The organism is Wolbachia endosymbiont (group A) of Apoderus coryli, from assembly GCF_947251615.1.
In the GTDB taxonomy this organism is placed as follows: domain Bacteria; phylum Pseudomonadota; class Alphaproteobacteria; order Rickettsiales; family Anaplasmataceae; genus Wolbachia.
The window spans coordinates 634,387-1,095,759 of sequence record NZ_OX366367.1 but is presented as its reverse complement, the minus strand read 5'-3'; the positions used below and the strand labels follow the sequence as shown (position 1 = coordinate 1,095,759).

425 protein-coding genes, 10 tRNA genes, 1 other RNA gene and 18 pseudogenes (2 of these 454 cut by a window edge) are annotated in these 461,373 nt (G+C 35.4%); 225 read left to right on the top strand and 229 right to left on the bottom strand.

Features of this window, described 5'->3' with window-relative positions; all coding sequences use genetic code 11:
• The 5 genes in view from OPR43_RS05600 to OPR43_RS05580 are tightly spaced (at most 18 nt apart) and all read right to left on the bottom strand, a layout consistent with a single transcriptional unit that may run on beyond the window.
• Positions 1 to 480: the 5' portion of a NuoB/complex I 20 kDa subunit family protein gene (locus OPR43_RS05600; protein ID WP_265034472.1), read on the bottom strand. Its footprint begins 36 nt before the window's first position; 480 of the gene's 516 nt are visible here — the first part of the coding sequence; the start codon lies at positions 478 to 480; the stop codon falls past the left edge of the window.
• A 3-nt stretch (positions 481 to 483) separates the two neighbouring features.
• Positions 484 to 837, bottom strand: a complete 354-nt coding sequence (locus tag OPR43_RS05595; RefSeq protein WP_006279576.1) for an NADH-quinone oxidoreductase subunit A — start codon at positions 835 to 837, stop codon at positions 484 to 486.
• Between the two features lie 18 nt (positions 838 to 855).
• A complete protein-coding gene (locus OPR43_RS05590; protein WP_265034471.1) occupies positions 856 to 1,224 on the bottom strand; it encodes an HIT domain-containing protein in 369 nt (122 codons plus the stop codon).
• Between the two features lie 3 nt (positions 1,225 to 1,227).
• Positions 1,228 to 1,482, bottom strand: coding sequence for a hypothetical protein (locus tag OPR43_RS05585; protein WP_265034470.1), 255 nt, complete (start codon positions 1,480 to 1,482; stop codon positions 1,228 to 1,230).
• 16 nt (positions 1,483 to 1,498) lie between these two features.
• A complete protein-coding gene (locus OPR43_RS05580; RefSeq protein WP_265034469.1) occupies positions 1,499 to 2,272 on the bottom strand; it encodes a hypothetical protein in 774 nt (257 codons plus the stop codon).
• A 179-nt stretch (positions 2,273 to 2,451) separates the two neighbouring features.
• Here OPR43_RS05580 and OPR43_RS05575 point away from each other — a divergent pair, with 179 nt between their 5' ends.
• Entirely contained in the window at positions 2,452 to 3,972 is a 1,521-nt protein-coding gene (locus tag OPR43_RS05575; protein WP_265034468.1) for a UDP-N-acetylmuramoyl-tripeptide--D-alanyl-D-alanine ligase, read from the top strand.
• A 50-nt stretch (positions 3,973 to 4,022) separates the two neighbouring features.
• A complete protein-coding gene (locus OPR43_RS05570; protein ID WP_265034467.1) occupies positions 4,023 to 4,973 on the top strand; it encodes a complex I NDUFA9 subunit family protein in 951 nt (316 codons plus the stop codon).
• 8 nt (positions 4,974 to 4,981) lie between these two features.
• Here OPR43_RS05570 and OPR43_RS05565 read toward each other — a convergent pair.
• Positions 4,982 to 5,055: transfer RNA gene (locus OPR43_RS05565), tRNA-Arg, on the bottom strand.
• A gap of 635 nt (positions 5,056 to 5,690) precedes the next feature.
• Positions 5,691 to 5,879, bottom strand: coding sequence for a hypothetical protein (locus OPR43_RS05560; protein WP_265034466.1), 189 nt, complete (start codon positions 5,877 to 5,879; stop codon positions 5,691 to 5,693).
• Between OPR43_RS05560 and OPR43_RS05555 the strand changes: the two genes are divergently transcribed.
• A complete protein-coding gene (locus tag OPR43_RS05555; RefSeq protein ID WP_265034465.1) occupies positions 5,854 to 5,982 on the top strand; it encodes a hypothetical protein in 129 nt (42 codons plus the stop codon). The two genes, OPR43_RS05560 and OPR43_RS05555, sit on opposite strands and share 26 nt — an antisense overlap.
• Here the strand turns inward: OPR43_RS05555 and OPR43_RS05550 are convergent.
• On the bottom strand, positions 5,959 to 6,087 hold the full coding sequence (locus OPR43_RS05550) for a hypothetical protein (RefSeq protein ID WP_265034464.1): 129 nt from the start codon (positions 6,085 to 6,087) through the stop codon (positions 5,959 to 5,961). The two genes, OPR43_RS05555 and OPR43_RS05550, sit on opposite strands and share 24 nt — an antisense overlap.
• Before the next feature lie 140 nt (positions 6,088 to 6,227).
• Here OPR43_RS05550 and OPR43_RS05545 point away from each other — a divergent pair, with 140 nt between their 5' ends.
• The 4 genes from OPR43_RS05545 to OPR43_RS05530 all read left to right on the top strand — a co-directional run bounded on the left by OPR43_RS05545 (position 6,228) and on the right by OPR43_RS05530 (position 10,979).
• Positions 6,228 to 6,827, top strand: a complete 600-nt coding sequence (locus OPR43_RS05545) for a peroxiredoxin (protein ID WP_265034463.1) — start codon at positions 6,228 to 6,230, stop codon at positions 6,825 to 6,827.
• The gene (trxB, locus tag OPR43_RS05540; protein ID WP_265034462.1) at positions 6,814 to 7,752 is read left to right on the top strand and encodes a thioredoxin-disulfide reductase; all 939 of its coding nucleotides are present in this window, start codon (positions 6,814 to 6,816) and stop codon (positions 7,750 to 7,752) included. The genes OPR43_RS05545 and trxB overlap by 14 nt, the downstream gene beginning before the upstream one ends.
• Before the next feature lie 394 nt (positions 7,753 to 8,146).
• Complete coding sequence (locus tag OPR43_RS05535) at positions 8,147 to 9,169, top strand: IS110-like element ISWen2 family transposase (RefSeq protein ID WP_007548332.1); 1,023 nt, start codon at positions 8,147 to 8,149, stop codon at positions 9,167 to 9,169.
• A 289-nt stretch (positions 9,170 to 9,458) separates the two neighbouring features.
• The gene (locus OPR43_RS05530) at positions 9,459 to 10,979 is read left to right on the top strand and encodes an ankyrin repeat domain-containing protein (RefSeq protein WP_265034461.1); all 1,521 of its coding nucleotides are present in this window, start codon (positions 9,459 to 9,461) and stop codon (positions 10,977 to 10,979) included.
• Here OPR43_RS05530 and OPR43_RS05525 read toward each other — a convergent pair.
• From OPR43_RS05525 to OPR43_RS05500, 6 genes are all read right to left on the bottom strand, one after another.
• A complete protein-coding gene (locus OPR43_RS05525) occupies positions 10,924 to 11,991 on the bottom strand; it encodes a tyrosine-type recombinase/integrase (protein ID WP_265034460.1) in 1,068 nt (355 codons plus the stop codon). The two genes, OPR43_RS05530 and OPR43_RS05525, sit on opposite strands and share 56 nt — an antisense overlap.
• A 2-nt stretch (positions 11,992 to 11,993) precedes the next feature.
• Positions 11,994 to 13,373 (bottom strand): dihydrolipoyl dehydrogenase, encoded by a 1,380-nt coding sequence (gene lpdA / locus OPR43_RS05520; RefSeq protein WP_265034459.1) that lies wholly within the window; start codon positions 13,371 to 13,373, stop codon positions 11,994 to 11,996.
• Entirely contained in the window at positions 13,366 to 14,475 is a 1,110-nt protein-coding gene (locus tag OPR43_RS05515) for an outer membrane protein assembly factor BamB family protein (RefSeq protein WP_265034458.1), read from the bottom strand. Before OPR43_RS05515 ends, lpdA begins: the two co-directional genes overlap by 8 nt.
• Before the next feature lie 299 nt (positions 14,476 to 14,774).
• Positions 14,775 to 15,947: a porin gene (locus OPR43_RS05510; RefSeq protein WP_265035676.1), complete on the bottom strand. Its 1,173-nt coding sequence runs from the start codon at positions 15,945 to 15,947 to the stop codon at positions 14,775 to 14,777.
• 234 nt (positions 15,948 to 16,181) lie between these two features.
• Complete coding sequence (locus OPR43_RS05505; RefSeq protein WP_265034457.1) at positions 16,182 to 16,988, bottom strand: hypothetical protein; 807 nt, start codon at positions 16,986 to 16,988, stop codon at positions 16,182 to 16,184.
• A gap of 238 nt (positions 16,989 to 17,226) precedes the next feature.
• A complete protein-coding gene (locus OPR43_RS05500; protein WP_265034456.1) occupies positions 17,227 to 18,513 on the bottom strand; it encodes a hypothetical protein in 1,287 nt (428 codons plus the stop codon).
• A gap of 282 nt (positions 18,514 to 18,795) precedes the next feature.
• Here OPR43_RS05500 and OPR43_RS05495 point away from each other — a divergent pair, with 282 nt between their 5' ends.
• Positions 18,796 to 19,581, top strand: a complete 786-nt coding sequence (locus tag OPR43_RS05495; RefSeq protein WP_265034455.1) for an enoyl-ACP reductase FabI — start codon at positions 18,796 to 18,798, stop codon at positions 19,579 to 19,581.
• Here the strand turns inward: OPR43_RS05495 and secD are convergent.
• Complete coding sequence (gene secD / locus OPR43_RS05490) at positions 19,578 to 21,086, bottom strand: protein translocase subunit SecD (RefSeq protein ID WP_265035674.1); 1,509 nt, start codon at positions 21,084 to 21,086, stop codon at positions 19,578 to 19,580. The two genes, OPR43_RS05495 and secD, sit on opposite strands and share 4 nt — an antisense overlap.
• Before the next feature lie 559 nt (positions 21,087 to 21,645).
• Between secD and OPR43_RS05485 the strand changes: the two genes are divergently transcribed.
• Complete coding sequence (locus tag OPR43_RS05485) at positions 21,646 to 21,771, top strand: hypothetical protein (protein WP_265034454.1); 126 nt, start codon at positions 21,646 to 21,648, stop codon at positions 21,769 to 21,771.
• A gap of 125 nt (positions 21,772 to 21,896) precedes the next feature.
• On the opposite strand, the gene OPR43_RS05480 is transcribed toward OPR43_RS05485, so the two are convergent.
• Complete coding sequence (locus OPR43_RS05480; protein WP_265034453.1) at positions 21,897 to 22,073, bottom strand: hypothetical protein; 177 nt, start codon at positions 22,071 to 22,073, stop codon at positions 21,897 to 21,899.
• A gap of 65 nt (positions 22,074 to 22,138) precedes the next feature.
• Between OPR43_RS05480 and OPR43_RS05475 the strand changes: the two genes are divergently transcribed.
• The 3 genes from OPR43_RS05475 to murB are packed head-to-tail and all read left to right on the top strand — an operon-like array spanning position 22,139 to position 24,080.
• Positions 22,139 to 22,330, top strand: a complete 192-nt coding sequence (locus OPR43_RS05475) for a hypothetical protein (protein ID WP_265034452.1) — start codon at positions 22,139 to 22,141, stop codon at positions 22,328 to 22,330.
• The gene (gene hemC, locus OPR43_RS05470) at positions 22,324 to 23,202 is read left to right on the top strand and encodes a hydroxymethylbilane synthase (RefSeq protein ID WP_265035671.1); all 879 of its coding nucleotides are present in this window, start codon (positions 22,324 to 22,326) and stop codon (positions 23,200 to 23,202) included. The genes OPR43_RS05475 and hemC overlap by 7 nt, the downstream gene beginning before the upstream one ends.
• The gene (gene murB, locus OPR43_RS05465; RefSeq protein WP_265034451.1) at positions 23,193 to 24,080 is read left to right on the top strand and encodes a UDP-N-acetylmuramate dehydrogenase; all 888 of its coding nucleotides are present in this window, start codon (positions 23,193 to 23,195) and stop codon (positions 24,078 to 24,080) included. Before hemC ends, murB begins: the two co-directional genes overlap by 10 nt.
• A gap of 544 nt (positions 24,081 to 24,624) precedes the next feature.
• Here murB and OPR43_RS05460 read toward each other — a convergent pair.
• Positions 24,625 to 25,626 (bottom strand): hypothetical protein, encoded by a 1,002-nt coding sequence (locus tag OPR43_RS05460; RefSeq protein ID WP_265034450.1) that lies wholly within the window; start codon positions 25,624 to 25,626, stop codon positions 24,625 to 24,627.
• Positions 25,627 to 25,762: 136 nt separating this feature from the next.
• Here OPR43_RS05460 and elbB point away from each other — a divergent pair, with 136 nt between their 5' ends.
• Together elbB and OPR43_RS05450 are read left to right on the top strand one after the other, a co-directional pair.
• A complete protein-coding gene (gene elbB, locus OPR43_RS05455) occupies positions 25,763 to 26,470 on the top strand; it encodes an isoprenoid biosynthesis glyoxalase ElbB (RefSeq protein WP_265026419.1) in 708 nt (235 codons plus the stop codon).
• 179 nt (positions 26,471 to 26,649) lie between these two features.
• Positions 26,650 to 26,958: a hypothetical protein gene (locus OPR43_RS05450; RefSeq protein WP_265034449.1), complete on the top strand. Its 309-nt coding sequence runs from the start codon at positions 26,650 to 26,652 to the stop codon at positions 26,956 to 26,958.
• 2 nt (positions 26,959 to 26,960) lie between these two features.
• Here the strand turns inward: OPR43_RS05450 and OPR43_RS05445 are convergent, their stop codons facing one another.
• Positions 26,961 to 28,508 carry a peptidoglycan D,D-transpeptidase FtsI family protein gene (locus OPR43_RS05445; RefSeq protein ID WP_265034448.1) on the bottom strand — a complete coding sequence of 516 codons (1,548 nt, stop codon included), beginning with the start codon at positions 28,506 to 28,508 and terminating at the stop codon, positions 26,961 to 26,963.
• A 20-nt stretch (positions 28,509 to 28,528) separates the two neighbouring features.
• Between OPR43_RS05445 and ispH the strand changes: the two genes are divergently transcribed.
• Positions 28,529 to 29,458 carry a 4-hydroxy-3-methylbut-2-enyl diphosphate reductase gene (gene ispH / locus OPR43_RS05440; RefSeq protein ID WP_265035670.1) on the top strand — a complete coding sequence of 310 codons (930 nt, stop codon included), beginning with the start codon at positions 28,529 to 28,531 and terminating at the stop codon, positions 29,456 to 29,458.
• A gap of 810 nt (positions 29,459 to 30,268) precedes the next feature.
• Here the strand turns inward: ispH and OPR43_RS05435 are convergent.
• The 3 genes from OPR43_RS05435 to OPR43_RS05425 form a co-directional block, all read right to left on the bottom strand.
• Positions 30,269 to 30,433: a hypothetical protein gene (locus tag OPR43_RS05435; protein ID WP_265034447.1), complete on the bottom strand. Its 165-nt coding sequence runs from the start codon at positions 30,431 to 30,433 to the stop codon at positions 30,269 to 30,271.
• 290 nt (positions 30,434 to 30,723) lie between these two features.
• Positions 30,724 to 31,701 (bottom strand): quinone oxidoreductase family protein, encoded by a 978-nt coding sequence (locus OPR43_RS05430; RefSeq protein ID WP_265026380.1) that lies wholly within the window; start codon positions 31,699 to 31,701, stop codon positions 30,724 to 30,726.
• Positions 31,702 to 31,800: 99 nt separating this feature from the next.
• Complete coding sequence (locus OPR43_RS05425; protein ID WP_253307275.1) at positions 31,801 to 32,115, bottom strand: GIY-YIG nuclease family protein; 315 nt, start codon at positions 32,113 to 32,115, stop codon at positions 31,801 to 31,803.
• Positions 32,116 to 32,223: 108 nt separating this feature from the next.
• Here OPR43_RS05425 and OPR43_RS08525 point away from each other — a divergent pair.
• Positions 32,224 to 33,172: pseudogene (locus OPR43_RS08525) on the top strand (IS5 family transposase).
• 174 nt (positions 33,173 to 33,346) lie between these two features.
• Here the strand turns inward: OPR43_RS08525 and OPR43_RS05410 are convergent.
• From OPR43_RS05410 to rlmB, 3 genes are all read right to left on the bottom strand, one after another.
• The gene (locus OPR43_RS05410; protein ID WP_265034444.1) at positions 33,347 to 33,883 is read right to left on the bottom strand and encodes a cytochrome c oxidase assembly protein; all 537 of its coding nucleotides are present in this window, start codon (positions 33,881 to 33,883) and stop codon (positions 33,347 to 33,349) included.
• Positions 33,884 to 34,606, bottom strand: coding sequence for a Bax inhibitor-1/YccA family protein (locus OPR43_RS05405; RefSeq protein ID WP_265034443.1), 723 nt, complete (start codon positions 34,604 to 34,606; stop codon positions 33,884 to 33,886).
• Positions 34,607 to 34,685: 79 nt separating this feature from the next.
• Positions 34,686 to 35,450 (bottom strand): 23S rRNA (guanosine(2251)-2'-O)-methyltransferase RlmB, encoded by a 765-nt coding sequence (gene rlmB / locus OPR43_RS05400; RefSeq protein ID WP_265034442.1) that lies wholly within the window; start codon positions 35,448 to 35,450, stop codon positions 34,686 to 34,688.
• Positions 35,451 to 35,542: 92 nt separating this feature from the next.
• Between rlmB and OPR43_RS05395 the strand changes: the two genes are divergently transcribed.
• The 3 genes from OPR43_RS05395 (at position 35,543) to OPR43_RS05385 (ending at position 37,980) form a co-directional block, all read left to right on the top strand.
• Positions 35,543 to 36,043: a Smr/MutS family protein gene (locus OPR43_RS05395; protein ID WP_265034441.1), complete on the top strand. Its 501-nt coding sequence runs from the start codon at positions 35,543 to 35,545 to the stop codon at positions 36,041 to 36,043.
• Positions 36,044 to 36,707: 664 nt separating this feature from the next.
• Entirely contained in the window at positions 36,708 to 37,226 is a 519-nt protein-coding gene (locus OPR43_RS05390; protein ID WP_265034440.1) for a c-type cytochrome, read from the top strand.
• Between the two features lies 1 nt (position 37,227).
• Positions 37,228 to 37,980, top strand: a complete 753-nt coding sequence (locus OPR43_RS05385; RefSeq protein WP_265026373.1) for an alpha/beta hydrolase — start codon at positions 37,228 to 37,230, stop codon at positions 37,978 to 37,980.
• A gap of 94 nt (positions 37,981 to 38,074) precedes the next feature.
• On the opposite strand, the pseudogene OPR43_RS08520 reads toward OPR43_RS05385, so the two are convergent.
• Positions 38,075 to 39,166: pseudogene (locus OPR43_RS08520) on the bottom strand (IS3 family transposase).
• 159 nt (positions 39,167 to 39,325) lie between these two features.
• Between OPR43_RS08520 and tsaD the strand changes: the two are divergent.
• The 13 genes and pseudogenes from tsaD to OPR43_RS05295 all read left to right on the top strand — a co-directional run bounded on the left by tsaD (position 39,326) and on the right by OPR43_RS05295 (position 50,390).
• Positions 39,326 to 40,333, top strand: a complete 1,008-nt coding sequence (gene tsaD / locus OPR43_RS05365; protein WP_265034436.1) for a tRNA (adenosine(37)-N6)-threonylcarbamoyltransferase complex transferase subunit TsaD — start codon at positions 39,326 to 39,328, stop codon at positions 40,331 to 40,333.
• Positions 40,334 to 40,515: 182 nt separating this feature from the next.
• A complete protein-coding gene (locus OPR43_RS05360; RefSeq protein ID WP_265034435.1) occupies positions 40,516 to 42,261 on the top strand; it encodes a type I secretion system permease/ATPase in 1,746 nt (581 codons plus the stop codon).
• 438 nt (positions 42,262 to 42,699) lie between these two features.
• Positions 42,700 to 44,139, top strand: coding sequence for a hypothetical protein (locus tag OPR43_RS05355; RefSeq protein WP_015589193.1), 1,440 nt, complete (start codon positions 42,700 to 42,702; stop codon positions 44,137 to 44,139).
• Positions 44,140 to 44,143: 4 nt separating this feature from the next.
• Positions 44,144 to 44,752: a hypothetical protein gene (locus OPR43_RS05350; RefSeq protein ID WP_265034434.1), complete on the top strand. Its 609-nt coding sequence runs from the start codon at positions 44,144 to 44,146 to the stop codon at positions 44,750 to 44,752.
• 4 nt (positions 44,753 to 44,756) lie between these two features.
• On the top strand, positions 44,757 to 45,572 hold the full coding sequence (locus OPR43_RS05345) for a hypothetical protein (RefSeq protein WP_265034433.1): 816 nt from the start codon (positions 44,757 to 44,759) through the stop codon (positions 45,570 to 45,572).
• A gap of 96 nt (positions 45,573 to 45,668) precedes the next feature.
• Positions 45,669 to 45,742 (top strand) — tRNA-Arg (locus OPR43_RS05340).
• Between the two features lie 67 nt (positions 45,743 to 45,809).
• Positions 45,810 to 46,283 (top strand): single-stranded DNA-binding protein, encoded by a 474-nt coding sequence (gene ssb, locus OPR43_RS05335; protein WP_265034432.1) that lies wholly within the window; start codon positions 45,810 to 45,812, stop codon positions 46,281 to 46,283.
• A 9-nt stretch (positions 46,284 to 46,292) separates the two neighbouring features.
• A complete protein-coding gene (dapA, locus tag OPR43_RS05330) occupies positions 46,293 to 47,237 on the top strand; it encodes a 4-hydroxy-tetrahydrodipicolinate synthase (RefSeq protein WP_265034431.1) in 945 nt (314 codons plus the stop codon).
• Between the two features lie 57 nt (positions 47,238 to 47,294).
• Positions 47,295 to 48,391: pseudogene (locus OPR43_RS08515) on the top strand (IS3 family transposase).
• A gap of 278 nt (positions 48,392 to 48,669) precedes the next feature.
• Positions 48,670 to 48,822 (top strand): hypothetical protein, encoded by a 153-nt coding sequence (locus OPR43_RS05310; RefSeq protein ID WP_265034429.1) that lies wholly within the window; start codon positions 48,670 to 48,672, stop codon positions 48,820 to 48,822.
• Positions 48,786 to 49,382 carry a riboflavin synthase gene (locus OPR43_RS05305; protein ID WP_265034428.1) on the top strand — a complete coding sequence of 199 codons (597 nt, stop codon included), beginning with the start codon at positions 48,786 to 48,788 and terminating at the stop codon, positions 49,380 to 49,382. Before OPR43_RS05310 ends, OPR43_RS05305 begins: the two co-directional genes overlap by 37 nt.
• A gap of 57 nt (positions 49,383 to 49,439) precedes the next feature.
• Positions 49,440 to 49,997 carry a CvpA family protein gene (locus OPR43_RS05300; protein WP_265026362.1) on the top strand — a complete coding sequence of 186 codons (558 nt, stop codon included), beginning with the start codon at positions 49,440 to 49,442 and terminating at the stop codon, positions 49,995 to 49,997.
• 255 nt (positions 49,998 to 50,252) lie between these two features.
• The gene (locus OPR43_RS05295; protein WP_265034535.1) at positions 50,253 to 50,390 is read left to right on the top strand and encodes a hypothetical protein; all 138 of its coding nucleotides are present in this window, start codon (positions 50,253 to 50,255) and stop codon (positions 50,388 to 50,390) included.
• Positions 50,391 to 50,411: 21 nt separating this feature from the next.
• On the opposite strand, the pseudogene OPR43_RS05290 reads toward OPR43_RS05295, so the two are convergent.
• Positions 50,412 to 50,890 (bottom strand): annotated as a pseudogene (locus tag OPR43_RS05290) (transposase); the annotation flags it as partial.
• Positions 50,891 to 51,184: 294 nt separating this feature from the next.
• Here OPR43_RS05290 and OPR43_RS05285 point away from each other — a divergent pair.
• Positions 51,185 to 51,352, top strand: coding sequence for a hypothetical protein (locus tag OPR43_RS05285; RefSeq protein ID WP_265034427.1), 168 nt, complete (start codon positions 51,185 to 51,187; stop codon positions 51,350 to 51,352).
• Between the two features lie 85 nt (positions 51,353 to 51,437).
• Positions 51,438 to 52,184, top strand: a complete 747-nt coding sequence (gene lepB / locus OPR43_RS05280; RefSeq protein ID WP_320157460.1) for a signal peptidase I — start codon at positions 51,438 to 51,440, stop codon at positions 52,182 to 52,184.
• Positions 52,185 to 52,191: 7 nt separating this feature from the next.
• Here lepB and OPR43_RS08420 read toward each other — a convergent pair whose 3' ends face one another.
• The 4 genes from OPR43_RS08420 to iscU are packed head-to-tail and all read right to left on the bottom strand — an operon-like array spanning position 52,192 to position 55,410.
• Positions 52,192 to 54,165 (bottom strand): Hsp70 family protein, encoded by a 1,974-nt coding sequence (locus OPR43_RS08420; protein ID WP_265034426.1) that lies wholly within the window; start codon positions 54,163 to 54,165, stop codon positions 52,192 to 52,194.
• Positions 54,143 to 54,601 (bottom strand): iron-sulfur cluster co-chaperone HscB C-terminal domain-containing protein, encoded by a 459-nt coding sequence (locus tag OPR43_RS05270; protein ID WP_265034425.1) that lies wholly within the window; start codon positions 54,599 to 54,601, stop codon positions 54,143 to 54,145. Before OPR43_RS05270 ends, OPR43_RS08420 begins: the two co-directional genes overlap by 23 nt.
• A complete protein-coding gene (locus tag OPR43_RS05265; RefSeq protein WP_265034424.1) occupies positions 54,594 to 55,007 on the bottom strand; it encodes a HesB/IscA family protein in 414 nt (137 codons plus the stop codon). Before OPR43_RS05265 ends, OPR43_RS05270 begins: the two co-directional genes overlap by 8 nt.
• 10 nt (positions 55,008 to 55,017) lie before the next feature.
• Positions 55,018 to 55,410, bottom strand: a complete 393-nt coding sequence (gene iscU / locus OPR43_RS05260; protein ID WP_265034423.1) for a Fe-S cluster assembly scaffold IscU — start codon at positions 55,408 to 55,410, stop codon at positions 55,018 to 55,020.
• Between the two features lie 191 nt (positions 55,411 to 55,601).
• On the opposite strand from iscU, the gene ftsY reads away from it, so the two are divergent.
• Positions 55,602 to 56,513 (top strand): signal recognition particle-docking protein FtsY, encoded by a 912-nt coding sequence (ftsY, locus tag OPR43_RS05255; protein ID WP_265034422.1) that lies wholly within the window; start codon positions 55,602 to 55,604, stop codon positions 56,511 to 56,513.
• On the opposite strand, the gene radA is transcribed toward ftsY, so the two are convergent.
• The 3 genes and pseudogenes from radA to OPR43_RS05235 all read right to left on the bottom strand — a co-directional run.
• Positions 56,500 to 57,843, bottom strand: a complete 1,344-nt coding sequence (radA, locus tag OPR43_RS05250) for a DNA repair protein RadA (protein WP_265034421.1) — start codon at positions 57,841 to 57,843, stop codon at positions 56,500 to 56,502. The genes ftsY and radA overlap by 14 nt on opposite strands.
• A gap of 125 nt (positions 57,844 to 57,968) precedes the next feature.
• Positions 57,969 to 58,112, bottom strand: a complete 144-nt coding sequence (locus OPR43_RS05245; RefSeq protein WP_265034420.1) for a hypothetical protein — start codon at positions 58,110 to 58,112, stop codon at positions 57,969 to 57,971.
• A gap of 104 nt (positions 58,113 to 58,216) precedes the next feature.
• Positions 58,217 to 58,539, bottom strand: a pseudogene (locus OPR43_RS05235) (IS110 family transposase); the annotation flags it as partial.
• A gap of 258 nt (positions 58,540 to 58,797) precedes the next feature.
• On the opposite strand from OPR43_RS05235, the gene rsfS reads away from it, so the two are divergent.
• The 5 genes from rsfS (at position 58,798) to OPR43_RS05210 (ending at position 61,407) form a co-directional block, all read left to right on the top strand.
• Positions 58,798 to 59,124, top strand: a complete 327-nt coding sequence (gene rsfS / locus OPR43_RS05230; RefSeq protein WP_265026353.1) for a ribosome silencing factor — start codon at positions 58,798 to 58,800, stop codon at positions 59,122 to 59,124.
• Between the two features lie 136 nt (positions 59,125 to 59,260).
• Positions 59,261 to 60,511, top strand: coding sequence for a tyrosine--tRNA ligase (tyrS, locus tag OPR43_RS05225; RefSeq protein WP_265034419.1), 1,251 nt, complete (start codon positions 59,261 to 59,263; stop codon positions 60,509 to 60,511).
• Between the two features lie 153 nt (positions 60,512 to 60,664).
• Positions 60,665 to 61,057 carry an SWIM zinc finger family protein gene (locus OPR43_RS05220; RefSeq protein ID WP_265034418.1) on the top strand — a complete coding sequence of 131 codons (393 nt, stop codon included), beginning with the start codon at positions 60,665 to 60,667 and terminating at the stop codon, positions 61,055 to 61,057.
• 111 nt (positions 61,058 to 61,168) lie between these two features.
• The gene (locus OPR43_RS05215) at positions 61,169 to 61,294 is read left to right on the top strand and encodes a hypothetical protein (RefSeq protein ID WP_265034417.1); all 126 of its coding nucleotides are present in this window, start codon (positions 61,169 to 61,171) and stop codon (positions 61,292 to 61,294) included.
• A complete protein-coding gene (locus tag OPR43_RS05210; RefSeq protein ID WP_265034416.1) occupies positions 61,249 to 61,407 on the top strand; it encodes a hypothetical protein in 159 nt (52 codons plus the stop codon). Before OPR43_RS05215 ends, OPR43_RS05210 begins: the two co-directional genes overlap by 46 nt.
• Here OPR43_RS05210 and OPR43_RS05205 read toward each other — a convergent pair.
• Positions 61,404 to 61,538: a hypothetical protein gene (locus OPR43_RS05205; protein WP_265034415.1), complete on the bottom strand. Its 135-nt coding sequence runs from the start codon at positions 61,536 to 61,538 to the stop codon at positions 61,404 to 61,406. The genes OPR43_RS05210 and OPR43_RS05205 overlap by 4 nt on opposite strands.
• 125 nt (positions 61,539 to 61,663) lie before the next feature.
• Between OPR43_RS05205 and OPR43_RS05200 the strand changes: the two genes are divergently transcribed.
• The 4 genes from OPR43_RS05200 to OPR43_RS05185 all read left to right on the top strand — a co-directional run bounded on the left by OPR43_RS05200 (position 61,664) and on the right by OPR43_RS05185 (position 67,030).
• A complete protein-coding gene (locus tag OPR43_RS05200; protein ID WP_265034414.1) occupies positions 61,664 to 62,101 on the top strand; it encodes an SWIM zinc finger family protein in 438 nt (145 codons plus the stop codon).
• A gap of 485 nt (positions 62,102 to 62,586) precedes the next feature.
• Positions 62,587 to 62,748 (top strand): hypothetical protein, encoded by a 162-nt coding sequence (locus OPR43_RS05195; RefSeq protein WP_265035738.1) that lies wholly within the window; start codon positions 62,587 to 62,589, stop codon positions 62,746 to 62,748.
• 523 nt (positions 62,749 to 63,271) lie between these two features.
• Positions 63,272 to 65,845 (top strand): DNA polymerase I, encoded by a 2,574-nt coding sequence (gene polA / locus OPR43_RS05190; protein WP_265034413.1) that lies wholly within the window; start codon positions 63,272 to 63,274, stop codon positions 65,843 to 65,845.
• A 51-nt stretch (positions 65,846 to 65,896) separates the two neighbouring features.
• Positions 65,897 to 67,030: a hypothetical protein gene (locus OPR43_RS05185; RefSeq protein ID WP_265034412.1), complete on the top strand. Its 1,134-nt coding sequence runs from the start codon at positions 65,897 to 65,899 to the stop codon at positions 67,028 to 67,030.
• 36 nt (positions 67,031 to 67,066) lie between these two features.
• On the opposite strand, the gene OPR43_RS05180 is transcribed toward OPR43_RS05185, so the two are convergent.
• The 5 genes from OPR43_RS05180 to OPR43_RS05160 all read right to left on the bottom strand — a co-directional run bounded on the left by OPR43_RS05180 (position 67,067) and on the right by OPR43_RS05160 (position 69,816).
• Positions 67,067 to 67,846: an exodeoxyribonuclease III gene (locus OPR43_RS05180; RefSeq protein ID WP_265034411.1), complete on the bottom strand. Its 780-nt coding sequence runs from the start codon at positions 67,844 to 67,846 to the stop codon at positions 67,067 to 67,069.
• Entirely contained in the window at positions 67,846 to 68,553 is a 708-nt protein-coding gene (locus OPR43_RS05175; protein ID WP_265026346.1) for a uroporphyrinogen-III synthase, read from the bottom strand. The genes OPR43_RS05180 and OPR43_RS05175 overlap by 1 nt, the downstream gene beginning before the upstream one ends.
• 152 nt (positions 68,554 to 68,705) lie before the next feature.
• Positions 68,706 to 69,089 (bottom strand): hypothetical protein, encoded by a 384-nt coding sequence (locus OPR43_RS05170; protein ID WP_265034410.1) that lies wholly within the window; start codon positions 69,087 to 69,089, stop codon positions 68,706 to 68,708.
• Positions 69,090 to 69,170: 81 nt separating this feature from the next.
• On the bottom strand, positions 69,171 to 69,662 hold the full coding sequence (locus tag OPR43_RS05165) for a hypothetical protein (RefSeq protein WP_265034409.1): 492 nt from the start codon (positions 69,660 to 69,662) through the stop codon (positions 69,171 to 69,173).
• 69 nt (positions 69,663 to 69,731) lie between these two features.
• Positions 69,732 to 69,816 (bottom strand) — tRNA-Leu (locus OPR43_RS05160).
• A gap of 62 nt (positions 69,817 to 69,878) precedes the next feature.
• Between OPR43_RS05160 and tldD the strand changes: the two genes are divergently transcribed.
• Entirely contained in the window at positions 69,879 to 71,297 is a 1,419-nt protein-coding gene (tldD, locus tag OPR43_RS05155; protein ID WP_265034408.1) for a metalloprotease TldD, read from the top strand.
• Between the two features lie 593 nt (positions 71,298 to 71,890).
• Here tldD and OPR43_RS05150 read toward each other — a convergent pair.
• Positions 71,891 to 72,025, bottom strand: coding sequence for a hypothetical protein (locus tag OPR43_RS05150; protein WP_265035737.1), 135 nt, complete (start codon positions 72,023 to 72,025; stop codon positions 71,891 to 71,893).
• A gap of 387 nt (positions 72,026 to 72,412) precedes the next feature.
• Here OPR43_RS05150 and OPR43_RS08510 point away from each other — a divergent pair.
• Positions 72,413 to 73,276, top strand: a pseudogene (locus OPR43_RS08510) (transposase).
• Positions 73,277 to 73,381: 105 nt separating this feature from the next.
• Here OPR43_RS08510 and OPR43_RS05130 read toward each other — a convergent pair.
• The 3 genes from OPR43_RS05130 to OPR43_RS05120 form a co-directional block, all read right to left on the bottom strand.
• A complete protein-coding gene (locus OPR43_RS05130; RefSeq protein WP_265034406.1) occupies positions 73,382 to 73,618 on the bottom strand; it encodes a hypothetical protein in 237 nt (78 codons plus the stop codon).
• 615 nt (positions 73,619 to 74,233) lie between these two features.
• Positions 74,234 to 75,811, bottom strand: coding sequence for a penicillin-binding transpeptidase domain-containing protein (locus tag OPR43_RS05125; RefSeq protein WP_320157459.1), 1,578 nt, complete (start codon positions 75,809 to 75,811; stop codon positions 74,234 to 74,236).
• Positions 75,766 to 76,605: a polysaccharide deacetylase family protein gene (locus tag OPR43_RS05120; RefSeq protein ID WP_320157458.1), complete on the bottom strand. Its 840-nt coding sequence runs from the start codon at positions 76,603 to 76,605 to the stop codon at positions 75,766 to 75,768. Before OPR43_RS05120 ends, OPR43_RS05125 begins: the two co-directional genes overlap by 46 nt.
• Positions 76,606 to 76,730: 125 nt before the next feature.
• On the opposite strand from OPR43_RS05120, the gene OPR43_RS05115 reads away from it, so the two are divergent.
• The 4 genes from OPR43_RS05115 (at position 76,731) to OPR43_RS05100 (ending at position 78,439) form a co-directional block, all read left to right on the top strand.
• Entirely contained in the window at positions 76,731 to 76,853 is a 123-nt protein-coding gene (locus tag OPR43_RS05115) for a hypothetical protein (protein ID WP_255317433.1), read from the top strand.
• Between the two features lie 84 nt (positions 76,854 to 76,937).
• On the top strand, positions 76,938 to 77,597 hold the full coding sequence (locus OPR43_RS05110; RefSeq protein WP_012673223.1) for a JAB domain-containing protein: 660 nt from the start codon (positions 76,938 to 76,940) through the stop codon (positions 77,595 to 77,597).
• A gap of 103 nt (positions 77,598 to 77,700) precedes the next feature.
• Positions 77,701 to 78,033 carry a helix-turn-helix domain-containing protein gene (locus tag OPR43_RS05105; protein ID WP_041582615.1) on the top strand — a complete coding sequence of 111 codons (333 nt, stop codon included), beginning with the start codon at positions 77,701 to 77,703 and terminating at the stop codon, positions 78,031 to 78,033.
• A gap of 34 nt (positions 78,034 to 78,067) precedes the next feature.
• A complete protein-coding gene (locus tag OPR43_RS05100; protein ID WP_041582616.1) occupies positions 78,068 to 78,439 on the top strand; it encodes a helix-turn-helix domain-containing protein in 372 nt (123 codons plus the stop codon).
• Between the two features lie 136 nt (positions 78,440 to 78,575).
• Here the strand turns inward: OPR43_RS05100 and OPR43_RS05095 are convergent, their stop codons facing one another.
• Positions 78,576 to 79,658, bottom strand: coding sequence for a hypothetical protein (locus tag OPR43_RS05095; RefSeq protein ID WP_012673224.1), 1,083 nt, complete (start codon positions 79,656 to 79,658; stop codon positions 78,576 to 78,578).
• 198 nt (positions 79,659 to 79,856) lie between these two features.
• Between OPR43_RS05095 and OPR43_RS05090 the strand changes: the two genes are divergently transcribed.
• From OPR43_RS05090 to OPR43_RS05075, 4 genes and pseudogenes are all read left to right on the top strand, one after another.
• Complete coding sequence (locus OPR43_RS05090; RefSeq protein WP_012673225.1) at positions 79,857 to 80,780, top strand: hypothetical protein; 924 nt, start codon at positions 79,857 to 79,859, stop codon at positions 80,778 to 80,780.
• Between the two features lie 51 nt (positions 80,781 to 80,831).
• Complete coding sequence (locus OPR43_RS05085; RefSeq protein WP_007549995.1) at positions 80,832 to 81,161, top strand: helix-turn-helix domain-containing protein; 330 nt, start codon at positions 80,832 to 80,834, stop codon at positions 81,159 to 81,161.
• Between the two features lie 22 nt (positions 81,162 to 81,183).
• On the top strand, positions 81,184 to 81,558 hold the full coding sequence (locus OPR43_RS05080; RefSeq protein WP_007549999.1) for a helix-turn-helix domain-containing protein: 375 nt from the start codon (positions 81,184 to 81,186) through the stop codon (positions 81,556 to 81,558).
• Positions 81,559 to 81,935: 377 nt separating this feature from the next.
• A pseudogene (locus OPR43_RS05075) lies at positions 81,936 to 83,035 on the top strand (IS3 family transposase).
• 667 nt (positions 83,036 to 83,702) lie between these two features.
• Here OPR43_RS05075 and OPR43_RS05070 read toward each other — a convergent pair.
• Positions 83,703 to 85,793 carry a PD-(D/E)XK nuclease domain-containing protein gene (locus OPR43_RS05070; protein WP_226079617.1) on the bottom strand — a complete coding sequence of 697 codons (2,091 nt, stop codon included), beginning with the start codon at positions 85,791 to 85,793 and terminating at the stop codon, positions 83,703 to 83,705.
• 8 nt (positions 85,794 to 85,801) lie between these two features.
• A complete protein-coding gene (locus OPR43_RS05065) occupies positions 85,802 to 87,274 on the bottom strand; it encodes a hypothetical protein (protein ID WP_077188281.1) in 1,473 nt (490 codons plus the stop codon).
• Between the two features lie 408 nt (positions 87,275 to 87,682).
• On the opposite strand from OPR43_RS05065, the gene OPR43_RS05060 reads away from it, so the two are divergent.
• Both OPR43_RS05060 and OPR43_RS05055 read left to right on the top strand, forming a co-directional pair.
• A complete protein-coding gene (locus tag OPR43_RS05060) occupies positions 87,683 to 88,582 on the top strand; it encodes a DMT family transporter (protein WP_226079616.1) in 900 nt (299 codons plus the stop codon).
• Positions 88,583 to 88,629: 47 nt separating this feature from the next.
• Entirely contained in the window at positions 88,630 to 89,937 is a 1,308-nt protein-coding gene (locus OPR43_RS05055) for a UDP-glucose dehydrogenase family protein (RefSeq protein WP_264686280.1), read from the top strand.
• Between the two features lie 17 nt (positions 89,938 to 89,954).
• Here OPR43_RS05055 and OPR43_RS05050 read toward each other — a convergent pair whose 3' ends face one another.
• The 10 genes from OPR43_RS05050 to OPR43_RS05005 form a co-directional block, all read right to left on the bottom strand.
• Positions 89,955 to 91,100 (bottom strand): MFS transporter, encoded by a 1,146-nt coding sequence (locus OPR43_RS05050; protein ID WP_264686281.1) that lies wholly within the window; start codon positions 91,098 to 91,100, stop codon positions 89,955 to 89,957.
• 127 nt (positions 91,101 to 91,227) lie between these two features.
• Entirely contained in the window at positions 91,228 to 92,280 is a 1,053-nt protein-coding gene (locus tag OPR43_RS05045) for a threonine aldolase family protein (protein ID WP_226079613.1), read from the bottom strand.
• Positions 92,277 to 93,326: a threonine aldolase family protein gene (locus OPR43_RS05040; protein WP_026097216.1), complete on the bottom strand. Its 1,050-nt coding sequence runs from the start codon at positions 93,324 to 93,326 to the stop codon at positions 92,277 to 92,279. Before OPR43_RS05040 ends, OPR43_RS05045 begins: the two co-directional genes overlap by 4 nt.
• A 1-nt stretch (position 93,327) precedes the next feature.
• On the bottom strand, positions 93,328 to 95,103 hold the full coding sequence (locus tag OPR43_RS05035) for an ABC transporter ATP-binding protein (protein ID WP_265034403.1): 1,776 nt from the start codon (positions 95,101 to 95,103) through the stop codon (positions 93,328 to 93,330).
• Complete coding sequence (locus OPR43_RS05030) at positions 95,104 to 96,093, bottom strand: phytanoyl-CoA dioxygenase family protein (protein WP_265034402.1); 990 nt, start codon at positions 96,091 to 96,093, stop codon at positions 95,104 to 95,106.
• 4 nt (positions 96,094 to 96,097) lie between these two features.
• Positions 96,098 to 97,774: a WG repeat-containing protein gene (locus OPR43_RS05025; RefSeq protein WP_026097218.1), complete on the bottom strand. Its 1,677-nt coding sequence runs from the start codon at positions 97,772 to 97,774 to the stop codon at positions 96,098 to 96,100.
• On the bottom strand, positions 97,735 to 100,062 hold the full coding sequence (locus OPR43_RS05020; RefSeq protein ID WP_265034401.1) for a glycosyltransferase: 2,328 nt from the start codon (positions 100,060 to 100,062) through the stop codon (positions 97,735 to 97,737). Before OPR43_RS05020 ends, OPR43_RS05025 begins: the two co-directional genes overlap by 40 nt.
• Entirely contained in the window at positions 100,019 to 100,972 is a 954-nt protein-coding gene (locus OPR43_RS05015; RefSeq protein ID WP_019236565.1) for an NAD-dependent epimerase/dehydratase family protein, read from the bottom strand. The genes OPR43_RS05020 and OPR43_RS05015 overlap by 44 nt, the downstream gene beginning before the upstream one ends.
• Positions 100,973 to 101,097: 125 nt before the next feature.
• Complete coding sequence (locus OPR43_RS05010) at positions 101,098 to 101,847, bottom strand: NTP transferase domain-containing protein (RefSeq protein ID WP_226079610.1); 750 nt, start codon at positions 101,845 to 101,847, stop codon at positions 101,098 to 101,100.
• 121 nt (positions 101,848 to 101,968) lie between these two features.
• The gene (locus OPR43_RS05005) at positions 101,969 to 110,566 is read right to left on the bottom strand and encodes an ankyrin repeat domain-containing protein (protein ID WP_265034400.1); all 8,598 of its coding nucleotides are present in this window, start codon (positions 110,564 to 110,566) and stop codon (positions 101,969 to 101,971) included.
• A 55-nt stretch (positions 110,567 to 110,621) separates the two neighbouring features.
• On the opposite strand from OPR43_RS05005, the gene OPR43_RS05000 reads away from it, so the two are divergent.
• Positions 110,622 to 110,753 carry a hypothetical protein gene (locus tag OPR43_RS05000; RefSeq protein ID WP_264954044.1) on the top strand — a complete coding sequence of 44 codons (132 nt, stop codon included), beginning with the start codon at positions 110,622 to 110,624 and terminating at the stop codon, positions 110,751 to 110,753.
• A gap of 185 nt (positions 110,754 to 110,938) precedes the next feature.
• Here OPR43_RS05000 and OPR43_RS04995 read toward each other — a convergent pair whose 3' ends face one another.
• The 4 genes from OPR43_RS04995 to OPR43_RS04980 all read right to left on the bottom strand — a co-directional run bounded on the left by OPR43_RS04995 (position 110,939) and on the right by OPR43_RS04980 (position 116,731).
• Entirely contained in the window at positions 110,939 to 112,018 is a 1,080-nt protein-coding gene (locus tag OPR43_RS04995) for an ankyrin repeat domain-containing protein (protein ID WP_174516910.1), read from the bottom strand.
• A 95-nt stretch (positions 112,019 to 112,113) separates the two neighbouring features.
• A complete protein-coding gene (locus tag OPR43_RS04990) occupies positions 112,114 to 114,714 on the bottom strand; it encodes an ankyrin repeat domain-containing protein (RefSeq protein WP_226079609.1) in 2,601 nt (866 codons plus the stop codon).
• A gap of 873 nt (positions 114,715 to 115,587) precedes the next feature.
• Positions 115,588 to 116,508 carry a patatin-like phospholipase family protein gene (locus OPR43_RS04985; protein WP_226079692.1) on the bottom strand — a complete coding sequence of 307 codons (921 nt, stop codon included), beginning with the start codon at positions 116,506 to 116,508 and terminating at the stop codon, positions 115,588 to 115,590.
• A gap of 4 nt (positions 116,509 to 116,512) precedes the next feature.
• Positions 116,513 to 116,731, bottom strand: coding sequence for a hypothetical protein (locus OPR43_RS04980; RefSeq protein ID WP_012673232.1), 219 nt, complete (start codon positions 116,729 to 116,731; stop codon positions 116,513 to 116,515).
• 124 nt (positions 116,732 to 116,855) lie between these two features.
• Here OPR43_RS04980 and OPR43_RS04975 point away from each other — a divergent pair, with 124 nt between their 5' ends.
• Positions 116,856 to 117,392, top strand: a complete 537-nt coding sequence (locus OPR43_RS04975) for an ankyrin repeat domain-containing protein (protein ID WP_208571646.1) — start codon at positions 116,856 to 116,858, stop codon at positions 117,390 to 117,392.
• Here the strand turns inward: OPR43_RS04975 and OPR43_RS04970 are convergent.
• From OPR43_RS04970 to OPR43_RS04825, 30 genes are all read right to left on the bottom strand, one after another.
• The gene (locus OPR43_RS04970) at positions 117,358 to 118,338 is read right to left on the bottom strand and encodes a phage late control D family protein (RefSeq protein ID WP_226079607.1); all 981 of its coding nucleotides are present in this window, start codon (positions 118,336 to 118,338) and stop codon (positions 117,358 to 117,360) included. The two genes, OPR43_RS04975 and OPR43_RS04970, sit on opposite strands and share 35 nt — an antisense overlap.
• A 1-nt stretch (position 118,339) precedes the next feature.
• Positions 118,340 to 118,513: a tail protein X gene (locus tag OPR43_RS04965; RefSeq protein WP_255586148.1), complete on the bottom strand. Its 174-nt coding sequence runs from the start codon at positions 118,511 to 118,513 to the stop codon at positions 118,340 to 118,342.
• 10 nt (positions 118,514 to 118,523) lie between these two features.
• A complete protein-coding gene (locus tag OPR43_RS04960; RefSeq protein ID WP_191110947.1) occupies positions 118,524 to 118,940 on the bottom strand; it encodes a phage tail protein in 417 nt (138 codons plus the stop codon).
• A 3-nt stretch (positions 118,941 to 118,943) separates the two neighbouring features.
• Complete coding sequence (locus OPR43_RS04955) at positions 118,944 to 121,115, bottom strand: phage tail tape measure protein (RefSeq protein WP_226079606.1); 2,172 nt, start codon at positions 121,113 to 121,115, stop codon at positions 118,944 to 118,946.
• Between the two features lie 112 nt (positions 121,116 to 121,227).
• The gene (locus OPR43_RS04950) at positions 121,228 to 121,479 is read right to left on the bottom strand and encodes a phage tail assembly protein (RefSeq protein ID WP_015588509.1); all 252 of its coding nucleotides are present in this window, start codon (positions 121,477 to 121,479) and stop codon (positions 121,228 to 121,230) included.
• A gap of 16 nt (positions 121,480 to 121,495) precedes the next feature.
• Entirely contained in the window at positions 121,496 to 121,996 is a 501-nt protein-coding gene (locus tag OPR43_RS04945) for a phage major tail tube protein (RefSeq protein ID WP_065094343.1), read from the bottom strand.
• A gap of 14 nt (positions 121,997 to 122,010) precedes the next feature.
• Positions 122,011 to 123,171 (bottom strand): phage tail sheath subtilisin-like domain-containing protein, encoded by a 1,161-nt coding sequence (locus OPR43_RS04940; protein WP_264683027.1) that lies wholly within the window; start codon positions 123,169 to 123,171, stop codon positions 122,011 to 122,013.
• Between the two features lie 15 nt (positions 123,172 to 123,186).
• Entirely contained in the window at positions 123,187 to 123,744 is a 558-nt protein-coding gene (locus OPR43_RS04935; RefSeq protein WP_264683025.1) for a hypothetical protein, read from the bottom strand.
• 6 nt (positions 123,745 to 123,750) lie between these two features.
• Complete coding sequence (locus OPR43_RS04930; RefSeq protein WP_264683024.1) at positions 123,751 to 125,172, bottom strand: hypothetical protein; 1,422 nt, start codon at positions 125,170 to 125,172, stop codon at positions 123,751 to 123,753.
• Complete coding sequence (locus OPR43_RS04925; RefSeq protein ID WP_214303255.1) at positions 125,169 to 125,363, bottom strand: hypothetical protein; 195 nt, start codon at positions 125,361 to 125,363, stop codon at positions 125,169 to 125,171. The genes OPR43_RS04930 and OPR43_RS04925 overlap by 4 nt, the downstream gene beginning before the upstream one ends.
• Before the next feature lie 4 nt (positions 125,364 to 125,367).
• Complete coding sequence (locus tag OPR43_RS04920; protein ID WP_264683023.1) at positions 125,368 to 126,555, bottom strand: hypothetical protein; 1,188 nt, start codon at positions 126,553 to 126,555, stop codon at positions 125,368 to 125,370.
• An 11-nt stretch (positions 126,556 to 126,566) separates the two neighbouring features.
• Positions 126,567 to 128,501, bottom strand: coding sequence for a DUF4815 domain-containing protein (locus tag OPR43_RS04915; protein ID WP_264683021.1), 1,935 nt, complete (start codon positions 128,499 to 128,501; stop codon positions 126,567 to 126,569).
• 16 nt (positions 128,502 to 128,517) lie between these two features.
• Complete coding sequence (locus tag OPR43_RS04910) at positions 128,518 to 129,204, bottom strand: hypothetical protein (RefSeq protein WP_264683019.1); 687 nt, start codon at positions 129,202 to 129,204, stop codon at positions 128,518 to 128,520.
• A 20-nt stretch (positions 129,205 to 129,224) separates the two neighbouring features.
• Positions 129,225 to 130,442: a phage tail protein gene (locus OPR43_RS04905; RefSeq protein ID WP_265035667.1), complete on the bottom strand. Its 1,218-nt coding sequence runs from the start codon at positions 130,440 to 130,442 to the stop codon at positions 129,225 to 129,227.
• 6 nt (positions 130,443 to 130,448) lie between these two features.
• Positions 130,449 to 131,246: a baseplate assembly protein gene (locus tag OPR43_RS04900; RefSeq protein WP_264683015.1), complete on the bottom strand. Its 798-nt coding sequence runs from the start codon at positions 131,244 to 131,246 to the stop codon at positions 130,449 to 130,451.
• Positions 131,247 to 131,255: 9 nt separating this feature from the next.
• Positions 131,256 to 131,591, bottom strand: coding sequence for a GPW/gp25 family protein (locus OPR43_RS04895; protein ID WP_264683014.1), 336 nt, complete (start codon positions 131,589 to 131,591; stop codon positions 131,256 to 131,258).
• 5 nt (positions 131,592 to 131,596) lie between these two features.
• Positions 131,597 to 131,851, bottom strand: coding sequence for a PAAR domain-containing protein (locus OPR43_RS04890; RefSeq protein ID WP_065094333.1), 255 nt, complete (start codon positions 131,849 to 131,851; stop codon positions 131,597 to 131,599).
• An 8-nt stretch (positions 131,852 to 131,859) separates the two neighbouring features.
• Positions 131,860 to 132,315, bottom strand: a complete 456-nt coding sequence (locus tag OPR43_RS04885; protein WP_264683012.1) for a phage baseplate assembly protein V — start codon at positions 132,313 to 132,315, stop codon at positions 131,860 to 131,862.
• Entirely contained in the window at positions 132,302 to 132,775 is a 474-nt protein-coding gene (locus tag OPR43_RS04880) for a hypothetical protein (RefSeq protein WP_065094331.1), read from the bottom strand. The genes OPR43_RS04885 and OPR43_RS04880 overlap by 14 nt, the downstream gene beginning before the upstream one ends.
• Positions 132,756 to 133,244 (bottom strand): phage tail protein, encoded by a 489-nt coding sequence (locus tag OPR43_RS04875; RefSeq protein WP_264377374.1) that lies wholly within the window; start codon positions 133,242 to 133,244, stop codon positions 132,756 to 132,758. Before OPR43_RS04875 ends, OPR43_RS04880 begins: the two co-directional genes overlap by 20 nt.
• Positions 133,237 to 133,557: a head-tail joining protein gene (locus OPR43_RS04870; protein WP_264377373.1), complete on the bottom strand. Its 321-nt coding sequence runs from the start codon at positions 133,555 to 133,557 to the stop codon at positions 133,237 to 133,239. Before OPR43_RS04870 ends, OPR43_RS04875 begins: the two co-directional genes overlap by 8 nt.
• A 91-nt stretch (positions 133,558 to 133,648) precedes the next feature.
• On the bottom strand, positions 133,649 to 134,653 hold the full coding sequence (locus OPR43_RS04865) for a major capsid protein (RefSeq protein ID WP_265034399.1): 1,005 nt from the start codon (positions 134,651 to 134,653) through the stop codon (positions 133,649 to 133,651).
• 36 nt (positions 134,654 to 134,689) lie between these two features.
• Positions 134,690 to 135,052, bottom strand: coding sequence for a head decoration protein (locus tag OPR43_RS04860; RefSeq protein WP_265034398.1), 363 nt, complete (start codon positions 135,050 to 135,052; stop codon positions 134,690 to 134,692).
• Positions 135,027 to 136,139 carry a S49 family peptidase gene (locus tag OPR43_RS04855; RefSeq protein WP_265034397.1) on the bottom strand — a complete coding sequence of 371 codons (1,113 nt, stop codon included), beginning with the start codon at positions 136,137 to 136,139 and terminating at the stop codon, positions 135,027 to 135,029. Before OPR43_RS04855 ends, OPR43_RS04860 begins: the two co-directional genes overlap by 26 nt.
• The gene (locus tag OPR43_RS04850; RefSeq protein ID WP_264337665.1) at positions 136,136 to 137,563 is read right to left on the bottom strand and encodes a phage portal protein; all 1,428 of its coding nucleotides are present in this window, start codon (positions 137,561 to 137,563) and stop codon (positions 136,136 to 136,138) included. The genes OPR43_RS04855 and OPR43_RS04850 overlap by 4 nt, the downstream gene beginning before the upstream one ends.
• Positions 137,563 to 137,787, bottom strand: coding sequence for a gpW family head-tail joining protein (locus OPR43_RS04845; RefSeq protein WP_187297528.1), 225 nt, complete (start codon positions 137,785 to 137,787; stop codon positions 137,563 to 137,565). The genes OPR43_RS04850 and OPR43_RS04845 overlap by 1 nt, the downstream gene beginning before the upstream one ends.
• 3 nt (positions 137,788 to 137,790) lie before the next feature.
• A complete protein-coding gene (locus OPR43_RS04840) occupies positions 137,791 to 139,617 on the bottom strand; it encodes a phage terminase large subunit family protein (RefSeq protein WP_265034396.1) in 1,827 nt (608 codons plus the stop codon).
• Positions 139,614 to 141,098: an ankyrin repeat domain-containing protein gene (locus OPR43_RS04835; protein WP_265034395.1), complete on the bottom strand. Its 1,485-nt coding sequence runs from the start codon at positions 141,096 to 141,098 to the stop codon at positions 139,614 to 139,616. The genes OPR43_RS04840 and OPR43_RS04835 overlap by 4 nt, the downstream gene beginning before the upstream one ends.
• Positions 141,099 to 141,101: 3 nt before the next feature.
• Positions 141,102 to 141,566, bottom strand: coding sequence for a hypothetical protein (locus OPR43_RS04830; protein ID WP_265034394.1), 465 nt, complete (start codon positions 141,564 to 141,566; stop codon positions 141,102 to 141,104).
• 135 nt (positions 141,567 to 141,701) lie between these two features.
• On the bottom strand, positions 141,702 to 142,172 hold the full coding sequence (locus OPR43_RS04825) for a Holliday junction resolvase (protein ID WP_264377345.1): 471 nt from the start codon (positions 142,170 to 142,172) through the stop codon (positions 141,702 to 141,704).
• A gap of 872 nt (positions 142,173 to 143,044) precedes the next feature.
• Here OPR43_RS04825 and OPR43_RS04820 point away from each other — a divergent pair.
• From OPR43_RS04820 to OPR43_RS04800, 5 genes are read left to right on the top strand one after another with little or no spacing between them, the layout of a single operon-like run.
• Positions 143,045 to 143,536, top strand: a complete 492-nt coding sequence (locus OPR43_RS04820) for a sigma-70 family RNA polymerase sigma factor (RefSeq protein WP_264377344.1) — start codon at positions 143,045 to 143,047, stop codon at positions 143,534 to 143,536.
• Between the two features lie 51 nt (positions 143,537 to 143,587).
• Positions 143,588 to 144,385, top strand: a complete 798-nt coding sequence (locus tag OPR43_RS04815; protein ID WP_264377343.1) for an ATP-binding protein — start codon at positions 143,588 to 143,590, stop codon at positions 144,383 to 144,385.
• A gap of 23 nt (positions 144,386 to 144,408) precedes the next feature.
• Positions 144,409 to 144,897: a hypothetical protein gene (locus tag OPR43_RS04810; protein ID WP_015587751.1), complete on the top strand. Its 489-nt coding sequence runs from the start codon at positions 144,409 to 144,411 to the stop codon at positions 144,895 to 144,897.
• Positions 144,894 to 146,120: an AAA family ATPase gene (locus tag OPR43_RS04805; RefSeq protein WP_264377342.1), complete on the top strand. Its 1,227-nt coding sequence runs from the start codon at positions 144,894 to 144,896 to the stop codon at positions 146,118 to 146,120. Before OPR43_RS04810 ends, OPR43_RS04805 begins: the two co-directional genes overlap by 4 nt.
• 22 nt (positions 146,121 to 146,142) lie before the next feature.
• Complete coding sequence (locus OPR43_RS04800) at positions 146,143 to 148,164, top strand: AAA family ATPase (protein WP_264377341.1); 2,022 nt, start codon at positions 146,143 to 146,145, stop codon at positions 148,162 to 148,164.
• 12 nt (positions 148,165 to 148,176) lie between these two features.
• On the opposite strand, the gene OPR43_RS04795 is transcribed toward OPR43_RS04800, so the two are convergent.
• Both OPR43_RS04795 and OPR43_RS04790 read right to left on the bottom strand, forming a co-directional pair.
• Complete coding sequence (locus OPR43_RS04795; RefSeq protein WP_264377340.1) at positions 148,177 to 149,286, bottom strand: hypothetical protein; 1,110 nt, start codon at positions 149,284 to 149,286, stop codon at positions 148,177 to 148,179.
• Positions 149,252 to 150,448 (bottom strand): hypothetical protein, encoded by a 1,197-nt coding sequence (locus OPR43_RS04790; RefSeq protein WP_226079480.1) that lies wholly within the window; start codon positions 150,446 to 150,448, stop codon positions 149,252 to 149,254. Before OPR43_RS04790 ends, OPR43_RS04795 begins: the two co-directional genes overlap by 35 nt.
• A 318-nt stretch (positions 150,449 to 150,766) precedes the next feature.
• On the opposite strand from OPR43_RS04790, the gene OPR43_RS04785 reads away from it, so the two are divergent.
• The 5 genes from OPR43_RS04785 to OPR43_RS04765 all read left to right on the top strand — a co-directional run bounded on the left by OPR43_RS04785 (position 150,767) and on the right by OPR43_RS04765 (position 156,280).
• Positions 150,767 to 152,398 (top strand): recombinase family protein, encoded by a 1,632-nt coding sequence (locus OPR43_RS04785; protein ID WP_265034393.1) that lies wholly within the window; start codon positions 150,767 to 150,769, stop codon positions 152,396 to 152,398.
• Positions 152,328 to 153,791, top strand: coding sequence for a YifB family Mg chelatase-like AAA ATPase (locus tag OPR43_RS04780; protein ID WP_265034392.1), 1,464 nt, complete (start codon positions 152,328 to 152,330; stop codon positions 153,789 to 153,791). The genes OPR43_RS04785 and OPR43_RS04780 overlap by 71 nt, the downstream gene beginning before the upstream one ends.
• Before the next feature lie 84 nt (positions 153,792 to 153,875).
• A complete protein-coding gene (locus OPR43_RS04775) occupies positions 153,876 to 154,439 on the top strand; it encodes a hypothetical protein (protein WP_265034391.1) in 564 nt (187 codons plus the stop codon).
• 246 nt (positions 154,440 to 154,685) lie between these two features.
• Positions 154,686 to 155,882, top strand: a complete 1,197-nt coding sequence (ftsZ, locus tag OPR43_RS04770) for a cell division protein FtsZ (protein ID WP_265034390.1) — start codon at positions 154,686 to 154,688, stop codon at positions 155,880 to 155,882.
• Entirely contained in the window at positions 155,882 to 156,280 is a 399-nt protein-coding gene (locus OPR43_RS04765) for an EVE domain-containing protein (protein ID WP_265034389.1), read from the top strand. Before ftsZ ends, OPR43_RS04765 begins: the two co-directional genes overlap by 1 nt.
• A gap of 33 nt (positions 156,281 to 156,313) precedes the next feature.
• Here OPR43_RS04765 and OPR43_RS04760 read toward each other — a convergent pair whose 3' ends face one another.
• A complete protein-coding gene (locus OPR43_RS04760) occupies positions 156,314 to 156,493 on the bottom strand; it encodes a hypothetical protein (RefSeq protein ID WP_259348784.1) in 180 nt (59 codons plus the stop codon).
• Between the two features lie 15 nt (positions 156,494 to 156,508).
• Positions 156,509 to 156,640 carry a hypothetical protein gene (locus tag OPR43_RS08415; protein WP_259348783.1) on the bottom strand — a complete coding sequence of 44 codons (132 nt, stop codon included), beginning with the start codon at positions 156,638 to 156,640 and terminating at the stop codon, positions 156,509 to 156,511.
• Positions 156,641 to 156,664: 24 nt separating this feature from the next.
• Here OPR43_RS08415 and ybeY point away from each other — a divergent pair, with 24 nt between their 5' ends.
• Positions 156,665 to 157,117: an rRNA maturation RNase YbeY gene (gene ybeY, locus OPR43_RS04750; protein WP_265035665.1), complete on the top strand. Its 453-nt coding sequence runs from the start codon at positions 156,665 to 156,667 to the stop codon at positions 157,115 to 157,117.
• 86 nt (positions 157,118 to 157,203) lie between these two features.
• Positions 157,204 to 157,992: a succinate dehydrogenase iron-sulfur subunit gene (locus OPR43_RS04745; protein WP_010082472.1), complete on the top strand. Its 789-nt coding sequence runs from the start codon at positions 157,204 to 157,206 to the stop codon at positions 157,990 to 157,992.
• Positions 157,993 to 157,995: 3 nt separating this feature from the next.
• Here OPR43_RS04745 and OPR43_RS04740 read toward each other — a convergent pair whose 3' ends face one another.
• The 4 genes from OPR43_RS04740 to OPR43_RS04725 are packed head-to-tail and all read right to left on the bottom strand — an operon-like array spanning position 157,996 to position 161,429.
• Positions 157,996 to 159,132 (bottom strand): hypothetical protein, encoded by a 1,137-nt coding sequence (locus OPR43_RS04740; protein WP_265034388.1) that lies wholly within the window; start codon positions 159,130 to 159,132, stop codon positions 157,996 to 157,998.
• A gap of 42 nt (positions 159,133 to 159,174) precedes the next feature.
• Positions 159,175 to 159,954 carry a GNAT family N-acetyltransferase gene (locus OPR43_RS04735; RefSeq protein ID WP_265026324.1) on the bottom strand — a complete coding sequence of 260 codons (780 nt, stop codon included), beginning with the start codon at positions 159,952 to 159,954 and terminating at the stop codon, positions 159,175 to 159,177.
• Positions 159,944 to 160,426, bottom strand: a complete 483-nt coding sequence (locus OPR43_RS04730) for a phosphatidylglycerophosphatase A family protein (RefSeq protein ID WP_265026323.1) — start codon at positions 160,424 to 160,426, stop codon at positions 159,944 to 159,946. Before OPR43_RS04730 ends, OPR43_RS04735 begins: the two co-directional genes overlap by 11 nt.
• Before the next feature lie 19 nt (positions 160,427 to 160,445).
• Positions 160,446 to 161,429 carry an NAD(P)H-dependent glycerol-3-phosphate dehydrogenase gene (locus tag OPR43_RS04725; RefSeq protein WP_265034387.1) on the bottom strand — a complete coding sequence of 328 codons (984 nt, stop codon included), beginning with the start codon at positions 161,427 to 161,429 and terminating at the stop codon, positions 160,446 to 160,448.
• 325 nt (positions 161,430 to 161,754) lie between these two features.
• On the opposite strand from OPR43_RS04725, the gene OPR43_RS04720 reads away from it, so the two are divergent.
• The gene (locus OPR43_RS04720) at positions 161,755 to 162,525 is read left to right on the top strand and encodes a response regulator transcription factor (protein WP_265034386.1); all 771 of its coding nucleotides are present in this window, start codon (positions 161,755 to 161,757) and stop codon (positions 162,523 to 162,525) included.
• 51 nt (positions 162,526 to 162,576) lie between these two features.
• Here the strand turns inward: OPR43_RS04720 and rnpB are convergent.
• Together rnpB and OPR43_RS04710 are read right to left on the bottom strand one after the other, a co-directional pair.
• Positions 162,577 to 162,924: RNase P RNA component class A (rnpB, locus tag OPR43_RS04715), an RNA gene on the bottom strand.
• Positions 162,925 to 163,082: 158 nt separating this feature from the next.
• Positions 163,083 to 165,383, bottom strand: coding sequence for a hypothetical protein (locus OPR43_RS04710; protein ID WP_265034385.1), 2,301 nt, complete (start codon positions 165,381 to 165,383; stop codon positions 163,083 to 163,085).
• Positions 165,384 to 165,658: 275 nt separating this feature from the next.
• Between OPR43_RS04710 and nuoE the strand changes: the two genes are divergently transcribed.
• The 3 genes from nuoE (at position 165,659) to OPR43_RS04695 (ending at position 169,097) form a co-directional block, all read left to right on the top strand.
• Positions 165,659 to 166,159: an NADH-quinone oxidoreductase subunit NuoE gene (gene nuoE / locus OPR43_RS04705; RefSeq protein ID WP_265026320.1), complete on the top strand. Its 501-nt coding sequence runs from the start codon at positions 165,659 to 165,661 to the stop codon at positions 166,157 to 166,159.
• Positions 166,160 to 167,377, top strand: coding sequence for a tRNA guanosine(34) transglycosylase Tgt (gene tgt, locus OPR43_RS04700; protein ID WP_265026319.1), 1,218 nt, complete (start codon positions 166,160 to 166,162; stop codon positions 167,375 to 167,377).
• A gap of 142 nt (positions 167,378 to 167,519) precedes the next feature.
• A complete protein-coding gene (locus OPR43_RS04695) occupies positions 167,520 to 169,097 on the top strand; it encodes a hypothetical protein (protein WP_265034384.1) in 1,578 nt (525 codons plus the stop codon).
• A gap of 178 nt (positions 169,098 to 169,275) precedes the next feature.
• Here OPR43_RS04695 and OPR43_RS04690 read toward each other — a convergent pair whose 3' ends face one another.
• Both OPR43_RS04690 and OPR43_RS04685 read right to left on the bottom strand, forming a co-directional pair.
• Positions 169,276 to 170,550, bottom strand: a complete 1,275-nt coding sequence (locus OPR43_RS04690; RefSeq protein WP_265034383.1) for a M16 family metallopeptidase — start codon at positions 170,548 to 170,550, stop codon at positions 169,276 to 169,278.
• Positions 170,547 to 171,158, bottom strand: a complete 612-nt coding sequence (locus OPR43_RS04685) for a superoxide dismutase (protein ID WP_265034382.1) — start codon at positions 171,156 to 171,158, stop codon at positions 170,547 to 170,549. Before OPR43_RS04685 ends, OPR43_RS04690 begins: the two co-directional genes overlap by 4 nt.
• A 175-nt stretch (positions 171,159 to 171,333) precedes the next feature.
• On the opposite strand from OPR43_RS04685, the gene OPR43_RS04680 reads away from it, so the two are divergent.
• The 4 genes from OPR43_RS04680 (at position 171,334) to OPR43_RS04665 (ending at position 173,344) form a co-directional block, all read left to right on the top strand.
• Entirely contained in the window at positions 171,334 to 171,927 is a 594-nt protein-coding gene (locus OPR43_RS04680) for a hypothetical protein (protein WP_265034381.1), read from the top strand.
• A 39-nt stretch (positions 171,928 to 171,966) separates the two neighbouring features.
• Positions 171,967 to 172,116, top strand: a complete 150-nt coding sequence (locus tag OPR43_RS04675) for a hypothetical protein (protein ID WP_265034380.1) — start codon at positions 171,967 to 171,969, stop codon at positions 172,114 to 172,116.
• A gap of 129 nt (positions 172,117 to 172,245) precedes the next feature.
• Positions 172,246 to 172,983 carry a WD_0702 family putative metalloprotease gene (locus OPR43_RS04670; RefSeq protein WP_265034379.1) on the top strand — a complete coding sequence of 246 codons (738 nt, stop codon included), beginning with the start codon at positions 172,246 to 172,248 and terminating at the stop codon, positions 172,981 to 172,983.
• A 130-nt stretch (positions 172,984 to 173,113) separates the two neighbouring features.
• Entirely contained in the window at positions 173,114 to 173,344 is a 231-nt protein-coding gene (locus tag OPR43_RS04665; protein WP_265034378.1) for a WPE palindromic element domain-containing protein, read from the top strand.
• On the opposite strand, the gene OPR43_RS04660 is transcribed toward OPR43_RS04665, so the two are convergent.
• Positions 173,299 to 173,484 carry a hypothetical protein gene (locus OPR43_RS04660; RefSeq protein WP_265034377.1) on the bottom strand — a complete coding sequence of 62 codons (186 nt, stop codon included), beginning with the start codon at positions 173,482 to 173,484 and terminating at the stop codon, positions 173,299 to 173,301. The genes OPR43_RS04665 and OPR43_RS04660 overlap by 46 nt on opposite strands.
• Before the next feature lie 539 nt (positions 173,485 to 174,023).
• Between OPR43_RS04660 and dnaE the strand changes: the two genes are divergently transcribed.
• The 7 genes from dnaE to OPR43_RS04625 all read left to right on the top strand — a co-directional run bounded on the left by dnaE (position 174,024) and on the right by OPR43_RS04625 (position 180,733).
• Positions 174,024 to 177,464 (top strand): DNA polymerase III subunit alpha, encoded by a 3,441-nt coding sequence (dnaE, locus tag OPR43_RS04655; RefSeq protein WP_265035663.1) that lies wholly within the window; start codon positions 174,024 to 174,026, stop codon positions 177,462 to 177,464.
• A gap of 48 nt (positions 177,465 to 177,512) precedes the next feature.
• Positions 177,513 to 178,295 (top strand): 30S ribosomal protein S6, encoded by a 783-nt coding sequence (gene rpsF / locus OPR43_RS04650; protein ID WP_265034376.1) that lies wholly within the window; start codon positions 177,513 to 177,515, stop codon positions 178,293 to 178,295.
• The gene (rpsR, locus tag OPR43_RS04645; RefSeq protein WP_250294995.1) at positions 178,295 to 178,570 is read left to right on the top strand and encodes a 30S ribosomal protein S18; all 276 of its coding nucleotides are present in this window, start codon (positions 178,295 to 178,297) and stop codon (positions 178,568 to 178,570) included. Before rpsF ends, rpsR begins: the two co-directional genes overlap by 1 nt.
• Positions 178,571 to 178,577: 7 nt before the next feature.
• Positions 178,578 to 179,132: a 50S ribosomal protein L9 gene (gene rplI / locus OPR43_RS04640; protein ID WP_265034375.1), complete on the top strand. Its 555-nt coding sequence runs from the start codon at positions 178,578 to 178,580 to the stop codon at positions 179,130 to 179,132.
• A 6-nt stretch (positions 179,133 to 179,138) separates the two neighbouring features.
• The gene (locus OPR43_RS04635) at positions 179,139 to 179,372 is read left to right on the top strand and encodes a hypothetical protein (protein ID WP_213863032.1); all 234 of its coding nucleotides are present in this window, start codon (positions 179,139 to 179,141) and stop codon (positions 179,370 to 179,372) included.
• Positions 179,369 to 180,661 (top strand): adenylosuccinate lyase, encoded by a 1,293-nt coding sequence (gene purB, locus OPR43_RS04630; protein WP_265026307.1) that lies wholly within the window; start codon positions 179,369 to 179,371, stop codon positions 180,659 to 180,661. The genes OPR43_RS04635 and purB overlap by 4 nt, the downstream gene beginning before the upstream one ends.
• Positions 180,661 to 180,733, top strand: a tRNA-Met gene (locus OPR43_RS04625). Before purB ends, OPR43_RS04625 begins: the two co-directional genes overlap by 1 nt.
• 195 nt (positions 180,734 to 180,928) lie before the next feature.
• Here OPR43_RS04625 and OPR43_RS04620 read toward each other — a convergent pair.
• Complete coding sequence (locus tag OPR43_RS04620) at positions 180,929 to 182,176, bottom strand: iron-containing alcohol dehydrogenase (RefSeq protein ID WP_265034374.1); 1,248 nt, start codon at positions 182,174 to 182,176, stop codon at positions 180,929 to 180,931.
• A gap of 42 nt (positions 182,177 to 182,218) precedes the next feature.
• Here OPR43_RS04620 and dapE point away from each other — a divergent pair, with 42 nt between their 5' ends.
• The gene (gene dapE / locus OPR43_RS04615; protein ID WP_265034373.1) at positions 182,219 to 183,415 is read left to right on the top strand and encodes a succinyl-diaminopimelate desuccinylase; all 1,197 of its coding nucleotides are present in this window, start codon (positions 182,219 to 182,221) and stop codon (positions 183,413 to 183,415) included.
• Between the two features lie 649 nt (positions 183,416 to 184,064).
• Here the strand turns inward: dapE and OPR43_RS04610 are convergent.
• The 3 genes from OPR43_RS04610 to pdhA are packed head-to-tail and all read right to left on the bottom strand — an operon-like array spanning position 184,065 to position 186,297.
• Positions 184,065 to 185,021: an IS5 family transposase gene (locus tag OPR43_RS04610; RefSeq protein WP_265034372.1), complete on the bottom strand. Its 957-nt coding sequence runs from the start codon at positions 185,019 to 185,021 to the stop codon at positions 184,065 to 184,067.
• Between the two features lie 24 nt (positions 185,022 to 185,045).
• The gene (locus OPR43_RS04605; RefSeq protein WP_265034371.1) at positions 185,046 to 185,339 is read right to left on the bottom strand and encodes a hypothetical protein; all 294 of its coding nucleotides are present in this window, start codon (positions 185,337 to 185,339) and stop codon (positions 185,046 to 185,048) included.
• Entirely contained in the window at positions 185,317 to 186,297 is a 981-nt protein-coding gene (gene pdhA / locus OPR43_RS04600) for a pyruvate dehydrogenase (acetyl-transferring) E1 component subunit alpha (RefSeq protein ID WP_265034370.1), read from the bottom strand. The genes OPR43_RS04605 and pdhA overlap by 23 nt, the downstream gene beginning before the upstream one ends.
• 65 nt (positions 186,298 to 186,362) lie before the next feature.
• On the opposite strand from pdhA, the gene hemJ reads away from it, so the two are divergent.
• The 3 genes from hemJ to miaB all read left to right on the top strand — a co-directional run bounded on the left by hemJ (position 186,363) and on the right by miaB (position 188,735).
• On the top strand, positions 186,363 to 186,791 hold the full coding sequence (gene hemJ / locus OPR43_RS04595; RefSeq protein ID WP_265026302.1) for a protoporphyrinogen oxidase HemJ: 429 nt from the start codon (positions 186,363 to 186,365) through the stop codon (positions 186,789 to 186,791).
• Positions 186,792 to 186,844: 53 nt separating this feature from the next.
• Positions 186,845 to 187,174 (top strand): hypothetical protein, encoded by a 330-nt coding sequence (locus tag OPR43_RS04590; protein WP_156518006.1) that lies wholly within the window; start codon positions 186,845 to 186,847, stop codon positions 187,172 to 187,174.
• A 244-nt stretch (positions 187,175 to 187,418) separates the two neighbouring features.
• On the top strand, positions 187,419 to 188,735 hold the full coding sequence (gene miaB, locus OPR43_RS04585) for a tRNA (N6-isopentenyl adenosine(37)-C2)-methylthiotransferase MiaB (protein WP_265034369.1): 1,317 nt from the start codon (positions 187,419 to 187,421) through the stop codon (positions 188,733 to 188,735).
• 149 nt (positions 188,736 to 188,884) lie between these two features.
• On the opposite strand, the gene OPR43_RS04580 is transcribed toward miaB, so the two are convergent.
• Positions 188,885 to 189,025 carry a hypothetical protein gene (locus tag OPR43_RS04580; protein ID WP_265034368.1) on the bottom strand — a complete coding sequence of 47 codons (141 nt, stop codon included), beginning with the start codon at positions 189,023 to 189,025 and terminating at the stop codon, positions 188,885 to 188,887.
• A gap of 176 nt (positions 189,026 to 189,201) precedes the next feature.
• Between OPR43_RS04580 and ileS the strand changes: the two genes are divergently transcribed.
• Complete coding sequence (gene ileS / locus OPR43_RS04575) at positions 189,202 to 192,471, top strand: isoleucine--tRNA ligase (RefSeq protein ID WP_265034367.1); 3,270 nt, start codon at positions 189,202 to 189,204, stop codon at positions 192,469 to 192,471.
• A 57-nt stretch (positions 192,472 to 192,528) separates the two neighbouring features.
• The gene (locus OPR43_RS04570) at positions 192,529 to 195,036 is read left to right on the top strand and encodes a coiled-coil domain-containing protein (protein WP_265034366.1); all 2,508 of its coding nucleotides are present in this window, start codon (positions 192,529 to 192,531) and stop codon (positions 195,034 to 195,036) included.
• Positions 195,037 to 195,069: 33 nt separating this feature from the next.
• Here the strand turns inward: OPR43_RS04570 and OPR43_RS04565 are convergent, their stop codons facing one another.
• From OPR43_RS04565 to OPR43_RS04555, 3 genes are all read right to left on the bottom strand, one after another.
• The gene (locus tag OPR43_RS04565) at positions 195,070 to 195,207 is read right to left on the bottom strand and encodes a hypothetical protein (protein ID WP_265034365.1); all 138 of its coding nucleotides are present in this window, start codon (positions 195,205 to 195,207) and stop codon (positions 195,070 to 195,072) included.
• A 75-nt stretch (positions 195,208 to 195,282) separates the two neighbouring features.
• On the bottom strand, positions 195,283 to 197,622 hold the full coding sequence (pheT, locus tag OPR43_RS04560; RefSeq protein ID WP_265034364.1) for a phenylalanine--tRNA ligase subunit beta: 2,340 nt from the start codon (positions 197,620 to 197,622) through the stop codon (positions 195,283 to 195,285).
• Between the two features lie 114 nt (positions 197,623 to 197,736).
• Positions 197,737 to 198,024: a hypothetical protein gene (locus tag OPR43_RS04555; protein ID WP_265034363.1), complete on the bottom strand. Its 288-nt coding sequence runs from the start codon at positions 198,022 to 198,024 to the stop codon at positions 197,737 to 197,739.
• A gap of 235 nt (positions 198,025 to 198,259) precedes the next feature.
• Between OPR43_RS04555 and OPR43_RS04550 the strand changes: the two genes are divergently transcribed.
• From OPR43_RS04550 to OPR43_RS04525, 6 genes are read left to right on the top strand one after another with little or no spacing between them, the layout of a single operon-like run.
• A complete protein-coding gene (locus OPR43_RS04550) occupies positions 198,260 to 198,985 on the top strand; it encodes a F0F1 ATP synthase subunit A (protein ID WP_265026587.1) in 726 nt (241 codons plus the stop codon).
• A 60-nt stretch (positions 198,986 to 199,045) separates the two neighbouring features.
• Complete coding sequence (locus OPR43_RS04545; protein WP_265026588.1) at positions 199,046 to 199,273, top strand: F0F1 ATP synthase subunit C; 228 nt, start codon at positions 199,046 to 199,048, stop codon at positions 199,271 to 199,273.
• A 3-nt stretch (positions 199,274 to 199,276) separates the two neighbouring features.
• Positions 199,277 to 199,756, top strand: a complete 480-nt coding sequence (locus OPR43_RS04540; RefSeq protein WP_265034362.1) for a F0F1 ATP synthase subunit B family protein — start codon at positions 199,277 to 199,279, stop codon at positions 199,754 to 199,756.
• A gap of 8 nt (positions 199,757 to 199,764) precedes the next feature.
• A complete protein-coding gene (locus OPR43_RS04535) occupies positions 199,765 to 200,241 on the top strand; it encodes a F0F1 ATP synthase subunit B family protein (RefSeq protein WP_265034361.1) in 477 nt (158 codons plus the stop codon).
• A gap of 14 nt (positions 200,242 to 200,255) precedes the next feature.
• Positions 200,256 to 201,854, top strand: a complete 1,599-nt coding sequence (locus OPR43_RS04530) for a glycosyltransferase family 2 protein (protein ID WP_320157477.1) — start codon at positions 200,256 to 200,258, stop codon at positions 201,852 to 201,854.
• Complete coding sequence (locus OPR43_RS04525) at positions 201,836 to 202,909, top strand: COX15/CtaA family protein (RefSeq protein WP_265034359.1); 1,074 nt, start codon at positions 201,836 to 201,838, stop codon at positions 202,907 to 202,909. The genes OPR43_RS04530 and OPR43_RS04525 overlap by 19 nt, the downstream gene beginning before the upstream one ends.
• On the opposite strand, the gene OPR43_RS04520 is transcribed toward OPR43_RS04525, so the two are convergent.
• Together OPR43_RS04520 and OPR43_RS04515 are read right to left on the bottom strand one after the other, a co-directional pair.
• Entirely contained in the window at positions 202,892 to 204,871 is a 1,980-nt protein-coding gene (locus OPR43_RS04520) for an acetyl-CoA carboxylase biotin carboxylase subunit (RefSeq protein ID WP_265034358.1), read from the bottom strand. The two genes, OPR43_RS04525 and OPR43_RS04520, sit on opposite strands and share 18 nt — an antisense overlap.
• A gap of 69 nt (positions 204,872 to 204,940) precedes the next feature.
• Positions 204,941 to 205,696, bottom strand: coding sequence for an ankyrin repeat domain-containing protein (locus OPR43_RS04515; protein ID WP_265034357.1), 756 nt, complete (start codon positions 205,694 to 205,696; stop codon positions 204,941 to 204,943).
• A gap of 150 nt (positions 205,697 to 205,846) precedes the next feature.
• Here OPR43_RS04515 and gltX point away from each other — a divergent pair, with 150 nt between their 5' ends.
• The 3 genes and pseudogenes from gltX to OPR43_RS08500 all read left to right on the top strand — a co-directional run.
• A complete protein-coding gene (gene gltX, locus OPR43_RS04510; RefSeq protein WP_265034356.1) occupies positions 205,847 to 207,208 on the top strand; it encodes a glutamate--tRNA ligase in 1,362 nt (453 codons plus the stop codon).
• Between the two features lie 593 nt (positions 207,209 to 207,801).
• Positions 207,802 to 207,897 (top strand): annotated as a pseudogene (locus OPR43_RS08505) (WPE palindromic element domain-containing protein); the annotation flags it as partial.
• Between the two features lie 196 nt (positions 207,898 to 208,093).
• A pseudogene (locus OPR43_RS08500) lies at positions 208,094 to 208,189 on the top strand (WPE palindromic element domain-containing protein); the annotation flags it as partial.
• A gap of 180 nt (positions 208,190 to 208,369) precedes the next feature.
• Here the strand turns inward: OPR43_RS08500 and OPR43_RS08400 are convergent.
• Both OPR43_RS08400 and OPR43_RS08395 read right to left on the bottom strand, forming a co-directional pair.
• Positions 208,370 to 208,558, bottom strand: coding sequence for a hypothetical protein (locus OPR43_RS08400; RefSeq protein ID WP_265034355.1), 189 nt, complete (start codon positions 208,556 to 208,558; stop codon positions 208,370 to 208,372).
• 84 nt (positions 208,559 to 208,642) lie between these two features.
• On the bottom strand, positions 208,643 to 208,831 hold the full coding sequence (locus tag OPR43_RS08395; RefSeq protein ID WP_265035735.1) for a hypothetical protein: 189 nt from the start codon (positions 208,829 to 208,831) through the stop codon (positions 208,643 to 208,645).
• A 192-nt stretch (positions 208,832 to 209,023) separates the two neighbouring features.
• On the opposite strand from OPR43_RS08395, the gene sdhA reads away from it, so the two are divergent.
• Positions 209,024 to 210,823 carry a succinate dehydrogenase flavoprotein subunit gene (gene sdhA / locus OPR43_RS04485; RefSeq protein ID WP_265034354.1) on the top strand — a complete coding sequence of 600 codons (1,800 nt, stop codon included), beginning with the start codon at positions 209,024 to 209,026 and terminating at the stop codon, positions 210,821 to 210,823.
• Here sdhA and OPR43_RS04480 read toward each other — a convergent pair.
• From OPR43_RS04480 to OPR43_RS04455, 6 genes are all read right to left on the bottom strand, one after another.
• A complete protein-coding gene (locus OPR43_RS04480; protein ID WP_265034353.1) occupies positions 210,795 to 211,586 on the bottom strand; it encodes a hypothetical protein in 792 nt (263 codons plus the stop codon). The genes sdhA and OPR43_RS04480 overlap by 29 nt on opposite strands.
• A protein-coding gene (locus OPR43_RS04475; protein ID WP_265029708.1) for an IS5 family transposase occupies positions 211,579 to 212,411 on the bottom strand; the annotation gives its coding sequence in 2 pieces (ribosomal slippage) (positions 211,579 to 212,045 and positions 212,045 to 212,411; 834 coding nt in all). Before OPR43_RS04475 ends, OPR43_RS04480 begins: the two co-directional genes overlap by 8 nt.
• A gap of 37 nt (positions 212,412 to 212,448) precedes the next feature.
• A complete protein-coding gene (locus tag OPR43_RS04470; RefSeq protein ID WP_265034352.1) occupies positions 212,449 to 214,299 on the bottom strand; it encodes an ankyrin repeat domain-containing protein in 1,851 nt (616 codons plus the stop codon).
• A 295-nt stretch (positions 214,300 to 214,594) separates the two neighbouring features.
• On the bottom strand, positions 214,595 to 215,200 hold the full coding sequence (gene gmk, locus OPR43_RS04465; protein WP_265026619.1) for a guanylate kinase: 606 nt from the start codon (positions 215,198 to 215,200) through the stop codon (positions 214,595 to 214,597).
• On the bottom strand, positions 215,184 to 216,989 hold the full coding sequence (locus tag OPR43_RS04460; RefSeq protein WP_265034351.1) for a pentapeptide repeat-containing protein: 1,806 nt from the start codon (positions 216,987 to 216,989) through the stop codon (positions 215,184 to 215,186). Before OPR43_RS04460 ends, gmk begins: the two co-directional genes overlap by 17 nt.
• Positions 216,982 to 218,184, bottom strand: coding sequence for an ankyrin repeat domain-containing protein (locus tag OPR43_RS04455; RefSeq protein WP_265034350.1), 1,203 nt, complete (start codon positions 218,182 to 218,184; stop codon positions 216,982 to 216,984). The genes OPR43_RS04460 and OPR43_RS04455 overlap by 8 nt, the downstream gene beginning before the upstream one ends.
• A gap of 220 nt (positions 218,185 to 218,404) precedes the next feature.
• On the opposite strand from OPR43_RS04455, the pseudogene gatB reads away from it, so the two are divergent.
• Together gatB and OPR43_RS08120 are read left to right on the top strand one after the other, a co-directional pair.
• A pseudogene (gene gatB / locus OPR43_RS04450) lies at positions 218,405 to 219,820 on the top strand (Asp-tRNA(Asn)/Glu-tRNA(Gln) amidotransferase subunit GatB); the annotation flags it as partial.
• Positions 219,821 to 219,919: 99 nt separating this feature from the next.
• Positions 219,920 to 221,647, top strand: a complete 1,728-nt coding sequence (locus OPR43_RS08120; RefSeq protein ID WP_320157476.1) for an NB-ARC domain-containing protein — start codon at positions 219,920 to 219,922, stop codon at positions 221,645 to 221,647.
• Between the two features lie 155 nt (positions 221,648 to 221,802).
• On the opposite strand, the gene OPR43_RS08200 is transcribed toward OPR43_RS08120, so the two are convergent.
• The 6 genes from OPR43_RS08200 to OPR43_RS04420 form a co-directional block, all read right to left on the bottom strand.
• Positions 221,803 to 222,222 carry a DedA family protein gene (locus OPR43_RS08200; protein ID WP_406832528.1) on the bottom strand — a complete coding sequence of 140 codons (420 nt, stop codon included), beginning with the start codon at positions 222,220 to 222,222 and terminating at the stop codon, positions 221,803 to 221,805.
• A gap of 5 nt (positions 222,223 to 222,227) precedes the next feature.
• Positions 222,228 to 223,601, bottom strand: a complete 1,374-nt coding sequence (cysS, locus tag OPR43_RS04440; protein WP_265034349.1) for a cysteine--tRNA ligase — start codon at positions 223,599 to 223,601, stop codon at positions 222,228 to 222,230.
• Positions 223,594 to 224,250: an exopolysaccharide biosynthesis protein gene (locus OPR43_RS04435; RefSeq protein ID WP_265034348.1), complete on the bottom strand. Its 657-nt coding sequence runs from the start codon at positions 224,248 to 224,250 to the stop codon at positions 223,594 to 223,596. Before OPR43_RS04435 ends, cysS begins: the two co-directional genes overlap by 8 nt.
• Before the next feature lie 96 nt (positions 224,251 to 224,346).
• On the bottom strand, positions 224,347 to 225,003 hold the full coding sequence (locus OPR43_RS04430) for an exopolysaccharide biosynthesis protein (RefSeq protein ID WP_264705549.1): 657 nt from the start codon (positions 225,001 to 225,003) through the stop codon (positions 224,347 to 224,349).
• Positions 225,004 to 225,169: 166 nt separating this feature from the next.
• Entirely contained in the window at positions 225,170 to 225,337 is a 168-nt protein-coding gene (gene tatA / locus OPR43_RS04425; RefSeq protein ID WP_265025453.1) for a twin-arginine translocase TatA, read from the bottom strand.
• 327 nt (positions 225,338 to 225,664) lie between these two features.
• A complete protein-coding gene (locus OPR43_RS04420; protein WP_265034347.1) occupies positions 225,665 to 226,393 on the bottom strand; it encodes an ABC transporter ATP-binding protein in 729 nt (242 codons plus the stop codon).
• A gap of 147 nt (positions 226,394 to 226,540) precedes the next feature.
• On the opposite strand from OPR43_RS04420, the gene OPR43_RS04415 reads away from it, so the two are divergent.
• Positions 226,541 to 226,617 (top strand) — tRNA-Arg (locus tag OPR43_RS04415).
• Between the two features lie 253 nt (positions 226,618 to 226,870).
• Here the strand turns inward: OPR43_RS04415 and radC are convergent.
• Entirely contained in the window at positions 226,871 to 227,545 is a 675-nt protein-coding gene (radC, locus tag OPR43_RS04410) for a RadC family protein (RefSeq protein ID WP_265035658.1), read from the bottom strand.
• Positions 227,546 to 227,678: 133 nt separating this feature from the next.
• Positions 227,679 to 227,834, bottom strand: coding sequence for a hypothetical protein (locus tag OPR43_RS04405; protein ID WP_265034346.1), 156 nt, complete (start codon positions 227,832 to 227,834; stop codon positions 227,679 to 227,681).
• Between the two features lie 39 nt (positions 227,835 to 227,873).
• Here OPR43_RS04405 and OPR43_RS08390 point away from each other — a divergent pair, with 39 nt between their 5' ends.
• The 13 genes from OPR43_RS08390 (at position 227,874) to OPR43_RS04340 (ending at position 244,447) form a co-directional block, all read left to right on the top strand.
• Entirely contained in the window at positions 227,874 to 228,020 is a 147-nt protein-coding gene (locus OPR43_RS08390; RefSeq protein WP_265035733.1) for a hypothetical protein, read from the top strand.
• A 525-nt stretch (positions 228,021 to 228,545) separates the two neighbouring features.
• Positions 228,546 to 228,920, top strand: a complete 375-nt coding sequence (gene rpsL, locus OPR43_RS04395) for a 30S ribosomal protein S12 (protein ID WP_006279787.1) — start codon at positions 228,546 to 228,548, stop codon at positions 228,918 to 228,920.
• 5 nt (positions 228,921 to 228,925) lie between these two features.
• A complete protein-coding gene (gene rpsG / locus OPR43_RS04390; RefSeq protein ID WP_007549313.1) occupies positions 228,926 to 229,405 on the top strand; it encodes a 30S ribosomal protein S7 in 480 nt (159 codons plus the stop codon).
• A 21-nt stretch (positions 229,406 to 229,426) separates the two neighbouring features.
• Positions 229,427 to 231,499, top strand: a complete 2,073-nt coding sequence (gene fusA / locus OPR43_RS04385) for an elongation factor G (RefSeq protein WP_265034345.1) — start codon at positions 229,427 to 229,429, stop codon at positions 231,497 to 231,499.
• Between the two features lie 11 nt (positions 231,500 to 231,510).
• On the top strand, positions 231,511 to 232,683 hold the full coding sequence (tuf, locus tag OPR43_RS04380) for an elongation factor Tu (RefSeq protein ID WP_265025679.1): 1,173 nt from the start codon (positions 231,511 to 231,513) through the stop codon (positions 232,681 to 232,683).
• Between the two features lie 13 nt (positions 232,684 to 232,696).
• Positions 232,697 to 232,769 (top strand) — tRNA-Trp (locus OPR43_RS04375).
• Positions 232,770 to 232,779: 10 nt separating this feature from the next.
• Positions 232,780 to 232,989 carry a preprotein translocase subunit SecE gene (gene secE / locus OPR43_RS04370; RefSeq protein WP_320157457.1) on the top strand — a complete coding sequence of 70 codons (210 nt, stop codon included), beginning with the start codon at positions 232,780 to 232,782 and terminating at the stop codon, positions 232,987 to 232,989.
• The gene (gene nusG, locus OPR43_RS04365) at positions 232,979 to 233,815 is read left to right on the top strand and encodes a transcription termination/antitermination protein NusG (protein ID WP_265034344.1); all 837 of its coding nucleotides are present in this window, start codon (positions 232,979 to 232,981) and stop codon (positions 233,813 to 233,815) included. Before secE ends, nusG begins: the two co-directional genes overlap by 11 nt.
• A 2-nt stretch (positions 233,816 to 233,817) precedes the next feature.
• On the top strand, positions 233,818 to 234,258 hold the full coding sequence (locus OPR43_RS04360; protein ID WP_265034343.1) for a 50S ribosomal protein L11: 441 nt from the start codon (positions 233,818 to 233,820) through the stop codon (positions 234,256 to 234,258).
• Positions 234,259 to 234,262: 4 nt separating this feature from the next.
• On the top strand, positions 234,263 to 234,916 hold the full coding sequence (gene rplA, locus OPR43_RS04355) for a 50S ribosomal protein L1 (protein ID WP_265025463.1): 654 nt from the start codon (positions 234,263 to 234,265) through the stop codon (positions 234,914 to 234,916).
• 12 nt (positions 234,917 to 234,928) lie between these two features.
• Complete coding sequence (gene rplJ, locus OPR43_RS04350; RefSeq protein ID WP_265034342.1) at positions 234,929 to 235,447, top strand: 50S ribosomal protein L10; 519 nt, start codon at positions 234,929 to 234,931, stop codon at positions 235,445 to 235,447.
• Between the two features lie 26 nt (positions 235,448 to 235,473).
• Positions 235,474 to 235,875 (top strand): 50S ribosomal protein L7/L12, encoded by a 402-nt coding sequence (gene rplL, locus OPR43_RS04345; protein WP_253307301.1) that lies wholly within the window; start codon positions 235,474 to 235,476, stop codon positions 235,873 to 235,875.
• 58 nt (positions 235,876 to 235,933) lie between these two features.
• Positions 235,934 to 244,447, top strand: a complete 8,514-nt coding sequence (locus tag OPR43_RS04340) for a DNA-directed RNA polymerase subunit beta/beta' (RefSeq protein WP_265034341.1) — start codon at positions 235,934 to 235,936, stop codon at positions 244,445 to 244,447.
• A gap of 243 nt (positions 244,448 to 244,690) precedes the next feature.
• Here the strand turns inward: OPR43_RS04340 and OPR43_RS04335 are convergent, their stop codons facing one another.
• Positions 244,691 to 244,816 carry a hypothetical protein gene (locus OPR43_RS04335; RefSeq protein ID WP_265034340.1) on the bottom strand — a complete coding sequence of 42 codons (126 nt, stop codon included), beginning with the start codon at positions 244,814 to 244,816 and terminating at the stop codon, positions 244,691 to 244,693.
• A gap of 112 nt (positions 244,817 to 244,928) precedes the next feature.
• Here OPR43_RS04335 and OPR43_RS04330 point away from each other — a divergent pair, with 112 nt between their 5' ends.
• From OPR43_RS04330 to OPR43_RS04320, 3 genes are read left to right on the top strand one after another with little or no spacing between them, the layout of a single operon-like run.
• Entirely contained in the window at positions 244,929 to 245,057 is a 129-nt protein-coding gene (locus OPR43_RS04330) for a hypothetical protein (RefSeq protein WP_410540879.1), read from the top strand.
• Positions 245,023 to 245,286, top strand: a complete 264-nt coding sequence (locus OPR43_RS04325) for a hypothetical protein (protein WP_265034339.1) — start codon at positions 245,023 to 245,025, stop codon at positions 245,284 to 245,286. Before OPR43_RS04330 ends, OPR43_RS04325 begins: the two co-directional genes overlap by 35 nt.
• A complete protein-coding gene (locus OPR43_RS04320; RefSeq protein WP_264735368.1) occupies positions 245,271 to 246,227 on the top strand; it encodes an IS5 family transposase in 957 nt (318 codons plus the stop codon). The genes OPR43_RS04325 and OPR43_RS04320 overlap by 16 nt, the downstream gene beginning before the upstream one ends.
• Here the strand turns inward: OPR43_RS04320 and OPR43_RS04315 are convergent.
• From OPR43_RS04315 to OPR43_RS04305, 3 genes are all read right to left on the bottom strand, one after another.
• Positions 246,170 to 246,319 (bottom strand): hypothetical protein, encoded by a 150-nt coding sequence (locus tag OPR43_RS04315; protein ID WP_265034338.1) that lies wholly within the window; start codon positions 246,317 to 246,319, stop codon positions 246,170 to 246,172. The genes OPR43_RS04320 and OPR43_RS04315 overlap by 58 nt on opposite strands.
• A 558-nt stretch (positions 246,320 to 246,877) precedes the next feature.
• Positions 246,878 to 247,849, bottom strand: a complete 972-nt coding sequence (gene dusB / locus OPR43_RS04310) for a tRNA dihydrouridine synthase DusB (RefSeq protein WP_265034337.1) — start codon at positions 247,847 to 247,849, stop codon at positions 246,878 to 246,880.
• Positions 247,850 to 247,877: 28 nt separating this feature from the next.
• On the bottom strand, positions 247,878 to 249,146 hold the full coding sequence (locus OPR43_RS04305) for a hypothetical protein (protein ID WP_265034336.1): 1,269 nt from the start codon (positions 249,144 to 249,146) through the stop codon (positions 247,878 to 247,880).
• A 143-nt stretch (positions 249,147 to 249,289) separates the two neighbouring features.
• Here OPR43_RS04305 and serS point away from each other — a divergent pair, with 143 nt between their 5' ends.
• Together serS and purD are read left to right on the top strand one after the other, a co-directional pair.
• Positions 249,290 to 250,567 carry a serine--tRNA ligase gene (gene serS, locus OPR43_RS04300; RefSeq protein WP_265035655.1) on the top strand — a complete coding sequence of 426 codons (1,278 nt, stop codon included), beginning with the start codon at positions 249,290 to 249,292 and terminating at the stop codon, positions 250,565 to 250,567.
• Between the two features lie 34 nt (positions 250,568 to 250,601).
• Positions 250,602 to 251,873 (top strand): phosphoribosylamine--glycine ligase, encoded by a 1,272-nt coding sequence (gene purD / locus OPR43_RS04295; RefSeq protein WP_265034335.1) that lies wholly within the window; start codon positions 250,602 to 250,604, stop codon positions 251,871 to 251,873.
• 1,007 nt (positions 251,874 to 252,880) lie between these two features.
• Here the strand turns inward: purD and OPR43_RS04290 are convergent.
• Positions 252,881 to 254,158, bottom strand: a complete 1,278-nt coding sequence (locus OPR43_RS04290) for a hypothetical protein (RefSeq protein ID WP_265034334.1) — start codon at positions 254,156 to 254,158, stop codon at positions 252,881 to 252,883.
• 312 nt (positions 254,159 to 254,470) lie between these two features.
• On the opposite strand from OPR43_RS04290, the gene OPR43_RS04285 reads away from it, so the two are divergent.
• Positions 254,471 to 254,605, top strand: coding sequence for a hypothetical protein (locus tag OPR43_RS04285; RefSeq protein WP_265034333.1), 135 nt, complete (start codon positions 254,471 to 254,473; stop codon positions 254,603 to 254,605).
• Positions 254,606 to 254,842: 237 nt separating this feature from the next.
• Here the strand turns inward: OPR43_RS04285 and OPR43_RS04280 are convergent, their stop codons facing one another.
• From OPR43_RS04280 to gap, 3 genes are all read right to left on the bottom strand, one after another.
• Positions 254,843 to 255,586 carry a hypothetical protein gene (locus tag OPR43_RS04280; protein ID WP_265034332.1) on the bottom strand — a complete coding sequence of 248 codons (744 nt, stop codon included), beginning with the start codon at positions 255,584 to 255,586 and terminating at the stop codon, positions 254,843 to 254,845.
• Between the two features lie 153 nt (positions 255,587 to 255,739).
• Entirely contained in the window at positions 255,740 to 256,498 is a 759-nt protein-coding gene (gene tatC / locus OPR43_RS04275) for a twin-arginine translocase subunit TatC (RefSeq protein WP_265034331.1), read from the bottom strand.
• Positions 256,495 to 257,481: a type I glyceraldehyde-3-phosphate dehydrogenase gene (gene gap / locus OPR43_RS04270; protein WP_265034330.1), complete on the bottom strand. Its 987-nt coding sequence runs from the start codon at positions 257,479 to 257,481 to the stop codon at positions 256,495 to 256,497. The genes tatC and gap overlap by 4 nt, the downstream gene beginning before the upstream one ends.
• 168 nt (positions 257,482 to 257,649) lie before the next feature.
• Between gap and OPR43_RS04265 the strand changes: the two genes are divergently transcribed.
• The 3 genes from OPR43_RS04265 (at position 257,650) to OPR43_RS04255 (ending at position 261,821) form a co-directional block, all read left to right on the top strand.
• Positions 257,650 to 258,537: a hypothetical protein gene (locus OPR43_RS04265; RefSeq protein WP_265034329.1), complete on the top strand. Its 888-nt coding sequence runs from the start codon at positions 257,650 to 257,652 to the stop codon at positions 258,535 to 258,537.
• A gap of 164 nt (positions 258,538 to 258,701) precedes the next feature.
• Entirely contained in the window at positions 258,702 to 259,235 is a 534-nt protein-coding gene (locus OPR43_RS04260; RefSeq protein WP_265025479.1) for an HK97 family phage prohead protease, read from the top strand.
• Positions 259,236 to 259,370: 135 nt separating this feature from the next.
• Positions 259,371 to 261,821, top strand: coding sequence for a hypothetical protein (locus OPR43_RS04255; protein WP_265034328.1), 2,451 nt, complete (start codon positions 259,371 to 259,373; stop codon positions 261,819 to 261,821).
• On the opposite strand, the gene OPR43_RS04250 is transcribed toward OPR43_RS04255, so the two are convergent.
• On the bottom strand, positions 261,818 to 262,990 hold the full coding sequence (locus OPR43_RS04250) for a CCA tRNA nucleotidyltransferase (RefSeq protein WP_265034327.1): 1,173 nt from the start codon (positions 262,988 to 262,990) through the stop codon (positions 261,818 to 261,820). The genes OPR43_RS04255 and OPR43_RS04250 overlap by 4 nt on opposite strands.
• A gap of 84 nt (positions 262,991 to 263,074) precedes the next feature.
• A complete protein-coding gene (locus tag OPR43_RS04245; RefSeq protein WP_265034326.1) occupies positions 263,075 to 263,989 on the bottom strand; it encodes an OTU domain-containing protein in 915 nt (304 codons plus the stop codon).
• A gap of 107 nt (positions 263,990 to 264,096) precedes the next feature.
• Here OPR43_RS04245 and ychF point away from each other — a divergent pair, with 107 nt between their 5' ends.
• Positions 264,097 to 265,191, top strand: a complete 1,095-nt coding sequence (gene ychF, locus OPR43_RS04240; RefSeq protein ID WP_265034325.1) for a redox-regulated ATPase YchF — start codon at positions 264,097 to 264,099, stop codon at positions 265,189 to 265,191.
• Positions 265,192 to 265,489: 298 nt separating this feature from the next.
• Positions 265,490 to 266,424 (top strand): annotated as a pseudogene (locus OPR43_RS04235) (transposase).
• Between the two features lie 267 nt (positions 266,425 to 266,691).
• Here OPR43_RS04235 and OPR43_RS04230 read toward each other — a convergent pair.
• Positions 266,692 to 267,714, bottom strand: coding sequence for an IS110-like element ISWen2 family transposase (locus OPR43_RS04230; protein ID WP_265034324.1), 1,023 nt, complete (start codon positions 267,712 to 267,714; stop codon positions 266,692 to 266,694).
• Between the two features lie 450 nt (positions 267,715 to 268,164).
• On the opposite strand from OPR43_RS04230, the gene ruvX reads away from it, so the two are divergent.
• Positions 268,165 to 268,632 carry a Holliday junction resolvase RuvX gene (ruvX, locus tag OPR43_RS04225; RefSeq protein ID WP_265034323.1) on the top strand — a complete coding sequence of 156 codons (468 nt, stop codon included), beginning with the start codon at positions 268,165 to 268,167 and terminating at the stop codon, positions 268,630 to 268,632.
• A 44-nt stretch (positions 268,633 to 268,676) separates the two neighbouring features.
• Here ruvX and ruvC read toward each other — a convergent pair whose 3' ends face one another.
• The 11 genes from ruvC to pheS form a co-directional block, all read right to left on the bottom strand.
• Entirely contained in the window at positions 268,677 to 269,165 is a 489-nt protein-coding gene (ruvC, locus tag OPR43_RS04220; protein WP_253309367.1) for a crossover junction endodeoxyribonuclease RuvC, read from the bottom strand.
• Positions 269,166 to 269,993 carry a cytochrome c oxidase subunit 3 gene (locus OPR43_RS04215; RefSeq protein WP_265025485.1) on the bottom strand — a complete coding sequence of 276 codons (828 nt, stop codon included), beginning with the start codon at positions 269,991 to 269,993 and terminating at the stop codon, positions 269,166 to 269,168.
• A gap of 47 nt (positions 269,994 to 270,040) precedes the next feature.
• Positions 270,041 to 270,700 (bottom strand): TenA family protein, encoded by a 660-nt coding sequence (locus OPR43_RS04210; RefSeq protein WP_265034322.1) that lies wholly within the window; start codon positions 270,698 to 270,700, stop codon positions 270,041 to 270,043.
• 43 nt (positions 270,701 to 270,743) lie between these two features.
• A complete protein-coding gene (locus OPR43_RS04205) occupies positions 270,744 to 271,418 on the bottom strand; it encodes a TenA family protein (protein WP_265034321.1) in 675 nt (224 codons plus the stop codon).
• A 125-nt stretch (positions 271,419 to 271,543) separates the two neighbouring features.
• Positions 271,544 to 272,716 carry a methionine adenosyltransferase gene (gene metK, locus OPR43_RS04200; RefSeq protein WP_265034320.1) on the bottom strand — a complete coding sequence of 391 codons (1,173 nt, stop codon included), beginning with the start codon at positions 272,714 to 272,716 and terminating at the stop codon, positions 271,544 to 271,546.
• Between the two features lie 64 nt (positions 272,717 to 272,780).
• Positions 272,781 to 272,857: transfer RNA gene (locus OPR43_RS04195), tRNA-Ile, on the bottom strand.
• Between the two features lie 9 nt (positions 272,858 to 272,866).
• Entirely contained in the window at positions 272,867 to 273,136 is a 270-nt protein-coding gene (gene rpmA / locus OPR43_RS04190) for a 50S ribosomal protein L27 (RefSeq protein WP_010082252.1), read from the bottom strand.
• Between the two features lie 10 nt (positions 273,137 to 273,146).
• Entirely contained in the window at positions 273,147 to 273,449 is a 303-nt protein-coding gene (gene rplU / locus OPR43_RS04185; protein WP_182366585.1) for a 50S ribosomal protein L21, read from the bottom strand.
• A 330-nt stretch (positions 273,450 to 273,779) separates the two neighbouring features.
• On the bottom strand, positions 273,780 to 274,247 hold the full coding sequence (locus OPR43_RS04180; RefSeq protein WP_265034319.1) for a P44/Msp2 family outer membrane protein: 468 nt from the start codon (positions 274,245 to 274,247) through the stop codon (positions 273,780 to 273,782).
• A 70-nt stretch (positions 274,248 to 274,317) separates the two neighbouring features.
• The gene (gene glmU / locus OPR43_RS04175) at positions 274,318 to 275,613 is read right to left on the bottom strand and encodes a bifunctional UDP-N-acetylglucosamine diphosphorylase/glucosamine-1-phosphate N-acetyltransferase GlmU (protein WP_265034318.1); all 1,296 of its coding nucleotides are present in this window, start codon (positions 275,611 to 275,613) and stop codon (positions 274,318 to 274,320) included.
• Positions 275,614 to 276,657 carry a phenylalanine--tRNA ligase subunit alpha gene (gene pheS / locus OPR43_RS04170; RefSeq protein WP_265034317.1) on the bottom strand — a complete coding sequence of 348 codons (1,044 nt, stop codon included), beginning with the start codon at positions 276,655 to 276,657 and terminating at the stop codon, positions 275,614 to 275,616.
• 145 nt (positions 276,658 to 276,802) lie between these two features.
• Here pheS and OPR43_RS04165 point away from each other — a divergent pair, with 145 nt between their 5' ends.
• Positions 276,803 to 278,539 carry a hypothetical protein gene (locus OPR43_RS04165; protein ID WP_265034316.1) on the top strand — a complete coding sequence of 579 codons (1,737 nt, stop codon included), beginning with the start codon at positions 276,803 to 276,805 and terminating at the stop codon, positions 278,537 to 278,539.
• Positions 278,540 to 279,109: 570 nt separating this feature from the next.
• Here the strand turns inward: OPR43_RS04165 and ccmA are convergent.
• Entirely contained in the window at positions 279,110 to 279,733 is a 624-nt protein-coding gene (ccmA, locus tag OPR43_RS04160) for a heme ABC exporter ATP-binding protein CcmA (RefSeq protein WP_265025494.1), read from the bottom strand.
• Between the two features lie 3 nt (positions 279,734 to 279,736).
• A complete protein-coding gene (locus OPR43_RS04155; protein WP_006279891.1) occupies positions 279,737 to 280,168 on the bottom strand; it encodes a hypothetical protein in 432 nt (143 codons plus the stop codon).
• A 196-nt stretch (positions 280,169 to 280,364) separates the two neighbouring features.
• On the opposite strand from OPR43_RS04155, the gene aspS reads away from it, so the two are divergent.
• Both aspS and OPR43_RS04145 read left to right on the top strand, forming a co-directional pair.
• Complete coding sequence (gene aspS, locus OPR43_RS04150) at positions 280,365 to 282,167, top strand: aspartate--tRNA ligase (RefSeq protein WP_265034315.1); 1,803 nt, start codon at positions 280,365 to 280,367, stop codon at positions 282,165 to 282,167.
• 52 nt (positions 282,168 to 282,219) lie between these two features.
• On the top strand, positions 282,220 to 283,482 hold the full coding sequence (locus OPR43_RS04145; protein ID WP_265035654.1) for an MFS transporter: 1,263 nt from the start codon (positions 282,220 to 282,222) through the stop codon (positions 283,480 to 283,482).
• 7 nt (positions 283,483 to 283,489) lie between these two features.
• On the opposite strand, the gene OPR43_RS04140 is transcribed toward OPR43_RS04145, so the two are convergent.
• Positions 283,490 to 284,449, bottom strand: a complete 960-nt coding sequence (locus OPR43_RS04140; RefSeq protein ID WP_265034314.1) for an RluA family pseudouridine synthase — start codon at positions 284,447 to 284,449, stop codon at positions 283,490 to 283,492.
• A gap of 175 nt (positions 284,450 to 284,624) precedes the next feature.
• Here OPR43_RS04140 and OPR43_RS04135 point away from each other — a divergent pair, with 175 nt between their 5' ends.
• A complete protein-coding gene (locus OPR43_RS04135; RefSeq protein ID WP_265034313.1) occupies positions 284,625 to 285,920 on the top strand; it encodes a Na+/H+ antiporter NhaC family protein in 1,296 nt (431 codons plus the stop codon).
• A gap of 440 nt (positions 285,921 to 286,360) precedes the next feature.
• On the opposite strand, the gene OPR43_RS04130 is transcribed toward OPR43_RS04135, so the two are convergent.
• Positions 286,361 to 286,549, bottom strand: a complete 189-nt coding sequence (locus tag OPR43_RS04130; protein ID WP_265034312.1) for a hypothetical protein — start codon at positions 286,547 to 286,549, stop codon at positions 286,361 to 286,363.
• A gap of 69 nt (positions 286,550 to 286,618) precedes the next feature.
• Between OPR43_RS04130 and OPR43_RS04125 the strand changes: the two genes are divergently transcribed.
• The 9 genes from OPR43_RS04125 (at position 286,619) to OPR43_RS04085 (ending at position 299,041) form a co-directional block, all read left to right on the top strand.
• Positions 286,619 to 286,834, top strand: coding sequence for a hypothetical protein (locus OPR43_RS04125; RefSeq protein ID WP_265034311.1), 216 nt, complete (start codon positions 286,619 to 286,621; stop codon positions 286,832 to 286,834).
• On the top strand, positions 286,824 to 288,530 hold the full coding sequence (locus OPR43_RS04120; RefSeq protein ID WP_265034310.1) for an ABC transporter ATP-binding protein: 1,707 nt from the start codon (positions 286,824 to 286,826) through the stop codon (positions 288,528 to 288,530). Before OPR43_RS04125 ends, OPR43_RS04120 begins: the two co-directional genes overlap by 11 nt.
• Positions 288,531 to 289,212: 682 nt before the next feature.
• The gene (locus OPR43_RS04115; RefSeq protein ID WP_265034309.1) at positions 289,213 to 289,731 is read left to right on the top strand and encodes a hypothetical protein; all 519 of its coding nucleotides are present in this window, start codon (positions 289,213 to 289,215) and stop codon (positions 289,729 to 289,731) included.
• An 82-nt stretch (positions 289,732 to 289,813) separates the two neighbouring features.
• Complete coding sequence (locus tag OPR43_RS04110) at positions 289,814 to 291,394, top strand: hypothetical protein (RefSeq protein ID WP_265034308.1); 1,581 nt, start codon at positions 289,814 to 289,816, stop codon at positions 291,392 to 291,394.
• Positions 291,395 to 291,527: 133 nt separating this feature from the next.
• Positions 291,528 to 293,234: an arginine--tRNA ligase gene (argS, locus tag OPR43_RS04105; protein ID WP_265034307.1), complete on the top strand. Its 1,707-nt coding sequence runs from the start codon at positions 291,528 to 291,530 to the stop codon at positions 293,232 to 293,234.
• A gap of 54 nt (positions 293,235 to 293,288) precedes the next feature.
• Positions 293,289 to 294,848, top strand: coding sequence for an ankyrin repeat domain-containing protein (locus tag OPR43_RS04100; protein WP_265034306.1), 1,560 nt, complete (start codon positions 293,289 to 293,291; stop codon positions 294,846 to 294,848).
• Positions 294,832 to 295,011 (top strand): hypothetical protein, encoded by a 180-nt coding sequence (locus OPR43_RS04095; RefSeq protein WP_265034305.1) that lies wholly within the window; start codon positions 294,832 to 294,834, stop codon positions 295,009 to 295,011. Before OPR43_RS04100 ends, OPR43_RS04095 begins: the two co-directional genes overlap by 17 nt.
• 422 nt (positions 295,012 to 295,433) lie before the next feature.
• Complete coding sequence (gene ltrA, locus OPR43_RS04090; protein ID WP_265034304.1) at positions 295,434 to 296,690, top strand: group II intron reverse transcriptase/maturase; 1,257 nt, start codon at positions 295,434 to 295,436, stop codon at positions 296,688 to 296,690.
• A 557-nt stretch (positions 296,691 to 297,247) separates the two neighbouring features.
• Positions 297,248 to 299,041, top strand: a complete 1,794-nt coding sequence (locus OPR43_RS04085) for a reverse transcriptase/maturase family protein (protein WP_265034303.1) — start codon at positions 297,248 to 297,250, stop codon at positions 299,039 to 299,041.
• A 497-nt stretch (positions 299,042 to 299,538) separates the two neighbouring features.
• Here OPR43_RS04085 and OPR43_RS04080 read toward each other — a convergent pair whose 3' ends face one another.
• The 8 genes from OPR43_RS04080 to rpsD form a co-directional block, all read right to left on the bottom strand.
• The gene (locus OPR43_RS04080; RefSeq protein ID WP_265034302.1) at positions 299,539 to 300,645 is read right to left on the bottom strand and encodes an FtsW/RodA/SpoVE family cell cycle protein; all 1,107 of its coding nucleotides are present in this window, start codon (positions 300,643 to 300,645) and stop codon (positions 299,539 to 299,541) included.
• Positions 300,642 to 301,358, bottom strand: coding sequence for a bifunctional demethylmenaquinone methyltransferase/2-methoxy-6-polyprenyl-1,4-benzoquinol methylase UbiE (gene ubiE, locus OPR43_RS04075; RefSeq protein ID WP_265025511.1), 717 nt, complete (start codon positions 301,356 to 301,358; stop codon positions 300,642 to 300,644). The genes OPR43_RS04080 and ubiE overlap by 4 nt, the downstream gene beginning before the upstream one ends.
• Positions 301,359 to 301,418: 60 nt before the next feature.
• Positions 301,419 to 302,282 carry a lipoyl synthase gene (gene lipA, locus OPR43_RS04070; RefSeq protein ID WP_265025512.1) on the bottom strand — a complete coding sequence of 288 codons (864 nt, stop codon included), beginning with the start codon at positions 302,280 to 302,282 and terminating at the stop codon, positions 301,419 to 301,421.
• Positions 302,275 to 302,589, bottom strand: coding sequence for a 50S ribosomal protein L28 (rpmB, locus tag OPR43_RS04065; protein ID WP_265025513.1), 315 nt, complete (start codon positions 302,587 to 302,589; stop codon positions 302,275 to 302,277). The genes lipA and rpmB overlap by 8 nt, the downstream gene beginning before the upstream one ends.
• A 37-nt stretch (positions 302,590 to 302,626) precedes the next feature.
• Positions 302,627 to 302,968, bottom strand: coding sequence for a DUF721 domain-containing protein (locus OPR43_RS04060; RefSeq protein WP_010082513.1), 342 nt, complete (start codon positions 302,966 to 302,968; stop codon positions 302,627 to 302,629).
• A 445-nt stretch (positions 302,969 to 303,413) separates the two neighbouring features.
• Entirely contained in the window at positions 303,414 to 303,614 is a 201-nt protein-coding gene (gene iscX / locus OPR43_RS04055; RefSeq protein ID WP_265034301.1) for a Fe-S cluster assembly protein IscX, read from the bottom strand.
• Between the two features lie 30 nt (positions 303,615 to 303,644).
• Positions 303,645 to 303,731: transfer RNA gene (locus tag OPR43_RS04050), tRNA-Leu, on the bottom strand.
• Positions 303,732 to 303,740: 9 nt separating this feature from the next.
• Complete coding sequence (gene rpsD / locus OPR43_RS04045; protein ID WP_265025517.1) at positions 303,741 to 304,355, bottom strand: 30S ribosomal protein S4; 615 nt, start codon at positions 304,353 to 304,355, stop codon at positions 303,741 to 303,743.
• A gap of 105 nt (positions 304,356 to 304,460) precedes the next feature.
• On the opposite strand from rpsD, the gene tkt reads away from it, so the two are divergent.
• Positions 304,461 to 306,503 (top strand): transketolase, encoded by a 2,043-nt coding sequence (gene tkt, locus OPR43_RS04040; RefSeq protein ID WP_265034300.1) that lies wholly within the window; start codon positions 304,461 to 304,463, stop codon positions 306,501 to 306,503.
• Between the two features lie 133 nt (positions 306,504 to 306,636).
• Here the strand turns inward: tkt and OPR43_RS04035 are convergent, their stop codons facing one another.
• The 3 genes from OPR43_RS04035 to OPR43_RS04025 form a co-directional block, all read right to left on the bottom strand.
• Positions 306,637 to 306,783, bottom strand: coding sequence for a WPE palindromic element domain-containing protein (locus OPR43_RS04035; protein WP_265034299.1), 147 nt, complete (start codon positions 306,781 to 306,783; stop codon positions 306,637 to 306,639).
• Between the two features lie 124 nt (positions 306,784 to 306,907).
• Complete coding sequence (locus OPR43_RS04030; RefSeq protein ID WP_265034298.1) at positions 306,908 to 309,685, bottom strand: ankyrin repeat domain-containing protein; 2,778 nt, start codon at positions 309,683 to 309,685, stop codon at positions 306,908 to 306,910.
• Positions 309,686 to 309,817: 132 nt separating this feature from the next.
• Complete coding sequence (locus tag OPR43_RS04025) at positions 309,818 to 310,981, bottom strand: multidrug effflux MFS transporter (protein WP_265034297.1); 1,164 nt, start codon at positions 310,979 to 310,981, stop codon at positions 309,818 to 309,820.
• Between the two features lie 275 nt (positions 310,982 to 311,256).
• On the opposite strand from OPR43_RS04025, the gene OPR43_RS04020 reads away from it, so the two are divergent.
• On the top strand, positions 311,257 to 311,406 hold the full coding sequence (locus tag OPR43_RS04020) for a hypothetical protein (protein WP_265034296.1): 150 nt from the start codon (positions 311,257 to 311,259) through the stop codon (positions 311,404 to 311,406).
• Here the strand turns inward: OPR43_RS04020 and OPR43_RS04015 are convergent.
• Positions 311,384 to 312,538, bottom strand: a complete 1,155-nt coding sequence (locus tag OPR43_RS04015; protein ID WP_265034295.1) for a hypothetical protein — start codon at positions 312,536 to 312,538, stop codon at positions 311,384 to 311,386. The genes OPR43_RS04020 and OPR43_RS04015 overlap by 23 nt on opposite strands.
• Before the next feature lie 127 nt (positions 312,539 to 312,665).
• Positions 312,666 to 315,866 carry a glycoside hydrolase/phage tail family protein gene (locus tag OPR43_RS04010; protein WP_265034294.1) on the bottom strand — a complete coding sequence of 1,067 codons (3,201 nt, stop codon included), beginning with the start codon at positions 315,864 to 315,866 and terminating at the stop codon, positions 312,666 to 312,668.
• A gap of 1 nt (position 315,867) precedes the next feature.
• On the opposite strand from OPR43_RS04010, the gene OPR43_RS04005 reads away from it, so the two are divergent.
• Together OPR43_RS04005 and OPR43_RS04000 are read left to right on the top strand one after the other, a co-directional pair.
• On the top strand, positions 315,868 to 316,008 hold the full coding sequence (locus OPR43_RS04005; RefSeq protein WP_265034293.1) for a hypothetical protein: 141 nt from the start codon (positions 315,868 to 315,870) through the stop codon (positions 316,006 to 316,008).
• A gap of 350 nt (positions 316,009 to 316,358) precedes the next feature.
• On the top strand, positions 316,359 to 317,321 hold the full coding sequence (locus tag OPR43_RS04000; RefSeq protein ID WP_265034292.1) for a hypothetical protein: 963 nt from the start codon (positions 316,359 to 316,361) through the stop codon (positions 317,319 to 317,321).
• 3 nt (positions 317,322 to 317,324) lie between these two features.
• Here the strand turns inward: OPR43_RS04000 and dcd are convergent, their stop codons facing one another.
• Positions 317,325 to 317,882, bottom strand: coding sequence for a dCTP deaminase (gene dcd / locus OPR43_RS03995; RefSeq protein WP_006280485.1), 558 nt, complete (start codon positions 317,880 to 317,882; stop codon positions 317,325 to 317,327).
• 141 nt (positions 317,883 to 318,023) lie between these two features.
• Here dcd and OPR43_RS03990 point away from each other — a divergent pair, with 141 nt between their 5' ends.
• Positions 318,024 to 319,040: a substrate-binding domain-containing protein gene (locus tag OPR43_RS03990; protein ID WP_265034291.1), complete on the top strand. Its 1,017-nt coding sequence runs from the start codon at positions 318,024 to 318,026 to the stop codon at positions 319,038 to 319,040.
• Positions 319,041 to 319,330: 290 nt separating this feature from the next.
• Here OPR43_RS03990 and OPR43_RS03985 read toward each other — a convergent pair whose 3' ends face one another.
• A complete protein-coding gene (locus OPR43_RS03985; protein WP_265034290.1) occupies positions 319,331 to 320,071 on the bottom strand; it encodes a hypothetical protein in 741 nt (246 codons plus the stop codon).
• A 126-nt stretch (positions 320,072 to 320,197) separates the two neighbouring features.
• Here OPR43_RS03985 and OPR43_RS03980 point away from each other — a divergent pair, with 126 nt between their 5' ends.
• Positions 320,198 to 321,658, top strand: coding sequence for a TrkH family potassium uptake protein (locus OPR43_RS03980; protein ID WP_265034289.1), 1,461 nt, complete (start codon positions 320,198 to 320,200; stop codon positions 321,656 to 321,658).
• A gap of 353 nt (positions 321,659 to 322,011) precedes the next feature.
• On the opposite strand, the gene mgtE is transcribed toward OPR43_RS03980, so the two are convergent.
• Positions 322,012 to 323,382: a magnesium transporter gene (gene mgtE / locus OPR43_RS03975; RefSeq protein ID WP_265034288.1), complete on the bottom strand. Its 1,371-nt coding sequence runs from the start codon at positions 323,380 to 323,382 to the stop codon at positions 322,012 to 322,014.
• A gap of 154 nt (positions 323,383 to 323,536) precedes the next feature.
• Here mgtE and prfB point away from each other — a divergent pair.
• Positions 323,537 to 324,641 (top strand): peptide chain release factor 2 gene (gene prfB / locus OPR43_RS03970; protein ID WP_265034287.1). Its coding sequence is split into 2 segments (ribosomal slippage): positions 323,537 to 323,611 and positions 323,613 to 324,641, totalling 1,104 coding nucleotides; the frame shifts between segments, so codons are not numbered across the junction.
• Positions 324,642 to 324,839: 198 nt separating this feature from the next.
• On the opposite strand, the gene OPR43_RS03965 is transcribed toward prfB, so the two are convergent.
• From OPR43_RS03965 to OPR43_RS03940, 6 genes are all read right to left on the bottom strand, one after another.
• Positions 324,840 to 325,058, bottom strand: a complete 219-nt coding sequence (locus OPR43_RS03965; protein ID WP_265034286.1) for a hypothetical protein — start codon at positions 325,056 to 325,058, stop codon at positions 324,840 to 324,842.
• Between the two features lie 563 nt (positions 325,059 to 325,621).
• The gene (locus OPR43_RS03960) at positions 325,622 to 325,966 is read right to left on the bottom strand and encodes a DMT family transporter (RefSeq protein WP_265025536.1); all 345 of its coding nucleotides are present in this window, start codon (positions 325,964 to 325,966) and stop codon (positions 325,622 to 325,624) included.
• A gap of 16 nt (positions 325,967 to 325,982) precedes the next feature.
• Positions 325,983 to 326,297, bottom strand: coding sequence for a DMT family transporter (locus OPR43_RS03955; RefSeq protein ID WP_007548371.1), 315 nt, complete (start codon positions 326,295 to 326,297; stop codon positions 325,983 to 325,985).
• A 99-nt stretch (positions 326,298 to 326,396) separates the two neighbouring features.
• Positions 326,397 to 327,503 carry a D-alanyl-D-alanine carboxypeptidase family protein gene (locus OPR43_RS03950; protein WP_265034285.1) on the bottom strand — a complete coding sequence of 369 codons (1,107 nt, stop codon included), beginning with the start codon at positions 327,501 to 327,503 and terminating at the stop codon, positions 326,397 to 326,399.
• 558 nt (positions 327,504 to 328,061) lie between these two features.
• Positions 328,062 to 328,250, bottom strand: coding sequence for a hypothetical protein (locus OPR43_RS03945; protein ID WP_265035613.1), 189 nt, complete (start codon positions 328,248 to 328,250; stop codon positions 328,062 to 328,064).
• A 459-nt stretch (positions 328,251 to 328,709) separates the two neighbouring features.
• Complete coding sequence (locus OPR43_RS03940; protein ID WP_265035612.1) at positions 328,710 to 332,387, bottom strand: UvrD-helicase domain-containing protein; 3,678 nt, start codon at positions 332,385 to 332,387, stop codon at positions 328,710 to 328,712.
• A gap of 81 nt (positions 332,388 to 332,468) precedes the next feature.
• Between OPR43_RS03940 and OPR43_RS03935 the strand changes: the two genes are divergently transcribed.
• The 11 genes from OPR43_RS03935 to OPR43_RS03885 all read left to right on the top strand — a co-directional run bounded on the left by OPR43_RS03935 (position 332,469) and on the right by OPR43_RS03885 (position 339,692).
• Positions 332,469 to 333,335 (top strand): 4-(cytidine 5'-diphospho)-2-C-methyl-D-erythritol kinase, encoded by an 867-nt coding sequence (locus OPR43_RS03935; RefSeq protein ID WP_265035611.1) that lies wholly within the window; start codon positions 332,469 to 332,471, stop codon positions 333,333 to 333,335.
• A 4-nt stretch (positions 333,336 to 333,339) separates the two neighbouring features.
• Positions 333,340 to 333,705: an Mth938-like domain-containing protein gene (locus OPR43_RS03930; RefSeq protein ID WP_265035610.1), complete on the top strand. Its 366-nt coding sequence runs from the start codon at positions 333,340 to 333,342 to the stop codon at positions 333,703 to 333,705.
• Position 333,706: 1 nt separating this feature from the next.
• Entirely contained in the window at positions 333,707 to 334,516 is an 810-nt protein-coding gene (locus OPR43_RS03925) for a metal ABC transporter permease (RefSeq protein ID WP_265035609.1), read from the top strand.
• A gap of 131 nt (positions 334,517 to 334,647) precedes the next feature.
• Positions 334,648 to 334,836 carry a hypothetical protein gene (locus OPR43_RS03920; RefSeq protein ID WP_265025545.1) on the top strand — a complete coding sequence of 63 codons (189 nt, stop codon included), beginning with the start codon at positions 334,648 to 334,650 and terminating at the stop codon, positions 334,834 to 334,836.
• A 5-nt stretch (positions 334,837 to 334,841) separates the two neighbouring features.
• On the top strand, positions 334,842 to 335,834 hold the full coding sequence (gene holA, locus OPR43_RS03915; RefSeq protein ID WP_265035608.1) for a DNA polymerase III subunit delta: 993 nt from the start codon (positions 334,842 to 334,844) through the stop codon (positions 335,832 to 335,834).
• 169 nt (positions 335,835 to 336,003) lie between these two features.
• Positions 336,004 to 337,050, top strand: coding sequence for a Fic family protein (locus tag OPR43_RS03910; protein ID WP_265035607.1), 1,047 nt, complete (start codon positions 336,004 to 336,006; stop codon positions 337,048 to 337,050).
• Positions 337,035 to 337,220, top strand: a complete 186-nt coding sequence (locus OPR43_RS03905) for a hypothetical protein (RefSeq protein WP_265035606.1) — start codon at positions 337,035 to 337,037, stop codon at positions 337,218 to 337,220. The genes OPR43_RS03910 and OPR43_RS03905 overlap by 16 nt, the downstream gene beginning before the upstream one ends.
• A gap of 175 nt (positions 337,221 to 337,395) precedes the next feature.
• Positions 337,396 to 337,557, top strand: coding sequence for a hypothetical protein (locus tag OPR43_RS03900; RefSeq protein ID WP_265035605.1), 162 nt, complete (start codon positions 337,396 to 337,398; stop codon positions 337,555 to 337,557).
• Between the two features lie 146 nt (positions 337,558 to 337,703).
• The gene (gene dapB / locus OPR43_RS03895; protein WP_265035604.1) at positions 337,704 to 338,498 is read left to right on the top strand and encodes a 4-hydroxy-tetrahydrodipicolinate reductase; all 795 of its coding nucleotides are present in this window, start codon (positions 337,704 to 337,706) and stop codon (positions 338,496 to 338,498) included.
• Positions 338,495 to 339,253 carry a phosphate ABC transporter ATP-binding protein PstB gene (gene pstB / locus OPR43_RS03890; RefSeq protein WP_265025549.1) on the top strand — a complete coding sequence of 253 codons (759 nt, stop codon included), beginning with the start codon at positions 338,495 to 338,497 and terminating at the stop codon, positions 339,251 to 339,253. The genes dapB and pstB overlap by 4 nt, the downstream gene beginning before the upstream one ends.
• A 283-nt stretch (positions 339,254 to 339,536) precedes the next feature.
• Positions 339,537 to 339,692, top strand: coding sequence for a hypothetical protein (locus tag OPR43_RS03885; protein WP_265035603.1), 156 nt, complete (start codon positions 339,537 to 339,539; stop codon positions 339,690 to 339,692).
• On the opposite strand, the gene OPR43_RS03880 is transcribed toward OPR43_RS03885, so the two are convergent.
• The 3 genes and pseudogenes from OPR43_RS03880 to OPR43_RS03870 form a co-directional block, all read right to left on the bottom strand.
• Positions 339,689 to 341,020, bottom strand: coding sequence for a DNA recombination protein RmuC (locus OPR43_RS03880; RefSeq protein ID WP_265035602.1), 1,332 nt, complete (start codon positions 341,018 to 341,020; stop codon positions 339,689 to 339,691). The two genes, OPR43_RS03885 and OPR43_RS03880, sit on opposite strands and share 4 nt — an antisense overlap.
• A gap of 107 nt (positions 341,021 to 341,127) precedes the next feature.
• Entirely contained in the window at positions 341,128 to 341,463 is a 336-nt protein-coding gene (locus OPR43_RS03875) for a hypothetical protein (protein ID WP_265035601.1), read from the bottom strand.
• A gap of 398 nt (positions 341,464 to 341,861) precedes the next feature.
• Positions 341,862 to 343,061 (bottom strand): annotated as a pseudogene (locus tag OPR43_RS03870) (phage major capsid protein).
• 48 nt (positions 343,062 to 343,109) lie between these two features.
• Here OPR43_RS03870 and OPR43_RS03865 point away from each other — a divergent pair.
• Positions 343,110 to 343,253 carry a hypothetical protein gene (locus OPR43_RS03865; RefSeq protein ID WP_265035600.1) on the top strand — a complete coding sequence of 48 codons (144 nt, stop codon included), beginning with the start codon at positions 343,110 to 343,112 and terminating at the stop codon, positions 343,251 to 343,253.
• 279 nt (positions 343,254 to 343,532) lie between these two features.
• Here the strand turns inward: OPR43_RS03865 and pyrF are convergent, their stop codons facing one another.
• The 5 genes from pyrF to OPR43_RS03840 all read right to left on the bottom strand — a co-directional run bounded on the left by pyrF (position 343,533) and on the right by OPR43_RS03840 (position 350,298).
• The gene (pyrF, locus tag OPR43_RS03860) at positions 343,533 to 344,213 is read right to left on the bottom strand and encodes an orotidine-5'-phosphate decarboxylase (protein WP_265035599.1); all 681 of its coding nucleotides are present in this window, start codon (positions 344,211 to 344,213) and stop codon (positions 343,533 to 343,535) included.
• A gap of 13 nt (positions 344,214 to 344,226) precedes the next feature.
• Positions 344,227 to 345,618 carry a coiled-coil domain-containing protein gene (locus OPR43_RS03855; RefSeq protein ID WP_265035598.1) on the bottom strand — a complete coding sequence of 464 codons (1,392 nt, stop codon included), beginning with the start codon at positions 345,616 to 345,618 and terminating at the stop codon, positions 344,227 to 344,229.
• 73 nt (positions 345,619 to 345,691) lie between these two features.
• Complete coding sequence (locus OPR43_RS03850; RefSeq protein ID WP_265035597.1) at positions 345,692 to 347,251, bottom strand: hypothetical protein; 1,560 nt, start codon at positions 347,249 to 347,251, stop codon at positions 345,692 to 345,694.
• Positions 347,252 to 347,310: 59 nt separating this feature from the next.
• Positions 347,311 to 350,004: a valine--tRNA ligase gene (locus tag OPR43_RS03845; protein WP_265035596.1), complete on the bottom strand. Its 2,694-nt coding sequence runs from the start codon at positions 350,002 to 350,004 to the stop codon at positions 347,311 to 347,313.
• Positions 350,005 to 350,175: 171 nt separating this feature from the next.
• A complete protein-coding gene (locus tag OPR43_RS03840; protein WP_265035594.1) occupies positions 350,176 to 350,298 on the bottom strand; it encodes a hypothetical protein in 123 nt (40 codons plus the stop codon).
• Positions 350,299 to 350,506: 208 nt separating this feature from the next.
• On the opposite strand from OPR43_RS03840, the gene OPR43_RS03835 reads away from it, so the two are divergent.
• Complete coding sequence (locus tag OPR43_RS03835; protein WP_265035593.1) at positions 350,507 to 352,555, top strand: hypothetical protein; 2,049 nt, start codon at positions 350,507 to 350,509, stop codon at positions 352,553 to 352,555.
• 45 nt (positions 352,556 to 352,600) lie between these two features.
• On the opposite strand, the gene OPR43_RS03830 is transcribed toward OPR43_RS03835, so the two are convergent.
• A complete protein-coding gene (locus OPR43_RS03830; RefSeq protein ID WP_265035592.1) occupies positions 352,601 to 353,116 on the bottom strand; it encodes a gamma carbonic anhydrase family protein in 516 nt (171 codons plus the stop codon).
• A 144-nt stretch (positions 353,117 to 353,260) separates the two neighbouring features.
• Between OPR43_RS03830 and secG the strand changes: the two genes are divergently transcribed.
• The 4 genes and pseudogenes from secG to OPR43_RS08495 all read left to right on the top strand — a co-directional run.
• Positions 353,261 to 353,581, top strand: coding sequence for a preprotein translocase subunit SecG (gene secG, locus OPR43_RS03825; protein ID WP_265025560.1), 321 nt, complete (start codon positions 353,261 to 353,263; stop codon positions 353,579 to 353,581).
• Positions 353,581 to 355,185, top strand: a complete 1,605-nt coding sequence (locus tag OPR43_RS03820) for a CTP synthase (protein WP_265025561.1) — start codon at positions 353,581 to 353,583, stop codon at positions 355,183 to 355,185. Before secG ends, OPR43_RS03820 begins: the two co-directional genes overlap by 1 nt.
• Positions 355,186 to 355,226: 41 nt before the next feature.
• Positions 355,227 to 355,643, top strand: a complete 417-nt coding sequence (locus OPR43_RS03815) for a nucleoside deaminase (RefSeq protein ID WP_265035591.1) — start codon at positions 355,227 to 355,229, stop codon at positions 355,641 to 355,643.
• Between the two features lie 390 nt (positions 355,644 to 356,033).
• Positions 356,034 to 356,126: pseudogene (locus OPR43_RS08495) on the top strand (WPE palindromic element domain-containing protein); the annotation flags it as partial.
• Positions 356,127 to 356,309: 183 nt separating this feature from the next.
• On the opposite strand, the gene OPR43_RS03805 reads toward OPR43_RS08495, so the two are convergent.
• Positions 356,310 to 357,515 (bottom strand): MFS transporter, encoded by a 1,206-nt coding sequence (locus OPR43_RS03805; protein WP_265035652.1) that lies wholly within the window; start codon positions 357,513 to 357,515, stop codon positions 356,310 to 356,312.
• A 134-nt stretch (positions 357,516 to 357,649) separates the two neighbouring features.
• Positions 357,650 to 357,787: a hypothetical protein gene (locus OPR43_RS03800; RefSeq protein ID WP_265035589.1), complete on the bottom strand. Its 138-nt coding sequence runs from the start codon at positions 357,785 to 357,787 to the stop codon at positions 357,650 to 357,652.
• Between the two features lie 105 nt (positions 357,788 to 357,892).
• Here OPR43_RS03800 and OPR43_RS03795 point away from each other — a divergent pair, with 105 nt between their 5' ends.
• Genes OPR43_RS03795 through OPR43_RS03785 form a run of 3 tightly spaced genes read left to right on the top strand, consistent with a single transcriptional unit; the run spans position 357,893 to position 358,531 of the window.
• Positions 357,893 to 358,126, top strand: coding sequence for a hypothetical protein (locus tag OPR43_RS03795; RefSeq protein ID WP_265035588.1), 234 nt, complete (start codon positions 357,893 to 357,895; stop codon positions 358,124 to 358,126).
• A gap of 19 nt (positions 358,127 to 358,145) precedes the next feature.
• The gene (locus OPR43_RS03790; protein WP_265035587.1) at positions 358,146 to 358,331 is read left to right on the top strand and encodes a hypothetical protein; all 186 of its coding nucleotides are present in this window, start codon (positions 358,146 to 358,148) and stop codon (positions 358,329 to 358,331) included.
• A gap of 11 nt (positions 358,332 to 358,342) precedes the next feature.
• Positions 358,343 to 358,531, top strand: coding sequence for a hypothetical protein (locus OPR43_RS03785; protein WP_265034312.1), 189 nt, complete (start codon positions 358,343 to 358,345; stop codon positions 358,529 to 358,531).
• Positions 358,532 to 359,034: 503 nt separating this feature from the next.
• Here OPR43_RS03785 and ygfZ read toward each other — a convergent pair.
• Positions 359,035 to 359,841 (bottom strand): CAF17-like 4Fe-4S cluster assembly/insertion protein YgfZ, encoded by an 807-nt coding sequence (gene ygfZ / locus OPR43_RS03780; protein WP_265035586.1) that lies wholly within the window; start codon positions 359,839 to 359,841, stop codon positions 359,035 to 359,037.
• Positions 359,842 to 360,015: 174 nt separating this feature from the next.
• Here ygfZ and OPR43_RS03775 point away from each other — a divergent pair, with 174 nt between their 5' ends.
• The 3 genes from OPR43_RS03775 (at position 360,016) to OPR43_RS03765 (ending at position 362,975) form a co-directional block, all read left to right on the top strand.
• On the top strand, positions 360,016 to 360,306 hold the full coding sequence (locus OPR43_RS03775) for a co-chaperone GroES (protein WP_265035585.1): 291 nt from the start codon (positions 360,016 to 360,018) through the stop codon (positions 360,304 to 360,306).
• Positions 360,307 to 360,406: 100 nt separating this feature from the next.
• Positions 360,407 to 362,056, top strand: a complete 1,650-nt coding sequence (gene groL, locus OPR43_RS03770) for a chaperonin GroEL (protein WP_265025571.1) — start codon at positions 360,407 to 360,409, stop codon at positions 362,054 to 362,056.
• Positions 362,057 to 362,471: 415 nt separating this feature from the next.
• Positions 362,472 to 362,975, top strand: coding sequence for a protein-disulfide reductase DsbD domain-containing protein (locus OPR43_RS03765; protein ID WP_265035583.1), 504 nt, complete (start codon positions 362,472 to 362,474; stop codon positions 362,973 to 362,975).
• A 24-nt stretch (positions 362,976 to 362,999) separates the two neighbouring features.
• On the opposite strand, the gene OPR43_RS03760 is transcribed toward OPR43_RS03765, so the two are convergent.
• Positions 363,000 to 363,290, bottom strand: a complete 291-nt coding sequence (locus tag OPR43_RS03760) for a type II toxin-antitoxin system RelE family toxin (protein WP_265025574.1) — start codon at positions 363,288 to 363,290, stop codon at positions 363,000 to 363,002.
• Between the two features lie 404 nt (positions 363,291 to 363,694).
• On the opposite strand from OPR43_RS03760, the gene OPR43_RS03755 reads away from it, so the two are divergent.
• The 4 genes from OPR43_RS03755 (at position 363,695) to OPR43_RS03740 (ending at position 369,672) form a co-directional block, all read left to right on the top strand.
• Positions 363,695 to 363,958: a hypothetical protein gene (locus tag OPR43_RS03755; protein WP_265035581.1), complete on the top strand. Its 264-nt coding sequence runs from the start codon at positions 363,695 to 363,697 to the stop codon at positions 363,956 to 363,958.
• Positions 363,959 to 364,201: 243 nt separating this feature from the next.
• Positions 364,202 to 364,447, top strand: coding sequence for a hypothetical protein (locus OPR43_RS03750; protein WP_265035579.1), 246 nt, complete (start codon positions 364,202 to 364,204; stop codon positions 364,445 to 364,447).
• 441 nt (positions 364,448 to 364,888) lie between these two features.
• A complete protein-coding gene (locus OPR43_RS03745; RefSeq protein WP_265035577.1) occupies positions 364,889 to 366,223 on the top strand; it encodes an alanine:cation symporter family protein in 1,335 nt (444 codons plus the stop codon).
• Positions 366,224 to 366,342: 119 nt separating this feature from the next.
• Complete coding sequence (locus tag OPR43_RS03740; protein WP_265035575.1) at positions 366,343 to 369,672, top strand: hypothetical protein; 3,330 nt, start codon at positions 366,343 to 366,345, stop codon at positions 369,670 to 369,672.
• Here the strand turns inward: OPR43_RS03740 and OPR43_RS03735 are convergent.
• The 4 genes from OPR43_RS03735 to OPR43_RS03720 form a co-directional block, all read right to left on the bottom strand.
• Positions 369,664 to 370,260 (bottom strand): Maf family nucleotide pyrophosphatase, encoded by a 597-nt coding sequence (locus OPR43_RS03735; RefSeq protein WP_265035573.1) that lies wholly within the window; start codon positions 370,258 to 370,260, stop codon positions 369,664 to 369,666. The genes OPR43_RS03740 and OPR43_RS03735 overlap by 9 nt on opposite strands.
• Positions 370,238 to 370,501, bottom strand: coding sequence for a translation initiation factor IF-1 (infA, locus tag OPR43_RS03730; RefSeq protein ID WP_164224845.1), 264 nt, complete (start codon positions 370,499 to 370,501; stop codon positions 370,238 to 370,240). The genes OPR43_RS03735 and infA overlap by 23 nt, the downstream gene beginning before the upstream one ends.
• Positions 370,502 to 370,664: 163 nt before the next feature.
• Positions 370,665 to 373,580 (bottom strand): hypothetical protein, encoded by a 2,916-nt coding sequence (locus tag OPR43_RS03725; protein WP_265035571.1) that lies wholly within the window; start codon positions 373,578 to 373,580, stop codon positions 370,665 to 370,667.
• Positions 373,581 to 373,831: 251 nt separating this feature from the next.
• A complete protein-coding gene (locus OPR43_RS03720; RefSeq protein ID WP_265035650.1) occupies positions 373,832 to 375,109 on the bottom strand; it encodes an adenylosuccinate synthase in 1,278 nt (425 codons plus the stop codon).
• Positions 375,110 to 375,289: 180 nt separating this feature from the next.
• On the opposite strand from OPR43_RS03720, the gene OPR43_RS03715 reads away from it, so the two are divergent.
• The gene (locus tag OPR43_RS03715) at positions 375,290 to 376,945 is read left to right on the top strand and encodes a hypothetical protein (RefSeq protein WP_265035569.1); all 1,656 of its coding nucleotides are present in this window, start codon (positions 375,290 to 375,292) and stop codon (positions 376,943 to 376,945) included.
• Between the two features lie 306 nt (positions 376,946 to 377,251).
• Here OPR43_RS03715 and ccmC read toward each other — a convergent pair whose 3' ends face one another.
• Entirely contained in the window at positions 377,252 to 377,962 is a 711-nt protein-coding gene (gene ccmC / locus OPR43_RS03710) for a heme ABC transporter permease CcmC (protein ID WP_265025583.1), read from the bottom strand.
• Positions 377,963 to 378,097: 135 nt separating this feature from the next.
• Between ccmC and OPR43_RS03705 the strand changes: the two genes are divergently transcribed.
• The 3 genes from OPR43_RS03705 to OPR43_RS03695 all read left to right on the top strand — a co-directional run bounded on the left by OPR43_RS03705 (position 378,098) and on the right by OPR43_RS03695 (position 379,478).
• A complete protein-coding gene (locus OPR43_RS03705) occupies positions 378,098 to 378,916 on the top strand; it encodes a pyruvate, water dikinase regulatory protein (RefSeq protein ID WP_265035568.1) in 819 nt (272 codons plus the stop codon).
• Between the two features lie 69 nt (positions 378,917 to 378,985).
• Positions 378,986 to 379,114: a type B 50S ribosomal protein L36 gene (gene ykgO, locus OPR43_RS03700; RefSeq protein WP_250296744.1), complete on the top strand. Its 129-nt coding sequence runs from the start codon at positions 378,986 to 378,988 to the stop codon at positions 379,112 to 379,114.
• 49 nt (positions 379,115 to 379,163) lie between these two features.
• Positions 379,164 to 379,478, top strand: a complete 315-nt coding sequence (locus OPR43_RS03695; RefSeq protein ID WP_265035566.1) for an FtsB family cell division protein — start codon at positions 379,164 to 379,166, stop codon at positions 379,476 to 379,478.
• Between the two features lie 118 nt (positions 379,479 to 379,596).
• On the opposite strand, the gene OPR43_RS03690 is transcribed toward OPR43_RS03695, so the two are convergent.
• A complete protein-coding gene (locus OPR43_RS03690) occupies positions 379,597 to 380,502 on the bottom strand; it encodes an Rpn family recombination-promoting nuclease/putative transposase (protein WP_265035564.1) in 906 nt (301 codons plus the stop codon).
• 217 nt (positions 380,503 to 380,719) lie between these two features.
• A complete protein-coding gene (locus OPR43_RS03685) occupies positions 380,720 to 381,649 on the bottom strand; it encodes an AEC family transporter (RefSeq protein WP_265035562.1) in 930 nt (309 codons plus the stop codon).
• A gap of 332 nt (positions 381,650 to 381,981) precedes the next feature.
• On the opposite strand from OPR43_RS03685, the gene OPR43_RS03680 reads away from it, so the two are divergent.
• Positions 381,982 to 383,181, top strand: coding sequence for a multidrug effflux MFS transporter (locus tag OPR43_RS03680; RefSeq protein WP_265035561.1), 1,200 nt, complete (start codon positions 381,982 to 381,984; stop codon positions 383,179 to 383,181).
• Here the strand turns inward: OPR43_RS03680 and OPR43_RS03675 are convergent.
• Together OPR43_RS03675 and OPR43_RS03670 are read right to left on the bottom strand one after the other, a co-directional pair.
• A pseudogene (locus OPR43_RS03675) lies at positions 383,178 to 383,732 on the bottom strand (integrase core domain-containing protein); the annotation flags it as partial. The gene OPR43_RS03680 and the pseudogene OPR43_RS03675 sit on opposite strands and share 4 nt — an antisense overlap.
• Before the next feature lie 22 nt (positions 383,733 to 383,754).
• Positions 383,755 to 384,541: pseudogene (locus tag OPR43_RS03670) on the bottom strand (IS5 family transposase).
• Positions 384,542 to 384,958: 417 nt separating this feature from the next.
• On the opposite strand from OPR43_RS03670, the gene OPR43_RS03665 reads away from it, so the two are divergent.
• The 5 genes from OPR43_RS03665 to guaA all read left to right on the top strand — a co-directional run bounded on the left by OPR43_RS03665 (position 384,959) and on the right by guaA (position 390,473).
• Entirely contained in the window at positions 384,959 to 385,825 is an 867-nt protein-coding gene (locus tag OPR43_RS03665; protein ID WP_265035560.1) for an ankyrin repeat domain-containing protein, read from the top strand.
• 116 nt (positions 385,826 to 385,941) lie between these two features.
• A complete protein-coding gene (locus OPR43_RS03660) occupies positions 385,942 to 387,174 on the top strand; it encodes a hypothetical protein (RefSeq protein WP_265035559.1) in 1,233 nt (410 codons plus the stop codon).
• Between the two features lie 211 nt (positions 387,175 to 387,385).
• A complete protein-coding gene (locus OPR43_RS03655) occupies positions 387,386 to 388,312 on the top strand; it encodes a ribose-phosphate diphosphokinase (protein WP_265035558.1) in 927 nt (308 codons plus the stop codon).
• Positions 388,302 to 388,655 (top strand): Asp-tRNA(Asn)/Glu-tRNA(Gln) amidotransferase subunit GatC, encoded by a 354-nt coding sequence (gene gatC, locus OPR43_RS03650; RefSeq protein ID WP_265025593.1) that lies wholly within the window; start codon positions 388,302 to 388,304, stop codon positions 388,653 to 388,655. Before OPR43_RS03655 ends, gatC begins: the two co-directional genes overlap by 11 nt.
• Positions 388,656 to 388,910: 255 nt before the next feature.
• Positions 388,911 to 390,473 (top strand): glutamine-hydrolyzing GMP synthase, encoded by a 1,563-nt coding sequence (gene guaA, locus OPR43_RS03645; RefSeq protein WP_265035557.1) that lies wholly within the window; start codon positions 388,911 to 388,913, stop codon positions 390,471 to 390,473.
• A 257-nt stretch (positions 390,474 to 390,730) separates the two neighbouring features.
• Here the strand turns inward: guaA and OPR43_RS03640 are convergent, their stop codons facing one another.
• Complete coding sequence (locus OPR43_RS03640) at positions 390,731 to 391,456, bottom strand: TerC family protein (RefSeq protein WP_265025597.1); 726 nt, start codon at positions 391,454 to 391,456, stop codon at positions 390,731 to 390,733.
• 245 nt (positions 391,457 to 391,701) lie between these two features.
• Between OPR43_RS03640 and OPR43_RS03635 the strand changes: the two genes are divergently transcribed.
• The 9 genes from OPR43_RS03635 (at position 391,702) to secF (ending at position 402,812) form a co-directional block, all read left to right on the top strand.
• A complete protein-coding gene (locus OPR43_RS03635; RefSeq protein ID WP_265035555.1) occupies positions 391,702 to 392,859 on the top strand; it encodes a Fic family protein in 1,158 nt (385 codons plus the stop codon).
• A 185-nt stretch (positions 392,860 to 393,044) separates the two neighbouring features.
• Positions 393,045 to 393,872, top strand: a complete 828-nt coding sequence (locus OPR43_RS03630) for an ankyrin repeat domain-containing protein (RefSeq protein ID WP_265035553.1) — start codon at positions 393,045 to 393,047, stop codon at positions 393,870 to 393,872.
• A 233-nt stretch (positions 393,873 to 394,105) separates the two neighbouring features.
• Complete coding sequence (locus tag OPR43_RS03625; RefSeq protein ID WP_265035551.1) at positions 394,106 to 394,258, top strand: hypothetical protein; 153 nt, start codon at positions 394,106 to 394,108, stop codon at positions 394,256 to 394,258.
• A 30-nt stretch (positions 394,259 to 394,288) separates the two neighbouring features.
• Positions 394,289 to 394,411 (top strand): hypothetical protein, encoded by a 123-nt coding sequence (locus OPR43_RS03620; RefSeq protein ID WP_265035549.1) that lies wholly within the window; start codon positions 394,289 to 394,291, stop codon positions 394,409 to 394,411.
• A 312-nt stretch (positions 394,412 to 394,723) separates the two neighbouring features.
• Positions 394,724 to 397,234, top strand: a complete 2,511-nt coding sequence (mutS, locus tag OPR43_RS03615; RefSeq protein ID WP_265035547.1) for a DNA mismatch repair protein MutS — start codon at positions 394,724 to 394,726, stop codon at positions 397,232 to 397,234.
• A gap of 233 nt (positions 397,235 to 397,467) precedes the next feature.
• Positions 397,468 to 397,605, top strand: coding sequence for a hypothetical protein (locus OPR43_RS03610; protein ID WP_265034535.1), 138 nt, complete (start codon positions 397,468 to 397,470; stop codon positions 397,603 to 397,605).
• 331 nt (positions 397,606 to 397,936) lie between these two features.
• Entirely contained in the window at positions 397,937 to 399,193 is a 1,257-nt protein-coding gene (gene ltrA, locus OPR43_RS03605) for a group II intron reverse transcriptase/maturase (protein WP_265034304.1), read from the top strand.
• 557 nt (positions 399,194 to 399,750) lie between these two features.
• Entirely contained in the window at positions 399,751 to 401,544 is a 1,794-nt protein-coding gene (locus OPR43_RS03600) for a reverse transcriptase/maturase family protein (protein WP_265034303.1), read from the top strand.
• Between the two features lie 392 nt (positions 401,545 to 401,936).
• On the top strand, positions 401,937 to 402,812 hold the full coding sequence (secF, locus tag OPR43_RS03595; RefSeq protein ID WP_265035545.1) for a protein translocase subunit SecF: 876 nt from the start codon (positions 401,937 to 401,939) through the stop codon (positions 402,810 to 402,812).
• Positions 402,813 to 402,818: 6 nt separating this feature from the next.
• Here the strand turns inward: secF and OPR43_RS03590 are convergent, their stop codons facing one another.
• On the bottom strand, positions 402,819 to 403,334 hold the full coding sequence (locus OPR43_RS03590) for a TIGR02281 family clan AA aspartic protease (RefSeq protein ID WP_265035543.1): 516 nt from the start codon (positions 403,332 to 403,334) through the stop codon (positions 402,819 to 402,821).
• A gap of 134 nt (positions 403,335 to 403,468) precedes the next feature.
• On the opposite strand from OPR43_RS03590, the gene yidC reads away from it, so the two are divergent.
• Genes yidC through OPR43_RS03565 form a run of 5 tightly spaced genes read left to right on the top strand, consistent with a single transcriptional unit; the run spans position 403,469 to position 406,375 of the window.
• Positions 403,469 to 405,178, top strand: a complete 1,710-nt coding sequence (yidC, locus tag OPR43_RS03585; RefSeq protein ID WP_265035541.1) for a membrane protein insertase YidC — start codon at positions 403,469 to 403,471, stop codon at positions 405,176 to 405,178.
• On the top strand, positions 405,156 to 405,584 hold the full coding sequence (locus OPR43_RS03580; RefSeq protein WP_265035539.1) for a 6,7-dimethyl-8-ribityllumazine synthase: 429 nt from the start codon (positions 405,156 to 405,158) through the stop codon (positions 405,582 to 405,584). The genes yidC and OPR43_RS03580 overlap by 23 nt, the downstream gene beginning before the upstream one ends.
• Positions 405,584 to 406,066, top strand: a complete 483-nt coding sequence (nusB, locus tag OPR43_RS03575; RefSeq protein WP_265035537.1) for a transcription antitermination factor NusB — start codon at positions 405,584 to 405,586, stop codon at positions 406,064 to 406,066. The genes OPR43_RS03580 and nusB overlap by 1 nt, the downstream gene beginning before the upstream one ends.
• 5 nt (positions 406,067 to 406,071) lie before the next feature.
• Positions 406,072 to 406,245 (top strand): hypothetical protein, encoded by a 174-nt coding sequence (locus tag OPR43_RS03570; RefSeq protein WP_265035535.1) that lies wholly within the window; start codon positions 406,072 to 406,074, stop codon positions 406,243 to 406,245.
• A 1-nt stretch (position 406,246) separates the two neighbouring features.
• Positions 406,247 to 406,375 carry a WPE palindromic element domain-containing protein gene (locus tag OPR43_RS03565; RefSeq protein WP_265035533.1) on the top strand — a complete coding sequence of 43 codons (129 nt, stop codon included), beginning with the start codon at positions 406,247 to 406,249 and terminating at the stop codon, positions 406,373 to 406,375.
• Between the two features lie 204 nt (positions 406,376 to 406,579).
• Here the strand turns inward: OPR43_RS03565 and OPR43_RS03560 are convergent, their stop codons facing one another.
• From OPR43_RS03560 to yihA, 4 genes are all read right to left on the bottom strand, one after another.
• On the bottom strand, positions 406,580 to 407,236 hold the full coding sequence (locus tag OPR43_RS03560) for a hypothetical protein (protein WP_265035531.1): 657 nt from the start codon (positions 407,234 to 407,236) through the stop codon (positions 406,580 to 406,582).
• Between the two features lie 63 nt (positions 407,237 to 407,299).
• Positions 407,300 to 407,761 (bottom strand): dUTP diphosphatase, encoded by a 462-nt coding sequence (dut, locus tag OPR43_RS03555; protein WP_265035529.1) that lies wholly within the window; start codon positions 407,759 to 407,761, stop codon positions 407,300 to 407,302.
• Positions 407,762 to 408,490: 729 nt separating this feature from the next.
• A complete protein-coding gene (gene argB / locus OPR43_RS03550; RefSeq protein WP_320157475.1) occupies positions 408,491 to 409,402 on the bottom strand; it encodes an acetylglutamate kinase in 912 nt (303 codons plus the stop codon).
• 4 nt (positions 409,403 to 409,406) lie between these two features.
• Complete coding sequence (gene yihA / locus OPR43_RS03545; protein ID WP_265035525.1) at positions 409,407 to 410,000, bottom strand: ribosome biogenesis GTP-binding protein YihA/YsxC; 594 nt, start codon at positions 409,998 to 410,000, stop codon at positions 409,407 to 409,409.
• A 98-nt stretch (positions 410,001 to 410,098) separates the two neighbouring features.
• Here yihA and prfA point away from each other — a divergent pair, with 98 nt between their 5' ends.
• From prfA to OPR43_RS03530, 3 genes are all read left to right on the top strand, one after another.
• A complete protein-coding gene (gene prfA, locus OPR43_RS03540) occupies positions 410,099 to 411,178 on the top strand; it encodes a peptide chain release factor 1 (RefSeq protein ID WP_265025604.1) in 1,080 nt (359 codons plus the stop codon).
• 200 nt (positions 411,179 to 411,378) lie between these two features.
• Positions 411,379 to 412,152, top strand: a complete 774-nt coding sequence (locus OPR43_RS03535; RefSeq protein ID WP_265035523.1) for a hypothetical protein — start codon at positions 411,379 to 411,381, stop codon at positions 412,150 to 412,152.
• Positions 412,153 to 412,886: 734 nt separating this feature from the next.
• On the top strand, positions 412,887 to 413,108 hold the full coding sequence (locus tag OPR43_RS03530) for a hypothetical protein (protein ID WP_265035521.1): 222 nt from the start codon (positions 412,887 to 412,889) through the stop codon (positions 413,106 to 413,108).
• 113 nt (positions 413,109 to 413,221) lie between these two features.
• Here the strand turns inward: OPR43_RS03530 and OPR43_RS03525 are convergent, their stop codons facing one another.
• Both OPR43_RS03525 and OPR43_RS03520 read right to left on the bottom strand, forming a co-directional pair.
• Entirely contained in the window at positions 413,222 to 414,424 is a 1,203-nt protein-coding gene (locus tag OPR43_RS03525; protein ID WP_265035519.1) for a WD_0033/WD_0034 family tandem repeat-containing protein, read from the bottom strand.
• A gap of 7 nt (positions 414,425 to 414,431) precedes the next feature.
• On the bottom strand, positions 414,432 to 415,625 hold the full coding sequence (locus OPR43_RS03520) for a WD_0033/WD_0034 family tandem repeat-containing protein (protein ID WP_265035517.1): 1,194 nt from the start codon (positions 415,623 to 415,625) through the stop codon (positions 414,432 to 414,434).
• Between the two features lie 207 nt (positions 415,626 to 415,832).
• Here OPR43_RS03520 and OPR43_RS03515 point away from each other — a divergent pair.
• Positions 415,833 to 416,673 (top strand): annotated as a pseudogene (locus tag OPR43_RS03515) (IS982 family transposase).
• A 588-nt stretch (positions 416,674 to 417,261) separates the two neighbouring features.
• On the opposite strand, the pseudogene OPR43_RS08115 reads toward OPR43_RS03515, so the two are convergent.
• The 4 genes and pseudogenes from OPR43_RS08115 to OPR43_RS03495 form a co-directional block, all read right to left on the bottom strand.
• Positions 417,262 to 417,456, bottom strand: a pseudogene (locus OPR43_RS08115) (PD-(D/E)XK nuclease family transposase); the annotation flags it as partial.
• Positions 417,457 to 417,624: 168 nt separating this feature from the next.
• Positions 417,625 to 419,418, bottom strand: coding sequence for a reverse transcriptase/maturase family protein (locus tag OPR43_RS03505; protein WP_265034303.1), 1,794 nt, complete (start codon positions 419,416 to 419,418; stop codon positions 417,625 to 417,627).
• A gap of 509 nt (positions 419,419 to 419,927) precedes the next feature.
• A complete protein-coding gene (locus OPR43_RS03500; RefSeq protein WP_265035514.1) occupies positions 419,928 to 421,904 on the bottom strand; it encodes a hypothetical protein in 1,977 nt (658 codons plus the stop codon).
• 174 nt (positions 421,905 to 422,078) lie between these two features.
• Complete coding sequence (locus OPR43_RS03495; RefSeq protein ID WP_265035512.1) at positions 422,079 to 424,124, bottom strand: heme lyase CcmF/NrfE family subunit; 2,046 nt, start codon at positions 424,122 to 424,124, stop codon at positions 422,079 to 422,081.
• 311 nt (positions 424,125 to 424,435) lie between these two features.
• Between OPR43_RS03495 and OPR43_RS03490 the strand changes: the two genes are divergently transcribed.
• Both OPR43_RS03490 and OPR43_RS03485 read left to right on the top strand, forming a co-directional pair.
• Positions 424,436 to 425,677 carry a hypothetical protein gene (locus OPR43_RS03490; RefSeq protein WP_265035510.1) on the top strand — a complete coding sequence of 414 codons (1,242 nt, stop codon included), beginning with the start codon at positions 424,436 to 424,438 and terminating at the stop codon, positions 425,675 to 425,677.
• Between the two features lie 114 nt (positions 425,678 to 425,791).
• Positions 425,792 to 427,117, top strand: a complete 1,326-nt coding sequence (locus OPR43_RS03485; RefSeq protein ID WP_265035508.1) for a dihydroorotase — start codon at positions 425,792 to 425,794, stop codon at positions 427,115 to 427,117.
• Positions 427,118 to 427,236: 119 nt separating this feature from the next.
• On the opposite strand, the gene OPR43_RS03480 is transcribed toward OPR43_RS03485, so the two are convergent.
• Positions 427,237 to 427,494: a hypothetical protein gene (locus OPR43_RS03480; RefSeq protein ID WP_265025617.1), complete on the bottom strand. Its 258-nt coding sequence runs from the start codon at positions 427,492 to 427,494 to the stop codon at positions 427,237 to 427,239.
• A gap of 124 nt (positions 427,495 to 427,618) precedes the next feature.
• On the opposite strand from OPR43_RS03480, the gene OPR43_RS03475 reads away from it, so the two are divergent.
• The 6 genes and pseudogenes from OPR43_RS03475 to OPR43_RS03440 all read left to right on the top strand — a co-directional run bounded on the left by OPR43_RS03475 (position 427,619) and on the right by OPR43_RS03440 (position 434,183).
• Positions 427,619 to 428,803 (top strand): dicarboxylate/amino acid:cation symporter, encoded by a 1,185-nt coding sequence (locus OPR43_RS03475; RefSeq protein ID WP_265035506.1) that lies wholly within the window; start codon positions 427,619 to 427,621, stop codon positions 428,801 to 428,803.
• Positions 428,804 to 428,806: 3 nt separating this feature from the next.
• Positions 428,807 to 429,403 carry an orotate phosphoribosyltransferase gene (gene pyrE, locus OPR43_RS03470; RefSeq protein ID WP_265023405.1) on the top strand — a complete coding sequence of 199 codons (597 nt, stop codon included), beginning with the start codon at positions 428,807 to 428,809 and terminating at the stop codon, positions 429,401 to 429,403.
• 97 nt (positions 429,404 to 429,500) lie between these two features.
• Positions 429,501 to 431,330, top strand: coding sequence for a translational GTPase TypA (gene typA / locus OPR43_RS03465; RefSeq protein WP_265035504.1), 1,830 nt, complete (start codon positions 429,501 to 429,503; stop codon positions 431,328 to 431,330).
• A 573-nt stretch (positions 431,331 to 431,903) separates the two neighbouring features.
• Positions 431,904 to 432,080: a hypothetical protein gene (locus tag OPR43_RS03460; RefSeq protein ID WP_265035502.1), complete on the top strand. Its 177-nt coding sequence runs from the start codon at positions 431,904 to 431,906 to the stop codon at positions 432,078 to 432,080.
• Between the two features lie 532 nt (positions 432,081 to 432,612).
• Positions 432,613 to 433,072 (top strand): annotated as a pseudogene (terL, locus tag OPR43_RS03445) (phage terminase large subunit); the annotation flags it as partial.
• A 106-nt stretch (positions 433,073 to 433,178) separates the two neighbouring features.
• The gene (locus OPR43_RS03440; protein WP_265035500.1) at positions 433,179 to 434,183 is read left to right on the top strand and encodes an Mrp/NBP35 family ATP-binding protein; all 1,005 of its coding nucleotides are present in this window, start codon (positions 433,179 to 433,181) and stop codon (positions 434,181 to 434,183) included.
• 70 nt (positions 434,184 to 434,253) lie between these two features.
• Here OPR43_RS03440 and OPR43_RS03435 read toward each other — a convergent pair whose 3' ends face one another.
• Complete coding sequence (locus OPR43_RS03435) at positions 434,254 to 434,388, bottom strand: hypothetical protein (RefSeq protein ID WP_265035498.1); 135 nt, start codon at positions 434,386 to 434,388, stop codon at positions 434,254 to 434,256.
• 33 nt (positions 434,389 to 434,421) lie between these two features.
• On the opposite strand from OPR43_RS03435, the gene OPR43_RS03430 reads away from it, so the two are divergent.
• From OPR43_RS03430 to OPR43_RS03415, 4 genes are all read left to right on the top strand, one after another.
• Complete coding sequence (locus OPR43_RS03430) at positions 434,422 to 435,378, top strand: IS5 family transposase (protein WP_265034372.1); 957 nt, start codon at positions 434,422 to 434,424, stop codon at positions 435,376 to 435,378.
• Positions 435,379 to 435,410: 32 nt separating this feature from the next.
• Positions 435,411 to 435,539 (top strand): hypothetical protein, encoded by a 129-nt coding sequence (locus tag OPR43_RS03425; RefSeq protein WP_265035497.1) that lies wholly within the window; start codon positions 435,411 to 435,413, stop codon positions 435,537 to 435,539.
• 124 nt (positions 435,540 to 435,663) lie between these two features.
• Positions 435,664 to 436,812, top strand: coding sequence for a 2-octaprenyl-6-methoxyphenyl hydroxylase (ubiH, locus tag OPR43_RS03420; RefSeq protein ID WP_265035496.1), 1,149 nt, complete (start codon positions 435,664 to 435,666; stop codon positions 436,810 to 436,812).
• A 145-nt stretch (positions 436,813 to 436,957) separates the two neighbouring features.
• Positions 436,958 to 437,095: a hypothetical protein gene (locus tag OPR43_RS03415; protein WP_265035494.1), complete on the top strand. Its 138-nt coding sequence runs from the start codon at positions 436,958 to 436,960 to the stop codon at positions 437,093 to 437,095.
• Between the two features lie 87 nt (positions 437,096 to 437,182).
• Here the strand turns inward: OPR43_RS03415 and OPR43_RS03410 are convergent, their stop codons facing one another.
• Positions 437,183 to 438,037, bottom strand: coding sequence for a glutamine amidotransferase-related protein (locus OPR43_RS03410; protein ID WP_406832888.1), 855 nt, complete (start codon positions 438,035 to 438,037; stop codon positions 437,183 to 437,185).
• Positions 438,038 to 438,265: 228 nt separating this feature from the next.
• Positions 438,266 to 438,338: transfer RNA gene (locus OPR43_RS03405), tRNA-Phe, on the bottom strand.
• Positions 438,339 to 438,419: 81 nt separating this feature from the next.
• Here OPR43_RS03405 and coaD point away from each other — a divergent pair.
• Positions 438,420 to 438,926, top strand: a complete 507-nt coding sequence (gene coaD / locus OPR43_RS03400) for a pantetheine-phosphate adenylyltransferase (RefSeq protein ID WP_265035493.1) — start codon at positions 438,420 to 438,422, stop codon at positions 438,924 to 438,926.
• A gap of 68 nt (positions 438,927 to 438,994) precedes the next feature.
• A complete protein-coding gene (locus OPR43_RS03395; protein ID WP_065094665.1) occupies positions 438,995 to 439,186 on the top strand; it encodes a zinc-finger domain-containing protein in 192 nt (63 codons plus the stop codon).
• A gap of 24 nt (positions 439,187 to 439,210) precedes the next feature.
• On the opposite strand, the gene OPR43_RS03390 is transcribed toward OPR43_RS03395, so the two are convergent.
• The 7 genes from OPR43_RS03390 to rpsB are packed head-to-tail and all read right to left on the bottom strand — an operon-like array spanning position 439,211 to position 443,924.
• Positions 439,211 to 439,837 carry a phosphatidate cytidylyltransferase gene (locus tag OPR43_RS03390; RefSeq protein WP_265025628.1) on the bottom strand — a complete coding sequence of 209 codons (627 nt, stop codon included), beginning with the start codon at positions 439,835 to 439,837 and terminating at the stop codon, positions 439,211 to 439,213.
• Positions 439,827 to 440,522 (bottom strand): polyprenyl diphosphate synthase, encoded by a 696-nt coding sequence (gene uppS, locus OPR43_RS03385; protein WP_174515980.1) that lies wholly within the window; start codon positions 440,520 to 440,522, stop codon positions 439,827 to 439,829. Before uppS ends, OPR43_RS03390 begins: the two co-directional genes overlap by 11 nt.
• Positions 440,523 to 440,909: a hypothetical protein gene (locus OPR43_RS03380; protein ID WP_265035492.1), complete on the bottom strand. Its 387-nt coding sequence runs from the start codon at positions 440,907 to 440,909 to the stop codon at positions 440,523 to 440,525. It lies immediately after the preceding gene.
• Positions 440,910 to 440,915: 6 nt separating this feature from the next.
• Positions 440,916 to 441,473: a ribosome recycling factor gene (gene frr / locus OPR43_RS03375; protein ID WP_265025631.1), complete on the bottom strand. Its 558-nt coding sequence runs from the start codon at positions 441,471 to 441,473 to the stop codon at positions 440,916 to 440,918.
• A 7-nt stretch (positions 441,474 to 441,480) separates the two neighbouring features.
• Complete coding sequence (gene pyrH, locus OPR43_RS03370; RefSeq protein ID WP_265025632.1) at positions 441,481 to 442,224, bottom strand: UMP kinase; 744 nt, start codon at positions 442,222 to 442,224, stop codon at positions 441,481 to 441,483.
• 10 nt (positions 442,225 to 442,234) lie between these two features.
• Entirely contained in the window at positions 442,235 to 443,095 is an 861-nt protein-coding gene (tsf, locus tag OPR43_RS03365; protein WP_265035490.1) for a translation elongation factor Ts, read from the bottom strand.
• Positions 443,076 to 443,924, bottom strand: coding sequence for a 30S ribosomal protein S2 (gene rpsB, locus OPR43_RS03360; RefSeq protein ID WP_265035489.1), 849 nt, complete (start codon positions 443,922 to 443,924; stop codon positions 443,076 to 443,078). The genes tsf and rpsB overlap by 20 nt, the downstream gene beginning before the upstream one ends.
• Before the next feature lie 191 nt (positions 443,925 to 444,115).
• Here rpsB and OPR43_RS03355 point away from each other — a divergent pair.
• The 4 genes from OPR43_RS03355 (at position 444,116) to OPR43_RS03340 (ending at position 448,940) form a co-directional block, all read left to right on the top strand.
• Positions 444,116 to 444,192 (top strand) — tRNA-Asp (locus OPR43_RS03355).
• A 129-nt stretch (positions 444,193 to 444,321) separates the two neighbouring features.
• On the top strand, positions 444,322 to 444,768 hold the full coding sequence (yajC, locus tag OPR43_RS03350) for a preprotein translocase subunit YajC (protein WP_265025635.1): 447 nt from the start codon (positions 444,322 to 444,324) through the stop codon (positions 444,766 to 444,768).
• Positions 444,769 to 444,800: 32 nt separating this feature from the next.
• The gene (gene glmS, locus OPR43_RS03345) at positions 444,801 to 446,612 is read left to right on the top strand and encodes a glutamine--fructose-6-phosphate transaminase (isomerizing) (protein WP_265035488.1); all 1,812 of its coding nucleotides are present in this window, start codon (positions 444,801 to 444,803) and stop codon (positions 446,610 to 446,612) included.
• Between the two features lie 594 nt (positions 446,613 to 447,206).
• Positions 447,207 to 448,940, top strand: coding sequence for a hypothetical protein (locus tag OPR43_RS03340; RefSeq protein ID WP_265035487.1), 1,734 nt, complete (start codon positions 447,207 to 447,209; stop codon positions 448,938 to 448,940).
• 156 nt (positions 448,941 to 449,096) lie between these two features.
• On the opposite strand, the gene OPR43_RS03335 is transcribed toward OPR43_RS03340, so the two are convergent.
• From OPR43_RS03335 to coxB, 5 genes are all read right to left on the bottom strand, one after another.
• A complete protein-coding gene (locus OPR43_RS03335) occupies positions 449,097 to 452,213 on the bottom strand; it encodes a DUF3971 domain-containing protein (protein WP_265035486.1) in 3,117 nt (1,038 codons plus the stop codon).
• Positions 452,206 to 452,643: a ribonuclease HI gene (gene rnhA / locus OPR43_RS03330; RefSeq protein ID WP_265035485.1), complete on the bottom strand. Its 438-nt coding sequence runs from the start codon at positions 452,641 to 452,643 to the stop codon at positions 452,206 to 452,208. The genes OPR43_RS03335 and rnhA overlap by 8 nt, the downstream gene beginning before the upstream one ends.
• A 176-nt stretch (positions 452,644 to 452,819) precedes the next feature.
• Positions 452,820 to 453,707 carry a heme o synthase gene (locus OPR43_RS03325; RefSeq protein WP_265035484.1) on the bottom strand — a complete coding sequence of 296 codons (888 nt, stop codon included), beginning with the start codon at positions 453,705 to 453,707 and terminating at the stop codon, positions 452,820 to 452,822.
• Between the two features lies 1 nt (position 453,708).
• Complete coding sequence (gene ctaD, locus OPR43_RS03320) at positions 453,709 to 455,259, bottom strand: cytochrome c oxidase subunit I (RefSeq protein WP_265035482.1); 1,551 nt, start codon at positions 455,257 to 455,259, stop codon at positions 453,709 to 453,711.
• A 15-nt stretch (positions 455,260 to 455,274) separates the two neighbouring features.
• Positions 455,275 to 456,039, bottom strand: coding sequence for a cytochrome c oxidase subunit II (gene coxB, locus OPR43_RS03315; RefSeq protein ID WP_265035481.1), 765 nt, complete (start codon positions 456,037 to 456,039; stop codon positions 455,275 to 455,277).
• 717 nt (positions 456,040 to 456,756) lie between these two features.
• Here coxB and OPR43_RS03310 point away from each other — a divergent pair.
• Positions 456,757 to 456,930 (top strand): WPE palindromic element domain-containing protein, encoded by a 174-nt coding sequence (locus OPR43_RS03310; RefSeq protein ID WP_265035480.1) that lies wholly within the window; start codon positions 456,757 to 456,759, stop codon positions 456,928 to 456,930.
• A gap of 611 nt (positions 456,931 to 457,541) precedes the next feature.
• Here OPR43_RS03310 and OPR43_RS03305 read toward each other — a convergent pair.
• Positions 457,542 to 459,062 carry an HlyD family type I secretion periplasmic adaptor subunit gene (locus tag OPR43_RS03305; RefSeq protein ID WP_265035479.1) on the bottom strand — a complete coding sequence of 507 codons (1,521 nt, stop codon included), beginning with the start codon at positions 459,060 to 459,062 and terminating at the stop codon, positions 457,542 to 457,544.
• Between the two features lie 263 nt (positions 459,063 to 459,325).
• Between OPR43_RS03305 and fabG the strand changes: the two genes are divergently transcribed.
• Both fabG and OPR43_RS03295 read left to right on the top strand, forming a co-directional pair.
• Positions 459,326 to 460,060, top strand: coding sequence for a 3-oxoacyl-[acyl-carrier-protein] reductase (gene fabG, locus OPR43_RS03300; RefSeq protein WP_265035477.1), 735 nt, complete (start codon positions 459,326 to 459,328; stop codon positions 460,058 to 460,060).
• Positions 460,061 to 460,154: 94 nt separating this feature from the next.
• Complete coding sequence (locus OPR43_RS03295) at positions 460,155 to 460,484, top strand: TrbC/VirB2 family protein (RefSeq protein ID WP_265035475.1); 330 nt, start codon at positions 460,155 to 460,157, stop codon at positions 460,482 to 460,484.
• A 28-nt stretch (positions 460,485 to 460,512) separates the two neighbouring features.
• On the opposite strand, the gene OPR43_RS03290 is transcribed toward OPR43_RS03295, so the two are convergent.
• On the bottom strand, positions 460,513 to 461,373 hold the 3' portion of the coding sequence (locus OPR43_RS03290) for a M48 family metalloprotease (protein ID WP_265035473.1). The gene runs 420 nt beyond the window's last position; the window shows 861 of its 1,281 coding nt (coding positions 421-1,281); its start codon lies off the right edge, out of view; the stop codon is at positions 460,513 to 460,515.

Sequence of the window (461,373 nt, the reverse complement as noted above, 5' to 3'; positions counted from 1 at the left end):
GTTTTGTAGGCATAGCATTCCATATAGCAATGCCTCAGCAGTTGGTGGACATCCAGGGACATACACGTCAACTGGCACAATTCTATCACAGCCTCGGACTACTGAATAAGAGTAATGGTAATAACCACCACCATTTGCACAACTTCCCATAGAAATAACATACTTCGGGTCTGCCATTTGATCATAAACCTTGCGCAATGCTGCTGCCATTTTATTAGTTAGTGTGCCAGCAACAATCATCACATCTGATTGACGTGAGCTTGCACGGAACATTATACCATATCTATCAAGATCATAACGGCTGGATGCAGTATGCATCATCTCAACTGCGCAACATGCAAGACCAAATGTCATTGGCCACAATGAACCAGACCTTGCCCAATTCATTACATAATCTATTAAATCACCAAATTTAGTAACAAGAAACCCTTCTTTTTTATAACGACCCCAGTCATCATTAGATAGAATTTGATTTGTCATAAACTACTCCCACTCTAATGCACCTTTACACCATTCATAGATAAAACCTATAGTGAGTATTGCAAGAAATACCATCATAGACCAAAATCCACCATAGCTTATCTTAGATAAAGAAACAGCCCAAGGAAAAAGAAAAGCAATTTCTAAGTCAAATATTATAAATAATATTGAAACTAGGTAAAATTTAATGTCAAAATTTTTTCTTGCACTGGATAGTGGATTGAAGCCACACTCATATGTGGAAAGCTTTTCACCATCTGGCTTACTCACTGCAAGAAACATAGGCAATATACCTAAAGCAAAAGATACTACAATTGATACGCAGATAAAAATTACTATGGTTAAGTATTCGCTCATTTAACAAAACATATAACACTATGAATTTACATGCTTTCCTAACTTTTTACCACCTAAAATATGCACGTGAAAGTGTGGTACAACCTGCTCTCCATTTTCACCGTAGTTAGTGACTAATCTATATCCTGTTTTTTCTAGATTATATTTGTGTGCTATTTCTCTAACAGTTTTGAAAAAACTTATTATCTTCTCTTCAGGAGCTTTTAGAATGAAGTCATCATATGAAACATATTGATTTTTTGGTATAACTAAAATGTGAACTGGTGCGTCAGGGTACTTATCACAAAAAGCCAGTACATTTTCATTTTCATGTACCTTCTCACAAGGTAACTCACCTCTTAATATTTGAGCAAAGATGTTATCGCTATCATAAACTTCATTGCTCATATTTTAAGAGCGACCTTTCCCTCTTCCTTCGTTTTTCTCTACACTAGGTGTAGATAGTGGTTTTATCGTTTCACCAGAAGCATCTTCAAGATTTAAAGAGCTTACAAGTTCCCTTACTTTTACCATGTCCTGCTGTTCTTTCAAAGAGGTTTCTATTCCACTTACCCTTTTTCCAGTAATAACTCCTGGTTGTAAGTGATACATATCCCCAGGAACAGTTAGACTATGATGTCTTTCCTCTATTTTTATTTCACTCATAACATTCCCCTATAACTTATTTTTGCATTCCACAACTTTGCGACTTACCTGCTTTTATAGCTTCTTGCGCCCATTTTTTCTCACCTGAAGCTATAGTTTCTGAAGGCTGACCAGCCTTTAGTAACTCTTCGCTATTTGTAGGTCCTGCAGGTTTCGTAGCTCCTGATAACTGCTTTTGATTATCATATTCCTTATACAATTTTTCTGCAATACCATTTAGCAATTTTAAGTCTGTGTGAACTTTAAATTCTCCACCAGTAATTTCTGCCAGCTTCTTAAGGTCTTCGCTAACTTTATCAGCAATTCCTTGAAGAGCAAGCTTTTTTATCTCCTCTGGACTCTTTCCTTTAATGTCTTCAATTATTTTTTTAACATCAACTTCAATTACAATTTTGTTTTCTTCTCTAAAAATAGTTACATTCGGTAAACCTACTTTTATTTTACCCAATTGTTCATCGTTCAAATAAGGTATATCTCCCGTCAAAGTCCTTGACGCTAAAAAAGCTACCTTTCCTGTCCCTTTCTTTTGCTCTGTTATTTCTACACCAAGATTCTCACTAGCTTGTGTGGTTTCTATAGGTGGATCATATTCCCTTTTTTCTTTAGGTACATCTATACCAACAGCTTCCTTTAACGAAACTGTGGCATCATGTTTCATTTCACCCGTTGAAGCAAACGGCTTCTCTATAGGGTAAATAAGTGCTTTAGGCACAAGAGCAAGCACCTGACCTGTAGCTTTTACACCTGTTTTAACTGCTCCGCCTATCTTAGCCCAAATAGATTCTGCCATACATACCTCCAAGGTACTTTCTACAACTAAATACATTTTAATTATAGACGAAAAAATTTAAACTTCTATATCCATTATAAGATAGAATTATAGGGATTGCAACCATTATTTATACATTGTCTAAAACATGTGGTATTTGCTACTTTATTCAATTTACTTTAAAGAGTACTCTCTAAATTATGTTTAAATGGAACACAAATAATATCATTGATGCAACTGGTGGAAGAGGAGAGGGAGGTTGTTACAGCTCAAATATTTCAACAGACACAAGAAGCATAAAAAAAGGTGATTTATTTATTGCCCTCAAGGGAAAGAATTTTGATGGCCATAATTTTTTGCATGAAGCGTTTTTAAAAGGGGCTGCCGCTGCAATAGTGAGTGAGGGTAAATATAAAAATTTCCCTCTCATTATTGTACAAGATACCCTGAAAGCTTTGCACGATATGGCATCATACTATATTAGAAATGTTCTTGTTGACGCTAAAGTTATTGCAATTACAGGCAGTGTCGGGAAAACTACTACAAAGGATATGCTGCACACTGTTTTATCGCAATATGGAGTGTCCCATGCAAACGAAGGTAACTTAAATAATAATATAGGATTGCCTTTGACAATTCTAAAAGCTCCAAAAAACTGCCAGTACTTAATCCTTGAAATGGGAATGAATAAAGCTAGTGAAATAAAAGAATTATCACAGATTAGCAATCCGAATATTGCAGTTATTACCAACATCGAACCTGCACATACTGAAAATTTTTCATCACTATTTGACGTTGCACAAGCGAAGTTAGAGATTCTGTATGGTATGAAAAATAACGGTACTTTGATTTTGAACAGAGATAATAAATATTATGATTATCTCTCATCACATGCCAATAGAAATGTAATAAGCTTCGGTAAAGATAAAAATGCTGAAGTTTGTTTACTAAACTTAATAAGAAACGATGAATCTTCTGTCATTTCAGCACTATCTTCTGTCATCCCAGTGCCCAGACACTGGGATCCAGGAAGTTCAATTGCAAATGAGCATATCAGACGGTTGTATAATAAAGACTGGATTCCAGCGTCACGCGCTGGAATGACATCAAACCGAGTTGCTAATAGATTAAGTTTAAAAATCAGGCTGAGTGATAATCAAATTATAAACTGTAATTTACGTGTACAAGGTGAGCATTTTGCTTATTCGCTACTTGCTGTTGCAGCAGTTGTGCAAAGCCTCGGACTTGATTTATCAAAATTACCACTTGCACTTGAGAATTTTAGTGTAACGAAAGGTAGAGGCAATATTCATAAAGTCAAATACAATGGAAAATACATACATTTAATTGATGACTCCTATAACGCCAGCCCTACTTCGATGAAAGCTGCAATAAAAACTTTGAGTACATATTCTAATCAGAGAAAAGTAGCTTTGCTTGGTGACATGTTGGAACTTGGTGATAAAAGCATAGAATTTCATACAGATTTGGTTAAGACTGTCACAGAAAATAATATAGATAAAGTTTATACAGTTGGTAAATTTATGTTAGAATTACATGAGCTTTTGCCAGGTAATATAAAAGGCGTGCATTTTAATGATTCTAATCAATTGAAAAGTAATTTAGCTGACATTATTCAGAATAATGATGTAGTTCTAGTTAAAGGCTCACGAGGAATGAAAATGGATCTTATTGTACAAGAATTCATAATAGAATATTAAGTAAAATCATTATATTAGTTTACAGTAACAAATTATTAGGAACTTTAATTGTGACAAAACGTGTAATTATTTTTGGTGGAACGGGGTTTATAGGGAAACACATCGTAAGACGCTTGGCAGCAGAAGGATATTTAATAAAGATATTCACTCGTAATCAGGAAAAAGCTGCTTGTTTAAAATTGTGTGGCAATTTGGGACAAATATCAATATTTAAAGGCGATTTTTTTGATGAAAAATCAGTTCTGGAGGGTATGGAAGAATGTGATGTAGCCATAAACTTAGTGGGAATATTATATGAAGCAAAAAAGCACGATTTTTACGCTGTTCACGTTAAAATAGCTGAAAGGATAGCAAAAGCTGCAAAAATGAAAAATGTACCTATGATGATACATTTTTCTGCTATGGGAATAGAAAATAGCAAGTTGTCAAAATATGCTCAAAGTAAATTGGAAGGTGAAAAAGCTGTAACTTCAGCATTTCAAGAAGCAATAATAATTAGGCCAAGCCTTGTATTTGGTAAGGAAGATAACTTCTTTAATAAATTTGCAAGATTAGCAACTATTCTTCCTTTTTTGCCGCTAATTGGCAATGGAACGACTAAATTTCAGCCAATATGTGTAACAGACTTAGCTGAAGTGGTATATCGTATTATCAGTTTTAATAAGCAAGACAAGAAAATTTATAACATGGGTGGACCAAAGGTTTACTCTTTCAAAAGCTTATTGAAGTTTATTCTGAATGTTACTAACAGAAAGTGTTTGTTGATCAATGTATCTTTTCCAATGGCAAAGTTAATAGCTTTCTTTTTAGAAAATAAAATTATTTCTATGCTGCTAAAACCAATAACCGGAGATACGAACCCTGTGCTTACTCAAGATCAGGTGAAAGTTATGATGAATAGCTCAATCGAAAAGTCAGCTGACCTTGAAACAATGAAGGTTCGACCATTAGCAATTGAAAATGTGGTGCCAGAATACTTGAAGATTTATAGAAAGTATTGATAGAAGAGTGTGCCCGGTGGGATTCGAACCTACGACCCACAGCTTAGAAGGCTGTTGCTCTATCCAGCTGAGCTACGGGCACACAACATATATAAAATGCTTCTTAGTACAAGTGAAGTCAAGTATTTCGTGTGAATATGATGTTTATCTTGCAACACCTTGTCATTGCAGTTGTGTGTCACGCGCTGCCGAAATTGGATGCGAGAAGTCTATTTATTTTAGAAAATGTTATATAGAAACTTCCTTGACAAACCTCGCCACCCCCCTTATCATGAAACTGAAGGTATTCAGTTATCTTCATCTGTGCAGATTAAACAGCAAGAAAACAACGTAGTTGGCGTCTTATTTTTAATTTTTTGCACTATGTGCACCTTATGTCTTCACAACATTTCTGGGTTTTTACCTATATAAGCTGAAACGCGCTTATAAGTCGTTTAAGACAGTATAGTACGCCAATTTGCAGGATTAGAGAGTGACAACTAGCTAACACGGGATTTCTTTTGCCTTTTTTTCTGCTTAGTAAATTTCTTAAACATTTAAACTAAGGTGAGTTGCATTTAAAAGCAGCTAAATTGCAGTGTTTAAGGCTTAAAAAACGCCAATACTGAAAATAGACAATGACCAGGGTTTCTTTTGCCTTTTTTTTACTTGGTAAATTTCTTAATGTTTATAGCTAAAAGAGCCCAAGAGAGGTGTCATTCCAGTGCCCCTGTGATGTCATTCCAGTGCTTGACACTGGAATCCAGTTTTCCATATAATCTCATCGAAAACGTTGTAACCACTTTCTATGCTAGTTTGCTTGTAAACAAGCAAACTTTCCTGGATCCCAGTGTCTGGGCACTGGGATGACACCATTCTTTTTCCTGGATTCCAAACTGGGATGACAGCTAGCCTGACAATCGTCATCCCGCTGCTTGTTAGCGGGATCTATGCTAAAAGATACTGCGGCGGTATGACGGTTTGTGGTGGAATGGCGATAAGCTCGTCATCCCGCTTTGTTAGCGGATGAGATACCGCGGCGGTATGACGGTTTGTGGTGGAATGACGATAAGCTCGTCATCCCGCTGCTTGTTAGCGGGATGACAAGAAAGGAGCAGCAGGATGACACCATCATAAAGTGAAACTAGATTGTATCTTATCGGTAAAAAAGAAGAGCTATTTTAGGAAGTTTTTATAGGGCTAAAACTAAAGAAAACTTGCATATAAGTTCATCAAGATGTAAAATTGAAGTTATTTTAAAAGAATAGGTCAATTATGAATCTTGTAACAAAATCTGCTATCGATTTTACTGCTTCAGCCGTTCTCTCCGGCGGAGAAATTGTTGATGATTTCTGTCTGAGTAAGCACATAAAAAATAAGTATGCTATCCTTTTTTTCTATCCACTTGATTTTACTTTTGTTTGCCCAACTGAATTGATATCGCTCAATAATAGAATAAATGAGTTTGCAAAGCGTGGTATTGAAGTGATAGGAATAAGTGTAGATTCAAAGTTCTCACATTATAAATGGCGAAACACTCCAGTTAATGATGGTGGTATTGGAGAGGTTAGCTACACTTTAGTGTCTGATATCAAAAAGTCTATATCAAGAGACTATGGGGTCTTATATGATGACTCAATTGCGCTGAGAGCAACTTTCGTTATTGATGATAAATTTATTGTACGTCATCAATCGATAAATGATTTGCCTTTAGGGCGTAATATCGATGAATTCGTTAGAATCGTTGATGCAATTAAACATAATGAAGAGCATGGTGAAGTATGTCCAGCAGGGTGGAAAAAAGGTAAGCCAGCAATGCAGGCAAGCGATGAAGGAGTAGCTGATTATCTAAACTCATACAGTGAAGAATTATAAATTTAGTACAAAAGTTCTTATTATTGGATCCGGGGCAGCGGGTTATGCTGCCGCTATATATGCAGCACGTGCAAACTTAGAGCCAATTGTAGTAACGGGAATGCAGCCTGGTGGTCAGCTTACAATTACTACAGATGTTGAAAATTATCCTGGTTTTGTTTCAATACAGGGTCCAGAACTAATGGAGCAAATGAGGTTGCATGCAGAGAAGGTTGGAGCAAAAATAATAGATGATGAGATAAAAAGCGTTGAACAACTTGAGGATTCTAATGAGTATAGATTTAGATCTTCTGGTAATATCAATGACTACTACTCGGATGCAATTATAATTGCATCCGGTGCGCAAGCAAAATGGCTTGGTTTGGAGAGTGAAAAGGAATTTCAAGGTTACGGAGTTTCAGCTTGTGCAACTTGTGATGGTGCATTTTTTAGGAATAAAGTTGTAGCCGTGATTGGTGGTGGAAATACTGCTGTTGAAGAAGCAATATTTTTAACTCGATTTGCCAAAGAAGTGATATTAATACACAGGCGTGATAAATTGAGAGCGGAAAAAGTAATGCAAGATAGGCTCTTTAAAAATGATAAAATAAAAGTAATGTGGAACCATACCGTAGAGCAGATTCTTGGAGAAGAAAATCCGAAAAAAGTTACTGGTATTATAGTTAAATCAACGGAAGCTCAAGAGTTAGAAGTGGATGGAGTGTTTATTGCAATTGGGCATGCACCAAATACGGGTATTTTTAAAGGCTTTGTTGAAATGGATGAGCAGGGTTATATAATTACGAAACCTGGAACAACTTTAACTAGTAGGGCAGGGGTGTTTGCTGCAGGTGATGTTCAAGATAAGGTGTATCGCCAGGCAGTAGTTGCCGCAGGAACAGGGTGCATGGCTGCACTTGATGCAGAGAAGTTTTTAGAGTCGTAATTAATTAACTCAGAATTAGGATTTTATAGCTAAAGTGACTTAAGTTCACCGATAATTTTAAAAACAAAAATTCGTCATTCCGCTACTTGTTAGCGGAATCTATGCTGAGATACCGCGGCGGTATGACACCTTTCTTGGGTTAGCTATAGATAAATCGCTTGCAATTTTCCTTGTATCTTGAAAAAAGCATCTAGTGTTTTTAAGCTTAAGCATTAGGTGGAGAAGGGAAGAACTCTGGAAGATTCCTTAGATATAAAATCTGTAGAAAAGAAAAGAGTTCCCTTCTCAAAAGTAGAGGCTGGACGGTATCGTAGAAAGGCCTAAATGGTTCTAATTCTGTATTCACAAGGTAAGCCTTACTTTTCATTTTTAATAGTAGTATATGGAGTTATATATGATCAACAACTTTTTAGGTATAGATGTTTCAAAAGAACGCTTTGATGTTTCTCTCTCATTCATAAGTAAAAAAGGAAAGCGTGAAACTAGGAAAAGGAAATTTAAAAATGATGATACTGGGTTTCAAGGTCTACTGAACTTTCTACAAAAACATAACGTAGAAGAAGTAAAAGCTTGCATGGAATCCACTGGTTGTTATAGCGAAGCTTTGGCTGAGTTCCTCCACAACGCTGGATATTTCGTTAGTGTTGTAAACCCAGCTTGCATAAGATTTTATGCAAAAAGTAAGCTTACACGACAAAAGAATGACCAGACTGATGCAGAGATTATTGCAGATTATTGTCAAAGACAGGAACCTTCTCGTTGGACACCACCTTCTCCTGAAAAGAAAAAATTAAAACATCTTTATCGTTGCTCAAATGCGTTAAAGGATGAGTTAACATTAGCAAATAATCATTTAGAAAAGAAAGAGAGACTGCCTAAAGAAGTTGCAAATGCTTGGGAAGACCTTGCAATGAACATAGAGCAAAAAATAGAAACAATAAAAAACTCCATACGCGAACTATTAAAACAACACAAAGAATTGTTGGAAGATTTTCAACTCCTATTAACTATTCCAGGAATAGGAGAGGAAACAGCAATAGCTATTTTAGCTGAAATTCCTGGTATAAAAGCCTTTATAAATGCTAGGCAATTGGCAGCATATGCTGGAACTATACCACAAAATATAACATCAGGCTCATCCGTACATGCCAAGCCCAGATTAAGTAAAACCGGTTCACGAACATTACGTAAGGCAATGTACTTTCCTGCTATAGCAGCTAAAAAGCATAATCCTATCATTATGGCTTCTTGCGAAAGATTAAAAGAGAAAGGCAAGCATGCTATGGCCATAGTTGGTGCTGCAATGCGTAAGTTACTTCATATAGTTTTTGGTGTTTTAAGTTCAAAAAAGGCCTTTGATCCAGATCATATCAAGAACTATAGGGCTAAAAGGTTAACTGAAGGTTTAGTACTTTAAAATCAAAAAATGCTTCTAATTCATCTTATGTAAAATGGCATCTTACACAAATTTATTGAATGTTGTTGGTTAGTGGATATGTTGATAAGTAAATTTCTGCTGTTTTATATGTAACTAATTTACTTATCAACATATCCACTAACTATAATCTGTATACTGCTACACAGTTGGAAGTATTTTTTGATTTTATTATGCAATTTGGAGAATTTTTATGACTTTTTTGTTGACTAACAAGACGGTATCTTTTCTTTTTCATAATTATATTAGTAAATTATTAGGTAGGTTTAATATGCTTTATGGAGAGAATAGGACAAATACTAATGGTTACAGATATCAGAGAACTCTAGATGAACCAACACAAAAGTTATTTGAGGCTATTGATGATGAAAACCTAGAAGGTTTTAAACAAGCTCTGGCAGAGGGTGCGGATGTTAATGCGTTTGATAAAGAAGGCATGACACCTTTGGTGTCCATAGTTACTAATTTGTCTGCAGGCTTTAAAAAAGAATATCAGAATATGATTAGGTTACTTCTACTGCACCAGAGAATAGATGTTAATATTTGTGAAAAAAGTAATGACGATACAGCTTTACACCTAGCAATGTGCTTTCAACAAAAGAAAACGTTACAACTTTTGCTTAGTCACCCAAACATAAACACTAATATAACCAATAAGAAAAATCAAAGTCCTAGTGAGTGTGCTAGGCAAAATCGTGCTGAACATTTGATAATAGAAATACAAAAAGCACGAAAAGGAAGACAATTATTAGATGCTCTTTTTAATGGAAATATTAACCGAGCAAAAACACTGTTGGCTCAAGAGCTTAATCCTAATTGCTGGAGAAGAACCCAAGATGGAAGAATAAAAACACCACTTAGCTTAATTATAAAATCATGTTTACAAGGAATAACACAAGATAACGAAGAAGTATTGACTAAATTTTTAAAACATAAAGACCTAGATTTTAGTCAAATAAAGCCAATACAAGATATAGAGAAAAATCCATGGGTGAAGCAAATAATTGAACAAGCTATTACAGAGCGATTAGCTGATGCTATTAATAGCAAGGATTTAGATGATGTGAAAAAATTAGTAGAAGATAATTGTTTCATAAATCGTGCAATTGTTACTGCTGCATTTGAAAGTATTGAAAGTATTGAACGTATCAGAAATTATCTAAATGAAAAATTCCCTACAAGTGCAGAGCAACCTGTAGCAAATACACATAATGTTCAACCAGAAATAAACGACGAATTCATTGCTAAAGAGTTGCAGCAGCTCGAAAACCTTAGAGATGAACTTGAAAGAACAAAAACTCAACTTGTAGAGAAAGAGCAAGAGCTGGATAAGGTTGTACGTGAAAAAACGAGCGAAACTAGCAAAATTTCACAATTAAAAAGAGATTTAGTACAAGTAAGGCAGGAAAAATCGGCTCAACAAAGTGAATTAAGGGAAGAAAGAGATAGGCTTTCATCAGAAAATAGACTGCTCCGTACTAAAAGTCTGAGTAATAAAAACGAAAAATCCTCGGAGGCAATTTCTCCTGGTAGAAAACAAAGCAACTACGCTTCTGCTTTTTTTGTGTTGTCTGGAGCGTTTGCTGTTGGTGCATGTTTAGCAGTTTTATACGGTTATCCAGTAATAGGTGCTTGTCTTGCAGCAGTTGCACTTGTTCTTCTTTTAGTAGGATATTTTTTATACAAAGGAGATGAAAAAGACATAGGACCTGGTAGTGCCACAGATAATCCTCAAGTTACAAGGGTTTTAACTTCTTCTCCAGGCCCTGCTGAAAATTTTTATACATATTAAAAACATCTTGATAATTGAGGTGAGTGTAAACTTGAGTAGTTTCCAGGCTTGAGTGGCCAAGCAGTTGTTGTATTGATCTTATGTCAATATCTTCCTGAAGCAAATGAGTAGCAAAACTATGGCGAAATGCATGTGGAGATAAAATTTCTGGTAAATTTAACATTCTCCTTATTTTCTGCAAACGATTAGCCACATAAGTTCTTCCCAATTTTTTTCCTCTTACTCCCACAAAAAGATGTTGTGCTTCATCAAGGTAAGGACAGGCTTTTACATATTCTTGTATACATTTTTTTACTACTGGGAGAATGAATACCTGCCTTTGTTTATCTCCCTTACCTGTTACTATTAAACTTTCATTGTTAATATCACTAACCCTAAGGTTCAACGCTTCACTGATTCTTAAGCCTGTACCATATAGCAGGACGATAATCGCAATTTCTCTTTTTACCACCCAAGATTCGCCCAAGTCAGATAGTTTCATTTCTTTCACCAAAGTTTTTGCGTTGCCTCCTGTCATCCCAGTGCTTGACACTGGGATCCATTCTTCTTTTTTTCTGGATTCCAGTGTCATGCACTGGAATGACAAAGAAGAGTGAGCCCCGTGTAAATAGTGGTTATGTAAGAAAAAGTCTACTAAAGTTTTTATATTAGATATTGAAAGTGCTTTGGGCAAAGTTCTTCTCTGAATTGGCCTTGATAAGGAAAATACAGCTTCATTGTCTATATTGTGGTTGTTTTTTATGTACTTGAAGAAATTTCTGATTACTGAGAGTGCTCGAGTGTTGGATCTTGCGTTTACACCTCTTGCGTAACGAGAGGTAAGCCAACTTCTTAACTCAGGTATGCTTAAATTTTTCAGAGTACCAACATTTACTTCTCCACCAATGTGAGTATTTAGGAAACTTAGAAGATCCTTCAAGTCCCTCATGTATGACTCTAAAGTGTTTGGTGAATAAGATCTGTTGCACCTCAGCCACTCATACCATTTTTCAATGATTGAACCGAGGTCCACGGTTATTTTTTAAAGAAAGCATCGATGCACGCATCTCGAAAGGCTTCATTTATATCAGGATGAGAGTGACAAATTCTATATATATCCTCTGCTGCTGCGCCATATGCCATTGCAACCGCTGCTTCGTTGATTAGCGTATCAGCGTATGCTCCTATGATATGCACACCTAGTATTGTATCTGCTCTGCTACAAGTCAGCACTTTCACGAATCCTTCAGCATCATCAGTGATTTTTGCTCTGCCATTTGCAGCAAATTGACACTTACCCACTTTGTATTCACGGCCAGCATTTTTGAGTTCCTCTTCGGTTTTACCAATCGAAGAAACCGCAGGGTGAGTGTAAATGACAGATGGTATGATTCCATAATCAACGTGAGGTACTTGCCCAGCGATTATCTCTGCCACTGCCACTCCTTCTTCCTCTGCTTTATGAGCAAGCATTGCTCCACCGATCACATCACCAATAGCAAATATTCTTTCCACGTTAGTTTCATATCTGTTGTTAACTTGAACGAAACCACGACTATCTTTCTTTATTTTTTCAAGACCCTCAGTGCATGGTTTGCGACCTACTGCAACCAGCACCTTATCTGCTTCTATAGTATTTGTTTGGTTATCTTGAGCAGAGCAAACTTTCACACTCAAAGAGTTACTACTTTGTTTTATCTCCTCAACTTTAGTGCTAAGTAAAAATTTTATTCCTTGTTTTTGTAGACTAGAAAGTAGAGACTTACTTAATTCTCCATCCATTGCTGCAGCGATTCTGTCAAAAAATTCTACTACAGTGACTTCAGACCCTAGCCTCTTCCATACAGAAGACATTTCAAGTCCTATTGCCCCGGCTCCGATTACGACAAGTTCTTTTGGTACTTCAGTTAAAGATAGTGCACCGGTGGAAGAAATAATGTCTTTCTCATCGATATTAATTCCTGGCAGAGAAATAACGTCAGAACCGGTTGCAATTACTATATTTTTTGTTTTCAGTGCCTTGCCTTCAACTGAAACTTCAAGATTGCCTTGATCAAAAGAAGTAATTTTCCCAAGTCCATTGATTTTAGTGATTTTATGAAGGTTAAATAGATATTCTATACCTTTTCCAAGTTCCTGGACTCTGGCATCCTTATAGCCTAGCATTTCTTTTAAATCGAAACTTGCATCCTTAATTTTTATGCCAAGCTTTGACAGATCATTTTTCGTGTGAGCATACTGATAGGAAGAATGGAGCAATGCTTTGGAGGGTATGCACCCAACTCTGAGGCATGTGCCACCAAAAATGCTATTTTTATCTATACAGGCAACTTTTAATCCAAGCTTTGCAGCAGCGATAGCGCACTTATAGCCTCCTGGGCCACCACCTATAACAATTAAATCATAATCAGTCATAAAAAACAAACCTATTTTCTAAAGAATAAACACCATTCTTCTCAGTTGTTACATATATCTTATTGCGAGTAAACACTGGAGTGTGAAACACATTACCAGGTACTTTGACTACCTTTCCTGCACTTTCAGATCCCGGAAAAGCAAACATTGAACCTTTATTGCTTGTCACCCACAGTGTATGGGCATGCATAATTGGAGCAAATAGTTGCGTATTTTCTATTAAATCAGATGCCCAGACTGTTTCTCCATTTTTTATATCCAGGCCAATTATTTTATCGTCTTTAGTAACTATAAAAATTCTTCCGCCTTCTTTTTGTTTCTTTACAGGAATGAGAGGACTGTAATATGATTCAATGTCTGATACACTTTTTACTTGCAGTGACTTTGACCATAAAATATTTCCTGATTTCACGTCAATGCTATAAATATAAGAATTATTTGTAGCTATTAAAGTATCGCCAAGCACTCTTGGTGTAGTAGTTACATCTGTGAGCTGTGTATCCAAAAGGTTTGTAGCCAATTTTTGGCTCCACAATTTTTTACCGTCTTCATTAAAAGCTATTAACTCACCATTTGAAAATGGCGCTATTATTTTATCGTTAGAAATTGCTGGCGATATGGAATACCAACCTCGAACCTCATTGATACCGTTTTGATAAGTCCAAACGGAGCTGCCATCTTTTATATCAAACACGTACAGATAATTATCAATAGTCAATACTACCAATTTATTATTTATTACTGCTGCTTTCCCTCTTACTGGAGCTCTCAATTCTTTTTCCCACTGAATCTCGCCGGTTTTTGCATCTATTGTGTGTAGAACGTTATCCACTATAAAGAAAACATTTCCTCCGTGACGCAATAGGCTCATGTTACCAATTTTTTTCCTATGTGAGAGGTGTAATTTCCAATTCATAGCCTTTGAGTTATCAATATCAAAGGAATATAAAGCGCCGTGCTTGTCTGATAAAATAACGCTATCTTCTGTAAGCACTGGAGCTACATATCCTTGAGATAGTTTTTTATCCACTAGAATTATTCGCTCGCTTGCCATTGTGTAACTGCTACACAATAACATTATCATGACAATTATTACTTTCATTATTTATTGAAAACAAGATTCATTAATATACATCTTAAGAACCTTAATTACAACGGAAATGTTCTTGCTGCATGTTAAAAACGTTGATTTATGAACGAAATATTATATTATTATGTGAGATAATGCATACTTGACCTTACCCAGAAAAAGTGCCAACCTGCCACCTATCCACTCTGAAAAGTGATTATCTTCTCTTGCTTCCAACCAAGCAATACCTAATTCATACCTTCTGGGTAAGGTCATCCGCTACTTGGATGACAGAAAAGAGTGCTGGGATGACAGGAGGCAATGCAACCTCATTAAAAACTTAATTTCAACCCAGCCAAGAGCACATAACCAGAGTTGTTATTTTCTATTGTAGGTTCTTTGGTACTAAATTTTACAATATCGAAATAGTATGAAGTACCTAAAAAAAGAGAATTTTCAAGGCTTAAAGCATATGATGTTAACTCGTTTGTGCCTTTGCCTGCAATATCCCTGCCACTATTGAAATATGTTAAGCTCGATTTGTAAGAATCAGAATGGTAAGCGATACCTGCATTCATATAATACGTATTATTTATTTCAGGATTACGCCTCTCACCAGATTCACCACCATTACCATACGAAAAAATGCAATCAAGATCGAACAATTTTAGCTTCAAACCAAAATTCCAGTTTAGTAATTGATTACGGCATTCATAATTTTTAGAAGTTCCATCTGAGCAATCAGTTAAATTTTCTCTTGCAAATTCACCAGTCAAAGCAGTAGTAAAACCTATATCATCTGACAAGCTGTTTTTATAGGAAAGGCCAGCAGCAATTAAATTGCTGTACTGTAAGTTATTTTTTCCTGGAACATAGCTGAATCCGAGTTGAAAGTTATAGATTTCAGGGGAGATGTAGTTAATTGATGATTGTTTTAACCCTAGTTCGAGTCCATTATAATTACTGTAAATGTTGGGTTTTACCCAAAATACCTTGTCTTTATCATATCCAGGGTCACCATCTTTTTTATGATCACCACGCAAATTTGCATAGTTTGTCCAATGACCATTTACTCCTCCAGCAGCTGTATAAATTTTTGAAGTGTTAATTAACATGCCCTGACTAACTAAACTTCTTTTACCATATTCAATTGATCCAAGTCCCTGATTTTTAATGATGAAATACCCTTCCTCCATGTCTAACTTTTCTATGTCTAACGCTTTTAGGTTTGCAATACCAGAAACTCCTGCCTTAACATTAAACCCCATTTGAGTATTTGGATAAACTTGCTGTAAATAAAGAAAGCGCAAGTATGAATAACTTGAAGTTTTATCCTTAGGCTTAGCATTGAAAGAATCTCTGTTGAAAGCGTAGCCGGATCTCAGATCTACTTTTCCATCTAGTTCTGCATAAAATATTTCCTTATCCAGAATTGTTCTAGAGCTAGCACTATTCTGCAAAAATAATGATGAAAGCAATGCTACCAGGTAGTACCTTAACTTCATAAATAAACTTAAATCTTTATAAAAATTTAAGTTTAAACTCAATATAAATAAAAAACAACTTCACATATATTAACTAAGCTTTCTAGACCCCAGTGTTAGCTACTTGGATAACACCTACAACCTCGTCATTCCGCTACGTGTTAGCGCCGCGGCGGTATGACGTAGGGCTGTGCTAGCTATATCATTAGCTTACATATTTTTTAAAAAGACCAGAAGGCGCCGCTGGTTTTTACGTTAAGCATTAGATTTTTCTGCCCGTTTTTGAGCTATATTCCCATAAATTATTGATACACTTAGTAATTTTCGCTTTAATAACTGCTTATTAATGGCAGAATGTATACGATTAATTATTTTAGATGTACTTTTTACATCGCAGTTAATCAAAACAAAAAGCACTTTATTCTCATCAATATACCCTAGAAAATCATCACTACGGCAATTTTTATAAAAATGTTCTATGACAACTTTCAGTGCATCATTTGTCTCGCTACAGCTACTATTTAAGCCAATTATTCCTATAGCTGCATTAATTTGATGTTGAAAGGCGAAATTCAATATAACGTATAACTCTAGAATAGTGGACTCATTGCCCGGTATATCGAATAAGTCATGGTTTTTATATTTTTTACCCATTAGGTATTCATCTCTAAAGATTCCTAATTTATGGGACAAACTGATATCACGTATTAATAGCTCATAATTTATTTTATTACTGGCAAATTGTGCAGTGCGGAAAACTTTTACTTTTGTCCTGATATCTTCTCCTTTAGCATCAATTAAGGAAAAATCTATCACTTTAGGTAATATATCAAGTAAATCGTGTCCATTTTCGGTATACTCTAAATAATTCTTCACGTTGCCGGCTGCTCTTGTGCTTAAGATATTAATTAATGGCTTGTTAAGCAAATTCTCCTCTTTATATTTTAGCAAATCCCTTGCAACTTGATTGAGCCCCGAAATTAACACGGTTTTTTTCTTATTATCCTGACAAATAGATACCACAGCATCATCTTTCCTTCTTGCAGTTATGAAATCAGCCATATTTTCATTTTATATGATACATCTATAAGTATAATAAAATTACATTAAAATTTACTTACTTATTAATATGCTTGATTAGATATAAGTAAAATGTCATATGGGATGGCTTTGTTAGCTGCTTTAGGTGGTAATAAATGGATAGTCAAGCAAAATTACATTTGTAACTTTGCTTGACTTGTCCGTTTTTTTTATGTCTTTATTACAATCATAACCTCTAGCTCTGAGTTATACCCCTTTATTACATTGTATTAGATGGAAGTAGAACAGGACCCAATTTTGCGTTTTGTTGTTCTGAAAGACTCCCTAAAAGATCTGTACCAGGTTTTAGCTGCTCAGCAGAATCAAGATTACTGCTTGGTCCTGAATCTTCCAATTGCACGATAGTGCCGCAAGCTTCTTCGTATGATGGTGGTTGTGCTTCTGAAAGATCTGGGTACAATCCTGGCTGCTTAGGTCCATCGTATGGTGGTGCTGAAGGTTTTTTACCATAATCGCCTACTCCTGTTCCTTCTTGTTCTAATTTCTTCACATCTTCATTAGTTGCTTTCTCTGCACGCTTTGGTCCTTCTATGAAGTCTTGCATTTCCTTTTCAAAACTTTGCTCATAGCGTCTCTTTATTAGATGAGCCACACCTGCTGTTGCGTATAATGCAACGGCGATTGATAACATAATTGGTACTATATAAAAAAGTGTGATGTCAATCATAGGAAATAAGAAGCTAGGTCGTGGTCCATGTTGTACTCCCATACAAAACATGCCAAGACACATTACTGAAATACATGGTATGAAAAAGGCCAGAGACGCAGAAAGTACTAGTGTATTTTTCACATTTCTTACTCTTATAATTTTTTTTGCTCTACTATTAAGACTTGAATATGTTTCCCCAATATCAGTATCACCCTTAACATAAGCTGTTAGTTTTTTTTCCATTATCTCTATAATCCCGTCATTTAGTATAGAGAAATATTTGGATGGATAAGAATTTGATTTTGTTTTACCACCGTTAAGAAGGTTTGTGATGTCCTCTTTATATAACTCGAGTTTTTCGATCTCAGATGAAGCTTTCGTTATTTGTTCGTCTATTTTATCTATAGCAAGTGCTTTAGCCTCTTCACTGTGCATTTCTACATTATTTAAATTAGTTCTATCTTCTTGTAATTTCTTTTGCTTGTCTTGCAGATCTTTTAAATCTTTATCCATTGCACCTTGCAACTTTTGATTTAGTTTATCCAAGTCATCTTTGGCTTCTTGAAGTAAATTTTTATGAGTGAAATATCTTAATAAAATAGGTAGAGTTAAAGGATCTTTTTTATGAGTAAAATACAAAGCATCCAGAGTAACACTATCAGGTATTATTTCTCTTGGCAGAGTTATATTTCTTTTTTCATAATCCTTTGAGATCAGATCTGCTAGGTACTTTTCTTTATCACCATCAACTGACCTAAGAAATTTTTTGTTACTAAATATCTTAGCTAGTGCTTTCGTATCCCAGCCACTAGATTGTTTTATAATATCACTTAGCATTGAAACCTCACTAATTATTTTATGCACATAGCTTAACACTATTTTAATAATGCGTCAAATTAGTGAAAATATTAACTATATTATTTAATTAACAAAGCTTTGATTTTTTTAATAAAAAGCAATCTAAGAAACTGTTATAGATGATTGCTAAAAACTCTCATCGCTGCCTTTTTTTAACAGTGGTATCGCTAATGCTAGACTTTAAGTTACTGCAAAAAATGTTTTAAAACATAATTGACTTTATCTAGTTAATACTCCAAATTATAAAAAACAGATAGTTCTATGACGACAAGTCTATTACAAGGCAAAAAGGGATTAATAACCGGAATAATAAATAAGAGATCGATCGCATACGGTATAGCAAAAACTCTCTCAGAGCACGGGGCAGAACTTGCAATCACCTACCAGAACGAAATAGTAAAAGAAAAATTATTACTGATAGTAGATGAATTAAATGTGAAGCTAATATTACACTGTGATGTTTCAAACGAGGAAATCATAAATAATGCTTTTAAGGAAATAGAGAAGAAGTGGGGTACTCTTGACTTTTTGGTGCATGCAATAGCATTCTCCGATAAAAATGAGTTAAATGGTAAATATGTCAATACTTCACTGAATAACTTTCTCAATGCAATGCATATATCGTGCTATTCTTTCACTGCTTTAGCGCAAAGAGCTGAAAAAATGATGTCAAGTGGTGGTAGTTTACTTACTTTATCTTATTATGGCGCTGAAAAAGTTATGCCAAATTATAACGTTATGGGTTTATGTAAAGCAGCACTTGAAGCAAGTGTAAAATATATAGCATGTGATCTCGGGCCACAAAATATCAGAGTAAATGCAATTTCCGCTGGTCCAATCAGAACTTTAGCATCTTCTGGAATAAGCGATTTTCACTTCATATCAGAATGGAATAGAAATAATTCTCCGCTTAGACGCAATGTTACAATAGAGGATGTTGGCAAGGCAGCGTTATACTTATTAAGCGACTTAAGTAGTGGCACTACTGGAGAAATTTTGCACGTCGATTCAGGATATAACGTTGTGGGAATGAAGGTGGTTGACTAACAAAGCGCTAGTTCCTTCGGGTTCATACACAACTCTATCAGGAGTTTTGTGACTGTGATTGCAGAAAACATCGAACATAAAATTCCTATTGATAAAGTGACAGAAAAGCCTCTAATTGCTCCGCTGCCAATAATGAACATTATTCCTGCAGCAATTAATGTAGTGATATTTGAATCCAGTATTGTCTTTATAGCGTTTTTAAACCCTTCTTCAATAGCACGCACTGTTCTCTTTCCCGATTTAATTTCCTCACGAATTCGCTCAAATATTAAAACATTTGCATCCACCGCCATACCGACAGTGAGTGCAATACCGGCAATTCCAGGTAAAGTTAGAGTTGCTTCAAGCAGAGTGAGAATTGATAATATAAGAATTACATTAGAAAAAAGCGCAATAGAGGCCAATACACCTAATTTGCCGTAAGTGATAATTATAAATAAAGCCACGGCTATAATAGAGATTGTTGCTGCCATTTCCCCTGCCTTTATTGATTCTTCTCCAAGGCTTGGGCCAATGTTTTTTTCTTCAATTATTTTAAGTGGCGCTGGCAGTGCTCCAGATTTTAAAAGTATTGCAAGTTCGCTTGCTTGTTTTTCAGTAAAATTACCGCTAATTTCTCCCTCTCCATTTAAAATTGGCTCACGTATTGTAGGTACTGTTAAAACTGTGTTATCCAGAACAATTGCAAAAGGTTTTCCCACATTTTCTTTAGTGATTTTCGCGAATCTTTTACTCGCTATGCTGTCAAATTTAAAATGCACTGTTGGTTTACCTAAGTGACCAAATCTAACTGATGCATTAATCAGTGCATCACCACCTATTTCAGTTTTGCGGAATATTGGATAAGAATTACCTAAAGAATCCTTGAGCATGACAGTAGTTTCATAATCTATATCCTGCACCTTGGCTATGTTAGTGTTTGCCAAATGAAAAGCTAGCTTAGCAGTTTTGCCAAGCAGAGATTTTATCTGTTCGGTGTCTTCTACTCCAGGCACCTGCACTAATATTTTATTCTGCCCTTGTTTTTGAACGCTGACTTCCTTTGTGCCAAGTTTGTCCAAACGCCGCTGGACATTGTTTATTGATTCTGCAGCTACTTCACTGATCAAAGAATTTTTATAATGGGGTTTATACGAAATGAGAATTGAAGAATCTTTTCTATTTAGCTCTAAATTTGGATTTATCACATTAATCAACACAGATGCTTTTTTATAGTCATCAATATTATTTAAAGTTACAATGCTATTTTGTACGTTAGATTCAATATTTTTTGTTAGCAATGTCTCTTTTATCTCATCAGCTAGCATGCCTAGCTTTTCCTTAAAATAGAAGTCTAAGTCTATGTTTAGAAGCAAAGATGCCCCTCCTTTCAGGTCAAGGCCTAAGTTTATTCTTTTTTTCGAAATAAAAAGCTTATTATCAAAGAAATTTGGCAGTGTTATGTATAAAGCAAATAAACAGATGCATAATACTGAAAAAGATTTGACTATAAGCCTGTTGTACATAAGTTGTAGGTTTAAAATTGCAGTGTAAGTTAAAAATAGATTTTTGTAAAATTCTCTATTGTCCAAATAACCTATCCAAGTAGCTATAGAAACGAAAAAACTTGCTTGACACCCTTCGCCAGCCCCTTTATCATGAAACTGAAGGTATTCAGTTATCTTCATCTGTGCAGATTAAACAGCAAGAAAACAACGTAGTTGGCGTCTTATTTTTAATTTTTTGCACTATGTGCACCTTATGTCTTCACAACATTTCTAGGTTTTTACCTATATAAGCTGAAACGCGCTTATAAGTCGTTTAAGACAGTATAGTACGCCAATTTGCAGGATTAGGGAGTGAACACTAATTACCACGGGGTTTCTTTTGCCTTTTTTTCTGCTTAGTAAATTTCTTAAACATTTAAACAAAGGTGAGTTGCATTTAAAAGCAGCTAAATTGTAGTGTTTAAGACTTAAAAAACGCCAATACTGAAAGTAGACAATGACTAGGGCTTCTTTTGCCTTTTTTTTGTTTGGTAAATTTCTTAAATATTTATAGTTGCAATTTAAGAGCCCGTAAAGGGTGTCATTCCAGTGCTCCTGTGATGTATTCCAGTGCTTGACACTGCTCTCCTTTGTCATCCCAGTGCTCAGACACTGGGATCCAGTTTTCCATATGATTCCATCAAGAACGTTGTATTTTACATAACACTTTTATGCTTACCAACCCAGTGTCCAATCAAAATTCCTGGATCCCAGTGTCAAGCACTGGGATGACACCGAAGGGGCTACTCGGATGACACCCTTTTGGATGGAAACCAGTGTCAGCTACTTTCATAACATCATCATAAAGTAAAATGAGATCCCAGTGTCTGGGCACTGGGATGACACCCTTTTGGATAGAAACCAGTGTCTGGGCACTGGAATGACACCATCATAAGGTGAAACTGGATCCCAGTGTCTGGGCACTGGGATGACAAGAAAGAGGCTACTTGGATGACACCCTGACAATCGTCATCCCGCTGCTTGTTAGCGGGATCTGAGATACCGCGGCGGTATGACGTAGGACTACTGTCATGCAAGTACTAGAATCCAGTAAGCTTATTTATGCATATAAAAGGTTATTATTTTGTAAAGTCAAAGTTGCTTTTGGTTTTAAGTTAAAGTACAATAAATGCAAAGGCTCATATGATGAATTGTATAGTAAAACTGGATCCCAGTGTCTGGGCACTGGGATGACATCAGACAAACAGTCGTACACATGCTAGTCAAAATAGGTACCAGAGGAAGCAGCCTTGCAGTTGCCCAGGCTTTGGAAGCAAAACAAAAGTTGCTGGACTCTTTTCCTAACTTATCTATTGAAATTGTTAAGATAAAAACTTCTGGAGATAAGTATGCAAACGCAAATCTTGCTGAAATAGGGGGCAAAGGATTATTCATTAAAGAAATTGAGACTGAATTGCTCGAAAATAATATAGATATGGCAGTTCATTCGCTAAAGGATGTGCCTGCGTTTTTCTCAGGGGGTTTAACAATTCCTTGTGTTTTAGAAAGGCTAAGTCCATGCGATGCGTTTATTTCTCATAAATACAATAGCCTTGAGTCTTTGCCACAACAGGCTACTATTGCCACTTCTTCAATAAGAAGAAAAGTTCAGTTACTAAATTTTAGACCAGATTTAAATATAGTACCGTTACGTGGAAATGTAACAACCAGATTGCAAAATCAAAGTTTTGATGGAATAATTTTAGCTGAAGCTGGACTCATAAGATTAGAAAAGCATCACTTAATTACAGAGGTATTGCTACCAAAAGTTATGTTAAGTGCAGTGGGACAGGGAGCGATTTGTATTCAATGTAGGAGGAATGATGTAAAAATTATCGATCTTTTAGAGAAAATTAATAATAATATGTCTTTTATAAGAGTGAAATCAGAGCGCAGTTTTATGAAGACAGTGAATGGTTCATGTTTTACACCACTTGCAGCTTTGGCTGAATATGTGAACGAAAATATGCTACACCTTCGTTGTATGTTGGCAGATGGAAAAAATATATACTTCACTGAGCGCACTTCATTTATAGAAGATGCGGAGAAAATGGGTATGGATGCAGGGTTAGAGTTGAAATCAAAATGCTTATAAGCTTACCTAAAGTACGTGGAATCTATCGTTATGACATCTTAATGTCTAAAGCAACGTGGTTAAATGTCGGTGGACGAGCTGATATATTATTTAAACCACGTGATATTGAAGATTTAACATGCTTGATTAAAAACACTGAGTTGCCAATTAACGTTATCGGTGCAACATCCAACATAATAGTGCGAGATAGTGGCATTCGAGGAATAACAGTAAAATTAGGTAAGGAGTTTGCATATATTAAAAGTAAGGGTAACAACTCTATTGTTGCAGGTGGTGCTGCGCTGCTCAGGAACCTTGCTTACTTTGCAGGAGAGCAACAAATTAGTGGACTCGAGTTTCTAGTTGGAATTCCAGGAACAGTTGGTGGCGGAATAGAAATGAATGCAGGTGCATATGGTAGTGATATCGCAAGTGTTGTACAATCCATAAAAGCAGTGAATCTAGAGGATGGAAACCTATATGAGTTCTCCAGCAAAGAAATGGGGTATTTTTATCGTGGACATGGCCTAAAAGGGAATTGGATTTTTGTTGAAGCTGAGTTTAAAGGAGTAAACTCAGAGTATGAGCTTATATTGCAAAGGTTAAAGGAAATTATCGATAAAAAAAACAAAAGCCAGCCAACGAGAGGAAAAACTGCTGGGTGCATATTCAAAAATCCAAAAAACTATCGAGCATGGGAGTTAATTGATAAATCTGGCTGCCTAGGGTTAAATATTGGTGGAGCTAGAATCTCTAAGAAACATTGTAACTTCTTGCTCAATTACAATAATGCAACTGCATCTGACTTGGAAAACCTTGGCAACAGAGTAAAAGACGCAGTGAAGGATAAATTTAATGTTGAACTTGAGTGGGAGATAAGGGTTTTGGGTAGCTATTAGACAGTTTTTATAGCTTCTGTATATTCGTTCAGGAAACGGCAAATAAGGTAGACAAGTAATCTAAAAAAATAATCATAGAGAAAACGTGAGGTAATGTGGTTAATCTTGTAGAACTTTGCAAGAATCTATAGCTAAAGTGACTTAGGTTCTCTAATTGCACGGGAATGTTTAAAAAACCATACGCGTCAAGTTAAGGGAAAGTAGCATAAGGAAAAAGAAAAGTGGTAAAAATTATTTTAGATATTAAGCAATAAAGCTAGTAATTTATAGACTCTTCTAAAAGAATTATCTTATTTTAGATCAAAATTTCCAAAAAAATAAATGTAACAAACAAGTTTAAATGGTGCTATATTGGGCCTTAACTTGACGCGTATGGTTTATTTAACACTCCCATTTTCTGTGAAAGACAGATATAGAAAAACAAGAGTATCCACCTTAAGTTCATTGAATTTTCTTACCCTTGTTTCTTAACTTGACGCGTATGGTTTATTTAACACTCCCCTTTCTAATAGTAATTTTTGCGTCAAAACGCTCCTCAAATGCATCAACCCGGTCCTGTGATTCCTTCTCCACTAACTCGTTCAGGACTTGGACTATCTACTTGAGAATCTGGCTTCATTTCCTGAGCTTTCTCATTAACTTTTTGTTCTACCTCGTTTATTTCATTGTTACCAATGGCCATAATTGCAGGTTGAAATTCGCTCATAAAATCTACAAGTTTCTCCATGTCTTCCTCATGAGTACTAGTACCCTTGCTCATAAGATTGTTCAAAAGATCAGCATTATCTTCCCCTATTAACTGTCCTATGGCTGCTAGTTGCTCTTGATTCTGAAGCATTTTTATTATTTTTATTTCATTACTAAGCATTGTTCTTTCTCCTTCATCAGCTTCAAGATTCTTTTCCATTAAATTGCTTATTAACTTTTCAAAATTATTTTCTCTTCTTTGAACTTCAGGCAGCCTATCTATTAAATCTTTATATGAACTTTTTACTGCTTTCCCTGCTTCAATCGCGCCTTCTTTTATTTTTTCCCCTGCCTTTCCTATACCTATTCCTACATAACGTGCTCCAATAGCTACAAGTGCTATTAATGTAGCAAGCACAATAAGCGGAGAAAATGCTACTCCTAATACTATTCCAGTAGAAGCTATTCCAATTTTTTTGTTTGCAGATGCTGATTCAAAATAATTGACTAGATCATCCAGCGGACCTTTATTATTATTTATAACATTACCTATTGCTTGATCATTGACATGCTTTAGCGCATCTTCTATTACTTCTAAGTTGGTTTTTTCAAAAGTTGGACTTTTAAGTGCTTCTTCAATGAATTTTATAAATAATTCTTTGTTGACCTCCTTTTGCAAGCCTTGGTCATTAATCGCTAAACCTACATTATTAAAATTCATTTTTTCAACTTGTTCTGATAGGGCTTTAAGTAACTCCTCTTTTCCCTCTGATGGGGATTGTGCGATGCTTTCTATTATATCTGAAACAGCTTTTCTTAGTTCTTGGTAGTCAGTTTCATTATCAAAGAACTCAGCCACATTTTACTCCATTGACTGTAAATATACCTAATTATACATACTAATTATTAATTATATTATAATTGATATAACATACCCCTTTCCAAATATAGAATTTGTATTAAAATATCTAGATTATATGAAATCAAGGTACTTTATGGGTGAAAAAAAATTAAAAGCTGCTGTGGTTTTATCAGGGTGTGGTCACCTTGACGGTGCAGAGGTAAGAGAAGCGGTTTTAAGTCTGCTTGTGCTTGATCAGCAGGATGTGGATGTTAAATGCTTTGCACCTGATATCAATATCACACAAGTTATGAATCATAAAACAAAGGAGGCAGTGAAAGAAAAAAGGAATGTACTTGTAGAAGCAGCAAGAATCGCAAGAGGCGAAATATATGACTTAAAAGAAGCCAAAGCTGAAAATTTTGACATGCTAGTTGTACCTGGTGGATACGGAGTTGCAAAAAATTTATCTGACTTAGCTGAAAATAAAGGCATGGTGACAGTAATGCCTGAATTTGAAAGATTAGTTTCAGAATTCTTTGTTACAAAAAAGCCAATAGGAGCGATATGCATATCTCCAGCTATCATTGTTTCAATTTTAAGTAGTAAGATAGGTAAAGAAGAAAGTAAGGTTAAGGTAACTATAGGAGATGACAAAGAACAGTTGATAGAAAAGCTTGGCGGCGAACACATAAAGTGCGATACAGGGTTATCAATAGAAGACGAAGAGTATAATGTATTTTCTTGTTCTGCTTATATGCGTAGTGACGAAAGTACATACTCTGTATATCAAGGGATAAAGCATATGATTGACAGCATGGTAAAAAAGATTAACAAAAAAACTAAACAGCCATTCCTCTAAGATGTAGTAATTTAGACTTCCTTACACAATTAACTGTTGAATTTTACATTTCTAGCTGTATTATGGTTATATAGCTAAAGTGATCTAGGTTTACTGACGATTACTTGTTAGCGGCGTGGCGTAGGGCTGCACTAGCTATATATATTTAGCTCTTTTTTTATAAACGTAAGGTGTTTTATATGTCAGACCTTTTCTATATTGAAACTACGTGTTGTGTGGACGGTCAGTGTGATATCTATACAGGGGAAGTGAGTTTTAATGATGTCATGTTAGGCAAGTTCAGTCTAAATTCGTGCAGCGGGAAAGAAGCTATGATAAATCTAGACGTTATTACATTCGATATTAATATCGCTATTGATGGTCAAAATGGAAAGACAATAGAAAGAGACCTTAAAGGTCTTGAATTTGTAACTAAAGATGATGGTTCTTGGTATATTAATAAGAATTTTGGTAATGATAGATTTGAAGTTATAGTAAAGCAATCATAATTTTACATCTCAGGTGTAACATTTAGTATAGGTGCTATTCTATTTATAATGTTCTTTACTATAGGCGCAGCAATTATTCCCCCGGTATGGTGTATCCCTTGAGGTTCATCAATAGCAATTAGCACTATATACCTTGGGTCAAGCATGGTTAGCACTCCTATAAATGACGCTATGTTTGCATCTTTGCTATATTTACCATCTACAACTTTTTCCGCCGATCCAGTCTTTCCCCCTATTGAATATGCCTTTATTTTTGCTTTCCTGCCAGTGCCATCTGTTACTGCTGCGCGTAATAATTTTCTCATTTCCCTGGAAGTTCTTCTTGAGATAATTTGCTCTCCTATACTTCTTTTATTCAACATCAAGGTTGCGTTATGAAATATCCCATTGTTGATTAATGCTGCTGCAGTTTGTGCAAGATGTATAGGAGTTACAGCTATGCCATAACCATAAGATGCTGTTATTAAAGTGTTTTCACTCCATTTATCCGGGATTATCGGTGTAGATTTTTCTGGTATTTCTATTTTCAAAGGAGAAAATAGCTTCATAGCTTTAAAGTATTCTACTTGTTTTTCAATACCTAATTTGACTGCAATTTTTGCTGCACCAATGTTGGATGATTTTACAAATATATCTTGCACAGTAATTTTTGGAATTTTAGATTTGTGAAAATCCTGAATTTTATACTTTCCAATGGTGATTGGTGTTGATACGTCATATAAATCGCTAGTTTTTGTAACGTTTGCATCAAGCGCTGCGGCTATTGTAAAGAATTTTAATACCGACCCCATCTCATACACCCCAAGACTGGCGCGATTAAACTTTTGTACGTCTTCTGCCTTATTCTGTAGGTTGGGGTTAAAATCAGGTAGACTGACCATCGAGATGACTTCACTATTTCTCACATTTAAAACAATTCCTACTCCGCCGAGTGCCTGATATCTGCTTACAGCTTTAGTTAGCTCTTCATGCACTATGCTTTGCACTCGTGTATCTAAGGATAGTATTATGGGCTTTTCTTGCTCATTGTTTTTACTTATATATGCCTCAATTCCTGCAATACCATTGCCATCTATGTCAGTGTAACCAAGCACGTGTGAAAATAAATTACTGTGAGGATATATACGTTTTACATCGTTATAGAAGTTTATTCCTGGCACGCCGGCATTTTTTATTGCTAACAGTTCTTTTGGAGTCAAGTGCCGCTTTATCCAAGCAAATTTCTTTTCTGAAGTAAGTATTCTATATAAGTTCTCGTATTCGAGGTCATGCAAAGTAGAACACAGTTGTGCTGCTATACTTTCCGGATTCTTTACTTTGGTTGCATCTGTATATAGTGATGTTGTGGGCACATTTGTTGCTATTACCACTCCATTTCTATCTAAAATATCAGGTTGTTTATGTACTATATTATCTTTTCTAAAATTTTCTGAAGTAGTAGGTTGATCAAATGTTAAAGAGAATATGCGAAAAATAATTATTATATAAAATATAAATAATGGTACTATAAAACACAGTGAGCGGAGCTTATTTTTAAGTAATGCTTGCATATTTACTTGATTTGACAAAAATGGAAATCATCTTAGCTGAGCCGCGAGGTTTTTGTGCCGGGGTAAAAAGAGCTGTGGACATATTAGCTATTACTTTAGAAAAATACAAAAACAAGTGCCAAGTTTATGTGCTACACGAAATTGTTCACAATAAATATATAGTAGAGGACTTTAAGAAACAAGGAGTGGTTTTTGTGAACAGTATCGAGGAAATTGAAGATAATGGAGGAATACTGATCTTCAGCGCGCACGGAGTGTCAAAAAATATAGAAGATGAGGCAAAAAGAAAGGGTATTCAAGTGATTGATGCAACATGTCCTTTAGTCAGCAAAGTGCATAAAGAGGCAAAAAGGTATGAAAACAGTGGTAAAGAATTAATTCTCATTGGGCATGAAAACCATCCAGAAGTTAAGGGAATTAGAGGAAGAGTAAATAATCCTATCATTTTAGTGCAAACTGTGCAGGACGTACGCAATTTAAAAGTTAAAGATCCAGATAATTTGTCTTATGTTACACAAACTACGTTAAGCATCGACGATACCCGTGACATTATTGCTGCCCTGAAATTAAGGTTTCCAGGCATAACAGGTCCAGATTTAAAGGACATATGCTATGCAACGCAAAACAGACAAAATGCTGTTAAAAAGCTAGCTGAAATTGTAGACATGGTATTAGTTGTAGGAAGTAAAAATAGCTCAAATTCAAATCGCTTATTAGATCTATGCACTGCCAGAGGAAAAAGAGCCTACTTGATTGATAATTACAGCTGTGTGAATAAAAGCTGGTTTCAGGGCGTAGAAAAGATAGGAATCACTGCAGGTGCTTCCGCTCCTGACATATTAGTTGATGAATTAATAGACTACCTAAAAGTAAACCTGAGTGTAAAAATTTCAGTTATGCAAGGTGGTATTATTGAAAATGTTCAGTTTAAAATACCGAATTTGGTTTAAAACACAACTTATCTACTAAGCTTCTCTTGAAATCACACAAATCAGCATCTATAGCTAAGACGTCATACCGCGATTCATTAGACTTCTTGCATAACCTTATAACAAACTTTTATTGGGAATAGAAACGAAAAAACTTACTTGACAAACTCCGCCAGCCCCCTTATTATAGTATTAAGGGTATTTATGACTCAAAACTTGTTTTTGACCTGCAGGCTCAATGACAAAATTCAGTAAAAAACTCAGGGTATTTTTTGGCGGATTACATAAAATTATAGTGGCTGCATGTCTTTTAAAATTTTTCTACATTCAGCCAAATCGCGCTTATTTTAAGCGTTAGCACATTATTACAGCGCCAATTTAAAGTATTAGAGGGTCAAAACTCGCACCACGGGGCTTCTTTTGCCTTTTTTTCTGCTTAGTAAATTTCTTAAACATTTAAACTAAGGTGAGTTGCATTTAAAAGCAGCTAAATTGCAGTGTTTAAGACTTAAAAAACGCCAATACTGAAAATAGACAGTGACCAGGGTTTCTTTTGCCTTTTTTTTCGTTTGGTAAATTTCTTAAATATTTATAGCTAAACGACAATCGTCATCCCGCTGCTTGTTAGCGGGATCTAGAGATACCGTCACGGTATGACGAGGGAGAACAGTTAGCGGCTGAGATACCGCGAATGAATCGCGGTATGACGTAGGACTGCTGTCATTCCAGTACTCCTTTTTTTGTCATCCCAGTGCTTGACACTGGGATCCAGTTTTCCATATAATCTTATCGAAAACGTTGTATTTTAACGTAAAACATCTATTTTTATGCTTACCAACTTAATAAAATTCCTGGATCCCAGTGTCTGGGCACTGGGATGACACCATTCTTTTTTCTGGATTCCAGACTGGAATGACACCGTCTTGGATGGAAACCAGTGTCAGCTACTTTCATGACACCATCATAAGGTGAAACTGGATCCCAGTGTCTGGGCACTGGGATGACAAGAAGAGGGCACTGGGATGACAGGAGAAGGGGCTACTGCCGTCATAAAGGAACCAGTGTCAGCTACTCGGATGATACCTTTTTCTACTTAATTTGGGTTATGCAAGAAGTCTATTCGCGGTATCTCAGCATAGATTCCGCTAACACGTAGCGGGATGACGGTTGTCGGTAAGCCTAAGTCAGTTTAGCTATATGCTTTTAATTCCCCCAAAAGGAGAATTAAATATATGAGATTCTAGTTGATATAATTTAATGAATGGTTAGTTTAAATTACTAATTACTTAAGAAATTTTGATAATATTTAATCCACTCGCTTTTCTATTTTCCATATCGCGATGGGCTTGAATTATTTCATCAAATTTATATTTTTTATTGATCCGTACAGTTAAAAGTTTTTTTCTTATCATCTCGAAGATTTCCATTGTGGTAAGCACTAATGTGAATCTATCATGCTTATAATGGTATATTGAGGTTCCAGTTGCAAATAACGAACGTGAACTAAGTAAAGAAAAACTAATAGGAGCGTTACCTGATATCTGCCCATAGGAAACGTATATGCCGAACCTGCCTAAAGATTCAAAAGAGAGCTTGCTTGTAGCGTAACCTATGGGGTCATACACTGCACCTACTCCTCTGTTTTGCGTAATCTCCATAATTTTAGAAACGAAGTCTTTATCATTGTAGTTTATTGCGTATGTACAGCCACTTTGTAAAGCTGTCTTCATTTTTTCATCAGAGCTTACAGAGCCTATCACTACACCTTTTTTATCCTTTGCCCATTGGCATATTATTTGTCCTAAACCACCATTAGCCCCATGAACTAGCACGAAAGCACCAGGCCTAATTTTATAAGATTGATTAACTAAATAGTGAGCTGTCATACCTTTAAACAGCACTGCAGCAGCAACTTCATCAGATATGTCATCTGGAATTTTTATCAGATATTTCTGGTGTATAACGCGCTTTTCACAATATGCCCCTGGAGGAGCTGTGCAATATCCAACTCTATCTCCAACCTTCAATCCATCACTGATTTTTTTACCAAGCTTTTCAATAACTCCCACTGCTTCTACCCCAAGCACTGATGGTAAATTTTTAATTTTGCGCGTACCTTTTCTGTGCTCTAAATCATAACGATTTAAGCCAATAGTTGTGTGACGTACTAAAACTTCCTCGCCTTTTGGCTCACCTATATTCTTATCTACAAATTCTAATACTTCTGGTCCCCCAGTTTTTTTAATTTGTATAGCTCTAACCATGATGAATGTAAGATAAAAACTTTGATTATGTTATCTAATAATTAATATTTTGCAAAGTCATTGTTTCCACAATCAATAGACTTCTTGCGTTACCTCCTGTCATTCCAGCGCGTGACGCTGGAATCCAGATACGATTTCATCATATAAATCTTTCCATTCTTGATTTGTTTTTTCAATTAAGTTTATTTTCCATTTTCTCTGCCAGCTTTTTAGAAGCTTTTCTTTACTAATTGCTAAATTTATGTCTTGAAACTCCTCAAAGTAGACTAATTTACTAACATTGTACTTTGACGTGAAACCGGAAATGGCTTTGCTTTTATGCTCCCAAATTCGTTTAATTAAATTTGATGTTATACCTATATACAGGGTTCCATTTCGTTCACTTGCAAGTATATAAACATAATAACTTTTCATATATAGTAACCTGGATCCCAGTGGGCTTTGTTGCATAGCAACCGAAAAAATCTGGTGGCTACTGACAAAATTCATTATAAATAACCATTTAACTGTTGAAGAAAAAATATGCCACAGAAAATGAAAGTCAGTAACCAAAACGAATATAACAAATTCCTTGAAAAAAGGGGAAATATTTTTCGTTACATCGATGAAGCTATCGGAAATTGGTATGAAAATAGTCCAAAAATGCAGGGCGGCAACTATATTTACAGTGATAAAGTCGTAATTTTGGTGCATATAATTGTCAATCTTTTTAGAATTGGTTTAAGACAAACGGTGGGGTTTATAAAAGGATATCTGCAACAAATAGGAAAAAATTTGGCAGTTATCAGCTATTCACAAGCATCAAGAAGGTTTAAAAAACTTGATATTAAGATAAATGATTGCAGGGTTGATAAAAGCAACATGGAAAATATTGAAATTATCATAGATAGCACAAGTATCAGCATTTACAGTAACACTCCTGGCCACAGTAAGGAAAACAGTGCAGATAGAAAGTACCGAAGCTACGAGCAAGTAAGAAAGTTACATGTTATGTTAAGTGTGAATAGTAAAAAAGCTATAGCTGCAAGATACAGTAATGGCGTCTACTCTGACCACTATGGAGCTTGCGATTTGCTTGAAGAAGTTAATTTTCAGCACAAAATTATATGCAGATAGGGCATACGATAGGCACAAACTTTATAAATTGTGTAAGAAATACGATATAAAGACAAAAGTTCTACCAAAAAAGGATGCAGCAGAACATTCAAAAATAGATTATATGTCTGACAGAAATGCTGCTATTAGGTTAATAAAATTATATGGACAAGATGGTGTAAAAGAGTGGAAAAAGGAAGCAATTTATGGAAAGAGATCTTACATAGAAGGATTTTTCTCAAGGTTGAAGCAAGTATTTGGATTTAGCTTTAGGAATAAATCTGAAGTAAATCGTGAAAAAGAATTACTAATTAAGTGCTATTTGCTCAACAAATTCACTGATATTGGTATGGCTAAATTTGAAATCATTACATAAATTTGTCGTAAACCATCACTGCTTAAGGTGCTATGCAACAAAGCCATCCCAGTGTCAAGCACTGGGATGACACCATTTGTTGTAAACTCACTTTTACTCTATGGTTATACTACCTTGCCGCTATCCTGAACGGATACCTTCTTTCAGCTTTGGATGACAATAGGAAAAAGTTTGTTACTTAAGCTTAAAAAACGTGTATGATAGTGTTATTTCGCTCAAATCTTTTGTATTACTATCAAGCATTATCTCAGGATCTATATAGAAAGATACGGGCATAGCAGCTTTTTGTTTTGGTAGCAACATTTGCTCTTCAAAACAAAAGCATGCAACTTTATTGAAATACTTACCTGCTTTGAAAGGCGTAACGTTATATACTGCCATACCAAATGAAGACTGATCAGATAGATTTTTTGCGTAATAAAAAGCTAAACTTTGTTCTCCTATGTTTACGTCAACGTAGTTAGTTTCTGATTTAAACTCCCAAGGTAGATCGGACATTATATCAGCATTGAAATGGACCCTGATTTTTTGGTCAGTTGCACTTATTGTTGCATTAGTTACTTTTCTTGTTGTGCCACCATATCCAGTAGCTTTGCAAAAAATGCTGTATAGAGGCACCGATGCATATGCAAGACATAGCATCAACACGACTAAAGATATTAAAAAGAAAACTATAGAATTCTTACTACCTTTCCTTAAAAAGGAAAACATCTAGTCCCTATTATTGAACAAGTTAAGTAACCTGAGTAGATTGAGAAATATGTTAATAAAGTTAAAATAAAGATCAGTTGCACCCAGTATTGCCAATTTAGTAGTAGCGACTTCTGATCCGTCGTTATATTTATAATAAACGTCCTTGATTCTTTGAGCATCATACGCAGTCATTAAGGTAAAGACTATTACTGATATGAACGATATTGCAAAGTAGAGAGGACTACTTCCAAGGAATAAATTTACTATGGATGCTATAATTATCCCCAAGACTCCCATAATCAAGAAAGAGCCCATACTTGTAAGATCTCTTTTTGTGGTATTACCATATAAAGCCATAGAGCCAAACATAATTGATGTAATGAAAAACGCTCTTGCTATATTTTCTGCAGTATAAACTATAAAAATATAAGATAAGGAAAGCCCCATTAACACTGAGAACGAGAAAAATATAGTAACGGCAGACTGAGCACTTAGGTGTTGAATTCTATACCGCATATAGATCACCAATGCAGCTGGAGAGAATATTATCACAAGCGACAGAACAGGATTAGAATGAATTACCTGAAAAAGACCAGAAAATACCGTTAGAAACGCAACAAGCCCTGTAACGCCTAAAGCTAAAGCCATGTAGTTATATACTTTAGTTAGGTAACTTCTAAGCCCAGCACTATAATAAGCGCCTTGAGAGCGAATATCCTGTTCATTTCTCATGTAAGACATAATATAACTCCTTTTGTCTATTATTTAACACATTATAATATAAAACCACATTTTTATCAAGTATTTTTATTATAAACAGCTATGCGCTGGCATTTGTTTTAATATAAATAGAATATAGGCCTATTGCTGCTGCATTTGAAACATTTAAGCTGTCAATTACGTTTGACATTGGTATTTTTAAAAGATAATCACAATTTTCTTTAACTAACCTTCGCATTCCTTTCTCTTCGGAACCAAAAATAATTACTCTTTTTTTCTCAAAGCTCTTTATTTCATCTATATTTTCTTTAGCATTGCAATCAAACCCGTAACACCAGTAGCCGACCTCTTTTAAATACTGCATAGTTTTTACTATATTTGTAACGTATATTAGCGGGACAATATCTAATGCCCCACTTGCTGCTTTTGCAATAGATGCATTTTCACTCGGTGAATGGTTATGTGGTAAAACCAATGCGTTGACATTAAAACAAGCTGAAGTTCTTAAAATCGACCCAATATTGTGCGTGTCAGTGACTTGATCTAAAATGACTATGGTAGAGCTATCGTTCGAGCTTTCAGCTATTTCTTCAATGCTTAAGTTATAAAGAATAGGGGCAACATTTAAAGCAATTCCCTGATGGTTAGCACCTTTGGGTAAAACGTCATTAAGTATTTTGTTTTCTACTAATCGAACTTTAATGCCCTTACTGTCTACACATTGCCTAATTTCTTTTTCGTGTTCTCTATAGAAATTTTCTGTTGCTAACAGTTCTATACACCGCCTATTTTTATTCTTCAGTGCTGACATGCAGGTGTGCTTTCCATACAGCCAAAAATTCTCATTAGTTTTTGACGATTTCATCGTATTATTGAAAATCGGGTTTTTATAGAATAAGCAACATTTTACTATGTTTAGATATTGTTGTAAAATTATACAATTCGATTAATGCGTTTATGTCGGACGATGAGTTGGATTGGCAAAAAAATGTTAAGCCAATAGAATGTAGAAAAGTTACTTTGAAAGTTGATCATAAAGTAAATATAAAGTCTATGGTTGATAAAGGTACCTCCGACTTACAAGGGAATTTTCTTAATACCAATAATGGTAACTCATCATTTTGTCTTGACTACAACACAAAATCAAAGATTGATAGGGGTAAATATTTTATAAGCGATAAGCTCGATTTGCATGGCTATAATATAGAGGATGCTTACTGTAAATTGGTAGATTTTATTATCAAAAATTATCGAGCAGGAAATAGATGTTTATTGGTAATTACGGGATACGGCAGTGCAACAAATAAAACAGACACTATAAAGAATAACTTAAATAAGTGGTTAAATGATACTAAAATCCAGCATATGGTTCTATACTACCAGCAAGCTACGAAAAAACATGGTGGTAAAGGAGCTTTTTATGTTTTATTAAGAAGGAATAAAAACCTTGAGTCCTGATACTTAAAATTCCTTTTAAGCCTTAATTTTTCTTGTATAACCATATAAAAATCAGTGTTCGGCAGCGCATGACGCACAATTGTACAAACATTGTAGCCGTTATTCAAGTAGCTATAGAAACGAAAAAACTTACTTGACACATTTTGCCAGCCCCCCTATCATGGTACTGAAGGTATTCATTTATCTTCAATCTGTGCAGATCAAACGACAACAGTATTACGTAATGGCGTCTTATTTTTAATTTTTTGCACTATGCGCATCTTATGTCTTCACAACATTTCTAGCTATATAAGCTGAAACGCGCTTATAAAGCGTTTAAGACAGTATAGAACGCCAATTTGCAGGATTAGAGAGTGACAACTAGCTAACACGGAATATCTTTTGCCTTTTTTTCTGCTTAGTAAATTTCCTAAACATTTATGACTAAAGGTTAGTTGCATTAAAAAGCAGCTGAGTCGCGGTTATTAGACGTTTAAAACATAAAAAAACGCCAATGTTTTTAAATAGATATTAGCCGGGGTTTCTTTTGCCTTTTTTTTCGTTTGGTAAATTTCTTAATATTTGTAGCTAGAGACTCTCATCTTTAGCGAGCTTCAAGGTAATTGGTTGCTATTTGCGAAAATATTTGCATAATTTAAGCAACATTAATTGATAAAAATTAACTATGGAGCTTAATAAGATTGCAGCATCGATTTTACTTTCTGGGCTAATCATTATGATAGTCAGCAACGTAGTTGATATGCTGTATAGTCCAGAGGAATATAAGATTGAACACCAAACGATAGTAGCTGCTGAGCCTCAGCAAAAAATTGAGCAAGTGGCGCTTGATATTGGAGCGCTCATGCAGAATGCTAGCTTTGAGAAAGGTAAATCAGCAGCGAAAAAATGTATAGCTTGCCACAGTTTTGAGAAAGGTGGAATGAATAAAGTAGGACCAAATTTATGGAACGTAATTGGAAACAAAAAGGCCCATCTTGGCAACTCATTCAATTACTCAAAAGCAGTGCTTGAAAAAGGTGGAAAATGGGGGTATGAGGAGCTATTTGCCTTTTTAAAGAACCCAAAAGCCTATATAAAAGGTACACGTATGGCATTTGCAGGTATTTCCAATCCACAAGAAATTGCAGATCTAGTCAGCTATTTGCGTTCGATGAGCGATAGTCCGGTTGCTTTGCCAAAGTAGTATGGATTATTGTAAATTGTTTGATGGAAATAATGGTCACATAGCATATCGAAAGCTACAAGGAAAGAAAGCTTCTGTAGTTTTTTTCGGTGGATTTGCATCAAATATGAATGGAACTAAAGCAACTGCTATTTACAAATTTTGCCAAGAAAATGACGTAGCACTTGTGCTATTTGATTACTTTGGTCACGGTAACTCAAGTGGTAATTTTGCCGATTATACAATAAGTGATTGGCAAAAAAATTGTGCTAAAGTGATAAGTGAATTAACTAGTGGTAAACAAATAGTTATAGGTTCAAGTATGGGAGGATGGCTGATGCTGCTCACTGCCCTTCAATTTTCAGAAAAAATTGCAGCATTAATCGGCATATCGTCTGCTCCCGATTTCACTGAAGATTTGATATTCAAGCAATTGTCAGGCAAGCAAAAAGAAGAACTAGATTCTAAAGGTGTAATAGATTTTACTTCAGAGCATTGTACATACAAAATAACTAAAAATTTGATCGAAGATGGCAGAAAGAACCTTCTTTTAAACAAAGAGACAATAGATATAAACTGTCCTGTGCGCTTATTGCATAGCATTAATGATAAAGATGTTCCTTATCAAACTTCATTGAATTTAGCTGAAAAAATCAAGTCAACTGATGTTGAAGTACACTTAATAAAATCAGCAGAGCATAACATGTCTGACAATCATTCACTGGAAGTTTTATTTAAGACCATTAGAGAATTTTGTAACCGTTCACTTATTTGAGCTTTCTTCAATTTAAAGTAAATACAGAAAATTGCTGCCTATAGCTAAACTGACCTTACCCAGAAAAAGTGGAGAGAAAGTTGAGAATGTTTTTTTATAAAAAGAATGATGAATCAAAATGTTCAGGGATGCAATAGTTAATAGTGACGTTGTTTGTTATAAAAAATTTCTATATATTCAAATATAGCAGTTTTAATATGCTGTTTAGAGTGCTTAGAAGTGTCTATTGGTAACTCCCTTTTTAGAGAACTTTTCTACAACAGAATTGTCGTAACAACAACCTTTATGGCTCATCTATATTCTTTATGGCTAAGAGATATTGATAACCTTGTGAAGTATATTGTGAACCTTGATCACTATGTAACAGTAGGTTTTTGGCAGGTTTACGTTTATTAACGGCCATTAATACAGAGTCCATGACCAATTGTTTATTCATTGAACTACTCATTGACCAGCCAATCACCATATGTGAGTATAGGTCGATTACTGCTGCCAAATATAGCCATCCTTCCTTGGTTTTTATATAAGTAATCCCATACTTTATTTGGTTGATCGACAATAAAGTTTTGGTCTAATATTACGACTCTACTGTCCGTTTGTTGTTTCTTAATTTTAAATTTTCTTCTCAATATAGCCTGAATACCATTTTTCTGCATAATACTTTGCACTGTTTTCAAGTTGCAACTTTTACCCAAAGCCTTTAATTCAGCATGAATTTTACGAGCTCCATATCTACATTTAGAAGCTTTTTTTGAATATCTGCTTTTATTTGCTAATTCTCTATTGCTTATTTCCCTCGCAGCCCACTTATAGTAGCCACTAGCAGATACATTCAAAATCCTACATAATTCCCGTACTTTATAGCAGCTGCTATGTTCTTTTATAAAAAAATATTTTACTCTTTTTGACTGCCCAGGGCTTTTTTTAAAATGTCTCTCTCTCTTGTTACTCTTGCTAACTCTTTCTTTAAATCAAATCTTTCTTTGTCGTAAGGAGCTACATTACCCCTACCTGGAAAAGCATTTGCTACTGACTTCTTTTCGTTATATTTTTTTATCCACTTACCTAATACGTTAGAGCTTATACCTAGATCTTTTGCTACTTTCGAAATTGTTTCTCCTCTTTCTTTAAAAAGTTTTACAGCTTCTTCTTTCAACTCTGCTGTATATTCTCTTCCATTTGACATATTGTACCTCTCTATAAAAACATTTTTTTATTATAAAAACGTACCAACTTTCTCTCCACTTTTTCTGGGTAAGGTCACTTTAGCTATAGCAGTTAACTTTGCAGTTAACTTTTACAGCGTTTCAAGGTATAGTTTTTATAATAAAGTGTTCGAATATACATGAAAACCATTTTAGCTGTTGAAACAAGCTGCGACGAAACTGCAGTAGCGATTGTAAATAGTGACAAGCAAGTCCTTGCTCACGAAATTCTCTCCCAAGCAGAACACAAAAAACGCGGTGGCGTAATCCCTGAGATAGCGTCACGTGCTCATATGGAGCATTTAAGTGGTCTAATAAAAAGCGCTGTAGAAAAATCTAACCTCAATTTTCGCGATTTGGACGCGATTGCAGCAACATCAGGACCAGGACTCATAGGTGGACTAATAGTTGGTACAATGATGGCTAAAGCAATTGCGCATGTAGCACAAAAACCGTTCATTGCAGTGAATCACTTAGAAGCACATGCATTGGTTATTAGGTTACTGCATGAGGTAAAATTTCCATTTTTAGTCCTACTAATATCAGGTGGTCACTGTCAATTTTTAATTGCACAGGATGTAGGTAAATATATTAAACTCGGGAAGACACTCGATGACTCGTTAGGAGAAGCATTTGATAAAGTTGCTAAGATGCTGGGTTTAAGCTATCCCGGAGGACCATTAATTGAAAAGTTAGCTAAAAAAGGCAATGGTGCAAGATTTAAACTGCCAAGGGCAATGATAAAACGTTCTGGATGTAATTTTTCGTTTTCTGGAATCAAGACAGCAGTAAAAAACTTAGTGCAGAAACTCGAAATAAGCGAGCAAAATGTGTGTGATGTGTGTGCTTCGTTTCAAGAGTGTATTAGTGACATACTGCTGGACAGGGTTAGTAATGCGATTATTATGGCCGAATCTTTAAATATCAAAATCAATGACTTTGTGATTACCGGCGGAGTTGCAGCAAATAATTTTTTGAGAGAAAAACTGAAAGAACACATAAACTTAAACATATTTTTCCCCCCTAATAATCTATGTACAGACAATGCAGTAATGGTTGGATGGGCAGGAATTGAAAGGTTACAGAAGAATTATATAGATCCACTTAATTTTGCACCAAGACCTAAGTGGGAGTTAGAAAGTTATTAAAAACTCTCAATTCTGAATTAGGTAATGAAGGAAATATTAACTATACTTCTTTTTACCATTGTTTATATTTCCTATTTACATATATTAATATTTTATTCACTTAAAGTAAGCTAACTGCCGTTATTAATATTTTTGTAATAAAAATTGTATATGGTGCATGTAATTAAATTAAGAGGAAGATTGTGGAAATTACGCCATCAATAAAAAAAGAATTGAAGCAAAGTACTCTATATGTTTGCCTAGAAAAATGCAAAAGTGCATTTTGGTTTATCTTTTGGTTTAGTGCGGGAATCAATTTATTAATGTTATTCCTACCACTTTATACTTCTCAAGTGCTTGATCGGGTGATATCGAGCGAAAGTGTATCAACACTAACTATGCTGACAATTATCACTTTATCTGCATTTGCATGTTCTGCAATGCTTGAAACTTGTCGATATTTAGCCATGGCAAAAATAGGTGATTGGATCGATAAAACTGCAACACCAGATCTGATAGTAAGGTCAATCAGGCTAACGTCAGTGCAGAGCTCAACTTCAAGTGGTGAAGCAATACGAGATCTCGGAGTGATAAAAAATTTCATTACAGGAAATGGTATATTCTCACTGTTTGATACTCCATGGTCGTTAATTTACCTTGTTGTGATTTTCATGATACATACCTCCACGGGGTTTATAGCTATTACTGGAATTATTATATTAGTCTCTATGGCAATATGGAATGAACTTGCCACTAAACGAATATTACAAGAAACCAACGAAGAAACTATACGGAATATCAATGCTATAGATGTTGCAACAAGAAATGCAGAAGTGGTTGAAGCTATGGGCATGTCAGAATTCATAGTCTCTGATTGGTGTAAACGAAATGATCAGAATCGAGCAATGCAAATTAAAGCACAAAATCGCTCTAATGTAATTACTGGAATCACTAAGTTTTTGCGCTCAACTCTGCAAATATCAGTAATTGGAACAGGTGCATTACTTGCAATCACAGCTCATAAGACTGCTGGTAGCATCATCGCTGCTTCAATTTTAATGGGTAGAGTATTAGCACCATTTGACGCTGCGGTTCATACTTGGAAGTTTTTAAATCAGGCTAGAATGTCATATGGAAGGCTACAAAGACTTATATTAACATCGCCAAAAAGAGAGCAAACGATGGCTCTACCAGAACCTGAAGGAAAATTGGAATTTGATAGAGTATTTTTTACTCCTTATGGAAGCAATAAGCCGACAGTAAAAGGAATATCATTCATTATAGATCCTGGAGATGTAGTTGGTGTTATTGGTGCAAGTGCTTCTGGTAAATCCACTATCGCAAAATTAACTGTTGGTGTATGGAAGCCAATATCTGGTGTAGTCAGACTAGATGGCGCTGATGTATATACTTGGAATCGAGAAAATTTTGGTAATTATGTTGGCTACTTACCTCAGGATATTGAGTTATTTAACACTAGTGTCAAAGCTAATATTGCTCGCATGAGGCCAGATCCAAATCCTGAAGAAATAATCAAAGCAGCAAAAATTGCAGGAATACATGAACTAATACTAAGCTTACCAAATGGATATGATACAACAATAGGAGGTCCTGGAGGAGTAACGCTCTCTGGCGGCCAAAAACAGCTTCTTGGACTTGCCAGAGCTTTTTATGGTCACACAAAACTTTTAGTACTTGATGAACCAAACGCTAACTTAGATAGCAATGGAGAGGCATGCTTAATTAATGCAATTGGCATTGCAAGAAAACAAAATACTACTACTGTTATCATCACTCACAAGCTACCGTTATTGTCCGTAGTTGATAAGGTGATCCTCATGTCAGATGGTGTCATTTACGCTATGGGACCAAAAGATGAGATTTTGAGCAAATTAGTTGCTCCATCATCAAATACCACAGAAGATGAGCGCTCTTCAGCAAATGGTTAGTTTACTTACACTAAATTCTGTATCTGAAATAACAACTGTTCCAGAGAAATATATATTTCTTTACCATTAGAAATAATATTACAAGAATAGTAAATAGATTAATAACTCCTATTAATTAAAGTTAATCGGCAGATATAGCTAAAGTGGCTTAGGTTTACCTACAATTTGAAAAACAACAAATTCGTCATTCCGCTACTCGTTAGCGCCGCGGCGGTATGACGTAGAGAAACCTTTCTTGGGTTAGCTATAGTGTATATTTCTAATTAATGAACTTTCTTAATCTATTGTTTAAATAACTTAATATTAGTAATGGTTTTATAAAAAAATTATAATATAAATAATGTTGCTGCGAAAATTTATAACAATATTTCCCTCTAACGTTTAATGAATTTCAATAAATTGCCTTTTTAATTCTAGATAAGTATATGCTTTGTTAATATGTTTAGTTCAAAATCCAAAAGTAAGTTTATGCTTTCTATTGGAGAAGAAGGCATAATGTTACTATATTTTAAAAATAATACTTTAAATAAAAGGTATTTTGTTAAGGGCAAAAACGATAAAGCAGTTTCCGATTTAATTTCATGTCTTTCATCAGACAAAAAAGCACCTTTATACCTGGTGCTTAATCATGCAGATCAAAATTACTCGCTACAGTTTATTACAAGGGCAAACAAGATTAGTGCCTATCTATCAGCAAAAACAAAGATGGAGCATTTTTCTCGTAATAATGACATAAGTTCAGTTTTTTTGGTTGAGAAGCCAAACAAATTCAATCAAAACTGGTGCTATCTTCTTGTTTCATCAAAAGCAAAGCATTTAGTAGAATATTGGTTGAATGTGTTTATTGAGATAGGCTCCAACTTTAAGGGAATATTAATGTTTCCTATAGAAATAAGTAATATAACAAAAAAGATTCTACATAAAGATCCTAATAATTGGAAAATTATAGTTGCTGCAACTAAAACGGGAGGCTATAGACAAGTGGTTCTTAAAGAGAATAAAATGGTATTTACGCGTTTAACATCATTTACTAATGATAATTTACCAGGAATTATTGCTGGTGGAATATATCAGGAAGTGCAAGATACTATTCGATCCTTAACTAAGTTTGGGTTTGAAAAAAATAACCCTATCGACCTTTGCATCATAGTGTCAGAAGATATTAAAGCTAGTTTATCAGTCATAAATTTTTCAGAGAACAGTGTGAACATATTAACTCCATATGAGTTAGGCAAACTATTAGGAGCAGAACTAGCTATAAGTGAAAAAGATAACTTTTGCGATACCATAATTTTGTTTCATAGCTTTAAGAATAAATTAGCAGCTATTTTTAATACAAAGGAAACTAAAGAATTTTATCTATTCAATTACCTTTATTTAAACTCTCCTCGAATTTTTCTATACTTCGCCCTGGTTTTAGTTATAACAAACACCCTTTGTTTGCTAAATTTGTATTCAAATTTCAATGTTGCTGATAATTTATCAGCAAAGCAGAACACCTTAAATAACCAATTAACAAAACTTAGCCAAAGCTATAATGTAAAAAAAATAGATGAAATTTATGATTTTATTAATATCAATAATATTTTATCAAAAATAGAATACTCTCCTCTTACACAAGTTAAGTATGTAGAAAAGTTAAAAATACCAGGTATAGAGCTTCGATCATTTGAATGGAATTATAATGAGGCAAAAAGTTATATTACCACAACTTTAAAGTTTAATTTTCAATCCGGTAAAAATATTTCTCATCAATACGAGAAACTACGAAAAAATTTAAACGATAATTTTCGTACCTACGACATTAATATTTCTAGCTTACCTGCTGCTAAAGAGCAAAATCTATCTATTGATGTTGAAATAGGAGAGGCAATGTAGATTAATGACTATCTTTCAATTAAAAAGAAAAGCTACAATTCAGTTTATATCGTATTTGTTATTATCTGTTGGATTAATAGGGTTATTAACATATGTTGTTATCTATAGCGAAAAGATTTATAATAAAAACCAAATTGCGATTGATAAAATACGTTCTATTAATTTACAGATTACTGGAATTCAAAAAAAGGAAGTTGTTCTAAATAAAAACCTAGATTTATGGAAAAAAATTTCTTCTTCAAATTTACACAGTAGCAGATACATTGCAAATTTAAATTTCGAGCTTAGCAAGTTATATAAAAAGTACTATATATTAGAACCTGAAATATCAATTTCTATACCCGAAGAAGTTGAGCTCCACAACAAAAGTGAACGCACAAAAGTAATAAAAAGTGAAGTGGTCCTAAATTTAAGCTCAATCAGCGATAAGCATATTTTTTTATTTCTACAGTCTATTCCAAATCTGCCCGGTTATGTTATGATCAAATCTCTTATTTTAAATAAGCAGAGAAATATTGATGCTGCAACTATGAATCAGATTTTGAATGGTAATATGATAGAGATAGTGAGAGCTAATATAGTCTTTGATTGGTATACTATATTAAGTAGATAAGGTGATGAACATAAAGCTGTTTTTTATTTTTACGCTACTCATTTCCAATGTTAACGCATATTGCAGTTGTGAAGATATCATAGAAAGCATAGAAATTTGTAAGGAGTATTCTTGCCGACAATATATTGGCAATGAAGATTTTATTGAGCATAAAATATTAGGATTAAATAGTGGAAATTTATGCGTATATATAGAAAAACAAGGTAATGATGAAATGGTTTGTCATCATTCTCAGTATGGAATGATGATAGAAAAAAGATATTTTGAAAGTATTCTTAAAGTTGGCAATCAAGAAATCGATGATTTTATTGATATAGCAAATTTGCGTGCAAAAGAGTGTTTCTTTATTAACAATCAAAAACTAAGCTATACAGATCGGGACGATATAATAAGAGAAGCAGTGGAAAGTGACTTTGACGTTTTGTCACAATATAGTAACGTAAAAAGCATTTTTTTTGATGAAGAGCCAGTTAATAGAATGGTCAATGAAATGGAAAAGTTCAATTTACGATCTTCAAGAGCTGCAAAAGAGGAGGTATCAGATAATTTCAACTGTAAGGTAGTGAGTTTAGACTCAATTTTATATCTTTCTCCCGATACATGGAAAATATGGGTAAATGGAAAGCTGTTTATAAATACTAAGGATTTAAAAGTGCACTCAGTCACTGAAAATTGTGTGACTTTTGTATGGGCCGTAGATCAAAAAGCAATAAAAAAGCATGCGAATGATTCTCAAAATGTATATCTTGGACATGAGAGTATTATGTTTACGCTTTATCCAAAACAAAAATTTGACTTGGATAGCTTATCTATTAAATAATTTAGTATATAGCCAAAGTGACTTAGGTTTACCGACAATTTGAAGAACCGTCATCCCACTGCTTGTTAGCTGATGAGATACCGCGGGTCTATACATGCGCTTGTAGCTCAGTTGGATAGAGCGTTGCCCTCCGGAGGCAAAGGCCGTGGGTTCGAATCCCTCCAAGCGCACTTTTAATTAAATTTGACAATAGTACTTTCATATAAGATAATAAAGGGATTTATTTAGAGCATAATTATGTCTGGTGGTACCATAAACAAAGTCATACTAGTTGGTAATTTAGGAAAAGATCCTGAAATTAGGACTACACAAAATGGAAAAGAGATGGCAAGTTTTTCAATAGCCACATCCGAAAGTTGGACTGACAAACTTTCCGGTATGCGCTCTGAAAAGACAGAATGGCATAATATCGTAATTTTTAGTGAAGGATTAGTAAAAGTCGTCAAAGATTTTGCACGTAAAGGCAGTAAAGTTTATGTTGAAGGTTCTTTGAGAACTAGAAAATGGACTGACCAAAACGGTAGTGAAAGATACACAACAGAGGTGGTTCTATATAATTTTAATAGTGCTCTTACTCTCTTGGATTCGCGACCAAATTCCGATTACAAGCCGAGTGAATACAAGCAAAATGAAACAGAACAAAAAAATAAGCACGAAAGTTTTGACAACGATATAAAAGATGAACTAATCGACGATGAAATACCATTTTAACAATTTAAATTGAAATCTACATTTTTATGGACTGCTTGTGTTACTCCATTTAATTGCAATGGGGATAGCATAGATTATAGCAGTTTGCAGCGTTTACTGACAATGCAAGTTAAAGCTGAAAATGGTGTAGTGTTGCTGGGTAGCACAGGTGAAAGCCTATCGCTTTCTGATTCTGAAAAGCGTACATTAGTTGAATTTGTATGTGAGCTAAAATTAAATACGAAAATTATAATTGGTGTACCAGGAGTGAATCTATATCAGACTCTTGAATGGCTTGATTTTTGCAAGGGTATGCCTATTCACGGCTATCTAATGACAACTCCCATTTATGCAAAGCCCGGAATTATGGGGCAGACTTTATGGTTTGAAAAGCTGCTTGAGAAAGCACATGTGCCGGCTATGTTTTACAATATTCCATCGAGAGCAGGAGTGAGTCTTCACGCTGAAACTGTACGCAACTTATCCAGCCACGAAAAATTTTGGGCTATCAAAGATTCAAGTGGCACCGTTGATACTTTAGCTCAGTATAAGAAAGTTGCTCCAAATATTGAGGTCTTTTGCGGAGATGATAATATGATATCCGATATGGCCGCTTATGGTGCGGCTGGTCTAGTTTCCGTTGCTTCCAATGTTTGGCCACATGTAGCACATGAATATGTTAAGCAATGCCTACTGTCATTCCAGCACGTAACTAGAAAAAAAACAACTCCTCAAATGACAGGAAATGACATAAAAAGTTCAACAGATATCTGGCAACAAGCTTGCAAAGCTCTATTTATTGCCAGCAACCCAATACCCACTAAAGCACTTTTGCATGATATTGGTCTTATAGAACATCAAACTGTCCGCCTACCACTCAGCACAGAAGACTTGCCTTCTGTTGAGATATTAAGGCAAGCCAATAAAATGATTCTTGGATGGAAAGAACTGACTGACCTTACCCAGAAAAAGTAGAGAGAAAGTTAAGACGTTTTTGGAGTAAAATAAAACGTTTTTTCAAAGAGGTGTAATATGACAAATAGAAGAGAATATACAGCAGAATTTAAATTGGAAGCTGTTAAGCTGGTTAAAGAAACAGGTCAAACAAGTACAAAAATAGCAAAAGATCTAGGTATAGATGGCAGTATGTTAAGTAAATGGGTAAGAAAATATGATGGAAAAATGTCTGGAGCATACGCATTTCCAGGCAAAGGAAAACTAGCTCCTTATGACAAAGAAAGATTTGATCTAAAAAAAGAGTTAGCAAGAGTAAGAAGAGAAAGAGACATTTTAAAAAAAGCCCTGGGATATTTTGCCAAAGAAAAAGAGTAAAATATTCTTTTATAAAAGAGCATAGAAATTGCTATAAAATACAGGAACTATGCAGGGTTTTGTGCTGGTGGTTATTATAAATGGATTGCTAAAGAAAAAAGCAATAAAGAATTAGCAAGGGAAGGACTTCTAGCAGAGATTCAAAAAAAGCATCTAAATGCAGATATGGAGCCCCTAAAATCCATAAAAGCTTTAGGCAAAAATTATAACATCAAAACAGTGCAAAATGTTATGCAGGAAAATGACATTATAGCCAAACTTAGACGAAGATTTAAAACTAAAAAACAACCAAATAATATGGTTATTGCTCCTAATATATTAGATCAAAATTTTATCACTGAGCAACCAAATAAAGTATGGGATTACTTATATAAAAACCAAGGAAGGTTGTTGGCAGCAATAATTCTCACGCATGGTAGTTAATGAGTCATACAATGACAAAACAATTAATTGTGGATTCTTTGCTTATGGCTGTTAACAAACGCAAACCCCCTGAAAATCTACTGTTACATAGCGATCAAGGGTCACAGTATACCTCTCAAAATTACCAATTTCTATTGAATACAAAAAACATCATTTCCAGCATGAGCCATAAGGGCTGTTGTTACGATAATTCTGTTGCAGAAAGCTTCTTCAGTTCACTCAAAAGGGAGCTGCTTATTGATATTTCTCAACATTCTGCTCAACAAACTAGAACTGCCATATTTGAATACATAGAAATCTTTTATAACAAACAACGTAGACATTCTACTATTAACTATTGCATTCCTGCACAATTTGATGCATCATTCTCATGACAAAATCGTCTTAACTTTCTCTCTACTTTTTCTGGGTAAGGTCACTGAGAAGTGATTATCTTCTCTTGCTTCCAACCAAGCAATACCTAATTCATACCTTCTGGGTAGGACCAGTTTTTTGACAACTTTCCTTTACATGCCGGTGCTTCTAGTCTGCATTTTTCTTGAGCTCTCATTTGCGTAACGACGTTGACAAAGTGTAACCAAGGTGTTTCTTTTATAACATATTTTTAACTTACAACCGCCGCGGTATCTCTTAGCCGCTAGCAAGTAGCGGAATGACGAATTTGTCGTTTTTTAAATCGTCGGTAAACCAGAATTACTTTAGCTATAACAAAATAGAAATAAGTTGTTGTAAAAAATTTTTCATGGTAAAATTATTTATTTTCACCACATGTTTAAAGGAATTATCACGGATATCTGGACTATAACTGATACTACCACTCACTCCAACTCTGATCAAATTTTCCATATCAAAACACAAAACTTACCCTCTATAAATAAAGGAGACTCAATAGCTTGCTCTGGTGTGTGTTTAACTGTTGTTGATATAATGAGCGATACATTTACAGTCCAAACGTCTCAAGAAACTATGAAGGTTTCTAACTTAAATACGTGGAAGATAGGCAAAAAAATAAATCTCGAACAAGCAATGAGATTAAGTGATAAGATCGATGGCCACCTAGTTCAGGGTCATGTTGACGGGATAGTAAAAATTTTAACAATTGAGCGAAATTTAGATTCTCATGAAATCAAGCTATCATGCCCACAAGAATTAATTAAATTTGTTGCAAAAAAAGGCTCTGTTACACTAGATGGGGTTTCTCTCACAGTGAACTCAGTTATTAATCAGGAATTTACAGTAAATATCACTCCCTATACATGGGAAAATACAACTTTTCAGTACAACAAAGTAAATGATTATCTGAATTTAGAAATTGACATGATCGCTAGGTATTTAGATCAACTGATGCAGCATAAATACAATTAATTTTACAACCTCGTTATTTATAACTATTATATCTTGAAAACCATATAGATATAAAATATGCTTTTCGATAGTCTAATTATCTTCATTGTTGTTCTATGTGTAATAATCTCGATAACTAGAGGCTTTATAAAAGAGCTATGCGCACTAATGTTTCTATTTTTATCAGTTTTTCTGACAGCTAATCACTATGATTTTTTCACTCTAAATTATAGTAAATATTTTGATTCTAAAGTTACGTTAAACATACTCTCTACAATTTCTGTATTTATTATACTTAATCTTATATTGATGATAATAAATAACTGGCTAATGTACATATTATCGCCCATAAGGTTGGGGTTTATCGATAGAGTTACTGGAATCTTTCTCGGAGTGCTTAAAGGAATATTGCTCTCTTATATATTATTTTTTGCTGTGCACTTATATTGCTACACAGTATATGACAAAAAAGAGGAACATTCTGAAATAAAAGCAGAAGACATATTGCCTAATTGGATAATAAATTCACACTCTTATCAGACTTTATTTGTGACAGCAGAAGAAGTAATTGACATGTATGTACCAGAGTCGTTGATACTAAAAATAAAAGAGATCGGTGGAGAAATGGTTGATTAAGAAAAACCTAAAAACAATAAAAAAGAAGAGTAAATATTTATTTATAAATATGTTCATTGGGAGTATTCAAAAAGCCATATGTGTCAGGTTAAGAGCAAATATTCAAAATTGTAAGTCAAAAATATGGTTGAATAACTGTGTGTATAATTATTAATCTTTTCTAAGCATTTTAGCAATGGCTCTTTCTAAATTTCTCGACCCTAAGAATGATGGTGTGCTGCAGTAACAAACAAAGTAATGTTTGTTTTATTGAAGATGAAGGAAGGTCCTTCGAAATCGGTTTTCAGGAGCAGCCACCTTAAGTGGCTCTATTTAAGAGATAGGGTCATAAGCGTTAAGGAAAAATCAGCATATAAGCTGGAAGGTGTGGATCAGAAAGACGAACGTGAGTGAACCACTGATGAACGTGTCGAAAAGGGAAGTGAACATCGAAAGGGGGAGTGAGTCGTTCTCCTCTGCCAACGTTTGCTCCCAAGCTGCAAGACGAGCACTACAAATTAGCAAAGTACACAAATCAACGAACAAATTGCTAGCGGTGCTTGTTGTTCCATTTGGTTCAAACTCGGATACGATTTCTTCAGAGTTGAATACCAGAACCATCTGCTGCAATAAACCTATAGCCTCTCCAGCTCAGGCTCATCTTGATAGGCTGTTTGGATGCTTAAATTCTTTAAAACCTGTATTTATATCTTGCTTTAGAAAAAGCTTGCTTTGAGGGTGGAACTTAATGAGCTCACATTCTATTCCTAAACTTTTCTTAATTAACTTTAAAATCATAGAAAATACTGTCGTAAAAGCTTGTTCGTGTGAAACTCAACACAATGGATTCTCTGAAAAGCTTTCGAGTATATTATATTTTTAATTTGTAGAATAAGATTTTTTCCTTTTTGCATGTTTCACCTAAAAAGGACATATTTTAGACTTCTTTGTTGAAATAAAACAGAAACAAAAGTGCTGTTTATTGCAGCTTTTGGGTAATTTAATGGTAAAAAATTTAGAGAGAAGTTTTATACACAATCACTGATATTTTCCCTTAAGTTGACGCCATTGGCTGAACAGTTGCTACTTGTTAGCGAGATCTATGCTAAGAGATACCGTGGCGGTATGACGTAGAGCTCGCGTTAGCTATACTTTTATACTCACCAAATCAGTTTGCTTGCTTACAAGCAAACTAGCATAAAAAGTGGTTGTTAAAACACAACGTTTTCGATGAGATTGCAGGAAGGCTGGATTCTAGTGTCAGCTACTTTCATCTGCCTACCTGCAAATTGCAATGTTCGTACAGTTATGTGTCACGCTACTTGGATGACACCGTTGAAAGAAATGAACCGCCTTTTCAAAATTGTTTTGAATAGAGGAATAACATTCACAAGTAAAATTTCATATTACCATTTTTTAATTTATGTATTATAATAAGCTTAATTTATAAGAAAAACAAAGTTGGAAGGACTAAGCAAAAACTGGGTGATAAGAACGGGAAGATTTTTATCTTCATTGTTTTTTTTACTACTAATTGCGCTATCAATACGTAGTTTTTTATTCGAGCCATTTCATATACCTTCTGGTTCAATGAAAAGCACCCTACTTGAAGGGGATTACATTTTTACTAGTAAATACTCATATGGTTACAGTAAACACTCCTTTCCATTTTCTCCAAACATTTTTAGCGGCAGGATTTTTTACACCCCTCCAAAGCGTGGCGACATAGTAGTTTTCAAACCCACAAAAAACGACAGTATCCGATTTGTTAAGCGGGTAATAGGAACACCGGGCGACAAAGTGCAAATGATAGAGGGAGAATTATACCTAAATGATCAGAAAGTAGAGCGAAGGCAAATTGAAAGTTTTTTTGATTATGAGTCAAATCGTAACATACCAAGATATATAGAAACGCTTTTAAGTGGCAAGGAGCATGAGATTTTGATAGATAACATTTCTAATAAGCTATCATATAACACTCCGGTTTATTATGTACCTAACGATCAATTTTTTGTTATGGGAGACAATAGAAATAATTCTTTAGATAGTAGGTTTCCTGAAGTTGGTTTTGTACCAATGGAAAATATCATTGGGCGTGTAAGCATAGTTGGTTTATCGTTTAAATTGGGAAAGGTCGATTGGTTACCATTTAATTTCAGGTTACCTGTTGCTCTGAGATTAAATAGGGTATTGCACAAGGTTGTGTAAGCTTTTTCTACCTATTTGTTAATTCACACAACTCTAAAGAGGAATTTTCTAACTCGGCGATAGCGTTGTTAATTTCATTCAAGTCATTGCCTTGTAAAGCGTCTTTTGCGTTTTGTAATAGGTTTTTCAACTTTTGATCAGTGGAAAAGTTATTATTGTTTTCAACCAAGTGTATGAGTTTATTTCCATTAATTTTAGCGCCTGCAAGGGAACGAGCCTTCATATCTTCATCAAAGCTGTTTATTGACTGGTCAACCATATTTTGAATATCAGCTTCACTCAAGCCAAAACTTGAATTTACTTCAACTGTCTGCTCAATTCCAGTAGCTTTTTCTCTTGCAGTAACAGTCAAGATTCCGTCAACGTTAACTGTGAATTCTATTTCAACTCTTGCAGAACCTGCAGGTAGTGGCGGTATACCTTTTAGTTCAAACTGTGCTAGAGATTTGTTATCCTCGATCATTTCACGTTCTCCCTGACAAACGTGAATTTTCATTGCTGTTTGCCCATCAACATAAGTTGTAAACTCTTTTGTTTCTGAAACTGGTAGTGGCGTATTTCTTGGTATGATTTTTTCAACTATGCCTCCCATAGTTTCTATGCCAAGTGATAAAGGTAGAACATCCAGGAGAATATTCCTATCTTTTGAGCTCGAAGTTAAATCGTGAGCCTGCAGGGCTGCCCCAATGGCAACTGCTTTATCTGGATCCACGTCATTCAGTACTTTATTTCCAAAGAGTTTGACTAGTGAATTTTGAACCAATGGTGTTCTAGTTGCACCACCAACTAAAATTACTCCTTTTATATCATCAATTTTAAGATCTATATCGCTTATAGTACGAGTGACTATATTGATAGTCTTATTGACCAAAGAACTGATTGCCTGCTCGAATTCTTCTCTGGTAATTTCACACTTGAATAGCTCGCCGTTAATGCTGAATTCAAAAATGCCTGAGGTGTTTTTGCTCAGATATTCCTTCACAGTACGCATATTGTAGATTCCAGCGTCACGCGCTTCAGCATACGAACGTTGCAATTTGCAGGTAGTTTGCGCAGCAGGTGGTGTCATTCCAGTGCTTGACACTGGAATCCAGTTCTTACTATACAATTGCCTGGTGTGCTCATTTGCAATTAAATTTTCTGGATCCCAGTGTCTGGGCACTGGGATGACATCTTTCTTAATGGAAATCATACTTACATCACAACGTTCGTACAGTTGCGCGTCAAGCGCTGGAATGATATTTGATACTTTCTCTCTATACTCATCGAGCACAATTGAACTCAGCAAATGATCAAAATCATCACCGCCGAGTTTGGTGTCACCACCAACCGCAAGAACTTGAAACACTCCTTGATGCAATTTCAATATCGAAATATCAAATGTTCCACCACCAAGGTCATAAACTGCATATATTCCACTATTATTGTTCTTTTCAATGGAGTAAGAAAGCGCTGCAGCGGTTGGCTCGTTAACGAGGCGAAGAACTTCTATTCCAGCTAATTTTGCTGCATATTTAGTTGCGTTACGTGCTGAATCGTCAAAGTAAGCTGGCACAGTAATCACTGCTTTTTTTACTTCCAGCCCCTTAGACTTTTTTACCCTCTCACATAAAGCTTTTAATATCTCAGCAGAAATCTCAACAGGAGTAAGATACTTTTCCTCTGCGCATTTTACTCTAATAACTTTTTCACTTTCGTTATCTATTTCAAAATTGAGGCCTTCTTTATTTAATTCTTCAACACTTTTACCCATTAAACGCTTTATTGAGTAGATTGCATTTCGACCGACGTTACAGCCAGTTTTCAATGTATTATCTTCATATGAAATAACAGAAGGCAGTAGCTCTCTTCCTTGCTCATCTTTAAATATTTCTACATTGCCGGCTTTGTTTACCATGGCAATTAAAGAATTGGTAGTACCAAGATCTATACCAAAAACTACTTCATTTGAATTTGGTTCAGAAATTTGAATTGGTTGCATTCTTTTTCACCTCCTCAAATGACTTATATAAATATTTCAATCTTAAGACTTGTGTAGCAGCTCCATCAAAATTCTTTACAGCAAAAGTGTTAATTAGGTTTTTAATGCAACCTTTTATTTTTTCATCAACCATCCTACTTGCAAATTGTAGGTCGTCGCAGTCTAGTAAGTACTCTCTTATTTCCATTGATTCATTTAATATTTCAGAATTCAGATGATCCTTTTGATTTTTTACATTAAAAAGATCCAGCAAATGCTCAGCACGTTTTAGTGGAGACTTTAGCACTTGATAAGCTTTGTTGATATTTTCCATATTTTTGGACTGTCTTTCATTTATATCAGTCTTGCTTAGCTCAATATATTTTTTCTCTAGCCCATCAAAGCTGATATTGAAAGTTGGTTCAATTTCAAACAATGCAAAATAGTTGCTAGACATGAAAACTCTCTCCACAACCACATTTTCCTTTCTCATTAGGATTTTTGAAAACAAAACCCGATGAAAATTTTTCTTCTACATAATCCATTTCAGAGCCAAGAATAAACATGACGGATTTTGGATCGATCAACACCTTGACTTTTTGGCCATCACTACAGTTTTCCTCAATTATCGACTCTAAAGGACGAATATCATACGCATATTCAATGTCATATTTTAAACCAGAACATCCTTTTTGTTTAATTAGCACTCTTATTCCTATTGCTTCTTCCGGTTTCTCGAGGTTAGTATGCTTCTTTTGGTCCAATAAATACCTTATCCTTTCTACTGCATTTGCAGTTATAGTGATAAGTTTTTTATTCTTTTTTACAGTTTCACCTCCGCCTACTTCTTGATATTCACTCATGCTTTAGTTCTCAATGTCCACCTTTATTTTGTTTACTTTGATAATCATGAATAGCAGCCTTTATAGCATCTTCAGCAAGCACCGAACAGTGTATCTTCACTGGAGGTAAAGACAACTCTTCCACTATTTGAGTATTCTTTATCTGTGTAACGTCACTGATGGTTCTTCCCTTTATCATCTCTGTTAACAAGGAACTTGAAGCAATGGCAGAACCACAACCAAAAGTTTTAAATTTTGCATCTTCAATAACACCTTTGTCATTGACCTTTATCTGCAATTTCATTACATCACCGCACGATGGTGCACCAACCAGGCCAGTACCAACACTTGGATCATTTTTATCCAGAGAGCCAACATTCCTTGGATTTTCGTAATGATCTAATATTTTCTCATTATAACTCATAAAACTACCTATAAACCACTACATTTATTATAACACATTTAAGTTAAAAACTAAAGTAAAATACACTAGCAAACGGTATATTTTACTCACGAAATACCCGCAAAGTGAGTGCATTTTACTTTACAAATACACGTATTACATGTCATTCTTTATATTGTAATTAAGTTTATAATTTAAAAAGGAGTATTCCCTTGAGTTTATTTGGTAACCTTTATAAAGGCCTGTTAAAAACTTCTTCTCGCTTTAGCGACGGGGTGAAAAGTATTTTTTCTGGCAAAAAAAAATTAGATCAGTCGCTTTTAGATGAGCTAGAAGAATTGCTAATTAGCATGGATATTGGTCATAAAACTTCCAAGTTGATTATTGACAGGCTCACAAGCATCAAGTTTGACAAGGAAGTTGAGTATAATATCATCACACAGCAGTTAATGAACGAAATAGAAGCTATATTAAACCCTGTCGTGCAACCGTTAATTTTAAATAAAAAACCACATATAATAATGGTATGCGGAGTAAATGGTAATGGTAAAACCACAACTATAGGTAAACTTGCATATAAATATAAGGAGATGGGAAAGTCCGTTATGCTTGTTGCATGCGATACATTTAGAGCTGCTGCTAGTGAACAATTAAACATTTGGGCAGAACGTTCTGATTGTTCCATTGTTACTGGAGAGTACGGTAGCGACTCTGCAAGTGTGGCGTATAGGGCTGTGAGTCAAGCTATAAAAGATAACGTTGATGTTGTTCTAATTGACACAGCAGGCAGGCTACAAAATAATGTGAACCTTATGGAGGAGTTATCAAAAATATATAGAACGATAAAGAAATTGGATGACACTGCCCCTCATGACGTTATTTTAGTTCTTGATGCAACTACCGGCCAAAATGCTTATAGCCAATTAGAAGCATTTAGCAAAATGGTTAATGTTACCGGGCTAATCGTAACAAAGTTAGATGGCACTGCTAAGGGCGGAGTGGTAATTGGACTTGCAGAAGCTTATAAGATAAAGTTACATGCTATAGGAATTGGCGAAAATATAGAGGACTTGAGGGAGTTTACTAGCAAAGAATTTGCTGAAGCGTTATTTAATTGTAATTAAAGACTTCTCTTAATTCCCTTACGTGACCAAGCTTGATTATCTCAATATCATGAGAAGAGTAATTACCATTTTTAGGCATAATTGCTTTTTTGAATCCTAACTTTTGTGCTTCTTTTAGTCTGAGATCAGCATGCGAGACATTCCTAATTTCTCCTGAAAGTGCAACTTCACCGCAGATTATTGAAGAAGTTGGCAGCGGTAAATTTACTACACTTGAAATAAGGGAAGCAGCAACAGCAAGATCAGCCGATGGTTCCTGTATTTTCAATCCTCCCGCGATGTTTAGGTACACTTCTTTATCATGCAAAAACATTTTGCAACGAGCATTTAGCACCGCGATGATCATAGCCAATCTATTAATATCCCACCCAACTACTGCCCTTCTTGGGGTTGCCATATTAGTCCCTGCTATTAATGCTTGCACTTCCATTAAAATTGGTCTTGAACCTTCAATTCCTGCAAATACGGCGCTGCCAACTACTTCTCTGTCATGGGCCATCAGAAACAATGATGATGGGTTATCAACAGGCACTAGTCCTGCTTCAGACATCTCAAAAACACCAATTTCATTTGCAGGGCCAAATCTATTTTTAATAGTGCGTAAAATGCGGTATTGATTGCTATTTTCACCTTCAAAATATAATACCGTATCCACCATATGCTCCAAAGTTTTAGGTCCAGCTATTTGTCCGTCCTTAGTTATATGACCAACTATTAAAAGAGAAACACCATATTGTTTCGCAAGAATGGTTAATTCATGTGCACAAGTACGAACCTGAGTTACAGTTCCTGGTGCTGATGTAACTCTGCTATCATACATTGTTTGTATAGAGTCAATTACTAGGAACTTAATACTTTTATTTTCCTTTATTGTTGCTACTACATCAGTTAAAGACACTGTAGATAAAAGCTTAATTTTAGGTTCATTTATCTTAAGACGCTTTGCTCTGAGACTCACTTGCTCTAAAGATTCCTCGCCAGATACATAAAGACATTCAAAAGAGGAAAGTTGCACAACATTAGCTGCAATTCTAAGCAAAAGGGTGGATTTCCCAATTCCAGGTTCGCCTCCAATTAAAATGCTAGCACCTTGAACGATACCCCCACCAAAAACTCTGTCTAATTCTTCTACTCCTGTTAGAAAACGACTTGGAATGATAATTTCGCTACCCGATAACGTCTTTATTAAAATTGGCGCAGATATACTTCTTTTGCCCGTTTTTACTGCTATTTCTTCAACAATTGTATCCCAATTGTCACATGCAATACACTTTCCTACCCATCTGCCAGTGCTATGACCACAGGATTGACATACATATACAGTTTTCATTAAAATCAAAATTATTTTGTTATAATTGTAATAAAAATTAGCTGAATAGGCGAAGTAAATCTAAACACTGAGTCTCACAAACGTTTTGGTGCGAAGATAATTGTAATAAGTTGTGCCATTTAAATTCATGCACAATAATTGCACGCACGCTTCCCTCCAGGATCTAAGTAGCCTCTTCTCCTGTCATCTAAGTAGCCCCTTCTCCTGTCATTCCAGTGCTTGACACTGGAATCTTGTTTCAATGTTAAACAAAATACCATAGAATTCAAGAAGACAATTCCTAGAAAATTTCTACATCCAAAAAAAGGCATAAGTCATGTTAATGCTGTTTGAATGAGCTGATATAAAGATAAGCCAAATTTTTACAAGGAAAAGCAATACAAAACCTAGCGATCATAGCAGCATCTGATCTATCTGTTTTATTTCTAAGTAGCTCACTTTTGCCAAAAGCTTTGATTTGGGCTGGCACTTACATTATGTCCCAGGTCATACATAAAATTTTTCACTATAACAACCTGTTGCTTCAAGACACAGATGAATAAGCTCTGCTCCATGATTATTGCACCAAGTCACAAGCTTTTCAAAACCATCTTGGTTGTTGTGAAAAACTTTATGTCGTTTTTTGCTGCCTACCAACAAACAAGCATCAAATTTTTGTTTAGCAATATCTATAACTAAAATAGCATTTGTTTGCATAAAACCGCCTCCAAGACTATAAACAAAATTGAGAGTTCTTGTAAATACGGGATATAATTCCAAAGATACTGTTCAGTCTTTTAACTCTATTGGAAGGAGAGCAAAATCTAATTTTCGGCCTTATTGGCGTTAGTTCACATCCGGCTTCACCCTTCCCTGCAAGATATTTTAGCTCTAATACCTTACATCATAAAGATACAAGTTCATATTTAGAGATTTTGAGTGTATAATTATAAGCAAATTAAATAATTTAAGATGATGACTAATGTATCCAGTGATACAGAATCAATAAAAAGCATGATTGTAAGTATAATAGATCAAAATAAAGGTCACGATATAGTTACTTTCGATGTGCAGAATAGAACCATTATTGCAAAATATATGATTATTGCATCTGGTGATTCAAGTCGCCATGTGAAAGCGTTAGCTGAACACGTAATAAAAAGTCTCGAGCGACATGATAAAATAGATGTAGAAGGTATGGATGAAGGCAATTGGGTGGTTTTGAATTTTCAAGGCATAATGGTTCACATATTCAGGTCAGAAGTAAGGGAGTATTATAAAATAGAAGAACTGTGGAATTGATTGTCTGGGCCATTCAAGTACAACTGTATAAGTATCGCACCTTTAGGATAGCTCCCCAAGAAAAGGTGTCATCCGAGTAGCTGACACTGGGATCCAGAAAATTTTATTATAAACGAGCACACTATACAAGGAGATTATGAAACACAAGTCCGAGTTTTTAAATTTTATCCAAGAAAGAGGGTACCTATACCAATGCACAAACATTGAAGGACTAGATCAGTTATTATTGCAGAGCAATTATATAGTCGCATACATTGGGTTTGATTGCACAGCACCAAGTCTTCATATTGGTCACCTAATGCATATTATGATGTTCCGTCACCTGCAAAAATTTGGTTACAAGCCGATAGTCTTACTTGGAGGCGGCACAACAAAAATTGGTGACCCATCCTTCAAAGATAAAGCAAGAAGCATCTTGCCCGTAGAGAACATCAATCAAAATACATCCAATATAAGGAGAATATTAGAGAAAATGGTGTCTTTTAATGACAGCAAGACTGGTGCAATGATAGTAAATAACGCAGATTGGTTGGATAACATAAAATACATAGATTTTTTGCGTGATATAGGAGCTTATTTTTCTGTAAATCGTATGCTAAGTTTTGATAGTGTGAAAACCAGGCTAGATAGAGAGCAAACCTTAAGCTTTCTGGAATTCAATTACATGCTATTGCAAGCTTACGACTTTACTGAATTAAACAAAAAATATGATTGTCGTCTGCAGATTGGAGGGTCAGACCAGTGGGGAAATATAGTAAACGGAATTGAGCTTGGAAAAAAGTTGAATTTACCTGAGCTGTTTGGCCTTACTACGCCTCTTTTATTAAATGCACAAGGAAAAAAAATGGGCAAAACTGAAAGTGGAGCAATATGGCTCGATGGCGATATGCTAAAACCTTACGACTACTGGCAATATTTTCGCAACGTTGATGATCAAGATGTTGGACGTTTTTTGAGATTGCTCACTGATGTGCCAATTGATGAGATTAGAACACTAGAATCTTTAAAGGATCAAGAAATAAATGAAGCAAAAAAGGTCTTGGCAACAGAAGTGACAAAAATATGTCATGGTGACAAAGAAGCGGCACTCGCACTATCTGCTGCAGTCTCTGCTTTTGAGAATGAAGATAGCTCACTACTTCCTGATTACATCATAAAAAAAGAACAAGTTGCAAGCGGCATATCCTTAGTAAACCTACTGCGTGACACCGGTTTGGAATTTTCAAAATGCGCAGCAAAGCGTTTAATACAGGGCAATGGGTGCAAAGTTAATGATAATATTATAACCGACGTTAACTACATAATAAATTCCGAGAGCTTCAAAGGTCGGTCATTTATAAAACTGTCTGCAGGAAAGAAACGCCATATAAAAGTCGTGGTGGGTTAATAAATTTTTATGGAAGAAAGGATATATTAGAAAATTGAGGGCTTTATATATGAAATAAGGAGGCAAAAATGAGACTGTATTATAAAGATATCACAGGTCTTATCAAAGAACCCTACCTCTCTAGCGGAAGAGATTATTTTAACCAAAGGAAAGGTGCAGATCATATCTGTTGATGAATCTCACGCTAAATCAAAGGTGGTTGGGTCAAGTAAATATCAGGTAACACTAAAGCACGATGGTCCTCTTTTCAGTGGAACATGTTCCTGCCCTGCATTCTGTTACTTTGGTCCATGTAAGCATATGGCTGCAACGGGTTTTACTTTGATTGATCTTGACAGAAAGGAGTATCGATCATCTATGTGCCCGGGATATGTTGATAAACAAACTCTCCTTGAAAGGTTTTTACTTAAAAAAACAAACAAAGAGCTCATTTCAATAATTGTTCGTCTAGGTGACCAACATCCAGAGATTTTTGAAGAACTAGAGGATGAAGAATATGAGCAATTCACTCAAAGTAAGTTTCCAAAATCCGAGAATTATGTATAAAGTGATTGGAAAGATGGTGAGATCAGATAATCTATAGCTGGCCCAAGCAAGGTTTCCCTATGTCATACCGCCGCGATATCTCTTAGCCGCTAACACGTAGCGGGATGACGGTTGTCAGGGTGTCATCCCAGTGCCTTGACACATAGCTGTACAAACGTTTTTGGCTTGACTCACCAGTGGGTGTCATTCCAGTGCTTGACACTGGAATCCAGGTTGCTCACAAGCAAACTAGCATAGAAAGTGGTTACAACGTTTTCGATGAGATTGCAGGAAGGCTGGATCCCAGTGTCAAGCACTGGGATGACAAGTTCTCGGCAACCCCTACGTCATACCGTTACGGTATCTCTTAGCCGCTAACAAGTAGCGGGATGACGAGCTTATCGTCATCCCGCCGCGAACCGTCATACCGCAATTCATTCGTGGTACCTCTTAGCATAGATTCCGCTAACAAGTAGCGGGATAATGAATTTTCGTTTTTCAAATTGTCGGTAAATCTAAGTCAGTTTAGCTATATTACACAAACTATCTGCAGGAAAAAAACGTCATATTAAAGTTGTGGTGGGTTAGATTTTGCAGTAATAAAATAAACTTTTAGGGAGGTATAAGATGAGATTAAGTCATGAAGATATCAAGGATTTTATCAATGAGCCTTATTTCTCCAGAGGAGAGTTTTACTTTAATCACAGAATGGTACATATCGTATCTGTTAGCGATTTTGACGTTAAATCAAAAGTTGTTGGCTCAGGGGTATATAAAGTAACACTAAGACGTAATGGCAATTCTCTTAATGGAGAATGTTCTTGTCCAGCGTTCGAAAATTTTGGTCCATGTAAGCACATGGCTGCAACAGGCTTCGCTTTAATTCAATATAATCAGCGGGGATATAAATCGTCTAGAGAGTGCTCCGATCGCATTAATGAGCAAGATCACTTTGAGAAGTTGCTACTCAAAAAGACAAAGAGAGAGCTTATTGAGATGATCCTAAATTTGAGTGTTTATTATCCGGAGATTGTTAGTGAATTGGAATATGAGGAATATGAGTAGATTTAATAGACTTCTTACATAACCCAAACTAAGTAGAAAAAAGGTGTCATCCGAGTAGCTCTCCTTTGTCATCCCAGTGCACAGACACTGGAATCCAGGAATTTTGATTGGGTTGGTAAGCATAAAAGTATAGCTTAGGTTTTCCTACGTCATACCACCGCGGTATCTCCAAATCCCGCTAACAAGTAGCGGGATGATGAGGTTATCGTCATGCTGCCGCGAACCGTCATACCGCCGCGATATCTCTTAGCCGCTAACAAGTAGCGGGATACTTAACCGTCATACCGCGATTCATTCGCGGTATCTCTTAGCCGCTAACAAGCAGCGGGATGACGGTTGTCAGGGTGTCATCCGAGTAGCCCCTCTTCTTGTCATCCCAGTGCTTGACACTGGGATCCAGGAATTTTATTAAGTTGGTAAGCATAAAAGTAGCCGTTTTATGTTAAAATACAACGTTTTGATGATTATGAAAAAGCTGGATGCCAGTGTCAAGCACTGGCATGACACCCTCTTGGATAGAAATTAACGTCACGCGCTGCCCAGTTCATGTTAGCTATAAATATTTAAGAAATTTACCAAATAAAAAAAAAGGCAAAAGAAGCCCTAGTCATTGTCTATTTTCAGTATTGGCGTTTTTTAAGTCTTAAACACTGCAATTTAGCTGCTTTTAAATGCAACTCACCTTTGTTTAAATGTTTAAGAAATTTACTAAGCAGAAAAAAAGGCAAAAGAAATCCCGTGTTAGCTAGTTGTCACTCTCTAATCCTGCAAATTGGCGTACTATACTGTCTTAAACGACTTATAAGCGCGTTTCAGCTTATATAGGTAAAAACCTAGAAATATTGTGAAGACATAAGGTGCACATAGTGCAAAAAATTAAAAATAAGACGCCAACTACGTTGTTTTCTTGCTGTTTAATCTGCACAGATGAAGATAACTGAATACCTTCAGTCTCATGATAAGGGGGCTGGCGAAGGGTGTCAAGTAAGTTTTTTCGTTTCTATTTCCAATAAAAGTTCGTTATATGGTTATGCAAGAAGTCTAATTGGTATAACCATGCATGAATGCTATTTTCGGTAAAATCTCTTACAACGCTCAAAAGCAGAAAAACAAAAACTTGATTTTCGCAGCTAAATAGTGGACCATCAAAAGCACGCATAAATATCTACAATGAAAGAAAAAACTTTCACAATCATCGATGGCTATGGTTTTCTTTTCAGAGCTTATTATGTACTACCTCACTTAATTACCACAACAGGAATGCCAATAGGTGGTGTATATGGCTTTCTGAATATGGTTCTTAAGTACATTGCCCATTCGGACTACTTAACTATAGCACTTGATGTGGGGAAAAAGAATTTTAGGCACAATTTATATCCTGAGTACAAAGCGAACAGAGTAACGCCTCCTGAGGATCTAATTCCACAGTTTACCATACTGAGGGAAGCGGTAGAAGCTTTTAACCTCAGCTATGAAGAGATTGAAGGTTATGAAGCAGATGACATAATCGCAACACTAGCTGCAAAATACGCCAACCACCAAGACTTTAAAGTGGTAGTCGTTTCATCAGATAAAGATTTGTTTCAACTCTTGAACCACAATATTTTAATATTCGATCCCATTAAAAATATATACATAGATGAAAAACAAGTAATAGAAAAATTTGGTGTAAACTCACACAAGCTTCTTGATTTATTTTCTCTAACTGGTGATGCATCCGATAACATTCCAGGCGTTCCGGGAATAGGTCCGAAGACTGCAGCTAAATTACTAGATGAATTTGATTCATTGAATAATATTATAGAGAACATTGATAACATCGAGCAAACGAGGATTCGTAATATTCTTACCGAACATAAGGAAAAAGCACTAATTTCAAGAGAACTTTTATCACTATGCGAAAAAGTAGACCTTCAACATGATATTGCAAAATATGAAGTCCATTCTCCAAATATGGAGAAACTATTATCCTTTTTAAAGAAGTATGAATTCAATTCCTTAATAGGTAAAATGGAAAAGCTTTTTTCTTACAATGGATCTAGCACAGAAAAGAAAACAGAATATAGTAGTGAAGAGTTAGAGAAATTTTTGGAGCGTTGTAGATATGAAGGCAAAATTGCAATTCATTACCACCTTGAAAACAATGTATTAAGTCTATCTTATAGCGAAAATAATATTTTTTGTATAGAGCAAGACAGCATACAAAATGCACTCATTACAATCAACTCAACTTTACTCTCAAATGGGGTGCTTAAAATAATACATAACATTAAAGAGATCAGGAAAATCTTCCCTGCAGTAGAGAAGATGCTAGATTCAGTTGATGATTTGATGATAATGTCATATAGCTTAGACACAGGAAAGCATGATCACAGTATTCCAAACATAATTGCACATAATTTGAGTGGAGATGTAGAAATTTTCTCGGCAAAAACTTTAATAGCAATTCATGAAAAGCTAAAGCAAAGGTTATTTCAGGAAAAATTGTTCACAATTTACGAGCGCTTCGATAAGCCACTTATGAAAGTAATATTTGATATGGAGAAAAATGGGATATTACTGAACATACAAAAATTACAGGAGCTGTCCGATAAATTTCAGCAGGTAATTGCCGTGCTTGAAGATGAGATATATAATTTGGCAGGAGAAAGATTTAATATTGCTTCGCCAAAACAATTAAGTGATGTTTTGTTCAACAAAATGGGGCTTAATAAAAAGAAAAAGTCAAAATATGGGTCGTATAGCACCAATTCTGAGGTTCTAGAGGCGCTTGAAGCAGAAGGAGCGGAAATCGCAAGTAAAATCTTAAATTGGCGACATTTAAGTAAATTAAAAGGCACCTACACTGATGCATTAATAAAGCAAGTTGATCCACTTGATGGTAGAATACACACAAGCTTTTCAACGACTGCAACTGCAACTGGAAGGCTGAGCTCCAGCAATCCTAATTTACAGAACATTCCTATCAGAAGCGAAGAAGGAAATCTCATCAGACAAGCATTCATTGCGCCAAAAGGGTGCAAGATAATCTCTGCTGATTATTCGCAAATAGAATTAAGACTCCTGGCACACGTTGCAAACGTTGCAGCATTTAAAGAAGCTTTTGCAAACGGACAAGATATTCACGATATCACCGCAAGGCAAGTTTTTGGAGTGCAAGAAATAGATGAGCAATTAAGACGCAAAGCAAAGTCCATCAATTTTGGCATTATATACGGCATTAGTCCGTTTGGCCTTGCAAAACGGCTTGGAATTACCATTGCGGAGGCTGCTGAATACATTAATTACTATTTTTCCTGTTACCCAGAAATAAAGGTCTATATGGAAAAAACAGTGTCTATCGCAAGATTGCATGGTTATGTAGAAACTTTGTTTGGCAGGAGATGCTTTGTAAGAGACATAAACAATACAATTCCTTATGTAAGACAATTTGCAGAAAGGGCAGCAATAAATGCACCACTGCAAGGCACCGCTGCTGATATAATAAAACGTGCGATGATTCAGCTTTTTGACCAATTGAAAGTAGGTAAAATAATCCTCCAGGTTCACGATGAACTACTGGTTGAAGTAGAAGACGAAAAGGTACAAGAAACAGCAAAACTTATGAAAGATATAATGGAAAATGCAATAGAAATTTCTGTACCACTTGAAGTAGAAATAAAAGTTGGCGACAACTGGGGTCTAAATTCCCTTAATTATGACTTAAACATCGTGAATTCTAAGAGTATAGATTATTTGAATTAATATGAAAAATATGCTACAATTAAGACATAGGTAAATGCAAATAGGTCAGTTATGCCAGATATAAAACGAACTTTACCAGAAAAAAAACAAAGGCTATTTACTCAGGTAACTAACAAAGATGAGAAAACTTTTGAAAAAGAGGAACATCAGTTAATCTATCGTGCTTTCCTAGATACTTTAGAAAATCCAGAAAATCTAGAAAAGCAAACGAAACAGGAAATAGAAAAGAAGAAACAGAAATTGAAAGAAGAACTTTCAGATCAAGAAAAACAAAAATTACAGAGTGATCTGGAGTCATTAGTTAAACAATTAAAGCAATTAAATAATGAAGATGAAAAGAAAATTTTTACTTTTGTATTTGAGAATAGTGGAAAGATATTCAATAATATTAATCAAGAAGATATAAAGTTACTAAGTGAAGAGAATTTCTGTCAGTTTTTACTTTCTGTATTCAAAGAAATTAGAGAGCAAGGCTTAGCTAGAGAAGAGAAATTCAATAATGATAAAATACAACAAGTAATAACCAAGTGTGTAGCTGATATACGGGGTACAGAAGCTAAAGGTTCACTAATAAAGCTTCTCGGGTGGCCGCTTGGAGTAAAGGTAGATCCTAAAAACGCTCTTGGCTCTATTAAAGACGGATTATTAGAGAAGGTGCCATTTTTCGGTAAAGACAAAAAAGAGGAAGATGAACCACCACTCAGTGATGAAGAGATGGTAACAACGTTCTTACGTAAGATCTTTCTTCCTATTCTTTTTTCCATTGCTTCAATATCAATTTTTGGTCCTACTACACTTGCGGTAGTTGTTGCTGCTATTGGTGCAATATTTGCTATAAAAGGAGGAGTGGGAGTTCTTTTTTCAAATAACAAAAAAGGTACTTTGTATGACCCTAGCTCACAAGATAAAGATGATACAGAAAAGAGAGCAAAACTGAATGGAAAAATTCTCGAGGGCATTGATGATATTTTAAAAACCCCAGTTACAGGAGTTGAGAAAGGCACCTCTGTTTCTGAACAAATTTCCCAAGAAAAAGAAAAGAGTGAACAACAACCTGTTCCTGAGCAAATTTCCCAGGAAAACAACAGGGGAAACGAAAAGAGTGAGCAGCAAGATCGATCTTGGGCAGGAAAGGAAAACAAACGAAGGGAAGAGACCATAGAGCAGCAACCAAGTAAGACCTAGGTTTGCCAAAAAGTGAGTTGTGTAAGAGGTCTACTATTATTCTATAGCACATACAACAGGAGTATGGTCAGACGGATTTTCTAGCTTACGCAATCTATCATCTATGTAGCATGTTTCCAATTTATCTACAGCTTGTGGTGATAACAGCATATAATCTATTCGCATTCCTTGATTATTTCTGAGTGAATTGCCTTGATAATGCCACCAAGTAAATTGTTGCAAATTTGGGTGAGATATTCTAAACGCGTCTTTAAACCCAAGATTCAAGACTGCTCTTAACTTCTCACGTTCTTTTATATGAAAGCACACTTGGCCATTCAATAAATTTGAATCAAAGACATCAATTTCATCCGGTGCAACATTATAATCGCCAGCTATAATAGTTAACTCTTCATTCTTTAACAAAGTGCTCATCCTTTCATATAGATTATCAAAAAACTTGAGTTTATATTCAAATGCTTGAGAGTCCAGGCTTTGACCATTTGGCACGTATACACTTCCTACCCTTACCTTCTGATTATTGTGCTTTATTATGCACTCTATATAACGCGCTTCTTGATAACCTTCTACGATATCAATCTTAAACTTCTCCAGTATTGGATATTTAGATAAAACACAAACGCCATTTCTTGCAACTTGTCCATAGATAGCATATTCATATCCTAACTTTTCTATCTCTGCATAAGGAAATTGCTCTTCCGTACATTTTATCTCTTGCAGCAAAACTATATCTATCTGACTATCAACTATAAAACTACAAAGTTGGTTAACTCTTTTACGTATGGAGTTTACATTCCAAGTTGCAATCTTTAGCATCAACAGTCCTTATTAATTATATCAATTAAACTCTCCCCAGTAGGCAACCTCGATGTTATAATTTTTTTCCATTTGATTAACTTTAAACTATCAGCAATGTTTTTACTCATGGTATATGCAACTGTATTATTCATCACATGAGATAGCCCACTTTTTAGAACTAATGAACAAAATACCCTTGCTGTCTGTGAGGAAAAAAAAGCAACACTATCAATTTTACTATCCAACAGTAAATTTTTACACCTATTAGTTAGACTCCTTTTAATAATTGTTTTATAGAGTACAACTTCTCTTACGTTAAAATCTTCTTCAGATAATCTCTTTTTTAGGTCACATGATACTTCTTGTCCTCTTATATATAAGAACTTTATTGCGCTTGAATAGTGAGCTTTTATGAATGATATCAGACCATCAACGTTGCTGTCTGCTGAGATTATATCAGAAAATCCCAAATTTTTTGCAGCCTGCATGGTTGAATTACCAACTGTAATAATCGGAAAGTCATCCACTTTGCATATTTGACTAAAAGCCTTTACACTGTTTTTACTTGTAGATATCACAACGTCAAATTCGTACGCAGATATATCAGGATTTAAGTACTTTATTGTGAATACTGGTTCTATAAAAACTTTGTATCCATACTTTCTCAATATATTTCTTGTATTGAACGAATCCAATAAAGGCCTCGTTAATAAAATAGACTTCATTCTGATTTATTTCACTACTAGTAAAATAGTACCCTTTATACACAAATTACTGAATAAAAATTTTTATTTTGATGGCTTGAGCAACTATTCAAGTAATTGATGTTGAAATAAGGATACTCAGTCCCCTATTTACCACTAAGCTTTAAATTCACTTATACTTTTTTAATGCTAATTACATTGAACTCTGTTGAATCATTCCATTCACCTGGAGTTATATTGAATACTAATTCTCTCTCATCTAAAGATAAAGTTCCATTATCTATCTTATAGTTATTTGTATAACACTTTTTGATTCTGCTATCTTCTATCCTCTCTTCTATTTGTAAAGATTTTGGATTAAGCATTATATCTTTATGTACGTTTCCATCGGAACATATATATGTATATAAGTTTTTGAATACCAAATTCTCATATTCATCACGTTCTACTACATATGCACTACGATCTATCAGATCTGGATTATCCTTATTATATTCAGATATTACATAATGAGCATTATCCTCAAAAAAATCTGGGTGACTGTTTGAAAAATCCATATACTAACCTCTTTTATTATTAAACTATTAGTATTATAGCTAATATTCCTATACAAGTCAAATAAGTTAACTTGTTAACACTTAAACTGCTTTTGCGGTTGGAGAGAGGTTATCAGTAGGTTTTTCTGCCTGTGGTTTGCTGATCAAAGTCCGAATGATATTAGTTGCCATAATAGCACAACCTAAAATAAAAAAAGGTGTAGAAACAAAATAGATAACAGAAGACTCAAAAAGCGACATAGATGCAATACCTCCTATTAGAAATGAAACACTGGATACTATATCAAGATAGATCTTCGTTAATTTTTCTTGTCCAGGAGAGTTTTCTACACCAAGCTGCTTATTAAGCTCACATTTTCGAAAGTGATCAGTACGTGACCATAAATTTAAGCCAAGTGAAATTGCACTTAGTGTGATACTAAGAGCGGCAGAATGTACACTTAGCCCAGAAATATTAAAGACTAATATTGCTATATATCCAATAAAAAGGACAGTAGATAGCGCAGTAACTAAGCGTTTCGAGTAAGTTCGTACCTTCTTTCTGTAGGCTAACTTATCTTTTTCACCATACATAGCATAAATATTACCTAATACTTATATTGTAGCATTAATTAATTCAACAAGCAATATGGAAGCTAAGAGTGCCTGAGAGAAGACTTGAACTTCCACAACTTAAAAAGTTACTAGCACCTGAAGCTAGCGCGTCTACCAATTCCGCCACCCGGGCTTTTTATAGTTTACTATGTTAAAGTTAAATAATATACTTAAACAATTTTTAGTTCAAAGGTAATGCCAAATCTAGATCAAATATTTTTCGCTCAAAACAATGTTAATATTAATAACGTATATAAAATAGTCAATAGCGCTTTGAGCAATAGCGATGGTGGTGAGCTGTTTCTAGAATTTTGCCAGTCGGAGTCCCTGCTTTTTGAGGATAACATATTAAAACACATGGACTTGAATACTAGAAGGGGATTTGGTTTAAGGTCTTTTTGTGAGGATAGTACATCTTTCGTTTGTTCTTCTGAGATTAGCGAAAAAGAAATTAGTAATGCTGCTTCTATGGTAAAAAGCTCAGTGTCTTTAAACAAGACAAATTCAATAAATTTAAACGAAGAGACGACAAGCCTATATTCGAGGATTAACCCCATAAATGAAATGGATATGAATTCAAAGATTAAACTACTCAATGAGGTTAATGAGTATGTAAGGTCCAAAAATAACTGCGTGAAGCAAGTAAAAATAACTTTAAGTGGAGAATGGCAAGTCGTACAAATAATAAAAGGTGATCACAGATTAAGCGATATCAGGCCTCTGGTACGTTTCAATGTGCTAGTCATTGTAGAAAAAGATGGTCGTACCGAAAGAGGTTCTGCAGGGCATGGTGGAAGGGACTCTTATAGTAAGTTTATTTCTGAGAAAAAGTGGAAAGAAGTTGCAAACCAAGCGTTAGAACAAGCACTGGTAAATCTTGAAGCAATTCCAACTCCAGCCGGAGAAATGACAGTCGTTTTAGGTCCAGGCTGGCCAGGAATATTGTTACACGAAGCCGTGGGTCATGGACTTGAGGGCGACTTCAATCGTAAAAAAGTTTCAGCATTTTCAAATTCTGTGGGTAAACAAGTAGCGGCTAGTGACATCACAGTAGTTGATGACGGAACTCTGCCTAATTTGCGTGGCTCTATCAGCGTAGACGATGAAGGCACTCCACCCAGTTATAATATATTGATAGAGAATGGGATCCTCAAAGGATACATGCAGGATCATATGAACGCTAAACTCATGGGTGTAAATCCAACCGGTAATGGTAGAAGAGAAAGTTATAAAGAAGTTATTATGCCGCGCATGACAAACACCTATATGCTGCCTGGAAAACATACACCGGAGGAAATAATATCTAGCGTAAAGAAAGGTCTATATGCAGTAAATTTTGGTGGTGGGCAAGTTGATATAACGTCAGGAAAATTTGTTTTTTCATCTTCGGAAGCTTACCTAATAGAAAATGGTAAAATTACACAGCCAGTCAAAGGAGCAACACTAATTGGTGACGGTCCAACAGTGTTGAAAAAAGTATCTATGGTTGGTAATGATCTAAAGTTGGATCCTGGTGTTGGCACATGCTCAAAAGATGGACAAAATGTACCCGTTGGAGTTGGTCAGCCGACACTCAAAGTCGACGCAATAACTGTTGGTGGAACTGAGATATAGATAAGGGCTAAAACGGATTCCAGCGCATGACGTACAATTGTACAAACATTGTAGCCGTTATCCAAGTAGCCTGCAGAAACGAAAAAACTTACTTGACACCCTTTGCCAGCCCCCTTATCATGAAACTGAAGCTATTGTATTTGCTTTCGCCAATCTGCAGATTAAAAGGTAAGGATTACTTAATGTATCGGCGTCTTATGTTTAATTTTTTGCAGTATATAGATACTGTATGTCTTTACAAAACTTCATCTACATCTAGATTTTTATCTAAATAAGCTGAACGCGCTTATAAAGCGTTACAAGACATCAAAAAATGCCAATACTCGACAGAGATAGTAAAAGACTAGCTAACTCGGGGATTCTTTGTCTTTTTTTCTGCTTAGTAAATTTCTTAAACATTTGCAGCGTAGGTTAGTTGCAATTAAAAGCAGCTGAATCTCGCTTGTCAAGCGTTTAAAACATAAAAAACGCCAATATTTTAAAGCGGATAATAACCACGGGGCTTCTTTTGCCTTTTTTTTCGTTTGGTAAATTTCTTAATGTTTATAGCTAAAAGAGCCCAAGAGAGGTGTCATTCCAGTGCCCCTGTGATGTCATTCCAGTGCTTGACACTGGAATCCAGTTTTCCATATAATCTCATCGAAAACGTTGTAACCACTTTCTATGCTAGTTTGCTTGTAAACAAGCAAACTTTCCTGGATCCCAGTGTCTGGGCACTGGGATGACAAGAGAAGGTACTGGATGACACCCTGACAACCGTCATCCCGCTACGTGTTAGCGGCTAAGAGATACCACGGCGGCATGACGTAGAGCTCGCATTAGCTATACTTTTATACTCACCAACTCAGCTGGATCCAAGTAGTCAAAGCACTGGAATGACAATGTGGAGTGTCTGCTTCTGTCATCCTATGATAGGATCCAGTCTAAAAAAAAAGACCTGGATTGTATCTTAAAAAAAGTCAAAAGACTATGATAAGCAAAGGAGTGATACTGTGTCTGGGTAAAAACCGTTGCTGGCTTAAAGCAAAATGTAGTACGAACGGTAGGTGGATCTAAAAGATCGAATTACAATCCTGTATACAACATTTGCATTGATTATATTTATAGGTAAAAAAATGGCTAGAATAAATTTTATGGGAGTAGATGTTTCCAAGGGAACATTGAATTAATGGCAAGCATAAGCGCATAGCAAACATGAATGATGCTATATCTAAGTTTATAGAAACAAATATAGTCGATTTACCCATCAAGTTATGTGTAAACCGGCGGCTACGAAAAACTCGTTGCAAAATTGTTACAAGATAACTGTCCATAAAGCTCACCCGAATCGGGTATATGCATTTGCCAAAGCTTGCAATCACTTCGCAAAAACTGACAAATTGGATGCTAAATTACTGGAAAAATACGCTGAATTTATCAGTAAAGACGGTGAAGTAAAAGGATGTACAAAAGCAAGAAGAATTAAAGGAGCTAGGAGCAGTTGAGCGTAATTTAAATCATGCAAATAAGTGTCGTCTGCAAAATGCAACGGGAAAAGCTAGAGAATATATAGAAAGACAGATAGAGTTTGCTGAAAAACAATTGAAGGAAATTAGGCAAGACATAGAAGACGTGATAGCTGAATTGAAAGGAAAAAATGAGCTTTTAATCAGCTATAAAGGTATTGGGTCAAAGACGGCGAGCGTTCTACTGACAGAGGTTTGGTAGATTAGAGAATAGAGAAATTGCATGCTTGGTTGGAGTTGCACCTAAAACTAGCGAAAGTGGAAGAAAAGTTGGCAAAGCTCAAATCAAAGGAGATGCAAGGAAAGCACTATACATGTCAGCTCTTGTTGCTATGCGCCACAACAGAAAAATGAAAGCAGCGTTTGGTTGATTCTGGCAAAGCTGCTAAGGTTGCATTAGTTGCTGTCATGAGAAAAATTATCGTTTGTTTAAATGCCATGATAAAAAATAACAATTTTTATCTTGACTCTTAAGACGGTAGATTCCAGTGCCCAGACATTGGAATCCAGAAAAATTGATTGTGCACTATACAACATTTTCGATCAAAAGCTGGATTCCAGACTGGAATGACAGCAGTCCTACGTCATGCCACCGCGAACCGTCATCCCACCACGAACCGTCATACCGCCACGAATCGTCATACCGCCGCGGTATCTCTTAGCATAGATTCCGCTAACACGTAGCGGGATGACGAGGCTTATCGTCATGCCACCGCGAACCGTCATACCGCCACGAATCGTCATACCGCCGCGGTATCTCTTAGCATAGATTCCGCTAACACGTAGCGGGATGACGATTGTCAGGGTGTCATCCAAGTAGCCTCTTTTTTGTCATCCCAGTGCCCAGACTGGAATGACACCCTACTTAACCGTCATACCGCGATTCATTCGCGGTATCTCAGCCGCTAACAAGAGATCCCGCTAACAAGCAGCGGGATTGACGGTTGTCGTTTAGCCATAAATGTTTAAGAAATTTACCAAACGAAAAAAAAGGCAAAGGAAGCCCTGGTCATTGTCTATTTTCAGTATTTGGCGTTTTTTAAGTCTTAAACACTGCAATTTAGCTGCTTTTAAGTGCAACTAACCTTAGCTAAAATGTTTAAGAAATTTACTAAGCAGAAAAAAAGGCAAAAGAAACCCCGTGGTAATTAGTGTTCACTCTCTAATCCTTCAAATTGGCGTACTATACTGTCTTAAACGACTTATAAGCGCGTTTCAGCTTATATAGGTAAAAACCTAGAAATGTTGTGAAGACATAAGGTGCACATAGTGCAAAAAATTAAAAATAAGACGCCAACTACGTTGTTTTTTTGCTGTTTAATCTGCACAGATGAAGATAACTGAATACCTTCAGTTTTATGATAAGGGGGCTGGCAAAGGGTGTCAAGTAAGTTTTTTCGTTTCTATTCCCAATAAAAGTTCGTTATATGGTTATGCAAGAAGTCTAATACTCATAGTTTCAAGCATATACTGAAATATCTCATTAGCTATAGCAACATCTTGGCGTGGGGCTTTGCCGTGTTCTATAAACACAGAGATTGCGTAGCGCGGGTTATGGTAAGGGCCATAAGCGATAAATAACTTATGACTTTCGCCCTTAGAGTTTATTTCTGGTGTACCGGTTTTGCCGGCAATTTGTATACCGCTTAGCCCTTTTTTATAGGTTCCAGTTTTAGAATTCACCACGTCAAACATAGCTTTTCGAACTATGCTAAGATGCTCACGATTCACATCAATATCGGAAAAATCTTGTATCGGTTTACTCATCTCAATGCGGGGAATTACCTCTTTTCCTGTTGCAATCCTCGCCGAAAGAACTGCAAGCTGTAGTGGTGTTGTAAGCATATACCCTTGTCCTATAACTAGGTTGATAGTGTCACCTAAATACCACTGCGAATATAGCTTTCGTGTACGCCAATCTCTATCTGGCAACAATCCCGGAGCTTCTTCTTTAAACGTTCCAATCAGTGGCCCACTTCCAATACCAAATTTTCTGGCCATTTCTACTAGAGAGTCTACACTTATTTTTTTTCCTATGTTATAAAAGTAAGTGTTGCATGATAATGCCATTGCCTCATTTAAAGATACATATCCATGGACTTTGCTTTTCAGGCAACGAAATTTCCGCTCACCTATTTTCATATAGCCCTTACACGAGAATTTTTCTCCTGGTGTTATTATCCCGTCTTTTAAACCCGCAAGCGCAACTATTACTTTAAATATTGAACCAGGTGGAATTTGATACGACAATGCACGATTCACAAGTGGTAATGAAGGAGTATTCAAGCTTTCCCAAGTCTCATTTGATAATCTGCTAGCAAAAAGATTATTATCGTAAGAAGGTGAATTATATAATGCTAAAATTTCTCCATTATTTACATTAATTACCACTGCGGAGCCCTGGTGATCTTTAAATACCTCTGCGATTTTCTCTTGCAGATTAATATCAATTGTCAGTTGTACATCTTGTCCGTCTTGTTGTGGTATGCTTGATAATTCTTTTATGACGCGTTTTTTAGAATTTATTTCCTGCTCAGATTTTCCTGGCTTGCCTTTCAATATATGATCATATGTATATTCAATACCGCTGATTCCTACTTCGTTTATACCTTGCTGTCTTTTTGTATATCCAATTACATGAGAACATATTGAACCAAACGGGTAATAACGTTTATAAAGAGCAGTTACTTTTGTTTCTGACGATTTTGCTATTTTAGACTCGACTTCTGATAATGTTTGCAAATCAACTTCCTTACCAGAACCATCAAACAAAACAACATACGAAATTTTGTTTATCGCAAGTTCAATGCTATTCCTATCTAAAATTTTGCCTCGCTGAGGCATAATAGTGGTGATTCGTACCCTATTGTTATTAGACAGCGTTTCGTATTTTTGTCTGTTTCGTACTTGTAAATTATATAACCTATAGCTAAAAACAGCGGAAATGGTAAGCTGAATACCGCCTAATATAAATGCTCTGCGGTTAAAGACTTTGTTTTTTGTCCACATAACATTCCTTCAAAACGCACTTTTCCCCCCTCTTTTATTGTTACACTTCTGGCTTTTACCGTATTACAAACCCTTTTTTCCCACTCACTTAAGGTAACAAATTTGTAACCTGATTTTTTTAGTATTTTAATAATATGAGGTAAAGCTTCAATTGTGTTTGATCTGTTATTGTGATCATGAAACAGTATAACTGCTCCATTATGTACATTACTTAAAACTCTTTCAACTAAAGCTTCTGGTTTATCACCTTGCCAATCTAGCGAATCAACTGTCCATAATATTGAATACATATTTAATTGATCAGTATTTTCAATCAGATTATCGTCATGACATCCATATGGCGGACGAAACCATTTTACATCTTGTTTTATTACATTTTTAATTGCTGTATTTGTCTTTTCCAATTCTTGCAATTGTTCCTCACTTGAAAGTGATGTCAACTTCCTATGCGACCAAGAGTGATTGCCTAACTCATGACCTGATTCATGAATTTTCTTTACTATTTCAGACGTTTTTTCATTTATACGTTCACCAAGCACAAAAAATGTTGCTTTTGCTTCATAGCTTTCCAGAACATTAATAATATCGTTTACTCTATTGTTAGACGGTCCATCATCAAACGTAAGCACAACAAACTTATCGTCGTTATTCAACAATTTTTTTATATTACTTAAATTTCTATATGATAGATCCAGATTACAACTAAGCCCACAGTATGGTAAATTAAAATTACAATCACCACAGAAAACCGCGCTTGAGTATAGCAAAAGAAAAGTTATTATCCTTATAAACATTTTGTAATCAGCAAAGCGATAGGATACTATGCACTTTTTTGCTAAGTTAAGCCATCTTTAATTGCTGTAGCCTTTACTTCATCACTTCTTTAATATATTATATTAACAATTTTATATAATATATTATGATTGCAAATATAAATACCGTTGCGCTTCAGGGAATTAGCACAGTAAATGTCAATGCACAAATTCATATGGCAAATGGTATTCCAGCTTTTAAAGCAACAAGGACAACATTGCAAATTTAGAGTTCAAAAGGGTTATTCCTCGAGAACTACTGCGTCAGAAAGTTGGCGTTGAATTTGTATATAATGTTGACCTTGGAGGTTTTTATGAATAATAGTGAGAGAAAAGAAAAATTGGAAACTCGCATTTTATCAAGTAGAGGCAGGTCTTTACTTGACCATGAGCTACTGGAACGTACTCTATCTGAATGTGAAGAAGGAAGAGAAGTGGCCAAAAAGCTAATAGAGCTCTTTAGTAGTTTAGGAAGGGTAATTAACGCTGACTTTCATGAGCTAAAAAATGTTACAGGAATGAATGATGGAGCAATAGCAAGTATCTTTTGTCTGAAAGAGATTTTCGATAGGATACTGAAAGGTAAGTTAAAAAAGCTGTCGATTCTTGATAACAGAGAAGAGCTACTAAAATACTTTAAAACAGCAATAGGGCAGTCACGAAAGGAAAGCTTGCGAGTAATATACTTAGATCGAAGTGGTCATTTGATATACGAGTATATTCAAGACTGTGGAACTATAGACAGAGTACCTCTATATGTGAGAGAAATAATCAAACAGGGATTACTGATCGATGCATCATCTATTGCAATTTCACATAATCATCCAAGTGGAGATACAGAACCATCAAAGGAGGATGAGGATAACACACTTACATTAGCTGCAACCTGCGAAAATGTAGGAATGAAATTAATAGATCACATAATCGTAACACAGAAGAGCCACTTTAGTTTTTATGATAGTGGTTTATTGTAATCTGTAGACCGGAAGGAAAGTTCTCCAACTTTCCTTCTTTTTTTCTACTTCATAAATTAAAAAATTCAATATAAGCTTGAGCAGCTAAAATTAGTAATGAAAGGTGGAATTAGGCAAAAAAATAAAAGAACTTAGATTATACTGTGGTTTAACACAAACTGAGTTGGGAAAGAAAATAGGCGTTTCGTATAGACAAATACAAAGGTACGAAAATAGTTCAAACCAAATTTTGGCCAGTAGGCTATACGACTTAGCAAAAGCACTATCGATTAATGTGGCTGATTTTTTTACTGATGTGCATGTCGACTCACATGAAACTTATGATGAAGAAATACTAAAATTAGTCAAAGGATATAATGAAATTAAAAGCAAAAGGTTACGTAGCGTAGTTTATATATTGGTAAAATCTTTTTCTCAAAGTTACAATGAGAGTTAGTATTGCTTCAATACCTCAGTTAATATATTAATAAATGATTGTACAAGATGAACAACATCCTATTGATAAACAAATAGGTGAAAGAATAAGGAAGAGAAGGTTAATATGCGGTTTTAGCCAAAGAGACTTAGGAAAAAAGCTCGGAATTTCATTTCAGCATATACAAGGATATGAAACTGGAGAGGTAAGGCTTGTAATTGATAGATTGTATAATTTGGCAGAAGCTTTGTCCGTTGATATGTCATATTTTTTTACCAAAGCTTCTGAAGACTTACACGATAAGGCCTTTTGTAGCGATGTGGGTAGTGAAGAAATATCAAGGCTAGTGAGGGAATACAGGAAAATTAAGGATGAAACGTTGCGTGATATTGTGCATTCAGTGATAAAAGCGCTTGCCAATAAATAATATTGCCTGAATATATCTTCAATCCACTTCTACAAGCAATGCTAGTTAAGGTAAATTTTTTATGGTAATTTTGATTAAATTTCAAGAACTACTTTACTTTGCAATAATTATGGCTATGTAAAAACATAGCCACCAATCAAGAACGTCCTACAGATGTCGTTTTGGTATCTTTTAATTTGCTCACCCAAGAAAAGGTCTCACTACTTTTAGAATTTTGGTCGCCCCACCTTCCACATCTAGTAAAGCTGCCTTTTTCCACTACTTCTTTAACAGACATTCCACCAAATAAACAACCCTTTCCTACGATTTCTCCTATTTCTTGCAACTCGTTCCACATTTCTTCATCTTCTACCTCAACTTGTACTTGATGATAGTCTTCTGTGTCATGATATACCATTAAATTTAGCTCTCCTAGGCTAGTGCAAAGTGTTACTGTAAAAGCGCTGTTATCGGATATATCTACGTAATTTCTTTTACCGTCTTTCCCAGTTTTGACCTCAACTTCACCATCACCTATTTTTATGATACTACCGCCAAGGTTTAAGTCTCCTTTACTTAAGCCCAAATTTTTTGCACCTTCTACAACTTTGGCAACATCAACTATGCAGCTATGTGAAAATTCAATATAGAAGGTCTTATTATCGATTTCTACATCTTCAACAGTTCCTTCTATAGTAGCGTCTTCTCCAACTTCCCTAAGTTTCTTGAGCCTACTATATATTTGTGGCTCAATTTCTTTTTGCACTTTTTGATACATTTCAGCTATTTTCTTATCAACTTGTACATTAAAATCTGCTCCATGTAAGGCTAACTTTCTGATTATATCTTCTTGTTTATTTTCTTTGAATTCATCACGATACATCTTAAACATTGTAACGTTAGTGAAGCTAAAGCCATCTTCGTTGCGAGCGTTTACTCTTATTCCTAAATCCAAAGCTTCATCGACGATTTTACTTAATTTGTCTAGATTTTCAGCTGCAATAGCTTTTTCCAAGAATTCATTTAATTTCACATTTTCATATTCACTTAGCCTTATCTTGCATAAAGCTGATCGAAATGGATTGAGCTCCTCAGGATATGTTAAGACAGGTAATTTACTAATCTTTTTATTTGCTGTTGGAGCAGCTTTTATAAAATTAGGTAATAACCCTTCTTTTGCTATTCGCTCTACCGCTTTTAACATTTTACTAGACAATTTTTTACCATTTATTTTTTTCATTGTAACCCTCACTTAATTTCATTACTATTCGATCATATCGTGATAAATATTATTTAATTGTTAATATTATACGACTTATTGATTTACTGTATATTATAATAACAAGTTTTGCGGGCATCTACACTAGAAAAACACATCCTATAAAAATTATTTCAGTTTCAACAAAAATGGGGTATCGTAATCGTAAAATTGAAAAAAATGGATATCCTATCTTACTCTACTGAAAAGCTGAAAAAGCATTGTCAGCTACTTGATGATGAAGAAAAAATAGTTCTATATGAGCAGCTGCTAGACAAGGCTAAAGATATACTTGAAAACTCAAGAGATGATATTGCAAAGTTGAAAGAGGTAAGCAAAGCAGTTGTAGCAATAGAGGAAACTACCGATAAGCAGTTACTAGAAAAGTTTAATGATGATCACCCGCTAAGAGAAGTGGACATTTTAATCTACTCTCCTCAAGGAAATACTGAATATCTATTCAGCATAGATAACTCATCAGAGCTTTATGATTTAAAAGAAGATAAAGAAAAAGCTCTTTATAATGCAGTAAAGTTAAATGATGTTGAGCTTGTAAAAAAGCTGCTAATGATCCTTTCACCTACAGAAGTAAGTAATTTTGACACGAAATACTTGGAAGAATTGAAAATATTGCTGTCAGGAATTCACAAAGAATTGCAATTATCACAAGATATGAAAAATTATCTTGAGAAGACGATAAAGTTCTATAGTTTTTTATGTAGTAATTTTAACTTACTAGTTACAAATCCTACTGACGTAAAAGCCATAATTGATCTATTTGCTGCTCAACCAAATATTGATTACCAAATAGATAAGCTTCTACTTTCTTTTATTGTAAGAGATGTTGAGGAAAAAAAGCTAAACTCTGAAATTAGTCATATGATAGAACTTCTTGAGCAACACGAAAGATTTGCTGAGCTCGAATACAAGGTTAGAAGATTAAGATCAGAGTTTGCAAGTGGCAAAAGCAGATACTCGGCTGAAGTAATACGAAATAGCATTGCAGAACGAGAAAAAGAGATGAGGGAAATTGAGAAAAAATACGTAAGGCCAAACGATTTAATTAGCGAGAGGCAGAAATTATTAAAGCAATTACTTTGCTAGCTTTTTTTCCACTTCATAAAATTTGTTGTAAATTTGAATAAGAGGTGAAAAGTGCAATTAGGTAAAAAAATAAAACAACTTAGGTTAGATCGTGCTTTGACACAGACCGAATTGGGAAAGAGAATAGGTGTTTCGTATAGACAGATACAAAAGTACGAAAATGGTTCAAATTGTGTTTTGGCCAGTAGATTATATGATTTAGCAAAAGCACTATCGATAGATGTTGCTAACTTTTTTACTGATATGCACACTGACTCACATGAAGCTTATGATGAAGAAATACTAAAGTTAGTCAAAGGATATAACGAAATTAAGAGCAAAAGGTTACGTAGTGCAGTTTATATATTGGTAAAATCTTTTTCTCAAAGTGATAATACATAGTTAATATTACCTGATACGTAAAATGACTATACAACATCCTATCGATAAACAAATAGGTGAAAGAATAAGGAAAAGAAGGCTAATGTGTGGTTTTAGTCAAAGAGACTTAGGAAAAAAGCTTGAAATTTCATTTCAGCATGTACAAGGATATGAAAGCGGAGAGATTAGGCTTGTAGTTGATAGGTTATATAAATTAGCAGAAGTACTATCGGTTGATATGTCGTATTTTTTTACCAAAGCCTCTGAAGACTTACATGATAAGGCCTTCCATAGCGATGTAGGCAGCGAAGAAATATCAAGGCTAGTGAGGGAATATAGAAAAATTGAGGATGAAACTCTGCGTGACATTGTTCATTTAGTGATTAAGGCTCTTGCTAATACAGGCTTTAAAGCATAAATTCTCTCCTTGAGTCGTTGAAGAAAACTTAAACTTTCATTTTCTTCATCATTTTGCTTTTCTTTCACTTTGATGCGTGTAGTTATACCCTACACAAAGTATAATGTTTTAAAAATAAAAACCTGCACCATAAAATATTGAGATTTAGAATATTAACTTATAAAGTCTTTTCGGCAGTTTTAGCGAGGGTTTATTAGCAAGGATGTTGGAGGTTAGCAATGACTATATCTGAAGGTGTAATACAGCGTATAAGGCATAATGATAAGAACGCGATAGGGGGATGATTTTTTGGTCAAGGTGGCTGTGCTATAATGCACCCCATAAACTAGACCAAAAAAAAATGGTTGATCCGAGTAGGAAAGTAAAGGGGTAAAAGTATGGCAACAAAAAAATATGAACCAGAGTTAAAAGCAAAGATAGCTTTGGAAGCAATAAAAAATCAAAGAAGCACAGCTGAGATATGTAGTGAATATAAAATACCATCAACAAATCTATATGATTGGCGTGATAGAGTATTGGCAAGGTTAAAAGACCTATTTGTTGAAGAAAGTGAAAGTGCGAGAAAACAAAGAATCTTAGCGCAAGAAATAGAAAGTTTACATAAAGTAATAGGAGAATTGACAGTGGAAAATAGTTATTTGAAAAAAAAATTACTGAAATAAGCAAAAAAGATAGAGTAAGATTTATAGAAAAAGATTCTGATCTGTCAATTAGGAAACAGGCTGATTTACTGGGGATTTGCAGATCTAGCCTATATTATAGGCCTATAATTAATAACGAAAGTGAAATTTGATTCAAGAAGTATATTTGGCTTCTGATTGCCGTTATGGATATCGTAAAATTACTGCTGAGATCATAGCGAGTGGAGTAGTAGTCAATCACAAAAAAATCTTAAGAATTATGAAAAAAATGAAGATTAGTGGGCTGTATTGTAGAAAAAGATGTAATACAAGTATTAAAGAAAAAAAGCATAAAATATATCCTTATTTACTCAAAGATTTGATTATTTGTAGAGTTAATCAGGTATGGGCTACTATATATTATGGTAGAAGGTAAGTTTATCTATTTTGTGGCAATAATGGACTTGTATAGTCGCTATATTATTGCTCATTCATTATCACCATATCTCGATGCTGGATTTTGCCTTTATACTCTCAAAGAAGCTCTAAAACAAGGTAAACCTGAGATTTTTAATAGTGATCAGGGGGTGCAGTTTACTAGCTACAACTTTATTATGGAATTAGAGCGTGCTAATATTAAAATCAGTATGGACCATAAAGGACGTTGCTTCGACAATATATTTGTTGAGCGCTTATGGAGAACTTTAAAGCAAGAAGCTATATATTATTATAGACCAAATAGTATCAGAGATTTAAATCTTATAATAAATGATTTTGTTTCTTGGTATAACTATAGAAGGCGACATCAGACTCTACATTATAAAGTTCCTGCTGATCTTTATTATCATAAACAGTAAATGAATATATTGATAAATACTTTAAATGTGTGTCGACGTATTTATCAACATATTCATTTTAAAAATCGGATCACTTTGAAAAAAATGGTCTAGACAAATGGGTGCATTATAATGTATAACAATGTTACAAAAAATAATATCATAGAATTCAGTAGGATAATTCCTAGAAAACCCCTACATACTAAAAAAAGCAAAATGCTGTTAAAATGAGCTTAAGAATAAATAGCAAACATCTAACATAACAATTCTATTTGTAAATCAGGTGAGGCTTATCCTATAGAAAGCTTTCGAACTACGCAAGCGTATCTTTTGCCTTTAGTATTTCTTTATTGTTTAAGATAACTGTCTGAGCTCCTCTGCCTTAGCATTATATCTCCACTTTCTGCAAGTTATTCCATTAAGTAGTAAAAATATTAGACTTGCCGCAAAACTAAGAAAAAAAGACCAAAGATAGAGCAGATTGAACTTACAGTAAAAATAGAACAAAAAAACTCCAACAATAAATTATGCAAACTTCATCAGGTTAACTTTAACTTAAGAAAACATAAATCAAATTTTCTTGCTCAAAGACCTTGCTTTTTCTCCAACCTTACTCAAACGTACTCTAGCTTAATGCATAATTTTACCCATAAACAACCTTATCTTTGGTACTTTTATTAGTTACAAGTCATCTAGAAAACCCAGATGCTCTACGAAGCCCACCAATCAATATCAGATCCTGCTCTTGTCCTACAGCATTTAATATAGCGTATAACAAAACCATCGCATCTCCCCCAGTAATACGCTTGCATCCTCCACAAAATTCGTATTCACTTAACTGTCGATTTGCCTCCACCCTTTTTCGTTCAACTTGTTCTGCGGTGTTAGCATACTTCAACTCTATTCCAATTGGATGAGTATCATCATTTTCCGCAGATTTTGATAATACTAGGTCTATTTTCCTTCCTCTCTGTAGCTGGAACTCAATAATTACCTTGGCAGGATTATCGCAACTTTGAAATATCCCACGCAACAAAGCCTGAAATTTAGCTTCATTGTTCACGAGTAGACGGTTTCCATTTAATAACGGAGACAACAGACGAGAAATCTCATTAAATAAAACTTCATACCTAGCCCTGTACTCACCATTAACATTACCATCATTACCAAAATTAGGCTCAGCACTCATCAACTGATCTGCAAGTTGATGTAAATTCCTAACATTACCCATTTGTTCTGAAAACCTTCCCTCGAAATAACCTTCACTATGAGAACGTGAGTAAGCACGTAGTGATTCGAATTTCTTTGCAGAAGCCACTTCCAGATGACCCTGGACATCTACTTCACAAAGTACTTGACGCACCTTAGCATCATCTGTGGCTTGAGGCAGTAACGACAGGTTCAATGCTTTGTCTGGTAAAGTCTGCCACTTTAAACGACGAAAAATGTGAAGCACAACAAAACCAATATTTGATAAAAATAGAGCTAAAGTTAACGCATGGCTTACAATATCTGCTGCATCTCCCCTACCACCTGTACGTTTCATTTTCTCTCCCTGAGAGTGGTTAAATAGATACTTGGTAACCCTTACCTCCCGCCCATCATTTGTTTCTAAGTCCCTCCTTGTAGATAAAACATTTCCAAAAACAAACGATGACGTACAGGAAAAAGTGTTACAATGAGGCGATTGAGTGAACTCTGATGCTATGGGTTGTAAAAAACGTTTTACATTTCCCCTAACTCCATTTCCATGAGGATGTAGTAAACCCGGTATTAAGGAAAGACCACCTTCTGAAAAGGCCTGCACAGAAGTTCGGAGACCAGCACCTCCACGTAATTGAAAATTTAACGCTACACAAACAGCACTTGGTGATGAGGTATGAATAGGCAAAGACGAAACAGAACAACTTTTAGCATAATCTTTAGCTTGCTCTAATCCTTCCTCATCACCAACCTTCAACTCAATTATAATTGGAACCGAATCATTTGTCTGATCAACACCACGAACAAGCAAAACAACATCTGCATAACCTTTTCCTATAAGTAGCTCTGGGTAGAAATCAGCCACAGCTCGGTATCTAAAATTTACTAAAAACCCACACAGAAAACCGTGGTAATCAGACTCTGCACGAAACACTAAGCTATCTTCATGTTCATCATGGATATCAATAACATATTCCAAAATTCTTTTAACATTAGTACGCACTTCTCCTGTATCATCATTTGCCAACTCACTCATCAGGTCTAACAATTCACCTTGTTCTCTGATTGGGTTAATTTCATGAAAAATTGGAGCTCCAGGTTCATCACGTTGAGGAAATCTATCTATTTCATGAATAAACCTACATTCTTCTCCAAACCGAAATATTTTATACTCTTCCCAATCCAGATCCTTATCTTCCTGTAATTCTTGTGGAAGATTCTCTTCTACCTGCTGCTTCTCTTCTGCACTAAACCTTGACCCAGGGCTGTTCTCATTATCAGCAACAGTATAACACCTGACTATTCTTCTATTTTCTTTATTAGTGAGAACAGCAACTTTTAGATTTCCATAATTGTCAAAACGAAAATAGACTCTTTCATCTTCAACTAATATACCTGCATCATGTGCAGTAGAAAACATACCAAAAAAGAATGTAGGAAAAAAGCCAGGCTTATTAGCCGAATGCAAAAAAGATGGACAGTTGTTTAAAAAACCTACAAATTGTCTACTAAACTCATCACAACCTCCACTTAATAAAGCCCTAACTAATTCACGATCTTCATTATTACCATGCATAAATACTCCTATTTGTTAACAACTGCAGCAGGCGAAATACTAACATTAGTACCCACTAACGTAGATTGAGGACCTTCAGTGCTAGCAGAGAATAAATTCAAATTTCTCGCTGACTTACACAACTCTTCTATTAAATTGCAGGAGCTAGTTGCATCTATCATCTTAGAATTCCTTGTTTTATCTAAACTATTTGCTATCCTCTCTTTTAATGATTTAAAGCTTTTGTCTGAACAACAATCTTTAGCAAACTTTAAAATACTCAAGACCAAATCAACTTTTTCACCATCGCCAGCACTTTGAGTATCCTTGCTGTTCTCCTGATCTACAATCAAATTTGAAATTGCATTTTCCATTGCAACAAAAGCAATCCTATCTTTAAAAGGATCGACAACATTTATTTTATTTTGGTTAAATACACTAGATTCCCAAAGACTGCTAATAGCTGACCTTGCTTCATTCCTGTTATCCAAGTCATAATCTTTAGAAACTACAACAAATGAAAGCGATGAGAGAAGATGTGCATATCCTCTAGGTGAAAGCATTTTCTCTACTTCAGATCTTGAACATCCCTCGCTCAAGTACTGGATAACATACTTAGTTGTGCAAAGAAAACCGTGCTCTACTAAGTAACTAAGAGGACGATAGATCACACCCCTATCTTTCTTATTCGGTAGCCCAAGTAGTGACTTATGATCTACTTTTGCGCTTATGACTTTACCTAGAAGGGAACTTAAGGTAGAAGCAAGTTTATAGCTAGATTGCAATGGAGATAATTTTGCAATAGCAGAAACTAGCAATTTTTCTCTCTCTTCTTTCACTAATTTTTCTTCAGAACACAGACGATTATAGAAGTGTTCCACTCCCTTACTCCACTTGAAATCTACAGCCTTATTAAATCCATCTTCTGCTTCTATATTTTCTCTAAGGTTACCTGATTCTTGATCAATCCAGAAATTGAAAACAGGATCACGTCTTCCCATGGAACTTAACAATTCAACTCTTGCAAGCTTATCACTGCAAGCTAAATTCCTATCTTCCTCACATGCACCTTTATGAGATAAGTCAGATCTAAAAGACTCTAACGCCTTGTCAAATAATTGCTTAATTTCACTCTCTACACACTCAATACATGCTATTTTATATATAGCAAATGGATTCAACACACCTGATTTAGCTAATTCTCCTACCAATTTAGCAACATCTAGTGTCGCACCTGACCAACAAGATTCATCACGAAACGCATTACATAAGAGGTCCGATTGCTCAACGGTTAGACCCTCTACTGTTACAGGGTGAGCCTTGACCCATTCCTCAATAGCTGAAGTTCTATCACCTTTAACAACATCCTTCAGCTTACTTATTACTTTGCTAGAGATAATCTCTTTATTTTTTTTAGGATCAGAACTGAGACGAGATCTTTTGCTTGGGCCTGCATTACCCTTCAAATCTTCCGTTCCACGTTTAGTTTTACTTTTTGGCATCTAATTACCTCAAAATCAAATATTCAATGAAGGTATTATACAAGCATTAGAATAATATATAAATCGAAAAATTAGTGTGCACCTAAATTTAAGCAGTAATTATAGACCTGCTGCAAAAGAGGAGATATTAAAGAGAGATGTAGCAAGAGGGAATGAGCTTAAATTATCAAATTAACGTTATTCTACTTTACCTCACTAGCATTTTCCTTACCTTGAGCCTTACTATTACTCACAAATATAAACGTTCGTTACATAGCTCTTAATATGTCTAAAGAGACGAAATTTCCCGAATTATTTATAATGAACCCTTACGATCACATTCTGGGGACGTACATCAGAAAACTTTTATATTATTAGTTTTGTAGTAAAATTATATGAGTACATCGTATCTATTAAATCAGAAGCTTTATGGATTACAGATTGAGAGCTTATTTGTTTGGGGTTATCTGGTTTATACTTAGCTTACTTAGTAGTGTAGCTAATGATACTATATCAAAATATCTAAGTTTACATCTTCAGAGTTTTGAAATAATTTTTTTCCGCTTTCTGTTTACCACTATTACCCTTGTACCTTTTATGTTTTACTATGGAATAGAAACTTTTAAAACAAGTCAAATATCTACTCAAATAACCAGGGGTGGGTTGTTGTTTTGTGGAATGACCTTATGGACTTACGGGTTGACTGTTTTCCCCATAGTAACTGCAACGATTATAAGTTTTTCTATACCATTATTTGTTATACTTCTTGCAATCCCTTTACTAAACGAAAATATAATTTGGCAAAGATGGATAGTAACTATTATTGGTTTTGTTGGTATTGCTATTACCACCAAAGCTCATAGTGAAGACTTTAATCCTAAAATTCTTATTTTTATTGTATCTGCGTTAATCTTTGCTATATTAGACATACTTAATAAGAAACTTGTGATAAAAGAGTCAGTAATAAGTATGTTATTTTATTCAGCTCTAACGACAACTATTTTTTCTACTCCACCTTTGTTATTTTATTGGCATATGCCTTCCTTGTTGGAGTTAGTATTACTGCTGATTTTAGGAATAAGTTCAAACCTAATTCTGTTCTTCATGTTAAAAGCTTTTGCTCTTACTGATGCTACTGCACTTGCACCGTATAGATACATAGAGCTAATAATTTCTGCAATAGTAACATACGTTATATTTAATGAATTACCTGATAAAAGTGCTTTATATGGTACTTTGATATTAATACCATCAACCTTATTTATAGCTTATTCGGAAGGTAAGGCAATTAAGAAAAATAATGTAACAACAAAAGTTTATAATTGTTAATGGTATTTATTTTAGATGCTAAGCTACATTTTTAAGGTGATAGTAAAATGCACATAACTATTATAGGAGTAGGGTATGTAGGCTTAGTATCTGGTACAATGTTATCGGAGCAGGGCCATAAAGTTGATTGCATTGACATAAATACTGAGAAGATTGAACTTTTGAAATCAGGGAAAATTCCTCTATATGAACCTGGATTAGCAGATTATTTAGAGAATAATATAAAGTCACAAAGGATAAGATTTTTTGATTCGTATTCTCAAATAAATCCCAATACAGAAGTAGTATTTGTAACTGTAGATACTCCATCAGACTCCCTAGGAAATGCAAATTTAAAGAATGTATATAATGCAGTAAGTGAAGTTTCTGAGAGGGTTAATCAAGATTGCTTAATAGTGATAAAGTCAACTATTCCTCCTGGTACTGCAGAAAATATACATAATTATTTATCTAATAAGGGCTATAACTTTGATTTGGGAGTTAATCCAGAGTTTCTCAAGCAAGGCTCTGCAGTATCAGATTTTTTATACCCAGATAGGATAATAATAGGAGTAAAAACTAAGCTAGCTAGGGCAAAACTAGAAGTTATATATAGATCATTTATAGATAAGAATATTCCGTTAATAGTCACTGATACAGTTACTGCTGAAATGATTAAATATGCTTCTAATGCCTTTCTAGCAACAAAGGTTGCTTTTATCAATGAGATGGCAGGTTTATGTGAGCTATTAGGAGCAGACATTGACCTTTTAGCTAACAGTATGGGAATGGACCATAGAATAGGTAAGGAATTTCTCAAAGCTGGTCCAGGATTTGGAGGATCATGTTTTCCTAAAGATTTGTCAGCTTTAATAAGGCTTGCTGAAGACCACAATGTTAAGCTACAAATTTTAAATTCAGTTAAAGAATCTAACTATAATCATATAACAAACATTGCTAAAAAGGTAGAATATGTATTAAATGGAGTCCAAAATAAAAAAATAGCAATATGGGGGCTAACTTTTAAGTCTGGTACTGATGATGTAAGAAATAGCCCAGCTATAGATATTGCACAATTGTTAGTGAATAACAAGGCTAAAATTACTGCATATGACCCAATGGGGATGGATAATGCTAGGCAAGTTCTAAAGGATATAGAATACGCGGACAATGCTATAGGGGCTGCAAGGGACGCGGAAGCCTTGTTATTGTTAACGGAGTGGAAAGAATTTAAAAATCAAGATTTTGCAAGTTTAAAGAGTATTATGGCTGCACCTAATGTTTTTGATTTCCGTAATTTATTAGATAGCGAGCTATTACTAAGATATGGTTACCATGTTTATTCCTTGGGTAAAAAATCTATCTACAAAGTTTAACTGTTGAGAAATTTTTTTTACACCGCTTTACTTAGTTTTTTTAGATCTTTGCTTGATAGTATGGAAAAGCAAACGAGTGCAACAACAGAGCAAATGGAAAAAAATGAAAACATAATACTGTTACCACAGTGCTTAACAAGTACTCCTAAGAGCACGCATGAAAATATTGAACTTGCAATATACCCAAATAATCCTGTTAAGCTTACAATTGCACATACATTATTTTGTGGAGCAATTTCTACAGCTATAACACCTGTCAGTACTTGCACTCCAAATATAAAGAATCCTGATAAGATTGCACCAAGGTTCATAAGAATTATGTTTTGACCAAAGTTCATTGCAATAAAAGTGAGTGCTATACCCAACATATAAAGTGATGCCAGCAAGCTTCTATTTTGAAAGAAGTACATATCACTAATTCTTCCTGTTATTAAAGTTCCAAGGATTCCACCTAAATCATATACGCCTGTTATTAGTGAGGATTGTACAAGAGAAATTTGTAATTTATTCTTTAAAATTATAGGAAACCAAAAGAAGATTCCCATTTTTATAATATAAGCACAAAAAGTAGCACAACATAGAAACCATATGGAACTTGTTACCTTGATACCTATTTGAGATTTCTGCACCTTATAATAGGTAGTAAAGTTGGCACTTTCTTTGTAATATGCTTTTAATATTATATAAATTCCAAAAAGTAAGCATAAGAGACCAGAGTACAAAAATGCACTTTTTGCATCATATATTTTAATTATACTTGGTAATACAATTAAAGTAATACAAGAACCAAGTTGCTGAGATGCGCTCATAACTCCCCATGATGATGCAATTGAAGAGATGCTAGAGTTTGTAACCATAAACTTGGTAATAGCTGGCCAACCTAACCCTTGTGTCCAAGCTAATAATATTAATGTTAACAGTAATAAAGTTAGATTATTATATGATAAAGTTATACCAATGGTTAATAATCCAGTTGCAATATTGCATAGCCCAAACATAAATAATGGATTATTTTTGGAGTCCATGATTATTCCATTAACAAATTTTGATACTCCATAAAAAAAAGAAAAGCAGGCAAAAAAATAGCTTAATTTTACATGGTCAGTATCTATTAACAGTGGTAGAGCAATTGGTATACTTTGTCTTGATAAATAAAGCAGCATATATCCACAGAAGAATAGTAAATATTGAAAGAAGACAAAGTTCACACCTATTCCCAAATAGCTCTATGCAGATGCTAGCATAATACTATATTGGTATAATATTGTTTGACAAGAAGTTTGCAAACAATTAGTGCAGAAAATTACTTAGTATCTTTCTTATAGCAGATACAGTAGTATTAATATCTTCATAGCTTATATCTCTATGTGTTATAGCTCTGATTTTACCTTTGATGTTAGCCATTCTAATTCCATAATTTGTAACTAGTACGTTTATTAATTCTTGAGTAGATATACAATTAGTACGTAATGAAAAATACGCTATATTAGTTTTGTATAGGTCGATATCAATTATAACTTGATCTATGGAGTCTAGGCCTTCTATAAGGTGCTGCATCTTTTTATGATCTTCCTCTAAACAATTTATATTATTATGTAAAGCATATAAACATGCAGCTGAAATAATGCCAGCTTGGTGCATACCTCCGCCAATTTGAAACTTATAGTACCAAGCTTTTTCAATAAACTCTTCACTTCCAAGCAATATTGCGCCCATTGGAGCACCTAATCCTTTACTAAAATCAATGAATACCGAATCAAAATAACTTGCATACTCTTTTGGAGATATTTTAGTATGAGCACAAGCGTTGAACAGTCTTGCTCCATCTAAATGAGTGAATACGTCATTCTCTTTGCAGAGACTTGAGATCTCTTGAATATATTCTAAAGGCCACACAGCTCCACCACCAAAATTTGTCGTTTGTTCGATAGAAACAAGCCCAACTCTCGGAATATTTCTTAAACTAGGACGAGTAATAAACTCAACAATTTGTTCTCCAGTAAATATTCCTCTCGTACCTTTGATGGGCAAAGGAGTGGCATGTGCCTGGGCTGCGATCAAGCCAGATTGTACTATGAGCGGATGTGAAGTTTCATCAAGCAGCAAGTAATCACCAGGTCTTTGAATGTGTACTTTATAAGCAATGACATTGGACATCGTTCCTGAAATCAAAAAGATTCCTGCAGGTTTACCTAATATTTTACATGCGGTTGCCACTAATTCGTTCACAGTTGGATCTTCACATGCAGCTTCGTTTCCAACTTTTGCTTTAGCCATCGCTTCCCTCATTTTAGCTGAAGGGTCAGTGTTTGAATCGCTAAAGAAATCTATTTTTATTCTCATATTAAATTTAACACAACTTCCTTTATAATTTCAGCAGCTTTCATGATGTCTGTTTCCTTTGTGCCAAGATGGGTAACTGCTCTTATATGAGACTCGAGCCAAGGAAAAAGCAATAAACCATAAGCTTGGCACTTACTCAAGAAAACCTCATTAGTTACATTTAGTGCTTTTATACTAAAGCTTACTATATTAGTTTCTGGATAAGGTAGTACCAGTTTTATGTGTGGAATTTCTTTAATCTTATCTGCAAACAATTTAGCGAGCTTATTATCTTCTTTAAGCCTAGAGATATTATTCTGTAGTACGTATTTTGCTGCATTAGCACAATACCCTATCTGATGATAACCACTACCTAGCCAAACCTGTAGCTTTTTAGCCCTTTCAATTATCTCTCTTTTACCCATAAGCATTGAACCAAAAGGAGCGCCAAGTCCTTTAGTAAAAGAAAAGCTCATTGTATCCACATATTTAGCATAATCTGCTAAAGCAATATTTGTTTCGATATGAGCATTAAATATTCTTGCACCGTCTAAATGAAGATTTACATTGTGAGCTTTTAAAAAGTGATATAACTCGACTTGTTTTTCAAAAGGATAAATTTTACCATTAAACCCATTTATACTATTTTCTATAGAAACAAGACTCACCTGAGCAAAAATTTTATACCTCGGCTTAGAATTAATAGCATATTCTACTTCATCAACATCTAAGATTCCGCTATTATTTCTAATACAATTAAATACGATATTATTTACTTTTGCATTGCCTGCACTATCGAAAAAATTAATGTGATAATTATAATTAGTTATTAGTTCATCACCAGGACTTGTTTGAATGGCAATGGCTAATCTATTTGCAAGCATACCGCTGGTTACAAATAATGCTTCTTCTACTTTGAATAATTGTTTGCAATATTCTGATAAGTCATTACAGCTTTTGTCTTCACCATAAGCAAAATCTCCAACAGTTGCATTACTTATTGCATGTATAACGTTGGAGCTCTGCAGAGTTGTAGTGTCACTTCTCAGATCAATAATTTTTTCCATCTTATTTCTTGCCATTCAAACAACCAATTTGAGCATTCCAAAGTTCCTTGTAAAGACCTTGCTTAGAAACTAATTCAGCGTGTTTACCATCTTGGACAATTTTTCCTTTGTTAAATACTATAATTCGGTCCATGTGTAAAAGTGTAGAAATACGGTGTGCTATAGTAATCGTAGTTTTATTTTTCATCAATTTGAATAAACTCATTTGAATTGTTTTTTCTGTTATAGAATCTAACTGACTAGTTGGTTCATCGAGAAATAATATTGGAGCGTTTTTTAAAAATGCCCTTGCTATTATTATTCTTTGTCTTTCTCCTCCAGATAGCTTGATGCCTTTTTCTCCAACTGTAGTTCCATATTGATCTGGTAGAGTCATAATGAAATCGTGAATACCAGCCAGCTTTGCAGCTCTCATTATTTCTTCGATAGTAGATTGAAGTTTACCATATATGATGTTTGCTAAAATAGTATCATGAAATAACAATGGGTCTTGAGGTATTACAGATATTTGTTGCCTCAAAGAACTCTGTGTAACTTCTGATACTATTTGATTATCAATCTGTATATTACCTTTTTTAACATCAAATAGCCTTAGAATTAAGTTTATAAAAGTAGATTTACCACCTCCAGAATAACCAACTAGACCTACCTTTTCGCAAGGATTAATGGTAACTGAGAAATCTTGAAATAATGGCTCCTGACCTTCATAAGAAAAAGAAACATTGTTAAACGTTATTCTTCCACTTAATAAATTTAATTCTTTAGCATTTTCCTTATCTTGAATTTCTGGTACGGTAGTCAAGATTGGCAATGCATCTGAAACTTTGCCGAAATGAGTAGAAAATTGGGTAAGATTCCTAGTTAGATGGTTAAGAAACTCTATAATCGATATATTAATTCCAAGTACAAGAGCAATATCTCCTATTGCGATCTTGTTCAATTGATAATCATGAATTAAAAAATACAAGTTTACTGCTTGGAGTATATCGAATGAATAGCCATATATAAACCAAAGACAAAAGTATGCCCATTGTAATTTTCTCTCTGCAATAGTTCTTTTCTTGCATATTTGAAAAAATTTGTCTCTCTCATGTGCTTGCTGAGAAAATAACCTTACTGATATAACATTTAAAATACTATCTGCTATACTAGCTATTACTTGTGAATTTTGTTTAGAGTAATTATCAGCTAATTCAGTAAGTACACGAAAGCTGAAAATCGATACTAAAATAAAAATGCTTACCCAAGTGAATGTAGCGATTGCAAATTTTATGTTTACTAATGATAAGGTATAAATAGCTAAGACTAATGCTATGCTGTAACCGAAAAAACAATCTATAAGCAATCTTATTAACTCTATCACACTATCCATTAAGTTACTGACCTTATGTACTAAGCTTCCAGATAAATTGTTCTGATAATAGGAATGGTCTTGTTGGAGTAGCCTACAAAAAGACATATCAGCTATCTTTTGACGCATTAAGGTAAACATTCGAATGTCAACAAAATAGCCATAGAATCTAAAAGTAGTAGTGATAAGTAATGCCATACCAAAATAAGCGCTTACAGGTAATAAAAGATTTTCAATTACATTACCTTCCTGATATTTTACAGCTGTATCTAGAATATTTTTTACTAAATACTTTCTAAAAGACAAATCAACAGCTACCACCAGGGCAACTAAAGACATTATAAGTACATTAAGTTTGAATTTAGATACTATATTCAAGATGAACATCAATACACATTTGAAGCTATCAACTCTACCTCTGTTCATTTATAATTCTAGCTCCACTACGTTGACTTTTTTATTGAGAAATACAAGTAGTGAAAACCATAAATTTTTGTATATTTTTCCTGAGATGTCTCCAGCATCATGTAGTGCTGATGCTTGATTCAGAATAAGTAGCTTATATAAATCTCGCTTAGCCTCAGTAGTGTCGATCTCAGAAATATTTTTAGTTGTGTCTGTAATAAAGGCTAACCAGCTCTTGATAAGTTCTTCCATGTTTTTTGCTTTTATACTTTCCTGGTAGCCAAATAATGACAAGCATTTTCTCAGTATAGATTCTGTTAACTCACCACAATTGAGTATACCAAAAACTGAAGGCTGAGGTTTTGGCACATAGGGAAGATCTTGATCTTTTACAATCCACCTTGTTACATAAGCAAATCTATCTTTAGCATCTGTATTCTTATCACTACCATGCCATAACCGTGAATCAAAAACTATCGCATCTCCTGCTGAAATAGGTAGTGACTTAATTTTGTAATTTTCCCGATTACTTGAGTACTGATCAAAAAAATATGGGTACCAAAAATCAACTAAAGGCTGTATTTCCCATTTATGACTGTTTTCTATAATTTGCAGTGCACCTGAAGTTTCACTTACATTATTCAAAGCTAACCAAACAGAAAAGTGGTAAGGATCATTGAAACTATAGGAGATGTCTTGATGGAAGGGAACTGCATCTATTAAATCAGCAGTTTTACATATAACATTTGATTTTTTCTGCAGTATCTGACACTGAAGTGACTTTTCAAGGTAATTTTTAATAATTTCATCTAATGCTTGAGAGATAATTCTAGTTACTTGAGATGACGTGCCCCATCTGCCGGTACAGTTTAAGTAGTCAGAAGTTGAAACACTTAGTTCTTGGGATAGCTTTGATATCTTATTTGTTATATCACTTAAAGACTGAGTTATTAGCTCTAAAGGAACCAGATTTTTGATAATAAAAAAACCATTTTTTTGTAATGTTTCCATATGATTAACACCTGACATCAATAACTGATAAGTAATCTGTTAAAGGTATAACAGCAAAAATTTTGAATCCTTTTACTTGTTTGAGTATTTTTTCCCAATTGCTTAATGTTCTTAGTTTACCTCCTGTTTCAACCATTACATTAATATCTACAGAGCCTCCATCTGGAGAGCGGTAATCTAAAATAGTTTCTATCAATAAAATACGAGATATTCCTTTGACCAATTTTAAATAAGATAATACTTTATCATCATCATAATGCTGTAGAAAGCGGCAAAAGACACCTAATTCATAATTTGTAGCTGATAGTTCTTCCTGAGTTATAAGTTTGACTTTTAAATTTTCTACTAACTGTCTTGGCACTTTATGTTCGTTATATAGGCCTATGGAACCTTTATTGTGTATATCAGAATAAGCAAGAAATAAAGAGTGTACACCAAATAGCAATATATTCTTAGCACCATCTATATTAATCCTAGAATTAAACTCTTTAGTATCAAACCTAGAATATCCTAGCAATGCTTGGTAAAACGCTATTTTCTTATCTTCTGATGATTCTCTTTCCTTAAAAGATTCAAATGAAGAGATTGACTTCTGTTTTAGTATATCGGCAATATTTAACCAATTCTTTTCAGCGGCAACTCTTGCCCACATTGTTGCTGCTTTTGGCAAAAATGGTATTTCCTTAAAACACTTACCTTTTGATGATAGTTTCCATAAGTCCTCGTCCTTATCATAATCAATAAACCCTATTTCCCACAACGCCCTTAACAGCCTTTCTAGATTTGGTACGATAATGTTTAACTTTTTAGATAAAAACGGCACAGTTGCAGGTAAAATATTTAACAAATCAAGTTCAATAGCAACGCTTGTTAGGTAAGTTTTCCAAAAGGCTGAAAGTTCTGCAGAAATCCTATGCACTTGAGATTCTTTACCTAAATCAAAAATACTAAACTTTACATTTCCGGTAATATCGATTTGTCCTAACACACCTTCAAAAGTTTCAACTTTTGCCATCCCATTATAGAATGCTTCTACCATTTTAAATCTCTGCTGGTAAACAGGATCACCATTAATATCTATATGAAACCAACCATGTTGATCTTCTGCAATAGAATAACCTTTATGAAAAACATTAAGTTTTTTATACCATTTATTATGTACTAACTTTCCATGATGATTAATATGTGTAGCTTTACCATCCTTATAGACTACAGCGATACCATCCTTAAAATCTCCAACATAATCATATTCCTCCTGATAAATCCTGTTGCCATTTAAATTAATATGAAAACATTTATCATGTCTTCTAACTACACAAGCATCTTCCTGATAATTTCCAATCCATTGATAAGACTGTTTGTATACTCTACATCCAAATGAATCAATATGGTAACACCCTGTATCATCTTCTACGGCTGCTCTATTAAAGTAGAATCCAAAAGTTTTTAGAAATCTATTATGATAAACTGCTTCTCCTCTTACATTGATATGATAAGCACCTGTCTGATCATAAACCGGTGCAAGACCGGGCTCATGAAATTTACCAACCTTTATAAACCTATTTTCATACAAAGGATTTCCTAGTAATTCGTGAAAGCTCTCACACGGTGAAATTTTAATAGATCTAAGATTATCTTTGATTAATTGATCAAAGGTTTTCTCATGTTGCATGTTTTGCATAATTTGTAATTTAAATAATTCTTTTGTAAGCTTAGGTACTCACTACTCTGCCATATTTCCTCGAGTTTAACCTCATTAACATTACCAAAATTTCCTAATGTCTTACGGAGTTCATCTGGAGCACAGCAAGGACTAAACTTTCCTTCATTGTTTATCCATGCTTCTTTACCTAAAAATGGGCATTGACCACCTGGAGCCAAATCCTTAATACCTTCTTGAGAAAGAATTGTAAAATTTTCTAATTTTATCTTTTTACCATTTGGTAATAGCATATTATCTCTAAGCTCATATAACCTTCTCACCTCTGTATTCCATCTACTAATTGCTAACTCATCTCTTCTCATAGATAGATCCTTAATTTCCTCAAAATGTGCCCAAAGATGATGTCCTTTAACTCTATCTATGCCATTTTTTATGGCCATCTTAACTATGTCATAGAGTTCATGTAAATTACTTTCCAAAAATGTTAATTGTAAAGTAACGGTACACCTTTCACCTGTATCGCTAAAGTATTTATCTCTAACTTCAAGGAAAGTTTTTAAATTTTCTGTCACTACTTCCCATTTTGAACCTTTCATGATTCTTTCATGAGTTTCTTTAGTTGCCCCATTCCAGGAAATCTTAACATCAGATAAAATTGGTACCAATAGTTCAGCCCATTTTCTAGCTCCTTTAATGGGAAAAGAACCATTGGTTGTGAGGTTAAGCTTAAGGCCGAACTCATGGCACAAATTGATTATTTCATCAAAGCTTTTATACATTAAAGGCTCACCCATAGTAGAAGGAATGATTTCCCTTAAAGGTGTGCCAGCTGCTTCCTTAATTACTTTTCTGATAGTTTCTATCGACAGTATCTTAGGTTTTATTCCTTTAGCTTTCTTTTCTTCTTTAACTTTGCTGTATGGTGAAAAACATTCGCACATTATACAAGCAAAATTACAGTAATCTGGATTAGTATCAAAAGTAATTCTCCAAGGACCGGGTTTAACAGCTACTGATTTGCCTTTCTTTTCAATAGCATTACGGTAAATCTTGTTAAGTTTCTCAATATGCTCACTCATAGAAGGTATATTTCCATTTTTAGTATAAGGATAGCCTTTTTGGGTAAGTTTATTGTATAACTCCTGATTTGTAGATAGGACTTGCATTTTTTCTGACAAACTACTTGCATCTCTGTGCTTAAATAATAGTCCATCTCTTACATATTCTGCCATACCACCATAATCGGCTGTTATAACTGGTATTCTAAGTTGCTGTGCTTCATGTATTACTAACGGTGAATTTTCACCCCAAATTGAAGGAACGACTATTGCATCAACTTTATTAAATACGTCAGTAACTATATTCTTATTATCATAACTTCCCATCCACTCTATTCTTTCTTTAACAACAGGTGAAAACTGATCGGCAATCGCTTTTAAAGCTTTAGTTTCTTCTCTTGCTGCTCCCCAAATTCTAAGTTTTGCTTTAGATGATAAGTGAGAAAAAGCTTTCAATAATAGATCAACACCTTTTTCGGGAGTATGAGTACCAATATAACCGAAAATAAACTCTTTTTCTTGTACTCTATTTCTATTCTTAAGACGATTGAGATCAAAACCATAATCAAGATAAGAAATTTTGTTTATCGGAACATAAAAATCCTGAGTAAATTTATCCATCAAGAATTTCGATGGGGAAATAAAGTAATCTATATAGTCTATTATTTTCCTTGTGTGCTTCATTCTAGTTGCAACCCATTGTTCCCAATAATTTATGTCTGAATTCAGGAATTCTTCATCTCCTGTAAAATATCCCTTGTAACATTGGGTTGCACATTTTTGATCCTTTTGTCCATCACAAAGCTGTAATAAATCTTCAGAATTACGTTGAATAAACCTTCCTCTTGGACACATTAACCAAAAGTCATGTAGCGTAAAAATTGTAGGTATATTTTCTTTAAAAGCAATTTCTGGTAAAGTAATTGATAGATGATTAAGATGACCAAAATGTATAAGATCTGGCTGAAAGTTATCTATTATTCTTTTAAATTTTATATTTACTTCTTCATTGATAAATTTATAACGATATTTAGCTGTAGGTATATTAATTAAATGCAGTAAGATTCGAGAGTCACTACTATCTAGGACTGTAGTGTAATAAAAATCAGGTAAAAAGCTATTTTCATACCTAGTAAATACTTGTACCTCATTGTTATTTGCTAGTTCATGAGCAAGAGTTTGGCTATAAACCTCTGAACCAGCACTATAATAAGGAGGGTAACCATGAATAACTTTTAATATTTTCATATATTACCATATCTATATTGTTAGGATATTCTTGTGTATTGTTTTGTAGACTTTTTATAAATTTACTTAATCCTACTTCTAATGAATGTTTTGGAGACCAACCAAGTAGCTCTTTAGCTCTAATAAAATCACCATGGAACTTAGTTACATCAAAATTTCTTGGAGGATAAAAATCAATTCTAGAATCACTTTTCGTGACTTTTAATATTGTTTTTGCTAAGTTTTCTAAAGTACATGGGCTATTAGTAGTAAGATGAATAGCAGGAAGGGAAGATTTTTCGCTTTGTAAATATTTAACAGTTAAGCATATACCCTCTATAACATCATCCAAATAGGTAAAATCAAAAACACATTCTTTACCTTCTATTTTAATTGGATCACCTCTTAATGCATTAATACAGAGTGCAGGAATTACTCTACTGTTATGATCTAGTAAACCACCGTATACATTTGAAAAGCGTAATATTGCTACATTAAAATCTTTTGAACTTGTTATTTGTTCCTCAATAAATGCTTTACCTTTGGCATAATTATTTATTGGATCGATACTAGCAGATTCTGTAACTGGCAGTTCCTTCTGCTCTCCATAAACTTCCCTACTACTTGCATATATAAACCACGGTTTATTTGGAAGTGACTTACATAACCCTAAAAACCGCATTGTACCATCAACATTAATTTTTTGACACAGTGTAGGATAAAGTTCACCATGTATAACTCTAGAAATTGCAGCCAGATGAATGATTCCTGTACACTGAGCAAGTAGTGGTACTATATCTTCTGAAAAAAAACTGAGTGGATTGTTGTGAAACCTAATATCACAGCTTATTACTTCATGGCCCTGGTTTTCTAACTTTTTCACCAAGGTTGACCCTATCAAACCTGCAGCACCTGTTATTAATATCCCCATGTATACCCTCTCACTACAACTAGGAAAATTTGTCGTACCAATTATCTTACAAGTAAGAATTAAAAGGTATTATAAAACAAGTATAAAATAAATGTCAACTTAAATTAATGAATAAAAAAATGTAGTTATGAAAGAAAAGTTGGCTGCCTTTTTTTTTGAAAATAGTGTTCGGCTTTAATCAAATCCTCTTTATTATTTACTCCCATTGCTTCTCTTTCATCAGAAACTACATAACCTACACTCAAGTTATTGTTTGCTGCAATGGGTACTATATCATTAAGACAATATTCATTGGTCGAATTATTAAATTTTATTTCTTTTACTAAGGTAAAGAGATCTTTAGCATATGAAGCTATTATTCCAGAGTTTGCAAGAAGCATTTTATCTCCATTTTTTAGGATTTTTTGAACATTGCCGTAATTATCAATTACTAATCTTCCATATTGTTCATCTTGACTATTGAATCCAAGAAGAACTAAATTATTATACTTTAAACAATCAGTCATTTTCATAACTGTATCGCTAGATATAAAAGGAGTGTCTCCATACTGTATTAAAACTATGTCTTGATCAGATAACTCCTCCAGATTTTCTAGAGCAATTTTAACTGCAGTGCCAGTGCCTGTAATATCTTCTTGAATTATTAGTTTTATATTGTATTGATCGATTATACTTTTTAGAGTATCAAAGTTTTCTAAATCTTTTAGAAGGGAGTTGTTAACAACAATTGATAAGCTTTTTAGACTCAGCGATTTTGCATTAGAAATTATATGTTCTAAAAGAGTAAGATTTCCCACTTGGTGCAACGCTTTTGAATATTCAGAATTCATTCTACTGCTCTTTCCTGCTGCTAATATTATCAAAATGTTACTCATACATAACTCAGGAATTGATTAGGTAGTAAGTTAATTTATAATTAGTAAGATGTAAAGTCCACTGTAATTTTTATATATTTTCTAGATCTTGGCACCCTCATTAGAGTTTCATTTAAGAGAGCTATAACTTTAAACTCTTTACTCGATTTTCTACGCTGACATCTTGTAAACTCTGATCTGGACTTTTTAATATTTCTAATAATCTACTTGCAAGGTTTGAGTGTTTATTGATTACTGCAACCTGGATTAATGACTTGTCTTGATCATTACGAGCATTTGTTACAGCTACGCGCTCATCAGGTTTTATTGCTTTCAGCTTACTGATAATTTCAACATTACCATTTTTTGCATTCTCAAACAGCTCTTCTACTAATTTCAATAGGTTAGTAATATTTTGGTCTCGAGAAAGATCAAGTGGTGCTTTACCTTCTTTATTCTTGATGTTATAAATTGCACCATGTTTTAATAAAGATTTTACAACTTCCAAGGAGCCACCTTTAGCTGCAACATGAAGTGATGTAGTACCACTAGAAGTAGTTTTAGCATTAATAAAATCACTCAATTTATTGTGGCTTACACGTTGTAACAAAGCTTCAATAATTTCTTTATGACCTTTGGAAGCAGCAGTGTGTAATGGTGTATTACCCTTGTTAGTAACTTGAGTAGCATCAGCTCCATTTGCTAGCAAGATATTTACAACTTTTATGTGCCCATTATTAACAGCATAATGTAATGGCGTTCTTCCATCGGTATCTTTGAAGTTAACAATTACCCCTCTTTTGATGCAATTCTCAACCGCTAAAGGATTGTCATTTTCTATGGCCTCAAGTAACTTTTCAGAAAAAGCAGACTGTAACCTCTGATTGATTGACTCTAAAAACCTTTTTACAGGAATGTCAATATTAAGTTCAACCATTTCTATGAACGATCTTACATCTTTCTTTAACTCACTATGCAATAACTTATAATATTTTGTACCTTGCCCTTTGGAAACGAAGCATTCAGCCTTCCCACCGTAAGCTTCATCTGTATACCCTGACGTTATGTGTTTTGGATCAAATTCTAGTGCTACTAGCATATCATTTACTGACTGTATGCTTTTATTATTTATCGAACCAGGTACACAATCTTTGTATACCTCAACTAAGCGATATGCATTTCCTAGGTAATAAGAACCTTCCTTAAGAGTTTTCCAAGGAGAAGTATTCTTTTCTGAACTATATGGTTGCGACATGCTACGCAACATAGGAAGGTAAAGCTCAGAAAAACGGATATGCACCTCTGTAGCACTTTTAAGCTTCTCAAGTTGATCCAACTCACATTCAGGGCTAAACTGTGATTGAACTTGATCTGGCTCCTTCAGCATTTTTAACAATTTAGTTGCAATATTCTTATGTTTATTGGCTATAGCAACTTGCAATAATGTATTCCCTTGATTATTACGAGCATTTGTTATAGCTAAGAACTCATCAGGTTTTACTGCTCTTAGCTTGCTGATAGATTCAACATTACCATTTTTTATATCTCTAAACAATTCTTCGATCAATTTCAGTAAGTTAGTAACTCTTTGGTCCTTAGAAAGATCAATAGGTATTTTACCTTCTTTGTTCTCAATTTTATAAATTGCACCATGTTTTAATAAAGATTTTACAACTTCCAAGGAGCCACCTTTAGCTGCAACATGAAGTGATGTAGTACCACTAGAAGTAGTTTTAGCATTAACAAAGTCATTTAATTTATCACGACTGATATGTTGTAACAGAACCTCAACAATTTCTTTGTAACATTTGGAAGTAGCAGTGTGTAATGGTGTATTACCTTTATTAGTAACTTGACTAACGTTAGCTCCATTTGTTAGTAAGATGTTTACAATATCTATGTGTCCATTGCTAACAGCGTAATGCAACGGTGTTCTTCCATCAATATCTTTATCGTTGGCATCAGCTCCATCTTTTAACAGACGCTGAACAGTTCGTATATCACCTTTACTAGCAGCAATGTTGATATCTTTCTGCAGATGCTGGAGAACCTCTGATGCTTCGCTACCCTCAAGCTTAAATCTAAAATTAATCATCTCTATCTTTTTTAAAATATCTAAAACACTCGGATGACTTGGTCCAAAAACAGCTTTTCTTTGATCTAAACTTTCTCTGTAGACTTTAAGTGCGCTGATCCATTTCCCTTGAGCAAAAAGTACATTTGCTATGTTGTATTGAGTATTCAAGGTTTCTGGGTGATTTTGTTGTAAAGCTTTTTTCTGGATATTTAAAACCTCTTGAAAAGCTTTCAAGGCTTCATGATATTTATTTTGATTGAAGAGTACCCCAGCAATGTTATGTAACGTTCTCAAGGTATCAGCATGATTAATACCTAAAATTATTTTCTTCTTTTCAAAAACCTCTTTATAGATTTTTAAGGACTCTTCGTATTTACCTTGGTTAGCTAGTACCATTGCTATATTATTTTTGGCACTCACAGTGGCTAGATCATGTGTACCTAGTGTTTCTTTCCTCTTTTCAAAAACTGCCCTATTGATATTTAACGCTTCTTCATATTTTCCCTGTTTATCTAATACTAATGCCATGTGAAACTGAGTATTTAAGGTATCTGAATGATTTGACCCTAGTATTTCCTTTTGTCTCTGATAGACTTCTTGATAAATATTAAAAGCTTCTTCATCTTTCCCCTGTCTATGCAGCACTAAAGCGATTGTACTTCTTGTACTTAAAGTATCCTTATCGTTTAAACCCAGCATTTCTTTTTGTTTCTGAAAAATCTCTTTAAGCATATTTAAAGCTTCTTGGTAAATTCCTTGCTTATATAGCACTTTGGCTATATATGTCTGAATATCTAAAGTACCAGGATTGTCTGGTCCTAGTATTTCTTTTCTTCTTTCAAATGCGCTTCTGAAAATACTTAAGGCTTTTTGGTAATTGCCTTGATTCAAGAGCACTAAAGCTGTATCAATCTGAGCGGATACGTCACTTTGCGATATCTGCTTCAACTGCTCGACTTTTGAAAAGTTACTATGTACTGCAGCAACTACTAACGTTTTGTTCTCTCTATTACGAGCACTCATCACTGCTTTTACTGTATCAATATCCTTTATCTTATTTAGGTCATTAATAACTTGAGCATTACCATCTTTAACCTTTTTAAATGATTCACTGACTAGTTTAAATAAGCTAGTTATACTTTTATCCACAGTAAAATCTGATGGTGTTTTCCCACTGTCAGAGACAGCATTGTATACTGCACCATTAGATAATAGGGCCTTTACAACTTTTAAGTGAGAGAACTTAGCAGCATAATGCAGAGGAGTAAACCCCTTGTTACCAACCACATTAGGATTAGCTTTATTTTGTAATAGAATATTGACAACTCCATCATAGCCCTTCCATGCAGCATAATATAATGGTGTTACACTATCAGCATTTTTGGCATTAACAAACGCTCCTGCTTTAATGTAATTCTCAACCTCTGAAGAGCTATTACGTTTTACAGCCTCAAATAATTTCTCAGTTGATGCTAATAGATTGATAACGTCTTTATCGTTAGTCATTTCTAATGGTCTTCTACAAAGCTTGTCAACAGCGTTATAAACTGCACCATTTTTTAATAAAACTTCAATAACGTCTTTATAACCAAAATTAGCAGCAATATGCATAGGGGTTAAGCCATTAGTATCTTTAGCATTAACGTCAGCACCTTGTGCTATCAAATACTTTACAACTTCTAACCGACCTTTCATTGCAGCATAGTGTAGTAATGTCTGGTTAGCTGTACCAAGCTCATTAATACTCAACCCCTTGCTAAGGAAAAACTCTACGGTATCTTTATAACCTTCTCTAGCTGCAATGTGTATAGGCTTTGATCCAGAGGCATTTTTAGCATTAATATTAGACCCTTCATCTACTAGACATTTTACCATTTCCAAGTTACTTTCCTGTGAAGCAATGTGCAGTATAGTCCAATCATCATTGCCTTTAGCATTCATATCTACTTTTTTATACTGCAGTAACATTTTAACCACTTGCAAATGACCATGTGCAACTGCTAATTCTAAAGGTGTTCTGCTCTTATTGTCCTTAACATTAACTTTTGCTCCATTACTTAATAGGACTTCAATAACATTAACATGGCCGTGTCCTGCAGCTATATGTAGTGGAGCACCTTCAACATTTACAAAGTTAACGTTAGCCTTGTTTGCTATCAAAATTTCAGCAACTTCTTCATGGCCTTCTTGTGCCGCAAGATATAATGGTGTTGTACTATTAATAGTCATAGCATCAACATTGGCTCCCCTTGCTATCAGAGCATTTACTATTTCCTTGTGGCCTCTTTTAGCAGCCAAATGTAATAGTGTAGCATCTTCAGGACCTTTCATATTAGTACGGGCCTTGTTTTTTAGCAAAATCTCTACAATATCCCTATAACCAGCGAGCACTGCTAATGATAAAGGTTCACCACCTTCTGCATTAACACTAGCTCCATTTTCTACAAGAACTTCAACGATTTCCTTATGATTATGCTTAATAGCAGAAAGCAATGGTGTTAGGTTGTTACTCTTAACATTAACATTGGCTCTATTTGCTACCAAAATTCCAACGATTTCTTTATAACCTTCCTCCACAGCTACATGTAATGGTGTACTACCTGCAATACCTTCCATATTAACTTTGGCTTCATTTTTTATTAAAAGGTTCACAATATCTTTGTGACCCCCTACAATAGCTGCATGTAAAGGTGTAAGACCATAATTAGCACTAGTATTGACTTCAGCTTTACTTTTGATTAGAAAAGCAATAGCGTCTTTATGTCCACTTAGAGCAGCTACATGCAATGGCGTCATGCCATCATTAGTTCTAGCATCAACTTCAGCTTTATTTTTTATTAGAAGATCAATAATATCTTTGCTACCATTCATCGCAGCTGCATGTAATGGTGTACTACCCTTAATGTCTTGAGCTCTAACTTCAGCTTTATTTCTTATTAGGAGTTCAATAATATCTTTGTGACCTTTCAGAGCAGCTACATGTAATGGTGTTAGATTATTATTGGCTTTATCATTGATTTCTACTCCATTTTTTATTAAAAGCTCAGCAACTGCCTTATGACCACTCTCTGCTGCATAGTGTAATGGCGTAGCATTATTTTTATCTTTAGCGCGAATGTTAACCCCATGCTCGAGAAGAGCAACAACTATCTTCAAGTGGCCACTCTGCACTGCAAAATGTAGTGGGGTTATACCTTCCACAGTGGCAATACTAGCATTTGCCTTATTTGTCAGTAAAGCCTTAACAATTTTCTCATGTCCATCTTTTGCTGCGTAGTGCAAAGGTGTGTTATTATAGGTTTTGTCAACAACATTAACATTAGCTCCATGCTTCAATAAAATATTAGCTATCTTTTCATGACCGTTTTCTATTGCATAGTGTAATGGTGTACAACCATCTATAACTCTGGAGTTAACATCGGCTCCTTTGAGAATTAAAGCATTCACTACTTCTAGGTGGCCATTTAGTGCTGCTGTATGTAATGGTATTCCCTCCTTATCGTTTCTTGCATTAACATTTGCCTCATTTTTCAGTAAAAAATTAACTAGCACTAGATAACCACTTTCTGCAGCTATATGTAGTGAAGTAAAGCCACCCATAGTTTCGTTGATGTCAACATTCGCTTCTTTTTCCAGCATAATCTTAGCAACATCAATATGATTGTTTTTTATTGCATAGTGTAAAGGTGAAAAACCAGCTATATCTTTGGTATTAGTATTAGCATTATTTTTTAGTAGAATTTCAACAGCATCTTTGTGACCATTTTTAGCTGCAATATGTAGTGATGTTTTGCCACTATTATCTAGATCATCAACATATACACCTGTTTTTCCTATAAAAAATTCCACAATATTTTTCCTTCCATATGCAGCAGCAATATGTAGTGGGCTTTGACCATTAATATCTTTAACATTAACGTCTAAATTTTGATTAAGAACAAATTTTATAATTTCAAGACTAGGTCCCTTAGCAGCAAAATGTAATGTAGTCCATGAGTTAATACTTCTAGCATTGATGTCTGCTCCTTTTTTGAGATAACTCTTTAAGTCTTCAAGATTTCCTTCTTCCAACGCAGCAAACATTTTTTCCTGATTAGTAATAGTGATAAGGTTTTGATCGTATTTATCTTTCAGCTTGGAAGGATCATCTCTTACCGACTTGCCAATTTTCTTCTTACTTTTTATTACATTTTCTGAAATAAGTTTTTTAGCGTTCAAGATAACTGCTATTGAGGGATCAGATAACAATACATCAACTAAGGTATTATCGTGTGCTAAATGATTACGCAAACATTTTCCAGTTAATAAAGGAGTGTTATCATCTAAAAAAAGTAGATTGTTTTCTAGATGCTTCTCTGATCTACCTAAAATTGACATTATATCCAGAACAAGCATTTCTACTACTGCTTGCAACTTTTTATTCCTCTTGTAGGAAGGAAGCTTTTCAGTTAACTTGCCACTTAATGCGTTATTCCTCAAAATACTTTTCAGTTCAGATAACTTCAGTTCAAGCTGGTTATTGTATTTTTCTTCTGTTATGTTGTAAGCCTTCCTTTGTTTATGTATAGGAATAAACGAACCTTTCTCATTCAACTTGTTTCTTAATTCCTCAATCCATTTAAGGTCACCTGTTCCAAGTTCAGCAATGTAAAAAATCTCACAAGTTAATCTATTTACTTTATCAAGGTTGTCATCCTGTATTCTTGACCTAACACTATGAGAAATTTTCATTGATAGTTCGGCTATTTCTTTAAGATTGTGAGACTCTATTTGGGAAGGAATATTCTCTAGTGTTTTATTAGCAAAGAATTTTATTCCTCTAATAACATTATGGTCAATCTTATTGTCATTCAAACCAACATCTAAGCTCTTTAATGATATAAACGCCGTAACATAATCAGTTCTGATATTTTTTGATTTAGTTTTTGCAAAATTGATTATGTTATCAATTTTATTAAACAGCTCCTTTTCATAATTCGTCTTTTCAGTTATATTATTGCTTAATTCTTTTATGAGTTTTTCAAGCTTATCATGTTCCATCACTTTAAAACTCTCTGTAATCATTTCATCTAATTCAACGTTACTAAATATTCCAGCAACTTCTTTTATCTCGTCTAAGTTTTCACTACTGGTAATTTTCTTTAGCAATATTATGACTATTTTAATCTTGTTATTGTAAAGAATATCAGTAATTACATTATCGATTCTTTTAGTATCATTTTGAACACCAATAAAAAAGTTAACATCTGTATTTTCCTCAATCTCTGTTCTTTTAGAGAGCGAGTAAGCATGTGATAGTGAGTTACGTAAATCTATAATGACTTCTCTTGTGTTCTTTGGTAATGATAGTAGAAGAAGCTCGCTTGTAGTGCTAGATAACTTGGGAGATTCTAGAGTGTTTTTTAAATATTCACCAATAACCTGTAAAACCCTTGTAATAATTAACTGTCCTTCCCTTTCTTTAGGATTAGCTGATAATGCCAACTTTATATAATCACTTATTTTCTCTAAAGAATGAATATCCCTAATTTGTTGATAATCGCTATACAACTCTCCAAATTGAGGATAATTGCTAACGATCTCTGCAACAACCCTCTCACGTTTTAACTTCGGGAGATCAGCAAATTTACCAATGTCCACACCTTCTATAATATCTTTTTCTTCTTTAAGTTTCTTTGCAAAATTTTCCAAGTGGTCTAGTATTTTACTTTTATTCAATGTGGCATTATAGAATAGATTCATTTCCTGTCGTTTTATGTGAGAAGAAACAAAACTGATCAAACAAAATTCCATTTCTTCCCAAGGTAGTCTATCGTAGGTTGATTTCAACTGCCGCTTTAATATATGAATATTTTGTGCAATAAATTTTGCTATGAATAAAAACTTTTCATCTACTTTTTCTGTGTTTGAATACTCTGCCTTTAACAGGCTAATATTTTGAAGTACTAACTCAATCCGCTCTCTTATGTTATTAAGATAACTCTTCACATTCTGATCTTGTCCAGAAGCACTAGAGAAAAAACGGAGGTTTATCAACTTATTTTCAACAAAAATTTCTATCTCTTCTGACAAGAATACGTTCTTTAGTTTTAATTCCTCATAAGCTCGTGAAAGAATTTCATCTAATTCCCTGAAATGAACAGCAAAATAATTACCTGGCCATTTATTAATGAGTGTATCAAGAAGTTCAACATTACCTGAACGTATAGCATAATAAAACGCATTATGGCATGTTTCATCCTCATCATCTGGTAATATAGTAGTTTCTCTGATGCCAACAGATAAATTACTGAGAATTTTACTATTATTGCCAAGTAGGTATTCTAAAATCTTTACCTTATTGTGTTTACAAGCTAAGATAACTAAGTTAGTACTCTTAACAGGATTGTTAGCATTATCATAATAGTCTCTCAAAGTTACTTGATCTTCTGCATCACTTATGTAATCAATAAAATTGCTTAATTTTTTTAAGCTGTCGACATTACCATCTGATATTGCCTCTTCGAGTTCAGTTAAAACCAGGAGATAAAGTTCTTCAGCTTTTGCTTTTCTGCGGTAGAGCTTTTTATATTCTCTAATAAACTCCTCTTTTGATGTGTAAGAACGTGATAAAAACTGTTTATCTTCTTGATAAAAACTGGTTTGTTGTTTAGGTACATGCATAAACCCTCTCTGAGATATATTTACACCAGTATTAGAATAGCAAAGTTTACTTAATATGGCAAAAATTAAAATAGCATCTTTTGTTAATAAAATATTTTTGAGAGAATATCTACTAATCCTGCAATTTCAGGACGAAAAGCCTTCACAACATTTGATTTTGGGTGTGGGAAATGTGTTGGTTGTTTAAATTATTAGTAACACCTACTAATAATAACCCGTTTGAAAACAACAAAGAGAAATGATGATCAACTTACATAAAAAAGCACTAAGTTTAGTGTTTTGGCATTATAGCAATCTCTTATGTATCACCTCTCTGGAACCATACGACTAATTGTTGTTCATAAAAAACTCTAGTACTGACAAAAAATGTATTTATTCTAATCTTGCACGTTTGGTATCATTACTTATAGAAGTTTCATAAAGTCTTGTACCAGGCTCTACGAGATTATTTAAGGAACTTAAAGATTGAAAAGTACGTTTATTGGAATCATCAAACGCTACTATAAAGTTTAACAAGTTATCATTAGATAGATATTCAGTTATATTATATGTAGAATCATGATCCAGAATAATTTTCTTTTCTTTGGCATCTTGATCTGCCACATCTAATTTAGTATAAAATTGTATCTTACTTAACTTATTTAACAAATCTGCTCTTTCTAAAAAAGGTTTTACCTTATCTAATATGATATCATTATATATAGGATAGCGTATGGAATAATCAATTTTTGCTAGTCTTACAGATAATTGATTATTATATAGTACATGTATGTTGAAGTTATTTGTAACAAATTCATATAGTGGAAGGCTATCTTTTATTTCATCTGTTTTCATTTGAAGAATTTCACAAACACAGTCATCTAGATAACTTGATAATTTACTGTAATTACTGCATCCTTTATAAGGAGATAAGTCAATAATTTTTCCGTAATCCTTATTGAAGTTCCTTACTAAAGTAAATTTAATCAACAATTTAGCGCATGCTAGATCACTTACAGCGTTATCTAAAGATGTGGAACAATTATCATAAAGCCGTCGTTCACGATTTCTTATATTAATATCAGCTCCATATTCTAATAGTTCTTTAACTACTTCCAGATTTTTACCACTTTTTTTTACAGCATGGTTCAGTGCAGTATTGCCTTTACGGTTTGTTGCATTTACATCAGCACCATGTTTCAGAAGTTCTCTAACTAATTCTAATTCCTTCCCCAGTGTTATAGCAGAATGTAGTGGAGTTTCACTATACATGTTTCTTGAATTGACTTCGGCACCACCTAACAAAAGCTCTTTAGTAATTTCTACACTACTAGTAGTATGAAGTAACGTATCTCTATTCCTTTCTACTCTAAGGTTAGCATTAGCACCTGCAGACAAAAGAGCTTTAACTTTTTCTAAGTTTCGTTCATAGACTGCTTTTTCTAATTCTTTGTTAATATTATTATTTAGCATATTTTTAAAATCCTCCTAAATTTCACTATTTTGTAACAAAATTTTTGTATATTTTCTAGATCTTGGCACCCTCATTAGAGTTTCATTTAAGAGAGCTATAACTTTAAACTCTTTACTCGATTTTCTACGCTGACATCTTGTAAACTCTGATCTGGACTTTTTAATATTTCTAATAATCTACTTGCAAGGTTTGAGTGTTTATTGATTACTGCAACCTGGATTAATGACTTGTCTTGATCATTACGAGCATTTGTTACAGCTACGCGCTCATCAGGTTTTATTGCTTTCAGCTTACTGATAATTTCAACATTACCATTTTTTGCATTCTCAAACAGCTCTTCTACTAATTTCAATAGGTTAGTAATATTTTGGTCTCGAGAAAGATCAAGTGGTGCTTTACCTTCTTTATTCTTGATGTTATAAATTGCACCATGTTTTAATAAAGATTTTACAACTTCCAAGGAGCCACCTTTAGCTGCAACATGAAGTGATGTAGTACCACTAGAAGTAGTTTTAGCATTAATAAAATCACTCAATTTATTGTGGCTTACACGTTGTAACAAAGCTTCAATAATTTCTTTATGACCTTTGGAAGCAGCAGTGTGTAATGGTGTATTACCCTTGTTAGTAACTTGAGTAGCATCAGCTCCATTTGCTAGCAAGATATTTACAACTTTTATGTGCCCATTATTAACAGCATAATGTAATGGCGTTCTTCCATCCACGTTCTTCGAATCAATGATTGCTCCATCTCTAATGGAACTCTCAATTCCTAAATAATTATTATCTTCTATAGCCTTAAATAACTTCTCAACCAATTTTAGTAATTTTATTACTTCTGGGTTTCCTCTTCTTTCCGCAAAGTGTAATGGTAAAACATATCTACCTCCTTCAGCTCTAGCATTAAAGTATGCTCCGCTCATAAGTAGAGACCTAACTATATCTAAATTACCAATTTGTGCCCCTAAGTGTAAAGGCGTAGCATTTTTATCCATTTTTGCATTAACATCCGCTCCATTTATAATAAGAGTTTTAACTACCTTAGGATGACCATATTGAGCTGCAAGATGTAGGGCTGTGCCTTTATTTTGATTTTCTTTTACATTTACATCAGCACCATGTTTCAATAGAACGGTTGCTATCTGATCATAACCTTTTTCTGCTGCAAAATGTAAAGGAGTCCAATTTGTGTGATCTAAAGCATTAATATCTGCTTCCTTTTCTAAGAGCAATTCAACCACCTCTAAATGATCATGGTCTACTGCAAAGTGTAGAGGTGTAGTACTTTTAACTGTTTTAGCATTAATGTCTGCTCCTTTATCAAGCAAAGATTTAGCAACTTCTAAATTACCATCATATGCTGCACAATGTAGAGGAGTCCAACTTCTGTTATCTAGAGCATTAATATCTGCTCCATTTTCAATCAAGAAATTCATTATTTCCAAGTGATTATGTTCTGCTGCCAAATGTAGAGCTCTTCTACCATCATCCATCTTTGCATTTATATTTGCTCCTTTTGCAATTAAGCTCTCTACTATTTTTAAAGAAAAACCATTATATGCTGCATTATGTAAAGGAGTCCAATTCTGATCATCCACGGTGTTAATGTTTGCTCCATTTTTAATTAAAAAATCACTCACCTCGAAATGACTTTGCTGAATTGCTAGATGCAAAGGTGTAAAACCTTCGTTTTTTTTAGCATTAACATTGGCTTTTTTCTCTATTAGTAGCTTCACTACTTCTAAGTGACCATTCTGAGATCCTATATGTAAAGCTGTGGAATTATCGTGGTCCTTAGCATTAACATCAATTCCCCTTACGAGAAGAAGAGACTTAACTACTCCAAAGTGATTACGTTCTGCTGCTAAATGTAGAGGTGTAAGATTCTCATAATCCTTAGCATTAACATTAGATTTTGCTTTTAGTAAAATGTCTACTAACTCTAAAAAGCCATTTTGAGACGCTAAATGTAGAGGTGTAATCTTATCATCTGTTTTTGCATTAACGTTTGCTCCCGCTTCAAGCAGAACTTTAACTATATCTAACCTACCAGTTTGTGTTCCCAGATGTAAGGGTGTAATGTTTGCATCAACTTTATGATTACCTATGCCTGAAGATCCAGCGTTAATATTAGACCCTTGTGAAATAAGAGCTTTAACTACTTCGAGGTTACCATTTTGTACTGCAGAATGCAAAGGTCTTGCTCGATCATTATTTACAGCATTAACATCTAATCCCTTTTCAATAAAAACATTTACTATATCTAGATGACCATTCTCTGCTGCTAGGTGTAAAGGTGTATTAAGTTTATCTGTTTTAGTACTAAGATCTGCTCCATTTGCAATCAAGGTGTTGACTATATCTAAATATCCTTGCTGGGATGCAAAACTTAAAGGTGTAAAGCCTAGAATGGTCTTATGGTTTACATCTGCTCCATGAGCAATAAGAAAGTTAACCATCTCTAAGCGATTTTTTGCAATTGAAAAATACAGTGGCGTAAAGCCATCGTACTTAATCTCTGAATTAATATCTAAACCTTCTCCTAATAAAGTGTTGACTAAATCCAACTGACCATTTCCTGCTGCTAAATGTAGTGGTGTAAGACTAAGATGTTTCTGAATTTCATAATTTTCATTTAAAAACTCTACAAAAAATTGCAGCTGATCCAGATTATTAGATATTCTATTAGTAAACATAAAGGCCTCGCATGAAGAATTTATATAAAATATAGTATCTACAAGTTTTTAAGCAAGATAAATCTTCTTCTTAAAAAAGATACTGTAATCCAATCTGTATGCTTATAACTTCTTCATTTGATCATGAGTAGATCAGTTGTCTCAGCTGCAATAGAGACACCTGCCTTAAGTAGCTACGTCAATTTTCTCTGTTTTTGCCCCTTTTTTTTCTGATGAAGATGTCTTCATTCTTCTCAGTAGCCAACATTCTTTTTAAAGTATAATCGTTACGTGCACCAAAGCATTAATAATTATACACAATTGTGAAGAAATATTCAATCTTTTTATTGTTTTGAATGTGTTGATGAAAAAAACGTCTGTCAGAGATCATCTGAGAATTGCATTTTAGGCTTTAGATGTAGAAGGGGTCTTATCGTCTTTTTATCAATACTCTAAAAATAGGCTTAAATCGCCAAGAGATGGATATCATGAATTTAGTAGCGTAAAAACATCAAAGATACCTCATATCATAAAGTTTAATGTCAACATTTGGTAGCAACATTCCCGATTTACAAAGCAGAGTCAATAAAGGTTGCAAATAATCTACGTATGTTGGACGTTTCTGTTGATGCTATTTCTAAAATAACAGATTTATCTATTGAGGAACTTGAAAATCACGCTTCCAAAACTTAACCTGAATTAAAAGCAACATTAGTTTACTGATTTCTATACAATATATTAAAATATCAACAAAGGTAATTACATAATTAATTATCTGCATTGCTGAATGAAATTCTTGTGCTTCTGTATTCAATATATAATATTAAAAAAATATTTTAGTAAATTTATTAAAGTAGATACTAGAAACTCGCTTATTTCGTTTTTCTAGCTCAGTTATAGTTTTGGATTTTGCTTGCAGAATTTGTCTATCACTTTCTGGTTATCCTCTATCATTTTACTTGCCTCTTGCTGAAGAAATTTGATATTTTTGAGTGTAATATTGTCCATCTCAGTCGATGCTACTTTCAATTGCGATTGTATTCTTATGTATTTATCATCTATTACTTGTTCTAGTTGATAATCAACGCAATCCAATCCAGAAGCAAACATCACATTCAGTAGTGGCTTGATCCACCCTATTTTGCCAAATCTCCTTGAGTTAGCATACTTTATACTTCTATTTGTTCCACCAGTGCCTATTGATAGCAGTATAATCTCATCATTTGGAAATAATCTCTTGCCACTTGCATATGCACAAGCTGCTGGATTATTAGCAAACACTCCGCCATCTATCAACACTCTCTCTGTTTGGCTAATTTTCAGACGTTTTGGTGTGAAGTACGTTGGAGCAGCTGTTGTAGCTCTGAGTGCATCTTTCAACTTAATGTTTTTTTCTTTCCAACTTTTGAAGAAAAATTCACAACTATTGTGAATGTCATAACTGGTGAGCAGTAGATTACTTGCAACATCGGCCATAGTACTTTCACCAAAGTATTTGTTGAGAATAAATTCCATATTTCTATACGAGTACTGAGAACCACTCAGCCAAGAAGCAATTGATTTTCTCCAAAATGATGATTGAAAGATATAAGCTCCATACTCTTGGTAAAGTCCAACTAAATCATTGGCAGAGTATTGAGGTTTATTGCTTTTACAAAGTCCAGCAACAATAATCCCACCGGTTGAGGTGCCTGCCATTAAATCAAAAATCTGGGAAATTGGCTTTTTTGTCCTAGATTCAATTTCTGCTAGAATAATGGCAGGAATTATTCCTCTGATTCCACCTCCATCAACAGATAAAATATACTTTGCCACTTTTTTATTTTTGTCTCTGCTCAAGTTCATTAACTTCCTCAGCAAGGTTTTTGACCCTTTCTTCAAGGCGATAGATGATTTCTGTAGTCCTTTGATTTTGCTCTATAAATTTATCATGCATATGCACTCTTAAGTCGAGCTTAGCTAGCCACCAGATCAATGCTATTGTTTGTATCACCATAGTAGCAATTACTGCTACAGGGATCTTTCCTGTGTTTGTCATCTTTTTTAAAGGAAAAGTTGTATATATACATATACAAGATTCATCAAAAATACGTCCAAAAAATCTTTTCTAAAATAAAGTTAATTAGTTGCACTAAACAAGCGATGTAAATAATATAATCAACATGAAATCTAGCCTTTTTTGGAAATTGTTAACAAGTTCAATAATACCGATAATATGCGTTATTGTTCTGTATCAGCACTTTAGTACAGACCAATTATCAAAAGATGTGCCAATAAAAAGTAAGGCAAGTGGCAATGATCTGGAAACATTATCTACTGCAGCTGAAAAATGTAATTTAGATACTGTAAGATCCTTAATAAAAAATGTAGTAGATATCAATGCTACTCATCATTTTGGTGCAACATCATTACACTATGCTACAAGCGGAGGCTGTTTAGAAGTCGTAAAATTTCTAATTGAAGAAGGCATTGATGTAAATACTACTGATGCTTTTAGCTGGACAGCTCTGCACTATGCTGTACGAAAAGGACATCTGGAAATTGCTAAATTTCTACTGAAAAATGGAGCAAATCCTTCTGCTAAAAACAAAGATAAAAAAACTCCTTTAGATCTTGCTGTAGAGGAATTAAACAATAATAAAGAAGATATCTATGAGGAAATTATCAATTTACTTTCCAACTATCAATTATTCCCGTAACAATAGTACGATAGCCAAGGTTATCAATTACATGCTCAGCCCTATTTATTATCCATTTACCATAAACTCCTTTGCGAAATCCAGAAAGATTAATCTTTGCTTCAGCAAATAATTCAGGATTTCCTGGCATTGTGACATTGAGTGTTGCTGCATTACTCATCAGCTGATTCAACTTCGCAGATGCTGCACTTTGTGCCAAATCACTACTTGCATAAATATCTCGCAAAATATAGCTTGGTTCTTGATCACCTACTTTTTCCGTTATTGTCTCTGCTTTTTCATAATCATACCAGTAAGCAATAACCGAGCCATATTGATTACGCTCATTAAATTTTACTTTCCAATTTGTAATATCTCTAGGTGTTAAAGTAATAGTGCTTAAAGTTTTTCCGGTAACTGATTTTGCTTTTCCTTTTGAAACAAACAGTAAATATCCTCCTGCAGGTTTTGCTATTGCTCCATAAATTTGAGCAAGCCTGGTTAAAAAATGCATATCGCTCTCTGCAGTTTGATCAATATGTGATATCATGATATTTACAAACTCTGCAGCAACCTTAGCTTGATAGCCATGTTTGTCTGCAATCTTTTTTACCAAATCATTTAAGGTGATTTGATGCCACTCATTAAACACTTGTTCCTTTAATGACTCTTTTAGATCCGCTGCATGACTCTTGATTTTTAGTCCTTGTGGCGGGCCTTGTAGCGTAATTTCATTCACTATGTAATCTCCCATCGGCACAATGCCAGTTTCTTTATACCCAAGTAAAATATTTAGCTTTGCCCCAGTTCTAGGAATTTCAAATAATGAATCACGGTCATCAAGATGAATTACAGCAGTATCACTTATTACTCCAGCTTCATCAGTAATATGCATTGATACTAACCGACTTTTTATCAACTCAGTGATTAAAATTCCCTCTACTGAAATACTAAAGTCTGGTGTCATTTTAATCCCATAGTTTTACTACTTGCTTTTGTGTCTCTTTTTGAATAACAGGAAGTTTAATGATTAATCCTGCAGGAAGAAGTTCGTACTCTGAAAGCCCAGGATTAGCTCTTAACACAATCTCAACTGCTCCTGAGCTGAATCCATAGTAGTTCCAGCAGATTAAATCTAACATATCATTTTCCTTAGTTTTGTAATATATCATTATCAAGTTGTATATCATCAACTGGATTATTTAGTGATCCGTCTGACAACACGTTATCATAGTGCTTCAAACTTAAGTGAAACTCAATCTTTCTTGCTTCACCATTTGGAAAAAAATATCTCTGCGTTTCTTCTATTTTCACAATAACAAAATGGCCTAAAATGTTACCTTGGCCATCAATGAGTAAAAGAGGTTTCGATAAATTTCGCATATTATTTATTTGCCCCAGTCCTCCTGAATAGATTACTCCCGCAAGCTCAATAACGTCCTCTCCAGGACCAATACTTTGAAGTAATGGCTTTTCTCCAATACGCTCAAGTGCAGGCCAGCGATATTCATTCCTGCGTGTGAAACCTCGCTCAGTTAATGAAAATCTATATGGACCAAGAGACAGCATAATTTAATTTATATCATAAAGTGCGCCACTAAATTGCTCTCTAATTCGCTCCATTACTTCATCAGCAATGCTACGTGTATCTTGCCCAGGGGTTGAATGAATATTAATACTGAAGTGATTATTTTGAGTTTTATTCTCTACAGCTTTACTGTGTGCCGCAATGGGGTACTTAAGAGAATCACTTATAACGTTATTTACAGACTTAACTTCTAGTTTAGACTCATTTCTTTTATTCCACAGATTACTGATTGTTCTAAAGGGCTGAGTAATATTATTCCAAAATTTTCCTACCCAATCAGAAAAAGATTTCCATACAATTTTCACTGATTCCCAGATAGTAACAAAAAAGTTCTTTACCACTTGCCATTTGGTAATTATCAAAGTTGCAGCAACAGCAAGACCGCCAATAACGAGTCCCATAGGATTACTCATTAAAGCAATTGTCAATGCTTTAAATCCAACAATAATTGCTGGAAAAACTGCAGAAAGACCTATTTTTACTAAAGTAATAACAGATCCAAACATTTTCCAAGTAGACAAAAAAGCGAATAAGGAACCTTTTACAAAAGTCCAAGCATAGCCAAGAGATATAGCTGCTATTTTAATGCTAATCAACGCTGTAGTAGTACTCATGATTACTGTAGTCAATACTGGATATTCCTTGGCATAAAGTGCTACTTGTGTAGTTGCTGACCTCAGAAGATTAACAGTAAAATTTAAAGGTGGTAATAATACAGAACCAAGATTCATTCCTACTTCTGCTATTGAATTCTTAAGTAGCTGAAGATTATTTGCTGTAGTATTTGCTCTATTTTCAAACTCTCTTTGCATTGAGCCCTTATATTCCCCGTTTATTAATCGTAAAGATTTTTTGTACTCGTCAAGACTACCAATGAGTAGTGCTATATCGTCTTGATATTCAAGACCAAAGAGATCAAAAAGAACGCTAGAACGTTCTTGCTTACCTAGTTTTGCAATTGTTTCTAAAAACTTAACTAATGTGCCTTGTGCATTCTTGCCAATTGCTTTTTCAAATTCCTTAGCATTTATTTTTAGCTGCTGAAAAGCTTTTTGAAAATTGCCACCTTGCTTACTTGCTGTTTGCAACTTACTGAGCATCGCATTAATTGCTGTACCTGCTTTTTCGGGGGTCTTACCAAGACTAATGAAGCTACTTGCTAAAGCTCCCGCTTCTACTGCAGTTAAGCCAAATTGCCTTGCTGTACCACCGATTCTGTTTAATGCAGGAACAATGTCTTTAGCTTTTGCTGCAGTGTTATCAGAGATATGGTTTATTGCATCACCAATGCCTTTCATTTCACCAATTTCAATTTGATAAATATTAGAAAGTTTAGCAATAGCGTCTCCTGCTTCTTCTGCTGACATATCAAATGCAGTTGCCATTTTGGCCACAGTGTCTGTAAAAGTCGTAAGATCTTTAGCTTTAATACCAAGTTGACCACCACTTGCAGTAATTTGCGCAAGTTCTGCCGCAGATAGCGGAATTGTACGCGACATTTCCTTTAATGTTTCCCCAAGTTTTGTTAAGCCATTTACATCTGTATCTTCAAACTTTACAACTTTCTTTACATCAGCCATGGCACTCTCAAAACTAATTGCAGCCTTAAGTGGTGCTGCAAGGGTGAGGCCAAGTGCCACAGCATCCATCATTTGAGCTTTGAAATTTGCTCTTTGTGCTAAAACTCCTTTACGTTTTTGCATTACGGAATTTAAAGCTGTATAGTTATTTTTAAGCTTTTCAATAGAAGAGCCAAGTTTAACTTGATCTCCAATAAGAGATTTTATATCTCTACCACTTTTACTGAACTCCGTGCGTAAATGGTGGAGAGCACTTCTTTTTTGTAAATAAGCTGTTTTAGCTTTCAGCGCTGCAGTTTTAGACCTTGTAAACTCGTTTTGCAGGCTCTTACTTGGTGCTCCTGTATTTTTTATCTGCTGAGCAAGAGATTTTGTTTTTATTTCTAGTTCATTCCAAGAACGCCTAGCAAGCAGAGCATCGTGGCTTAATTGTTTAAACTTGAATACTGATTTACTTGATGATTCAAGTTGTTTTATCGTACTACCAATACGAGAAAGTTGCTTCGTGCTACCTGCTATCGTACTATTAAAACTGCTTTGCAGTGTTGCTCCAATTACTATAGAAATTGCCTTCATTTGTATAATTTTCCGCTACTTTCAAACCAAGTAATAAATTCTTCAATATCCATATCAAGCCACTGATTGATTCCACCACCAACCATTGAGCTAAGTGATAATATGCTCAACCTCAATTCTTCTGCTGAGACAAAAAACCTTGTAACGTTTCTTGAATCTTATTGTAGTCTGCTAAATCAAATTCTTCTACTGCTTCTCTTGAAATACTTGCAAGATTTGCAATCAGTGCTACTTCTTTCTCTGCATCGCTATTACCCATACGTTCAACAGCTAAACGATCTCGAACTTTTGGACGGCGTAGAGTTAGCTCTGAAACTAAAATTCCATCGATTTTTATTGGTTCAGTTAATTTAATTTTTTGCATTGTTTTACCCTTTTAGTTAAATTCCTAAAGCTGTGCGCATAGAAGTCATTTGATCAACACCATCGATCTTGCGAATCATATTCTCAGCGTCAATTTCAATCAATTCTCTGCCATCAATGGTAAGCTTATAATAGTTGGCAGCAATTATACATTTTAGTGTTGCTTTTTCAGCAGCCTTCCAGTTACCAAAATCAAGTTCCTTAAAGAGCCCTCTTAAGTTAATTACTACTGATTCGGCATCACTACTTCCCTGCAAACCTCCTCTTAAAGTAAGAGAAACAGCATTATTGTTTATCAATCCGAAAAGTCTAAAGAGCTCAGAGTCATATTCAGAAAAAGTGAAATCTGCTTCAAGCTTTTCCATGCCCATATCAATATTTATTGGAATATCCATACCACCAGCTCTGTATTCTTCTGTTTTTATGGTAAGTTTTGGCAAGGTTACTTCATCTATTTTTCCTGCATAGCCACGACCATCAACAAATACGTTAAAATTCTTTAGGATCTTTGGTAACATCTCTCTTTCTCCTTTTACAATATTGCGCCACTCACAAGGTGTGACCTGAAAGTAATCTGTTCAGCTGGATATGGTGGCGTGAACTCAAAATCAAAAGACACTTTTCCGCTTGCAATATTTGTTGGTGTATTGAGCTCTGGAGTTGCATAACATTTTCCGCTAATAATCGCCCCTTGCGCTTTTAAATTTGCAAGATAAGAATTTACCCCCTCAATCACATCATCTATATAAGTTTTGGTAATATTGCGATCAACTGCCCATAAATGAGCTCGAAGTAGACTATCGTTGATTAAATCTGCAGTCCTTCTCACTGACAAAAAAGCCCATTTTGAGTCATTTGAACATGTTCTATTTCCCCAAAGCCTATAGCCATTTTGATGAATTATCGTTGTTACTTCATTTTCATTTAAATGGTTTGCTCTACAATTTGTATTACCGAGCGTAAAATCAATAGGCCTGCTTGTTCCAACAATACCATTTATTTCTTTATTTGAAGGTGAGTGCCAGAAGCCTTGCTCGCTGTCTATCTTAGCTATTAAACCAGCTACAAATGGACTCGATGGCAAGATTTTTTCTTTTCCTTCAATAAATAACTTAATCCATGGGTCAACTACGTAAACTCTTGAGCTGCCTACACTTTTTCTCCATTTTATTGCTTCTTCATCATTAGTATTTGGTCCGTCTGCAACAATAATTGCTCTTAATTTTTCTGCTATGGAAATTAAAGCACTCACTACTGGATTTACTCCATCTATTTCAGGTAACTGATGAGTAAACTGAGGTGCAATTAATATTCTTGGAGCAACATGAACTATGCTTTCACTGCTTAAGAACGCTTGAATTCCCTGATATTCTCCAGTTTCTTCGTTAACTCCACCAATGACATTGCTGAGCGTCTCTTCTACTTTCTCCTCAACTCGAATAACTACTACTGTTGCACCAATTTGGGAAAAAATTGCATTAATAGCTGAAGGCAAAGTCCCAGATTGACCAAGTTTTGCTGCTTCTTTTAAGCTTCCTGCTATTAATATTGGTTTATTTAGTGGAAACTTTTGCCCGTCAGCATCAGGTGCAGTACCAATTACTCCAATTACCGATGATTTAGCTGTTCGTACTGTCCTCGCTCCTGAGGTAACCTCGATAACATTTACTCCATGTAGAAACTGTTCTGTCATTTCTTTTTCCCCTTTTCAACTTTCTTGCATTTTTTGTTTACAATCATCTAGCAAAGTTTGCAGCTCTTCCTTACTTTTAGCTTCACCGATTTCCCTTTCAGCTATATCCACCAATTCTTCGCACTTGATTATTGCTTTTTTCGCTCTTTTTGCTTTTTCCTGAATTATTCTTGCCATTTCTACTACTGAAATTCCTCGGACTTTTGCTAATGGCTCTATAATTTCTGCATCTTTTTTGTCTATAGATTCTGGTGCTGCTAAAATGTTCTCTGCGGCTTTTGCTTGTATTTCGTACGACTTAGACTTCTGATGAGAATATCCTGAGTATTGGTGAGTATAGTTATCATAATAAGCATGAAGATTAGAAAGTGCAGAAAACTTCGCATTTTGTAGTAACTCCAATTCAATATCTTCTTGATTCCGCTGAGCAATTTTGCCTCCTTCTGTTAAACAATAGCTTTTTTGCCAATCAAAATCTTCTGGTGCTTCATACCAATCATTTTCAGTTGGCTTGCTTTCAAGTGTTGTTGTTTCTACTTGTTTATCATTTTCAAATCTAATGTAGATAGACATTGTTTGTTACCTCCAAATCTCATACGTGTTAGATAATCCTGGACATTGCCAAGCTTTTAGCGTTCTCTCCACATCTACTTCAAGTCCTGTAGTTAGAACATTGCTACGTATGTTATAAATCCCCCACTGAATAAATTGACCATAGTTGTGTACATAATTTGATGCAAGCATACCTTGACTAACTTGTGTCCTGGAATACAGGTAAGATGATGTGTAAAGTAATATTGCAACTGTTTTTCCTGCTGGAATCTCCACATTACCAGATCCAGCTAACTTGCTATCAGAACTCATGTATTGGTAAACATTTTTCCATACTATTTTTGAAATACTTGATTTATTAGAATTAGTGTTATCAGGAGTTCCCACAAATAATCCTGCTCCCCCATACTCCGTACTCGAATACGATGATCCAACAAATTCTATTGTCTTATTTATGTTCACATTGGTTGTATTTTTTACAAATACTACTCCAAGTGCAGCATACGGATAATAGTATATCTCATCATAACTACCAGAAAAACTTTTTGTGCATAACTCTCCGTAAATAAATGTTCCTTTACTTCCCTCTATAAAACTTAGTTGTCTTGGCCGATAAAAACTAACGTAATCTGTATTGTACGTATGGCTACCTGCTAGTAGTTGTAACATATAGTCAGTTTTTGTTATATCACTACTCCACTTTCCAAGCTCTGTCGTAAAAGTTCCGTGGCCAAAATAATTATTTTTTCTGCCAAGTACACCAAATAAGAAAGGTAATGACCCTGGTTCAACCATGTTGCGCTTTCTTATTTCATTTATAAGAGACACTTTTAACTGTTCATCCCGAGTTTTTACCTCATTAGAGATGTTTTCAATTCGAGTTTCTATTTCTCCTATAATTGATGAGCCAGGTGGTACATTATTAACAGCACGAAAATCTTCTACTAAACCTTTAAGACCATCTTTATGACTATTACTAATGCTATTTATTGCTGCAATATTGGCATTCTTTCTCGTATCAAGTAGCGATAAATTTGTTGTTCCTTTTTCATCAATTCTCTTTAATAACTGCTTCTCTGATTCAGAGATCACTGCTAAAGAACTAGCTTTTTTATTATCCAGATCAGTTAAGTGTTTTTTTGCACTATCAAGAAGCTCTTTTAGCTTACCATCAGTCATCTGTACAATTTCAGAAACTGCACTTTTGTCGACTATTGATTCCAATGCTTTAGCAAGATATGCTAATTGATCTGGTGTACTGTTTGCTGCTAAATCCTTAAGCCTCTTTTGTAGTGCATCAATTATTCCTTTTACTTCAGTCATCTGCACAACGTTGGAAATAGCTTTTTTATCTGCTATCAATTCCAGCGATTTTGCAAGATATGCCAGTTGATCAGGTGTGCTATTTGCTGCTAAATCCTTTATCCTTTGGTATATTGCTTCTTTCATTTCCAAAAATTTAAAAAAGTCTCAAAATTAAACCGCTCAAAATTACTCTTAAGTTGATTGTGCTCATCTTCTCTTTCGGTAATATCTTCATCTATTTTCTCAATTGTGGTACGGATACGAACAACATCCTGCACAGCAATATTTTCTGGATGAGGCAAAGAATATCCTCTACTTGTTTTATCATCTGACATTCTGCTAAGTGATAATGATTCGTAGATTTTTGACTTTAGGGCGATAAACAACTGTTCCACTTAAAACCAATTTTATCCTTGTATCATTACCATTAAAATTTGATAGCACATGAGTTCTCTCTACCAAATTTTCTCCAATTGGTTTTCCTGATGTTAAATTTACTAATTGCCAATCCACGTTTTTTTGTACATATGCTTTTACATCTGCAGTGCCAGGTATTAGCGCATCATATGTTATGGTGATCTTGGTGTTAGCTCCTGCTGTAATACTTCTTGTAACATAATCTCCTTTTTCCCCTATATTACCCATAACTAACTGTAACCCAGGATAGAGAACCGGACTTTTTTCTTTTGACCCTTTTAAATTTGCCTTTACTGTTAGCTCTCCAGATAATCTTTCACGCAGTGCAAGTGGCAAATTATCAGACAAAAAGTTCTCTTTTCCCTCTTCATCTGTTAAGATAAATTCCACATTGGTATCAAATGCTACTTTTTCGACGTTCGTCAAAACAATTAAATCTGATACGTTATTTGCAGTAACCTTGCCAAGATCAATAATGTGAGAAACTTCGCTAAATTTTGCAGCCAAAAGCCGAAACGTTAAGTCTAAGTTCTGATGTGGAGTCCAAGTACTTGCGTTACTAGATGAGAGTAATACTCCTACTTGATATGGCTGACTTGTTACCCAACGGCTATTTACTGCATCATATTTGCCAAGTTCTGCTATTTTGACTGCAGTACCAGAATCATCAGTAAGTAGCACTATTGCATACTCCTCTCCTGCATGGCAAAACACTGGCGACCATTCTATACGTGTTGCTGTGCCATCTACTTTTATATCTTTCGGCTCAATATAGCTTTCAGCAATAACAGTCTGCGAGGGCATTCCCACTGCTGTTTCTCTAATCTGCACAACAACACGTTTTTTGCCTTTATTTACAAACCATAGTTCCACGCCTCCTATGTGCCTACTTTCATTTAGAGTAAATGTTTGCGCTAAAGGATCAACTCTTCTTGCTGCGATAACTCTTCTTCTCTCTTCTATGGTAATAGTTTTTTTACCAGTATAAGTTGCCTCTCCATAGCTTCCTTTATCCCCATAAAACTGTACTAATTTAGTACCTGCTGGAATATTTGCTGGTACTTTCACCTTTCCCTTTAATTTTCCCTGGTTGTTAGCTCTTTTTTCCACTTTTTTTTCCTCTATGCCATAGGTATAATAGAAATGCCATCAAATTTTATTTCCTTAAGCTTTTCATCTGGCTCAAAACCTTCAATTTCAAAATTCTGTACTGCTTCTCTCATAAATTCAGTTTCGTATGAAGTACTTGACAGCAGCTCTGTCGTTTCTTTAACATTAAATACTCTTGTTACTGGACTTTTCCAATTTGTTTTTACCTCCGTCCAGTGATCTATATTTTTATTTAGAGTAATTTGTGCCGGTACTGGATCAAAAGCTTGATATGGATTGATCTTTTCTCCTTTGGTCTGTAAAAGCTGCTCCAGTACCGGTTCAAGTTCATACGGCAACAAATAAGTTTTTTCTCCTCCATCAATATCAGCAATAGTTACATCTATTGGTAAAATTAGTTCCTTGTTTACTATCGCTGCAGACTGCGAAATTCCTTGATCACGCATATCATCGTCAAAAAACGAATCAACAAATACTCCTTTTTTCGTGGTTGGCTCTCTTGAATTTGCATCATTGCGTAGACGTTCCTGTGCAACAAGAGCATAAAGATCATTTATTCCTTTTTTCATTGCTTCAAGCTCATTCATCGGTACAGCATGAATAGCATTATTCACTATTTTTACCCCTTCTTTTTCTCCGTTTTTCCATGTCTGATGAATGTAGCAGAGCAAAAGTTGTCCGCTAGGTGCTTTAGGCATTGATGGTCGCCAAGGGTGAGCTATACCTTTTATTCTCCTTACTGCTCCTTTGCTATCGATAGTAATTAAATCATAGCGGGGCATTTTCCAGGTGTAATCAATCAAAACCAAGCTGTTATCAACGGCACCTCTTACTTTACATCCCTCTTCACTTATATCTTCAGGGCTTACATGAGTACGACAGCGGTAAGTTATTTGATAACTACTTCCAGGAGCTGGCTCTTTACCAGGTAATGACCAATCAACGTTTCCTGCGTTTAATTTGTAATCTATACTATTTTCATAAATAACATTGCCTTGTTTAATTTGAATAATTTCAAGTACTGCAGAGTCAGGTATCGGATCAATGGCTCCTGAATATGAACCGTGAGTAATGGTAATAGTTTTTTGAACAGTTATATCTACTTTTTTGATTTCACTTATTGGAAAATCATTAACCTTCAGTTCCATTACTCTTTGGCTATTTGGCTGAAAAGTATGTGGCTCTGATTCAACTGATTTTATATCCGGATCTTCATCAAAAGAAACACGAATACTGTGAGGTAACTCAATTTCATAGCCATCAACATGAGCTTTGCCCTCATTAATCACAAATATTTTTTTTCCTCCTTCTCCCTCTTCCTTTTGCAGGAACATTACTTCAAGACCATTTACGACATAGGAACCATTGGCTTCTTTGTCATAACGAGCAAGAGCAGTAGTTACTATATTTGCTTGTGGTGGCGGTGAATGTTCTATTAATACTCCATTTTCAATGTTATAAATTGGATAAAATTCTCCTTCAGAAAAACGTGGAGAAAGACCTTCTGCTTGATAACCCCAAATGGTGGAAACTTTAAGCCTTGCAGCTCCTACTTCCTGATAGTTTCTTGTACCAACAGCAGGATCACGAAGATTTTCGTCCTCAAGTTCTGTAATCGTAGATTCTAGATAATAAACACCTATGCGAACTATAGTACTCAGTGGAATAATAAATTCTTCTTTTTCGACTTTTCTAACTGCTCCACGAAGATAGATTTTTCCTGATTCAAGCGTAACTTTACCAGTTTCTCTATCTATAATACAATTGCTTCCTGTTATAACATCACCATCACGAAATATTGCATCGCCTATGCCTTTAAGCTTAGAGAGAGCATACTCCTGAGTTTCGTTTAATTCTGCAGACTGTAGACCTCTTCCAGCTAGAAACAAGCTTTTCTCATATTCTTTGTCAGGATTAAAGCGGTTATAATAGGCGTTTAAAGTCATTTTATGCTAGAAAAATTCAAAAAGTTACAACAAATGAAAAAGTTTCCCGAGTTGCTGCAGTTCTGATAAGTGGTACGGTGTGTTCTAAAACTAACAAAATTCCGGGATTTTCCACGTCTTTTGGTTCAAAATATCTCTGTCCTATAGGTAACCCTTCTTTTACTTTAGTACCAACCATAACCCCAAGTTCCCTGATAACTTGATTTGCAGCGTCGTTAAAATCGAAAGTAAATTTAAGGTACAAATTATTGGTTGGTACATTTGAGGGTTTAAACCTACCTGTGGGAGTTAGAAGCTCTCCATCATCATCACCAGTACAAAAGAGTATCTCATCAACAACACGACGTCCAACTTCCTTAATTAATGTTGCAGAAGTAATTAGTTCCGGTGGTGTGTCTTGAGTGTACTCTATAGTGATTACGCTATCTGCTATAATTGCACCATTTTCTACACGCTCAATAGTGCCTGAGCTACTATCAACTATATAATCTATGCTTGACTGATAAATTGTTTGCCCTGTATAAACTTTTACATCTTTAATAGTGTGGTGATCTAAACTTATCTTGCCGCCTGCTGCAAAAGTTTTTTCAACTTTGTAGCTGCTTTCCCAGGTAGAATCTCCAGATCCCCAAGCAAGATGTATCGGTTGCTCTTTTATGCTCGCAGCAATAGCTGCTCTGCCTGATTGTGTGAGTACTGACATAGTTGATTGTGCAGTTGATATTATGTATATACAAGATCCGTAGAAAAAACGTCCAATTTTTTTGCAATAATAGGATCAAAATCTTTCCAAGGGCGATTTAAGTGGCGATGTTCATGCCAAGTAACCATACCTGGATAGAATGCTGCTACGTAATTTTCTAGCCCATGAATGGGATCTTTCTGTTTTGAATCTGAATCATTTTTACAATCAACATGATATTCCACTAAATTAGACTCTATTATTTTTTGATCAGTAAAATTCTTCGCTTCATAGTAATAAGTTATACTAAATCGCTCTAAAATTGGTGTACGTTGAAAATTCCAAATCTGCTCAGAAAGTTTATCTTCACTTAAGTGAAATGTATGCTCTATTTCTTCATAAGTAGTTGATGCAAAACAAGCATTGATATCCCCTAAATTCCAACTATCTGACAATACTATCAATGCTTTAGCAAACTTAATTTCTGGCAATAAACTCTGTGGTAGAGGATATAGTGCTTCTAAGTTGTACCACTCATGATTTCTTTCATATGTACCGTTGTAATTCTTCGTGTGAGGCTCTGTCTCTCCTAATGTTGCAACATCTAACCTATATAAATCATTACTGTAACTTCTATCATAATGTGATCTAAAAGTGCCAAATTTAAATCTTGGATTTCCTATTTTCAGCTCAAATGAGTTTTTTCTTCCAAACGATAATACTGGTCCTTCTTTTGCTATTTTTACACCTGAGTAGTCTGAAAGAAGATCTCCAAAAATACTTTCATCTAACATAAACCGCTGAGCATTGTAATAGTCATTGAATATTCGCATTAATCGAGATCTTACCGGTGCAGAAAGTTTTGCCAGAGCAATTACACTATCGACAAAAAAGTCATTAGGAACATCAGAGATGCCAATTTGAAATTCAGCAAAATGCTCTCCTGGTGGTTCTTCTTGAATGGTAATATTATCAATGTTTGCCCACTTCAGCGCCATCTTCAGTGACTGTGGTGTACCGCGCAAACGTTGAAATCTTATTCCGTTTTGCTTAGCTAAGACCCATTCTTTTAATACACTCTTAGTAGCTTTCTTACCCCAGGATAAAATTTCTCCCAAGCCGTATTCCGCTACTAGCCACGGCAACATTTCAGTCTGTGGGTTAAATTTAAATCCCCGTAGAGAATTTGCATCAAAAGAATAATTAATTATGTCTGTAAGTATTTGCTCTTGCTTTGAAGCATTTGGAGGAAGTATCACCAATTTTTACCTAACACTTAAATTATTTAAAGTAACGCATTCATTATCTTGCACGACGATGTCTTCTATCGGCTCTGTAAGCTCTATATTCTGCATACCTTCTATAAAGAGGTGGGCAATAATCCATGATCTGGTAACATTCCACCCTAAACCTTTAGCAGATTCAAGATCTTTGATAAATTGTTCCTTTGCAGCTTCGATAACATCTTTGGATGCAGTAGGGTAAATATGCACTTTAGCATGAATAGTAATGGGAATAATACCACAGCCAATAACTGTAAGCGTATCTGTTAATACACGAATATCATCGCGAATAACGTGATTTCTGACGATCTCTAGCAATTCTTCTGAAGGTACTCCACCATTTTCTGTGGAAAGTATTGAAATCTGTACACTTCCTGGTATAGGTGATACCACTTGCGCATCTTTTACTCTCGTGTCAGCAGATAATGCATGATAGCGATAATGCTCCTTACTCCCTGCTGTTGACCAACCAACAATTTTGGCTTTTACCCGCTTCCTTAAGGATTCATCATTCTCTGACTCCTTTCTCAGCACACCATAAAATTCAGCCAAGTGATCAAGGTCATTACCTCTTGCAAAAGCAAGTAAATTTGCCTGTGCTGCATCATCAATCCTTTGCCTAAGCAAAAGTTCACGCCAGGCTGCTACTTCCAGTATCTTTATTGCTGGATCACTCTCAGTTAGTGCAGAAAAACTTGCATTCCGACGCACTAACTCTTCTTTCATTCGCGAAAAGATTTCCTCAAATTTTAATGTTTCGACAATATTTGGTGTTTTCATCCTACTACCTTATACTATAATACCATCAAGGCGGATCGGCTCTCCATTTGGTAGATAGGTTCCCTCTAAAATGAGAGTTACTTTACCTTCTTTTATTTCTGTTATTTGTACACGTTTAAGCTTAAATCGACGCTCCCACTTTTCTAATGCTTCTGCAACTGCTGCATAAAGTTCTTGTGCAAAACCAGGTACAATTGGATGATCAATCAGCTCAAATAACCTTGATCCGTAATCTCGGCGCATAACACGAGTGCCAATTGGCGTAGTTAAAATATCAACTATTGATTGTTTTAAATGCTCTATACCACTTATTGTTTTACCAGTTTCAGAACTCATACCACGCATATTATTTACCCTGCAAAAACGTTATCACTCCCTTCTTCTGCTATTGCTCCACAGGAAATTAGGTCACCAGTACGAGCAATGGCTTTGCCATTTACAAACACTGCTTTCGACCCTTGTGTCATTACTTTTCCTTCACTAAAATTATCTCCTTGCCTACAGACAGGTCTTCCGTTTATAAATACATCTCTGCTTCCACTTATACAAAAATGCAGCAACGCTCCTTCACAGTGATCTCCTAGGCGTATAACTGATTTATTCATTCCTTTCCCTAATTTAGATTTACTCTTTTTGCTTTTAGTTTTATTTCGCTCTTTGTTATCTCTACACTTGATTCCCCAACATTCAGTGTTATCTTGTCTACTACTTCAATCTCTAAATGATGTTTCTCTTTATCATATGTAAATCTTGTCCCATCTTGAAATTTTACATTATTTACTTCCTTTTTATTCTCTGGAGGAGGGTATTTTTCCTGATATATTGCCGGTAACACCACCCCCAAAGACAATTCTCCCAATGGTGATAATACTATTACCTGTTCATCAATATTTGGTGGTGACCAACTTTCAGCTCTATTTGTTATCCATGGAAGAAAATCTGTTACAAGTTCACCTATTTTAACTTTTACTTTAGCTTTTTCATAATCTATTTTTTCGACAATGCCTATACGGACAATGTTGGCCAATTTCCTCCGCAATTCTGAAATTGCAAAATTACTTTCCAACATTCACATCGATTAAATGAGGTTTTATTTTACTCACTTCCCAAATCGATCGCCCTACATGCAATTCGTGCGCCCAGTCTACCATCCACACTAAATATGCATCGAGCTCTGGCCTAAAATCATCTCCTCCTCCTGATATAAATTCTCCTGGTGAAACATTTTTCACGTTCCAAGTATTTTTATTTACTACTCTGGCAACCTCAGCAGCTAATGATCTGACAATAATAGGGGCATTTTCTATTGTGCTATCGATCACTATTCGTGCCTCAAATTTTGCTCTCAGCGCTAGCTCCTCTGTTCCTGGATCTTTTCCTTGCTCTAGACTTGACAATTCTATAAATACCGCTGGAGCTGCTAACTCTTTCCTTATTGCTGGATAAACCTCACAAGTTTGAATTGCTGGTATCTCTGCCTTTAGCGTATTACAGATTGCCTCATGTAAATTAGTCCAAAATGCCGTCATAAAATAACTTATGTGTAAAATATTTTTCAAATATCCTTTCAACTTCATAATTAACAAGATTTTCTATTATCCTTGAAGCCTCAGGTTCAAGTGGTAGTTTAACCTCCTGTATCGGTAGTGCTGTTCTTCCTACACGTTTAAAAATACCACGATAGCCTCTTGGCATCGTTGCCATAAATGCATCATTAAATGCTGTTCTTATTTTTGCTTGTTTTATATTTATATCATACAGATATGCTCTAATTAAAACCTTCAAAGTGCTTTTCCTTGCCTTGATAATTCTTAGTCTTTTTCTAATTACTTTTAGCCTAATTTGCTTTTCTTCACTGATTTCTCGGACAGCCTGAGATTTTAACCATAATGCCGTTTTGTTTAGCGCTCTTACCGCTGCCAATTCTATTTTGGCTTTGTTAGCATCAATGTTGTGAATAATTCTCTCAATATTTTCATTAACCTCAATGTTAAACATCCTTCTCTCCAAGTACTGTACATTTTATATTCCATACTATTCCTGAATTATCTCGCAGTGGTGGAGAATATACTTTATATTTACGGCCATCAATAACAAAAATATCTCCCACCATTGGCCTCAGTACATCAAAAACATTTACCTCAAGAAAAAGCATCTCTCCCACAAATTGTCCTTCACCAATCTCGTATAATTTATCTGGCTGTTGCTTTAATACCTGTACAATATATGACTTATCCTTTGATTTATATAAAGCCACTTCTCCTAAATGGGCAAAACAATCTTTAAATAATCGCTTAATATTTTCTTGCACATTTCTCCGTTATATACTAACATTTACATGCTAAGAAGAGGTAAAGCATTCTTCTACCTCACACTGCTTTATAATTGCTCTACCTGTGTTGTTATGTTGCAACAACCCTGACTAATACCCCAGGTCTGTGACACATTGGCAGAGGGTTTGACTGCGTATGTAAATCAGTCCCTCTATCAAACCTCCTTGGTTCTTGCTTTGCATATAGTGGCTGTCCAAGAGTATTCACTGTCTCATTAAAATCTGCTGGTGCAAAATATGTTGTAAATGTGCTCGCTGTTCCTAGTGGAAAACAATGCCCTGTATCTTTCTCAATAAATCTTCTCACGGTTCCTTCAGGATCAGTTGCTTGTCCTCTATATTCCTCAAACGTTATACCACAAAACGTAAATCCTGACCTCATATCATTCCTTAGCGCTGCACCTTCTTGCCATCTTTCATATGCTTCTTTCACTTTACTATGCGAAGTTAATGCATCAAAAAACTCAGGGCTTACCAAGGCATGAATTCCAGTCATATATTCACCACTTAGGTTATCTTCTATGTGCCTCAATACCTCCATACACTTACGCTTGACATCAGTTGTTGCAGTTCCTAGTGCAAAATTTACTACTTTTGGCGTAATTTCAAATTCGTTGTACAGATTTAATAATTCACTGCCATCTGCGTCCAGAATAATCCCTTTCAGCGCTCCCATTCGCAAATGCTCTAACGTTATTGCGTGTTTGTTTCTCATTAGCTGTAAATGATCGGTTATTACATCTGCCAGAGCTTTAAGTTCACTCTCTGATCCAAATGCCCTTATTCCTTGTACTTCTTCTGGCAGTACTACATCATCATGCGGAATGTGCGGAATCGTAAATGTTCTTACCTTTCTTTTTCCTCTTTTTCCTACTGTTGCTGGTGCTCCGGGTACTTGCGTTGGTAGTAAACTTAATACTCCATTTTGCTCTTCTATCGTAATATGTCTAAATCTTACTGACCTACTTGGAAACAAATTTAAATTTTCAACTCGTCCATAATTTATCGGCAATATATTTATCGCATTTGTTAGTGCTGTCATGCTAAATGCTGTATTTGTAAATGGATTTTGCATTTTTTATTTTCCCCTTTTGTGTTTTTAATAGTTTTTTTAAGCTCCCTTGCGGATAATGATCCCTCGTGCTTCAAGTTGCTTTACTGCTGCATTTTTCTGCTCTTCAGTAATATTTGCTGGCCACACAACTGCATGATCGGCAAGAAGAGCAATACGAGTAATTATTATTGCTTTAGTATCTCCATCTTTGCTATTTACATCGCTTGTTATTACACCTATCGCTCCATCTGTGGCAGTTGGATTTATTACCTTAATCATGTTGTCTTTATCACGACCAACAACTGTACCAAGTTTAAGATTTTGACCTTTAGCTACTGCTATTGAGTCTCTTGAATACAGGCTTGATGCCTCATACTTTAATAAGTCACCTAGATTATTTTGTTCGGTTATAGTACTCATTTTGCTTTTCTCCTTTTGTTATATATTTTAAATGCCTACGACTTTTCGCTACCTGCATCATCAACTCTTCTCCTGAATTCTGTGGTATTGCACTCAGTATCTCTGTCTTTTTCGTTTGCTCTGCAAGTAATTCCATTAAAACCTCCCTTGCTTGCTCAACACTTACGCCCTGCTCAATAAATTCTCCTATCTTTTCTGGCATCTTTGATATATTACATAAACGTATTAATTCAAGAACTTCAGTACGATACTTAGTTAAATTATTAGTTTCTTCTTTTAGGTCAGTTATAGTTTGTTCGTTCATAGTAATACTCCTGTTTTTATTAATATATTTAAACTCTGAAAGAATTGTAATTCCATCTGCAAGACCTATTTCTACTGCTTTCTCGCCAAAATATAGCCCTGCTTCTGTTGATTTGATTGCCTCTACAGAAAGGTTTCTATTGCGTGCTATTAGCTCAACCAGCATTCCATATAAACGATTCACTTCGCTTTTTAGGTTTTCTAAACTCTCAGAAGTTATTGGCTCATGTGGATTTAAATCATTTTTTCTACTTCCTGCAAATACTGTCGTATATTTTATTCCCTGTTTTTCATCAAACCCACTTTGATCTATATGACTTGCTATTACTCCTATGCTTCCTACTCCTGAAGTTCTACTCACAAATACCTTTTCAGCGCTAGAAGCTATAGCGTACGCTGCAGAATATGCATCATCATTTGCTATCGCTATTATCCTCTTTTTTCCCCTTGCACTGTAAATAAAATCAGCAAGGTCAAACACTCCATTGACCTCTCCTCCAGGACTGTCTATATCCAACAGGATTGTTTCTATATCACTATCTTCTATTGCTTGTGTAATTTGTGCTTCTATTTGATTATAGGAAGTCATTCCAAAAATATCATCAAAAGTTTCTGACTTTTTTGTCAAGATTCCATGTATCGGTATTATTCCTCTTTCACTATTTCTTACTGCATGTTTTATCTTTTTAAAGATAGGCTGCTTTCCTGTTTGTAGTGACAGTAATTCAAAACTCCTTGGTTCTACCATTACACATCTGTTTAGCCATATTGTTTGTTGTTTCATATCACCTCTTGATTGGCCGTAACGTCAGAATCAAAACTTAAGCCCAGTTCACTTGCACGTCTTTGATCTTCAGCAATTTCCTGCTCAATTTCTTCTACATCGTAACCCATTTCCGATACTACTTCTGATCGACTCTTAAATCCATTCCTTACTGCCATTTGCTGTGCTTGCTGATCTTTTAGCGGATCGACCCAATCAAATCCCTGTGGTATCCATTTTACTTCTTTTTTTGCTCCTTCTTTTCCCTTTGTCCATTCTTCACCTATGTCTAGTTCTCCAGAAAGTAGTGCTAACTCTAACCATCTATCCCATACAGGACGGCAAAACTGAAATACCATTATGTTATGCTGTAACATTGTACATCTCCTACGAAACTCTATTAATCCTGCTCTGATTGATGAATAATTAACGCCACTTAGATCCCCAGTTAGTTGCTCATATGTTATTCCTGTACCTATTGCTATTGCTCTCAGCTGCTGTCTCATGAATGCTTCATAACTTCCTCCAACATCCGATGGTTCTGAAAATTTTATATCTTCTCCTGGGTCTAAAAGCTGCATTGTTCCAGGCTCTAAACCAGATAGTGCTACTCCTTGCTCATTACTTTCACCTTCTCCTAAAATATTTGCTTCTGGATCGAGTCTCGTAATAAATCCTGCAAACATCGCCGCTGTCTTTTTTCTCACTAGCTCTGCATCATCGTATTGATCAAGCTCATAGAGCTTTAGCAGTATATTAGAAAGCCATGGCTCTCCCCTAATTTGCCCAGGTCTTAGTGGTCTATAGATATGTAAAACATCGTTTGCTGGTACTCTTACTGATTCTCCAAACGTACTTTCACCAGGGTGTTCTTTAAATAGGTAGTATGCTTCCCTTTGCCCAAGTCTATTGAACTCAATCCCGTTTCTTATTACATTACCATTTGCTAAAGTTTGATTTGTTTTATTATCTAAGTGTTCAGATTCAAGCACTTGTAATTGCAACGGTACACACAGACCATCTCCAGGTTTTCTTGTTCTTAACCGTATGAAACATTCCCCGCCTTCTATCATGCTCCTACAAACCAGTGCTTGCAGTCCATAAAAATCATTTACTCCACTACTGTCTGCTTCATCTGTCCATCTCAGCCATAACTCTTGCACTCTTTTCCGAAACTCTGGATCTTTAGCTTTTGATTGCGGTTTTATTCCTGTTCCAATCGAGTTACTTACTATTGTATCAATGATATTTGCTGCATATGGATTTTTTCTTACCATATCACGAGAGCGGCTACGCAAGTGCTCAAGGCTTTGAGAGAGTAAATTATTTATGCTTCCCGTTTCTCCTTGCCAATACATTACCCTTCTTCCTGAGCCAGATGCATCCCAGGCTGAGCTTTTGATTTTTGGCTTGCTAAATAGTTGTTTGAATGATTTTAGTAACATTACAAAACTCCCTTGTTAGTAGCAAAAATAATTTTCCTCTTCGGCTTCATTCCAACAATCTTTAGTTCAGCCTTAATACGTTGTCTTAAGCTTAGTAAATCATTTATATCTACTTCTGCATATCTCACCACATGGTCACCATATGCAATTGATACCACTCGCTCTCCGTTTTGCAGCTTCTTTATCGCTTCTTCAATTTGAACTAAATACTCTTCGTTATACATTTACTACTTGCTGATCCACTTACTTTTCACTATTTTCTTTGATTTTTTACTTTCTGGTTTTTCACTTAAACTATTCCATTTACTCTCTGGCCATCTGTCTACTCCCAGTGCTATTGATGCTGCTCTTGCGTAAATTCGGCAATCTAATACTTCATTTCTTTCTCTTACTTTTTGCCACTCTTGTTTGGTGTATCCTTTTACTACCTTGCTGACTAATTGCTCTGCCGTTAGCTGCTTAAAATACTCAGGTGCATACTCGGGAAAATGACAATACCCTGCTGGCACTTTCTCTTCTTCTTTTAAAACATTAAGTAATTGAAAAAGTTCTGACTTTAATATCGATACTCCTACTGGCCATAGCTTTATTCCTCTTTTCAGCTTTTGCCCACCAACTGTTATATCTACTCTGCTTGGACTGCTAAGTGGTACTAGAGCTTTATTTACACCTTTGACTGCCATTACTCTTCCACAGCCTTGATGACCTCTTACCCAATTGTATACTTCTTGCGTTGCATATCCAGCATCTACTGCCATCATACTTATCATATATTCAAGCCCATTTTCACCGATAAAATGATGATTTAACAGCTCTGAAAGCTTTTTCCATACTTCTCCACTTCCTGTATCTCCTTCAAATACTCGGTAGTCTATTGACCAACTTTCACGGCTTTTTCCCCAGGCTACAACTTCTACTTCTAACCGATCTTTTTGAACATCAACACCTGCAGTAAGTACCACTTCTCTCTTAGGTACTGTGCCTACGGGAAAAAATTCTCTTCTGTTGAATAATTGCTTCCAGTCTGGTACTTCTCCCTTATCTACCCAGGTTTCTCCAAGCGTTGTGTTGATCCAAACTTTCAGTAATTGTTCACTTTCCCTTGCATGCAGAAAATCCTCTACTGCTTGTTGCCAACTATACCACCCAACTGGGCTATAAAGACTTGAAAGGTGAAATCCTATTACTTTGCTATTGTGTACTTGATTTGTAGCTCTCCATTCTCCACGGTCTAGCATCTCTGTCTTTTGATGATTTTCTATTTTGCCGCTACATTCAGTGCAGACATAATGTGCTGTTTTTGAGTCATTATTTTCCCATTTTATTTGTGACCACTTTAATACTTGGTAATAATTACAATGCGGACAGGGAACAAAAAAGTACTGCTTATCTGTTGCTTCAAATTCCTTCTCAATTCTACTTATTCCATGAATCGTTGGTGTTGATACTAAAAAAATCTTTCGACGTGCAAATGTATTAGTTCGAGCAATACTGAGCAGTACTGGATCACCTTCTCCTCCTGAATCTCCTGGATAGGCATCTATTTCATCAAGAAAGAGATATTTTACTGGCATGGATCTAAGTCCTACACTGCTATTCGCTCCAGTTATTACTACTATTCCACCTGGAAACTCCTTACTTTGTACAGTATTGCCTGAGTCTCTTGATCTTGGGTCTTTTACTTTACTCTTTAAACATGGTGTACTCTCTATCAACGGTGCAAATCTTCCCTTCGACCAACGTTTTCCCATTTCGACTGTTGGCTGTACTACTAACATTGGACCTGGTGTTTGATCTATGATATAGCCTATCCAATTGTTACCAGCTTCTGTTCCTCCAATCTGCGCTCCTTTCATGAATACTACTTTTTCTGCAGGTGAAGACGGAGATAGTGAATCCATGATTTCTTTAAGATATGGTGTTCTCTCTGTTCTCCATTTCCCTGGCTCTGATGCTGCAGTTGATGCTAGAACTCGATACTCATTCGCCCACTCTGATACTTTAAGTAGTGGATCTGGTCTTAAACCTTCAGAAAAAGATGTGGCGTATATCATTGTCTGCATCTACTCATAATTGGTTCTATCTCGACATCATTAACAGTAGAACTACACTCCTCCAATTCCATAAACATCTTTTTCTGAAATTCCTTTTCTATATATCTTTTGCTCATCTCACTTATCATTATTGCTATAACAAGCGCAAATACTCCTGTTATTGTTGCAAAAATGATTGCACCGCTTATTGTTGTTGTGATTAACCCTATATATACTGCTACTGCTGTTGCGCTGACTGTAATACAGATGCAGATAATATTATTATATTTTTTCGTCCTCTTATCTGCTATTTCTCTCTGTGCTATATATTTATTATGAATGGTTGGAAAATTAACAACGGTATCTCTGCAGAGCAATGCCCCATTTTTTTCAGTAAACAAAACTTTGAGTAACTCTAAATTGTTTGATTTGATTGCTAAATGTAAAACAGGTGTATAATTTGCTCCTTTTTTCAGCAATAACTTTACTACATGTAAATGCTCTTTTTCCGCAGCGAGGTAAATCGGTGATAAACCTTTATTATTTACAATATCAATATCGATTTCTTCCTTTAAAATTGCATCTACAAGCTCAATTTCTCCCGTTTGTACAGCTAAATGGAGTAGACTATTCTTTTCAGAACCGTATTTATTACTCATCAAAGCCTTTTTTATCTCAGGTTTAGCGTAATCAAATGGTGTCTTGCCGCTATCGTCTTTTACCAGAGGGTCTATATCTTCTCGCGTTAGTAAAACTTCTATTGTTTTAAGTCTTTCAGCGTAATGTAGTGGTGTTTTATTTTCATAGTCTTGCAAATTGACTTGAGCATTAGGCTCCTTTATTAAGGATTTGAGGATATCAAGACATAAATCCCTTTCATCATAATTAGTATTACTTACAGCTATATGAACAGGCGACAATTTCATTGAGTTTTGTCCCATACGTGCACTATTTACATCTGCTCCAAGTTTCAGCAGTAACTTTACTATCTCTAACTTTTTATTATTAACTGCATAGTGCATTGGTGTCTGATTTCGCGCATCAAAGACATCTATTTCAGCTTTTCCTTCTCTTATCAAAATCTTTACAACTTCTGCATGTCCTATTCCTGCTGCTAGATGTAATGGCGTATGATGCAGAGCATTTCGTACATTAACGTCAATACCTTTTCCTATCAAATATCTGACTGCATTAACTTCACCTATCATTGCAGCTAAATGCAGTAAACTATCTTGTTCTGACCCGTATTTGTTACTAATTAACGCTTTCAATATTTCTGCTTTTTTCTCTTCTTTGGCGTAATCAAGAGATGTTTTGCCATCATTATCTTCTACAAAAGGATTGATATTCTTTTTTGTGAGTAGCAGATCCACCATACTTAATTCATCAAACTCTATAGCGCAATGTAGTGGGGTTTTTCCATTTAATCCTCTGACATTAACATCTAATCCAGGTTGATTAATGAGGCATTTTATTAATTCTAAACTTAAGTTATCAGCCATTATTTAAAATTTAATATTAGATAACTCTTCAAGTGAGTTTGTAATTTCCTCGGTCAATGTTCCATGAATTTTTTCAGTGTCACTCAGTGATGCAAGCAGTGCTGAAACTCTATTTGGAATATTAAGCAAATTATTACGAACAACTCTTGCTACGTTAAATGCTTCAGTTTTTACCTCTTCAATTGACACAAATTTGCCTATTTCAGCTTTCACTTTAGCTTCCAAAAGTTTACCACGCTCGGTTTCATTTTTTATTCGCGTTTTTAGCAATATCGTTGAAAGTGTTTCTCCGCGCTCTTTTCTCCTCAGTGGTTGACTTGGATCTCTTATTGCTGCTACCGCTTCATTTGCTTGTTCTCGGTCAATAAGTCCATCTTCCAGCTCAACTATTCCTTTTTTTACTAAAGAACAGACATATTGCCTCGAAAACCCTTTTTCCCTTGCCCATTCTGCTTGCGTAATTCTCACCTTTTTTTTCTCCTTATTTTAGCACTGCTCAGCTATAATTTCGTAAGTAGTTAACATTTGAAATATGTCTAACGCTAAAGAAGGCCCGAGGTCGGGACCACCAAACCCTCCAGCTTGGCCAAAAGGACCCACTTTTTATGATATTTCCAACATATTAAAATCTTTACTAAAATTCATAACATAGAACATTAATGCTAAAGAATCTGCTTCATTATCATCTGTTGGACAAAAACCCTTTTCCTGCACTGCTTCAATTACATCAGCTTTACTTGCATTGCCCTTGCCAGTTATAAAACGTTTAATAGTCTTAACCGAAACACCTTGATAGGGAATATTACTTTCTTCACACCAAGCAGAAAGGTGTGCTAAAAACCCTCCATAGATATGTGCAGCATCAGTTCCCAAGTGTCTTCTCACTTCTTCAAAGTATACAACTTCAATGCCTGGAAATTTATACTTAAGTGAATTAAGCCAATTACGAAAATTTAAAAACTGCATTCCACCACCACTAAACCTGCTAACATGAAAACTCTTACTTCCACTTTGCACTATTCCATCATTTAAAATAGTCCAGCCGGTTTGTTTGCCAAGATCTAGGGTGAGCATTTCCTTTCAATTGCCGAGTACATATATATACAAGATTTGAAAAAATTACGTCCAAAAAATCTTTAATTTTCGAAATTTAACAACTAACATAAAAACTCTTTTACAGCCAGTTTGTTTACCAAGCCTTTCAATTGTTGTGTACATATATATACAAGATTTGAAAAATTTTCGTCCAAAAAATCTTCAAATTTTTAGGAATTTTTTTTTATAATTCTTGAATTTGAAGACCTTTCAAACGGGTTTCTCTACTTTTAGAGGTTTTTATTATTCTACTCTTATATTTTATATGTTTTTATATATGTGTATATTTTTATATATGTATTATATATATATTATATATAAGGGTTTCAGGAAGCTAGAATCCTCCATATTGGCGGACTTCAGATATGCCGTTCCTAGGAACGGTTTTAGGAACGCATGGTGAAAACCCGCCATACAGGCTAATTCTAGATTCCTGCTTCCTAATTCCTGATTTAGGAAGCCAGTAATTAGGAACGGAACTTAAGGTTATAGAGAGCATACTTTTCAACTATTTTCCTCTTAAAAATTTAAGCTATTCTTTTAATAGCGAAATCCACATTTTTAGCTCTTTAGGTGATATTGAATTTCAAAATATGAAATTCTTATATGTTTTTAATATAACTTTAGGAAGCCTGAGCTACCCATTCTTAAAAATATTGAAATCCATTCAAAATAGGTTCCAAAAACCTGAACTGTATTATTTTAAATTGTATCAGTATTATTCTCAAAAAAAAACAATAGAATATCAATAGATTAAAAATTGCATCAGTATTATTTATTTTTGCTCCTGTCCTACATAAGGGCATTAATAACTTCCATCCTTAAAGCATTAATTTGTTTTAGGGAAAACCATGAAATTAAAAAATATAGCTATAATTGTTAAAAACGTAAAATACCAAGCCTATAGACTAAAACTTGCCAAGTGCTTTATTGATGAGAATAACGAAGACCTTGAGCAAGAACTCTTCTGTGAAATTTGGCCATGTCTTGATCAGTATGATGAAGATAAAAGTAGTTTTAACACCTTTGTAGCAAGATTAACTGAAAATAAAGCTATTAACATGTTAAAGAAACAGCAATGTGCAAAACGTAATATCAATAACTATATTAGCATTGATGTAACAGAGCTACTTGAGGGTGAAATAACAAAACGCATTGATGTAGACTATATGATCTCGGTTTTACCAAAGGAATGGCAAAATATATGTGAGCAACTTAAATTTTTTAACTTACATGAAGTTGCCAAAATGAACAACGTTTCAAGAACCACTTTAAACAATATTATCAAGAAGATACGTGCCAAACTTTCTCCTATTTACTACGAAGGCAAAAAGAAAAATTGAACAAAATTTTTGCCTTTCTTGTATATATATACATCGTAGCATGGATAAATAATGGTTCTTAAAATTTTGAATAATAATGAAAGATTGCAAACAATATCAACTGTAAAAATGGTCATCTTTGGTCCTTATGGTATTGGTAAAACAAGTCTCCTAAAGACCGTAGATGAACCAACACTTTGCCTTGATTTTGAAGCAGGGCTTCTTGCTGTTCAAGATTGGCAAGGAGATTCAATTAGTCTTCGCACTTGGAATGAAGCTAGAGATATTGCTTGTCTTATAGGGGGGCCTAATCCTGCGCTGAAGTCTGATCAAGCATATAGCCAAAGACACCATGAACATGTATCTGGTAAGTACAAAGATCTTTTCCCTGAGTTTTCTAAATACCGATGCATCTTTGTAGATAGTATAACCGTTGCTTCACGTTTATGTCTATTATGGGCAAAAATGCAACCTGAGGCTTTTTCTGAGAGATCGGGAAAACAGGACATGAGAGCTGCATATGGATTACTTGCTCAGGAAATGATGGCTTGGCTCAATCAATTTCAACACATCAGAGACAAAGACATCATCATAGTTGGCACTTTAGGTCAATATCTCGATGATTTCAATCGTCCAATTTGGCTACCTCAATGCGAAGGGGCTAAAACTGCTAGTGAAATTCCTGGGATAGTTGACGAAGTAATCAGTATGATTGGAATCAAGAAAAATGATGGAACGGAGAAGCGCTCTTTTGTTTGCCACACTTTAAACCCTTGGGGATACCCAGCTAAGGACCGTAGTGGACGCCTGAGTATGGTTGAAGAACCACACTTAGGTAAGCTGCTTACAAAGATTAAAAGCAAGTTTTAAAATTTAAACATGGAGAGTGATATATGTTACAAAACCTATTAACTGATTTTAACACTGTAAAACCGCAAAGTAGATTGATACCTAAAGGGACAATAGTAAAAGTAAAAATGACAATCAAGCCTGGAGGTTATGAGCATTGGTTTACTAAAAGCCCCACTACCGGTAGCATTTATTTAAATACAGAATTTACCGTTATTGAAGGCCCATACGCAAAGCACAAAATTTATCAAATAATTGGTATTAAAAGTAGTAAAGCAGAAGATACTTGGGGAGAAATGGGTCGTTCTATGCTTCGCAGTATCTTGGAATCGGCACGTGACATTCATCCACATGATAACTCAGAAAATGCAATCCTTGCTCGTAAGTTAAATTCAGTTGCAGAATTAAATGGCTTAGAGTTTACAGTAAAGGTAGGTGTTATAACTGATGAATATGGAGAGAAGAACAAAATTGCCTCGGTAGTTACTCCAGAATACCGCAAAAATTATGAAATTGACAGAGTACCATTTTGAAGTACGACGAGGAAAAGCTTTGGTCTGCTGTCGTTACTAGAGGTATTCAGGACGCAGTAGGAAAAAACCCAAAGCTAAGAGAAGAAGCAATTAATTGGCTGAATTCAAAATCTTTTGAAACTGTTTGTGAGCTAGCTAATCTCAACTTTACACGTATGAAAAATATGTATGGGAATTTTATGTCTAAAAAGCAAAAAGAGTTAAAGATGTTATTGATTGATAATATCAAGGAGTGTGTTTCTTACCTACTTCCAAATGGTGAGTTTTACCGAGAAAAAACTTATATTGGAGACTTAAATGGAAATACAATTACAGTTAAAATAGTAGGTAAGGAAGCTGGTGATTGGCGTAATTTTACTGAAGGAACTGGTGGTGATATTATTGATCTTTGGATTTTAATTAAGGGTGATATATATTCTGCTAGAAAGTGGCTCAATAAAAAATCAAAGAGTGGAGAAAAAAAAGGGCGGAAAAGAGAAGAAAAAATATTTTCTGTAAAGCAGTACTTAAGTGATCAATCACCAATACCAGAAGATATAATAGCTCCACGAATTCTCACTCCAGGTGGTCTTTTAGTCATTGGTGGTACGCCAAAGGTTGGCAAAAGTTATTTTCTTCTCTCTTTGCTTGCACATCTTGCAGCAGGAGTGTCGTTTCTTAAGATGAAGTCAGCAAGGCCACTAAAAATAATCTATCTGCAAAATGAGATGGAGTACAATTATATCAGGGAACGCATACAACAAATCATAACTAATCAAAGGCTGCCAAATCTAGCAGAGGAAAACTTGATTGTTACTACAAAGATGAGATTAACTTTAAATGATGAAGGTATAGAGAGAATAAAAGATATAATAGGAGAAAAATTTAAAACGATAGATCTTATCGTTTTGGATTCTCTTGACTATGAAAATATGTTTTCTGGCCTGCAAAGCAGAGTAGAAAAACTACGTTCTGTAATTAATCCTATGGCTGGAATCATTATTACACGTCATACCAGAAAAGTATCCACAGCTACACTCGCAAAAAGTCCTTTTCAAGCTTTAATTGGTGCTAATGCTTTAAGAAGTTTTTATACATCTGGTATGGTAATGTTTCAACCAAATAAACGTACAAATGTCTTGCAAGTAGTATATGAGCTAAGAAACGGTAAATCAATACCAGCAAAATTCATTAGCAGAGTAAATGGGCGTTGGCAGAACTCTAAAGTTATAGCTACGGCTTAATTTATCCACAAAAACCGACACTATGCTAGAGCTAAAAACTCAGCTTTTGCAAAACATCAGATCTTGTCTTTTTCATCTTTTACCAAGAGGGACATTTCGTGGTGATAAGTTTTATGTAGGTGATGTACAGGGTAACAAGGGCAAAAGTACTGTAATAGAGTTAACAGGCGAAAGAGCCGGATTATGGAAAGATTTTGCAACTGGAGAAGGTGGTGACATTATTGATCTTTGGGCAACGGTACACGGGAAGAATGCGAGAATAGAGTTTCCTGAAGTAATGCTCTCAATAAGTGAATGGCTTGGAAAAACCAACTTCAAAGAACAGAGAAATTTAGAACAATACTTAACTTGTAGTTGGAACTACTACGATGAAAATAACCAATTGATTGTAATAGTCTACCGTTATGATCCTCCTTTAGAGAAAAAACAGTTTAAACCATTTGATGTTAAAAAACAAAGATTCAAAGAGCCAGAAATAAGGCCACTCTACAACATTCCAGGTATTTTAAAATCTGATAAGGTTGTTCTGGTTGAAGGAGAAAAATGCGCAGAAGCACTTATAGAGAAAGGAATAACTGCAACAACAGCAATGTTTGGAGCAAATGCGCCTATTGATAAAACAGATTGGACTCCGCTTAAGGGCAAGCATATTATTATTTGGCCAGACAACGATGAAGCAGGTAATAAATATACCAAAAACGCTGAAAAGAGACTTTTAGAACTTGGTGTTGCATCACTTGCTACGCTTAAGATTCCACCGAATAAACCAAAGAGTTGGGATGCTGCTGATTGTGTGTTAGAGGGAATAAATATTGAAGAATTTATCGAAAAAAACTCAAGAAAAATAATTATTAAACCACCACTTGATATTTTTAGCTGGAGCGTAGAGCGTTTTGTAGGCCCAGTACCAAAGCAAAGATTCTTGGTTGAAGGATTATTTCCTTTGGGTGTAACCTCCATTTTGGCTGCAATGGGAGATACAGGCAAAGGTATGCTACTTCTTGACCTAGCCCTCAAGGTTGCAGGTAGCATAGATCAGGTATGCGGATTTGGTCCACTTGTTACTGAACATGGATCTGTGGTGGTATTTTCTGCGGAGGATGATACAAATGAAATACATCGTCGCTTAGAACGACTTGATCCAAAATGCGAGAGATTGAAATATAAAGGTAGGCTATTTATTGTACCATTACCAAACATCGGAGGATCTCTTACCATACTTAAGAACGTTCGCGGTAAAGTTGTAGAAATCTCTCCAGAATTTGAGTCGGTAATGAAGCAGCTGAGCAGGATAAAGGATTTAAAGCTCATTATATTTGATCCCCTTGCTTCTTTCATTCATGCAGATTTAAATGCTGATCCAGCAGTAGGGGATTATCTCATGTGTTTATTATCTGATTTAGCATGTAGCACTGGAGCTTCAATAATTACTGCACATCATATGAGAAAGCTGAAGGGAGAAAAGCCTATATCAACAGTAGAGCAAGCACGAGATGCTATTCGAGGCACTTCTGCTCTCGTAAATGGAGTCAGGTGTTCTTTTGCTTTTTGGCCTGTTGAAGATATGACTAAACCAATGATTTTTAGGTCAATTAGAAAAATCCCAAGACAAAATGCACTATTTTATGGAGCTGTTGTTAAAGCAAATGGCCTGGCTGATCGTACCATACGCACTTACCTAAGAAATGAAGAAACAGGGCTATTGGAAGACATCACTGAACAATTAAAAGCTCAAAATATTAGCGATAAAGATCTTAAAATATATCTTATTGATTCAATTGCGCGAGCTGCTATTTCAGGACATCCATTTACTCACACAGGAAGTGCAGGAATACATAAACAACGACATAGACTGCCTGAAGTTTTTCATAGTATGGGAAGAGATAGATTAGAGCGTATAGTGCAAGAGCTTTTACAGGCAAAGCAAATAGTTAAAGGAATGGCTAATGGTTCAAAAGAGGATAAATGGCTCGATATTAAAACAGGACCATTTGCACGTGGAGTGGGAAAATTTATTCATGGAGCTGAAAAAAACTATTTTTGATAACAAAAAACTCTATTTTTTTATAGTCAAAGTAAAAGGGTTAATACGATAACCATGTGATGATCTTTGCCAACCAAGGGTTTGTATTACATCATCACGTTCAATACTTAATCCTAATTTCTCAGCCAATGTAGCTTTGATCGTTTTTTGCATCTTGTTTAATGGTTTTCTGATTTGATGTTCTAAATCTGCTTCTAAACTAAGTCCCAAGAGTTTTTCTAACTGATTAATATTGAGAAGTGTATGTTTTTCAGGTGGTAATTCTTTCTCACAGTCATGTAAAAATTGCTTGAACAATATTCGAAAAATATTAAGGCATGATGCAGCTTTTTTATTTATAACTTCAATACTATTAACATATACCATACCTTTAACTACTTGTAACTCCAAAAGTTTTGTTGGTATAATTGGTTCAACACGTTTAAGCGAAATATATGAAGCTGGTAAAACTTGCAAAGAAGTATTTTCTACCACCTCTGGTACTCCTCTTTTATCTGCCTCTTGGAATATCTCAGTTACAGTCTTAAGCTGACAAAACAGTTTCACCATTGGCACTACATATAGATTCAGCAATAGATTTGGTATATCTTTTTTTAGAGTGATGAGAACTGTCGGATGGACTCTAAGTTTATCTATAGTTAAAAATATCGCATCAGTACAAAAATCAAGGATTATTAGATTTACAATACGACCTTGATTACAAATATAATAAACTCCTTTTTCCACTTTTTCCCACATAAGTCTTGAATCATTCAACTTTGTTTCAAACCAGTCTATGATTTTCTCTATATTTAAGTATATGGATAAGAGATGAAATCTCTGTTTTTTATAAGTATTAGGCAAAATATGACGAGAACAGTTTTCACAAATAGCGTCATCACATGCTTCATCAAAGTCTGGATCGATAAAAATCTCATTGCTACAACTTGGATCAATTACATTTGGCCAATCAAGATGATCTTCTTCACGAGAGCAAACAATATAGTACCTTTCTTGCATTTTTATCAATCCAAGATCAAATAAGTATCTTGCTGCTTTAATGTGATTTTGACTTGGATTAACCCAAGAACTATTTGAACTTAAAAGATCAGCAATTTGCTCGTGAAAGGATTTTAAGACCATAAGATTGTTCCATATGTTTCTTCAGGTCCTCTCTTTCTTTTTTATTGAGCGGATGCTCTGAATAATAAATTTCCCCACTTGATTTGAAAGAAAATGTTACCTTTTTGTTTTGGAACATTACTTTAGCTGATTGAATAGATTGTAGTATGTTGCCAATAGACGGCTTTAAAATATGTAACTCTGGTGCAATAGGATCGTACGGCTTTACACTTAAAGTAAGATATGTATTACTATTTTTAAAATAATCTGACTTAAAATTTAACTCAAATATACAAATATTAGGGTCAGAACCCTCTATACATGCTTGAAGGAATTTATGCACTTGTAGTAGAAAGTTCTTATCCTGTATATTTACAAAAGTACATTCGCAGTTAAAATAACCACTTACAATACTATTTGCTATTTCCACAGCTTTATTGGTATTTTTAGCACAGAGATTAACCTTTGTACCATCAATCGAAAAATCTAAAATCATCCACTCAGGTTTATGGCCATGAACAACTTTGTTTGAATTAAGCAGTAAATCCATGTCACTTCCTCGACGTACAAACATATATATCCGATCTTGATGATGGAAAAAACCCTGCAATTGGTTTTCAAACTTCAGTATCTGCTCTACAGCTTCTTGTGACATAAATTCCTTGAATGAAGTGTTTATTTGTCTTGGTGATTTCTGTAGAGCAAATGATACGAAACCTCTCTTTTGTACTTTATCAAAGTGATAGACAGATTTTAGAAGTTCACAATTTATGTGAAACAGTAAAAATAACAAGGATCTTTTATCATACTTAGTATTATTTTTTATCAGGTACGATCTCATTAACTCTTGAGTGAGGGCAAATCTTGCTACTTCACTGACTGTAGCTTCAAGTTTCGTACGATCAAAGTAGCTAATGAGATAATAGTTAAAAAGAGAGTCAGAGTAACTGGCAAGTATCTTACGTTTTTGTTGAGTGGATCTATCATCGTAGTCTCCGTCTTGAAAAAGTTGTCCATTTAAATGATTTTTAAAGCAATGCTGAAAAATAATGCTCAGTTGTTTACCAGAAAGGGAATCTAACCAAGACTGACGTATATTAGAATCCTGAAAACGATCTAATAAAAGGTTAACAGGAACTTCTAAGTCGCTCTCCCAGAATTTATGACTTGGATAAATCTCCATAACATATTAAATAAGCCATGTTATACATAATATGATGATTTAGGCAAAGATTTTTTGGACATAATTTCTTCAAATCTTGTATATTTATTAGGGAGAATTTGTGTGAACTAGATAGCTTTCTTAAACGAGACATAAGGTGTGCATTGGTTTAGTTTAATAGAAGTCTCCTAACCTATAAAAAAATTCACAGGAAGAAAAACATGCAAAAAGGAGAGTTGGCTATTTATTGGGGTTATAAGCCTAATCGATTGGCAGATACATATCTAGCAGATGCTTATGAACAATTATTGAAATGTAAAATAAAGGAGGTGAAAGAAAATGACAACAGTAAGCTTATATGCAAGAGTTTCATCAAGACAACAAGCACAGGAGAATACGATAGAGAGTCAGATTGTAGAATTGGAGCGTCGCATTAGTAGCGATGGACATGAGTTATTAGATGAGCATAAGTTTGTCGATAATGGTTATAGTGGATCAAATTTAGAACGTCCTGGCTTAGAAAATTTACGTGATAGAGTAGCAGAAGGTAAGATTGATAAGATATATATTCATTCACCTGATCGGCTATCACGTAAATTTTCATATCAAATGATCTTACTCGAAGAGTTTAAAAAGGCTGGATCTGAAATAGTATTTTTGAATCATAAGTTTGATGATAATCCGGATTCCCATTTATTTCTACAGATTCAGGGAGCAATAGCAGAGTATGAACGTGCAAAGATTATGGAACGAAACCGTAGAGGTAAACTTCATGCGGCCAAAGCTGGGTGTATAAGTGTGATGGGTAGGGCGCCTTACGGTTATCGCTACATAGCAAAACATGTAGGTGAAGGAAGTGCTCAATTTGAGGTTGATGAAGAAGAGGCAAATATAGTGCGTAAAATATTTAGTCGGGTTGGCCAAGAAAGAGCAAGTATAGGAGAAGTTGTACATGAACTGAATAAGATACCGGTAATAACACGAACAGGAAAAAGGTATTGGAAAAGGAGCACTATTTGGAACATGTTAAAAAATCCTGCTTATATAGGACAAGCAGCTTATGGTAAAACTAGGACATGCTCAAAACCACAAGTAAAAAAATCAAAAAAAGGAACTTGTGGTAAACTTAAAAGTGGTCGCTTTAATAGTGATAAAGAGAATTGGACTTATATTCCAGTACCAAAAATAATCAATGAGCATTTATTTGATTCAGTGCAGGCACAACTAACTGAAAATAGGCAAAGAGCAAGAGTACGACAAAGAAGAGAAACATATTTATTGCAAGGTTTAATGGTATGTCAACGTTGTCAATATACTTATTGTGGTACAAACCACGTTCATAAAAAGTCGACATATTATTACTATCGTTGCTCTGGTACAAACTCTAGCAAATTCAATGGCAATAAAATCTGCGATAATAAATCAATACGCACTGATATATTAGATGGAGTTATATGGGAAGAAGTCAAGAGTATCTTGAAAGAGCCAGATAGGATTGCAAATGAATATCAACGTAGATTATCAGAGAACAAAAAACCTTTACATAATCAAACACGTGAAAAGCAAGAAAGTAAGTTAAGATTAAGTATCAAAAAATTTATTGATAGCTATGCTAAAGGGTTTATAAGCCAAGAAGAATTTGAACCAAGAATCACAACAATGAAACAGCATTTGAAAGAAATTGAAGAAGAGAAAGAAAGAACGCTTGATCAAAAAAAACTACAACAAGAATTGAGCCTTGTTACAGATAGCTTGAAAAACTTTTCCTCAAGTGTTGAATCAAAGCTTGATCAAGTGGATTGGCAGACTAAGCAAAATATTATTAGAATGTTAATTCATCAAATTGAAATCAATCACAATCACTTGTATATAGTATTTCGCATAAAAAGTCTTGCAAATTTTGATCAAAATAGCCATAATAGAATTATGCAATGTTGTACTGGCAGTCAATATTGTTGGATTACCGGATAAAACTGTTGCAGAATCCAAAGAGCGCATCAGAGCAGCGTTAAATTCAATCAATCTACTACTACCTCCAAAAAGAATTACAGTTAATCTCTCCCCTGCGGATTTGCTGAAAGAAGGCAGTCATTATGACTTGGCTATTGCTATTGGACTACTTGTTGTAATGAATGTGATACCAGTTGAAAAAGTTCAGTCTTATATCATTATGGGTGAGCTTGCCCTTGATGGCAGAGTTATTCCAGTTTCAGGTGTGCTGCCAACAGCAATCAATGCAAAACAGACAAATAAAGGAGTAATTTGCCCAAGGGGAAATGGAGTAGAGGCTTTATGGGTAAAGAATGTTTCAATTCTAGCTATAGAGAAATTAACTGATATTATCAGACACTTTAAGGGTAAACAATTAATTCAGCCAGTAATTTTTAATTATAGTGATGCACCCAAAGAAAAAAGATTGATTCCCGATATGAAGGATATCAAAGGCCAAGTTGTTGCAAAAAGAGCAGCTGAAATTGCAGCAGCAGGTGGACATAATATGCTTCTTGTTGGCCCTCCTGGTACTGGAAAGTCAATGCTTGCTAAGCGCTTTATAGGATTGCTGCCTGATTTGACCGAACAGGAGATGATTGATGTTAATATTATTTCCAGCATAACAAAAACTGGTAATGAAATATTCAAAGTAGCGCGTCCCTTTCGTGAACCTCATCATTCATGCTCTATGCCAGCAATGATAGGAGGAGGAAAGAATGCAAAACCTGGAGAAATTACCATGGCTCATAATGGCGTGTTATTCCTTGATGAGTTGCCAGAATTTCCAAGACTTGTGCTTGATTCTCTGCGCCAACCACTTGAAGATAGAAAAGTTACCGTTGCAAGGGCAAATGCTCACATAACCTACCCTGCAAATTTTCAACTGATTGCTGCAATGAACCCTTGCAGGTGCGGTTATTTAGGTGATGCAAGTAGATCGTGCAACAAAGCTCCAAAGTGTGGCACAGATTACAAAAACAAAATATCAGGACCATTGCTTGATAGAATAGACATATGCATTGAAATGCCAAACGTTAGCATACTCTCTCCTGAAATCTCTGTGGAGGGAGAAAGTACTAAGATCATGAGAGAAAGAGTGATAGCAGCGAGAAAAATTCAAACTGAGCGTTATAGTAAATTGAATGTTCGTTGTAACGCAGAAGTAAGCGGTGAAGCATTTAATAAATTTACTGAACCAGATCAGGCAGGGTTAGAATTGCTAAAATACGTACTGAAAGAAAATTACATTTCCAATCGAGGCTACACACGCGTATTAAAAGTTGCAAGAACCATTGCAGATCTTGCAAAAACTGAAAAAGTAAAAAGAGCACACATTGCTGAAGCGTTGAATTACAGAATAAGGGTATATTAAAAAATTAGTTTACTTGACAGACAATTTGTTTCATTATATACTGCCCTTAATGAAATTTTAACATTCTATTTAAGGAGTAGAGTTATGACAATAAATATTACAGCAGAAGATTCTTTCATTGGAGCTAATAAAACAGGATATAATAAGTCTGAGAAAGGGTTTTTGAATACAACCAAGGGAGTTGCTAGCGTAAATTGGCAATACGTATGTCACCATCCATACAAAACGGCCGCGACTTTTGTAGCAATTGCAGCAGCAATTTCGCTTACAGCTGCTTATTTTTTGAGCCCAGCTTATGCGGCTTTCGTTGGTACAGTTGGAACAAAAGCTGCAACACTCGTTAGTCCTGCTATTACTGCAGTATCTGCATTTTTAGTTGCTCATCCATTAGTTGCTAGTTTGATAGTTGTTGCTGCGGTGGCAGCTTTAATAGCTGCACCTGTGTATGCATGTCTGAACAGTAGTAAGGCAAGTCAAATTGATGCAGTGAAAGAAGTATTCAATAAGTGTGAAAAAGATAAAGATGGTGATAAGCCTGCAATGGATGGTGATAAGGTTAAAGTAAAGGATGGTGATGCATCAACGCTCTTGACTGAAATTGGAGTAGCAATTGGAGTAGTTCCAGCACCAGCACCAGCAAAAGCATAATAAAGTAGCTTAAGCAGAATAAAAAGGGATAGGTTTCTATCCCTTTTTATAACATTTTCTATTTTTTTGTATCGATAGAATGATACCTTCTAAAAATACAAAGTTATTATTTGTTATTTAAAATGTTATTAAGAATAAGTAAACCATATTTACTATTTTATGTCTATAGGAGTGAAAAGTATTTGCTTATTATTAAAAAAGCGGTAACTTATTATCAAGTGAATTCGCTAAATTTGAGTAATTTAAATGTCTATTGATCTTAGTCTACCGGAGTTACCTATATTACACCCAAGGATTACCGTTGTGGGAGTGGGTGGTGCTGGTGGAAATGCTGTGAATAACATGATCCAATCCAATTTGCAAGGAGTGAATTTTGTTGTCGCAAATACCGATGCTCAAGCACTAGAAAAGTCTTTGTGTGATAAAAAAATTCAACTGGGTATTAACTTAACCAAGGGTCTTGGTGCTGGTGCTTTGCCTGATGTTGGCAAAGGTGCAGCAGAAGAATCAATTGATGAGATTATGGAGCATATAAAAGATAGTCATATGCTTTTCATCACAGCAGGAATGGGCGGTGGTACTGGAACCGGTGCAGCACCGGTAATTGCAAAAGCAGCCAGAGAAGCAAGAGCCGCAGTTAAGGATAGAGCGCCAAAAGAAAAAAAGATATTGACTGTTGGAGTTGTAACTAAACCGTTCGGTTTTGAAGGTGTGCGCCGTATGCGCACTGCAGAGTTTGGACTTGAAGAATTGCAAAAATACGTGGATACACTTATTGTCATTCCAAATCAGAATTTATTTAGAATTGCAAATGAAAAAACTACATTTTCTGATGCATTTAAACTTGCTGATAATGTTCTGCACATTGGCATCAGAGGAGTAACTGACTTGATGGTCATGCCAGGGCTTATTAATCTTGACTTCGCTGATATAGAAACAATAATGAGCGAGATGGGTAAAGCGATGATCGGCACCGGAGAGGCAGAAGGAGAAGATAGAGCAATTAGTGCTGCGGAAGCTGCAATATCCAATCCATTACTTGATAATGTATCAATGAAAGGTGCGCAAGGAATATTAATTAACATTACTGGTGGCGGAGATATGACTCTGTTTGAAGTTGATGCTGCAGCCAATAGAGTGCGTGAAGAAGTAGATGAAAATGCAAATATAATATTTGGTGCTACTTTTGATCAAGCGATGGAGGGAAGAGTTAGAGTTTCTGTTCTTGCAACTGGCATTGATGGTCGCAATAATAAATCAGAAACTTCACCTATAAGTCAGAGCGAAGACTCAGAGAAAGAGAAATTTAAGTGGCCCTATAGTCACAGTGAAAGTACGCAAGACAAAACACTGGAAACAAAACCAACTGAACAGGTAAGCGAAGGAGCTAAGTGGGGCAGCAATGTTTATGATATACCGGCTTATTTAAGAAGAAAAAAATAATGCAACTTTGGCTACTCAAGTCAGAGCCAAGTGAATACTCATGGCAAAAAATGGAAAAGGAGCAGGTAGTTGAGTGGGATGGCGTGCGCAATTATCAAGCTCAAAATTACATGAAAATTATGAAAGTAAGCGATCTTGCGTTTTTTTATCATACAGGTAAAGAGAAAGCAATACTTGGAATCGTTGAAGTATTTAAAGAGTATTATCATGTTAATGATCACAAGTTCGGATTAGTGAATGTAAAGTTTTTGAACCCTTTAAATAACCAAGTAACGTTAAATAATATAAAACAAAACCCACTTTTGAAAAATATGGCTATATTAAAACAACCACGTTTATCAATTACCCCAGTTTCGGAAATTGAATGGAATGAAATAATAAGCATGAGTGATGTGTAATACCTGTCATTTCAGTTCCTAAATGATGTCATCTCAGCACGCAACGCACAGCTGTATGAATATTTGTCTCGAAGGCAGTGCATTAAACGTTATAGCCGATTTTGCATCAAACACAAAGGTGTCATTCCAGTGCTTGACACTGGAATCCAGCCTTAATGCAACCACATTAAAGCCGTTGTGTTTTAATATAAGATTAGCTACTTTTATATTCACTAACTTGATGTCTAATCAAAATTCCTGGATCCCAGTGTCTAGGCACTGGGATGACATCCTTCTAGTGTACAATATTCGTACAGTTGTGTACATGACACAAGGGTCTATAACTCTTCTTTTTTGGATTCCAGTGTCAGCTATTTGCATGACACCCTTACTGATGTGTCACTCATGTTAGAAGTAAATATTCTTGACAAGAAATGGTGCAGCATCATAGAAAATCCTAAAGATTTTGTATTAGGTGTCATCAATACTTCTCTAAAAGAATTAAAAATAGACCACTATAAACCAAATATATCAATAGCTCTGGCTGATGATGACTTGCTACATCAACTTAATTTAAAATTTAGAGAAATGGATAAACCAACTAACGTACTATCATTTCCGTATGAACAATTGTCTAATGAGTGCGATTTAGGAGACATAGCAATTTCAATAGACACAATAAAAAGAGAATCGCATGAGTATTGTATACCCATTCTTGCTCACATTGCACACATGTTAGTGCATGGATTACTGCATTTACTTGGTTATGATCACCAAAAAAAAGATGAAGAAATTATAATGAAAAATCTAGAAAGAGAGATTTTAGCTTCGCTTGACTACAATATGTGCACGATTTAAAAGGAATTTAATAAAAATATAGTAGATGATAATAAAATATGTTATCTACAAAGGGTTTTAGCTATAAACAATAAAAGGTAAGTGATATGGTTCAGTTTTCTTTGCCAAAGAATTCTAAAATTAATCAAAAGGGCAAAATTTATCCTATTCCTGCTAGAGCAAAAAACATCAGAAGATTTCAAATTTACCGTTGGTCTGCTGATGACGAGAAAAACCCTAGAATAGACACATTTTTTATTGATATGGATAGTTGTGGCCCTATGGTACTTGATGCATTAATAAAAATAAAGGATGAAATAGATTCGACTTTAACTTTCAGACGTTCTTGTAGAGAAGGCATATGTGGATCTTGTGCCATGAATATTGACGGAACCAATACTCTTGCATGTACTAGATCTATACACGATATAAAAGGTGACGTAAAAATATATCCATTACCTCACATGTATGTGATAAAGGACCTAGTCTCAGACTTGAGCCAATTTTATGAGCAATACAAATCAATTAAACCTTGGTTACAAGCAGATAAGCCTGCCCTACCAAATAAAGAATACTCTCAATCTTCTGAAGATAGAAAAAAATTAGATGGCTTGTCCGACTGTATATTATGTGCTTGCTGTTCGACTGGTTGCCCAAGCTACTGGTGGAATAGTGATAAATTTTTAGGACCAGCAATACTATTACAAGCCTACAGATGGATTGCTGACAGCCGTGATAATAAGACAGGTGAAAGACTTGATGTTTTAAACGACCCATTCAAGTTGTATCGTTGTCATACAATAATGAATTGCACAAAAACTTGTCCTAAAGGACTTAATCCAGCAAGAGCAATAGCGAAAGTAAAACAGCTCATGGTAGAGAGAGAAGGAGTTTAAGTATTATCTTTTGCATTCTTCGTAAGAGAACAGCAAACCTTCCGAAGCGTAGGGTATTGTTAATACCCTGAACGCTTTTCCATTCGTGAAATGCATCGTATCATCATACGATTCAAATAATTTTTTGAATAACTCATGTCTTTGGTTACTAATAGTTTGAAAATCCTCTTTTTCTAAAAGCTTTTTAGATTCGAAGAGGTAAAGCATAACTTCATGATAAGTTGGGTAAGATGCCAAAAATTTTGGGTCAAATTGAAAGGTTTTTATGAAAGCATTATTATAAAATTTTAGCTTTTGATTCTTACTATATATTACTATAGCAACCGGCAACCTCTCAAGCAAATTTTTCTGTGTAGCTAAATAACTGTTTAATTCAGTATATAATTTCTCTGCATCACTAACATCTTTCCCATACATTACTATGCTACCAGAACCTTGTATTGGAATTTTAACAAAATCGAAAACCTTAGGTTCGTTCTTGTAAGTTACGACATGCCTTCCTGGTTTTGTGCTATGAGCGCTACTGGTAATAGCAAATTTCTTAGAACCATCTACATACTTATCATAAAACAAATTATAAAATTCCACCTTTCTATTCTTGTTATATTTTAGTATTGGAAATGGTAAAGAGTTGAAAACATTTTTATAGCTCTCCACTTCTTGTGTAAGCTTACTATTTTCTAACTCAAGTCCGTTAGCTTTTATCTTATAGTCTGAGACATTCCTTATCCATAACAGCACACCTATCACATTGGTAGAATCATCTATTATGCTTCTGCCGTAACATATGCAATAAACCTCACTGTCCTTTGACTTTAAATCTAGAGTAAAAGATTTATTTATTTCCTTTGCCTCAACAAAATTTTTAATTAAGCTTTCTGATTGCTCAAAAAAATTCACAAACTCATTAAACGAGTAAAAAACAGTATTAAGCAAAATTAGTAAGTTGGGAGAGAACTTTTCTATACGCTTTTTTGCATCCCAAATATAAAACCCATCATTCACAGTATCAATTAAATTATTTATGATAACATTTTGATGCTGTAAGTTCTTAATCTTATTACTAATTTTTAATTTAGAATAAGAGAGAAAGAATAATATTAGAATCAATATTAAAACCACTTCATACAAAAAAAACATAGCACTTTTAAAACAAATGTAAAAATTTGTAACCGCTCAGAATTATGCTGAAGAGGTATATAAGTAAAGATTGCCTAACATTTGAAAGCCCAATCTCTTATAAAGGTTCACAGAAGATTTCATACAATGTGCTACTATATATTTGCATTCAAGCTGCTTAGCTATCTTTATTCTTTCTAAAACCATTTGGGTACCTATTCCACGATTCCTGTAAATTGGTAAAACTCCATCACTATAAAAACCAGCTACGCTGTCTTGAACATAAAGACCGCATGTCCCAATAATTTCACTATTTAGTGTTACAAGAAAAAATCTTAATCTTGAGTTTTTATCATCATAATTTGATAATCCGCGAAAAAATGTGCTGACAATTCCAACGCCATGATAAAAAATTTTAGAAGTGTGTAAATCTAACTGTTCTAAGAGGTCGCTACCATTTACAGCATTTAACCTCAAGTTTGGAATAACATCAGCAGGTAAAAAGTAATTTTTCATATTAAGTAAAGCTTTTTTTGGTGTGCTAACGTGTTTTATTTCACACTTTTCTAAAATATCTCTTACTTTCATATGTGAATTTATTACCCATGTTGCTTCTATATCTCTTGTTCTGAGATAATCTAGAGTTTTTTGTATAGAAAGCTCGGTACATTGATCTCCACAGAACACAAAATTAAATAATGACTCCCTGGTACCATTTATTGTAAATGTAACGTTATCAAATTCATCGTGTACTTCCCACTCAGATAAATTCGCTGTGTACAGTATATAATCCTTTAGATTTTGAACAATTAAGCTTGAATAATAAATTTTTTTATCCTGCATACATCAACAATAAACAATAAAAGGCTCCTATAAGAACACAGGCTAAAATTGCAGCTATAATGTCATCTAGCATAACACCTAAAGGACCTTTGGTATTTTTATCGATCAAATTTATAGGCCACGTTTTTATTATATCAAAAAACCTAAAAGAAAAAAAGCACAACAACAATGAAGAGCAATTCATCTCTTGGCTTAACAATATCGAAACTAAAAGTATTGTCAGCAATTGACCAACTACTTCGTCAATTACTACCTCTTTTGGATCACATGAAGTCTCGTAGTGTTTTATATAATTGCCTATAGACCATAGTCCAATCAAAAATAAAAAAAAAATAATTGCTGCACCTAAAATTCTGTCACTCAGTATTACAGGAACAATTGGATAAGAAGCTAAGCTGCCTACGGTACCTGGCATTTTTTTTACTGTGCCAGACAGCCACCATGTTGATATCAATTTATATAAAAATTTCACAATACACCAAAGTACAAAACTAATTTACAAGAACAGAAATAGTATCCTCTATAGAGGCGCTTTCATACAATAATCTATAGACCGCTTCACATATAGGCATTTTTATCTTTAGCTTTCCTGCTAAATTAAATATGGGCTCAGCAGTGCTAAAACCTTCAATCACTGACTTGCCTTCTGACAAAATCTGCTGAACATTAAAGCCATTGTCACTATTACCTATTTTAAACCCAAAAGATAGGTTTCTTGAATTCAAGGATGTGCATGTCATAATTAGATCACCCAGACATGCCGGCCCAAGTAGTGTATTTATATCCACATTACCGTTACCAACTTTTGCTGAGTATAAAGCCTTAATTTCGCTCATACTTTTCGTAATCAATGCTGCATGAGCATTAAACCCAAGTTTACTACCTAGAACAATCCCACACGCTATAGCAAAAACGTTCTTTAACGCTGCACAAACCTGTATCCCTATAACATCACTACTAAGGCGTAATTTAACATTTTCTTGCTGTAGTTCTGATATTAGCTTTGAACCCAATATGTTATTTCGGCACGCAAGAACCATTGAATAGGGCAATTTTTTTGCAACTTCTATAGCAAAACTAGGGCCTGAAAAAATAGCAATAGGATTGTTAGGTAAAACTTCATTTACTATTTCACTAGGTAATTTTAATGTAGACTTTTCTATTCCCTTACAAGCTAAAATTATTGCTACATCTTTTTTCAGATTACAATTATGCAATTGCTGACATACCTCCCTCAGAGACTGAGTGGGAACAGCGAGGATTGTTACTGAAGCATTAATTGTGTCTTCAATAGCCAGTTTTACTGACACATTATCAGAAATTCGACAACCGGGTAGCTTGTCACTTTCTCTTTTCCCGTTGATTGATTCAAATGTAGTTTCATTGCGAGTCCACAAAATCACATCTTTCTTACTACCTAATGAAATTGCGATTGCTGTACCCCATGCACCAGCACCTAAAATTGATATTGCCACACAATATTCCTGAAAGTATTACTTATACTTTAAAATAGTAGGATAAGTAAATTAAAAATATAACACAGGCATATAGAATAGTTAAATATTTATTAACCGAAGTATTCTTTTAATAATAGTAACTTTAATTCAATATTTACTAAAAATACTATTACTATCATGGTATGTCTATTATATTTTAGATCTATTTATATAACTTTGGAACAATATATTTACTATTAATTAATAAGTGTAATTTTGATCATTTGTTAATAAAAATTTGATTTATTACTTTCCTTAGTTATATATATTACTAAAATTATAAATTATTTATGGGGTGTAAAATATGCGTATATTATTAATTGAAGATGATCAAGTAAGTGCAAAGACTGTGGTTAACGCCTTAACTTCTGATGGACACTTCTGTGACGTTGTTACTTCTGCACAAGATTATAACAATAACATGGTTTCCTCAAACGGAGATTACTATGACCTAGTTATTTTAGATATACACTTGCCTGGTGATATTGACGGATATGATATATTGTTAAGACTAAGAAGTGCAAAAATCAAAGTTCCTGTCTTAATACTTTCATGTATATCCGCTGTCAATCACAAAGCTAAAGGACTCGGGTATGGTGCCGATGATTACTTAACCAAGCCATTTCATAAAAGCGAGTTATTAGCTCGAATTAAGGCCATAGTGCGTCGTACTAAAGGCCATCCTGAATCGGTGATAAAGATTGGTAATATAAATATCAATTTTGATCACAGGATTGTTGAGGTGAAAGGTAAAACGGTTCACCTTACTAATAAAGAGTATTCTATGATAGAATTGCTAGCACTGCGTAAAGGAACAGTACTAACAAAAGAAATGTTCTTAAATCATCTTTACAATGGCTTGGATGAACCTTCAGATAACAAGATAGTTGATGTTTTTATGTGCAAATTACGTAAGAAACTTGAAAGTGCAAATGATGGAAAAAGCCACATAGAAACCGTTTGGGGCAGAGGGTATGTTCTGAAAGAGTATGTTGATGATGAAGAATATTCTAATGTTAATGTAGGCGAAAGTAGTGATGGCTATCAAGCAGAACAAGTGAAGGACAACGCATGAAATGCCTACACATTTAAATATAGCATGGCTTATATCGCACGTATCATGTGACGCCTAGGTGAAATATAAGCCGAGTTCTGTTTATGTAGCTATTTATCTGGAGTAAATGTTACCATTTACCTCATGCGATTTACCCGAGTAGATATGAGGAAAACATAAAATCTACTTCTATTTAATCTTGCTCCTAGTGTTGGTTACTCGACTACCAATGTTACCATTGCCATGGTGTGCTCTTACCACACCTTTTCACCCTTACCTAAGAATATTTTAGGCGGTAATTTTCTGTAGCCCTATAACTGGAGTTACCTCCGGCGGGCATTACCCGTCACTATTTTTCCTTGGAGCCCGGACTTTCCTCTGCTATGTTTATCACATAACAGCAGCTACTTATTTCACCCAGGAATTATACTTTAACATGAAAATCACAAAAGCAAAAGATAATTTCCTAACAGTCTACATATTAAAAACATTCAGACAAATAGCTAAAGGTGATATTCCGGCACATCATCGCTATCCCAAGATAAGCTTCTTTCACTCTTAGACTCCGCTTCAGTCAGTCAAGAGCTTGCTGAAGACGATGAGCTACTTCTTGATCGACTACTATTTTCTACTGATATACTGTCTAGCACTGTTTCAGATTGATCCATAGTTCGCATTCTGTCACCAGTGGTAAAAATTTCTTCATCGCTACTTGAAGATGATCGCCTTCTATAACCCAAATCAGTTAGTTCTAACACAGGAGCAGCATTACGACCCTTAACATATCTATATGCTATGAATCCTATAATTCCAACAATACCTATTGCTCCAACCAAAGATCCCCCTATCATTCCTGCCCTATTGGACCCTATAGCAAGTTGAGTAGGCTGTGGTGAAGAAGTAGTTTGAGAAAATAAAGTTGTAGTGAACATAGGAGTTGTCAACTCCCTTGTTCTAGTACTCGGCATAGTAGACACTGTTTGTGTAGTTCTCTCTGAGTTTGTTGTTGGCGCATTAGTTGGCATTGTAGTAATCACAGTCGCTTGTGAGGTGGCAATAGTTTCAGCTACTGTTGTTGGCTCTGATGACGTAGATGCCGTACTTATTTTAGTTGTTAACTCTGTTAAAGGCTTACTCATCGTAGTACTGCTTGCTGTAGAAGTCGACGCAACAGTCGCTGCTGTAGGTTTTACAGTACTTGTCCCAGTTTCCGAAGTTACTATCGGCGTACTAGTTGACGTTGTAGCAACCATGGTCGTTTGTGAAGTAGTAGTTGTTTTTGCTACTGTTGTTGGCTTCACTGTTACTGTACTTGTTTGAGTCGTTGACTCCGCTGAAGGTTTATTCATTGTAGAAGTAGGTGCAACGGCTTCTGTTGTTGGCTCCACTGTTACTGTACTTGTTTGAGTTGTTGACTCCGTTGAAGGTTTATTCGTTGTAGAAGTAGGTGCAACGGCTTCTGTTGTTGGCTCCACTGTTACTGTACTTGTTTGAGTTGTTGACTCTGTTGAAGGTTTACTTATTGTAGAAGTAGGTGCAACGGTAGTTGATGCTTCTGTTGTTAATTTGGTAGTCTTTACAGTGTCGGTTTCTGTTGTGCTAGTAATTGCAGCAGTCGGCGTTTTCTTAGAAGTCACAACCGTCTCTGTAACAGTTATAGGAGCCACGGTACTACTAGAAATGATATCAGGTGTTAATCGACCGTTAATGATATTAACAAAATCGCTGAGAGTTTTGATGCTACTTGCCGGTATTATTGTTACCTTAGAAGGTTTTTCAAATCTTTGATGATTGAAAATTGCGATGTTTTCTCCACTTACTGCAGTTACAATAAAACTGTCTTGACCATTGTCTTTAACGTACAATTGCTCTATAGAATCTGCAAATTCGCAAACAGTAAAGTTCGATTTTGATCCATTCTTAACAAGACTTATTAAATGTAACGTTTGTTTATTAGGCAACCGGTCTTCTGCAAGAAAAGCAACTAGATCACCACCTTCAGTTCGTTTCACATACTGTAGAAAATTTATTTCGCCTGGATTAGAAGTAATAGATGACGCTGTATTTATTTGACAATTTTTCTTACCAAGCAAACATTCATCTTTCTTTCCACTTTTTAGATCCTCAACCACTTTAGCCATCTCGAACTTAAAAATATTTGTTCTTACTTCTTGATTCCTAGCAATGTCTTTTCTCACTTGCGAATAAAGTATCGTATTTCCATCTAATGCCAATTGTCCTGGGCTATTAAACTTCAATAACTTTCTTTCTGTGAAACCTTGTTTTCCATCCAATACTTTAAATTTCCCGCTCTCGCTTGACTTTAAGTACCAAGAAACTAAAGTTTGATCCTTTAAGTTATGAGCGATTACAATTACATCACCATTACCAACTTTCACTGCTCTTGGTTGAGAGTAACTATTGCCCACATTTGCAGGACTACCATTATTAATATTCTTTTGTAATTTCCTTTTATCTAAATGTTCAACTGAAGGTACGTTGATTGATTGCTTGATTCCGTAAGTGTGAAAAGATAAACCTTTAACGTATTTTTCTCCTTCTTCGCCAATTCCCTCTTCAGGAAAGATAACTCCAACTTTATCTATTTCAGCTGAATCTTCTATTAATGTGAGAGATAATTGATCTTTGAATTCATTTGCTACGCTGATATTTGTACCCCATTCGTATGTTTTTGATTGATATAATGGACTAATAAGTAATTTTACTTTACTGCTCCCATTACCATTATCTTGATAGCTGAGTCCATAAGCGATTCCATCTCCTTCAATTAACCCTACGTTTGCTGGGTTAAAACCTATCGCTTCTTTAACTTCCGGTGTATTTGAGTTGATCCCGAGTAATCTTCTTAATATAGACATAATTTTATTTAAAATATTAATAAAATGCTATTATGATTACCCCTGTGTGTTAATGTCAATGAAAATTTTAACTAAAATTAAAAAATTAACGTCTTTATAATCCGCAGAGCGAAATATGAAAAATGAGTAGCAGTAAAGAATTCGCAAACTGGGTGGATAAGCAATACCACTCTATAGATAGCATGATACTGTAGAACGCTATCTCTTAAAAAACCAACAATTGCAATTATTAGCCCTTCAGATATAATCTGTTGAAATTCACATGAGTCTCACGAATGACAGAAAAAGAAAAGCAGTTTAGTTTTACATCAGAAAACCTTAAGAAAGCGGAAAAGTTTATAGAGATGTATCCCAAAGGTAGAGAAGGTAGTGCTGTTATGCCTTTACTATATCTGGTTCAAGAGCAATGTGGATGGGTTCCTGAATCTGCTATGCGTTATGTTGCTGATATGCTCCATATGCCACATATTCGTGTATATGAAGTGGCAAATTTCTACACCATGTATAATTTAAAACCAGTAGGTAAATATCTAATACAAATTTGTAGAACAACCCCTTGCTGGTTATGCAGTAGCGAAAAAGTTTTAAATACCTTTAAAGAGAAACTTGGAATCAATATCGGTGAGACTACTAAAGATAATTTGTTCACTTTAAAAGAGGTTGAATGTCTTGGTGCATGCGTTAATGCTCCTGTTATGCAGATCAATAATGACTTCTATGAAAATCTTACTCCTGAGAAAGTAGAAAACATCATAACAGAACTTTCAGGCAAATAGATGAAAGAAGAATTTGCATTTAAGATAATCAAGCAATCAGGTTCTGCAAGAGTTGGAACAATTAAAACTCCAAATGGAAGCGTAGAAACCCCCGCTTTTATATTCTGTGCAACAAAAGCTGCAATTAAAGCTGCAGATATTGAAAGAATTAGTGAAGCAGGTACTCAGATAATACTTTCCAACACCTATCACCTAATGCTTCAACCAGGAGAGAATACTGTTGCAAAACTTGGTGGTTTGCACAAGATGATGGGATGGAATGGGCCAATGCTAACTGACTCAGGTGGATATCAGATATTTAGCTTAGGCCACGGATCAGTTTCGGAAGAGATAAAAGGAATAAGAAAAAAACAAAAAACTCTGATCAAAATTAATGAGGACGGGGCAATTTTCCGTTCTTACATTAATGGTAAAACTTATTGCTTAACTCCTGAAAAATCTATACAAATTCAACAGAAATTAGGTGCAGATTTAATCCTAGTTTTAGATGAATGCACTCCATTCCACGTCAGCAAAGAATACACAGCAAAATCAATGCTCATGAGTCACAGATGGGCTGAACGTTCTTTAAATGAATTTGAAAAAAACAATAATGGCAAGCAGGCACTGTATGGAATTAGTCAAGGCGGAGTGTATCAAGATTTACGTAGAGAAAGTTGTGATTTTATCAACGATTTGCCATTTTTTGGTCAAGCAATAGGTGGATCACTTGGTCAAAGTAAAGAGCAGATGTACGATGTAGTTTCTTTCACTATGGACCACCTAAAAAAAGACAGGCCTACTCATTTGCTTGGTATTGGTGGAATTGTGGACATCTTTCATGGAGTAAGTCTTGGAATTGACACGTTTGATTGTGTGCATCCAACTCGTTTGGCAAGGCATGGTGGTGCGCTTATTAAAGTAAAAAATAGAGATTCTATTTCTTCAAAGTGCAAAGAGCATATTAATTTGCGGAATCAACAATTTGAGCTGGACAATAACCCAATTGAAAGTGACTGTTTATGTTTTACCTGCAGAAAACATTCAAGAGCTTATATACACCATTTACTGAAAGCTAAAGAGCTCCTGGCTTACACGCTCGTTACCATTCATAACGTTTTCTTCATGAATAAGTTAATGGAATCAATAAGACAGGCAATATTAGATGATAGGCTAGATCAAGAGAAAAATAATTGGATTAGTGAAATACCATTGCACTTTGATTTGGCTTCTCTTTAAGTCTTTTCTTTATGCTGTTGATTTTTACTTCTTGTTATATTTACTTTATTTATCACACTATTAATTAGAAAGGTTATAATAAATAATTAATCTATTAATGTTAACCTTTATCCATTATTTGTAAAAATTTGGAGGCAAAGGTATGGTTATAAAAAATAATACCCTATTAATATTTGATTTTGATAACACTATCACTAATGGACACATGCATGCTGTTTTCTCTGGTAGACACTCCGGAATTGAAAAAAGTGATTATAATTCTGCTGCGAAAAATGCAGTGACTGATCACAATATAAAAGATTTTCTAAAAAATACAGGTGGAATGAAAAATGAAGAGAGGTTGAAATCTACATTACAGTCTGCACTTTCAAACGGAATAGAAGTGAATATTGCATCATATACAAAATATCCGGATGCTGTAAAAAGGGTTGTAGAAAATCATTTGGGCTTATCTAAAGAACAAGCAGACAGTATTTCTGTATTTGGTAGATTTCCAGAAAATTATGATAATGAGTTAAAAGGTGATAAAGAACAACAAAGTAAAGTTGGAAAGAATTTGCATATCTGTAAAGCAATTGTGGAGTACAAGGATAAACATGGTGAGTTGCCAAAAAATGTAATGTTAGTTGATGATGATGTAAAAAATATTCAGAAGATTAATGAGTTTGTTGCATCAATGAGTAAAAGAGGGGGATGGCTTAAAGAAAATGGGCTGAGTATTGAAGAGATACAAAAAATCAAATTTGAAGGTGCGCGAGTGCCTAAAGAGGACAAAAATGTTGGTTATCTAGAAAGAGTACAAGAGTTTATCAGTCCTAGGAAAGAAGAGTCACCACAATTACCTCCTAAACTTAAGAATTTAAATGCAGTATCCCAGAATAATGAGGAGCCACCACAATTACTTCCTAAAAAAAGGAAATCAAGTGATGGTATGGTTGCTGATGGTGAGAATAAAAAACAAGATATTAAGGGCATGTTGTCATCTGAAACACAAGCAAACCCAACACGCTCAAAACGTCATGCAATGATGCTTGACCCTCAGCAAATAGAATCTATACACCAGAATGCTGAAGAGCCACCACTAGGTAAAAAATACGCACATACTGAAACCATCTCCTTATTAAAGGCATTTGAGACAATCAGAGATTTTTTTCAAGATTGTGGTCAAAAAATAATAAATACTATTCATAGATTATTAAAGAAGGAAGTAATAACAGGGGTTAAAGAGCAAGGCTATGATGTGAATAGTGAAAAAGGTAAAAGTGAAATTACGATTTATGGTAATAAATCGATAGATATTGACAAAATAAAAACGGATTTTATTGATACCTCTCTAATTCGAATAATGGAATTGGGTGAGGAGAAAATCAAAGATCTTAACAATAATTATAAAGGTGATCAGCTAGGGCGAGAGATATCGAAATTATTGAACGCTGGTTCGCAAAAGGAAAATATAAACTCAAACTATAATGATGGAGAGCCTATATTCCAGACTCGTAAAGAGGCATTGAACTATCCTCCGCAAAAGAAAGACATAAACTCGAACTATAATGATGGGGAGCCTATATTTCAGACTCGTGAAGAGGCATTGAACGCTGATCGGCAAAAGAAAAATACAAACTTGAATCCTGCAAGCAGAACACCACCATTACCTCCTAAAAATCATATGGAAAAGGTTATACAAAGCAGAAATGCAGGTGGGATTAAAATAGGTAAGTGATTCATGTATAAAAGACAAGAGTTAACTGACAGAAGAATTAAAACTAATGTCAGGCTCTTGTTTAATACATATAATTGCTTATATGTGTGGTTCATAGCACATTGTTTCAACTTTACGCTTCTTTAATCACTGTGCTAAATTATATTGTAAAGCAGCCAAATCAATATAACAGAATGCACTAAGCTTTAAGCATAGAAACCACTTTATCGTAACTTGGCAATGATTCAATTTCTCCAATTGCAGCTAGAGTGGTTTTTTCATGCTGAGATAACAATTCTTCTGCTGCTTTTTTTACGTTAGCAGTGGTAACTGCACTAATTTTTTCTATTAATTCATTTTTACTGATGTACCTATTATAGTTACCGTAGTAGTGCCCCAATGTTTCAGCACGTGAGCTCACACTTTCGCGTGACATTAAAATTTGGGATTTTACTCGCTCTTTCACTCTATTTACTTCTTCTTCCCTCAAATCATCTGTGGACAACTTCTTCAACTCTGTCGTTATAGATTTTAAAAGCTTATCTAAGTTACTACTGTCTGTACCAGCAAAAATGGAAAACATTCCTGTATCAGTATAGCTGGAATTAAATGAATAAACAGAATAAGCTAATCCCTGCTTTTCCCTTACTTCCTGGAATAAACGTGATGACATTCCGCTCCCTAATATAGAATCAAGCACTTGAAACGTGTGATATTTATCGTCATGGCGAGAAACACTAGGTAGACCAATTAGCAAGTGCACCTGATCTAATTTACGATGTTCTAAATACTCACCACCAGTGTAGCTCGTCGCATTTTGGCTTTTTTTCAGCTTTTTAGAATGAATCTTTGAGAGAAAATCTTTGGTTAATGCAACAACTTCTTCATGTTCAACATTTCCTGCAACGGCAAATAGCATATTCTCGCCAAAGTAATGTTCGTTTATGTAGTTATTTAGATTTTCCCTAGTAAATGACTTTACCGTATCTTGCGTACCTAAGATTGACTTACCAAATGGTTGATCTTTATAAGCTGCCTCAAAATATTTATCGAAAACAATGTCACTTGGTGAATCATTAGTTTGAAAAATCTCTTGTATTACAACACCCTTCTCACGTTCCAATTCATCTTCTGGAAACGTAGAATTCATCAATATATCTATTAATATATCAATACCAGTTTTTATGTCTTTCTTGAGAACCTTTGCATAATAGGTAGTGCTTTCCCTACCGGTGCTAGCGTTGAAAACCCCACCTATGTCATCAAAAGCTTTTGCAATTTCAAATGCAGTTCTTGTCTTCGTCCCTTTGAAAGCCATGTGTTCTAAAAAATGGGATATTCCATTTTGACTTGCACTTTCTGCTCTACTGCCAACACCAACTCGTATACTTAAAGCTACGGAATCAACATCACGCACCTGCTCAGTTATTATGCGCAGACCATTATCTAATTTTGTTACCTGGGGTACATTCATCTCATATACTCTTCTAAGTTCTCTTCTGCAAAATCCCAATTAATCAAATGATCAAGAAAAACTTTTATGTAGTCAATTCTACGATTTTGACAATCTAAATAGTATGCGTGCTCCCACACATCCATAGTGAGTAATGGCACTTGACCATAAGTTAATGGCAAATCTGCATTTGGAGTTTTGGTGATTTTGAGCTTTCCTTTTTCAAGCACTAACCACACCCATCCACTACCAAACTGGCTTACTCCATAATTGGAGAATTCTTCATAAAATTTATCAAAGCCACCGATATCGTCCTGAATTTTTTTTGCTAAAAGACTACTATCTTTAGGCTTACCACCACCATTTTTTTTCATTGAGTTCCAATAAAAAGTGTGGTTCCAAACTTGTGCTGCGTTATTAAATATAGGCAAGTTATCGCTATTACCATGCACTTTTGTTATTAATTCCTCAATTTTCACATGTTGATAATCCGTATTTTCAACCAGCTCGTTGAGTTTATTTAAATATCCTTTATGGTGCTTATCATAATGAAAATCTAAGGTTTTTGCAGATATGTAAGGCTCCAAAGCTGTTTTACCGTATGGTAATTCAGGTAAAGTAAAATTCATTCAACCTCCTCAATTTCTAACCTACTGCGATGTTAGAGCAATATATGCTTTTGTGCAACATATAATTTGGTTAAAATATTCATATTATTGCAATTGTTCTAAAATAAGTTATACTAGTACAGTAATGTTAATAATAATTACATTTTTTATTATATAGTTCTTTTAGGAGGCTAATATGTCAAGTTTATGTGAAAACCTTAAGTATTCATATGAGAATTTTAAGCAATATGCTCAACACGGAACTGTTCCTGCTGTAGAAAAAAATAACAGTCAAGTTCCACAAAACTGTTTCTATAAGTCTGTTCATCATATCGATAGTGTTGTGGGACCAGTGAAGGATATGCTCGTAGGGGTAAATAAAGATGCCGATACTTCAACAACAACTTTGGGAAAAAGAGAGAAAAAAGTCTGCGGTACGAAACATAATGGACTTTATCATGGCTTTGCAAATTTATTACTTGTACTCTATACAGGGGTTGCATATTTAACGTATTTGCCAGTAAAATTAATTTCACATTTAAAGGGAACAGATGGTCCAAAATCTCTTTTAGGGTATACCAATAATTTGCAGAACAAAGCAGAACAACATGGTGAAACCTGCGCTAAGTTCTTAAGTTTAGTCTTGTCTTACATTATTTCAGCCGTCATCTGGGCTGCAGCACTCATTATTACACCACTGACTTGGGCTGTTGATAAAGTGTTAAGTAAGTTTAGTGACGCAAAGTCTGAAGCTGCTGACCTTAATGGGAAAGCTCCTCTACTAAGCTAATCTGCACAACATGGCTTTAACACTTGGCCACCGGAAAGGGTGTTATCCCAGTGCTTCGGTACTGGGATCCAGCCTTCCATGCAATCCCATCAAAAACGTTTATTTGAGCATAAGATTAGCTATTTTCTATGCTCACCAACCCAGCGTACAGTAGGAATTTCTGGATTCCAGCGTCACGCGCTGGAATGACACCATTCGTTTCGTTAAAAACAAATGTTCATGCAGTTATGTGATCTTCATTAGTTATATCTGCAATCAAACTTCCTAAAAACACTTTATAGCTCTTGAGTATAAAAAAAATTCCTTTAAATAATAGATATGCTAATCAGGAATTTAATAAAACAAGCGACTAAAGTAGGAAGCAGTGAAAATGCAATACGGTATGTCGAATATCTCTATCAATTTGAAAAGTTTAGAAACACATTAAACCTCACTTTATCACTAATAAAGCAAAATAGGCTCTCATTTGAAATATACCAAGAGGGATTAGTGGATATGGAAGAGGGGATGTGTAAGACAATCAGGTCTTCCAGTGTAAATAAATATGTTATTGTACTGAGGAAGTCAAACCCATACATTATAGTGCATGAACTTTCACATATGGTTGAAAATGAACTGAACTTAAGTTTGGAACAGGAATTTCTCCATAAAGTTTATCAAGATGTCGAGCAGAACCTAAAGCAAGCAAATATTCTTGTGCAGAAAATTATCGGCCAAATTATATTTAAGGAGATACAGGCTTATCAAACTGCAAAATCACGTGCATCTGAATTATTTGCACGCTATTTTGAGCTATTTGCTTGGGCGCAGGAGGTTTACCCTAAAGACAAAGAATACTTAATCCGCACTCAAGACCTAAATAAAGTGTTCCTTGCTACTGACCAATGGAAAAAGAGCTACCTGGATCCACAAATAATGGAGAGAATAGATAAGGAAATCAAGGAATACAGCAATAAAACTGCCACTAAAGACGTAACCAAAGTGCAAAGCAGTTGGACTAACAAATTTTCTCCTGGAGGCAAAAAAATTAGCTCTATGTTTGGAGATGATGATTAGCTTAGTATAGCTAGTGCAGGCCAGACGTCATACCGCCGCGGTATCTCTAGATCCCGCTAACACGTAGCGGGATGACGGTTGTCAGGCTAGCTGTCATCCCAGTAGCTGACGCTGATTTCCATCCAAGAGGGTGTCATCCCAGTGCCTTGACTACTTGGATCCAGAAGACTTAATTTCAACCAAGTGGCTGCATAATAAAGGCTGGATTCCAGTGCCAAGCACTGGAATGACAGCAGTCCTACGTCATACCGCCGCGGTATCTCTTAGCATAGACCCCACTAACAAGCAGCGGGATGACGGTTGTCAGGCTAGCTGTCATCCCAGTGCCCAGACACTGGGATCCAGGAAAGTTTGCTTGTAAACAAGAAAACTAGCATAGAAAGTGGTTACAACGTTTTCGATGAGATTATATGGAAAACTGGATTCCAGTGTCAAGCACTGGAATGACATCACAGGGGCACTGGAATGACACCTCTCTTGGGCTCTTTTAGCTATAAACATTAAGAAATTTACCAAACGAAAAAAAAGGCAAAAGAAGCCCCGGTTAATATCTATTTTAAAACATTGGCGTTTTTTAAGTCTTAAACACTGCAATTTAGCTGCTTTTAAGTGCAACTAACCTTAGCTAAAATGTTTAAGAAATTTACTAAGCAGAAAAAAAGGCAAAAGAAACCCCGTGGTAATTAGTGTTCACTCTCTAATCCTTCAAATTGGCGTACTATACTGTCTTAAACGACTTATAAGCGCGTTTCAGCTTATATGGGTAAAAACCCAGAAATATTGTGAAGACATAAGGTGCACATAGTGCAAAAAATTAAAAATAAGACGCCAACTACGTTGTTTTTTTACTGTTTAATCTGCACAGATGAAGATAACTGAATACCTTCAGTTTCATGATAAGGGAGCTGGCGGAGTTCGTCAAGTAAGTTTTTTGTATTTTAACCTTAGATTTGAGAAATCTTATAGGCTTTTGTTCTCATGAAAATTATGTTCTCATGGGTAAATTAATGTTATCCTTTTTTGTTGATCTAAAGTTTTTTATGTTCATACACTTACGTGTTCATAGTGTTTATTCGCTGCTTGAAAGCTCGGTTAAAATTGAGGAGCTGATCGGCCTTTGTTTGCGAAATAAAATGCCAGCGGTTGCAATTACTGATTCAGGCAACTTGTTTGGCTCGCTTGAGTTTTCAGAATATGCAGCAAGTAGGGGAATACAGCTAATAATAGGATGCAATATTATAGTTAAACATTCAGAACAAAATTTACCTATATTATTGCTTGCAAAAAATGAGCAAGGGTACACTAATTTAGTCACTTTGGTGAGTGAGTCTTTTAAAAAGCGCAAGAATAACAGCGATATTCCTTACGTTGATTTTGATGAGCTATTGAATTTAAGTACGGGTCTGATCGCTTTAACCGGTGGATGTTTGGCTCAACTATTGTTGGGGCAAGATAAAGAAACGGTTGAAAAACTGCTTTCAGCATTCAATGGTCATTTATATGTTGAATTGCAGCGTCATGGATTGAATAAAGAGCTAGAGCTTGAAGAAGCTTTGATAGACTTTGCTTATCAGCGCAATATACCACTGGTTGCAACGAACGATGTGTTTTTTCCAAATAGGTCTGACTATGAAGCTTATGACATATTAACGTGCATATCGGAGGGGAGTTATGCCCTGGAGAATAACAGAAAGAAGTTAACTACCGAGCATTACTTCAAATCTGTGGCAGAAATGGAGGAGCTGTTTAGCGACATTCCCGAAGCAATTCATAACACTTTAGTGATAGCTAAGCGGTGCTCTTACATGCCAAGAAGCAGGCAGCCTATCTTGCCTAAATTTCCTTGTCGAGAAAATAAAACTGAGAATGAAGAACTGAGGGAGCAGGCAGTTGCAGGATTGAAGCTGCGTATTGCAAAATCCTCTTCTGTCACCAGAACACCCTCCACTGTCATCCCAGTACTTGATACTGGGATCCAGAGAGATTCCAGCGTCACGCGCTGGAATGACACCAAACCAGATGATGACACACAACATGATATCGATTTCAAGCAATACTACGACAGGTTAGATTATGAACTAAGTGTAATCACTTCAATGAACTATGCTGGTTACTTTCTAATAGTTTCTGACTTTATCCGCTGGAGCAAAGCAAATGGCATTCCAGTTGGTCCAGGAAGAGGCTCTGGTGCTGGATCAATTGTTGCTTGGGGCTTGCAGATTACAGACCTTGATCCAATAAAGTTTGGCCTAATATTTGAAAGATTTTTGAATCCTGATCGTGTATCGATGCCTGACTTTGATATTGATTTTTGCCAGGAAAAAAGAGACCTGGTTATTGATTATGTTCAGAAAAAGTACGGTTATGTCGCTCAAATAATCACTTTTGGAAAATTGCAGGCAAGGGCAGTATTGCGTGATGTTGGAAGGGTATTACAAATGCCTTACTCTCAAGTGGATAAAATATCTAAAATGGTTCCATTTAATCCAGTAAATCCTGTAACTTTATCACAAGCGATAGAGTTTGATCAAAACCTGCAGAAAGAACGGGATAGTGATGAGGTAATTGCAAAGCTTCTTGATATATCTCTTAAGCTTGAAGGAATATATCGTCACGTTTCAACTCATGCTGCTGGAATTGTAATATGCGATCAAAAATTAGAAAATTTTGTTCCCGTGTATTATGATCCAAATTCGGCTCTGCCAATCACTCAATACAGCATGAAATATGTGGAGAAAGCTGGGCTAATAAAATTTGATTTTCTTGGACTTGGTACGCTAACGCTAATAGATCATGTGTGTCGTTTAATTAATCGTGATGAAAAAAAGATCGATATTTCTTCAGTTTCTTTGAATGATCAAAAAACCTATGAGATGCTCTCTAGCGGTGATTCAATTGGAGTGTTCCAGCTTGAAAGTTCGGGAATGAGAGAAGCTTTAATCAAGTTAAAACCAGACTGCATCGAGGACATCATCGCTTTAATCTCTCTTTATCGTCCAGGACCTATGGATAACATTCCAACTTATGTTGCAAGAAAACATGGACTTGAAAAGCCAGATTATATTCATCCATTACTTGAGGGAATATTAAAAGAAACGTTTGGGGTAATAATCTACCAAGAACAGGTGATGGAAATAGCGCGTATTCTCTCTGGATATAGTCTCGCAGAAGCAGATTTGCTAAGACGTGCCATGGGTAAGAAAATCAAGGAAGAGATGGATAAACAACGTACACTTTTCGTCCAAGGGGCAACGAAGAATGGCGTTGATTATGACAGGGCAAGTTATATCTTTGACCTTGTTGCAAAATTTGCTGGTTATGGATTTAATAAATCTCACGCAGCTGCATATGCGGTTATATCTTATCAAACAGCTTACCTTAAAGCTAATTATCCATTAGAATTTTTTACAGCACTAATGAATCTGAATATTGATGATAGAGATAAACTGAATTTATTTTATCATGCAGCAAAGTTTAGTGGCGTTACCGTTCTTCCACCTGATATAAACAAATCTAAAGCTGAATTCTCAATAGAGAACGAACGCATACGTTATGGTATTGCTGCCTTGAGGAATGTTGGTTTTTCTATAGCGGAGGGAATAGTGAACGTACGTTCAAGCGCTTGTAAGGACATATGGGAATTCATTCAAAATTCAGGTCATATAATAAATAAGAGAGCGCTAGAAAGCCTGATTAAATCCGGAGCATTCGATAGCGTGCATAAGAACAGAAAGCAGCTATATGAGTCAATGGACACACTGATTTACTTTGCAAATAAAAACAAACAGGATAGAGAATCAAGTCAAGCTGCTTTGTTTGGTAGTCTTGATGTCCTCAAACCGAAATTTGAGAATGTGGAAGATTTTGATGAAGAGGAAAAATTAGAGCATGAGTTATTTTCACTAGGATTTTATTTAACTAATCATCCACTTGAAAAATTTAGAACTCTTCTGGAAAAGTTAAATATTGGGTTTATCGGAGAAAATAGAACAGCAAAAACTGCTGGGGTAATATTAAATGCACGTATGAGAACCTCAGAGCGTGGAAGGTTTGTTATACTTACACTTTCTGATCCCCATAACGTTTCTGAAATAGCATTCTATAATAATGAAATAATAGAAGAAAAAAGAGATTTATTTTCACCAGGAACATTTGTGATAATTGATCTTGAAGCTTCAGAAAATACGACAAGATTAGCAGGCAAGGATATATCTGAGTTTACAAAAAGAATCACTTCTACAATAAAAGAATTAGTTCTCACCACTGAGTGCACGGATTCGCAAAAAGCCGCTATGGAATTAAACACAATATTAAAAGATGAAGGCAGAACCAAAATAATGCTAAAACTTCTTCTCGAAAAACATAAAGTGAGCATCTTATTACCAGGTGCATACTCAATTGCTCCTCAAGTTGTTTATGAAATATCTAACTTAAGCTGGATTAAAGGCGTAGAAATTAATACAAATAACTTGCTTATATAAAAAAGCTTTATATAATGAAATATTTAATCGGTATTAAAGGAAGATATAGTGAATCTTTATGAATTTATTTTTATAGCACAACAAGGATTATTACAGCAAGAAGTAGAGGAGATGGTCCAAGAGCTAGCTGTTTCATTGAAGAATATTAAAGCAGATGTTATTTTCCAGAAGATTAAGAGTCTTATGGAAAGGCAAAATAGCACGCTTACAAAACAAGAGTTAGAAACGCGTGCTGAAAACATTAAAGAAGGTCTAGTTGCTTACTCTGATTTCTTGGAAGATCTTACAAAAATTTTATGGGTTGAATTGGAAAAAGATCTTTCAAATTTGAAAGAAGTGAAGTCAAAAATCGATAAAGAGTTGAAAGATGACCTAAAAGATTTAGGAATAACGCAAGATTTTATAAGATTTCTAGGAGGCAGTGAGCAAATTACTAAAAGTGCGTTTATCCATAATGCAGTAAATGCTTTGAAGAGAAATATTTCAGAACATCTAATAAAGATTTTTCAAGATATTTTGAAAGATTTTAGAATAAACGGTCCAACTCAATCGAGCAAAGCATTGGAAATGCTTTTGGAAAACATTGAAGCATCAGGATTAATCAAGTATGAACATTGGGGTCTTTTGGATTTTGCATATCCAATAAATAAGATGAAGAGCGGTCATTATTGTATAATGTGTATAAGTTCTACTGCAAGCATTCTGGATGAATTTGTGCGTAGAATGAAACTTAATGAGAACGTTATTCGCCACTTGTCTGTGCAGGTTGATAAATTTTTTGAAGGTAAATCTTATATGATGAATAAACAAATTGAGGAGCAAAACGCATAATGATGAAAAGACGAAATAGTTTTAATAATTCTTACGTATCTGTAAATAATAGGACTGGCTTTAGGCGTTCTAAAGTTTGCCCTCTTGCTGCGTCTAAAGATGAAGACATAGATTATAAGAATACAGATTTATTATCCAAGTTTACCTCTGACTATGGTAGGATATTACCTAGAAGATTAACAGGCGTATGTGCAAAAAAACAAAGGAAGTTACGCTTAGCGGTCATAAGGGCACGTTTTTTGGCTCTTGTTCCTTACTGTACTAAAAAAGTTTAGGTAATTTATGTTGATAATTTTAAAGGAAAATATAAGGACTTTAGGTAAGCTTGGTGAAGTTGTAAAAGTTAAACCAGGTTATGCACGTAATTTTCTTTTTCCACAAAGAAAAGCGGTGAAAGCTACCAAGGAAAATTTAACAAAGCTAGAGGAGCAACGTTTATTACTGGAAGAAGAGAATATAAAAAGATTAAATGTAGCAAAAGAGCTTGTATTGTCACTACAGGATAAGTTTGTGGTATTGACAAAGCAAGCTTCAGAGGATGGTAAAATTTTTGGTTCTGTAACAACACGTGAAATTGCGAAAGTTTTACTACAAGAAGGACGTGCGATAGATCATCGTAGTTTATCTTTTGGTGGAATAAGCATCAAAAACTTGGGTGAATACCAAGTAAACGTAGAATTACATAGTGAAGTAGTAGTACCAATTACTATATACGTCGTGAAATCCGAAACAGATGCAAATGAGCTAAGGCAAGTAAAATTGCAAAATCAGAAGTCTGAGCAACAAGAGGCAGAGCAAGATGCGAATAAAGAAGCTACTGATGGTGATGATAGCTGATCAAAGATGATCCCTTGTTATAGCCGAAAAGAAATGTCTGCCATGGCTAAGCTGGTGTCATCCCAGTGCTCCTCTCATGTCATCCCAGTGCGTGACACTGGGATCCAGTTTATTTCATCATGGACATTATTTTATGCTTCTAGAATCCGTTGTCCATTGAATAATTTGCAAATACTTTTATATCTGGATTCCAGTGTCACGCACTGGAATGACACCATTATTGGAATAAATCAAAAATGATTCCTCGTTATAGTCATAAAGAGATGTCTGCGATTTGGGAAGAAAATAACAAATTTAATATATGGCTCAAAATAGAAAAATTAGCGTGCGAAGCTCAAGCAAAGCTAGGAATTGTCCCTAAGGATATTGCTCAGAAGCTCTCTGATGCTATTGAATTTGATATTGAACGTATCAACGAAATTGAATCCATTGTAAAACACGATGTTATAGCTTTTCTGACGTATGTTGCTGAAAAAGCGGGAATTGATGTTCGTTATCTTCATTATGGAATGACAAGTTCTGATGTTTTGGATACATGCCTTGCGGTGCAGTTGAAAGAGTCATGTGATATTTTACTCGAGAATTTAAAAAATATACTTGCAGTATTGAAAAAAAAAGCTGAGGACTATAAAGATATTGTTTGTGTTGGGCGTAGTCATGGAATGCATGCAGAACCAACAACTCTTGGATTAAAATTTGCTAGATTTTATGCTGAATTTAAACGCAATTATCAGAGATTAATTAGCGCGCAAAAAGAGATCTCAATTTGTAAAATATCAGGTGCAGTAGGTAATTTTGCAAATGTTGATCCGTTCGTTGAAGAGTATGTAGCGAAAGAAATGGGACTCATACCTGAAACCATATCGTCTCAAGTCATTCCTCGTGATAGACATGCCATGTTCTTTTCAGTTTTGGGAGTGATTGCAAGCTCAATAGAAAATATTGCAATTGAAATTCGTCATTTGCAAAGAACTGAAATCGGCGAAATTTCTGAGCATTTTTCCATTGGGCAGAAGGGAAGCTCTGCTATGCCACACAAATGTAATCCTATTTTAAGTGAAAATCTGACTGGACTCTCACGTTTAATACGCAGTTATGTTTTTCCTGCGTTAGAAAATGTTGCATTGTGGCACGAACGTGATATATCACACTCGTCTGTGGAAAGATGCATTGCTCCTGATGCTTGTATAACAATGGATTTTGCTTTAGTGCGATTAACAGATTTGATAGATAAATTGGTGATCAATAAGGAAAACATTGAGAAGAACTTAAATTCTTCAAAAGGTTTAGTTTTCTCACAGCATGTATTGCTTGAGTTAGTAAATAGTGGTTTGGCGAGGGAAGAGGCTTATAAAATTGTTCAGAGCAATGCAATGAAAGTGAAACAAAACAACAGTGATTTTCTGGCCGAATTGAAACAAGATAAATCCTTACTTAAGGTTATTCACTCGGAAAAACTTGAATCTTTGTTTGATTTGAAATATTATACAAAACATGTAGGTCACATATATAGCAAGGTTTTCAATTAGGCTGAGTAGCTCAGTTGGTAGAGCAGGAGGATCATAATCTCTTGGTCGGGGGTTCAAGTCCCTCCTCAGCCACTCGAACTAAACTATGTTTAGCAAGATAGTGCTATTGGTGAAGTAGTGCGACCCAGTGTCAGCTACTTGGAATGGTTACGTTCAGTTGTGTATCCACTCAGGTGTACAGTTTAGAGGACAATGGATAAGAGATTGTGAAAAGGGTTTAGCTTTTGGCCTATGATCTCTTTAAATGACAGAATTTCACTACAAAACTTAACTTTCTTCTATGCAGTTAGCTAAGTCAAGAAAGGTGAATCTATCCCTTGTTGCAAACGCAAGATCGACCACTTTACAATATTGTTCTTTATTCCAACTGAGGTGCTCTGGTAAGTGTGGAATTGATAGATCTTCAAATATTTTTTGCAGGTGTTTTGCAGGTAGTAAATTTTGCTTAATTAAACTGGAAATATTATGCCATTCTTTACAAATAATCTCTTGGATTTTTTGCTGCATAATTTGCTTCTGTTCAAAAGTTCTTACAAATTCGATATTATCAAAGCACTGAGTTATATGTTTTACATCTAAAGTGGTCGGTTTGATAATCGGGTTTTGTATTGATAATATCTTTTCCTGCAAATTAGCCATGGTAATCGTCGTAACAGCAATTTTTTCGCCATGTAGTGAGGAATGATCTCTTGTTACCATTTCCATTGCGTGAGCTATCATATGCTCTCCTTGGCTTGCAGAATAGCTGCCTTTTGATATTACCATTCCAAGTCCTGAAATTAATAGAACTTTCATAAGTAATAGGACCACTTTTCTACTTCTTTTAGTAAGCGCCGTATACTCTCTTAGCAAAATTTGCTCCAAATCGCGAACAAGTGTAAAAGGTAATTCATTGTATTCTGTGCCAAGCAACAAATGAGATAGTAGCCAATCAGCCTGAACTGTTGAACGGCAAATGAAATCTGCAAATCCGCTTAATGTGAGGCGCAGTGGTGCATTGGTAAGTATGTCTATATCTATATATATCGCTCTTGGAAGATGTGCTTTGAACGATTTTTTATATCCATTTACTAATATTGAAGCATTTGCGGATGTATATCCATTCATGGAAGCGGCTGTTGGGAACGATATATAATCTTTTTTCTCGAGGTAGCTTGCATATTTGCAGATATCGTTAACGGTGCCGCTACCAAATGCAACTATTAAGTCATTATCTTTTGCTTTGTTTCTAACTAGATTTACGGTTTCAAGAGAGGCAGCTCTGCTTGGTGTCATCCGAGTAGCTGACATTGGGATGACAGGTGGAGTGGAGTTACCCGGAATAATTAAGTTAGGAATTTTATTAAATACGTTTTTGTTTAAAAGTTTTGCTGTATTTTCATCTGCAACTAGAAAGATGTCATTTCCGTGTCGTGTGCATATTTCATAGATATCATCAGCAAGGTGGTAATCTGTTATTACTTCTCTTAGAAAAGTTTGTTCGGTTTGATGTAATATTTGTTTTAAATAGTGCATAGAGTGTTTACAATATAGCAATATAATTATTTTAAGGTTGACATGAAAATTGACCCTGTAGAGCTAACTAAGAAATTGATCTCTTTTGAGAGTATAACACCAAGGGACGGCGGGGCAATAGAGTATATAGCAACAATCTTCAAGAAGAGTGGCTTTGATTGTGAAATTTTAGAGTTTGGTGATAAAGTTAAAAATCTTTATGCGAAATATATAAATGGAGTACCAAATTTGTGCTTTGCTGGGCATGTTGATGTTGTACCACCGGGTCAGTTAAAAGATTGGGCATTTGGTCCATTTAATCCAGAAGTGAGGGATGGTATATTATATGGAAGAGGGGCGGCTGATATGAAAAGCGGAGTAGCTGCGTTTATTGCTGCTATGGTAAATTTGATTGCAGAGAAGTTTCAATTCAATGGTTCAATAAGTGCATTGATTACCAGTGCTGAAGAAAGCACGGAAGAATATGGAACAAAGGCAGTTTTGGAATGGATGAAAAGTAAGCAAAAAAAGGTGGATTTCTGTGTGGTTGGCGAACCAACCAGTAGTGAGAAATTAGGTGATACCATAAAAATAGGCAGAAGAGGTTCTGTAACATTTGAATTAATTTGCCATGGAAAACAAGGGCACGTTGCCTACCCAGACCTAGCAGATAATCCAATATATAAGGTAATATCGATATTGAGTAAGGTAAAAAATACTACTTTTGATCATGGTAATAAATATTTTCAGCCTTCACATTGCGAAGTTACTACTATCGATGTTGGAAATAATACTAGCAATCTAATACCTGGTTCAGCAACTACACGTTTTAACATTCGATATAACAATACACAAACACCTGACAGCTTATATAAGCTGATTGATGAAATATGCTCCAGTGTAACTAACGATTATAAACTTTCTATGCATAGCAGCAGGGATGTTTTCCTCTCTACTCCCGATAGAAATACTGATATTATGCTTGATGCGATAAATAAAGTTACCAGTATTGATGCTGTGCTGAGCACAAGTGGTGGCACATCTGATGCTGCGTTTATCAAAGATGTTTGTCCAGTGATTGAATTTGGTATAATCAACAAAACCGCACATCAGACAAATGAATGCGTATTAGTAGACGATATACACAAGTTAACAGCTATATATAAGGAATTTATAGAAAATTATTTCAATCCCACTAATAAAATATTGAATCAGGTCAACGTAGTTAGTAATATATCTAGTGGTCCATTGTTAGCTTAGATCTCTTGCATAACTGTTGTTTGAGTAACAACTAGTATCATTCCAGCAAAAACCATGAGAGCTATAAAAACTTGCTTGACACCCTCCGCCAGCCCCCTTATCATGAAACTGAAGCTATTGTATTTGCTTTCGCCAATCTGCAGATTAAAAGGTAAGGATTACTTAATGTATCGGCGTCTTATGTTCAATTTTTTGCAGTATATAGATACTGTATGTCTTTACAAAACTTCATCTACATCTAGATTTTTATCTAAATAAGCTGAACGCGCTTATAAAGCGTTACAAGACATCAAAAAATGCCAATACTCGACAGAGATAGTAAAAGACTAGCTAACTCGGGGATTCTTTGTCTTTTTTTCTGCTTAGTAAATTTCTTAAACATTTGCAGCGTAGGTTAGTTGCAATTAAAAGCAGCTGAATCTCGCTTGTCAAGCGTTTAAAACATAAAAAACGCCAATATTTTAAAGCGGATAATAACCTCAGGGCTTCTTTTGCCTTTTTTTTCGTTTGGTAAATTTCTTAAATATTTATAGCTAACATGAAGCTAAGTACGAACTTTGTTAAACACAACAAATGGTGTCATCCAAGTAGCTGACACTGGGATGGCTTTGTTGCATAGCACCTTAAGCAGTGATGGTTTACGACAAATTTATGTAATGATTTCAAATTTAGCCATACCAATATCAGTGAATTTGTTGAGCAAATAGCACTTAATTAGTAATTCTTTTTCACGATTTACTTCAGATTTATTCCTAAAGCTAAATCCAAATACTTGCTTCAACCTTGAGAAAAATCCTTCTATGTAAGATCTCTTTCCATAAATTGCTTCCTTTTTCCACTCTTTTACACCATCTTGTCCATATAATTTTATTAACCTAATAGCAGCATTTCTGTCAGACATATAATCTATTTTTGAATGTTCTGCTGCATCCTTTTTTGGTAGAACTTTTGTCTTTATATCGTATTTCTTACACAATTTATAAAGTTTGTGCCTATCGTATGCCCTATCTGCATATAATGCTTTTATTTTGTGCTGAAAATTAACTTCTTCAAGCAAATCGCAAGCTCCATAGTGGTCAGAGTAGACGCCATTACTGTATCTTGCAGCTATAGCTTTTTTACTATTCACACTTAACATAACATGTAACTTTCTTACTTGCTCGTAGCTTCGGTACTTTCTATCTGCACTGTTTTCCTTACTGTGGCCAGGAGTGTTACTGTAAATGCTGATACTTGTGCTATCTATGATAATTTCAATATTTTCCATGTTGCTTTTATCAACCCTGCAATCATTTATCTTAATATTAAGTTTTTTAAACCTTCTTGATGCTTGTGAATAGCTGATAACTGCCAAATTTTTTCCTATTTGTTGCAGATATCCTTTTATAAACCCCACCGTTTGTCTTAAACCAATTCTAAAAAGATTGACAATTATATGCACCAAAATTACGACTTTATCACTGTAAATATAGTTGCCGCCCTGCATTTTTGGACTATTTTCATACCAATTTCCGATAGCTTCATCGATGTAACGAAAAATATTTCCCCTTTTTTCAAGGAATTTGTTATATTCGTTTTGGTTACTGACTTTCATTTTCTGTGGCATATTTTTTCTTCAACAGTTAAATGGTTATTTATAATGAATTTTGTCAGTAGCCACCAGATTTTTTCGGTTGCTATGCAACAAAGCCATCCCAGTGTCAAGCACTGGGATGACATCATAGGGGCGCTGGGATGACAGGGGGGGGAGGCTACTTGGATGACACCATTCTTTTTCCTGGATCCAAGTAGTCTGGGCACTGGGATGACAAAAAAAGGAGGGCACTTGGATGATGGGAGAAGGAGCTACTTGGATGACATCGTTTACTATTACAATGTTCGTACAGTTCTGGATAAAAAAATTAGCTAACAAATTTATAAACATCAGTATATAACTCATCAACGCTTGGTTCTTTACTATTTTTGGCAAAATCTTCCGACTTTTTTACTAAATCACGTACTTCCTTATCAATTACTTTACATTCTTCTTCTGAAGCAATTTTATTATCTATCATGTACTTCTTTAAAGTGCTTATAGGGTCATGATTTTGCTTCATATCTTCAACTTCTTCTTTTAAGCGATAAGTAGCAGGATCTGACATCGAATGGCCGCGATATCGATATGTCTTCATTTCAAGCAGGATAGGCCCTTTTCCGCTGCGTGTGTGTTCCGCTGCTTCGCTTGTAGCCGCATAAACAGAGAAAAAATCCATTCCATCAACTTGTTTTCCAGAAATACCAAAACTTTCTCCTCTTTTATATAACTCTGTTACTAAAGTTGATCTTTGCACAGAAGTTCCCATTGCGTATTCGTTATTTTCTATGATGTAAACCACAGGCAACTTCCACAAAGCTGCCATATTAAATGATTCATATACTTGTCCTTGATTTGCAGCACCGTCACCAAAATACGTGAATACCACGTTATCTTTTTTCTTATATTTATTAGCAAATGCTATTCCTGTGCCAATTGGAACTTGTGCTCCCACTATTCCATGTCCACCGAAGAATTTTTTTTCAACGTCAAATACGTGCATCGAACCACCTTTACCTTTCGAGCATCCTGTTTCTTTGCCAGTGAGTTCTGCCATTACAACATTTGGATCAGAATCACATGCGAGCATTAAGCCATGGTCTCTATAACTTGTGATAAAAGCGTCACCTGATTTTGATGCAGCTTGAGTTCCAACTGCAACTGCTTCTTGCCCTATTGATAGGTGACAGAATCCGCCTATTAATCCCATTCCATATAATTGTCCTGCTTTTTCTTCAAATCTGCGTATGAGTAGCATTTTCCTGTAGAATCCAATTATCTGTTCTTTAGTGAAATTTTCTGCTTTCATATCGATTTCTTTTTCATTAAACTAAAATAATATCAGAAATTTTTAACATTTTGTAATAAATCTCAATGGATTACTACCACTGGCTTGAAGCTTTTCACATTATCTCCGTCATTATGTGGATGGCAGGTATGCTTTATTTACCCAGGCTTTATGTCTACCACGCAACTGTAAAACCGGGATCGGAAAATGATAGCTTGCTTCAAACAATGGAAAAGAGGCTACTTAGATATATCATAAACCCTGCAATGCTTTTCTCACTTGGTTTGGGAATGACATTAATGATTATAAGAGAAGCATATCGTGAAGGGTGGTTTCATGTGAAAGCACTAGCATTATTTTTTATGTTTGCTATTCATGGACTGCTTGCAAAATACAGAAAAGATTTTGCAATGGGTTCAAATGAAAAAAAACACGTTTATTTTCGTGTTTTAAATGAAGCAGTTACAGTATTGATAATAGTTATAGTTATTATGGTTGTTGTAAAACCTTTTTGACTGACCTTACCAAAAAAAAGCAGAAAGCTCGTATCTGTTCAGATGCATGGCTAATGTACAATACTGAAATAAAAATTCCAGTGCTCCCTTTCTTGTCATCCCAGTGCTTGACACTGGGATCCAGCTTTCTTTACAAATTCACCAAAAGTGCTTCATTCTATAACGCAAAACCCATACTCACCAAACTCAATGCATTACTTGCAATTAAGTTTCCTGGATGCCAGTGTCAAGCTACTCGGATGACACCATTCTTTTTCCTGGATCCCAGTGTCAAGCACTGGGATGACAAGAAGAGGGCACTGCCCTCTTGGATGGAAGCCAGTGTTAGCTACTTTCATGACACCCTGACAACCGTCATCCCGCTACTTGTTAGCGGGATCTAGAGATACCGTGATGGTATGACGTAGGGGTTGCCGAGAACTTGTCATCCCAGTGCTTGACACTGGGACCCAGTTTTTCGTATAACTTTATCTATGTGAAGTTTGCAGCAAAAATGATGTTATGCAAGTAGGTAATACAGGGCTAATTTTCATTGTATAATCAGCTAGTAAGTTTTCTGGATCCCAGTGTCAAGCACTGGGATGACAATGGTGTATGGTGAGTGATAGTGAATGAAATTAAGTAAACATGAAAGGCTTATATATTAAAACTTACGGCTGTCAGATGAACGTTTATGACTCCGTTTTAATGGAGAATATAGTTAAGCCTCTAGGGTTCAACGTTGTTAGTGATGCAGAACAAGCTGATTTGGTGATATTGAATACTTGCCATATTAGAGAGAAGGCAGCAGAAAAGCTTTACTCAGAGCTTGGAAGGATTCATTCATCAAGAAAAGAAATGACTATAGTGGTGGCTGGATGTGTAGCGCAAGCAGAGGGAGAAGAAGTGTTCAGAAGAGCCCCATTTGTGGATATTGTTGTTGGTCCGCAAAGCATTGCCGCTTTACCAGAACTGATAGTCAAAGCAAGCAGAAGTAAAGGTCATGTAATAAATACTGATTTTCCGGAAGTTGCAAAGTTTGATAAATTGCCAGATGAATGTTACGGCAATAGCCAAGGATCTTCTGCGTTTCTTTCCATACAAGAAGGTTGTGATAAGTTTTGTACATTTTGTGTAGTGCCCTACACTCGTGGAGCTGAGTACTCACGACCAGTAAATGAAATATTTCGCGAAGTATTGAAATTAGTTGCAAATGGGGCAAATGAGATCAATTTGCTTGGTCAGAACGTCAATGCTTACCATGGGGAATGCGAAGGGGAAGTGTGGGATTTAGGAAAATTAATTAGTCATATTGCTAAAATTGAAAAGCTAGAGAGGATTCGTTATACAACTTCTCATCCAAGAGATATGCATGAATCTCTCTACTTGGCACATGCGGAAGAGCCAAAACTCATGCCGTTTGTTCACCTGCCTGTGCAGTCAGGTTCGAATAAAATATTGCGCGTGATGAACAGGAAACACACTGCAGAGGAGTATTTGGAAATAATAGACAGATTTCGCAAATTGAAACCTGAAATCGAATTTTCTTCTGATTTTATCGTTGGTTTTCCTGGAGAAACCGAAAAAGATTTTGAAGAAACTATGAAATTAGTAGAAAAAGTTAGATATGCTCAGGCTTATAGTTTTAAATACAGCCCAAGACCAGGCACACCAGGAGCAGAAAGAAAAGATCAAGTGCCAGAAGAGGTTAAAACAGAACGCCTTCTTCGTTTACAGAAATTAATTAGTAAGCAACAACTTGAGTTTAACCAGAGTATGGTAGGCAAAACTATACCTGCTTTGTTCAGTGATAAAAAAGGCAAACACCAAAACCAAATTATTGGTAAAAGCCCATATATGCAATCAGTATGCATTGATGATCCTGAAGGGAAGTATAGAGATAAAATAGTAAATGTGAAGGTATTGGAAGCTCGGCAGAATAGTTTATTAGGATGTGGGCTTTAAAAATAGACTTGTTGGGCATCTATCACAACTGTACGAACATTGTAATATGGTACAATGTTACAACGATGTCATTCCAGTGCTTGACACTGGAATCCAGAAAAGTTTGCTTGTGAGCAAGCAAACCAGCATGGAAAGTAGCTGATCTTATACTAAATGAATGTTTTTGATGAGGTTGCATAGAAGCTGGATCCCAGTGTCTGAGCACTGGGATGACAAAAAAAGGAGCACTGGAATGACACCTTCATAAGGGAACCAGTGTCAGCTACTTGAATGACACCATATGGGTGCAATCTTTCTACACTCCCTCTTTTGTCATCCCAGTGCCTTGACTACTTGGATTCAGAACATACTAAATTATAAAAATTTATCATTTAGTATGAAGAATACTATATAGGAGTAAATGTGTTTCTTTTTGAATTTGTAATTTTTCAGAAAGCCCTATATTCTTTAGTTTTACATAGCGAACATGAAGTCAAAGCATTATCCTGATACAGTAAGTAGTCCTGATTTTTCGTCGTTAGAAAAAGAAATCATAAAATTTTGGCAGGAAAACAAAGTTTTTGAGCGGTCAGTTGAGGAACGTTCCAAGGATAATTGTTTTGTCTTTTACGATGGGCCTCCGTTTGCAAATGGACTTCCCCATTATGGGCATTTACTCACTGGTTTCATCAAAGACGCATTTGCAAGATATCAAACTATGCTGCAAAAAAGGGTCGAACGTAGATTTGGCTGGGATTGCCATGGATTGCCGGCTGAGATGGGTGCGGAAAAGGAACTTGGAATATCTGGTAGAACTGAAATAGAAAAATTCGGCATTGAAAAATTCAATAACCATTGTCGTACTTCTGTAATGAAATTTTCATCAGAATGGGAAAAGTATGTAAATAGGCAAGCAAGGTGGGTAGACTTTCACAATGACTATAAGACTATGGATAAATCATTTATGGAGTCGGTCATGTGGGCATTTAAACAGCTTTATGATAAGGGTCTGGTGTATGAATCAGTGCGCGTTGTTCCATATAGCTGGGCGTGCGAAACTCCATTATCCAATTTTGAAACAAGGCTTGATAACGCATATAGAGAAAAGACTAGCAAAGCTGTAACTGTTGCATTTGAGCTTTTAGAAAACCCACAGCAGTTTAAAAATGTATGTAAATTACTTGCTTGGACTACAACTCCTTGGACGTTGCCGAGCAACTTGGCTTTGGCGATAGGGAAAGATATTGAGTATTGTGCAGTATTAGTCAATGGTGAAATCCACATCTTCGCTGAAAGCTACCTAGAGAAATTTATCAGCCACTCTGAACAAAACAATATTCCATATGAAAACTGCAATATAAAACTTAAAGCGAATGATCTTGTAGGTCTTTCTTATAAACCACTATTTGATTACTTTAAAGATACGAAAAATGCATTCCGCGTTTTCATCGCTGATTATGTTACAGGAGAAGATGGTACTGGCGTTGTGCATACTGCTCCTGGATTTGGTGAGGAAGATTTTTACCTTTGCCAAAGCCATGATATTCCAGTTATTTGTCCAATTGATAACAGTGGAAAATTTACTGCTGAAGTTTCAGATTTGGCAGGGGTTCATGTTTTTGATGCCAGTGATACAGTAATAAAAAAATTGAAAGGGCAGGGGAGTTGGTTTAAGACTGAGCAATATATTCACAATTATCCACACTGCTGGAGAACTGACACTCCTTTGATCTATCGCACTATGCCTTCTTGGTACGTTGCCGTGACAAAGTTCAAAAGCAGAATGGTAGAGCTAAATAAGAGAGTTAATTGGATACCAAACCACATTAGAGATGGTCAATTTGGAAAATGGCTTGAAGGGGCACACGATTGGTCAATTTCACGCAATCGATTCTGGGGTACGCCAATCCCTGTATGGAAATCAGATGATACAAAATATCCAAGGGTAGATGTATATGGTTCAATAGAAGAACTGGAGAGAGATTTTAATGTTAAAATAGACGACTTGCACAGACCATTTATCGATACTTTAACAAGACCAAATCCTGATGACCCAACAGGAAAATCGATTATGCGTCGTGTGCCTGACGTATTTGACTGTTGGTTTGAATCTGGCTCGATGCCATTTGCGCAAGTCCACTATCCGTTTGAAAATAAAGAGTGGTTTGAAAATAATTTTCCCGCAGATTTTATAACTGAATATATTGCACAAACCAGAGGGTGGTTTTACACACTTTTTGTGCTCTCTACTGCTTTGTTTGACAGTGAACCCTTTAAGAACTGCATATGTCACGGCGTTGTTTTGGATGTAAAGGGACATAAACTGTCCAAACGCTTGAACAATTATGCAGATCCAATGGAGGTTTTTGATAGATACGGTTCTGATGCACTGCGTTTTCTTATGCTTTCTGGATCTATTGTTTGTGGTGGTAATTTGCTACTCGATAAAGAAGGAAACTCAATACGAGATGTTCTGAAAAATGTAATAAAACCTATTTGGAACAGTTATCACTTTTTTACTATGTATGCAAATGCAGATGGAATTAAAGTTGAAGTTTGTAAGGATTATCACAGTACTATTGATTGCTACATGATTTCCAAATGTTTTGAAGCTGTAGAAAGTATCCAAGCTTCTATGAACAGCTATAACTCCCAAGAGGCTTGCAAAATTTTGATGAACTTTTTTGAAGTGCTGAATAATTGGTATATTCGTCGCAGTCGCGAGCGTTTTTGGAAAAGTGATTTGGATCAGGATAAAACTGATGCTTATAATGTTCTATATACGGTTTTTTATTACATACTAAGAGCTGCAGCTCCTTTATTGCCACTTATAACAGAGACTATATGGCAAGGGCTTAAGTATAAAGAAACATCTGTTCATTTGGCTGATTTTCCACAATTAGAGAAGTTTGATAGTCAGCTCATTGCCAAGATGGATTTGGTGAGAGAGATATGCAACTCTGCGCTCTCTATTAGAAACACTTTTAACATACGTATCAGACAACCACTTAGTAGTATGACGATTTATCATCAGTCTTCCTGCAGTTTCCTTGACGATACACAACCCTCTGTCATTCCAGAGCTCTCTCCCGTCATCCAAGTAGCTGACACTGGGATCCAGAAAGAAAAGAAATGGTTAAGTGCTGGAATGACACCAAGCATGAATGAATATCAAGAGATGATAAAAGACGAGGTAAATGTAAAAGAATTAGAAATAGTAGGTGAGTTGAAAGAAGTTGCATCACTAGAACTGAAACTAAATTTTCCTATGCTTGGAAAGAGAGTTCCAGGCAAAATTAAGAAACTAGTTCAATATGTCAAAGAGGGAAAATGGAAGCAAGTTGAAAATGAGCAAGTTTTTTTAGGTAATGAGTCAGAAAATTACATCATAGAAAAAGGCGAATATGAACTATTGTTAAAAGCAAATAGTGGATATTCTGCTGTGTTTGATAACAACAAAGGAGTTGTCATTCTAAATACTGAACTAAATGATGAATTAATTCTAGAAGGGTTAGCGAGAGATGTCGTGAGGCTCATTCAAGAAACCAGAAAACAAGCTGACTTTCATATATCAGATAGAATTAAAGTAATAATCAAAACAGAAGATGAGAAAATCAAGGAAGCAATAAATACGTGGAGTGAGTACATAAAAGAGCAGACTCTTGCCTTATCTTTAGAAATTAATACAGAAATTGGAACCAACTTCTATTCTAAGAAATACCAAGATTTAGTTGTTAGTGTTTGGTTAAATTGTTAATAGTTGAAAATTGTCAGTGTTTGTGCTATACTTAAAGTACTTGGATAAGGTTATGGTATGAATGCTGTTGCAGATGATTATGAAGAAGTTGTTAACAATAGTGGTAATTTAGGTAAAGTAGAATCTACTTCCAATGTTACTTTGGAAGAGGAAGAAGAGTTTTTTGATGCTTTAGAGGAACAAGATTGGTTAATTAGTAATATCACACAGAAATCTACTGACACTTCGGAAGGACAAGAGCCGTTAGCTAATTTTAACGTTCCACTCAGTATATTTCATTATAAAGATTATAACTCTGATTTTTTTACTTCTTGGTATAACGTATCAAGTAGAATATTTAAAGAGATAAACCAAGCTTGCCCGGAGAAAAAAGTATTAAATTTAGCACTATCGGTTTTAATGTTTCCTTATATAGTTTTTACTGCGTTAGGATTAGCCGTATATAATAAATTAAAAACAAATGATAAGACACAAATCAGCTCAGAGGAAAATAAAACAAAAAAAGTAAGTGAAAGTACAACAAAAAGATTAGCATATGGTGTTCTTGCTGCAGTAGCGATTCTTGTTAGTATACCTATACTTCTACTCTTGCTTATTCCTGCAACACCCGCCTTAGCTACTTTTTATCTTTTAAATAGAAAATTATCTCATTCTTTGATTGATGTTCTTAAAGTGAGTAGTGGGTCATATCAGAAAAAACACCAAAATATTGAGGTATCTTTTCGTGAAATAGATGCTGGTAAGTCAGACATTAAGTGGGATATGGAAGTTAAGTTTCCACCGCAATTTAAACAACTACTTAGAGATTTATACGAAGATCCAGAACACAATGCTGTACTAAAATTGTCAGCTAATATCCACTTAAAAAACGGTCTCGTGCCTTTGCGTGATGAGATCAGGAGTGTGCTTGCAACTTCAATTCAAGGATTCGCGAAAACTATGGAAGAGCTGATAAAGCTAGAAAAGAAAGATATTACATACGATAAGCTGAAGGAGTTGTTGAACGAATTCAGACTGGAAGTGGTGAATAGTGTAGGTCCTAAGTTGACGAGTCACTTAATACAAAATGCTTATCAAGTTGCCTTTATACAAGCAATTAAATTTGCACAAGAAAGAAAAGGAGATTTTTCAGAAGATGTGCTAAGAGATATATTAGTGAAACAAGAGTTGGAGAGCCAAGGTAAGGAATTACCAAGCAAAGAAACAGCAGAAGCTTCACGTAAAGCTGAAGAGATGATAAAAGAGTTAGAAAGAATGGGAGAAGAAAGGTATGGGAAGATACGTGAAGAATTAAAAGAGATATACGAAAATAGAAAGAATAGTGGCCTGAAAGATGATGCCTTAAAAAGGAAGTTAGAAGACCTTTTTAAATTTGAATATAATGATCAGAAGGTTGAGCAAAAGCTAATAGAATCAAGAATAAGAAAAGCTAAAGTTGTGTTAAATCAATCAGATTTAACAATTGATATAAGACAAAGTTTACTTGATGAATTCTATAATTTAAATGTGAATGTGTGTTCTCATCACGAAGTAAATCTCTTGCTAGAAAAAATGCATTCAGAAATAACAAAATGTGGAATTCAAGGGTTATTTAAAGAGCAAGAGAAGAGTATAAAGAATATAGAAGATAATACTGGCATATTCAATGAAGAAGATGAAAAACGTCTAGTAAACAAGATTGTTTCCTATCGGAAGAAAATTGGAGAATGTTTAACGCAACCTGCGAAATTGAAGGAAATAATAGAAAAGCAGAATAAGAATTTGGATGTTAAGAAAAATAGTAAAGAAAAGGAATCTTCAAGTATGGAGTTAATAGAGTTATGTTTGAAAAATAACCAAGAAATTCTGGAAGCATTAGAACAATTAGAGTTAAAAAAAGAAAGATTATTGATAAATGAAAAAGCAACAAATGATTACAGAGAAGAACTAGAATCTCGTGAAAAAATAAAATTTGCAATAATAGAAGATAAGTTGTTGGAGGTGCTTAAGCAAGAAACTTTTAATGAAAAAGAAATCAAGAAATTATTCGAGAAAGCAGAACTTGAGTACTGTTTAGCAGAAAGATGCATCAAATATCCTGTAATTAAAACAAAAGATAATATCAAACATTTTAGTCAAAATTTATTGTCTCCTTTGATAGATAGGTTGGTGGAAAATATAATAAATAATGTGCCAAAAAATGATAAGAGTTCACTTTTGCAACCTGTGAAATCTTTTTGGACATGTTGGGGGTATATTAAAACAGGCCTTGTCGTTGCAATACATGGGGATGAGAGTACAGAAGGAAAAGCGTTAGATGTAGCACACACCTCTTATAAGGAAGGAGAGACATTTCTTCAACATTTCGAGTCAAGTTATGAGAAAGCTGGGGCTTTTTTAGGTGATTTATTTTCTGATGAAGGAGAAACATTTAAAAATGATGTATGGCCTAAAATAGAAGAGCATTTGCATGGAATGTGGGATAGATTTTTTAAGGATGTTGAATTCACGTTGGTTAAGAGTAGATTAGATGAGGTAAGCTTGGCACAGCAAGGATCTGTTCAGCAGAGTGGCAAAATAAGGTAGACGAGAAAAGACAACTATAGGAACAAATGGGTGTCATGCCAGTGCGTGACACTGGCATCCAGTCCTTTCGCGCAGTTCCATCAAAAACGTTGTAAAGGCTTTCGTGTTTACCAACTTAGTGCCCAATCTGGATCCCAGTGTCAAGCACTGGGATGACAAGAAAGGGAGCACTGGAATTTTTGTTTCAATATTTGTATATTAGCCATGCATCTGAACAGATACACAGCAAGAAACTATGATTGTGGCTCAATGATGAGTTCTCAAAGTTCCTCCGGTATTTTCATATACTAAATTAACTATAGCACTTGATTCTTTTTGGATCTCTTTTTCAGTTAAAGTGTGGATTGGAGAGCAGAAAGTAACTGACAATGCTATAGACATCTTATTCGGTTCTATATTATTTCCATGGTATACGTCAAATACTAAAACTTCTGTGATGAGCTCTGAGCTTTTTTTTACCACATTGATTATGTTACCTACTTTCACATCCTTATTTACAATAAATGCAAAATCACGTTTTACACTTTGGTATTTATAGTCGATAAATTTCTTTCTACTTGCAGGTAAATTTTCAATATTTTCTAGTATTACCTCAAAACCTACAACTTTTTGCTTGATATCAAAAAAATCCAGTATACTCGGATGCAGTTCTCCAAAATAACCTGCTACTTTATTCTTAAAAGAGAGAGTGCCTGACTTTCTTGGGTGGTAATATTCTTTTTCTGCTCTTTCTATCGTTAAATTATCACAATTGACGTTAAAAAACTCCAAAGCTGCTATGCAATCAGCCTTTGCGTCAAAAACATCTACTTTCCTATCAGTATTATAATGGTTTCTCGGCAAATTATTTCCTGTTCTTATTCCACTTAAAACATGTTTAGACTGAGCTCCACCATCGTAAATCGGCCCAATTTCGAAGATTGCAAGATCAGATATTCCATGGGCAATATTATCAGCAGTGACTTGCAATAAATTTGGTATGATACTTGGTCTCATTATATTGAAGTTGTTATTAAATGGGTTATCGATGATAAATAACTTATTCGAGTAACCAAATTTTTCAGCTGTTGATTCACTCATAAACGACCAGGTTAGCACTTCATGAAACCCTCTGTTTGTCATCAAAATACGCAAATTGTCGTATGTACTATCTACTTCTTCAACATTATTTGGTAGTGGTTCTTCTTTTATTTTGTCATAGCCGTATATCCTTGTTACTTCTTCAATTAGGTCAGCAGGTATTGTCACGTCCGATCTCCAGCTTGGTACTTGTACATTCCAACTGCCTTCGGTTTTTTTATCAATACTAAACCCTAGTTTCGTTAAGATATCGAACACTTCATCAGGCGATACAGACACACTTCCAAACTTGTTCACATCCTGATAATCAAAGCTCACCTTGGTGTCAGTCCTATCTAAGCTGCCAGCAGACACTACGCTTGAGGTTTCTCCACCACATAAGTCCAAAATCATTTTAGCTGCAAGATTGAGTCCCTCAAGGGTAAATCCAGGATCAACTGAACGTGCAAATCTGTAACTAGCGTCTGTGGAGATATTCATCTGCCTTGCAGATTTAGCGATAGATATAGGGTCAAACCAAGCAGACTCTAAAAAGATATCAGTAGTTTCAAGAGTACATTCACTGCACTTACCACCCATAATTCCAGCAACTCCATGAATATTTTTATCACCTGCAATAACGCTTGTGTCCGTGTTTAATAAGTATTCTTTACCGTTCAAACCAGCAAATTTTTCTCCGTCATTTGCTTTGCGTACTGTGAGCTCTCCTTCTATTTTTTTTGCATCATACGCGTGCATTGGGCGGCTGAAAGATATCATAATATAGTTCGTGATATCAACTATTGCAGAAATGGAGCGCATTCCTATCGATTCCAGCCTATCTTTTAACCATTTTGGGCTTTCTTGATTTTTTACATTGGCGATGTATATTCCACTAATAAAACTTTCCCCGTCAGTAACTTCAACATCGATTGGTGAATTTATGGAGCTGGTAAGTTGTGGAATGCTTAAAGTCTTTAATGTCCCAATTCCAGTTGCAGCAAGGTCGCGAGCTATTCCATAAATGCCTAAGCAATCTCCACGGTTTGGAGTAACATTTATATCAATTACAGGGTCACAATTGAAAAATTTATCCCCTATTTTATAATCATCAGAAAGCTCGATTATTCCTTCACTTTTCTCTTGAACCAGCGCAAGTTCAGAAGCAGAGCAGAGCATCCCTTCACTTAGCACTCCTCGTATTTTTGTGGGCTTGATTGTGAAATCACTTTCTGGCAATGTGCTACCAAGAGATGCAAGCACAGTTTTCATACCTTCTCTAACATTGTTTGCTCCGCAAACTATTTGTAGAATTTTACTCCCATCATTTACTTTACATAATTTTAATTTATCAGCATTTGGATGCTGTATCACCTCTAATACTTCTGCAACAACAAACCCAGCTAATTTGGCATTATCAATAATATCTTCTACTTCTAACCCTATATGAGTTAATTTATCGGTAATTTCTTCTAAACTAGCATTGGTTTCTAAATACTCCAGTAACCAAGATAACGTGAATTTCATCGATCTAACAAGAAACAAAAAAGTTATTGTAATATAAAATGCGGTGCTTTTAAAGTTTGTTGTAGTAAATGGCTCCCATATTGCAAGAAACAATAAAAAAGCCTACTTACGTAATTATATACCTTTCTTAAGAGAAAGTATCTTTTCCATATCACCTTCTAAGTTTACTTCCATGAAATACTGAAGATTAACCTTATGGTCATCATGGTGAAAATGACAAACATAGCCGCCAACGGTTAGTGGTCCTAACGTGTTATGATTTTCATCTAATACTTGACCTATCATTCCATAACCACCGGTATTCTCATCAAAATAACCGTCAGTGAATCTAATATATCCACTACCAAATTCTTGCTCTAAGTTTAAAGGATGATTAGTGTTAATAAAATCTATTTCGTTCATAATAATACCTCACTAAAAATTAAATTATAATTAAAATAAGATGTTAAGTCAAGATATTGAATAATTTAATAAGATTGGTAAATTTTAAAACACAGCGCTGGCTATAATTGGCATTCTAATTACATATTTTGTTAACATGCTAATGCTATAATGATACAGAGCCCCACATAATCTTAACCCTTGACTTTGTCCTATAAAATTCATACTTTATTTACTGTTGATAATTCAGATTAAAATGGCATTAAATCCGCTGGAGCAGTTTAAAGTATATACGGTAATAGAGTTACCTAGGTTATTTGGGTATGACGTAAGCTTTACCAATTCATCTTTTTTCACGATGATTTCGGTGATATTGGTGATACTCTTTTTGCTTTTTGGAATAAAGAAGGGGTCAGTAATACCAGGATATTTGCAAGCTGCAGTTGAATATGTATATGATTTTGTTGTTTCAATAATAGAAAATAACACTGGAAGCAAAGGCTTGCAGCACATTCCATTGATATTCACAGTATTTATTTTCATTTTATCATGTAATTTGGTTGGTATTCTTCCTTATAGTTTCACGGTCACAAGTCATGTGATAGTCACCTTCGCTTTATCGATGGTAGTTTTTACTTATATAACGATTGTTGGATTTAAAGAAAGGGGAGTAGAATTTTTACGCATATTGCTACCAAAAGGAACTCCTTTGTGGCTTGCACCCATGATGATTTTTATTGAGTTATTTGCTTACCTGGCAAGGCCTATAAGCTTATCAATAAGGCTTGCTGCAAACATGATTGCAGGTCATACAATTATCAAAGTAATAGCAGGGTTTATCGTAAACATGAACGTGGTTCTAACCCCTATACCATTTTTATTTATAATCGCATTAATAGGGTTTGAAGTGTTTGTTGCAATTCTACAAGCTTATATATTCACCTCTTTAACATGTGTATATTTATCAGATGCAGTAAAATAATTGACTTCCCTACAGGATATTTTATAATTAATACTGTAAAGAAATAGTTAAAGGTAATATATGGATTTAGAAGCTTTAAAATTTGTAGCGATTGGTTTTTCTATATTTGGAATGCTCGGAGCAGCTTTGGGTGTGGCAAATATATTTTCTACTATGTTAAATGGGCTTGCAAGAAACCCTGAATCAGAAGATAAAATGAAAAAATATGTCTATACAGGAGCAGCTTTAGTTGAAGCAATGGGATTATTTGCGTTTCTACTTGCGCTATTGTTAATATTTGTTGCTTGACATATGCCACAACTTGATGTTTCAACTTTCTTTTCTCAAGTTTTTTGGTTTTTAATTTTTTTCTCTTCACTTTTTTTCGTAGTAAGTTGTTTATTTTTGCCAAAGTTAGATGAAATAATAAGCACTAGAAGTAAAGAAGTATTGGATTCTTTTAGTAGTTCTGTTCATCTTTTAAGACTTACGGAAGATCAGATTGCCAAGTATAATGCCGCTTTAAACCAAGCTAGAATACAGGCAAAAAGGATCATAGATGATGCACTTGCTCAGGTAGAAGAAATGAGAGCTAATGTTAAGAGTATATTAGAAGAGGAAGACAAAAAAAAGAGCAAGCTTATTGAAGAAAAAGTGGCAGAATTTAAATCTGAATATACTGATCAGTTAAAACAAATGGCTACTAGTATTGCTTTAATTTATTATACTAAATTGACTAATTCTGAAATTGAAGAGAAATTTATTGCTGACTTGGTGTCCAAAGAGTTTTAGGAGTTTTTATGTCTGCATCACTGATTATCGGTCTTGCCTTCTTGGTAGGCCTTGTTCTTTCGTATAAATTGCTGAAGAAAGTGATAAAAAATGCGCTTAACAATAAGCGTAACAAAAGCAGATTTTCAAGTGAAGAAACTGAAAAATTCAGAAAAGATATGTTAGAGTATTACAAAAAATCTTCTGAAAAATACAAAAAATTAGATGCAGAAGTTAATAAAATGATGAATGAAGCACTTGATAAAGCTAATAGTATCATTAAGCACAATAGACAGCAGCTGGATCAGACGTTAGATGACAATGCCCATTCTAATTTGAAGAAAGTCACTGACCAAGTTGAAAAAGCTCTTGGAGATTTACAGGCTAACACAACAAATATAGCTGCTGATGCTGTAAAAAAAATAATGCATGAACGTAAAGATGATAAGCGTAGTAGCGAGGTCATATCTTCATTTTCACGTAACTTAAATAAAAAATTGCATTAGGTTTAATGCAACAATTGCCTATACTTCAAGCTGATAATGTAGAAAAAATTAAGTTTGATTCTAGTTTGTGCAAAGAGCCAGAGAAACTTTTTTACTATAAATTTAATATAATTCCTTGGCAAAAATTAAATGATACTACTTTTTTTATGGTTGAAGACACAAGCCGAGATGTCAACCGTTGGGTCGAAGCTCATTACGGTATTGACTATGTATTAATAAAAGTGGATAGCGAACAGATTTTAAATCTTCTTAACTCGCACTTTGGTATTTCAGAATTTGCAAGCAACTACTTATATTACAAGAATCCTAATTTTTCAGCTAAAAGCATTAAACTAAGCTCAATATTTTTTGCTTCTTTCTTTATTGTAACTTCAATTTTAACACTAACAGAGAAATATACATATTTTGCTTTGATGTTGATATTTATAATCGGCTGTTCTAGTTATTTATTCAAGTTTATAGCTACAATTTTTAACTTATGTGAAACCTCCAACCAAAAAGTGGATTATAGTAAGCTGAATGAAGAAGATTTTCCTATATATACTATTTTATTGCCTGCTTTTAAAGAAAGTGCAGTGATAGAGCAATTGATCGAAAGCATTGAAAGTTTGGATTATCCAAAATCAAAATTAGATGTGAAGCTTCAGGTAGAAAGTGATGACCAGGAAACGCTAGCAGCTATAGAAAAGTATACTTTACCGCAGTATTTTGAAGTAATAAAAGTGCCTCATTCTTTGCCTAGAACAAAAGCCAAGTCATGCAATTATGCTATGAGCTTTGCTAGAGGAAAGTATGCAGTAATATATGATGCGGATGATAAACCAGACCCATTGCAGTTAAAAAAAGCACTGATTGAATTTAATAAGGGCGACGATAAGTTAGCCTGTGTACAGGCGAAATTAAATTACTATAATTGTGATTATAATTTTCTCACAAAATCCTTTTCTCTGGAGTATATGAACTGGTTTCAATACTTATTGCCTGGATTCCAAAAAATGAACATGCCAATGCCTTTGGGTGGTAGCAGTAATCATTTTTCAGTAAAAATTCTAAAAAAAGTGTTTTTCTGGGATGCTTATAGTGTTACCGAAGATGCTGACCTCGGTTTGAGACTTGCGCAAATGGGCTATAAAACCAGGATGATTGACTCAGAAACATTGGAAGAGTCACCAATTGCTGTATTTGCTTGGATTAAGCAAAGAGCGCGCTGGATCAAAGGCTATATGCAAACTTATATTGTTCATTTAAAAAATATAAAGTCACTTTATAAACACACTGGATTTAAGGGAATTTTGCTATTGAATCTTTTTGTTGGCTCTGCAGCTTTTATATTTTTTACTACTCCATTTTTACTGCTTTCATTGATATTAACTAAAGTTTTAAATGAATTATTTTTGTACTACTTTTTAGTGGTATACGTTACTAACCTGATTCTTTTGGTAATAGCTGTCAAACAGCAAAAGATGCCTTTTTATTTTTATATAGTATCGATATTTTTTCCGGTCTATAGTCTGCTACATAGTGTTGCAGCTTTTCTTGCCTTGTGGGAATTTATTCTTTACCCTGAGCGATGGAACAAAACTCAGCATGGTTTATGGAATCAAAACCTGTAGCTATTTGGCTTTTTCTCTGCTGTATCATGGTAATTCTCATGGTGGGGATTGGTGGATTTACCAGACTTTCAAAAGCAGGATTGTCAATCACGGAGTGGAAACCCATTACTGGAACATTACCACCACTGAGTGAACAAGACTGGCTACAAGAAAAATTAAAATACGAAGCTACACCTGAATATAAAGCACTTAACTATGGTATGAGTATAGAGGAGTTTCGCGCTATATACTTAATAGAATATGTACACAGATTGGTTGCAAGACTAACAGGTTTAGTTTTTGTCCTGCCATTTATATATTTTACATTAAGAAGAAAAATATCTAAAAAGGTAGTAATAAGGCTATTGATAGTCTTATTATTTGGAGCGCTGCAAGCTTTTGCTGGTTGGTATATGGTAAAAAGCGGCTTGGTAGCCAAGCCTCATGTTAGCCACTATAGGCTCGCACTTCACTTATTATTAGCATTAGTTATTTTTGCACTATTATCGTATCAATTTTTTGATTATCAGCCAGCGTCACGTACGCAACTGCACGAACATTGCGATATAAGAGTAACTTTCACCAAGAAAGATGTCATCCCAGTGCGTGACACTGAGATGACAGGATTTCAATCTACTAACAGTAGTATATATTACACAATACTTATTCTGATTCTAATTGTAATACAAATAATTTTCGGTGCGTTTGTTGCGGGATTAAATGCTGGTTTAATTTACAATACCTTTCCACTAATGGACGGACAAATCGTTCCAGAAGATTTATTTTTCTTACACCCTATATGGCTGAATATCTTTGAGAACAGAGTGACAGTGCAATTTATACATCGAGCACTGGCATTGCTAATACTAGCTTTGGTAGTAATACTCACAGTAAAAAATGCTAGCGTAAAACCGGTATATATTATGCTGCTCTCCGTTATCATTCAGATCATTTTGGGTGTAATTACTCTATTATTGCACATACCAATAGCCATTGCCATAGCTCATCAAGTGTTTTCATTTATCTTGTTTGGGTCAAGTTTATACTTCTTGTGTTATTTAAGAAAGCAGAGCTAATACTACATCACCAATCTGCACATTTTTTCCTTCTTGAACGGGAATATTTTTTATCACCATTGCTGCTTCAGCACATATAATATTTTCCATTTTCATTGCCTCCACCACAAATAAAGGTTGTCCTATTTCCACCTGATCTCCTGTATTTACGTGCAACTTAACTAATAAGCCAGATATTGGGGATTTTACAGCATCTACTGAAATCCCTTCTGTTTCATTATTTAGCATTAACTTACTTAATTCAGCTACATGAGGTTTAAATATACAACACTCAGCTTTCATGCCTGCATGTCTTATGAAGTATTTGCTGCCTTGTTTTTCTACTTTAAGTGTTATATCGGTATCATCGTTAATCGTGATGTTTAGCAACCTATAACTTGATTTCCACTTGCCTACTACAGAGTATGTATTGTGGTTATATACTGTTGTTAATATATTATCTTGGTACTTTGCGTTTACAGAGTACTTATTGTCATTTATTACAACTACAAGCGTTTCATTCACTGCTTTATGATGGTACTTTTCTTCGTTTTCTAAATAAACATATAACGAAACAAAAATAAATACTTTTATATATTCTTCTGTAACAAAATCGCCGTGAAACCCACTAGGGTAATGGTCTGGAATGAATCTCGTGTGGAGCTTTGCTGCAATAAAATTTGGGTGATGGGAGATGGATTCTAGAAATTCTATATTATTTGTTACTCCTTCTATATAACATTCAGACAATGCTTTTTGCATTCTGCTGATCGCTTCTACTCTATCTTTTCCATATGTTATCACTTTTGCAATCATTGAGTCATAGAATGTGCTAATTTCTGAACCTGCGGCAACTCCATCATCTATTCTTATATAATCATTTCCATTGGGTTGGTCGTAATATTTTATTCTTCCACTGGAGGGGAAAAATTTCTTCGATGGGTCTTCAGCGCAAATTCTACTTTCTATTGCAGAACCAGTAAGTTTAATATCATCCTGATTGAATCTCAATTTTTCTCCACAGGAAGTTCTAATCATTTCTTCTACTATGTCTATTCCAGTTATAAATTCTGTTACTGGATGCTCAACTTGTAATCTCGTATTTACCTCAAGAAAATAGAAGTTTTGGTCTTTATCTACAACAAACTCAACAGTACCTGCTGAAAAATAGCCAACTTGCTTTGCTAAAGAAACACATTGGGCATACATTTTTTGTCTTACTTCTTCACTAATGAATGGACTTGGCGTTTCTTCTATTATTTTCTGATTATTCCTTTGTATCGAGCATTCTCTTTCTCCAAGACAAACTATATTGCCATATTTATCTGCTATGATTTGTATTTCAATATGTCTTGGTAACTCTATATATTTCTCTATAAAGATACTGCCATCCTTAAAACTTTTCTCTGCTTCATTTGTTGCTGATGTGAACGCTAGTTCAATTTCTTTTTTGGAATTTACAATTCGCATTCCTTTGCCACCACCACCTGATGCAGCTTTGAGCATAACGGGAAAACCGACCTCTTCAGCAACTTGAGCTGCGTGGGCAGCATCGCTGATCTTACCCATATATCCTGGCACTACATTCACTCCAGCTTTTTTTGCCGCTTCTTTTGCTGTTATTTTGTTGGCTGTAACTTCTATTGTTTCTGCACTGGGGCCGATGAAGTCTATATTATGTTTTTGAAGAGCACGTGGAAAATCTGGATTTTCTGCTAAAAAACCATAGCCAGGATGAACTGCCTCAGCACCTGTTTCAACTGCTACCTCACATATTTTTTCAATGTTTAAATAACTGAGACAAGATGGCGAAGGGCCAATGTACCTTGACTCATCTGCTTGTCTTACATGCACAGAATTTACATCTGCATCCGAATATACGCATACACAAGATATACCCATCTTATGGGCAGTTCTGATAATCCTGCAGGCAATTTCCCCTCTGTTTGCTATTAAAATCTTACTGTACTTCTTTTCCGTCATCTTATGAGTATACTTTCTTAAGTTAAGAAAGTAAATTTCTATATCATTGCCTGCAAGTAATTTTAATCTTCATGCTGGAGCTAAACCACCTGAACTCTGCATAACATTAACTTCCGCTAAAGTGCTTTCGTTATGCAAGGCATGTATCTCGTTACATGCCTTAACTGACAGGTATGTGACTCCGCCAGAAGCTATTGCAACCATCGAGCTTAGTGCAAAAGTCTGAGAAGATAGATACAGAAAATATAAAGATAAGCACAAGGCAGCAATACACGCTATAGCCCCTACTATATATAAACACAGGTGAAACTTCTGGTTACATATAAAGCTGTCTTTTATGCCTGCGATTTGCTTAATTTCTTTCTGTTGTGCAGCATTTAAGTAATAAAGAGGAGTTTCCCTCTTCTTATTAAAAGCATAGCCTTTACTGCAGAGCGCATCTTTAATATATTTTTTATTACATTTGAGTTCCTCTTTCAATCTGCTTACTTCTTTCCGATCTCCAGCTTCTTCTGCTTTCGTAATTTTGTTATCAGCTTCCGTCTCTAAGTCATTCACAATCTCTTGTACTGCAGGCAGCAAAATTCCACTTCTTGCTGCTTCATGAAATGGATTATCTCCATATTCATTATGCGCAGTTACAGAAGCAATGTTCTTCTTACAAATGTCTACAAATTTACCTTTGTTTTGTATTCTTGCAGCTAAATGCAGGAGATTATCTGCCTGTACTCTTTGTTTTGTTTTATCAAAAGGGCCGGTGTAACGCCAATTGATATTAGCTTCATTATCTGAAAGCAATTTTGCTATATCTACAAGTCCATCCATAACTCACCTCGCTATATTCAACCAATACTAAATTATACAACACAATTTATGAAAAATAAATAAAATTTTATCTCTCAGAATAAATAAATTCTAAATTGTTACAAACATAAATTTTAGCTATCATCATTTATATTACTGTAACGGACAAATATGCCAGGTATAGTCACGAGATTCGCTCCATCACCCACAGGGTTTTTGCATATTGGAGGGGCCCGCACTGCGTTATTTAATTGGCTCTATGCAAAGCATCATGGTGGCAAGTTTTTGCTGAGAATTGAAGACACCGACAGAAAACGTTCAACGCAAGAAGCAATTGATGCAATTATAGAAGGGCTAAGATGGCTCGGTATGAGCTATGATGGGGAAATAGTATATCAGTCAAAAAGAATAGAGCGGCACATTGAAGTAGCAAACCTTTTAGTTGAGAGGGGTAGGGCGTATCACTGTTATTGCCCTGAAGATGAAGTTACAGAAAAGAAGACAAAAGCAAGAGAAGAAGGAAAAATATACAAGCATAAATGTACTAGTGTGACATCAAACGTAAAGCCTGTTGTCCGCTTTAAAGTGCCAGACTCGCAAGAGATCGTCATTGATGATAAAATATACGGCCAAATCAAAGTAAATAGCGAGCAGCTTGATGATATAGTGATCTTACGCTCTGACAACACTCCAACATATATTTTTGCCGTGGTAGTTGACGATCATGATGCTGGAATAACCGATATTATACGTGGTTCTGACCATCTCACTAATACCTTTAAACAGTTGCTAATATACCAGGCTCTTGATTTTGACATTCCACGTTTTGCACATGTGCCGCTTATTCATGGGGAAGATGGAAATAAGCTATCCAAAAGGCACGGTGCAACAAGTGTTTGCGACTACGAGAAAATGGGAATATTGCCAAAAGCGATGCGTAATTACCTACTGAGGCTTGGTTGGAGCCATGGTAATGATGAGATTATTAGCGATGAGCAAGCAATAGAGTGGTTTAATTTAGAAAGCATTGGTCGTTCACCTGCACGGCTCGATTTCAAAAAACTGGAGCATTTGAATAACCACTATATTAGTAATATGAGCAATGAAGATATTCTGGCTCTAATACTTGGAGAAAATACTCTAACTGACAAGAAAAAGAACTATTTATTACAGGGGCTAACGGAACTAAAAAAAAGAGCAAATTACCTGGCTGAACTGCTGGATTTAGCACAGTTTTATATAAGAGATCCGCCGCTTGATTTAAGTGAAGAGGCTGAGCAAATTGTCAAATCTAACCTCGATATAATCAAGTTACTCGCGTCATTTCTGTCAAAGATCGGTGATGAAGACTGGAATAAGGGTTTTTTATCTTCTCAGATCAAGGAATTTGCAAAATTGCACGATATGAAAATAAGCGATGTATACCACTCATTACGTGCTCCCATAACCGGAGTAATGGATGCACCTGGAATCATCGATATCATGGTGATTCTTGGTAAAGACGAGTGTATAAGAAGGTTACAAGCAATTTAAATGAAATAAGAAAATTTCTTGACAAGCTTTGCCAGCCCCTTTATCATGACAGTGAAGCTATTGTATTTGCTTTCGCCAATCTGCAGATTAAAAGGTAAGGATTACTTAATGTATCGGCGTCTTATGTTCAATTTTTTGCAGTATATAGATACTGTATGTCTTTACAAAACTTCATCTACATCTAGATTTTTATCTAAATAAGCTGAACGCGCTTACAAAGCGTTACAAGACATCAAAAAATGCCAATACTCGACAAAGATAGTAAAAGACTAGCTAACTCGGGGATTCTTTGTCTTTTTTTCTGCTTGGTAAATTTCTTAAACATTTGCAGCGTAGGTTAGTTGCAATTAAAAGCAGCTGAATTTCGCTTGTCAAGCGTTTAAAACATAAAAAACGCCAATATTTTAAAGCGGATAATAACCACGGGGCTTCTTTTGCCTTTTTTTTCGTTTGGTAAATTTCTTAATATTTACAGCTAAACGACAACCGTCATCCCGCAGCGGGATCTATGCTTTGAGATACCGCGAATGAATCCATAACTGTACGAACATTGTGATTTTGGCCCATCAGGAGGGTGTCATCCCAGTGCTTGACACTGGGATCCAGAAAACCTAACTTTAAATAAGTGGCTGCATAATAAAGACTGGATTCCAGTGTCAAGCACTGGAATGACACCATCACAGAGTGAACCAGTGTCAGCTACTTGAATTTGCCACCTGCTAATTACAATGTTCGTACAGCTTTGTGTCAAGCACTGGGATGACAGCTAGCCTGATAACCGTCATCCCGCAGCGGGATCTATGCTTTGAGATACCGCGAATGAATCCATAACTGTACGAACATTGTGATTTTGGCCCATCAGGAGGGTGTCATCCCAGTGCTTGACACTGGGATCCAGAAAACCTAACTTTAAATAAGTGGCTGCATAATAAAGACTGGATTCCAGTGTCAAGCACTGGAATGACACCATCACAGAGTGAACCAGTGTCAGCTACTTGAATTTGCCACCTGCTAATTACAATGTTCGTACAGCTTTGTGTCAAGCACTGGGATGACAGCTAGCCTGACAACCGTCATCCCGCAGCGGGATCTATGCTTTGAGATACCGCGAATGAATCCATAACTGTACGAACATTGTGATTTTGGCCCATCAGGAGGGTGTCATCCCAGTGCTTGACACTGGGATCCAGTTTTCCATATAATCTCATCGAAAACGTTGTAACCACTTTCTATGCTAGTTTGCTTGTAAACAAGCAAACTTTCCTGGATCCCAGTGTCTGGGCACTGGGATGACACCATTCTTTTTCCTGGATTCCAAACTGGGATGACAGCTAGCCTGATAACCGTCATCCCGCAGCGGGATCTATGCTTTGAGATACCGCGAATGAATCCATAACTGTACGAACATTGTGATTTTGGCCCATCAGGAGGGTGTCATCCCAGTGCTTGACACTGGGATCCAGTTTTCCATATAATCTCATCGAAAACGTTGTAACCACTTTCTATGCTAGTTTGCTTGTAAACAAGCAAACTTTCCTGGATCCCAGTGTCTGGGCACTGGGATGACACCATTCTTTTTCCTGGATTCCAAACTGGGATGACAGCTAGCCTGACAATCGTCATCCCGCTGCTTGTTAGCGGGATCTAGAGATACCGTGACGGTATAGTAATTCGTCATTCCCCTACGTGTTAGCGGCTAAGATACCGCGAATGAATCGCGGTATGACGGTTCGCGGTGGTATAGCTATAGAAAACTTGTATAGATTTTTTCTACTTCTGTGATATCATAAGCCCGTAATGATAAAATAAGTAAATATGGATAAGTCAGCGTATGAGATCATAGAACATGAGTATGATGTGGTAGTAGTAGGTGCAGGTGGAGCAGGGCTCAGAGCAACGCTTGGGATGGCTGCAACTAATTTTTCAGTTGCCTGCATTTCTAAAATTTTCCCTACACGAAGTCATACAGTTGCAGCACAAGGCGGAATTAGTGCAGCTTTAGGTAATATCGGTGAAGACGATTGGCGCTGGCATGCATATGACACAATAAAAGGTTCAGACTGGCTTGGTGATCAAGATGCAATAGAATATATGTGTAAAAACGCTGCTAAAGCTGTTATTGAACTTGAAAATTTTGGCGTACCTTTTTCTCGTACAGAAGATGGCAAAATATACCAGCGCTCTTTTGGTGGAATGACAACTCACTTTGGTAAAGGAAAATCAGCTCAACGCACTTGTGCGGCAGCAGACAAAACTGGGCACGCAATCCTTCACACTCTATATCAGCAGTGTCTTAAATTCAACGCTGAGTTTTTTGTTGAATACTTTGTGATTGATTTAATTATGGATAGCGAAACATGCTGCGGAGTTCTTGCTTGGTCGCTATGCGACGGTACATTACATAGATTTCGTGCGCATAGAGTGGTGCTAGCAACAGGTGGATATGGACGTGTTTATTTCTCTGCAACAAGTGCGCATACCTGCACAGGTGATGGTAATGGCATGGTAGTAAGGGCTGGATTACCACTTGAAGATATGGAATTTGTACAATTTCATCCAACAGGAATATATGGCTCAGGGTGCTTGATGACAGAAGGGTGCCGTGGCGAAGGGGGATATCTCGTTAATTCTCAGGGCGAAAAGTTTATGGAACGTTACGCACCAAAAGCAAAAGATTTAGCTTCTCGTGATGTGGTAAGTCGCGCAATAACAATTGAAATTAGAGAGGGAAGGGGAGTTGGACCGAAAAAAGATTACATGTATTTAACTATAGCACATCTTGATCCGGAAGTAATAAAACTCAGATTGCCGGGCATTAGCGAAACCGCAAGAACTTTTGCTGGAGTTGATGTCACTAAAGATCCAATACCGGTCATTCCGACTGTTCACTATAACATGGGTGGCATTCCAACCAATTATTATGGAGAAGTGATCACGCTGAAGCAAGGTAAGGAAGAAGTGGTAGATGGACTATTTGCAATTGGAGAAGCTGCGTGTGTCTCTGTGCACGGTGCAAATCGACTTGGTTCTAACTCGCTTCTTGATCTTGTGGTTTTTGGCAGAGCTGCAGCGCTCAGAGCAAAAGAGAAACTAAAATCCTGTACACCACATAAAAAATTGAGCTCAGATTGTACAGATTGGATAATAGATAGGTTTAATAAAATGCGATTTGCTTCTGGGAAGCTCAAAGTAGCAAAAATACGCAGCGAAATGCAGCACACTATGCAAAAGTACGCATCAGTGTTCCGTGTTGCTGAAGTTTTAGAAGAAGGTAAAAAAGCTATAAAAAAGGTAGCAAAAATGATGCCTGATATTTCACTTGAGGATCGCAGTATGATGTGGAACAGTGATTTAGTTGAAGCGCTGGAGCTTGCTAACATGATCCCACAAGCGGTTATTACCATGGAATGCGCAGCCAATCGAAAGGAAAGCAGAGGTGCACATGCTCGTGAAGACTTTCCTGAACGTGATGACAAAAACTGGATGAAGCACACTATAGCGTGGCTTGAAGAAAAGAAAGGGCAAATTAACGTAAAAATTGACTACAAAAAAGTTGCTGAAAAAACTCTGAGCGGTGAGATTGATTTCATAGCGCCAGAGAAGAGGGTTTATTAGTCAGCCCATCTAGCTTATTTATGAATTGACGTAGTATTGATATATCGCTCATTTTGGTAGCTGGATTTTCTGCACATTCTGATTGATTTGATGATTTTTGCACCTCTTGCTCTTCTAAATCGTTGGACTTATTTTCTATATCTTTAACAGAGTTATTGCATTGTGTATCATTTTTTGGTGCGTTATCTTGAAGTGTAAGTTGCTTTTCTTCAGTAAACTTTCCTTTAATTTTTCCAAATCCTTCATAAATATTTTCTAAATTCAAGTAAATAAGATAACAAACTCCAATAACTGCTATAATAGATGAGGCAGTTGCAATTGTAATAATTCCTTGAGAAGCACTGAATATTGCTGCACAGGCTAAAGCAGCAAATACAAGCGTTGTCACTGCTTTACAAGCAACATTATTGATGTACTTCACAATATCGCGTGCTTTTAACTTCTTGCCAAAATTGCACTTCAGTTCAGTTCTCATATCATCTGGAATAAGCGCTCTACCCGTTGGTTTCTCTATTCCTTTTATAGTTTTATAATACTCTTTGCTCCATAATCTTTCGGGTAGTATTAACTGCTTTGGATCAACACCATTTTGCAATAATTTTACACAGAACTTGATCGTGTTATCACGGCTCTTAGGATTGACCAAATTATGTTTATCTTTTGTCGTCTTAGTAATTAACGCTACTTGTAGTGGTGTTCGTTCTTTTTCGTTAGTGGCGTTTGCAGCTTTAGAGGTTGTCCGGAAACTAGTAAACTTAGGCATATTCCCTCCGTAACATAACCCTACTCATAGCCAGATATATGAAACTTTCAGTAGATGTTGTAAGTAAATCGTACTCTTTTGATAGTCTTCTATTCCTATTGATCCAAGCAAAAGTCCTTTCTACCACCCACCTTCTCGGCTGTACTAAAAATCCAGGATCCCGTTGTGGCAATAGTTCTAGTGGTGTATCTTTATGCACCCAAAACCTACATGGAGGCCTTTTCACAATTTCAATATCTATGCCATATTCTTCCTCTATATGGGTTTTTAAATCTTTTCCTTGGTACCCCATATCAGCCCACATTTTTTTTACTTTAGTATATTTTGTTCTCATATTGTTTAATGCTATTTTAATACCATCTCTATCATTTTCATTAGCAGCTCCTACGTAACAACTTAGTATAAAACCCTGAGTATCTGTAATTATATGTCTTTTTCTCCCCTTTACCTTTTTCGCACCATCATAACCTTTGACCCCCCTTTTTCCGTGGTTTTTACCGACTGACTGTCCACTATGCATGCGCTCGGCTCTTCATTTCTTCCCATTTTTGACCTACTATATTTAGTGATATCATAGTTCATTTTCTCAAAAATCCTCTGTTTCTTCCATTGCCTAAACTGCTCATATACAGTCTTCCATAGCGGAAAATCATTTGGTAAATACCGCCATTGGCACCCTGTACGCAATACATAGAAAATTCCCTCTAACATTTTTCTTTTACTATATTTTGGCGGTCTTCCTCCTTTTTTGTATGATACTCTGAAGTACTTCTCTATTTGTGCCCATTCCCTTTCACTTAGATCTGTTGGATACTTTTTTCTCATCTTTACCCCATACTAAAATTTCAAATATCATAGCCTTTTACCTGTTTCCGGACAACCTCTTACTAAATTTCTCTTTTTCCACCGAATTTAAAATCAACTCTAAACATGTAACTTTTTGTTCTCCTTTGAATGAAGCAATATAGTGCAGAGCATTTTTTTCATCTTTATCTTGCACAGTAATATCTGCACCATTTTGTAGAAATAACTCTAAGGCTTTATACCTCTTTGTTTTTTCAAATTTTCTATCTGTACATGATCGATCCTCATTCTTTTCTTTTATATGCTGAAGCAGCTGATGAAGAGGTGTTTGTTCTTCCTTGTTAGTAGTATTTACAGCATTACTAAATCCATCTTTATCTGAAATCAACTTCAAACATGCAACTTTTTGTTCTCCTTTGAATGAAGCAATATAGTGCAGAGCATTTTTTTCATCTTTATCTTGCACAGTAATATCTGCACCGTTTTTTAGCAATAGTTCTAGGGTTTCATACCTTTTAGTTTTTTCAAATTCCTTAAGTGATCGGTTCTCACTCTTCTCTTGTATGCGCTGGAGTACCAGATGGAGCGGTGTTTGCCCTTCTTTTTTATCATTTACAGCTTTTATAAATTGTTCTTTTTGGCCTGCTTCTAGCAATATATTGAGAAGTTCAAGTTTTTGTTTTGTTTCAGGTTTAACAATCAAGTGTAAAGCATTGTTACCATCTGTGTCTTTAAGGCTAATATCCGCCCCTTTTTCCAATAGTTCTTTAAAAAGTTTTTTATCACTATTTTTAATTACTGGATGTAATAGATAATTATCATTACTATCTGGAGTATTTATGGTATGTGGTATAATTTCTTTAATTTTTGCTTCTGTATTGATTCTTATTTCTGGCTTTAATTTAGATTTCTTTCCTTGCTCTGCTAATTTTTCTAAGAAATTACGATAGTATGTCTTTTGCTCTTCTTTTAAGTCTTGTAATTTTTTTGTAGATAATCCTAAATTATCAGAGCTGGCTCCATGCTCTAACAATTTTGTAAGAAACTTAAGTGTGTTATCGTTACTTCGAATTGTATTAGACTCATGTTTTTCTTTTGTTATCTTGTCAATTAGTGCCACCTGAAGAGGAGTTTTTTCGTCCTGATTTTCACTATCAACAAGTTGTGCTAAATCTTCCTCGGTGACCGTTTTTATTAGGGTACCTAGAAACTTGCATTTCTGTTTCTTTTCCAACGACGCGATAAGGTGTAAAATATTTTTCCCTTCTTCAGCTTTTATGCTGCTAATATCTGCGCAACCTTTTAGATATTTTTTAAATTTCCTGTTATTTCCATTTTTGATCGCTTTTAGTAATAGAGCATTGCTATTTGTTATTTCGTTGCTTTTCTCTACTTCTTGATCTTCATTTGCTGTATTAGGGTTACTGATTGAATGTTTCTCATAATCATCACCAGCATCGCTACTGTAGTCACTTTCAATTCCACTGTCCCTACGATCATTTTGGTTACAATATTTGCTATTATAAGTAATTTCTGAAATTGCTTGCTTTACTCGCTCTTTTGTTTCATTTGATATTTTTTTCGATCGTTCTATTGCTTTATCTAGCACTGGAAGGAAGCATTGGACATAATACCTATAATATTTTTCTTGTTCTCTAAGTGATTCTTCTAATTTAGTTAATACTTCAGGACTAGCATCTTTCTCAAATAACCTTTTACACTTCTTGAGGGTTCCATCTTGACCTCTTGGTTTTTCACGCTTGTGTTCTTCTTTTTTTACCTTTCTCTCTATAGTGCAGTGCAATTGCTCGTCTTTTCTATCCTGCTCTCGCTCTTGCTTTTTATTTTTATCTATGCATTCACCTAATTTATCTGCATTAGTAGTTAGTGCAGTTATATCTATACCCATACTAAAACCTCAATATTAAAAGCTATTTAAGTTGTCAGCACTAAACTAACAACCAAGAAGTTTGACTTTTAATTTGAGCTAAACGTTGTATATGTGATCAAAATATAGGTGGAAAGGCAGAAAACTAGTTTCTATTAGAAAATCTGTTATCATAGTCAAATCCTCACTTGAACAGTTGCTACTATTTTAACCATTTAATCTTAAAAAATAATAAATATAGCTAAACTGCGAAACGTGCTATTGGCTAAAATAGGATAAGAAACTATAGCTGCAAATATCCAAATTGATGTTTTTATCAGTCTTCCAGACTTGGTTTTTCTTTTAGTTTTTTAAGTCTTTCTTTATTTAGTATGGAGCTTATCTCTTCTACACTTTTATCAATATCATCATTGATTATTACATAATCATATTTATCACGTTTGCTTATCTCTTTTTGAGCTTCGGCTAATCTGCGCTCTATTTCGCTTGCATCATCACTATTACGCTTTTGCAAACGCAACCTAAGCTCTTCCATTGAAGGGGGAAGTATAAAAACACTCACAACTTTTTTTCTCATGAGCTTGAATAAGTGAAATGCTCCTTGCCAATCTATGCTTAGTAAAACGCTTATTCCACTGCTCAGGTTTTGCTCTATAAAATCTCTTGGTATACCATAAAAATTCTCAAAAACTTTGGCGTATTCAAGCATTTGGCCAGCTTTGCATAACTCGTGAAATTTTTCTTCGGTAACGAAAAAATAGTCTTTTCCATTTATTTCGCCGGGGCGAGGCTTGCGCGTAGTCGTAGAAACAGACCTAACTAAATTAGTTGATCGCTCAAGTAATTTTGCTGATATGGTAGTTTTTCCAGCTCCAGAAGGGGAGGATAGAACCAATAATACGCCCTCACTTTTTACGGTCATTTTTCTTTGCATTTTTTAACATGGCACTTTTTGGATCAGAGTTTAAAAAGCTAGAACCTTCTAAATTAGAATTTGATAAGTTGGTGCCAATAAGAGAAGAATTATCAAAGACAGTATAGCGCAAATCGGCTTTTTCAAAATTTGCCTTATTCAAATTAACGTTTACAAACTTTGCTCTACTCAATGTTGAATTAGAAAAATCGGCATTTTCTAAATTCATATTCTTAAATTCAAAGTAAGAATAATTTACATTAAATTTTTCACCCTGTGATATTTTCTCTTGCAAATCTTTAATCGAAGTTATAGCATTTTCTGAACCTGCAAGTTTTTTCTGTCCTTTATTGTCAATCAAAATTGAATTATCAAATTTGCAACCTGTTAAGTGAGCATCAACAACTGAACTTTTATATATGCTTGAAGAGAGAAAAGACATATCACTAATTGTTGAATTGCTCAAATTGCTAAGAAAAAAGCTAGTTTTCCTAAAGGCATTAGCGTGAAGCAAAGAAGATCTGAAATCGCTTTCAATAAAATTTGAATTAGTTACTTTTAAATTAGACCAGCTTGAATTATCAGCTAATAAATTAAAGAATGTTGAATTTTCTATTTCACTGGAATCAATATTATGGCGAGAAAGTGTACTGTTATAAACTTGAGAGTCTTGGATTTTTATCTTATACATTGAAGTTGTAGAAAGGTCTGAATCTTCTATCTTCACATAGGTGAATAGTGAATGGTCAAAAAATGAGCCATTCATGTTAGAATTTGCAACTTTAGTATTATGAAACTTTCCGTGACGAATGTCAGCATTAGAGACATTAACTTGATGCAGTTCACTAAAACTAAAATCAATATTGGATAAATCAGCATCGTGAAGATTTGCTTCAGAAACATATGCATGTTTTATCTTGGAACCATTTAGTATAGATTGAACAAAACTTGAATTATCGTCATTCACATAGGAAATTTGTGTGTTGCTTAAATCAGTTTCGTCGAAGTTACTGTTAATTATGATAGAAGAATTAAGGCAAGCATCGGAAAGATTGCTACCTGTAAAGTCTGATTCTTTTAACTCTGCACCATATATGTTAGCATTTTTTAATGAAGAAAATTGTATCTTTAATTTATATGCATCCACTCCAAAGAAACTTGCATTATCAAGGTTGTTTTTCTGCATAACAGTATCGTTTATTTCACTATCACTAAAATTTACGTGGCTAACATTCGAGTTTGATAAGTTGGAGAAATTTATTTTCACATTCGAGAAATTAGTATGCAAACCAATTACGTTGTGCATACTCACTTTTTTGAGATCGGAACTGATAAAATCAGCATAACTAACATTAGACTGATCAAATACGATATCTGTTAAGTTTGCAGAAACAAATTTTGTAAAACTCAAATTTGTACCTTTTATTTTAATGCCATGTAAATTAGCATTGGAAAAATTAGCACCACGTAAATCAACATCAATGAAAGACACGTCGGATAAATCGGTGTTAGAAAAATCGGCACCAATCAGACTGACTCCATCAAAAACAGATTTACTTAGGTACAGTTGGCTAAAATTAGCTCCATTTAAGTTAGAACCAAAACCTTTCTTAAAATCTTCTGGCACGCCCTCTTTGTGGCACTGCACCAAAAATTCAGCAAAGTCTTTTTTACTGTAAGATACGTATTTTGCATCATGCAGAGCGTTTAAAAAATCACTAATCTGATTTTTTTCATCATTTGTTTCGTTTCCATAACATAAATGACCAACTAAAATTAATATCAAGAATCTAATCATCTTGCTTATCGCACTGTATTTCTTTCGTTTTCACAGCCCAATCGTACATTGCTGAGCTTTCTTTATTGTCTATTTTTCTATCCTCCAAAAGGTGTGGCATCATTTCGGCAATCACGTTTATTATATTGACCTGCTTTCTTTCGATTGCTATATCAATTGGGGATTGAAAATTATTATTAACTACTCTAAGATCAGCACCTTGTAATAAGAGAAAACGAACTGTGTCTATTTCACCTTGCTTCACTGCATAAATTAGAGAAGTGTCACCCAATTTATTTCTAAACCTTAGTATCTCTTGAGTTGTTAATCCAATTTTTTCTAGCTTACTTATTATTCCTCTTAAGCAAGTTAAGTTGTTCTTCTTAATGCAGTAAAAAAATTGTTTACTGTAATCGTCAATAAATATAGTCGTAGGAAGATGCTCATTAAGGCTATCATATTGTCGTTTATATATTGACTTGCTTTGTATATCTTTATGACCCCATTCTTTTATTGGTTCTCTGTTTAGCTTTGTCCATTTTTGTAAATTTTTCTTTTCACTTTGCTCTTCTTCATCTTTTTTAGTTATAGGTTTTACTCTATTGCGGTCCTTAGAATTATTACTTCTTCTTTTTACTTTTTTTTCTTCAAACTGACTCTCTACTTTTTCTTTTTTTTCCTCTAATAATTGACTCGCATCACTTTTTGAAAGTTCATTATCTTTTATATCAATCTTCTGATCAGCTTGTAGATTTTTTTGCAGATCAGCTATATTCTCATTTAAATCAGCACTTAAAGGCAAAGGCTCTGGTTTTAAATCTTTATTCACTTCTTTATTGGCCACATTTGGTAAATTTCGAGCAAATTTGTCTGTGCTTTCTTCTAGCGGGTCATTTGGCAAATCTTTATCAATCTTTTCACCCTCACTTATAGTTTTTTCAACCACGGAAGCCTTGTTCTCGTTGTGTTGCAGCTTCTCTTTATCGGTAGTGCCGTCTAATCTTTTGCTCTCAGCTTCTTGTGTTTGTTTAGCATCGACGTTGCTTTTCAACTCATCTTTTTGATTTGTGCTGCTCAGTAAATCTTGCTTCCTTGCACCTACATTTTCGTTTTTATGAACTGATTCAATTTTCTTTTCTTCAAATTGCTCTACAGCAAACAGGATGGGTGATCCGAATACGACAGCTAATAATATAAAATATAAAATATTCTTCATAAATATCCCAAGCATAAGCTTAATTAAAATGATACTATAATCAAATGATTAATCTACAGTAAAAAATGCCTTAGGATTTAATTTATAAAAAAACAATAGATTTTTTGCACTTTAATTACTATAGGTTAAAAAGTTAAGACAAAAAATAAAAATGTGGGTTTTGTTTTGACTTTTTGTGTTAATTTTGCAGAATATTAAGATTATCATTTAAATAAAATACATGACGAAAGAGGATTGGGAAGCGGTAATTGGGCTTGAGGTGCACGCTCAAGTTTCTTCTAATACGAAGCTATTTTCTAGCTCATCAACGGAATTTGGTGCTGAGCATAACACTCAAGTTTCTCTAGTTGATGCAGCAATGCCAGGTACACTGCCAATACTAAATTATTACTGCATAGAGCAAGCAATACGCACCGGTCTTGCACTTTCTGCAGAAATTAATAAGTGTTCTTACTTTGATCGGAAAAATTATTTTTATCCCGATTTACCGCAAGGTTACCAGATAACCCAGTTTTTTGAGCCAATAGTTAAAAATGGTAGAGTATTTATCAACGACAATGAAAAGGAAATAAGAATCGCGAGAATTCATTTAGAGCAAGATGCAGGGAAGAGCGTTCATGAGGAAAGCAAAACTTATGTGGATTTAAATCGTGCAGGAGTTGCTTTAATGGAAATTGTTTCAGAACCAGATCTCCGTTCATCTGCGGAAGCTGCAGAATGCATGAAAAAATTGAGGCAGATTTTGCGTTACATTGGTTCATGTGATGGTGATATGGAAAAGGGATCACTTCGTTGTGATGCAAATGTTTCTGTCCGCCTAAAAGGCAGTAGCACATTTGGCACTCGTTGTGAGATAAAAAATCTGAACTCGATACGTTATATTGTGCAAGCTATAGACTATGAAATACAAAGACAAATTGAAATTTTAGAAAGTGGGGAAGAAATAAGTCAAGATACCTTATTGTTTGACGTTGCTTCGGGAAAAACAAAAGTGATGCGAAACAAAGAGGATGCAAGCGACTATAGATACTTCCCTGAGCCTGATTTATTACCTGTTGAGGTAAGCCAGGAGAAGATTGATTTAATTCAATCATCTTTGCCTGAGTTACCAGATCAAAAAAAGCTGCGATACATTGAGGAATTGGGTATCAACGAATACGATGCAAACGTCATTACTTCCGATAAGGCAACCGCTGATTACTTTGAGGAATTGATAAAAAAACATGATTCAAAGCTCGCGGTTACTTGGTTAACTGTAGAGCTTTTCGGTCGTTTGAATAAAGCAGGTATTGATATTGTGAGCTCTCCAATCAAAGCCAATGCCTTGTTGGAACTCTTAGATTTTATCGTTGATGGAACAATCTCTGCTAAACTTGGCAAACAAATTTTTGATATTATGTTTGAAACTGGCAAACCTGCATCTCTAATTATAGAAGAGCAAGACCTAAAGCAAATAACTGATAAAGGTCAAATAGCAGAAGTTATCGACAAAATCATCAATAACAACCAAGATAAAGTTCAAGAATACAAAAGCGGTAAAACAAGATTATACGGATTCTTTGTTGGCGAAGTTATGAAACTCACCAAGGGAAAAGCCAGCCCTGATGTCGTGAATTCAATTTTGAGTGAAAAGTTAGATAAGGTGCCCGAAGGTTATCCTGCTGGAGAGGTAAAACGCTTTTACCATGGTATTACCTATCAAAAATTGTGGCTCATATTCTTTCTCGAACGTGCGATGGATAAAAAGTGTCCTTTCCTCTTGGCTACGGAAATGGAGTTAGCTGAAGGTTTTGGTGATATTGTTCTTCGGTATGAACAAAACAGAAGAATAATACATAGATTCATACAAATCAAGCACAAGCAAGATGGACACAGAAAAATCAGCATAGGTGACTTATTAACATGGCGAAAAAGTAGTGAATTCAGCTTAGTAAAATATCTTGTTGCTTATTTAAAAATCAAAAGTAGAGGAAAGTTCGAGGGTGAAATAGAAGATTTTGTTATTGCCACAAATGTCGGTTTTGACTTTGAAAGTCTAGCAGATAAGGGAATTTCATTTACAAGGATGAACACAGAAGATGAGTTTCTGAATATAGGCAGTAGTATAAGATATAAATTTGATAATAGTATTATCTCACACTTGCAGGAGAATATGGATTTTATAAAGGGTGAGGTAGGTGGACAAGTTAGCGATGGAGAAATAAATAAGAAAATAGAGGAATTTCTAGATAAATTGGTGTTTGCAGTTAATTTACCTAACCATGCTGAACTGGAAGGATTAATCAAAAATGAGATAAGTAACAAATTGATCGAAAAGTTCAACTACTTTGGTAATGACGAAACTGCTTACAACGCGCTTTTTATGAAAATATGGGGTTGGATGAAGGATAGAGAAGGACGTTTCCTTTCACATAAAGAAGGCGAAGAGCTTTTCCGAAAAGTAGAGATGTGTGCTAGTACTTTAAGTGAGATAAGACAAGAAGTAGAGAAAGGGAATAAAGAAATAGGTAAAATAGCAAAACAACAGCGTAAGGATAGTAAAATACTGCATAAAATACATGCAGTTGCAACAACACAGAATAACAAGCAGATAGAGAAGCCTATTCAGTTTAATATGGTATATCCAGTTGAGATGTTTGTTGGGAGGGACAGCGAATTGCAAGAAATATATGGTAAATTGCATGAAAGTACTGGCAAACTAACGGCAATATCACAAATGGTTGTTATCGGTGGTCTTGGAGGAATAGGAAAAAGTGAGTTAGCTAGGAAATATGCTTATGAGTATAGAAAACATTATGATGGCAATGTTGTATGGGTAAACGCTGAAAACTTTGGAATTATGAAGAATTCTTTTCTGAAGTTAGCTGAGGATGATAAACTAGGTATTCCTCCCCAGGATAAGTACGGAAATGACAAGACGATAGAAACTATTGTTAAAGAAATATATGCTTTCTTTGCAAGAAGGGGAAGGAAAAGCCTGTTCATTTTTGATAATGCTGAGGGATATGAGGATATTAGTAAGTTTTTGCCATTCTCTTTAGGCCAGGACTATAACAAGCCTTGCGTATTAATTACTTCTCGTAGTAAAGATTGGAAAGTAGGAGAAGAGGAAGGTAAGATACAAGTAATACAATTAGATGAGTTTACTGAAACAGAAGCTTTGAGGTTTGTGAAGAAGGCTTTGAATATAAGAAATAATTTACAAGATGAAGAAATAAAAAAACTAACAAAAGAATTGCAGTATTTTCCATTAGCTTTGGGGCAAGCAGTAAAATATATAAACGAAAGCAATATTGTACTAAGTCGTAGAAGTAAGAAAAAAATTAGTGTTAGTGACTACCTGAAAGAGTATGAAGAAGAAGCAGAGAAACTGCTTGACTTTGAATCCAAATATAAAAGTGACTGTTATACTAAAACAACATTTGTAATTTGGAAAATTACAAATGTCCTACCTTGCTCCTGATGATATTTGTATAAGAGAAATTTTTTCAAATAAAGTTACTTTTAGCTCATGGTGCATCCCGTGACTATTGAAATTTTGCATTTAATTTATAGCTCAGCCTCTGTCAGGCCATAGGATGACAGAAGTGGGCTTGAATAGCTGTAGTACTATAGCTGTTATACGCCAAAAGTAAGTATTAGATATAACAAATAGAAGAAATTAGATAGAATGATTAAAGGGGCAAGGATATAAAGGTTTAACTTGAAATAACCTGATAAAATTTGAATCACACTCCCAAGTGCTGGCACCCATGAAAGCAATAAAGTCGCAAAAATTAGCAAGTTTTTTGTGGCTTCTGGCATTGTATATCCGTTTTCTAATTTGTGGTATGATTTTCGTATAGAGATTGTTATTCTACCTAAGTACCAATTAACTATTCCACCAAGGCTTGATCCTAGTACTCCAAAAAATAACATAAGTAGTGGAGTATAATACGACCTGAAATAAAGCATCGTATTGAACACAAAACCTTGATGTATGGGTAAGACTAATGATGATAATAGGCTGTCTTTAAACAGCAGAAAGTAATCTTCCATATAAGTTACCAAGTTGTTGTACCATCTTCATTGTCAGAAATTGTAATCCCCATTTGTTTCAACTGATCCCTTATTTTGTCTGCAGTATCGTAATTTTTATTTTTTTTTGCAATTTTTCTTAAGTCTATCAACCTTTCTATTTCTTGATGATTTACATCCACAGCAAACCACTCTTGATAACTTGACTCAAGAAGACCAATAAATCTGGCACTCTTAACAAAACTCTCAGTTAATTTAAGCTTTTCACTTTCATTACTCATTTTGTTGATTTTTGCAGCCATTTCATGTAATATAGCTAGGGCTTCAGGAATGTTTAAGTCGTTTTTTAAAGCGTCTATAAAATCTTTAGAAATCTCTGCATTACTTTCATCAATATTTATTGTATCTAAACCACGTGATAACCGATTAAATTTATTTAAGGTTTCCTGTGCATCAGAAATAACGTTTTCTGTCCAATCAAGTGGTTTTCTGTAGTGAGTTTTGAGCAGTGCATAGCGTATTACTTCACCCTTTATTCCACTATCTAGCAAATCTCTTACTTTGACTATATTAAATAAGGACTTGCTCATTTTTTCTTCATTTACTGTAAGAAAACCGTTATGCATCCAGTATTTTGCAAACATTGATCCAGCAAATGCAGACTTACTCTGTGCAATTTCATTTTCATGGTGAGGAAATTGTAAATCTATGCCGCCACCATGAATGTCAAAATCCTTGCCAAGGTAAGCATATGACATCGCTGAACACTCTATATGCCATCCTGGTCTTCCTTCTCCCCATGGGCTATTCCAATAACTTGAAAGTTTGTAGTCAATATCACTTGCAGGTTTCCACAGTACAAAATCTCCAGGGTGCTTTTTATTTTCATTAACTTCAACTCTGCTACCTGGAACCAATTCATCAGTTTTTTTTCCTGATAAAGCACCATATTCATGGTAAGATTCTACACTAAAATATACATGTTTATTGGATTCATAAGCATGACCAGATCGCAGCAAATGTTCAATTAATTCTATAATATAATCTACGTTTTCCGTTGCTTTTGGCTCGTGTGTTGGCTCTTTACAATTTATGCTTTCCATATCATCATGAAAAGCTTTAATGTAATATGTGGTTATACTTTCTATGTTGCTATTTTTCTCACTTGCTGCATTAATTATCTTATCATCAATGTCGGTTATGTTACGCACGTAGGTAACTTTGCCATAACAAAACTTAAGTAGCTGAAATAACACATCATACACAACAACAGACCGTGCATTGCCTATATGTGCTGTGTCATATACTGTTGGTCCGCAAACATACATTTTCACATGATCTTTATCGATTGGTGTAAAAAGTTCCTTTTTTTTTGTTAAGGTATTGTAAAGCCTAACCATATACGAAGCTTTTGAGAAAAGAAAATGCCCCAATGATAAGTTGTGGCCCTTTGACTACTACAACAAGAGTAAGCAATAACCCACACAATGATATTAAAACTCCCAATATGGATAGAAACCCATCTTTACTCATAATGCCAAGTGAAATAAGAGTCGTACCAATTGCAGGAATAAAGTTGGTAAGAGGTAATGGAAGAGCTATTGATAACGCACAAAGCAACATTATAAAAGCTAAAATCTTTTCACCGGGCCCATAGAAAATAAAAGACATTCTTGGTTTCATGAACTTTTCTATTTTTCTTAATGCTGGAGAAGTTTTTTCCACCACAAGAGCTAGTGTTGAACGCTGAAAAGATCTTCTTTCCAACCAATGCGGCATCCAAGGAGAATCAAATCCAAATAAAAGTTGCAGTGAGAATAAGATTAAAGGTATAGAAAGAATAGTTGTATAACCAGGTGGAACCGGTATAGGCACCGATAGCGGCAAGGAGAAGATGATTATTAAAATACCAAAACCGCGCTCATGCAAAGCTGTTTTAATGTCAAACAAAGTTACTTTATCGCTATCATTGTTATTGGTATCTGCAACCTCTTTTAGAATATCAGAAGCTAATTTTTTATTTTCGGTCAGTTTCTTACTTTTTTGCACAGTTACTCTTTAATAAAACTATTCTTTCTAACTAACATAATTATTGCCATATTTCAATATGCATTATTCATTTTGCGCTAGTAATTCGTTCTTTTGTTAAAGTGTTGTAAAGCTTTTAAGAAGAGAAAGTGCTCCGGTTATAAGTTGTGGTCCTTTGACTATTACAACAAGAGTAAGCAACAACGCACACAATGATACTAAAACTCCCAATATGGATAGAAACCCGTCTTTACTCATAATGCTAAGTGAAATAAGAGTTGTGCCAATTGCAGGAAGGAAGTGAGTAAAAGGTAATGGAAGAGCTATTATTATTGCACAAAGCAACATCATAAAAGCCAGAATCTTCTCACCAGGCCCATAGAAAATGAAAGACAGTCTTGGCTTCATGAATTTTTCTATTTTTTCTAATACAGGGGAAGTTTTCTCTACCACAAGAGCTAGTGTTGAACGCTGAAAAGATCTTCTTTCTAGCCAACTGGGCATCCAAGGAGAATCAAATCCAAATAGAAGCTGCAGTGAGAATAAGATTAAAGGTATAGAAAGAATAGTTGTATAACCAGGTGGAACCGGTATAGGCACCGATAGCGGCAAGGAGAAGATGATTATTAAAATACCAAAACCGCGCTCATGCAAAGCTGTTTTAATGTCAAACAAAGTTACTTTATCGCTATCATTGTTATTGGTATCTGCAACCTCTTTTAGAATATCAGAAGCTAGTTTTTTATCTTTAGTTAGTTTCTCACTTTTTTGCACAATTATCCTTTAATAAAATATTCCTCCTAAGCTAACATAGTTGTTGCTGTATTTCAATATTTGTTATTTATTTCATACCAACACTTCATCTCTTTCATTCTTTAACCTGACTAAGTTTTTAAACAGATGACATGCACTAAGGTGCATGTCACGAAGTATGAGGACGCTAACGATCTGGTTCGTTAGGCGATAATTTTTCTGAGTCCTTAAGCTCCTGTTTAAGGTTTTTGATGCCTTTTCCTAAATCACCCATAACTTGCGGTAATTTGCCTGCACCAAACAGAACTAAAATTATTATTAAGACTAGAAACAATTGCCATGGTCCTAAACTCATTTCCACCTCCATTTAAAATATTGACCTTTAAATATTAAAACTTGACTGAAGTCAAGTAACACATAGATTATATCACCTTTATTTAATTATAAATCAAGGTTTTTTAATATTTAATTCTATAGCTAACCCAAATTAGGTTTACCGAAACAAATTTTATGGTTGTATTGAACAATTTAAGTTAGCGCGTGACGCTGGAATCTAGATTTTTTTCTATGGTCAAGCCATAGGATGACAAAAGAGTAAACTTTATCTGTGTGAGCTATATCTTATAACAATTCCAGACTAGATTATTTTCTTGCAGCGAATAAGTGGAAACTTTTCGCTTAACTATAGAGTAGAAGAGAGCTCACTAAAAAACTTTGCTAGCGTATCATCTTTAGGCCTATGGTATATATCGCTAGAAACTCCTGATTGAATAATTTTACCATTTTTCATTACGTAGATAAAATCTGCAACTTTCAATGCTTCTTGCGGGTCATGAGTTACCATTAGCACAGGGATATTTTTACTTCTAAAAAGGGACAATATATGTTGTCTTATTCGGCACTTGAGCAGTATATCTAAATTAGAAAATGGTTCATCTAACAACACAACATCAGGGTTTTGTGCCATCACTCTTGCTATTGCAACTAATTGTTGCTGTCCTCCAGATAAGGCGTTAGGGTACATATTTTCGTATTTTTCTATATTGAGTAACTTCAAAATTTCCAATGCAATTAGGTGCTTTTCTCTCTTGGAAGAGCTGCGGATAGCAAAGGTTATATTTTCTACTACTGTTTTATGAGGAAATAATGCAGAATGCTGAAAAATCAATCCGATATTTCTATGCTCTATAGTGACTGATGCCTTATTGCTTGCAACTAACCTATCATTTATAAAAATAGTTCCAGATTTTGGATTTTCTATCCCCGCAATTAATTTCAAAATTGTTGACTTGCCACAGCCAGAATGCCCCAATAAACATGCAACATTTCCTTTCTTTACTTTAATGTTTATATTGTTTAAAGCAAAGTCGTTTTGATTGTTATAGAAATAACCAATGTTGTTAACTAGCATTAATCTTACTTAAACCATGTTATTAAATATAATAGCATTATACTCAAGAAGTACAGAAATGTTTTTTGTCGTCATAAATTGGTTATGCAAGAAATCTAGAAAAGAAAGGATTTTTTGCTATAACTTTACATGAATGGTAGGAAACACGGGACTATAGCTCAGCAGGATAGAGCGTTGGACTCCTAATCCGAAGGTCGTGCGTTCGAATCGCACTAGTCCCACCACATTGCTTCACAAATTTCATGGAGATTTTTTTTCACAAATACACACACCTTTTTTTGCGGTTTTGAGATATAAATTCCCTTTAAGTTAATATGTATAGCTGGCCCAAGCAACACGTCATACCGCCGCGGTATCTCAGCCGCTAACACGTAGCGGAATGACGAGTTACTATACCGCCGCGGTATCTCTTAGCCGCTAACAAGTAGCGGGATGACGATTGTCGGTAAACCTAAGTTACTGTAGCTATAAAAGCTTTCACAATAACCTATTTTCCTTGAAACTAAAATAGCTACTGAATGTAATAATAATGTGATCTATTAATTCTATTCCTATACTTTGGCAAGCTTCTGCTAGTTGTCTAGTGAGAGATATATCGCTATTTGAAGGTTGTGTATCTCCGCTTGGATGATTGTGAGATATTACAATGGACGTTGAACCAATCAAAAGTGCGCGCTTGATGATCTCTCTGACATAAAGAGGAGTTTGATCTACTGTACCAATGTTTTGCAGGTCTTCCGCTATTAGACGATACTTTTTATTCATATAGATGACGCGAAAATTTTCCTTATTGAGGCTTCCTATACTTGTTCTTAAATAATCAAGCAATTTTTCCCAGTTATCGATTATAGGCAGGTCTTTTATTTCTTCTCTTGCAGAACGAACAAAGGCTTGTTTTACACAAAAGATGGCAGATATCGCTGCATTGCTGACACCATCAACGTTTTGCAGTGCTTCCAGGTCAGCATTAAAAACTTTATTCAAACTGCCAAAATTTTCTATCAAACTCTTTGCTATCGGTTTTACATCAATTCTACTGTATGCTGAATATAAAATGTGCTCTAAAACTTCATAATCAAGTAATGATTGTCCATTATCTAAAATAATTTTCTCTCTTAGGCGCTTTCTATGCCCCTTTTTGTAATTTTTCATCATTAATGAATTGCCTATCTCTTATATAATAAGAAATTAGATTTTTAAGTAAAATATTTAATAAAGCGCGTGACGCACAATTGTAAATTTTTGAAGACAGCAAATGGTGTCATGAAAGTAGCTAACGCGAGCTCTACGTCATACCGTCGCGGTATCTCTTAGCCGCTAACAAGTAGCGGGATGACGAGGTTATCGTCATACTGCCGCGAACTGTCATACTGTCACGGTATCTCTGAGCATAGATCCCGCTAACACGTAGCGGAATGACGATTGTCAGGCTAGCTGTCATCCCAGTTTGGAATCCAGGAAAAAGAATGGTGTCATCCCAGTGCTCCTTTTTTTGTCATCCCAGTGCCCAGACACTGGGATCCAGGAAAGTTTGCTTGTTTACAAGCAAACTAGCATAGAAAGTGGTTACAACGTTTTCGATGAGATTATATGGAAAACTGGATTCCAGTGTCAAGCACTGGAATGACATCACAGGGGCACTGACCTCTCTTGGGCTCTTTTAGCTATAAACATTAAGAAATTTACCAAATAAAAAAAAGGCAAAAAAAGCCCCGTGGTGCGAGTTTTGACCCTATAATAATTTAAACTGGCGCTGTAATAATGTGCTAACGCTTAAAATAAGCGCGATTTGGCTGAATGTAGAAAAAATAAAAAAGACATGCAGCCGCTATAATTTTATGTAATCCGCCAATAAATACCCTGAGTTTTTTACTGAATTTTGTCATTGAGCCTGCAGGTCAAAAACAAGTTTTGAGTCATAAATACCCTTATTGTCATAATAAGGGGGCTGGCAAAGGGTGTCAAGCAAGTTTTTCGTTTCTACTGAATGACAATTGCGGCTTGGGAGGTGATGCAAGAAGTCTACTGATGGCTTTCAAAGCAGTTGAGCTTAATTATTAGAGTAGTAATTTTTATTTTTATATTGACTATTGAGGTTTATTATTTTATAACTAAAAACTTAGTTATTTTAATGAGCTTGAGTTTATAACATATGCCTACGATAAATCAATTAATACGTAAGGGTAGATTAGGATTGACCCATAAGAAAAAGGTACCAGCTTTGGGAGAAAGCAACCCTCAAAGGAGGGGTGTTTGCACTAAGGTGTATACTACAACTCCTAGGAAGCCTAACTCAGCACTCCGTAAAGTAGCCAGAGTAAAAATTAGTGGGTATGGTGAAGTGACAGCTTATATACCTGGTGAAGGTCATAATTTACAAGAGCACTCTGTTGTTTTGATACGTGGTGGGCGGGTTAAAGATTTGCCAGGTGTGCGTTATCACATAATAAGAGGTGCCCTTGATCTGCGTGGTGTGCAAAATCGAAAGAAAGCTCGTTCAAAATATGGTGTAAAGAAATCTGGTTAAAGTTTATGGCTCGTCGGAATAAAGCAAAAAAAAGAGAAATAAGTCCTGATTCGCGTTATGGCAGTGTTTTGCTGATGCGTTTCATTAATACAATCATGAAATGTGGTAAAAAATCTACTGCAGAAAAGATTATCTATGACGCTTTGTCTTTAGCTGAAAAGAAAATAGGTGAAGGTGGGTTATCAATTTTTGAAACAGCGGTAGGAAATGTTACTCCTTCTATAGAAGTGCGTTCTCGACGCATTGGTGGTGCAACTTATCAAGTGCCTGTTGAAGTTCGACAAGATAGAGCGGTTTCTTTAGCGTTAAGGTGGATTGCTAAAGCAACTTCTGCTGCTCGAAAAAAGAGTGGAAAAACCACTGTTGATTGTTTGCAATCTGAAATACTGGATGCTTATAATAAACGCGGTGGTGCGTTTAAGATGTGCGAAGAAAAATATAAAATGGCTGAGGCTAATAAAGCATTTTCTCATCTTCGTTTTTAATGTTAGCTAATTAATTGTGATATGGAAATTGGGATATCTAAATACAGAAATATAGGGATAATGGCTCACATAGATGCTGGTAAGACTACCACAACAGAGCGTATTTTATTTTATACTGGTAAGCAAAATAGAATTGGTGAAGTGCATGATGGGGCAGCTTCTATGGATTGGATGGAGCAGGAAAAAGAGCGTGGTATTACAATCACATCTGCTGCAACAACATGTTTTTGGAATGATCATAGGGTCAATATAATAGACACTCCTGGTCACGTTGATTTCACTATTGAAGTTGAGAGATCTTTAAGGGTTTTGGATGGTGCAGTTGCTGTATTTGATGGAGTTGCTGGAGTTGAACCTCAATCTGAGACAGTTTGGCGTCAAGCTGATAAATATAGCGTTCCTCGTATCTGCTTTGTTAATAAGATGGATAGAATAGGGGCAAATTTTTATCGATGTGTTGATATGATAAAGACGAAGCTTGGTGCAGCACCTTTAGTCATTCAGTTGCCAATAGGAAGTGAGAAAGATTTCAAAGGTATAATTGACCTTATTTCTATGAAAGCCATTATATGGCAAGAAGAAACGTTGGGCGCTAAATTTTCTTATGAAGATATTCCTTCTGATTTGCTTGACAAGGCTCAAGAATATCGAAATCTTTTATTAGATGCTGCAGCTGAGATGGATGATGAAGCGATGAACACTTACTTTGAGTCTAATGATCTGCCAGTGGATTTACTGAAAAAATGCGTGAGAAATGGGACCATTAAAGGAAAATTTGTTCCTGTATTATGTGGATCAGCTTTTAAAAATAAAGGCGTACAACCACTTTTAGATGGTGTGGTTGACTTTTTACCTTCTCCTATTGATGTTGATGTAATTGTTGGAACTGATCCTAAAGATTTAGAAAAGAAAATTGAGATCAAACCTTCAGAAAAAGAGAAATTCGTTGCTCTTGCGTTTAAAGTGATGACGGATAAGTTTGTAGGCAGCTTGACGTTTATTCGTATTTATTCCGGTAAGTTAAAATCTAAATCTGCTGTGTTAAATGCGGGAAAAAATGAGACTGAAGGAATTGGCAGAATGCTGCTTATGCATGCAAATAACAGAGAAGATATAAACGAAGCTAAAGTTGGCGATATAGTTGCCCTAGTTGGATTAAAGAGAACAATTACTGGCGACACTTTATGTTCACCTGATTTTCCTATATTATTAGAGCGTATGGAATTTCCTGAGCCTGTTATTGAAATTGCTGTGGAACCTAAAACTACTTCAGATCAGGAAAAATTAGGTATTGCTTTAAATAGATTGGTTGCAGAAGATCCTTCTTTAAGAATGTCAGTAAATGCGGAAAGCGGCCAGACTATATTGAAAGGCATGGGTGAGCTCCATCTTGAGATTATTGTTGATAGAATGAAGCGCGAGTTTAACGTTGAGGCTAACGTCGGTGCGCCTCAAGTTGCATATCGTGAAACTATCACTAAATCTGTTGAAATTGATTACACTCATAAAAAACAATCTGGTGGGGCTGGTCAGTTTGCTAAGGTTAAAATAAAATTTGAACCTCTTGAGCCTGGTTCTGGGTTTCAATTTGAAAGTAAAATTGTAGGTGGTGCTATTCCAAAAGAGTATATTCCTGGGGTAGAAAATGGCTTAGAGTTGATAAAAGAAGGTGGTATAATTTCGGGATTTCCGTTGATTGATTTTAAGGCTACCCTTCTTGATGGTGCTTTTCATGAGGTTGATTCTAGTCCTTTAGCTTTTGAACTTGCTGCTAAAGGTGCTTTTAAAGAGATGGCAAATAAAGCTGGTCCAAAAATGTTAGAACCTATAATGAAAGTTGAAATCATTACGCCTGAAGAGTATATGGGTGATATCATGGGCGATGTAAATAGCAGAAGGGGGCAAGTTTCAAGTATGGAAACGCATAATAGTAGCACTATAATTCTTGCTTTCGTACCTCTTGCGAATATGTTTGGTTATATAAATGTTTTGCGTTCTATATCTCAGGGAAGAGCTCAGTATAGTATGCATTTTTCTTATTATGAACAAGTACCACAATATGTGGTTGATGAGTTAAAGTTAAAGTATAATTAAGGGTAATAATTATGACAGCAGTAGTGGAAGCATTTGGAAAGCCGCATGTAAATGTGGGAACAATAGGACATGTGGATCATGGGAAGACAACGTTAACAGCGGCGATAACAAAGCATTATGGAAATTTTGTAGCGTACGATCAGATAGATAAAGCGCCAGAAGAAAGGAAGAGGGGGATAACGATAGCAACAGCGCATGTTGAGTATCAGACGGAAAAAAGGCATTATGCACACGTTGATTGTCCTGGACATGCTGACTATGTAAAGAATATGATAGTAGGTGCAGCACAGATGGATGCAGCGATATTGGTAGTGTCGGGAGTTGATGGGCCAATGCCACAAACGAGAGAGCATATATTGCTGGCGAAGCAGGTAGGTGTTGGATATATCGTGGTGTATATAAATAAAGCTGATGTTGCTGATGCTGATATGATAGATTTAGTAGAAATGGAAGTGAGGGAATTGCTGAGTAAATACGGATTTCCAGGGGATGAAGTGCCTGTGGTAGTTGGGTCAGCACTCAAGGCGCTGGAGGATGACAGCGGCGAATATGGAAAGAAATCAATAGACAAATTGATGGAAAAGTTAGATGAATATGTGGCGGTTCCACCAAGGCCTGTGGATTTACCATTTTTATTGCCAATCGAAGATGTATTTTCGATATCGGGGCGAGGGACGGTGGTAACAGGAAGAATAGAGAAGGGAGAGATAAAGACGGGAGAAGAGATAGAGATAATAGGTCTGAAGGAGACGCAAAAGACGATATGCACAGGTGTAGAAATGTTTAAGAAGTTGCTGGATAAGGGAAGTGCAGGACTCAATGTAGGAATATTGTTAAGAGGAACAAAAAGAGAAGAAGTGGAGAGAGGGCAAGTATTAGCAAAACCGGGGACGATAACGCCGCATAGAAAGTTTAAGGCGGAGGTTTATATATTAAAGAAAGAGGAAGGAGGAAGGCATACACCATTTTTTGCGAATTACCAGCCACAGTTTTATTTAAGGACAACGGATGTAACTGGGAGCATAAAATTGCTAGATGGGAAGGAGATGGTAATGCCAGGAGATAATGTGAGTGTAGAAGTAGAATTGCAAGTACCGATAGCAATGGATAAGGGATTGCGTTTTGCGATAAGAGAAGGCGGTAGAACTGTTGGTTCTGGTGTTGTTTCTGAAATTTTGGAGTGAGAGTTTGAGTTATAGGAGTGTAGCTCAATTGGTAGAGCGCTGGTCTCCAAAACCAGAGGTTGTAGGTTCAATTCCTATCGCTCCTGCATTAATGTTGTGGTGAAAATGTTAAAAAGTTTGTGTGTTTTTTTCTGTGATATAAAGCAAGAAATACGAAGAATTGCTTGGGTAAAGAAACAGGAGGTGTTGTCATCTCTATTTGTTGTAATGATTGTTATATTATGCTTTTCGATTTTCTTCTGTTTTGTGGATTTTATGTCTCTTTACGTAATTAAGGCTTTATTTGGAATTATTTATGGAATGTGAATATAAATGGTATATCATTAAAGTTGATTATGGATATGAGCAAAATATACGCGAATTGGTAAGTGATGCTGTTTATTTTAAGGAAGTGTTTATTCCTTATCAAACGGTATGTAATTCAAAGTCTGATATAAAAGAGTTATGTGAAGTGTATGTATATATGCATCTATGTGATGAAAGCAAAAATATTTTGAATCAAACGCCTGGATTCTGCAGTGGCGAATCTGGTGATTTTGAGATGATTTCAGATGATGAAATAAGTTTAAAGTGTAAAGAATTTAATAGATATAAATGGTATATCTTGAGAGTTGCTTCCAATTGTGAAGAGAAAGTGCGCCAACATATATTGGAAAATTCTATGAGATTGGGTGTTAATGATTACTTTAAGGAAGTTTTTATTCCATATGAAGAGCTAAGTGAAGTAGAGTTGAAATCTAAGAAAATTGCTACACGAAGGAAATGCTTTCCTGGTTATGTCTTTTTATACGTGAATTTATGCGATGAAGTATTGAATTTTATCAATAATATACCAAAATCTCTTAAGGTTTATGGATTTTTGAAAAATGGTAATATTCCAAAGGTGATTTTGGATGATGAGATTCACTCAATGTGTAATGCACTTTATGATGCTCAAGAGACAAAGAAGTTAGGTTGTGGTTATGAAAAAGGTGAAAAAGTGAAAATTAATGATGGTCTTTTTCAAAATTTTACTGGTAAGGTAAATATGGTAAACGATGAGAAAAAAATTATTAATGTGGAAGTATCAATTTTAGGTAAGCCGACAATAATAGAGCTTGATCTGGCTCAAGTAGAGAAAATAGAGGATTAATTATGAGTGTTATAGTTGCTAAGATTAACTTACTTATGGAAGCTGGGAAAGCAGTTCCAGGACCGAAAATTGCTTCAGTACTTGGTCCACGTGGTATACCTGTTCCTAAGTTTTGTGAAGCTTTTAATAAAGTTACTAGCACTGCTAACGCTAATTATAAAGTAGGCGATTTAGTAACAGTGCGAATTTCCATAAAGGATGATCGCTCTCATGATTTTACTGTCAGCGGTCCGCCTGTGGCTTATTTACTTAAGCAGGAGGCTAAATTAAGTAAAAGTTCTGGTAATCCTGGTAAAGAATTAGTGGCTAAATTACCTATGTCTGCTATAATTAAAGTGGCAAAGTGCAAGATGGTTGATATGAAGGTGGATAATGAAGATTCAGCAGTGAAAATGGTTGTAGGCACTGCGAAATCTATGGGTATAGAAGTTGTGGAAGGTTAGGTAAATGAATACATATAATGATAATCCTAAGCAGTGTTTGAAGAAGATTGTTGAGTCTGCTTCAGCAAAATTTAATGAATCAGTTGATATTGCAGTCAATTTAGGCGTAGATTCACGTAAATCTGAAGAGCAGGTGCGTGGTACAGTAGTTTTGCCTAAAGGTATCGGGAAAAATATTAAAGTAGCTGTTTTCGCTCAAGATAAACATTTATTAGAAGCTGAAAAAGCTGGTGCTGATATTGCAGGAGGAGAGGATTTAGTTGAAGAAATAAAAAAAGGTAGAAAATTAGATGTTGATTGGTGCATTACTACTCCTGATTTTATGGCAAAAATCACTCCTATTGCAAAAGTATTGGGTGCTAAAGGGCTGATGCCTAACCCTAAATTTGGTACTGTGACTTCTAACATTGCAGAAGCTATTAAAACCATTAAGTCTGGTCAGGTGAAATTTAGAACAGATAAAAATGGTGTTATTCATGGTAAATTAGGAAATATTAAATTTGATATTGATGACTTGCTAGAAAATTTAAAAGCCTTTCTTAAAGTAATTAAAGATAATAAACCTATTTCTGTGAAAGGAATTTACTTTAAGGGTGTTTTTTTAAATTCAACTATGGGTAAAGCTTATAAGATAAGCAAAGTGGAAGATGTAATTTAAGGGAGTGATACCGTGAAGCGTAAAAATAAGGATGAATTTATACAGAGCACAATAAACGTATTTGTAAATAATGATTTCTTAATATTAGTAAATTTTAAATCTATAAATGCTAATGATTCGTTAACTCTGAGAAATAGCCTGAAGTCTATAGCAGGTGGGGTATTAGTAGTTAAAAATACTCTAGCTCGCTTGGCTTTAGAAAGGACTGGTAAATTTTCTTATTTATCAGGCAAATTTTCTGGTCCTGTTGCTATTATATACTCTAGTGGCATAGTAGAAGCTGCAAAATTAATAGTTGATTTTACTAATGCTAACAAAGAAAAAATGTCTGTGATTTGCGCAGCTCATTTAAATGAATTGTTAACAGTGGAAGATGTTAATAAACTGGCTAAGTTGCCTTCTCTGGATGAATTGCGTGTTAAAATTATGCGTTTAATATCTTATGATATTCCTGCTCGGTTGGCGTTGTCTATTAATTCATCTTCTATGAGGCTTATGAGAGTTTTGGATTATTATAGTTCTAAAAAATAAATTTGTTGTTAAGTAAGGTGATAATTATGAGTAATGTAACAAGTGATTTGGTTGATAAAATATTATCTTTAAACCTATTAGAGGCTTCTGAACTTGTAAAAGTTCTAGAAGAGAAAATAGGGTTGCCTGCTGGTTCTTTTCTTGGTGGAGCTGTTGGTGCTGGGGCGCCTATTAGTGATAATGCTGCTGCTCCTGCTGCTCAAGAAAAAGCTGAGTATAAAGTTGTGATTAAAGAAATTGATGCGAGTAAAAAAATAGGAGTTATTAAAGCTGTGAGAGAAGTTAATTCTACATTGGGTTTAAAAGAAGCAAAAGAGTTGGTTGAATCTTTACCTAAAGATTTGACTGCTAATGTTCCTAAAGACGAAGCAGAAAAAATCAAGCAAAAACTTATTGAAGCAGGAGCAACTAAAGTGGAGCTTGAATAATATTTAATGTATTAATTTTATATTGATATAGCTCTTTTAATTAATTTGGGGTATTTTAATGGTTGATTCTTCTTATATGTACGCTTCTGGTGCTTTTGTTCCTAGAGTTTCTTATTCTAGGTCGATTGATTTAAAAGATTCTTTATTGGATTTGGTTAAGGTTCAAAAAGAATCGTATGATTCATTTGCTCCTAAGAATAAGGGTAATGAAAGACTTGAAGTTATCTTTCATACAATCTTTCCAATAAATGATCCTTTGCGTAGGGCTACTATTGAGTTTATAAGTTGTAGGGTAGATGATCCTAAGTATGACGAATCTGAGTGTATAAAGCGTGGTGTAACTTTTTCTGCTCAGGTTATTGCTTCTATACGTCTTGTTGTTATGCAGGATGGTATTTCTCTTGATGAATATAAATCGATTAAAGAGAGTGGAGATCATTCTAAACTTGCAACCGTTGTAAAATCTATAGAAGAGCAGAAAGTCCACTTTTGTGGGTTGCCTATGATGACTGATAAGGGCACTTTCATCATTAATGGTGTGGAAAAAGTTATCGTCTCACAAATGCATAGGTCTCCTGGTGTATTTTTTGATAGCGATAAGGGAAAAACTTACAATTCTGGTAAATTGATCTATTCTGCTAGAATTATTCCTTATAGGGGTTCTTGGCTTGATATTGAATTTGATGTTAAAGACCATTTGTATTTTCGTGTTGATAGAAAAAGAAAATTGCCAATCTCAGTTTTATTAAAGGCGTTGGGTCTATCAAATAATGATATACTCGATAGATTTTATCAGAAAATAAAGTATGTAAAACATAAAGATGGTTGGAAAGTGCCTTTTGTTCCTGATAAATTTAAAGGAGTGAGGCTGCCTTTCGACTTAATGGATATTGAAGGTAATGTGCTGCTTAAAGCTAACGTTCGTATTACCTCAAGACTAGCTAAAAAGCTATATGATAATGAATTAAAAGAGTATCTGGTTCCTTTTAATTCTATATGTGGTTTATTCCTCGCAGAAGATTTAATGGATAGTGCTAGCTCTACGAAAATTTTATCTGCTGGTGAATCTATAAAGCTGGAAGACATAAAGAAGCTTGAGTTATTGTCTGTGGATGAAATATCAGTATTGAACATAGATAATGTATCTGTTGGACCTTATATATTAAATACGCTTTTCTTAGACGAAAACATGTCTTATCAGGATGCGCTATATGAAATATATAGAGTTTTGCGTCCTGGTGAAGTTCCTGTTTTAGAGATAGTAGAGGAGTTTTTCCGTAATCTTTTCTTCAGTCCGGAATATTATGATTTGTCTAACATTGGTAGGTTGAAGCTTAACTCTTACCTTGGATTAAATTATGATGAGGATTTAACTGTTTTAACATATGAAGATATTATTGAAATTGTAAAAAAAATAGTATTGTTACGTGACGGTCAAGGATCTGTAGATGATATTGATCATTTAGGAAACAGAAGAGTAAGATCAGTTGGAGAGTTTATAGAAAATCAATTTAGAACTGGGTTGTTGAAATTGGAACGCGCAATAGTTGATTCTATGTCCACTTCTAGTTTAGATAAAGTTTCTCCATCTGATTTTATTAATCCAAAAGTGTTAACTAATGTCTTAAGAGATTTCTTCAATTCTTCTCAATTATCTCAATTTATGGATCAGACTAATCCGTTATCTGAAATAACACATAAAAGAAGGTTGTCCGCGTTAGGTCCTGGCGGTTTAACAAGAGAACGGGCAGGATTTGAAGTGCGTGATGTTCATCCAACTCATTATGGAAGAATTTGCCCTATTGAGACTCCTGAAGGGCAAAATATAGGGTTAATCAACAGCTTAGCTATATACGCGCGTATTAATAAATATGGTTTCATTGAAAGTCCTTATAGAAAAGTAGTTAATAGGGTTGTTACTGATCAAATTGAGTATCTGTCTGCTATAGATGAAGGTTTATATTATATAGCTGATACCAGCGTAAAGCTCGATGAAAATAATTGCTTTGTTGATGACATGCTATACTGTAGATATGCTGGTAGTTTCATTATGGTAAGTAGTGATCAGGTGAGTTACATTGACGTATCTCCTAAGCAGGTAATATCAGTTGCAGCTTCCTTGATTCCATTTTTAGAAAATGATGATGCTAATAGAGCATTAATGGGCTCAAATATGCAACGTCAGGCCGTACCTTTATTGAAGCCTACCGCTCCTCTGGTTGCTACTGGTATGGAGTCTTTTGTAGCTTCTGGCTCTGGTGCTGTAGTTTTAGCAAAACGCGATGGCATAGTTGATAGTTCTGATAGTAACTCTATAGTTATACGTGCTTTTGATAAAGAAAGGGTTAACTACTTGGATGTAGATATTTATCATCTAAGGAAATTTCAGCGTTCTAACCATAATACTTGTATTAATCAAAGACCGCTAGTGTGCGTAGGTGATTATGTTAAAAAGGGTGATGTAATAGCTGATGGTCCTGCAATTAACAGTGGTGAGTTGGCGCTTGGTAAAAATTTGCTAGTCGCTTTTATGTCTTGGCAAGGTTATAACTTTGAAGACTCTATTATTATTTCTAGTGAAGTTGTTAAAAAAGATCTCTTTACTTCTATTCATATAGAAGAATTTGACTGTGTTGTACATGATACCCCTTTAGGATCAGAAAAAATAACTCGTGCTATACCTGGTGTTAATGAAGAAAATCTATATCACTTGGATGATAGTGGTATAGTGAAAATTGGTACAAGAGTTGGTCCAGGCTATATTCTGGTAGGTAAAGTTACACCTAAACCTTCTCTTTCATTGCCTCCTGAAACGAAGTTATTAATGACAATTTTTGGTGAAAAGTCATTCGATTGTGCGGATTCCTCTTTATATACATCTCCAGATGTTGAAGGGACAGTAATTGATGTACAAGTCTTTACACGCAGGGGGGTTGAAGAAAATGAAAGGGCATTACTCATCAAACAAAAAGAGGTAAATGACTTTGAGGAAGAGCGAGATTATATAATCAATGTTACTAGTGAATATTTCTATGATGAACTGAAGAAACTTCTTATTAATTCTGGTTCTCAAGATCGAGAAAAATTTGACTCTATTGAACGTGAGCAATGGTGGGGTATAGGATTAAAAAACCAATCCATTTCTGAGCAAGTTAAGAGCTTAAAAAAAGATTTTGATGAAAAAGTATCACATGCAATAGCACAGTTTAAGCGAAAAGTAGAAAAATTACATGAAGGTTATGACCTGCCTCAAGGTGTGTCGATGTCAGTAAAAGTTTTCATTGCTGTGAAACATAGTCTGCAACCAGGGGATAAAATGGCTGGTAGACATGGGAATAAAGGTGTGATTTCTCGAGTTGTGCCAGTGGAAGATATGCCTTATTTGGAAGATGGTACTCCTGTTGATATTATTCTTAACCCTCTTGGTGTTCCTTCACGAATGAATGTAGGGCAAATACTGGAAACGCATGTAGGTTGGGCTTGTAGAAAATTAGGGGAAAGGGTAAGTAATATTCTCGATGAGATCAATAAAATCAAAAGTGCTTTTTGCAAGGGAATTAGGTCCCTTAACGATGATAATTTTACACAATTTGCAGTAGCATACCTTGACAATAAAAAAATTGAAAATATTGATGATGATGAAATAATGGCTTCTGTTTTAAATACACCTAATAAGAATGCACTAAATGACGAGTTGAATGCGTTAGTAGAGAACTATTTGAACTCTTGTAAAAGTTCATACAGCAATTTACGTAATTTCCTGATTGAGGTTTATAGCTATGGTAGTAACGTATCTATCTGTAATGATATTCGTAATATTAGTGATAATAATCTCATTGAATTTGCACGTAAATTACGTGATGGCGTTCCTGTTGCTGCACCTGTATTTGAGGGTCCAAAAGATGAACAAATAGCAAAATTATTTGAACTTGCTGGTTTGGATAACTCTGGACAAGCTGTATTATATGACGGTTGCAGTGGTGAAAAATTCGACCGCAAGGTTACAGTTGGTTACATGTACATGCTTAAGTTGCACCACTTAGTTGATGGTAAAATTCATGCGCGTTCAGTAGGGCCTTATAGTTTGGTTACTCAACAACCTCTAGGAGGAAAATCTCATTTTGGTGGTCAGCGTTTTGGTGAAATGGAATGTTGGGCATTACAAGCCTATGGTGCTGCTTATACTTTGCAGGAAATGTTAACTGTGAAGTCTGATGATATTAATGGTAGAGTTAAGATTTACGAGTCGATAATAAAAGGTGACAGTAATTTTGAATGTGGAATTCCTGAATCCTTTAATGTGATGATAAAAGAACTACGTTCTTTATGTTTAAATGTAGATTTAAAGCAAAATGATGTAGTGATTGAAGATATATCTCACACTAACATTGCACAACCTTTTAATGAGGTTAGCATATCGATTGCTAGCCCTGAAAGTATTAAGCGTATATCTTGTGGTGAGATAGAAGATGTTTCAACTGCAAATTATCGTACGTTCAAAGTTGAGAAAGGTGGATTGTTTTGCCCTAAGGTTTTTGGCCCTGTCAATGACGATGAGTGTTTATGTGGAAAATACAAAAAAAGAAGACACAGGGGTCGCATATGCGAAAAATGCGGAGTAGAAGTTACATCTTCTAAAGTAAGAAGAGAAAGGATGGGTCATATAGAGCTTGCATCTCCTGTTGCTCATATATGGTTTTTGAAATCGCTTCCTTCAAGAATTGGAGCATTATTGGATATGTCTCTCAGAGATATTGAGAATATTTTACATAGCGATAATTATATCGTGATAGATCCTCTTGTTTCGCCTTTTGAAAAAGGTGAGATTATTAGTGAAAAAGCTTATAATGAAGCTAAAGATAGCTATGGGATCGATAGTTTTGTAGCTATGCAAGGTGTTGAAGCTATAAGAGAGTTGCTAACGCGCCTTGATTTACATGAAATTAGGAAGGATTTAAGACTAGAATTAGAGTCTGTTGCTTCTGAGATAAGAAGAAAGAAAATTATAAAGAGATTGCGTATTGTTGAAAACTTCATTAAATCTGGAAATAGGCCTGAGTGGATGATACTTACAACTATACCTATTTTACCACCTGATTTGCGTCCTTTGGTATCGCTTGAAAGTGGTCGTCCTGCAGTTTCTGATCTGAATCATCATTATAGGACTATTATTAATAGAAATAACAGGTTGAGGAAATTGTTGAGCTTAAATCCTCCTGAGATTATGATTCGTAATGAAAAAAGAATGTTACAAGAAGCAGTTGATTCTCTTTTTGATAATAGTCGTCGTAGTACTTTGGTAAATAAAGCTGGTGCTGTTGGATATAAAAAGTCCATTAGTGATATGTTAAAAGGAAAACAGGGTCGTTTTCGCCAGAACCTCTTAGGAAAAAGGGTAGACTACTCTGGACGTTCTGTAATAGTTGTTGGTCCAACTTTGAAACTAAATCAGTGTGGATTACCAAAAAGAATGGCTCTTGAACTATTCAAACCTTTTGTTTACTCAAAGCTTAAGATGTATGGTATGGCTCCAACTATTAAGTTTGCTAGTAAGTTGATAAGAGCAGAAAAACCAGAAGTTTGGGATATGCTTGAAGAGGTAATAAAAGAGCATCCTGTTTTGTTGAATAGAGCGCCTACGCTACATAGACTTGGTATTCAGGCTTTTGAGCCAATCCTTATTGAAGGCAAAGCAATACAGCTTCATCCGCTTGTCTGTACGGCGTTTAATGCTGATTTTGATGGTGATCAAATGGCAGTGCATGTGCCAATTTCATTGGAAGCTCAGCTTGAAGCTAGGGTGTTGATGATGTCTACTAATAACGTTTTAAGTCCTTCTAATGGCAGACCGATTATAGTTCCTAGTAAAGATATAGTACTTGGTATATATTATCTGACTTTACAAGAACCTAAGGAAGATAATATACCATCTTTTGGTGCTTTTTGTGAAGTTGAGCATTCTTTGAGTGATGGTACTTTGCATATTCATTCTAGTATAAAGTATAGGATGGAGTATATTAATAGCAGCGGTGAAACTCACTATAAAACTGTTTGTACAACTCCTGGCCGTTTAATATTATGGCAAATTTTTCCTAAGCATGAGAATCTAGGCTTCGATCTAATAAATCAGATATTAACAGTCAAGGAAATAACTAGTATAGTTGATTTGGTATATCGTAACTGTGGTCAAAGTGCTACAGTGGCATTTTCTGATAAATTAATGGTACTTGGCTTTGAGTATGCCACATTTTCTGGTGTTTCTTTTGGTCGTTGTGATATGGTTATACCTGAAACTAAAGCTACACATGTTGATCACGCGAGGGGTGAAATTAAGAAATTCTCTATGCAATATCAAGATGGGCTAATAACTAGAAGTGAGAGGTATAACAAGGTTATAGATGAATGGTCTAAGTGTACGGATATGATAGCTAATGATATGTTAAAAGCAATATCTATATATGATGAAAATAGTAAGTACAACTCAGTGTATATGATGGTTAACTCTGGTGCAAGGGGTTCTACTTCACAGATGAAACAGCTAGCAGGAATGCGAGGGCTCATGACCAAACCTTCTGGTGAGATTATAGAAACACCTATAATTTCTAATTTCCGTGAAGGATTGAACGTATTTGAATATTTTAATTCTACTCACGGTGCACGTAAAGGTTTAGCTGACACTGCGCTTAAAACTGCAAACTCTGGATACTTAACTCGTCGTTTAGTTGATGTGTCTCAAAATTGCATAGTTACAAAGCATGACTGTAAAACAAAAAATGGTCTTGTTGTGAGAGCTACAGTTGAAGGAAGTACTATAGTTGCATCTCTAGAGAGTGTTGTGCTGGGTAGAACAGCTGCAAATGATATATATAACCCAGTGACAAAAGAATTATTAGTAAAAGCAGGGGAATTAATTGATGAGGATAAAGTAAAGCAAATCAGCATTGCAGGTCTTGATGCTATAAAAATTAGATCGCCTTTAACTTGTGAAATAAGTCCTGGTGTGTGTTCTTTATGTTATGGAAGAGACCTTGCAACTGGTAAAATTGTTTCAATAGGTGAAGCAGTTGGTGTTATAGCTGCTCAATCTGTTGGAGAGCCAGGTACTCAGTTAACGATGCGTACTTTCCATATAGGTGGAGTAATGACTAGAGGCGTTGAATCCTCGAATATTATAGCTTCTATTAATGCTAAAATAAAGTTAAACAATAGTAATATAATTATAGATAGAAACGGAAATAAAATTGTGATAAGCCGTTCCTGTGAAGTCGTGTTGATTGATAGCCTTGGTAGTGAAAAGTTGAAGCATAGTGTACCTTACGGTGCTAAACTTTATGTGGATGAGAGTGGGTCAGTAAAAATTGGCGATAAAGTTACGGAATGGGATCCTTATACATTGCCTATTATCACGGAGAAGACTGGTACAGTGTCTTATCAGGACTTAAAAGATGGAGTTTCGATCACTGAAGTGATGGATGAATCTACAGGAATATCAAGCAAAGTAGTAAAAGATTGGAAATTGCATTCTGGTGGAGCTAATTTACGTCCTCGTATTGTGCTGCTTGACGATAATGGTAAAGTAATGACACTCGCAAGTGGCGTTGAAGCATGTTATTTTATACCAATCGGGGCAGTGCTCAATGTACAAGATGGCCAGAAGGTTCATGCAGGTGATGTTATTACAAGAACACCAAGAGAGTCAGTTAAAACTCGTGATATTACTGGTGGTTTACCGAGGGTTATAGAGTTATTTGAAGCACGTCGTCCTAAAGAGCATGCTATTGTTAGTGAGATAGATGGCTATGTAGCGTTTTCTGAAAAAGACCGTAGAGGAAAACGCAGTATATTAATTAAACCTGTAGATGAACAAATTTCTCCAGTTGAATATTTGGTATCAAGAAGTAAGCATGTAATAGTCAATGAAGGTGATTTTGTACGTAAAGGTGATCTATTGATGGATGGTGACCCTGATCTCCATGATATTTTACGTGTGCTTGGGTTAGAAGCTTTAGCACACTATATGATTTCTGAAATACAGCAAGTTTATAGATTGCAGGGTGTTCGTATAGACAACAAGCATTTAGAGGTGATCTTAAAACAAATGCTACAAAAAGTGGAAATTACTGATCCTGGTGATACTATGTACTTGGTTGGCGAAAGCATTGACAAGCTGGAAGTTGATAGGGAAAATGATGCTATGAGTAACTCTGGCAAACGGCCTACTCATTATCTTCCTATTCTGCAGGGGATTACTAGGGCAAGTCTTGAAACTAGCTCCTTTATTTCTGCTGCCTCTTTCCAAGAGACAACAAAGGTACTTACAGAAGCAGCATTCTGCGGAAAGAGTGATCCTTTAAGTGGATTAAAAGAAAATGTTATAGTAGGAAGATTAATTCCTGCTGGTACAGGTTTGATTATGAATAAGATCAGAGCACTTTCACTTTGTGATAATATAGATGAATATGAAAAATATTTTGATATTGAAACTTATGACGAGAAATGGTTGATGGATAATGGTTGTTATTTACACTCTGGTGAGGAAGAGAGCGTAGTGGCATATGATCAGTCGAATTGAGTACAGCTAGTGTGTTTCGTATCAGTTCAGGAGAGTGACAAAATAAGGTAGACAAGGTAGCATAATAAGATAACCAATAAAGTAAAAGTGAGTTTACAACAGATGGTGTCATTCCAGTCTGGAATAACATCATTCTCTTGTCATCCAAGTAGCTGACACTGGTTTCCATCCAAAAGGGCAGTGCCCAGACACTGGGATCCAGAAAAATTTGCTTGTTCACAAGCAAACTAGCATGGAAAGTGGTTACAACGTTCTTGATGAGATTACGGCAAGGCTGGATTCCAGTGTCAAGCACTGGAATGACACCCTTTTTGGGTCTTCTAAATAGCCTTCTCTTCCTGTCATCCAAGTAGCCCCTTTTCCTGTCATTCCAGTAGCCTCTTTCTCCTGTCATGCAAGTAGCTGACACTGGGATCCAGAAAACTTAATTCTAACCAAGTGGCTGCATAATAAAGACTGGATGCCAGTGTCAGCTACTTGCATGACAGCAGTCCTACGTCATACCGCCGCGGTATCTCAGCCGCTAACTGTTCTCCCTCGTCATACCGTCACGGTATCTCTAGTCCCGCTGCGGGATGACGGTTGTCAGCTTCTCCTGTCATCCCAGTAGCTCCTTCGGTGTCATTCCAGTGCTTGACACTGGAATCCAGACTTTAATTGTTATACTTGTAAATAAGTCTGGAACGTTCATCTCAAAATGCAGTATTTTTGTTGAAATAGCTCAACTGGATCCCAGTGGGCTTTGTTGCATAGCAACCGAAAAAATCTGGTGGCTACTGACAAAATTCATTATAAATAACCATTTAACTGTTGAAGAAAAAATATGCCACAGAAAATGAAAGTCAGTAACCAAAACGAATATAACAAATTCCTTGAAAAAAGGGGAAATATTTTTCGTTACATCGATGAAGCTATCGAAAATTGGTATGAAAATAGTCCAAAAATGCAGGGCGGCAACTATATTTACAGTGATAAAGTCGTAATTTTGGTGCATATAATTGTCAATCTTTTTAGAATTGGTTTAAGACAAACGGTGGGGTTTATAAAAGGATATCTGCAACAAATAGGAAAAAATTTGGCAGTTATCAGCTATTCACAAGCATCAAGAAGGTTTAAAAAACTTAATATTAAGATAAATGATTGCAGGGTTGATAAAAGCAACATGGAAAATATTGAAATTATCATAGATAGCACAAGTATCAGCATTTACAGTAACACTCCTGGCCACAGTAAGGAAAACAGTGCAGATAGAAAGTACCGAAGCTACGAGCAAGTAAGAAAGTTACATGTTATGTTAAGTGTGAATAGTAAAAAAGCTATAGCTGCAAGATACAGTAATGGCGTCTACTCTGACCACTATGGAGCTTGCGATTTGCTTGAAGAAGTTAATTTTCAGCACAAAATAAAAGCATTATATGCAGATAGGGCATACGATAGGCACAAACTTTATAAATTGTGTAAGAAATACGATATAAAGACAAAAGTTCTACCAAAAAAGGATGCAGCAGAACATTCAAAAATAGATTATATGTCTGACAGAAATGCTGCTATTAGGTTAATAAAATTATATGGACAAGATGGTGTAAAAGAGTGGAAAAAGGAAGCAATTTATGGAAAGAGATCTTACATAGAAGGATTTTTCTCAAGGTTGAAGCAAGTATTTGGATTTAGCTTTAGGAATAAATCTGAAGTAAATCGTGAAAAAGAATTACTAATTAAGTGCTATTTGCTCAACAAATTCACTGATATTGGTATGGCTAAATTTGAAATCATTACATAAATTTGTCGTAAACCATCACTGCTTAAGGTGCTATGCAACAAAGCCATCCCAGTGTCAAGCACTGGGATGACACCATTTGTTGTGTTTAACAAAGTTCGTACTTAGCTTCATGTTAGCTACAAACGTTAAGAAATTTACCAAGTGAAAAAAAAGGCAAAAGAAGCCCCGTGGTTATTATCCGCTTTAAAATATTGGCGTTTTTTATGTTTTAAACGCTTGACAAGCGAGATTCAGCTGCTTTTAATTGCAACTAACCTACGCTGCAAATGTTTAAGAAATTTACTAAGCAGAAAAAAAGACAAAGAATCCCCGAGTTAGCTAGTCTTTTACTATCTCTGTCGAGTATTGGCATTTTTTGATGTCTTGTAACGCTTTATAAGCGCGTTCAGCTTATTTAGATAAAAATCTAGATGTAGATGAAGTTTTGTAAAGACATACAGTATCTATATACTGCAAAAAATTGAACATAAGACGCCGATACATTAAGTAATCCTTACCTTTTAATCTGCAGATTGGCGAAAGCAAATACAATAGCTTCAGTTTCATGATAAGGGGGCTGGCGGAGTTTGTCAAGTAGGTTTTTATGACTTAAAAAGCCAGTGTCAAGCACTGACCACTTTTGCTTCAATATTTGCACATTAGCCACGCCCCTAAACAGATACGTGTGTCTCTTGACCAAAAAAGCCAATAATATTTTCTTTCACTTCTGTGCTATCTGTCATGTTATTTACTCTCATACGAAATTCAGATGAGCATTGAAGCCCGCTACTGTACCAACCTATGTGTTTGCGGGCCATCTTTATCCCCGTGTCATTTCCATAGTACTCAAGAATATTATCGTAATGCTCAAGTATGATGCTTAATCTCTCTGAAGCTGTTGGTTCAGAAGTTTTACTTCCACTGAGAAAGTGCATTGCTTGATTAATCAGCCAAGGTTTACCGTAGGCACCACGACCTATCATCACTCCGTCTGCTCCGGATTCTTTAAGAGCACTTTGAATATCACTCAAGTTTTTAATATCGCCATTTACTATAACTGGAATTTTCACTTGTTCTTTAACATTTCTAACGAATTTCCAATCTGCTTGACCGTTATAGAGCTGCGCTCTTGTCCTTCCATGCACAGTAATCATTTTTGCCCCTAAGTCCTCTGCGATTTTTGCTAAACGTGGAGCATTGCGATTTTCATCGTTCCATCCAGTGCGCATTTTCACCGTAACTGGTATATTTACTGCATTGACCACAGCTTCAATGATTTCAGCAGCTTTTTTCTCATCACGCATTAGCGCTGATCCTGCATAACCGTTTACAACTTTTTTAACAGGGCAACCAAAGTTTATGTCTATAATTTTTGCACCCATATCCTCATTTAGTTTTGCAGCTTCTGCCATAACATCGGGCTCGCATCCAGCAAGCTGCACAGCAGTTAATTCATCGACTTTTGCTTTTTGCAGACTCTGGCGAGTTTGCATAATCATAGCTCTGCTTGCAATCATCTCTGAAACTAACAAACTTGCACCAAGTTTCTTTACAATACTTCTGAACGGATAATCAGTCACCCCAGACATTGGAGCTAAGATTACCGGGGAATCAATCGTTAGATTTCCTATTTGCAGGGGCATAAGGTTAATGGTAATTCTTCATTGTAAACTATATAGCAACCTGAGCTGTATTCTGCACCCTTGAGGTAAGAGAGGTGTCCGTTCCTGGTGGAAGATCGCACAAAAGCCCGTTTTTTAAATGCTCTTTCCACCCTTCATCCTCCATAAGCGCTTTTGTAAACTCTCTTCTTTTCCCATTCAAATCAAATTTATATTCTGATAACTCTTTGTCAATTTCGTCAAATGATTTGCCTTCGTTGAGCATTTGTGTAATTTTATGAGCATTTTCTAGTGCGAATATGCCACAGTTATGTCCATCGCTTTGTTGTTTGGCTCCGGAGCTTCTTATATTACAGTTCTCTATTTCCAAAACTGCTTCCAGTGCGCTCACTATATTATCAGTATTTATTGGGACATTAATTAATTCATTTTTCTTGTCCCGACACGTTTGTGCTGTTTTTCGGACATCTTGACCCATTTCTTTTTTTCCTTGTGCATTTAATTCACTGGCTTGGTTAGTAAGAGGTGCAAATAACTCGTCTTTAATTTCATTTGCAAGTTCTATTTTCTTACGTTGACTACCAGGACTTGGTAAATCAGCACTAAAAGAATCGCAATAATAAGCTCTAAATTTTTTACTATCTGGATTGTATGCAATAACTAGCGTCACCCAATGATTACCACCTAAATTAATAACTGAGGTAAATATTCTCAAATTCTCTTGTTCTGCTTTATTTTTATATTCTCTCAATCTTTCATTCAAGGATTCAAGATTACCAGGAATACAAAAGAATATATGGCCATCTGAACTCTCTGAATAGTTATATACAGCTCTTGCAATATGAGCAATATCATGTTGTTGTAGCCAATAGGTATAATTTTCTCTATTTGTCTGATGCACAAGAGTATCCAAATTTTCATGAAACTCTTTACCACCCAAACCACTATCTAACGAAGTAGAAGAACTTCTACGCTCTGTATCATCTGAACCGTCTGTTTTTCTTGATATAGTATCCACCCCACTGTCCATTGATTCACTCTTTTCCCCCTTTGAAGCTCCTTTTCCATTTCCATTAATATAGTTCTTCGCTAATTTGTATGCTGTTGTAAGAACTACTCCCATTATAATCCAAATCACAGGATGAGAAATTAGCATAGCAAGTGGAAAGGTCAATAGAGGGGATCCTATTACCGCTCCTAAACAGCCAGCAGCGAATGTGGCTGCTAGGCATACACAAGTAGCGCAGATAACAAATTTCCCACCAGCAAAGTAAGTGCTCTCTTTAAATTGATTATATTTTTCTGTGATGCCCAACATACTATATCCTATGAACGCTAAGTTAATTAAATTTTAACAAATTCTAACAAAAAAATCAACCATAATAATTTTAGTAGTATGAGAAAATATTGAATATTAAGAGCTTTTGAAGTACAGTAATAATGTTAGTAATAGCACAATATATGCATGATATAGAATATATACGCAAAAACCCTAAAGGATTTGAAAAGGCAATGAAAAGCAGGGGGATAAGAGAGTTTACTGCAAAAGAGGTATTAGAAATTGATCACGAGAAAAGGTCATTAACCACTAAATTGCAAGATTTAAATAGGCAGCGCAATGAAATCACAGAGGAAATAAAGAAGCTTAAAATGAGCAAGAGCCCTTGTGAAGAGCAAATAAAATCATCAAAAAACATCACGAATGAGATAGAGGCAATTAGCTTAAAAGAGCAAGCAGAAAAGGATAAGTTAGTGAATGTTTTATCTAACTTGCCAAATATTTCTGCGCAAGATGTGCCAATAGGCGCAGATGAGAACTCTAATTTAGAGGTGAGAAGATATGGAGGAAAAAGACAGTTTGATTTTGTACCAGAATCTCATTATGAACTCGGAGAAAAATTAGGTTTAATGGACTTCGAACAAGCGGTGAGAATTTCCGGATCAAGATTTGCGATATTAAAAGGACAGTTAGCTAAGCTTGGACGAGCGCTAATAAATTTTATGCTTGAAATGCATGTTAATGAATTTGGCTATACTGAAGTGTATCACCCAGCTTTGGTGAAAAACGAGGCTATGTATAACGTTGGTCAGCTACCGAAATTTTCTAATGATTCATATCTAACTACCGACGAATTAAGGCTGATTCCCACAGGTGAAGTGGTTCTGACAAATTTGGTTGCTGATAAAATAATAGAAGAAAAAGAACTGCCTATTCGCTTTACTGCGTATTCAGAGTGTTTTCGTAAAGAAGCAGGCAGCGCAGGGCGAGACACAAGAGGCATGATAAGGCAACACCAATTTGGTAAAGTGGAATTGGTGAGTATTACAACTGAAGACCAATCAAACGATGAACTTGAGCGCATGACGAGTGTTGTTGAAGAGATATTAAAAAAACTAGAATTACCGTATAGAGTAATGCTACTGTGTAGTGGTGATATGGGTTTTGCTGCACAAAGGACTTATGACATAGAGGTATGGTTACCTGAGCAAAATAAATATAGAGAAATATCAAGCTGCTCAAATTGTGGTGCATTTCAAGCAAGAAGGATGAACGCTAAATACTCTTCAGAAACTGATAAAAAGATAAAAAAATATGTTCACACTTTAAACGGCTCAGCTTTAGCTATAGGAAGAACGATTATTGCCATAATGGAGAATTACCAAAATTCCGACGGATCGATTATAATACCAAACGTGTTGCAAAAATACATGAGTAATGATACTGTTATAAGCAAATAATAATTTTGACATATAGAAAAGCGAGGAAATAAAGATGAAGGTTCTGGTTATAGGTTCTGGTGGACGTGAGCACGCTCTACTTTGGGCTCTAAAAAAATCTCCTATCTTGACTGAGTTATATGTAACTCCTGGTCGCCCGGCCATGGAAGATTTGGGAGTTCTTGTGGATGTAAATATTCAAAATTCAGTGGATGTTACACAATTTTGCAAGAGAGAAAATATAGAGTTGGTTGTTATTGGTCCAGAGCAACCAATAATTGATGGGCTTGCTGATGATTTAGTTGCAGAGGGAATAAATGTTTTTGCTCCGAGTCAAGCAACTGCAAAGCTTGAGGGATCAAAGTCTTTCACCAAGGGACTATGCAAGCGATATGGCATACCAACTGCCAAGTATGAGTGTTTTGTTGATGAAGGATTAGCTAAAGATTTTGTACGTAGCAATAAAATAAAGTTTCCACTTGTAGTGAAAGCAAATGGAATTGCGGCAGGGAAAGGCGTGATGATATGTTGCGCAGAAAACGAAGCTTTTTCAGCAATAGATTCAATGCTAGTGGAGAAAAAATTTGGTGAATCAGGTGAAGAAATAATCATAGAAGAGTTTTTAATTGGAGAAGAAGTAAGTTTTTTTGCTCTTGTTGATGGGTTGAAAGTAGTAACTCTTGGGTGTGCAAAAGATTATAAGAGAGTTGATGAAAGTAATGAAAGCCAAAATACTGGAGGCATGGGATCGTACTCATCACCTTCAATTATAAGTAAGGACATGGAGCAAAAAATTATCCAAAAAATAATATACCCTACAGCTCAAGCATTGGTTAACATGGGTACGCCTTATAAGGGAGTACTCTTTGCTGGTTTAATGATTTGCAGAGATGGCCCAAAACTTCTCGAGTATAACGTTAGATTCGGTGATCCAGAAACGCAATCTATATTACCTAGATTTGATTCAAATTGCGATTTGTTAAAATTGATGTTGTCAGCTGCAGAAGGAAAGTTAAATGTCAAAATGGTGGAGCTTAATAACAAATCTACAATTTGTGTAGTTGTTGCAAGTAAAGGCTATCCGGGTGATTATCAAAAGGGAGAAGTAATTAAGGGATTAGATAAAATTGAAAGCATTCCTGGTATATTGGTGTTTCATGCTGGTACTAAATTAGATGAGAGTGGTAATTGGGTTTCAGATGGCGGAAGAGTGCTAAATATAGTAGCAGAAGGGAGCACTATAGAGGAAGCCAAAAGTAAGGTGTACTCAGCATTAAATTTTTTAGAATGGCCAGGGGGTTTCTTCAGATATGATATTGGTAGTTAATGTTAGCTGTCGGTTAGCGGGTGGCTCACAGAAACGAAAAACTTCCTTGACAAACTCCGCCAGCCCCCTTATCATGAAACTGAAGCTATTGTATTTGCTTTCGCCAATCTGCAGATTAAAAGGTAAGGATTACTTAATGTATCGGCGTCTTATGTTCAATTTTTTGCAGTATATAGATACTGTATGTCTTTACAAAACTTCATCTACATCTAGATTTTTATCTAAATAAGCTGAACGCGCTTATAAAGCGTTACAAGACATCAAAAAATGCCAATACTCGACAGAGATAGTAAAAGACTAGCTAACTCGGGGATTCTTTGTCTTTTTTTCTGCTTAGTAAATTTCTTAAACATTTGCAGCGTAGGTTAGTTGCAATTAAAAGCAGCTGAATCTCGCTTGTCAAGCGTTTAAAACATAAAAAACGCCAATATTTTAAAGCGGATAATAACCACGGGGCTTCTTTTGCCTTTTTTTTCACTTGGTAAATTTCTTAACGTTTGTAGCTAACATGAAGCTAAGTACGAACTTTGTTAAACACAACAAATGGTGTCATCCCAGTGCTCCTTTTTTTGTCATCCCAGTGCCCAGACACTGGGATCCAGGAATTTTATTAAGTTGGTAAGCATAAAAGTAGCCGTTTTATGCTAAAGTACAACGTTTTGATGATTATGAAAAAGCTGGATTCCAGTGTCAAGCACTGGAATGACACCGAAGGAGCTACTGGGATGACAGGGGAAGCTGACAACCGTCATCCCGCTGCTTGTTAGCGGGATCTAGAGATACCGTGACGGTATGACGTAGAATTGCTGTCATCCCGCTACTTGTTAGCGGCTGAGATACCGCGAATGAATCGCGGGAAACCTTTCTTGGGTTAGTTATAGACAGAAAATGCAAGAATTTCAGAATGATCTGCCTGGTTTTTTATCTAAGTAATATCACTCCCTTTAGCCTCTCTATATTTGCTGAACAACTAAAAAGGGGAGGGGAGTGGCTATAAAATAGTTACACTACATGAACTCATCAGGTGAGTGATAATGATCTGATAAGTGATCTCTAACATCGTGACCTAACTTATCCACATCAGGTTTAAGCAAAGAAAGATTGTCATCAGATTGTTCTTCCTCTTTAGACCCAAATAACCATGAAAAGAATGACGAGATAGAATCAATAATGGATTTAATTGCTGAAAAAATATTGGATAAGAAGTTACTGGGTTGCTGAGTATCCTCTTCGGGTTCTTTTCCTTCTGTATGATCTACTTCATCCACATCTTGTTCAGGTTTACTTCTGCTTATAAGTATCTTATCTAACCAGTCGGACATATTCTTGTCTGGATTATGAAAATACATTTGACTTATCTCCTTATTTTCATCAATAGAAATTACTACAGTTGTATTCTGACTTAATTGCCCTTCATTAATGAGCGATTCATGAGAGTTCTTAATGTCTTTGATAAATTGAAGTTTTTCTTCTTCTGCTGAAAGATAACCATTGTGTTGTATATCATAATTGGTTCCTTTATATTTAAATTGAAACATCCATCCACGGTCGTTATATTCATCTACACCCATCTGCTTGCAAATAGCTTTATAATTTTTTTCTTCTACCTCAAGCCCAATTGCATTTGCCATCAGCTGACTATTTACCTGGTCCAATTCCCTTACTTTTGTTGGGGAAAACTTGAATTGAAATACGTGACCCAATTCATGGGCTAAAACATTATCCATATAAGCACTTTTATAGCACATCAGGCTTTCTTCAGATGCCATTCCCCCAGAATTATCAATCATACTCTGATGTCCAGCAAATCTCGGAATTAGAGCACCATATTTCCTATAATCATCTTTATTATTAAAAATATAGATCTGTACAGCTCCTGGTCTATCAATACAAAACTTTGCTTTATATGCATCATAAGCACTTTGGATATCCATTTTTACTTGATCTTGCTCGCGTTGTGATAGGCTATCAAAATTTATGGTGAAATCTAGATCTTTACACCTATAGTTGAATTGATTAGGCAGCACATCTTGTAATCCTGCGTATTTTGTGTTCTCATCAAAGTTTCTTGATTGTGCAGTTTTATATAAATTATTATAGTATGTAATAGAGTTTCCGTCAGGCAACTTAGGTATCTGTGCGATCGTTCTTCCATAGTTATCGTAGAAAGAAATGTCAGAATTACCAATCCTAAAATCCGTTATAGATTGCCCACAAGTACCATCGTTTGCACAATCGTGATGGTCAGTCTTCTTATAAGACCATGCGTTGATGTATTTTCCCATTTTGATACCTCACTACCAAACCTTGCTATATTATTATCTTGGTAAAAATCATAATAATTCGTTAACTTGTATTTTAAATCTGTATATCAAATGTACTTTTCTCATAAAGTGCCAATTGTGAAGCTAATGAATTTTATTTGTTTAAAATTTTGCTGAAATAGCTCTTTTTATACTATGTTTTATATAGCTAAACTGACTTAGATTTACCGACAATTTGAAAAACGACAAATTCGTCATTCCGCTACTAGTTAGCGGAATCTATACCGCGAATGAATCCACAGCTGTACGAACATTGCAATTAGCAGGTAATTTGTGCAACAGACGGTGTCATCCCAGTGCTCCGACACTGGGATCCAGCCTTTCCATAATATATATTATGTAATTTTCGATACTAATAAAACTATTTCCCAACCTTTCAAACAGCAACTTGTTGAACCTCCAGATTAGCACTTAAGAAGAAGTGTTAAAGTATCTCTTTAAGTATTATATATTAGTATTTAGAGATCATATTTATTATAGATCTTAAAAGTACTCATAACGCGTAAACTATGATACTGTCTGAGCAACACTCGCTACTTTGTTTGAGGTCTGGTCCATCTAGTTTATTACTAGGTTTTAATACTGCATATGTAATGCCACCAGCAACAATCCCGACTGCCAGCGCAGCAGCTACAGCTATACCAACTAAAGCCAATATTGGTAATTGAACACCACTGCATCTAAAATAGCTTTAGTTCTTTCTCCCCCATCATTAAAACCTAGAGCATAGACAATCGGTGTTGCATACGTATTTGCACAAATAAGAACCTCTTTTAATATACCTTCCTTTTTAGCTGCACCTAAAAGAACTCCAGCTTTTTCTTTCCAATCATTAAAATCTAGAGCATAAGTAAACGGTATTATATATTTCATATATTTCGTACTATCTGGATACTTTTTACATATATTTGCAGAAGTAAGAACTTTTTTTAATATACCTTCCTCTTTAGCTGCACCTAAAAGAACTCCAGCTTTTTCTTTCCAATTATTAGAATCTAGAGTATAGCCAAGCGGTGTTATATCATACTCCACACCATCTGGGCACTTTTTACGTATATTTGCAGAAGTAAGAACTTTTTTTAATATACCTTGCTCTTTAACTATAAGTAAGACCTCTTCAGTTATTTCTTCCCTCTCATTAAAATCTAGACGATAGCTAAGCGGCGGTACAGCAAAATCTAGAGCATAGCTAAGCGGCGGTACAGCATATTCCACACCATCTTGGCACTTTTTACGTATATTTGCACAAGTAAAAATCGTCAAAAAATCATCTCTTGATCTTCCCTTTAAAAGGTCATTAACACTCTCGCCTTCGCCTTGCTCTATTATTTCCCTTAACTGCTCGTATACTCTCTGTAATCTTTGATTTACCATATACTTACCTAACATAAAAACTTAAGCTTAATTATTCCATATTTTAACAAAAAAATCAACCGGAGTGGCATCACATATCACATACACTCAAACAAGAAAAGGCGCTCAGGTATTCATCTTTTTTTTCAACAACTAATATTCTTGTTTTTTTAAGCACTCTATCTATATTCAATCCTTTGCCTTCTTCTCAATATACCTACATATCAGAATGGACAATTCATATAGAATCAGCATTGGTATTGCAAGCCCTACTTGGCTTAATACATCAGGTGGAGTTAAGATTGCAGCAATAATAAAAATTACCACTATTGCGATTCTACGTTTATTTGACAAACTTTGTGCAGTCAGTAGCCCAACTCTCACCATTAATGTGAGTATGACTGGAATTTGAAATGCAGTGCCAAATGCAAACATAAATTGGAGAACAAGGTCTAAATATTCGCTAACTGATGGCATAAACTCTATCGGTATATCGAAGGATTTACCACTGTGTTCGAAGTTGATAAAAAACTTCCAGGCTAAAGGAAATATATAGTAATAGACTACAGTAGCTCCCGTTACAAATAAAACCGGTGTTGCAATTAAGTATGGCAGCAACACTGCCCTTTCACTTTTATATAACCCAGGTGCTAAGAACATATAGAATTGCCATGCAAACACAGGAAAAGAGAGCAAAAGTGCACTCATTACAGCAACCCTAAGATATACAAAAAATGCCTCTGTTAAGTCTGTGTAAATTAAAGAAAAACCTTCGCTACCTTTTGTTGCTTCTATTAAAGGTGCAAGTAAAAAACGGTATATATTTTCCTTAAAGTAGTAACAAAAACCAAAAGCAACGCAAAAAAATAGAAAGCAAAAGATAACTCTTTTTCTGAGTTCCGCAAAGTGCTCATAAAAAGAGGCATATTTGTTCGAGTTTTCATTCATACTTTACTATGGCTCAATAATGCTATGTCTAACATTCTCAGCGAAAAAGCCCACTCATTGTCATACCACGCTGCAACTCTACAGATGTTGCCTGTAACATATGTACCAGTTGAATCCACAATTGCACTATAAGGGTTATGCACAAAGTCTATTGAAACTAAAGGTTCCGCACATACAGAAAGCACATTGCTTGCTGCATCCTTAAACATTTCATTTATTTCTTTAACGGTCGCTTTCTTATCAGTCGTAAATGTAAAATCAACCATAGAAACATTGCTAACTGGAACTCTGACGGCAGTGCCATCTAGCTTTCCCTTTAATTCAGGAATTACAGAACCGATTGTTTTTGCTGCCCCGGTTGTAGTTGGCACCATAGATAGTCCGCAAGCCCTTGCCCTGCGCAAATCTTTATGATTACCATCAAGAACATTTTGATCATTCGTGTAGGCATGTATAGTAGTCATGAAGCCACTTTTTATACCTAGATTGGAGTGTAGAACCTGCACAATTAGAGCCAGGCAATTTGTAGTGCAAGAACCTGCTGATATCACTTTATGCTCTTTTTCGAGCATATCGTTATTCACACCGTAAACTATAGTGACATCAGCATCCGGAACTGGAGCAGAGACAATTACTTTCTCTGCATTGTGCCTTATTGCTTCTTCACGCTTGTTAAATGCACCAGTACATTCAAGTATTACATCAACATTCCAAGGAATATTTTCAGGGCTCCGTTCTCTATATAAAGAAAATTTTCTGCCGTTTATAGATAGCCAATTTTGAGACTCATTAAAATCAATATCACCACTGAATTTGCCATGAACAGAATCATATTTAATCAAATGTGCATGCTGCTCAGCACCGAGCGATCCGTTCACTGCTACAACTTCTATCTGCTTGCTATATTTTTCCACTTCATGGATAGCGCGCAGAACACTTCTTCCTATTCTACCCAGACCATTAATTCCTACACGAATCGTCATCTCTTCATTCAAAAAATTTAATTATAGAGGATATCGCTTGATATTTCATTCTATTCTTTTGACTGCTAATTGGCATTTTATTCCTTAATATATTAATTATTTATCTTGATTAGATAACTATAGTACCATATTATTTAACTAAATGTTTAAATATTAATGGTAATTATTATGGATTTAGAAAACTTACAACAAGAGTTGCTTGAAATAATTCTTCTCATAACTGCAGAAAGTAGTGAAGAAGAAGTAAGAAATATGCAAGATCGAGCATTTAAGATTATCGATGAATTAAGAGATCATATTAATGATGATATAGAAATTAATGATAATCTGAGAATGACAATTTTAGACTGCATTGTCTCTTGTGATAGTCAAAATGGTGTAAGGTTAAATAACAGATCGTTGTTAGACTTAGAAGATGCTGTAAAAAGTATCGGAGGGAAAACTTCACAAGAGTTAGGGCGAGTACGTGAGGTTTCACAACAGGAACAAGCTACGATGTTGTTTAGAGAAATTATGGAGTCTAGGGCAGAACTTATAGCATCTATGCAAGAAGAAAGACGAAATAGAATTTTAGGACAATGGTCAGGAATAGATATATGTCGTGGAGTACTTGCAATATCCGCTGTAATGACATACCCAGAAACTCGTCTGGGAGAATCAGAAGTAGGTAACATTGTTACGGCAACACTTGGAGGATTGCTGTCCATACCATACCTTGTATTATCACGGCAACTGAGATACTCAGACTCCATGGATATTACAACATCAAGAGAAATAGCACAAAGGTTAGTACACTCAATAAGTGAACCAATGGCTGGATTATCAGCAGCTTTAGCAGGAGGCATGGTAATTTTAGGTTTCAGCATAACTAGAAGAGCAATTGGAATAAATGTGGGATTTCAAGAATCATTAAGATCTGGTCTGATAGCTGCAGCCGGAGCAGGAATTGGTGCTGCATTGTCAACGGCTTTGGTGAGAAGGGCGCTTGCTCCTGTCTCTACAAATTTGGAAGATGTTGCAACTGAACAACCAAATATGCAAGGACAGAACAGATAGCTCTCCCCTACCCTTCTGTATACAAAATAGCAAGTCATAAAACCTTGCTATTTTGTTACTTAAAAAAAATACTTCCCCTTTTTAGAGAACTGCATATAATAGATTTGACATTGCAGTGCATTATACAAACAAAATTCCCAATACTATAACCTACAGGAGGCTTTATGAATAAGAAATTTCTCTATTCACCATTGTCAATAAAAAGTATAGGAGAAAACGGTGTATTTTCTGGTTATGCTAGCGTTTTTAATATAGTTGATAAACAAAATGACCTGATCTTACCTGGGGCATTTAAGGAAAATTTAAACAGAAATAAAATAAAACTCCTTTGGCAGCACAATCCAGGTGAACCTATAGGTAGTATCATAGATATTTATGAGAATGATGTTGGTCTATATATAATTGCACATTTACTTTTGGGTATTCAGAAAGCAGAAGAAGTGTATTTGATGCTCAAAACTGGAGCAATTAACGGACTTTCCATCGGCTATATACCTATAGAGTATGATGTTGATCATAAAAGCGGAGCTAGAGTGTTAAAACAAGTGGAATTATGGGAAGTCAGTCTGGTCACTTTTCCTGCAAACTTGGCTGCTCAGGTAATCAATGTGAAAAATCAGAACAATGAACAGGAAATGTTAGCAAGAGCGATAGGAAAAGCAAATGCTGTACTTACAGACATGTGTATTTCTGCTTAAAGTGTATTAGGCGGGCAAAGACTTTACCATAATTTGACGCCTGCGTTAGTATTTATTTAACATTTATACTAATATATATAACTTTATTACTGTTAAAATTTTCTGTAAATTAAAGTTAAAAAATAAGGTAATTTTATGCTAAATATTAATAATACAGTTAATTATAAAATTAATGTTAAACGAAAGGAAAAAAAATACAGCTGGTCTACTGTATTTGCTTGGTTGTACTTAAAAACAATTGGACGAATACTACCAAAGAAATGGAACAAATGGGCAGAAAATATTCTATATTACGATAAAGCTACTGGAAGTAATGAAATTCGGACTGATGATCCTGAAATAACAGATGAAAGTGCTCAAATTGAACCTGAGATTGCAGAAAAAGGGAGTCAAAGTGAAGTAATAAGTAAGGATGAAACTACATTTCAAGATACAACAATGCAGACCGAATACATTGAAACAACGGATAAAAATATTGAAGCTGATTTAGAATCTGAAGTTGCAGAAAAAGGGAGCCAGAGTGAAGTAATAAGCGAGAATGGAGAGGTTCAAGAAGATGAAGAATATTTAGAGAATTTTACAGTGTTGTCAGAAAGTGATAGTACTGTAGAAAAAATAGATAGCATTTTATTGGAGGTAGGTAAAATTGGAAAAGAACATGAGCACCTTGGCGCTGATCTAAAGAAGCTTATGGATAAGTTCGGAGCACAGGGCATAAATAGTACACATGATCAGTTAATAAGTACCATTAAAGATGGATATAAGGGAATTCTTAATGAACAAAATTTGGTTGCTCAGGAAAGTGAAGTTCTTAAAGAGAAGGTACAAGAATTTATTGATATTTTAACAAATTCAGAATCTGTACTGGGTAGTACTTTTAGTGTATTATTTCAGGAAAAGGAAGAAGAAATTAGCAAGCTAGCAGGTGAATTAAAGCAAGCTCAAGAAAAAAATGCAGAATTAGAAGGCAAAGTTGGGAATTTAGATCATGAAATAGGAAGGCAGAAATCAGATATAGACAGATTGAATGATCAATTAGCTGGAATGGAGGAATTGAGAATACAATTGAAAAGCACTCAGGAATCTAAGCAACAATTAGAGAAAGAAAAGATTGATTTAGAAGATAAATTGAAAGATTTAAATAGTCAATTAAGAACTGCAGTAAAAGAGAGAGAAGACTCAAAAAATGAGGTTTCTAAATTACAAAAACAGGTGCAGATCTTAGAAGGAAGTAAAGAATGGGAGTTAGCTGGAATAGATGATAGCTTAAAGAAAGTTTTTTTGGATGTGATAGGAATGTTAGAAAAAGAGCTATTAATAAATAATCGAGAGCAACGACTACAGGGAAAAGAAGTTGACTTAGAAGATAAATTAAAAATTTTAGTCAGTCAGCTAAATGCTACTGAAGAAGAAAAGCAGATCTTAGAAGGGAATAAAGCTGAAGAAATAGAAAGACTAAAGGCAGAATTAAAGAAAGAATCAGATGAAGCGTTACAAGAAAAGCTTGCAGAACAAGAGAAGTTGATTGAGCAGCTAAAAAAGGAACAGAAGCAAGTAGAAAGCCAATTGGAAGCTGATATTAAGAGACTACAGGAAGAAAAAAGGGATCAGTTAACTGAAATAGATAGCTTAAAGGGAAATTTGTCAATTGTGGAAGAACAGTTAAAGCAACAACTACTGTTAAATAATCAAGAACAACAAAAGTTGGAAGAAAAGTTAAAGGATGTTGATAAAAGATTAGAAGATATTGATGAAAAAACTAAAAAATCACAAGAACAAACAAAAGCTCACAAGCCAGATGCAGTGAGTTTGGTAAGCACAGTATCTACTGGAAAATCAACTACTAGCTCTAGTAGATCAACCCTTTCAAAATTGCAGAACTTGCCCAATAAGCTTTTTGGGGATAAGAATCTCAATAACTTTTTATCTAGGAAAAACGAGGAGTTAAAAAAAGGTTTTCCTGAATTTAAAGAAAAGCACTTTTGCCATAACGTGCTTGATGAAACCATAAAATCTCTATCAAATAAAAATAGTGGAAAATTTGAAAGTAAAGAATTACTTAAATTATTAGAAAGTAATTTAAAACAATCCGCAAGGGAGATCATAGAAGCCAAGGTTAAAGAAGTTGTCAACAAACATTGTAACATTGGAGAAAATGTAGGTAAAGAACTACGAGATGGCACGTTAAAAGCCAAGTTGTCACCTTCTGTTAGAAAATGCGTAAAAAAATTAGAATTTAACAAACAAGAAGGGGTAAATAAGATTGTAGACTCTATCTTGCACAGCTTTAATAGCAAGAATAATAATAATAACGACTCAGTAGAATTACTTAAAGAAATTGTTGTGAAAGAGCTAGTAGAAGCTAGAATGAGATTTTTTTTAGATAAGATTCAAGAGTTACAACTGACATCAAGCATAAGAGATAAATTTTTATCTACAGATCAGGGAATGTGTAATCAAACTCAAGGAGGAGTAAACGAATACCAATTAACAGAAAAAGCTAAAAAAGAATACACACCTAATTCCTCGATGAGTCACACTAATACTGTAAGCATACATTCATTGAACAGTCGGAAAGCAAGTTAGAGTAGGCTCTTAACATAAAGCACCAGCTCCTCTTTTGTTAAAGTGTAGGAGCTGTCTTCCCAATGTTGTTTTAGCAACTCCAAGCTCCTACCTAAACTTTTTCCTGGCTGGTGACCTATACTTATTAAATCATCGCCAGATAAAGGAAATTTTGGAATATTGAATGTGTTAGCAAATGAAATGTATTTATCAACATTTTCTCCAGACTCAACACCACAAATTTTTGCTAAATCACAATATAATTCTCTACCAAATAAAGATATGTATTTTTTTTGCTCTTTTTCTGAGAGTTCTGTTTTGATATCGTTGGATAGTAAAAATAGCAGCTTTTTCTTTTGCTTGTTCGAAAGACGTAAAAATTTGCTTACATATTCTCCAAGACTTAGCCTGTCATTTTTGGTGGTCCTAAGGAGTAACGCTAATTTTACTAGTGCATCAGTGCCCAAAAGAAGTGACGAAGACAGAATTTCGCATTTGACTTCTTTTGGAATAATTTTTTGTAACACATCAGATTCTTGCATGCTCTTAAGTGTTGGAAAAGGATCATTGCATTCCAGCAATTTAAGTATTTCATCTCTTATTCTCTCTCCAGAGAGGTTTTGGATCATATGCGAATGCTTTTTGCATACGCTTAGTATTTCATCACTCAAATCTCCGACACATATTTTTGCATGAAAACGAAATGCTCTTAAAATACGTAGATAGTCTTCTTTAATTCTATCTTCAGCGTTGCCTATAAAGTTTAACCTTCGCGCCTTTAAATCCTCGATACCACCAAAGTAATCATATATATGGCCATGCTTATCTGCATATAGAGCGTTAAATGTAAAGTCGCGCCTTGAAGCATCCGCTTGCCAATTATTAGTAAATTCTACTTTTGCATGCCTGCCATCACATTTCACATCATGCCTTAGTGTTGTGATCTCAAAAGATCTTTGATTTAGAACCGCAGTTATAGTCCCATGTTTTAAGCCAGTTGGAATAGTTTTTATATTACGGAGTTTTAGCGCTTTCATCACCTGATCAGGAAGCAAATTGGTAGCGAGATCAATATCATGGACATCACGCTGCAAAATTGAGTCTCTCACACACCCGCCGACAAGCCTAGCCTCACCACCAAATTCCTCTATGGCATCAATAATTAAACTAGTTTCATGGTCAACTTGCATTTAGGTTAGTACGTACTGCAAGTTCATATTATATGAAATGCTTGCAAAAAGCCCCATATAAAAATATATAGGGCTATAAAGATTTTACAGGTGTGGTTGTTGATGAAATGCTTTTTCTATTCTTGGTTCCTCCATACCACATCTTGGTAAATTTGAAGGGTTTTGCTTCTCAGAGCGCTCTATGCGCTGCTTTATATCACTAACGCACTGCTCTACAACATCATAAATTTTTCCATTAGCATTTTCTGCCAATAACTCATCAAATCTCTTCTCAACCTCTGCTCTCTCAGAGATATCCTTTGAAAGGTTACAGTACTCTAAGATCTCGTCTACCTGAAGTTTTTTTGCTAATAGGAAATCTTCTTGTTCTTGCTCTTGTTTAAGTTTAGCTTCCTCTTGTAATTGTTTTGCTAAACTTTTATTTCTATCAAGCAACGGTTCGAAATGCAATCCGCCTTTGTTTATTACATGCACAATACTACTATCATCATAATCAACTTTATTGTATTCACCTGCATTTTTTGAACCTGAATTGTCTATTAATTGATGCAAAAACCGATCTTGTTGGATGTCAATAGCACGCAATGGGTTACTCTCTACAACATGCAATTTCACACCATACTTTTCACAAAGTATTCTGCCTTCAATGTCAGAATCACCCCATCTACTGTTGTTCATGATATTTGCTGTATAATCACTTACAGTCTCATTACGGCGCTGGCCATTGTTATCATAACTATTGGCAATTGCATCTATAAACCATTCTGGCGGATTCTTTTGCGCAAATTCCCTACAATCATTTCTTAATTTTTCGACAGTAACTTGCTCTCCTGTCTGTTGTTCTAGACTTTGTCTGAACGAGTCAAAAAAGCAGCTTCCATTACCAATTGCTTGCCCTACATAAAAATTGTCAGGGTAAGAATTACTATTTAAAGAAGTTACTTCACTTTCAACATTGTAAAAATCACTTAGTAGCTTCTGCTTCTGAGCTGTAGTCATGGTTTTACCTCAATTTAATATATATTACTATACCAACAAAATTGTAACTAATTAAGTATAGCAAAAATTCTTAAATTATGCAATAATTATGGCTTTAAATAGCAAATATGAGCTTTAACTGTGGTATAGTTGGGTTACCAAACATAGGAAAATCAACCTTATTTAATGCTCTTACAGAGTCAAGTGCAGCCGAAGCTGCAAATTATCCTTTCTGCACAATCGAGCCAAATATAGGCAAGATTTCGATAAAAGATCAGCGCTTGAAACAAATCGCAGCAATTGCCGGTTCAGAGAAGGTAATCTACAACCAATTAGAAGTTGTAGATATTGCAGGTCTGGTAAAGGGTGCGAGCAAAGGTGAAGGGCTCGGCAATAAATTTTTAAGCCATATCAGAGAAGTTGATGCCATCGTTCATCTGCTCAGGTGCTTTACGGATGACGATATTAGCCACGTACACAGTAAAATAGATCCAATATCAGATGCTGAAGTGGTAGAAATGGAATTAATCCTAGCTGATATTGATAGCATAGAAAAAAGGCTTCCTCAATTGGAAAAGAAAGCAAAGCAAGGTGATAAAGAGCTAAAGAGACAACTTGAATTAATGCAAGAGGTATTAGCTACTTTAAAATTAGGTAAACCTGCAAGAAGCTTGGAGAATATCGATGGAGATGAGATGAAGTCGCTTCAATTGCTCACAACAAAGCCCGTTATGTACGTTTGCAATGTTGAAGATACAAATGTTATAACTGGCAATGAATTATCTAAAAAGGTAGAGAGAATGGCGGAGGAAAATAAAAGCAAATTTTATTGCATTTCAGCAAAACTTGAAGCAGATATTGCAAATCTTGATAGTGAAGAGGAAAAACAGAGTTTTTTATCAGAATTTGGCTTACAAGAATCAGGCCTTGATGGAGTAGCGCGTATTATGTATGAAGTGCTGAGTATGATAACTTTCTTTACTGTGGGCCCCAAAGAAGCACGGGCATGGCCAGTAAAAATAGGATCAACAGCTGACAAAGCTGCAGGTGCAATCCACACTGATTTTGAGAAAGGCTTCATAAAAGCAGAAACTATAAGCTTTGCAGACTACATAAAGTATGGAAGTGAACCGGCTTGTAAAGACGCAGGAAAAATTCGCTTTGAAGGCAGAGATTATATCGTACAAGATGGTGATATAATGCACTTTAGGTTTAATGTGTAGCTTTCTGGGGAGAAGAAACTCTCCTTCTACAGTGTATCCGTTTAGGGGAGAGGTTTAAGAAACAATTGACCTTACCCAGAAGGTATGAATTAGGTATTGCTTGGTTGGAAGCAAGAGAAGATAATCACTTCTCAGAGTGGATAGGTGGCAGGTTGGCACTTTTTCTGAGTGTTCTTGTATAAAGTATATGAAAGAAGACCTCGTTACTCAGATTCTGCCACCGGTGAGGCTCACAAAATGTGATGACCTCGTATAGGAGTTTGGACCAACCAGTACTCTGATATATTGAAATGTGCAATTGGAGGAAAAATATGCGTCACATAGGCATTATACCAATAGTTTTACTGTTTGTTACTTGCAAGAAGGAAAATCGGAGTATATTCAAACGTTTCGCTTAAAAGACTTAAATAATTTTATCAGAAATCTTCAAGAAACAGATGAAATAGCTAACAGGCAATAGCTGTTTTTTTTATGACGCAGTGTCACCTTATGTTAAGCGCGTGGTCTCCTGGACAGTTTGAAGTTGTTCGTCGCTCTGTGAACAAAACGGACAAGCACGATGCGCGAGCTATTGCTTTTTTTCTAAGCAAAGGTATGTTGCCTGAAGCAAAGCAAACAATGCAAGCAGTTAGCTTCTCTTCTTCAAACAAGAGACCAGTTACGGGTATCTTTAATCAATAAAATGCATGGTCTTTTTAATTACCATGGGATAAAAATTAAAAAGGAAGCACTTACAACTAAGGTGGGTGCTATTGGAAAGTATACTTGGGATCCTTTAGAAAAGGTTGAAATTGAAGTAATTAGCTATCATTTGGAAGCTATTCGGGAAAGTCTTAAAAAACTTGAGAAGGAAATTATAGCTTTTGCCGAACAGCTTCCTGAACCTTATCAGCATAAAAGGAATTGGCCCAATTTCTGCAGCTATTTTTATTGCAACAATTGGAGACATTAATGATTTTCATAGGCCTGAGAAACTTACTGCATATTTTGGAATTGTGCCACAAATCTAATCAACAGTGCACGATCGGAACAAACGTGATATTCTTTAGTGCAGTGTACTTGGGTTGCTATACGCTTATCTGAACAGCTTATGTAAAAAAAAAGCGTGGTTCTACTAAGGCTATTATTGCTACTGCCAGGAAATTTCTTACAACTATTTTCTATACTCTTAAAAATGACTGGGTTTTTAAAGATTTCACAAAATTTGAATTTTTTATTGGACAACAATCATAGGAGAAAAAGTGAAGAGAAAGAAAAGATACCGTCTTGTTAGTCAACAAAAAAGTCATAAAAATTCTCCAAATTGCATAATAAAATCAAAAAATACTTCCAACTGTGTAGCAGTATACAGATTATAGTTAGTGGATATGTTGATAAGTAAATTAGTTACATATAAAACAGCAGAAATTTACTTATCAACATATCCACTAACCAACAACATTCAATAAATTTGTGTAAGATGCCATTTTACATAAGATGAATTAGAAGCATTTTTTGATTTTAAAGTACTAAACCTTCAGTTAACCTTTTAGCCCTATAGTTCTTGATATGATCTGGATCAAAGGCCTTTTTTGAACTTAAAACACCAAAAACTATATGAAGTAACTTACGCATTGCAGCACCAACTATGGCCATAGCATGCTTGCCTTTCTCTTTTAATCTTTCGCAAGAAGCCATAATGATAGGATTATGCTTTTTAGCTGCTATAGCAGGAAAGTACATTGCCTTACGTAATGTTCGTGAACCGGTTTTACTTAATCTGGGCTTGGCATGTACGGATGAGCCTGATGTTATATTTTGTGGTATAGTTCCAGCATATGCTGCCAATTGCCTAGCATTTATAAAGGCTTTTATACCAGGAATTTCAGCTAAAATAGCTATTGCTGTTTCCTCTCCTATTCCTGGAATAGTTAATAGGAGTTGAAAATCTTCCAACAATTCTTTGTGTTGTTTTAATAGTTCGCGTATGGAGTTTTTTATTGTTTCTATTTTTTGCTCTATGTTCATTGCAAGGTCTTCCCAAGCATTTGCAACTTCTTTAGGCAGTCTCTCTTTCTTTTCTAAATGATTATTTGCTAATGTTAACTCATCCTTTAACGCATTTGAGCAACGATAAAGATGTTTTAATTTTTTCTTTTCAGGAGAAGGTGGTATCCAACGAGAAGGTTCCTGTCTTTGACAATAATCTGCAATAATCTCTGCATCAGTCTGGTCATTCTTTTGTCGTGTAAGCTTACTTTTTGCATAAAATCTTATGCAAGCTGGGTTTACAACACTAACGAAATATCCAGCGTTGTGGAGGAACTCAGCCAAAGCTTCGCTATAACAACCAGTGGATTCCATGCAAGCTTTTACTTCTTCTACGTTATGTTTTTGTAGAAAGTTCAGTAGACCTTGAAACCCAGTATCATCATTTTTAAATTTCCTTTTCCTAGTTTCACGCTTTCCTTTTTTACTTATGAATGAGAGAGAAACATCAAAGCGTTCTTTTGAAACATCTATACCTAAAAAGTTGTTGATCATATATAACTCCATATACTACTATTAAAAATGAAAAGTAAGGCTTACCTTGTGAATACAGAATTAGAACCATTTAGGCCTTTCTACGATACCGTCCAGCCTCTACTTTTGAGAAGGGAACTCTTTTCTTTTCTACAGATTTTATATCTAAGGAATCTTCCAGAGTTCTTCCCTTCTCCACCTAATGCTTAAGCTTAAAAACACTAGATGCTTTTTTCAAGATACAAGGCGTTTTTTTATAATAAAAATGTTTTTTCAAAAGGAGTAGTAATAACAAAAAGAAGAGAATATACAGTTGAGTTTAAATTAGAAGCTGTGTATAAACAGCATAAGCATTCTGCTATTAATTATTGCATTCCTGAGCAATTTGATTCATTATTCTTTTTGTAAAAAATTTTCTTAACTTTCTCTCTACTTTTTCTGGGTAAGGTCACTTTAAAGGAAGTCTAATAGATGCTACATAGAAATCCAGATGAGTTCCTAAAGTCTATTCCAAAAGATAAGCGCATAATGTGCCTTGACATGGGAGAAAAGCAACTAGGCATAGCATTTAGCGATAAAACACAGCTTATAGCCACAGCTCATAGTGTATATTATAGGAAAAATATGAACAAAGATTTAGGTTATCTGCATAGAATATTTAAAGAAAATGAAGCTGGATCAATGGTAATAGGACTACCATTCAAAATGGACGAGCAAGAAACTAAATGGTGTAAAACCATAATCCAATTCGCAAATAAAATAATAAAAAAATATAAAGTAAATATATACTTACAAGACGAAAGCTTCTCAACATCTATCGCAACTCATACACTAAAAATCACTGGAATATCAATCACAAAATCGAAAAAAATAGATGATAAAATCTCCGCATGTATTATTTTGCAACGAACGTTAGACAAGATAAATACAATCAAATAGTTTTTTCAGATCTGGAAATCTTCAAACTGAATCTCATATAAAAGTTACTCAACAAAACAAGAACCTTTCGTATAAGCATGACAAATTGCTACAGCAAGAGCATCAGCAGCATGGTGACATTTTATACTCAAATTTTTAACTATTTGCTTCACCATAAATATAATCTGATCCTTATCAGCATGGCCATTTCCGGTAATGCTTTTTTTTACATAGTTTGCATCATATTCATTCATAGTTAGCTTTGTTATTTTTAACGCTAAAATTACAACCCCTCTTGCATATCCTAAAGTTAGTGAAGATTTAGGATTTTTATTAACAAAAATTTTTTCTACTGCAGCTTCATTCGGAGAATATTGAAATATTACTTTCTTTAATTGTTCAAAAATTATATGTAAGCGTTCACCTGTACCCAATTTACCATCAGTTGATATGGTACCGCCGCCCAAAAATTCAATATTATTTTTCTCGTTCAGGCTGATAATAGCCCAACCAGTCTTGCTTATCCCTGGATCTAGACCTATTATTTTAACCACTTAATAAACGCTTAACCAATAAATAAATAAAAATAAAAATATCCAGACTACATCTACAAAGTGCCAATACCAGGAGGCAAACTCAAAGCACAAATGGTCCTGAAGTGTAAATTGGCCTTTCCGTGCTCTAAATAAACACACTGATAAAAATATTATTCCTATTATAACGTGTGCGCAGTGAAAACCGGTAATCATATAAAAATTGGATGTATAAATAAGCTTTTCTCCTGTTTCTTGTAGAGAAAAACTCGCTTCATGATACTCTATTGCTTGCACTATTATAAAAAAAACCCCAAGCAATATAGTTATGGACAGCATTTTAATCATGCTCTTTTTATCATTTTCAAGTAAAGAGTGATTTGCCCAAGTAATTGTTGTACCAGAAAGCAATAATATTAATGTATTCATGAATGGTAGTGACCACGGATCAGGTGGCAAAATTCCCTCAGGGGGCCATTCAACTTTTTTTGCAGGAGAAAACGCCTCAAATAAAAAAACTGGATCAAGCCAGGCTTTAAAGAATGAACAAAAGAACACTATAAAAAATACGACCTCCGAGAGAATAAATAAGTACATTGCAAATTTGAGTCCATGTTTTACAATGGTAGTATGACATTTATCATAAATGGCCTCCCTTATTACATCTCTCCACCAGTAGAACAGCACCCCTGATACCGCGAAGATGCCTAAAGCTAAACCAAACATTCCGAAAATTTGTTTATGAAGCGCGCCAACTAATCCAAGTGCAAGAATAAGAATTGCTGCTGATATAGCAATTGGCCAAGGACTTGGGTCCACTAAATGAAAATCATGTTCTTTACTTTTCATAGCATTTAAAAAAATACTTACTAAGGATACAAATTAGCTTAAAATTGTCAATGTTCCTTAGGAAATTGATTGAATCTTGAAAAATTATATGCACCGTTCAAAAAATCTAACACAAATTGTGCAGTTATTCTAAACAACTCAAGCATTTTGCTCTTTTCATTTTCTCTTGCTCTGCTGCAATATCCATCAATAATATTTTCCAAAATAATGCATCCAGACTTTACTGAATCACTGTAACAAAAATTAAACCAATCCCTATATCTATTATTTTTTTTGAATCTATTTTTCATGCTATCAACGACAGTCTTGTATATAAACATGCAAGAATACAAAACCGTCATAGCCTCATAGGTATTACTATACGAGATGGATAAAAGAAAATTAGTGAAATTAAAACACTCAAGAGATTTCTTTCCACGACTTATACCGTACATAGTAAAGTAGTAGTTATATAGCACTCTATTAACAGTCACTGCTCTTTGGGCTACTTCAGTAAGCGAGATAATACTACTATAATCTTCCATTCTGGATGCAGTAATTAAGGTGGTACGAATATAATCATCTAAGAACAACGTCTTTTGTTGAGCATAGAATTTGAAGTTCTCTATATTTAGGGTGTTATTCGCCAACTTAACATTAAAAGGATGCTCAATTATATCCTTTAAAAGATTTGACCCGTAACAGCTCCTAATTATGCCACTGAACACTGTAGTTACCGATAAAGATCAAGTCAACGTAAATAATCCGCTGCTAATATTCTTTGCTAGATATATTAGAGTAATACACCTCATCCCAGAATATTACCTCAAGTTCTAATCCGTTACGAAAAAACTCGAGCATCTTTTTCTTCTCCTTATTACTAGATTCTCTATACAGCTTATTCACAATCTCAGTTATAGCATCAGCTGTGTTATCCACTATATTAGTATTATAGAGATTAATCCATTTTTTATACTTATTGCTTGAAGGAATGCTATCTTTTACCGTATGTTGAAAGGTGATCTGACACATACCAAAACATGGATAAGAAGCTGCTAAGCTTTCAGCTACTGAATTATGGTATGCAGCACGCATGAAGAAATCAATGAGGGCAGAACTAGATTTCGATCTTTTGTGGCTATCGGATGAGTTACATTCTGTAAACTGCTCCTCACATAGACTTCGCATACTGAATATTTTACGAGCTATAAAGGTTAATTTATCCATTGTTTCAATATCATTAGCTCTAGATGCAATAATTAAAAAAGCACGAGTGCAATCCACTAAGCATAAAAAAGTCTGTTGAACGTAGAACTTGAACTTCTTATAACTTAATTTGCCATTCATCAATTCAACATAAAAAGGATGTTCTTCTATTCTATCAATAAGATCAGATGATTCTTTTATAGCTATGCTACAAAATTCTTCTTTTATGTCATTATACATTGCATGAGCCTCACAATAAAAACTGAATATAATAATTATCACTAATATAGTATAATTATTATGAAAAAGCAATTATACTTTAACAATAAGCTAATATATAAATGTGGGGCTGTAAATCAAAAATTTCAGCAACCTAAAGAAATTTTACTATTACCTTCTATATTGAATTCTCTACAAAGATCAGCAGACAAGTTCATGCTTTCCCAAGAAAATCCACCGTCATTTTCTGACTCTTTACCAAAATGTCCATAACAGGCTGTACGTTTATATATAGGATGATTAAGCGATAAATGCTTGATTATACCTTTTGTTGATAAATCCACACTATTCTCAATAAACTTTTTAATCTTTTTTTCATCTATCGTATTTGTACTAAATGTGTCAATATAGAATGAAGTAGGTTGTGATATACCAATTGCATAAGAAAGCTGCACAAGACAACGTTTAGCCAAACCTGCAAAGACAATATTTTTAGCAAGGTATCTTGCCATATAAGCTGCAGATCTATCAACTTTGGTTGCATCTTTTCCGGAAAACGCTCCTCCACCGTGTGGAATATAACCTCCATAAGTATCAACCATAATTTTCCGTCCGGTTAATCCACAATCACCAACCGGCCCACCAATAACAAATCTACCTGTTGGATTGACTAAGAGATTTTCCTCATGACACATCCATCCTTCAGGTAAAGATGAAACTATGTAAGGGTAAATTATTTCTTTTACTTTTGATTGATCCAAATCCTCAGGGTGCTGTATTGAGACAATAATACTTTCAGCACGTACCGGGAGGTTATTCTCATATGCCAAAGTGATTTGTGACTTTGCATCCGGACCAAGTTTTGCTTCTTTAACTGCGCTCATGATATTTTTCAGAATCGAGTGCGCATAAAAAATGGGAGCCGGCATAAGGTTTTCTGTCTCTGTTGTTGCATAGCCATACATTATGCCCTGATCTCCAGCACCTTGATCCAACCCTATTGCAATGTCATTTGATTGCTCATGTAATAATATATTTACCTTCACTTTTCTCCAGTGGAAACCATCATGCTCATAACCAATATCTTTTATTGTATTCCGTACAATACTTTCAATCCTGCTATTTTTGATGTTAGGTCCGAATACTTCCCCAGCTATAATAACGTTATCTTTGGTGACTAAAGTCTCTATTGCAGCTCGCGCAAAAGGATCAGTGAAAAGGTATTCATCAAGTATTGCATCTGAAATTTGATCTGCTACTTTATCTGGATGACCAGCCGCCACTGATTCACTGGTTACTAAATTTTTATATGAACTCATGCTTTAGGTTTCTGCTTATATAATACCAAAACTGCTATAAAAAACACAGTTAGTAATTATTAAATGGTGGGTCTGGGAAGAGTTGAACCTCCGACCTCACGCTTATCAGGCGTGCGCTCTAACCACCTGAGCTACAGACCCATGATTTATTCAAGCTGAAGCTTTCATATTATCTGTAGGCAAGATATCAATAAAAGTCTTTTTATTTGCTGACCTTCTAAAGCTGACCCAGCCTTCTATTTTAGCAAAAATCGTATGATCTTTACCTATACCAACATTCTTTCCAGGATGGAATTTTGTGCCTCTTTGGCGCACAATTATGTTACCAGGAATAACCTTCCCATTCTTCTTTATTCCTAACCTACGACCTGCTGAATCTCTACCATTACAGGAACTACCACCTGATTTTTTAGTTGCCATATTTTACCTCTTACTTTTGAAGATTAATTTCATTGATACGAAGAACAGTTATATACTGCCTATGACCAGTTTTCCTACGGTAATTTTTTCTTCTTTTCTTCTTAAAGATTATAATTTTTTCTCCTCTGCACTGCTCCAATACTTCAGCTTTAACAGTAGCATTAGATGAATAAGATAAGCCATTATTTGAAATACAAATCACCTTATTGATTTCCACCTCTTTTTTTTCTTCAGCTTCTAACTTCTCTACCTTTATTATACTGCCTTCTTTTACTAAATATTGCTTTCCACCAGTCTCAATTACTGCAAACATGATAAATATAAATTATTGTTATTAATTTTAATCGTAAACGATGTCATATATACTGTCAATATAAATAAAAAACACGACTTAACGTTCTTTTTGAGCTACTTAAATACTTCTATCTTTTTTCACCTTGTTATCTGCTTTTTCTCAGACAGTAATTAATTCTCAAAAAATCTTATTGTCTACAAAAGCAAAACTTGGTCATTTTTAATCCCCCTCACTTTGCTTTTATAGCAGGTCTCTAATTAAAACTCCATAATATGGCTTATTAATTATCTAGCAAAAATTCAGCTTCAATTTGAAAAAAGTACAACCTGTTGCTATTCAGTTGGGGTTTTATAAGTTATAATTTATTCCAAGCTCAAATCCATGATTATAATCTTCAAATGCTTTCAATAGACGGTAACCAGCAAAAACACTTGTCCTTGAAGAAAGCGGAAAATCAAGACCAGAGCTTATTTTATATGAGAAACCAAACTTTGACTGTCCAACAAAATCGATAGCAGCACCTATACCAACATTAACATATAGAGCGATATCTGTGTTTGTAAACTCGTAGTGATAACGTAAATTTGCCAAAATTCCTCCTTGCAGTTTTCCTTTAAAAATACTTGCAACTGAAATAATAGGCTCAACTAAAATTTTTACGCTGTTTGTGTAGTGATAACCGACACTATAACTAAAATCGCCAGAACTGTATGACGAAGAAGTATAGATTCTATCTCTAATAAAATCAACTCCAAAACATGGTACTGACAAAGAAACAGCAGGCAATATAGCTACTAAAGTAAATAATTTTTTCATTTTTACCTCTAAATATCGGTACACGCATGTATACACATATAAACGTTAAAAATAGATAATTATAGTCAAATTACTTTATTTTTTTAATCACTTGCTTTTCTCTTGCTATTGCAAGGCTTTTTTCTGGTACATCCTCAACTATAACACTACCTGCTGCAATTACAGATTCATCATGAATATTAAGTGGCGCAATTAGTGAGCTATTGGCGCCAACAAAGCAATTGCTCCCTATATTCGTTTCATGTTTATCTTTCCCATCATAATTACAAACAATAGTGCCTGCTCCTATATTACTCCCCCGCCCTACTTTAGTATTTCCTATATAACTTAAGTGTTTTATTCTAGTGTTTTGACCAACTTTACTTGTTTTCACTTCCACAAAATTTCCTATTTTTGCCTTATTACCAATTGTTGTGTTTCCGCGTATTCTGGTAAATGGACCGACCTCAGCATTACTTTTAATTAAGCAGTTTTCTAAATGCGAAAATGGCAGTATTTTCGCACCAGACTCTATTTTCACTCCAGTACCGAAAAAAACATATGGGTGAATAACCGAATCTCTGGAAATTTGCGTATCAAGAGAAAAGAAAACAGTCTCTGGTGCAACAAGCGTTACCCCGAAGTCGGTAAAAACTTTTCTTTGATTTTCTTGAAAGTAAAACTCAGCTTTTGCAAGGTCATTTCTGTTATTTATTCCAATTGCTTCTTCTCCACCGGTAATAACGTAACCGACGTTCAAACCATGTTCCACCGCAATGGAGACTATATCGGTTAAGTAATACTCATGAATTGAGCTATTGCACTCTATTTTCTCCACCAATTCACGTAAATTCTTTGCATATGCAACCATTATTCCAGCATTGGCAAGAAACTCTTCATGATTATTTTTATCACTCTTTGCTTCTACGATCTCTATTAAAGAACCATCCTTGATAATCAACCTACCGTACTCTTTATTGCTGGTTTTAAAACCAAGACAAACTAGGGCTTTGCCCTCTTCTAAGCAACTAACCATTTTAGTTATTGTGCTGCTTTTTATGAGCGGAGTATCTCCATACTGCACAACGACTATGTTCGAATCTGGCAATTCTTTCAGGTTTCTCATCGCAGTTTTGACTGCATCTCCCGTACCGAGTGTTGATTCTTGTGTAATTAACTGTATATCCTCAAAGCACTTTAGTCTTTCAATTAAAGGCTGATCAAGTACAACAGCAATATTTTCAGGATTTAACTGTTTTGCATTGTAAATGACATGCTGGAGCATGGAAAAACTGCCTATTTTGTGTAGGACCTTAGGCAAATCTGAATTCATCCGCCTGCCATGCCCGGCAGCAAGTATAATGAACGTATGAGTTTTACTTATCACTTATCTTAAAGATGAAAAATGAAAACCATAATGATCAAGCCAGCTGATTTTGTTGTCATAAAAGCTCCTTAAGTCGCTAATTTGATATTTTAGCATTGCAAGCCTTTCTATACCAATGCCAAACGCAAAACCGCTGTATTTAGTGTGATCTATTCCAACATTTTGAAATACATTTGGATGCGTCATACCGCATCCCAGTACTTCTATCCATTTACTACCTTTATAACTTATGTCCACTTCTGCAGAAGGCTCGGTAAAAGGGAAAAAACTATTACGAAAACGTATCTTCAGCCCTTTATCTCCAAAAAACTTATTAAGGAAGTGATGAATAGTAAATTTTAACTGGCCCATATTGACGTTTTCATCGACATATAACCCTTCTATCTGGTGAAACATAGGAGTGTGAGTTGCATCAAAATCATTTCTGTATACCCTACCAGGGGCTACTATTTTAATAGGGAAATTTTTTGTTTTTTCCATGGTTCTAATCTGCACAGATGAGGTGTGAGTGCGCAGTACCATTCTTTTATCGTTTATTTTATTCTTTAAGTAGAAGGTATCTTGCTCCTCTCGTGCAGGATGATGACTTGGAGTATTCAGTGCATCAAATACATGAAATTCATCTTCAATGTCAGGGCCATCAACTGCTTTAAAACCCATATGTGCAAAAATAAGCTTTACTTCATTTATAACTTTACTGAGTGGATGGATCTTGCCAATTTTTTCTGGTCTAACGGGCAACGTAATATCAACTGCCTCGTTCTGCAATTTAAAGTTAACTTCTTCTGTTTTTAGTACATTTTCCCTATTCATGATAAGATGATCTATCTTATCACGTAAAGCGTTAATAACTGCGCCTAAATCACGCTTTTTCTCTGCATTTTCTATCTTTTTTAAGTTATCAAAATAAGCTCTAACTACACCCTTTTTTCCCAAATATAATAGCCTAACTTTTTCTAAATCTTGCAAAGAAGAAGCATTCTCAATTTCGGAAACTGCTTTATCTTCAAGTGAAAGTATGTCATCTAATAACTCTTTATTCATCTTAAAATGCTGGCTTAAACTTTCATTATAGTGAAATTTTAAATATCATCAACAATCCGAAAAATTGCCCTATTCTGATTATTAATTTATTGACCGATTAATCTTTTTTATTTACCTTTGTGTTGATGAATTTGCTGTATCAACTATGCACAACAGTAACACTGAAACTAAGAATAAGTATAAAATAGAGGATTTACCTAAGCTCTTTAAGGAAAAATCCAAAAACATAAGTAAAGCATTTTCTAGCGAAACAATTAAGATCAGTACTATTCGCTCGAGAAGTATTGAAAGCAATATACAAAAATTTTCATTTGAGCTAACAGCAACAGATAAAGACACCTTTAATATAAGATTATTTAGAATAAACCCTTTAATTGATTTTTTCAAAATCTGCCTTCCTCAGGAAAAAAATTTTACAGTCAACATGAAAGTGCCGAAAGAAAGCAGTGAATTATATAATAACTACCGTAAAACTAACAGTTATAAAACTGTAGAAGAATTCATAAATAATGCTCCATCTAAAATTCTCTTACAAGGAGTAACAATAACACTACAAACAGATGCTAAAGACATTAACCTGGATAATTTGCACCAAATTGGGTCATTTTTAAACGAAAAGTCAAAACATGCAGAAAAAACTAAAAATGAAGACAAAAAAGAACAGAGTGAAACTAACCAAAAAAATGCACAAAATAGACAAATCGTACCAGTTACAGGCTCATTTGGCTTCGATGTAACAAATAATGGAAAACAAGTTACACGCGCTTCGATAGCAGTTGCTGCAATGCATGAAAACGTTTTCTGGTTTAGATCTTTTTTCTGTCTACCCAATCTTTTTAATACGTCACAATTCTTTTCTCAACAATTGCCAAAATTTTCTATACAGAGCAACAATATACTATTTGGTGTCATTCCAGCGCTTGACGCTGGAATCCAGGAAAAAAGAAACATGGATCCAAGTAGTCAAGCTACTCGGATGACAGGGGGTAGTATAGAAAATCCAATACCTCAAGAAGCAGAACAGAATGTAGGTCAAACTACTTCGCACACAGAGTATTTTAAAGCTAATAGAAAAAAATCGAAAAAGCAATCTCAAGAACTACCAGAAGAAGAAAAACAATCTACCATAAAACAAGCACGAAATGATGCTAGAGTAGCTATGATAGATAACCAAATTGAGCACAGGGGGAAAAAACTCGATGAAATATTTATTGAAGTGATGAGTGGATACAAAAATCAAGATCCAGAAACATTTTGCAATATTTTCAGCTCAGTATTCAATATTGTTTACTTTCAAGATAAACAATTACATGCAATATTAGAGCCAGGCGAAATATCAGAAGTATTACAGATACTCGAAAGGCCACAACCTCTTAGTAACTCACTTTTAGGTAAAGAATATTTACAAAAACAAGTATATAGAAAAAAAGAGCAATTGCTTAAATTAGTTTCAGGTGTTTATATACAACAACCTTCTCCACAACATGAAAATACTCCTCACAAATCTACAAACCCTTTACCAATTAAAGATCTTTCACCAGCAACAAATGAAGCTAAAACTCTACCACCTACTAACATTACACTCAAATCATCATTAAAAACTGTATTTTCCTCAAAAAAGGCTTATTTTTGTCTATTTATAATAGTAGCATCTGCATCGACACTTTGCTTATGGCATTTTCCGTTAGGAAAAGTGTCAATGTTAAAAGGATTAGTGCCACCAGAAAAAAGAGAAAGTATTGGGTTAGCATTGAACATAGGACTACCAATATTAATCGCGCTGTGTATTTTGAATTTAGCTCGCTTTATATATTCTGAATATTCTATAGAATCTGTTAAGCAAGTAAGTGAAAACGATCCCCTTTCTCACGCCTATAGCTAGTGCAGGCTCAGTTTTTCTACGTCATACCGCCGCGGTATCTCTAGATCCCGCTAACAAGCAGCGGGATGACGATTGTCGTTTAGCTACAAACGTTAAGAAATTTACCAAACGGAAAAAAAGGCAAAAGAAGCCCCGTGGTTGGCTAGTTACTTACATTATACTTTCAAGTATGGCGTTTTTTTATTCTAAACACTTAATAACCGCGATTCAGCTGCTTTTAAATGCAACTAATCTAAATTATAAACATTAAGAAATTTACTAAACAGAAAAAAAGGCAAAAGAAACCCTAGGGTAGCTAGTTATTCACTATCCATTTTTTAAGTTGGCGTTTTTTGATGTTTTAAATGCTTTATAAGCGTATTTCAGCTTGTGTAGGTAAAAACCTAGAAATTTGATAAAGACATAAGGTGCACATAGTGCAAAAAATTAAACATGAGACGCCAAATACGTTGAGTTTTTTTGTCATTTAATCTGTACAGAGAAGATAAATAAATAGCTTCAGTTTCATGATAAAGGGGCTGGCGAAGGGTGTCAAGTAAGTTTTTTCGTTTCTCAACGTGCTGCCAAAAACTATGCAAGAAGTCTATTGAAATCGCGTATATCGATCGTTGTAAAATCACACAATTGCTCTGTAGAGCTATGTCCTGTAATAATTACTATACCATTTTGCTCAGAGCGTATTGAGATTAGGTTCAGCACTAATTCACACGTCGCACTATCAAGATTACAAAATGGTTCATCTATCAGCCAAACGTTTGCATTAGAAATCAAGAGGCGGGCAAGCGCAACTCTTCTTCTCCAGCCTGCAGAAAGTTCGCCATATCTAATATTAAGTACAGGCTGTAACTGCAAGCAACAAACAGCTGCCACAATCAATTCCCTAGTATTTCGTATTCCTGCCCAGAATTCTATGTTTTGAGTAACAGTTAAGCTATCCTTGCAGGCATTTTTATGCCCTACGTAGACCATAGAAGGTATATAGGATTTTGGATCATCATATATGTCTTTTCCGCAGTGCCTTATATTGCCTGATACCGGCGGCAAAAGTCCAGATAAACTTCTAATTAAGCTGGTTTTACCACTACCATTTGGACCAGTGATTAGAATCTTTGATTTTGGCTCAGCTTTAAAGCTAAGATGTTTAAATAATACTTTGTTATTACGAGCGCAGGATAAATTTTCACATTCAAGCATGGATTATCTGCCCTTCCCCTTATGTTTACCTTGAGTTGAAGCCTGAGCTTTTACAAACAGCTCCCAAAATCCTTTCTGGCCGCCTTCTCTATGTATCAATTGTGCAAAACGCTGCATTAAACCATTACCCATCATAACCATCTTTGTCCATTTACCTACCGGTTTTGCTATGTCAACTATTTCTGGATCTTCTTTATAAACTTGCACATCTTTTTGTTTCTCGCGTAGCGTTTCTTGTTGCTTCAGCAACTCTTTTTGCTTATTTTTTTGATACAATTCATTGAATTTTCTGTCTTCTTCCCACTCTTCTTTAAAAACTTTTCTAGGAAATATGATTTTTCTAATGCGATTTTTGTATATTTTTCTCAAAAAGAGAAATACTGCAGCTACAGCAAGTAATGTTACGCTATATAATATGATCTGTGTAAGTGGCATTTCCTGTATCTAATTCATTAAAAATACCCTTATTATTATACCATAATTATAGAAATTGTGCAATTTTTTTGCGGGTAAAGACAGTATAAAAGCAACACTGCTCTATTTCGTAAATTGGACAAATATCTGACGAATGGGCTTGTATGTAGTAAGGTTTATTTCTATACTTTTTAAAGAATTTAGAAGTGAAACAAATATGAACTGCTATAAAACTCACACGTGTGAAGAATTAAGGAAGAACGACGTAGAAAAGGAAGTTACCCTCTCTGGATGGTTATATCGTAAGCGCGATCACGGTAACTTAATTTTTGTTGATTTAAGAGACTTCTATGGAATCACTCAACTAGTATTTAATAATGATAAAGATTTTTTTGATGAGATTTCAAATTTAAAATCAGAAAGTGTGATCACTGTTACAGGAATAGTTGAAGCTAGAACTGAAGATACGGTAAACAGCTCTATCGCAACCGGAGAAATTGAGGTTGTAGTTAGCAATTTGCACGTTGAATCGGAAGTCGAGTTCCACCGTGATGAAGAAATAGCGAAAGAAGAGAGAAGTATATTAGCGAGCATTGCTGGCGAACAAGAATACCCAGAAAATATGAGATTTAAATATCGGTTTCTTGATTTAAGGCGTGAAAAAGCCCGCAACAATATTATTCTGCGCTCACAAATTATTGCAGAACTCCGCAAGCTCATGATAGAGCAAGGGTTTTTGGAAATTCAGACTCCAATACTTACTGCTTCATCTCCTGAAGGTGCACGTGATTATTTGGTGCCAAGCAGACTAAATCTTGGTAAATTTTATGCATTGCCACAAGCTCCACAGATTTTTAAGCAATTGCTTATGGTTTCAGGGTTTGATAAATATTTTCAAATTGCACCGTGTTTCCGTGACGAAGACGCAAGGGCTGACCGTTCTCCGGGAGAGTTTTATCAGCTAGATCTTGAAATGTCTTTTGTGACTCAAGAAGACATCTTTCAGATTATTGAGTCTACCTTATATAAAATGTTCGCTAAATTTTCTCGTAAGTCTGTTGATAAAGATTTTCCACGTATTACATATAAAGAGGCAATGCTCAAATATGGTTCTGATAAGCCAGATCTGCGCAATCCACTATTAATCAGCGATGTTACAGAAATTTTCCGTGATTCAGGGTTCAATATTTTCAAAAGCAATATTGAGCGTGGTATGGTAGTGAGAGCCATCCCTGCACCTAAAACAGCAGAGGAACCACGCAGCTTCTTTGATAAAAAAATAGAACATGCGCAAAAAGAATTCGGTGCTAAGGGTCTTGGATATATAACGTTTTATAAAGATGGTACTGCGAAAGGCCCAATTGCTAAATTTCTTGATGACAATAGGCTAAACCACATAAGAGAAATAACGAATGTAAAGCCTGGAGATAGTGTGTTTTTTGCTTCTGACAAAGAGAATGAGGCAGCAACAATTGCAGGAAAAGTGCGCACTCTTTTAGGGTCAGAATTAGGTCTTATAGATGATAATATCTTCAAGTTTTGTTGGATCATTGATTTTCCCTATTTTGTATATGACGATAAAAGTAAAAAAATCGATTTCTTTCATAACCCATTCTCCATGCCACACGGTGGTCTGAAAGATTTAGAGGAAAAGAATCCACTCGATATCCTTGCTTACCAATATGATCTTGTTTGCAATGGAATAGAGTTGTCAAGTGGAGCAATTCGCAATAACAAACTGGACATCATGTATAAGGCCTTTGCCATTGCAGGTTATAGCCGGAGAGAAGTTGATACAAAATTCGGTGCACTTGTGCGTGCATTCAGATTTGGAGTACCACCTCACGGCGGAATAGCACCAGGGGTTGACAGAATGGTTATGCTGCTTGCTGATGAGCCAAATATTCGTGAAGTAATCTGTTTTCCTATGAACCAGCAAGGTGAAGATGTTCTAATGGGCGCCCCTTCCAAAGTGGACAATAAACATTTACGTGAACTGTCTTTGCAGGTCATTGAATGAAAAATTTTATAGCGAAGCAAATAGCATATTACATTATGGCAAATTGAAAATCATGAATAATATCCAAAAGGCAATACTATCAAGCATAATCTGCAATATGATTATATGGTATGAAGTAACTCTGTTTGGAGTTTTAACGCATATAATAAGCAACGTTTTTTTTCCTTCAGAAAGTAATTATTTAAGCACAATCAAATTTCTCGGTACCTTTGCAGTTGGCTTTGGATTTAGGCCACTTGGTGCATTTATTTTTGGCTACATTGGAGATAAATCCGGTAGAAGGAAAGTTTTACTTACTTCAGTGATATTAGTTTCAATACCATCTACTGTAATTGGAGTTATACCTGGGTATAAAGAAATAGGAATATTTTCTTCTATACTACTTCTATTGTGTAGAATCATGCAAGGAATGGCAGCGGGTGGAGAAACAAGTATCAACTCAGCCTTTTTAATAGAGCATTCAAGCGATAAAAAAAATCTAGGATTTCTGGGAAGCATGAAACCTTTTAGCGGCGCTCTTGGTTCTCTTACATGCTTTGTAATGATAGCTGTTTGCAAAAAGTTTACAGGTGAAAATTATGAAATTTGGGGCTGGAGATTGCCTTTCTATTTCTGTTTCATTATGGGCATAATAGGTTTTTTAACAAGATATATAATGGAAGAGAGCTTAGCATATAAAGTGCACGATCAAAATAAAAGCTTATCTAATTCTCCATTTTTAGAGTTAATCAGGGACTATAAAAAAGCATTTGTGATAGCAATTGGACTTGGTATTGCTCAAAATGCAATCGTTTATTCAGCAATCATGTTTTACAACATATCTGTAAAAGAACTTATTCTCTCAGGCATCAATATTAAAAATGTAGTAAGGATTATAGTTGAAATTACATTTGGAGCGTCTGCAGTGCTGTTTGCAATACTGTCTGATAAAGTTGGAAGAAAAAATGTAATGATTCCTACATTAGTAGCTCTAGCTTGCGCCGGTTTGCCGGCACTTTCGCTATTATCATATGATAACCACTATATTGTAACGCTCACTTTTCTATTGATAAGCGTACCGATAGGTGCATCTTTTGGAATATATAATTCTCTTGTCTGCGAGTTATTTCCAACGAAAGTTAGGTGCACGGGCTTTAGCCTCGCAAATAACATATCTGCAGGAATTTTTGGCGGCCTTTCTCCATCTGTATGCATATGGCTTATAGAAAAAACCGAAACAAAACTTGCAGCAGGCATTTATCTTACTGCCTGCGCATTAATTAGCCTAATATCTGTGCTTCAAATCAAAGCCAAAGACAGAAAAGTTGATTGGTGAAATCGTTTCAGTCGAAAAATAGCGCTTCAATAGACTTTTCAATGTGCTTAGGAATAGGAGCGGTAATAGTGATTTCTTTATTATTTGGTAATTTTAAAGATAAAGAATGTGAATGAAGGTGAATTTTACTTGCTACTCCATCAATAAAAGCTTTTTTACCACCGTATTTACCGTCACCAAGAATAGGGCAATTTATATGAGCTAAATGTGCACGTAACTGATGGGTTCTGCCGGTAATTGGTTGTAATTTTAAATAAGCAACATTGTGTTTGGATTTTGCTATAATTGAAAAATGCGTAATGGCATTTTGAGGTGAATTTTCATCAACAACTACCTTTTCTTGACCAGAAATATATTTTTTCGCCAATGGATAGTCTATTGTTCCACTATCCTTGCTCGGTATGCCAGAAGTCAATGCTAAATAAGTTTTTTTTACTCTTCGTCCTTTAAATTCCTCCATAAGGTATCTTGCAACATTAGCATTGCGTGCGAATATTATCACTCCACTCGTATCTCTATCTAGCCTATGGACAATTTTAAATGTTTCTCCCTCTCTTATTTGGTCAAGCAAATCACTAATACTAATCTTTACTTTTACGCCACCTTGAACGATGACCCCTGCGGGTTTGTTTATAGCTAATATATATTCGTCTTCATATAATATGTTCTCTCTTAGCAGATTCACTAACTTTTCATTATATTTGCGATCAGAATTAGCGTTTTCAATATAATTCAAGTGCTTCAGCGTTATAGTTTGCCCAGAGTTTACTCTGTCACTAGACTTTGCTTTGCAATCATCAACTTTGATTAATCCTTTCCTTAAAGATTTTTCAATTACAGATTGCTTTAGATCAGGAAAGATTCTTCTGATGTACCTATCCAGCCTAACGTTATCGTCTTCTACTGATATGGTTTTTATATTCTCCATTACTTTATTTGGATGTATGCTAATATCAGCTGTTTGCATGACATAAAATAAAGTATAGCACAAGATATAAACTCTTCGGCTACATGTGCTATTTATTTAGTAGATTAAATATGAAGTTTAAAACTCTGCTATTAACTTCCTGTAGAACTAGTGAAAACCAAACTTGCTTAAGACCACTTAATTAGTTATAGTTGTAAGTTTGAGGTACAGTGAAATGACAGCTTTTGTCCCTTTGATCATTTTTTTAATCTTATACCTTGGAAGTGGTGCTTATTTTTCTTTTATCGGAACTGATAATCCACTTCATCAGGTTTCACCAGTAATATGCTTGTTACCAGCACTATTTTTTGCTGTCTCACGTGGTACAAATAAAATTCAACATAACATAGATACTGTTATCAAGGGCATGGGTGACAAAAATACCCTTACTATGTGCTTGATTTTTCTATTTTCCGGAGCATTTTCTGCGGTTACTCAATCAATTGGTAGCGCAGACACTGTTGCTAATTTAATTCTTAATTTCCTTCCAGCACGATTACTACTTCCTGGAGTATTTTTGGCTTCTGCTTTTATTTCAACTGCGATTGGTACATCTATGGGAGTTGTTGCGCTGATGGTACCTATAGCTGTTAATCTGGCAAAAAGTGGAGCTTTTGGTCTTGAAATAGGAACTGCAACTGTAGTAGGTGGTGCTGTATTTGGCGATAACCTTTCGATGATATCTGATACCACCATTGCATCTGTTTCTTCACAGGGAGCTTCAGCAAAAGATAAACTTAAAATGAACTCTAAAGTTGCACTTATTGCCAGCATTATAACACTCACCTATCTGGCAGTAATTTCAAGTAGTACAAAAATTATTTCTATATCAAATTTAGATTATTATTCTATAATAAAAATTATTCCTTACATTTCTTTAATAATCATGGGGCTGCTTGAAGTCACCACTTTAGTAACAATAACTGTAAACATAATTATTGCTGGTGTGCTAGGAATAACTTTTTTTGACTATGCTATCATTCAATTTCCTCATGACGTGTATGACGGTTTCAAAAAAGTAAACGAGATAATGATATTTGCTCTATTTATCGGTGGGTTGAGCCATATAATGTACAAACAAGGTCAAAAAGCGTTGCATAAACTCATCGATGAAAGCAATATCACAAAAACTAAAGCTGAATTTGTGATAGCAGGAATTGCGTCTATGTTTACTACCTTGGTTGCCAATAATACCATTGCTATTTTACTAAGTGGTGGCATTGCAAAAAGACTCGCACAGAAACACGATATTGCACCATACCGCAGTGCATACTTATTAGATGTTTTTGCTTGTGCTACAAAAGGTATCTTACCTTATGGTTCTCAACTATTGCTGGCAGGTAGCATCGCCTTTGTATCACCTGTTTCTTTATTAACACAGGTATATTACTGCTTTATTTTAGCAGCAGTTACAATAGGCGAAATAATCATCAACAGCAGAAAAGAGAAACATCGTGCGGCTGCAACTTAGAGTTTCTCTTTTTTTACCCATAAGGAACGGAATTACTTGACACCCTTCGCCAGCCCCCTTATCATGAGACTGAAGGTATTCAGTTATCTTCATCTGTGCAGATTAAATATTTCTAGGTTTTTACCTATATAAGCTGAAACGCGCTTATAAGTCGTTTAAGACAGTATAGTACGCCAATTTGCAGGATTAGAGAGTGACAACTAGCTAACACGGGGTTTCTTTTGCCTTTTTTTCTGCTTAGTAAATTTCTTAAACATTTAAACAAAGGTGAGTTGCATTTAAAAGCAGCTAAATTGCAGTGTTTAAGACTTAAAAAAACGCCAATACTGAAAATAGACAATTACTAGGGCTTCTTTTGCCTTTTTTTTCGTTTGGTAAATTTCTTAATGTTTATAGCTAAAAGAGCCCAAGAGAGGTGTCATTCCAGTGCCCCTGTGATGTCATTCCAGTGCTTGACACTGGAATCCAGTTTTCCATATAATCTCATCGAAAACGTTGTAACCACTTTCTATGCTAGTTTGCTTGTTTACAAGCAAACTTTCCTGGATCCCAGTGTCTGGGCACTGGGATGACACCATTCTTTTTCCTGGATTCCAAACTGGGATGACAGCTAGCCTGACAATCGTCATCCCGCTACGTGTTAGCGGGATCTAGAGATACTGTGACGGTATGACGTAGGACTGCTGTCATCCCGCTACTTGTTAGCGGCTAAGAGATACCGCGGCGGTATGACGGTTCGCGGTGGCATGACGATAAGCTCGTCATCCCGCTGCTTGTTAGCGGATGAGATACCGCGGCGGTATGACGGTTCGTGGCGGTATGACGTTAGCTATTGTGCTACACCTTTCCCCTTTCCCCTGAAACTAAAATCTATATACTTAACTTTAGGAACTTCAAAATACGATGCGATCTAATATTAGGCAGTTATTTTACTATATAAAGCCTAATCTATCTTATTTCATCATAGCTTTTATTGCAGTTTTATTTTCAGCCTTAACGATCCTCCTCTTTGGCAGAGGCTTAAGCAATATAATTGATTCTGGTACAGAGCACGATTTTACTACCAAACTATTAGTTGCAATACTTATAGTTTTAGCCATTTCTCTCACTGCATTTACTCGGTTATATTTCATTGGCATTGGCAGCGAGAAAGTTATCGCAAGAATCAGATATGACTTATATAGCAGTATCACTGACTTGCAACCAAGTTTCTTTGAGAACACAGGCGTACAAGATGTTATCTTAGCGTTAATTACTGATACCTCTGTGCTGCAATCAATAATAAACAGCAGCTTACTAACCATATTACGAAATTTTGTGATTCTGATTGGTAGTGTTGCCATGTTATTATATACAAATATACAACTAACTGCGTATGCAGCCGCAATAATACCTATACTACTCATTATCATGACCTCACTTGGAAAAAAAGTGCGTAGCTATGCACGCTTTGCCCAGGATAAATTAAGTGAGCTTGCGTCATTTAGTGAGGAAAATTTTCGATCTATAGTGACTATCAAATCGTTTGTACTCGAAGAAAATGAAAAAACCCGTTTTAAGGAGTATTTAAACTCAGTATCAAAATCATACGTAAAATTAGTACTCTTGCGTGCTATTCTAGTAACTCTAGTTATCACGTGTGTGATAGGCTCACTAGTTGTTTTGCTCTTTTTTGGTATTAAAGAAGTCTTAAGCAATAATATAACTATTGGAGAACTCTCCTCATTTGTGTTTTATTCAGCGCTCGCAGCAGGAGCTATAAATAATTTGAGCAATAATATCAGTGATTTACAACGAGGTCTTGGAATAGTAGAGCGTTTATTTGAATTTAAAAATATGAAAAGCTCTATAGCAGATCCCGACGATCCTATAAAAATTTGTAGTGTTCAAAAAGGAATTTCGTTTAATGGCGTAACATTTTTTTATGCTGATAAGCCAGCATTAGATAACGTATCATTTTCTATAGAGGCAGGTCAAGCAGTATCAATTGTTGGACCATCTGGCAGTGGTAAAAGCACCATTTTAAAGCTTCTGCTCCGTTTTCATGATCCAAACAAAGGTAGCATTACTATCGATGGGCACAATATTAAGTCAATTGCGCTAAATGACCTCAGATCGTTGTTTGGCTTAGTGCCACAAGATCACATGATATTTTCTTGCTCAATAATGGAAAATATACTATATGGCAAACCGGGTGCTGAATATGAGGAAGTAAGGCAAGCAGCTATCGGTGCTTATGCGATGGAATTTATTGATAAGCTGCCTGATAAATTTGATACATTTGTAGGAAAAAGAGGGTTAAAACTTTCTGAAGGACAAAAACAACGTATTGTAATAGCAAGAGCCATACTCAAAAACCCTCAGGTTTTAATACTGGATGAAGCAACCTCCGCACTTGATTATGAAAGTGAAAACCTCGTGCAAAAAGCATTGAGCAAGTTAATGCAAAACAGAACAACAATCGTAATTACACACAGATTATCAACCGCACTTAAAACTGACAAGATTATAGTAATTAATCATGGAAAAGTAGAAGAAGTAGGAACTCATGACTCTCTAATAAGTAAAGACGGGCTATATGCAAAATTAGCGAAGATACAGTGGAATTGAAAGAAAATTTAAATCATACCGTTAGTTGATATGCTAGATTTATAATCACAATTATTAAATCTTTAATTATTGTGATTTATAATAACATCATAGTATTTTTTAAAGGATTATTATGTTTTCTCATTGCAGTAATTTACCAAAACTACCATTTACGGGTTATAATTTGCCAGCTTTACCAGCACCAGTATCGAACTGTGCACAAGCTTGTGCACCTGCATACACACCTTGTGCTACTAATTCGTGCCACAATCATTTTAACTCATATCATAACTATTATGACACATGTCATAATCCTTGTGATGAATTTGGTTTTTTTTGTTAGAAGATTGTTTTTAAACAATTCATAAACGCACGTCTAGCTATACGTGCTTCCAAGAGCACATGGGTGTTATTCAACCCATGTGTTTCATATTTTGCTTGAGAAGATAAGCAATTGTTATTCGCAGTGGCTATAGCAGTTCTACCAAAATTTATTTCAGCAACACGACTAATTTGACTGCTGACAGCTTCTTCTTGGAATCTTAATTCTGCTCATAGTAAAATTTCTAAACTCTAATATCTATTACTTGTATAACGGCTGGAAAGAGGACTTTGAGTATGCTAATTTTAATCTTTAAATTATTACTTTTTTAACCATTGTATACTATAATTATAGTAATTTTTAATTACTAAGGAAACTATTATGAACTACAGTCTTTTTTCACAATCATACGCTTCTCCATACACGGCTTACACCTCTGAACCACGAAATTGTGCACACGTGCATCCGTGTATTCCTACACATACAACTTGCACTCCCAAACTATGGAACCACCATCCTTGCTTTGAACCATGCAACCCTACCACCATTAACATACGTATACCACCTTGTCCACAGCCTGAACCTAAACCTGAACCTAAAGAACCAATTGACTTTTCAAAGCTTGCAATACTAATCAACCCAGTTACTGGCGAGATTCTTGATGCCACTACTAAGGAATCTACTGGTAAAAATTTTAAAGAATGTCAAAAAATTATAGAAGAAACTAAAAACGATCTTGAAATTGGCCCAAACAATAAACTCATAGGAGGATGTGATAGCGATGCTTCATGTAAAGCTTGTGTGGATGCAATAAATTCTTCCATATCAGATTCACGTAAAGTAACAGCATTTTTTTCTGAAGAGATGTCAGTACCAGAAGATACTTTTGAAGTTATTTAGGAGCACTACAGAGGTGGGTATTCACTGCACCTCTACTTATAATTAATTTTTAATAATCATGACTTACCAATGGAGGTATACTATGTTAAAAAATAACCTTTTTTATCCATGTCAACAGGGTAAAAGCTATATACATCACCGACCACTTAGAATATGTGATACTAATAATATGCCGCTGGTAATCAACAAGGATAAGACCGGTGGATGTGATAAGAATGCAATACAGAAGGAGATAGAAGGTAAAATAAAGGAAAATGTTAAGAATGAACTGAAGAAAGACCTTAAGTGTGAAATTGATGATAAGACTAAGGGTGAAATAAAGGAAAACGTTAAGAATGAACTGAAGAAAGACCTTAAGTGTGAAATTGATGATAAGACTAAGGGTGAAATAAAGGAAAATGTTAAGAATGAACTGAAGAAAGACCTTAAGTGTGAAATTGATGATAAGACTAAGGGTGAAATAAAGGAAAATGTTAAGAATGAACTGAAGAAAGACCTTAAGTGTGAAATTGATGATAAGACTAAGGGTGAAATGAAGGAAAATATTAAGAATGAACTGAAGAAAGACCTTAAATGTGAAATTGATGATAAGACTAAGGGTGAAATGAAGGAAAATATTAAGAATGAACTGAAGAAAGACCTTAAATGTGAAATTGATGATAAGACTAAGGAGGAAATGAAAAATAAAATAAAAGACGAAATAAAGGATGAGATAGATTGTAAATGTGATAAGGATGCTATACAGAAGGAGATAGAGGATAAAATAAAGGACAAGTTGAAAGAATTTATTAAAGATACTGTAATTGAGGAAGTCAAAGGTAATATTGATAAAGAATGTCCTCCTGAAGATGGTATTATTATTATGCCTAAAGTAATCACTCCAGAACACGCTATAATTAACAAATGCGGAGCTTACTCTGGCTATTATAAATACTCTCCTGAGAATCAGGTAGGTCATTATGCTTTTAATACATCAGATATACTAAAGAAACTGTATCCTGAGATGTTTGATAACCCTAAAATTATGGAACACATAAAATCAGGTGCAAATGCTCCATATTCAGCACATAATTTTAAGCTTGCTTTTTCAGATGATATTAACTATGCGTGGGGTAGCCCTAGCAACATGTGGTGTAAAAAGTGTACAGAACTTCCCAATGACTCCGTTTGCAAGAGTGACACAGAGACTAAAAGTCTTTGTTATTCTGCAAAGAGCAGTTACGACACTAAAGAATATAGCAAAAACTTCTTTAATGAAGAATGTCCTAACCTTGTTAGTAAACCTATTCAAATGGGATCGGAAGAACAAAATATAATTACGAAGCAGGGTATGCCGCTGTTGCTTGTTAATTACAAAACAGGAAAGATAATAAATAAAGATGGTGAAGAAACTGATCAGCATTATGCTGTATGTCAGCGTTACCTTAAAGATGATGGTAGACCTAAATCGATAGAGGATTGTGGTAATGGTGAAGCCTGCAAGAAGTGCATTAAAACACTGAACGAATCCATTTGGGATGCTGGAGATAAAACGATTATATTAAAAATTCCTGCGTTTAATGACCAGATGCTCAAGTCCGATATGGCAACAAGTGCAACAAGTATATATGAAAATGAGAACGATAACGCTTCTTATTATACTAGCAATAACGACTTAATATAAACCATAACTTTTCTGGGTCGAAAGACCCAGAAAAGGTCGCCTTACACCAAACAAAGAATAGAGATAAGATAAACCTTCAACTAGCCCCACTTATTCGCTATATTGTTGGAGGTTTTCATAGTTTTTCTAGTTGATGAACATTTTTAAACAGGTTTCCTCTCTAATTTCCAGCAAATTAAATGAGTTGAAGCAAAGGGGTGTTATAAGCACGAATGCAACAAACTTTATCGTAGAGCCTCCAAGCAATAGAGCACATGGAGATATTTACACAAACGTTGCTATGGTGCTTGCAAAGCATGAAAAGAAGAATCCCATTGAAATTGCAGAGATCTTAGCAAGAGAATTTAAACCTTTTGATGAAATTGCAGAAGTGGAAATAGCAGGCCCTGGTTTCATCAACATGCACTTAAAAATAGAAGTGTGGCATGGAATTTTAAAACAAATAAATGAGCTAAAAACAGAGTTTGGTACCCTAGATATAGGGAACAATCAGGCCATCAATGTTGAGTTTGTATCTGCAAATCCAACTGGTCCACTGCATATTGGTCATGCAAGAGGGGCAGTATTTGGTGACGTTCTGGCAAATTTATTGAAAAAAGTTGGTTATAAAGTTACTAAGGAATACTATATTAACGATGCTGGAGCGCAGATAGATACACTAATAAAGTCAGTATATTTGCGGTATAAGGAAGCTCTGGGAGAAGAAATTAGCATTGAAAAAGGTTTATACCCAGGTGAATATTTAAAACCGATAGGGGAGGAGCTGGCTAAAGAATATGGCAAAGAGCTTCTAAAAAAGCAAGATAATCAGATAATTAGAGACTATACTTTAAGTTCTATCTTAGAACTCATAAAGGAAGACATGAACTTACTTGGAGTAAGTCATGATGTTTTTACTTCAGAGTATGAGCTACAAAAAAGTGGCAAAATTGAAGAGAGTATAAAGATATTGTCTGACAAGGGTCTAGTGTATGAAGGGTACTTGGAGAAACCAAAAGGCAAAGAAAGCGAAAATTGGACTTCCAGAAAAGAAATGTTATTTCGCTCTACAAAATTTGGTGATGATGTTGACCGCGCATTGAAGAAAGAGGACGGCAGTTGGACTTATTTTGCCTCGGATATCGCTTACCATTTTGATAAGATATCACGTGGTTTTAACAATATGATCTTAGAGGTTGGTAGTGATCATAGTGGTTATATCAAAAGGCTCAAAGCAGTCGTCTCTGCGCTAAGTGATGATCAAGCGAAAATAGAGGTAAAACTGCATAATATTGTGAATTTTTTTGAGAATGGCAAACCTGTTAAAATGTCCAAAAGATCAGGAAACTTCCTCACAGCAAGAGATGTAGTGGAAGAAGTTGGCAGGGACATAACTCGTTTTATAATGCTAACACGCAAGAATGATATGGTCTTGGACTTTGATTTTGCTAAAGTTAAAGAACAGTCAAAAGACAATCCTATTTTTTACGTGCAATATGCGCATGCTCGTGCTCATTCGTTAATGCGTAATGCTCCAAAAGAGCTCCCAACAGCAGATCCTTCACTTTTAAAGACCGATGGGGAGATATTCCTCATAAAAACCTTAGCAAAGTGGCCAGATGTAGTAGAAACTGCAGCAAGGCTTTATGAGCCACACAGAATTACTTTCTACTTACTTGAAGTTGCAGAAGCGTTTCACGTTTTATGGGGGTATGGCAAGAGTGATTTAAACATGCGTTTCATACTGGAAGATAACTTAAACCTCACCGCTGCAAGAATGTTTCTCGTCCAAGCCTTAGCGCACGTCATCGCTTCTGGACTTTCCATCTTTAATATAGAACCTTTGGAAGAGATGAGTTGACTTTTTTGCCATAATACATGATAATTAAAATATTATTGAAGTAGGGGTAAAATTATGACAATGAACTATGAGCAGTGGAAAAGAATGTTAAGCGCAGTTGATAAGGAGGAAGGCTTAAGTAAGGATAACGTAATTGAAAAAATAAAAGAGAAATTAAAAGCAGAAAATGGAGAAGATGAGTATAAAAAGTGGGAAGAGGCTGGTTTTAATGTAAATCACCTATTTGAAACTGATGATACATTGTCTTCATGGTTTTCATGTGATAAACTTACGTTATTGCATTTAACTGCTCGCAATAACCTAGGAAATGTGGCAGATGTCCTATCAAAAGTAGAAGGAATTGATGTTAATGCAGCTGCAAAAAATCCTAAATATACCCCTTTGCATATAGCCGCTCTTTATGACAGCGAAAAAGTAGCAGGTGCTCTGTTAAAAGCAAAAGAAATTGATGTCAATGTTGCAACATTCTTTTTACCTCCTTTACATTTAGCTATTAAGTTTTACAGCTATAAGGTAGTAGAAGTTCTATGTAAGGAAAGGCCAGATATTATCAATGCAAAAAATAAGGATGGCGACACTCCTTTACATCAGGCTATCTTTCCACCCAATGAACAAGCCATATGTATTTTGCTAAAAAATGGAGCAGATGTTAATGTAGTAAATGAATATAGAAATACTCCTTTACATGAGGCTGCTTGCGGAAGCAACACAGATATATTGAATATTCTCATAAGAAATGGAGCAAGTATCGATGAAGTAAACAAGTTTGGAAATACTCCTTTACATCAAGCTGTTAATCACAAACGTGAAAAGGTAGTAAACATTCTAATAGAAAACGGAGCAAATGTTAATGCAATAGGGAAAGGTGGTTATGCTCCTTTATATTTGGCTGTTGAGAATAATCATGTGGGAATAGTGAATTCTTTATTAAAGAGAGAAGACATAAAGGTTAATATAATGGATGGGGACGGCGACACTCCTCTATATAAGGCTGCTTCCAAGGGTTACATAAAGGTGGTAGATACTCTATTAAAAGCAAAAGGAATCAATGTTAATGTAATGAATAGGGACGGCGACACTCCTTTATATGAGGCTGTTTTCAATGGTCACATAGAGGTGGTAGATGCTCTATTAAAAGCAGAAGGAATCAATATTAATGCAGTACATAAACCATATTTGTGGACTCCTTTACGTTTGGCTGCTAAAAATGGCCATATAGATATAGTACGAGCTCTAGTAGAAAAAGGAATAGACCTTTTACTGAAGGATCAAAATGGTAAGACTCCAAGAGACTTAGCTAAAAATGATGATATGAAGGAGCTTCTCAAGGAAGCAGAAGAAACCCAATTGAGACAGCTAGCAATTAAACGAGCAACTAAAAACGGTATTATTGCCGGCTGTTTAACTGCATTATTAGGTGCTGCAGCAGCAGTAGCACTTTTTGCAACCGGAACAGTTGCAGTTGAGTTAATACCTATAGTAATAGCAGTGGCTGCAATTGCAGCAGCAGCACTAGCAGTTAGTGGTATCACATATATGATGTTAAAACCTAGTACTAAAATAGATGAAGTGGAAGAAGAACAAGGCATAACTGGGGATGAGCGGAAAGCTTGATCTGCTGGATTCCAGTGTCAGCTACTTTCATGACATCATCCTTTTTTCTGGATCCCAGTATCGGCTGTGTGCTGCAGTAACAAACAAAGTAATGTTTGTGAGAAGCTTTATTGAAGATGAAGGAAGGTCCTTCGAAATCGGTTTTCAGGAGCAGCCACCTTAAGTGGCTCTATTTAAGAGATAGGGTCATAAGCGTTAAGGAAAAATCAGCATATAAGCTGGAAGGTGTGGATCAGAAAGACGAACGTGAGTGAACCACTGATGAACGTGTCGAAAAGGGAAGTGAACATCGAAAGGGGGAGTGAGTCGTTCTCCTCTTAAAAGCGTACAGGGAACCTGACTACTGTGTAGGCGGTGTTCGGCATAAAGGTGGCGTGAGTCTGATCTGGGCTTTGATAAGGAACTGCAGGAACCAGTCGATTTGATGCAAAGCGAGATAAGCAAGAGGCTAATCCTCAAGTTTTAGAGTAGCGATACAAATCACTGGGGCGGATTAACTCGTAGTAGTGAAGAAGTGGTTGTAATGACCATGGAGCGAAGGGGTTAAGCTAGTCGACTTTAGTAAATCATTCAACTTGTAGGAGGATGAAAGTGATTGAACGAACAAAGCCTTTTGACATACCAAAATCTCTAGTGTTTTTGGCTTATAAAAGAGTTAAAGAAAACAGAGGAGGAGCAGGTATTGATGATCTAACAATTGAAAAGTTTGATCAAGACTTAAGCAAGAACCTTTACAAGCTATGGAATAGGCTATCATCTGGTAGTTATTTTCCACCCGCAGTGAAGGCTTGTGATATAACTAAGACAGATGGAGGGACAAGGACACTTGGAATACCAACTGTCTCCGATCGTATAGCACAGGAAGTTGTAAGAAGTGTTTTAGAACCAGAGCTTGAGAAGGTATTTGATGAAGATTCATATGGTTATAGGCCAAATAAATCGGCATTAGATGCCATAGGACAAACCAGGAAGCGATGCTTCGACCAAAATTGGTTAATAGAGTTTGATATCAAGGGAATGTTTGATAACATAGACCACAATCTACTGATGAAAGCAGTCAGAAAACACACTGCAAACAAATGGGTTCTCTTATACATACAAAGATGGCTAGATGCAGATATACAGCTTGAAGATGGAACAAAGATAAAGCGTCTCAGCGGAGTACCGCAGGGAGGTGTAGTGAGTCCTATCTTAAGCAACCTATTTATGCACTATAGTTTTGATGTATGGATGAGGAGAGAATATCCAAGTATAAAGTGGGCAAGATATGCTGATGATGGTGTTATACATTGTGTAAGCAAGAACCAAGCACAACTAATTTTGAGTCAACTTGAACAGAGACTGAAGATTTGTAAATTGGAAATAAAACATACAAAGACCAAAATTATCTATTGTCAAGATGGAAAGCGGAAGGAGAATCATGAGAATGTATCATTCACATTCCTTGGGTACGAATTTCGAAAAAGACTTGTACGAAATAGAAAAGATGGTAGTTTATTTGTAAGTTTTACTCCGACTGTAAGTAAAGAAAGTTTGAAAAAGATGAGAAAAGAAATTAGAGGCTGGAAATTTGCTAGAAGAACAAACTTGGAAATAGAAGATATATCACGAATATGTAATCCAATTCTAAGGGGTTGGTTTAACTATTACGGGAAGTATCACATAACTGCGCTAGAGGACATAATAAGAATGTTTAATAGGAAACTCAGGAAGTGGTTTCAGACAAAGTATAAGAAGCTGAGTGGGCATAAAACCAAAGCAGCTAAGTTACTAGAAAGAATCGCAAAGAGTAGACCAAATCTTTTTGTACACTGGAAATTAAGTATAGGACTAGGGCAATGATTAGTGGGAGCTTTATGAGATGCGAGTGTGCGCCGTGGTACGCATTAAGAAATACTTAGCGGAGCTAAGCGGGGTTCAGAATAAATGGCCTCGAGGTGAACAACTAACTTTAACCCGAAAGGGAAGGAGGACAAGAGCATGTATGTAAAGCGAGAGTTATCTGAAGATGTGTAAGATAACGGCTTGCAACACCTGATCAATATGGTTAAAGCTAAACTGCTTGAATTCTAATCTTCAGGGGTGGGACTTCACATCCATGGGTATCGCATTTAAAACCCCATGTCTACGGTAAGCACAGATTAAACTTTCGTTTGTGTGACATTCTGGCTGTAGAACGATAAGTAGTGAACTTATTTAAGAGGATGAATGGAAAACCTAAGTTGATCTAGAACAGTTCTTAGTGACGGAACATGGGATGACCTAAGGAACGCGAGTTCTATGGTTACGGAGTCATCGTAGTAGTCGTGAAAGTAACGAATCACCGGGGAGTGTGGGAAAGCCACATACAGGGCAAAGGGTGACAGATAATTGAATGTTGAAATTGGGAGGTACGCAAGATGCGGAAAGCTGAAACAATACTTAACATTATACGTGAACGTGGACAAAGAAATTTGCCGGTTAAAAACGTATATCGCCTACTTTATCAGAGTGATCTTTACCTTCGAGCGTATGGCAAACTTTGTCGTAATAAAGGTGCTATGACAGAAGGTGTGACAACTGAAACAGTTGATGGTATGTCTTTGGAGAAAATCGATAAAATCATAGAGGATTTACGCTATGAGCGATATCGGTGGACACCAGTAAAACGTATCTATATTTTAAAGAAGAGTGGTAAACGCAGGCCGTTAGGGTTGCCAACATGGTCAAATAAGTTACTTCAAGAAGTAATCCGATTAATATTGGAAGCCTACTATGAGCCTAAATTTAGTGAATGTTCACATGGATTTCGACCAAAGCGTGGATGCCACACTGCATTAAGAGCAGTAATGCAAAAAGGCAGAGGTACAAAATGGTTTATAGAGGGAGATCTCAGTGCATGTTATGACTCAATTGATCATACTATGTTGTTGAAAATACTGAGTGAAAGCTTCCAAGATAACCGTTTTATTCAGCTAATCAATCGACTGCTAAAAGCAGGATATATGGAAAATTGGAAGTACAATAAGAGTCATAGTGGGGTACCACAAGGTTCTATTATTGGTCCAATTCTGAGTAACATATTACTCGATCGGTTAGATAAACATGTGGAGCATATACTAATACCAGCAAATAACCGAGGTAAGCGAAGAAGGACAAATCCAAAATATTTAAGGTTAACCATGCAAGTATCGATGATGAGAAAACAAGGGAACTGGGATCAAGCAAAACAACTGCGTCAATTAGTGCAGGGTATGCCATCTAAGGATTCTTGCGATCTAAATTATCGACGTCTTTGGTATGTTAGGTATGCTGATGATTTTCTGGTAGGGTTTGCAGGACCAAAGAATGAAGCTGAACAAATTAAGAATGAGATTGCTGGGTTTCTCAATGAGGAGCTCAAACTTATGCTTAATGAAGATAAAACGTTTATTACACATGCGTGTGATAGCAAAGCCAATTTTTTGGGTTATGAAATACATGTTTTGCATGCAGATGACAAACATGATCATCGGACACAACGATGTATTAACGGTAGTATTGGGTTACGTGTACCACATCATATAAAGCAGAAAAAGTGTTCTGAATATATGCGTTGTGGTAAACCGATACATTTACCTCAACGTACAATTGATACAGCTTACAGTATTGTTGCTCAGTATCAAACTGAATATCGAGGAATTGTACAATACTATAAAATGGCCTACAACCTTCACACACTAAGTTATCTGAAATATGTGATGGAAGTATCATTAGTAAAGACTTTAGCATCTAAATACAAAACAACTTGCAGGAAAATTTATAGAAAATTTGGTGCGACGATTGAAAACGATGAAGGTGAAAAACGAAAAGTCATCCAAATCAGAGTAGATCGTTTACCATCAAAGATACCATTAATTACACACTTTGGTGCTGTGTCGCTAAAATGGAATAAATGGGTAAGCATAAGTGATAACCTTATACCAATATGGAATAAGCGTAGTGAAATAGAGCAAAGACTATTGGCACAAACTTGTGAATTATGTAAATCACAAGAGCAGATTGAAGTACATCACGTACGTAAACTTGCTGATTTGCTAGGTAAACGTAATACTGAACTACCGGAATGGAAAAAGAGAATGATTGAACGACAGAGGAAAACTCTTGTTGTTTGTCATGAATGCCATAAGAAAATCCAATATGGAAAATATGATGGTGACTCCTTAAAACGTTAGATTATTGGAGAGCCACGTGATACGGAAACGATCATGCGTGGTTCGGAGAGGGGTTGTTGGAAAAGTACTTAACAAGTAACTCGCTGGCTGCCCACTCTACCTCACGTAGGGTTCTGCGAGGGGCCAGGAAGGAAGTTTTCCTGGTCTACTCTCCACTTGGATAACAACTAGCCTGACAACCGTCATCCCGCTACGTGTCAGCGCCACGCACAACTGTACGAACGTTGTAGTTTGGGCCACCAGTGGGCAGTGCCCAGACACTGGTTCTATGCAACTTAATTAAAAACGTTTGTTTTAGCGTAAGACAACTACCTTTAGCTCATCAGCTCAGTTATAAGCAAAATTTCTGGATTCCAGACTGGAATGACACCATTTGCTGTCTTCAAAAATGAATGTTCGTACAGCTATGCATAACTCTTTCAGATTTCATAATATCTCTTGCCACTCATCTGAACAGATACTCATTTTGGAGGGATACCAATAATAGTTGTGAGCGGCTAGTCCACAAGCATAACACGCTCACGAAACTTTAATGCGATAGCTTGATTTCTACTGAAAGACAGCATTATGCCAAGTGCGATGCTCGAAGATAAAAGAGAAGAACCACCATAGCTAAGTAGTGGCAGGGTTATGCCGGTGGTGGGAAAAACACTTAATGTTACCCCTGTGTTTATTATGAATTGTGTGATGAATTGAATTGAGATACCAAGAATCACCAATAGATTGAATAATTCATTTTCCATATATGCAACGTAAAGCAAGCGGGCGGAAATGATGCCAAATAACATCAATGTGGCTAAGCATGTAATCAAACCAAATTCTTCTGCTAAAACAGAAAACACAAAATCTGTATGACAATCAGGAAGAGAGGTTTTTACGCTACCTTCACCAGGTCCAACTCCAGTTAATTGACCTCTTTTGAATGCTTCTAATGATTTTGTGACTTGAAAGTTATCGCGTTGCGTAAAAAAGACAAAATTGTAAATCCTTTGCTTTATATGTGGGAGACATAAGTAAGCTATTGTAGTTCCAGTTGTAGCCATTCCTATTATGCATAGAAAGTATAAAAGTGGTATACATGCAATAAACATTTGACCAATAAAAGAATATGTTAAAAGCATGGACATACTGAAATCAGGTTGCAAAAGTAACAACACAAAAACTAACAGAAATATTATGATTGATATGTGCATTTTAAACTTCATTCCGCTGGCTAAGATACTAGCTATGACAACAGAAAAAAATGGCCTTACGAACTCAGATGGTTGAACTGAAATTTTGACAATATGTAACCATCGTTTCGCACCTTTTACCTCTATACCAAGTATTATCGCAGCTGCCACTAGAATAGTAAATAAAATGAAACCTGCGAATGAGAGGTTAAGTATAGTTCTTGTGTTGAGAAAAGAAAATGTTACTAAGGTAATCAGTGATAGAACTATATAAATTGTATGGCGCCGTATAAAATAATCCTGTGGTAGAGAAAGACGCTGCGCAATTACAGGGCTCGCTGAATAAACAAGAATGAAACTTATAGTGAGCAAAAAAAACACTGGAAGGATAAGATAATAATCTAGGGTTCTATACCAGAGTTTAATATTCATTTTGTTCCAATGTGTAATGCCACTATTCCATAGCTCATATTATGAAACTCAACATTCTTAAAGCCTACCTCTTCAATTTCCATTTTAAAATCAGCCTGAGTTGGAAATTCTCTGATGCTCTTCACTAAATATTCATAAGAACTCTCGTCTTGAGCAACTATGCTGCCAATTTTAGGAATTACTTTAAATGAATATAAGTCATAAAGTTTGGTAAATATCTCATTTTGATAGTGCATAGGGGCAAATTCTAAGCAGATAAATTTTCCATGTGGTTTTAATACCCTGTGCGCCTCATTTAAAGCCTTCTTGCGGTCAGAAACATTTCGAATGCCAAAAGCTATTGTGCAATAATCAAATTCGGAGTCTTCAAATGGTAAACTTTCTGCGTTCGCACATACCCAATCAAAATTAATTTGGTTTGAATTTATAGCTTTATCACGTCCTCTGCTTAGCATATTCTGATTTATATCGCATACTGTAACCTTAGCACTTGGCTCTTTTCTTACTATTCTTATTGCTATATCTCCAGTTCCTCCAGCAACATCTAAAACCTTAGAGTTTTTTGTAAAATGCACACTATTTACCATTTTATCTTTCCATAATCTGTGCATTCCAAGGCTCATTATATCATTCATGGTGTCGTAGCGACTTGCCACGGAATCGAATACCTCTTTAACTAATTGTGATTTCTTCTCGATTTTTATAGTAGACATTACGTAAAGTCGCTCAACTCCTTTATAATTAGTAAAAATTAATTTGAATTAACATAAATATTAACGACAGGCCTTGAGCCTGTTAAAATCTTCTTCAGCGTGGTATGATGACCGAGTTAGTGGGCTTGATGCAACCACTAAGAAACCTTTGGAGTAAGCAATGTATTTATAATGCTCAAACTCTTCTGGGGTAACATACCTATCAAGTTTTGCATGTTTTGGAGTTGGTTGTAGATATTGACCAATTGTAATAAAATCAACTTCAGCACTGCGCAAATCGTCCATAACCTGAAGTATTTCCTCTTTTTTTTCTCCAAGACCAACCATAAGCCCTGACTTTGTGAAAACTTTAGGATTAATCTGCTTTACCATCTTCAGTAAATATAGTGAATGAAAATAGCGAGCTCGTGGTCTTATTTTTGCATACAATCTCGGCACTGTTTCAATATTGTGGTTATAGACATCAGGTGATGCAACAGCAATTGCTTCAAATGCTCCTTTCTTATTTAAAAAATCAGGAGTTAAAATCTCTATTGTTGTTTCTGAAGTTATCTTTCTAATTTCTTCTATGCACTTTATAAACTGATTTGCGCCACCATCTGGCAAATCATCACGATCAACAGAGGTAATGACAACATGTTTTAAGTTTAACTTTTTTATCGCTTTTGCTAAATTTTCTGGTTCATGAGGGTCTAGTTTATCAGGAATGCCAGTTGCAACGTTGCAAAATGCACAAGCACGAGTGCAAACAGAACCAAGAATCATCACAGTAGCATGACGTTTATTCCAACATTCACCAATATTTGGACATGCAGCTTCTTCACATACCGTATGTAAGTTATGCAGTTTAACGATGTTTAAAGTTTCATTGAATACTTCACCAGTCGGAGCTTTTGCTCTGAGCCATTGAGGTTTGCTATGCATCTGAAACGGCTAACTCTACCTCTTGCTTTACTAAAACTTTTTTCAACCTTCTTTTTATCTTCTGCGCTTTCTCACTTAGTTTAATCGTTCTTGTGTTGAGCAAAAAAGCATCTAAATCACCTTTGTAATCTATAGTTCTCAAAGTTCTTGTTGCCACACGAAATCTAAACTTTTTATTCAATAGATCACTTGTTAACGTAACCTTATGTAAATTTAAAAGAAAGGTACGCTTTGTTTTACGATTCGAATGTGATACCTTATTACCAAAAGATTTTTTTCTATTTGTTAATTCACAAACTCTACTCACTTCAATATACCAAATTATTCTATGTACTTAGATTACCTTATATAGTCAAATAGTCAATACTCTCTTGCTTAATTTTTATACCATATACTGCTTTGTAGCCAAAAAATATCGTAATTTTTTCTATTATAAGAGAAATCATATGCTGAATTTCTAATGCTTTACTGCCATTTGTTACTACCAGATGCAATACACCCGAATTTATATTCTGTGCATATGAGATCTTTTTCGGTTTTGTACACTCTGCTATTTCTTTCCCTACTATATTTCGCCAGTTTAAAATCAGACGTATTTCATTTTTGCTAATCTTATTTTTCATGCATTTTAATGCGTAATTTTCAATTATAGACTTTAATTTTTTTGGACCGCTACGTTTGAGCATTTTTCTGTTTTGTTTCTAGTATAACTAAATAAGTAAGGTTTACTACTACATTGGATTTCCTCAGTGCCAAATCCAAGTAGCTAACACTGGGATGACAACCTTCTAACTACTTTACAAACCTCTAGCCTCACACCATAAAAGCAGTATTTTTATGTAACAATCTACCTTAACGTAGCACTTGTTAAGTAAGTCGTTCCATTCAAAAATTTTTGTTTTGCCTCATAATTAACCTTCTAGCTGTTTTAATTGTAATTAGTTAAATTATTATTAACCTGAGTGAATTTTAAATTAGATTTAAAAAGTACAGTATTGTCTAAAATGAATGATATACGGTGTCCGAATTTTAGACTCCTTCTTTTTTGTTGTCATCCCAGCTGGGATCCATTTTTCTTTTTTTTCTGGATTCCAGCGTCACGCGCTAACTTTTAATAGCGATAGTTATTTCTTATTTGTAAGATCTTTCCTCAATCCAAGCTGCTTGAATGGCTTCGAGTATTTTCTCGTTACAGCGTTTTTCATCATCATCAAATTCCTCTAAACTCAAGACCTTTTTTTTAAGCTCAGTGAATCTGATACTAATTATATTCTCATCTGAAAATTTTTCCTCCAGAGCTTCTACAATATCTTCTATATCAAGCCATTTCATACTTTTTTGTATTTATCTGCTAAGTTAAATTGGTGCCCATGGGGAGACTTGAACTCCCAAGGTCGCAAAACCCACGGATTTTAAGTCCGCTGCGTCTACCGATTCCGCCACACGGGCTTTTTTTACCTATCTAGAGTAAAACTCTACTACTAAATTGACTTCCATGTCCGCTGAATAAGGAACCTCAGAATATTGAGGCGACCTCAAATATTTCACTGAATGCTCTTTACTATCTGCTTCTAAATAATCCGGAGCCTTGCGCTCTTGTTTTTGTTCAGCCTCTACTACTACAGGGATTTTTGCTGCCCTTTCTCTTATTTTTATTATATCACCTGGTTTCACTCGATAACTTGATATGTTAACCACCTTATCATTAACTGTAACGTGCTTATGAGATATGAGCTGCTTCGCTGCATAAATTGTTGGCACAAGACTAGAGTGGTATAAAACAGAACTTAATCTCGATTCTAAGATACCGATAAAATTATCAGCCGTATAACCCTTTCTGTTATAAGCATCTAAAAATGTACGTCTGAGCTGCTTACTTGAAATCGCATAGTAAAACTTAAATTTCTTATGCGCAGCAAACTGCTTACCAAAGTCGGATAACTTCTTGAATCCAAGAATACCATGTTGACCAGGAGGGTATTTCCTTTTGTTTACTGGGTCTTTAGCTCTACCCCATAAATTTACACCAAGTCTACGGCTAATCCTATACTTTCTAGTGATAACAGTTGTCATATAAAAACTCTCACGATTCAACTCTAGATTATTAAGGATTTTAGCACTCAGTGTCAACTTGTTTTTGCTGGTATAATCTTTTATACTTCATTTTTAAGTTTTTCTATGAATCATCTACCTTTGGAATCTATGGCAAACGCCATCCGTTTTTTATCAATTGATGCAGTACAAAAAGCAAACTCTGGACACCTAGGTATGCCACTTGGCATGGCAGATGTTGCAACTGTCTTGTTTGCTAAATATCTGAATCATAATCCTGATGATTCTAAATGGTTCAATAGAGATCGCTTTGTTTTATCAAACGGTCATGGGTCAATGTTACTATATTCAATATTATATTTGACAGGTTATATTAGCATAGATGAGCTAAAAAACTTCAGGCAAATGGGATCCAAGACCCCAGGTCATCCAGAGTTCGGCTTGACTTCTGGGGTAGAGGCAACAACAGGCCCGCTCGGTCAGGGGTTTGCCGCTGCTGTTGGCATGGCACTTGCTGAATCAATCCTTAAAAAGCAATTCAGAATCAATCACTACACTTACGTAATGCTAGGGGATGGCTGTCTTATGGAAGGAATAAGCCATGAAGCAGCATCACTTGCTGGACATCTTAAATTGAATAAATTAATAGCCCTTTTTGATGATAATGATATCTCTATAGATGGCGCTACTTGCCTTTCCTGTTCTGATGATGTAGAGAAACGCTTCTTAGCGTATGGATGGAATGTTGACAAAATTGATGGCCATGATTTTGATGCCATATCCTTTGCAATAGAGCAAGCAAAAAAGTCTGATAAACCTACAATGATCTGCTGCAAAACCATTATCGGAAAATTTTCAAGCCGTGCTGGCACATCCTCTGCTCACAGTGGTGCTTTTTCGGAGGAAGACATCAAACAGATGAGAGAAAAATTGGATTGGAACTACGAGCCATTTCATGTGCCAGAAGATGTGAAAAACGCCTGGAAGAAAACTGTTGAGAGAGCAAAACAAAATTACACGATGTCATTCCAGCGCGTGACGCTGGAATCCAGAAAAGAAGAAAAAGAATGGATCCCAGTGTCAAGCACTGGGATGACAGAAGAGAATGCTGGGATGACAGGGTATCATGCAGAACTTCAAAGACGGTTAGATAAGCGTTTGCCGGATAATATCGATAGTGTTTTGGCTAACTTGAAGAAACAAATACACGAGACAATGCCAAACGAAGCTACTCGATCTTCTTTCGGCATGGTAATGGAACTTTTAACACAACATATGCCGGAATTAATCGGCGGTTCTGCTGATCTTACTGGGTCAAATTGCACTAAATATAAGCACATGCAGGTAATAGATAGTAATAATTATAGTGGTTCTTATGTCCACTATGGAGTGAGAGAACACGCTATGGCAGCTTGTATGAATGGTATGGCTCTTCACGGCGCGATTCTTCCTTATGGTGGCACTTTTTTGGTATTTTCCGACTACTGTCGTCCTGCTATACGTCTTTCAGCTTTGATGAAACAGCAGGTTATCTATGTGATGACTCATGACTCAATTGGAGTAGGGGAAGATGGCCCAACTCACCAACCAATAGAGCATTTAGCTTCTTTGCGTGCTATACCAAATTTGTATGTTTTTAGACCAGCCGATGCAGTTGAAACTCTGGAGTGTGTTAGCATTGCACTCGAAAAGAAAGAATCTCCAGCACTGTTTGCGCTCTCAAGGCAAAACGTAAGTTACATGCATTCTGATATCGATCAATCTGCTAATCTATCGAAGTTTGGTGCATATATTTTGTGTGAATGTTCAAAAGAATTAAAAGTGACAATATTTGCTACCGGATCTGAAGTTGAAATTGCAGTTGAAGCAAGGGAGAAATTGCAGGAAAAAGGTATAGGTACAAGGGTTGTTTCTATGCCATGCTGGAGGCTTTTTGACGAGCAAAGTGATGAATATAAAGCGGCGATATTAAATAATGACAGCATTAAAGTTGCAATTGAAGCTGGAAGTGAAATGGGTTGGCATAAGTATATAGGTTCAAACGGTATATTTATTGGCATGAAAAGCTTCGGAGAATCAGCACCTTATAAAACACTTTATGAGCATTTTAATATCAGCGCTGATTACGTAGTAAAATGTGTGTGTGAGAAGTTAGGTTGCATTCAGTAAACCTCTTGCATAACCATATGAAAGCCCACTCTTCTTTGTCATTCCAGCACGTGATGTTATCCAAGATGATGTCATGCCAGTGCTTGACACTGGCATCTAGTTTTCTTTACAAATTCACCAAAAGTGCTTCATTCTATAACGCAAAACCCATACTCACCAAACCCAATGCATTACTTGCAATTAAGTTTCCTGGATCCCAGTGTCTGGGCACTGGGATGACACCTCTGGGCACTGCCGTCATAAAGGAACCAGTGTCAGCTACTTGAATACATACCACCATGTCATTCCAGCGCGTGACGCTGGAATCCAGAATTTTTTAAACTGGATCCTATATAGGATGACAAAAAAGTAAACCTTATCTGTGTGAGCTATATATTTCATGTTCTCCTTATGAAGCAAATGGATCAATCAGGTGAACTATGAGAATCATACTGTGAATCATCAACTGGTTGTTCAGATTCGGATGATGATTGTGTTGGCTCATCAGACCCAAACAACCATGAAAAAAAACTACCAAAAAATGATGCAACTAATGAAAAAGGCTTCATAAGTATACTAAACAAACTACCAAAAAAAGAGCTCGGCTGTCCTTCTGTTTGTGTAGAAGCAACAGGATTTACACCGTTGTCTTGTACATCAGTTCCTTGTCCTGCACTGGTGGTGGGTTGTCCCCCCTGTTGTGTTTGTGGTGTTCCACTCCCCGAATTTACAGTTTTATCAGCTTCTTGCTTTGTAATGTCTGATCCTGATTGAGCATCACCTTCTTGTTTTTCTTTCTCTCGTGTACCAGCATCTTCCTCTGAATTTTCTTCATTGTCCGTCGATGGCTTATCCACTGAACCGTCGCCAGGGTTTTCTGCTGCTTTTAATAGAGTTTTTATTTCTTCGTTAGTAGTTAAATCGAAAGGAGTTTTTTCATCTTTATCTTTTACATTAATATTTGCTCCTGCTTTTATTAGGGCGTCTACTATTTCTTTGTTGTTATTTTGAGCAGCCAAGTGTAAAGGAGTCTTTTTTCCATATTTACCTTCTATATTAACATTGATTCCTTCTGCTCCCAGTAGCGCTTTCACTATGTCTATCTTGTTCTTTAAAACAGCCCAATGGAAAGGAGTCCATTCTGCAAGTTTATCTTTTATATTAACATCGATTCCTTCTGCTTTCAGTAGAGCGTTCAACACATTTATATCTATGTTGTCCTTTTCCTTTTTAGCAGCCAAATGCAAAGGAGTGTTGTTAAGTTCATCTTGTGCATTAACATCGATTTCTTTTGCGCCCAGTAGAGCGTTCAATACGTTTATATCTATCTTATTCTTTTTAGCAGCCAAATGCAAAGGAGTACTGTTACCTCCATCTTGTGCATTAACATCGATTCCTTCTGCTCCCAGTAGAGCGTTCAATACATTTATATCTATGTTGTCCTTTTTAAGAACAGAATGTAAAGGAGTATCTTTATTCTTATCTGCTAAATTAACATCGATTCCATCTTTTCCCAATAGGGCTTCTACTGCCTCTTTATGGCCCCTTACAACGGCCCAATGTAAAGGAGTCATGTTATCTCTATCTTGTGCATTAACATTGATCCCATTTACTTGCAGTAGGGCTTCTACTACCTCTTTGTTGTTATTTCGAGCAGCCAAATGTAAAGGAGTATTTCCATTTTGATCTGTTGCATTAACATTTGCCCCTTTCTCCAATAGAGCTTGTACCTCCTCCTCATGACCCTTTTCAGCAGCAGCCTCAAGTAATTCAGCTGTGTTTTGTAATAGAGTTTTTATTTCTTCGTTAGTAGTTAAATCGAAAGGAGTCTCTCCTTTATTATCTGTTGCATTAACATTTGCCCCTTTGTCCAATAGAGCTTGCACCACCTGCTTATGGCCCTTTTCAGCAGCGAAGTGTAAAGGAGTCTCTCTTGTGTCATTTTCTGCATTAACGTCTGCTTTTTGCTCTAATAGATCTTTTACTGCTTCCAACTTGCCAAGCCTAGCAGCCAGATGTAGAGAAACCTTGCAATGTTTATCTTCTATGCTTAGGAATCTATCCCACACGTCACGTTCTCGAGAAAGGTCATAAGTAATAAAATCTGCTCCATTATCTAATAGAACTTCTGCTGTAGTAGAGTGATTATTTTTAACAGCCCAATATAAAGGAGTATGCAAATCTTCAACTGCGTTAACGTTTGCTCCTTCACTTATTAGATGCTTTACTTCATTAATATCACCACTTTTAGCAGCCTCAAGTAATTTAGCTGTGTTTTCTAATAGAGTTTGTATTTCTTCGTTAGCAGCTAATTTGAAAGGAGTCTTTCCATTTCGATCTGTTATATTAACACTTGCCCCTTTGTCCAATAGATCTTTTACTATCTCTGCATGGCCCATTTTAGCAGCAAAATGTAGAGGAGTGCTGTCATATTTATTTTGTGCATTAACATCGATCCCTTCTACTTGCAGTAGGGCTTCTACTACTTCTTTATGGCCATTTTCAGCAGCCCCATGTAAAGGAGTGCTGTGATGTTCATCTACTGCATTAACATTTGCCACATTATTTAGTAAAACTTCTACTACCTCTTTATGGCCCTTTTCAGCAGCCCAATGTAGAGGAGTCTTTTCATTTCCATCTACTGCATTAACATTTGCTCCTTTACTTATTAGAGAGTTTACTTCCTCAATATTACCTTCTCTAGCAGCCTCAAGTAATTTAGCTGTGTTTTCTAATAGAGTTTGTATTTCTTCGTTAGCAGCTAATTTGAAAGGAGTCTTTCCATTTCGATCTGTTATATTAACACTTGCCCCTTTGTCCAATAGATCTTTTACTATCTCTGCATGGCCCATTTTAGCAGCAAAATGTAGAGGAGTGCTGTCATATTTATTTTGTGCATTAACATCGATCCCTTCTACTTGCAGTAGGGCTTCTACTACTTCTTTATGGCCATTTTCAGCAGCCCCATGTAAAGGAGTGCTGTGATGTTCATCTACTGCATTAACATTTGCCCCATTATTTAGTAAAACTTCTACTACCTTTTGATTGCCCCTTCTAGCAGCCCAATGTAGAGGAGTCTCTTTCAACTCACTTGTTGCATTAACATCTGCTCCTTCACTTATTAGACTTTTTACTTTCTCAATATTACCTTCTAGAGCAGTCTTACGTAATCCAGCATTTATATCTCTGTTTGAATTGCTCATCCCATACCTCCTGTAAAACTATATTGTTATGATAAAGTCGTTAATAATCTATGAGCTCTCACCCCCTGTAAAATTATATTATCATGATAAAGTCATTAATAACCCATGAGCTCTGGATCACGCAAATAATGGTTATTCCCTGTGTTTTTCAGTACATTTGAGCCGGCTGTACATAAGAACCGCAATTGTAGAACATGCTATTGTTAATAGTAAATTTGGTAAAATACCATAGCGAAAAAATTTTCCTACTATATATATTCCAATAGCCCCAAACATCATATTGCAGAATGAGAGGACTGCACTACCAAGCCCTATACCTTTGATCGTTTCTAAAGCAGAAGTTACGTTATTGCTTATTATTAATGCAACTCCGATATTGGCTGGAATCCAGACGACTTGAAGAATTAATATATTCAACTTGTCCGCGAAATAAAAATATACCAATAAACTATCGGATATTATCGGTAACACCAAACCTATTATTAGCATTTTGCTAACCCCTATTTTTGGTACATACCTTCTATTAATTAAAGTTCCAATTATGTAAAATATGACTATGATCGATATGAGGTAGCCAAAATACTGTACTTCAATGCCCATCGATTCAAATATGAACGGGTAGTTAGCAACGTATGCCCAAAGCCACATGAAAGTTAATCCATGAATAATTGAAAACCCAAGGAAACGATAATTTCTAAATATTGATATATATTGCTTGAAGATATTAGTAGTTATGTTAGTTATACTGGTTTCATTTTTATTTACAGTGAGTGTTTCTTGTAATTTAAAGTAAATAAAAATAAGCATAGCAATTGCCGCAAGTGATATAATAAAAAACAAAAATTTCCAATGATAACCATGTGAAATTATATAACTGCCCACCACTGGAGCTATTCCAGGTGAGAGTGCCACAACCATATTTAATTTTGAAATTACTCTCGAGTATTCACTACCCGAATACATATCCCTTATTGCTGCATACCCAACAACACCTGCAACACCAGCCCCTGTTCCTTGTATGAAGCGAATTAGTATCAAGAGCGCAATACTGTCGGCTGTATAACACATGACACTTGCCAAAGTAAAAATTGTCATACCAATCAGCATCATTGGACGCCTACCATAATGGTCCGATAGTGGACCATAAATTAATCCAGATACCGCAAATCCAACTAGATTCAAGCTAATTGTAAGCTGCACTACACTGCCTTCTACTTTAAAATAATTGGCAATGCTTGGTAGTGCAACTGAGTATAGGTCAGTTGCCATATCGACAATTGCTACAGACAATATCATAATAAGAGAGATGATATTTTGCGAAAGAGCTGTTTTCACTTAATGATTTACTGGATTAAATATACTTAATTATAATATATTTTTTTCATTAGTATATTAATTTAACTACTGAAATTAAGAGCAGCTATTCGAGAAAAAGCCTGTGAAGGCTCTATCCAGTAGGGTGTCATCCCAGTGCCATGACTACTTGGATCTAGTTTCCATTATACAATTTCATCAAAGCAGTTTACTTACTTGCAATTAAGTTTCTGGATCCAAGTAGTCATGGCACTGGGATGACAGGAGAAGGAGGCTACTTAGATGACACCCTCCTAGTGGATTCAAATCACAATGTTCGTACAGTTATGTGCTTTGACACTGGAATCTTAAGCTCAAATCATAAAAAGCACGAATTTCAATATCTTATCTTTGATTATTCACTTTAAGCTTTAAGTCTTCAACAGAAGATACATTTGCCTCACTTACTACCTTTAGTGGTTCACCAAGGCTATGTTCCACTTTTGCTCTTTCCAGCTTGTTGTCTATCTGTTTATGGTATAAATCTTCTCCTCTTGTCCAAGATAGGTCTCCAGACACTGTCTCAGCATAGTTACCATTGTTCTTTCCAAAAGCAACTAGCTCCCATTGGTTTTTTTCTCCATTAACTGGGTTACTACGGGCCATATTTATAGTATGAAGCAGGGCTGGATTTAAACCTGCTTCATCCACTATATTCGAATTATATAGAGCTTCTATTCCACCATTGCTTAAAATTTCAAGCTTCTCATTACATATTTTTTCGTGATTTATAAATTGTCTCTGAAGCCTTTCTATTCCATCTGTGCATCCTAGTTCTTTCAAGGTGCTAAACACAGGTGTTGAAACAACAACACTTTTTGCTTTTTCATCTTGCACATATTTTACAGCCTTATTATAAATTTCTTTTTGGCTTAATAATTTATCTTTATACTCATATAAAATATTAATTGCTACACTTGGATTACTTATCGCAATGAGATCATTGTTTTGGGTTACCATAGTAAATATGCGGAATGATCCTAACAATATTCCTTTAGGAATCGTTATATCTTTTCCTATATGGTCTTTAATATTATTCAAAGCATCAAAGTCTATATATATTGCACCTTTCTGTCCTGTCATTTTTTCTGAAAGAGCAAGAGCAATTAACCTAAAGGTATCTATTTCAATAGCAAAATATGTTCTTTGTTCATCTATCATATCATACATATTTTTAAAGAAATCCTTAATACTGATATCCTTGCCATCTATCTTCCACCTTTGATCTATTTCGCTCCAGTCATACTGGTGTAAGTCTACAACGTGTACTCCTTGAATTTCTTTCAGTTCACGTTTTAAATCATCTATCTGATTCTGCTCAAATCCCGGGCCATTTATAACCAAATATATGTCCCTCTCCTCTTTATTTTTTAACTTATGGTTTTTTATTATATCCAAGTAATTAAGAGCACTATTCTTACCATCTGGCAAAGATGCACCACGTACTCTTGGCACCCACGTTAGTATTATTGGTGCTTCATTTGATAATTCTTTAGTCATTACTTTCCTCACAAATATTAGTTAATATGATGTTTCATTCTGAAATAAATGTCAATAGATGTACTACAACCTTGTGAGCAGAAGATTAAACTAATAACTTACAAAGTTCTATGCTCTTGTAAATGAGCTATAACATTTTTGCTTCCGTGTTATCCAATGAATCACCGTAAGTCACTGCTTTTAGGTAAAACTTTTTTCCCCTTTGCACTTCGAAAGATATTATTGAATCATCAAGTAGAACAAATTTTTCACCTGCGGTGTCTTTAGTACCTTCTTGCCCTCTAATTAGGTTGCTAAGCTTATATTTATTTTTATCTATGAGTTCAGCATTCTGGAATTTCACTATCTCTTTTCCGATTAATGCTGAATTTGAATCGATAATTCCTAGCAGCTTACCAAAACGTAACACTACTATAAGCCCCTCGTCGGTAGATTCCATTACATATCCATAAGTAGACTGCTTATTTGTGCTTGCGATAGGTTTATAATCCTTATCGTCGCCCGAAATAAAGAGTGTTGCTCCTTTCCAATTCTTTTCCTCATTAATTAAAGTAAAGCTTGCGCTATTACCTTTAACATACGGTAAATCTATCATTTCTATGATGGTTTTGCTGATGTGAGAAGGAGGGTATTCCTTCAGCATAAGTGACCTTGTTGAAGGAAAAGAGAGCTTATATATAGAGCGATCATAACCAACACCGCTTACTTGAATAGACATGCTTTCAAATTTCGTTTTTATAATTCTCACCATATGCTTTTTCTCACCGTCTAAAATCGTTATTACATCACTTGGCGCAAGCCATGCATATTTTATCGGTAGCTTGAAATTGTATATATTTCTCTCTTGCCACGAAGAATAAAGTAAAACCTCAGCTATATTTTGCGCCTCTCCCTCCTCCATAATGAGCGGTATTTCAACTGTTATAGCAGTGCCTTGCTTTGGCAACTCAGCATATTTAACATCAATTGGATAGCCAAAATTGCGATTAAAATAAACGACGTTAACTTTATTGTTTAAATCCAGCTGACTAATATTAACAAGTTGCATTTGCTTTGAATTGTTACTGAAAACCATTTCACCAATTGGTATTCCAGTCGTAACTGCCCTGCCCTTTTGGATAAATTTCAGTTTAGAGTCCTGTTCAACCACATCAAAAAAATAGCAACTTTGCAGCATTTTAATAATTGAACGTACGGGTTGCTGATCGTTTATCACATACCCAGACAATAACCCTTTGATGTTGCTTGTATCGAACTGATCGCTTTTTAAACCTGTTTTTTGTAACAGATCCGATAAAACATCGGAAATATTAAGCTGTGAAAGCTTTCCCTGAATCCAATGTCCTGTCTGCCAATTATGGCAGTCAGTCCACATATCACACAAATTGGGAAAGTAAGGAAATGGCCTTGCATCCCATGCCCAGAGAAACATTTTTTCTACCATTTCCGAGCTTTGCCACTTTTTTAGCGTTCCTTCAATTGCAATTTTCTGTGAAAGAAAGCTCACCTCTCCGTTTGAATATCGTGGATATTTGCTCTCTATGCTGCCTTTATCAACAAACACATTTGGCTCATTAGTGCAGCCGTTCATACTGGGAAATCCATACTCGGTAAACCATATTTTTTTCATTTTTGGTTGCCATTTCGTTTTACTACCACTTGGATTTATGTGAGTTTCACTCCACCATTTCTCTATATTTTTCCACGCATACCTGCTGTCGTTATACTTTACTCTTTCAGGCTCACCCTTTGAGTAATCATAGAAATAATCATACCCCACTCCACTGCTCCAACCACCCATTACATCTTCCGCAGAATAGCCAAAAGGAGGCTCTGGACCATCAGTCAGTGGAAAATAAGCATCTATGCCAACAACGTCGATGTACTCTGAAGACCACAGTTCATCCATATTATACCAACCATCATATGAATGGTATTCACTCCAATCAGCAGCGTAAGTTACCGTTACTTCTTTTCCAAGCTGAAGTTTTATTCGCTTTGCAAGCTTAACTAGCTCTATAACGGCAGGGTAATTACCTTGTTCATCTCTAATTTTGGTAAGCCGCACAAGTTCAGAACCGATGATAAACCCTTCCACTTTAGTTTGTTTGGCAATGCTTGCATAATGCTCTATAAATTTGTTATATTGATTCTTAAAAAAATCACTTATATCCCCAGGGGTCCCGCTCAATTTTCCTCGCCACTCTTTGTTCTTTGTGTCAAGCAAGGGCATCGGATAGAGCATCACCTTGTAGCCTCTGCTGCGTAACTCTTCTATATATCTTATCAGCGCTGCATCACTAACTGTGCCACCATATCTTGGGTTTCCACTCGCATCTTTTGAAATTAGCTGAGCATTATCTCTGGTTACACCCCCTACTTGCCAATCATCAGGTAATATTGCGGAATCATCTTGAAATTCAACTGCAGGATATATTTTACAATCTTTAATGTTCAGATCATTCACAAACCAATTGACTACTACCGACACCCACTCAACATTTGGCAAATCTTCTTTTAATTGATCCAAAGAAAGCATTGCATCGCTCTTTTTAGTGTGGTTGTTGTGATTTACCCTTTGCGCCAGTCCATATGGGATATATTGGTTGCTGCTTATTTTCTCTTGCGCGATTTTCTTCTGTATTTTTGTATCATATACAAACTCTCCTGAACCTGGTATGATATTGATATTCTGAATATTTTTCGCCACTGAAAACTCATTTGACTTTACTGCAGTTTGCACTTCAAATGTAAATACCGGAACACGATTATTATAGTCTGCTAAAGGAAAATTCTTGATGACTATGTAAGATATTCCCCTATAAGCCGGCACATTCCCCTCTCCTTCAATTGATGACATAAATGGATCAGGATTTTGATCTTCTGCACCGCGGTAAAAAGTATAATCTATTTCATCAAAGCTAAGTGATGTTGTATCTGCCCAGATTCTGTTTAATTTTTCTACTTTCCCCTTGCAGATCGCAATTGCAAGCGTTGCATAGTAATTATATGTAACGTTCATACCTCTTCCAATTTTACTTTTGGTGGTTATCGCCTCTTCTTTTATTGGCTGTGACCAAATAATGTTCCCTGCAACACGAGCAGTGCCATGGATAATTGGGATCGTTCTGCCGTAGGTTGAGGTTTGAACTTGCAGATTTTTTAGCCTTGCCCCATGCGTTACTTTTTGCTCGGCATCAAGACCAAACATTGCGCTATCTAGCTGTGCACCAAGAAGAGCACCGAGTTCTGAGCCGATAATCCGGCCAATTGGACCAAAAATGCTGCCTGCTTGACCAAAAATTGATGATAAAATTATTGTAGACATAATGATCCTCCTTTTGATAGATTTTTTTGAAATTGTTGAGAAAAGATCCAAGTGTCACGCTACTTGGATGACACCTATAACCTTGTCATCCCAGTGTCAAGCACTGGGATCCAGGAATTTTGATTGGACAACGAGTTGGTAAGTGTAAAGGTAGCTAATCTTATGTTAAAACACAACGTTTTTAATGGGATTGCGTGAAGACTGGATTCCAGTGTCAAGCACTGGAATGACACCATCCTTTTTTCTGGATCCAAGTAGTCAAGGCACTGGGATGACAAGAAAGGGGCTACTCGGATGATAGATACTATGATAAGAAATTCAATAACTTACAATGAATAGTTGAAGTTTTTAATTAAGAAAAGCACATGAGTAAATCGTGTAGCTATAATTATTGTAAGCAACAATGAAAAAGTGCGGAAGTAAAAAATTTATGTTGATTTTACAATATTAATTATTAGTATAATTAGCATGATTATAAGTATGGTAAAACCAATGAAAGTTAACTTATCTAAAGAAAATAGTGAGAGAGTCTTATCCGGTGCAAAATGGATTGCTAATCTTGGTCAAGGTTATTTTGCATCACTGAATAATAATAGCACTAAACCAACTAGCTCTGGAAAGAGGTTAATTGATGCCTTTTTACTTGTTCCAATCATCGTGCCTACTGCTATAACAGCATTATCTCTTAGCTTAACTATGCTTTTTTTGAATGCTGTTAATGCTCAAAAAGATGATTCTAAATTATCTAAAGTAATAAAGTTTATAGTTAGCTCTCTAATCTATATAGCTGCTGCCGTGGTTTTAATTCCGTGCATTGTATTAAATCTAATAATTTCACTGATACCTGGTCTTATTTTTTATTACATTAATAAAGACATGTTTAGTCAAAAAGACATAGAAAACAGTCAAGGTCAACCAGTAAATAAAGTCGAGATAAGTAATGATGAAGAATACAATAAGTGTGTTGAAGAAAAAGTTAACAAGCTAGGGCAACAGAATGATGTGGAGCAGGATCAATTAAATACTGATTTATGCCAACCACTAATGAGAAGTGGTCTGTTGCATAATCAACCAAATGTAGAGGTAATATCTCGAGTAGTAGAAGGTGAACAAACCGTAGATAAGACTGTTATAGCAAAGGATATAAATAATGATGGTATACGAAATGGTGAAATGATGGTGCGAACAGTTGGAAATGATCGTAACATCACTGTTTGTGGTGTTGTTACCGGAAATGCTACTAATAAACAAGAAGGTTTCGCTACTGCTACAAAGTTGTCGTGTCAAATTGTTGAAAATGGAATAGATATGCAATTTGGCTGCAGTATGCGCACTGGAACTGACAAAAAGCAGGCAATTGAACGTTTGAGAGAAAGTGAATCAGCGCGAACTTTGCTATCTGGTGATAGTGGAATATTGTCTATAGAGCAGCCTGGTAGCTCACAACGAAAGTAGTAATTATTTCACCAGCGGCAAAGTGATACCATGCTGATTCATATATTTTCCTTTCATATCATCATATGATTTCTCACACTCACTTTCGCCGCTTAAGAATACGAATTGGCATGCGCCTTCATTAGCATAAATTTTTGCAGGAAGTGGAGTGGTGTTTGAGAATTCGAGTGTGACATGACCTTCCCATCCAGGTTCTAAGGGAGTAACGTTTACTATAATTCCACACCTTGCGTAAGTTGATTTACCAACACAAATGACCAGTACATTTCTTGGTATACGAAAATATTCCACTGTACTTGCAAGCACAAAGCTATTTGGTGGAATTATACATACATCTGTTTCTTTATCTATAAAACTATTCTCAGAGAAATTTTTAGGGTCCACGATGGCTGAATTAACGTTAGTAAAAATCTTAAATTTATTATCCACTCTTGCATCGTAACCATAAGACGATAGTCCGAAAGATATGACCCCCTTACTGCTTTTGTGATTCACAAAAGGTTCTATCATTCCAAAGTTTTCAGCTTTTTCTCTTATCCATTTATCTGGCATAACTGCCATAATTGCCCCTTAAAGTTGTGTAATACTTACAATAATATAAAATAAAATTTAAATGTAAACTGTAGCTTTTGTCATGCAATTAAAGCTTTTCAGTTTGATTTTTTGTTACAATAATTAGATTTATGTTCTTAACTAAAAATAATGCTTAGAAACTTTCTCCTGATTTTTGTATTCGTATTATTCACGCCGCTGTCAAATGCTGATGCCAGGAAATACATCAGAATTGTTGGATCTTCAACTGTTTTTCCTTTTATCTCGTTTATAGCCGAGGAGTTCAATCGTGTATTCCCTTTCAAGACTCCAGTTGTGGAATCGATAGGAAGTGGATCAGGGTTCAAAATGTTTTGCTCAGGAATAGGGGAAGACACGCCAGACATCACCACTTCATCTCGCCCTATGAAGGAAGTAGAAAGAGAACTATGTAAAAGAAATAAAATTAATGAAGTGATAGAGATCATCATTGGCTATGATGGAATTGTCATTGCAAATTCAAATCAAAGCCATAGATTTGATTTCACAAAGAAGGACTTATTTGAAACTTTATCTGCATATTCTCAAGAAAATGATAAATTAGTAAAAAATAATAAGAAGTTTTGGTCTGATGTAAATCAAGCCTTACCAAAAACAGAAATTGAAATTTATGGTCCACATCAAAATACAGGTACATACGAAACTTTGGTTAATTCTATTATGCTTGATCAATATTCATGCATGAATTCAAGAATTTTTAAAGAGAATTATAAAGATCAGGAAGAAAGAAAGAAAGCATGTGGTAATATAAGGGATGATGGAAGGTATATAGAAGTTGGAATTAATGAAAACATAATAATACAAAAATTGAAAAGTAACAAAAACGCCTTAGGGATATTTAGTTTCAGCTTTTTAATGAGGAATCAAGATAAAATACAAGGAAGCACAATTGCAGGAATTGAGCCAACCTATGAAAATATATCATCAGGAAAATATATATTATCAAGACCTCTATACCTTTACATAAAGAAAGAACACCTGGATACTGTTGATGGATTCAGAGAATTCATTAAAGAAATTATAGATTCGATCGGCATTGAAGATGGGTACCTATCTAGGCTTGGTCTAATCCCACTTTCAAGTGAAGATATAAAGAAAGCTTCAGCAAAAGTTTATGATATAACGTGACGGCAACGCTTCTTGTATCCGTTCAGGATAGCGGCAAGGTAGTATAACCATAGAGTAAAAGTGAGTTTACAACAAATGGTGTCATGCAAGTAGCTGACACTGTAATCTAATTTCACTTTATGATGGTGTCATTCCAGTGCTTGACACTGGAATCCAGGAAACTTAACTTTACACCAGGTAATAAAAACTGGATCCCAGTGTCTGGGCACTGGGATGACACCCTCCTGGTAGCACAACGTTCGTACAGTTGTGTGTCAGCTACTCGGATGACAGTAGATAATGTAAGAAGTCTATTGATTCAATAACTGCTCGTTTTTGTCAAATACCTTGTCTACACTTGGATTTTTCACTTTCTCACAAACCTTAGCAATACCAGCACCTATTAATATAACTGCTGCCAAAACTGCTAAAGCTAATGTAACTGCAGGATACGCTAGCACATAGGCTGCAATAGCACCAGCTACGCATAGTCCAACAACGCCTAGAGAAATCTTCCCTTTGTGTTCACTCCAGAAGGTTGTTTCGTTCTTTTCTGGGGTTTTGTTGCCAGTAGTAGGTTCAGTAGTGTTAGTTGCTATAGGAGCGTTGGAATCAAGACCCATTACCCTCTTGTGCTCTTCCACTTCTTCAATAACTGTTTTAAGAGCAGGATATATATCTGTGTTATTAAGGTCAATTTTTCCTTGAAAACGTTTAAGATTATCTATTGTATCCGTAAAATATGGTTGATCTTCAAAAAATTTTGTTACCTTGCAACCACACAAAGAATCACGAGTTTTTTGATCAGCCTCCTTCCAAATTAGTTCAATGATCTCTACTTTAGTGTTAACGCTAGCTTCAGGACAGTCAATAACAAAATCTAAAATGGTACCTTTGTCACTAGTCAAAGTCCTCTTGTGGCTCAAAACTGCTTGTATATCATTATGTTCATTATTGTCGAGTACGTTCTGGACTTCTTGAAAATTGCCATTCCAGACTGCCTGTCTTAATGAACCTAGAATTTCTTCTTGTGCATTAGTTAATCCAATCATATCTTACCTCTATTTTCTATAGCTTAATTATCACACATATTTACAAGTAAGTCAAGTGCGCTGTTACAACAAAGTGCTTGACGTTAGAGTAGCTTTTATGGCTTTGTATAGCGAGGAAGTAACTCTATGAAAAATCATCAACGTTTACAAACTTTACGTTCAATTGCATTTATTGTGGGAATATTCCTATTGTTATTTAGCTTAGCAATGCTTATTCCTGCTATTACCAATAAGTATCTCAGCTACGAATGGAAAAATTTCCTCGCTGGATTCATAATTACCTGCACATCTGGCGTAATTTTTATTTTACTCGGTAAATTAAGTAGATTGCATGGCATGCCAGCAATTTTTGCGGTTACTAGTTGCACCTGGATTGCCTTGTCTTTGTTTGCAGCTATTCCTTTCTATTTTGATAATCTGAGCTATGTTGATGCATTATTTGAAACGATATCTGGCATCACAACCACAGGGGCAACTATATTTGATGATATTGAAAAGCAATCTTCGGGAATACTGCTGTGGAGAGCAATGCTGCATGGCATAGGTGGTTTTGGTGTAATCACTTTAGGAATTGCAGTTTTTCCTATGCTCAAGATTCTCAGCCTAAATAATTTACTTTATTCTGAATATTCAGATGCTACCAAAAGGAAGTTGCCGAACACGCGAAGCGTAGTGGTTCATGTTACGGCAATATATTATGGCCTAATTTTGTTATGTATATTTTCCTATTATCTAGCTGGTATGCCACTGTTTGATGCAATATGTCACGGAATGTCCGCTGTATCAACTGGTGGATTTGCTAACTATAATGATTCTATAGGGCACTATAATAACCCTATGTTAGAAGTCATAACGATCATTTTTATGATTTTGGGTTCTCTGCCTTTTCTTAGCTATTTAAAAATTATAAGACGGTTAGACATTTGCTATGACGAACAGGTCTCTTACTTTGTTAAGATAGTTATTGTTTCATCTTTATTTGCTTGTTTTTGGTTGTATAAAAATGTTGATTTAGGAGTGTCATTATCATTTAGATGCAGCACATTTACCATCACTTCCTTGATTACGTCAACTGGTTATGCAATCTGTAATCATATAGATTGGAGCTTCATTTCAGTCTTAGCTTTTTTTCTAACCTTTGTTGGTGGATGTAGTGGTTCTTCAAGTGGTGGCATCAAAATCTTTCGTTTGATCATTTTTCTAAGGTCTATAGAAAATCACTTTCGCCTTTTATTAAACCCAGGCGCAGGCAATAGGGTAAAATTCAATGGAAAAATTCTGGAGAATGATGAAGTTCACTCTGTCTTTATATTTTTTGCAATTTTCATGTTAACGTTTACCATTTCATCAGTAGTGATGTCTTACTTAAGCAATGCAGACTTTATAACTAGCATCAGCTCAGTCTCTGCAACGCTTACAAACTCTGGTCCAGGATTTAGTAATTTAATAGGCCCTTCAGGTAACTATTCTTCTTTCAGTAATGAAGTAAAATTATTTCTATCGTTTTTAATGCTGCTTGGCAGACTTGAAATATTGCCAATCTATTTTTGTATAGGCAACTTATTCTTATTTAATAGAAAGAAATAGTTGGTGAAGTTGTGAAACTTGATATTATAGCTAAACTGACTTACGACAATTTGAAAAACCGTCATTCCGCTACTAGTTAGCGGAATCTATGCCGAGATACCGCGAATAAATTCACAGCTGTACGAACATTGTCTATCAGGAGGGTGTCATCCCAGTGCCCAGACACTGGGATCCAGGAATTTTATTAAGTTGGTAAGCATAAAAGTAGCCGTTTTATGTTACAATACAACGTTTTGATGATTATGAAAAGGCTGGATTTCAGACTGGAATGACACCATTCGCTGTACAGTTTACCTTTAAAAATGAATGTTCGTACAGCTATGGAATAAATCGCGGTATAGCTATAGATAGTGTCAGCTGTTTAATAAAAAGATCGTAGCTAAACCAAGAAATATAAGAGCTGAGAGAATATCAGTTGTTGCCGATGTTAGGATTGAAGAAGAAACGGCAGGATCGGACTTTAAGCGATGAAGCATTATAGGAATGAAAGTTCCGATGAACGTTGCAATAATTGACATCATAATCATGGAGACCACAAAAATCATCTCCACTTTGAAGCTGTGAAATCTTATTGCTAATACTATTAATGAAATAGTAGATAAGATCACCCCGTTTATAAGACCTATTAAAAATTCTTTCATCAGTATTCTTTTTGCATTTTGCTCAGTTAGATATTTTGTTGCGATTGCCCGGATGGTTAGCGTTACTGTTTGGGATCCTGCATTTCCGCTCATTGATGCAATTATCGGCATGATTATTGGCAGTACTATAAAACTTTTTATTACATCATCGAAAAAGCCAACTACTATGGAACACATTGTTGCAGCTAAGAGGTTAAACAGTAACCAAGGTAGCCTTTTAATTATAGTTTTATGTATAGGGGCATTTATATCGGCTTTAGAAGATACACCGCTTATTTTGAGTACGTCCTCTTCTGTTTCTTGTTGAACAACTTTTATCACATCTTCAATTAAGATCACACCAATAATTTTACCATTCTTATTTACTACCGGAGCCGATAATAGAGAGTAATCTTTAAATATTCTTGCTACTTCCTCTTGGTCTACTCCAGTTTTAATGATTTTTATGTCATGATCCATTATCTCTTTTATTATTGTGTCTCCTGAGTGAGATATTACCTTATTTAAATTAACACTGCCTATAGGCTCTAATTTTGAGTTGATAATGAATATCTGGTGAAATCTTTCTGGTATTTTTTTATAGTTGCACACAAATTCTGTCAGTTGATTTATTGTCCAATAATATGGAGCTATAACCATATCTTTATGTATTAACCTTCCTGCACTTTCTTCTGGGTATGATAACAACTCCTCTACTGATTTCTGAGTTTTGCTGGGCAAATAGTAAAGTATATTTTCTACAGACTTTCTATCTAAATCTTTCACTATGGTTACTATATCTTCTACATCAAGGAGCATTAGTAACTTTGCTGTATTTTCTATTCCCAATATTTCTATGATCTCTATTTGTAAATCTGGCACTACATGCACTAGGGCATCACTTAACAAATGTTGATCGAGGATATTAACTAATTTCTCTCTGTGATCACTGATCGAAGTAGATAAAAAATAAGCTAACTGAACACTGTCTATCGTTTTTACAATATTATGAACATTTTCTAGCTCCTCGTTATCAAGTGACTCTATTAAGTCATCAATAGCCTTTTTGTCTAAACCATAATGAGAACTTATTTCAACATTCATTATTTTACCTTATTTTTTAATAAATATACACACTTGATTTTGTTAAACATTAAAGTATAATAAAATTATTTTGAATTAACTACTATATGGTTAAATTTCTATTTTGTTTGCTGTTATTGTTAGTAATAGTAAATATATTAAAATCTAAAGTATAATGAAAACTTATTCAGAAATTCTTGAACACTTTCAAAACTTAAATAAAAGTATTTCTCTTATCAGGAGGTGTCTTTGACATAGAAAAATTAAAGTTGCGTCTTGAAGAGCTGGACTCCCAAGCGTTGAATGATAATCTGTGGCAAGACAATCAAAAGGCACAAGAAATTTTAAAAGAACGTTCTAAAATTAAGAATGACGTAGAGTCGTTTTTAAAGCTGGAAAGCGACTACAGCAACGCTATCGATTTAATGAAATCCGCTATTGATGAGAATGATGAAGAATTTTTCTCTGAAGTTGAAAGTGAATTAGCTAAGCTAGAGAAATTAATCAAACTTAAAGAGACAGAATCCTTATTTACTGGTGAAGCAGACAATAATAACTGTTTTTTAGAAATCCACTCAGGAGCTGGCGGAACCGAGAGCAATGATTGGGCTGAAATGCTAATGCGCATGTATGTAAGGTGGGCAGAAATTTATCACAACTTTAAAGTTGAAGTTGTAGAAAAATTAGAAGGAGAGTCGGTTGGTATAAAGTCTGCAATGATAAAAATCGTTGGAGAAAAAGCTTATGGATGGGCAAAAAGTGAAAGTGGAATTCACAGGCTGGTTAGAATATCGCCGTTTGATGCAAATGGTAAACGTCATACCAGTTTTGCAAGTATAGGAGTAACTCCAGTGATCGAAGATTCAATTGATATTGCTGTGGATGAAAAGGATCTAAAGATCGACACCTACCGAGCTTCCGGAGCAGGCGGTCAGCACGTGAACAAGACTGAAAGTGCGGTACGCATTACGCATATTCCAACTGGTGTTGTAGTTCAATGCCAAAATGGTCGTTCTCAACACAGAAATAAAGATGAGGCGTTAAAATTACTTAAAGGACGTTTATACCAAATTGAACTGGAAAAAAAAGAACAAAAGATGGCTGAAGAGTATGGTAAAAAATGCGATATAGGCTGGGGCAATCAGATCAGATCGTACGTTATGCATCCATATCAAATGGTGAAAGATTTAAGAACTGGACATGAAGTAGGCAATATAAATTCTGTTTTTGATGGTAATATAGACTGTTTCATAGTTAGTGTGCTTACTAAGCAAAATTAGACTTTTATAGCTAAAGTAATTTAGGCTTACTGACAACCGTCATCCCGCTGCTTGTTAGCGGCTAAGAGATACCGCGGCGGTATGACGTAGGGCTGCTGTCATTCCGCTACTTGTTAGCGCCTCGGCGGTATGACATGGGGCTGTCTAGCTATAAGAATTCATTTGGTGGTATTACATATAGCATATTAAAACCTAGTACTAAAATGGACGAAACGAAAGAAGCGCAAAACGTAAATGAAAAGAAGGAGCTGTGTAGAGAAGGTTGACACAGTTGTTATAAATTTCCACTAGGCAGCCAGTGCCCAGACTACTTGGATCCAGAAAACTTAACTTTATACCAGGTAATAAGAACTGGATCCCAGACTGGGATGACAAAAAAAGGAGCACTGGAATGACACCATTCGTTGTGTTTAACAAAGTTCGTACTTAGCTTCATGTTAGCCATAAACATTAAGAAATTTACCAAGCGAAAAAAAGGCAAAAGAAGCCCCGTTGGTGACTAGTTATTTATATGTACTTCAAAATATTGGCGTTTTTTATTCTAAACGCTTAATAACCGCGATTCAGCCGCTTTTAAATGCGACTAACCTAAATTATAAACATTAAGAAATTTACTAAGTGGAAAAAAAGGCAAAGAAACCCTAGGGTAGCTAGTATTCAAGTTCTCCCTTGTCTATTTGACGTCTTTTACTGTCTTAAACGCTTTATAAGCGCGTTTCAGCTTATATAGGTAGAAACCTAGAAGTTTTATAAAGACATGAGGTGCACATAGTGCAAAAATTAAGCATGATTTACGCCAAATACATTAAGTTTTTTGTCATTAATCCACTGCAGAGATTGCGAAGATAAATAAATAGCTTCAGTTTCATGGTAAGAGGGCTGACGGAGTTTGTCAAGCTATTTTTTGTAGCTCTCATAAGCTGGATTCCAGTTGCATGACAAGATGGAGTGCCTTTAGTGTCATCCCAGTTTGGGATCTCTTATTCCATTTTATCAACAGTTTGTTTTGCAGTATCAAACAATTTTAATCCTATAATCCCGAATGTAACTAAAATAAAGCATATTACTTCGAATAAATTAACTGGTTCATTAAATAGGTAAACTCCAAGTATCGAAGCTCCTATAGCGCCCACTCCAGTCCAAATTGCATAGCATACTCCGATAGGTATAGAACGTGTAGCGAGCGAAAGTAAATACGTACTAAGAGCCATGGAGAATATGCTAATTATTGATGGTACAAGATGAGTAAATCCATAACTATGCTTAAGTGTTATGACCCAGAACACTTCAATTAGTGACGATAAGAGTAAATATATCCAATTCATGCATAAATTTTTAGGTTTAAATAGAGAGCTTTAGCCCTATGGTTCCTATTACAATTAAAACGATACATAAAACTTGAGATAAATTAATATTCTCTGTGAAAGTGGTTGCACCAATTATAGTTATTCCAATTGTGCATATTCCAGAGGAAACTGCATAGCATACTCTAATAGGTAGAAAGCATGCTGCAAGAGATAAAAAGTAAATGCTAATGATCATAATTACCAATGTTGCAATCGAAGGCACAACTTTAGTAAAACTGTTACTAAACTTTAGCGTTACAGCCCACAGTATCTCTAGGATACTGGACAGCAACAAATATAACCAGCACATTTTCGTAACATTTCAATCTTGTATTGTAACAGAAATTGTTAGTCAAAACTACACTAAAGTGCAATAGATCTCTCTTTCGGAATTGCTTTAATATCAAACTTAAAACAACATCCTAAAAAACTTTTCTATGAAATTCAATTCCTGCACGTCATTTGCTGCATAAAGTGGTGTAGTTTGTTGTTCAATGCCTGGTATTTCTACAAAAACTTTGCCCACTTCTTGACCTTTTTTAATTGGTGCAGGTATCATATCTTTATATTCAATACGCACCTTAATTTGGTCATGCAATTTGCGGTTGTAAGTTATGGTAACATCGTTTGCAACTGTGACAGGTACTTTTCTATCTTTCCCATAAAGAACATTTACTTCCTCAACTACACTGTCTTTAACGAATATTTTCTTAGTATTAAAATGATTTAAGGAGTATTGTATCAGTCTTTTTGCTTCTTCTATTCGCTCTTTCTCAGTGTTTAAACCATTTACGACAGCAAAAATTCTCCTATCATTTCGTTTTGCAGATGCTACAATGCCGTAACCACCAGCATTTGTATAACCGGTTTTTAAACCGTCAACCCCAATGTCGTGAAAAAGTAGAAGATTTTTATTCTTTTGTGCAATTTCATTATATGTCAAATATTGTTCAGAAAATAAATCATAATATTCAGGAAAATCGGTGAAAATCCTTTTTGCCAGTATTACCAAGTCTTTTGCGCTCATGAAATGATCTTCGTCTGGCCACCCACTTGAGTTGACAAAATGACTGTCATTCAGATTCAAATTTTGTGCAACCTCATTCATTTCAGCCACAAAATTCTCTTCTGATCCTGCAATGCCCTCAGCTAGTGTTATGCAGGCATCATTACCTGAGACTATTGTAATTCCTTCAAGTAATTCCCTCACCGTAACAAATTGACCTTCTTTCAAAAACATAGAAGAGCCTTTTCTTTCCCACGCTTTTCTGCTTACTCGAAATTTATCCTCCATATTTATTATTCCAGCTTTTAGATAATCAAAGGCTATATATAAAGTCATTAGCTTGCTCATTGAAGATGGGGCCATTTTTTCATCGGAATTATGGTCAAAAATGAGCGAGTCTGAAGCTAAATCTAAAACTACTGCTTGCTTTGCTTTGGTTCTAAACTGGTATGAGTATGAAGAAAAAGGAAGTATGGAAACTAATAGCAAAATTACCAATCTGCTTAACATATTTATAATTTTAAATTTACAGTGTACTAATTAATAGTATAATTTTACAGGGGCATTTCAATAGATCTCTTACATAAAAATTCCTTGACACATTTCGCCAGCCCCCTTATCATGGTACTGGAGGTATTCATTTATCTTCAATCTGTGCAGATTAAACGACAACAGTATTACGTGATTGGCGTCTTATTTTTAATTTTTTGCACTATGAGCACCTTATGTCTTCACAACATTCTAGGTTTTTACCTATATAAGCTGAAACGCGCTTATAAAGCGTTTAAGACAGTATAGAACGCCAATTTGCAGGATTAGAGAGTGACAACTAGCTAACACGGGATATCTTTTGCCTTTTTTTCTGCTTAGTAAATTTCTTAAACATTTTAGCTAAGGTTAGTTGCACTTAAAAGCAGCTAAATTGCAGCGTTTAAGGCTTAAAAAACGCCAATACTGAAAATAGACAATGACTAGGGCTTCTTTTGCCTTTTTTTTCATTTGGTAAATTTCTTAATGTTTATAGCTAAAAGAGCCCAAGAGAGGTGTCATTCCAGTGCCCCTGTGATGTCATTCCAGTGCTTGACACTGGAATCCAGTTTTCCATATAATCTCATCGAAAACGTTGTAACCACTTTCTATGCTAGTTTTCTTGTTTACAAGCAAACTTTCCTGGATCCCAGTGTCTGGGCACTGGGATGACACCATTCTTTTTCCTGGATTCCAAACTGGGATGACAGCTAGCCTGACAATCGTCATCCCGCTACGTGTTAGCGGCTGAGATACCGCGGCGGTATGACGGTTTGCGGCGGTATGACGATAAGCTCGTCATTCCGCTACTTGTTAGCGGCTGAGATACCGTGACGGTATAGTAATTCGTCATCCCGCTACGTGTTAGCGGGATCTATGCTTTGAGATACCGCGGCGGCATGACGATAAGCTCGTCCAAAAGAATCATAGCTGGGTTGACTTATATTACTTAGCTTTAAGATAGCTATGCTGAGATCCCGCTAACACGTAGCGGGATGACGAGAAAGGAGTGGCGGTATGACGGTTCGCGGTGGCATGACGATAAGCTCGTCCAAAAGAATCATAGCTGGGTTGACTTATATTACTTAGCTTTAAGATAGCTATGCTGAGATCCCGCTAACACGTAGCGGGATGACGAGAAAGGAGTGGCGGTATGACGTAGTAGCTATCTCTTGTAATCAAATTTTATCAAAAGTCAGATTGCAGAGTTAAATCTTCTACCCAAATAACCACACACTCTACTTGCTTGTTTGGATATATCTCTTGTACTAAGGTTTTATAGATCAACATCTGTTTTTTTATTTCATTTAATGAGGAAACAGAAACGTTACGGTGTGATTTATAGTCAATTATGATTGCTTTATCTTGCGTTATGCATAGCCTATCTAGTCGTACTAATACTGACTTGCCATCAATTGTTCCACTCAGTGTAATTTCTGACTTACCTTCCAAATCAAACAAATAGCCATATTTTTCATTAAAGGCTAATATTTTACTGTAAATTTCATCCTTATCTTCACTGGTGTTTATATTGTCAAGATATTTTCTGACCCAATTTTTTCTCCTTTCTTTTTCTATCTTGGGCATATACTGCAATATGCTGTGAATGATCAGGCCTCTTGCATAACCATCTGTCATCCCAATGCTCCTTGTTGTCATTCCATCACTCTCATCTGTCATTCCAATACCCCTATTTGTCATCCCAGTGCTTGACACTGGGATCCAGGCCTTTTTTTCTCCAGGTTTCAGCGTCACGTGCTGAAATGGCACCGGAGAGTGAGCTGACACTTGTTCTCCTTCTTTTTTACTGGATCCCAGTGTCAAGCACTGGGATGACAGGGGAGGATGCTGGGATGACAGGGGAGGACGCTGGGATGACAGGGGAGGACGCTGGAATGACACCGAAGAGTGGGCTAAAGCTGGCGGAAGCGAAATCACTGGAACGTCAAAATAATCACGTTTTTTATAAATGTAAGGGTAGTTTGCGTTCACACATAGCACTTCAACTTTTTCTTTAAATATTGGCTGTAAGTATGCTTGTTTCTTTTCATATGGTTCTCCATACTGAGTGATTAGATCATACCAAGAGCCCTTTTGCACTGGCTCTTTACTTAAGATGTATAACTCATCTTCAGCACGCGTGAGTGCTACGTATAATAAACGCAAATATTCATTATAATCCTCTAGTTTTTTCTCTCTTTTTACTTGATCGCAATAAGCGTTATTGTTTTTTCCACACCAAAATGGCACTTCTGTTCCATCAAAGATAATGCTTTCACTGTTTCTTGGCACTGTGTTTGTATCAACCAAAAATACTATGGGAGCTTGCAGACCTTTTGATTTGTGAATTGTCATTATTCGCACAGCATTGCGTTCTGATTGCATATCATTCTTAATCTCCGGGTTATTCTCCTTGATCCATTGAACAAATGCTTGAAGAGATGGGTTTTCAAATTGCAACACAAGGTTCATAAATTCGTCTAGAACCTCGAAGCACTCAAGACCTAGCCTTGCAGCAAATTTTTTCTTACCTGTACGCAATATATGTGTAAATAGTGCAAGAGGAGACTCTATGCGAGATAAGTTAATGAGATAGTTTAATTCACTATAGATAACCACAGAATAATCCTGAATTCTTTCCCATAACGACTGTTCTTTACGGTCATATGCAATGTTAAATAAATCATCCTCGGTAAAATTGAATAACGGTGATTTTAAAGCATTTGCAAGAGCTAGATCATTTGCCTGGAGAAGTAAAAATTCGGCCAAAGCTATTAAGTCCTGCACGGCTATATAGTCCATAATTCTAAAATAATCTCGGCCTACAACTGGCACGTTTGCTTTTTTAAGTTCGCTTATTATGTAATCAACTAACACGTTTCGTTGTCGTACCAAAATCATAATGTCTCTTGGTTCTATATGGCGATCTTTAGCGACTAAAATCCGCCCTTCATTTAACCAATTGTGAATTCTGTTGGCTATTGTTTGAGCAAGTAATCGATCTGCTATTGTATAACCTTCCCTGCATGTCAGAGGAATTTGTAAAGCTTGCTGTTCTTTCTCTTTGCGCCTTGGTAACGCTGGCCAAATTTCAATATATCCTTGGTCATTTTCTCTATGTGGAACATGTTTTATTTCATTATCATTAAAAGATATTTCTGCGCGGAAGTTGTTAAATAATCTGTCTACAAGTGTTAAAATTTCTGGAGTTGAGCGAAATGACTTTTCAAGTTGGCATGATATCCAACCAGTTTTCGTATGAAAGTATTGTTGCATATAGTTAAATAGATGGGGATTTGCTCCTTGAAATCTGTATATGGACTGTTTTACGTCACCAACAACAAACAAGGTTCGCTTTTCATCATTGCCGGCAAAAAATTCATCGCAGAGATTTGTTATAATTTTCCACTGGCTGATGCTATTGTCTTGCGCCTCATCAACAAGAATGTGATCTATTTTTTGATCCAAGTTAAACAATATCCAATCTTTGTAGTTTGGATTGCTGAGAAGATTTGTTGCTAAGTCAATTATATCATTGTAGTCAAGCAGTGCATTTTTTGATTTTTCGCTACTATATAGATCAACATATACTTTAAATATACCAAGTAAGCTACTGGTTCTCTTGAATATTTGATAAGAGTTCATGTCTCTTATATGGGTAAATACTACATTCTGAATATTTTCTATTATTTGCTCTGCATCTCTGAATTTCTCCAAAATACTTTTTGTTGCAATGGATGATATGCTCTTTTTTTCGTGCGATTCTGATTTTAGAAATACCTTGGCTAGGTTTTCTACTTTAGTGTCATTCCACTTTATTCCGGTGTCATCCGAGTAGCTGACACTGGTTCTTTTTTTCTGGATTCCAGTGTCAAGCACTGGAATGACACCATTTGGTACGGACGGTTTTGTGCTATTAAACCAATCAGAGAGTATTGCACTATAACTCTGATCTCTTTTACTGCCTTCACTTAATATCTCGGCTAGTCTTTCCACGTGCTCAATTGTTTCACTCTGTAAGTCATGAATTTCATCTGGGGCGCTCAATTTATCTTTGATATATTTCGAATCATTTGCTGACGCAAATCTTTTTACACATAAAGTATAAAGCAAATCGCGTAATTTATTTTCATCAATTTCAGTTGCAATGAAGTTTATACTATCTTGCACAGCCTCATTATGAAGCACTTTATTGAATATGATGGAATGTAATTCTTTACATTCACTCAGCGTACAATTTGGGGCGATGCCAGCTTCTATGGGAAAGCTGGAGATTAATTTGTAACAGAAAGCGTGTATGGTTTGTATAGTTAGACCAAGATTTTCCAGTTCAGAGAAAAGCCTTCTTGCTCTTGTTAAATAATCTTTATTTTTTCTGGATCCCAGTGTCACGCACTGGGATGACAAATAAGGGTGCTGGGATGACAAGTAGGGGTGCTGGGATGACATCGAAGGGTGGGCTACTGGATTTTCACTTAAATCATGGTTATGTGGTGCTATCACCTCAGCATCATTCTCCGTTATTTCTGCGTCATCCCCTGTCATCCAAGTAGCTGACACTGGGATCCATTCTTTTTTTTTACTGGATTCCAGCGTCACGCGCTGGAATGACATTGGAAAGAAATCTAGTTGTTCTAGATCTGCCACCAACACACTCTCTGAGCATACCGCCCACTTGCTGAGTATGCTGTGAATGCGATTCTCCATTTCGTTTGCTGCAGCGTTGGTAAATGTTAAGCAAAGAATATTTCTTTTGTTTTCTAATAAAAGTCTCAATACTCTGTCTATTAAGATTTTTGTTTTGCCTGTACCAGCGGACGCATTTACCCATACAGAGAAATTAGGATTTATGGCATTTGATCTCATCAGAAGTGCGAAAACCTTATAGAAGTTGACTAAAATAGCATTATACATATAATGTAAAAATAGTGTTAGTGAAGATATATAATGAAAAGTTTTTGTGTAAAGGCGCCTGCAAAAATCAATCTTTTTTTGCATGTTGTAAATAAGAAGGAAACAGGATATCACTTGATTGAGGGTTTGTTTGTCTTTGCTAATCTCTCTAATTTTTTGGAAATAAAAGTAGGTGAGAAGGATTCTAGATACGATAACTCTACAGTTGAATTTATAAACTCCGAGTCTAGAATAAATAACCAGTATAACACTGTAATGAAAGCGGTTAATCTGCTGCTTAGACATGCTCCAGTGCGTACTAGAGTTTCTATCAGAGTTGTAAAGAACATACCAATTGCTGCAGGACTCGGTAGCGGGTCCTCAGATGCTGGAGCTGTGGTACGTACGCTAGGGAAGCTGTGGGAGATTGATAGGACGATTTTAAATGAAATAGCCTTAAACGTTGGTGCTGATGTTCCAGCAAGTGTAGATAGCAAGCCTGTTTTTGTTAGAGGTATTGGCGAAGAATTGTGCTATGTCCAAAAATTTTCCTTACCCACAAATGTGGTGCTTGTGAAACCGAAAAAAAAGTTTTTGAGTACACCAGAGGTATTTTCCAAACATGAAGGAGAATTTTCTGAGCCAATTAAATGGAGCGATGACGCTGAAAAGGATTTGTTGAAGCTTCTTAAAGAGACGAGAAACGATCTTCAAGAAATAGCAATAAGCCTTGTACCTGAAATTAAGGATGTGATATCAACACTTAAGTCACAAGAAGGCTCTATACTTTCTCGCATGTCAGGCAGTGGTGTATCATGCTTTGGAATATTCGATAGTGAGGAAAATGCAAAAGCTGCTGCAGCTAATATCAGAAAAAAGCAACCAGAATGGTGGGTATGTGACACTCAATTAATAGTTTGACTTTATGGATATAACTCCCTTAATTTCCGAGAATAAAAATCTTATAAATGGTTACAGGGAAGGAAAATTTTTGGTGAATAATAGAGAGTATTGCGGCTCAATTATAATTTTTCCTGAAAAGGTGATTGAATTGAAAGAAAGTGATATAAATAGCAAGGAACATTTTAAATCTTTTTTAACAGAGGAAATAGAAATTTTGATAATAGGTACTGGTAAAACACGCAATATACTAAGTTCTTCAGTGAAGTCCTATCTTATGGAACAAAAAGGTTTAAATTTTGAATTTATGACAACCGGTGCAGCATGCAGAACCCATAACATTTTGATATCCGAAGATAAATTTGTTGTCAGTTATCTAATAGCCATATAGCATGCTTGAAATGTTTACCCAGGACTTTTTCATCAACAGTCTAGTTGCAGTAGTCGTAATTAGCCTAGTAACAGGCGCTTTAGGATCGTTTATGATATGGCAAAGGTTATCTTATCTTGGTGATAGTTTGTCCCATTCTTCATTGCTCGGTGTTGCACTTGCTTTGATTTTTAAGATTAGCCCATCGCTTAGCATAATGCTCATTGCAATTACATTTGCTATACTACTTTCTCTTAATTTTAACAGATTATATTCTGCTGATACGATATTGAACATTGTTACCAATGTAGTTTTATCATCGAGTTTAATACTTATGTCTTTTCTTCCATCGGGCAATAATAGTATTATTAGCTCACTGTTTGGTGATATATTAATGCTCGATCAAAGTGATATAGTATTGATTTTTTTAACCTCTGTAATAGTTACTTTGATATTAATATTTAGATGGCGTTATTGGTTAATGATTTCAATTAATCAAGATTTAGCAGTAGTTGAGAAGATTAATGTTAATTTTGTTAGACTAGAATTTTTAATCACTCTTGCTATATTTATAGCAATTGCTGCCCAATTAATAGGAATATTACTCATTGCTGCATTCTTGCTAATACCAGCAGCATCTGCAAGGCTCATTTCGAAAACTCCAATGCAGATGATTATTGTTGCAACAGTTTTTTCTGTGATTTCTGGGATATCGGGTCTGATGTTATCTGCAAGTTTTGATTTGTTAACTGGACCTGCAATTATACTTGTTGCAGCTGTATATTTAATTATCGCTTATTTTATAAGGCTAGTATTAAGCAGGTTGGCTTAATTTTAATCTCGAATGTTAATAATTTTGTAATATACTCATTATAAAACATCACTATCTTAGCACAAAATAGTCTTTGCTATATTATTGTTTATGTGCTAATGGTAAGGTGTTAATTTTATGGAGTAAGCAATATGAGCGAAGAAGGATTTTTTTCCAAATATATATCTCAACCTGTGAAAAAATTTTATAATTATATTACAGGAAAAACAGAAGAGTCGGATAATGTGCAGAGTACGGCAGATGATGTGCACAATATTGCGCAAGAAAACTCAGAGTCTTTGGATGCTCATGTACAGTCAAATGAGAATGATATCATATAGATGGCATGAGGGTCACACCATCCAAAGTTAAAAAATTCCTAGAGAAACCTGATGCTTTAAGTGGTGTGTTAATTCATGGAAGTGATAACAGTAGGGTTGGTTTTTATGTACAAGAAATAATTGCTAATTTGGATGAGTATTCAGTTCAGGTGATGGATTTTGCAATAGTGAATAAGTCACCCGGTTTACTGTTTTCTGAATTGGCAAACATTTCGATGTTTACCAGCAAAAAATTAATTAAGCTGATAAATGTGAGTGGAGGTATATCCAAAGAGTTAAAAAACGTATTGGATTATAACGCAAGTGGTCACTATGTAATGATGGTAGCAAGTGATCTTCTACACAATTCTGCAACCAAAAGTTATATGGAGAGTTCAAAAATTTTTGGTGTAATTGCTTGCTATAAAGACAGCAACAGCAATCTTTGTGACATTATATCAAGTTACTTAAAACAAAATGATATAAAATGCACAAATGAGATAATCTACCATTTGCAATCTTACTTTAACCATAGAAAGCTACCTATACGTTCAGAACTTGAGAAATTAGTTTTGTACTTAGGGAAGAGAAAAGACCTAAAACTTACTGATATAGAATTATGCTTTTCAACTTCTGGTAACGACTATGCTACACTTGATGATCTATGCTCTGCCATAGCAAGTAAAGATATGTCGCGCTTCATTAGAATTTCTGATGCATTGATATCGCAAGAAAATTTTTCACCGATAGCGCTAATTCGCATTATATCAAATTATTTCCTACGCCTTGAAAACGTTTTGCTGTCAGTGCAAGGTGGAATGAGTGAGCAGGCTGCGATTGATCAGCTAAGCCCTCCATTGTTTTTTAAACAATTGCAGAGCTTTAAATCTCATTTGAAAAGTTTGCAACTTTCAGAACTTAAGAAGATCTTGGGAAAATTGATAAGCTTAGAAGTTACTTGTAAAAAAACTGATTTAGATCATAAAATGATTTTTCAACATGCACTGACGGGTAGCTGACTACTCGGATCCAGCCTTTCTTATAATTTCATCAAAATGTTGTATTTTAACATAAAATAGCTGCTTTTATGCCTACCAAAATTCATTCTTTAGTGTGTGTCTCACAAGTATTCTTTACTAATAGGATATTTTCGAATATAATTGAATATAACTAGATAAAAATACAGATATGTTTGACATTTCAAAAATTGTAATAACACCTGAAATGTTAAAATTAGTTGCTGAAATTGATGAATTTAAAGGAGCATGGCAATTGTTTGGTAATTTAGCTCCAGAACGTTTACAAATGCTCAAGAAAACTGCAACAATTGAAAGTATTGGTTCTTCTACTCGTATTGAAGGGGCAAGATTATCAGACCGTGAAGTTGAGCAATTACTATCCAAACTTGATACACACTCATTTCGCTCTCGGGATGAACAAGAAATAGCTGGATATGCGTGCGTGTGTGAAGAAGTATTTCAAAACTTTGAAAATATGCCGTTTACAGAAAACATTATAAAACAGTTTCACATCTGGCTTTTACAATTTTCATATAAAGATCAAAGGCACATGGGAGAATATAAAAAATTCCCCAATCATGTTGAGGCGTTTGATGAATCTGGAAAAAGCTTGGGCATAGTTTTTGAAACAGCCTCTCCATTTGAGACAGCAACACAAATGCAAGAACTTATTTATTGGACTAGCCAGCAATTAGAGGTGAAATCGTTACACCCTCTATTAATTATTGGCATTTTTATAGTTACTTTTTTAGCTATTCATCCCTTCCAGGATGGAAATGGCAGATTATCACGCATTCTCACAACTTTCTTGTTACTAAAGTTAGGGTATATCTATGTACCTTACAGTTCCCTTGAAAGTATAATTGAAAGTAATAAGGAGAGTTACTACTTAGCTTTGCGTCGTACTCAACAATCCTTAAAGACGAGCAGCTATGATTTTAATCCATGGCTTATGTTCTTTTTAAGGTCACTACAAAAGCAAAAATTTCATCTTGAACAAAAGGTGTCACATGAAAAAGTGTTAAATCTCTATTTACCACCACTTTCTGCTAAAGTATTAGCACTACTCAGCAAACATGGACGTCTTACAATTAAGGATTTGGAAAATATTACTAAAGCGAACCTTAGTACCTTAAAAAAACACGTATCTAATCTCGTAAAGAGTAATCACATTACTCAGCATGGAAAAGGCAGAGCAACTTGGTATGTAATATAGAGCTCAATAATATATGTATTCATTTTGAATTGTTAAATTATTCAGCTATAGAATATAGATCACAGCTGTACAAACATTGTAGTTTGAGCCCACTAGATCCCAGTGCCCTATTCTTGTCATCCCAGTGCCCAGACACTGGGATCTCATTTTACTTTATAATGATGTCATGAAAGTAGCTGACACTGGGATCCAGAAGACTTAATTTCAACCAAATAATAAAGGCTAGATCCCAGTGTCACGCACTGGGATGACAAAAAAAGGAGCACTGGAATAACAGCAGTCCTACGTCATACCGCGATTCATTCGCGGTATCTCTTAGCATAGATCCCGCTAACAAGTAGCGGGATGACGGTTGTCAGGGTGTCATCCCAGTACCTTCTCCTGTCATCCCAGTGCCCAGACACTGGGATCCAGAAAAGTTTGCTTGTAAGCAAGCAAACTAGCATAGAAAGTGGTTACAACGTTTTCGATGAGATTGCAGAAAGGCTAGATTCCAGACTGGAATGACATCGTTCACTATGTACCATATTGCAATAGTTGTGGTCAAGGCACTGGGATCTGAAATTGCAGTGTTCGTACAGCTATAGAATATAGATCAGAAGTGACAGAGCTTAAAAAAAGGCATAACATTCTTAATAAACGTAAAAAGCTTTATGAAAATCAGAGTTGGAGTAATAGGCTGCTTAGGCAGAATGGGCAAGAAAATACTCAATGAATTAATTACAAATACCAAAGTGGAAATAGCAGGTGCTGTTGCCCGTTCAGGCAGTAAGTACATAGATTCAGATATTGGATCAATTATAGGCTGCGGTTCCAATCTAGGAATTAAAGTTACAAGTTCTATTAGTGGCATATTTAAGTTATCCGACGTTGTAATAGATTTTACAACCAAAGAATGTATGTTAGACTGCCTTAAAGCAGCTGTAAAATTTAAAACACCGCTGGTTAGTGGCACAACTGGAATAGAAGGTGTCGATTTAAAAGAATATGCTGCTGAAGTTCCAATATTATGGTCAGCAAATATGAGTGTTGGGGTTAATGTATTGCTGAAATTGGTAAAAAAAGCTGCTGAGCTTTTAGGTAATGAATATGACGTTGAAATTTGGGAAATGCATCACAACTTAAAAAAGGACTCACCATCTGGAACAGCTATGGAACTTGGCAAAACAATTGCTAACGCTTCAAAAGTGGATTTTCAGTCCAATCAATATCTACATAGCGGTTCAAACATAAGAAAAAAGGGGGGAATAGGTTTTGCAGTATCTCGTGGAGGTGGAGTAATAGGAGATCACAGTGTGATGTTTGTTAATTCTGATGAACGGATAGAACTAAACCACAAAGCAATTGATCGCACAACGTTTGCTAGAGGAGCTGTTCAAGCAGCAGTATGGCTATACGAAAATAAAAGAGAAATTCCGGGGCTCTATTCAATGCAGGACGTTATATGAGCGATATACACGCTTCCGTTAACAATCTAAATCTTTGGTATGGCTCTAAACAAGTTTTATTCGATATAAATTTGAATATTTATAAAAGAAAAGTTACTACTTTTATCGGACCATCTGGGTGCGGTAAATCAACATTTTTGCGTTGTTTTAATCGTATGAATGATTATGTACCTGGATGCAAAACTGTTGGTGAATTAGATATCGATGGGCTGGGTGATATATATTCACGCGATATGGATGTTGTGCTACTCAGAGCAAAAGTTGGCATGGTATTTCAAAAGCCAAATCCTTTTCCAAAATCAATATATGACAATGTTGCTTATGGGCCAAAACTGCATGGTATGGTGAAGGATAAGCAAAAATTGAATGAGATGGTGGAAAATAGTTTAACTAAAGTTGGCTTATGGGAAGAATTAAAAGACAGATTGCAAGATAGCGCACTCAATTTATCTGGTGGCCAACAACAGAGGCTATGCATCGCTCGCGCAATTGCAGTGAAGCCAACTATTTTATTAATGGATGAACCGTGCTCTGCTCTTGATCCAATGGCAACCAATGCAATTGAAAATCTTATACAAGAGCTGAAATTAAGATTTACCATAATTATGGTAACTCATTCAATGAAACAAGCTAAAAAGTTATCTGATAGTGTAATTTTCTTTCATAATGGCAAGATCGTTGAATCTGGAAGCACTCAAGAAATATTCGAAAATGCTCAATCTCCCTTAACAAAGGAGTATATCCTGGATCATTAAATTTCTGTCATCAAAGTAGCTTGACTACTTTAAAAAATGTACCCGTATGCCGTATCTGTCGTTCAGCATGGTATAGCTAAACTGACTTAGATTTACCGACAACCGTCATCCCGCTAGCGGGATCTAGAGATACCGCGCAACTGTACGAACATTGCGATTTGGGCCCATCAGATCCCAGTGCTTGACACTGGAATCCAGGAATTTTATTAAGTTGGCAAGCATAAAAATAGCTGTTTTATGTTAAAATACAACGTTTTAATGATTATGGAAAGGCTGGATTCCAGTGTCAAGCACTGGAATGACAAGAAGAGGGTACTTGGATAAGAGGCATTGCCCTTCTGGTAGGCCCAAATCGCAATGTTCGTACAGTTATGGAATGAATCGCAGTATGACACAGGGAAACCTTTCTTGGGTTAGCTATAGTGCAATAGAAGTCTAATCTACTTTCAATTCTCCAGTATGTAAATTGCGTGGTAAAGATTCTAATTCCTTTGCAGTACTTAAACTTTTATTTTTTGCATGTATACCAAGCTTATTGAATTCTCGGGCAGCAGGAAACACCCTTGCTTCAAGCGAACCAGCGGTTTTATTGTAATGATCGACAGCGCTTTTTAAGCTCCTGCGCAAATCATCAAAGTTTTCACCCATTGTGCAAATGCGCTCATATAAAATATGACCTAGTTCACTGATTTTCTTTGCGTTTTCAGCTATCATCTCTTGCTTCCATCCATACGCTATTGCTCTCAGCAACGCAATTAGAGTGATCGGTGTTGCAATGATCACTTTTTTTTCCACTCCAATCTCTATCAAAGCGGGCTCATATTCCAGTGCTGCGCTAAAAACCCCCTCCCCTGTTAAGAAAAGTACCACAAGTTCTGGCGTATTTTCAAATTGATTCCAATACTCTTTTTTACCCAAGTCATTTATGTGTTTTTTTATTGCCAGGGAATGGTTCTTTAATTTCTCCTTTTGTATTTGCAAATCATTTTGTGATATAGCATCCATGTAAGAATCAAGCGGCACTTTAGCATCTATTATTATTTGCTTTCCAGATGGCATTTTGATTATTAAATCAGGACGCAATAAATTATCCTCGTTTTTATCAATCACTGACGGCTGAGTAAAAAAATCGCAATACTCAATCATTCCTGCCATTTCTACCACTCTTTTGAGTTGCATTTCACCCCATTTGCCCCTAATGTGAGGTTTCCTCAGGGCATTAGCAAGGTTGGAAGTTTGGTTCATCAGCGCTCCAATTTGCTCCTTTAAACCTTCATAGGCCCCTACCCTCTCCTTTTCTAGCTCACGTATTTCATTATCGAATTTTTCTAATTTTTCTTTTATTGGAGTTACAACTTCGTTGATCGTTGCTTGTCTTTTTTTGAAATCGCTTTCCGTTTCTTTTAATTTACTATCGATTACTTCCTTTGCTAAGCTCAGAAAATTATTGTTATTTGTTTGCAAAGCATCAAGAGAGAGCGCTTTAAAAGTGTTTGTTAATCTCTCCTCTGCTTTTGTTAGTAATTCTATTTCCTTTTTCTTTTCCTCACGTTCTTTTTGCAAAGTTACTTCAAGTTCTGCTCTTTTGACCCTTAAATCAACTATTTCTTCATTCTTCGTAAGCAAACTTTGCTTTGTTTCTTGAAGTTCTTGCTCTAATTTACATAAATTACCCTCAAGGTTTGCTTTCTTTTCGCTCAGTTTTTTTACGATAATGTAGAAAAATAGTAATAGAAAGACAACCAGAGCTATAGAATTGAAAAGCATCAGAATAAAAAAACTGCGTTTACAATTCTATATGATTTTTGTGTATATAAGAAAGAAAAAAAGAGCACCTATAAAAGGCGCTCCTTTTGAAGAGTTTGCTACAATGATTATGCATTAACTGATAGATCATCGCCAACAGTGTGTTGTTCTGCTTCTGGACTAGTAGTTTCTGAATTTGGTAACCAAGGTTGGTTTTCTTCTGCATCAAAAAACCCCTCTTCTAAAGCAGCAGGTGAGTTTGCTCCCTCTGGAATAACAATATCATTAATAGCAGTACCATTAACTTGAGATTCACTTGGTACTTGACTTCTCGGTTGACTAGTTCCACCTGCTTGATTTGTCTTGTTACCAGACTTCCACCCTGATGAAATTTTTCTTGCAATCCATGAAATCCCTGTGTGATCAGCAATCCACTTAAAAAACTTTTTTATGTTTTTCCACATATTTTACTCCTTAAATTAATAATAAATTAACTGAATTATTTCATAAATAGTATAACATGTCAACCATTTTTTACTTTAAAGAGAAAATAGACTTCTCACATTATAAAAAACCATTAGCCCACTCTTTGATGTCATTCCAGCGCGTGACGTATAGCTGTACAAACATTGAGATATAAGAGTAATTTGTACCAAGAAAAAAAGATGTCATCCCAGTGCCCAGACACTGGGATCCAGGAATTTTATTAAGTTGGTAAGCATAAAAGTAGCCGTTTTATGTTACAATACAACGTTTTGATGATTATGAAAAGGCTGGATTCCAGTGTCAAGCACTGGAATGACAGGAGTGGAGCTATACAAAAAGAAGTAAAACGGCTATAAAGATGATGCTGCGGAAGTTTTTAGTACTTGCTCGCAACTTTCAACAATTTAATAGCACTGGTGTTTACAACCTCTCCGCCGACACGCTTAGTGACAAAAAACCTCACATAAGGTTTATTCGTATAAGGGTCTCTTAATATTCTCATTCCTCTGTTATCTACAATCTTATAAGCTTGTTTGAAATCTGCCATCGCAATTACTGGTAGCTGAATGTTTGATGCAGGTGGCATATCGGCAGACTGGTATACTGGCACTCCCATTAAGGTATCTGGAGCTTCAAGCGACAAACTTGGTTGCCAAAGATATTGACCTGTTTGAGCTTTTAGTAGCCTAACATTCTTCAACGTACTCCTGTTCATCAAAAATGACGCATTTTTGGAATAATATTCGTCCAGAGAGTAATACAACACCATTATTGAATCGCTATCCAATTTTTCAGTTTTAACTTGCTCTATTTTATTATAACTGTTTCCATTTTCATAAGCTAAAATCCCTTTTGGTTGAAAAGTGCCCTCACCCTTAATGAAGGCTTCGCTTTCTTCCTTGCTAAAAGTCTCGGTAATCTTTTCCACCAGCCAACTCTCAACATCGACAAACGCATCATCGAGTAACTTTTGTGATATCTGTGGTTGAGCATATAACTCGTAAGTTGTTATGGAAATTTTTTGGATTTTAGGTGTGTCCGTATCTTTTGCAAAATCATACTTAGATTTATTACCACCGTCCTCATCATCTACTGTTTCACTACTCCAACCTGCACCGGCACGGTCAAAATCTTCTATAATGTAATCCTATGTTTCAGTAGAGATTCTTTGACTGGAGCATATTTGTCGCATTGGGGACGAATCAGTTACGCGCTTGTTTATGCGTTTTACAATATGCGGAGTAACTAGATACCCTCCGATATCATTATCATCTCCACTGAGGGTTTTGTGTGATAAACCGCTTTCCATTCCCTTGCGGATATAATCAGAAAAATATTTATCGCTTGTGCTAAAATCTGTATTTACTTCTGGACGTTGAGCTGCAGTTTCGATCAAGTCTAAACGCTCTTTGCAACTATCAATGGTATTATTTACCTTGCATAGCTGCTCAATTGTTGCAGAATCAGCACGTCCTTTGCTTTCAATTTCTTTTAGTTTGCGATCATTTATTAATTTAAATTGCTCCCATGATGAAGCGAGTTCATTGATACGGTGAGCGATATCGGTAAGTGACATAATAGCCTCCTTTGAAAATGAAATGAAAATGGAAATAAGGTAATAGGAATGGTACTCATAGATGTTTCCCACAGTTGTACGAATATTGCAATATGGTACATAGTAAACGATGTCATTCCAGTGCTCCCTTTCTTGTCATCCCAGTGCTTGACACTGGGATCCAGGAATTTTAATTATAAGAAAGCACACTAATTAATAAGTATAAAAGTAGCTGGAAAATAAACATTTTTGATATGGAAACCAGTGTCTGGGCACTGCCGTCTTGGATGGAAAACTGGATTCCAACGCCACGCGCTGGAATGGCATCATTTTTTATCTGTTGAAAATGTAAATCGGAAAATAGCGTGGCACTTTGTACCACGCCTAGTACTGTAAGCTTAATTCAGTAATTAAATTAAGCGGGACAAAATAAAAGATAACAACACTATATAATGTTTGTTTTTTTATGTCAAGCACTTTTTTTTATCTGCTTCAATTAGTAAGAGATTTCAATATTAATTCTGCACTACTTGCAGGATCATCACTTCTTGTAATGGGCCTACCAATTACGATATAATCAGCTCCTGAATTTATTGCTTCTTTCGGCATTGCTGTCCTTTTTTGGTCGTCATGACCTGGATCTATACGAATTCCTGGAGTAATAATTTTAAAGTCTTCACCGCATTCTCGGCGCACTTCTTGAGCTTCCAATGCAGAACAGACTATTCCATAGAGTCCAATCTTTTTTGCAAGCTTTGCAAGCAAAATTACCTGTGATTTTGCCTCTCTTGCTACTCCAAGCTCGTTTAAATCCTCATTGCTCATACTAGTTAGCACCGTTACTCCAATCAGCTTTATTTTTGTGCCTTGCACTACACTTAGCGCTTCTTCAAGCATTTTTGTTCCACCGCTGATGTGCAGAGTTAACATTTCAACGTTCAGAACTTTTATTACTTCAACTGTTTTAGCTACAGTGTTTGGAATGTCATGCAATTTCAGATCTAAAAAAATTGGTACATTGCATTTTGCAACTTCTTGCACTCCAGAGAGACCATGAGCAGCAAAAAATTCTAATCCCAGCTTTACCATGCCAACTTTACCACACAGAGCATTAGCTAGAGAAATAGCCTCATTTAAGTCTTGTGTATCCAGTGCACATATTATTGGGTTCATTATCTTGCATGATTTATTTTATAATAAGACTAATTGTTGTATTGTCAAGTTCTACATTCCGGAATTGACTGCGTCTACAACGTTCTGCCCATGGTGAAATTGGCAACTTGGTCGGAGTGGATAAACAGCTGTTAGGTAATCCATATCCAGAATCTCCCTCGGATTCATATCCAGGATCTCCTGCATGTAAAGGAACAGATGTTTCGTTTGGCGATGATGCATATACAAGATCTTCCAGCAAAGAAGCAGGCGTTTCGTCTGACAAAAGTCGTGCAATTTCTTTTTGTAACGCAAACTTTAATATTTGAGTCGTGTTTAATATTGCTTTTTCATCATTATCTCCTGTTGGTCCTTCTATTTGGTCTGTTATACAGCTTATCAACAGTTGCATAAAATCTACTTGTTCTTTCTTCTCTTTCAAAAAACCTTCTTCAAGTTGTTCTATTTGAGTAGCTTGCTCCCGAAGTGAATCTTGTAACTCTTTTACCTCATTGTTACAATCTTTTCTTATTCCGTCTAACTCAGAAGATTGATTTTCAATTAAACCATTTGCTTCATCTAACTCTTTAAATCTCTTTTTTAATTCTTGAGATAAGTTTTTATTTTTCTGATTAATTTCTTTAAATCTACATTGTAACTCATCTAATTCTACATAAAGTTCTTCTTGTCTTTTATATAATTCTTCTTTTTTATTATATAATGTATGTTTTTCTTTACATAATTCCTCTTTTTCTTTAGATAATTTTTCTATTTCTTTATGAAATTCTTCATTTTTTAACTCTACATGTTTATTATTGTCTATTTTCCTTTTCAATTCCGTTATGCGTTCTTCTTTTTTAGCTATATCATTTTCTTTTTCTTGTAACTGTTCACATAAACGCGAGATTTTACAAAGTAATTCTTCTTCTTGCTCACCAAGCTCATCTTTTTCCTTCATTATTTTTTCTAATTTGCCTGTTATTTCAAATACACGGTTTATTTTAGCTTCTAATTTTTGCTCTAAAGATTCTTTTTCTTTAAGAAGAGATTCTTTCTCAACTTCTGACTCATTTACTTTCTGATTCAATTTTTTTGCTCTCTTGTCTAAATTTTGCTTTTCTCGAGTTAATTCACGTGATTGATTCTTTAATTTTTCCACTTCTTTGTTTGCAGCTTCTTTTGCCAGAGTTATTTTATTTTCTAACTCTTGCTCTTTTTGAGCGAATTTATTTCTCTCAATCTCTATTTTCTTATTATTACGAATTATTTTATATAAAAGTGCAAGCACCAAAATAGATAATGCAGCTAAAGCAAGAATTAGAGGAAGAGGCACATTAGAAGTTACAATAAGCGCTAAAGATGTAAGTAACGTCAAGGAACTAGCTATAAAATAAAATGTGTTAGCTTTGTTAAACAAATTGCTCATTACCCCTCCTCCATACACAAAGCAGTCTTGTATATATTTGTTAAGATTCTCTTATCTGTGGAGGTTCCTGCACTTACATCTTTAAGGTGTGATAGGAATTATTTGTTGTATCTTTAAAAGGCGATGAATGAGGGCTGTTTATATTTGTATCAAGACTTTCGTGATTTAGTTGCTCTGAATTTTCTTTATTCTCATCCTCATCTTCCTTTTTAGGAGATAGAGATTTTCTAAGATATCTTCTTGGTGTGGATGTGTGAGGAGAAAGTGGTTTCGGGAAAGTTAGTCCATTAGCGAGCTTATTTTCACCTGTTCCTTTAAATTCTGATGAATGTTCACTACTTATATCTAGTTGATTATTTATACCTAACTTTTCATATATAGGTTGCATAAATTCATCAACTGCTTCTTGTATACGGTCTGTATCTTGCATGTCTTGTTCTTCTAAATTAAAAAGTCCTTGCTCTACTCTTTCTTTCACTACACTGAGTACAGTAAATACTGTTTTCGTTACATATTCTCTCTTTTTTTCTTCAAATTTATTTACATTTTTCTTGTAATCATCCTTAACGTTTATTGATTGATTAACAAGTTCTTCCTCGTCTGCTTTTAAAGATAATAATTCCTTTTCCAGCTCCTCAATTTTAGATAAGTGCTTTTTCTCCTTTGTACTTAATTTGTCAACTTCATTTTTAAAACGAGTGTGCTCTTGACGCTCATAACTAACTTCACCTTCTAATCTTTTCTTTTCCCTTTCCAACTGGTATAACTTCTTCTCTAATTCTTTTATGTCGTTACTTAATTCTTTTGCTCTTTTCTCCGAATCTTTTAATTTCTTCTCCAGAGAGGAAGTTTCATCCCTTTTTGTTCTTAACCGCACTGCTGCTTCTTTCCTTTTCTTTTCTAAATCTGCTATTTGTTCTTCTAACGAAAGAGCTAAAGTTCCTTCATGTTTTAATTCATTTAACTGCGCTTTTAAGGAATCTACTTCCTTTTGAGATTGAAGTAATTCCTCTGTTAAAGAATCTACTTTTTTACTCAATGTTATATTTTCAGTATGTAACTCTTGTTGTTTTGAAAAAAGCACATTCTTCTCATGTTTTAACTGATCTTCTACTTTTGCACTCGGTTCTGTATTTTTAATACGTAACTCTTGTATCTTCTTCTCCAGATTCTCTATTTCACTTTTTAATTCCTGAATTTCACTATTCTTATCACTTAACTCTTTTATAGCACCATCTAATTTTTGCTGTGCATCATCTTGTTGTTTCTTTAACTCCTCCACTTCTTTGCTTGCAGCTTCTTTAGCTTCTTCTTCCAGAGTTATTTTATTTTCTAACTCTTGTACCTTACTCTCAAATTGTTGTTTTACGTTAGCCAGCTTTTGCTCTTTTTCAGCAAATTTATTTTTCTCAACCTCTATTTTCTTAATCATTTTACATGAAAGTGCAAGCACCAAAACAGAAAGTATAGACAAACTCAAGGCAACAGGAAGAGCTACATTAAAGGCTGCAACTGAAGACAAGAACTCAACATAAGGAGCAACAGCAAGTGTCCCAGATGCAAGCAATGCTAAAGTAGCAAAAGCACCAGCTATAAGATACGGTGCATTGGTTTTACTATACAAATCCCTCATCCTCACAACTAATAATGATTATAATAGCATGGATATCAAAGGAAGTAAAGCTATAAAAATCAGTATAAATCTATATTCACTATGTATTTCCCGTCTTCAGTTTTAAGCTCAGACTGCATCCACTCTATCATTTCCGCATTGCAAACTGCCTGCAAATCATCCTGTGCAGATTGATCTAACTTATCCTCTTGTACGCTCGCTTTTATCATCAACTTTTTTATCAGATGCTTAACTGATACATTATTATCTGCCTTCATCTTTCTGATAATGTTTAATATCTGAATAACATTATCTCCCATTTCCTCTGAATATTTATCATAGATAAGTTCTTCTTTGCTCGGCCAATTACTTTGATTGTGTACAGAACTATAACTATACAACTGGTGGTATATCTCTTCTGTAATGTATGGCAAAAAAGGTGCAAATAACCGCAAAATAATATTCAGTACATACGCCAAGCTTTGTTTTGCACTTAAACTGCTTCCGTACGCACGTTTTTTTACTAATTCCAAGTAGTTATCACAAAAATCCTTCCAAAAAAATTCCTCTACTGCGCCCAAAGCTTCGCAGTATTCAAACTGTAATAGGTTATTCGTTGCTCTTTCTATAACTTTGTATAACTTAGACAATATCCACTTATCCATTGTCTCGTGAGCAGAATTTATGCTCATCACTTGATGCTTTTCCATGAACATGGAAACAAACTTGCTAGCGTTCCAAAGTTTTGTAACTAGGCGCTTGCCAATTTTGAATATATTTTCAGAGTAGACTGTATCAACTCCAAGCCTTGAGTTCGCTGCCCAATAGCGCACTACATCAGCTCCATAAGTTTCAAGTATTACATGAGGAGTGATGATATTACCTTTTGATTTACTCATCTTTTTCTTATCATCGGCTAAACACCAACCGCTGATCATAATGTTTTTCCAAGGTAAAGAATTTGCATGATAATATGCCTTTAAAATAGTATAAAAAGCCCAAGTTCTTATTATCTCATGGCTCTGGCTGCGCAGATCTGCAGGAAATATTGTATTATAGCGATGATTTGGTAAGCTAAACTCACTGTTTACTGCCAGTGCACTCAGTTGAGGAGTAATTGAACTTGTGGCCCAGGTATCCATTACATCTTGATCTGGAATAACCTCTTCTTTGCTATACCCTTTTGGCAAATCTTTGAGTGGATCTATAGGTAGGGCCTTTATTTCAGCTAGAATAATTTTACCTTCTTCTCCCTTACGTTTGGAATACCACGCTGGAAATGGCACACCAAAATAGCGCTGCCTTGAGATGCACCAGTCCCAATTTAGCCCTTCTATCCACACTTCCATACGTTTACGCATAGTAGCTGGATGCCAATTGCATTCTTTTACTTTATCTAATACTTGAGCTTTTTGCTCTAAGGTCTTGATAAACCATTGATAAGTAGGCAATATCTCAAGTGGTGCACCAGACCTTTCTGCGCATTTGACAGAATGAGAAATGCTAGTGCTTTCTATCAAAAGTCCTTTTCTACTCAGGATTTCGATCATCCTCTTTCTTGCTTCTTTAACCTTTAGTCCATTTATTTCATTTAGTATATCGTCTGTCATCCCAGTGCGTGACACTGGGATCCATTCTTCTTTTTCCTGGATTCCAGTGTCACGCACTGGAATGACGCCGGGGTGTGGTAGAATGACGCCTTCTTTTGTCATCTGAGTAGCCCTTTCTCCTGTCATCCCAGTAGCCCCTATGGTGTCATCCCAGTGCCCAGACACTGGGATCCATTCTTCTATTTCCTGGATTCCAGTGCCACCTATGGTGTCATCCCAGTGCCCAGACACTGGGATCCATACTCTTTCCTTCTGACCATGTGGTGGATGCAGGTTCATCCTCCCATCCTGATCGATGATAATTTTCATCGGTAGATTATGCTTTTGCTGCCAATATATGTCGAGTTCATCACCAAACGTACAGCACATAACAAGCCCAGTGCCTTTATCTATTTTAACCTTATCATCTGCTATTATTGGAACTTTCTCCTCTGCTATTGGCACCACGGCTGTTTTTCCGATCAGATGAGTGTAGCGCGTATCCTCTGGATGACAAAAAACTGCAACACATGCTGGAAGTAATTCAGGTCGCGTAGTTGCAATATTGATCTGCTCATTTTCTTCAGTAGAGAAAACTATCGTGTTTAAGGATGACTCAAAAACTTTATCTTCTATTTCTGCTTGCGCAATTGCGGTTTTATCAACCGGGTCCCAAAGGATGGGCTGCATTTTTCTATATGCATATCCCTTATTATATAGATCAATAAACGACATCTGTGAAAGCGTCACAGTTTCCTTGCTGATCGTGTGGTATTCCAAATCCCAGTCATAACTAATGCCAACTGATTTAAATAATTCCTTGAATTCTTGCTTTGATTTCTCAATAACCTCATGGCACATCTCTATAAATTTTTCTCTGCCAACTTCTTTTGCACGGGTTTTATAGGTTTGTTCAACCAATCTTTCAGTGGGAAGCCCGTTATCATCAAACCCAATTGGGTAAAACACATCTTTTCCCAGCATGCGCTGAAACCTTGCAATAAAGTCCGTGTGGCAATAGCTAAATATATGGCCAATATGGAGTTTTCCCGATATTGTCGGCGGAGGTGTGTCTATAGTGAAAGTGTTATCCTTTTCACCATTCCATTTATAAACTTTACTGCCTTCCCATAATATGTTGCATTTGTCTTCAATTTCTTTAAAGCCGTATTTTTCTTTTAACATAAATATTTCTCAATTTTAAGCTAGCTAAGGTTTCCCTATATATATTAACTAAGTTTCCTGGATTCCAGTGTCAAGCACATAACTGTACGAACATTCATTTTTGAAGGTAAATTGCACAGCAAATGGTGTCATTCCAGTGCTTGACACTGGAATCCAGCCTTTTCATAATCATCAAAACGTTGTATTTTTACATAAAACGGCTACTTTTATGCTTACCAACTTAATAAAATTCCTGGATCCCAGTGTCAAGCACTGGGATGACACCCTACGGTGATTTCCATGATTACATAACACCTAAAACCATGTCATTCCAGCACGTAACGCTGGAATCCAGTAAGCCCTACTTATTATTTTAGCTATAGCACAATTAAGTAAATACAGCAGTTTTACGCCAAAATTTTTTGTTTACGAACATAAATTTTCTATGCTATGATAAAAATATTACTTGACCTTAGGTTCTAAAGGTATTATGTAATGTTAATTATACATATTGAGGTTTAATATGCTTACAGGGATTAATGGTACAATACGGATTGCTGGTAATAAAATAGTGCTTGTTATAAAAGAAGATGATTATGAAGAATTTAAAAAGTATAAAGACGTAGATAAGAGTGGTGATATAATTGATGACAAGTTTTATGCGGGCTATACGCTAAATAATAAACAACTATATGTTACTGGTTTTTATCTTCAAGAAGAACTAGGAGATGATATAATCATAGATGTAAAATTCGTTGGGGAAAAGGGTGGCAAATATCATGGTCGCCCAGAAGAAATGAAAAATCTGTTAGGCCTTAACGATGAGAAAGAGGAGGTTGTGGTAAAAGACCTATCTAAACATCCCATGATACAATTGTTAGAAGAGAAAAATGCTAAAATAACAGAATTGGAAGCTGCAAATAAAACAATTGAGGAGAAAGTTGAAGAATTAGAAACTGCAAAGAAAGAAGCTGAGGAGAAAATAACAGAATTAGAAACACAGCTAAAAACCCGACCAGATGCTGCTCAGTTACAAGAGAAAGAGGATAAGATAAAAGAATTAGAAGCTAAAGATCAAGAAATAACACAATTAAAAACTCAAAAGGGTGCAGTTGAGAAGGAAAAACAAGCATTAGAAGATGCAAATAAGAAAGCTAAAGACGAAAAAACAACATTAGAAGAGCAGTTAAAGAAGAAAGGCGAAGAATTAGAAACTGCAAATAAAACAATTGAGGAGAAAGTTGAAGAATTAGAAGCTGCAAAGAAAGAAGCTGAGGAGAAAATAACAGAATTAGAAACACAGCTAAAAACCCAACCAGATGCTGCTCAGTTAAAAGATAAAGACGAGAAAATAAAAGATTTAGAAGCACAGTTAAGCAACCGACCAGATGCTGCTCAGTTAAAAGATAAAGACGAGAAAATAAAAGATTTAGAAGCTGAAAATACTGATGTTACAACGTTACAGACGGCAAATCAAGAATTAGAAGCTGCAAAGAAAGAAGCTGAGGAGAAACAGAAAGAATTACAAGGTCAATTGGAGAAAGCTAACAAGAGCAAAGAAGAATTAGAAGCTGCAAAGAAAGAAGCTGAGGAGAAATTGAAACAAGAATTAGAAAAGGAAAAGGAAGAATTGAAAGCTAAAACACAAGACTTACAAGCTAAATTAACTGGAGCTGAGAACAAACAGCAAGAATTACAAACTCAATTGGACACAGCTAACACGGAAAAAACAGACTTACAACAGCAACTAGCAAGTTCAACAGATGAACAGAAGAAAGTTAATGATGCAATTGATAGTTTATTTACTGAAGAGTTAAACGGAGGAATAAAAATTCTCATCGAATCAGAAGGTCAAGAGTTAGAAGGCAAAGTTAAGAGCTTATATGATGAAAAATTAAAGAACACAATAGAAGATATCATAAGCAATAATTTATCAGAAGTACAAGGTAAGGAGTCATTGCATAAAGAGTTACAGGGCAAAATAATATCTTTAATAGAGGGTAATAAAGATAAAAGTGTAGATGCAATTGTGGAGTCGATTAAGAAAGAGTTAAAGAACAGTATAATAAATGCAAGTAAGTCCAGTAAGGAAGTTGCGGACTTACAGCAACTGTTAAAAGAGAAAGAGAAGGAAATAAGTACACTAAAGGTTGGAGTTGCTCAGTTACAAGCTAAAGATGAGGAAATAACACAATTAAAAGCTCAAGTTCAGCAGTTGCAAGCTAAAAATGCTGAAGTTGTGGAGTTAAATAAACAATTAGAAGAGAGTAAAAGTCTTGTTGATAAATTACAGAAGGAAAAACAAACATTAGAAGATAAAAGCAAAACAACTGAGCAACCAAAACAAGGCAATGGAGCACGGTACACTGCTACTGTTGGTATGGGTCTTGCTGCTGGACTGATAGCATTTACTGCACTTGAACGTACAGTTAGGTTAGATATGTTAGTAATGATTGGTATAGCAGTAGCATCTGCTCTTGTAGCCGGTGGTATTACATATGCAGCATTACCTAGTACTCAAGTAGATGGGGCGAAAGCACAAGAAGTAGATGGGAATAATAAAGGGAAGTAACAAGGGTTGAGCCATACGCGTCAAGTAAAACACTTGACGCAAACTTCAGTTTTTGTATTCTTTCATTAGCATAATATAATTTTGTGCCGACTGTGCAATATGTTTAATTTCTTCATTCGACATTTTTTTGAAGAATTTTGCTGGCCTGCCAGCCCATATTTCACCACTTTTTATCACTTTTCCGTGTGTTACCAGTGAGCCAGCAGCTACCATAGCTTCAGGCTCCACAACTGCATGGTCCATCACGGTAGAGCCCATACCAATAAACGCTTTATCATGCACCGTGCATGCGTGCAACATACAAAAATGTCCCACTGTTACCATACTGCCAATAATTGTGTCACCACCTGGGTTTCTATCCACATGAATTACCGTTCCATCTTGAATATTTGTTCCATCACCTATTTTTATTGATCCAACGTCTCCTCTGATTACACAATTAAACCAGATGCTTGCATCTCTTCCTATTTCAACCTTGCCTATGATATGCGAACCACCTGCAATGAAAGCACTTTCGTCTATTTTTGGTTCATAATCTTTGTATTTTAAAATGTGATACATATTAAGCCCAAAGTTTTATGCATATGTTAATCAAAATAAGGTAAGCAGTAAATACATACTTAGATTTCAAGCTACTTGGGTAACAGATGTTCTTGACTTACGTGCTTTGTACTGCTAAGATTTTTATTTTCAGCCCTATCTATAATGTCAGTAGCGGTATTAAGTATATTTCAAATAATATTGGTTGTTGTGTTAGTAATTTTAGTGCTCTTGCAGCCACCTGGGAGTAGTTCATTAAGTGGTTTTAGTAATACACAACAAGGGGTCAATTCGATGATTCCGGTGAAATCTTCTGAAAACCCGCTCAGCAGAATAACGGCTATTGTTGCTGGATTGTTTATTATAAACACATTGCTATTGTCAGGATTATGTTCAAAAGACGTACATAAAAAATCGATCGTAGAAAAAATTATATTAGAAAAAAAGCAAGAAAGTGAATCTACTTCTGTTCCATTTGAAAATTAATGAAGGAAGCTAAATTTATCTTTGTCACAGGTGGAGTTGTATCGTCGCTTGGTAAAGGCTTAGTTTCTTCAAGCGTTGGTGCGCTTCTTCAAGCTCACGGTTTTAAGATCCGTATCAGAAAACTTGACCCGTATCTCAACATTGATCCTGGGACAATGAACCCAACTCAGCACGGAGAGGTGTTTGTTACCGAGGATGGTGCTGAAACTGATTTGGATCTTGGGCATTATGAGCGTTTTACTGGAATTAAAGCAACAAAAGATGACAATATAACAACTGGTAAGATATATCATGAGTTATTGAAGAAAGAGAGGCGTGGTGATTATCTGGGCAAAACTGTGCAAGTCATTCCTCATGTAACAGATTTAATCAAATCGTTCATTTTTAATGGTACGGAAGGTTTAGATTTTGTAATATGTGAAATAGGCGGAACTGTAGGTGACATTGAAAGCCAACCATTTTTGGAGGCTATACGCCAAGTTAACTACACATTAGGAAAACAAAGAGTTATCCTTATTCACTTAACTTTAATACCATATCTTACTGCAGCGCAAGAATTAAAGACAAAACCAACGCAGCATTCAGTTCGAGAGTTAAATTCCGCGGGGTTACAGCCAGATATTATATTATGCCGCAGTGAGAAAGAAATTTTCGATAATCAAAGAGAGAAAATAGCTAAGCTTTGCAATGTTTCTTTATCCAATGTGATACCTGCTCCTGATGTGAGTCATATATATGAGTTACCGGTGTTGTATAGCCAATGTGGGCTTGATACGCAAATTTTGGAGCACTTTCATTTAAGTGAGCCAAAACCAAGCTTGATTGAATGGGATCAAATAGTGCATTCCATAAGGCACCCAACACAGGAAGTTACTGTGTCTATAGTAGGGAAATATACCGAATGCCCTGATGCGTATAAATCACTAGTTGAAGCATTAAATCATGGTGCAATTAGTAATAAAGTCAAAGTAAGGATAAATTGGGTTAACTCAAGAGAAAAGGAAGAAAAACCTATAAATGAGAAGCTTATAGAAGAAAAATTACAGAATTCTCATGCAATCCTTGTCCCAGGGGGGTTTGGTGATGACGGAGTAGAGGGTAAAATATTAGCAATAAATTATGCCCGTACAAATAATATCCCATTTTTCGGAATTTGCCTTGGTATGCAGCTTGCAATTATTGAGTTTGCTCGTAATGTTGTTAAGCTTGAAGATGCACACTCTGAAGAATTTCATAACTGTAAACATCCAATCGTTAAGTTAGCTGGCGATCAAGATGACGATCTTGGTGGAACCATGAGACTTGGGGCATACAAATGTAACATAAATGCAAACTCTAAAATGATGGATGCATATAGTAACACTACTATTTCAGAAAGGCATAGGCATAGATACATAATCAATTCAGATTATAAAGATGATTTGGAAAAAAATGGGCTTCTATGCAGTGGCATATCAGAAGATGGAACGTGCATAGAGGCAGTGGAGTTAGAGAGTCATCCGTGGTTTATTGGTGTGCAGTTTCATCCAGAGTTTCAATCAAAGCCGTTTTCTCCTCATCCTCTTTTTATATCGTTTATTAAGGCAGCAGTTAATAAAATTTAAAAAAAGAAGATTAGCAAAGGAAAGTGTTCAAGTATCAATATATGGAGCTTGCCATAGAGCAAGCCAAACTTGCTCAAAAAAATGATGAGGTTCCCATAGGTGCTGTAATAGTAAGTAGAAGCAATGTTGTTTCTTCTGCACACAATATATCCAGCGATCCAACTGCACATGCAGAGATGTTAGCGATCAAGCAGGCATGTGAGTTGCTCTCAACTTCAACGCTTTATGATTCTGACATATACGTAACATTAGAACCATGTCCGATGTGTGCTCAAGCTATTTCCTTTGCCAGAATTAAACGATTGTACTTTGGAGCTTATAATCCAAAAGGTGGAGGAATTGAAAATGGTGCTAAGATATTTCAATTTTGCAGCCATATACCTGAAGTTTATGGTGGGATATTAGAAATAGAATGCTCTTTTTTGTTAAAGGATTTTTTTGAAAGACTAAGGACCTAATTAGGTCTAACAATTTCAATTAGATTTCTCTGTCATTCCAGCGCGTGACGTACAACAGAGGGTGTCATCCCAGTGCCCAGACACACAGCTGTACGAACATTGTCTACCAGGAGGTTGTCATCCCAGTGCTTGACACTGGGATCCAGTAAATTTATTTCCTATATATAAAAAGTTATTATGTTTATATACAGACACATCAGGAATGGAAAGATTTATATGATAAAATTGCATGATAAAGGCTGGATCCCAGTGTCTGGGCACTGGGATGACATCATCCTTTTTTCTGGATTCCAGTGTCGTATCCGTTCAGCAGAGTGGCAAAATAGGTAGACAAGGTGATCTAAAAAGATAATCATAGAGTAAATGTGAGTTACAATAAATGGTGTCATCCCAGTGCCCAGACACTGGGATCCAGAAGACTTAATTTTAACCAAGTGGCTGCATAATAAAGGCTGGATTCCAGTGTCAAGCACTGGAATGACATTACAGGGACACTGGGATGACATCATCCTTTTCTCTGGATTCCAGACTGGAATGACAGCAGTCCTACGTCATACCGCCGCGGTATCTCTAGATCCCGCTAACAAGCAGCGGGATGACGGTTGTCAGGGTGTCAGCTACTTAGATGAAACCCTTTCCCGGTCTATCAAATCACATAAGAGAAAACTAAGACCAATCACATTTTTTATCTTGTGGCTTTATTTGCAATATTGCTACCACACTGACCAACAAGCAGAAGACTATATAAAGCCCAGCAGCAAGGTTTGTTTGAGGAAATGTTACAGTCAACCAAATACAAACCATAGGGGTAAATCCTCCATGTAATGCATAAGAGATGTTACGTGATAAGCTTACGCCACTAAATCTGACATTGGTGGGAAAGAGTTCAGATGCAACTATTCCTATGGGAACTATACCCCTTTCTATTATAGAGAGAACCATTACGCTCAACGCAATCACAAGATAATTTTTGTAGTAATATGCAATAGATAACGCAGGACAACACAGTGCCATTGTAATTGCTATAAATAAGATTGCAGTGCGCTCTTTTCCAACTTTATCAGCCAACATTCCAAACGCTATTGAAGATATCGGCATTAATACACTGGTTATAATCAATACAATTTCGTTGATATATGTCGTTACATAAACATCCACTGATGCTATTTCCTTTGCGAGTGTTCGAAGAAATATGGTAAATCCAACAGCAACATTAACAGGTACAGATATTAAAATAGCAAGTATAAGAGCTCTCTTGTGGCGCTTTATAAGCTCTATTATTGGCAAATCAGGTAAATTTCTTTGTTTTCGATTTTTTTCATATGCTGGAGTTTCTCCCAATGTGTATATGCTATACGCGCTAATTAATCCTAAAATAGCTGAGAAAACAAATGGCAATCTCCAACCCCAGATACAAAAATCAGTAGTTTTTTTGCAGATAATTACTATCACCGCAGAAAGCAGTACACCAATGGAACGACCAAAGCCCATTATTCCAAAATACATCCCTAAGTTCTCTTTCCTACTGGATAAATGCTCTATAAGATAAACAGAACTTCCTTGTTCACCACCAAGTGCAATTCCTTGTGTCACATGGATTGCAAGAAGCAATATAGTAGAAATTATACCTACTTGATTGTGACTTGGAATAAATGCAATGAGACTTGATGGTATCGATATTAGCAAGATAGTAATTATTAATGCTATCCTCCTTCCATACCTGTCACCAACGTGACCAAATATGAATGCACCAAGTGGCCTTACAATTGCGCCTAGCCCTACAATTCCAAATAATTGCAGTATGTTACTGTAGACATCTTTTGCAAAACAAAACTCTCTGCTGATTATGTTAATCAAATCAATAAAGAGCATGTAGTCATACCATATTGCGATTCTGCAGAGTATGGTTGATATCAACACCCTTGTTTGCACTAAATTCAATTCGTAAATGTTTGCTTATTCTATTCTGGCTGCTTTTTGGGATTTTACAACCTAAACATATATAGCTAAACTGACTTAGATTTACCGACAATTTGAAAAACCGTCATCCCGCTACTAGTTAGCGGATGAGATACCGCGAATAAATCGCGGTATGACGTGGTTGTCATTATTCCGCTACTTGTTTTCCGATACAAATTCGTCATCCCGCTACGTGTTAGCGGGATCTATTGCCGAGATACCGCGGCGGTATGACGTGGTTGTCATTATTCCACTACTTGTTTTCCGATACAAATTCGTCATCCCGCTACGTGTTAGCGGGATCTATTGCCGGTTGTTCAACAGCATTACTAGGCACTGCAATAGTAGTAGCACTTTTTACAACCGGAACAATTGCAGTTGAGTTAATATCTATAGTAATAGCGGTAGCCACAGTCGCAATAGCAACACTAGCGGTTGGTGGTATTACGTATATGATGTCAAAGCCTAGTACTAAAGTGGAAGAAGTGGAAGGTATTTGTTCAGGAGAACGGCAAATAAGGTAGACAAGTAATCTAAAAAATAATGCCTCCTTCTCCTGTCATCCCAGTACCCTCTTCTTGTCATCCCAGTGCCCAGACTACTTGGATCCAGAAAACAAGTCAGGTTTCCCTACGTCATACCGCCGCGGTATCTCTAGATCCCGCTAACAAGCAGCGGGATGACAGCAGTCCTACGTCATACCGTCACAGTATCTCTAGATCCCGCTAACACGTAGCGGGATGACGATTGTCAGGCTAGCTGTCATCCCAGTTTGGAATCCAGGAAAAAGAATGGTGTCATCCCAGTGCCCAGACACTGGGATCCAGGAAAGTTTGCTTGTAAACAAGCAAACTAGCATAGAAAGTGGTTACAACGTTTTCGATGAGATTATATGGAAAACTGGATTCCAGTGTCAAGCACTGGAATGACATCACAGGGGCACTGGAATGACACCTCTCTTGGGCTCTTTTAGCTATAAATATTAAGAAATTTACCAAATAAAAAAAAAGGCAAAAGAAGCCCTGGTCATTGTCTATTTTCAGTATTGGCGTTTTTTAAGTCTTAAACACTGCAATTTAGCTGCTTTTAATTGCAACTCACCTTAGTTTAAATGTTTAAGAAATTTACTAAGTAGAAAAAAAGGCAAAAGAAATCCCGTGTTAGCTAGTTGTCACTCTCTAATCCTGCAAATTGGCGTACTATACTGTCTTAAACGACTTATAAGCGCGTTTCAGCTTGTGTAGGTAAAAACCTAGAAATATTGTGAAGACATAAGATGCACATAGTGCAAAAAATTAAAAATAAGACGCCAACTACGTTGTTTTCTTGCTGTTTAATCTGCACAGATGAAGATAACTGAATACCTTCAGTTTTATGATAAAGGGGCTGGCGAAATGTGTCAAGCAGCTTTTTCGTTTCTATATGCGCTACCTTAAGACTTCAACGTCTCAACGCACCTGACCCCACTAGCATATAAATTTGCATGGCTCTTTCCAGTATTAAGCAATGCAAGTCCAATGTTGTCTACACTAGAGCGCAGTTCCCCTATTTCCTCATTATTTTCATTTGTCACTTTAGTGCCAATATCTGGAAGTGCGTTATCCCCCTCAACAAGGTAAAGCTTTCTTCTGAATATTTCTTGTCTGCTCATTCGATTTACGACTTCCTGACCTATATAACACCCCTTATTAAAGCTTATACCGTTTACTTTATCGATTAAAAATTGCAGTGGGAACGATGAATTTTGTACCATATCTTTTGCTCCATCTGGAACGAGATTTTGAATTCTAACTTTTTCATACTGAGTAAAATCCCCAACCGGCTCTTTCATTTCATCTTTATGTATGATCCTCATTCCTAGCAGTTTGTGCCTTGGATCTTGAAAAATAACTTGTGACTTACCACTACACTCCGTTGACTTAGTATTAAACAAAACTCCAACCTTATATAGTGCACTAACGTCTTTAATCTTCACCCTCAAATAAGTTTTAAGTAAATCTAGTTTCTCGATTATTTGCTGCAAGTGCATGTTTTCGCACTCCAAGAGGGTGTATTTACCATATTCAATAAGAAAAAAATCATATAGATATTTTCCTTGAGGGCTAAGCAATAAAGAGTAAATGGCTTTTTGGCTACCCAACTTATTAATATCATTGGTTATAATACCCTGCAGAAAATCTCTAGTGTCAGGCCCATATAGCACTATCACACCACGACTTAAGAATGGTATATAACTCATGAAATCTCTATAAACAAATCTAAATTTTATTATATAACATTAGGCTCTTTTAGAAACTGCTTTTGGCGTGCATATTTTATAATGGTGTGCATATTTTACAAGCTCCAGCCCTTGAAATCTAACTTACGAGTATATATATAAAGTTATAGGTTAATTTGTTGAGAGGAAAAGCAAATGTCAAATGTAAGTTTAAATGTATTGGATGATAGCGTGCTGATCAAGCCTGTTAGCGAGGAAAAGCAAGGTGGAATTATGCTTCCATCAAGTGCTGAAAAGAAACCTACTAAAGGTGAAATTGTAGCAACTGGTGAAGGTTCACGCAACTCAAATGGCGAACGCGTAGCTTTAACTGTGAAAGCTGGTGATAAAGTGTTCTATCGTCAATGGGCTGGTACAGAAATAGAACATAATGATGAAAAGCTTATCGTGATGAAAGAGTCCGATATACTTGCTGTCATTAAATAGCAGTCTTTATTTTACTAAACTGAAACAAAGCGCAACATGGCGCATTGTAAATGGTTTTATTATAGTTTTCTAAATTTTTTATTAACAAGAGGTGATAAAAATGACTAATGTAGTAGTATCAGGTGAGCAGTTGCAAGAAGCCTTTCGTGAAGTCGCAGCAATAGTAGACTCAACGGTGGCAATAACTGCGGGACCTAGGGGAAAAACAGTAGGGATTAATAAGCCCTATGGAGCACCAGAAATTACAAAAGATGGTTATAAGGTGATGAAGGGCATCAAGCCTGAAAAACCACTAAATGCTGCAATAGCAAGCATCTTTGCCCAAAGTTGTTCTCAATGTAACGACAAAGTTGGTGATGGTACAACAACGTGCTCAATACTAACTAGCAATATGATAATGGAAGCTTCAAAGTCAATTGCTGCTGGAAACGATCGTGTTGGTATTAAAAACGGAATACAGAAGGCGAAAGATGTAATATTAAAGGAAATTACGTCAATGTCTCGTACAATTTCTCTAGAGAAAATAGACGAAGTGGCACAAGTTGCAATAATTTCTGCAAATGGTGATAAGGATATAGGTAACAGTATTGCTGATTCCGTGAAAAAAGTTGGAAAAGAGGGTGTAATAACTGTTGAAGAAAGTAAAGGTTCAAAAGAGTTAGAAGTTGAGCTGACTACTGGCATGCAATTTGATCGCGGTTATCTTTCTCCGTATTTTATTACAAATAATGAAAAAATGATCGTGGAGCTTGATAATCCTTATCTATTAATTACAGAGAAAAAATTAAATATTATTCAACCTTTACTTCCTATTCTTGAAGCTGTTGTTAAATCTGGTAAACCTTTAGTTATTATTGCAGAGGATATCGAAGGTGAAGCATTAAGCACTTTAGTTATCAATAAATTGCGTGGTGGTTTAAAAGTTGCTGCAGTAAAAGCTCCAGGTTTTGGTGACAGAAGAAAGGAGATGCTCGAAGATATAGCAACTTTGACTGGTGCTAAGTACGTCATAAAAGATGAACTTGGAATTAAGATGGAAGATCTGACACTTGATGATCTTGGTACTGCTAAAAATGTTAAAATTACTAAAGATAATACCACAGTTGTCAGCGAAAATAGCGATTCTGACAGTGTGAAAGCTAGAATCGAGCAGATCAAATCTCAAATTGAAACTTCAACTTCTGATTATGATAAAGAAAAGCTAAGAGAACGTTTAGCGAAATTATCAGGTGGTGTTGCTGTGCTAAAAGTTGGTGGAGCAACTGAAGTGGAAGTTAAAGAACGTAGAGATAGAGTTGAAGATGCGCTGCATGCAACAAGAGCTGCAATTGAAGAAGGCATAGTTCCAGGTGGTGGAGTTGCGCTTCTTTATGCTTCATCTGTTCTCGACAAATTAAAAGGTGCAAGTGACGAAGAGCAAATAGGCATAAACATTATCAAGAAAATTCTCAGTGCTCCAATTAGAAGGTTAGTTAAAAATGCTGGTCTTGAATCTGCTGTTATAATTGACTATTTGATTAAGCAGAATGATAAAGAGCTTATATACAACGTTGAGGCTATGAATTACGCTAATGCATTTACAGCTGGTGTGATTGATCCAGCAAAAGTGGTGCGTATTGCTTTTGAAACAGCGATATCTGTTGCGAGTGTGCTGATTACTACTGAATCTATGATAGTTGATGTACCAAGCAAAGAAAATGCTTCATCTCCTATGGGCGCAGGAGAAATGGGTGGCATGGGTGGATTCTAAGTAGAGTGAAACCGTGGAGCAATTGCTCCACGGTAGTTCCAAAAAATCTCACATTTTACTATTCGTTAAAGGTAATACGTTTGGTGCAGAAATGTACTACTGTTTGCATCCGTTTCACTCTTTTATATTATGGTTGTCTATAGCTAACCCAAGAAAGGTTCTCCTACGTCATACCGCCGCGGATAGATTCCGCTAACAAGTAGCGGAATGACGAATTTTTGTTTTTCAAATTGTCGGTAAATCTAAGTCAGTTTAGCTATATGTGTTTTCCACAATGACTTATTCTTTTCACCCATTTATATTACAGTTGTATATATTAGAATAATGCTATGTTAATAAATAATCTATATAATACTATTAAATATAATAATTAAAATCTAAATCACTTTCTCTATAAAAGGAGAATTTTACCTTAATGAAAATACATATATATTTAATATTGTTTTTATTTTTTTCTTGCACTCAACTATATGCTGATGAGGAAATTGCAAAATTTGATTTACTTATTGGCGAGATAAATGAAGCAAGCCTCACTCTTAAAGGTGCAATAAGGGTTACAGTAGAACCAGGCTGGCACATATATTATAAAGATCCTGGAGATTTCGGTTTTCCCACTTCTTTTGATTGTAAGGGTAACACATTAAACATAGATATTTACTGGCCTACTCCAAAGGAACATAGAGATAAAGTAGGAAGAGAGATATTTATCAGTAACGTATATGAGGATATGGTATTATTTCCCTTTAAGATGAATGTGTTTTCAAATCAAGGGTATATTGACCTTAACTTCCATATAAATTATGCGATATGTAAAGATAGGTGCATCCCTAAAAGTGCTGAGATAAAAATCAAACAGCCACTAAAGAATTTTATAAATTCTGATGTCAATGAACTTATAAATGAGTGGTATGAAAAATAGAGTTCTCAGGGGGCGAGTAAGTTATCAGTCCAGTGATAGGTTCAATAGTTTAAAAATGTTATCCCTATGTCCTATTGAAATAATAGTTACTATGCGTTTTGCGGTATTTACATGGTAATCAGCAACTTTTATTCTTCTATGTCCCTTTAATCTATTGCGTAATAATATACCATTACTAACAGGATCAGTCTCAAGACGCTCTTTTATTGCGTTTTTAATACTTGGCTTTACGTCCTGTGGTAAGGAAGGCAAATTTCTCTTAATAACATGTTTGAAATATTTAATAGTATATCGCTTATTTCCAGATGCCTTCACTATCATCTACTTCTTCTGCATCATCATCACTTAATTCTCTAATCACTTTAGAAAACGCTACATCTTCTACTTCAAGCTCGATCGCTTCTTTGACTAGCTTTCCTGTTAATTTTTAAACAGTTGTTTAGTGGCTTTAGCTAGTTCAATAAGGTGTTGTGAAGTTTCTGGGTCGAAGGTTACATTAACTCTTGAATCTGCCATAAGTTCTACCAAAGTTTATGAGTAATTATACAGCATTTTCCTGAATTTTTCAATAAAGAATTTGCAGATTAAATAATAAGAGGCATAAATCTTTTCAAAAGATATCATAAGCTATATCTCTGAAAAGCAATTATACTGATATTAGTATATCATTAATATTTACATGTTAATATTATATTGATTTTTTAATTAAGGAGTATATTATGGATATGGATAATGTGTTAAAATGCAGAGATAAATGTACGGTACTTGGTTCTGCAGATGGAAAAGGTAATAGAGCTGAGATGGTAGATATTGATTGCTTTGAAAAATGTATTTCTCAGAGTCCTCAAAATTCCCCATCTCATTCATCAAAACCAACACTTAGTGGGAAATTAACAGCTAGTGCAAATAATCTCCTTGACGAGAGCTTGAAATTATTGTCTATGGCAGATGAAATACATGATCTAGATCCAATGTATCTTTAATCACAATAAAAAAAGAAGATATTGAATATCTTCTTTTTTTTAATACGATTACTTCTATAATTAGCTACTTGAAAACAGATAACCTGTTTTTTCTGAAAATTAAGAACGATAAAAGGCATAAATCTTTTCAAAAGGTATCATAAGCTATATATTACTGCTCTGAAAAGTAATTATACTAATATTAATATAATATCTGCATTTATATGTTAAAATTATATTAATTTTTAAATTAAGGAGTATATTATGACAAAACATACACAAAAACTTGATCTACGGAATTCCATGAATAGTGAAAATGAGGTACCCATACAACATACATACGGCGATTGCGTCAAAATATGCGACCAAAGACACAATAGTGGTACGTACTGGCATAAAGTGTGCAAGCACTGGTGTAATAATACTAATTTTTCATATTCTCAACCTCATTCACAAGAAGTAACACTTAGTGAGAAATTAGCTAGCTACTGCAGACAATCTCTCTGCTGAGAGCATAAAATTATCACTTATGGCAGATGCAATACACGCTCTAGATACAATGTATCTTTAATCACAGTAAAAAAAGAAGATATCCAATATCTTCTTTTCTTTTATACGATTATTTCTATTTATCGTATATATCACAACTTCAGTATACGTGGCAGCTTACATTTAGTTAGTCAACAACGCGAACAGAGCGCAGAAAGAAGCGGAAAAATACTTTGTAGAGCTTGACACTGACTTTGACTAAAAACTGAGTATGAGAGCAGCTAGTATTATGTTAAAATAAAAATTTTTGATATGGAAAACTGGTCCCAGTATCAGCTACTTGGATGACAGGAAAGGGGTGCTAGGATGACAGAAACGAAGTCATACGAACTCCCATAGAAAATAGGTTAGGTATTTTCAACTTTTGTATGTATACTTAAGTCAAAACACTCACTTTTACAGATGGATACAGTAAAGTTTGTTTTATTACTGCCAACAATATTACTCATGCTAGTTGCTGGTGTTTACCTATCGGTTAAACTAAAATGGCTACAGATATTTAGATTACCATACGCCCTTTCACTCCTTGGAGCTAAAAAAGGAGAAAATAAATTTTCTTCTATAGCCGCCCTGTTTACAATCTTAGGGGGAAATTTAGGAGTAGGAAATATTTCAGGAACTGCTGTTGCTCTAAAAACCGGGGGACCGGGCTCTATTTTATGGATGGCGATAATTATTGTTATCACTTCTGTGATAAAATATGTCACTTGTTATCTAAGTATAAAAACCAGAAAGGAAAAGAACGGACGGTTTATAGGTGGCCCCGTAGCCTACATGGCTGATGCATTTAACTCTAGAAAAGCTACAATTGTGTTTCTAGTTGTTATGATGATGGTTTCAATAACAGTTGGTAACCTTGTTCAGGTAAATTCTCTATCAATACCACTTAACATGATAGATGTGCCTGCAGTTGTTGGTGGCATTGTAATGGCCATAATATTTTTTGTTGTTGCAGCTCTCAGCTTAAAAAAAATTAAAATTTTTATATCGGCTATGATACCGATAATGACGGTAAGTTACCTCATACTTTGCGGTATCATATTATTTAAGTTTAGTGAAAATATCCTTCCTTCTCTAAAATTAATAACAAGCAGTTTTTTTACAACTAGTAGCTTTAATTCTGGTTTATCTCTAGGTTTGATTTTAGAAATGTTGACTATTATTCAAGTCGGAACTTTGCGAGGTATTTTTGCAACAGATATAGGGCTTGGCCTCGAAGGAATCGTGCACTCTTCAATTGTTCCTAAGAAAAATAACAATAAATTTATTATTGAACAGAGCCTAATCACAATAATATCGCCTTTTATAGTTGCATTCATAGTGTTTATTACAACAATGGTACTGCTTGTCACAGATTCTTGGGTCACTGATTTAGAGAGTACTAACATGTGCATATTTGCTTTTAGAAAAGCTATGAATTGGCCCTATATTGACTATTTAATTATGGCCATAATGTTTTGTTTTGCTTTCACTACTATTTTTACTTGGTTTTTTTGCTCAAAACAGACAATACGTTATGTGTCTATGGATAATAAATACACTAAAATCTGGATTGTAATTTTTACCATGATCATTCCGCTTGGTGCGATAGGTAAAGTCCGGTTGCTATGGGATGTCGCTGATATCTCGATTGCTGCTTTGTTGTTTATCAACATACTTGCTATACTCAAGCTAACTTCTAAAGATCCAGAAGTATTCACTATGAGCAACAGATATTTAAAATTAGGCGCCAACTAAAAGTTGCCATCTGAGTAACAACACAACCTTCCTTAATAAAAATTCAACCAATGCTCGTGATAATTATATTAGCTAGTATTAGCTAGAACTAAAGGCAGAGGGTTATTAGTGAGGGGTATATGAGCACTAACGATACACAACAAGAACACATTTATAATGAGCGCATTCAAGAATTTTTTCCTTTATTTGATAAAAAGGACGACCCAATTTATAATGCTAGAGTTGATTTTAACACAGTAAAGTTTTTAACAGAACGCGCCGATTGGGATTGGAACGAAGATAAAGACAAAAATAAAGCATGTGGAGTTATTCTTCAGGAATGCGACAAGACAGCTAGACAAGAGCTTGAAGATAAAGCTAAAGAAGAGTTGAATAAATATATTACTAGTGCTAATAACATTAATGATGATGTTGAAGATAAAAAAGTTTCAATATATGGTAATCATGCAAGTATTACACTGGAGGATAACAAGAAAGAGTTCAAAATCAGCGAATTTTTAAACAGTGATTTTTGTCAGAAGAATGGAATCTCGGGATTTTCAACGTTGCATAGTGATGGAAAGAGCGGAATGCATGGTTTTGTTGCCGAGGAAGGAGGGAAAAAAATAAGACATTATGTCGTAACCGATGGTTCATATGAGATGACGCTAAATTGGTATGTGAATGGGGAAAAGTGTACTATCAAAATCAATATTGATAAAGATGGTATAGAACTTATTGAAGGTAATGGCGTTACTGAAGATCAGCTAAAAGCAAATAAAGACGTAAAAATAGGTGGTTTATTCTTGCATGAAATAGAATTCAGGGAAAAGGGACAAGGAAAAGCGAATGAGATGCAAACGTCATTTGAAAGTACTATAAGAAATGACGATATCGTAAAAGACAAAGCTACCCACATGAATCGAGGAGTTGGGTCTCAGACCCCTCCGCTGCCACCACTTAGAACTAGTTCACTACCACCTGAAAAAGATGTTTTCAATAAGCAAAGGAGGAATACCTCTGCCAAGCCTGTAAGCCAAGATGGTGGGCAAAGAGATAAACAGAATAATCCAACACCTAATAATCAGCAAAAAGGTGCAACCACTGTATCACGGTCTGATAGTGGAAACGATTTAGGCTACGGAAGTCAAGGGAAAAATCCTCAGAACAAAAAAACTCCTCCACAAGTACCAACTAGAACTAATTCACTCAAAAAAGATGTTTTCGATGAGCAAGGGAGTGGAAGCCAAAAACCAGATGGCTTGCGCGGAAATGAGCAAACACCTAATAATCAGCAAAAAGGTGCAACCACTGTATTACGGTCTGATAGTGGAAACGATTTAGGCTACGGAAGTCAAGGGAAAAATCCTCAGAACAAAAAAACTCCTCCACAAGTACCAACTAGAACTAATTCACTCAAAAAAGATGTTTTCGATGAGCAAGGGAGTGGAAGCCAAAAACCAGATGACTTGCGCGGAAATGAGCAAACACCTAATAATCAGCAAAAAGGTGCAACCACTGTATCACGGTCTGATAGTAGAGATAACTATGATTTTCCATCTTCTGATCCTTCAGATAGTTCTACTTTCACCAAGTCTGTAAGCCACAATCAAGATAATAGGCAAGAAGATGAACGGTATGACAATCCTACATTTGGACATGCTGTACCTGGAAGCCGAAAACCAGATAGAAGTGAGCAAACACCTAATGATCAGCAAAAAGGTGCAACTTCTGATCCTTCAGATAGTTCTACTTTCACCAAGTCTGTAAGCCACAATCAAGATAATAGGCAAGAAGATGGACGTTATGACAATCCTACATTTGGACATGCTGTACCTGGAAGCCAAAAACCAGATAGAAGTGAGCAAACACCTAATGATCAGCAACAACCTGAAATCCCGCAACAAGAAGGAAATAGCAAAAGCGATCTATTACAAGAGATCAGGAATTTCAAGAAAAACAACTTACGGCACACTGATGTTGATGATAGAGAAGCATCAATTGCAGGAAGTAGAAAAAATAACCCATCACCGTTAGAGACATTAAAGGACAGAATTCCTTATTCACCTTCTCCAGATCCAGATATATATAACAGTGATAACCAAAGTGCTAGTGGTGCTGAGTGGAAAGAAAGTGAACAGTCATTTTCTGTTCCAAAACCCAATAGCAAAAGTGACTCGGGCTCTTCATCTCAAATTCATGCTCAACCTCAAGTAGATCCTGAGCAGCCAAAGAGGAGCTTAGAGAACATTGAACAAAGTGATCAAACTCCGCCTGAAAATCTTCTTAAAGAAATTAGAGATAGATCACAGCAAGATAATAGAGGATTAAGGCAAGTTGATCCTACTGATAAACTGTCACAAGATAAAGAAGATGGGTTGCAAAAAGACAATTTAGCAGATGTAAAAACAGTGGAAGGTCCAACTGTTAGTGTCTCTGCTTCAACACCAAATAGTATAAGTGATTCAGGCTATATATCTCCAACTAATAATGATAGTAAATCTCAAACAGATTTAAAACAGGTAGGAAGGAAATTAGAAGAACATATTAATCTAACTCTATTTGAAGAACTTAAAAATACATTAGGTCAAGAAAATCTCGGGTTAAAACCGGCTGATCAGAGTCAGATTAGTGAAGAAACTAAAAAACGCTTGAGAGAAGATGGATTGCTAAAAGACAGTTCAACAGATGTAAAAACAAATGATTCGGGCTATTCATCTCCAACTCATGCCAATCATGAACAATCTCAAGTAAATCCTGGACAGTTAAAAGCGAGCCTAATGAATGTTGAACAAAGAGATGATACTCTACTTACGGAATTTACCAGTAAGTTGGATAAAGAAACTCAGAAGTTTCCACTAAAACCAGTGGATCAAAGAGGAATTAGTGAAGAAACTAAAAAACGCTTGAGAGAAGATGGATTGCTAAAAGACAGTTCAACAGATGTAAAAACAAATGATTCGGGCTATTCATCTCCAATTCATGCCAATCATGAACAATCTCAAGTAAATCCTGAACAGTTAAAAGCGAGCCTAATGAATGTTGAACAAAAAGATGACACTCTACTTACGGAATTTACCAGTAAGTTGGATAAAGAAACTCAGAAGTTCCCACTAAAACCAGTGGATCAAAGAGGAATTAGTGAACAAACTAAAGAACATTTATTGGCAGCCGGGTTGCTAAAAGATAGTTCAACAGATGTAAAAACAGTGGCAGAACGAGAAAATGCTGACACTAGTCCAACCGTAGATAAAAATAGCGAACTATATAAATTGCTAGAAAAAGATAAGATACAACTGGAAGTTGGAGTAATAAAAGAAGAAAGAGAAGATACTTTAACAGAACACACTGATAGTTGTGATCGCGATAGAATCGCATTAGGTAACAGAAATAAAAGACCACTGGATTGGACTAAACGTATTGCTGAGTCACAACAAGAAAAAGATACCAATAAAGGTATTTCAATATAAATTGAGGTTAAAATAATTGCTTAGCAAACAATAGGTTTCATGCAACGGTAACCCTATAACAGAAGAGTAGGAGCCGCGTAAGAACAATACGAACATTCCAGCTAGGCCTTGTATATTGCATCCCCCTGCCCTATTTTTCCACTCTTCTGATGCTAAATAATACTTAATTTCTTGTTCACTGAGACGTTTAAATTTCACTATTGTAACCACAGTCCTGATATGTTGTTTAGATTGATCGGGAGTTAATAAACATACACTGGTGTATACTCTATGCCTTCTTCCTGATAACAAGCGGATACATTTTTCTGCTTGTTCAACGTTTTCAGCTTTAAGCAATATCCTTCTACCACAAGCAACAACTGTATCAACACCAAGCACAAAGTAATTTGGATTTGAGCTTTGTATTTTCTCCGCTTTACTTTTTGCCATACGGATTGAGTAATCCTTCGGAAGTTCCTTTTTTAAAGGGGCTTCATCTATGTCTGCTGGCAAAATTAAACCTGGCTCAATATTTATTTGTTTTAGTAAAGCTATACGCCTTTTCGATGATGAAGCAAGAATAAGACTATTTAGAGATCGTTCTGTCACTTGTACCTTTAAGCCTTCTAATGATCCGACCTTTTTTCGCATTCCTATCGTAAATGCTCATCTCAACTAACACCCTATCCCCTATAATGATGCGTATTTTACTTCTTCTCACTTTCCCTGATACATGACAGATAATCTCATGTTCATTGTCCAGTTTCACTCTAAATTCTGCTGCAGGTAGTAAAGCAGTTACTGCCCCTTCCACTTCAAAAATTGTTTTCGATTTCTCGTCTTTTATCATATGTTATATTATAATTTAATAATCTTTTTCAGTCTACTATAGATTTTAAATTATTATCAACACAAAAGACTTTTTGCACTCCACTTAAGTATTTCTCTTGCAACTCAACCCCAACCATCTTCACAATAATGCTTTCGAACCTGCATTTTTCACTTTCTCCAACCTAACCGAGAAAAGGCGAGCTACCTACGTTTCTACTCTCTGCCACCTTCTCAATAGAACTTGTAGTTATGTTGGAAGATAAATCATTATCACAATTTTCCTCATCGCTACCATATCCGCCATCAATGCTTAAAGATCTGAGTGATCTTCTCTCCCCTTCTAGTGGAACATAAGACTCATTATCAAGGCTTAAAGATCTGGATAACTCTATCTTCTTTCGTGGAGCATTGTCAGGCTCACTAGAAATGTCTCCTGTTAGAGTATAAAATTGATCGTTGAGGCTCCTTTGTCCATCAGCACGAATTTTTTCTTCCAGTCCATTAAGCATTTCTACAACTTTATCATCCCATTCATTCTCACGCTCTAGCTCGCTTCTTAACTCTTCAACTCTCCATGCTAGGTTGCATATCTCTTGTTTAGAAGATTCCTGTTGTGCTTTATACTCATCTTCCAACTCTTGCATTTGACGTTTTAAATTGCTTATAAACCGCTCCTTTTCCTTCATTATGTGTGCTGCTTGGTCTATCTCTTTTTCAAATTCTTTTAATTTGTCTTCTAATTCCTTCTTTTCTGTATTAACACCTTTCAGCTTGTCCTCTAGCTTTCTTTTTTCTTCATATACACTTTTAAGTTTTTGTGCCTTCTCCTCCAGGTTTTCTTTGAGCTGCGTTAACTCCTTGCGCATTGCATCTATTTCTGCCTTTGATCCTCGCTCCTTTTTTTCAAGTTTATCTTTTAAATCACTAGTCTGTTTTTTTAATGCTTCAATTCTTTGCTCAGCTTCTGCAAGTTTCTGATTCACTCTTTTCTTTTCTGTTTGAGCACTTTCTAGCTCATTGCTTAATGCTTGGTTTACCTCTTTCAAGCATGATAATTCTTTTTGCAGATCTAATACTTGTTTTGAAAACCGTTCTTTATCTTCCTCTATATCCTTATTAGAGCGTTCTAACTGATCAAACTTGTCCTCTAAATCAGACTTTCCTTCCTGCACATGATATAGTTCTTCTTGCGATTTCTTTAATTTACTTTTTAACTCCTCCTTTTTTGCATTAGCAACTTCCAGCTCTTGCCTTAGCTTTCCTTTTTCTTCACATACACTTTCAAGTTCTTGTGCTTTCCCTTGTAGCTCTGCTAACGCACTTGCTAACTTTTTATCTTTTTGTGCCAGTTCAGTTTGCAATTCTGTGTTTTTTTGCTCTTGCTCAATTTCTACAGGTCTCTGATCCGATACATAATGCTCATCACCAAGTCCACTATCAACGCTTGAAAATCTGCGTAATTTTTTCTTCTCTGGTGTAACATTAACGTTATCTTCATCTTCAGTGAGTTTAAGTATAAGCATTGTATCTCCTGGAAATTCCTCGTACTCGTTTTCTGGAATGTCGAATTCTGGTCTCTCTTCTCCAAGTTTATCTTGTAAATCGCTATTCTGCCTCTCTTTTACAATTGTTTGATTATCTTCTGCTTGGGTTGTTTCTAGTTTCTCCTGTAGTTGCTGATTTTCTTGTGTTAATTCATGGTGCTTTTTATTTATCACTTGCAACTCTGCTTCTTCTTGCTTCAATTCAACGTTTTCTTCGGACAGCATCTGATTATTTAAAATCAATTCATCCATTTGTTGTGAAGCAACTTCTGGTTGAGTTTCAGTGTGCTGTAAATTGACTTCTGTTTGAATTAATGCATTGCTATTAATAGAAGGAGGAGGAGGAAGGCTATTGTCAGCATCAACTTTAGGATCTAATTTCTCCTCTGGTTCTTTGTCTTGATAGGCCACTATAGATTCATTTTGAAAATTATTATTAGCAGTAGGTACAACATCAGCAGCCTCACCCTTTTTTAGTGATTTTATTACAGCATTATGTAAGGAGAGACCTTGAATATATAATTCATCGTTTTGCTTTATCAATTCTCGGATCTCCTCCGATAGCACAAAATCTTTACCATTAAATTTTAATACTTCAGTTATGCCACCACTACTCACATTCATAATCATGGTACAAATTGAAACATTCCCGAACTCATCCTTTACAGGCCAAGTGCTTGTCATTTCATAACATGCGCCTTCTTCAAATTTATAATGTCTTTCCTTACCTTCTCGATGAGCGCATATTTCACGTTTTTTATTGCAATAGATATTCAGTTCTTTCTCTTGCTGCAAAATGTCACTAATCTTTGTTGGCTCACTTCTATTGTAATTAATAAGATTGATATTCAAAACTCTATGAGCGTTATCAGTTTCTGTGTAATAAGCTCGAAGCTCTACGCCTTTTCCCTCAAAATATTTACTTGCAGCTTTTTTTCCCTGCTCTGCCAACTCTATGCATTTATCTATATCTTCCTTAAAGCTCTTATTAGCAGACTCTGTTACTGCTTTATCTATGTACGTTTTTTTAAAATCTCTATCATTTATTAGGTCATAAAAACTCCACTTATCCCCAAAAGCCCTCTGCACGTAAGTGAAATTCTTTTTTTCCTTTAGTTTTCCTAAGAACCACACCTTTTCTTTCAGATTTTTCAGTTGAAAGCTTACCCTTGCCTTTACACTAGAGTTTTTGGCAGGAATACTAACTTCTTCTAATTCTTTAAGTAATTTATTATTTTTTATAATTGAGGAGCAAAACTTTACAATAGCAGAATTTGCAAACGAAGGATCTTTTTTTATACCTTCATCAATAATTTCTTTAAAACGTGCAAATTGAGGTAGAACATAAAAATTGATTATTTCTTTTTCTGATCTTGTTTTATTAGCATAAGAGATATCACCTAATTGTGAATATAACTCTTTTAATGTATAGTAGATAAGCGTGGAGTAATAAACCTCCCTATTCAGTAAAGTTGGTCCAATACACTTTTCAAGTTGATTACTTGTTTTTCCTGCCTCTGCTGTTTTTTCTTTCTTAGCCAAACTTCCAGTCATAATACGCCTCCTTAACTATATTTATATTATACCAATTAACATATATTAAAAAAAATCAAACTGTATAATCTCGTTCTACACTAACTTTTATGATTACTTAATTGTGTAAAAATAACTGCAAGTGTTAACCTTGAGCTTTTATCTTTCATTATACACTGCTCACTATACGTTTACACTACTACCTTGCATAATAGACTATTCGAAGTTACGCAAGTATTTTTTTTTATTGGATAAAAGTTAACAAGACGTTTTCAGAAATCTTTAAGCTCAATAACATCCTCTCTTTTTGGACTAGTTGAAATTAGATGAATTGGTACACCTATTAATTTTTCTAACTTGTCTATATATTTTATTAAATTGACAGGCAATGCTTCAATCGACCTTTTACCTTGAGTATTTTCTTTCCAGCCAGGAAACTCTTCATATATTGGCTCTAATTCCTCCTGTATTGAATGCGATGCGGGTAAATAATCATACATTTTCCCGCTATACTTGTAACCAGTGCATATTTTAATTGTATCAAAAGAATCAAGCACATCTAATTTGGTTAATACAATGCTTGAAACTCCAGAAAGTTGCACAGCCTGGCGCACTAAAACTGCGTCAAACCATCCGCAGCGCCTTCTTCTATTGCTCACTGTTCCAAGCTCCTTGCCTATAGTAAATAAGCTATCTCCAATCTCGTTCTTTTGCTCAGTAGGGAATGGACCATTGCCCACTCTTGTTGTATAAGCTTTTACCACACCAATAATGTAAGCATTGGAGGCTAATCCTGAGCCTGTTATTGCTTGCGACGCTACAGTATTACTTGAAGTAACAAAAGGGTAAGTTCCGTGGTCGATATCTAAAAATGTGCCTTGGGCGCCTTCAAATATTATTTTCTTACCTTCTTTCACAAAGTCATTTAATATCCTCCACACAGGTTTTTTATATGAAAGAATTTTTTTTGAAATCCCTTGAATTTCTTTTAATATTTCTTCTTTTTTAACCACCTGGTAGTTAAGGCCTTTTCTGATAGCATTGTGGTAATTCAGAAGAGTATCCACTCTTTTATTGAGCTCATCTGCGTTTTCTAAATCACAAAGGCGTATAGCTCTCCTTCCAACTTTATCTTCATAACATGGCCCTATTCCTTTGTTTGTTGTACCAATTTTGCGATTTCCGTTTAAATCTTCAAATAGCTTTTCCTTGTCCTTATGTACGCTAAGTATTAATGGACAGCTTTCAGATACTATCAAATTATTGGGATTGATATCCATCCCTTTAACTTTCAATAACTCTATTTCTGAGATTAGAGCATGTGAATCAAGAGCAACACCGTTTCCTATGATAGATATTTTGCCCGTTCTCAAAACAGCAGAGGGCAGTAAATTTAATTTATAAACCTCATCATCTACTACTATAGTGTGCCCTGCATTATTTCCTCCCTGAAATCTCACAACTACATCTGCATTCTCAGAAAGATAATCTACTATTTTACCCTTGCCTTCGTCACCCCATTGCAGACCAACAATTACAATATTATTCATCATTATTTTCTAGATTAATACATAAATGTTAATATAGTACGCTACAAATGAAAAGAGAAATCTACGCCTTTCCTGCACCTCTTAAATAAAGAAATATACTGTCGATTTTCTTAATATATTACCAAATTATTCATCATTATATGATACAACTTACAGCATATTTACAGTAAGGTGTTATTTATGAAAGAGGCAAAGGGGAAAAATAATAAGAGTCCAGTAGTTAGATTAAAGGCCACAGCTAAAGAGTTCAATTTTAGTAAATTAAGAGCAGATCAAGATAATAAATTAGCGAATTCTGGTGAAACAATGTTCTTAGATTTTCAAAGGATGAATTTTATTATTAACGGAAAAGAAATAGATAAAAATCTTATTATTGCATTTAAGGAAGGAGCTAAGCACCGCAAAAGCGAACTTTTTAATAGTGATGATATATATAATGACGAAATATTTAACAAAAAAGGAACAAGAGAAATAGATACGGATCATGGCAAAGCATTTGTTGCTTCAGTACTTGAAGATATTGAGAAAGAGCTTGTAAGTGATACATTGGATGAGCTATACTGCAAAGATCCCAAAACTGCCAATCATCAAAAAACCGATTCATATAAGAAAGAATTTGAAGAATTTTACAATGCTGGCCACGGGTATATCCATCTATTACCTACAGAGAGAGATGAAAACAAGGATTACCGTTCCTTTGCAAAAGAAGTTTTCAAAAAAATGTTTAGATACGCTGGAGCAGAAGTTCCAAGTGATGCTATTTTAGAAGAGCTAGTCACCAATTGTAATCAAGCAGGGTATGAGGCTGCTCCATTTATACAAACCCAACTTGCACTTGGACAGTCGTTCATAGTAGAAAATCCTAAAAAAGTAATAAACATTGATTGTGCTAACCAAAATAATGTGAGAATTAGATCTGATATGAGGCTACCAATACTCTCTGTTGAAAATCAAGTTATGCATGGCGATAAGATATGTAATCTGCCCAGTTCATTGGAATTTACAATTGAATCTCACAATGGTGAAGACTTTGTAACATACAGAGATGGTAAATTGTCACTTACTATTCCTAAAGAGTTAAAAAATTATAAAGATAATGGCAAGAGCTTGTTTGACATTATTAAAGAATATTTTCAGAAATTCTGTGCAAAATTAGGATTTAAACCTGAGACAAAAATACAAATAGAGCATGGCTTCGGTGCTCAAAGTAACTATTTAGATGGTACAATATCAACCACAGGATCAGATGCAAATGAAGAGTTTATCAATCTTTTAAGCGAAAATCTCAGAGAGAGGTTCTTGGGGTTAGGACTTGCTCTAGAAGATGTTAATGATCTTGTTGAAGTCAGAGTATCTACAGTTATGGATCTATTGAGTGATTATGCTAAATTGGAAGATAATAAAGAAAACAGAGAGTTATTAATAAGTGAAGTAGCAGATAATTTAGGGCTTTCCTTTCAAGGTAAAATAACATCAGAAGTATTGAAAGAGTTTGATGATGAAATGTTAATGCATACAGAAGGTATAGATAATAACATAGGTCAACATATAATGGAATTAGGCTCTTTACCTTCTTTGATAAGAGGCCATATTAATCATAATCAAGTGCAGTCTGTTGTAAATACTTTTATTAAGTTAATTATTGAAGGGAAAAGCGAAGTATACAAAGAAAAAAATGCAATTAATGCAATTGATGCAATTTATCAGAAGGTAGATAAGGCAATTGTTGAGCAAGAAAAAAGAGCAACCAACAAACAAGATATAGAAAATGATAAATGGACAGATAAAATAAAAAAACAGAGATTATCTGTGGAATCACATGAACACTTACATTAAAGATACTAGTAGGCTCTTTAAATATTTTAGAGTTCATGGTTACAACGGTTGCTATTTTACAGTGCACCTCATCGTAAAAACTACGTGCCGTTGCATCATATGTTTCAAGAACGTTGGTAAAATGTTCAAGTTGATCTCGATTCAATACCTGATCTATTCTAGTTAGTTGGTCATTGCTGCTTTTAAAATTAGTTAGATCACATAACATAGCACGTTCTTCAGTTTCAGCAGGCAAGTATTTAAAGTGACCAAAGATATTTTGCCTAATTTTCTCTAGCATATTTACCTGTATACTTACAAAGCTACCTAATACCGCATACTGATTTCTCTCTTTATTTTGTACGAATTAATCAAATGCAGTGAATACAGTATCCACACTACTAAAAAAAATGTGGCACAAAACATAAACATTACAATGAGTGGCAACAGCAAAGAACCTTCTATTGCTACTCCACCTCTTCTCAAAATGCTTGCAGGCTGGTGGAGAGTAGACCATAAATTCACGGAAAATTTTACTATAGGAATATTTATAGCACTAAAAATGGCAAATACTGCTGCTGATTTTTCTGCCCTCGCTTCATTGTCAAAAGCGCTCCACAATGAAAGGTAGCCAACATATAGGAAAAATAAGATCAACATTGAAGTAAGCCTTGCATCCCATACCCACCAGGTGCCCCAGGTTCCTTTTCCCCAGATGCTGCCTGTGATTAAGCATATTGCAGAAAAGATTGTCCCTGCAGGAGCAGCAGCATGTGCCAAGACACTAGCAATGCTATTGTTCCACACTAATGAAATGAAACTGAGTGAAGCAATTAATCCATATATTCCAAGAGCAAGCCATGCAGAAGGCACATGAAGATACATAATTCGTACAATTTCTCCTTGTTTATAATCTTCTGGGGAGAAGAATAACGCCAAAAACATTCCAATCAAAAAACATGCGAAACAAATAACCCCAAGCCAAGGTAGAGCTTTCTTAGAAAAATAAGAGAAATTTGTAGGCTTTAATAAAAACATTCGTTTTGAGAATAATTGTGTTAAGAATTTACCAATTAGTTTGAGTTTTATCAACAGGATAGTTTTTCTATATTTACGTAGGTCAACAAATTAGCATAATTTCAGTAGCAGATTGCTAGCTATTATTTTTAGTATATGACCCTTAAAAAGCTTAATCTACATTTAGTATCAGATTCAAGTGGTGAAACTGTTATATCAGTTGCAAAATCAGCCCTGAAACACTTTCGTTCTATAGAAACGATCGAATATGTTTGGTCTTTTGTAAAAGGAGAAGAGCAGATTGACAAAATTCTGGAGGAAATTAATAGGAAAAGTGATGAGCATAATTTTGTTATATGCACTATTACTGATGATGAGCTAAGAAAATATCTAAAAGATAACTGTATAAAGTTGAAAATTCCCTATAGAGCAATATTATCACATATTATTAGAGAAATTTCGTCTTATCTTGAAATTGAAAAAGACGAAAAGCTTGACTTGCATACTGAGATAAATAACGAATATTTTCAGCGCATTGAGGCAATAAACTACACTATTAATCATGATGATGGACAAAATATTCAAGATATTGATAAAGCAGATATAATTTTGGTTGGAATTTCACGCACATCAAAATCTCCCACCAGTACGTATTTAGCTTACCGAGGCTATAAGGTTGCAAATATTCCTTTTGTTAGTGGAGTACCCTTTTATGTCGACTTGGCAAAATTAAAAAATAAACTAACGATAGGGGTAACAATAGACGTAAGTAGGCTAATAGAAATACGCAAAAATAGACTTACTTCAATTAACAACGAAGATAATAATATATATGCTAACCCTGAGAAAGTAGAAAAGGAAATTAAAGAAGCAGAGGAACTATTTAAGCAGAATAACTGGCCAATTATTGATGTCACGCAAAAGTCAATCGAAGAAGTATCAGCAACAATTATACAATATTTTAATAAAATGTGAAAAATTTATCAATTGACTAACTCTCTGTAAGTGATCATAATATAAGGTAATTTAGTTCTTACTATAGATATGAAAGTCAAGAGTTCGCTAAAATCTCATCGTAACAGAGATAAAAATTGTAAAGTTGTGAAAAGGGGTGGTAAGATTTACATTATAAATAAGGTAAAGCCAAGGTGTAAAGCGCGTCAAGGTTCTTAGCTTTTTGTTCACCTTTTCATGTTATATATTTCTTGTATGTGAAAGTACGGTGCTTATATCTAAAAAGAAGCAAAAGTTGCTGTGTTTAAGCGCAGCCTTACTCATTTCTTCTCTTACATTATATTTCAGCATTAGCACAATTACAGGCAAACGTGGCTTGTTGACGTTAATCGATTTAAAAAAAGAAATTGAGTACAATGAACTTTTGCTGAAGGATATCTCTTTTGAAAAGGAAAAGTTGGGTAACAAAGTATTCGGCTTATATGAAAAAAGCTTGGATTTAGATCTGCTTGATGAGCAAGCAAAAAATGCTTTAGGTTATGTGAACCCTAATGAACTTATGGTTGTTCTTGACGTGGAATAGCAGTATAGAACAGATCAGATCTCCCTACGTCATACCGCCGCGGTATCTCGTTGTAGATTTCACTAACAAGCAGCGGAATGACGGGTTACCAAATTGTAGGTAAATCTAAGGTAACCGTTCACAGATTTCCACTTAATTCTTCAATCTCACTAATAGAAAGGCCAGTAAACTTGACAATAGTGTTGACATCAACATTATTAGCCAACATTGTTTTTGCAACTTCAATTTTTCCTTCAATTTTCCCTTCAGTTTTTCCTTCCTCTTTACCAATTTTGTTGCCTTTTTCAGTAGCAAGATCAAGTCTGTATTCAAGAATGGCTTCTTCTTTCCGTAGATCCATTATCCTTTCTTCGTAAGCTACTAAATCTTTTTCGTTCCAACGAAACTTGTCTAACTCATCATATGCTAGCTTTATTATTGGTGCTTTTTCTGCTATCTCTTTTAAGTCCTCTTCTGTTGTTTCTTCTGCGTATTTAAAAAAGAAACACCACCTTTCTACTATACTTTCTAACTGCTCTACTTTACTTTTTGAAAATTTGGGCAATTCTATAAAGATAAATTGAAAATCTTTTAAGTAATGTCCATTAGTTTTTATATCACGTATATTATGAGTAGAGATATAACCAACTTCTTCAGGAAGTAAGCTACAATTTGATATAGCAATAAAGAAGACTTTCTTTAAATCAATGTAGTTGCCAGATTTATCTAATTGTCTTGAATAAGCCTTAGCAGCATACAGTTGGGCACGTTTCTCAAAGCCCTTGTCTCTAGCGAGCTGCATTTCTGCTATATATCTATTTCCGTGAGAATCCTTGCAGAGAACATCAACAATACTTTGTTTATCAGAGGCAACTTCGGGATCCATAATAGTGCTAAGAAACTCAACTTCTTGTATTGCATTTATCTCAGTAAACCCTAAAATATCGTTCAAAAAGTGGATCAGGATATTCTTATTTTTTTCCGTTCCAAAGATTTTTTTGAAACACAAATCATTGCGAGGATCGAGAAATTTTGAAAGAGCCATAGCAAAAGTGCTTAAAAATATTAATAATTATACACTATTATTAATAATTATTCAATCATATTTTTGAAGATAGCTATAGCTATACCGCCGCGGCACTAACTAGTAGCGGAATGACGGGTTACCAAATTGTAGAAGTTGCTTTAGCTATAAATTCAAGTTTTATCAATGTCTTGTGTTGTTACCCAAATAATGGTTGTGCAAGCGCTTGAATTTTTGATCAAAAAAGAACAAGTTTGGTAAAAAATAATGATATTATTAGTGGAACATAAAACAGTCCCACTGCAGTACTGATTAGAAGCAATAGAGTAGCTTTATCTGGTTGATAATTCAAAATATTAGCAAGTATTATACTGGACCCAGAAACTGGAATAATAGCCAGCAACATCAGTGCTTTATATATGCTCTCATTGTATATACCTATAACATGCTTGTCTAAAAGGACAATTCCTAGAACAAACAGTGGCCAGAATACGTACTTTGCTGTAATAGTGATCAAAGCAAGCTTCCAATCTACTTTAAAGCTTGCAATATTTGCAATGCTCACTCCAAGTAGCACCATTCCTAGTGTAACAAATGTACTTCTAATGTTCATCATAACATCTGTTAAAAAAGTAGGTATTTGTATATCGTATATACTTAAAAAGAAGCCCAGAATCATCGCATAAAGCGAAGGAAGTTTGAACAACTTTAATATGCATTCTTTTGCGGTATAAATACCATTTGCGGCTATGTAAAATCCTAAGCTATTTTCAAACAATGCCATCCCTATATAACAAACAACATATACAGATACTGAATCTTCATCAAATAAAGCCATGGCAATCGGCAGGCCAAAATAACCCATACTTGTGCTGCCCGAGCTAAATGCTAATATGTTTCTTGTGTTATCCTTAAATAAAAAAGAAGAAAGATAATACACTGATAAGGACATAGTGCTACCTATAAACCATATCAAAATCGGCAGAGAAATTACTTTTAAATTAACTTCTGTATGAGAGACTCCATATAAAATCACTATTGGATTAGCTATATAAAAGAGTATTTGAGATAGAGTGTTTCTATCAATTTTAAGACATTTTCCTGCTAAATAACCAATAAACATCGTAATATAAATAGGTAATATTTTTAGAAAAAGAGTAAAGAACATACTAGCCTATTGTGATACTTTTGACTGATAAAGTGATATTAGATCTTAAGGTATTGTAAAAGTAAACAAAATTTATTTTCCAATTTATCCAGCTCATAGTTAATTAAAAAAGATTCACTTAGTGCCAAAATTTGTTTTTATATAGGACTTAAGAATGATATTTTTATGATAAAATTATGTTAAGTTTCTGTAAAGCTTCTTGCATATTTTTAAATAATGATGAAAAATTAAACTGCTTGTGGTAATTTAGACGGACTGTTGAAAAAGTAAGAAAATGTTCTTCTTTTAACGCTTTAAATGTGATATTTTTATTCATTAATTAAAAATTTCAAATGTTACTACCATTTCTGTTAATCCTGTCTCTAATTGCCAAGTTCATTGAAATTGATATTTCCGTGCCTAGCTTTCCGGATATAGTGCGCTATTTTAACGTATCGGAAGGAACAATTCAATTAACTATTGCTTATAATTTTTTAGGCTTTTGCATAGGAGGGTTGTTTTTCGGTCCATTGTCTGAATGCTATGGCAGAAGGAGAATTATGATCATAGGTAACACTTTGTTATTAATCGGTGCTGTTGGTTGCGTTTTTGCACCTTCGGTTTTTTGGCTTTTTATCTCTCGCTTTGTTCAGGGCATTGGTGTTAGCACATCTGTAGTTGTGTTTGCAATTGTTGCAGACAGTTATCAGGGTGACAAAGCAATAAAATTTATTGGAATCATGAATTCTGTTCTAACAGTTGTCATGGCAATTGCACCTATTTTAGGAAGCTTTATTAACGAAGCTGTAGGGTGGCGTGGTAATTATGCAACTGTTGCAGTAATTTGTTTGATCTCTTGGATTTTACTACTTTTAGCGTTACCAGAAACAAAAAAGGACCGCGATATTTTCAGTTTGAAAAAAACGGTGAAAGATTACGGAAAATTATTATCGAGTTCAAAATTCGTTGCATTGTCTTTAATACCAAGTCTCTTTACTTCTGCATATATGTCATTCATTACTTGTGGGCCATTTCTATACATGGAAACTTTTGGATTACCAAGCAAAGTTTATGCACTACATCAAGGTTTGATTGTAGGTTCCTTTTCTCTAACCAGCTTATTTTCCGGTAAAATCCTACAAAAATTTGGAGCAAGATGGTGTGTAATTTCTGGTACGAGCGTAGGTGCTATTGGGTCTCTATTGCTTGTAATATTCAGTGTAATCATGCCCCATTCTTCCTACTTAGTAACACTGTCTATGATTATTTTTTCTATCGGTTGTGCAATGTGCCAGCCAGTGGTTTTGAACGCATCAATAAATGTTTTCCCTGAAATTAAAGGTACGGCTTCTTCTGCACTCTCGGTCATTAGAGCTTTTATCATGGCTATTTTTATCGGCTTAACAAGCTACGTTTACAATGGTCAAGCAATTAGTGTAGCTGTTCTTGTTCTATCCGCGATAGTACTAGAACTTGTTTTTACTGCATATTTATTACTAACTACACCCTTAAGATCTGGTATGATTAATAATTTTGTAAAAGACAAGAATTAACTGACAGAAGAATTAAAACTAATATCATGCTCTTGTTTAATGCTACTAATATTTTTCTGAAAAGCAATATGTTTACTATCCAAAAACGTTTGCATAGGCATAGCAATATTTGCCTGAGTGAGGCCTTGTCTCATTGTAAGAACGCAACCAGTGATCAACATCAATCTGTCAAAGAATTGTAGATTTTTTTTCTAAAGATAATATTGTAACACTCATCTTGCATAGTTCTGTGAAACCTTTCACATATGTCACTAGTTTGTAGAGAGTTGGCTTTGGTTCTAGAATGATCAACGTTTTCTATTCCCAAATATAGCTGATAAGCGTGATTTTCGGGCTTGCCACAATACTCCGTACCCCTATCAGTTAGAATGCGTAATAATGGAATTTTCTGCTCATCCAAAAATGGAATAACTCTACCGTTGAGAAGATCTGCAAGCTGTAATAGCTGTTCTACCCGTGTAAAGTTTAACCATTGCAACTCTGGAATAAGTATCAACAAAAGTCTGCTGATCTATACCTTTGATATTGCCCACATAATAGGTATCCTGAGAGCTTGTCCGGAAACTGGTAAACTCAAGCATATTCCCTCCTTAACATAACCCTACTCATAGCCAGGTGTATGAAATTTTCAGTGGATGTTGTAAATATTCCTTTGATAGCCTTCTATTCCTCAAGCAAAAGTCCTTTCTACAACCCATCTTCTTGACTGTACTTTAAACCCCTGTTCCCTCATTGGTAGTAGTTCAGGTGGTGTGTCTTTGTGTACCCAAAACCTACATGGAGGCCTTTTAACAATTTCAATGTCTATTCCGTACTCTTTTTCTATGTACTCCTTTAAATTTCTTCCTTGATACCCCATATCAGACCACATTTTCTTAACGTTAGTATATTTTTTCCTCATATTATCCAATGCTACCATCTCTGTCATTTTCACTAGCAGCACCCACATAACAGCCTAATATAAAACCCTGAGATTATGTGCCTTTTTCTACCTTTTACTTTTTTACTCCCATCATAACCTTTGACCCCCCTTTTTCTGTCGTTTTTACAGATTACTATGCAAGCACTTGGCTCCTCGTTTCTTCCCATTTTTGACCTACTATATTTAGTGATATCGTAGTTCATTTTTTCGAAAATTCCTTGCTTTTTCCACCTCCTAAATTGTTCATATACTTTCTTCCATGGCGTGCGGTAAATAGCGCCATTGACATCCTGTACGTAGTACATAAAAAATTGCTGATAATACTTATCTTTTGCTATGTTTTAGCGGCCTTCCTCCTTTCTTGTATGATACTCTAAAGTGTTTCTCTATTAGCGACCACTCTCTTTCACTAAGATCTGTAGGATACTTTTTTCTCATTTCTAACCCCATTTTTAAAACTCATATACTATACTTTTTTTCGTTTGCGGATAAGCTCTAACCAACTCAGTATCCAATCTGGATCCAAGTAGTCAGCTACTCGGATGACACCTTTTTGGATGGAAACCAGTGTCAGCTACTTGGATGACAGGAGAATGATGTCATTCCAGTGCTTGGCACTTGAATCCAGCTTCTATGCAACCTCATCAAAAACATTCATTTAGTATAAGATCAGCTAGGGTCATACCGCCGCGGCGCTAACAAGCAGCAGAATGACGGGTTTGCTGTTTACAAAATTGTCGATAAACATAAATTTCTCTAACTGCGGTTAAAATCTTAATTATTATTAATATTGTATTAATAAAAACTTAATAATAATCCTTAATAATATATGAACTAACATGTTCGCAATTTCGTATGACAGAGGAAACAAAAGATGGATATGCTTCCTTATATGTTGCAATTCAGGAAGGTAATATTGAAGCTGCAGAACTACTAATAAAGTGTGGCACAAACGTCAATGATCATTATGAACGCAATCGTACGCCACTGCATATTGCCATCGGACGCAAACAATTAGAAATAGCAAAATTGCTAATAAAAAATGGAGCAAACGTTAATGCAAAAACTCAAAATCACGGTAAAGATGATCTAACACCAATGCACTTTGCAGTGTTTGCAGATACGCCAGAATTTATAGAATTACTAGCTAGCCATGGTGCGCTGATTAATGAAAGAGAAAGCACCGAAGGGTATACTCCTCTTCACTTTGCTGCTTTGTATGGTAATAAAAATATAATACAAGCCTTAATTGATAAGGGGCAAAATATCGAAGATGTGGACAATAATGGGCGAACAGCTCTGTTTTTAGCTGCTAGGCAGTGCACTGAAGCAGAAGATGATAGCAGAATAGAAATTATCAAGTATTTGATAGACAAGCTCAAAGCAGATGTAACAAAAAAAGACAATAATAACAATACAGTACTTTTTCCTGCTGCCAATAATTGCTCTGGAGAAGTAGTGAAACTCGTTATTGAACAGTATATAAAAAGCTTTGAGCTAGAAAATTTTATCAACCACAAAAATAATGATGGAATGGATGCTTTAGATATTGCGCTGAATAGTGGAAACGAGAAAGCTATTGAAGTATTAAGATCATATGGAGCAGGTATCGAGAATAAGGTAGATGTTAGCACTCAAAAAATTACTGCAGAAAAACCAAGTAGTACCCTAGACAGAGCAGAAAGTGCAGAGGTAGCATCTCCAATTAAGCAAAGAGTATAAAGCTTTTTATAAAGCGATCAGTAAATCACAGAGAGCTATAGTAGTTCACAAATTTTTTATTGATATAATTTTAATATTCTAATATATTAGATCGAGTGCTTTAGAGGAAATATAATATGTTAGCAGGTGCAGATAATAATCAACAGCAAAATAGAGCAAACACTATAATAGAGAGAGTACGAAACGCTTATAACAATACTGGTAGAATCAAAAAATTCATTAACATACTTTTACTGATAAGCACAATTCCTCCACTTTTTCTTCTTATACAGTTCTTTTTGTATTCATGGTTAGTAGATTATTTTTTAAAACCAAAAGAAAATGAAACAAGATTATTGGCCTGGCCAAAAAATATCATTAGGGGAATATTAAAGGTTGTTTTAACCATATGCATTATTATTTCCTGTATACTTTTAGTGCTGCCTATGTTGTTCTTAAGTTTGCTAAACCAAGCACTCATTGGAGAAATACAGCAGATTTTTAATTTTATACAAGAAGTTCCAGAAGAAGAAAGGCAGTTTCTCATGCACGATTTAGTTAATGTTCTTCCTTTTGTTGCACAAACTACTCACGATCCAAGTGCAGTTTCTAGTATAAATTTAAGTGTTGATAGACTCATAGAAAAATATAAGGAGAACCTAAGTAAGGAGGAGTTTTATACACAGCTAAGTAGAGGAAATACAACTGATGTTGAAGAGTACATTAAACAGTCAAATGAATTTACAGAAGACGAAAAATCTCATGCACTTAAATGCTTGGAGTTTATTAATAAAACAACAGAAGATAGTTTTGAAGATAGTTATAGCAAATTAACACTAAAACAAACAGCTGTTTTGTGTTGGAAAGCTTGCAACGATAGAAACACAGGAACGATAGACCAAAAAATTCCTTTAAGTGATGAGGACATAAAAAACAGAAAGGATATGTTTATTAAAGGTCTTATAGATGCAGCAACAACTTATGGTAATCACGGTCAAAGTTGTGCTGGTGGAACATATAATAAAATGGTTGAGTCTTTATCTGGCTTGCATCCATCGGTAGTTATTACACTAAATAAACAGGAAGTTGGTGGAATGATAAAAGAAACGATTACTCAAAAATTTCCTGAAATGGCCAGGGAAAACCTCAGTAATTTTTCTGAAGAAGAACAAGAAAAAGTCCGAAATGAATTACCAAAGGTCTCACCTGAAACAGTAATGTATATCATAGCTACACGCTTAGCTCTTGAGAAAAAGTGTCAGGGGTTTAGCAGTGGACTAGGTAATGATAAAAAGGAGGAAATACTAGAAGAATGTATGAGTAATTTATCCTATGTTGAACTGAAGAATCAAAACGAAGTGGTAAGGTAAATTATATTTCATTAAAGTCATTTATCTTGAAACATAAGCAGGATTTTGTGTAATTGTTTCAATTTAGACCTATTTATTGAAATAATGCGTGAAAATGACAGGTCATTGTACAAGAGGTACCTAATTCGCCGACAAGAATGCTAGATAAAGAAACTTACATTTCAATTATTTCATAATTTCTGTATAATCTTAAAAACTCAATTAGTGCGTTATGAAGATAATAATAGGTAATGCTAGTAAGGAATTAGGGGAATCAGTAGTTAACCGGCTAGATGTTCAACCATCCTCTGCTTGGATATCAAAGTTTACCGATGGCGAGGTAAATGTAGAAGTAGCAAATGATCTATATAATCAAGAAGTATATATAGTACAATCTCTTTCTCCCCCTGTGAATGATAACCTTATGGAGCTTCTGCTTATAATTGATGCAGTAAATAGATTAGGAGCCAAAAGAATAGTAGTAATTATTCCTTATTATGGATATAGCAGGCAAGATAGAGTTATCAAGAACAATAATATGCAATCTGCTTTAAGTGCCAAATTAGTTGCAAATCTTATTCAAACTGCAGGTGCAAGTAGTGTTGCAGTTATTGATTTGCACTCAAGTCAAATTGAAGGATTCTTTGATGTACCGATAACTAATTTGAACTGCTTTGAAGCATTTGTTGACTGTATATACACGGAAAATTTGGCAATTGTTGCACCTGATGTTGGAGCAATTGGCAGAGCACGTGCTTTTGCAAAGACTTTAGAGGAAAAGTGCAAGATAGGGTTAAGTGATAAGATTATTGTAGTAGATAAACATAGGGAGAAAGCAGGCACATCTCAAGTAATGAACATAATAGGAGAAGTTGCGAATAAAAATTGTGTCATTGTTGATGATATAGTTGACTCTGGTGGAACATTGTGTAATGCAGCTCTTGCTTTAAAAGGCCGTGGAGCAAAGTCCGTAATTTCATGCATCACACATGGCGTGCTTTCAGGAAGTGCAGTTGAGAGAATTTCCTCCTCTTCTCTAGATAAATTAGTGATTACGGATACCATACTTCACAAACTTGAAAAAACTGGTAAAATAGAAGTTGTTTCGGTCGTAAATATTTTAACTCACTTCATCCAAGGAGGTAAAGATGCCAACTAGATCAACAGAAGATGTTATTACTTCACTAATAGAATTTGCAAATAAGAGAAAAATAACAATTACCAAAGAAGAAATGCTTAAAATTGCACAGCTTGTAAGGATTAAGTTATCAAATGATGAGATTGATCACTACTCCAAAGAACTGACAATGCTGGATTGGATACATGATACTTTATTGCAAGTTAATACTGAAGGTGTTTCTCCTATGCATTATGGCAGTATAGACAAGGACATTCATGTACGCGATGATGTTATAAATTCTCAAAACATTAAAGAAGAGATATTGTCCAATACAAAACCTGAGCATGGGTATTTCGTAGTGCCAAAGGTTATAAACGATTAAGGTATAGCTAACCCAAGAAAGGTTTCCCTACGTCATACCGCAATTCATTCGCGGTATAGATTCCGCTAACGAGTAGCGGAATGACGAATTTATTGTTTTTCAAATTGTAGGTAAACCTAAGCCACTTTAGCTATAAAAAGTAGATCATAGCTAACGTTTAAGCCACACATTAAAGCTTTTAAGAGGTCTTAGTTTACTTACTCCATTATTTTCTTTATTATCAGATATCACTTTTAAATAATATGGAGGAGTAAGTTGTCAGCAATTGCCATTATTGATTTTGGTTCACAGTTTACACAGCTTATCGCAAGACAAGTAAGAGGCATGGGCGTTTATTGTGAAATATTTCCAAGCAACGTCAGTTTTGAAACAATATCAAAATTCAATGGGTTTATTCTCTCTGGAGGACCGCAATCTGTAAATGATGATTGTTCTGAAACAAGTAGAGTAGTACATGAAATTATAAAACTCAATGAGGCAACAAACGTTCCTATACTTGGAATATGCTATGGACAGCAACTCATTTGTCATTATTTTGGAGCAAAAGTAAAAGAGAGTTTCAAACAGGAGTTTGGCAGAACTAAGATCAAGGTACTAAAAGAATCTCCCATTATAAAGGATACGTGGGATGTTAATTCTGAAGTGGATGTATTAATGAATCATGCAGACAGTGTTGATACTATACCACAGGGATTTACTGTTATCGCATCAGGTGTGATAAATCAAACAATTGCAATGATTGTCAACGAACAGCGGAAGATTTACTGTACTCAATTCCATCCTGAAGTGAGGCCCACAACAAATGGCAGTAAATTGCTCTCTAACTTCTTGGATATTGCAAATTGCGAAAGAGACTGGACAATGAAGTCGTTTATTGAGGAGCAGAAGGAAAAAATCAAAAATGTAGTAGGAGAGAAAAAAGTAATCGCTGCAGTAAGTGGTGGGGTTGATTCAAGTGTTGCAGCGGCTCTCACACATAAAGCTATAGGAAAACAATTGAACTGTATTTTTATCGATACTGGGTTGTTACGCAAGAACCAGACCATTACTATGTTGAAAGAGATTCCGATAAACTATGTTGATAAATCAAATTTATTTTTGAGTAGGTTGAAGGGAATAACTGATCCAGAAGAAAAGCGAAAAATTATCGGTAACACTTTTATTGAAGTGTTTGAAGAAGAAGCAAAAAAAATAGGTGATGTGGATTTTTTGATGCAAGGTACCATCTACTCTGATGTAGTTGAGTCAGGGCATGCCTCAGACAACACTAGTACAATTAAGTCTCACCATAATGTTGGTGGGTTGCCAGAAAAGATGAACCTGAAGCTAGTGGAGCCTTTACGTTACCTCTTTAAAGATGAGGTAAGGCTACTTGGAAAGGAAATTGGGCTTTCAGATGAGATAATATTTCAACATCCATTTCCTGGACCCGGACTTGCAGTGAGGATTATAAGTGAAGTCGATGAAGAAAAGGTGCGAATATTGCAAGAAGTAGATGAAATATATATTAATACGATGAAAAATTACGATCTATACGATAAGATATGGCAAGCTTTTGCTGTATTATTACCAATAAAAACTGTAGGCGTCATGGGAGATGGTCGTACGTACGGATATGTTTGTGCTTTGAGGGCTGTAACATCATCTGATGGTATGACAGCCGATGCATTTCCATTTGAAGATAAGGATCAACACTTGTTAGTATTTTGGGATTTTTTACGCAATGTCGGCAGTATCATTGTTAATAATGTTCCCGGAGTGAATAGAGTTGTTTATGATATAACTTCCAAGCCACCAGCAACTATTGAGTGGGAGTAAATCAAAAAGATCCCGCTGCTTGTTAGCGGCTAAGAGATACCTCGTCATCCCGCTACTTGTTAGCGGGATCTAGAGATACCGTGGCGGTGTAGTAATTCGTCATTCCCCTACGTGCTAGCGGATGAGATACCGCGAATGAATCGCGGTATGACGGTGTAGATGACGGTTAAGTAATTCGTCATCCCGCTACGTGTTAGCGGGATCTATGTGAGATACCGCGGCAGTATGACGTAGGACTGCTGTCATCCCGCTGCGTGTTAGCGGCTGAGATACCGCGAATGAATCGCGGTATGACGGTTAATTTTCTTTATTTTGCTTATAACTTCCACAAGCAGTGCAAACATAAATGAAGAATACAAATATTCTTTTGGTAATTCTACATGAAATCCATGAAGTATGAGGTACACACCGACAAGTAAAATAAATAAGATAGCAATTACTTTTAAGCCTGGGTTAGATTTGATTAACTGGGCGGTATAACTTGATAAAAACAGCATTGCTAGCATGGAAAATGTAAATGCTGTAGCAATTATTACCATGTTATAAGTTAATGCTATAGCAGTTAATATCGAATCAACTGAAAAAACTAAATCTATTAATATAATTTGTAGCACAACTAAAAAAAATTTTGATTTAACGTTTGCTTTCTTTTTATTTTTCTTACATACAAAGATGTCATCCCATAACTCCATAGAGCTTTTAACAATAAGGAATAATCCCCCTGCGATCATAAGTAAATCCCTTGCTGAAATATTTAGCGATGCAGTGTGAAATATGGGTTTTTGCATTGACAATATAGATGATGTAAAAAATAGTATTACAAAACGCATTAATAGTGCTAATCCAAGGCCCATAAGGCGCACTCTTTCTCTCAGCGCATTTGGTACCTTATCTATTGCTAGAGAAATAAAAATTAAATTGTCTACACTAAGTATAGTTTCAAGTAGTGTAAGTGTCAGTAAAGTCCAAGCATCAGCTAGCATTTTTGTCCCAAATTCGGCTCCTCTTACTCTACAATAGATGTGTAAAAATTAAGTGACTTCACTCAGAAGTTTTATAGCAGCTCTCCAGAAAAACAGGATGACTGAAGCAAACGTAATATAAAGTTCAGCAGCTTCTTCTATTTTCGTTTTTGAGCAAAATCAATAATAAGAGAGTTTCTTATTTTCATTTTTGACTTTATTTGAAAATAATATATACTATAAAAATAGTGTGTTAGGTTGAATGAATGTATATTAAAGGATCACCATCAGGCAAAGTATTCGCTGGTTATCAGGCATTTATACCTAACCCCTTGCCACCAAAATTTGAATGGGACAATGATTTAGTTAATAGTCTTTCCAGAGCAGATCATATTTTGGGTATGTTATCCAGGGAAGGAGCTAAATTGCCTAACCCTCATCTTCTCATACGACCCTTTATAACACGTGAAGCAGTTCTTTCAAGTAGAATCGAGGGAACTCAAGCAACTCTTGGTGAAATTTTGGCTCAAGAAGCAGGTGCTAACGTAGATCGCAATCCCGATGATTTACAAGAAGTACGCAATTATATATCAGCGCTCGATTATGGACTAAAACGTTTACAATCTTTTCCACTGTCGCTTCAGTTGGTTAAAGAAATTCACGGAAAACTTATGCAAGGTGTAAGAGGTTCTCACGCAATTCCAGGAGAATTTCGCCGAGTGCAAAATTGGATTGGAAGCTCAGGATGTACAATAGACACAGCAAAATATGTGCCACCAATGCCAGGTGAATTGATGGGTTGCTTGGACTCTTTTGAAAAGTTTCTACATGATAGAACATTACCCCCACTTATACATATAGCTCTATGTCATTATCAATTTGAAGCGATTTACCCATTCTTGGACGGCAATGGACGTATTGGACGTTTATTAATAACATTACTTCTGATCGAAAGAAAATTATTACCATTACCTCTGTTATACTTAAGTGCATTTTTTGAAGCTACAAAAAGTGAGTATTATGACCAACTTTACAATATAAGCAACAGAGGCACGTGGCATGATTGGTTCTCTTATTTCTTAAATGGTGTAGTACTGCAATCATTGGATGCATTGTCAAGAGCAGAACGAATTAACATTTTGATTGCAAATTGGCAAACTGAAGTTAGTTCTAAAACTGAGGGAGTTGCGAGTGGTATTGTAAGGTATCTCGCTGTAAACCCTTACTTTACTATAAGGAAAGTGGTTGAAAACTTAGGTGTCGTATTTACAACAGCCCAAAGAGCAATCGTAAAGCTTGAAGATTTAGGCATCGTTTCACAAACTTCTCAAGGAAAGAGAGATCGGGTTTATTGTGCAACTGATATTTTGAATATTCTAGAAGAACCAACTAAGATTACAGAGAACTTCGATAGCACATTATAGCTATTATGATGAATAAATTCAGCAAACAGCAAGCTTAAAGAGTCTGATCCAATGGACATGCTGAACAAAAAGTAAGGAGCTCCTTTTGGAGAATTATATTAACTTATTAATCAATTGCTTGACTTTTAGCAGGATTTATTATATTATTTATTAATGAGTAATGCAATCAAATCAAGGAGGATAGCATGACTGGTGACGATAACAGAAAAGCTTTACAATCGATAATTACTAGCGAAAATAACAGTATAAGTAGAATTGAGAAGTTAAGAGATTTTCTTGGAAAAGAAAAAGAAATAACTATTAATAAAGACACATTTGCATGTGCTTTACGCTGCCCACAAACTACAAAGGAAGCGATAGTACACGAAATTCTGCTTCATTTTATACAAAATCCTGGCGAGCAATCACTAGAACAAGTAATACAATACTTAGATGGAGCAATACAATCTAGGATATATGCAAAAAACAACCCAACAAGAAATCTAGATGAGGAACTTCGTACTCATATAAACTTTAAAGATGAAAAGGGAAATACATTACTACATCATGCAGTTATAGGTAATAAAACTGAAGAAATAACCACCCTTCTTGTTGCATATAGTGCAAATCCTTTGATACAAAACGCGGATAATAAAATTCCTTTAGATTTAGCTCAAGGAAAAACAAAAGAAGTGCTTATTAAAAGTATGAAAAAACAAGCTAATACGAAAAAAGAAAGCGCTATGATAGGCAGTTTGGTGCCTGGCATAATGATTGGTGGTTTTCTTGGTGTTGTACTTGGAGCTGGTGTATGTGTTGCAGTAAATCTTTCTGGTGGTATGATACTAGGTGTAATGATAGCACCTGTTCTTGTTGCTAGTATAGCTGTTGGGCTGGCCATGTATTTTTTGAGTCAAGACTATGAACAGGCTAAAGCGATAGAAAAAACTATTAGCACTGTTAGCTCTGAAATATCCGTTGGTGATGCAACTGCCGCAAATGATAAAGAAGGGCCACAACCTACATATAGCTGACCCAAGTATACCGCGATTCATTCTACAACTGTACGAACATTGTCTAGCAGGAGGGTGTCATCCCAGCGCCCCATAAGTGTTGAAAGTGCAATCACACAAGGTGATTAATGGTATGTAAATCTCCTCTTGATATCAACCTTCGTTGTTGGGAAAGCAGATAAACCACGTCGAAAATTCGCTTAAACCTTCTAACCACAGGCAAAAAGGCGCTTTTTTAATTTATTTTATTACCATTGAAATTTATGCCGTTAACCACCTTATATAATGCCACTTATAGCACTTTCAACACTTATGCCCAGCGCCCCTATGATGTCATCCCAGTGCTTGACACTGGGATCCAGAAAAGTTTGCTTGTTCACAAGCAAACTAGCATGGAAAGTAGCTGATCTTACACTAAATGAATGTTTTTGATGAGGTTGCATAGAAGCTGGATTCCAGTGTCAAGCACTGGAATGACACCATTTGCTGTGCAATTTACCCTCAAAAATGAATGTTCGTACAGCTATGGATTCATTCGCGGTATAGATTCCGCTAACTAGTAGCGGAATGACGGTTTTTCAAATTGTCGGTAAATCTAAGTCAGCTTAGCTATAGAAAAAGCTATAGTATTTTTCAAACTAAATAATAAACCTTGTAATTAGGATACTCTGGATTCCAGCGTCACGCGCTGGAATGACAACTGATACTCCTACTCTTTATGTCATCCAAGTAGCTAACACCGTGATCCAGGAAATTTAATTGTTTTAAATTTTCCCCTCTATACACCTATTTAAAATTTATGTTATTCACATGTGCAATATAATCTATAATAACATTGAATTTATTACCAATACAATATATTAAAAAATATTATGAGCTTTGTGAAAGAAAGAAACACTCCTGTGATGGAGCAATATTTGAACCTGAAAGCTCAATACAAGGATCATCTGCTATTTTATAGGCTAGGAGATTTTTATGAGTTGTTTTTCGATGATGCTATTAAAGCTGCGAAATTGCTGAATATAGTGCTCACTAAGAGAGGTAATTCGTGTGGGCAAGAAATACCAATGTGTGGAGTGCCAGCACACAGTAGCGAATCTTACCTACACAAGCTAATAGATTTAGGATTCAAAGTAGCAATCTGTGACCAATTAGAAACTGCTGATGAAGCAAAAAAGAGGGGCTATAAATCCATAGTAAAACGTGATGTAGTGCGAGTTGTAACTCCAGGTACAATTATAGAAGATTCACTATTAGAGGATAAAAGCAATAATTATCTCGCGTCCATAGTTGAACAAAATGACGAATATGCTATTAGTTGGCTTGAATTATCAACGGGAAAATTTTTTCACACTTTAACGAGTTTGAAAGCTCTAGATAGTGATTTGTTGCGTATATCACCAAGAGAATTATTAATTTCTGAAAAATTCACTGAGGACGAAAAAATTAGATCGGTTTTAAAAAATTATAAAATATCCATTACGCAACACGCACAGAGCTTTTTTGAGTATAGTAAATCTCACAGAACATTATGCGAGTTTTATAAAATCAGGGAACTTGGGAGTATAGGAAATTTCAGCAAAGTAGAAATCATGGCGTGTGGTGCACTACTTGAATATGTCAGAGTAACACAAAGGGGCTCTATTCCAAGGCTTGAATTCCCAAAAACCTATAAGCAACAAAATTTCATGCTTATTGATGCTTCAGCAAGGAGAAATCTTGAGTTGTTTTCAACTCAATTTGGTGAAAAGAAAGGTTCACTAATTTCAGTTATTGATCACACAGTTACAGCCTCTGGTGGACGCCTGTTAAAACAAATGCTTGCTTCACCACTTGCTTGCTCCAAGGCAATCAATTTGAGGCTCAGCACCGCTCAATTTTTTGTAAATAATCATGAGCCACGCAGAAAAATACGAGAAATATTATCTAACATTCCAGATATTGAGAGGTCTTTATCGCGCTTAATACTAGGGCGTGGTTCACCAAAGGATATGAACCTATTAAAAATAGGCCTCGGAAAAACTTTAGAGTTGTCTGAGTTTCTGTCTACCTTGCATAATTATTGTTTAAGTGAAAAACCAGCAATTAACTCTCAGATGTCATTCCAGTGCTTGACCAGAGAAAAGGAACCAGTGTCTACTACTCAGGTGATAAGTAGTGACGAGAGTGAACTAAACACAATACATAAAAGCCTTGGCAATCATAAAGATCTATTTGAACTGCTAAATAGTGCTATACTTGATAATAACCTCAGTTCCATGAAAGAAGGAGGGTTTATTCACTCAAAATACAACTCAGAATTATCTGAGTTATCCTACATATTAAATAACAGTAACAAGTTGATAACCAAACTCCGTGAATCTTATCGCAACCTAACTGGCATTGCCGCACTCAAAATATTACACAACAACATACTCGGTTATTACGTTGAAGTGTCGGCAAATCACAAAATAACTTTGGATATATTTATTCATAGGCAAAGCTTAGCAAATAGCATGCGCTACACTACTAATGAATTGAAAGAACTAGAAAATAAAATTCTTACGGCACGTGATGCTGCAATCGGCTTAGAAATGAAAATTTTTAGTGAACTGTGTAGTGAAGTCGCTAAAGAATCTGAAAAAATTGCTCTTGCTGCAAATGCTTTGGCAAAACTTGATATTAGAACCGCGTTTGCAGAGCTTGCAGTGCAAAATAATTACGTAAAACCCATTATTGATGACAGCAAAGAGTTCAATATCTGTAGCGGAAGACATCCAGTGGTTGAAATTAACGATAAATTCATTGCAAATAGCATCAATTTAGCTGGTATACATCTAATTACTGGTCCTAATATGGCTGGAAAAAGCACTTTCTTGAGGCAAAACGCTCTCATTGCAGTTTTAGCTCACATGGGGTCATTTGTGCCAGCAGAGAGTGCGCATATTGGAGTGATTGACAAGATATTCAGCAGGGTTGGTGCAACAGATAATATAACAGCTGGTTATTCTACCTTCATGGTAGAGATGATCGAAACAGCAACGATAGTAAATCAGGCAACGGACCGTTCCTTGGTGATACTTGATGAAATTGGTAGGGGCACAGGGGTGTATGATGGATTATCTATTGCACAGGCGGTGATTGAACATATTCACAATGTAAATAAGTGCCGCGCCATTTTTGCAACTCATTATCATGAATTAACTAAAGTAAGCAAATACTTGAAGAACGTGAAATGTTTTTGTGTAAAAATAAGAGAGTGGAACGGAGAGGTTATCTTTCTACATGAAGTAATTGAAGGCATTGCAGATGAGTCATATGGAATACATGTGGCAAAACTTGCTGGTTTTCCTGATTCTGTTTTAAATAGAGCAAGTGAGGTGTTTGAGGAGCTAAAGGCTTGAGAGGAAATTCTTACATAACTATTGTTTAAGTGAAGAGTTGCCCACACAGTCCACCATATGTGTCAAATTAAGCTCAAAATTGTAAGCTTAAAATATGGTTGAATAATTGTGTGTATAATTATTAATCTTTTCTCAGTATTTTTACTATGGCTCTTTCTAAATTTCTTGATCCCAAGAATGATGGTGTGCTGCAGTAACAAACAAAGTAATGTTTGTGAGAAGCTTTATTGAAGATGAAGGAAGGTCCTTCGAAATCGGTTTTCAGGAGCAGCCACCTTAAGTGGCTCTATTTAAGAGATAGGGTCATAAGCGTTAAGGAAAAATCAGCATATAAGCTGGAAGGTGTGGATCAGAAAGACGAACGTGAGTGAACCACTGATGAACGTGTCGAAAAGGGAAGTGAACATCGAAAGGGGGAGTGAGTCGTTCTCCTCTTAAAAGCGTACAGGGAACCTGACTACTGTGTAGGCGGTGTTCGGCATAAAGGTGGCGTGAGTCTGATCTGGGCTTTGATAAGGAACTGCAGGAACCAGTCGATTTGATGCAAAGCGAGATAAGCAAGAGGCTAATCCTCAAGTTTTAGAGTAGCGATACAAATCACTGGGGCGGATTAACTCGTAGTAGTGAAGAAGTGGTTGTAATGACCATGGAGCGAAGGGGTTAAGCTAGTCGACTTTAGTAAATCATTCAACTTGTAGGAGGATGAAAGTGATTGAACGAACAAAGCCTTTTGACATACCAAAATCTCTAGTGTTTTTGGCTTATAAAAGAGTTAAAGAAAACAGAGGAGGAGCAGGTATTGATGATCTAACAATTGAAAAGTTTGATCAAGACTTAAGCAAGAACCTTTACAAGCTATGGAATAGGCTATCATCTGGTAGTTATTTTCCACCCGCAGTGAAGGCTTGTGATATAACTAAGACAGATGGAGGGACAAGGACACTTGGAATACCAACTGTCTCCGATCGTATAGCACAGGAAGTTGTAAGAAGTGTTTTAGAACCAGAGCTTGAGAAGGTATTTGATGAAGATTCATATGGTTATAGGCCAAATAAATCGGCATTAGATGCCATAGGACAAACCAGGAAGCGATGCTTCGACCAAAATTGGTTAATAGAGTTTGATATCAAGGGAATGTTTGATAACATAGACCACAATCTACTGATGAAAGCAGTCAGAAAACACACTGCAAACAAATGGGTTCTCTTATACATACAAAGATGGCTAGATGCAGATATACAGCTTGAAGATGGAACAAAGATAAAGCGTCTCAGCGGAGTACCGCAGGGAGGTGTAGTGAGTCCTATCTTAAGCAACCTATTTATGCACTATAGTTTTGATGTATGGATGAGGAGAGAATATCCAAGTATAAAGTGGGCAAGATATGCTGATGATGGTGTTATACATTGTGTAAGCAAGAACCAAGCACAACTAATTTTGAGTCAACTTGAACAGAGACTGAAGATTTGTAAATTGGAAATAAAACATACAAAGACCAAAATTATCTATTGTCAAGATGGAAAGCGGAAGGAGAATCATGAGAATGTATCATTCACATTCCTTGGGTACGAATTTCGAAAAAGACTTGTACGAAATAGAAAAGATGGTAGTTTATTTGTAAGTTTTACTCCGACTGTAAGTAAAGAAAGTTTGAAAAAGATGAGAAAAGAAATTAGAGGCTGGAAATTTGCTAGAAGAACAAACTTGGAAATAGAAGATATATCACGAATATGTAATCCAATTCTAAGGGGTTGGTTTAACTATTACGGGAAGTATCACATAACTGCGCTAGAGGACATAATAAGAATGTTTAATAGGAAACTCAGGAAGTGGTTTCAGACAAAGTATAAGAAGCTGAGTGGGCATAAAACCAAAGCAGCTAAGTTACTAGAAAGAATCGCAAAGAGTAGACCAAATCTTTTTGTACACTGGAAATTAAGTATAGGACTAGGGCAATGATTAGTGGGAGCTTTATGAGATGCGAGTGTGCGCCGTGGTACGCATTAAGAAATACTTAGCGGAGCTAAGCGGGGTTCAGAATAAATGGCCTCGAGGTGAACAACTAACTTTAACCCGAAAGGGAAGGAGGACAAGAGCATGTATGTAAAGCGAGAGTTATCTGAAGATGTGTAAGATAACGGCTTGCAACACCTGATCAATATGGTTAAAGCTAAACTGCTTGAATTCTAATCTTCAGGGGTGGGACTTCACATCCATGGGTATCGCATTTAAAACCCCATGTCTACGGTAAGCACAGATTAAACTTTCGTTTGTGTGACATTCTGGCTGTAGAACGATAAGTAGTGAACTTATTTAAGAGGATGAATGGAAAACCTAAGTTGATCTAGAACAGTTCTTAGTGACGGAACATGGGATGACCTAAGGAACGCGAGTTCTATGGTTACGGAGTCATCGTAGTAGTCGTGAAAGTAACGAATCACCGGGGAGTGTGGGAAAGCCACATACAGGGCAAAGGGTGACAGATAATTGAATGTTGAAATTGGGAGGTACGCAAGATGCGGAAAGCTGAAACAATACTTAACATTATACGTGAACGTGGACAAAGAAATTTGCCGGTTAAAAACGTATATCGCCTACTTTATCAGAGTGATCTTTACCTTCGAGCGTATGGCAAACTTTGTCGTAATAAAGGTGCTATGACAGAAGGTGTGACAACTGAAACAGTTGATGGTATGTCTTTGGAGAAAATCGATAAAATCATAGAGGATTTACGCTATGAGCGATATCGGTGGACACCAGTAAAACGTATCTATATTTTAAAGAAGAGTGGTAAACGCAGGCCGTTAGGGTTGCCAACATGGTCAAATAAGTTACTTCAAGAAGTAATCCGATTAATATTGGAAGCCTACTATGAGCCTAAATTTAGTGAATGTTCACATGGATTTCGACCAAAGCGTGGATGCCACACTGCATTAAGAGCAGTAATGCAAAAAGGCAGAGGTACAAAATGGTTTATAGAGGGAGATCTCAGTGCATGTTATGACTCAATTGATCATACTATGTTGTTGAAAATACTGAGTGAAAGCTTCCAAGATAACCGTTTTATTCAGCTAATCAATCGACTGCTAAAAGCAGGATATATGGAAAATTGGAAGTACAATAAGAGTCATAGTGGGGTACCACAAGGTTCTATTATTGGTCCAATTCTGAGTAACATATTACTCGATCGGTTAGATAAACATGTGGAGCATATACTAATACCAGCAAATAACCGAGGTAAGCGAAGAAGGACAAATCCAAAATATTTAAGGTTAACCATGCAAGTATCGATGATGAGAAAACAAGGGAACTGGGATCAAGCAAAACAACTGCGTCAATTAGTGCAGGGTATGCCATCTAAGGATTCTTGCGATCTAAATTATCGACGTCTTTGGTATGTTAGGTATGCTGATGATTTTCTGGTAGGGTTTGCAGGACCAAAGAATGAAGCTGAACAAATTAAGAATGAGATTGCTGGGTTTCTCAATGAGGAGCTCAAACTTATGCTTAATGAAGATAAAACGTTTATTACACATGCGTGTGATAGCAAAGCCAATTTTTTGGGTTATGAAATACATGTTTTGCATGCAGATGACAAACATGATCATCGGACACAACGATGTATTAACGGTAGTATTGGGTTACGTGTACCACATCATATAAAGCAGAAAAAGTGTTCTGAATATATGCGTTGTGGTAAACCGATACATTTACCTCAACGTACAATTGATACAGCTTACAGTATTGTTGCTCAGTATCAAACTGAATATCGAGGAATTGTACAATACTATAAAATGGCCTACAACCTTCACACACTAAGTTATCTGAAATATGTGATGGAAGTATCATTAGTAAAGACTTTAGCATCTAAATACAAAACAACTTGCAGGAAAATTTATAGAAAATTTGGTGCGACGATTGAAAACGATGAAGGTGAAAAACGAAAAGTCATCCAAATCAGAGTAGATCGTTTACCATCAAAGATACCATTAATTACACACTTTGGTGCTGTGTCGCTAAAATGGAATAAATGGGTAAGCATAAGTGATAACCTTATACCAATATGGAATAAGCGTAGTGAAATAGAGCAAAGACTATTGGCACAAACTTGTGAATTATGTAAATCACAAGAGCAGATTGAAGTACATCACGTACGTAAACTTGCTGATTTGCTAGGTAAACGTAATACTGAACTACCGGAATGGAAAAAGAGAATGATTGAACGACAGAGGAAAACTCTTGTTGTTTGTCATGAATGCCATAAGAAAATCCAATATGGAAAATATGATGGTGACTCCTTAAAACGTTAGATTATTGGAGAGCCACGTGATACGGAAACGATCATGCGTGGTTCGGAGAGGGGTTGTTGGAAAAGTACTTAACAAGTAACTCGCTGGCTGCCCACTCTACTTTGAAAGGTATGGCAGTGTACCTAACACTGCTATGAAGGAACCTAGCTTAGGTTGCGTTGCTAACATAGCAAGGGGGGGATAAGCTTGCAGAGATAAAATAGATGGGCCAAATTGGCGGTATTTTGCTCTTGTAATGTACTTCAAAATTGCAAAGTTTGCACTAGATAGAACTTAATTGACAGACAAGAATCAACTGACAGAAAAATTTACATAGTCAAACAACCACAGAATAAACTAGTGAATTTTTTGAAAAGTATATAAAATTCAAGTGATTACTTTAAGTAAATAGCATGGCACTTAGACTCATTCCAGATAACCTCAATATCAAGTTTAGTAAATATAGGGATTTGACTGCATTAATTAGCATTATTCTTATCATCTTTTCAATGTTCACTGTTGTGCTGCGTGGAGTGAACTTAGGCATAGACTTTGCAGGCGGAATTTTGATAGAGATAAAATCTTCAGATGAGAATCACTCTATTCTCGATGCATTAAAAGGAAATGGTTTTACAGTGCAGAGTTCAAAAGCGGGTGACAATTTAGTCATGCGTTTTAAAGATGAAGGAGATGAAAATAAAATCAAAAAGATAAAAAGCATACTAGAAGAAAAGCTGGGGAGCTCAATAAGCTATCGTAAAATAGACTATGTTGGCCCACAAATAAGCTCAACACAAATATTTGAAGGAATGTTATCCATGTTGATCGCGATTGTTGGAATATTTTTTTACGTTTGGTTTAGATTTAATTGGCAATGTGGATTCAGTGGAATAACAGCACTGATTCATGACGTGATTTTAACTGTTGGTTTTATTAGCCTCACTGGCATTGAGTTTAATATTTCATCAGTTGCAGCTCTCCTCACTGTCATTGGTTATTCAATCAATAACTCAGTAATTATATACGATCGGATTCGAGAGTATTGCAAGAGTGGTAAAAGTGGGCGGATGAGTGAGATAGTAGATGCAAGTATCAACGCTACATTATTTCGCACTATATTAACCTCGGGTACAACCCTTCTTGCTGCTCTTCCTTTGGCATTAATCTGCACAGATGCAGTGAGAGACTTCAGCTTGATCATTTTTTTGGGTATTTTGATTGGCACTTGTTCTGCAATATTTATTTCTGCTCCTATATTAACCTACAGAGCTTTGATAAGTAGATTGTAGAAGTGTTTAGTCGCGGTATAATATCAACTTATTATCTCTTATAGTGAAATGAAAATACCTTAAAAAGCTCATTCCAAGTAGTGAATGAGACATAGAATGAGTGTTAACGCTTGCCTGTACATCATTAATCAAAAAGTTTCCTATTTTAACTTGAGGTATTTGAACCACTCCAGCTTTTATTTGACCTTTCGCAGTTTCATATATTTTAAAATCCTGAACATTTTGTAAGTTAATACCAACATGTAATGCGTCTTTTTGTGATAGAACAATATCGGTTGCTCCGGTATCAAGCAAAAACGTTATATTGCGATCATTGACTTGAGCCTGAATATAAAAGTGTCCATCATATGACTTCGTAAATTCGATACTTCCACTATTCTGACCACTATTTTGAATTCTTCCTTTATATGGTAAAAAAGTACTGAGAAATCTGTCGCTTAATTTGTCCCTTTGTGAATCAATAAGCATTGCAGTAGCGGCTATTATTAGTAACCAAATAACTAGATTTTTTACCGCGTTCATATTATTAAAATTCGAAGCTATTAAAATAAATTTTAAAGATTAGCGTTAAAAGTTATTATTAAAAATAAGTAAATTTCATTGTTTTAGTACAATATTTAATATACACTTTAAGAAGATATGTTTGATTTAATTTCATGTCAGAAGCAAAAAGTTTAATTTTAGCAGCTATCCTTTCCATGTTGATCATGGTATCTTGGCGTATTATTTATGATAATTTTTTTAGTACAAACCAAAACCAGCCATTGATTGAAAATATTGAACATATCGAATCTTTTAACGACCTTGCTCCTATAATATACCAAAATCGTTCTGAAATTATTAATTCTACTCGAGAACAGAGGGTTAGTTTAACCAATAACATGATTAAAGGATCAATTTCTCTGAAAGGTGCAAGGTTTGATGACTTAATTTTAACTAATTACCACTTAGAACCGAATTCTTCTTCTCCACAAGTGGTGTTACTGTCACCTGCAGAATCAAAAGATGTATATTTCGCAGAATTTGGGTGGCTCGATCCGAATAAAAAGATTAAAGTTCCAGATTCTAAGACAGTCTGGCAAGCTGATGGGGCTGAACTGACTAATCAAAAAGTAGTTAATTTATTTTGGGACAATGAGAATGGCATTGTGTTTAAAATGAAAATTAGCCTTGACGATAACTACATGTTTAAAATTGAGCAGATTGTTGAAAATAACACAAAAGATAATGTAGTTTTGGTTCCTTATGGTAAAATTAACCGTAAACGTGACAATATCAACGAATCTTATTGGATGTCCCATGAAGGAGTACTGGGTGCATTTGATAATAAACTAGAGGAGTGGACATATAAGGATGTCTCTAAGAAACATTTAATAAAAGCAAGCACGAGTGAAAAAAATTGGTTTGGTTTTGCTGATAAATATTGGTTTACAGCTATCATACCTGAGAAATCCGATAAAATAAATGTAAGCATTAAACACACGAACGTTAATAATACTGATAAATTCCAAGTAGATTTTGTCAAACCTTACAAGAGCATACTTCCTGGTGCAAGCGTTTCTAATGTGAATTATTTTTTTGCTGGAGCAAAAAAGTTGAATTTACTGGATTCTTACAAGGATACTCTCAATATACCTTTATTTGATAAAGCTGTAGATTTTGGTGTTCTTTATTTTATAACCAAGCCAGTGTTTTTACTGCTTGAATATTTTAACTTCGTTTTAAAAAATTTTGGCTTAGCAATATTATTGCTGACTTTAGCAATCAAACTTTTGATGCTTCCCTTATCTACTAGATCACATATTTTGACACTTAAGATGAAAAGCCTGCAGCCTGAAGTAGCTCGTATAAAAGAGTTGTATAAAAATGATAGTTTAAAGCAGAATAAGGAAAGAATGGCGTTATACAAGAAAAATAATGTAAATACAATATCAAGCATTTTTCCTACGCTAATACAAATGCCGGTATTTCTTGCTTTATATAAAGTATTATTTGTTACTATAGAGATGAGACACGCCCCTTTTTATCTATGGATTAAGGATCTTTCAGCTCCTGACCCAACGAACATCTTTACATTATTTGGGTTGTTTAATTACAATTTCCCTATTTCTATAGGAATTTTGCCTATAATTTTTGGTATTACTGTGATAATTCAGCAGAAGCTAAGTGAAACCAGCAAAGATGACATTCAAGTAAATGCTATGAAGTTTTTACCTTACATTTCTGTCTTTATTTTTTCTTCTTTTCCTGCCGGCTTGGTAATATATTGGATATTTAATAATATTACAACTTCAATTCAACAATCATTAATAAAGTTGTTTTTAACGAAAAAAGTGGTAGTGAATGTCGAAAATACTAATAGTTAATTCAATTTATTATGCTGAAATAGCGAACCTTTTGCTTGAGGGGGCAATTGATAAATTCAAAGGAAATAATGTTGATTATGAGATAATTGAAGTCCCTGGTGCATTTGAGATACCAGCTACAATTCTTTTTGCGGTCAAAAACAAGAATGCTAATTATGATGGTTATTTAGCTCTTGGGTGCGTGATTCGCGGTGAAACTGATCATTATCAATATGTTTGTAAAGGAGTAATCGAAGGCTTAAATGAAGTTATTATGCATTATGTAATGCCCCTTGGTATGGGCGTAATTACCGCTGACAGCAAAGATAAAGCACTAGTTAGAGCTGACAAAAACAAAAAAAACTTTGGTGGCCATGCAGCCTCAACTGTTTTGCATATGATAGATTTATACAACAAATTAAAGTAATGGAGGAAAAACCGGTAGATAAAAAGTGGCGTATAAAAAGAAGTACGGCAAGGTTTCTTGCTGTACAAATTGCTTATTCAAATATTTTCGTAGGTTACAACAAAAGCACTTTTAAATTGGAAAATTGTGAGCTTAAGGACTACATAAGTAAGTTGAAAGATATATTTGAATGTGAAGAATTTGAACATCAGTTCTTAGAAAACTTGTTATATAAGGTTATAAAAAGCAGTGAAGAATATGATAAAATAATAGAGTCTTACTTACACCCAAGCTGGTCCCTCTCACGGTTAAATCTTATAAGCTTATCTATTTTGCGTGTTGCAATATGTGAGTTAGCTAATTGTGATACGCCAGTTCCAGTTGTTATTAATGAATACACTAACATTGCATCTGATTTACTTGATAAACCAAGCGAAATTGGTTTTATTAATGGGTTATTGGATAAGGCAAAAGATGCAGTTAAATTAAATAAAAATTCTTAGCAATTATGGCCAGTTTTACCTTAAATACAAAGGTGTCATCCCAGTGCTTGACACTGGGATCCAGTCCTTTCACACAGTTCCATCAAAAACGTTGTAAAGGATCAACCGCTTTCGTGTTTACCAACTTAGTGCCCAATCTGGATCCCAGTGTCAAGCACATAACTGTACGAACATTGTAGTTTGGGCCACCAGTGGGGTGTCATCCCAGTGCCCAGACACTGGGATCCAGCTTTTGATCGAAAATGTTGTATAGTGCACAATCAATTTTTCTGGATCCCAGTGTCAAGCACTGGGATGACACCATCATAAAGTGAACCAGTGTCAGCTACTTGCATGACACCATTTGTTGTACACTCACTTTTTCTTGATTTTTTGGTTTATCTTGTCTACCTACTTTGCCACTCTGCTGAACGGATACATTTCCATAATGAATGATGTCATTTGAGTAACTGACACTAAAAAAATAAAGAGGCAGACTTAGCCTGCCTCTTTTATTTCACTTGGCCATACTGCCTATTTTCCTTGTTGTTGAGAAGCAACTTGTTTGACAACAGCTTCTTGTAAATAGAAGTCGAACACTCTAGCATCATTTTCTTTAGTACGTAAACCTAACTCGTTCACCAGCTTACCGTTACCTATTAGAACGTATTTACCCTCATCGTTTTTCATTGCTTGTGACTTTATAGGTAAAAGCATAATATCAAGTACCATATCATTGATTGCTTCTTGCGTCTTTGTTACAATAATATAGCCTTCTTTGCCCTTTTGGTTAACAAAATCTATACGATATTCATCGTCTATAAGATTACCGTCTTCATCCTTATTTTTGTTATTTTCTTCGATATACTTAAGCTCTCCTTTTGTTATTTGTAATACTGATTGTGTATCACTCATACTAACAATCTTCCAAGTTTTCAACTCAGATATTTCGTTATTTTTTATGATAGCAGACATTGCTGAATAAATTAGTGCAATAGAAACAAATGCTAATACACCGATTCCAAGTGGTGTAGCTGCAAAAGCTGCAAGTGGAGCTAGCATGGAAGTTGAAGACACCCAATATGGTGATGAAAGTGCTACTGCTGCGCCTATGACATACAGAGAAGTAAGTGCAACAAGTGCAGTATTTGTTTTGTGGAACTGACCACGGTGATTTTTAAAAGTTAGCATAAACGACCTCAAATATTAATATGCTTAAATAAAAAAACTGTCATAGTCAAGCTTTTTCGTAAGTTACCTGCCACTTGAGCCAAAGCCCCCTGCATTGCGACCGGTTTCTTCTGCGCAGAATTCTTCTCTGTCATCCCAAATTACCTGAGATACAGGAGAAATAAGGATTTGTGCGATTCTATCTCCTCTTTTTATTTCGTATGGCTGATTACTTAGATTAATTAGGCAAATTTTAACCTCACCTCGATAATCAGAGTCTATAGTGCCCGGAGAATTTAAGACAGTGATTCCATGTTTTGCAGCAAGACCAGAACGTGGGCGTACTTGCCCCTCAAAACCGTTTGGTATTGCAATCACAATTCCAGTTGGAACAAGTAATCTCTCAAGTGGATTTAAAACAGCAGAATCATTCAATGCAGCATAAAGATCCATGCCAGCACTCTGCGTAGTTGCATAACATGGAAGAGATAAGTCTTCTCCGTGTGATAATCTTTTTATTTCTACTTTAATTTTACTTCTTTGCACTCCAATTTACCAGCTTATGAAGACTTAATTATAGCATGTAAATTGTATCTGCAAAAGTGATAAATGTAAATGATGTCATTCCAGCGTGTGACGCTAGGCCATAAAATTCCTTGACACATTTCGCCAGCCCCCTTATCATGAAACTGAAGCTATTTATTTATCTTCGCAATCTCTGCAGTGGATTAATGACAAAAAAACTTAATGTATTTGGCGTAAATCATGCTTAATTTTTTGCACTATGTGCACCTCATGTCTTTATAAAACTTTTAGGTTTCTACCTATACAAGCCGAAACGCGCTTATAAAGCGTTTAAGACAGTAAAAGACGTCAAATAGACAAGGGAGAATTTGAATACTAGCTACCCTATGTTTTCTTTGCCTTTTTTTCCACTTAGTAAATTTCTTAACGTTTATAATTTAGGTTAGTCGCATTTAAAAGCAGCTAAATTGCAGCGTTTAGAATAAAAAACGCCAATATTTTGAAGTACATATAAATAACTAGTTAACCATGGGGCTTCTTTTGCCTTTTTTTTCATTTGGTAAATTTCTTAAATATTTATAGCTAAACGACAACCGTCATCCCTGTAAAGGTCAAGTATCCCGCTAACGCGTAGCGGGATCTATGCTAAGAGATACCGTGACGGTATGACGGCGTTATTTTATGCTCACCAACTTAGCTGGATCCAAGTAGTCAAGGCACTGGCATCCCTGGTAGACAACATTCGTGTAGTTATAAATCACTCACAATTGATATACTCGAATTATTTTCAGTAAATAAATCAAGCATAATGTTAGGTATTCTACCATCAACTATGTGAACAACTCCAGCACATTCCTCTACCACTTTAGTATATGCCATGAGCCTTCCAATAAATTTTTCTCCTTGAATTTTGCCACAATCAATCGATGCATTTAAATTTTTAACAGATATCTTCCTGCCACCAATTTTATCTATTTCTTCATCTGTGTCACTCAAGATTATCATTTTAGATGCAGAAACTGCAATTGCGATTGCGCTTGCAGTACTATCGGCATCAATATGATATGTTTCCCCATCTTTTCCATGACCAATTGGTGCAATAACTGGTATAAAATCTGATTCTTCAATAAAAAATAATATATCAGGATTGATTTCAGTGGGTCTACCGATGAACCCCATGTCTAATATCTTTTCGATATTATTTGATCTATCTTCTCTAAGCGTAGCGGTTATTTTTTCGGCTTTAATTAAGTTGCCGTCTTTTCCACATAATCCAATAGCTGAACCACCAGCAGAATTTATATGCTGAACAATTTTTTTATTAACTGAACCACACAGTGCCATTTCAATGATTTTCATAGTGTCTTTGTCTGTAAGTCTGATACCATTCACAAACTTACTGTCCATACCCAGCATTTTTAACACTGAGTTAATTTCATATTCTCCGTCATGAACTATCACCGGATTTATACCAAGCTGCTTTAATAAGACAACATTATGCACAAAAGTATAGAATAGTATTTCATCTGAGATCGTTATTCCGCTGCATTTAATGACAAAAGTTTCGCCCACAAAGCTAGGTATGTTAGATAACACTTCAAGTAATATTTCTGCTTTTTGTTCAAATGATACCTCACCCTTTAAAAATTCACTACTTTTCATTTTTTTATCTTGTAAACTTGAAAAACTCATCTCTTACCTTGGTTATTTTATGCTTAACACGGATGCTTATTTGATGAATTGACACATTCTCATTATTAATCCATTTTTGAATATCTTCTATAACAGCACCTAAGCTTTTTTGACTTACTTTATCTATTTTTGTTAGCACAACGTTAAAGTTAATATTATTATATATTAACCAATAAATGAAGTCTTTGTCTATTTCTTTTAATCCTACCTTGCTATCTATCAACACAAACACTCTTCTTAGATTTCTTCTTTGAATTAGATAATACTCAATTAAGTTTAAATATTGTATAATTTCCTCCTTACCTGCATGAGAATAACCATACCCTGGTAGATCAACAAGCCTGAACTTATCATTGTACATAGAGTAAAAATTTATTTGTCTAGTGCATCCAGGTTTAGAGGAAACTCTGGCAGCTTTTTTGCTGTTTATCAGTAAGTTAATCAGACTGGATTTTCCTACATTTGATCTACCAGCAAACGCAATCTCTGGAGCTGATTCATCTGGTAATGATTTTATGTCCGAAGCTCCAAATATGAAATTGCAGTTTGATGTTATCTGTTTTGCCATTATATTCAACTAGAAGGTAGTAGGTATATTATAGTGTTATTGCTTGATATAAGAAATTTTTTATTTCAGTATATATTACTTAGCTAGATCTGTGCTATATGGATATGGAAAATAATTTACAAGACTTAAAGAAAAAATTTAATGATATAGAGAGGAATTTGGAAAATCCTACCAATTTAAGTCAAAAAGAATTCATTACCCTTTCAAAGGAATACTCTGAGCTCAGGCCAATAATCAAGATAATTGATGAATATAACACGCTGAAAGAGGAAATTTCAGACTTAGAAGAAATAATGAAAGATGAAAACAGCGAAGGTGATATAAAAGAGTTAGCAAAAGAAGAATTTTTCGAAAAGCACAAGGTATTATTGCCAAAAGTAAAAGCAAAACTAAAGTTAGCATTATTGCCCAAAGATGAAGATGACTCAAGAAATGCAATATTGGAAATCAGAGCAGGTACAGGAGGAGGAGAAGCAGCATTATTTGCAGCAATGTTATTTCGTATGTATCAAAAATATGCAGAAAGAAGAAATTGGAAGTTCGAGCCAATAAGCATTTCTAATACAGGTATAGGTGGCTATAAGGAAGCTTCTGCACTCATTAATGGAACAGAAGTTTTTGCAAGGTTGAAATTTGAATCAGGGGTGCACAGAGTACAGAGAGTGCCAGAAACTGAATCCTCAGGAAGGTTGCATACCTCTGCCGCTACTGTTGCGATATTACCTGAAGTAGAAGAAGTTGACTTTAAAATAGAAGAAAAAGACTTACGAATAGATGTTTATAGATCCAGTGGTCCTGGAGGGCAATCAGTGAATACAACTGACAGCGCAGTAAGGGTCACCCACTTGCCAACAGGGATAGTTGTGATACAGCAAGATGAAAAATCGCAGCACAAAAATAAAGCTAAAGCGCTCAAAGTATTGAGGGCAAGGCTATACGAAATTGAAAGACAAAAAAAAGAAATGGAAAGGTCAACAATGAGAAAAAGTCAGATTGGCTCTGGGGATCGCTCCGAGCGCATAAGAACATATAACTTTCCACAATCAAGAATAACAGATCATAGAATTAATCTAACTTCACATCGGCTAGAGCAGATTATAAAAGAAGGTGAACTAGATGAATTTATTGAGGCATTAATTTCACGTAATGAAGCAGAAAGATTGGCCGGAGAGAGTTAAAATTGATTAAACAATTCTGCAATTGTTTTTTAATCAAAACAGGCTTATACACGTACTCTGCTTGTAGTTCTTTTCACAGAGATTTCAAACCCCCTAATACTTAATGCTAAGACTAATCTATTTTTTTTAAATATTTCTATTGATTTCTTGATAAATACTAATATGGTATTAATGTACTAACTAATAATAGTAGTAAAGAAATGCATAATAGTCCTAATGATATAAGCGGTGAAGTAATTCAAGAATTGAACGATTCAGCGAGACGCGGGCGAATAAACAAATTTAGAGAGACATTTAATAGCCTCAGTAACTACCATAAACAGTGCTACCTTGACGTAGCAACACTGGGGCTTCGTAATTACGCTATGTCTCTTATACTGATAGTAGTGGCAAAAGATCAAGCTGTTGAGGTATTTTTTGATCTACTCGAAAAGAATCAAGATTTTGCGTTCAGTACATTGAAAGCTACCTATCGTTTTCAACGTGCTTCATATAAAACTCTATTTAATAAATTAAATTATCGGCAAAAAGAAGGCTATCGTGCATATTTAGACAAGGCATCGGCCAGAATTCGGTCTACCTCAAGGAAATTTTACTTAAACAATAAAGAGGGTTCAAGCAAGCCAAGAACCGAAAACTCCAATACAGACAGTTTAGATAATGAATCTTCAACGTTAAATAATTCAATAAATTTCCTTCCAAATTCTGCTCCGTTAGAGGAGACAACTGATCAATATGGGTTGAATCCCAGAGGCATCGTTCCAAAATCTACTCTTGCGGGCAATTGCGTCGTCGATTTGGATGGTATACTTTCAAAGTTAGGGGATCAATCATGCGATGAATTGATCTCCTGGGTGACTGGAGAACAGCCATCAAATAGTCTTCAACTCCCAATGTTAGAAAAGTTTGATAGACTAGATAAGTTGGAAGAAATACGTATAGAACCAGCAGCAAAGCGCCAACGCATATTATAATAATAACTGAAAATGAGAAAATCTATATGGTGATTATAGATCTTCTCCAGACCTTGAAAACAATAAGTAGACAGTAAAAATAAGTTCTAGTACTATCGCGGATAAAACAAGAATAGCTACACTGATTGTTTGACCATTGTAAACGTAGTTTGTTAAGCCGATAAAAATAGCCATGATAAAAGCTCTAATAAAGGCTAATGCACAAGAGCTACTCAGGATATATGGGAGTTAACTCATTAGACTTTTTGCATAGCTTTTGGCAGCGCATTGGATGAAACGAAAAACTTCCTTGACAAACTCCGCCAGCCCCCTTATCATGAGACTGAAGCTATTTATTTATCTTCGCAATCTGTGCAGGTTAATGACAAAAAACTTAGGGTATTTGGCGTCTCATGTTTAATTTTTCGCACTACGTGCATCGCATGTCTTTAAAAATTTCTGGGTTTTTACCTATATAAGCCGAAACGCGCTTACAAAGCGTTTAAGACAGCAAAAAACGTCAAATTGACAAGGGAGAATTTGAATGCTAGCTACTACGGGGTTTCTTTGCCTTTTTTCCTGCTTAGTAAATTTCTTAAACACTTGCGGTGTAGGTTAGTTGCAAGTTAAAAGCAGCTAAATCGCTCTTAATCAAGCGTTTTAGAATAAAAAAACGCCGATATTTTAGTACATAGTAAATAGCCAACCACCAACGGGGTTTCTTTTGCCTTTTTTTTCGTTTGGTAAATTTCTTAATGTTTATAGCTAAACGACAACCGTCATCCCGCTACGTGTTAGCGGCTAAGAGATACCGCGGCGGTATGACGGTTCGTGGCGGCATGATGATAAGCTCGTCATCCCGCTGCTTGTTAGCGGCTAAGAGATACCGTGACGGTATGACGGTTCGTGGTGGCATGACGATAAGCTCGTCATCCCGCTGCTTGTTAGCGGGATCTAGAGATACCGTGACGGTATGACGAGGAAGAACAGTTGCTACGTGTTAGCGCCGCGGCGGTATGACGTAGGGAAACCTTTCTTGGGTTAGCTATAAAACTAATCAGCATCTTGTTTAGCACATATAAATTAAGTTTCACAAATATAGTGTAAAACCTTGAAAATATGTTATAGCTACTTCTTCCAATTTAGTGGTGGGTTTTGGCAGTACACATGCTATTTTACCAGCTATCAACTCAAGTGTCACAGAAGTTACAATTATTGCATCTATATTCTGTGCTTTAACATCTACTCTACTTTCTATTAGAGGCTTTACCCCCCCTACATCATTACGTACAGCAGTATGATTTATTTCATTTTCAATTCCACTACTATGCTGCAACAAGATATCCCCATTAACTTTTATTTCAACATTTTTGTCACTACTACCATTGTTAAAATTTAATCCCTCATCTCTTTTACTTTGTCTTTTTTGTCTTTTTTCTTTTAATTTTAATTCAGTTTCTCTTTTATCAAGGGTAGGAAATGGGATGTGAGTTTTTTCCTGACCATCTTGATTTATAGCTCTTGTTGTATTGACAACTTCGTTGCTTTGACATGATATTGTATAAGTAAGTGGTGTGCAGATTTTTTCTTCACTATCTTGATATTTTATGGTTATTGCTGCATTACGAATGTCTTCCAGAATATCGTTTTCTTTAGCTACTCTTAATATTTTCTTAACAACTATATTATCTTTACGTAGTATAGCATAAGTAAGTGGTGTGTAAATTAATGAATCATCATTAATTATTTTTACACTAAGAACACTCTTTAAAAGGTTGCTCAATTCGGCTTGTTGCAAAATATCCTTTGCAGCTTGACTATTCTCGCAAAATATAGCATAAGCAAGTGGTGTAACAGCTGCTCTCCGACCATTTGGATATTTTATAGTTGTTGTTGCGTCAAGAATATCTTTCAGAATACCGTTTTCTTTAGAGACTTTTAAAATTTCTTCAATAGCCTTGCTATTTTTATATAATATGGCATAAGTAAGTGGTGTGCAAGGTTTTTCCTGACCATCTGGATATTTTATAGTTGTTGTTGCGTCAAGAATGTCTTTCAGAATACCGTTTTCTTTAGCTACTCTTAACATTTTCTCAACAGCTATACTATCTTTACGTAGTATAGCATAAGCAAGTGGTGTAACAGTTACTCTCCGACCATTTGGATATTTTATAGTTGTTGTTGCGTCAAGAATATCTTTCAGAATATTGTTTTCTTTAGAGACTTTTAAAATTTCTTCAATAGCTATACTATTTCCACGTAGTATAGCATAAGCAAGTAGTGTGTAAGTCACTTTCTGGCTATTTTATAGTTGTTGTTGCGTCAAGAATATCTTTCAGAATATCGTTTTCTTTAGAGGCTTTTAAAATTTCTTCAATAGCTTTGCTATTTTTACATAATATGGCATAAGTAAGTGGTGTGCAAGGTTTTTCCTGACCATCTGGACATTTTATAGTTGTTGTTGCGTCAAGAATATCTTTCAGAATATTGTTTTCTTTAGAGACTTTTAAAATTTCTTCAATAGCTTTGCTATTTTTACATAATATGGCATAAGTAAGTGGTGTGTAAATTAATGAATCATCACTAATTATTTTTGCACTAAGAACACCTTTTAAAAGGTTGCTCAATTCGGCTTGTTGCAAAATATCCTTCACAGCTTGACTATTCTCACAAAATATAGCATAAGCAAGTGGTGTAACAGCTGCTCTCCGACCATTTGGATATTTTATAGTTGTTGTTGCGTCAAGAATATCTTTCAGAATATCGTTTTCTTTAGAGATTTTTAAAAATTCTTCAATAGCTATACTATTTTCACGTAGTATAGCATAAGCAAGTAGTGTGTAAGTCACTTCCTGACTATCTGGATATTTTATAGTTGTTGTTGCGTCAAGAATATCTTTCAGAATATCGTTTTCTTTAGAGACTTTTAAAATTTCTTCAATAGCTTTGCTATTTTTATATAATATGGCATAAGTAAGTGGTGTGCAAGTTTCTTCCTGACCATCTAGATATTTTATAGTTGTTGTTGCGTCAAGAATATCTTTCAGAATACCGTTCTCCTTAGAGACTTCTAAAATTTCTTCAATAGCTTTGCTATTTTTACATAATATGGTATAAGTAAGTGGTGTGTAAATTTCTTCCTGACCATCTGGACATTTTATAATTGTTGTTGCGTCAAGAATGTCTTTCAGAGTATCGGTTTCTTTAGCTACTCTTAACATTTTCTCAACAGCTATACTATCTTTACGTAGTATAGCATAAGCAAGTGGTGTAACAGTTGATTCTTTACCCCGATGTTTGCTTACTTCCGTAGTAAGAATCCTTTGTTTTTTCTCTTCAGATATTTTTTCTAGTTCTTCAGCAATGCTACTTTTTTTGCCTTTTATTTTTGATGCTAATTTTAAAATACTTTTTTCATCTTTCTCTTTCAATTTCGAATCATTTACCTGATAAGTCGTTTTTTTTCTCAAGATCTTTCTTATTGCACTAAACATAACATTTCCTCTCTTCGTGGTTATAATATTTGCTTTTATGAATCAGTTGTGTTGATAATGTATTAATTGCATAGTTAAAACACTGTTTTATAAAGTAAAATTTCAGTAGATCACCTTACAAACCCCAGTTGCGAATTAGAAAGCAGTGAAAAAGCCAGGAAAATAGGGTAACCTCCGTAAATTATTCACAAAATAGAGAGGTTACCCATGAATAAAAATATAACAGAATTATTTTGCCTGATCGACGATTTTTGCAATTCAGTTGACAAAAATTTTGCAGAAAAACTTCTACCAAGTGGCAAAAAACCAACCAGGACGCCAGAGATTACGCATTCAGAGATTTTTACCATAATATTGCTATATCAAGTGCGACAATTTTAAAATTTTCTATGTGCATTATTTGAAATTATTATACGAAACAGCGTTTCCAAAATTGCCATCCTATAGTAGGTTTATTAGGCTAAAATCGCGGGTTTTATGGTATTTAGCGCTCTTAATGCAATGGTTTTGCGAACAGTCAAAAGTGACAGGGATTTCGTACATAGATGCAACATCTATCGCTGTTTGCCATCCAAAAAGGACCTCGAGAAACAAAGTTTTCAAAGGGTTGGCAAAGATTGGAAAGACTACCTATGGGTGGTTTTTCGGTACATCTAGTAATCAACGAAACTGGCAAAATTCAAGGGGTTACGGTGACAAAAGGCAACGTTGATACCTGTGCCAAATTTAACTCAGAAATTGACTGGATTATTGTTTGGAGATAAAGGATATATCAAAAAAGATCTTTTTCACGAATTATTCGATAGAGGGTTAAAGCTTGTAACCAGTATAAAAAAGGGTATGAAAAACTCATTAATGGCGCTAAATGAGAAGATTTTGTTAAGAAAAAGATCGATTATTGAGACAGTTTTTGGCTCTCTGAAAAACAAATTTGAGATTGAGCATACTCGCCACAGATCACCGATAAATTTTTTGGTACACATTTTTTCTACGCTTGTTTCATATTCCATGCAGCCGCTGCATTTCTAAGCTTTACTTCGTTGGCTAATCCGCAACTGGGGTTTGAAGTCTGCTCGTTTTCACACGAATTAATGTTACAAATTCTATCCATTTCATTACAAAACGGCATTCGCTTTCTCCATTTTCCTTTACCTACACTACCATCAGCATTCCTTGCGGTTTGCTTGCCATATAGGCGAAAATACAGGCTTACCCTGTTCCTTCTGTCATACAACAGTGGGTTAGGTGGCTTCTCTATACCGGTGATTTGCGTACATCCAGAAATGAAGAATGCAACTTATCCACATTACCTTTTGGTCAGAGCTTATCAGCATCTTTAGCTCTTTAATCTTTACGATACTTATGAAGCTTTACTTACGTTCACCATACCACTTAGCCTAGCCCTCCAACCACATGATGCTTGTAGTTTATGCTATTCTCACGATTTAGCATCTTCTTTTTCAAGAGGAGGTTCATTGTCCGCATCGCTCGGCACCAATCGGTTGCCCGATTCGCACTGATGCGTAGACTCAGATGGCAAAACATCTGGTTCAATAAGTTTTAAAATCCTTTCAGTTTCTTTCTGAATGAATTCCTCTCCTTTTAAACAATATGACCGAAGACTTTCAGGTCGCACCATTTCGACTATTACTTGCACCCCATTTTCATCCCTGCAGAGTACATCAACGATACTTTGTTTTTTAGAGGCAATTTCAGCATCTTGAATAGTGCTGAGGAATTCTATTTCTTTTATTTCATCTTTGCCAGTGAACCCCAAAATATCATTGAGAAAGTGAATGAGGATGTCTTTATTTTTTTCAGTGCCAAAGATACGCCGGAACGCAAGGAGAGTAGACCAGGAAAACTTCCTTCCTGGCCCCTCGCAGAACCCTACGTGAGGTAGAGTGGGCAGCCAGCGAGTTACTTGTTAAGTACTTTTCCAACAACCCCTCTCCGAACCACGCATGATCGTTTCCGTATCACGTGGCTCTCCAATAATCTAACGTTTTAAGGAGTCACCATCATATTTTCCATATTGGATTTTCTTATGGCATTCATGACAAACAACAAGAGTTTTCCTCTGTCGTTCAATCATTCTCTTTTTCCATTCCGGTAGTTCAGTATTACGTTTACCTAGCAAATCAGCAAGTTTACGTACGTGATGTACTTCAATCTGCTCTTGTGATTTACATAATTCACAAGTTTGTGCCAATAGTCTTTGCTCTATTTCACTACGCTTATTCCATATTGGTATAAGGTTATCACTTATGCTTACCCATTTATTCCATTTTAGCGACACAGCACCAAAGTGTGTAATTAATGGTATCTTTGATGGTAAACGATCTACTCTGATTTGGATGACTTTTCGTTTTTCACCTTCATCGTTTTCAATCGTCGCACCAAATTTTCTATAAATTTTCCTGCAAGTTGTTTTGTATTTAGATGCTAAAGTCTTTACTAATGATACTTCCATCACATATTTCAGATAACTTAGTGTGTGAAGGTTGTAGGCCATTTTATAGTATTGTACAATTCCTCGATATTCAGTTTGATACTGAGCAACAATACTGTAAGCTGTATCAATTGTACGTTGAGGTAAATGTATCGGTTTACCACAACGCATATATTCAGAACACTTTTTCTGCTTTATATGATGTGGTACACGTAACCCAATACTACCGTTAATACATCGTTGTGTCCGATGATCATGTTTGTCATCTGCATGCAAAACATGTATTTCATAACCCAAAAAATTGGCTTTGCTATCACACGCATGTGTAATAAACGTTTTATCTTCATTAAGCATAAGTTTGAGCTCCTCATTGAGAAACCCAGCAATCTCATTCTTAATTTGTTCAGCTTCATTCTTTGGTCCTGCAAACCCTACCAGAAAATCATCAGCATACCTAACATACCAAAGACGTCGATAATTTAGATCGCAAGAATCCTTAGATGGCATACCCTGCACTAATTGACGCAGTTGTTTTGCTTGATCCCAGTTCCCTTGTTTTCTCATCATCGATACTTGCATGGTTAACCTTAAATATTTTGGATTTGTCCTTCTTCGCTTACCTCGGTTATTTGCTGGTATTAGTATATGCTCCACATGTTTATCTAACCGATCGAGTAATATGTTACTCAGAATTGGACCAATAATAGAACCTTGTGGTACCCCACTATGACTCTTATTGTACTTCCAATTTTCCATATATCCTGCTTTTAGCAGTCGATTGATTAGCTGAATAAAACGGTTATCTTGGAAGCTTTCACTCAGTATTTTCAACAACATAGTATGATCAATTGAGTCATAACATGCACTGAGATCTCCCTCTATAAACCATTTTGTACCTCTGCCTTTTTGCATTACTGCTCTTAATGCAGTGTGGCATCCACGCTTTGGTCGAAATCCATGTGAACATTCACTAAATTTAGGCTCATAGTAGGCTTCCAATATTAATCGGATTACTTCTTGAAGTAACTTATTTGACCATGTTGGCAACCCTAACGGCCTGCGTTTACCACTCTTCTTTAAAATATAGATACGTTTTACTGGTGTCCACCGATATCGCTCATAGCGTAAATCCTCTATGATTTTATCGATTTTCTCCAAAGACATACCATCAACTGTTTCAGTTGTCACACCTTCTGTCATAGCACCTTTATTACGACAAAGTTTGCCATACGCTCGAAGGTAAAGATCACTCTGATAAAGTAGGCGATATACGTTTTTAACCGGCAAATTTCTTTGTCCACGTTCACGTATAATGTTAAGTATTGTTTCAGCTTTCCGCATCTTGCGTACCTCCCAATTTCAACATTCAATTATCTGTCACCCTTTGCCCTGTATGTGGCTTTCCCACACTCCCCGGTGATTCGTTACTTTCACGACTACTACGATGACTCCGTAACCATAGAACTCGCGTTCCTTAGGTCATCCCATGTTCCGTCACTAAGAACTGTTCTAGATCAACTTAGGTTTTCCATTCATCCTCTTAAATAAGTTCACTACTTATCGTTCTACAGCCAGAATGTCACACAAACGAAAGTTTAATCTGTGCTTACCGTAGACATGGGGTTTTAAATGCGATACCCATGGATGTGAAGTCCCACCCCTGAAGATTAGAATTCAAGCAGTTTAGCTTTAACCATATTGATCAGGTGTTGCAAGCCGTTATCTTACACATCTTCAGATAACTCTCGCTTTACATACATGCTCTTGTCCTCCTTCCCTTTCGGGTTAAAGTTAGTTGTTCACCTCGAGGCCATTTATTCTGAACCCCGCTTAGCTCCGCTAAGTATTTCTTAATGCGTACCACGGCGCACACTTTCATGCTCTATAGCTTCCTCAACACTTTTTCCCCCAAAAAGACAGTTTTCCCCTAAACTTTTTCCCTTATTTTTTAACTTGTTAAGCCTTGCTCTATTTTCCTCATCAATCTCTACTTTTATTTTATTGCTGCCTTTCTCACTAGGACTTAGATAAATACTTATCTCTCCTACCTCAGTGGTAAAAGACATTTCAATACCACCTTTTGAGACATCCATGTAATTTCTTTTTCCCCCTATTTCTTCTACATTTTCAACTCTTACTATACTTTCTCCAATTTTGAGTATGCCAACTCTTAAATTTAAGCCTTTGGCTTTTTCATTGTTTAGGATTTCTGCAACTTCAACAATACTATCTTGCGAGTATTCTATACAAAAATATCCATTATCCTTGTCTACTCCTAATACATTTTGAGTCTGCTTGCTTTTGTTTACAATACTTTCATATGCTAAATTATTAAGTCCTAAAATATTTTTATTCCTTTGACTTAAAATCTCTTTTTCTCTGTAAATACAATTTACATAATCATCGTACCTCTCTTTAGTAAATTTATTTAAAGTTGCACCCTCCGATATTACTTGTAATATCTTTTTCTCCTCTAGAAGTCTAGAATTCTCAGTAGAATCGACCCAATATAGTTCTTGTGTTGTATTAATTATACGGTCTACAAAGGACTCGCCATCTTTATATGGAAAAGTGAACATAATTCCTTGTTCCAGTGCTTGGCTTATAACTTCATCAAGTCTCCCTTTCAACTTCCCAATATCATCTTCTTCACATTCACCAGCTTCATCTGAATTACTAAGGATTTTATCCATTTCTTGCCAAATACTTTCATACTTTTCCTTTTCTGCTTTATTCAGTTCTATTTGGGCTAAAGAAAAAGAATCTTTTTTTCTTATCATGCTTGTGTTTTCATCATGAAAACACAGATGACTGTAGCGTTTACCACAATCTGTATCATAATGACCAACATCATTATCACCACAGTCCGAACTATCTTCTGAGTTCTCATCACTATCTGACCAATTGTCAACTTTCGGAAATTCTGAGCTTTTCTGTTCACCTTCAAAAGTCTGATTACTACCGCCAGCGCCCTTTGTCAAATTTTCTTTACTTTCACAAGAATCACCTAAAGAATAGCCTTGACCCTCTTCTTGATCTGAAGCACTTAATTTGCTACAAGTCGCTTGACTATAATCATTGAAGTTATAACCTAAACCATTACTACCATGCTGTAAAGGATCGCTTTTAAAAATTTGTGGATTATTACTTCCGTCTGGCAAATCACCTGATAAACCAGTCTGATGATTATTTTCACCTACCCAACCATCAGTTGTTGTTGGAGTACATACATTTCCTGTATATTTTTGGTTATTTTGTGCTTCTATTTTCCTCTTCTTGTACAACAGTTCAAACTGATCAATTTCAATCGATCGTACTCGTTTCCTTGAAGGAAAGTCCTCTGGAATCTGATCCTCATCGTCAGAATTGTGACCTGAATCACAAATTACATGATCATTGTAGGTAGAATTATGCTCTACTGAATCAGTACTTTCAAAAATTTGTGGATTATTACTTCCGTCTGGCAAATCACCTGATAAACCAGTCTGATGATTATTTTCACCTACCCAACCATCAATTGTTGTTGGAATGCATATTCCTGTATATCTTTGGCTATCAAGAGAATCATTAGTTAATTGTACTGCTGTATAAGTTGTACGGTCATCCTCATCATCGGAACTAATACCTGAATCATGGCCATCACCTTCTTCTGAATCTGAATCACCTGACCTATGATTATTACTGTTATCACTTGTACAAGAATCATCGGAGTACTGTAGAGGAGTTTGTGCATTACTTTCAAAAGTTTGACGCCACTCGCTGCAAGGATCCTTAAAATCGAAAGCAGTGCGTATAGCTTTTTCCTTGCCTGATACCCCACCGTTCATATTGTATAACCATCACTCACTAATCCCTTAGTGAATATCGTAATATATAGGTCTGTCAATAAAAAAATATAACTTTCTTTGGTTCTAACCTTTGTAAATCAGTATCTATAGCCCGGTAATTTCTCATACGTTGCACTCTGGACCTAGGAGCGTTGTTAATAAAATCCACGACAGCTAGATAACCCTTGCTCGTCCACTAAAAGAAAAAGCGGCAAGGAGCGAACCAAAAGCGATAAGGAAGGATCCTAGCCAGATTATAGGCATTCCAGGTTTATAGTGCACTTTAGCTGCGATTTTGCTCTTACTCTTATCAATCTCTCCAATTACAACATAAATATCAGAAAATAAATTGTGGTAGATACTGCTTTCAACATTTTTCTGACCTTCCGCAAGGTAAAATCTATATTCAGGAGTTACTTCACCTAATATCTTATTATTCAGCAAATTCCTGATATCCATTGTACCCCTCACTGCATGGAAATTTTTTTCTTTTATTAGCTCAATATTTCGTAAAGTAACTTTAAATTTATTGACTGTTATGCTATCCCCTATTTTTAAGTAATTTTCTTTTTTCTCCTGCCAACCAACCGAATAAGCTATACCAAGCACTAGAATTGCCACTCCAGCATGAGCAAGCATCATTGCATAGTAGGATTTAGAAACTCTTCTTGCTAATAAAATTGATTCACCAAATGCTACCTTAAATAAACGAATTCTTTTACTGTATGCTTCTAAAACAAAGATTAATAATGCTATGGAGATGGTAATTGATAGCACAATCATTAGCTCCATGTGAAAGATAAACGGCAAAATAGCTGCAGCACTGCAGAATGAGAATCTGTATTCACGGAATATTGGCAATAGACTATTTCCCTGCCAACTGCAGTATTGCCCGATCATGGTGAGCACTAGAATAGCTAGTGCAATAGAGTTAAATAAAGAATTGTAATATGGTGCTCCAACTGAAATTAATTCACCGGTTAAATATTCGAGCACTGTAGGATATAAAGTGCCAACGAACACAATGAAAAAGGCAGTGATGAATAATAAATTGTTCATTAACATCATTGTAAAGCGGGAGAAAACAGAGAAGTTTTGCTTTGGTGTGTAATTAGGTCCCTCTATATTTTTTTCCTGGATCCCAGTGCCAAGCACTGGGATGACAGGTGGTGGTGTAAGAGATCTATTCTTTTTTGCAAATGCGATAAATACTACAAGGCTACTGACTGTAATTACACCAAGTAGAGCTAATATATATAGTCCATATCTTGGGTCATCTGCAAACGTGTGCACTGAGGTGAGTATTCCTGAGCGGACTAGAAATGTTCCAGTCACACTCAATATAAAAGTTGTAAGCGTAAGTAAAATAGCAAAGTTTCTTAAAACATTGAAATTTCGTACCACAAGCAACAAATGTGTCAGCGCTACTGCAATTAGCCACGGCATCAAAGAAACGTTTTCCACTGGATCCCAAAACCAAAATCCACCCCACCCAAGTTCGCGATATGCCCACCAGCTACCCAAGCTGATGCCCAAAGTGAGCAGCGACCAAGAAATAAGTATCCAAGGCCTGACAATTTTAGCCCAAACATTTCCTTCAACTTTTGCAATTAATCCAGCTATAGAGAGCGAAAAAGGAACACTAAATCCAAGGTACCCCAAATATAATATCGGTGGATGAATAGCAAGGCCTATATCTTGCAATATCGGATTAAAACCCAGTCCATCTGTTTCAATGCCTGGCATTTTAGTAAAAGGATTCGACTCAAGTAAAGTGAACAGTAAAAAACAAAAGCAAATCAGCCCATGAGTGATTAGAGAGATTTTTTTTAAAGCTAGTTCTGCAGCGCGTGACGCTGGAATCTGTGTATTTTTTTCTGGATCCCAGTGTCTGGGCACTGGGATGACAGAAGGTATATAAATATCCATTAGTAATAAATACATGGTGAGCACTAAGGTCCAAAGCAACATGGACCCTTCTTTATTTCCCCAAACTCCACAAATCTTATAGATCAAAGGTTTTGTTGTGTGTGAGTGGTAATATACGTTTTCAAGTGAAAAATCATTTGTAATGTGGCAGTAGATCAAAATAGCCATTGATGTTGATACACAAAAAAATATGGCAGTGGTAATAAACCGATAAGAACTGAGCGGTAAAAACAAATATGTCAAAGACAATAAGCAGGCTATGAGTAGCAATATATTCCCAAGTTCAGGCATAAAAAATTATAGTTTTTATATAAACAATATTACTGATGACAAGTAAGAAGTTAAAGTGTTAATTGACACTTGCTATTGATGCTATAGCTAAAGTGGCTTAGGTTGACCTACAATTTGAAAAACAACAAATTCGTCATTCCGCTACTCGTTAGCGGAATCTATACCGCGAATGAATCGCGGTATGACGTAGGGAAATCTTTCTTGGGTCAGCTATAGCATAATGCTCCCATAGTTAGCTGTCTGGCATTAATTAAAAATTAAATATTAAATCTTTATACTTTTATAGATAGCGTTAATATTGAGGTAACATTGTGGGTACAACTAAGATTAGTAAATTTCCATTTAATATAAAAGGTAAAGTGGCAAAACAACATGCCGAATCAATAGTCGCAAAAAATCTCTATACTATTTTGGGATTCAAAGATATAGAAGATTTTGAAAATAAGACAAGTAAGCTTGTTAATAAAAAAGTTTGGCAATCATTTGTTGACTGCTTTGCAAAAGAAATAGATTATGCAGCAACCGAAAAAGTTGTAAAAAACATCGTTTGTAACATTGCAAAAAGTGATCAAGGTAATGCTTTTACCAAAACTGAACATCTGATATTAAATGAAAAGCAAGATAATAAAAAGAGAGAAAAAGCGATTAGAAAAGCTATTAGTATTTTGAGGAAAATCAATCCAGAAAAAGCCTTTAATGAACTTTCAGTAATAAAAAAACAAGCTGAAGATTTTTTACAAACCGATTTTTATAAAGCACAGAGTAAACCACTTCAAGGATTTGCTCCCTCTGGTGGACAGCTCTTTGCGGAAACTCTGAAATATATAGAAACACTAGAAAAATTATCCGAAGTAAAAAAAGAAGGGCTAGTTAAAGATTTTTTGTTAAATCATGTTAGTTTATTGAATAAAAAGTATCCTAAATCACAGAGTAAAAGGGAAGATGCTATAACAATACTATCAAATGATGAGTTGAAGAATTTTTACAATAAAGGTGTAAAAGAAGGAATATTACAACCAATGGCATCTTACAAAGAATGCAGAAACCTGTATGACAAAATGAACCAGATAAAAAATGAATCCAAAAGTATAATTAAAAGAGAAGAACGGGAAGAAAATTTGAAGAAAATAGATAAGTCGATAATCAGCGCAATTAATGACATAAAAAAACATAGAGAAGCAATCCTTAACTGTAAAGACTTTCAAAGTTCTTACATAAAAGAGAAAAAAGAACATCCATTTAGAGGCAACGCATGTCAAAAAATAATTGATATATATCAAGAGAGAATTGTTGGATATCAGGAGAAAATTCGTCAAAACTTAAACCAAATAAAAGCGATATTAAAAAGTGCGCCGCAAGAAATGGATGATGTGGAAGAATTAGAGGAAATAATCGATGGTATACATGAAGCAAAACAGTTCGATGAAGATTTTGATTCAGCTTTAATTTGTTTATCGAACATGCAGAATGAGCTAGATATTCAACTGGAAAATCCTCCAACAGAGCTAAGAGTTTCACACATTAACGTTAAAACTGAGCTAACTAGGTTATAAGGGCGGGATTTTTGGGACAATTTCAATTCAAAACAGCTCTTAGTCTGTGTTTTAATTTGGTTGTGTTTTATTAAAAAAACTTTAGATTTATTGCATAATCGATACTCAAATATAATGACACAGACTTGGAATTTGTTACAAACAGGGCAAAAGGAAGGCTATAAAATTGCGTATACTAATGCTCGTATTATCGACCCGGAAACTAAACTTGATATAAAAGGTTCGCTATTGACTGAAGGGGATAAAATTGTTGATTTTGGCGAATCATTATTTTCAACAAGTGGAGTTGACGAAACAATAGACTGTAAAGGGCTTGTTCTAATGCCAGGCCTTATTGACATTCACGTACATTTTCGTGAACCAGGTCAGGAGCATAAAGAGACTATATATACAGGCAGCAAATCTGCAGTTGCGGGGGGAGTTACAACTGTAGTTTGTCAGCCGAACACTGCTCCAGCAATTGATAGCGTTGTTTTGGCTAAATATTTGAAATATAGAGCACTTGAAACTTCACATGTAAACGTTGAATTTTACGCTAAAATCACCACTTCGGAAGAAAAGTTGACTGAAATGGCACTTTTAAAGGAAGCAGGTGCGGTTGGGTTCACCGATGATGGCATGCCAGTTATGAACCCAATGATTATGAGACAGGCGCTGCTTTATTCAAGCATGCTGGGTGTTCCTATTGCTCAACATGCAGAAGATTTAAATTTATCAGCAGGTGGTGCAATCAACGAAGGTAAAATTTCTGAAGAATTGGGAGTAAAGGGGATCTTAAGTGCGTCAGAATCGGTCATGGTAAGTCGCGATATACTGCTCATGAAAGATATGGAGAATGTGCACTACCATATTTTACATGTCTCTTCAAAAGATTCACTTGATGCTATTAAACGTGCAAAAGATTTGGGATTAAATGTTACGTGCGAAGTAACCCCTCATCACTTCACTTTGACTGAAGATATAGTAAAACAACATGGGGCAATTGCAAAAATGAACCCGCCACTTCGCACTGAAGAAGATCGTTTAGCTATGGTTGAAGGTTTAAAGACAGGTGTGATTGATTGCATTGCAACCGATCACGCTCCGCATGATCGTAGTTCTAAAGATCTGCCACTTGAAAATGCTGCATTTGGTATTGTTGGCCTTGAAACAATGCTACCCCTTTCACTTGAACTCTATCACAGTGGGCAAATGGGTCTACTTGATGTGCTTGCAAAATTGACATATAAGCCTGCAGATATAATACACATACCACGTGGTCGTATACAAAAAAACCTTGCTGCAGACTTAATTTTAGTTGACCTCAATCATGAATGGGAAATTAAAACTGACAACTTTGCTAGTAAATCAAAGAATTCTCCTTTCGATGGTCGCAAAGTAAAAGGACACGTAGTACGCACTGTTGTGTCTGGCAAAACTATATACTCACAGAAAAGTTAGTTATCATATCTTATCCATCCCAATTTGTTATCACCAGAATGGGCTAAGTGCACCTAAATTTAAATTAAGAAATCTCAGTCAATTCCACTGTCTTCGAATAAATGCATCCTCTTACTTTTTCAACTATCGGTTCTATGATGCAGTGATTTACTTTCGCAGCTATAGGCATTATTACATAATTCGTTGTAGAGAAGCTTATAACTGGTACTATACCCCCCTAGCATTAAAGCTCCTGACACCATTGCATCAGGCGAAATAGCATTTGTAGATGCACTAAGACCAACTCTGATTCCAGCGCTAGCAGCCCAGAAGCTCAAAAAAAACAAAATTGCTCCACAGTAGCCATCACCAAATTTAGATAACATTTCTTCGTGCACTTACCCCCATATTCAGTTGCAAGTTAAGTATTAACATTTTGCCTAAATTGCAAGATTTTTTATATCAACCTGATTCCAAAACAGCAAAATTGTTGTATAATGTTACTTTGAAGTTTTATTTTCAATGCACAAGTTTGCAATACTCTTTTCTATACTGCTTGCAATAGTTGCTTACTACCTAAACAATGAAATCATATTTGAAATAGCAAAGCTATTTAGTGATATCTTTATCAGCTTGCTCAAATTAATAAGCTTACCTCTGGTTTTTTTATCCATAGTTTCCACAATTTCCGGGCTCAAAGACTCAATTGAAATCAAAGTCTTAGTTAAGAAAACACTATTTTATACTCTGCTTACAACTATTATAGCTGCGTTTGTTGCATTATCGTTTTATTTGTTAATAGATCCAGCAAGAAAAAATTTCATAAGTAATACAATAGGGAGTATTAACAGCAATAACCACAGTTATTTTTCATATTTAAAATCACTCATTCCTTCTAATTTTGTGCAAGTTTTTCTTGAAAATAATATGATTGGTAGCATATTAATCGCTTTTTTGATGGGAGGAGCTATTGTTTCACTTTCAAAAGAAAAGCAGGATATATTATATCAAGTATTCTCTGCACTTTTTGATACGTTACTTAAAATTGCTCAAGGATTATTAAAATTTATTCCGCTTGCTGTTTGGTCTTTTATTACATGTTTTTTGCATGAATTAAAAGGCGGTAGTGAGTTCTACAATCTTTTATGGTATTTTGTTTGCATAATGTCTGCAAATTTTGTGCAGGCATTTCTGATTTTACCGCTATTTATGTGGTATAAAGGCATATCACCAATTCAAACGCTGAAAGGGGTTATGCCAGCACTCACACTTGCGTTTTTTTCTAAATCATCCAGTGCAACATTGCCAACAACTATAGAATGTGTGCAGAACAAGCTAAAGGTGCCAAAGAAATTATCGTCTTTTATTTTACCAATATGCACAACAATTAACATGAATGCATGTGCTGCATTTATACTAATCACTGTAATATTTGTTGCAGAAATGAACGGATACGCATTTTCCTTGAGCGAAATGTTGATATGGATTTTTTTAGCTACAGGGGCTGCAATTGGTAACGCTGGAGTGCCTATGGGATGCTATTTTATGGCAACCAGTTATCTCGTATCGATGAATGTTCCTCTGCATATTATGGGACTGATTTTGCCTATTTACACGATCATTGATATGTTTGAAACTGCAATAAATGTGTGGTCTGATATTTGTATCACTCAGATAATTAATAAAGAATGTAATAGTGAAACTTAAAAAATGATATTAGACGAAAATAACTTAATAATAAAAGAATTTAAAGAAGCAGAGGCAATTTTGCATGGGCATTTTGTTTTATCATCCGGACTGCATAGTGACACATACATACAGTGTGCGAAGATTTTTGAAAATCCAAGCAGAGCCATGAAAGTTTGCGCATTATTAGCAGATAAAATAAAAAAAGAATTAAATAGCTCCATAGATTTAATATTATCTCCTGCAATTGGTGGAATAATCGTGGGTTATGAGATTGGTAGGCAGCTTGGAATAAAGACAATGTTTTGCGAGCGCGTTAATGGCAAGTTTGAATTACGCCGTGGATTTAAGATCAAAAAGGGTGAGAAAATATTACTTATCGAGGATGTAATAACCACAGGCAAATCTTCACTTGAAGCAGTGGAATGTGCAGAAGGGAAAGGAGGTAAAGTTGTTGCTGAAGCTTCTTTGATAAAGAGAAATAGTGAAACAAAACTGCCTTTTCCCGTCATATCTTTGATTGAACTGAACATCAAAAATTACAGCGAGGAAGAACTTCCAAGTGAATTAAAACAACTACCCATAACAAAACCTGGGAGTAGAGAATATTTAACAAAGTAATCCTATAATATCTTGGAAGCACAGCACAGCTTTAGTTATTTACTCCAAGTGTATTTTATGTATACTTATTACTAAATTAATTTTGAAATGATAGAAAATGAACGAATTTAAATCGATCCGAAATATAGCAATAATCGCACACGTTGACCACGGTAAAACTACTTTACTTGATAACATGTTAAAACAAAGTGGCACGTTCCGCGAGAATCAAGAAGTTCAAGAACGAGTGATGGATAGTGGCGACCAAGAACGTGAACGCGGAATTACAATACTTGCAAAGTGCACATCAATAATGTGGGGCGATGAAAAGATCAATATTATTGATACGCCAGGGCACGCGGACTTTGGTGGAGAAGTAGAAAGGGTATTGTGCATGGCAGATGGTGTGTTGCTGCTGGTTGACGCTGCAGAAGGTCCAATGCCACAAACAAAATTTGTGCTCTCAAAAGCACTAAAAGCAAATTTGAAGCCAATTGTGATAATCAATAAGGTCGACCGACCAGACAGCAGAATTGATGAAGTACTAAATGAAATATATGAGTTATTTTTTAACCTTGATGCAACCAACGAGCAGCTAGATTTTCCAGTGTTGTATGCTTCAGGTAGAAATGGCTGGTGTGCTAAGGAGCTTTCTGATGAAAGGAAAGATTTAAGCCCATTATTTTCAACGGTTATAGATTATATAAAACCTTCTGTTTATGATCAAAATGCCCCTTTTGCTATGTTGGTCACTCTACTTGAGTCTGATAAGTTTCTTGGCAGAATATTGACAGGAAAGGTTTATCAGGGTGTTGCAAAAGTCAATTCAGATCTTAAGGTGCTTGACCTCGATGGCAAAGTAATTGAACGAGGAAGATTAACTAAATTGCTCTCATTTTCTGGCTTGAAACGCATTCCAGTAGAGCAGGCTGTAGCGGGAGACATAATTGCAATTGCAGGGCTTGAAAAAGCTTCGGTTTCAGATACCATTTCTGTGCCAGAAATGACAACTGCAGTAAGCTCAACTCCAGTTGATCCGCCAACAATGGCGATTACTCTGAGCGTTAATGATTCGCCTTTTGCTGGACAAGAAGGTACAAAGCTTACTTCAACTGCTATAAAGGATCGCTTATATGCGGAGGCAGAAACAAATGTTGCAATTACTGTGACTTTGGCACCAAGCGGTGAAGCGTTTGAAGTAGGTGGACGCGGTGAGTTGCAGCTTGGAGTGTTAATTGAAAATATGAGAAGGGAGGGTTTTGAGCTTTCGGTATCACGCCCTCGCGTGTTATTTAAAGAAGAAGGCGGTAAAAAACTTGAACCTATAGAGGAAGTAGTAATTGATGTAGATGATGAATATAGTGGAATCATCATGGAAAAACTCAGCTTCCGAAAAGGTGAAGTGACTGACATGAGACCTTCTGGTAATGGCAGGACAAGATTAACGTTTTTAGTGCCATCAAGAGGATTAATTGGTTATCAAGGAGAGTTTTTAACTGATTCTCGGGGCACAGGCATAATTAACCGTTTATTTCACAGTTATGCTCCACATAAAGGTCCAATTTCTGGAAGGCGCAATGGAGTTTTAATTTCTACAGATAAGGGTGAGGCTGTGGCGTATGCAATTTTCAATTTGCAAGACAGGGGAATTATGTTTATTAAGCCACAGGATAAGGTATATTGTGGCATGGTTGTCGGCCAGCATAGCCGTGACAATGATTTGGAGATAAACGTGCTAAAAGGTAAGCAATTAACAAACGTAAGAGCTTCAGGTAGTGATGAAGCCATAAAACTCACTCCTCCAAAGATGATGACACTGGAGGATATGATAGCGTATATAGACGATGATGAATTGGTGGAAGTAACTCCAAAATCTATACGTTTACGCAAGAAATTCCTTGATCCAAATGAACGTAAGCGTGCAGGAAGGGCGAAGAATAAGGAGTAGAGGTTTCTTTTTGCAGGTAGCAGATTCCAGCGCATGATGCACAATTGTACAAACATTGTAGCCAAGTAGCCCGCAGAAACGAAAAAACTTGCTTGACACCCTTTGCCAGCCCTCTTATCATGAAACTGAAGCTATTGTATTTGCTTTCGCCAATCTGCAGATTAAAAGGTAAGGATTACTTAATGTATCGGCGTCTTATGTTCAATTTTTTGCAGTATATAGATACTGTATGTCTTTACAAAACTTCATCTACATCTAGATTTTTATCTAAATAAGCTGAACGCGCTTATAAAGCGTTACAAGACATCAAAAAATGCCAATACTCGACAGAGATAGTAAAAGACTAGCTAACTCGGGGATTCTTTGTCTTTTTTTCTGCTTGGTAAATTTCTTAAACATTTGCAGCGTAAGTTAGTTGCAATTAAAAGCAGCTGAATTTCGCTTGTCAAGCGTTTAAAACATAAAAAACGCCAATATTTTAAAGCGGATAATAACCACGGGGCTTCTTTTGCCTTTTTTTTTATTTGGTAAATTTCTTAACGTTTGTAGCTAACATGAAGCTAAGTACGAACTTTGTTAAACACAACAAATGGTGTCATCCCAGTGCTCCTTTTTTTGTCATCCCAGTGCCCAGACACTGGGATCCAGGAAAGTTTGCTTGTGAGCAAGCAAACTATCATAGAAAGTGGTTACAACGTTTTCGATGAGATTGCAGAAAGGCTGGATCCCAGTGTCTGGGCACTGGGATGACACCGTCTTGGATGGAAATCAGTGTCGGAGCACTGGGATGACACCCTGACAATCGTCATCCCGCTGCTTGTTAGCAGGATCTAGAGATACCGCGGCGGTATGACGTAGATTGCTGTCATTCCAGTGCTTGGCACTGGAATCCAGCCTTTATTATGCAGCCACTTGGTTGAAATTAAGTCTTCTGGATTCCAGTGTCAAGCACTGGAATGACACCGAAGGAGCTACTGGGATGACAGGGGAAGCTGACAACCGTCATCCCGCTGCTTGTTAGCGGGATCTAGAGATACCGCGGCGGTATGACGTAGATTGCTGTCATTCCAGTGCTTGGCACTGGAATCCAGCCTTTATTATGCAGCCACTTGGTTGAAATTAAGTCTTCTGGATCCCAGTGTCAAGCACTGGGATGACAAGAAGAGGGCACTGGGATGACATCTTTCAACATTATATCATGAACAAAATCAACTTTCTCAAATTCATTGAGTTATGCTTTCAAACGGTGGTGCCGGGGTGTGAGTATAATGATTATCAGTACACTAGCAACTTTAGCGTCTGCACTACCTGGGCAAAAACAGACAACAAATTCTATTTACTTGATGTATATCGCGCAAAGCTTGAGTATCCAAAGCTTAAAGAGCAAGTTTTGTCCTTAGCAGCAAGATGGACACCACACGCAATTTTAATCGAAGCAAAAACAAGTGGTCAGCAATTGGTGCAAGAGCTAAAAACAAACAGTGATTTACCAATTATCGAAATAGTACCACATGATGACAAACTCACTCGATTTTATCAAATTGTTCCGATTATAGAGTCTGGTAAGGTTTTTCTGCCGCACCAAGCAGTATGGCTCAGCGATTTTGAGTATGAGATTTTAATGTTCCCAGAAACGCGCCACGACGACCAAGTGGGATAGTACCGTGCAATATTTGCAGTGGATGAGAAAAACTAACACCAGCGTTTTCATGGTCAGGGATTTTACCTCCGACCCTGTTTAAGTGTCACGCTACTTGGCTTGTGTTCTAGGCAAAACCTGCTATAACATTTAACATACTGTTTTCGAAACAAATGTTCCGCACTGGGATCTGCTATGTAAGAGGTCTAATGATCAACGAAGAAATTGTAAAAGAGAGCTTAAAAAAAGTCATAGAGCAAAAAAGCGGTAAAGATGTGATCGCTCTTGGCATAATATCCTCAATCATTATTAAAGGCGGGGACATTGGTTTTGTGCTTGAAGTTGCCGGTAACACGCAAGCAAACGAAGAATTAAGAAGAAATTGTGAGCAAGCTGTTAAAGCTATACCGGGGGTGACAAAAGTGATCGTGGTTGCTACTGGTCAAAAACAAACTGGGCAACAAAAAGCTAAATTACATATCGAAGGAGTGAAAAATATAATCGTTGTGGCCTCTGGTAAAGGCGGTGTGGGCAAGTCCACAGTTGCGCTAAATCTTGCTCTCTCATTAGCAAAGTTGAAACATAAAGTTGCGCTGGTTGATGCAGATATATATGGTCCTTCAATTCCTCAAATGCTTGGCACTGAAAAATTAAAGCCAGAAATACAGGGTGGAAAAGCAATACCTATAGAAAAGTATGGACTGCATACTATTTCAATCGGCTATTTTGTTGACAAGGATCGTGCAGCAATATGGCGCGGACCTATGATCACAAAAGCACTTTATAATCTGCTCATGGGAACAAAATGGTCCGATATAGAGTATTTGATAGTTGATACACCACCTGGAACTGGCGATGTGCATTTAAGTCTTATGGAAAATTTTAACTTAACCGGGGCGATAATAGTTTCAACTCCACAGGAGCTCTCTTTAATCGATGCTCGCAAAATTTATGATATGCTTAAAAAGCTCAGCGTACCGGTTATTGGAATTGTGGAAAATATGAGTTATTTCATTCAAAATGACTCAGAAATATACATATTTGGAAAAGACGGCGCAAAAAAAATGTCTGAGGAGCTGGGCATCAAACTCCTAGGCAGGATTCCTCTAGATCCACAAATATGTCATGCTTCTGATTGCGGAAATCCTTTAATGTTAAGTGAAGATTTAGCAGAGATTTATGAAGACATTGCTCAAAGTATAGTTAAACAATAGAATAAGCGTGAGAAACATGCGAATCAAAGTCCTCTTTTGTTAGTTACAAAATAGACTGCTTGCATAACCATTACTTACATGAAAAATTAGCAGCTTTTGTCATTCCAGCGCGTGACGCTGGAATCCAGAAAAAAAGAAGAATGGATCCCAGTGGGCTTTGTTGCATAGCAACCGAAAAAATCTGGTGGCTACTGACAAAATTCATTATAAATAACCATTTAACTGTTGAAGAAAAAATATGCCACAGAAAATGAAAGTCAGTAACCAAAACGAATATAACAAATTCCTTGAAAAAAGGGGAAATATTTTTCGTTACATCGATGAAGCTATCGGAAATTGGTATGAAAATAGTCCAAAAATGCAGGGCGGCAACTATATTTACAGTGATAAAGTCGTAATTTTGGTGCATATAATTGTCAATCTTTTTAGAATTGGTTTAAGACAAACGGTGGGGTTTATAAAAGGATATCTGCAACAAATAGGAAAAAATTTGGCAGTTATCAGCTATTCACAAGCATCAAGAAGGTTTAAAAAACTTAATATTAAGATAAATGATTGCAGGGTTGATAAAAGCAACATGGAAAATATTGAAATTATCATAGATAGCACAAGTATCAGCATTTACAGTAACACTCCTGGCCACAGTAAGGAAAACAGTGCAGATAGAAAGTACCGAAGCTACGAGCAAGTAAGAAAGTTACATGTTATGTTAAGTGTGAATAGTAAAAAAGCTATAGCTGCAAGATACAGTAATGGCGTCTACTCTGACCACTATGGAGCTTGCGATTTGCTTGAAGAAGTTAATTTTCAGCACAAAATAAAAGCATTATATGCAGATAGGGCATACGATAGGCACAAACTTTATAAATTGTGTAAGAAATACGATATAAAGACAAAAGTTCTACCAAAAAAGGATGCAGCAGAACATTCAAAAATAGATTATATGTCTGACAGAAATGCTGCTATTAGGTTAATAAAATTATATGGACAAGATGGTGTAAAAGAGTGGAAAAAGGAAGCAATTTATGGAAAGAGATCTTACATAGAAGGATTTTTCTCAAGGTTGAAGCAAGTATTTGGATTTAGCTTTAGGAATAAATCTGAAGTAAATCGTGAAAAAGAATTACTAATTAAGTGCTATTTGCTCAACAAATTCACTGATATTGGTATGGCTAAATTTGAAATCATTACATAAATTTGTCGTAAACCATCACTGCTTAAGGTGCTATGCAACAAAGCCATCCCAGTGTCAAGCACTGGGATGACACCTTTGTGTTTGAGGCAAAACCGGCCATAGCATTTAACACACTGCCTTCGCAAAATGTTCGTACAGTTGTTCGTTACGTGCTGGAATGACAAGGTGGAGTGTCTTTAGATGTCATCCAAGTAGCTGACACTGGGATCTAAAAAATTTAATTTATATATAAAGTTTGTTTAAACTATTTTTAAAATAGATAGAATATAATTTTAGATAAATAAAATGAATTACGATGTAATCATTTCAGGTGGTGGGTTACTTGGTCTTATTACTGCCATTGGCCTTAGTTGTGACTCTGTGTCTGTAGCTGTAATTGAAAAAAATAGTCTACCACGTGTAGTAGATGACAACCGAGCATTTGCTATTTCTCAAGGTTCGAAAAAAATATTGGAAAAGTTAGGGATTTGGCAGTTTGTGGAGAGTGAAGCTGAGCCAATACTTGATATATGCATATTAGATGCGGTTACTGTGCATTATGATCATAAAATGGTTGGTGAAGAACCAATGGGTTATGTTATCAACAATGCTACTATATGGAATGCAATCAACAATAATTTTCTGAATAAACTAAATATATACTCCCCACATTCCTATAAAACAATTGCTTGTGATTCAGGATATGTGGAAGTTATTCTTGATAATAACCAGGAATTAATATCATCGCTACTTATCTGCGCTGAAGGCAAAAACTCTAAATTACCAGAGTTATTTTCTATACCGACAGTGAAATTTGATTATAAACAAAGTAGCATAGTATTTAATGTAAAGCATGAACTGCATCACCAAAACTTAGCTGTGGAGCGTTTTTTTCCTGGCGGTCCATTTGCAATTCTACCGATGAAGGGTGGCTATACTTCTTCGATAGTTTGGACAGAAAAATCTGAAATTTCAAAAATGCTAATGGATCTGTCTGAAGAAGAATTTATTATAGAGCTTAAAAAAAGATTTGGTTCTTATTTAGGAGAAATAAAATTAGAGGGTGAAAGAAAACTTTATCCTTTAAGTTTTGCTTTCGCAAAAAAGTTATATAAGGGTAGAGTTTTGCTTATCGGCGATGCAGCACATTCAATTCATCCTGTTGCAGGTCAAGGGCTTAATCTTGGAATTAGAGATGTAGAAAGTGTTATAAAGCACGTAGTTGCCGCAAAAGCGGCTGGTATTGATGTTGGCAGTAGTTATTTATTAAAGAAAATTTCACGTAATAGATACTTTGATAATTTTACAATGGCGCTTGCAACTGATGGATTAAATAGGATGTTTTCCAACAGAATATTCTGCGCTAAAGCACTAAGAAATCTTGGCTTGATTGCAGTTGAAAATTCAAATTCTCTCAAAAAAAGCTTCATTCGGCATGCTATGGGATTTATATAAATCACTATTTTATAGCTAATGCAAGTCATACCGCCACGAACCGTCATACCGCCGCGGTATCTCTTAGCCGCTAACACGTAGCGGGATGACGAATGTATCTGTTCAGGGAAGTGGCTAATGTGCAAATATTGAAGCAAAAATTCCAGTGCTCCCTTTCTTGTCATCCCAGTGCTTGACACTGGGATCCAGATTGGGCACTAAGTTGGTAAACACGAAAGCCTTTACAACGTTTTTGATGGAACTGCGCGAAAAGACTGGATGCCAGTGTCACGCACTGGCATGACACCCATTTGTTCCTATAGTTGTCTTTTCTCGTCTACCTTATTTTGCCACTCTGCTGAACGGATACATATAAACCACTATTTTAGCATTAAGCACGATAAAGAAAATCATTTATAATCGCTATAGCAACTAGTGTAGACACTTGACGTTCCTTGTGATTTGATAAATAGAGGTTTTTATCTGACTTCACAACAAGGGCTTCTGGATGACTTTGAAAGTGAACATTACCATGCTTATCTTCAATAGCCTCTATTACCCCATCACTGGAAAATGCTGCAACTTTATATCCAAGTAACTCCAATTTTCTTCTATTTTCTGGTGTATTACTTACTGCTCCTGAATGAGCATCTGGAAAACATGTTGAAAACCAGCCATTTTCATTAGGTATTAAGAATTTAGCTACTAATTCCGCTAAACGGCTGTTTGGAACGATCTTTATCTGCTGGAGAGCTTTCTGTGCTGATTTTAAATGAGATCTTCGCTTCTCTTCATCACTCACTACTTCAATTCCTTTTGCATTCATAATACCTTGTAAACCGCCGCATATGCCAAGCAAATGAATTGAGGGATTATCATCCACTATTTTTGCAATTGCTTCAGTAACAAGCTGGCGATAAGGGGTGGGGGGAAACGGTTCTGAGTGTAAATTATCTGGAATAAATATTCTATTTATTTTGTGCTCTTCAATAAATTGTGCAACCTCAACTTTTATTCGGTCTAATGTCAGCTTCTTTGCCAATGTTTCATCTTGTTTTGCGAGATTAAGTGACTCTGTCTGAATTTTTTTAAGGCTAATTATCTTATTATAATCAATCAGTACAGTCTTAACTCCAAAGTTATTAAACATCTCGTAGATATTTTGAGATAGCCCAAGCTCATATGCTTCTTCCGTTTTCAACAAACCAACAACTATGTCATTATTTACTGTATTTTCTGCCGTCAAGACAGTTGACGCTGGTTCTTCTTTTCTGGTTACATGTTGAGATGCCGGTTTTTCACTAACGCCAGCATAAGTAATATTGCTTAATAATAGAACTATAATTAATAAGATATTAAATATTCTGCTATAATATCTATACATATAGTTTACCCTCTCAACACTTATATCAATATCATAACATATTATAGAACGTTTTACAACAAAAAGGTAAATTTGGTAAGAAAGAGAAGGTGGCCTGAGCAGGAATCGAACCAGCGACACAAGGATTTTCAGTCCTTTGCTCTACCAACTGAGCTATCAGGCCAACTGTATACTTTTATTTTTAGATAAAAAATGTTATTATGTCTATCAAAAGTTTTTAAAGTAGTTTATATAAAAATAAAGGATGAACATTAATGACAGAATAGGAATCTACCCTGGCACATTTGACCCTATAACTTTTGGGCATCTTGACATAATCAAAAGGGCGTGTAAACTAGTCGATAAATTAATAATAGGAGTTGCAGAGAACGTTAATAAGCATATTGCCTTTGACACAAAGCTACGCACAAGCATGGCTGAAAATGAAATTAAAGGACTAGGAATTGATGCAGATGTTATATCTTTTAATGGGTTGCTAGTGAAGTTTGCCAAAGAGCAGAATGCTTCTGTTATTATTAGAGGATTAAGAGCAGTATCGGATTTTGATTACGAGTTTCAAATGAGTTGGGTAAATTATAAACTTCTTCCTGAAATCGAAACCATATTTCTTCCTGCTTCTGAAGATACTCAATTTATCTCATCAAGTTTTGTAAAGGAAATAGCAAGATTAGGAGAAGATGTTAGCAAATTTGTATCAAAAGGCGTTCAAAACGAATTGATTAACCTGAATAGGATAAAAAATGGAGAATAGCGTGTGTTGTTTTTTATTTATAAATGGGTATATTTAATATAGAAAATGTTATAAGCTAAAGGAGTAGCATGTCAAAAGTGAGGGTTAATAAAAGAAAAGTTTGTTGTCATGGTGATGAGAATGATGAGGGTTCTGGCCATCCATTAATATATTTAGATATGGGAGAAGAAGAGGAAATAGCCTGCCCTTATTGTGAAAAGACGTTTGTCCATGACTGTACTGTAGAAGCGGTTGGGGAGCTGACTAGGGATGACCTCTAATGGCACTTTATTTCTTCTGCAGACTTAGCCTATGTAAATAGCAATAAGAGGGGCAGTAAAAATGAAACTATCCATACGATCGAGCACTCCCCCATGGCCAGGTATCATACTTCCACTATCTTTAACACCGTAAGCTCTTTTAACAAGCGACTCAGTGAAATCGCCAAGTTGCGCTAGAATAGCAATTGCAAGGCCAATGATTGGAGAATAAAAAATTGAAAATAGACCAAAAAATATTGATCCAAAAATTGTGCACACTACTCCAGCTAAAATCGCACCAAGAAGTCCTGTCCAAGTTTTTCCAGGGCTAAGAATTGGGCAAATTTTAGCTCCACCAAAATTCTTACCAAATAGGTAGGCAGTAATGTCAATTCCCCAAATGGTTAAGACGAACCATACTAATGCGTATTTTCCCTGTGGTAGATTATATAAATATATTAATGAGGCGCTTGGTAGTGCAATCAATAATAATGCAAAAATGTATAAAATTTTGTTTCCTTGGGTTAGATTATACCATTCAAAAGAAGATAAAACTGCTATTGAAAAAATCAATAGGTAAAACGATAAATCACTGAAATATGTAGCAAAGGAAAATATGAATAATATTACTATTGAGGACAACATTCTAATTATAAAATTATTATCTACCATATTTTTTCTCTCTTTTTGTATAATCTTCTAATGCTTTACTCAAATCTTGACAAGAAAAATCAGGCCATAAAGTATCACAAAAATACAATTCAGCATAAGCTGCTTGCCATAATAAAAAGTTGCTTAACCTTTTTTCGCCGCCAGTGCGAATTAATAAATCCAATTTTGGCAGATCTTTAGTATACAGAAATTTTTCAAATTCCTCTTCTGATACATAAGCAATATTTTCTTTTATAATATTGCTTATAGCTTGTGTAATTTCTTGCTTTGCTCCGTAACTGACTGCCACAGTGAGTAATAAACCATCGTTCTTATGTGTCATTTCTTCTGCTTTTTTAATTTGATCCAATATTTTACTGGATAACAGACTTAAATTGCCAATAAAATTCAACTTAATGTTACAGTTGCAAATGAAATTGACTTTATCTTCATTAGTTAAAACGGAGTAAAATAAATCAAATAGACAGTCAGTTTCGTTTTTGGGTCTAAGCCAATTCTCCATAGAGAATGCATACAAAGTTAAGTAGGGTATGGTTAGGTCCGTACAATACTTGGCAATATCGTATGCAACTTCACTGCCCTTTTTATAACCATCAATTTTTACTCTTCCTTGATTGTTTGCCCATCTACCATTACCATCCATAATAATTGCTAAATGTTTCGGTAAAGATTCTTGATTCAACATTTAAAGTTCACCCGATGTCATAAAAGTAACTGACACACAGCTATACGAACATTGTGCTACCAGGAGGGTGTCATTCCAGTGCCCCGACACTGGAATCCAGAAATTTGATTGCAAGTGAGCACACTGAGCTGATAAGCATAAAAATAGCTGTCTTATGCTAAAACAAACGTTTTTGACGAGATTGTATGAAAAGCTGGATCCCAGTGTCACGCACTGGGATGACAGGGAAAAAAGGCACTGGGATGACAAAAAAGAGGGCACTGGAATGACATCATTTACTGTATAATACTGTGCAATATTGCAACGTTCATACAGCTGTGTGTCGACTACCTCCATGGCACCCTTGCATGTAATTTTTTCTTTTTCACTACTGAAGGCTTCTTTCATATTACCTTAGTGATGCAATATATCCTTTTCTTTGATGGACAATTCACCATCAATCTTTTTTATATTATCATTAGTAATTTTTTGTACTTCATCGTGAAGGTTATGGTAATCATCTTCCGAAATTTCTTTATTTTTTTCCATATTTTTTAATTCTTCTATTATATCCCTGCGTATATTCCGAATTGCAATTCGTGCATTTTCAGCAAATTGGTGTAATAGCTTCACTAATTTTTCACGGGTTTCTTGTGTTAAGTCCGGAAGAGCTATACGTATGGTATTGCCCTCAACAACAGGATTTAAATTCAAGTTGGCATTTAATATAGCATTTTTCACTTCACCTACAACATTAATATCCCAAACTTTAATTGATAGGGTTTTGTTATCTATAACCGAAACGCCTGCAACCTGATTTAACTTTTGATGTCCACCATAGATATTTACAACTATACCATCAAGCAACGATGCGCTAGCTCTACCAGTGCGTACGCCTTTAATATCATCATGAAAGGACTGAATAGTTTTTAGCATTCTTTCTTTTGTTTTAGCTTTTATTTCATTTAACATAAATTACCTAATGTTTACAATCTGAAACTATAGTATAAGTACCTTGACCCTTAATAATATTGACTATTTTTTCTCCCTTCAAAGAAAAAACTATAATTGGAATAGAATTCTCACGAGCAAGTGAAATTGCTGATGCATCCATAACTTTTAAATCACGAGTCAATAAATCCGTGTAAGAAAGCCTATCATACATTACAGCATCCTCATTTTTTTTCGGATCAGCGGAGTATACACCATTTACTTGCGTACCCTTTAGAATAACATCACAATTCATTTCAACAGCACGTAAAGCTGCAGCTGTATCTGTAGTAAAAAATGGATTGCCTGTGCCTGCTGCAAAAATTACCACTCTACCTTTTTCTAAATGACGAATAGCTTTCCTTCTGATGTAAGGTTCGCATACAGTGGCCATGGGTATTGCAGATAATACCCTAGAAGCTACTAAATTTTTTTCTAAAAAGTTTTGTAAAATCAAAGCATTGATTATAGTTGCAAGCATTCCAATATAATCACTGCTTGCTCTTTCACAGCCACTTAAAGACGCAGATGTGCCACGAAAGATATTCCCACCACCAACAACAATACATACCTGAACTCCAAGATTACAAACTTCAACTATGCCTTTAGATAACTCACCTATAGTCTCCATATCGTGACCAAATTGCTTTGATCCCATCAAAGCCTCACCAGAGATTTTAAATAACACCCTGGAATATTTTATTTCGCTTTTTTCATTTGTTGAGGGAAACATTTTTTACCATTTAGTTTGCACCACCCAAAACAAGTAACTTGTAATTAGAGAGTTTAACAGCACTCAACTCGCTTGATTTTATAAAATCAGAAACCTTCATTTTATCATCCTTTATGAACTTTTGTTCTAGCAAAACAACTTCTTCATAGTACTTAGCCATTCGTCCATCTACTATTTTTTTTGCTACTTCTTCAGGTTTATTTAAGCTCCTTACTTGCTCTTCAATTATAGAACGTTCATTTTTCAACTTCATTTGATCTAAATCATCTATAGACAAAGCTTCAGGCTTCATAGCAACTACATGCATAGCTATTTGTTTCCCAATCTCTTGTAGCTTCGCCTTATCACCAGATGATTGCAATGCAATTAAAGCACCAATCTTACCTAAGCCACACACATCACCATGTACGTAGCCAGCAATAACTCCATCCTTAGCTTCTAAGTAACAAAGCTTGCTTAACTCTAGCTTCTCACCAAGAACTGATGTACCATTCATAATAGCTTCCTGCACTGTGCCAATGCTTTCATACTTGGCATTTTTTAACTCATCAACGCTAGTACAGCGTTCTTGATGAGCAATTGATGCTAAATTTGAAACTAACTCTATAAATTTCTCATTTCTTGCAACAAAATCTGTTTCGCAATTGAGTTCAACCAATGCACCATAATTTTCAGTCAAACACATAGCAACGAGCCCATCTGAAGCTACTCTATCAGATTTTTTGTCAGCTTTAGCAAGCCCTATTGTACGTAACTTATTAACGGCTTTCTTAATGTCACCATCACATTCTTCTAATGCTTTTTTACAGTCACTTAAGCCAAGCCCTGTTCTATCACGTAATTCTCTTATATCATCTGGATTCATCTTCATTTGTTACTACCTCCCTTTCTTCTTCTTTGTAAACTTTACTACGTCTCCTTTTAGTTTGCACAATACCATCTTCTTTTTCTTGAATAAACTCATCACCCCTTATATCATCAATCTTAACTCCAGATCTTGCTAGACTAGACTCTATTCCAGCTAATATAGAGTCGGTAGCTAATTTACAATAGAGCTCTATTGATTTTCTTGAGTCATCATTTCCAGGTATTAGATAAGTAATACCATCTGGATCAGAATTAGTATCAAGTATTGCAACTATTGGAATTCCTAACTTCTTAGCTTCCTTAACCGCTATATGCTCTTTATTAGTATCAATGATGAATAATATATCAGGAATTGCTCCCATTTCTCTAATACCGCCTAACACCTTATCAAGCTTTTGCTTTTTCTTTTCAATGTTCCCCAATTCTTTCTTTGTTAAAATGCTATCTTCATCATTTAATATTTTCTCATATTGCATCAAGGTTTTTATCGAAGAAGAAACAGTGCCCCAATTAGTAAGCATACCACCGAGCCATCGATGATTCACATAATATTGACCACAACGAATCGCTTCACTTGCAATAATATCAAAAGCTTGAAACTTTGTACCAACAAATAGAATGCGACCACCTTGAGATGCAACGTCATATAAAGCCTTCATGGCCACCTGTAGCAATGGTAATGTTTTTCGCAAGTCAATTATATGTATACGATTTTCTTGATGCACTCCATATATGTATGGAGCCATTTTTGCGTTCCAGCGACTAATTTTGTGACCAAAATGTACACCAGATTCGGCTAAATCACGTACAGTGACTTCAGGCAAATTTGTCATATATCATTCCTCCAAATAGTTTATCTTCCATGGCATAACCCTAATGGGACTACTTGTACAAGCCATGTGTGAAATTAAATTATTTACATAGTAATAGAAAAGACAGCAAAGTGCAAACAAAAAATATTGACAAAGGGCAACATGTTTATTAGCTTTAAAGTCGAAGCTCGAAAACGCTAAAAAGAAATTAGGGGGGTGTAGCTCAGTTGGTTAGAGCGCATGCCTGTCACGCATGAGGTCGTGAGTTCAAGTCTCATCACTCCCGCCATATTAGTTTTAGCATGACCTAAAATCCGCAACCGGTATTTAGAAACGCTTTCACCAAACTTGACATGGTATGGTATTGTAATTAATACTTAAATAGGTTTATTTTTATCATTAACAATTAGGATTAAATATGTTCATTTCTGAAGTTTTTGCAGCAGATGCAACTAACAATGCATCAAGTATCGGCGCATCTTTTACTAGTTTTATTCCATTGATTTTAATATCTGCAGTAATTTATTTTCTTATAATTCGCCCACAACAAAAAAAACTAAAAGAACATAGAAAAATTATAGATCAAATAAAGCGTGGTGATACAGTCGTTACTTCTGGCGGGATAATAGGTGAAGTTAACAAAGTTGATGGAGCAAATGCACAATTTATAATAGAAATAGCACCAAAAGTTGAGATAAAAGTCCTAAAGTCCGCTATATCTGAAGTTTTAAACAAAGAAGCTCAGAAAGTAGCAGCTAAACCAATTGAAAAAGGCAAAATCGAAAAGAGTGATAAAAAGAATAAAAATCAACCACCAGAGGAAAGTAAAAAGGGAAAAGATGATAAAGGCAAAAATGCTGCATAACTTTAAAAGAAAGTTCATTTGGTGATCCATTTGTGTGCGGAATATTTGGTGTAGTAAGTAGCGGTGATTCAGTAATACCAACTTTACTAACTGGGTTGCAAAAATTGGAATATAGGGGATATGATTCCTCAGGTATAGCAATCATAAATAACGAAGGTAAGATAGAAGTCAAAAAATCAGAAGGTAAAGTCGAAAGGTTATGTGAAGTTGTTGATGACAGCAAGATGTCTCACAGTACAGTTGGTATAGCACATACTCGCTGGGCTACACATGGAGTCCCAGGCCTTAAAAATGCTCATCCCATTCGTACAAATAATGTTGTTGTTGCTCATAATGGCATAATTGAGAATTACAATCTGTTAAAAAAGGGTCTAGAAGAAAGGGGAATGTCATTCCATACTGACACTGACACAGAGATCATACCAAATATGCTAACCTTATATCTTGATGAAGGATTGTCGCCAGTTGATTCTCTATTTAAGTGTTTAAACAACTTACATGGCTCATTTGCCTTGGTCTTATTATTTGCAGAATATCCAGACGCCTTATTTGTTGCGAAGAGAAATTTGCCTTTAGCAATAGGCTATAACTGTAACACAGTGTTTGCTGCATCTGACTCTAATGCTTTAAGTGCATTTGTGGAAAGAATATCGCATTTAGAAGATGATGACATTGCAGTGATAAAATCTAGTGGAGTTAGTATATACAACAATGGTACACAAGTTAAACGCAGTATAGAAAATAGTAGTCCAAGTGATTTTCTAATTAGCAAAAATGGTTACCCTAGCTTCATGTTAAAAGAGATTTTTGAGCAACCGCGTGCATTAAACAAAACAATAAATCAATTTTACAAGCAATATAAAGAGGTCAACAAAAAACTCTTCTCTGAACTGAATCACATTACTATAGTTGGATGCGGATCATCTTATTTTGCTGGGCTAATAGCGAAGTATTGGCTGGAAAGTATTGCTCAAGTTCGAGTATATCTAGAAATCTCATCAGAATTTAGGTATAGCAACGTCAAGCTGGAAGAAGGCAGTATTGGGTTATTCATCTCCCAATCTGGCGAAACTGCAGATACCATAGAAGCGCTGCGTTATGCGAAATCACAGAAGCAAACAATCATTAGTATAACTAACACATTTAGCAGCAGCATCGAAAAGATCTCAGATATTATGTTACATACTCTTGCTGGGCCAGAAATTGGTGTTGCTTCAACAAAAACCTTCTCTGCGCAACTTGCAACTTTAGCATGCTTTGCCGTGGAGCTTGGAAAAATAAAAGGTATACTGGGTGGAGAGAGAATAAAGCAGCTAAGTAGTGCTATCAACTCTATCCCCAAGTATATTGAGCATGTTTTAAATGTGATGAAAATACAACATATATCAGGTAGTATATTAGAGCACAATAACGTTATTTTAATTGGCAGAGGAAGTTCATACGGAGTTGCAATGGAAGGTGCATTGAAGATAAAAGAGCTTTCATACATCAATACAATTGGTATTGCAGCGGGAGAAATGAAGCACGGTTCTATTGCTTTAATAGACTCTACTGTGCTTGTTATAGCAATTATCCCTTATGATAGTTTATTCTTTAAAACGCTATCTAATATACAAGAGATTATTGCAAGAAAAGGCAAAGTAATTGCCTTCAGTGATAAGCAAGGAGCGCCATTCCTAAGGGAAGTTTGCATAGATGTGGTGCAACTTCCAGACGCTGATAATTTTATCTCTCCAATCATCTACAGTGTTGCTATGCAATTCCTTGCTTACTTTACTGCAGCAAAAAAAGGGTTAGACGTGGATTGTCCGAGAAATTTAGCTAAGTCTGTCACGGTTGAGTAGTCCATTTAAAGTTAAACTTCTAATTAAGAACTTTAATTATTAACTATAAGTCACTGAATTTCACTAGTAAATTTACTGCCATCATCCATATTGTACAATTGTATATAAGATATAGTATAACAATAGTGTCCGTTCAGCTAATACCAATTCCCACTGCACAACAAACGGATAGACAAGAATGGAAAAAAAGCCATACCATTGCCTCTCTTTCTCACTCCATAATTAAAAAACTCTGCAATCCCTCTTATTTGATTCACTAATAATGAGAATTGGTATAACTTTGCTATTTTTCTCTCTATAGCTAACCCAAGAAAGGTTTTCCTACGTCATACCGCCGCAGCGCTAACAAGTAGCGGAATGACAAATTTGTCGTTTTTCAAATTGTCGGTAAATCTAAGTCAGTTTAGCTATATAAAATATAGTATAAAAAGAGCTATTTCAGCAAAATTTTAAACAAATAAAGTTCATTAGCTTCACAATTGGCACTTTATGAGAAAAGTACACTTGATATATAAATTTAAAATACAAGTTAACGAATTATTATGATTTTTACCAAGATAATAATATAGTAAGGTTTGGTAGTGAGGTATCAAAATGGGAAAATACACTAACGCATGGTTTTATAAGAAGACTAACCCAAATCATCATGATTGTGCAAATGATGGCACTTGTGGACAATCTATACAAAATTGCAAAATTGGTAATACAGACATTTCTTTTTTTGATAGTAACAAAAACTTAATTGCCAAAGTACCTAAACTGCCAAAGTATTCTAGTGATAAATATGGGCATCAATTGTATAAGGAAGCTGAGTCAAAGCAGTTCAATTATTTTTCCACAAATATACATGATGTTTTGTCTAACAGCTTTACCGTTAAATACGGGTATATAAATTGTACTATAAAATACGACAACTTATCTGAGCAGGAACAAAACCAAATAGAAACAGACATTAAAACTGCCTATGAAGCATTTAAAGAAAAGTTTTGCTTGAAAAATAGTAATGCAAGTTACGATATAACGGTTTACATTTTTAATAATAGAAGCGATTATACAAAGTATAATGATCTTCTCGGCATAGATGAAGATGGTAGTCCAGGATATATTATACGAGGAGTAACAGATAGTCAGAATATTCTGACATATAAGCAAAGTGCCATGGATTTTGTTCTAGGTCATGAGCTAGGCCACATATTTCAATTGTGTTTTTCACCATCGGCAACAGTCAAAGCTTTGTATAATCTGGATACTGAACTCATAGCAAATGTTGTTGGACGAGAAGTGGAGGAAAAAAATTATAAAGCTATTTGCAAGCAGATGGGTGTAGATGAATATAAAAACCGTGGATCGGAGTTTATATTTAAATACAAAGGTATAACTGGTAGTATATACCGCGAGGACCTTTCAGAAGATGAAAAATTTCAAATTATACAACGTGTCAAGAATTCTGGACTGGATGAATATGAAGACCGTGGATGGATGTTTAAATTTAAATACAAAGGTACAACTGGTAGTATATACCGCAAGGACCTTTCAGAAGCAGAGAAATTTCAAATTATACAACGTGTCAAGAATTCTGGACTAGATGAATATGAAGATCGTGGATCGATGTTTAAATTTAAATATAAAGATACAACTAGTAGTATATACCTCAAGGATCTTTCAGAAGCAGAGAAATTTCAAATTATACAACGTGTCAAGAATTCTGGACTAGATGAATATGAAGACCGTGGATGGATATTTAGTTTTAAATACAAAGGCACCACTTATAACGTAAGATGCAAGGACTTTTCAGAAGATGAAAAATTTCAACTTATCAAAGACATTAAGAACTCTCATGAATCGCTCGTTAGTGAATGTGATGGATTGGGGAATGAGAACACAGCTTTATCGATTTACTTTGATGAAAATAAGGAGATAAGTCTAATGCTTTTTCGTAATCCAGACAAGAATATATCAAAATGGTTAGATAAGACACTCATAAGCAGAAGTAAGCCTGAACAAGATGTGGATGACACAGTAGGAAAAGAACCTGAACCAGAATCAGTCGAAGAGGATACTCAGCAACCCAGTAATTTCTTATCCAATATTTTTTCAACAATTAAATTCATTATTGGTTCTATCTCATCACTCTTTTCATGGTTATTTGGGTCTAAAGAGGAAGAACAATCTGATAACAACCTTTCTTCGCTTAACTTATCAGAAGAACAATCCGATGACAATCTTTCTTTGCTTAAACCTGATGTTAATCACGATGCTGAAGAAAACTACGTAGGCAATTACTCACTATGTAATCATGATTATCACCAACATGATGACCTAATATAGTAAAATAACGAACTTTTATCCCCTACCCTTCTAGTTGACTTTGCAGATATGGGGAGGCGATAAAGGGTACTTAAACAACTAGATAAAAAATTAGGCAGATCATTCTGAAATTCTTGCATTTTTGTCCACAATTTTGTTAAACAACTTCTCTTTTGGTCATATCGAACCAAATTTCTTTTTCACGCCACCTTTTAAGCCACTTTTGTTAGTTTTTGTCATAATGCGGTCAAACACTCCCAATAACCTCTTTAATAGGTTTGGAGTTAGCGAAGAGATAAGATCAACAGATACGTTATTGTTTTTGTCATCACCACTTGCTTTATAGTCTATTGAAACGATTCCCCTACTTTTCCCGCCAGTAAGAAGTTTCCCAATTATAGGAATTTTTAACAAAGATTTATTAATTGAATATGCCGGTATTACCTGCCCTTCAACCTGGAATTTATAATCTTTAATATCGAGCTTACCACCAGTGCTAATGCCTAATTCCGCTCCTTCAAGCCAAGATTCTTCAATTTCGACAGAGCCGTCTTTGTATGAGAAAGGTGCATTACATTTATAAAAGTATACACCTTCGTTCTTTATGGCATTTACGATACCAGGCAATGAAGACATCGACAATAAAGTAGTAAGTAGTGGAGCATCTTTGATGTAGAAATTGCTAATGGATAACGTACCATAATGTTCTCCACTTTCTCTCTGAGGAGAGAGATAAAAAGACAATTTGCCGTTTTTAATTGATTTACTAATGCCTAAGGAACGCGAAAGTATACCTGCATTATCCGCATATATTTCGAGCCCTATTCCACTGTATTCCGCTAGTATGTTGCTGCTATCTTCTAGAAACTGTCCTGTAAATTGACTTCCATTGCAATTACCTTTAGTACAGGTTACATTCAGCTTAGCATTTTTGATAACGATGCCTTCTTTCATAATTACATTGTCAACATTCATACTAATCTCTATATCTTTGTTTAATCCATTACTGTTTTTGCCAAGCAAGCCTAAAATATCACTTAAGTTAATTTCCTTACCATAAATAGTTATGGCATTTTTTTCCTTACCTGATTCAATTTCTATACTAAAATCATTATCAGGCAATTTAAAGCTACTAGAATTTAAATATAAATTTCCATTTTCTACTCTTCCGCTGAATTTTATATCTAGGTCATTTCCTACAACATCTAATTTGTCTATTAACAATTCACCTGCTCCTTTTAACCTTGTAGAAAACAAAATTTTATTGTGATCTTCAAAACGATTTTTCCACCCAAAATAACTTGAACGTGATTCAAGCTCTGATAAATCCATATTACCATTAACATGCCCCGTCTTATCTTGATTTATCACCGATTCTATATTTGTATTGACATAGCCACCTATATTTTCATCAAAATTAAGTATTTGAGCGGGTAAATCTCCGGTCAAATTCCAGGCGAAACTTTCATTCCTATTGCTACTTTTCAGGTCAAATAATAGCTGTGTGTTATTCACCATACCACTACCATTTAAATCTATAAAGTCACTGCCAAAACTAAGCTTAATGTCATATTTACCAAGACTTGCATTATAGACGGCCAAATTGTCAATTTCAGAATGAAAATTTGCTGAGAAGTCTACTTTTTTGTCATCAGCATTTAGATTAAAAATGCGAAAATTAAATACAGATTTTGCCATTCCACTTACTTTATCCCTTTCAACCTTCACCACATCATCCAGCTTAAATTTTATAGGCTCATATAAACCATAAGCATCACTTACAGCTTGGCCATTAATGGTTAGAACTGAATTTTCCTTATTGAGAGATTTCATTTCAATATCACCGCCATTAATAGTGAAATTCTGAAACTTAGCGCTATTTGCAGTAATTTTGAGATTGTTATTCTTGAAGGTTAAGTCACCGTTTAATTCCCTTGCTTGCTCAAAATCTTCATCAAATTTTACGCTACCGTTTTCTATATCAGCAACAACTACAATGTCTGACAGATCGTCATCAACCAAATTTTTAATTTTGCCATTGAAACTTACAATGGTATTTAAAACATCCCCATCAATATTATCACAATACCAGCTTTTAAATTTACTATTTACTACACTATCTGGTACATAAGTACATAAATCCTTTGCAGCAAACTTACTAATATTAATTCTAAGCAAAGCATGGCTTGTACTAAAGTTCATTTTGCCTATTAAAGAAAGATACATACCATTTAACTTAAAATGGAAGTTTTTTACACTAATAATTCCATCACTATATGTTAAATTTATATTTACATTAGTTAAGGCCAAATTTTTGTCCAAATAATTTTCTGTATTCAATACGTATATATTTCCATCTACAATTTCATCCTTTTTATTAATTTTCACTGAGAAGCTTCCTTTGAATCCTATATTTTTGTCCAAATTGTAGCTTTTAACTAATGTAGAAAACTCGCTCAATAGTCCCAATTTTAGATCATAAAATGTCCCGTACACATTTAGCAAATTGTTGCGATTTTTTATCGTAATTGATAAATCATCCAAAAATCCCTTTCCATCTTTTGTATTCACATGAATATCTAAAACATTAAAATCTTCCCCCTTCCCTATATATAATTTATCAATAAAAAATTCATCTTCTGTGCTTTTATCAATAGCGATGTTAGTAAATTCAATTTTTGAATCCGCATTTAAGTCAAAAAAAAATTCCCTTATTGTTTTTAATAGATTTTTTGCACTGCTTTCTGTCATCTTGAAATTCTTCCCTGTCATCCCAGTATCTTTTTTTCCTGTCATCCCAGTGCTTGACACTGGGATCCAGGTTTCTTTTTTTCTAGATTCCAGCGTCACGCGCTGGAATGACACCGAAGGAAGGCGGTTATTACTTAAATAATGATTATCCAAAAGGTCTAATGAGTTTTGCGGATTAACATTAGTTTCTTCTCTCTTGATATATACATGCACATTATCAGCTGAAACCTGAGAGAGATTTGTGCTAGCTTTAAATAAGGAACTTAACTTAAAATGTACAAAAAGCTCAGGAACTTTTATAGTAAAATTAGGATTTGCTATTGCTAAATCTGTAATGACTAAATACGCATCTTTCTGCCAAACAACTGAGGTATTCTCCATATTAACGCTTGAGCCAACAAATATTTTTGATATTTTATGTTTAACATAAAAATTAATATAATTAATATTGATTTCTAAAGGACTCTCACCCTTAAAAAAGACAAATAAGCAGAATACAAACAATAGAACTATGGAAAGTGATATAGTAATTTTTTTAAGCATTGATTATTGCTTTTCTTGCTAAACTATCAGCCTCCTCATTATACTTATCGCCACTGTGTGCTTTAACCCACTTCCAATCAATTTCGTGTTGTGAAGCAACGTTGTCTAGCTCTTTCCACAATTCCATATTTTTTACTGATTTTTTATTACTTGTTTTCCAGCCATTCATTTTCCACTTATTTATCCATTCTGTTATGCCATGCTTAACATAAAGACTATCCGTATATAGATTAATATTACAAGAAAATTTCAATACTTTCAGCCCATTGATCACCGCTGTTAACTCCATTTTATTGTTTGTGGTATTTTCTTCTCTACCATAAATGTCTTTTCTATAATCTTGAAATAATATGATAGCTGCCCATCCTCCCGCTCCAGGATTACCAGAACACGCCCCATCCGTGTATATTATCACTTCTTTTTTACTCATCTTTAACTGTAATGAATTAATAAAGTATATAGTTGCTTTTATGAAAGCACAATTTCTAAAGGTAGTTTAAGCTGCACCTTTAAATTTTATTATAGAAACAAAAAAAAGTGTGACAACGAGCATTACCAAAAGGAAAAGTAAAAAATAGTTTTTATGCTTCTGCCGTTCTTTCATAACTAAAATAAATCAATAGAACAAAAAATAATACTGGCGAATAGGGAAAATAGATAAGAAATTGAATAAGAAAACATTTTTTTCTGTGAGCTGTGATTCTTGAACTTCATAACAGATACAGCGTACCAAATAAAAACGCAACCTTCAAAGGTTGCCATGCTTAGATAAAGTAAAGCCTTTTTCAAAAATAGAGCCGGAAGCAAGCTAGTTAGCACCAGCAAAACACTATAAATTAATATATATTTTCTTGTTTTTTCCGGACCATAAACAATATTGAACATTGGAATTGATGCCTTTGCATAGTCTTCAGACTTATTTAAAGATAGGGCCCAAAAGTGTGGTGGAGTCCACATAAAAATTACTAAAAATAAAATGAAACTTTCCCAACTGACAGAATTAGTCACAGCTGCCCAGCCAATCATTGGAGGAAAAGCACCTGCTGCACCACCGATAACGATATTCTGCGGAGTACGCCTTTTTAGCCAAATTGTATATACGAAAACGTAAAACAATATGCTAACTGCAAGCAAAGCAGCAGAAATATAGTTTACTGCTATTGCCATGATAAATACTGATAATATTCCAAGAGTTATACCAAATTCAAGCGCGCTTTCTGCAGAAATTCTACCTGAGGGTATAGGGCGGTTTTTTGTCCTTTCCATGAGCAGATCTATGTCTCTGTCATACCACATATTTATAGCACCTGCAGATCCTGAGCCAAGAGCAACACATATAAGAGATATTAGTGCTAGAAAAGGGTGCATACTACCTGGTGCAGTAACCATACCAGCAACTGCAGTAAATACCACAAGATACATTATCCTTGGCTTCAGCAAACGCCAAAAATCCAGTATTGTTGATTCAACATTTAGCAAAATACTTGTGTACATTCTATTTTACCACTGGTGGTTTTTCGAAAGTATGAAAAGGCGGTGGTGAAGATACCGTCCATTCCAAGGTGTCACCTTCCCAAGGATTATCTCCAGCTTTCTTGCCCCATTTAAAGAGATGTATAACTATAAACACAAAAAACATAACTGAAACAAAGGACATATATGAGCCAATTGAGGATATATAATTCCAAGGGATAAACGCATCAGGATAATCAGGTATACGCCTTGGCATACCAGCTAATCCTAAGAAATGTTGAGGTAAAAAAGTGATATTGGTGCTAATAAAAGTAAGCCAAAAGTGGATTTGACCTAAGCGCTCATTATATTGCCTACCCGACATTTTACCAATCCAATAATAAAAGCCAGCAAAAGTTCCAAACAATGCAGCAAGTGACATGACATAATGGAAGTGAGCAACAACATAATAGGTGTCGTGCAGGAGCTTATCTATTCCACCATGAGAGAGAATTATTCCCGTTATGCCACCGCCAACAAACATAAAAATAAAACCTAGTGCAAATAGCATAGGGGTTTTAAACTCAATCGCTCCGCCCCACATAGTTGCAATCCAGCTAAAGACTTTTACACCAGTTATAACACCGATAAAAATTGTGGTAGTACTAAAAAATGCAGCAGCGTCAGCACTAAGCCCAACAGTGAACATATGATGAGCCCAAACCATAAAGCCAAATACTGCTATACCTATCATTGCATAAACCATCCCTATGTAACCAAATACAGGTCTGTGAGAAAAAGTTGATACAACCTGACTTATGATGCCAAATGCAGGAAAAATAATTACGTAAACTTCTGGATGACCAAAAAACCAAAATAGATGTTGAAATAACACAGGATCGCCACCACCGGCAGGATCAAAAAAGGAAGTACCAACATTGCGATCAGTAAGAAGCATAGTTATAGCACCGGCAAGCACTGGTAAGGCAACAATCAACATAAATGCTGTTAACAAGACAGACCAAACAAACAGTGGCATCTTAGTTAATGACATTCCTTTTGCGCGCATGTTAAATATAGTAACTATAAAGTTGATCGCCCCAATAATTGACGACATACCAGCAACATGAAGTGCAAGTATAGCAAGGTCAACTCCTGCACTCGGGTGGGACATAATTTGTGATAAAGGCGGATATAAAGTCCAACCCGTACCTGGACCTTCACCAATAAACACTGAGAGAATGAGCAAAATAAAAGATGACACTAATAACCAAAAACTTAAATTATTCATACGAGGAAATGCCATATCTGGTGCGCCAATCATGAGAGGTACAAACCAGTTACCAAATCCTCCCATGAGGGCTGGCATTATCATAAAAAACACCATTATCAACGCATGCCCTGTAACCATTACGTTATATAATTGATAATTATTGTTAAGTATATTAATGTGCATTAGCTGAGTGCGAATAATCACCGATAATAATCCACCAATAATTCCAGCTAATATGGAAAAAATAATGTACAGTGTCCCTATGTCTTTATGATTAGTGGAAAACAACCAACGCTTTATGCCCTTTGGTACATCACTCATATCTATACTCCAAATTTAACTCACTAATTTTCTATTTTCGATCCACTTATTAAAATCTTCTTTGCTTACTGCTTCAACAACAATTGGCATAAATCCATGGCCTAGACCACACAATTCGTAGCACTGCCCATAATAAACACCTGGCTTTTTGACATTAAACCACGCCTCATTCAGCCTACCTGGTATCGCATCAATTTTTACACCGAAAGCTGGTACTCCCCAGCTGTGTATCACATCTCCTGCTGTAACTTGTAAACGAACGTTAGCATTAACGGGTAAAACGATGTTATTATCAACAGAGAATAGCTTTAAATCTCCTTCGATAAAGTCTTTTTCTCCCTTAATATAACTATCAAACGACACGCCTTGATATTCTGGATATTGGTAGCTCCAATACCATTGATGGCCAATAATTTTCAGTGTTATATCAGCTTTCGGTATTTCTTCCTGTAGCTTCAGTAATTTAGCGTTTTCAAAGGCTAATATTCCAACAATAATCGTTGGTATAACAAACCAAACAATTTCTAAAAGGACATTGTGATTAGTTTGGCTTACGTTTGCCACTTTGCTTTTACGAAAGCGAAATACTACATAAGCAAGCAGCGCCCACACAAAAAGCATTATTGCAACCATCACAACCATCACAAACGAATGTGACCTAACTACAGCCTCCATTACTTCAGTTGCAGGAGCAGGAAATCCAAATTGCCAGGAAGTAGGAGCAGAGGCAACAGATATATTTGAGTAAAATATTATCAATAGTGCAAGTAACTTCACCATATCTTTTGTTTGTTTGCTATAAAACTAAATGATATACTGTATAATAGTATATATAAACTTACTATGCAAATAGAGATTAGTGATGGTTAATAATTTTTTAGCATTCAACAAGTATAATAGTACAATACTAATTTGAGGAAAAAAGCATTTACATAAATCTATTGTAAGTAAAAATATTATAATATTTTAAATTAAGTATTTACTTTAAGTAAATTCTATAATAAGTTTAATAGTGTCTGTTACTGCTAATAACCCTCTAGCCTCACACCTAAAAGCAGTAACAGACACTATTAAACTTTATGACAAGTTTATAATCTGTAAGATCAAAATCTTACAAGTGTCTTTATCTCATTATACATTGCAGTTTGTTAATTAACTTTTAATGCCTATGGTAGCATTTACTGGACCAAAGGTTTATGCATTATAGAAAATAATTATAAAAAACACACTATTTGTATACCATACAAACTTTTTTCATTCTGCATAGCTGAGTTACTAGATTTTGTAAACGAAATCTTTAGAGAAGCCAAATGGGCAAAGTTTCATGAAGGTCTTTCGCCAAAACAAGGCAAAATACGCTAAAATTCCTGATTTCACCCAAAATCTTAGCATAGATCCCGCTAACAAGTAGCGGGATGACGAAGTTATCGTCATGCCGCCGCGAACCGTCATACCGTCACGGTATCTCTCAGCCGCTAACAAGCAGCGGGATGACGATTGTCAGGGTGTCATCCAAGTAGCCTCTTTCTTGTCATCCCAGTGCCCAGACACTGGGATCCAGAAAACTTAATTTTAACCAAGTGGCTGCATAATAAAGACTGGATCCCAGACTGGAATGACACCCTACTTAACCGTCATACCGCGATTCATTCGCGGTATCTCAGCCGCTAACAAGAGATCCCGCTAACAAGCAGCGGGATTGACGGTTGTCGTTTAGCCATAAATATTAAGAAATTTACCAAACAAAAAAAAGGCAAAAGAAGCCCCGTGGTGGTTGGCTATTTACTATGTACTAAAATATCGGCGTTTTTTTTATTCTAAAACGCTTGATTAAGAGCGATTTAGCTGCTTTTAACTTGCAACTAACCTACACCGCAAGTGTTTAAGAAATTTACTAAGCAGGAAAAAAGGCAAAGAAACCCCGTAGTAGCTAGCATTCAAATTCTCCCTTGTCAATTTGACGTTTTTTGCTGTCTTAAACGCTTTGTAAGCGCGTTTCGGCTTGTATAGGTAAAAACCCAGAAATTTTTAAAGACATGCGATGCACGTAGTGCGAAAAATTAAACATGAGACGCCAAATACCCTAAGTTTTTTGTCATTAACCTGCACAGATTGCGAAGATAAATAAATAGCTTCAGTTTCATGATAAGGGGGCTGGCGGAGTTTGTAAAGCAATTTTTCGTTTCTATTGAATGACACTGGGAGGTAGTGCAAGAAGCCTATTGTCTAACTATATACCTAAATTTTATTACGGCACTTTCACTACTACTTTAACGAGTGAGCTACCTTTCTATAAAAGACCTATCGACTGTTGCAATTATAGGCGTAAACAAGAATGATAAAAGAGTACGGGATTGAGTAACTATGTACACTTCTGCTGGCATACCAGGGTATAGGTATACATTTTTAAACTGAGCAAGCTCTGACTTTGGTATCACCACGCGCACTGAATAATAACGCCCTAGTCTTGGATCATCAAGAGCGTCAGGAGAAATATGGCTTACTATACCACTAATTAAACTTAAACGACGTGCACTGTAAGCACTTAACCGGACTTTAACCTTTAGTCCTTCTAGCCCATCAATAGAGACTATGTTGCTATCTTTCTTTTGTGCTGACAGTACCTCTTCTATGTTTCTGGTCTGAATTTTAGCATCTATTATTAAGTCATCATCCGATGGCACTACGCTCATGATCGGAACTCCAGATTGTATAACACCACCTTCAGTATGGTATCTTATATCTGTAACTATCCCATCTTGAGGGGATTTAATTATTGTACGTGCCAGTGAATCTTCAGCAACCATCAGCCTCTCTTTCAAGTCTGCAATAGACGTACTAACTTCCTTAAGTTCAGCGTTTGCTCTTTCTTGAGAATCATTTTTTACGTTTATAATTTCTAATTCGTTCTCTCCAATTTTTTGCTGCACTTGAGATATTGCAGAACGGTAATGTCCAACTCTGCCTTCAATTTCAGCAAACTGTTTTTCTAAAGCTAAAATGTGTGGTTTGCTTATATGGCCACTATCAAGTAATTGTCTTTTTGTTTCCAACTCCTCAGTTACCAAGTCATATTGCTTATGAGCTGCATTTAGTTGAAAGTTTAGCCCCGCTAATTCATCATTTAACTGCTTTATACGTTGTTGCAGTATGTCTGTTTTTCCCAATATGCTCTTTCTCTGAGAGTTGAACAACTTTACTTGATTCTTTATCGCTTTATTTACAAGTTCATCGTGAGATAATTTTTTAACCTCATCAGGAAACTCGAGCGTGTCCAAATCTACTCTGATTGCAAGAAGCCTTGCTTCTGTTGCTAAAAATGATAAGAGCTTCTCTTTGATAATACTTAAATTCGCCTTCTCGTTAACATCACTCAACAAAACTAGAGGCTCATCTTTTTTAACTGCTTGGCTCTCTTTTACTAAAATTTTGCTTATTATTCCTCCGCCCAAGTGTTGAACTATTTTCCTATTTGAAGATACAATAACTTCTCCACTTGCATGCACCGCACCGTCAATTGGAGCTATAGCCGACCAAATACCGCCTATTCCAAAAAAGATGAGTATCACTATCAGACCAAAAGATAGTGGCCCCCATGTTACTTTCAGGACTTCATTTACGTTATTACTTTCGCGTTTTAAAATAAAATTTATCACTGCATCAATCAATGCAAACGTCTTATCCAAAAATTTTGGGTACTTCTTCTTTTTATTTTTTGCTCCTTGCATATTTATATTATCACTATGGCCAATCAAGCCTGTCAAAGAAAATCCAGCGCTAAGCTTTTTTAACTTACTTATCATAATACTACTGTGAATTTGTGTTAACTCAAGATAACACACAAAAACAAAGAATCTATAATTTAAGCATTCCATTTAGACTGTAGAGCACCAGAATAAACTATTTAGTAACAATTCCTGCAACTATGTTTTTAAAATTTTTTGACGTTTAACTTTATTATAACTTTTTCTTTATTTTGTGAATATCTGAGTTACTTATATTATGTAAGAAATCTATTGCCAACCAGTCAATATTCTGTTAGGAATTAAGATAATATAAAGTTATTATGTTTAAATTGGAAAGCAGAAAGTTCCTGATCACTGGCGCATCAGGCGGAATAGGGCAAGCAATTGTAAAAATTATGCACAAAGCCGGAGCAACTTTATGTATTTCTGGCACAAAAAAAGAAGTGCTCGAAGAAGTTGCTAAACAATATGAAAAAAATATGCATATACTCCCTTGTGACTTATCAAATGCTGAGGAAGTAAATCAACTAGTAAATAGAGCAAGTGAGTTGATGGAAGGCTTTGACGGGCTTGTATGCAATGCGGGCATTACGCGAGACAGTTTATTATTGAGGATGACAGATGAAGCATGGCAAAAAGTAATTGATATTAACTTGAGCTCTACATTTAAGCTGAGTAGAGAAGCATGCAGGAAACTAATTAAGAATAATTGGGGAAGAATTATAAATATTTCCTCAATAATAGGGCTGACAGGAAACGCCGGGCAAGCAAATTATGCAGCGTCTAAAGCTGGAATAATAGCTATGAGCAAATCTATAGCAAAAGAAGTTGCAAGTCGTAATATAACAGTAAATTGTATTGCTCCTGGGTTTATAGATACTAAAATGACTGAAGTTTTAAATGAAGTACAAAAGGGAAAAATATTAGATAATATTCCAATGAAAAGAATGGGAACAGGGGAAGAAATAGCAGCAGGGGTCTTATTTTTAGCAAGTGATGAAGCAAAATATATAACAGGGCATGTGCTTAACATTAATGGTGGGTTATTTATGTAGCAACACTTATGTATGGACAAATTATAATTTTTACTTTAAAATAAAAATATGTGTAGGTTTAGGTTTGCGTTAGTTTATTATTTAGAGGCAAAAAATGAGCTCTATAATGGAATTTTTTAGTGTTTTTTGTGTAGTATTGCTTTTCTCTTTCTCAGGTTATGCAGCTGACCCTGATATGGATGATACAACTGAAGTAATATGCAATATTATTGGTTATGTTTGGGGAATAGGCGGTCCACTTATGACGGTAGTAATAATTGGTGCAGCTTTGCTTGCAATATTTGGCAGGATGCCGTGGCCAGCTCTCTTTGCTCTAGGCATGTTCTGTGGTGTATTTTTTGGCGCTAAGACGATTATAATGAAAGTTATGCCCAACGTAAGCAATGAAGCAAAAGCTATGTTGGAAAAGTGTGGACAAAAATAACCCATAAAAGTGCAGAAATGCTTTTTTGTTATCCATTAAATCGTTTCATATCTTCAACTTGCAACAAATAAGGGCTATCTTTTGGTAGAGTTTTAACAGCTAGCTCAGCATATTTTGTAAATTGCTTTAAATCACCTTCAATACAAGCCTTTTTTGTCAAGGCAAAATAATGCATTGCCGTATCAGCTTCACATTTATATGCAATGCTTAAATATTTCCAGACAAAGGCGTTATTTGGTTCTACATTCAAAATCTGCTCCAGGTAAAAAATCGCCTTTTTTGCATCACCGTGTAATAATAAAGTATGAGATAATGCGAGTTTTACTAAATAACTATTCTTCTCAGATAAATACCTAAGCGATTCTTCATACATTTTTATTGCTTCACTTAAATTTCCAGCCTTGTATAGCATTTCTGCTTTTAATTCATATAGGTATGAGTCATTGCGTGATTCTTGAATCAATGAATTAACTTTAGCTATAGCCTCTTCTATCTTTCCTTGCCTATAGTAAACTATAGCATTTACATACTCAGAATTACCTTCATATTTATTAGATAACACATGAATAGGAGTAAAGAAAGAGTCTAGCTTTGCAACCACACGCTCAAACTTTAGTAATTTATCCGCAAAAATTGGTTTTACATTGTTTTTAACCTTATAATTTTGCACAGCAAATATGCGTTTATCACTAAGTGGGTGAGTGCGGAAATATTCCTCGGTGTTCTCATGCTCAATACTTTTAAAATAGTCAAAAATCTCTTTCATACCTGAATTATCATAGCCAGATTCATCAAGATACCTTAAAGCATAGCTATCTGCTACACTTTCTTGCTCTTGAGAATAGTTAAAAAACAGCCTTGAACTAAGCGCTACACCACTAAGCAAAAT

Coding starts and splice junctions, on each gene's coding strand:
- OPR43_RS08395 (WP_265035735.1), bottom strand. CDS start 208,831: ATGACGATTGTCAGGCTAGCTGTCATCCCAGTTTGGAATCCAGGAAAA.
- gatC (WP_265025593.1), top strand. CDS start 388,302: ATGCCAACTAGATCAACAGAAGATGTTATTACTTCACTAATAGAATTT.
- OPR43_RS04215 (WP_265025485.1), bottom strand. CDS start 269,993: ATGAAAAGTAAAGAACATGATTTTCATTTAGTGGACCCAAGTCCTTGG.
- OPR43_RS04255 (WP_265034328.1), top strand. CDS start 259,371: ATGCTAAATATTAATAATACAGTTAATTATAAAATTAATGTTAAACGA.
- OPR43_RS04340 (WP_265034341.1), top strand. CDS start 235,934: ATGGTTGATTCTTCTTATATGTACGCTTCTGGTGCTTTTGTTCCTAGA.
- OPR43_RS04765 (WP_265034389.1), top strand. CDS start 155,882: ATGCAACTTTGGCTACTCAAGTCAGAGCCAAGTGAATACTCATGGCAA.
- OPR43_RS05510 (WP_265035676.1), bottom strand. CDS start 15,947: ATGAAGTTAAGGTACTACCTGGTAGCATTGCTTTCATCATTATTTTTG.
- ygfZ (WP_265035586.1), bottom strand. CDS start 359,841: ATGAGTTATATACCATTCTTAAGTCGTGGTGTGATAGTGCTATATGGG.
- rpsR (WP_250294995.1), top strand. CDS start 178,295: ATGATGAAAAGACGAAATAGTTTTAATAATTCTTACGTATCTGTAAAT.
- miaB (WP_265034369.1), top strand. CDS start 187,419: ATGAAAGGCTTATATATTAAAACTTACGGCTGTCAGATGAACGTTTAT.
- OPR43_RS03990 (WP_265034291.1), top strand. CDS start 318,024: ATGCTTAGAAACTTTCTCCTGATTTTTGTATTCGTATTATTCACGCCG.
- OPR43_RS04035 (WP_265034299.1), bottom strand. CDS start 306,783: ATGGTGGTATGTATTCAAGTAGCTGACACTGGTTCCTTTATGACGGCA.
- OPR43_RS03785 (WP_265034312.1), top strand. CDS start 358,343: ATGACGATTGTCAGGCTAGCTGTCATCCCAGTTTGGAATCCAGGAAAA.
- infA (WP_164224845.1), bottom strand. CDS start 370,501: ATGATAAAAGACGAGAAATCGAAAACAATTTTTGAAGTGGAAGGGGCA.
- OPR43_RS03535 (WP_265035523.1), top strand. CDS start 411,379: ATGCATAATAGTCCTAATGATATAAGCGGTGAAGTAATTCAAGAATTG.
- OPR43_RS03775 (WP_265035585.1), top strand. CDS start 360,016: ATGTCAAATGTAAGTTTAAATGTATTGGATGATAGCGTGCTGATCAAG.
- pdhA (WP_265034370.1), bottom strand. CDS start 186,297: ATGAAAGCAGAAAATTTCACTAAAGAACAGATAATTGGATTCTACAGG.
- OPR43_RS03800 (WP_265035589.1), bottom strand. CDS start 357,787: ATGACGAATTTGTATCGGAAAACAAGTAGCGGAATAATGACAACCACG.
- OPR43_RS05300 (WP_265026362.1), top strand. CDS start 49,440: ATGCTTTTCGATAGTCTAATTATCTTCATTGTTGTTCTATGTGTAATA.
- OPR43_RS04555 (WP_265034363.1), bottom strand. CDS start 198,024: ATGAACGAAATAGATTTTATTAACACTAATCATCCTTTAAACTTAGAG.
- OPR43_RS04885 (WP_264683012.1), bottom strand. CDS start 132,315: ATGTTGGAAAGTAATTTTGCAATTTCAGAATTGCGGAGGAAATTGGCC.
- ubiH (WP_265035496.1), top strand. CDS start 435,664: ATGAATTACGATGTAATCATTTCAGGTGGTGGGTTACTTGGTCTTATT.
- gmk (WP_265026619.1), bottom strand. CDS start 215,200: ATGACCGTAAAAAGTGAGGGCGTATTATTGGTTCTATCCTCCCCTTCT.
- pyrE (WP_265023405.1), top strand. CDS start 428,807: ATGATATTAGACGAAAATAACTTAATAATAAAAGAATTTAAAGAAGCA.
- OPR43_RS03725 (WP_265035571.1), bottom strand. CDS start 373,580: ATGACTGGAAGTTTGGCTAAGAAAGAAAAAACAGCAGAGGCAGGAAAA.
- tsf (WP_265035490.1), bottom strand. CDS start 443,095: ATGAAGATGAATCCAGATGATATAAGAGAATTACGTGATAGAACAGGG.
- purB (WP_265026307.1), top strand. CDS start 179,369: ATGATTCCTCGTTATAGTCATAAAGAGATGTCTGCGATTTGGGAAGAA.
- radA (WP_265034421.1), bottom strand. CDS start 57,843: ATGAAAACTGTATATGTATGTCAATCCTGTGGTCATAGCACTGGCAGA.
- dapB (WP_265035604.1), top strand. CDS start 337,704: ATGAAAATCAGAGTTGGAGTAATAGGCTGCTTAGGCAGAATGGGCAAG.
- OPR43_RS05410 (WP_265034444.1), bottom strand. CDS start 33,883: ATGTTTTCCTTTTTAAGGAAAGGTAGTAAGAATTCTATAGTTTTCTTT.
- OPR43_RS04290 (WP_265034334.1), bottom strand. CDS start 254,158: ATGGGAAAATACATCAACGCATGGTCTTATAAGAAGACTGACCATCAC.
- OPR43_RS03305 (WP_265035479.1), bottom strand. CDS start 459,062: ATGATAAGTAAGTTAAAAAAGCTTAGCGCTGGATTTTCTTTGACAGGC.
- OPR43_RS05385 (WP_265026373.1), top strand. CDS start 37,228: ATGGATTATTGTAAATTGTTTGATGGAAATAATGGTCACATAGCATAT.
- rplU (WP_182366585.1), bottom strand. CDS start 273,449: ATGTTTGCAGTAATTGAGACTGGTGGAAAGCAATATTTAGTAAAAGAA.
- frr (WP_265025631.1), bottom strand. CDS start 441,473: ATGTTAAATGAAATAAAAGCTAAAACAAAAGAAAGAATGCTAAAAACT.
- OPR43_RS03790 (WP_265035587.1), top strand. CDS start 358,146: ATGCCTCCTTCTCCTGTCATCCCAGTACCCTCTTCTTGTCATCCCAGT.
- OPR43_RS05560 (WP_265034466.1), bottom strand. CDS start 5,879: ATGACGATTGTCAGGCTAGCTGTCATCCCAGTTTGGAATCCAGGAAAA.
- mutS (WP_265035547.1), top strand. CDS start 394,724: ATGAGCTTTGTGAAAGAAAGAAACACTCCTGTGATGGAGCAATATTTG.
- OPR43_RS04020 (WP_265034296.1), top strand. CDS start 311,257: ATGACAGGAGAAGGAGGCTACTTAGATGACACCCTCCTAGTGGATTCA.
- nuoE (WP_265026320.1), top strand. CDS start 165,659: ATGACAGAAAAAGAAAAGCAGTTTAGTTTTACATCAGAAAACCTTAAG.
- OPR43_RS04945 (WP_065094343.1), bottom strand. CDS start 121,996: ATGTTACCAAAGATCCTAAAGAATTTTAACGTATTTGTTGATGGTCGT.
- radC (WP_265035658.1), bottom strand. CDS start 227,545: ATGAAAAATTACAAAAAGGGGCATAGAAAGCGCCTAAGAGAGAAAATT.
- OPR43_RS04545 (WP_265026588.1), top strand. CDS start 199,046: ATGGATTTAGAAGCTTTAAAATTTGTAGCGATTGGTTTTTCTATATTT.
- OPR43_RS03715 (WP_265035569.1), top strand. CDS start 375,290: ATGAAAGAGGCAAAGGGGAAAAATAATAAGAGTCCAGTAGTTAGATTA.
- OPR43_RS04930 (WP_264683024.1), bottom strand. CDS start 125,172: ATGAAAGAAGCAATATACCAAAGGATAAAGGATTTAGCAGCAAATAGC.
- secF (WP_265035545.1), top strand. CDS start 401,937: ATGGCACTTAGACTCATTCCAGATAACCTCAATATCAAGTTTAGTAAA.
- tyrS (WP_265034419.1), top strand. CDS start 59,261: ATGAAACACAAGTCCGAGTTTTTAAATTTTATCCAAGAAAGAGGGTAC.
- OPR43_RS05095 (WP_012673224.1), bottom strand. CDS start 79,658: ATGAAAAAAATAAATGGTAAAAAATTGTCTAGTAAAATGTTAAAAGCG.
- OPR43_RS04735 (WP_265026324.1), bottom strand. CDS start 159,954: ATGCAGGATAAAAAAATTTATTATTCAAGCTTAATTGTTCAAAATCTA.
- pheS (WP_265034317.1), bottom strand. CDS start 276,657: ATGAATAAAGAGTTATTAGATGACATACTTTCACTTGAAGATAAAGCA.
- fabG (WP_265035477.1), top strand. CDS start 459,326: ATGTTTAAATTGGAAAGCAGAAAGTTCCTGATCACTGGCGCATCAGGC.
- OPR43_RS04890 (WP_065094333.1), bottom strand. CDS start 131,851: ATGAATAAATCAGTTATACGCCTAGGAGATCACTGTGAAGGAGCGTTG.
- rpsD (WP_265025517.1), bottom strand. CDS start 304,355: ATGACAACTGTTATCACTAGAAAGTATAGGATTAGCCGTAGACTTGGT.
- OPR43_RS03920 (WP_265025545.1), top strand. CDS start 334,648: ATGAGCGAAGAAGGATTTTTTTCCAAATATATATCTCAACCTGTGAAA.
- argB (WP_320157475.1), bottom strand. CDS start 409,402: ATGAAAAGTAGTGAATTTTTAAAGGGTGAGGTATCATTTGAACAAAAA.
- OPR43_RS04795 (WP_264377340.1), bottom strand. CDS start 149,286: ATGGTCTTAAAATCCTTTCACGAGCAAATTGCTGATCTTTTAAGTTCA.
- OPR43_RS05115 (WP_255317433.1), top strand. CDS start 76,731: ATGATTGCAAATATAAATACCGTTGCGCTTCAGGGAATTAGCACAGTA.
- OPR43_RS04140 (WP_265034314.1), bottom strand. CDS start 284,449: ATGCAAACAGCTGATATTAGCATACATCCAAATAAAGTAATGGAGAAT.
- OPR43_RS03960 (WP_265025536.1), bottom strand. CDS start 325,966: ATGAATTGGATATATTTACTCTTATCGTCACTAATTGAAGTGTTCTGG.
- ccmC (WP_265025583.1), bottom strand. CDS start 377,962: ATGTTTTTATTAAAGCCTACAAATTTCTCTTATTTTTCTAAGAAAGCT.
- OPR43_RS04975 (WP_208571646.1), top strand. CDS start 116,856: ATGAAATCTAGCCTTTTTTGGAAATTGTTAACAAGTTCAATAATACCG.
- OPR43_RS03520 (WP_265035517.1), bottom strand. CDS start 415,625: ATGTTTAGTGCAATAAGAAAGATCTTGAGAAAAAAAACGACTTATCAG.
- gltX (WP_265034356.1), top strand. CDS start 205,847: ATGCCAGGTATAGTCACGAGATTCGCTCCATCACCCACAGGGTTTTTG.
- OPR43_RS03485 (WP_265035508.1), top strand. CDS start 425,792: ATGACACAGACTTGGAATTTGTTACAAACAGGGCAAAAGGAAGGCTAT.
- OPR43_RS04330 (WP_410540879.1), top strand. CDS start 244,929: ATGACAGCAGTCCTACGTCATACCGCCGCGGTATCTCAGCCGCTAACT.
- secG (WP_265025560.1), top strand. CDS start 353,261: ATGTCAGTAGCGGTATTAAGTATATTTCAAATAATATTGGTTGTTGTG.
- OPR43_RS04855 (WP_265034397.1), bottom strand. CDS start 136,139: ATGAAACAACAAACAATATGGCTAAACAGATGTGTAATGGTAGAACCA.
- OPR43_RS04875 (WP_264377374.1), bottom strand. CDS start 133,244: ATGTTTAACATTGAGGTTAATGAAAATATTGAGAGAATTATTCACAAC.
- tuf (WP_265025679.1), top strand. CDS start 231,511: ATGACAGCAGTAGTGGAAGCATTTGGAAAGCCGCATGTAAATGTGGGA.
- tsaD (WP_265034436.1), top strand. CDS start 39,326: ATGAAAACCATTTTAGCTGTTGAAACAAGCTGCGACGAAACTGCAGTA.
- OPR43_RS05010 (WP_226079610.1), bottom strand. CDS start 101,847: ATGAGTAACATTTTGATAATATTAGCAGCAGGAAAGAGCAGTAGAATG.
- OPR43_RS03705 (WP_265035568.1), top strand. CDS start 378,098: ATGACCCTTAAAAAGCTTAATCTACATTTAGTATCAGATTCAAGTGGT.
- OPR43_RS04845 (WP_187297528.1), bottom strand. CDS start 137,787: ATGTATAACGAAGAGTATTTAGTTCAAATTGAAGAAGCGATAAAGAAG.
- OPR43_RS04940 (WP_264683027.1), bottom strand. CDS start 123,171: ATGACAGAACAGTTTCTACATGGAGTAAATGTTATCGAGGTTACCTCA.
- OPR43_RS08120 (WP_320157476.1), top strand. CDS start 219,920: ATGGATAAAAAGTGTCCTTTCCTCTTGGCTACGGAAATGGAGTTAGCT.
- OPR43_RS04540 (WP_265034362.1), top strand. CDS start 199,277: ATGCCACAACTTGATGTTTCAACTTTCTTTTCTCAAGTTTTTTGGTTT.
- OPR43_RS04840 (WP_265034396.1), bottom strand. CDS start 139,617: ATGATATACGCCACATCTTTTTCTGAAGGTTTAAGACCAGATCCACTA.
- OPR43_RS03635 (WP_265035555.1), top strand. CDS start 391,702: ATGTATATTAAAGGATCACCATCAGGCAAAGTATTCGCTGGTTATCAG.
- OPR43_RS04470 (WP_265034352.1), bottom strand. CDS start 214,299: ATGGGTATAGATATAACTGCACTAACTACTAATGCAGATAAATTAGGT.
- OPR43_RS05305 (WP_265034428.1), top strand. CDS start 48,786: ATGTTTAAAGGAATTATCACGGATATCTGGACTATAACTGATACTACC.
- OPR43_RS04745 (WP_010082472.1), top strand. CDS start 157,204: ATGGTTCAGTTTTCTTTGCCAAAGAATTCTAAAATTAATCAAAAGGGC.
- coaD (WP_265035493.1), top strand. CDS start 438,420: ATGAACATTAATGACAGAATAGGAATCTACCCTGGCACATTTGACCCT.
- OPR43_RS05535 (WP_007548332.1), top strand. CDS start 8,147: ATGATCAACAACTTTTTAGGTATAGATGTTTCAAAAGAACGCTTTGAT.
- OPR43_RS03580 (WP_265035539.1), top strand. CDS start 405,156: ATGTCGAAAATACTAATAGTTAATTCAATTTATTATGCTGAAATAGCG.
- iscU (WP_265034423.1), bottom strand. CDS start 55,410: ATGAGTTATAATGAGAAAATATTAGATCATTACGAAAATCCAAGGAAT.
- ubiE (WP_265025511.1), bottom strand. CDS start 301,358: ATGTCTACTATAAAAATCGAGAAGAAATCACAATTAGTTAAAGAGGTA.
- OPR43_RS05035 (WP_265034403.1), bottom strand. CDS start 95,103: ATGAACAGAGGTAGAGTTGATAGCTTCAAATGTGTATTGATGTTCATC.
- hemJ (WP_265026302.1), top strand. CDS start 186,363: ATGGATTACTACCACTGGCTTGAAGCTTTTCACATTATCTCCGTCATT.
- OPR43_RS05500 (WP_265034456.1), bottom strand. CDS start 18,513: ATGCTAAGTGATATTATAAAACAATCTAGTGGCTGGGATACGAAAGCA.
- OPR43_RS04970 (WP_226079607.1), bottom strand. CDS start 118,338: ATGACACCAGACTTTAGTATTTCAGTAGAGGGAATTTTAATCACTGAG.
- OPR43_RS05430 (WP_265026380.1), bottom strand. CDS start 31,701: ATGGTTAGAGCTATACAAATTAAAAAAACTGGGGGACCAGAAGTATTA.
- OPR43_RS04800 (WP_264377341.1), top strand. CDS start 146,143: ATGCTAGAGCTAAAAACTCAGCTTTTGCAAAACATCAGATCTTGTCTT.
- OPR43_RS04865 (WP_265034399.1), bottom strand. CDS start 134,653: ATGCAAAATCCATTTACAAATACAGCATTTAGCATGACAGCACTAACA.
- OPR43_RS05120 (WP_320157458.1), bottom strand. CDS start 76,605: ATGTTTATAAGGATAATAACTTTTCTTTTGCTATACTCAAGCGCGGTT.
- typA (WP_265035504.1), top strand. CDS start 429,501: ATGAACGAATTTAAATCGATCCGAAATATAGCAATAATCGCACACGTT.
- holA (WP_265035608.1), top strand. CDS start 334,842: ATGAGGGTCACACCATCCAAAGTTAAAAAATTCCTAGAGAAACCTGAT.
- tatC (WP_265034331.1), bottom strand. CDS start 256,498: ATGAATGAAAACTCGAACAAATATGCCTCTTTTTATGAGCACTTTGCG.
- ltrA (WP_265034304.1), top strand. CDS start 397,937: ATGAAAGTGATTGAACGAACAAAGCCTTTTGACATACCAAAATCTCTA.
- OPR43_RS08420 (WP_265034426.1), bottom strand. CDS start 54,165: ATGCAACCAATTCAAATTTCTGAACCAAATTCAAATGAAGTAGTTTTT.
- OPR43_RS03855 (WP_265035598.1), bottom strand. CDS start 345,618: ATGAGCAATTTGTTTAACAAAGCTAACACATTTTATTTTATAGCTAGT.
- OPR43_RS04695 (WP_265034384.1), top strand. CDS start 167,520: ATGGTTATAAAAAATAATACCCTATTAATATTTGATTTTGATAACACT.
- ruvX (WP_265034323.1), top strand. CDS start 268,165: ATGCTACATAGAAATCCAGATGAGTTCCTAAAGTCTATTCCAAAAGAT.
- OPR43_RS04910 (WP_264683019.1), bottom strand. CDS start 129,204: ATGTCAGTACTCACACAATCAGGCAGAGCAGCTATTGCTGCGAGCATA.
- tgt (WP_265026319.1), top strand. CDS start 166,160: ATGAAAGAAGAATTTGCATTTAAGATAATCAAGCAATCAGGTTCTGCA.
- OPR43_RS04915 (WP_264683021.1), bottom strand. CDS start 128,501: ATGACTTTAAACGCCTATTATAACCGCTTTAATCCTGACAAAGAATAT.
- OPR43_RS05585 (WP_265034470.1), bottom strand. CDS start 1,482: ATGAGTGAAATAAAAATAGAGGAAAGACATCATAGTCTAACTGTTCCT.
- OPR43_RS05200 (WP_265034414.1), top strand. CDS start 61,664: ATGAGATTAAGTCATGAAGATATCAAGGATTTTATCAATGAGCCTTAT.
- OPR43_RS04775 (WP_265034391.1), top strand. CDS start 153,876: ATGACAATAAATATTACAGCAGAAGATTCTTTCATTGGAGCTAATAAA.
- argS (WP_265034307.1), top strand. CDS start 291,528: ATGAACATTTTTAAACAGGTTTCCTCTCTAATTTCCAGCAAATTAAAT.
- OPR43_RS04785 (WP_265034393.1), top strand. CDS start 150,767: ATGACAACAGTAAGCTTATATGCAAGAGTTTCATCAAGACAACAAGCA.
- OPR43_RS05125 (WP_320157459.1), bottom strand. CDS start 75,811: ATGTGGACAAAAAACAAAGTCTTTAACCGCAGAGCATTTATATTAGGC.
- OPR43_RS05405 (WP_265034443.1), bottom strand. CDS start 34,606: ATGTCTTACATGAGAAATGAACAGGATATTCGCTCTCAAGGCGCTTAT.
- OPR43_RS05505 (WP_265034457.1), bottom strand. CDS start 16,988: ATGGCTGATTTCATAACTGCAAGAAGGAAAGATGATGCTGTGGTATCT.
- OPR43_RS04525 (WP_265034359.1), top strand. CDS start 201,836: ATGGAATCAAAACCTGTAGCTATTTGGCTTTTTCTCTGCTGTATCATG.
- OPR43_RS08415 (WP_259348783.1), bottom strand. CDS start 156,640: ATGCAAATAGCTGACACTGGAATCCAAAAAAGAAGAGTTATAGACCCT.
- OPR43_RS03740 (WP_265035575.1), top strand. CDS start 366,343: ATGAGCACTAACGATACACAACAAGAACACATTTATAATGAGCGCATT.
- OPR43_RS04520 (WP_265034358.1), bottom strand. CDS start 204,871: ATGACGGAAAAGAAGTACAGTAAGATTTTAATAGCAAACAGAGGGGAA.
- OPR43_RS03685 (WP_265035562.1), bottom strand. CDS start 381,649: ATGTTCTTTACTCTTTTTCTAAAAATATTACCTATTTATATTACGATG.
- OPR43_RS05170 (WP_265034410.1), bottom strand. CDS start 69,089: ATGGATTTTTCAAACAGTCACCCAGATTTTTTTGAGGATAATGCTCAT.
- OPR43_RS03600 (WP_265034303.1), top strand. CDS start 399,751: ATGCGGAAAGCTGAAACAATACTTAACATTATACGTGAACGTGGACAA.
- OPR43_RS03425 (WP_265035497.1), top strand. CDS start 435,411: ATGCAACAAAGCCATCCCAGTGTCAAGCACTGGGATGACACCTTTGTG.
- OPR43_RS05530 (WP_265034461.1), top strand. CDS start 9,459: ATGCTTTATGGAGAGAATAGGACAAATACTAATGGTTACAGATATCAG.
- OPR43_RS04535 (WP_265034361.1), top strand. CDS start 199,765: ATGTCTGCATCACTGATTATCGGTCTTGCCTTCTTGGTAGGCCTTGTT.
- OPR43_RS05395 (WP_265034441.1), top strand. CDS start 35,543: ATGTCGGACGATGAGTTGGATTGGCAAAAAAATGTTAAGCCAATAGAA.
- OPR43_RS03475 (WP_265035506.1), top strand. CDS start 427,619: ATGCACAAGTTTGCAATACTCTTTTCTATACTGCTTGCAATAGTTGCT.
- OPR43_RS05350 (WP_265034434.1), top strand. CDS start 44,144: ATGACTATCTTTCAATTAAAAAGAAAAGCTACAATTCAGTTTATATCG.
- groL (WP_265025571.1), top strand. CDS start 360,407: ATGACTAATGTAGTAGTATCAGGTGAGCAGTTGCAAGAAGCCTTTCGT.
- OPR43_RS05000 (WP_264954044.1), top strand. CDS start 110,622: ATGGCAAAAATTAAAATAGCATCTTTTGTTAATAAAATATTTTTGAGA.
- OPR43_RS05475 (WP_265034452.1), top strand. CDS start 22,139: ATGCAAGTACTAGAATCCAGTAAGCTTATTTATGCATATAAAAGGTTA.
- OPR43_RS04245 (WP_265034326.1), bottom strand. CDS start 263,989: ATGACTACAGCTCAGAAGCAGAAGCTACTAAGTGATTTTTACAATGTT.
- OPR43_RS04025 (WP_265034297.1), bottom strand. CDS start 310,981: ATGATATTGTCTGTAGCAATTGTCGATATGGCAACTGACCTATACTCA.
- OPR43_RS04790 (WP_226079480.1), bottom strand. CDS start 150,448: ATGGAGATTTATCCAAGTCATAAATTCTGGGAGAGCGACTTAGAAGTT.
- OPR43_RS03980 (WP_265034289.1), top strand. CDS start 320,198: ATGAAAAATCATCAACGTTTACAAACTTTACGTTCAATTGCATTTATT.
- rplA (WP_265025463.1), top strand. CDS start 234,263: ATGAATACATATAATGATAATCCTAAGCAGTGTTTGAAGAAGATTGTT.
- OPR43_RS04900 (WP_264683015.1), bottom strand. CDS start 131,246: ATGAAAACACCAAATATTGTCGAAACATTAAAATTTGAGGAAATCTTT.
- OPR43_RS05050 (WP_264686281.1), bottom strand. CDS start 91,100: ATGCTGCTTTATTTATCAAGACAAAGTATACCAATTGCTCTACCACTG.
- OPR43_RS04620 (WP_265034374.1), bottom strand. CDS start 182,176: ATGCACTATTTAAAACAAATATTACATCAAACCGAACAAACTTTTCTA.
- OPR43_RS04115 (WP_265034309.1), top strand. CDS start 289,213: ATGAACTACAGTCTTTTTTCACAATCATACGCTTCTCCATACACGGCT.
- OPR43_RS04690 (WP_265034383.1), bottom strand. CDS start 170,550: ATGAATGTACCCCAGGTAACAAAATTAGATAATGGTCTGCGCATAATA.
- dcd (WP_006280485.1), bottom strand. CDS start 317,882: ATGGCAGTTATGCCAGATAAATGGATAAGAGAAAAAGCTGAAAACTTT.
- OPR43_RS03750 (WP_265035579.1), top strand. CDS start 364,202: ATGACAAAACATACACAAAAACTTGATCTACGGAATTCCATGAATAGT.
- OPR43_RS04155 (WP_006279891.1), bottom strand. CDS start 280,168: ATGCCACTTACACAGATCATATTATATAGCGTAACATTACTTGCTGTA.
- OPR43_RS03755 (WP_265035581.1), top strand. CDS start 363,695: ATGGATATGGATAATGTGTTAAAATGCAGAGATAAATGTACGGTACTT.
- OPR43_RS08400 (WP_265034355.1), bottom strand. CDS start 208,558: ATGACGGTTATCAGGCTAGCTGTCATCCCAGTTTGGAATCCAGGAAAA.
- OPR43_RS03765 (WP_265035583.1), top strand. CDS start 362,472: ATGAAAATACATATATATTTAATATTGTTTTTATTTTTTTCTTGCACT.
- OPR43_RS03590 (WP_265035543.1), bottom strand. CDS start 403,334: ATGAACGCGGTAAAAAATCTAGTTATTTGGTTACTAATAATAGCCGCT.
- OPR43_RS03430 (WP_265034372.1), top strand. CDS start 434,422: ATGCCACAGAAAATGAAAGTCAGTAACCAAAACGAATATAACAAATTC.
- OPR43_RS03570 (WP_265035535.1), top strand. CDS start 406,072: ATGGCCAGTTTTACCTTAAATACAAAGGTGTCATCCCAGTGCTTGACA.
- OPR43_RS05015 (WP_019236565.1), bottom strand. CDS start 100,972: ATGGGGATATTAATAACAGGTGCTGCAGGTTTGATAGGGTCAACCTTG.
- OPR43_RS04990 (WP_226079609.1), bottom strand. CDS start 114,714: ATGTTTACTAATAGAATATCTAATAATCTGGATCAGCTGCAATTTTTT.
- OPR43_RS03610 (WP_265034535.1), top strand. CDS start 397,468: ATGAAGGAAGGTCCTTCGAAATCGGTTTTCAGGAGCAGCCACCTTAAG.
- secD (WP_265035674.1), bottom strand. CDS start 21,086: ATGTACAACAGGCTTATAGTCAAATCTTTTTCAGTATTATGCATCTGT.
- OPR43_RS05180 (WP_265034411.1), bottom strand. CDS start 67,846: ATGCTAAAGATTGCAACTTGGAATGTAAACTCCATACGTAAAAGAGTT.
- OPR43_RS04810 (WP_015587751.1), top strand. CDS start 144,409: ATGTTACAAAACCTATTAACTGATTTTAACACTGTAAAACCGCAAAGT.
- OPR43_RS04815 (WP_264377343.1), top strand. CDS start 143,588: ATGGTTCTTAAAATTTTGAATAATAATGAAAGATTGCAAACAATATCA.
- OPR43_RS04820 (WP_264377344.1), top strand. CDS start 143,045: ATGAAATTAAAAAATATAGCTATAATTGTTAAAAACGTAAAATACCAA.
- OPR43_RS04305 (WP_265034336.1), bottom strand. CDS start 249,146: ATGTTGGGCATCACAGAAAAATATAATCAATTTAAAGAGAGCACTTAC.
- OPR43_RS04660 (WP_265034377.1), bottom strand. CDS start 173,484: ATGTTTATAGCTAAAAGAGCCCAAGAGAGGTGTCATTCCAGTGCCCCT.
- OPR43_RS04120 (WP_265034310.1), top strand. CDS start 286,824: ATGCGATCTAATATTAGGCAGTTATTTTACTATATAAAGCCTAATCTA.
- OPR43_RS04925 (WP_214303255.1), bottom strand. CDS start 125,363: ATGTCAGATGATAAAACAAGTAGAGGATATTCTTTGCCTCATCCAGAA.
- OPR43_RS04085 (WP_265034303.1), top strand. CDS start 297,248: ATGCGGAAAGCTGAAACAATACTTAACATTATACGTGAACGTGGACAA.
- rnhA (WP_265035485.1), bottom strand. CDS start 452,643: ATGAGTAAAAAAGAAGTGATAATATACACGGATGGGGCGTGTTCTGGT.
- OPR43_RS04570 (WP_265034366.1), top strand. CDS start 192,529: ATGAATGCTGTTGCAGATGATTATGAAGAAGTTGTTAACAATAGTGGT.
- OPR43_RS04955 (WP_226079606.1), bottom strand. CDS start 121,115: ATGAAGGCAATTTCTATAGTAATTGGAGCAACACTGCAAAGCAGTTTT.
- OPR43_RS03950 (WP_265034285.1), bottom strand. CDS start 327,503: ATGTTAAGCAGATTGGTAATTTTGCTATTAGTTTCCATACTTCCTTTT.
- OPR43_RS04460 (WP_265034351.1), bottom strand. CDS start 216,989: ATGATTAGATTCTTGATATTAATTTTAGTTGGTCATTTATGTTATGGA.
- pyrF (WP_265035599.1), bottom strand. CDS start 344,213: ATGAACCCAATAATATGTGCACTGGATACACAAGACTTAAATGAGGCT.
- OPR43_RS03820 (WP_265025561.1), top strand. CDS start 353,581: ATGAAGGAAGCTAAATTTATCTTTGTCACAGGTGGAGTTGTATCGTCG.
- OPR43_RS04960 (WP_191110947.1), bottom strand. CDS start 118,940: ATGCTGTCTCTTGGTCCATATAGATTTTCATTAACTGAGCGAGGTTTC.
- OPR43_RS03660 (WP_265035559.1), top strand. CDS start 385,942: ATGTTAGCAGGTGCAGATAATAATCAACAGCAAAATAGAGCAAACACT.
- OPR43_RS04710 (WP_265034385.1), bottom strand. CDS start 165,383: ATGTCTATATTAAGAAGATTACTCGGGATCAACTCAAATACACCGGAA.
- OPR43_RS03390 (WP_265025628.1), bottom strand. CDS start 439,837: ATGGTAGATAATAATTTTATAATTAGAATGTTGTCCTCAATAGTAATA.
- OPR43_RS05580 (WP_265034469.1), bottom strand. CDS start 2,272: ATGGCAGAATCTATTTGGGCTAAGATAGGCGGAGCAGTTAAAACAGGT.
- OPR43_RS05450 (WP_265034449.1), top strand. CDS start 26,650: ATGTCAGACCTTTTCTATATTGAAACTACGTGTTGTGTGGACGGTCAG.
- OPR43_RS04325 (WP_265034339.1), top strand. CDS start 245,023: ATGACGGTTGTCAGCTTCTCCTGTCATCCCAGTAGCTCCTTCGGTGTC.
- OPR43_RS03530 (WP_265035521.1), top strand. CDS start 412,887: ATGTTTATAGCTAAACGACAACCGTCATCCCGCTACGTGTTAGCGGCT.
- gap (WP_265034330.1), bottom strand. CDS start 257,481: ATGACGATTCGTGTAGGAATTAATGGTCTGGGTAGAATAGGAAGAAGT.
- OPR43_RS04670 (WP_265034379.1), top strand. CDS start 172,246: ATGCTAATCAGGAATTTAATAAAACAAGCGACTAAAGTAGGAAGCAGT.
- OPR43_RS03745 (WP_265035577.1), top strand. CDS start 364,889: ATGGATACAGTAAAGTTTGTTTTATTACTGCCAACAATATTACTCATG.
- ychF (WP_265034325.1), top strand. CDS start 264,097: ATGAGCTTTAACTGTGGTATAGTTGGGTTACCAAACATAGGAAAATCA.
- OPR43_RS03495 (WP_265035512.1), bottom strand. CDS start 424,124: ATGCCTGAACTTGGGAATATATTGCTACTCATAGCCTGCTTATTGTCT.
- ctaD (WP_265035482.1), bottom strand. CDS start 455,259: ATGAGTGATGTACCAAAGGGCATAAAGCGTTGGTTGTTTTCCACTAAT.
- OPR43_RS03500 (WP_265035514.1), bottom strand. CDS start 421,904: ATGAACGGTGGGGTATCAGGCAAGGAAAAAGCTATACGCACTGCTTTC.
- ccmA (WP_265025494.1), bottom strand. CDS start 279,733: ATGCTTGAATGTGAAAATTTATCCTGCGCTCGTAATAACAAAGTATTA.
- OPR43_RS04680 (WP_265034381.1), top strand. CDS start 171,334: ATGTCAAGTTTATGTGAAAACCTTAAGTATTCATATGAGAATTTTAAG.
- OPR43_RS03340 (WP_265035487.1), top strand. CDS start 447,207: ATGGGAAAATACACTAACGCATGGTTTTATAAGAAGACTAACCCAAAT.
- OPR43_RS04130 (WP_265034312.1), bottom strand. CDS start 286,549: ATGACGATTGTCAGGCTAGCTGTCATCCCAGTTTGGAATCCAGGAAAA.
- OPR43_RS03935 (WP_265035611.1), top strand. CDS start 332,469: ATGAAAAGTTTTTGTGTAAAGGCGCCTGCAAAAATCAATCTTTTTTTG.
- yidC (WP_265035541.1), top strand. CDS start 403,469: ATGTCAGAAGCAAAAAGTTTAATTTTAGCAGCTATCCTTTCCATGTTG.
- rlmB (WP_265034442.1), bottom strand. CDS start 35,450: ATGAAATCGTCAAAAACTAATGAGAATTTTTGGCTGTATGGAAAGCAC.
- uppS (WP_174515980.1), bottom strand. CDS start 440,522: ATGTTGAATCAAGAATCTTTACCGAAACATTTAGCAATTATTATGGAT.
- OPR43_RS03295 (WP_265035475.1), top strand. CDS start 460,155: ATGAGCTCTATAATGGAATTTTTTAGTGTTTTTTGTGTAGTATTGCTT.
- OPR43_RS03910 (WP_265035607.1), top strand. CDS start 336,004: ATGTTTGACATTTCAAAAATTGTAATAACACCTGAAATGTTAAAATTA.
- polA (WP_265034413.1), top strand. CDS start 63,272: ATGAAAGAAAAAACTTTCACAATCATCGATGGCTATGGTTTTCTTTTC.
- OPR43_RS05030 (WP_265034402.1), bottom strand. CDS start 96,093: ATGGAAACATTACAAAAAAATGGTTTTTTTATTATCAAAAATCTGGTT.
- dapE (WP_265034373.1), top strand. CDS start 182,219: ATGAAAATTGACCCTGTAGAGCTAACTAAGAAATTGATCTCTTTTGAG.
- pyrH (WP_265025632.1), bottom strand. CDS start 442,224: ATGTTTCCCTCAACAAATGAAAAAAGCGAAATAAAATATTCCAGGGTG.
- OPR43_RS05545 (WP_265034463.1), top strand. CDS start 6,228: ATGAATCTTGTAACAAAATCTGCTATCGATTTTACTGCTTCAGCCGTT.
- OPR43_RS03900 (WP_265035605.1), top strand. CDS start 337,396: ATGACGGTTGTCAGGGTGTCATCCCAGTACCTTCTCCTGTCATCCCAG.
- OPR43_RS04935 (WP_264683025.1), bottom strand. CDS start 123,744: ATGTCTATCTACATTAGATTTGAAAATGATAAACAAGTAGAAACAACA.
- OPR43_RS03805 (WP_265035652.1), bottom strand. CDS start 357,515: ATGCTCTTTATTGATTTGATTAACATAATCAGCAGAGAGTTTTGTTTT.
- OPR43_RS03440 (WP_265035500.1), top strand. CDS start 433,179: ATGATCAACGAAGAAATTGTAAAAGAGAGCTTAAAAAAAGTCATAGAG.
- OPR43_RS04740 (WP_265034388.1), bottom strand. CDS start 159,132: ATGTTTTTTTTGTATGAAGTGGTTTTAATATTGATTCTAATATTATTC.
- OPR43_RS04420 (WP_265034347.1), bottom strand. CDS start 226,393: ATGCTAGTTAACAACATTGGTTATTTCTATAACAATCAAAACGACTTT.
- OPR43_RS04250 (WP_265034327.1), bottom strand. CDS start 262,990: ATGCAAGTTGACCATGAAACTAGTTTAATTATTGATGCCATAGAGGAA.
- dusB (WP_265034337.1), bottom strand. CDS start 247,849: ATGCCCCTGCAAATAGGAAATCTAACGATTGATTCCCCGGTAATCTTA.
- ykgO (WP_250296744.1), top strand. CDS start 378,986: ATGAAAGTCAAGAGTTCGCTAAAATCTCATCGTAACAGAGATAAAAAT.
- OPR43_RS04405 (WP_265034346.1), bottom strand. CDS start 227,834: ATGACAGCTAGCCTGACAATCGTCATTCCGCTACGTGTTAGCGGGATC.
- OPR43_RS04265 (WP_265034329.1), top strand. CDS start 257,650: ATGGATTTAGAAAACTTACAACAAGAGTTGCTTGAAATAATTCTTCTC.
- OPR43_RS05025 (WP_026097218.1), bottom strand. CDS start 97,774: ATGCAAAACATGCAACATGAGAAAACCTTTGATCAATTAATCAAAGAT.
- OPR43_RS05060 (WP_226079616.1), top strand. CDS start 87,683: ATGGATTACAGATTGAGAGCTTATTTGTTTGGGGTTATCTGGTTTATA.
- OPR43_RS04135 (WP_265034313.1), top strand. CDS start 284,625: ATGACAGCTTTTGTCCCTTTGATCATTTTTTTAATCTTATACCTTGGA.
- OPR43_RS05555 (WP_265034465.1), top strand. CDS start 5,854: ATGACAGCTAGCCTGACAATCGTCATCCCGCTGCTTGTTAGCGGGATC.
- OPR43_RS03640 (WP_265025597.1), bottom strand. CDS start 391,456: ATGCTAGCTGATGCTTGGACTTTACTGACACTTACACTACTTGAAACT.
- ssb (WP_265034432.1), top strand. CDS start 45,810: ATGTCTGGTGGTACCATAAACAAAGTCATACTAGTTGGTAATTTAGGA.
- OPR43_RS04635 (WP_213863032.1), top strand. CDS start 179,139: ATGATCCCTTGTTATAGCCGAAAAGAAATGTCTGCCATGGCTAAGCTG.
- rplI (WP_265034375.1), top strand. CDS start 178,578: ATGTTGATAATTTTAAAGGAAAATATAAGGACTTTAGGTAAGCTTGGT.
- OPR43_RS05595 (WP_006279576.1), bottom strand. CDS start 837: ATGAGCGAATACTTAACCATAGTAATTTTTATCTGCGTATCAATTGTA.
- OPR43_RS03335 (WP_265035486.1), bottom strand. CDS start 452,213: ATGCTTAAAAAAATTACTATATCACTTTCCATAGTTCTATTGTTTGTA.
- coxB (WP_265035481.1), bottom strand. CDS start 456,039: ATGGTGAAGTTACTTGCACTATTGATAATATTTTACTCAAATATATCT.
- OPR43_RS04110 (WP_265034308.1), top strand. CDS start 289,814: ATGTTAAAAAATAACCTTTTTTATCCATGTCAACAGGGTAAAAGCTAT.
- OPR43_RS04280 (WP_265034332.1), bottom strand. CDS start 255,586: ATGTTAGGTAAGTATATGGTAAATCAAAGATTACAGAGAGTATACGAG.
- OPR43_RS05040 (WP_026097216.1), bottom strand. CDS start 93,326: ATGGAAAAAATTATTGATCTGAGAAGTGACACTACAACTCTGCAGAGC.
- OPR43_RS04165 (WP_265034316.1), top strand. CDS start 276,803: ATGCACAACAGTAACACTGAAACTAAGAATAAGTATAAAATAGAGGAT.
- fusA (WP_265034345.1), top strand. CDS start 229,427: ATGGAAATTGGGATATCTAAATACAGAAATATAGGGATAATGGCTCAC.
- OPR43_RS03880 (WP_265035602.1), bottom strand. CDS start 341,020: ATGCTTTTCAATTCTATAGCTCTGGTTGTCTTTCTATTACTATTTTTC.
- OPR43_RS03815 (WP_265035591.1), top strand. CDS start 355,227: ATGGAGCTTGCCATAGAGCAAGCCAAACTTGCTCAAAAAAATGATGAG.
- OPR43_RS05185 (WP_265034412.1), top strand. CDS start 65,897: ATGCCAGATATAAAACGAACTTTACCAGAAAAAAAACAAAGGCTATTT.
- ybeY (WP_265035665.1), top strand. CDS start 156,665: ATGTTAGAAGTAAATATTCTTGACAAGAAATGGTGCAGCATCATAGAA.
- hemC (WP_265035671.1), top strand. CDS start 22,324: ATGCTAGTCAAAATAGGTACCAGAGGAAGCAGCCTTGCAGTTGCCCAG.
- dnaE (WP_265035663.1), top strand. CDS start 174,024: ATGTTCATACACTTACGTGTTCATAGTGTTTATTCGCTGCTTGAAAGC.
- OPR43_RS04860 (WP_265034398.1), bottom strand. CDS start 135,052: ATGAGTACTATAACCGAACAAAATAATCTAGGTGACTTATTAAAGTAT.
- OPR43_RS03690 (WP_265035564.1), bottom strand. CDS start 380,502: ATGGCTCTTTCAAAATTTCTCGATCCTCGCAATGATTTGTGTTTCAAA.
- OPR43_RS04180 (WP_265034319.1), bottom strand. CDS start 274,247: ATGAAAAAATTATTTACTTTAGTAGCTATATTGCCTGCTGTTTCTTTG.
- OPR43_RS03930 (WP_265035610.1), top strand. CDS start 333,340: ATGGATATAACTCCCTTAATTTCCGAGAATAAAAATCTTATAAATGGT.
- OPR43_RS04480 (WP_265034353.1), bottom strand. CDS start 211,586: ATGCCTAAGTTTACTAGTTTCCGGACAACCTCTAAAGCTGCAAACGCC.
- rsfS (WP_265026353.1), top strand. CDS start 58,798: ATGACTAATGTATCCAGTGATACAGAATCAATAAAAAGCATGATTGTA.
- rplL (WP_253307301.1), top strand. CDS start 235,474: ATGAGTAATGTAACAAGTGATTTGGTTGATAAAATATTATCTTTAAAC.
- OPR43_RS03835 (WP_265035593.1), top strand. CDS start 350,507: ATGCTTACAGGGATTAATGGTACAATACGGATTGCTGGTAATAAAATA.
- iscX (WP_265034301.1), bottom strand. CDS start 303,614: ATGAAATGGCTTGATATAGAAGATATTGTAGAAGCTCTGGAGGAAAAA.
- OPR43_RS05005 (WP_265034400.1), bottom strand. CDS start 110,566: ATGCATGTACCTAAACAACAAACCAGTTTTTATCAAGAAGATAAACAG.
- pstB (WP_265025549.1), top strand. CDS start 338,495: ATGAGCGATATACACGCTTCCGTTAACAATCTAAATCTTTGGTATGGC.
- serS (WP_265035655.1), top strand. CDS start 249,290: ATGCATGATATAGAATATATACGCAAAAACCCTAAAGGATTTGAAAAG.
- OPR43_RS04605 (WP_265034371.1), bottom strand. CDS start 185,339: ATGTTTATAAATTTGTTAGCTAATTTTTTTATCCAGAACTGTACGAAC.
- ftsZ (WP_265034390.1), top strand. CDS start 154,686: ATGTCTATTGATCTTAGTCTACCGGAGTTACCTATATTACACCCAAGG.
- OPR43_RS05345 (WP_265034433.1), top strand. CDS start 44,757: ATGAACATAAAGCTGTTTTTTATTTTTACGCTACTCATTTCCAATGTT.
- nusG (WP_265034344.1), top strand. CDS start 232,979: ATGGAATGTGAATATAAATGGTATATCATTAAAGTTGATTATGGATAT.
- OPR43_RS03655 (WP_265035558.1), top strand. CDS start 387,386: ATGAAGATAATAATAGGTAATGCTAGTAAGGAATTAGGGGAATCAGTA.
- OPR43_RS05390 (WP_265034440.1), top strand. CDS start 36,708: ATGGAGCTTAATAAGATTGCAGCATCGATTTTACTTTCTGGGCTAATC.
- pheT (WP_265034364.1), bottom strand. CDS start 197,622: ATGAAATTCACGTTATCTTGGTTACTGGAGTATTTAGAAACCAATGCT.
- OPR43_RS03380 (WP_265035492.1), bottom strand. CDS start 440,909: ATGAAAGAAGCCTTCAGTAGTGAAAAAGAAAAAATTACATGCAAGGGT.
- OPR43_RS03845 (WP_265035596.1), bottom strand. CDS start 350,004: ATGTTAAAAGAAAAATACGGCTTTAAAGAAATTGAAGACAAATGCAAC.
- OPR43_RS04145 (WP_265035654.1), top strand. CDS start 282,220: ATGAATAATATCCAAAAGGCAATACTATCAAGCATAATCTGCAATATG.
- OPR43_RS04000 (WP_265034292.1), top strand. CDS start 316,359: ATGAAAGTTAACTTATCTAAAGAAAATAGTGAGAGAGTCTTATCCGGT.
- OPR43_RS03435 (WP_265035498.1), bottom strand. CDS start 434,388: ATGAATTTTGTCAGTAGCCACCAGATTTTTTCGGTTGCTATGCAACAA.
- OPR43_RS05175 (WP_265026346.1), bottom strand. CDS start 68,553: ATGAAGTCTATTTTATTAACGAGGCCTTTATTGGATTCGTTCAATACA.
- tldD (WP_265034408.1), top strand. CDS start 69,879: ATGCCAAATCTAGATCAAATATTTTTCGCTCAAAACAATGTTAATATT.
- OPR43_RS04895 (WP_264683014.1), bottom strand. CDS start 131,591: ATGCGTGGTATGAGTTCTGAAACTGGTAAAACAATAAGTGGTATAGAG.
- OPR43_RS04550 (WP_265026587.1), top strand. CDS start 198,260: ATGGCATTAAATCCGCTGGAGCAGTTTAAAGTATATACGGTAATAGAG.
- OPR43_RS03680 (WP_265035561.1), top strand. CDS start 381,982: ATGTTACTACCATTTCTGTTAATCCTGTCTCTAATTGCCAAGTTCATT.
- OPR43_RS08200 (WP_406832528.1), bottom strand. CDS start 222,222: ATGGAAGATTACTTTCTGCTGTTTAAAGACAGCCTATTATCATCATTA.
- OPR43_RS05045 (WP_226079613.1), bottom strand. CDS start 92,280: ATGAGAATAAAAATAGATTTCTTTAGCGATTCAAACACTGACCCTTCA.
- OPR43_RS05090 (WP_012673225.1), top strand. CDS start 79,857: ATGGATATCCTATCTTACTCTACTGAAAAGCTGAAAAAGCATTGTCAG.
- OPR43_RS05310 (WP_265034429.1), top strand. CDS start 48,670: ATGACGAATTTGTCGTTTTTTAAATCGTCGGTAAACCAGAATTACTTT.
- OPR43_RS04010 (WP_265034294.1), bottom strand. CDS start 315,866: ATGTCTACAATAATTTTATCATCAATTTTTGGTCAAGCAGGCAGCATT.
- rpsB (WP_265035489.1), bottom strand. CDS start 443,924: ATGACAAATTTGCCTGAAGTCACTGTACGTGATTTAGCCGAATCTGGT.
- OPR43_RS04950 (WP_015588509.1), bottom strand. CDS start 121,479: ATGCAAAAAATTAAATTAACTGAACCAATAAAAATCGATGGAATTTTA.
- ileS (WP_265034367.1), top strand. CDS start 189,202: ATGAAGTCAAAGCATTATCCTGATACAGTAAGTAGTCCTGATTTTTCG.
- OPR43_RS04030 (WP_265034298.1), bottom strand. CDS start 309,685: ATGAGCAATTCAAACAGAGATATAAATGCTGGATTACGTAAGACTGCT.
- tatA (WP_265025453.1), bottom strand. CDS start 225,337: ATGAGTTTAGGACCATGGCAATTGTTTCTAGTCTTAATAATAATTTTA.
- elbB (WP_265026419.1), top strand. CDS start 25,763: ATGGGTGAAAAAAAATTAAAAGCTGCTGTGGTTTTATCAGGGTGTGGT.
- OPR43_RS03985 (WP_265034290.1), bottom strand. CDS start 320,071: ATGATTGGATTAACTAATGCACAAGAAGAAATTCTAGGTTCATTAAGA.
- OPR43_RS04095 (WP_265034305.1), top strand. CDS start 294,832: ATGAGCGGAAAGCTTGATCTGCTGGATTCCAGTGTCAGCTACTTTCAT.
- nusB (WP_265035537.1), top strand. CDS start 405,584: ATGGAGGAAAAACCGGTAGATAAAAAGTGGCGTATAAAAAGAAGTACG.
- OPR43_RS05055 (WP_264686280.1), top strand. CDS start 88,630: ATGCACATAACTATTATAGGAGTAGGGTATGTAGGCTTAGTATCTGGT.
- rpsL (WP_006279787.1), top strand. CDS start 228,546: ATGCCTACGATAAATCAATTAATACGTAAGGGTAGATTAGGATTGACC.
- OPR43_RS05355 (WP_015589193.1), top strand. CDS start 42,700: ATGTTTAGTTCAAAATCCAAAAGTAAGTTTATGCTTTCTATTGGAGAA.
- OPR43_RS05295 (WP_265034535.1), top strand. CDS start 50,253: ATGAAGGAAGGTCCTTCGAAATCGGTTTTCAGGAGCAGCCACCTTAAG.
- OPR43_RS04015 (WP_265034295.1), bottom strand. CDS start 312,538: ATGACTAAAGAATTATCAAATGAAGCACCAATAATACTAACGTGGGTG.
- prfA (WP_265025604.1), top strand. CDS start 410,099: ATGGATATGGAAAATAATTTACAAGACTTAAAGAAAAAATTTAATGAT.
- OPR43_RS04590 (WP_156518006.1), top strand. CDS start 186,845: ATGTACAATACTGAAATAAAAATTCCAGTGCTCCCTTTCTTGTCATCC.
- OPR43_RS05575 (WP_265034468.1), top strand. CDS start 2,452: ATGTTTAAATGGAACACAAATAATATCATTGATGCAACTGGTGGAAGA.
- OPR43_RS05070 (WP_226079617.1), bottom strand. CDS start 85,793: ATGCATGGTAATAATGAAGATCGTGAATTAGTTAGGGCTTTATTAAGT.
- OPR43_RS04060 (WP_010082513.1), bottom strand. CDS start 302,968: ATGCTCAAACGTAGCGGTCCAAAAAAATTAAAGTCTATAATTGAAAAT.
- OPR43_RS05495 (WP_265034455.1), top strand. CDS start 18,796: ATGACGACAAGTCTATTACAAGGCAAAAAGGGATTAATAACCGGAATA.
- OPR43_RS04965 (WP_255586148.1), bottom strand. CDS start 118,513: ATGTTAGATTTAATCTGCTGGAACTACTATGGATTCAGCTCAGGAGCA.
- OPR43_RS04455 (WP_265034350.1), bottom strand. CDS start 218,184: ATGAAGAATATTTTATATTTTATATTATTAGCTGTCGTATTCGGATCA.
- yihA (WP_265035525.1), bottom strand. CDS start 410,000: ATGGCAAAACAGATAACATCAAACTGCAATTTCATATTTGGAGCTTCG.
- OPR43_RS03865 (WP_265035600.1), top strand. CDS start 343,110: ATGGTACTCATAGATGTTTCCCACAGTTGTACGAATATTGCAATATGG.
- OPR43_RS03850 (WP_265035597.1), bottom strand. CDS start 347,251: ATGAGGGATTTGTATAGTAAAACCAATGCACCGTATCTTATAGCTGGT.
- cysS (WP_265034349.1), bottom strand. CDS start 223,601: ATGGTTAGGCTTTACAATACCTTAACAAAAAAAAAGGAACTTTTTACA.
- OPR43_RS03395 (WP_065094665.1), top strand. CDS start 438,995: ATGTCAAAAGTGAGGGTTAATAAAAGAAAAGTTTGTTGTCATGGTGAT.
- OPR43_RS04825 (WP_264377345.1), bottom strand. CDS start 142,172: ATGCTCACCCTAGATCTTGGCAAACAAACCGGCTGGACTATTTTAAAT.
- OPR43_RS03830 (WP_265035592.1), bottom strand. CDS start 353,116: ATGTATCACATTTTAAAATACAAAGATTATGAACCAAAAATAGACGAA.
- ltrA (WP_265034304.1), top strand. CDS start 295,434: ATGAAAGTGATTGAACGAACAAAGCCTTTTGACATACCAAAATCTCTA.
- OPR43_RS05515 (WP_265034458.1), bottom strand. CDS start 14,475: ATGAAAGTAATAATTGTCATGATAATGTTATTGTGTAGCAGTTACACA.
- sdhA (WP_265034354.1), top strand. CDS start 209,024: ATGGATAAGTCAGCGTATGAGATCATAGAACATGAGTATGATGTGGTA.
- aspS (WP_265034315.1), top strand. CDS start 280,365: ATGAACTGCTATAAAACTCACACGTGTGAAGAATTAAGGAAGAACGAC.
- OPR43_RS04335 (WP_265034340.1), bottom strand. CDS start 244,816: ATGACAGGAAAAGGGGCTACTTGGATGACAGGAAGAGAAGGCTATTTA.
- OPR43_RS03940 (WP_265035612.1), bottom strand. CDS start 332,387: ATGAGATCAAATGCCATAAATCCTAATTTCTCTGTATGGGTAAATGCG.
- OPR43_RS05550 (WP_265034464.1), bottom strand. CDS start 6,087: ATGATGGTGTCATCCTGCTGCTCCTTTCTTGTCATCCCGCTAACAAGC.
- OPR43_RS03505 (WP_265034303.1), bottom strand. CDS start 419,418: ATGCGGAAAGCTGAAACAATACTTAACATTATACGTGAACGTGGACAA.
- OPR43_RS04995 (WP_174516910.1), bottom strand. CDS start 112,018: ATGCTAAATAATAATATTAACAAAGAATTAGAAAAAGCAGTCTATGAA.
- rpmA (WP_010082252.1), bottom strand. CDS start 273,136: ATGGCAACTAAAAAATCAGGTGGTAGTTCCTGTAATGGTAGAGATTCA.
- OPR43_RS04850 (WP_264337665.1), bottom strand. CDS start 137,563: ATGTTACTAAAATCATTCAAACAACTATTTAGCAAGCCAAAAATCAAA.
- OPR43_RS04980 (WP_012673232.1), bottom strand. CDS start 116,731: ATGACAAACACAGGAAAGATCCCTGTAGCAGTAATTGCTACTATGGTG.
- OPR43_RS04515 (WP_265034357.1), bottom strand. CDS start 205,696: ATGGATGGACTTGTAGATATAGCAAAATTGCTTTCAGATAATGAAGCT.
- OPR43_RS05080 (WP_007549999.1), top strand. CDS start 81,184: ATGACTATACAACATCCTATCGATAAACAAATAGGTGAAAGAATAAGG.
- ispH (WP_265035670.1), top strand. CDS start 28,529: ATGGAAATCATCTTAGCTGAGCCGCGAGGTTTTTGTGCCGGGGTAAAA.
- purD (WP_265034335.1), top strand. CDS start 250,602: ATGAAGGTTCTGGTTATAGGTTCTGGTGGACGTGAGCACGCTCTACTT.
- OPR43_RS04230 (WP_265034324.1), bottom strand. CDS start 267,714: ATGATCAACAACTTTTTAGGTATAGATGTTTCAAAAGAACGCTTTGAT.
- OPR43_RS03720 (WP_265035650.1), bottom strand. CDS start 375,109: ATGAATAATATTGTAATTGTTGGTCTGCAATGGGGTGACGAAGGCAAG.
- OPR43_RS03325 (WP_265035484.1), bottom strand. CDS start 453,707: ATGTACACAAGTATTTTGCTAAATGTTGAATCAACAATACTGGATTTT.
- OPR43_RS04880 (WP_065094331.1), bottom strand. CDS start 132,775: ATGACGGCATTTTGGACTAATTTACATGAGGCAATCTGTAATACGCTA.
- lpdA (WP_265034459.1), bottom strand. CDS start 13,373: ATGACTGATTATGATTTAATTGTTATAGGTGGTGGCCCAGGAGGCTAT.
- OPR43_RS05020 (WP_265034401.1), bottom strand. CDS start 100,062: ATGAAAATATTAAAAGTTATTCATGGTTACCCTCCTTATTATAGTGCT.
- OPR43_RS04100 (WP_265034306.1), top strand. CDS start 293,289: ATGACAATGAACTATGAGCAGTGGAAAAGAATGTTAAGCGCAGTTGAT.
- OPR43_RS04720 (WP_265034386.1), top strand. CDS start 161,755: ATGCGTATATTATTAATTGAAGATGATCAAGTAAGTGCAAAGACTGTG.
- OPR43_RS05270 (WP_265034425.1), bottom strand. CDS start 54,601: ATGTCTAGCAACTATTTTGCATTGTTTGAAATTGAACCAACTTTCAAT.
- OPR43_RS04360 (WP_265034343.1), top strand. CDS start 233,818: ATGAGTGTTATAGTTGCTAAGATTAACTTACTTATGGAAGCTGGGAAA.
- OPR43_RS03665 (WP_265035560.1), top strand. CDS start 384,959: ATGACAGAGGAAACAAAAGATGGATATGCTTCCTTATATGTTGCAATT.
- OPR43_RS04835 (WP_265034395.1), bottom strand. CDS start 141,098: ATGGCTGATAACTTAAGTTTAGAATTAATAAAATGCCTCATTAATCAA.
- OPR43_RS04610 (WP_265034372.1), bottom strand. CDS start 185,021: ATGCCACAGAAAATGAAAGTCAGTAACCAAAACGAATATAACAAATTC.
- OPR43_RS03875 (WP_265035601.1), bottom strand. CDS start 341,463: ATGTGGAAAAACATAAAAAAGTTTTTTAAGTGGATTGCTGATCACACA.
- OPR43_RS03955 (WP_007548371.1), bottom strand. CDS start 326,297: ATGTGCTGGTTATATTTGTTGCTGTCCAGTATCCTAGAGATACTGTGG.
- OPR43_RS03560 (WP_265035531.1), bottom strand. CDS start 407,236: ATGCTAACTTTTAAAAATCACCGTGGTCAGTTCCACAAAACAAATACT.
- lipA (WP_265025512.1), bottom strand. CDS start 302,282: ATGCATAGCAAACCTCAATGGCTCAGAGCAAAAGCTCCGACTGGTGAA.
- OPR43_RS04685 (WP_265034382.1), bottom strand. CDS start 171,158: ATGAATTTTACTTTACCTGAATTACCATACGGTAAAACAGCTTTGGAG.
- OPR43_RS05445 (WP_265034448.1), bottom strand. CDS start 28,508: ATGCAAGCATTACTTAAAAATAAGCTCCGCTCACTGTGTTTTATAGTA.
- OPR43_RS03945 (WP_265035613.1), bottom strand. CDS start 328,250: ATGACGATTGTCAGGCTAGCTGTCATCCCAGTTTGGAATCCAGGAAAA.
- murB (WP_265034451.1), top strand. CDS start 23,193: ATGCTTATAAGCTTACCTAAAGTACGTGGAATCTATCGTTATGACATC.
- OPR43_RS05065 (WP_077188281.1), bottom strand. CDS start 87,274: ATGCCAAAAAGTAAAACTAAACGTGGAACGGAAGATTTGAAGGGTAAT.
- OPR43_RS04260 (WP_265025479.1), top strand. CDS start 258,702: ATGAATAAGAAATTTCTCTATTCACCATTGTCAATAAAAAGTATAGGA.
- OPR43_RS04080 (WP_265034302.1), bottom strand. CDS start 300,645: ATGAATATTAAACTCTGGTATAGAACCCTAGATTATTATCTTATCCTT.
- OPR43_RS05110 (WP_012673223.1), top strand. CDS start 76,938: ATGAATAATAGTGAGAGAAAAGAAAAATTGGAAACTCGCATTTTATCA.
- rpsG (WP_007549313.1), top strand. CDS start 228,926: ATGGCTCGTCGGAATAAAGCAAAAAAAAGAGAAATAAGTCCTGATTCG.
- OPR43_RS05100 (WP_041582616.1), top strand. CDS start 78,068: ATGATTGTACAAGATGAACAACATCCTATTGATAAACAAATAGGTGAA.
- yajC (WP_265025635.1), top strand. CDS start 444,322: ATGTTCATTTCTGAAGTTTTTGCAGCAGATGCAACTAACAATGCATCA.
- OPR43_RS04205 (WP_265034321.1), bottom strand. CDS start 271,418: ATGTATAATGACATAAAAGAAGAATTTTGTAGCATAGCTATAAAAGAA.
- OPR43_RS04005 (WP_265034293.1), top strand. CDS start 315,868: ATGATCCTCCTTTTGATAGATTTTTTTGAAATTGTTGAGAAAAGATCC.
- OPR43_RS05165 (WP_265034409.1), bottom strand. CDS start 69,662: ATGTATGGTGAAAAAGATAAGTTAGCCTACAGAAAGAAGGTACGAACT.
- OPR43_RS05425 (WP_253307275.1), bottom strand. CDS start 32,115: ATGAAAAGTTATTATGTTTATATACTTGCAAGTGAACGAAATGGAACC.
- tkt (WP_265034300.1), top strand. CDS start 304,461: ATGAATCATCTACCTTTGGAATCTATGGCAAACGCCATCCGTTTTTTA.
- OPR43_RS05590 (WP_265034471.1), bottom strand. CDS start 1,224: ATGAGCAATGAAGTTTATGATAGCGATAACATCTTTGCTCAAATATTA.
- metK (WP_265034320.1), bottom strand. CDS start 272,716: ATGAGTTCATATAAAAATTTAGTAACCAGTGAATCAGTGGCGGCTGGT.
- OPR43_RS03925 (WP_265035609.1), top strand. CDS start 333,707: ATGCTTGAAATGTTTACCCAGGACTTTTTCATCAACAGTCTAGTTGCA.
- OPR43_RS04320 (WP_264735368.1), top strand. CDS start 245,271: ATGCCACAGAAAATGAAAGTCAGTAACCAAAACGAATATAACAAATTC.
- OPR43_RS05265 (WP_265034424.1), bottom strand. CDS start 55,007: ATGAGTGAATATCAAGAAGTAGGCGGAGGTGAAACTGTAAAAAAGAAT.
- mgtE (WP_265034288.1), bottom strand. CDS start 323,382: ATGAATGTTGAAATAAGTTCTCATTATGGTTTAGACAAAAAGGCTATT.
- OPR43_RS03630 (WP_265035553.1), top strand. CDS start 393,045: ATGACTGGTGACGATAACAGAAAAGCTTTACAATCGATAATTACTAGC.